Origin of the sequence: Aliarcobacter thereius LMG 24486, assembly GCF_004214815.1 — a bacterium.
Lineage (GTDB): Bacteria > Campylobacterota > Campylobacteria > Campylobacterales > Arcobacteraceae > Aliarcobacter > Aliarcobacter thereius.
The window spans coordinates 1209778-1671150 of the sequence record NZ_CP035926.1 but is presented as its reverse complement, the minus strand read 5'-3'; the positions used below and the strand labels follow the sequence as shown (position 1 = coordinate 1671150).

Annotated in this window: 456 protein-coding genes, 20 tRNA genes, 3 rRNA genes, 1 other RNA gene and 1 pseudogene (1 of these 481 only partly in view); 334 read left to right on the top strand and 147 right to left on the bottom strand. The window is 27.0% G+C overall.

Features of this window, described 5'->3' with window-relative positions:
* The 5 genes from ATH_RS08615 to ATH_RS08595 all read right to left on the bottom strand — a co-directional run.
* Positions 1-206, bottom strand: partial view of a methyl-accepting chemotaxis protein gene (locus tag ATH_RS08615; RefSeq protein WP_066180893.1) — the 5' end (the start) only. Its footprint begins 1714 nt before the window's first position; only the first 206 of its 1920 coding nucleotides appear in the window; its start codon is at positions 204-206; its stop codon lies beyond the left edge, outside the window.
* Between the two features lie 122 nt (positions 207-328).
* A complete protein-coding gene (locus tag ATH_RS08610; protein WP_066180895.1) occupies positions 329-1024 on the bottom strand; it encodes a class I SAM-dependent DNA methyltransferase in 696 nt (231 codons plus the stop codon).
* Positions 1024-1632 (bottom strand): ATP phosphoribosyltransferase, encoded by a 609-nt coding sequence (gene hisG, locus ATH_RS08605; protein WP_066180898.1) that lies wholly within the window; start codon positions 1630-1632, stop codon positions 1024-1026. The genes ATH_RS08610 and hisG overlap by 1 nt, the downstream gene beginning before the upstream one ends.
* The gene (locus ATH_RS08600; protein WP_066185859.1) at positions 1610-2236 is read right to left on the bottom strand and encodes a type III pantothenate kinase; all 627 of its coding nucleotides are present in this window, start codon (positions 2234-2236) and stop codon (positions 1610-1612) included. The genes hisG and ATH_RS08600 overlap by 23 nt, the downstream gene beginning before the upstream one ends.
* A complete protein-coding gene (locus ATH_RS08595) occupies positions 2223-2555 on the bottom strand; it encodes a hypothetical protein (protein ID WP_066185856.1) in 333 nt (110 codons plus the stop codon). The genes ATH_RS08600 and ATH_RS08595 overlap by 14 nt, the downstream gene beginning before the upstream one ends.
* Positions 2556-2622: 67 nt before the next feature.
* Between ATH_RS08595 and ATH_RS08590 the strand changes: the two genes are divergently transcribed.
* Both ATH_RS08590 and ATH_RS08585 read left to right on the top strand, forming a co-directional pair.
* Complete coding sequence (locus ATH_RS08590; protein WP_066390082.1) at positions 2623-3396, top strand: threonine/serine exporter family protein; 774 nt, start codon at positions 2623-2625, stop codon at positions 3394-3396.
* Positions 3397-3405: 9 nt separating this feature from the next.
* Positions 3406-3873 (top strand): threonine/serine exporter family protein, encoded by a 468-nt coding sequence (locus tag ATH_RS08585; protein WP_066185847.1) that lies wholly within the window; start codon positions 3406-3408, stop codon positions 3871-3873.
* Here the strand turns inward: ATH_RS08585 and ATH_RS08580 are convergent.
* Complete coding sequence (locus tag ATH_RS08580; RefSeq protein ID WP_066185845.1) at positions 3870-5684, bottom strand: menaquinone biosynthesis decarboxylase; 1815 nt, start codon at positions 5682-5684, stop codon at positions 3870-3872. The genes ATH_RS08585 and ATH_RS08580 overlap by 4 nt on opposite strands.
* A gap of 308 nt (positions 5685-5992) precedes the next feature.
* On the opposite strand from ATH_RS08580, the gene ATH_RS08575 reads away from it, so the two are divergent.
* From ATH_RS08575 to ATH_RS08480, 20 genes are all read left to right on the top strand, one after another.
* A complete protein-coding gene (locus tag ATH_RS08575) occupies positions 5993-6355 on the top strand; it encodes an NADH-quinone oxidoreductase subunit A (protein WP_066172044.1) in 363 nt (120 codons plus the stop codon).
* On the top strand, positions 6346-6861 hold the full coding sequence (locus ATH_RS08570; protein ID WP_066172042.1) for an NADH-quinone oxidoreductase subunit B: 516 nt from the start codon (positions 6346-6348) through the stop codon (positions 6859-6861). The genes ATH_RS08575 and ATH_RS08570 overlap by 10 nt, the downstream gene beginning before the upstream one ends.
* Positions 6854-8488, top strand: coding sequence for an NADH-quinone oxidoreductase subunit D (locus ATH_RS08565; protein WP_066185843.1), 1635 nt, complete (start codon positions 6854-6856; stop codon positions 8486-8488). The genes ATH_RS08570 and ATH_RS08565 overlap by 8 nt, the downstream gene beginning before the upstream one ends.
* Positions 8488-8973 (top strand): NADH-quinone oxidoreductase subunit NuoE family protein, encoded by a 486-nt coding sequence (locus ATH_RS08560; RefSeq protein WP_066178354.1) that lies wholly within the window; start codon positions 8488-8490, stop codon positions 8971-8973. Before ATH_RS08565 ends, ATH_RS08560 begins: the two co-directional genes overlap by 1 nt.
* Positions 8963-10219, top strand: a complete 1257-nt coding sequence (gene nuoF, locus ATH_RS08555; protein WP_066181782.1) for an NADH-quinone oxidoreductase subunit NuoF — start codon at positions 8963-8965, stop codon at positions 10217-10219. The genes ATH_RS08560 and nuoF overlap by 11 nt, the downstream gene beginning before the upstream one ends.
* Positions 10220-10232: 13 nt before the next feature.
* Entirely contained in the window at positions 10233-11519 is a 1287-nt protein-coding gene (locus ATH_RS08550; RefSeq protein WP_066180935.1) for a citrate synthase, read from the top strand.
* Between the two features lie 20 nt (positions 11520-11539).
* The gene (locus ATH_RS08545; protein WP_066180938.1) at positions 11540-12976 is read left to right on the top strand and encodes a 2Fe-2S iron-sulfur cluster-binding protein; all 1437 of its coding nucleotides are present in this window, start codon (positions 11540-11542) and stop codon (positions 12974-12976) included.
* Positions 12973-14250: a complex I subunit 1/NuoH family protein gene (locus ATH_RS08540; protein ID WP_066180941.1), complete on the top strand. Its 1278-nt coding sequence runs from the start codon at positions 12973-12975 to the stop codon at positions 14248-14250. The genes ATH_RS08545 and ATH_RS08540 overlap by 4 nt, the downstream gene beginning before the upstream one ends.
* Position 14251: 1 nt before the next feature.
* On the top strand, positions 14252-14752 hold the full coding sequence (locus ATH_RS08535) for a NuoI/complex I 23 kDa subunit family protein (RefSeq protein ID WP_066180946.1): 501 nt from the start codon (positions 14252-14254) through the stop codon (positions 14750-14752).
* Positions 14749-15273: an NADH-quinone oxidoreductase subunit J family protein gene (locus tag ATH_RS08530; protein ID WP_228140836.1), complete on the top strand. Its 525-nt coding sequence runs from the start codon at positions 14749-14751 to the stop codon at positions 15271-15273. The genes ATH_RS08535 and ATH_RS08530 overlap by 4 nt, the downstream gene beginning before the upstream one ends.
* Before the next feature lie 3 nt (positions 15274-15276).
* Positions 15277-15588, top strand: coding sequence for an NADH-quinone oxidoreductase subunit NuoK (nuoK, locus tag ATH_RS08525; RefSeq protein WP_066172026.1), 312 nt, complete (start codon positions 15277-15279; stop codon positions 15586-15588).
* Positions 15589-17478: an NADH-quinone oxidoreductase subunit L gene (gene nuoL, locus ATH_RS08520; protein WP_066185840.1), complete on the top strand. Its 1890-nt coding sequence runs from the start codon at positions 15589-15591 to the stop codon at positions 17476-17478.
* Position 17479: 1 nt separating this feature from the next.
* Positions 17480-18967: a complex I subunit 4 family protein gene (locus tag ATH_RS08515; RefSeq protein ID WP_066185837.1), complete on the top strand. Its 1488-nt coding sequence runs from the start codon at positions 17480-17482 to the stop codon at positions 18965-18967.
* Positions 18964-20481, top strand: a complete 1518-nt coding sequence (locus ATH_RS08510) for an NADH-quinone oxidoreductase subunit N (protein ID WP_066180957.1) — start codon at positions 18964-18966, stop codon at positions 20479-20481. Before ATH_RS08515 ends, ATH_RS08510 begins: the two co-directional genes overlap by 4 nt.
* A gap of 179 nt (positions 20482-20660) precedes the next feature.
* Positions 20661-21461, top strand: a complete 801-nt coding sequence (locus tag ATH_RS08505; protein WP_066185834.1) for a fumarate reductase cytochrome b subunit — start codon at positions 20661-20663, stop codon at positions 21459-21461.
* Positions 21461-23446 carry a fumarate reductase flavoprotein subunit gene (locus tag ATH_RS08500; protein WP_066180962.1) on the top strand — a complete coding sequence of 662 codons (1986 nt, stop codon included), beginning with the start codon at positions 21461-21463 and terminating at the stop codon, positions 23444-23446. Before ATH_RS08505 ends, ATH_RS08500 begins: the two co-directional genes overlap by 1 nt.
* Positions 23446-24177 (top strand): fumarate reductase iron-sulfur subunit, encoded by a 732-nt coding sequence (locus ATH_RS08495; RefSeq protein WP_066180965.1) that lies wholly within the window; start codon positions 23446-23448, stop codon positions 24175-24177. Before ATH_RS08500 ends, ATH_RS08495 begins: the two co-directional genes overlap by 1 nt.
* Positions 24178-24288: 111 nt before the next feature.
* Complete coding sequence (locus ATH_RS08490) at positions 24289-26628, top strand: dynamin family protein (protein WP_066180968.1); 2340 nt, start codon at positions 24289-24291, stop codon at positions 26626-26628.
* Positions 26625-28643 carry a dynamin family protein gene (locus ATH_RS08485; RefSeq protein ID WP_066185830.1) on the top strand — a complete coding sequence of 673 codons (2019 nt, stop codon included), beginning with the start codon at positions 26625-26627 and terminating at the stop codon, positions 28641-28643. Before ATH_RS08490 ends, ATH_RS08485 begins: the two co-directional genes overlap by 4 nt.
* 1 nt (position 28644) lies before the next feature.
* On the top strand, positions 28645-29076 hold the full coding sequence (locus tag ATH_RS08480) for a hypothetical protein (protein ID WP_066180975.1): 432 nt from the start codon (positions 28645-28647) through the stop codon (positions 29074-29076).
* A 34-nt stretch (positions 29077-29110) separates the two neighbouring features.
* Here the strand turns inward: ATH_RS08480 and ATH_RS08475 are convergent, their stop codons facing one another.
* From ATH_RS08475 to ATH_RS08450, 6 genes are all read right to left on the bottom strand, one after another.
* Positions 29111-30112 carry a beta-ketoacyl-ACP synthase III gene (locus tag ATH_RS08475; RefSeq protein WP_066180980.1) on the bottom strand — a complete coding sequence of 334 codons (1002 nt, stop codon included), beginning with the start codon at positions 30110-30112 and terminating at the stop codon, positions 29111-29113.
* A gap of 9 nt (positions 30113-30121) precedes the next feature.
* Positions 30122-31147, bottom strand: coding sequence for a phosphate acyltransferase PlsX (plsX, locus tag ATH_RS08470; protein ID WP_066390083.1), 1026 nt, complete (start codon positions 31145-31147; stop codon positions 30122-30124).
* Positions 31147-31299, bottom strand: a complete 153-nt coding sequence (gene rpmF / locus ATH_RS08465) for a 50S ribosomal protein L32 (protein ID WP_066172003.1) — start codon at positions 31297-31299, stop codon at positions 31147-31149. Before rpmF ends, plsX begins: the two co-directional genes overlap by 1 nt.
* 12 nt (positions 31300-31311) lie before the next feature.
* Positions 31312-31686 (bottom strand): DUF177 domain-containing protein, encoded by a 375-nt coding sequence (locus tag ATH_RS08460; RefSeq protein ID WP_066180986.1) that lies wholly within the window; start codon positions 31684-31686, stop codon positions 31312-31314.
* A 7-nt stretch (positions 31687-31693) separates the two neighbouring features.
* Positions 31694-32107 (bottom strand): nucleoside-diphosphate kinase, encoded by a 414-nt coding sequence (gene ndk / locus ATH_RS08455; protein WP_066180991.1) that lies wholly within the window; start codon positions 32105-32107, stop codon positions 31694-31696.
* A 73-nt stretch (positions 32108-32180) separates the two neighbouring features.
* Positions 32181-32453: a DUF362 domain-containing protein gene (locus tag ATH_RS08450; RefSeq protein WP_066180994.1), complete on the bottom strand. Its 273-nt coding sequence runs from the start codon at positions 32451-32453 to the stop codon at positions 32181-32183.
* A gap of 168 nt (positions 32454-32621) precedes the next feature.
* On the opposite strand from ATH_RS08450, the gene ATH_RS08445 reads away from it, so the two are divergent.
* From ATH_RS08445 to ATH_RS08395, 11 genes are all read left to right on the top strand, one after another.
* Positions 32622-33215, top strand: a complete 594-nt coding sequence (locus ATH_RS08445; protein ID WP_066180997.1) for a peroxiredoxin — start codon at positions 32622-32624, stop codon at positions 33213-33215.
* Between the two features lie 147 nt (positions 33216-33362).
* Positions 33363-34685: a transcription termination factor Rho gene (rho, locus tag ATH_RS08440; RefSeq protein ID WP_066181000.1), complete on the top strand. Its 1323-nt coding sequence runs from the start codon at positions 33363-33365 to the stop codon at positions 34683-34685.
* A gap of 138 nt (positions 34686-34823) precedes the next feature.
* Positions 34824-36176 carry an NADP-specific glutamate dehydrogenase gene (gene gdhA, locus ATH_RS08435; protein WP_066181002.1) on the top strand — a complete coding sequence of 451 codons (1353 nt, stop codon included), beginning with the start codon at positions 34824-34826 and terminating at the stop codon, positions 36174-36176.
* A 151-nt stretch (positions 36177-36327) separates the two neighbouring features.
* Positions 36328-37110 (top strand): glutamate racemase, encoded by a 783-nt coding sequence (gene murI / locus ATH_RS08430; protein ID WP_066181005.1) that lies wholly within the window; start codon positions 36328-36330, stop codon positions 37108-37110.
* Entirely contained in the window at positions 37107-38876 is a 1770-nt protein-coding gene (locus ATH_RS08425) for a DNA polymerase III subunit gamma/tau (protein WP_066390084.1), read from the top strand. Before murI ends, ATH_RS08425 begins: the two co-directional genes overlap by 4 nt.
* A 12-nt stretch (positions 38877-38888) precedes the next feature.
* The gene (locus ATH_RS08420; protein ID WP_066181011.1) at positions 38889-39716 is read left to right on the top strand and encodes a DsbA family protein; all 828 of its coding nucleotides are present in this window, start codon (positions 38889-38891) and stop codon (positions 39714-39716) included.
* Positions 39717-39725: 9 nt separating this feature from the next.
* Positions 39726-40664, top strand: coding sequence for a hydroxymethylbilane synthase (hemC, locus tag ATH_RS08415; RefSeq protein ID WP_066181014.1), 939 nt, complete (start codon positions 39726-39728; stop codon positions 40662-40664).
* 5 nt (positions 40665-40669) lie between these two features.
* The gene (locus tag ATH_RS08410; RefSeq protein WP_066181016.1) at positions 40670-41824 is read left to right on the top strand and encodes an McrC family protein; all 1155 of its coding nucleotides are present in this window, start codon (positions 40670-40672) and stop codon (positions 41822-41824) included.
* Positions 41821-43347: an McrB family protein gene (locus ATH_RS08405; protein WP_066390085.1), complete on the top strand. Its 1527-nt coding sequence runs from the start codon at positions 41821-41823 to the stop codon at positions 43345-43347. The genes ATH_RS08410 and ATH_RS08405 overlap by 4 nt, the downstream gene beginning before the upstream one ends.
* A complete protein-coding gene (locus ATH_RS08400; RefSeq protein ID WP_066390086.1) occupies positions 43344-43700 on the top strand; it encodes a nucleotide pyrophosphohydrolase in 357 nt (118 codons plus the stop codon). Before ATH_RS08405 ends, ATH_RS08400 begins: the two co-directional genes overlap by 4 nt.
* 90 nt (positions 43701-43790) lie before the next feature.
* Positions 43791-44333, top strand: coding sequence for a hydrolase (locus tag ATH_RS08395; RefSeq protein ID WP_066390088.1), 543 nt, complete (start codon positions 43791-43793; stop codon positions 44331-44333).
* 35 nt (positions 44334-44368) lie between these two features.
* Here ATH_RS08395 and ATH_RS08390 read toward each other — a convergent pair whose 3' ends face one another.
* Complete coding sequence (locus tag ATH_RS08390) at positions 44369-46696, bottom strand: fatty acid cis/trans isomerase (RefSeq protein ID WP_066390090.1); 2328 nt, start codon at positions 46694-46696, stop codon at positions 44369-44371.
* A 95-nt stretch (positions 46697-46791) separates the two neighbouring features.
* Here ATH_RS08390 and ATH_RS08385 point away from each other — a divergent pair, with 95 nt between their 5' ends.
* Genes ATH_RS08385 through ATH_RS08375 form a run of 3 tightly spaced genes read left to right on the top strand, consistent with a single transcriptional unit; the run spans position 46792 to position 49199 of the window.
* A complete protein-coding gene (locus tag ATH_RS08385) occupies positions 46792-47673 on the top strand; it encodes an aspartate carbamoyltransferase catalytic subunit (protein ID WP_066390092.1) in 882 nt (293 codons plus the stop codon).
* Positions 47670-48629 (top strand): aminodeoxychorismate synthase component I, encoded by a 960-nt coding sequence (locus ATH_RS08380; RefSeq protein ID WP_228140837.1) that lies wholly within the window; start codon positions 47670-47672, stop codon positions 48627-48629. The genes ATH_RS08385 and ATH_RS08380 overlap by 4 nt, the downstream gene beginning before the upstream one ends.
* Positions 48630-48638: 9 nt before the next feature.
* Positions 48639-49199: an aminotransferase class IV gene (locus ATH_RS08375; protein ID WP_066390094.1), complete on the top strand. Its 561-nt coding sequence runs from the start codon at positions 48639-48641 to the stop codon at positions 49197-49199.
* A 34-nt stretch (positions 49200-49233) separates the two neighbouring features.
* Here ATH_RS08375 and ATH_RS08370 read toward each other — a convergent pair whose 3' ends face one another.
* Entirely contained in the window at positions 49234-49785 is a 552-nt protein-coding gene (locus ATH_RS08370; protein WP_066181037.1) for a PhnA domain-containing protein, read from the bottom strand.
* Between the two features lie 116 nt (positions 49786-49901).
* Between ATH_RS08370 and ATH_RS08365 the strand changes: the two genes are divergently transcribed.
* The 4 genes from ATH_RS08365 (at position 49902) to ATH_RS08350 (ending at position 54284) form a co-directional block, all read left to right on the top strand.
* A complete protein-coding gene (locus tag ATH_RS08365) occupies positions 49902-50495 on the top strand; it encodes an HPP family protein (protein ID WP_066390097.1) in 594 nt (197 codons plus the stop codon).
* A 52-nt stretch (positions 50496-50547) separates the two neighbouring features.
* Positions 50548-51735 (top strand): aspartate aminotransferase family protein, encoded by a 1188-nt coding sequence (locus tag ATH_RS08360; protein ID WP_066390099.1) that lies wholly within the window; start codon positions 50548-50550, stop codon positions 51733-51735.
* 318 nt (positions 51736-52053) lie between these two features.
* Positions 52054-53652, top strand: coding sequence for a sensor histidine kinase (locus ATH_RS08355; RefSeq protein WP_083202011.1), 1599 nt, complete (start codon positions 52054-52056; stop codon positions 53650-53652).
* Complete coding sequence (locus tag ATH_RS08350) at positions 53649-54284, top strand: response regulator transcription factor (RefSeq protein ID WP_066176919.1); 636 nt, start codon at positions 53649-53651, stop codon at positions 54282-54284. Before ATH_RS08355 ends, ATH_RS08350 begins: the two co-directional genes overlap by 4 nt.
* Before the next feature lie 6 nt (positions 54285-54290).
* Here ATH_RS08350 and trpS read toward each other — a convergent pair whose 3' ends face one another.
* A complete protein-coding gene (gene trpS, locus ATH_RS08345) occupies positions 54291-55256 on the bottom strand; it encodes a tryptophan--tRNA ligase (protein ID WP_066390101.1) in 966 nt (321 codons plus the stop codon).
* A gap of 124 nt (positions 55257-55380) precedes the next feature.
* Between trpS and ATH_RS08340 the strand changes: the two genes are divergently transcribed.
* Positions 55381-55785 (top strand): DUF350 domain-containing protein, encoded by a 405-nt coding sequence (locus ATH_RS08340; RefSeq protein WP_066390102.1) that lies wholly within the window; start codon positions 55381-55383, stop codon positions 55783-55785.
* A gap of 55 nt (positions 55786-55840) precedes the next feature.
* Here ATH_RS08340 and ATH_RS08335 read toward each other — a convergent pair whose 3' ends face one another.
* Genes ATH_RS08335 through ATH_RS08325 form a run of 3 tightly spaced genes read right to left on the bottom strand, consistent with a single transcriptional unit; the run spans position 55841 to position 60024 of the window.
* Positions 55841-57025 (bottom strand): MFS transporter, encoded by a 1185-nt coding sequence (locus tag ATH_RS08335; protein ID WP_066390104.1) that lies wholly within the window; start codon positions 57023-57025, stop codon positions 55841-55843.
* Between the two features lie 2 nt (positions 57026-57027).
* Positions 57028-58017 (bottom strand): class I SAM-dependent methyltransferase, encoded by a 990-nt coding sequence (locus tag ATH_RS08330; protein ID WP_066390105.1) that lies wholly within the window; start codon positions 58015-58017, stop codon positions 57028-57030.
* Between the two features lie 9 nt (positions 58018-58026).
* A complete protein-coding gene (locus ATH_RS08325; protein ID WP_066390106.1) occupies positions 58027-60024 on the bottom strand; it encodes a TonB-dependent receptor in 1998 nt (665 codons plus the stop codon).
* Positions 60025-60133: 109 nt separating this feature from the next.
* Here ATH_RS08325 and ATH_RS08320 point away from each other — a divergent pair, with 109 nt between their 5' ends.
* Positions 60134-61066 carry a helix-turn-helix domain-containing protein gene (locus ATH_RS08320; RefSeq protein WP_066390107.1) on the top strand — a complete coding sequence of 311 codons (933 nt, stop codon included), beginning with the start codon at positions 60134-60136 and terminating at the stop codon, positions 61064-61066.
* Here ATH_RS08320 and ATH_RS08315 read toward each other — a convergent pair.
* Both ATH_RS08315 and ATH_RS08310 read right to left on the bottom strand, forming a co-directional pair.
* Positions 61055-61591: a manganese efflux pump MntP gene (locus tag ATH_RS08315; protein WP_066390108.1), complete on the bottom strand. Its 537-nt coding sequence runs from the start codon at positions 61589-61591 to the stop codon at positions 61055-61057. The two genes, ATH_RS08320 and ATH_RS08315, sit on opposite strands and share 12 nt — an antisense overlap.
* Positions 61592-61689: 98 nt before the next feature.
* Positions 61690-63723, bottom strand: coding sequence for a TonB-dependent receptor domain-containing protein (locus ATH_RS08310; RefSeq protein ID WP_066390110.1), 2034 nt, complete (start codon positions 63721-63723; stop codon positions 61690-61692).
* 147 nt (positions 63724-63870) lie between these two features.
* Here ATH_RS08310 and serS point away from each other — a divergent pair, with 147 nt between their 5' ends.
* Entirely contained in the window at positions 63871-65112 is a 1242-nt protein-coding gene (gene serS, locus ATH_RS08305; protein WP_066185810.1) for a serine--tRNA ligase, read from the top strand.
* 322 nt (positions 65113-65434) lie between these two features.
* Here the strand turns inward: serS and ATH_RS08300 are convergent, their stop codons facing one another.
* The 9 genes from ATH_RS08300 to ATH_RS08260 all read right to left on the bottom strand — a co-directional run bounded on the left by ATH_RS08300 (position 65435) and on the right by ATH_RS08260 (position 74023).
* A complete protein-coding gene (locus ATH_RS08300; protein ID WP_066181092.1) occupies positions 65435-65815 on the bottom strand; it encodes a chaperone NapD in 381 nt (126 codons plus the stop codon).
* A gap of 3 nt (positions 65816-65818) precedes the next feature.
* Positions 65819-66769 carry a WD40 repeat domain-containing protein gene (locus ATH_RS08295; RefSeq protein WP_066185806.1) on the bottom strand — a complete coding sequence of 317 codons (951 nt, stop codon included), beginning with the start codon at positions 66767-66769 and terminating at the stop codon, positions 65819-65821.
* A gap of 7 nt (positions 66770-66776) precedes the next feature.
* Positions 66777-67256: a ferredoxin-type protein NapF gene (locus tag ATH_RS08290; protein WP_066181097.1), complete on the bottom strand. Its 480-nt coding sequence runs from the start codon at positions 67254-67256 to the stop codon at positions 66777-66779.
* On the bottom strand, positions 67257-67844 hold the full coding sequence (locus ATH_RS08285) for a nitrate reductase cytochrome c-type subunit (protein WP_066181100.1): 588 nt from the start codon (positions 67842-67844) through the stop codon (positions 67257-67259).
* A complete protein-coding gene (gene napH, locus ATH_RS08280) occupies positions 67841-68647 on the bottom strand; it encodes a quinol dehydrogenase ferredoxin subunit NapH (protein WP_066181102.1) in 807 nt (268 codons plus the stop codon). Before napH ends, ATH_RS08285 begins: the two co-directional genes overlap by 4 nt.
* Entirely contained in the window at positions 68640-69446 is an 807-nt protein-coding gene (gene napG / locus ATH_RS08275) for a ferredoxin-type protein NapG (protein WP_066181105.1), read from the bottom strand. The genes napH and napG overlap by 8 nt, the downstream gene beginning before the upstream one ends.
* A 10-nt stretch (positions 69447-69456) precedes the next feature.
* The gene (napA, locus tag ATH_RS08270; protein ID WP_066185803.1) at positions 69457-72267 is read right to left on the bottom strand and encodes a nitrate reductase catalytic subunit NapA; all 2811 of its coding nucleotides are present in this window, start codon (positions 72265-72267) and stop codon (positions 69457-69459) included.
* 119 nt (positions 72268-72386) lie between these two features.
* The gene (locus ATH_RS08265) at positions 72387-73361 is read right to left on the bottom strand and encodes a type IV pili methyl-accepting chemotaxis transducer N-terminal domain-containing protein (RefSeq protein ID WP_066390111.1); all 975 of its coding nucleotides are present in this window, start codon (positions 73359-73361) and stop codon (positions 72387-72389) included.
* Complete coding sequence (locus ATH_RS08260) at positions 73358-74023, bottom strand: Crp/Fnr family transcriptional regulator (RefSeq protein ID WP_066185797.1); 666 nt, start codon at positions 74021-74023, stop codon at positions 73358-73360. The genes ATH_RS08265 and ATH_RS08260 overlap by 4 nt, the downstream gene beginning before the upstream one ends.
* Before the next feature lie 85 nt (positions 74024-74108).
* On the opposite strand from ATH_RS08260, the gene ATH_RS08255 reads away from it, so the two are divergent.
* The 6 genes from ATH_RS08255 to ATH_RS08230 all read left to right on the top strand — a co-directional run bounded on the left by ATH_RS08255 (position 74109) and on the right by ATH_RS08230 (position 78392).
* Positions 74109-75038: a glycosyl transferase gene (locus tag ATH_RS08255; protein WP_066181115.1), complete on the top strand. Its 930-nt coding sequence runs from the start codon at positions 74109-74111 to the stop codon at positions 75036-75038.
* Between the two features lie 9 nt (positions 75039-75047).
* A complete protein-coding gene (moaA, locus tag ATH_RS08250; RefSeq protein WP_066390112.1) occupies positions 75048-76019 on the top strand; it encodes a GTP 3',8-cyclase MoaA in 972 nt (323 codons plus the stop codon).
* A 98-nt stretch (positions 76020-76117) separates the two neighbouring features.
* Entirely contained in the window at positions 76118-76390 is a 273-nt protein-coding gene (gene rpsO, locus ATH_RS08245; protein WP_066181121.1) for a 30S ribosomal protein S15, read from the top strand.
* A 118-nt stretch (positions 76391-76508) separates the two neighbouring features.
* Complete coding sequence (locus tag ATH_RS08240) at positions 76509-76910, top strand: RrF2 family transcriptional regulator (RefSeq protein WP_066181124.1); 402 nt, start codon at positions 76509-76511, stop codon at positions 76908-76910.
* Positions 76907-77941, top strand: coding sequence for a DHH family phosphoesterase (locus tag ATH_RS08235; RefSeq protein ID WP_066390115.1), 1035 nt, complete (start codon positions 76907-76909; stop codon positions 77939-77941). The genes ATH_RS08240 and ATH_RS08235 overlap by 4 nt, the downstream gene beginning before the upstream one ends.
* A gap of 10 nt (positions 77942-77951) precedes the next feature.
* Positions 77952-78392: a CoA-binding protein gene (locus ATH_RS08230; protein WP_066181130.1), complete on the top strand. Its 441-nt coding sequence runs from the start codon at positions 77952-77954 to the stop codon at positions 78390-78392.
* On the opposite strand, the gene ATH_RS08225 is transcribed toward ATH_RS08230, so the two are convergent.
* Both ATH_RS08225 and hsrA read right to left on the bottom strand, forming a co-directional pair.
* Entirely contained in the window at positions 78389-79669 is a 1281-nt protein-coding gene (locus ATH_RS08225) for a sensor histidine kinase (RefSeq protein ID WP_066181134.1), read from the bottom strand. The two genes, ATH_RS08230 and ATH_RS08225, sit on opposite strands and share 4 nt — an antisense overlap.
* 9 nt (positions 79670-79678) lie before the next feature.
* Entirely contained in the window at positions 79679-80362 is a 684-nt protein-coding gene (hsrA, locus tag ATH_RS08220) for a homeostatic response regulator transcription factor HsrA (protein WP_066171170.1), read from the bottom strand.
* Positions 80363-80548: 186 nt separating this feature from the next.
* On the opposite strand from hsrA, the gene ATH_RS08215 reads away from it, so the two are divergent.
* The 3 genes from ATH_RS08215 (at position 80549) to ATH_RS08205 (ending at position 84061) form a co-directional block, all read left to right on the top strand.
* Complete coding sequence (locus ATH_RS08215) at positions 80549-81346, top strand: peptidylprolyl isomerase (protein WP_066181137.1); 798 nt, start codon at positions 80549-80551, stop codon at positions 81344-81346.
* Positions 81347-81358: 12 nt separating this feature from the next.
* Positions 81359-82426 (top strand): class II fructose-bisphosphate aldolase, encoded by a 1068-nt coding sequence (fbaA, locus tag ATH_RS08210; RefSeq protein WP_066390116.1) that lies wholly within the window; start codon positions 81359-81361, stop codon positions 82424-82426.
* Positions 82427-82564: 138 nt separating this feature from the next.
* Positions 82565-84061: an aldehyde dehydrogenase family protein gene (locus ATH_RS08205; protein ID WP_066390118.1), complete on the top strand. Its 1497-nt coding sequence runs from the start codon at positions 82565-82567 to the stop codon at positions 84059-84061.
* Positions 84062-84082: 21 nt separating this feature from the next.
* On the opposite strand, the gene ATH_RS08200 is transcribed toward ATH_RS08205, so the two are convergent.
* The 4 genes from ATH_RS08200 to ATH_RS08185 all read right to left on the bottom strand — a co-directional run bounded on the left by ATH_RS08200 (position 84083) and on the right by ATH_RS08185 (position 86916).
* The gene (locus tag ATH_RS08200; protein ID WP_119184249.1) at positions 84083-85132 is read right to left on the bottom strand and encodes an AI-2E family transporter; all 1050 of its coding nucleotides are present in this window, start codon (positions 85130-85132) and stop codon (positions 84083-84085) included.
* A 16-nt stretch (positions 85133-85148) separates the two neighbouring features.
* Positions 85149-85955, bottom strand: a complete 807-nt coding sequence (locus tag ATH_RS08195; protein WP_066390120.1) for an ion transporter — start codon at positions 85953-85955, stop codon at positions 85149-85151.
* A gap of 98 nt (positions 85956-86053) precedes the next feature.
* Complete coding sequence (locus tag ATH_RS08190; protein WP_066390122.1) at positions 86054-86443, bottom strand: ExbD/TolR family protein; 390 nt, start codon at positions 86441-86443, stop codon at positions 86054-86056.
* A 2-nt stretch (positions 86444-86445) separates the two neighbouring features.
* Positions 86446-86916, bottom strand: a complete 471-nt coding sequence (locus tag ATH_RS08185) for a MotA/TolQ/ExbB proton channel family protein (protein ID WP_066185784.1) — start codon at positions 86914-86916, stop codon at positions 86446-86448.
* A 57-nt stretch (positions 86917-86973) separates the two neighbouring features.
* On the opposite strand from ATH_RS08185, the gene ATH_RS08180 reads away from it, so the two are divergent.
* The 10 genes from ATH_RS08180 (at position 86974) to ATH_RS08135 (ending at position 98128) form a co-directional block, all read left to right on the top strand.
* Entirely contained in the window at positions 86974-87843 is an 870-nt protein-coding gene (locus tag ATH_RS08180) for a 1-aminocyclopropane-1-carboxylate deaminase (RefSeq protein WP_066390124.1), read from the top strand.
* Between the two features lie 33 nt (positions 87844-87876).
* Entirely contained in the window at positions 87877-88398 is a 522-nt protein-coding gene (locus ATH_RS08175) for a shikimate kinase (RefSeq protein ID WP_119184152.1), read from the top strand.
* On the top strand, positions 88385-89680 hold the full coding sequence (gene hisD / locus ATH_RS08170) for a histidinol dehydrogenase (RefSeq protein WP_066390125.1): 1296 nt from the start codon (positions 88385-88387) through the stop codon (positions 89678-89680). The genes ATH_RS08175 and hisD overlap by 14 nt, the downstream gene beginning before the upstream one ends.
* Positions 89680-89982, top strand: coding sequence for a DUF2018 family protein (locus ATH_RS08165; RefSeq protein WP_066390126.1), 303 nt, complete (start codon positions 89680-89682; stop codon positions 89980-89982). The genes hisD and ATH_RS08165 overlap by 1 nt, the downstream gene beginning before the upstream one ends.
* Positions 89983-90882, top strand: coding sequence for a polyprenyl synthetase family protein (locus ATH_RS08160; protein ID WP_066390127.1), 900 nt, complete (start codon positions 89983-89985; stop codon positions 90880-90882).
* Complete coding sequence (gene hemA / locus ATH_RS08155; protein ID WP_066390128.1) at positions 90883-92172, top strand: glutamyl-tRNA reductase; 1290 nt, start codon at positions 90883-90885, stop codon at positions 92170-92172.
* Between the two features lie 21 nt (positions 92173-92193).
* The gene (locus ATH_RS08150) at positions 92194-93891 is read left to right on the top strand and encodes a proline--tRNA ligase (protein WP_066181172.1); all 1698 of its coding nucleotides are present in this window, start codon (positions 92194-92196) and stop codon (positions 93889-93891) included.
* A gap of 9 nt (positions 93892-93900) precedes the next feature.
* The gene (locus ATH_RS08145; RefSeq protein WP_083190895.1) at positions 93901-94764 is read left to right on the top strand and encodes a mechanosensitive ion channel family protein; all 864 of its coding nucleotides are present in this window, start codon (positions 93901-93903) and stop codon (positions 94762-94764) included.
* Positions 94739-95962 carry a tRNA nucleotidyltransferase/poly(A) polymerase family protein gene (locus ATH_RS08140; protein ID WP_066181177.1) on the top strand — a complete coding sequence of 408 codons (1224 nt, stop codon included), beginning with the start codon at positions 94739-94741 and terminating at the stop codon, positions 95960-95962. Before ATH_RS08145 ends, ATH_RS08140 begins: the two co-directional genes overlap by 26 nt.
* A gap of 123 nt (positions 95963-96085) precedes the next feature.
* The gene (locus ATH_RS08135; RefSeq protein ID WP_066181178.1) at positions 96086-98128 is read left to right on the top strand and encodes a TonB-dependent receptor domain-containing protein; all 2043 of its coding nucleotides are present in this window, start codon (positions 96086-96088) and stop codon (positions 98126-98128) included.
* 40 nt (positions 98129-98168) lie between these two features.
* Here ATH_RS08135 and ATH_RS08130 read toward each other — a convergent pair whose 3' ends face one another.
* Positions 98169-99383, bottom strand: a complete 1215-nt coding sequence (locus tag ATH_RS08130) for an apolipoprotein N-acyltransferase (protein WP_235664934.1) — start codon at positions 99381-99383, stop codon at positions 98169-98171.
* A gap of 79 nt (positions 99384-99462) precedes the next feature.
* Here ATH_RS08130 and yajC point away from each other — a divergent pair, with 79 nt between their 5' ends.
* From yajC to ATH_RS08110, 4 genes are read left to right on the top strand one after another with little or no spacing between them, the layout of a single operon-like run.
* Entirely contained in the window at positions 99463-99729 is a 267-nt protein-coding gene (yajC, locus tag ATH_RS08125) for a preprotein translocase subunit YajC (RefSeq protein WP_066171210.1), read from the top strand.
* Positions 99730-99781: 52 nt separating this feature from the next.
* A complete protein-coding gene (gene secD, locus ATH_RS08120) occupies positions 99782-101347 on the top strand; it encodes a protein translocase subunit SecD (RefSeq protein WP_066181179.1) in 1566 nt (521 codons plus the stop codon).
* Entirely contained in the window at positions 101347-102315 is a 969-nt protein-coding gene (secF, locus tag ATH_RS08115; protein WP_066181181.1) for a protein translocase subunit SecF, read from the top strand. Before secD ends, secF begins: the two co-directional genes overlap by 1 nt.
* A gap of 2 nt (positions 102316-102317) precedes the next feature.
* Positions 102318-102542: a hypothetical protein gene (locus ATH_RS08110; protein ID WP_066181184.1), complete on the top strand. Its 225-nt coding sequence runs from the start codon at positions 102318-102320 to the stop codon at positions 102540-102542.
* A gap of 63 nt (positions 102543-102605) precedes the next feature.
* Here the strand turns inward: ATH_RS08110 and motB are convergent, their stop codons facing one another.
* Positions 102606-103346, bottom strand: coding sequence for a flagellar motor protein MotB (gene motB / locus ATH_RS08105; protein WP_066181186.1), 741 nt, complete (start codon positions 103344-103346; stop codon positions 102606-102608).
* A gap of 12 nt (positions 103347-103358) precedes the next feature.
* On the bottom strand, positions 103359-104111 hold the full coding sequence (gene motA / locus ATH_RS08100; RefSeq protein WP_066181191.1) for a flagellar motor stator protein MotA: 753 nt from the start codon (positions 104109-104111) through the stop codon (positions 103359-103361).
* A 141-nt stretch (positions 104112-104252) separates the two neighbouring features.
* Between motA and ATH_RS08095 the strand changes: the two genes are divergently transcribed.
* From ATH_RS08095 to ATH_RS08070, 6 genes are all read left to right on the top strand, one after another.
* Positions 104253-104597, top strand: coding sequence for a DUF6394 family protein (locus ATH_RS08095; protein WP_066171227.1), 345 nt, complete (start codon positions 104253-104255; stop codon positions 104595-104597).
* Positions 104597-107068: a leucine--tRNA ligase gene (leuS, locus tag ATH_RS08090; RefSeq protein ID WP_066181193.1), complete on the top strand. Its 2472-nt coding sequence runs from the start codon at positions 104597-104599 to the stop codon at positions 107066-107068. Before ATH_RS08095 ends, leuS begins: the two co-directional genes overlap by 1 nt.
* Before the next feature lie 2 nt (positions 107069-107070).
* A complete protein-coding gene (locus tag ATH_RS08085) occupies positions 107071-107580 on the top strand; it encodes a hypothetical protein (protein ID WP_066181196.1) in 510 nt (169 codons plus the stop codon).
* A 3-nt stretch (positions 107581-107583) separates the two neighbouring features.
* The gene (locus ATH_RS08080; RefSeq protein ID WP_066181199.1) at positions 107584-108747 is read left to right on the top strand and encodes a bifunctional folylpolyglutamate synthase/dihydrofolate synthase; all 1164 of its coding nucleotides are present in this window, start codon (positions 107584-107586) and stop codon (positions 108745-108747) included.
* Positions 108731-110857, top strand: a complete 2127-nt coding sequence (locus tag ATH_RS08075) for a DEAD/DEAH box helicase (protein WP_066181801.1) — start codon at positions 108731-108733, stop codon at positions 110855-110857. Before ATH_RS08080 ends, ATH_RS08075 begins: the two co-directional genes overlap by 17 nt.
* Before the next feature lie 83 nt (positions 110858-110940).
* Positions 110941-111456, top strand: coding sequence for a rhodanese-like domain-containing protein (locus ATH_RS08070; RefSeq protein ID WP_066181202.1), 516 nt, complete (start codon positions 110941-110943; stop codon positions 111454-111456).
* A gap of 28 nt (positions 111457-111484) precedes the next feature.
* On the opposite strand, the gene ATH_RS09930 is transcribed toward ATH_RS08070, so the two are convergent.
* From ATH_RS09930 to ATH_RS08055, 3 genes are all read right to left on the bottom strand, one after another.
* Positions 111485-111703 (bottom strand): hypothetical protein, encoded by a 219-nt coding sequence (locus ATH_RS09930; RefSeq protein ID WP_167542994.1) that lies wholly within the window; start codon positions 111701-111703, stop codon positions 111485-111487.
* A gap of 344 nt (positions 111704-112047) precedes the next feature.
* On the bottom strand, positions 112048-113754 hold the full coding sequence (locus ATH_RS08060; protein ID WP_066181208.1) for a GNAT family N-acyltransferase: 1707 nt from the start codon (positions 113752-113754) through the stop codon (positions 112048-112050).
* Between the two features lie 126 nt (positions 113755-113880).
* Entirely contained in the window at positions 113881-114300 is a 420-nt protein-coding gene (locus ATH_RS08055) for a hypothetical protein (protein ID WP_066185748.1), read from the bottom strand.
* A gap of 107 nt (positions 114301-114407) precedes the next feature.
* Here ATH_RS08055 and ATH_RS08050 point away from each other — a divergent pair, with 107 nt between their 5' ends.
* From ATH_RS08050 to ATH_RS08040, 3 genes are read left to right on the top strand one after another with little or no spacing between them, the layout of a single operon-like run.
* Complete coding sequence (locus ATH_RS08050; protein WP_066185745.1) at positions 114408-114713, top strand: hypothetical protein; 306 nt, start codon at positions 114408-114410, stop codon at positions 114711-114713.
* A complete protein-coding gene (gene mfd / locus ATH_RS08045; protein ID WP_066185742.1) occupies positions 114713-117700 on the top strand; it encodes a transcription-repair coupling factor in 2988 nt (995 codons plus the stop codon). The genes ATH_RS08050 and mfd overlap by 1 nt, the downstream gene beginning before the upstream one ends.
* A gap of 1 nt (position 117701) precedes the next feature.
* Positions 117702-118220 (top strand): GNAT family N-acetyltransferase, encoded by a 519-nt coding sequence (locus ATH_RS08040; RefSeq protein ID WP_066185739.1) that lies wholly within the window; start codon positions 117702-117704, stop codon positions 118218-118220.
* A 6-nt stretch (positions 118221-118226) separates the two neighbouring features.
* Here the strand turns inward: ATH_RS08040 and ATH_RS08035 are convergent, their stop codons facing one another.
* Positions 118227-119174 carry an endonuclease/exonuclease/phosphatase family protein gene (locus ATH_RS08035; RefSeq protein ID WP_066185735.1) on the bottom strand — a complete coding sequence of 316 codons (948 nt, stop codon included), beginning with the start codon at positions 119172-119174 and terminating at the stop codon, positions 118227-118229.
* A 105-nt stretch (positions 119175-119279) separates the two neighbouring features.
* Here ATH_RS08035 and ATH_RS08030 point away from each other — a divergent pair, with 105 nt between their 5' ends.
* The 14 genes from ATH_RS08030 to ATH_RS07965 are packed head-to-tail and all read left to right on the top strand — an operon-like array spanning position 119280 to position 133435.
* Positions 119280-119756 carry a Spy/CpxP family protein refolding chaperone gene (locus ATH_RS08030; RefSeq protein ID WP_066181226.1) on the top strand — a complete coding sequence of 159 codons (477 nt, stop codon included), beginning with the start codon at positions 119280-119282 and terminating at the stop codon, positions 119754-119756.
* 15 nt (positions 119757-119771) lie between these two features.
* On the top strand, positions 119772-120461 hold the full coding sequence (locus tag ATH_RS08025) for a response regulator transcription factor (RefSeq protein WP_066185732.1): 690 nt from the start codon (positions 119772-119774) through the stop codon (positions 120459-120461).
* Positions 120458-121672: an ArsS family sensor histidine kinase gene (locus ATH_RS08020; RefSeq protein WP_066185729.1), complete on the top strand. Its 1215-nt coding sequence runs from the start codon at positions 120458-120460 to the stop codon at positions 121670-121672. Before ATH_RS08025 ends, ATH_RS08020 begins: the two co-directional genes overlap by 4 nt.
* 1 nt (position 121673) lies before the next feature.
* Entirely contained in the window at positions 121674-122825 is a 1152-nt protein-coding gene (locus ATH_RS08015) for a BaiN/RdsA family NAD(P)/FAD-dependent oxidoreductase (protein ID WP_083196665.1), read from the top strand.
* A 46-nt stretch (positions 122826-122871) separates the two neighbouring features.
* Positions 122872-124275, top strand: a complete 1404-nt coding sequence (locus ATH_RS10060; RefSeq protein ID WP_066185724.1) for a methyl-accepting chemotaxis protein — start codon at positions 122872-122874, stop codon at positions 124273-124275.
* Between the two features lie 4 nt (positions 124276-124279).
* Positions 124280-124657, top strand: coding sequence for a response regulator (locus tag ATH_RS08005; protein WP_066185721.1), 378 nt, complete (start codon positions 124280-124282; stop codon positions 124655-124657).
* Positions 124658-124660: 3 nt separating this feature from the next.
* Complete coding sequence (locus ATH_RS08000; RefSeq protein ID WP_066185718.1) at positions 124661-126682, top strand: PAS domain S-box protein; 2022 nt, start codon at positions 124661-124663, stop codon at positions 126680-126682.
* A gap of 4 nt (positions 126683-126686) precedes the next feature.
* Positions 126687-129077 (top strand): PAS domain-containing sensor histidine kinase, encoded by a 2391-nt coding sequence (locus tag ATH_RS07995; RefSeq protein WP_066390129.1) that lies wholly within the window; start codon positions 126687-126689, stop codon positions 129075-129077.
* Positions 129074-129898: a TIGR00282 family metallophosphoesterase gene (locus ATH_RS07990; RefSeq protein ID WP_066185712.1), complete on the top strand. Its 825-nt coding sequence runs from the start codon at positions 129074-129076 to the stop codon at positions 129896-129898. Before ATH_RS07995 ends, ATH_RS07990 begins: the two co-directional genes overlap by 4 nt.
* A gap of 54 nt (positions 129899-129952) precedes the next feature.
* Positions 129953-130744 carry a P-loop NTPase family protein gene (locus ATH_RS07985; RefSeq protein WP_066171297.1) on the top strand — a complete coding sequence of 264 codons (792 nt, stop codon included), beginning with the start codon at positions 129953-129955 and terminating at the stop codon, positions 130742-130744.
* Complete coding sequence (locus tag ATH_RS07980; RefSeq protein ID WP_066171299.1) at positions 130741-130989, top strand: tetrahydromethanopterin S-methyltransferase subunit B; 249 nt, start codon at positions 130741-130743, stop codon at positions 130987-130989. The genes ATH_RS07985 and ATH_RS07980 overlap by 4 nt, the downstream gene beginning before the upstream one ends.
* Before the next feature lie 25 nt (positions 130990-131014).
* Complete coding sequence (gene ubiE / locus ATH_RS07975) at positions 131015-131725, top strand: bifunctional demethylmenaquinone methyltransferase/2-methoxy-6-polyprenyl-1,4-benzoquinol methylase UbiE (RefSeq protein WP_066185710.1); 711 nt, start codon at positions 131015-131017, stop codon at positions 131723-131725.
* Entirely contained in the window at positions 131726-132916 is a 1191-nt protein-coding gene (gene xseA, locus ATH_RS07970; RefSeq protein WP_066185704.1) for an exodeoxyribonuclease VII large subunit, read from the top strand.
* A 42-nt stretch (positions 132917-132958) separates the two neighbouring features.
* A complete protein-coding gene (locus ATH_RS07965; protein WP_066181261.1) occupies positions 132959-133435 on the top strand; it encodes a chemotaxis protein CheW in 477 nt (158 codons plus the stop codon).
* A gap of 12 nt (positions 133436-133447) precedes the next feature.
* On the opposite strand, the gene ATH_RS07960 is transcribed toward ATH_RS07965, so the two are convergent.
* On the bottom strand, positions 133448-133981 hold the full coding sequence (locus ATH_RS07960; RefSeq protein WP_066185699.1) for a peptidylprolyl isomerase: 534 nt from the start codon (positions 133979-133981) through the stop codon (positions 133448-133450).
* Positions 133982-134116: 135 nt separating this feature from the next.
* Between ATH_RS07960 and panD the strand changes: the two genes are divergently transcribed.
* The 11 genes from panD (at position 134117) to ATH_RS07905 (ending at position 149808) form a co-directional block, all read left to right on the top strand.
* Entirely contained in the window at positions 134117-134500 is a 384-nt protein-coding gene (gene panD / locus ATH_RS07955) for an aspartate 1-decarboxylase (RefSeq protein WP_066185697.1), read from the top strand.
* Positions 134493-134813, top strand: coding sequence for a YbaB/EbfC family nucleoid-associated protein (locus ATH_RS07950; protein WP_066181272.1), 321 nt, complete (start codon positions 134493-134495; stop codon positions 134811-134813). Before panD ends, ATH_RS07950 begins: the two co-directional genes overlap by 8 nt.
* A gap of 1 nt (position 134814) precedes the next feature.
* The gene (locus ATH_RS07945; protein WP_066186036.1) at positions 134815-135687 is read left to right on the top strand and encodes a polyprenyl synthetase family protein; all 873 of its coding nucleotides are present in this window, start codon (positions 134815-134817) and stop codon (positions 135685-135687) included.
* Between the two features lie 120 nt (positions 135688-135807).
* The gene (gene groES / locus ATH_RS07940) at positions 135808-136065 is read left to right on the top strand and encodes a co-chaperone GroES (RefSeq protein WP_066181275.1); all 258 of its coding nucleotides are present in this window, start codon (positions 135808-135810) and stop codon (positions 136063-136065) included.
* 96 nt (positions 136066-136161) lie between these two features.
* Entirely contained in the window at positions 136162-137793 is a 1632-nt protein-coding gene (groL, locus tag ATH_RS07935) for a chaperonin GroEL (RefSeq protein WP_066181277.1), read from the top strand.
* A 122-nt stretch (positions 137794-137915) separates the two neighbouring features.
* Complete coding sequence (hsdR, locus tag ATH_RS07930; RefSeq protein ID WP_066390131.1) at positions 137916-140300, top strand: EcoAI/FtnUII family type I restriction enzme subunit R; 2385 nt, start codon at positions 137916-137918, stop codon at positions 140298-140300.
* A 25-nt stretch (positions 140301-140325) separates the two neighbouring features.
* The gene (locus ATH_RS07925; protein ID WP_066181282.1) at positions 140326-141138 is read left to right on the top strand and encodes a KilA-N domain-containing protein; all 813 of its coding nucleotides are present in this window, start codon (positions 140326-140328) and stop codon (positions 141136-141138) included.
* Positions 141139-145830 carry an AVAST type 4 anti-phage nuclease Avs4 gene (gene avs4, locus ATH_RS07920; RefSeq protein WP_083202012.1) on the top strand — a complete coding sequence of 1564 codons (4692 nt, stop codon included), beginning with the start codon at positions 141139-141141 and terminating at the stop codon, positions 145828-145830. It begins immediately after the preceding gene.
* Positions 145827-146894, top strand: coding sequence for a Fic family protein (locus tag ATH_RS07915; RefSeq protein ID WP_066185695.1), 1068 nt, complete (start codon positions 145827-145829; stop codon positions 146892-146894). The genes avs4 and ATH_RS07915 overlap by 4 nt, the downstream gene beginning before the upstream one ends.
* A gap of 249 nt (positions 146895-147143) precedes the next feature.
* Positions 147144-148631, top strand: coding sequence for a class I SAM-dependent DNA methyltransferase (locus ATH_RS07910; protein ID WP_066390134.1), 1488 nt, complete (start codon positions 147144-147146; stop codon positions 148629-148631).
* Positions 148624-149808, top strand: coding sequence for a restriction endonuclease subunit S (locus ATH_RS07905; protein ID WP_066390136.1), 1185 nt, complete (start codon positions 148624-148626; stop codon positions 149806-149808). Before ATH_RS07910 ends, ATH_RS07905 begins: the two co-directional genes overlap by 8 nt.
* Here ATH_RS07905 and cobA read toward each other — a convergent pair.
* Positions 149803-150534 carry a uroporphyrinogen-III C-methyltransferase gene (gene cobA / locus ATH_RS07900; RefSeq protein WP_066246269.1) on the bottom strand — a complete coding sequence of 244 codons (732 nt, stop codon included), beginning with the start codon at positions 150532-150534 and terminating at the stop codon, positions 149803-149805. The genes ATH_RS07905 and cobA overlap by 6 nt on opposite strands.
* A 128-nt stretch (positions 150535-150662) precedes the next feature.
* Between cobA and amrA the strand changes: the two genes are divergently transcribed.
* From amrA to ATH_RS07790, 22 genes are all read left to right on the top strand, one after another.
* Positions 150663-151205 (top strand): AmmeMemoRadiSam system protein A, encoded by a 543-nt coding sequence (gene amrA / locus ATH_RS07895; RefSeq protein ID WP_066181292.1) that lies wholly within the window; start codon positions 150663-150665, stop codon positions 151203-151205.
* Positions 151202-151984, top strand: coding sequence for an AmmeMemoRadiSam system protein B (amrB, locus tag ATH_RS07890; RefSeq protein WP_066185678.1), 783 nt, complete (start codon positions 151202-151204; stop codon positions 151982-151984). The genes amrA and amrB overlap by 4 nt, the downstream gene beginning before the upstream one ends.
* A 134-nt stretch (positions 151985-152118) precedes the next feature.
* Positions 152119-154692 carry a methyl-accepting chemotaxis protein gene (locus ATH_RS07885; RefSeq protein ID WP_066185675.1) on the top strand — a complete coding sequence of 858 codons (2574 nt, stop codon included), beginning with the start codon at positions 152119-152121 and terminating at the stop codon, positions 154690-154692.
* A 93-nt stretch (positions 154693-154785) separates the two neighbouring features.
* Entirely contained in the window at positions 154786-155520 is a 735-nt protein-coding gene (locus tag ATH_RS07880) for a metal ABC transporter ATP-binding protein (protein ID WP_066181299.1), read from the top strand.
* Positions 155521-155529: 9 nt separating this feature from the next.
* The gene (locus ATH_RS07875; RefSeq protein WP_066181302.1) at positions 155530-156324 is read left to right on the top strand and encodes a metal ABC transporter permease; all 795 of its coding nucleotides are present in this window, start codon (positions 155530-155532) and stop codon (positions 156322-156324) included.
* 18 nt (positions 156325-156342) lie between these two features.
* Complete coding sequence (locus ATH_RS07870; protein ID WP_066185670.1) at positions 156343-157176, top strand: CvfB family protein; 834 nt, start codon at positions 156343-156345, stop codon at positions 157174-157176.
* A 76-nt stretch (positions 157177-157252) separates the two neighbouring features.
* On the top strand, positions 157253-157792 hold the full coding sequence (gene prx-suh / locus ATH_RS07865) for a thiol peroxidase Prx-SUH (RefSeq protein ID WP_066181307.1): 540 nt from the start codon (positions 157253-157255) through the stop codon (positions 157790-157792).
* Positions 157793-157909: 117 nt separating this feature from the next.
* A complete protein-coding gene (locus ATH_RS07860) occupies positions 157910-159133 on the top strand; it encodes an NnrS family protein (protein ID WP_066181311.1) in 1224 nt (407 codons plus the stop codon).
* A 265-nt stretch (positions 159134-159398) separates the two neighbouring features.
* Positions 159399-161450, top strand: coding sequence for an ATP-dependent helicase (locus tag ATH_RS07855; protein ID WP_066185667.1), 2052 nt, complete (start codon positions 159399-159401; stop codon positions 161448-161450).
* Positions 161451-161455: 5 nt separating this feature from the next.
* Positions 161456-162634, top strand: a complete 1179-nt coding sequence (locus ATH_RS07850; RefSeq protein ID WP_066181317.1) for a cation:proton antiporter — start codon at positions 161456-161458, stop codon at positions 162632-162634.
* Between the two features lie 201 nt (positions 162635-162835).
* Positions 162836-164170 carry a sulfite dehydrogenase gene (gene soxC / locus ATH_RS07845; RefSeq protein ID WP_066185661.1) on the top strand — a complete coding sequence of 445 codons (1335 nt, stop codon included), beginning with the start codon at positions 162836-162838 and terminating at the stop codon, positions 164168-164170.
* A complete protein-coding gene (locus ATH_RS07840; RefSeq protein WP_066185658.1) occupies positions 164139-165335 on the top strand; it encodes a c-type cytochrome in 1197 nt (398 codons plus the stop codon). The genes soxC and ATH_RS07840 overlap by 32 nt, the downstream gene beginning before the upstream one ends.
* 13 nt (positions 165336-165348) lie before the next feature.
* The gene (gene soxX / locus ATH_RS07835) at positions 165349-165708 is read left to right on the top strand and encodes a sulfur oxidation c-type cytochrome SoxX (RefSeq protein ID WP_083190898.1); all 360 of its coding nucleotides are present in this window, start codon (positions 165349-165351) and stop codon (positions 165706-165708) included.
* 15 nt (positions 165709-165723) lie between these two features.
* The gene (gene soxY, locus ATH_RS07830; RefSeq protein ID WP_066181329.1) at positions 165724-166173 is read left to right on the top strand and encodes a thiosulfate oxidation carrier protein SoxY; all 450 of its coding nucleotides are present in this window, start codon (positions 165724-165726) and stop codon (positions 166171-166173) included.
* Positions 166174-166234: 61 nt separating this feature from the next.
* A complete protein-coding gene (soxZ, locus tag ATH_RS07825) occupies positions 166235-166543 on the top strand; it encodes a thiosulfate oxidation carrier complex protein SoxZ (protein WP_066181331.1) in 309 nt (102 codons plus the stop codon).
* A 33-nt stretch (positions 166544-166576) separates the two neighbouring features.
* On the top strand, positions 166577-167491 hold the full coding sequence (gene soxA / locus ATH_RS07820) for a sulfur oxidation c-type cytochrome SoxA (RefSeq protein ID WP_066181334.1): 915 nt from the start codon (positions 166577-166579) through the stop codon (positions 167489-167491).
* A 9-nt stretch (positions 167492-167500) separates the two neighbouring features.
* Positions 167501-167965: a hypothetical protein gene (locus ATH_RS07815; protein WP_066185655.1), complete on the top strand. Its 465-nt coding sequence runs from the start codon at positions 167501-167503 to the stop codon at positions 167963-167965.
* Between the two features lie 71 nt (positions 167966-168036).
* Positions 168037-169803, top strand: a complete 1767-nt coding sequence (soxB, locus tag ATH_RS07810) for a thiosulfohydrolase SoxB (protein WP_066181339.1) — start codon at positions 168037-168039, stop codon at positions 169801-169803.
* A 40-nt stretch (positions 169804-169843) separates the two neighbouring features.
* Positions 169844-170635, top strand: a complete 792-nt coding sequence (locus tag ATH_RS07805) for a thioredoxin family protein (protein WP_066181341.1) — start codon at positions 169844-169846, stop codon at positions 170633-170635.
* A complete protein-coding gene (locus ATH_RS07800; RefSeq protein WP_066181344.1) occupies positions 170622-171065 on the top strand; it encodes an MOSC domain-containing protein in 444 nt (147 codons plus the stop codon). The genes ATH_RS07805 and ATH_RS07800 overlap by 14 nt, the downstream gene beginning before the upstream one ends.
* Positions 171066-171515 (top strand): DsrE family protein, encoded by a 450-nt coding sequence (locus ATH_RS07795; RefSeq protein WP_066181347.1) that lies wholly within the window; start codon positions 171066-171068, stop codon positions 171513-171515.
* Positions 171516-171526: 11 nt separating this feature from the next.
* Positions 171527-172294, top strand: a complete 768-nt coding sequence (locus ATH_RS07790) for an alpha/beta hydrolase family protein (protein WP_066181349.1) — start codon at positions 171527-171529, stop codon at positions 172292-172294.
* 15 nt (positions 172295-172309) lie between these two features.
* Here ATH_RS07790 and ATH_RS07785 read toward each other — a convergent pair whose 3' ends face one another.
* Genes ATH_RS07785 through gpmI form a run of 3 tightly spaced genes read right to left on the bottom strand, consistent with a single transcriptional unit; the run spans position 172310 to position 176507 of the window.
* Positions 172310-174340 (bottom strand): penicillin-binding protein 1A, encoded by a 2031-nt coding sequence (locus ATH_RS07785; RefSeq protein ID WP_066181352.1) that lies wholly within the window; start codon positions 174338-174340, stop codon positions 172310-172312.
* Between the two features lie 2 nt (positions 174341-174342).
* Positions 174343-175032 (bottom strand): ATP-binding cassette domain-containing protein, encoded by a 690-nt coding sequence (locus ATH_RS07780; protein ID WP_066181355.1) that lies wholly within the window; start codon positions 175030-175032, stop codon positions 174343-174345.
* Positions 175032-176507, bottom strand: a complete 1476-nt coding sequence (gene gpmI / locus ATH_RS07775) for a 2,3-bisphosphoglycerate-independent phosphoglycerate mutase (protein ID WP_066181359.1) — start codon at positions 176505-176507, stop codon at positions 175032-175034. Before gpmI ends, ATH_RS07780 begins: the two co-directional genes overlap by 1 nt.
* Positions 176508-176576: 69 nt before the next feature.
* Here gpmI and mraY point away from each other — a divergent pair, with 69 nt between their 5' ends.
* The 20 genes from mraY to ATH_RS07675 all read left to right on the top strand — a co-directional run bounded on the left by mraY (position 176577) and on the right by ATH_RS07675 (position 193971).
* Complete coding sequence (gene mraY / locus ATH_RS07770) at positions 176577-177638, top strand: phospho-N-acetylmuramoyl-pentapeptide-transferase (RefSeq protein WP_066181366.1); 1062 nt, start codon at positions 176577-176579, stop codon at positions 177636-177638.
* A 3-nt stretch (positions 177639-177641) separates the two neighbouring features.
* A complete protein-coding gene (gene murD / locus ATH_RS07765; protein WP_066185653.1) occupies positions 177642-178802 on the top strand; it encodes a UDP-N-acetylmuramoyl-L-alanine--D-glutamate ligase in 1161 nt (386 codons plus the stop codon).
* 41 nt (positions 178803-178843) lie between these two features.
* Positions 178844-178919: transfer RNA gene (locus tag ATH_RS07760), tRNA-Phe, on the top strand.
* Between the two features lie 13 nt (positions 178920-178932).
* Positions 178933-179009 (top strand) — tRNA-Thr (locus tag ATH_RS07755).
* 62 nt (positions 179010-179071) lie between these two features.
* Positions 179072-179156 (top strand) — tRNA-Tyr (locus ATH_RS07750).
* Positions 179157-179167: 11 nt separating this feature from the next.
* Positions 179168-179244, top strand: a tRNA-Gly gene (locus ATH_RS07745).
* A 209-nt stretch (positions 179245-179453) separates the two neighbouring features.
* Entirely contained in the window at positions 179454-180662 is a 1209-nt protein-coding gene (gene tuf, locus ATH_RS07740) for an elongation factor Tu (protein WP_066171420.1), read from the top strand.
* Positions 180663-180680: 18 nt separating this feature from the next.
* Positions 180681-180839, top strand: coding sequence for a 50S ribosomal protein L33 (gene rpmG / locus ATH_RS07735; protein ID WP_066159193.1), 159 nt, complete (start codon positions 180681-180683; stop codon positions 180837-180839).
* Positions 180840-180876: 37 nt separating this feature from the next.
* A tRNA-Trp gene (locus ATH_RS07730) sits at positions 180877-180952 on the top strand.
* A 75-nt stretch (positions 180953-181027) separates the two neighbouring features.
* Complete coding sequence (gene secE / locus ATH_RS07725; protein WP_119184125.1) at positions 181028-181210, top strand: preprotein translocase subunit SecE; 183 nt, start codon at positions 181028-181030, stop codon at positions 181208-181210.
* A gap of 9 nt (positions 181211-181219) precedes the next feature.
* Positions 181220-181747, top strand: coding sequence for a transcription termination/antitermination protein NusG (gene nusG / locus ATH_RS07720; RefSeq protein WP_066171426.1), 528 nt, complete (start codon positions 181220-181222; stop codon positions 181745-181747).
* Between the two features lie 98 nt (positions 181748-181845).
* Positions 181846-182271 (top strand): 50S ribosomal protein L11, encoded by a 426-nt coding sequence (gene rplK / locus ATH_RS07715; RefSeq protein ID WP_066171429.1) that lies wholly within the window; start codon positions 181846-181848, stop codon positions 182269-182271.
* Positions 182272-182343: 72 nt separating this feature from the next.
* On the top strand, positions 182344-183042 hold the full coding sequence (gene rplA, locus ATH_RS07710) for a 50S ribosomal protein L1 (RefSeq protein ID WP_066181370.1): 699 nt from the start codon (positions 182344-182346) through the stop codon (positions 183040-183042).
* 159 nt (positions 183043-183201) lie between these two features.
* A complete protein-coding gene (gene rplJ / locus ATH_RS07705; protein ID WP_066181373.1) occupies positions 183202-183690 on the top strand; it encodes a 50S ribosomal protein L10 in 489 nt (162 codons plus the stop codon).
* A gap of 42 nt (positions 183691-183732) precedes the next feature.
* A complete protein-coding gene (gene rplL / locus ATH_RS07700; RefSeq protein WP_066181375.1) occupies positions 183733-184104 on the top strand; it encodes a 50S ribosomal protein L7/L12 in 372 nt (123 codons plus the stop codon).
* 161 nt (positions 184105-184265) lie between these two features.
* The gene (rpoB, locus tag ATH_RS07695) at positions 184266-188414 is read left to right on the top strand and encodes a DNA-directed RNA polymerase subunit beta (protein ID WP_066181378.1); all 4149 of its coding nucleotides are present in this window, start codon (positions 184266-184268) and stop codon (positions 188412-188414) included.
* On the top strand, positions 188404-192930 hold the full coding sequence (rpoC, locus tag ATH_RS07690) for a DNA-directed RNA polymerase subunit beta' (RefSeq protein WP_066181380.1): 4527 nt from the start codon (positions 188404-188406) through the stop codon (positions 192928-192930). Before rpoB ends, rpoC begins: the two co-directional genes overlap by 11 nt.
* A 30-nt stretch (positions 192931-192960) precedes the next feature.
* Positions 192961-193341: a hypothetical protein gene (locus tag ATH_RS07685; RefSeq protein ID WP_066181383.1), complete on the top strand. Its 381-nt coding sequence runs from the start codon at positions 192961-192963 to the stop codon at positions 193339-193341.
* 19 nt (positions 193342-193360) lie between these two features.
* Positions 193361-193648 (top strand): YciI family protein, encoded by a 288-nt coding sequence (locus ATH_RS07680; protein WP_066181385.1) that lies wholly within the window; start codon positions 193361-193363, stop codon positions 193646-193648.
* 113 nt (positions 193649-193761) lie between these two features.
* A complete protein-coding gene (locus tag ATH_RS07675) occupies positions 193762-193971 on the top strand; it encodes a hypothetical protein (protein WP_066181389.1) in 210 nt (69 codons plus the stop codon).
* A 2-nt stretch (positions 193972-193973) separates the two neighbouring features.
* On the opposite strand, the gene ATH_RS07670 is transcribed toward ATH_RS07675, so the two are convergent.
* Positions 193974-195164, bottom strand: a complete 1191-nt coding sequence (locus ATH_RS07670; RefSeq protein ID WP_066181391.1) for a peptidoglycan DD-metalloendopeptidase family protein — start codon at positions 195162-195164, stop codon at positions 193974-193976.
* 76 nt (positions 195165-195240) lie between these two features.
* Here ATH_RS07670 and ATH_RS07665 point away from each other — a divergent pair, with 76 nt between their 5' ends.
* The 5 genes from ATH_RS07665 (at position 195241) to bioA (ending at position 203340) form a co-directional block, all read left to right on the top strand.
* A complete protein-coding gene (locus ATH_RS07665) occupies positions 195241-196200 on the top strand; it encodes a L,D-transpeptidase Cds6 family protein (RefSeq protein ID WP_066181393.1) in 960 nt (319 codons plus the stop codon).
* A gap of 62 nt (positions 196201-196262) precedes the next feature.
* Positions 196263-198476 carry a phosphoribosylformylglycinamidine synthase subunit PurL gene (purL, locus tag ATH_RS07660; protein WP_066390138.1) on the top strand — a complete coding sequence of 738 codons (2214 nt, stop codon included), beginning with the start codon at positions 196263-196265 and terminating at the stop codon, positions 198474-198476.
* A gap of 81 nt (positions 198477-198557) precedes the next feature.
* Positions 198558-200090 carry a bifunctional phosphoribosylaminoimidazolecarboxamide formyltransferase/IMP cyclohydrolase gene (gene purH, locus ATH_RS07655; protein ID WP_066185647.1) on the top strand — a complete coding sequence of 511 codons (1533 nt, stop codon included), beginning with the start codon at positions 198558-198560 and terminating at the stop codon, positions 200088-200090.
* A gap of 47 nt (positions 200091-200137) precedes the next feature.
* Positions 200138-202069, top strand: coding sequence for an ABC transporter substrate-binding protein (locus tag ATH_RS07650; protein WP_228140838.1), 1932 nt, complete (start codon positions 200138-200140; stop codon positions 202067-202069).
* On the top strand, positions 202066-203340 hold the full coding sequence (bioA, locus tag ATH_RS07645) for an adenosylmethionine--8-amino-7-oxononanoate transaminase (RefSeq protein ID WP_066181407.1): 1275 nt from the start codon (positions 202066-202068) through the stop codon (positions 203338-203340). The genes ATH_RS07650 and bioA overlap by 4 nt, the downstream gene beginning before the upstream one ends.
* A gap of 21 nt (positions 203341-203361) precedes the next feature.
* Here the strand turns inward: bioA and ATH_RS07640 are convergent, their stop codons facing one another.
* A complete protein-coding gene (locus ATH_RS07640) occupies positions 203362-203706 on the bottom strand; it encodes a DsrE family protein (protein WP_066181408.1) in 345 nt (114 codons plus the stop codon).
* Between the two features lie 127 nt (positions 203707-203833).
* Here ATH_RS07640 and ATH_RS07635 point away from each other — a divergent pair, with 127 nt between their 5' ends.
* From ATH_RS07635 to msrA, 5 genes are read left to right on the top strand one after another with little or no spacing between them, the layout of a single operon-like run.
* Positions 203834-204448, top strand: coding sequence for a fumarylacetoacetate hydrolase family protein (locus ATH_RS07635; protein WP_066181410.1), 615 nt, complete (start codon positions 203834-203836; stop codon positions 204446-204448).
* A gap of 9 nt (positions 204449-204457) precedes the next feature.
* Positions 204458-204817 carry a methionine-R-sulfoxide reductase gene (locus tag ATH_RS07630; RefSeq protein ID WP_066181413.1) on the top strand — a complete coding sequence of 120 codons (360 nt, stop codon included), beginning with the start codon at positions 204458-204460 and terminating at the stop codon, positions 204815-204817.
* Between the two features lie 13 nt (positions 204818-204830).
* Positions 204831-205058, top strand: a complete 228-nt coding sequence (locus tag ATH_RS07625; protein WP_066181416.1) for a DUF2798 domain-containing protein — start codon at positions 204831-204833, stop codon at positions 205056-205058.
* A 12-nt stretch (positions 205059-205070) separates the two neighbouring features.
* On the top strand, positions 205071-205679 hold the full coding sequence (locus ATH_RS07620) for a tetratricopeptide repeat protein (protein ID WP_066181419.1): 609 nt from the start codon (positions 205071-205073) through the stop codon (positions 205677-205679).
* Positions 205680-205691: 12 nt separating this feature from the next.
* Positions 205692-206180 (top strand): peptide-methionine (S)-S-oxide reductase MsrA, encoded by a 489-nt coding sequence (msrA, locus tag ATH_RS07615; RefSeq protein WP_066390140.1) that lies wholly within the window; start codon positions 205692-205694, stop codon positions 206178-206180.
* On the opposite strand, the gene ATH_RS07610 is transcribed toward msrA, so the two are convergent.
* Positions 206173-206514 carry a hypothetical protein gene (locus ATH_RS07610; protein ID WP_066185616.1) on the bottom strand — a complete coding sequence of 114 codons (342 nt, stop codon included), beginning with the start codon at positions 206512-206514 and terminating at the stop codon, positions 206173-206175. The genes msrA and ATH_RS07610 overlap by 8 nt on opposite strands.
* 73 nt (positions 206515-206587) lie before the next feature.
* On the opposite strand from ATH_RS07610, the gene ATH_RS07605 reads away from it, so the two are divergent.
* Both ATH_RS07605 and ppk2 (ATH_RS07600) read left to right on the top strand, forming a co-directional pair.
* Positions 206588-206887 (top strand): thiamine-binding protein, encoded by a 300-nt coding sequence (locus ATH_RS07605; RefSeq protein WP_066181426.1) that lies wholly within the window; start codon positions 206588-206590, stop codon positions 206885-206887.
* Between the two features lie 93 nt (positions 206888-206980).
* Complete coding sequence (gene ppk2 / locus ATH_RS07600) at positions 206981-207886, top strand: polyphosphate kinase 2 (protein WP_066185614.1); 906 nt, start codon at positions 206981-206983, stop codon at positions 207884-207886.
* A 14-nt stretch (positions 207887-207900) separates the two neighbouring features.
* Here ppk2 (ATH_RS07600) and aroC read toward each other — a convergent pair whose 3' ends face one another.
* Genes aroC through ATH_RS07585 form a run of 3 tightly spaced genes read right to left on the bottom strand, consistent with a single transcriptional unit; the run spans position 207901 to position 210745 of the window.
* Positions 207901-208974 carry a chorismate synthase gene (aroC, locus tag ATH_RS07595; RefSeq protein WP_066185610.1) on the bottom strand — a complete coding sequence of 358 codons (1074 nt, stop codon included), beginning with the start codon at positions 208972-208974 and terminating at the stop codon, positions 207901-207903.
* Complete coding sequence (gene rnc, locus ATH_RS07590) at positions 208971-209651, bottom strand: ribonuclease III (RefSeq protein WP_066181433.1); 681 nt, start codon at positions 209649-209651, stop codon at positions 208971-208973. Before rnc ends, aroC begins: the two co-directional genes overlap by 4 nt.
* A 47-nt stretch (positions 209652-209698) precedes the next feature.
* Complete coding sequence (locus tag ATH_RS07585) at positions 209699-210745, bottom strand: tetratricopeptide repeat protein (protein ID WP_066181436.1); 1047 nt, start codon at positions 210743-210745, stop codon at positions 209699-209701.
* A gap of 78 nt (positions 210746-210823) precedes the next feature.
* Here ATH_RS07585 and dnaG point away from each other — a divergent pair, with 78 nt between their 5' ends.
* The 6 genes from dnaG to fmt all read left to right on the top strand — a co-directional run bounded on the left by dnaG (position 210824) and on the right by fmt (position 216034).
* On the top strand, positions 210824-212458 hold the full coding sequence (gene dnaG / locus ATH_RS07580; RefSeq protein WP_066181438.1) for a DNA primase: 1635 nt from the start codon (positions 210824-210826) through the stop codon (positions 212456-212458).
* A 104-nt stretch (positions 212459-212562) separates the two neighbouring features.
* Positions 212563-212880 carry a 50S ribosomal protein L21 gene (gene rplU, locus ATH_RS07575; protein WP_066181440.1) on the top strand — a complete coding sequence of 106 codons (318 nt, stop codon included), beginning with the start codon at positions 212563-212565 and terminating at the stop codon, positions 212878-212880.
* Positions 212881-212908: 28 nt separating this feature from the next.
* Positions 212909-213166, top strand: coding sequence for a 50S ribosomal protein L27 (gene rpmA / locus ATH_RS07570; RefSeq protein ID WP_066159888.1), 258 nt, complete (start codon positions 212909-212911; stop codon positions 213164-213166).
* A 72-nt stretch (positions 213167-213238) separates the two neighbouring features.
* The gene (gene obgE / locus ATH_RS07565) at positions 213239-214333 is read left to right on the top strand and encodes a GTPase ObgE (protein ID WP_066181442.1); all 1095 of its coding nucleotides are present in this window, start codon (positions 213239-213241) and stop codon (positions 214331-214333) included.
* Positions 214326-215090, top strand: coding sequence for a glutamate 5-kinase (gene proB / locus ATH_RS07560; RefSeq protein WP_066181446.1), 765 nt, complete (start codon positions 214326-214328; stop codon positions 215088-215090). Before obgE ends, proB begins: the two co-directional genes overlap by 8 nt.
* 20 nt (positions 215091-215110) lie before the next feature.
* A complete protein-coding gene (gene fmt, locus ATH_RS07555) occupies positions 215111-216034 on the top strand; it encodes a methionyl-tRNA formyltransferase (protein ID WP_257122327.1) in 924 nt (307 codons plus the stop codon).
* A 48-nt stretch (positions 216035-216082) separates the two neighbouring features.
* Here the strand turns inward: fmt and ATH_RS07550 are convergent, their stop codons facing one another.
* Entirely contained in the window at positions 216083-216976 is an 894-nt protein-coding gene (locus ATH_RS07550) for an AEC family transporter (RefSeq protein WP_066181450.1), read from the bottom strand.
* Positions 216977-217045: 69 nt separating this feature from the next.
* Here ATH_RS07550 and ATH_RS07545 point away from each other — a divergent pair, with 69 nt between their 5' ends.
* From ATH_RS07545 to ATH_RS07445, 21 genes are all read left to right on the top strand, one after another.
* Positions 217046-217681, top strand: coding sequence for a biotin--[acetyl-CoA-carboxylase] ligase (locus tag ATH_RS07545; protein ID WP_066181453.1), 636 nt, complete (start codon positions 217046-217048; stop codon positions 217679-217681).
* On the top strand, positions 217678-218454 hold the full coding sequence (locus ATH_RS07540; RefSeq protein ID WP_066181457.1) for a ParA family protein: 777 nt from the start codon (positions 217678-217680) through the stop codon (positions 218452-218454). The genes ATH_RS07545 and ATH_RS07540 overlap by 4 nt, the downstream gene beginning before the upstream one ends.
* Positions 218455-218477: 23 nt before the next feature.
* Positions 218478-219338 carry a ParB/RepB/Spo0J family partition protein gene (locus ATH_RS07535; RefSeq protein ID WP_066181459.1) on the top strand — a complete coding sequence of 287 codons (861 nt, stop codon included), beginning with the start codon at positions 218478-218480 and terminating at the stop codon, positions 219336-219338.
* A 106-nt stretch (positions 219339-219444) separates the two neighbouring features.
* A complete protein-coding gene (locus tag ATH_RS07530; RefSeq protein WP_066181461.1) occupies positions 219445-219867 on the top strand; it encodes a F0F1 ATP synthase subunit B family protein in 423 nt (140 codons plus the stop codon).
* A 9-nt stretch (positions 219868-219876) separates the two neighbouring features.
* Positions 219877-220395: a F0F1 ATP synthase subunit B family protein gene (locus ATH_RS07525; RefSeq protein WP_066181464.1), complete on the top strand. Its 519-nt coding sequence runs from the start codon at positions 219877-219879 to the stop codon at positions 220393-220395.
* Positions 220395-220925, top strand: a complete 531-nt coding sequence (locus ATH_RS07520; protein WP_066181467.1) for a F0F1 ATP synthase subunit delta — start codon at positions 220395-220397, stop codon at positions 220923-220925. Before ATH_RS07525 ends, ATH_RS07520 begins: the two co-directional genes overlap by 1 nt.
* Positions 220926-220947: 22 nt before the next feature.
* Positions 220948-222465, top strand: coding sequence for a F0F1 ATP synthase subunit alpha (atpA, locus tag ATH_RS07515; protein ID WP_066181473.1), 1518 nt, complete (start codon positions 220948-220950; stop codon positions 222463-222465).
* A gap of 10 nt (positions 222466-222475) precedes the next feature.
* Positions 222476-223360: an ATP synthase F1 subunit gamma gene (atpG, locus tag ATH_RS07510; RefSeq protein WP_066181476.1), complete on the top strand. Its 885-nt coding sequence runs from the start codon at positions 222476-222478 to the stop codon at positions 223358-223360.
* A gap of 21 nt (positions 223361-223381) precedes the next feature.
* Positions 223382-224776, top strand: a complete 1395-nt coding sequence (gene atpD / locus ATH_RS07505; protein ID WP_066181480.1) for a F0F1 ATP synthase subunit beta — start codon at positions 223382-223384, stop codon at positions 224774-224776.
* A gap of 16 nt (positions 224777-224792) precedes the next feature.
* Positions 224793-225173, top strand: a complete 381-nt coding sequence (atpC, locus tag ATH_RS07500; RefSeq protein ID WP_066171547.1) for an ATP synthase F1 subunit epsilon — start codon at positions 224793-224795, stop codon at positions 225171-225173.
* A gap of 73 nt (positions 225174-225246) precedes the next feature.
* Positions 225247-225741 (top strand): MotA/TolQ/ExbB proton channel family protein, encoded by a 495-nt coding sequence (locus tag ATH_RS07495; RefSeq protein WP_228140839.1) that lies wholly within the window; start codon positions 225247-225249, stop codon positions 225739-225741.
* Between the two features lie 4 nt (positions 225742-225745).
* Positions 225746-226135: a biopolymer transporter ExbD gene (locus ATH_RS07490; RefSeq protein WP_066181486.1), complete on the top strand. Its 390-nt coding sequence runs from the start codon at positions 225746-225748 to the stop codon at positions 226133-226135.
* 1 nt (position 226136) lies between these two features.
* Complete coding sequence (locus ATH_RS07485; RefSeq protein ID WP_066181815.1) at positions 226137-226886, top strand: TonB C-terminal domain-containing protein; 750 nt, start codon at positions 226137-226139, stop codon at positions 226884-226886.
* Positions 226879-228144, top strand: coding sequence for a Tol-Pal system protein TolB (tolB, locus tag ATH_RS07480; protein WP_066181489.1), 1266 nt, complete (start codon positions 226879-226881; stop codon positions 228142-228144). Before ATH_RS07485 ends, tolB begins: the two co-directional genes overlap by 8 nt.
* Positions 228145-228208: 64 nt before the next feature.
* On the top strand, positions 228209-228742 hold the full coding sequence (locus ATH_RS07475; protein ID WP_066181491.1) for an OmpA family protein: 534 nt from the start codon (positions 228209-228211) through the stop codon (positions 228740-228742).
* A gap of 7 nt (positions 228743-228749) precedes the next feature.
* Complete coding sequence (locus tag ATH_RS07470) at positions 228750-229604, top strand: tetratricopeptide repeat protein (protein ID WP_066181494.1); 855 nt, start codon at positions 228750-228752, stop codon at positions 229602-229604.
* 12 nt (positions 229605-229616) lie between these two features.
* A complete protein-coding gene (locus tag ATH_RS07465) occupies positions 229617-230234 on the top strand; it encodes an FKBP-type peptidyl-prolyl cis-trans isomerase (protein ID WP_066181496.1) in 618 nt (205 codons plus the stop codon).
* Positions 230235-230359: 125 nt separating this feature from the next.
* Complete coding sequence (fabD, locus tag ATH_RS07460) at positions 230360-231289, top strand: ACP S-malonyltransferase (RefSeq protein ID WP_066390146.1); 930 nt, start codon at positions 230360-230362, stop codon at positions 231287-231289.
* A complete protein-coding gene (locus ATH_RS07455) occupies positions 231282-231980 on the top strand; it encodes a 5'-methylthioadenosine/adenosylhomocysteine nucleosidase (protein ID WP_066181502.1) in 699 nt (232 codons plus the stop codon). Before fabD ends, ATH_RS07455 begins: the two co-directional genes overlap by 8 nt.
* A 59-nt stretch (positions 231981-232039) precedes the next feature.
* Positions 232040-233446 carry an aspartate ammonia-lyase gene (gene aspA, locus ATH_RS07450; RefSeq protein WP_066181504.1) on the top strand — a complete coding sequence of 469 codons (1407 nt, stop codon included), beginning with the start codon at positions 232040-232042 and terminating at the stop codon, positions 233444-233446.
* Positions 233397-233933, top strand: coding sequence for an asparaginase domain-containing protein (locus ATH_RS07445; RefSeq protein WP_228140840.1), 537 nt, complete (start codon positions 233397-233399; stop codon positions 233931-233933). The genes aspA and ATH_RS07445 overlap by 50 nt, the downstream gene beginning before the upstream one ends.
* Before the next feature lie 2 nt (positions 233934-233935).
* Here the strand turns inward: ATH_RS07445 and ATH_RS07440 are convergent, their stop codons facing one another.
* On the bottom strand, positions 233936-234193 hold the full coding sequence (locus tag ATH_RS07440; RefSeq protein ID WP_066181509.1) for a helix-turn-helix transcriptional regulator: 258 nt from the start codon (positions 234191-234193) through the stop codon (positions 233936-233938).
* A gap of 99 nt (positions 234194-234292) precedes the next feature.
* Here ATH_RS07440 and ATH_RS09925 point away from each other — a divergent pair, with 99 nt between their 5' ends.
* Positions 234293-234466 (top strand): hypothetical protein, encoded by a 174-nt coding sequence (locus tag ATH_RS09925; RefSeq protein WP_165595945.1) that lies wholly within the window; start codon positions 234293-234295, stop codon positions 234464-234466.
* Positions 234467-234567: 101 nt separating this feature from the next.
* Positions 234568-236718 (top strand): methyl-accepting chemotaxis protein, encoded by a 2151-nt coding sequence (locus tag ATH_RS07435; protein WP_066390148.1) that lies wholly within the window; start codon positions 234568-234570, stop codon positions 236716-236718.
* 11 nt (positions 236719-236729) lie between these two features.
* Here ATH_RS07435 and ATH_RS07430 read toward each other — a convergent pair whose 3' ends face one another.
* Entirely contained in the window at positions 236730-237152 is a 423-nt protein-coding gene (locus ATH_RS07430; RefSeq protein WP_066390150.1) for a YchJ family protein, read from the bottom strand.
* A gap of 135 nt (positions 237153-237287) precedes the next feature.
* On the opposite strand from ATH_RS07430, the gene ATH_RS07425 reads away from it, so the two are divergent.
* From ATH_RS07425 to ATH_RS07405, 6 genes are all read left to right on the top strand, one after another.
* Positions 237288-238208, top strand: a complete 921-nt coding sequence (locus ATH_RS07425; protein WP_066390153.1) for a manganese-dependent inorganic pyrophosphatase — start codon at positions 237288-237290, stop codon at positions 238206-238208.
* A 54-nt stretch (positions 238209-238262) separates the two neighbouring features.
* Positions 238263-239468, top strand: coding sequence for a mechanosensitive ion channel family protein (locus tag ATH_RS07420; RefSeq protein WP_066181524.1), 1206 nt, complete (start codon positions 238263-238265; stop codon positions 239466-239468).
* Between the two features lie 73 nt (positions 239469-239541).
* Positions 239542-240111, top strand: coding sequence for a superoxide dismutase (locus ATH_RS07415; RefSeq protein WP_066181527.1), 570 nt, complete (start codon positions 239542-239544; stop codon positions 240109-240111).
* 40 nt (positions 240112-240151) lie between these two features.
* Positions 240152-240415 carry a hypothetical protein gene (locus ATH_RS09920; protein ID WP_167542995.1) on the top strand — a complete coding sequence of 88 codons (264 nt, stop codon included), beginning with the start codon at positions 240152-240154 and terminating at the stop codon, positions 240413-240415.
* 204 nt (positions 240416-240619) lie between these two features.
* Positions 240620-240931 carry a helix-turn-helix transcriptional regulator gene (locus ATH_RS09915; RefSeq protein ID WP_167542996.1) on the top strand — a complete coding sequence of 104 codons (312 nt, stop codon included), beginning with the start codon at positions 240620-240622 and terminating at the stop codon, positions 240929-240931.
* A gap of 182 nt (positions 240932-241113) precedes the next feature.
* The gene (locus ATH_RS07405) at positions 241114-242421 is read left to right on the top strand and encodes a 2-isopropylmalate synthase (RefSeq protein WP_066185593.1); all 1308 of its coding nucleotides are present in this window, start codon (positions 241114-241116) and stop codon (positions 242419-242421) included.
* A gap of 23 nt (positions 242422-242444) precedes the next feature.
* Here ATH_RS07405 and ATH_RS07400 read toward each other — a convergent pair whose 3' ends face one another.
* Complete coding sequence (locus tag ATH_RS07400; RefSeq protein WP_066185590.1) at positions 242445-243506, bottom strand: agmatinase family protein; 1062 nt, start codon at positions 243504-243506, stop codon at positions 242445-242447.
* A 122-nt stretch (positions 243507-243628) separates the two neighbouring features.
* On the opposite strand from ATH_RS07400, the gene ATH_RS07395 reads away from it, so the two are divergent.
* The 3 genes from ATH_RS07395 to ATH_RS07385 all read left to right on the top strand — a co-directional run bounded on the left by ATH_RS07395 (position 243629) and on the right by ATH_RS07385 (position 247553).
* Positions 243629-244102: an RNA polymerase sigma factor gene (locus ATH_RS07395; RefSeq protein WP_066181538.1), complete on the top strand. Its 474-nt coding sequence runs from the start codon at positions 243629-243631 to the stop codon at positions 244100-244102.
* A complete protein-coding gene (locus ATH_RS07390) occupies positions 244103-245086 on the top strand; it encodes a FecR family protein (RefSeq protein ID WP_066390155.1) in 984 nt (327 codons plus the stop codon).
* Between the two features lie 100 nt (positions 245087-245186).
* Positions 245187-247553 carry a TonB-dependent receptor gene (locus ATH_RS07385; RefSeq protein WP_066390157.1) on the top strand — a complete coding sequence of 789 codons (2367 nt, stop codon included), beginning with the start codon at positions 245187-245189 and terminating at the stop codon, positions 247551-247553.
* 50 nt (positions 247554-247603) lie between these two features.
* Here ATH_RS07385 and ATH_RS07380 read toward each other — a convergent pair whose 3' ends face one another.
* Positions 247604-248263, bottom strand: a complete 660-nt coding sequence (locus ATH_RS07380) for a class I SAM-dependent methyltransferase (protein ID WP_066185554.1) — start codon at positions 248261-248263, stop codon at positions 247604-247606.
* Between the two features lie 219 nt (positions 248264-248482).
* On the opposite strand from ATH_RS07380, the gene ATH_RS07375 reads away from it, so the two are divergent.
* Genes ATH_RS07375 through ATH_RS07365 form a run of 3 tightly spaced genes read left to right on the top strand, consistent with a single transcriptional unit; the run spans position 248483 to position 250245 of the window.
* The gene (locus ATH_RS07375; RefSeq protein ID WP_066185545.1) at positions 248483-249556 is read left to right on the top strand and encodes a DNA alkylation repair protein; all 1074 of its coding nucleotides are present in this window, start codon (positions 248483-248485) and stop codon (positions 249554-249556) included.
* Positions 249553-250020, top strand: a complete 468-nt coding sequence (ybaK, locus tag ATH_RS07370; protein ID WP_066390159.1) for a Cys-tRNA(Pro) deacylase — start codon at positions 249553-249555, stop codon at positions 250018-250020. Before ATH_RS07375 ends, ybaK begins: the two co-directional genes overlap by 4 nt.
* An 18-nt stretch (positions 250021-250038) precedes the next feature.
* Positions 250039-250245 (top strand): hypothetical protein, encoded by a 207-nt coding sequence (locus ATH_RS07365; RefSeq protein WP_066181556.1) that lies wholly within the window; start codon positions 250039-250041, stop codon positions 250243-250245.
* 12 nt (positions 250246-250257) lie between these two features.
* On the opposite strand, the gene ATH_RS07360 is transcribed toward ATH_RS07365, so the two are convergent.
* A complete protein-coding gene (locus ATH_RS07360) occupies positions 250258-251157 on the bottom strand; it encodes an EamA family transporter (protein WP_066390161.1) in 900 nt (299 codons plus the stop codon).
* 99 nt (positions 251158-251256) lie between these two features.
* Between ATH_RS07360 and ATH_RS07355 the strand changes: the two genes are divergently transcribed.
* Positions 251257-251730 carry a hypothetical protein gene (locus ATH_RS07355; protein ID WP_083202013.1) on the top strand — a complete coding sequence of 158 codons (474 nt, stop codon included), beginning with the start codon at positions 251257-251259 and terminating at the stop codon, positions 251728-251730.
* 24 nt (positions 251731-251754) lie between these two features.
* Here the strand turns inward: ATH_RS07355 and ATH_RS07350 are convergent, their stop codons facing one another.
* Together ATH_RS07350 and ciaB are read right to left on the bottom strand one after the other, a co-directional pair.
* Positions 251755-252192 carry a globin domain-containing protein gene (locus ATH_RS07350; RefSeq protein WP_066390164.1) on the bottom strand — a complete coding sequence of 146 codons (438 nt, stop codon included), beginning with the start codon at positions 252190-252192 and terminating at the stop codon, positions 251755-251757.
* Between the two features lie 3 nt (positions 252193-252195).
* On the bottom strand, positions 252196-254082 hold the full coding sequence (gene ciaB / locus ATH_RS07345; RefSeq protein WP_066390165.1) for an invasion protein CiaB: 1887 nt from the start codon (positions 254080-254082) through the stop codon (positions 252196-252198).
* A gap of 352 nt (positions 254083-254434) precedes the next feature.
* Here ciaB and htpG point away from each other — a divergent pair, with 352 nt between their 5' ends.
* The 4 genes from htpG to ATH_RS07325 all read left to right on the top strand — a co-directional run bounded on the left by htpG (position 254435) and on the right by ATH_RS07325 (position 260030).
* Entirely contained in the window at positions 254435-256342 is a 1908-nt protein-coding gene (gene htpG, locus ATH_RS07340) for a molecular chaperone HtpG (RefSeq protein ID WP_066390166.1), read from the top strand.
* A 93-nt stretch (positions 256343-256435) separates the two neighbouring features.
* On the top strand, positions 256436-256999 hold the full coding sequence (locus ATH_RS07335) for a DedA family protein (protein WP_066181580.1): 564 nt from the start codon (positions 256436-256438) through the stop codon (positions 256997-256999).
* A complete protein-coding gene (gene dbpA, locus ATH_RS07330) occupies positions 256989-258353 on the top strand; it encodes an ATP-dependent RNA helicase DbpA (protein ID WP_066181587.1) in 1365 nt (454 codons plus the stop codon). The genes ATH_RS07335 and dbpA overlap by 11 nt, the downstream gene beginning before the upstream one ends.
* A 57-nt stretch (positions 258354-258410) precedes the next feature.
* On the top strand, positions 258411-260030 hold the full coding sequence (locus ATH_RS07325) for a sensor domain-containing diguanylate cyclase (RefSeq protein WP_066185529.1): 1620 nt from the start codon (positions 258411-258413) through the stop codon (positions 260028-260030).
* 18 nt (positions 260031-260048) lie between these two features.
* Here the strand turns inward: ATH_RS07325 and pdxH are convergent, their stop codons facing one another.
* Positions 260049-260699 (bottom strand): pyridoxamine 5'-phosphate oxidase, encoded by a 651-nt coding sequence (gene pdxH, locus ATH_RS07320; protein WP_165595946.1) that lies wholly within the window; start codon positions 260697-260699, stop codon positions 260049-260051.
* Positions 260700-260761: 62 nt separating this feature from the next.
* Between pdxH and ATH_RS07315 the strand changes: the two genes are divergently transcribed.
* Positions 260762-262462, top strand: coding sequence for an EAL domain-containing protein (locus ATH_RS07315; protein ID WP_119184151.1), 1701 nt, complete (start codon positions 260762-260764; stop codon positions 262460-262462).
* Between the two features lie 31 nt (positions 262463-262493).
* Here the strand turns inward: ATH_RS07315 and ATH_RS07310 are convergent, their stop codons facing one another.
* From ATH_RS07310 to selA, 10 genes are all read right to left on the bottom strand, one after another.
* Entirely contained in the window at positions 262494-263003 is a 510-nt protein-coding gene (locus tag ATH_RS07310; protein WP_066181593.1) for an NADPH-dependent FMN reductase, read from the bottom strand.
* Positions 263004-263090: 87 nt separating this feature from the next.
* Positions 263091-263166: transfer RNA gene (locus tag ATH_RS07305), tRNA-Phe, on the bottom strand.
* A 14-nt stretch (positions 263167-263180) separates the two neighbouring features.
* Positions 263181-263265 (bottom strand) — tRNA-Tyr (locus ATH_RS07300).
* Between the two features lie 17 nt (positions 263266-263282).
* Positions 263283-263357, bottom strand: a tRNA-Gln gene (locus ATH_RS07295).
* An 83-nt stretch (positions 263358-263440) separates the two neighbouring features.
* Positions 263441-264181, bottom strand: coding sequence for a hypothetical protein (locus ATH_RS07290; RefSeq protein WP_066181596.1), 741 nt, complete (start codon positions 264179-264181; stop codon positions 263441-263443).
* Complete coding sequence (locus tag ATH_RS07285; RefSeq protein ID WP_066181599.1) at positions 264181-266316, bottom strand: hypothetical protein; 2136 nt, start codon at positions 266314-266316, stop codon at positions 264181-264183. The genes ATH_RS07290 and ATH_RS07285 overlap by 1 nt, the downstream gene beginning before the upstream one ends.
* Positions 266313-267263, bottom strand: a complete 951-nt coding sequence (locus ATH_RS07280; RefSeq protein WP_066185526.1) for a hypothetical protein — start codon at positions 267261-267263, stop codon at positions 266313-266315. Before ATH_RS07280 ends, ATH_RS07285 begins: the two co-directional genes overlap by 4 nt.
* Positions 267264-267266: 3 nt before the next feature.
* Entirely contained in the window at positions 267267-268748 is a 1482-nt protein-coding gene (locus ATH_RS07275; RefSeq protein ID WP_066390167.1) for a UvrD-helicase domain-containing protein, read from the bottom strand.
* Positions 268749-270578, bottom strand: a complete 1830-nt coding sequence (gene selB, locus ATH_RS07270; protein WP_066181605.1) for a selenocysteine-specific translation elongation factor — start codon at positions 270576-270578, stop codon at positions 268749-268751. It abuts the gene before it with no gap.
* Positions 270571-271920, bottom strand: a complete 1350-nt coding sequence (selA, locus tag ATH_RS07265) for an L-seryl-tRNA(Sec) selenium transferase (protein WP_066181608.1) — start codon at positions 271918-271920, stop codon at positions 270571-270573. The genes selB and selA overlap by 8 nt, the downstream gene beginning before the upstream one ends.
* Positions 271921-272008: 88 nt before the next feature.
* Between selA and ATH_RS09835 the strand changes: the two genes are divergently transcribed.
* The 3 genes from ATH_RS09835 to ATH_RS07255 all read left to right on the top strand — a co-directional run bounded on the left by ATH_RS09835 (position 272009) and on the right by ATH_RS07255 (position 274517).
* Positions 272009-272107, top strand: a tRNA-Sec gene (locus tag ATH_RS09835).
* A gap of 193 nt (positions 272108-272300) precedes the next feature.
* A complete protein-coding gene (locus ATH_RS07260; protein ID WP_066185425.1) occupies positions 272301-273539 on the top strand; it encodes a tyrosine-type recombinase/integrase in 1239 nt (412 codons plus the stop codon).
* 408 nt (positions 273540-273947) lie between these two features.
* Positions 273948-274517 carry a hypothetical protein gene (locus ATH_RS07255; protein WP_066184613.1) on the top strand — a complete coding sequence of 190 codons (570 nt, stop codon included), beginning with the start codon at positions 273948-273950 and terminating at the stop codon, positions 274515-274517.
* A gap of 345 nt (positions 274518-274862) precedes the next feature.
* Here the strand turns inward: ATH_RS07255 and ATH_RS07250 are convergent, their stop codons facing one another.
* Both ATH_RS07250 and ATH_RS07245 read right to left on the bottom strand, forming a co-directional pair.
* Positions 274863-275510, bottom strand: a complete 648-nt coding sequence (locus tag ATH_RS07250) for a hypothetical protein (RefSeq protein WP_066187572.1) — start codon at positions 275508-275510, stop codon at positions 274863-274865.
* Entirely contained in the window at positions 275510-275833 is a 324-nt protein-coding gene (locus ATH_RS07245; protein WP_130234647.1) for a hypothetical protein, read from the bottom strand. The genes ATH_RS07250 and ATH_RS07245 overlap by 1 nt, the downstream gene beginning before the upstream one ends.
* A gap of 257 nt (positions 275834-276090) precedes the next feature.
* Here ATH_RS07245 and ATH_RS07240 point away from each other — a divergent pair, with 257 nt between their 5' ends.
* The 5 genes from ATH_RS07240 (at position 276091) to ATH_RS07220 (ending at position 278839) form a co-directional block, all read left to right on the top strand.
* On the top strand, positions 276091-276333 hold the full coding sequence (locus tag ATH_RS07240; RefSeq protein ID WP_066187567.1) for a helix-turn-helix transcriptional regulator: 243 nt from the start codon (positions 276091-276093) through the stop codon (positions 276331-276333).
* A 17-nt stretch (positions 276334-276350) separates the two neighbouring features.
* Positions 276351-277337 (top strand): replication initiation protein, encoded by a 987-nt coding sequence (locus tag ATH_RS07235; RefSeq protein ID WP_066187565.1) that lies wholly within the window; start codon positions 276351-276353, stop codon positions 277335-277337.
* 264 nt (positions 277338-277601) lie between these two features.
* Positions 277602-277790 (top strand): hypothetical protein, encoded by a 189-nt coding sequence (locus ATH_RS07230; protein WP_066187560.1) that lies wholly within the window; start codon positions 277602-277604, stop codon positions 277788-277790.
* 95 nt (positions 277791-277885) lie between these two features.
* The gene (locus tag ATH_RS07225; protein ID WP_066187557.1) at positions 277886-278077 is read left to right on the top strand and encodes a helix-turn-helix transcriptional regulator; all 192 of its coding nucleotides are present in this window, start codon (positions 277886-277888) and stop codon (positions 278075-278077) included.
* Between the two features lie 249 nt (positions 278078-278326).
* Entirely contained in the window at positions 278327-278839 is a 513-nt protein-coding gene (locus ATH_RS07220; protein WP_066390169.1) for a tetratricopeptide repeat protein, read from the top strand.
* A 20-nt stretch (positions 278840-278859) separates the two neighbouring features.
* Here the strand turns inward: ATH_RS07220 and ATH_RS07215 are convergent, their stop codons facing one another.
* From ATH_RS07215 to ATH_RS07195, 5 genes are all read right to left on the bottom strand, one after another.
* Entirely contained in the window at positions 278860-279264 is a 405-nt protein-coding gene (locus ATH_RS07215; protein WP_066390171.1) for a hypothetical protein, read from the bottom strand.
* Positions 279265-279356: 92 nt separating this feature from the next.
* On the bottom strand, positions 279357-279848 hold the full coding sequence (locus tag ATH_RS07210; RefSeq protein WP_066390173.1) for a hypothetical protein: 492 nt from the start codon (positions 279846-279848) through the stop codon (positions 279357-279359).
* Positions 279849-279859: 11 nt separating this feature from the next.
* Positions 279860-280165: a hypothetical protein gene (locus ATH_RS07205; RefSeq protein WP_066181619.1), complete on the bottom strand. Its 306-nt coding sequence runs from the start codon at positions 280163-280165 to the stop codon at positions 279860-279862.
* The gene (locus ATH_RS07200) at positions 280162-281739 is read right to left on the bottom strand and encodes a PepSY-associated TM helix domain-containing protein (RefSeq protein ID WP_066181624.1); all 1578 of its coding nucleotides are present in this window, start codon (positions 281737-281739) and stop codon (positions 280162-280164) included. The genes ATH_RS07205 and ATH_RS07200 overlap by 4 nt, the downstream gene beginning before the upstream one ends.
* A gap of 104 nt (positions 281740-281843) precedes the next feature.
* Complete coding sequence (locus ATH_RS07195) at positions 281844-281993, bottom strand: TonB-dependent receptor (protein WP_119184215.1); 150 nt, start codon at positions 281991-281993, stop codon at positions 281844-281846.
* A 133-nt stretch (positions 281994-282126) separates the two neighbouring features.
* Here ATH_RS07195 and ATH_RS07190 point away from each other — a divergent pair, with 133 nt between their 5' ends.
* Complete coding sequence (locus ATH_RS07190; RefSeq protein WP_066181627.1) at positions 282127-282519, top strand: ATP-binding protein; 393 nt, start codon at positions 282127-282129, stop codon at positions 282517-282519.
* A 4-nt stretch (positions 282520-282523) separates the two neighbouring features.
* Here ATH_RS07190 and ATH_RS07185 read toward each other — a convergent pair whose 3' ends face one another.
* Together ATH_RS07185 and ATH_RS07180 are read right to left on the bottom strand one after the other, a co-directional pair.
* Entirely contained in the window at positions 282524-282952 is a 429-nt protein-coding gene (locus ATH_RS07185) for a DUF411 domain-containing protein (protein WP_066181630.1), read from the bottom strand.
* A 47-nt stretch (positions 282953-282999) separates the two neighbouring features.
* Positions 283000-283770: an NUDIX hydrolase gene (locus tag ATH_RS07180; RefSeq protein ID WP_066181633.1), complete on the bottom strand. Its 771-nt coding sequence runs from the start codon at positions 283768-283770 to the stop codon at positions 283000-283002.
* A 122-nt stretch (positions 283771-283892) separates the two neighbouring features.
* Here ATH_RS07180 and ATH_RS07175 point away from each other — a divergent pair, with 122 nt between their 5' ends.
* The 18 genes from ATH_RS07175 (at position 283893) to ATH_RS07090 (ending at position 302166) form a co-directional block, all read left to right on the top strand.
* Positions 283893-285359 (top strand): type II secretion system protein GspD, encoded by a 1467-nt coding sequence (locus tag ATH_RS07175; protein WP_167542997.1) that lies wholly within the window; start codon positions 283893-283895, stop codon positions 285357-285359.
* Between the two features lie 30 nt (positions 285360-285389).
* Positions 285390-286283, top strand: coding sequence for a radical SAM/SPASM domain-containing protein (locus tag ATH_RS07170; RefSeq protein WP_066390175.1), 894 nt, complete (start codon positions 285390-285392; stop codon positions 286281-286283).
* Positions 286276-287046 (top strand): EI24 domain-containing protein, encoded by a 771-nt coding sequence (locus ATH_RS07165; RefSeq protein WP_066390176.1) that lies wholly within the window; start codon positions 286276-286278, stop codon positions 287044-287046. Before ATH_RS07170 ends, ATH_RS07165 begins: the two co-directional genes overlap by 8 nt.
* Positions 287043-287798 carry an inositol monophosphatase family protein gene (locus ATH_RS07160; protein ID WP_066390177.1) on the top strand — a complete coding sequence of 252 codons (756 nt, stop codon included), beginning with the start codon at positions 287043-287045 and terminating at the stop codon, positions 287796-287798. The genes ATH_RS07165 and ATH_RS07160 overlap by 4 nt, the downstream gene beginning before the upstream one ends.
* A gap of 25 nt (positions 287799-287823) precedes the next feature.
* On the top strand, positions 287824-288078 hold the full coding sequence (locus ATH_RS07155) for a YfhL family 4Fe-4S dicluster ferredoxin (protein WP_066171695.1): 255 nt from the start codon (positions 287824-287826) through the stop codon (positions 288076-288078).
* Positions 288078-289547, top strand: coding sequence for a Ppx/GppA phosphatase family protein (locus ATH_RS07150; protein ID WP_066390178.1), 1470 nt, complete (start codon positions 288078-288080; stop codon positions 289545-289547). Before ATH_RS07155 ends, ATH_RS07150 begins: the two co-directional genes overlap by 1 nt.
* Complete coding sequence (waaC, locus tag ATH_RS07145) at positions 289544-290551, top strand: lipopolysaccharide heptosyltransferase I (protein ID WP_066390180.1); 1008 nt, start codon at positions 289544-289546, stop codon at positions 290549-290551. The genes ATH_RS07150 and waaC overlap by 4 nt, the downstream gene beginning before the upstream one ends.
* On the top strand, positions 290536-291441 hold the full coding sequence (locus ATH_RS07140) for an LpxL/LpxP family acyltransferase (RefSeq protein WP_066390181.1): 906 nt from the start codon (positions 290536-290538) through the stop codon (positions 291439-291441). The genes waaC and ATH_RS07140 overlap by 16 nt, the downstream gene beginning before the upstream one ends.
* On the top strand, positions 291431-291781 hold the full coding sequence (locus ATH_RS07135; RefSeq protein WP_066386631.1) for a diacylglycerol kinase: 351 nt from the start codon (positions 291431-291433) through the stop codon (positions 291779-291781). Before ATH_RS07140 ends, ATH_RS07135 begins: the two co-directional genes overlap by 11 nt.
* 1 nt (position 291782) lies before the next feature.
* On the top strand, positions 291783-293636 hold the full coding sequence (locus tag ATH_RS07130) for a DUF3413 domain-containing protein (protein WP_083199956.1): 1854 nt from the start codon (positions 291783-291785) through the stop codon (positions 293634-293636).
* A gap of 227 nt (positions 293637-293863) precedes the next feature.
* Complete coding sequence (locus tag ATH_RS07125) at positions 293864-294892, top strand: O-antigen ligase family protein (protein ID WP_165595947.1); 1029 nt, start codon at positions 293864-293866, stop codon at positions 294890-294892.
* Entirely contained in the window at positions 294889-295674 is a 786-nt protein-coding gene (locus tag ATH_RS07120) for a glycosyltransferase family 2 protein (protein ID WP_066386647.1), read from the top strand. The genes ATH_RS07125 and ATH_RS07120 overlap by 4 nt, the downstream gene beginning before the upstream one ends.
* A gap of 9 nt (positions 295675-295683) precedes the next feature.
* Positions 295684-296433: a protein kinase family protein gene (locus tag ATH_RS07115; protein WP_066386650.1), complete on the top strand. Its 750-nt coding sequence runs from the start codon at positions 295684-295686 to the stop codon at positions 296431-296433.
* Entirely contained in the window at positions 296423-297148 is a 726-nt protein-coding gene (locus ATH_RS07110) for a polysaccharide deacetylase family protein (protein WP_225421742.1), read from the top strand. Before ATH_RS07115 ends, ATH_RS07110 begins: the two co-directional genes overlap by 11 nt.
* Positions 297145-297888: a glycosyltransferase family 2 protein gene (locus ATH_RS07105; RefSeq protein ID WP_066386652.1), complete on the top strand. Its 744-nt coding sequence runs from the start codon at positions 297145-297147 to the stop codon at positions 297886-297888. Before ATH_RS07110 ends, ATH_RS07105 begins: the two co-directional genes overlap by 4 nt.
* Positions 297885-299561 (top strand): phosphoethanolamine transferase, encoded by a 1677-nt coding sequence (locus tag ATH_RS07100; protein WP_066386654.1) that lies wholly within the window; start codon positions 297885-297887, stop codon positions 299559-299561. Before ATH_RS07105 ends, ATH_RS07100 begins: the two co-directional genes overlap by 4 nt.
* A gap of 24 nt (positions 299562-299585) precedes the next feature.
* Positions 299586-301235: a YrbL family protein gene (locus tag ATH_RS07095; protein ID WP_083202014.1), complete on the top strand. Its 1650-nt coding sequence runs from the start codon at positions 299586-299588 to the stop codon at positions 301233-301235.
* Complete coding sequence (locus ATH_RS07090; protein ID WP_066176588.1) at positions 301228-302166, top strand: glycosyltransferase family 9 protein; 939 nt, start codon at positions 301228-301230, stop codon at positions 302164-302166. Before ATH_RS07095 ends, ATH_RS07090 begins: the two co-directional genes overlap by 8 nt.
* Before the next feature lie 5 nt (positions 302167-302171).
* Here the strand turns inward: ATH_RS07090 and ATH_RS07085 are convergent, their stop codons facing one another.
* The 5 genes from ATH_RS07085 to gmhB all read right to left on the bottom strand — a co-directional run bounded on the left by ATH_RS07085 (position 302172) and on the right by gmhB (position 307687).
* A complete protein-coding gene (locus ATH_RS07085) occupies positions 302172-304070 on the bottom strand; it encodes an LTA synthase family protein (protein ID WP_066176589.1) in 1899 nt (632 codons plus the stop codon).
* 112 nt (positions 304071-304182) lie between these two features.
* Entirely contained in the window at positions 304183-304749 is a 567-nt protein-coding gene (gmhA, locus tag ATH_RS07080; RefSeq protein WP_066171769.1) for a D-sedoheptulose 7-phosphate isomerase, read from the bottom strand.
* A complete protein-coding gene (gene rfaE1 / locus ATH_RS07075; protein WP_066176591.1) occupies positions 304730-306166 on the bottom strand; it encodes a D-glycero-beta-D-manno-heptose-7-phosphate kinase in 1437 nt (478 codons plus the stop codon). The genes gmhA and rfaE1 overlap by 20 nt, the downstream gene beginning before the upstream one ends.
* Positions 306163-307170 (bottom strand): ADP-glyceromanno-heptose 6-epimerase, encoded by a 1008-nt coding sequence (gene rfaD / locus ATH_RS07070; RefSeq protein ID WP_066171774.1) that lies wholly within the window; start codon positions 307168-307170, stop codon positions 306163-306165. The genes rfaE1 and rfaD overlap by 4 nt, the downstream gene beginning before the upstream one ends.
* Positions 307160-307687 carry a D-glycero-beta-D-manno-heptose 1,7-bisphosphate 7-phosphatase gene (gene gmhB, locus ATH_RS07065; RefSeq protein ID WP_066390184.1) on the bottom strand — a complete coding sequence of 176 codons (528 nt, stop codon included), beginning with the start codon at positions 307685-307687 and terminating at the stop codon, positions 307160-307162. Before gmhB ends, rfaD begins: the two co-directional genes overlap by 11 nt.
* A gap of 83 nt (positions 307688-307770) precedes the next feature.
* On the opposite strand from gmhB, the gene ATH_RS07060 reads away from it, so the two are divergent.
* The 17 genes from ATH_RS07060 (at position 307771) to ATH_RS06980 (ending at position 323023) form a co-directional block, all read left to right on the top strand.
* Entirely contained in the window at positions 307771-308643 is an 873-nt protein-coding gene (locus ATH_RS07060; protein ID WP_167542998.1) for a glycosyltransferase, read from the top strand.
* Between the two features lie 65 nt (positions 308644-308708).
* Positions 308709-308897 carry a 50S ribosomal protein L28 gene (gene rpmB / locus ATH_RS07055; protein ID WP_066171776.1) on the top strand — a complete coding sequence of 63 codons (189 nt, stop codon included), beginning with the start codon at positions 308709-308711 and terminating at the stop codon, positions 308895-308897.
* A gap of 20 nt (positions 308898-308917) precedes the next feature.
* Positions 308918-310045 carry a potassium channel family protein gene (locus ATH_RS07050; RefSeq protein WP_066390185.1) on the top strand — a complete coding sequence of 376 codons (1128 nt, stop codon included), beginning with the start codon at positions 308918-308920 and terminating at the stop codon, positions 310043-310045.
* Positions 310046-310047: 2 nt separating this feature from the next.
* The gene (gene argJ / locus ATH_RS07045) at positions 310048-311229 is read left to right on the top strand and encodes a bifunctional glutamate N-acetyltransferase/amino-acid acetyltransferase ArgJ (RefSeq protein WP_066187453.1); all 1182 of its coding nucleotides are present in this window, start codon (positions 310048-310050) and stop codon (positions 311227-311229) included.
* Between the two features lie 54 nt (positions 311230-311283).
* On the top strand, positions 311284-311499 hold the full coding sequence (locus ATH_RS07040; RefSeq protein ID WP_066181702.1) for a YdcH family protein: 216 nt from the start codon (positions 311284-311286) through the stop codon (positions 311497-311499).
* 131 nt (positions 311500-311630) lie between these two features.
* Complete coding sequence (gene gyrA / locus ATH_RS07035; RefSeq protein WP_066181707.1) at positions 311631-314195, top strand: DNA gyrase subunit A; 2565 nt, start codon at positions 311631-311633, stop codon at positions 314193-314195.
* Positions 314195-315232 (top strand): aspartate-semialdehyde dehydrogenase, encoded by a 1038-nt coding sequence (locus ATH_RS07030; protein WP_066181710.1) that lies wholly within the window; start codon positions 314195-314197, stop codon positions 315230-315232. The genes gyrA and ATH_RS07030 overlap by 1 nt, the downstream gene beginning before the upstream one ends.
* Entirely contained in the window at positions 315233-315745 is a 513-nt protein-coding gene (locus tag ATH_RS07025) for a YqhA family protein (protein ID WP_171017429.1), read from the top strand.
* A gap of 10 nt (positions 315746-315755) precedes the next feature.
* A complete protein-coding gene (gene hemE / locus ATH_RS07020) occupies positions 315756-316793 on the top strand; it encodes a uroporphyrinogen decarboxylase (protein ID WP_066181713.1) in 1038 nt (345 codons plus the stop codon).
* Positions 316794-316907: 114 nt separating this feature from the next.
* Positions 316908-316982 (top strand) — tRNA-Asn (locus tag ATH_RS07015).
* A gap of 19 nt (positions 316983-317001) precedes the next feature.
* Positions 317002-317076 (top strand) — tRNA-Asn (locus ATH_RS07010).
* A gap of 230 nt (positions 317077-317306) precedes the next feature.
* Positions 317307-318824 (top strand): 16S ribosomal RNA (locus ATH_RS07005).
* Positions 318825-318922: 98 nt separating this feature from the next.
* Positions 318923-318999: transfer RNA gene (locus tag ATH_RS07000), tRNA-Ile, on the top strand.
* 14 nt (positions 319000-319013) lie between these two features.
* A tRNA-Ala gene (locus ATH_RS06995) sits at positions 319014-319089 on the top strand.
* A gap of 270 nt (positions 319090-319359) precedes the next feature.
* Positions 319360-322273: ribosomal RNA gene (locus ATH_RS06990) — 23S ribosomal RNA — on the top strand.
* Between the two features lie 146 nt (positions 322274-322419).
* Positions 322420-322536, top strand: a 5S ribosomal RNA gene (rrf, locus tag ATH_RS06985).
* Together the 16S, 23S and 5S rRNA genes with 4 tRNA genes alongside form the textbook arrangement of a ribosomal RNA operon.
* A 217-nt stretch (positions 322537-322753) precedes the next feature.
* Positions 322754-323023, top strand: a complete 270-nt coding sequence (locus tag ATH_RS06980; RefSeq protein WP_066390186.1) for a ComEA family DNA-binding protein — start codon at positions 322754-322756, stop codon at positions 323021-323023.
* A gap of 60 nt (positions 323024-323083) precedes the next feature.
* Here the strand turns inward: ATH_RS06980 and ATH_RS06975 are convergent, their stop codons facing one another.
* Positions 323084-323395, bottom strand: a complete 312-nt coding sequence (locus tag ATH_RS06975; protein ID WP_066174630.1) for a F0F1 ATP synthase subunit C — start codon at positions 323393-323395, stop codon at positions 323084-323086.
* Positions 323396-323561: 166 nt separating this feature from the next.
* Between ATH_RS06975 and ATH_RS06970 the strand changes: the two genes are divergently transcribed.
* From ATH_RS06970 to ATH_RS06945, 6 genes are all read left to right on the top strand, one after another.
* Entirely contained in the window at positions 323562-325100 is a 1539-nt protein-coding gene (locus tag ATH_RS06970; protein ID WP_066185002.1) for a hypothetical protein, read from the top strand.
* Between the two features lie 87 nt (positions 325101-325187).
* Positions 325188-326513 carry an imelysin family protein gene (locus ATH_RS06965; protein ID WP_066185001.1) on the top strand — a complete coding sequence of 442 codons (1326 nt, stop codon included), beginning with the start codon at positions 325188-325190 and terminating at the stop codon, positions 326511-326513.
* A gap of 3 nt (positions 326514-326516) precedes the next feature.
* Positions 326517-327878, top strand: a complete 1362-nt coding sequence (locus tag ATH_RS06960) for a di-heme oxidoredictase family protein (RefSeq protein WP_066185000.1) — start codon at positions 326517-326519, stop codon at positions 327876-327878.
* Entirely contained in the window at positions 327878-328816 is a 939-nt protein-coding gene (locus ATH_RS06955) for an imelysin family protein (protein ID WP_228140841.1), read from the top strand. The genes ATH_RS06960 and ATH_RS06955 overlap by 1 nt, the downstream gene beginning before the upstream one ends.
* A 3-nt stretch (positions 328817-328819) precedes the next feature.
* Positions 328820-329773, top strand: coding sequence for a sterol desaturase family protein (locus tag ATH_RS06950; RefSeq protein ID WP_066184998.1), 954 nt, complete (start codon positions 328820-328822; stop codon positions 329771-329773).
* Complete coding sequence (locus ATH_RS06945) at positions 329721-330839, top strand: cytochrome-c peroxidase (protein WP_066184997.1); 1119 nt, start codon at positions 329721-329723, stop codon at positions 330837-330839. Before ATH_RS06950 ends, ATH_RS06945 begins: the two co-directional genes overlap by 53 nt.
* A 39-nt stretch (positions 330840-330878) precedes the next feature.
* Here ATH_RS06945 and ssrA read toward each other — a convergent pair.
* Positions 330879-331279, bottom strand: a transfer-messenger RNA (tmRNA) gene (gene ssrA, locus ATH_RS06940).
* A gap of 112 nt (positions 331280-331391) precedes the next feature.
* Here ssrA and ATH_RS06935 point away from each other — a divergent pair.
* The 7 genes from ATH_RS06935 (at position 331392) to def (ending at position 338363) form a co-directional block, all read left to right on the top strand.
* The gene (locus ATH_RS06935) at positions 331392-332594 is read left to right on the top strand and encodes a saccharopine dehydrogenase family protein (RefSeq protein WP_066184996.1); all 1203 of its coding nucleotides are present in this window, start codon (positions 331392-331394) and stop codon (positions 332592-332594) included.
* Complete coding sequence (gene nspC / locus ATH_RS06930) at positions 332594-333742, top strand: carboxynorspermidine decarboxylase (RefSeq protein ID WP_066184995.1); 1149 nt, start codon at positions 332594-332596, stop codon at positions 333740-333742. The genes ATH_RS06935 and nspC overlap by 1 nt, the downstream gene beginning before the upstream one ends.
* 25 nt (positions 333743-333767) lie before the next feature.
* The gene (gene ppk2 / locus ATH_RS06925; RefSeq protein WP_066184994.1) at positions 333768-334706 is read left to right on the top strand and encodes a polyphosphate kinase 2; all 939 of its coding nucleotides are present in this window, start codon (positions 333768-333770) and stop codon (positions 334704-334706) included.
* Positions 334703-335839, top strand: coding sequence for a polyphosphate kinase 2 (ppk2, locus tag ATH_RS06920; protein WP_066184993.1), 1137 nt, complete (start codon positions 334703-334705; stop codon positions 335837-335839). Before ppk2 (ATH_RS06925) ends, ppk2 (ATH_RS06920) begins: the two co-directional genes overlap by 4 nt.
* A gap of 99 nt (positions 335840-335938) precedes the next feature.
* Positions 335939-337237 (top strand): trigger factor, encoded by a 1299-nt coding sequence (gene tig / locus ATH_RS06915; protein WP_066184992.1) that lies wholly within the window; start codon positions 335939-335941, stop codon positions 337235-337237.
* A 14-nt stretch (positions 337238-337251) separates the two neighbouring features.
* Entirely contained in the window at positions 337252-337836 is a 585-nt protein-coding gene (gene clpP, locus ATH_RS06910; protein ID WP_066184991.1) for an ATP-dependent Clp endopeptidase proteolytic subunit ClpP, read from the top strand.
* An 8-nt stretch (positions 337837-337844) separates the two neighbouring features.
* Positions 337845-338363: a peptide deformylase gene (gene def / locus ATH_RS06905; RefSeq protein ID WP_066184990.1), complete on the top strand. Its 519-nt coding sequence runs from the start codon at positions 337845-337847 to the stop codon at positions 338361-338363.
* 10 nt (positions 338364-338373) lie between these two features.
* On the opposite strand, the gene ATH_RS06900 is transcribed toward def, so the two are convergent.
* Entirely contained in the window at positions 338374-338748 is a 375-nt protein-coding gene (locus ATH_RS06900; protein WP_066184989.1) for a hypothetical protein, read from the bottom strand.
* A gap of 178 nt (positions 338749-338926) precedes the next feature.
* Between ATH_RS06900 and ATH_RS06895 the strand changes: the two genes are divergently transcribed.
* The 10 genes from ATH_RS06895 to ATH_RS06850 all read left to right on the top strand — a co-directional run bounded on the left by ATH_RS06895 (position 338927) and on the right by ATH_RS06850 (position 350044).
* A complete protein-coding gene (locus tag ATH_RS06895) occupies positions 338927-340438 on the top strand; it encodes a YifB family Mg chelatase-like AAA ATPase (protein WP_066184988.1) in 1512 nt (503 codons plus the stop codon).
* A gap of 52 nt (positions 340439-340490) precedes the next feature.
* Positions 340491-341375 carry a GTPase Era gene (gene era, locus ATH_RS06890; RefSeq protein ID WP_066184987.1) on the top strand — a complete coding sequence of 295 codons (885 nt, stop codon included), beginning with the start codon at positions 340491-340493 and terminating at the stop codon, positions 341373-341375.
* A gap of 72 nt (positions 341376-341447) precedes the next feature.
* A complete protein-coding gene (locus ATH_RS06885; protein ID WP_066174590.1) occupies positions 341448-342329 on the top strand; it encodes a hypothetical protein in 882 nt (293 codons plus the stop codon).
* Positions 342310-342993 (top strand): hypothetical protein, encoded by a 684-nt coding sequence (locus tag ATH_RS06880; protein WP_066174587.1) that lies wholly within the window; start codon positions 342310-342312, stop codon positions 342991-342993. The genes ATH_RS06885 and ATH_RS06880 overlap by 20 nt, the downstream gene beginning before the upstream one ends.
* Positions 342974-344344, top strand: coding sequence for a GspE/PulE family protein (locus ATH_RS06875; RefSeq protein ID WP_066184986.1), 1371 nt, complete (start codon positions 342974-342976; stop codon positions 344342-344344). The genes ATH_RS06880 and ATH_RS06875 overlap by 20 nt, the downstream gene beginning before the upstream one ends.
* Entirely contained in the window at positions 344331-345518 is a 1188-nt protein-coding gene (locus ATH_RS06870) for a type II secretion system F family protein (protein ID WP_066184985.1), read from the top strand. The genes ATH_RS06875 and ATH_RS06870 overlap by 14 nt, the downstream gene beginning before the upstream one ends.
* A gap of 11 nt (positions 345519-345529) precedes the next feature.
* Entirely contained in the window at positions 345530-346480 is a 951-nt protein-coding gene (gene corA / locus ATH_RS06865; RefSeq protein ID WP_066184984.1) for a magnesium/cobalt transporter CorA, read from the top strand.
* 32 nt (positions 346481-346512) lie between these two features.
* Entirely contained in the window at positions 346513-347085 is a 573-nt protein-coding gene (gene folE / locus ATH_RS06860) for a GTP cyclohydrolase I FolE (protein ID WP_066184983.1), read from the top strand.
* 168 nt (positions 347086-347253) lie between these two features.
* A complete protein-coding gene (locus tag ATH_RS06855) occupies positions 347254-347997 on the top strand; it encodes a Fic family protein (RefSeq protein WP_066390188.1) in 744 nt (247 codons plus the stop codon).
* A 682-nt stretch (positions 347998-348679) separates the two neighbouring features.
* A complete protein-coding gene (locus tag ATH_RS06850) occupies positions 348680-350044 on the top strand; it encodes an IS4 family transposase (RefSeq protein ID WP_130234646.1) in 1365 nt (454 codons plus the stop codon).
* 81 nt (positions 350045-350125) lie between these two features.
* On the opposite strand, the gene ATH_RS06845 is transcribed toward ATH_RS06850, so the two are convergent.
* Positions 350126-350914: an aminoglycoside adenylyltransferase family protein gene (locus ATH_RS06845; protein ID WP_066353985.1), complete on the bottom strand. Its 789-nt coding sequence runs from the start codon at positions 350912-350914 to the stop codon at positions 350126-350128.
* A gap of 420 nt (positions 350915-351334) precedes the next feature.
* Here ATH_RS06845 and ATH_RS06840 point away from each other — a divergent pair, with 420 nt between their 5' ends.
* Together ATH_RS06840 and ATH_RS06835 are read left to right on the top strand one after the other, a co-directional pair.
* Positions 351335-352699: an IS4 family transposase gene (locus ATH_RS06840; protein ID WP_130234645.1), complete on the top strand. Its 1365-nt coding sequence runs from the start codon at positions 351335-351337 to the stop codon at positions 352697-352699.
* Positions 352700-352939: 240 nt separating this feature from the next.
* Positions 352940-353815 (top strand): hypothetical protein, encoded by an 876-nt coding sequence (locus ATH_RS06835; protein WP_066390189.1) that lies wholly within the window; start codon positions 352940-352942, stop codon positions 353813-353815.
* Between the two features lie 12 nt (positions 353816-353827).
* Here ATH_RS06835 and ATH_RS06830 read toward each other — a convergent pair whose 3' ends face one another.
* On the bottom strand, positions 353828-354055 hold the full coding sequence (locus ATH_RS06830; protein WP_066184761.1) for an FAD-binding protein: 228 nt from the start codon (positions 354053-354055) through the stop codon (positions 353828-353830).
* A gap of 141 nt (positions 354056-354196) precedes the next feature.
* On the opposite strand from ATH_RS06830, the gene ATH_RS06825 reads away from it, so the two are divergent.
* The 17 genes from ATH_RS06825 to ATH_RS10025 all read left to right on the top strand — a co-directional run bounded on the left by ATH_RS06825 (position 354197) and on the right by ATH_RS10025 (position 372216).
* Positions 354197-354427, top strand: coding sequence for a hypothetical protein (locus ATH_RS06825; protein WP_066184760.1), 231 nt, complete (start codon positions 354197-354199; stop codon positions 354425-354427).
* A 139-nt stretch (positions 354428-354566) separates the two neighbouring features.
* Complete coding sequence (locus tag ATH_RS06820) at positions 354567-355406, top strand: DUF932 domain-containing protein (RefSeq protein WP_066184759.1); 840 nt, start codon at positions 354567-354569, stop codon at positions 355404-355406.
* A gap of 10 nt (positions 355407-355416) precedes the next feature.
* A complete protein-coding gene (locus ATH_RS06815; RefSeq protein WP_066184758.1) occupies positions 355417-356055 on the top strand; it encodes a siphovirus Gp157 family protein in 639 nt (212 codons plus the stop codon).
* 42 nt (positions 356056-356097) lie between these two features.
* Positions 356098-356832 carry a Rad52/Rad22 family DNA repair protein gene (locus ATH_RS06810; RefSeq protein WP_066390190.1) on the top strand — a complete coding sequence of 245 codons (735 nt, stop codon included), beginning with the start codon at positions 356098-356100 and terminating at the stop codon, positions 356830-356832.
* Positions 356832-357137: a DUF2958 domain-containing protein gene (locus tag ATH_RS06805; RefSeq protein WP_066184756.1), complete on the top strand. Its 306-nt coding sequence runs from the start codon at positions 356832-356834 to the stop codon at positions 357135-357137. Before ATH_RS06810 ends, ATH_RS06805 begins: the two co-directional genes overlap by 1 nt.
* Positions 357138-357268: 131 nt before the next feature.
* Entirely contained in the window at positions 357269-357796 is a 528-nt protein-coding gene (gene mog / locus ATH_RS06800) for a molybdopterin adenylyltransferase (protein ID WP_066184774.1), read from the top strand.
* Between the two features lie 130 nt (positions 357797-357926).
* The gene (locus ATH_RS06795) at positions 357927-360383 is read left to right on the top strand and encodes a methyl-accepting chemotaxis protein (protein WP_066184755.1); all 2457 of its coding nucleotides are present in this window, start codon (positions 357927-357929) and stop codon (positions 360381-360383) included.
* A gap of 183 nt (positions 360384-360566) precedes the next feature.
* Positions 360567-360728 (top strand): hypothetical protein, encoded by a 162-nt coding sequence (locus ATH_RS09910; RefSeq protein ID WP_165595949.1) that lies wholly within the window; start codon positions 360567-360569, stop codon positions 360726-360728.
* Positions 360729-360737: 9 nt separating this feature from the next.
* On the top strand, positions 360738-360950 hold the full coding sequence (locus ATH_RS06790) for a MerR family transcriptional regulator (RefSeq protein ID WP_066174546.1): 213 nt from the start codon (positions 360738-360740) through the stop codon (positions 360948-360950).
* 347 nt (positions 360951-361297) lie between these two features.
* The gene (locus tag ATH_RS06785; RefSeq protein ID WP_066174543.1) at positions 361298-361885 is read left to right on the top strand and encodes a YagK/YfjJ domain-containing protein; all 588 of its coding nucleotides are present in this window, start codon (positions 361298-361300) and stop codon (positions 361883-361885) included.
* A gap of 96 nt (positions 361886-361981) precedes the next feature.
* On the top strand, positions 361982-362218 hold the full coding sequence (locus tag ATH_RS06780; protein ID WP_066184754.1) for a hypothetical protein: 237 nt from the start codon (positions 361982-361984) through the stop codon (positions 362216-362218).
* Complete coding sequence (locus ATH_RS06775) at positions 362211-365321, top strand: P-loop NTPase fold protein (protein WP_066184753.1); 3111 nt, start codon at positions 362211-362213, stop codon at positions 365319-365321. Before ATH_RS06780 ends, ATH_RS06775 begins: the two co-directional genes overlap by 8 nt.
* Before the next feature lie 31 nt (positions 365322-365352).
* The gene (locus tag ATH_RS06770) at positions 365353-367161 is read left to right on the top strand and encodes a site-specific DNA-methyltransferase (RefSeq protein WP_066184752.1); all 1809 of its coding nucleotides are present in this window, start codon (positions 365353-365355) and stop codon (positions 367159-367161) included.
* A gap of 2 nt (positions 367162-367163) precedes the next feature.
* On the top strand, positions 367164-368198 hold the full coding sequence (locus ATH_RS06765; protein ID WP_066184751.1) for a virulence RhuM family protein: 1035 nt from the start codon (positions 367164-367166) through the stop codon (positions 368196-368198).
* A complete protein-coding gene (locus ATH_RS06760; protein ID WP_066184750.1) occupies positions 368198-371122 on the top strand; it encodes a restriction endonuclease in 2925 nt (974 codons plus the stop codon). The genes ATH_RS06765 and ATH_RS06760 overlap by 1 nt, the downstream gene beginning before the upstream one ends.
* 23 nt (positions 371123-371145) lie before the next feature.
* The gene (locus ATH_RS06755; RefSeq protein WP_066174514.1) at positions 371146-372084 is read left to right on the top strand and encodes a restriction endonuclease; all 939 of its coding nucleotides are present in this window, start codon (positions 371146-371148) and stop codon (positions 372082-372084) included.
* Between the two features lie 9 nt (positions 372085-372093).
* On the top strand, positions 372094-372216 hold the full coding sequence (locus ATH_RS10025) for a hypothetical protein (protein ID WP_265733137.1): 123 nt from the start codon (positions 372094-372096) through the stop codon (positions 372214-372216).
* Between the two features lie 98 nt (positions 372217-372314).
* Here ATH_RS10025 and ATH_RS06750 read toward each other — a convergent pair whose 3' ends face one another.
* Positions 372315-372566, bottom strand: coding sequence for a helix-turn-helix domain-containing protein (locus ATH_RS06750; RefSeq protein WP_066184749.1), 252 nt, complete (start codon positions 372564-372566; stop codon positions 372315-372317).
* Positions 372567-372670: 104 nt separating this feature from the next.
* Here ATH_RS06750 and ATH_RS06745 point away from each other — a divergent pair, with 104 nt between their 5' ends.
* Genes ATH_RS06745 through ATH_RS06735 form a run of 3 tightly spaced genes read left to right on the top strand, consistent with a single transcriptional unit; the run spans position 372671 to position 374427 of the window.
* On the top strand, positions 372671-373534 hold the full coding sequence (locus ATH_RS06745; protein WP_066184748.1) for a hypothetical protein: 864 nt from the start codon (positions 372671-372673) through the stop codon (positions 373532-373534).
* A gap of 8 nt (positions 373535-373542) precedes the next feature.
* The gene (locus ATH_RS06740) at positions 373543-373956 is read left to right on the top strand and encodes a hypothetical protein (protein WP_066174203.1); all 414 of its coding nucleotides are present in this window, start codon (positions 373543-373545) and stop codon (positions 373954-373956) included.
* A 12-nt stretch (positions 373957-373968) separates the two neighbouring features.
* Complete coding sequence (locus ATH_RS06735; RefSeq protein WP_066179756.1) at positions 373969-374427, top strand: hypothetical protein; 459 nt, start codon at positions 373969-373971, stop codon at positions 374425-374427.
* A gap of 63 nt (positions 374428-374490) precedes the next feature.
* On the opposite strand, the gene ATH_RS06730 is transcribed toward ATH_RS06735, so the two are convergent.
* The 8 genes from ATH_RS06730 to ATH_RS06695 form a co-directional block, all read right to left on the bottom strand.
* Complete coding sequence (locus ATH_RS06730; RefSeq protein WP_066179766.1) at positions 374491-375633, bottom strand: Fic family protein; 1143 nt, start codon at positions 375631-375633, stop codon at positions 374491-374493.
* A gap of 83 nt (positions 375634-375716) precedes the next feature.
* Positions 375717-377015, bottom strand: coding sequence for a tyrosine-type recombinase/integrase (locus ATH_RS06725; RefSeq protein ID WP_066184747.1), 1299 nt, complete (start codon positions 377013-377015; stop codon positions 375717-375719).
* Between the two features lie 285 nt (positions 377016-377300).
* Positions 377301-377375, bottom strand: a tRNA-Gln gene (locus ATH_RS06720).
* A gap of 16 nt (positions 377376-377391) precedes the next feature.
* Positions 377392-377468, bottom strand: a tRNA-Thr gene (locus ATH_RS06715).
* A gap of 12 nt (positions 377469-377480) precedes the next feature.
* Positions 377481-377557: transfer RNA gene (locus ATH_RS06710), tRNA-Met, on the bottom strand.
* A gap of 7 nt (positions 377558-377564) precedes the next feature.
* A tRNA-Met gene (locus ATH_RS06705) sits at positions 377565-377641 on the bottom strand.
* A 26-nt stretch (positions 377642-377667) separates the two neighbouring features.
* Positions 377668-377744, bottom strand: a tRNA-Gly gene (locus ATH_RS06700).
* Positions 377745-377821: 77 nt separating this feature from the next.
* Positions 377822-380173: an ATP-binding protein gene (locus tag ATH_RS06695; protein ID WP_066184714.1), complete on the bottom strand. Its 2352-nt coding sequence runs from the start codon at positions 380171-380173 to the stop codon at positions 377822-377824.
* A 97-nt stretch (positions 380174-380270) separates the two neighbouring features.
* Between ATH_RS06695 and ATH_RS06690 the strand changes: the two genes are divergently transcribed.
* Both ATH_RS06690 and ATH_RS06685 read left to right on the top strand, forming a co-directional pair.
* Complete coding sequence (locus tag ATH_RS06690) at positions 380271-380645, top strand: hypothetical protein (RefSeq protein WP_066184713.1); 375 nt, start codon at positions 380271-380273, stop codon at positions 380643-380645.
* Between the two features lie 94 nt (positions 380646-380739).
* Positions 380740-381465: a ferredoxin-thioredoxin reductase catalytic domain-containing protein gene (locus ATH_RS06685; protein WP_066184712.1), complete on the top strand. Its 726-nt coding sequence runs from the start codon at positions 380740-380742 to the stop codon at positions 381463-381465.
* 17 nt (positions 381466-381482) lie between these two features.
* Here ATH_RS06685 and ATH_RS06680 read toward each other — a convergent pair whose 3' ends face one another.
* From ATH_RS06680 to panB, 3 genes are read right to left on the bottom strand one after another with little or no spacing between them, the layout of a single operon-like run.
* On the bottom strand, positions 381483-382511 hold the full coding sequence (locus tag ATH_RS06680) for an AI-2E family transporter (RefSeq protein WP_083190969.1): 1029 nt from the start codon (positions 382509-382511) through the stop codon (positions 381483-381485).
* Positions 382508-383548: a Holliday junction branch migration DNA helicase RuvB gene (gene ruvB, locus ATH_RS06675; protein WP_066184710.1), complete on the bottom strand. Its 1041-nt coding sequence runs from the start codon at positions 383546-383548 to the stop codon at positions 382508-382510. Before ruvB ends, ATH_RS06680 begins: the two co-directional genes overlap by 4 nt.
* Before the next feature lie 3 nt (positions 383549-383551).
* On the bottom strand, positions 383552-384361 hold the full coding sequence (gene panB, locus ATH_RS06670) for a 3-methyl-2-oxobutanoate hydroxymethyltransferase (RefSeq protein WP_066390191.1): 810 nt from the start codon (positions 384359-384361) through the stop codon (positions 383552-383554).
* A 97-nt stretch (positions 384362-384458) separates the two neighbouring features.
* Between panB and trpA the strand changes: the two genes are divergently transcribed.
* Together trpA and ATH_RS06660 are read left to right on the top strand one after the other, a co-directional pair.
* Positions 384459-385199 carry a tryptophan synthase subunit alpha gene (trpA, locus tag ATH_RS06665; RefSeq protein WP_066184708.1) on the top strand — a complete coding sequence of 247 codons (741 nt, stop codon included), beginning with the start codon at positions 384459-384461 and terminating at the stop codon, positions 385197-385199.
* A 1-nt stretch (position 385200) separates the two neighbouring features.
* Positions 385201-385935: an arginyltransferase gene (locus tag ATH_RS06660; protein WP_083190968.1), complete on the top strand. Its 735-nt coding sequence runs from the start codon at positions 385201-385203 to the stop codon at positions 385933-385935.
* A 16-nt stretch (positions 385936-385951) separates the two neighbouring features.
* Here ATH_RS06660 and feoB read toward each other — a convergent pair whose 3' ends face one another.
* Together feoB and ATH_RS06650 are read right to left on the bottom strand one after the other, a co-directional pair.
* Positions 385952-387856, bottom strand: coding sequence for a ferrous iron transport protein B (feoB, locus tag ATH_RS06655; protein ID WP_066390192.1), 1905 nt, complete (start codon positions 387854-387856; stop codon positions 385952-385954).
* A 33-nt stretch (positions 387857-387889) separates the two neighbouring features.
* The gene (locus tag ATH_RS06650) at positions 387890-388078 is read right to left on the bottom strand and encodes a FeoA family protein (protein ID WP_228140842.1); all 189 of its coding nucleotides are present in this window, start codon (positions 388076-388078) and stop codon (positions 387890-387892) included.
* A 138-nt stretch (positions 388079-388216) separates the two neighbouring features.
* On the opposite strand from ATH_RS06650, the gene ATH_RS06645 reads away from it, so the two are divergent.
* Complete coding sequence (locus ATH_RS06645; protein ID WP_066184705.1) at positions 388217-388663, top strand: Fur family transcriptional regulator; 447 nt, start codon at positions 388217-388219, stop codon at positions 388661-388663.
* A gap of 24 nt (positions 388664-388687) precedes the next feature.
* On the opposite strand, the gene ATH_RS06640 is transcribed toward ATH_RS06645, so the two are convergent.
* The 6 genes from ATH_RS06640 to ATH_RS06615 form a co-directional block, all read right to left on the bottom strand.
* Positions 388688-389185 (bottom strand): flavodoxin, encoded by a 498-nt coding sequence (locus ATH_RS06640; protein ID WP_066184704.1) that lies wholly within the window; start codon positions 389183-389185, stop codon positions 388688-388690.
* Between the two features lie 29 nt (positions 389186-389214).
* A complete protein-coding gene (locus ATH_RS06635) occupies positions 389215-389535 on the bottom strand; it encodes a DUF2325 domain-containing protein (protein ID WP_066184703.1) in 321 nt (106 codons plus the stop codon).
* Positions 389536-389673: 138 nt separating this feature from the next.
* Entirely contained in the window at positions 389674-390171 is a 498-nt protein-coding gene (locus tag ATH_RS06630) for a transglycosylase SLT domain-containing protein (protein ID WP_066184702.1), read from the bottom strand.
* A gap of 90 nt (positions 390172-390261) precedes the next feature.
* Entirely contained in the window at positions 390262-390783 is a 522-nt protein-coding gene (locus ATH_RS06625) for a methylated-DNA--[protein]-cysteine S-methyltransferase (RefSeq protein ID WP_066184701.1), read from the bottom strand.
* Complete coding sequence (locus ATH_RS06620) at positions 390767-392650, bottom strand: glycoside hydrolase family 17 protein (protein WP_066184700.1); 1884 nt, start codon at positions 392648-392650, stop codon at positions 390767-390769. The genes ATH_RS06625 and ATH_RS06620 overlap by 17 nt, the downstream gene beginning before the upstream one ends.
* A 1-nt stretch (position 392651) precedes the next feature.
* The gene (locus tag ATH_RS06615) at positions 392652-393887 is read right to left on the bottom strand and encodes a glutamate-5-semialdehyde dehydrogenase (protein ID WP_066184772.1); all 1236 of its coding nucleotides are present in this window, start codon (positions 393885-393887) and stop codon (positions 392652-392654) included.
* Positions 393888-394006: 119 nt separating this feature from the next.
* On the opposite strand from ATH_RS06615, the gene ATH_RS06610 reads away from it, so the two are divergent.
* Positions 394007-394636, top strand: a complete 630-nt coding sequence (locus ATH_RS06610) for a hypothetical protein (RefSeq protein WP_066184699.1) — start codon at positions 394007-394009, stop codon at positions 394634-394636.
* A 13-nt stretch (positions 394637-394649) separates the two neighbouring features.
* Here ATH_RS06610 and ATH_RS06605 read toward each other — a convergent pair whose 3' ends face one another.
* The 12 genes and pseudogenes from ATH_RS06605 to ATH_RS06550 form a co-directional block, all read right to left on the bottom strand.
* Positions 394650-395045: a PAS domain-containing protein gene (locus ATH_RS06605; RefSeq protein WP_066184698.1), complete on the bottom strand. Its 396-nt coding sequence runs from the start codon at positions 395043-395045 to the stop codon at positions 394650-394652.
* Between the two features lie 15 nt (positions 395046-395060).
* Positions 395061-395666 (bottom strand): annotated as a pseudogene (locus ATH_RS10085) (methyl-accepting chemotaxis protein); the annotation flags it as partial.
* A gap of 865 nt (positions 395667-396531) precedes the next feature.
* Positions 396532-397212, bottom strand: coding sequence for a YggS family pyridoxal phosphate-dependent enzyme (locus ATH_RS06595; protein WP_066184696.1), 681 nt, complete (start codon positions 397210-397212; stop codon positions 396532-396534).
* Between the two features lie 9 nt (positions 397213-397221).
* Entirely contained in the window at positions 397222-398280 is a 1059-nt protein-coding gene (rseP, locus tag ATH_RS06590; RefSeq protein ID WP_066184695.1) for an RIP metalloprotease RseP, read from the bottom strand.
* Between the two features lie 8 nt (positions 398281-398288).
* Complete coding sequence (gene pgsA, locus ATH_RS06585) at positions 398289-398831, bottom strand: CDP-diacylglycerol--glycerol-3-phosphate 3-phosphatidyltransferase (protein ID WP_066184694.1); 543 nt, start codon at positions 398829-398831, stop codon at positions 398289-398291.
* Positions 398831-399610, bottom strand: a complete 780-nt coding sequence (locus ATH_RS06580) for an enoyl-ACP reductase (RefSeq protein WP_066184693.1) — start codon at positions 399608-399610, stop codon at positions 398831-398833. Before ATH_RS06580 ends, pgsA begins: the two co-directional genes overlap by 1 nt.
* A complete protein-coding gene (dapA, locus tag ATH_RS06575) occupies positions 399610-400497 on the bottom strand; it encodes a 4-hydroxy-tetrahydrodipicolinate synthase (protein ID WP_066184692.1) in 888 nt (295 codons plus the stop codon). The genes ATH_RS06580 and dapA overlap by 1 nt, the downstream gene beginning before the upstream one ends.
* 9 nt (positions 400498-400506) lie before the next feature.
* Positions 400507-401769: a M16 family metallopeptidase gene (locus ATH_RS06570; protein WP_228140843.1), complete on the bottom strand. Its 1263-nt coding sequence runs from the start codon at positions 401767-401769 to the stop codon at positions 400507-400509.
* A 47-nt stretch (positions 401770-401816) separates the two neighbouring features.
* Complete coding sequence (locus tag ATH_RS06565; protein ID WP_066184690.1) at positions 401817-402878, bottom strand: quinone-dependent dihydroorotate dehydrogenase; 1062 nt, start codon at positions 402876-402878, stop codon at positions 401817-401819.
* Positions 402879-402922: 44 nt separating this feature from the next.
* Entirely contained in the window at positions 402923-404632 is a 1710-nt protein-coding gene (locus ATH_RS06560; protein WP_066184689.1) for an ABC transporter ATP-binding protein, read from the bottom strand.
* Positions 404633-404688: 56 nt separating this feature from the next.
* Positions 404689-405996 carry a murein biosynthesis integral membrane protein MurJ gene (gene murJ, locus ATH_RS06555; protein ID WP_066184688.1) on the bottom strand — a complete coding sequence of 436 codons (1308 nt, stop codon included), beginning with the start codon at positions 405994-405996 and terminating at the stop codon, positions 404689-404691.
* Entirely contained in the window at positions 405993-407576 is a 1584-nt protein-coding gene (locus ATH_RS06550) for an endonuclease/exonuclease/phosphatase family protein (RefSeq protein ID WP_066390193.1), read from the bottom strand. Before ATH_RS06550 ends, murJ begins: the two co-directional genes overlap by 4 nt.
* Positions 407577-407754: 178 nt before the next feature.
* Between ATH_RS06550 and ATH_RS06545 the strand changes: the two genes are divergently transcribed.
* Positions 407755-408156, top strand: coding sequence for a Fur family transcriptional regulator (locus tag ATH_RS06545; RefSeq protein ID WP_066184685.1), 402 nt, complete (start codon positions 407755-407757; stop codon positions 408154-408156).
* Between the two features lie 10 nt (positions 408157-408166).
* Here the strand turns inward: ATH_RS06545 and ybeY are convergent, their stop codons facing one another.
* The 3 genes from ybeY to ATH_RS06530 are packed head-to-tail and all read right to left on the bottom strand — an operon-like array spanning position 408167 to position 409885.
* Positions 408167-408586 (bottom strand): rRNA maturation RNase YbeY, encoded by a 420-nt coding sequence (ybeY, locus tag ATH_RS06540; protein WP_066184683.1) that lies wholly within the window; start codon positions 408584-408586, stop codon positions 408167-408169.
* Positions 408587-408637: 51 nt separating this feature from the next.
* Positions 408638-409018, bottom strand: a complete 381-nt coding sequence (locus ATH_RS06535) for a heat shock protein transcriptional repressor HspR (protein WP_066184681.1) — start codon at positions 409016-409018, stop codon at positions 408638-408640.
* Positions 409019-409030: 12 nt separating this feature from the next.
* Positions 409031-409885: a DnaJ C-terminal domain-containing protein gene (locus ATH_RS06530; protein ID WP_066187333.1), complete on the bottom strand. Its 855-nt coding sequence runs from the start codon at positions 409883-409885 to the stop codon at positions 409031-409033.
* A gap of 121 nt (positions 409886-410006) precedes the next feature.
* Here ATH_RS06530 and ATH_RS06525 point away from each other — a divergent pair, with 121 nt between their 5' ends.
* From ATH_RS06525 to ATH_RS06500, 6 genes are all read left to right on the top strand, one after another.
* Positions 410007-411185 (top strand): FAD-dependent oxidoreductase, encoded by a 1179-nt coding sequence (locus ATH_RS06525; RefSeq protein WP_066184677.1) that lies wholly within the window; start codon positions 410007-410009, stop codon positions 411183-411185.
* The gene (locus ATH_RS06520; RefSeq protein ID WP_066390195.1) at positions 411182-411739 is read left to right on the top strand and encodes a hypothetical protein; all 558 of its coding nucleotides are present in this window, start codon (positions 411182-411184) and stop codon (positions 411737-411739) included. The genes ATH_RS06525 and ATH_RS06520 overlap by 4 nt, the downstream gene beginning before the upstream one ends.
* 67 nt (positions 411740-411806) lie before the next feature.
* Positions 411807-412787, top strand: a complete 981-nt coding sequence (locus tag ATH_RS06515; RefSeq protein ID WP_066390197.1) for a c-type cytochrome — start codon at positions 411807-411809, stop codon at positions 412785-412787.
* Positions 412788-412802: 15 nt separating this feature from the next.
* The gene (locus tag ATH_RS06510; protein ID WP_083196692.1) at positions 412803-413738 is read left to right on the top strand and encodes a cache domain-containing protein; all 936 of its coding nucleotides are present in this window, start codon (positions 412803-412805) and stop codon (positions 413736-413738) included.
* On the top strand, positions 413735-414394 hold the full coding sequence (locus tag ATH_RS06505) for a response regulator transcription factor (RefSeq protein ID WP_083190964.1): 660 nt from the start codon (positions 413735-413737) through the stop codon (positions 414392-414394). The genes ATH_RS06510 and ATH_RS06505 overlap by 4 nt, the downstream gene beginning before the upstream one ends.
* A complete protein-coding gene (locus ATH_RS06500) occupies positions 414384-415526 on the top strand; it encodes a sensor histidine kinase (RefSeq protein WP_066184671.1) in 1143 nt (380 codons plus the stop codon). Before ATH_RS06505 ends, ATH_RS06500 begins: the two co-directional genes overlap by 11 nt.
* Here the strand turns inward: ATH_RS06500 and sugE are convergent.
* Positions 415516-415833: a quaternary ammonium compound efflux SMR transporter SugE gene (gene sugE / locus ATH_RS06495; RefSeq protein WP_066187337.1), complete on the bottom strand. Its 318-nt coding sequence runs from the start codon at positions 415831-415833 to the stop codon at positions 415516-415518. The genes ATH_RS06500 and sugE overlap by 11 nt on opposite strands.
* 299 nt (positions 415834-416132) lie before the next feature.
* On the opposite strand from sugE, the gene ATH_RS06490 reads away from it, so the two are divergent.
* From ATH_RS06490 to ATH_RS09900, 7 genes are all read left to right on the top strand, one after another.
* On the top strand, positions 416133-417383 hold the full coding sequence (locus ATH_RS06490) for a tyrosine-type recombinase/integrase (RefSeq protein WP_066390199.1): 1251 nt from the start codon (positions 416133-416135) through the stop codon (positions 417381-417383).
* A 508-nt stretch (positions 417384-417891) separates the two neighbouring features.
* Entirely contained in the window at positions 417892-418083 is a 192-nt protein-coding gene (locus ATH_RS06485; protein WP_066390201.1) for a helix-turn-helix transcriptional regulator, read from the top strand.
* Between the two features lies 1 nt (position 418084).
* Positions 418085-418327 carry a hypothetical protein gene (locus tag ATH_RS06480; protein ID WP_066390209.1) on the top strand — a complete coding sequence of 81 codons (243 nt, stop codon included), beginning with the start codon at positions 418085-418087 and terminating at the stop codon, positions 418325-418327.
* Positions 418327-418602 (top strand): hypothetical protein, encoded by a 276-nt coding sequence (locus ATH_RS06475; protein ID WP_066390210.1) that lies wholly within the window; start codon positions 418327-418329, stop codon positions 418600-418602. The genes ATH_RS06480 and ATH_RS06475 overlap by 1 nt, the downstream gene beginning before the upstream one ends.
* 214 nt (positions 418603-418816) lie before the next feature.
* Positions 418817-419521: a hypothetical protein gene (locus ATH_RS06470; protein WP_066390211.1), complete on the top strand. Its 705-nt coding sequence runs from the start codon at positions 418817-418819 to the stop codon at positions 419519-419521.
* A 3-nt stretch (positions 419522-419524) separates the two neighbouring features.
* Positions 419525-419671, top strand: coding sequence for a hypothetical protein (locus ATH_RS09905; protein WP_165595950.1), 147 nt, complete (start codon positions 419525-419527; stop codon positions 419669-419671).
* Between the two features lie 10 nt (positions 419672-419681).
* Positions 419682-419831 (top strand): hypothetical protein, encoded by a 150-nt coding sequence (locus tag ATH_RS09900; RefSeq protein WP_165595951.1) that lies wholly within the window; start codon positions 419682-419684, stop codon positions 419829-419831.
* 301 nt (positions 419832-420132) lie between these two features.
* Here ATH_RS09900 and ATH_RS06465 read toward each other — a convergent pair whose 3' ends face one another.
* Entirely contained in the window at positions 420133-420474 is a 342-nt protein-coding gene (locus ATH_RS06465; protein ID WP_066390215.1) for a hypothetical protein, read from the bottom strand.
* Between the two features lie 213 nt (positions 420475-420687).
* Between ATH_RS06465 and ATH_RS06460 the strand changes: the two genes are divergently transcribed.
* The 6 genes from ATH_RS06460 to ATH_RS06435 all read left to right on the top strand — a co-directional run bounded on the left by ATH_RS06460 (position 420688) and on the right by ATH_RS06435 (position 425022).
* Positions 420688-420999 (top strand): hypothetical protein, encoded by a 312-nt coding sequence (locus ATH_RS06460; RefSeq protein WP_066390216.1) that lies wholly within the window; start codon positions 420688-420690, stop codon positions 420997-420999.
* Positions 420989-421408, top strand: a complete 420-nt coding sequence (locus ATH_RS06455; RefSeq protein ID WP_066390220.1) for a hypothetical protein — start codon at positions 420989-420991, stop codon at positions 421406-421408. The genes ATH_RS06460 and ATH_RS06455 overlap by 11 nt, the downstream gene beginning before the upstream one ends.
* Positions 421398-421700, top strand: coding sequence for a hypothetical protein (locus tag ATH_RS06450; protein ID WP_066390221.1), 303 nt, complete (start codon positions 421398-421400; stop codon positions 421698-421700). Before ATH_RS06455 ends, ATH_RS06450 begins: the two co-directional genes overlap by 11 nt.
* A 759-nt stretch (positions 421701-422459) precedes the next feature.
* The gene (locus ATH_RS06445) at positions 422460-423344 is read left to right on the top strand and encodes a DMT family transporter (RefSeq protein ID WP_066390222.1); all 885 of its coding nucleotides are present in this window, start codon (positions 422460-422462) and stop codon (positions 423342-423344) included.
* A gap of 141 nt (positions 423345-423485) precedes the next feature.
* Positions 423486-424211 carry a helix-turn-helix transcriptional regulator gene (locus ATH_RS06440; RefSeq protein ID WP_167542999.1) on the top strand — a complete coding sequence of 242 codons (726 nt, stop codon included), beginning with the start codon at positions 423486-423488 and terminating at the stop codon, positions 424209-424211.
* Positions 424212-424272: 61 nt separating this feature from the next.
* Complete coding sequence (locus ATH_RS06435; RefSeq protein WP_066390226.1) at positions 424273-425022, top strand: class I SAM-dependent methyltransferase; 750 nt, start codon at positions 424273-424275, stop codon at positions 425020-425022.
* 15 nt (positions 425023-425037) lie between these two features.
* Here ATH_RS06435 and ATH_RS06430 read toward each other — a convergent pair whose 3' ends face one another.
* Entirely contained in the window at positions 425038-425904 is an 867-nt protein-coding gene (locus ATH_RS06430) for a LysR substrate-binding domain-containing protein (protein ID WP_066390227.1), read from the bottom strand.
* Between the two features lie 99 nt (positions 425905-426003).
* On the opposite strand from ATH_RS06430, the gene ATH_RS06425 reads away from it, so the two are divergent.
* Positions 426004-427029 carry a YeiH family protein gene (locus tag ATH_RS06425; protein WP_066187653.1) on the top strand — a complete coding sequence of 342 codons (1026 nt, stop codon included), beginning with the start codon at positions 426004-426006 and terminating at the stop codon, positions 427027-427029.
* Between the two features lie 24 nt (positions 427030-427053).
* Here ATH_RS06425 and ATH_RS06420 read toward each other — a convergent pair whose 3' ends face one another.
* The 5 genes from ATH_RS06420 to ATH_RS06400 all read right to left on the bottom strand — a co-directional run bounded on the left by ATH_RS06420 (position 427054) and on the right by ATH_RS06400 (position 432114).
* On the bottom strand, positions 427054-427884 hold the full coding sequence (locus tag ATH_RS06420; RefSeq protein WP_066390231.1) for a phosphate/phosphite/phosphonate ABC transporter substrate-binding protein: 831 nt from the start codon (positions 427882-427884) through the stop codon (positions 427054-427056).
* 9 nt (positions 427885-427893) lie between these two features.
* Positions 427894-429021: an acyl-CoA dehydrogenase family protein gene (locus ATH_RS06415; protein WP_066246946.1), complete on the bottom strand. Its 1128-nt coding sequence runs from the start codon at positions 429019-429021 to the stop codon at positions 427894-427896.
* 12 nt (positions 429022-429033) lie between these two features.
* Entirely contained in the window at positions 429034-430284 is a 1251-nt protein-coding gene (locus ATH_RS06410) for a ferritin-like domain-containing protein (RefSeq protein ID WP_066390232.1), read from the bottom strand.
* A gap of 124 nt (positions 430285-430408) precedes the next feature.
* Positions 430409-431149, bottom strand: a complete 741-nt coding sequence (locus ATH_RS06405) for a DsbC family protein (protein ID WP_066390234.1) — start codon at positions 431147-431149, stop codon at positions 430409-430411.
* Positions 431150-431214: 65 nt separating this feature from the next.
* On the bottom strand, positions 431215-432114 hold the full coding sequence (locus ATH_RS06400) for an AEC family transporter (protein WP_066187647.1): 900 nt from the start codon (positions 432112-432114) through the stop codon (positions 431215-431217).
* Between the two features lie 169 nt (positions 432115-432283).
* Here ATH_RS06400 and ATH_RS06395 point away from each other — a divergent pair, with 169 nt between their 5' ends.
* The 3 genes from ATH_RS06395 to ATH_RS06385 all read left to right on the top strand — a co-directional run bounded on the left by ATH_RS06395 (position 432284) and on the right by ATH_RS06385 (position 436147).
* Positions 432284-432913 carry an NAD(P)H-dependent oxidoreductase gene (locus tag ATH_RS06395; RefSeq protein WP_066187643.1) on the top strand — a complete coding sequence of 210 codons (630 nt, stop codon included), beginning with the start codon at positions 432284-432286 and terminating at the stop codon, positions 432911-432913.
* Between the two features lie 47 nt (positions 432914-432960).
* The gene (locus ATH_RS06390; protein WP_228140844.1) at positions 432961-434454 is read left to right on the top strand and encodes a hypothetical protein; all 1494 of its coding nucleotides are present in this window, start codon (positions 432961-432963) and stop codon (positions 434452-434454) included.
* 97 nt (positions 434455-434551) lie between these two features.
* Complete coding sequence (locus ATH_RS06385) at positions 434552-436147, top strand: ABC-F family ATP-binding cassette domain-containing protein (RefSeq protein WP_066187640.1); 1596 nt, start codon at positions 434552-434554, stop codon at positions 436145-436147.
* Positions 436148-436187: 40 nt separating this feature from the next.
* Here ATH_RS06385 and ATH_RS06380 read toward each other — a convergent pair whose 3' ends face one another.
* The 4 genes from ATH_RS06380 to ATH_RS06365 form a co-directional block, all read right to left on the bottom strand.
* Positions 436188-436664: an acyl-CoA thioesterase gene (locus tag ATH_RS06380; RefSeq protein WP_066187637.1), complete on the bottom strand. Its 477-nt coding sequence runs from the start codon at positions 436662-436664 to the stop codon at positions 436188-436190.
* A 124-nt stretch (positions 436665-436788) separates the two neighbouring features.
* The gene (locus tag ATH_RS06375) at positions 436789-437967 is read right to left on the bottom strand and encodes a glutathionylspermidine synthase family protein (RefSeq protein ID WP_066184643.1); all 1179 of its coding nucleotides are present in this window, start codon (positions 437965-437967) and stop codon (positions 436789-436791) included.
* A gap of 5 nt (positions 437968-437972) precedes the next feature.
* Positions 437973-438611 (bottom strand): UPF0323 family lipoprotein, encoded by a 639-nt coding sequence (locus tag ATH_RS06370; protein WP_066184642.1) that lies wholly within the window; start codon positions 438609-438611, stop codon positions 437973-437975.
* Between the two features lie 2 nt (positions 438612-438613).
* Positions 438614-439810, bottom strand: coding sequence for a DEAD/DEAH box helicase (locus ATH_RS06365; RefSeq protein ID WP_083196696.1), 1197 nt, complete (start codon positions 439808-439810; stop codon positions 438614-438616).
* A 234-nt stretch (positions 439811-440044) separates the two neighbouring features.
* On the opposite strand from ATH_RS06365, the gene ATH_RS06360 reads away from it, so the two are divergent.
* The 6 genes from ATH_RS06360 to ftsZ all read left to right on the top strand — a co-directional run bounded on the left by ATH_RS06360 (position 440045) and on the right by ftsZ (position 447123).
* Positions 440045-440401, top strand: a complete 357-nt coding sequence (locus tag ATH_RS06360; RefSeq protein ID WP_066184637.1) for an ArsC/Spx/MgsR family protein — start codon at positions 440045-440047, stop codon at positions 440399-440401.
* Entirely contained in the window at positions 440391-440756 is a 366-nt protein-coding gene (locus tag ATH_RS06355) for a hypothetical protein (RefSeq protein ID WP_066184635.1), read from the top strand. The genes ATH_RS06360 and ATH_RS06355 overlap by 11 nt, the downstream gene beginning before the upstream one ends.
* Positions 440746-443079: an AAA family ATPase gene (locus ATH_RS06350; RefSeq protein WP_228260053.1), complete on the top strand. Its 2334-nt coding sequence runs from the start codon at positions 440746-440748 to the stop codon at positions 443077-443079. The genes ATH_RS06355 and ATH_RS06350 overlap by 11 nt, the downstream gene beginning before the upstream one ends.
* 62 nt (positions 443080-443141) lie before the next feature.
* Complete coding sequence (locus ATH_RS06345) at positions 443142-444605, top strand: peptidylprolyl isomerase (protein ID WP_066184633.1); 1464 nt, start codon at positions 443142-443144, stop codon at positions 444603-444605.
* Positions 444606-444607: 2 nt separating this feature from the next.
* Positions 444608-445966, top strand: a complete 1359-nt coding sequence (gene ftsA / locus ATH_RS06340) for a cell division protein FtsA (RefSeq protein WP_066184632.1) — start codon at positions 444608-444610, stop codon at positions 445964-445966.
* Entirely contained in the window at positions 445966-447123 is a 1158-nt protein-coding gene (ftsZ, locus tag ATH_RS06335; RefSeq protein ID WP_066184630.1) for a cell division protein FtsZ, read from the top strand. Before ftsA ends, ftsZ begins: the two co-directional genes overlap by 1 nt.
* 26 nt (positions 447124-447149) lie before the next feature.
* Here ftsZ and ATH_RS06330 read toward each other — a convergent pair whose 3' ends face one another.
* Both ATH_RS06330 and ATH_RS06325 read right to left on the bottom strand, forming a co-directional pair.
* Positions 447150-448241 carry a YeeE/YedE family protein gene (locus ATH_RS06330; protein WP_066184628.1) on the bottom strand — a complete coding sequence of 364 codons (1092 nt, stop codon included), beginning with the start codon at positions 448239-448241 and terminating at the stop codon, positions 447150-447152.
* Positions 448241-448495, bottom strand: a complete 255-nt coding sequence (locus ATH_RS06325) for a hypothetical protein (RefSeq protein WP_066184626.1) — start codon at positions 448493-448495, stop codon at positions 448241-448243. The genes ATH_RS06330 and ATH_RS06325 overlap by 1 nt, the downstream gene beginning before the upstream one ends.
* 173 nt (positions 448496-448668) lie before the next feature.
* Here ATH_RS06325 and metX point away from each other — a divergent pair, with 173 nt between their 5' ends.
* The 8 genes from metX to ATH_RS06290 all read left to right on the top strand — a co-directional run bounded on the left by metX (position 448669) and on the right by ATH_RS06290 (position 457929).
* Positions 448669-449772, top strand: a complete 1104-nt coding sequence (gene metX / locus ATH_RS06320; RefSeq protein WP_066184624.1) for a homoserine O-acetyltransferase MetX — start codon at positions 448669-448671, stop codon at positions 449770-449772.
* A gap of 1 nt (position 449773) precedes the next feature.
* A complete protein-coding gene (xseB, locus tag ATH_RS06315; RefSeq protein WP_066184621.1) occupies positions 449774-449974 on the top strand; it encodes an exodeoxyribonuclease VII small subunit in 201 nt (66 codons plus the stop codon).
* Positions 449975-450084: 110 nt separating this feature from the next.
* Positions 450085-453327 carry a carbamoyl-phosphate synthase large subunit gene (gene carB, locus ATH_RS06310; protein WP_066184620.1) on the top strand — a complete coding sequence of 1081 codons (3243 nt, stop codon included), beginning with the start codon at positions 450085-450087 and terminating at the stop codon, positions 453325-453327.
* Between the two features lie 2 nt (positions 453328-453329).
* Complete coding sequence (locus tag ATH_RS06305) at positions 453330-453773, top strand: Sua5 YciO YrdC YwlC family protein (protein WP_066184618.1); 444 nt, start codon at positions 453330-453332, stop codon at positions 453771-453773.
* A gap of 63 nt (positions 453774-453836) precedes the next feature.
* Positions 453837-453912: transfer RNA gene (locus ATH_RS09830), tRNA-Glu, on the top strand.
* A 259-nt stretch (positions 453913-454171) separates the two neighbouring features.
* Entirely contained in the window at positions 454172-455464 is a 1293-nt protein-coding gene (locus ATH_RS06300) for a DNA polymerase Y family protein (RefSeq protein WP_066184615.1), read from the top strand.
* A gap of 483 nt (positions 455465-455947) precedes the next feature.
* A complete protein-coding gene (locus ATH_RS06295; protein ID WP_066184613.1) occupies positions 455948-456517 on the top strand; it encodes a hypothetical protein in 570 nt (189 codons plus the stop codon).
* Between the two features lie 404 nt (positions 456518-456921).
* Positions 456922-457929 (top strand): hypothetical protein, encoded by a 1008-nt coding sequence (locus tag ATH_RS06290; protein WP_066184611.1) that lies wholly within the window; start codon positions 456922-456924, stop codon positions 457927-457929.
* A gap of 71 nt (positions 457930-458000) precedes the next feature.
* On the opposite strand, the gene ATH_RS06285 is transcribed toward ATH_RS06290, so the two are convergent.
* The 7 genes from ATH_RS06285 to ATH_RS06260 all read right to left on the bottom strand — a co-directional run bounded on the left by ATH_RS06285 (position 458001) and on the right by ATH_RS06260 (position 461372).
* Positions 458001-458192 (bottom strand): YwbE family protein, encoded by a 192-nt coding sequence (locus ATH_RS06285; RefSeq protein WP_066184609.1) that lies wholly within the window; start codon positions 458190-458192, stop codon positions 458001-458003.
* A 515-nt stretch (positions 458193-458707) separates the two neighbouring features.
* On the bottom strand, positions 458708-458953 hold the full coding sequence (locus ATH_RS06280; RefSeq protein WP_066184607.1) for a hypothetical protein: 246 nt from the start codon (positions 458951-458953) through the stop codon (positions 458708-458710).
* A 140-nt stretch (positions 458954-459093) separates the two neighbouring features.
* Positions 459094-459170: transfer RNA gene (locus tag ATH_RS06275), tRNA-Arg, on the bottom strand.
* Between the two features lie 72 nt (positions 459171-459242).
* Positions 459243-460163 (bottom strand): hypothetical protein, encoded by a 921-nt coding sequence (locus ATH_RS06270; RefSeq protein ID WP_066184606.1) that lies wholly within the window; start codon positions 460161-460163, stop codon positions 459243-459245.
* A 100-nt stretch (positions 460164-460263) separates the two neighbouring features.
* Entirely contained in the window at positions 460264-460905 is a 642-nt protein-coding gene (locus ATH_RS06265) for a hypothetical protein (RefSeq protein ID WP_066184604.1), read from the bottom strand.
* 10 nt (positions 460906-460915) lie between these two features.
* Positions 460916-461077: a hypothetical protein gene (locus ATH_RS09895; protein WP_165595952.1), complete on the bottom strand. Its 162-nt coding sequence runs from the start codon at positions 461075-461077 to the stop codon at positions 460916-460918.
* 1 nt (position 461078) lies between these two features.
* On the bottom strand, positions 461079-461372 hold the full coding sequence (locus ATH_RS06260; protein WP_066184603.1) for a hypothetical protein: 294 nt from the start codon (positions 461370-461372) through the stop codon (positions 461079-461081).
* Position 461373 lies beyond the last annotated feature (1 nt).

Sequence of the window (461373 nt, the reverse complement as noted above, 5' to 3'; positions counted from 1 at the left end):
GTATCAATTAAAGTTCTAGCAACTTCAAATTGCTGTTTTACTAAAGCTTCTTTCTCTTTTGTTATGATACTTTCAAACTTTGATAGAGTTTCATTTAAAGTAATCTCTGTCTTCTCAAAATTTATACCTGAAAGAATAAAAATACCTATAATAAATGGCACAATAGTTATAAATAACAATTTTACTCTTATTGAATTCATGTTCATAATCTCTCCCTTAACATAAAATGTACATAAGTTTATATTATATACAAATATTTTGCTAAGTAAAAGTAATAATTTTTATTTATACTAATTATAAATAAATTGTATCAAAAGTACACAAGAACTTATTTTTTCTTGCATACAAAAAGATATTTGTCAGCTTTTTTATTATTATGTAGGAAAATATCATCAGTTCTTAAAATCTCAAAACCAGAATCTGATAAATTTTTTTTAAGAAACTCTTTTTTATGATACTCTTGAGTGATAATATCTTTTTCTTTTGAAAATAGATTATCTTTATTTTTAGAAAAGAGAGTTAATTCTGTTGTTAGAAAGTTATTCTCAAAATAAGCATCAATTGCTATAAATTTATCATCAAAATCAAGATTTATAGAACCTTGAGCAATATCTTCAAATCCATATAGAGTATTTATATCAAATAAAAAATGAGCATCTTTATTTAAAGAATTTGAAATATTCTCAAAAAAATCTTTTAAATTCTTTTTATTCAAATAATTTATAACATCAAAAATTGCAACAGCACAATCAAACTTCTCGTTTAAATCTTTTACATCAATATTTTTTGCATTTAGATTTTTGTCCAAACAAATATTTATCTGTTCTGAGCTTAAGTCAATTCCTAAATATTTTTTCTTGTTTATTTGTAAGTTCTGTAAAAAATGACCTTGACCACAACCAATATCTAAAATATTATCAAGGTCATTTTCCATAATATGTCGCATAAAAACTTTATGTAAAGAGTAAATCTCTTCTTCAAATCCTAAAAAAGGTTCTATCTTTGCGTATAAATCAAGTCCCATTACAAGTATTTCTCAATATTATCTTTTAAATTAAATATTAAATCTTTTTTTGCATAAAATGAGTTTTTATTTGCTATTAAATGTGCAGAACTCTCCATAATTGTTGGACCAACTTCAAGACCGTTTTGTTTCATTGTTTCACCTGTTTCTACAATATCAACAATACAATCACAAAGACCAACAAGTGGTGCAAGTTCAATAGAACCATAAAGTTTTATGATTTCAACTGCCATAGCTTTTTCTTCAAAGAATTTTTTTGCTATTTTTTCATGTTTTGTAGCAATTGTTATTTTACTTTTATCAAAATTCAATTTTTCACCAGCTCTTAAACCAAAAGCAACTTTACAACGACCTAATTTTAAATCAAGTAATTTGATTAAGTCATACTCTTTCTCTTCTAAAACATCAAGTCCAACAACTCCTAAGTCAGCAGCTCCATGCATAACATAAGTTGGTACATCTTGATTTCTTACATTTAAAAATTTAAAACCACTTTTTTCTAAAATTAGTTTTCTATCTTCAAAAATAAATTTTTCTCCAAAGGCTTTTTCAAATCTATCAAGTGTTTCATCTGCGATTCTTCCTTTAGGTAGTGCAATTGTTAGCATCTATTATCCTTTTCATATTTTCAAATATTAAATCTTTTTTATATTGGCTATTTTCAAAAAACTGGCTTATAAACTCTCCATCTCCACCTGTAAAAATTATATTTTTATCATTGCAAATCTCTTTAATTGGTAAGATTATTGACTTTAAAGTGGCATAAGATATAGCATCTTTTGATTGAAGCGGTATTTTATCCAAATTTATATTTTTTTCAAATTCAAAATCTAGTTTGCAAGATATATCTTTATAGGCTTTTTTAATACTATTTAATCCTAAAAGAATAAATCCACCAATATGATTTGAATTTTCAATAATATCAACAGTTATTGCACTTCCTGCATCAACTATTATTGCATTTTTATGAAATAAAGAAGCTACAACTCTATCAATTCCCATACCTTTATAGTTTGTTTTAAATTCTATAAACTCTTTTAAGTTTTTTGCATTTTGGTTAATATTTAAGAATTCTTGCTCTTTTTCTTCATTTACACTTATATAAAAGATATTACCACTAAATCTTGGGAGTTTTTCATCTTTATAGTATTTTTTTATAATATTATTTTCTAAAGCTTTTGTACTTGTATTTCCAATATCAATTAAAATCAAGTTTTACACCCCAATAATTATCTTTTAAATACTCTTTTGCTTTTGAGCACATCTCACCTTTATAAAGAAGCTCTTTTATCTTGAAATTGTGTTCTACATAGCCTGATAAACTATTTTCTAAACTCATTAATTCATCTGCATTTTTTCTTAAAAATCTGCTTTTTTGTTCCAAAATAAAAATTGCATAAAATTTTAAATCTAATGAAGTAGCTACATACATTTTTATCTTTTTTCTACTATTTATCTCTTTTGGAAAAATCTCTTTTATCTCTTTAAATAAAATATTTTTCTTTAAATAGTAAGCTGTTAATTCTTTCATCTATATCCTTAAAACATTTATTATAACAAACTTTAGTATAATTTCATAAAATTAAAAAGAAAGAAAAATGAATAGTTTATCTCACAAAGAACAATCAATTATCACAAGAGGAATTATAAAAGCAGCTGTTTTAATGAGTGAATATGGTGCTGAAAGTATTTTAATAGAGCAAACAGCACAAAGATTAGGAAAAGTTCTGGGAGCTTCAAGTGTTGAAATATCTTTAATTCCTTCTGCTATTGTTTTAACAACTTTATATCATGGACAATCTGTTACAACAACAAGAAGAGTTCATCATAAACCAATAAATATGAGAATAGTTTGTGCTATACAAAATATTGTTTTAAAAATGGAGAAAAAAGAGAGCGAAGTAAACTATGATATAGATTATTTATATACTATTTTAAAGCAACTTGAAGCAAACTACTATAATAGATGGTTGGTTGTTTTTATGGTTGGATTATCTTGTATGAGTTTTGCATTTTTGCAAGGTGGAGATCCTATGGCACTTTTAACAACTTTTTTTGCTGCAAGTATTGCTATGTTTGTAAGACAAGAGTTATCAAAAAAACGATTTGTAATGATAATAGTCTTTGGAATCACAGCTTTTGTAGCCACTCTAATAGCAGGGCTTTCAAAAATTTATGGCTTTAGTTCAACCCCAAATATTGCAATGGCAGCTAGTGTTTTACTTCTTGCTCCCGGATTTGCTTTTGTAAACTCATTTTTGGACTCGTTTAAAGGCTATATGATGATGGGTTGGGGACGATGGATGGATGGAATGATTTTAACTCTTGCAACATCTGTTGGAATTATTATTGCTATTGCACTTTTAAGTTAAAGGATAAAGATGGAGCTAATTTTAAAAATAGTTATAGAAGGAGTTTTTGCAGCTTGTGCCTCTTTAGGTTTTGCAATGGTTTTTAATGTTCCAAAACATACTTTAAAATATTGTGCTTTTGGTGGAGCAATTGTTTATGATTTAAGAACTATATTTTTAAGCTTAGATTTTGGGATAGAGATTTCAACCTTTGTAGCTTCTTCAATAATAGGACTTATCGCACTTTATTGGTCAAGAAAATATAAAATTCCAAGACCTGTTTATACCGTTGCTTCTATAATTCCAGTTTTACCTGGAACATATGCTTTTAATGCAATGGTAAATGTAATAGATATGAATAGATATGGTGTGAGTGTAGAATTAATAGAGCTTTTTATTCATAATGGTTTAAAAGCAATTGCTATTTTATTTGCTATCACTTTTGGACTGGTTTTACCATCTTTATACTTTTTGAGATTAAATAGACCAGTTATTTAATATAACTGGTACTTTCTTATAAATTCATCATCAACATCAATAAGATTTCTTTCTCTTAAAGAGTCAATTACACTTTTTGTACAATCAACATCTGCTGGCCATCTTCTTTGGAAATTATCAAAGCTATTTTTATTTGTTCCATCAAGACAAAGAGTATTTCCATCAATATATAAATCTCTATTTGAGTCAATATTATTTGTAACTCTCCAGATTAACATATAAGTATTTTCTAAATCATTTGCTTTTTCATCAACAATCACTAAAATCTTAATATGAGAATATAATGGTTTTAACTCTTTGAAAATATGTTTTTGACTTCTTGTTTTTTCTACGCTAATAACACAAATTGGATTTTTCGTATCAGTGTAATATTGTTTTAGGTTTTTTATATCACTTGTTATATTTTGCATTTGAGATAAAAGTTCATTATCACTTAAAAGTGTAATTCCACTCTCTTTTATCTCTTCTCCCGTACAATCAAGTCCAAGCTTACCTCCAATTGCAAATTTTGGAGCAGTATGATCAAGATGATCTATAACTCCTCTTGAAACTAAAATATCTTCAATGTTTATTCTATTTAAAATATATTTTGTAATTTCATCATGAGAAGTTAGTTTTGGAGCATCAGAGTTTACAAAAATAGCATGTTTTACAAAACTCATTTGTCCAACTCCCCAAAATGCATGCATCATTTGAGTTGCATGTCCTGGATAAAAAGCATCTATCTTTGCCAAAATTAGATTATGATAAACACCATTTTCAGGCATATAATAATCTATTAAATCAGGAGCAGTTGTTCTTAAAAGAGGTAAAAAAATTCTCTCTGTTGCATATCCCATATATTTATCTTCTAAAGGAGGCTTTCCTACAACAGTTGCTAAGAATACAGGATCTTTTTTACTTGTAATTGCAGTAACTTCCATAAAAGGAAACTCTTCATCTAAAGTATAATATCCTGTATGATCTCCAAAAGGACCTTCTATTCTTAGTTTTGAAGGATCAACAAAACCTTCAATTACATAATCATTATCTTGTGGAATCCAAATATCATTTGTGATAGATTTTACAAGTTGTGCAGGTTTATTCTTCACAAATCCATAAAGCATTAGTTCAAATACACCTATTGGTAATGGAGCTTGTCCACACCAAATATACATTGGATCTCCACCAATTCCAATAGAAATAGGCATTTTTTTACCAGCTTTTTTATATTCATGAAAAAAGTGATTACTATCTTTATGAATTTGCCAGTGCATTCCTAAAGTATTATCATCATAAACTTGAAGTCTATACATTCCAACATTTTTTAGTTCACCGTTTAAACTTTGTGTATATACTTGTCCCATTGTAATAAATGGTCCACCATCAAGCTCCCAAGTTGTAATAACAGGAAGATCAGATAGTTTTGCTTCTTTACCAAGTTTAACAATCTCTTGACAAGCACCTTTGCCTTTTAATTTTTTAGGTATAGTATTTTTTAGAGAGAAAAGTTTTGAAAATGTAGATATTTTTTCACTAAAAGTTACAGGTGGTTTTAATTTTAATAAAGATTCAATTTCGTCTGCTATTTTATCTCCATCACCTATAAATAGTTTTACGGCTTTTTCATTACAAAATACATTCATTAAAACAGGAGCATCATACTTTATACCACTTTTTTTATCTATTGGATTTGTAAATAGTATTGCTTTTGAATCAGGTTTTTTAACTTCAACATATGATATATGTGGAATTTCAAGATTTATATCAAGCTCTTCATCAATAATTTTTAGAAGATTATTTTTTTTTAATAGTTCTATTGCTTTTCGCATTTTTACCTCAAATTTAATGTAATTTTTTACTTTATCATTATATAGTTTAATCCTCTTTTAATATAACTAATAAATATTAGTGTTTCTTTTTGTAGCAAAGAAAAATAGTATTACATATCTTCACACTAATTTGTAGAAGTCCATAGATATGGAATTTATGAATGAAAGTAATTGTAAAAATATATAAAAAATATACCAAATTACACACTATTATTTATTTTTTTATAAAACTTATCTAAAAATTTGTTTAGTTTTAAAAATTTGTGTACAATCAAAACTAATTTAAATTTTTAAAACTAGGAAAGAAGATGTCAGCTGAAATAGTCTTAGCTTCTGTGATTTTTGTTGCGATAGGGTTTATCCTAGCGGGGGTTTTTCTACTTACGAAGTTTATTGGACCTCAAAATAAAAATTCAGCTATTAAAAATAATGTTTATGAAAGTGGGATTACAAACCCAGTTGGAACTGCAAATATAAGGTTTTCTATAAAATTCTATCTAGTTGCTATATCATTTTTACTTTTTGATGTTGAGGTAATATTTATGTTTCCTTGGGCAGTGAATGTTGTAGAATTAGGTTATGCAGGATTAATAAAAATGTTTATTTTTATGGGATTACTTTTTATTGGTTTAATTTATATCTATAAGAAAAAGGCTTTATCATGGGATTAGGAGTTGAATCAAGTTTAGGTGATAGTATCCTAACTACAAAATTAGATACGGCAATTAATTGGGGAAGGTCATATTCATTATGGCCTATGGCATTTGGAACAGCCTGTTGTGGAATTGAATTTATGGCAGTTGCAGCTGGAAAATATGATGTTTCAAGATTTGGTGCTGAGGTTATTAGATTCTCTCCTAGACAATCAGATTTGCTAATTGTTGCTGGAACAATATCTTATAAACAAGCTCCAATTTTAAAAAAAATATATGAGCAAATGTGTGAACCTAAATGGGTTATTGCTATGGGTGCATGTGCTTCAAGTGGTGGTTTTTATGATAACTATGCAACAGTTCAAGGAATAGATGAAATTATTCCTGTTGATGAATATATTGCTGGTTGTCCACCAAGACCTGAAGCGGTACTTGATGCTATTATGAGAATTCAAGATAAAGTAAAAGATGAGTCTATTATAAAAGATAGAGTAAAAGATTATAAAGGATTCTTAGATGCTTAAGTGTGATATGTTAATTGAAGCAAAAGATATAAGAACAACAATTCTAGATCTTAAAAATAAAGAAGATTATACAATTCTTTTAGATGTTACAGCCGTTGATTATCTTAAATTTCCTGATCTAACTGACAGTAGATTTGCTATTATTTATATTTTAAGAAGTAGTGATTTCAAAAAAGAGATTACAGTAAAAGCTTTTGTAGATGATAATAGCTTAGAAGTAGACTCTTTACATGATGTTTTTGCATCTGCAAATTGGGGAGAAAGAGAGACTTTTGATCAATATGGAATAAAATTTAAAAATCATCCAAATTTAAAAAGAGTTTTAAATCATCAAGAGTTTGTTGGTCATCCTTTAAGAAAAGATTATAATATTTTAAAAGGACAAATCTCTACTCAAACTGATGATTTGATGGACGAGATGCTTCCTTTATTGAAATCTAAAGGCTATAAAGAAGAAGAGATTGAAGATTTAATGCTTTTAAATGTTGGACCTTCTCATCCAGCAACTCATGGAACTATTAGAAACTTCATGGCTATGGAAGGTGAAACTATTAGTGCCTGTGTTACTGAAATTGGTTATTTGCATAGAGGTTTTGAAAAAGCCTGTGAACACCATACTTATTCACAAGTTATTCCATATACTGATAGATTAAATTATTGTAGTGCTATTTTAAATAATATTGGTTGGTCAAAAGCAATTGAAGAGATGTTAAATATAGAGATAACTTCAAGAACAAAAGCTATTAGAGTAATTCTTGGAGAATTAAGTAGGATAATTGATCACCTTGTATGTAATGCTGCAAATATGGTTGATATGGGTGGACTTACAAATCTTTGGTACTTATTTACTCCAAGAGATGATGCTTATGAATTATTATCAAAATTAACAGGAGCTAGACTTACAAACTCTTATACAAGAATTGGTGGATTAGAGTTTGATTTGTATGATGGATTTGATAAAGATTTAGAGTATGTTTTGAAATCTGTTGAAAAAGGTGTTTCAGATGCTCTTTCTTTGATTGCACACAATAAACTTTTTTTAGATAGAACACAAGATGTTGGAATTATAAAAGCTGATTTTGCAATAGCAAATGGTATTACAGGACCAAACTTAAGAGCAAGTGGTGTTGCACAAGATCTAAGAAAAGATAAACCATATTATGGTTATGACAATTATGAATTTGATGTAGTTGTAGGAAGTCATGGAGATGTTTATGACAGAATGATGTGTAGATTTGAAGAGATGCATCAATCAATCAGAATTATTAGACAAGCTATGAAAAACCTTCCAGATGGAGCTATTAATATTTATGCACCAAATGCAATGTTACCACTTAAGAAAGATGTTTATGGGAATATTGAAGGTTTAATGAATCAATTCAAATTAACATTTGAGGGAATTCTTGTTCCAAAAGGTGAGTATTATAGTTATTCAGAAGCAGCTAATGGTGAATTAGGATTCTTTATTGTAAGTGATGGAAGTGGAAGACCATACAAAGTAAAATGTAGACCACCATGTTTTTACTCTTTAGCTTCTTACTCAAAAATTGTAGAAAATACAATGCTCGCTGATGCTGTTATTACAATGGCTAGTATGAATTTTATTGCTGGGGAGTTTGATAGATAATGAGTAGTTTTAAATATACACCAGAAAATGAAGCAAAGTTTCAAGAGTATGCTTCAAGATATCCTAAAATTGACTCTTGTATGTTACCTGCTTTATGGCTTGTTCAAGAACAAGAAGGTTGGGTAAGTCCAGAAGCTATGGTTTATGTAGCACAAAAGGTAGAAAAAAGCCCTATGCAAGTTTATGAGGTAGCTACTTTTTATACTATGTTTAATCTTCAACCAAAAGGTAAATATCATATTGAACTATGTAAAACAGTTTCATGTATGCTTATGGGAGCAAGAGAGCTTAAAGCATTTATAAAAGATACTTTAGGGTTAGAACCAGGGCAAACGAGTAAAGATGGAATGTTTACTTTTAGTGAAGTAGAGTGCCAAGGTGCATGTGGAGATGCTCCTATGATAGCTTTAAATAATGTTTATCATGGAAAATTAAATAAAGATAAGCTTGAAAAAATTATTTGGGAGTGTAAAAATGGTAACTAGAATAGTAAGTAAAAATTTTGAAATTCCAAATTCTCATAAATTAGAAGTTGCTCTTGCAAATGGAAGATACTCATCAATAGATAAACTTTTTACTATGAAACCTGAAGAAGTTACTGCTGAAGTTACTGCATCGGGACTTAGAGGAAAAGGTGGTGGAGGAGCAGCTTGTGGACCAAAATGGGAACTTATGCCAGCTGTTGATGAAAGAGCAAGATTTTTAATAGTAAATGGTGATGAAAGTGAACCAGGAACTTTTAAAGATAGGCAAATATTTCAATATGATCCACATCTTTTAATAGAAGGAATTATCTGTTCTTGTTGGGCTATACAAGCAAATCATGCTTATATTTATATAAGAGGTGAATATAAATTCTTTATAGATAGATTAAATGAAGCAATACAAGAAGCATATAAAGCAAAAATAATTGGTGATAAAATCATGGATAAATATGATTTTAAAGTTGATATCACTGTTCATAGAGGAGGAGGTGCATATATTTGTGGAGAGAAGTCTGCACTTATTGAATCACTTGAAGGTAAAAGAGGACATCCAAGATTAAAACCACATGGAAAAGAGTGTGAGTGGTTTTATGGAGATCCAGCAACTGTAAATAATGTTGAAACAATATCTTCAGTTCCAAATATAGTAGAAAATGGAGCAGAAGGTTATACAAAATATGGTACAGAAAAATCACCAGGAACTATGCTTTTTGCAATCTCAGGACCAGTTAAAAATCCAGGTGTTTATGAGATGGAATATGGAAATAAAATGATTGATTTTTTAAATGTTCTTGGTGGAGGAATGCTTGATGGTAAAAAACTAAAAGCAATAATTCCAGGTGGAACATCATGTCCTATTTTAACAGCTGATGAAGTACAAAAAGCTGTTTTGGACTATGAATCAATGTGGGATATAGGTTCAACTTTAGGTACAGGAGGTATGATTGTAATTGATGAAGACGCTTGTATGGTTGATGTTGCCAAAAACATCATTGAATTTTACCACCACGAATCTTGTGGACAATGTACACCTTGTAGAGAAGGGTGTGGATGGATTGATAAGATAATTAAAGATATCTTAGAAGGTTGTGGAACTTCAAATGATCTACAAACAATACTTGATGTATGCGAAACAATGAATGGAAAAACGGTTTGTGTTTTTGCACCTGCGGTTAAAGATATTATTGCAAGTATAGTTCAAAAATTTAGAAGCGAATTTGACGCTTATATAAAAAATAATAAATAAAAGGAGTATTAATATGGCAAAAAATACAATGACTTTAACAGATAATAGAAATGGTAAAAGCTACGAATATAATATAATTGATGGTACAAGAGGACCAAGTGTTGTTGATATTTCAACATTTTATAAAGATTCAGGAATGTTTACATTTGATCCTGGATATACTTCAACAGCTGCTTGTGAATCGAAAATTACATTTATTGATGGAGAAAACTCTGAATTAAGATATAGAGGTATAGATATAGCTGATTTAGCTGGAAAACACTCTTTTTTAGATGTTTCATACCTACTTATGAATGGAAGATTACCAACAGAAACTGAATCAAAAAATTTAGATTTAGAGATTAGACATAGATCATTTGTTGATGAAGGTATTATTAGATTATTCGATGCTTTACCAGATAGAGCACATCCAATGGCAACAATGGCAGCTTCAACAATGGCATTATCAGCATTTTATAAAGACCATTTACATTTAGAAGATGAAGATGAATATAAAACAATGCAAAATAGAATTATGGCAAAAATGCCAACAATTGCAGCAATGGCTTACAGAAACTCAATTGGTACACCACTAATTTATCCAGATGTAAATAGATATTTCACAGAAAACTTCCTATATATGTTAAGAGCATATCCAGGTGGAAAAATGAAATATATAGGAAATGGTAAAAATCAAGAGATTACACAAATTGAAGTTGATGCTCTTGATGCAATTTTAACACTACATGCTGATCATGAACAAAATGCTTCTACTACAACTGTAAGAAATGTTGGTTCAACAGAAGCTCACCCATATGTAGCAATTGCATCTGGAATTTCTGCACTTTGGGGAGCAGCTCATGGTGGGGCAAATGAAAAAGTTATGGATCAATTAAGAATGATAGGTGATGTTAAAAATGTTCCAAGCTTTATAGCAAAAGCAAAAGATAAAAATGATCCTTTTAGATTAATGGGATTCGGACACAGAGTTTATAAAAATAGAGATCCTAGAGCTGAAACACTAAGAGATTTACAAGCTCAATTAAGAGATAAGTTAAATCTTGATTCAAAATTAATTGATATTGCAACAGAAGTTGAAAGAGTAGCATTAAGTGATAGCTATTTCCAAGATAGAGGACTTTATCCAAATATTGATTTCTATTCAGGAGTTATTTTAACAGCTCTTAAAATTCCAGTAGAGATGTTTACACCTATTTTTGTTATTGGAAGAACTCCAGGTTGGATTGCTCAATGGGCTGAATTAAGAAGAGATCCAAAACATAAAATAGCAAGACCAAGACAATTATATACTGGTAAATAATAATAAGGGGATATGAATTTATGGCTGAACAAGTTAGTATAACAATTAATGGTATTCAATTTCAAGCTACAAAAGGTAGCTTGTTAATTGATAAATTATTGGATGAAAAAATCCATATCCCTCACTTTTGTTATCATCAGGCGTTGGGAAAAGATGGAAATTGTAGGATGTGTATGGTTGAAATTGAAGGTCAAAAAAGACCTCAAATTGCCTGTGATACACCAATTAAAGATGGTATGATAATAAAAACAAAAGGTGCAAAAATAGAGAAAGTTCGAAAAGATATTTTAGAACTAGAACTTATTAATCACCCAATAGATTGTCCTACATGTGATCAAGCTGGAGAGTGTAAATTACAAGATTATTATATGGAATCAGGTTTTTATGCTTCAAGAGTGAATCCTAGCTATAAAAACTTAGCAAATAAAAGAGTTGATTTAGGCTCAAATGTAATGCTAGATCAGGAAAGATGTGTATTATGCTTAAGATGTGTAAGATTTTGTAAAGATATTACGAAAACTGGTGAATTAGGCGTAATTAGTAGAACAGATCATTCAGTTATTGGAACATTTCCTGGAAAACCACTTGATAATCCATATGCAATGAATGTTGTTGATTTATGTCCTGTTGGAGCATTGACGAGTAAAGATTTTAGATTTAAACAAAGAGTTTGGTTTTTACAAAGTTTTGAAGCTATTTGTAATGGTTGTTCAAAAGCATGTAATATAAATGTTGATCATAGAAAAGAGAAATATAAAGATGATATTATTTATAGATTTAGACCAAGAACAAATAAATCTGTAAATGGTTGGTTTATGTGTGATGAAGGAAGAATTTCTTATAGCAAAGAACAAGAAAACAGATTAGAAGTTGCATTAATTAATAAAAGTGAAACAACTATATCAAATGCTATTATTAATATCTTTAAAGAACTTTCAACAAAACAAAACATTCTTATGCTTTTAGATCCAAATCTTTCTTATGAAGAGATGGCAAATACAAAAGCTTTAAGTGAGAAATTAAATATAAAATTAAGTGGATATTCTCCAAATACTATTGATGAAACTTTTGCTGATGATTGGTTGAAAAAAGCTGATAGAAGTGCAAATAGAGCATCATTTAAAGAGTTGTCTATAAATGAAGATGAAGTGTTTTTCAAAGAATCTTTAGAAAAAGCAGATCTTGTAATTATTGTAAATAATAGCTATTTTGAAAACAATTTGGAATTACTTGAAAGTAAAAAAACAATATCACTTCTAACACACAACTGTATGTTAGTTGCTAGTTCAAATATTGTTGTTCCTTTAGCATCATTTTATGAGAAAAGTGGAACTTATATAAATTGTGATGGAATAAGACAGAAAGTTGTTTCTAAAATGGATAAAAATAGTCCAATGCCAACAATTACAACAATAATTGAAGATATTAAAACTATGATTGAAAAAGGAAACATATGAGTGATGCAATTATAATTATTGTAAATATTCTATTAGCTGTTGTTCTTGCAGTTGGACTTACTCCTTTATGGGTTTGGTGGGAGAGAAGAATTGCAGGATTTATACAAGATAGAAGTGGACCAAATAGATGTCATATTGGTGTATTTAGATTAGGTGGATTGATTCAAGCTGTTGCTGATATGTTAAAACTTATATTTAAAGAGGATTTTACTCCTTCACATATAAGACACAAATTCTTTTTCGTAGTTGCACCTGCAATTGTTTTTCTTGCATCATTTTTAACTTTTGCTGTTATTCCATATGCAGATGTACTAGTTTATGATGGAAAAGCACATACAATGCAAGCTATTCCAACAGAACTTGGAGTTATGTGGTTTTTAGCATTTGCAGGACTTAGCGTTTATGGAATTATTCTTGGTGGTTATTCATCTGGAAATAAATATGGACTTTTAGGTTCAATTAGGGCTTCTGCACAAGTTATATCTTATGAAGCTGCTATGGGATTATCTTTAATATCTTTAATTATCTCTTATGGAACAATTCATCTTACAGATATCGTAAATGCACAAACAGGTACATATTTAGGTGTTATTCCAATGTGGGGAATATTTATTCAACCAATAGCTGCTATTATATTTATAGTTTGTTCTTTTGCAGAAACAAATAGAGCACCATTTGATTTAGCTGAAGGTGAAAGTGAGATTGTTGCAGGATATCATACAGAATATAGTGCAATGAAATTTGGACTTTTCCAAGTTGGTGAATATGCAGCGATGAGTGCTTCTAGTGCATTGATTGTAACACTTTTATTTGGTGGATATCAAATTCCTTGGATGGATACAGCAGCTATAAAAGCAAATATAGATTATGTAATTCTTGCAATTATTATTTTACTTCCAATTCAAATTTTTATTTTTACAAGATGGATGAAAAGAAATAATAAAAGAGTTGGTGAAGATATAAGTAGAGAAAAAGAGACAAAAATATTAACATTTGTTTTCTGGACATTATGTTTAGCTGTAATGGCTTTACTAATATCATTTTTAGTAAATGGTTTAGGGACAAATGGAGTAAATATAGCAACAGCGGTTATTCAAGTTGGAACTTTTATGGTTAAGTTCTTTATGATGGCTTTTGTTTATATGTGGGTTAGATGGACAGTTCTAAGAATTAGATATGACCAACTTCAAATGCTAGGATGGAAAGTACTTATTCCACTAGCTTTACTAAACATTGTAATCACAGCAACATTTGTTGTTTTAGTAGGAAATTAAGATGTCAATAAAAGTAGTACCAAGATATGGAAAAACATTTAAAGAGAAATTGTATCTTCCTGCAATAGCAGGAGGAATGAAAACTACATTTAAACACTTTGTAAAAAATTTAAGAAATGTAGATAGTGTAAATACTATGCAGTATCCAGAAGTTCAACCAACAGATATAACAGATAGATATAGAGGTGTGCATAGATTAACAACTCATGAAGATGGAAGTGAAAAGTGTGTTGCATGTTTTATGTGTGCAACTGCTTGTCCTGCTGAATGTATCTTTATTGAAGCTGAAGAGAGATTTGATGGTGTTGATGAAAAAAGACCTAAAGAGTTTAAAATAGATCTTTTAGAATGTGTTTTCTGTGGATATTGTGTAGAGGCTTGTCCATGTGATGCAATTAGAATGGATACAGGAATCTTTTCATTTACAGCTTCAAAAAGAGAAGATTTTGTATTAGATAAAAAAGCTCTTATGAATAATAAGAGATCAAAGGATTTTGAATGATAGCAGATATTATTTTTATTGCCTTATCATTTTTCGCAATAACAGGGGCACTTGCTATGCTTCTATACAGAAGTCCTATGTTTAGTGCATTAGGACTTTTAATTACAATGCTTAGTGTTGCAGGAATGTTTGCTTTATTAAATGCAACTTTACTATTTATGGTTCAAATTATAGTTTATGCTGGTGCTATTATGGCCTTAATACTATTTATTTTGATGTTTTTAAATATTAAGGAAGAAGATTTACCACAAGAACCAAAAAAATATATTTTTATAGGATTTGGTGCAATCATTATGATACCACTAAATATTTTGGTATTAAAAGCAGTTTCAAATCTTCCAAGTAAAGATTTAAGTCCAGTTGAGAGTGATTTTGGAACTATTAAAATAGTAGGAATTAAACTTTATGAAGAGTGGATTGTAGCGTTTGAATTAATTTCAGTATTACTTTTAATTGCACTTATTGGTTCAGTGGTTCTTGCAAAAAGAAGAGAAACAAAAATTACAAATGAGGAGGATTAATAGATGATAACATTAACTTCTTATGCCTTTGTTGCAATGATTTTATTCTCTATTGGAGCAATAGGAGTAATTGCAAGAAGAAATATTTTTGTAATATATATGTCAATTGAACTTATGTTAAATGGTGTTAATTTATTTTTAGTTACATTTGCTAGATACCATTTTAATCTTGATCCTCAAGTTATATCAATTATGGTTATTTCAATTGCGGCAGCTGAAGCAGCTGTGTTTCTATCAATAGTAATTTTGTTATTTAGATCTAAAAAATCTTTAGATACAGATATATTTACATCTCTATCACAAGGAGAAAAATAGATGAGTACAAATTTATTAGTTTGGATAATATTAGCGCCACTTTTTGGTGCTTTATTAAATACAGCTTTATATTTTTATAATATTAAAAAGCAAAAAGTATCTGAAATCTATTTTGCTCTTATAGGAACAATAACTCCTTTTATAGCATTTGTTTTTACACTTTTAGTTTTTTTACAAATCAATAGTGAAGATGTAGTTTTAAAACAATCTTTATTTACTTGGTTAAATGTTGCAAATTTAAATATAGAGATGGCATTTTTAGGTGATAAATTATCGATTTTTATGTCAATGTTTGTTACTTTTGTTGGATGGTTAATTCATATTTATGCAGTTGGATATATGAGAGGTGATGCAGGTTTTGGTAAATTCTTTGCATATTTTAACCTTTTCTTAGCTTCAATGTTAATTCTTGTTTTAGCAGATAACCCAGTTATTATGTTTATTGGATGGGAAGGTGTTGGAGTTTGTTCATATCTTTTAATTAAATTCTATTATGGACAAAAAGAGAATGTTGTTGCTGCAAATAAAGCTTTTATAGTAAATAGAGTTGGAGATTTTGGATTCTTACTTGGAGTTGCAACACTATTTTTCGCTTTAGGTCAAGTTGATCTTTCTTTTTCATCTATTGAAGCAAATTTAGGAAATACTACAAATGGATGGTTGATTTTAGCAGGAATCTTACTTTTTGTAGGGGCAATGGGAAAATCAGCTCAGATTCCACTTTATACTTGGCTTCCAGATGCAATGGCAGGACCAACACCAATTTCAGCATTAATTCATGCAGCAACTATGGTTACAGCAGGGGTTTATATGGTTTCAAGATTTCACTTTTTATATGTGGGAATTGAAGAAATCGGATTATTTATAGCTTATATAGGAGCGTTTTCAGCACTTCTTGCAGCTATTATAGCAACAAGACAGACAGATATTAAAAAGATACTTGCTTATTCAACAATGAGTCAATTAGGATATATGTTTATAGCTGTTGGTTTAGGTTTTTATGCAAGTGGACTTTTCCATGTATTTACACATGCTTTTTTTAAAGCAATGTTGTTTATGGGAGCAGGTGGGGTTATAATTGCACTTCATCATGAACAAAATATTTTTAATATTGCAAAGCATAGAGCAAATCTTCCAATAATTTCTGCAACATTTTTAATAGGAGTTATAGCGATATCAGGGATTCCACCATTTTCTGGATTCTTTTCAAAAGATGTAATTTTAGCAGCTGCATTTCAAGAAGAACATTATTTAATCTATGGTATAGCTATGTTCACTGCATTTTTAACAGCATTTTATATGTTTAGATTATATTTTATTGTGTTTGTAACACCAAATAAAAGTGATAAAAAAGAGTATGTATATACAAGTAAGACTATTACTTTTCCATTGGTGGTTTTAGCTATTGGAGCTATTGGAGCAGGTTTTTTAAACTTTCCAGCAGTTTTTGGTGGTAATCATTTAGTTGATACTTGGTTAGGGCAATTAAATTCAAAAACAATAACTTTAACACATAGTACAGAGTATATTTTAATGATACTTTCAGTTGTAGTTGCTGCTATTGGTATTTTTATTGCATATAAAAAATATGCTAAATATGATTTAGAAAAACCAGAGTTAGAAACAGGTTTTATAGGAAGAAAACTTTATATTGATGAACTATATGATTTAGTTTTTGTAAAAACATCAAAAGCATTATCTGTGTTTATAGATAAAGTATTAGATACAAAAATCATAGATGCATTTATTATGAAATGTTCAGTTGGATTTGTGGCTATTGGAAGAAAAGTAGCTTTAATACAAAATGCAAATGTAAGATATTATGCAGCATTTATGCTTCTTGGTATGACATTTGTTTTTGTATATTTATATTTAGAATTAGGGTTGTAAAATGAGTGCAGATATTCTTTCATTTATTATATTTTTACCAGCTGTTGTAGCAATTGGACTACTAATTACAACAAGAGATGTAAATACTATTAGAAATATTGCATTTCTTACAACAACTGTTATTTTAGCACTTGTTTTAAAAATTTACATAGATTTTGAACCAAGTGCAGGTATGCAATATGTTACAAATGTTGCTTGGATAGAAACTTATGGAATAAATTACTATATTGGTTTAGATGGTTTTTCATTGACAATTCTTATGATGATTGCAATTTTAATACCAACAGCTTATTTACTTTTATGGGAAGGGAAAACAAAAGGTTATTGGATAAATATGCTTCTTGTTCAAAGTGGTGTTACAGGAGCTTTACTATCTTTAGATGTAATATTATTTTATTTCTTTTGGGAAGTTATGCTTTTACCAGTATTCCTAATGATAGGACAATATGGTTTTGGAGATAAAATATTTACAACTTTAAAAGTTACAGTTTATACAATGGCTGGTTCACTTTTAATGCTTGTTGCAATAATCTTTTTAGCAGTGGCTTATCATAATGAGTTTGGTGTTTGGTCTTTTGCTTATGATAATTTAATGATGGTTAAAGAGCTAGATAATAGTACAAGGGTTTGGTTGTTTTTAGCATTTCTTGCTGCATTTGCAATTAAAATTCCATTATTCCCACTTCATACATGGATTATGTCAACATATAAAAATGCACCAACAGGAGCAGTATTTTTACTATCATCAATAATGGCAAAACTTGGAGTTTATGCAGTAATTAGATTTTTAATTCCATTATTTCCTGATGTTTATGTTGAGTATTCAACATATTTTGTAATGCTTGGATTATTTGGATTAGTTTATTTTGGTATTGCTGCACTTATGCAAGATGATATTAAAAGAATGTTTGCTTATTCGTCAGCTTCACACTTGAGTTTCATTGCTGCTGGTATTTTCTCTTTAAATTCTTATGGAATAAACGGAGCCTTGTACTTAATAATAGCTCATGCTATAGCAACTGGAGCACTATTCTTACTTGTTGGAGTTTTACAAGAACAAACAGGATTTAAAACAATTAAAGATTTAGGTGGAATAGCTAAAAAAGCACCTATCTTTACATTTGTATTTGCTGTTATGCTTTTTGCAAATGTTGGACTACCTGGAACAAATGGTTTTGTATCTGAATTATTAATAATTTTTGGAGTATTTAATTTTAATATTTATTTAGGAATTATAGCTGCATTATCAGTTATTATTGGAGCTTCATATATGTTATGGATGTTTCAAAGAGCTATTTTACAAGATAGACCAGAAGGTTCTGTTGAATTAAAAATGAGAGATTTAAAAATTAAAGAGATTATTGGACTTATTCCATGGGTAGTTTTAGTTTTTGTTATGGGATTTTATCCAGAAGTTTTTATAGATAAATTTGAACCAACAGTTACACACTATTTAGAAGATATTTTACAAATTGGAGCAACAAAATGAGTCAATTTATTTATACAATTCCTACTCTTTTAGTTTTATTTGGGGCTATTACCCTTTTATTTATGAGCATGAGTGAAAGAATCTCTATTAAGAGTCATATTTTTGTTTCTTCACTTTTTTTAGTTTTAGCTTTAGCTTTTGCACTGTTTAATGTAAATACACTTTATTCAGTTCAACCTTATGAAGGTTTTTTAAATAATGTTTTAACATTTGATACTTTTTCTAACTTTTTTAATATTTTATTAATATTAGGAACACTACTTACAATATTAATTGGTGAACACTATATTGAATATAGAAAATATTTTAAAGGTGAATTTTTTAGTATTATTCTTTTTGCACTATTTGGAATGATGGTTTTATCTCAAGCAAATGAGATAATAACTGCATTTATAGCTTTAGAGATAGCATCATTTAGTGTTTATATTCTTGTTGGATTTAATAGAGATGATTCAAAAAGAGTTGAAGCAGTATTTAAATATTTAGTTTTAGGTGCATTTATTGGAGCTTTTTTCTTATTAGGAATGGTTTTAGTTTATGGTACAACAGCAAGTACAAATTTGGCTGATATTTATCAATATATTATTGGTGCAGATCAATCAAATATAGCACTTTTATATATAGGATTGACTTTAATACTTTTCACATTCTTATTTAAAATTGCAGCATTTCCTTTCCAATCATGGGTATTAGATATTTATAGAGGTGCACCTATGATTGTTACAGCTTATATGGCTTCAACATTCAAAATTGCAATATTCTCTTTTTTCTTAAGATTAATATTAGAATATATTTCACCTTTGATTGATTTCTGGGATACTATTTTACAAGTAGTTATAGTTCTTACTTTACTATTTGGAACTTGGTTAGCAATAACACAAGAGATTGTAAAAAGAATGCTAGCAGCTTCTTCAATAGTTCATACAGGGTATTTACTTCTAGCATTTATCGCTTTAAGTTATGCAGATGGTGAAATATTAAATATTGGTGCAGCATACTCAATTATGTTTTATTTAATAGCATATTTATTATCTGCACTTGGAACATTTGGATTAGCTTCACATATAATTTCAGAAACAAATGTAAAGGTTACATATGATGATTTTAGAGGTTTAGCAAAACAAAGACCATTTTTAGCAGCAATGATGACAATTTTCTTACTATCTTTAGCTGGAATTCCAGGAACTATTGGTTTTATTGGGAAAGTTTATGTATTTACAGAAGCTATAAAAGCTGGATATATAGCACTTGCAGTTGTTGCAATTATTGCAACAATTATATCTATGTATTACTACTTAAGATTAATAGGTATGATGTATTTTTATGAGCCAAAACAAGAGTGTATTTCACAAGAATTTAATGATAGTAGAGTATCTACATATGCAATTTTATTTGTAGCAATATTAACTTTAGTTGGTGGAATTGGTTCAGCAGTTGTATTCTTTATTCCAGCATTAAATATTGATACACTAATAAATTTTGCACAAATAGCTGTACAATCTTTATTTTTATAATGAGTAATATAGTTACAAAATAAAACCATTTTTTAGCAATTTAGTCCACTAATTGGACTAAATGCTACTTTTTTACAAAAATCTTCATAAAAACCCGAAATCTTCGTTTACTAAATAAATTTTAAACCTATAATTTGATATCATAATACGAAATCTAAATCTCAAAGAAAGGATAGCAAATGAGTGACCTAATAGAGGGTTATTTAGGGAAAACGGTAGAAGGAAGAAAGAGCAGACTTCCAGCAAAACTTGATTTTATTCAAAGTGTTACTGGAGGATTTTTAGCTTTATTTATGTGGGCACATATGATGCTTGTTGCATCTATTTTAGTGTCAGAAGAGTTTATGTATCAAGTTACAAAACTTCTTGAGGGAAGTTTTATATTTGAAGGTGGAAATCCACTTTTAGTATCGATAGTTGCAATTGTAATTTTTGTAATTTTTATTGTTCATGCTGCTTTAGGTATGAGAAAATTACCAGGTAACTTTAAACAGTACCAAGTAATAAAAGCTCATGCAAAAAGTATGAAACACGATGATACAAAACTTTGGTTTATACAAGCATATACAGGTTTTGCTATGTTCTTCTTAGCATCAATTCACTTATATGTTATTATGACGCATCCAGATCAAATCGGACCTTATGAAAGTAGTGCAAGAGTGTGGGAAGAGTATATGTGGCCACTATATATTTTACTTTTATTAGCAGTTGAATTTCACGGAACAATTGGTCTTTATAGACTATGTGTAAAATGGGGTTGGTTTGATGGTGAAAATCCAAAAGCTACTAGAAAAGCACTAAAAAAATTAAAATGGGCTTTAACTGTATTTTTCCTAGTACTAGGTTTCGCTTCACTTGCGGCTTATATGAAAATAGGGTATGAAAATCATAAAAATGGTGTTGATAGAGGTTCATATAAACCAACTGCACAAATTATGAATTATGAATTAAAAACTAAAAGTGTTGGAGGAATAGCATAATGAAAATCATTTACTGTGATGCATTAGTTGTTGGTGGTGGATTAGCAGGACTTAGAGCTGCTGTTGCTACACAAAAAAAAGGTTTAAGTACAATAGTTTTATCATTGGTTCCAGTAAAAAGATCACATAGTGCTGCTGCTCAAGGTGGTATGCAAGCAAGTTTAGGTAATTCTAAAATGTCTGATGGAGACAATGAAGATTTACACTTTGAAGATACTGTAAAAGGTTCTGACTGGGGATGTGACCAAGAAGTAGCTAGAATGTTCGTTCATACTGCTCCAAAAGCTATTAGAGAACTTGCAGCTTGGGGTGTGCCTTGGTCAAGAGTTGAAAAAGGTACTAGAGAAGCAGTTATTAATGCTAAAAAAACAACTATAACTGAAGATGATGATAGACATGGATTAATCACTTCAAGAGATTTTGGTGGTACTAAAAAGTGGAGAACATGTTATACAGCAGATGCAACAGGACATACAATGTTATTTGGTGTTGCAAATGAAGCTTTAAAACATGATGTTGATATTAGAGATAGAAAAGAAGCAATTAGTTTAATTCACGAAGCTGGAAGATGTTATGGAGCAGTTGTTAGAGATTTAATAACTGGTGAAATTGAAGCTTATGTTGCAAAAGGTACATGTATTGCTACTGGTGGATATGGAAGAATATTTAAACAAACTACAAATGCTGTTATTTGTGAAGGTATTGGAGCCGCTATTGCACTTGAAACTGGAATTGCTACATTAGGAAATATGGAAGCAGTACAATTTCACCCAACACCAATTGTACCATCAGGTATTTTACTAACTGAAGGTTGTAGAGGAGATGGTGGTATTTTAAGAGATGTAGATGGACATAGATTTATGCCAGATTATGAGCCAGAGAAAAAAGAACTTGCTTCAAGAGACGTTGTTTCAAGAAGAATGATTGAACATATTAGAAATGGAAAAGGGGTACCTTCACCATATGGTCACCACGTTTGGTTAGATATTTCTATTTTAGGAAGAGAACATATTGAAAAGAACTTAAGAGATGTTCAAGAAATTTGTCAAATTTTTAATGGTATTGATCCAGCTGATGAAGGTCCAAAAGGATGGGCACCAGTTCTTCCAATGCAACACTACTCAATGGGTGGAATCAGAACAAAAGCAACTGGTGAGTCTCAAAACTTAGCAGGGTTATTTGCTTGTGGTGAAGCTGCTTGTTGGGATATGCACGGATTTAATAGATTAGGTGGAAACTCAGTATCTGAAACAGTTGTTGCTGGTATGATTATTGGTAACTATTTTGCTGATTATTGTTTAGAAAATGATGTAACAATTCCAACTTCTGTTGTTCAAAAATTTGTTGATGAGCAAGAAGCTTACATGGATGAGTTATTATCTTACAATGGAAATGAAGATATCTTCAAAATCAAAAATAGAATGAAACAACTAATGGATGATAAAGTTGGTATTTTTAGAAGTGGTGAGCCATTAAAAGAAGCAGTTGAAGAGTTAAAAGAGCTACTACAAAAAACTAAACAAATCAATATTAAATCAAAAGAAAAAAGTGGAAATCCAGAGCTTGAGGAAGCATATAGAGTTCCAAAAATGTTAAAAGTAGCACTTTGTGTTGCTAAAGGTGCAAGAGATAGAACAGAATCAAGAGGTGCTCATTATAGAGAAGATTATCTTTTAAGAGATGATAAAAACTGGTTAAATAGAACTCTTACTTCTTGGCCATCAAAAGATGCAATTGAACCAACTATTACATATGAAGCATTAGATATTATGAAAATGGAAATGCCTCCAGCATTTAGAGGATATGGTGCTAAAGGTATGATTATTGAGCATGATAACTCAGCTATAAGACAATCACAAGTTGATGAAATTAGAGAAAAAATGGAAACAGAAGGTAAAGATAGACATGAAATCCAACATGCTTTAATGCCATTTGATTTACCAATGAACTATAAAGAGAAAAATGAAAGAGCGGGAGATAAATAATGAGTACGCAAAACGGTAGAGAAATTACAATTTCAGTTCTAAAATATAATCCAAGAAGTAAGGTTTCAAAGCCTCACTTTGTTGATTATAAATTAGAAGAAACACCAGGTATGACTCTTTTTATTGCATTAACACAAATAAGAGAGTTTTATGATCCAGATTTATCATTTGACTTTGTTTGTAGAGCTGGAATTTGTGGAAGTTGTGGAATGATGGTAAATGGAAAACCAGCATTAGCTTGTAGAACACTTATAGCAAACTATCCAAAAGGAAAACTACAATTAATGCCAATGCCAGCTTTTGAACTAATCAAAGATTTATCGGTAAATACTGGTAAATGGATGGATAGTATGAGTAAAAGAGTTGAGTCTTGGGTTCATACAAATGAAGAGATTAACATTGCAAAAATGGAAGAGAGAGTTGAACCAAAAGTTGCAAATGATACATTTGAATTGGACAGATGTATTGAGTGTGGTATTTGTGTTGCTTCTTGTGGAACAATGTTAATGAGACCAAATTTTGTTGGTCCAGTTGGATTAAATAGAGTTGCAAGATTTGAAATAGATCCACATGATAACAGAACTGCTGAAGATTTCTATGAATTAATTGGAGATGATGATGGAGTATTTGGTTGTATGTCATTAATGGCGTGTGAAGACCATTGTCCAAAGCATTTACCTTTACAAGAAAAAATTGCATACTTAAGAAGAAAATTAGTAGCACTAAGATAATAATTTATGAGAGTTTTTCTCTCATAAATATATAAGAAAGTAAAAAAAGTTAAATATCATCTTTGGATATTTAACTTTTTTTATTTAAACCCCACAAAACTTGGAGAAAAAATGAGTTTAATTAGTGATTATTTTTTACTTTATCATGGATTAGTTTTTGAAGAAGAGCAAGAGTTAAATTATATAGATGATAAGCTAGGGAAAGATAGCTTTACTGTATTTGCATTAATACTTTGTGCACATAGAAAAAATTATACAAAATTTATAAATCTTGATTCTTTTAAAGGTCTTTGTAGGCAATTGGATATAAAAAGTCCTACAAATATAAATGAATTAAATCAAGTTCAATACTCAATTATTGATATAATCTCAAAAAATAGTACAAAAGAGAGCTTAGATAATCTTCATAATACTTTTTTATATTTAAAAGATGAGAACATAATAAGTAATGAAAACTACTCAAAGCTTACATCTTTATTTGATTATAAAGAGATAAAAACCACTAAAAAAGTTGATATAGAAGATAGTTCTAAGAAAATAGCATTTAAAGATATAAAAGATATATTAGAAAGAATCTTAGAAGATTTAAGAACTCAAATAAAAAATGAAGAGTTAAAGAATGATTTAGAAAATATTGAAACTTATTTAAATAGCAAAAAATTTTCTATTGGAATTACAGGTGTTATGAGTGCAGGTAAATCAACAATGCTAAATGCACTTATGGGAAAAGAGATTCTAGGAAGTGCAGTTGTTCCTGAAACAGCAAATTTAACAATAGTAAAACATAGTAAAACTCCAAGTGCAAAAGTATATTTCTGGAATAAACAAGAGTGGAATAAAATAGAAAATAGTGCAAATAGTTTAGAATCTATGAAAGAGTTTGTGGAAGAGACAAAAAGAGTTTTTGGGAGTGAAATAAATAACTATATTAAAGATGAATCAAAATTTGCTGATGTTGATATAAATAATCTTAAATCATATACATCAGCTGAACATAGTGGAAAAAAATGTAATCTTGTAAAATATGTTGAACTTGGTAGTGATTTGAAATTTTTGCAAGATGGAATAGAAATAGTTGATACACCAGGTCTTGATGATCCAGTTATTCAAAGAGAAGAGATTACAAAAGAGTATATAAGCAAGTGTGATATTATGCTTCATTTGATGAATGTTTCTCAAAGTGCAACTTTAAAAGATGTTGAATTTATAATTGATGCAGTTTTATATCAAAATATAACAAAACTTTTAGTTGTAATTACAAGAGCAGATACTGTTAGTAAAAAAAATCTTGAAGAAGTTATAAACTATACAAAAACATCAATACAAAGACAACTAAAAGCACAAAATAAAGATTCTCAAATAGATCATATTTTGAGTAGTATAAAATTTGTTGCAATATCTGGACATATGGCATTACTTCATAGAACAAATAGAGCAGATGAAGCAATAAACGCAGGATATACTCTTGAAGATACAGGAATAACACAAATAGAAGATTATCTATATGATTCTTTATTTGGAGAAAACTCACAAAAAGGTGATCTTCTTATACAGTCAGCAAGAGTTCAAATATTAAAATTATTAGAAAAACAAATTAATATTTTAAATTATGAAATAAAACTACTTGGTAAATCAAAAGATGAACTAGAAAAAGATTTAAATATTTTAAGAGATAAAAAGGCAAAACAAGAGAGATCACTATTTAGAATAAAAGAGGATATTAGTTTTTATAAGAATGATGCAAAAAACTATATTGATTCATTGGATACTTTTTTACAAAGTGAGCTGATTGATCTTCAAAATATAATAAAACAAAGAGTTTTAAATGATGTTAAATATAGTTTAGTAAAAGATAAAAAAAGATCAGATGAACAAAGAGTAAGAGTTATTATTCAAACTGCTATAAAAGATGGAATAATAGATATTATTAGAGATTATAGATATAAATTTATAAAAAAATCTCAAACTATTGGAGAACAATGTGAACAAAAATATCATGATTTTGGCTTTAGCATAGGACATAAAAATGATAATTTTGATGCAAGAGGTTTTTTTCAAGAGGATTTTAAAAGTGGTTTTTTAACAACAAGTTATGATGTTTTAATAAACTTAATTTTAAAAGAGACAAATAGTGCAAAAGAGTCAAAATTAAATGAACTTGAAAGAGAACTTCAAAATATTATAAAATTACAATTTTCTCCAATTGTAGAAGATTTGCAAGTAAAAGCAAAAACACTTAGTAAAAAACTAGTTGAAGAGTTCTTTAAAGTTTTAAATGCACCAGTTATTGCATATGAACAAAAAGTAAAAAGTGATGAAGAGATGCTTGAAAAAGAGCTTTATAATTTTAAAGAGAATGATGAAAATAGAGCTGAAAAATCAATTGAAATTCACAATAAGATTAAGAAATTGCAGGATACTTTAACATATATAAAAGGATTAAATCAATGAGTATAAATCTAAATATTTTAAAGAATTTCATAGAAGAGTATAAAGCACAAGATTTAGTTGAAGAGATAATATATGAAGATGGATTAGTTGGAGATATTAAAAAAACAATTGATAAACTTTTAGATGAGAAGTTTTTTCCATCAACAGAATTAAAAAATATATTAAATAAACAATTAAGAAGAGCTAGATATCCTATGGAAGTTGCTATTACAGGACAATTTAGTGCAGGTAAATCTACATTCCTAAATGCAATATTATCTAGAAATATTTTACCAACAGGAATAACTCCTGTTACTTCAAAAGTAAATTTTATAAATTATGGTGATGAATATAAATTAAAAATCACATATCATTCAGGAGCAACTGAATATGCTCCGATTGAAAGTATTGCAGATTTTACTGACCAAAGACAAGATGATATGAAAAATATCAAATATCTTACACTATATGCACCAATGCCAATTTTAAAAGAGATATCATTTGTAGATACTCCTGGACTTAACTCACAATCACAAAGTGATACCGATGTTACAAGAAGAGTTTTAAAAGATGTTGGTGGAATTATTTGGCTTACACTTATTGATAATGCTGGAAAATTGTCTGAAGCACAAGTTTTAGAAGAGTATATGGAGCATTTTAAAAATAAATCTCTTTGTGTTTTAAATCAAAAAGATAAATTAAGCCCTGAACAAGTTATAACAACTACAAAATATGTAGAAGATAAATTTAATAAATATTTTGCAAAAGTTGTACCTATTTCTGCAATAAAAGCTTTAGAAGGAAGAGCAAAAGAGAAAGAAGTTTTAATCGAAGATGAAAACAGAGATTTCATAAATCTTTTAAAAAATGAATTAAAATCTCTTGAAGATGAAAATAGATTTGAAAATCTTTTGAATGAACATAAAAAAACAATAGAGAAAATAAAAAATAAAGATACAGTAAAAAATACAGAACTTCTTGAAGAGTCAAATATACAAGAAGTTATTGATTTTATTGAAAATGTTATAAGACCACAAGCTTCAGAAGCTAAAGAGTTTGCAATTAAAAAAGATTTAAGATCTTTTTGTGATATTTTGATAAAAGAGTATGAAACAATTTTAAAAGTATATGATGCTTTGGTTGTAGTTTTAAATGAGCTAGAAGATAAAGTTTTAAAAGCATTTGATGAAATACTATCAAAGTATTCAAAAGAGCTTTTTACTATCTATAATTCTCTTATTTCAATTATGGAAAAGATTGCAAATGAAACATTTAAAAATATAAAAACTAAAAAAGCTGTAAGATTTGAAGAGAGCAAATCTATTTTAGGACAAAAAATTGAAAGAGTAGAATATGAAACTCTTTGGATAGATAGTGATTCTGTATATAAAGCACTTTTTTATGATGATCAAACAGTAGATAAGATGTTTAAAAAATCAATTAGACTTTTAAAAAATATTGAACTAGATACAGATGAAGCATTTAGAGATGTTTATAGATTAATTAGGAATGATGTTGTTAAGTGGCAAGAACCGTATGAATTAATGAAAAAAAACAGAGAAATAGCTTCTGATGTTGAGTTCTCAAATACAAGACACTTTGCAGCAAAAGTATATGAGAATGTTTTAAGAGAGTTTCATAAGGCTATTTTAGAAAATATTTCAGCACTTAGAAAGAAGTTTGCATATTTTAATGGAGCTTTATCTTATTCATACATTCAAGTAACTCAAGCAACAATTGCACACTTTGAACAACAAATAGTAGAATCAGAAGAGTTATATAAAAAAGAGCCTACAAGATTTTCAATTAATCATCCAAGAGAAGATGAAATAGTTGCAAAATTAAAAGCAAATTTTGCTTTTGAAAAGATTGAAGATTTTTTAACTTCAAAAAGAAATTATCTTTTCAAAATTATAAAATATTCAAAAGAACAATATTTGAATATAAATGAAGATAGAGTAAAATTTATACTAGATAAAAAAGAGCAATATTTAAATAAAATTGAAGATTTAGATATTGTAAAAAGTGAGGTTTAAAATGTTAAAAGAGATTTTAAATAGTGATAATTTTAGTGAAATAAGTACTAATAATATTCAAAATATTATTAGTTTACTTCTTGAAAAAAAGATATATTTTGGAATAGTAGCTAATCTTCAAGATATAAAATTTAATCCAGATTTACCAAAAGGTATAAAAGAAAATTTAAGTAATTTTTCTTTATTTTCATTAGCTGGATATACTTTTGAATCATCTTTTATAAAAGATGATAGATTGTTTTTTGAGGCAGGATTTGGTGAAAATAATTTTGGAAGTTTAGTAAGTATTCCATTTTATTCAATATTACAAGTTATAGTAGAAGAGAATATTGTTGCTATAAATCTTGTCGCAACACATAAAAAAGATATTAAAAAGAAAAAAGATTCATTTGAATTATTTAAAAATAATCCAAAAAATAAGAAGTTCTTGTAGGAGAAGATAAAGCTACTTTTGTAGCTTTATAAAATTATTTCTCTTTAGGAGCAAATTTAAATAATGCAGAACCCCAAGTAAGTCCACCACCAAAAGCATCAAAAAGTATTGTATCACCTTTTTTAAGTTTTCCTTGTTCATAAGCATAGTTCATAGCCATAGGAATTGAAGCAGCTGAAGTATTTCCATATTTATCAACAGTTACAACTGTTTGCTCTTCATTTAAATTTAAAGACTCTCCAACAGCTTTTATTATTCTATAATTTGCTTGATGTGGAATAAAATGAGTGATATCTTGATTTGAAAGATTATGTTTTTTTAGCATATTTATAACATCAGCTGTTAATGTTTTAACAGCAAGTTTAAAAGTTTCATTACCTTTCATAGAGATACAAGACATTTTTGCATCTAAAACTTCTTGTGAACATGGATGTTTACTTCCGCCACCAGCTGTTTTAATTAGGTCTTCATAGTTTCCATCACTTGAACATGAAACATCAATTATTGCTTCATTTTTATCATCTGTTGCACTAATAATCGCAGCTCCTGCTCCATCACCAAAAATAAAGCAAGTTGTTCTATCTTCATAATTTAAAATAGAACTATATTTTTCTGCTCCAACAAGAAGAATATTCTTTTTTAAACCAGATTCTATAAAAGCTTTTGCAATATTTAAAATATATACAAAACCAGTACATGCAGCACTAACATCAAATGCCATTACATCTTTTATACCAATTTTTGATGATATTAAACAAGCAGTTGAGGGCATACATAAATAATCAGGTGTAACAGTAGCACAAATAACTAAATCAATTTCATCTTTATTGATACCAGCTCTTTGAATTGCTTGTAATGCAGCTTTAGCACCTAAATCTGAAGAAGCTTCATTGTCTTCAGCTAATCTTCTTTCTTTTATTCCAGTTCTTTTTGTAATCCATTCATCACTTGTATCAATGATTTTTTCAAAATCAGCATTAGTCATAATTTTTGGTGGAATATAAGCTCCAATAGATCTAAAAGCTGCATATTTCATAATTTTTCCTTAATTAGTAGTACTTTCTGTACTACATTCTTCTTTAACAGAGTATTTTATTAATCTTTGTTCAATTATATCTTCTAAGTTTGAACTAGCAGATAAAAGTGCTTGAAATATTGCATTTTTTATAGCTTTAGGATTTGATTTCCCATGAGATATAATAACAGGAGCTTTTACTCCTAAAAGAGGAGCACCTCCATACTCTGCATAATCTACTCTTACTTTTAGATTTTTGAATACTTTTTGCATTAAAACAGCACCAGCAATCGAAATAAGAGATCTTTTTAAATTCTTTTTAATGATTTTTCCTATTGTATCTGCAACACCTTCTGCAGTTTTTAATAGAATATTTCCTACAAAACCATCACAAACAACAACATCAACTGTGCCTTTAAAAATATCATTACCCTCAACATTCCCAGCAAAGTTTGGAACTCTTTTTAGCATTTTATATGCTTCTTTAGTTACTTCATTTCCTTTACTCTCTTCTTCTCCATTGCTTAAAAGACCAACAATTGGTTCATCAAGTCTTAAAACAGTTTGAGCGTATGCTTGTCCCATAACAGCAAACTCAAATAAGTTTCTAGCATCACTATCTACATTTGCTCCAACATCCAATACTAAAGTATTTTGATTTTCACTTGTTGGCATAAGAGTAGCGATTGCAGGTCTTGAAACACCTTTTATTCTTCCAATTCTTAGAGTTGCTAAAGACATTGAAGCACCAGAATGACCAGCAGATACAACAGCATCAGCTTTTCCTTCTCTTACTAAATCAATAGCTTTATAAATTGTTGACTCTTTTCTTTTTAATGCATCAGTGGCATGATCATTCATACTAATTACATCTTTAGTATCAATGATTTCTATTCTTGAGCTAAAAGCAGGGGGAATTAGTTTTGATAAAATATCTTTATCACCAACAGCAAGTGCTGTAAAGTTGTTATTGTTTCTAATGGCTAAGATTAAACCTTCCATTATTGGTTCGGGACCAAAGTCCCCACCCATTGCATCTATTGCTATTTTAATCATTAGTTTTTATATTCACCAGTGTTTGGATTTATCATATGAGGCATTTTAAATGACCCATCACTATCTTTTACTGGTCTTTTTAATGTAATTTTATAGTGCGTTCTTCTTTTTGCTGCTCTTGAGTGTGACACTCTTCTTTTTGGTACTGCCATATTAATCTCCTTTTAAAATTCTTGTTCAAATATAGTAGAACTATTTTCACAACTATTGCATAAATAGTAATCACTTTTTATGCTGTTGATTTCGCTCTCTATTATAGAATCAAAGTCAATTACTTCATCAACTTCAATTACTAAAAAATCATCCTCAATACCTTTAAAAATTCCATTACTTATAAGAAGATTTAACTCTTCGTTAAGATTTATTTTAAGCTCATTTGGGCATCTAGAACAATCAACTGTGATTTCACCTTTTAGTTTTGCTTCTATTTTTACTAAAGTAGATGAAATTCTACAAAAAGTACCTTCAATTTTGACTGAATCAAAAGAAGTATTTAACTCTTTTTTATCTTGAGGTACTTTTTTAAACTCTATTTTCATTTAGAAATTAGCAAATTTCTCTTGAAGAGAAGAAGAATGCAATTTCAATTGCAGCATTTTCTAAAGAGTCACTTCCGTGAACTGCATTTGCATCAATTGATTCTGCAAAATCTGCTCTGATTGTTCCAGCAGCAGCTTCTTTAGGGTTTGTTGCACCCATTAAATCTCTATTTTTTGCCATAGCATTTGTTCCTTCTAAAACAGATACTACAACTGGTCCAGAAATCATAAATTCAACTAAATCTTTGAAAAAAGGTCTACTTGCATGAACTGCATAAAATGCTTCTGCATCAGCTTTTGAAAGTTGCATTTTTCTTGTAGCTGCAATTTTTAATCCAGCTGATTCAAATCTATCTAAGATTTTTCCAACTACATTTTTTGCAACTGCGTCTGGTTTGATTATTGATAGTGTTCTTTCCATCTTTAAATTCCTCTTTGTTTTTTTAGTCGCGGATTATATCTAAAAAAGTTATAAAAAAGCAAGTTATCTCATATTAATCAATAACTGCATCACCAACTTCACCTCTATCTTCTTTTTCTATTTTACTAGAACCAACTTCATCCCAAACTATACAGCCTTCTGTTGGACAGGCATCAGCACATGCTGGTGCATCATTATGACCAACACACTCTACACATTTATCTTTATATACATAGTATACATCTTCACCAGTTGGATTATCATCATTATCAACTATTGCACCAACAGGACATTCATCTAAACATGCATCACAACTAATACATGTATCAGTAATTAAAACTGCCATAATATTCTCCATAAATTTTTTTGAACAATAACAAACAATATATAAAAAGAATATAAAATCTAACTAAAGATAATTTTTATTAATTGCAAATCTTTTTCATATTTAAGCTAAATATAAAAAAAAGATGTTAAACTTCCACCCATAAAAATTATTTAAAAAGGATAAAAAATGTTAGTTACAAAAAAAGCTCCAGATTTTACAGCAAAAGCTGTTTTAGCAGATGGTACAATTGAAGATTTTAATTTATATAAAAATATTGGTACAAATGGTGCAGTACTATTTTTCTACCCAATGGATTTTACTTTTGTTTGTCCATCAGAAATTATTGCTTTCTCACATAGAATTAAAGAGTTTGAAGAGAGAGGAATTCAAGTAATTGGTTGTTCAGTTGACTCTGAGTTTTCTCACTTTGCATGGAGAGAAACACCAGTTGAAAATGGTGGAATTGGAAGAATTAAATATCCATTAGTTGCAGATATTAGTAAAAAAATATCAAAATCATTTGATGTATTATTTAACAAATCAGTTGCTTTAAGAGGTTCATTTTTAATTGATAAAGATGGAACAGTAAGACATGCTGTAATCAATGATTTACCATTAGGAAGAAATGTTGATGAAATGATTAGAATGGTTGATACAATGCTATTTACAAATGAGCATGGAGAAGTTTGTCCAGCTGGTTGGCAAAAAGGTGATGAAGGAATGAAAGCAGATACTGCTGGAGTTGCTGAATATCTATCTAAAAATAGCGAAAAACTATAACAACAATTTAGAAAAGAGGTATTTTTACCTCTTTCTTGACAATTTAAAAAATATTAAATAAAATTACACTTCACTTTAAATATAAAGCTACAAATACTCAAAAAATACTACATTATTAAATATGTAAACTAAAAGGTAAAAATCCATATGGAAGAATCTAAAGAAGAACAAAAAGTAAGAAACAGTAAAAAAGCGAGAACACATGTTCCAGTAGATGGTTATAAAATCGAACAATTAAGAGAGTTACCATTAGAAACTCTATTAGATATTGCAAATGATTTAGATGTTGAAAACCCACAAGAATTAAAAAGACAAGATTTAATGTTTATGATTCTTGCATCACAAATTGATGCTGGTGGATTTATTTTATTTACAGGAATTTTAGAGATAAAAGATGGTGGTTTTGGGTTTTTAAGAGCAATAGATGGAAATTTCTCTGATACATCAAACGACTCTTATGTAAGTGCCACACAAATTAGAAAATTTGCATTAAGAACAGGAGATATTGTAACAGGACAAGTAAGACCACCAAACAAAGATAGTGAAAAATATAATGCACTTCTTAAAATAGAAGCGATAAATTATCTACCTGTAAAAGATTCAAAAAACAGACCACTTTTTGATAACTTAACTCCTTTATATACTACTACAAAATTTAAATTTGAATTTGATTCACAAAAACTAACAGGAAGAGCTCTTGATCTTTTTGCACCAATGGGAAAAGGACAGAGAAGTTTAATTGTTGCTCCACCAAAAACTGGTAAAACAGAACTTTTAAAAGAATTAGCTCATGCAATTTCTAGAAATCATCCAGAAGTTACTTTAATGGTTTTATTAATTGATGAAAGACCCGAAGAGGTGACAGATATGCAAAGAAGTGTAAAAGGAGAAGTATATAGTTCAACTTTTGACTTACCTGCACAAAATCATGTTAGAGTTGCTGAAATTGTAATTGAAAAAGCAAAAAGACTTGTAGAGATGAAAAAAGATGTTGTAATTTTATTAGATTCTATTACAAGATTAGCAAGAGCATATAATACAGTTACTCCAAGTAGTGGAAAAGTTCTTTCAGGTGGAGTTGATGCAAATGCTCTACACAAACCAAAAAGATTTTTTGGAGCTGCAAGGAATATAGAAGAAGGTGGAAGTTTAACTATTATTTCAACAGCATTAATTGATACTGGTTCAAAAATGGATGAAGTAATTTTTGAAGAGTTCAAAGGAACTGGAAACTCTGAAGTTGTATTAAGTAGAAATGCAGCAAATAAAAGAGTTTATCCTGCTATTGATATTGTAAAATCTGGTACAAGAAAAGAAGAATTGCTTCTTAGTGCTGATACTTTACAAAAAACATGGATATTAAGAAATGCTATGAGTGAAATGGATGAAGTAGATGTTCTTAAATTCTTATACCCAAAAATGCAAAAAACAAAAAATAATGATGAGTTTTTTGCTTCAATGAACGAATAAAAAATCTTATAAACAACTTAAAAATGTAGATAAAAGTAAAATATTTTCAGAAATGTGAATATTTTACTTCTAATTTAAATAAAAAAGAATAATTTTCTGATATAATGTATCTCCGAAATTTTAACCAAAGGAAGGAAGATGGCAAACCTAAAAAACATTTTAGAGTACTTAAAAAGAACGAGTCCAGCTCAGAATGAGTTTCATCAAGCTGTTGAAGAGGTGATACACTCACTAGAACCACTATTTGAAAAATATCCAAAATATAAAGAGTACAAAGTTTTAGAAAGGTTGCTTGAACCTGAAAGACAAGTTATGTTTAGAGTAACTTGGATAGATGATAAAGGTGAAATACAAGTAAATAAAGGTTATAGAGTACAATTTAGTTCAACTCTAGGACCATATAAAGGTGGATTGAGATTCCACCCAAGTGTAAATACAGGAATTATTAAGTTTTTAGGTTTTGAACAAATATTTAAGAATGCATTAACTGGATTACAAATTGGTGGTGGAAAAGGTGGAAGCGATTTTGATCCAAAAGGTAAGAGTGAAAATGAAATTATGAGATTTTGTCAAGCTTTTATGACTGAACTATTTAGACATATTGGTGCTACAACAGATGTTCCAGCAGGAGATATTGGTGTTGGTGCTAGAGAAGTTGGATATATGTTTGGTATGTATAAAAAACTTGCAAATAAATATGATGGAACATTTACAGGAAAATCTTTAAAATGGGGTGGATCATTAGCAAGAACTGAAGCAACTGGATATGGTTGTGTATATTTTGCAAAAAATATGTTAGATGCTAGAGGAGAAACACTAAAAGGTAAAAGATGTGTAGTTTCTGGTTCTGGAAATGTATCTATATATACAATTGAAAAACTATATCATGTTGGAGCATTACCAATTGCATGTAGTGATTCAAGAGGAATGATTCTTGATGAAGAGGGAATAGATTTAGATCTATTAAAAGAGATTAAAGAGAATCAAAGAGCAAGATTAAGTGAATATACAAAATATAGAAAATCAGCTGTTTATACTCCTGTTGAAAATTATCCAAAAGATAGAAATGCTATTTGGTCTGTTCCTTGTTTTGCAGCCTTCCCAAGTGCAACTCAAAATGAGTTAAATATTGAAGATGCGAAAGAACTTATCAAAAATGGATGTTTTTGTATAAGTGAAGGTGCAAATATGCCATCTACAACAGAAGCAGTTGAGTTTTTTGTAGATCAAAAAATAGCATATGGACCAGGTAAAGCTGCAAATGCTGGAGGAGTTGCTACATCTCAATTAGAAATGGCACAAAATGCAGCTATGATTAACTGGACTTTTGAAGAAGTTGATACAAAATTAGAACAAATTATGTATGGAATATTTCAAAGAGTTAGTAAAACAGCAGAAGAATTTGGAGAACCTACAAACTTTGTATTAGGTGCAAATATCGCAGGATTCAGAAGAGTTGCTGATGCTATGCTTGAACAAGGTGTAGTGTGATAAACTTTATCTAAGGGATTTGTCCTTTAGATATTTTTAATAAATAATTTAAATAAATCTTCATAAATACTTCTAAATAATTAAATCATAAATTAGCATCTTGTTATTGTTTTTCTGATATAATTTTGCCAAAAAATTTATAAGGCAAAGCTTGAGAGTTGGACTTTTTGATTCTGGAATAGGTGGATTAACTATATTAAACACTATTGTTAAAAATATGAAGAATATAGAGTTTTTTTATATTGCTGATACTCTTTTTGCTCCATATGGAGAAAAAGATACTAAAGAGATATTAAAAAGATGTGATGATATAACAAACTATCTAATCAATGAACATAAAATAGATATTTTAGTAGTAGCTTGTAACACAGCAACATCTATTTCAATAAATTATTTAAGAGATAAATATAAATCTTTACCAATTATTGGTGTTGAACCAGCTTTAAAACCAGCAATTGAATATTCAAAAACAAAAAATATTGCAATTTTAGCAACACCATCAACTATAAATGGAAGTAAATATAAAGAACTTGTAGAAAAATTATCAAATAATCAAAAATTAAATCTATATCATATAGCTTGTAGTGGATTAGCAAAAAAAATTGAAGAAGCTGATATTGAAGAGAATAGTTTAAATCTTTTTTTAAAAAACTACCTAGAAGAGTTAAAAGATAAAAATATTGATAGTGTAGTTTTAGGTTGTACTCATTATCCAATTATAAAAAATAGTATAAAAAGTTTCTTTGAAAATGGTACAAAATTATATGATTCAGCAGATGCAATTGCAAAGAGATTAAAAGAGATAACAAAAGACAAAATTCAAAGTGAAAAAGAGCAGAGAGTTACGATTTTATACAGTAGTAAGATAAATTTTGATATGGTAAATATAATTTTAAAAGATTGTAAATATGATCTAAGAGAGTGTAAAATATGAGTGAAAATAGTATAGAAAATAGAGTTCTTGCTCTAAAATATAGACCAAAAAGATTTGAAGATTTAGTAGGACAAACTACTATTTCACAAACACTATCTTTGGCATTGGATTTAAATAGGCTCTCACATGCATATTTGTTTTCAGGACTTCGAGGAAGTGGAAAAACAAGTACAGCTAGGATAATGGCAAAATCATTACTCTGTAAAGAAAAACCAATAAGTAAACCTTGTGAGGTTTGTGAACATTGTGTTAGTGCAAATGCTGGAAGACATCTTGATATTATTGAAATGGATGCTGCTAGTAATAGAGGAATTGATGATATTAAAGAGTTAATAGAGCATACAAAATATAAACCAAGTAGTGCAAGATTTAAAGTTTTTATAATTGATGAGGTTCATATGCTTACAACTCAAGCATTTAATGCCTTATTAAAAACTTTAGAAGAGCCACCAGGTTTTGTGAAATTTATACTTGCAACAACAGATGCTTTAAAGCTTCCTGCAACTATTTTAAGTAGAACACAGCATTTTAGATTTAATAAAATTGTAGAAAATGATGTTGTAAAACATATAAGTTCTATTTTAAATAAAGAGCAAATAGAGTACGAATTACAAGCTTTACAAATTATTGCAAAAAGTGGACAAGGAAGTTTAAGAGATACATTAACTTTACTTGACCAAGCTATAATATTTTCAAAATCAAAAATAGATCTTGTAAGTGTTGTTGATATGTTAGGATTGATTGATCCACTTATTATGGACAATATTTTTAAAGTAGTTCTAGAAAATAGTGATTTTAATCCTTTAATTGAAACATTACAAAACTATGAAGCAAATCAGATTTTAAATGAGATGTCAAACTATTTAAAAAATGCAATGCTTGAAAAAGATAGTAGATTTAATACTATTTTATATGAAAGATTTTTTAGAATTCTTGGAGAATCAAAATATCTTTTAACTCTAAATAGTGATGATACTTTTGTAATTATATTAACTTTTATGAAGCTAATTGAAGCAACAAATTTAAAAACAATAGATGAAATTTTAAATCAAGTAAATAATATAAAAGTAAGTGAACAAGAGATAATAATACAAAAAGAAGAGCCAAAAATAGCTAGTGTAAGTATAGAAACTCCTATTATTGAGAATAAAGAAGAAATAAAAATAGTTGAAAAAGAGCATATAGAAGAGAAAATAGAAAATATAAATAAAGAGCAAAATATACAAACAGAAACAACAGATTTTGATGATGTAGTTTATGAAACAGTAGAAGATGAAACAGATATTTATGAAGACAAATACCATACTTTAATAGAAAAACTATATGATAGAAGTCATGAACTTGGAGATTGTTTTGAAAGAAACTTTATTTATAATGCATATTCAAATGATACTTTATACATTATCTCATATGCAAAAGATCAAGAAAGAGATTTCTTATACAAACATTTTGGACTTATAAAGACTTTTATAGGAGATGTTTTTGGATTAAATACAAAAATAGATTTTAAAAAGGAAGAAGCCACCATAAGTGGTGAAGAGAGTAAAAAGAATTTAAATGAAGAGATAGAAGAAAAAGAGAATAAAGTTTTAAATGAAGAAGAGTTTTCAAATCCTTCATCTTGTGTTGCAAGCTCTTTAGAAACAAAAGATGAAACATTAAGTCAAAAAGAGATTCAGGTAAAAGAGTTATTAACTGAACCGATGATTGAACAAGCAAAAGAACTTTTTGATATAAAAAAGATAGTTGTAAAGCCAAAAATTTAAAAAAGGATTGAAATGAGAATTATAATAAAGTTAGCACTTGTTTTTGCTATTTCTAAAAGTTTTTTGTTTGCAAATGAACAATTAGTAATAGAATTTGAGAAAAATAGACTTGAAAGAAATCCCGAACTTATTGTAAATAGTATTAAGACTTTTTATATTAAAAAACTTGATATTAAAGGAAATTGGAGTGCATATATTTTAGATGTAAATGTAGATTTAAAAGATAAAAATATGAGTGTAAAAGATATATTATTTTCAAATGGAGAAGTTGTTACTTCAGAGCTTTATGATATAAATAGTAGAAAATCTTTACAAGAACAAGCAAGTCCAGATTTAAATGACTCTTATTATGATGAAAATAAATTAATAGCAGGAACTCATGGCGCTAAAAACTCTTTAGTTGTTTTTTCAGATCCACTTTGCCCATTTTGTCAAAGATATATTCCTGAACTTATCTCTTATGTAAATAAAAACAGTGAGAATATAGCTTTATATTATTACTCTTTTCCTTTGGTTCAAATTCATAGAGCATCATTGGATTTATCAAAACTTATTGAAATAGCAAAAGAAAATAATAAGAATATTGTAGAAAAGGCATATAAAGTAAATTGGAATAGATATTTTGATCCAAATAGTACAGATAGTAAAGTTATTCTTGATAGTTTCAATAAAGAGCTAAAAACTAATATAAAAGTAGAAGAGTTAAAAGCAGAAAAATATCATAAAATTATAGAAAAAGAGGTGAAAATGGCAGAAAACTTGCTTGTAAATGGAACACCTACAATTTATATAAATGGTAAAAAAGATAGCACTAAAGAAGCTTATAAAAAATTAAAATAAGGAGAAAGTATGCAAAAACTAGTAATTGCTACAAGAAGAAGCCAACTTGCACTTTGGCAAAGTGAATATATAAAAGCTGAGCTTCAAAAATATTATCCAGATATGATAATTGAGTTACAAGAGTTTGTAACAAAAGGGGATAAAATACTTGATGTTCCTTTAGCAAAAATTGGTGGAAAAGGACTTTTTACAAAAGAACTTGAACTCGCTATGCTAGAAGGAACAGCACATTTAGCTGTACACTCACTAAAAGATGTACCAACACAGTTTGAAGATGGATTAGTTTTAGCTGCTGTTTCAAAAAGATTTAATCCTCAAGATGCACTTTTAAGTAATAAATATAAAAGTTTGGAAGAGCTTCCTAAAGGTGCAATTATAGGAACTACGAGTTTAAGAAGAAGAATGGCTTTAAAAATATTAAGACCAGATATTGAACTTAAAGATTTAAGAGGAAATATAAATACAAGAATTGCAAAATTAAATGCAGGTGAATATGATGCAATTATTTTAGCTGCAACAGGAATTGAAAAACTAAAACTACAAGATGAAGTAAAATATTTTTCTGTAATTCCAAGTGATATTATGATTCCATCAATGGGACAAGCAACTTTAGGAATTGAAACAACAGATGATCCAAAGATTATTGAAATTGTAAAAGTTTTAAATGATAAAAATGCAGAGATAGAGTCAAAAATAGAGAGAGGCTTTGTAGATAAACTTCAAGGAGGATGTCAAGTTCCTATTGGAGTAAAGGCTACAATTTTAGATGAAAAATCTGTAAAAATAGATGCAATAGTTGGACTTCCTGATGGAAGTGAATATATAAAAGATAGTAAAATTGTAGATATAAACTCTTTTGAGAGTGCTGGAAGAGATTTTGCAGATGAGTTTATAAAAAAAGGTGCAGTTGAGCTTCTAAAAAGAGCTGAAATGATGGCTTTTAAATAAATGATATGAAAAAGAATATTATCTATGAATATGAAGAAGTTCCAGAAAGCTTAAAAAGTCATATTCTAGCTAATATCTCTCTTAGAAAATTTTTCACTTTTGATTGGAAAGATTTAAAAGCAAAGCAATATTGTGGAATTTTAAATTTTGACAATCAAAATTTTTATATCTTGCCTAAAATTGCAAATCGTAATGATGAAAAAGATGCAGAACAAAATCTAAATATATTTATCTATATGTTGATGTATGCTTATGATGTAAAACTATCAAATGAACAAATAGCAAGTTGTCAAAACCAAGAAAATCATACAATCTTAGAAGTTTTTGTACAAATGTTTGCTTTAAATATTTTAAATGAATTAAAAAAAGGTTTATATAAAGAGTATTTAACTAAACAAGATAATCTTCCAGTCTTAAAAGGAAAATATCTAATAAATGAAAATCTAAAATATAATTTCACTAAAAACAAAATTTATTGTGAATATGATGAATTTAGTGAAAATAACAGTTTAAATCAATTCTTTTTATATGTTGTAAAATATCTTCAAAAGTTTGTAAAAGATAAAAAACTTCTAAAACAGTGTGAATTAATCTTTGATGAGGTTGAATATAAACAAGTAGATATAAATAAACTTGAAACTACTAATTTTGATAGATTAAATCAAAGATTTAAAACAAGTTTTGAAATAGCAATTTTACTTTTGAAACAATCTATTCCTTTATTTAGTCAAGATAAAAAATCATTTGCTTTTTTATTTGATATGAATATATTGTTTGAAAAGTTTATAGCTAGAATTGTAAAAAGCTTAGATGATGATGCAAAAATACAAAATCAAGATAAATTTGGAGATTTAATACTAAAACCAGATATTATTTTGGATAATCAAAGAATAGATACAAAATATAAAAAATTAAATAGTTTAGATGACTTAAAACAAAGTGATAAACTTCAAGCTTTTGCTTATGGAATAAATTATGAATTTAAAAATGTAATGCTTTTATATCCAAAACATTTAGATAATATAAAATATGATTTAGTTTTAGGGAAAGATGATAAAAAAGTTGAGTTAAAAATAAGATGTATTGATTTAAACTATGATAAAGATGGTTTTGATGAGTATATTTGTGAAATTAAGAAAAGAGTTGAGGAGCTATTATGAGTATAAAAGAAGATTTTAAAGATTGGTTAAGAACAAAAGTAGATACATTAGTTCCTTTAAGTTCATATCCAAATGCTTTATCAAGATTAATACCTGATAAATTAACTAGTATAAATGAAAATATATATGGTGATTTATTTGATTGTTCAAATATAGAATATCTTGATAAATTATATAAAAGATTATCTAATGGTGGGGATTTACATAAATTTAATGCAGAAACTCAAAATAGAGTATCAAGTGCTGCAGTTGGAAAATATATAGAATATTTAAAATTATTAATTGGTAATACAAAGATTGAAAAATATAATTATATAAAAATAAAAAATATAATGCTTTATGGTGCTCCTGGTGTTGGTAAAACTCATAATTATAAGAGATTAATCACTATGATTGAAGATGGTAATAATGAAAAAACTATCTTTGATACTATTTCTAAGAATGAAATTACAAATGATTTTGATGATTCAATTTTTGAAACGATAAAAAACGAAAAAAGAATAGAGTTTGTAACATTTCATCAAAGTTATTCTTATGAAGATTTTATTGAAGGATTTAGACCTAGTGAAGAAGATGAAAAAATTGTTAGGCAAGATGGAATATTTAAAATAATTTCAGATAAAGCAAAAAAGAATTTAGAGAATAGTCAAATCCCTAAACAAGAATATAAAATTGATATAGAAGAACTTATCCAAAAATTTACAAATTATGTTCAAGATTTCTTAGATAATGAAAAAGAATTTTTTATTGATAAAAAAGTTACTATTAAAGGTATCAATAATAATAATGCTTTTTTACTTGGAGGTTCAATAACATCTGCACAACGACTTACACCAGATATAATAAAAAGGGATTATATAGAATTTAAAAACGGAAATATAAAATCTTATGAGGATGTAAAACCAACTTATGAATCTCAAAGAAACTTTCATGGAAATGCAAGATACTATTTTATGATTTATAATAAAATTTCAGAATTTGAAAAAACATTAAATATTAATTCAATACAAAAACAAAATGAAGAACAAAAAAACTTTTACATAGTAATTGATGAAATAAATAGAGGAAATATTTCTAAAATTTTTGGAGAGCTTATAACACTTATTGAAGAAGATAAGAGAGATGCTTATGAAGTTACACTTCCATATTCAAAAGAGAAGTTTAAAATACCTTCAAATCTTTTTATTATAGCTACTATGAATTCAACTGATAAATCTATTGCAACTATTGATATAGCTTTAAGAAGAAGATTTACATTTTTAAAAATGAAACCAAAAGAAGAGTTAGTTAAAAATGAAAAAGCAAAAGATTTAATGAAAGAATTAAATAATCATATAAAAGAAACAATAGGCAAAGATTATAAATTAGGGCATAGTTACTTTATGAAAATAGAAAATGATGAAGATTTAGAGTTTGTAAAAGAGTATAAAATTAAGCCTTTACTTGAAGAGTATTTTTATGGGGATGAAGAAAATTATAAAAAAGCAATATCAATCTTAAATATAAAAGAAGATAACCAATGAACATAGAAAAAATAAAACAAAGAATACAAAAATTTAGTGATGATAGAAATTGGGAAGAATTCCACAACCCAAAAAATCTAGTTATGGCATTAAATGGAGAAGTAGGTGAGTTAAATGAGATTTTTCAGTGGTTAAATTTTGAAGAGTCTATAAACTTGCCTGAAGATGTAAAAGAGCATACAAAAGAGGAAATTGCAGATATTGCTATCTATCTTATAAGAATTTGTATGAAGCTAGAAATAAATCTTGAAGATGCAATATTAAATAAGATGACAAAAAATGAAGCAAAATACCCAAGTGAAACATCACAAGGTGGAAGCAAAAAATATAGTAAAAGTAGAGAAAATAGATAAAAGTTTATAGGATAAATTATATAAACTTTACAGATTATTTCGTATAATGATTTGGAAACAAAAATTTCAAATCAAAACTAAGGAGATAAGATGAGAATAAGATTAGAAGATTCACTATTTTGTTTGGTTGATGTACAAGAAAAACTTTTCCCACATATTGGAAATAAGGAAGAACTGGAGAGAACTCTTCCTATTTTGGTAAAAGGTATGAAAGTTTTAGGTGTTCCAATAATTGTAAATGAGCAGTATAAAAAAGGAATAGGTGAGACAATTCCTCTTTTAAAAGAGCTTGTAAGCGAATATTCAAGCTATGAGAAAACAACATTTTCAGCTTGTCAAACACCAGATATTTTAAATGCTATAAAAACTAGTGGAAAGAAAAATATCATTGTTGCAGGGATAGAAACGCATGTTTGTGTGCTTCAAACTTGTATTGATATGATTGAAAATGGTTTTAATGTTATTTTAGTTACAAATTGTAGTGGAAGTAGAAAAAAACTTGACCATAAAATGGCTATAAAAAGATTGATTCAAGCAGGAGCAATTCCTACAACATATGAATCAATTTTATTTGAATTAACTTTAGATTCAAAAAATCCAAACTTTAAAGCAATTTCAGCACTTATAAAATAGATAAAAAAGAGAGTAAATTTCTACTCTCTTTATAATTAATCTTCTTCAATAATAGCTTTTTCGTGATATCTATTTAAATCAAATAGTCCAAACTCTAAAGGATTTGATTTTCTAAACTCTTCTGTGAACCAGTCATAAATTTCCCAAAATTTTGGATTTGCTCTATTTATAGCAAATTTTGAAATATTTTTTACACAAGTATCACTATTGTTAAATCTCTTAATAGCATTTAAAAAATCTTGAAACTCATTTTGTTTTACAATTAAAAATATATTTGGATAAGAGCTAATAAACCCTTCAATAAAATCTATATCATCTTTGCTTGGATCTAGTCTATCTTCTTCTTTAAACATTAAAGCAACATTGTCGTGCCATCTATTTATAACCATAGAGTAAATAAGATTTTCTCCGTTGTTTAGCTCTATTTTTATTAAAGCAGTATTTGCTTCTCTGTCTGTAAAATATTTTGTAATACTTTGTTTATTTGGTAAAGATAAAGATCTAAAACCTTCTTCTATCTCTTTTTTATTTTTATATGAATTTCTTATATCAACAGAGATATCTTTATTGTAAATATAGTTTATTTTATCTTCTTTAGTATTTGTATATTTTAGTATTTTTGAAATGAGTTCTTCTTTGTAGTTGCTTGAACTATATTTTATTGCTGTTTCATTATTTGATGGAGAATATATAGTTATATATTGAGCTAACCATCCAATATACCAAGAGTTAAAGTAGTTTTGTCTGCTGTTTTTTGGTAAAAATTCTAAGAAATTACTTTCTCCTTCAACTCTTAATCTATCCATATGAGTTCTTACTAATAATTGATGAGCTGTATTACCAAATACATCAAAACCAGCGACTAAAGAGTAATAAATTCTTTCTAAAAGTGGAAAGTCAATTACCCACATAGTTTTTGGACTACTTCCTAACGCACCTTTATGTAAAGATGCAGTATCAAAATGTTTATAAACAGTTAAAATAGAGTCATTATTAGGACTTTTTCTAAGATATTCAAGTTTCATTCCATTTGGATAGTATTTATTATAAATTTCCTCTTTATTCTTATTATATGCTCTAATCTCTTTTTCATGATTTAGGTTTTTAAAAGTTTTATATAAAGTTGGATCTTCTCCTAATTGATTAGGTATTTCTAAATTATGTAAATTTTCTCTTAAAAAGAAATTATCTCTAATACTTAAATCATATTTTGGATCCATAAAAGCTACCCAAAAGTGATCTTGAATAACATTTAAAGCAATTTGACCTTTACAAACAGGACCTTTTATAAAATTATTTATAATAAAATATACATCTTCTAAAAGAAATTTATATCTACTATCTGCTGGAATTTGTTTAAATATTTCAAGTGCATTTGGTGCTTTTGTTTTGTCATAACTTGGCATATATGGTTTTTCATCCCATATTCTATTTATAAAAAGTTCATTGTAAAGTTTGAGTTTTTTATCATCAATTTTAAAAGGCATATGAGTTTTATGCACAATCGTTTGTTCAAATTTCTGAATTCTATAATAAAACTTTTCATCTATTTTATCATAAGGAAAAACAGTTGGAATAATTTCAGGCTCAAAAGGTGCAGCAGTTTTTGAACGAATTATTTCAAAAAAATGACCACTTTTTTCATCGAAATATATATGAGCTAAAAATAGATGTTCATAAATATATCTTGCTGTTACTTGATGCTTTATTGATGGATTATTTAAAAAATCTTCAAATTTTTTAATCTGCTCTTTTTCAAAATTATTTATAACATTTTTCTTTGTATCATTTGTAAGACCATTATCAAGCCAATTCATTAGGATATTGTATTCATTTTTTGATAATGCAGGAAAACCATAAGGCATAGCTTTGTGAGGATTATCATCAAAATAATCTTCTAATTCTTCTTGGTTTTTTACACAAGAAATTTCATCTGTTTCAGGTGAGTAATTTCCTATTAATTCTGGATTTAACTCTTTTTGGAAAAGATATTGCATCATTATTGATTCATTATTATCTAAGTTTTTATCAATAACCGAACTAAACTCTTTTTTTCTCCAATCTTCTGTTGTTTTTGCATCAATAAAAAGTCTAGTAGGATCAGCAGCTCTAAGTCTTGTATCATAAACTAAAGCTTTACTAGCTCCTCTATCAAGTCCTTCAAAACTCTCAAGCTTTAATTGGCAAGGTGAATTGTAGCAAGAGTGACAAGATACACATCTTTTATCTAGAATTGGTTTTACATCTTTGCTATAAGAGAGATTTCTATCGATTTTATCATATTCAACAGGAGTTAATGGTTTGGAAGAACAACCAAAGAATAAGAAAGAAAATATAACTATTAGTAAAATTTGCAAACGCATTTTAAATCCCTTTATTTAAATCATATTTTATATTATACTCAATTTCATTTAAAGAGCTTTTTGCTAATATTCCAAACTAAAATGAAAGGAAAACAATGCAACACTTAATAAGAACTTCTGATTTTACAAAAGAAGAGATATTACATGTTTTTGATGAAGCAAGAGAGTTTAAAAGAACTAAAAATAGTAAAGTTCTTGAAGGTAAAATAATTATAACACTTTTTTTTGAGAACTCTACTAGAACAAGAAGTTCTTTTGAAATTGCAGCAAAAAGATTAGGAGCAGAAGTTGTGAATCTTGATGTTGGAACATCTTCACAGAAAAAAGGTGAAACGATGTATGACACAGTTTCAAATATAAATGCAATGCAACCAGATGCAATTATTATAAGACATAGTGAATGTGGACTTCCAGAGAGTTTAATTGGATATGTTGATTGCCCAATTATAAACGCAGGTGATGGAAGACATTCTCATCCTACTCAAGCATTTTTAGACCTATTTACAATTTATGAATATTTTGAAGGACAAACAGATGGTAAAAAAATAGCTATTGTTGGAGATGTTAGAAATTCAAGAGTTGCTGGAAGTAATAGAAGGCTTTTACCAAGGTTTGGAATAGATGTAAATTTAGTTGCTCCTGATTGCTTTAAATATGAAGGAGATGAGTACAAACAGTTTGATACAATATCTGAAATTATAGATGATATGGATATTGTGATGAGTTTAAGAAGCCAATTAGAAAGACACAATATTACATATTTTGAATCACTTCAAGAGTATGCAAGAGATTTTTGTATAACAACTGATTTAATGGAAAGAAAAGAGTTTTTACTTCTTCATCCAGGACCTGTAAATAGAAATATAGATATAAATGATGATGTTTTAAAACATCCTAGATGTCAAGTTTTAGAACAAGTTACAAATGGAGTTGCAATAAGAGCTGCAATATTAAAAAAACTAATACTAAACTATTGAAGGCTTTTGTAGATAAACTAAACTTATATGGCTCTAATAAAGAGCCATTTTATTTCCTAATATCTTATGATTTAAATGAATTTTATATAGAAAAATTAAAAGAAAACAATCAAAATATCAAATTTGAAATAGATGCTAATAGTTTACAAAACAGTTGTATAAAAAAGTACTATTTAAATAAATATCCAATATCTTTTTATGAGTATAAAGATAAATTAAACACTGTTCTAAATGAGATAAAAGATGGAAACTCTTACTTACTAAACCTAACAAGCAAAACAAAAATTGATACAAATTTTAGTTTAGATGAAATTTATGAAAATGCAAACTCTTTATTAAAGCTTAGAGTTAAAACAGAGAAAAATGATTTTGTATGTTTTTCACCTGAAAAATTTGTTGATATTATTGATAATAAAATCTATACATATCCTATGAAAGGAACTATTGATTCAAGCATAGAAAATGCAAAAAATAAATTAATGAACGATGCAAAAGAACTAGCAGAACATACGATGGTTGTTGATTTATTGAGAAATGATTTAGGACAAATTGCAAAAGATATAAAAGTAGAAGAGTTTAGATATATTAGTAAAATAAAAACAAAAGAAAATGAACTTTTTCAAACAAGTTCAAGAATAAGTGGAAAGCTTGAAAGTAATTGCTATGAGAATCTTGGAAATATATTTGAAAAACTTCTTCCAGCTGGAAGCATAACAGGAACTCCAAAAAAATCAACTATTGATATTTTAAAAAGAGTAGAAAACTATGATAGAGGTTTTTATACAGGAGTTTTTGGATATTTTGATGGAAAAATATTGCAAAGCTTTGTACTTATAAGATATATAGAAAAAATAGAAGGCGAACTGTTTTATAAAAGTGGTGGTGGAATTACAGCAGATAGTGATGTAAATCTTGAATACGAAGAGTTAATAAATAAGGTTTATTTACCTTTTTAAAGGAAAAAGATGTATTTTGAAACAATCAAATGTGAAGATTTTGAAGTTTTTAATTTGAATTATCACAATAAAAGAGTTGCGAAAACTATTGGAAAAAATCTAAATCTTCAAGAATATATAAATCCAATTTCAGATGAACTTTTAAGATGTAAAGTTATCTACGATGAAAATGAGATTATAAGTGTGGATTATTTTCCTTATAAAAAAAGAGAAATTAAAAGTTTTAAATTAATTTATGAAAATGATATAAACTATTCAAAAAAATATCTTAATAGAGAAAAAATAGATGAACTTTTCCTTAAAAAAGAATCTTGTGATGAAATTATTATTGTAAAAAATGGAGTTGTAAGAGATACCAGCATTGCAAATATAGCTATATTTTATGATGGATATTGGATTGTTTCAAAAAACTCACTACTTGAAGGTACAACGAAAACTAGACTTCTTGAAGAAAAAAATTTAGTAGAAAAAGATATTAGTGTTGAAATGTTAAAAAAAGCAGAAAAAATAGCTTTGTTAAATTCAATGATTGGTTTTGATATTATAAATGAATTTGAAATAAGTGATTAAAAAAGAGAAAAATCTCTTTTTTATAATTTAAGGATTAAGCTTTTTTTACAAATTGAGTAAGAATAACAATTTTAACACCATTAACTCTACCTTCAATTTGTCCCTCTTCTTGACCTAAAGTTATATTTCTTACAGTTGTTCCTCTTTTTGCTGTAAATCCAGCACCTTTAACCTCTAGATCTTTAATAATACTTACACTATCACCAGCATTTAAAACAACACCATTGCAATCTTTTTGTACAATAGAGTCAATAGTATTTAATCCACTATTCGCCCATTTTAAAGTTTCATCATCAAGATAAATCATATCAAGTAATTCTTGATTATTTAGTTTTTTTAACATTCTATAAGATACGACTTGAACAGCAGGAACTTCACTCCACATAGATTCGCTTAAACAAAACCAATGGTTTGGATCTACTTCGCACTCTTCTTCTAGATGAGATTTACAAGTTTTACATGTTAAAATAGATTCATCAATAGTTTGATTACTAGGTGCAACTTCATAAACATCTAAATCCTCTGTATTTTTACAAAGTTCACAACTATTATTTGCTCTTTTTAATAAATCTTCTAAAATTCCCACAACATTCCTTTTTAATATAATTTTATTGATTATACCATTGTAACTTGATATATATCATAAATTTTCTTTTACAAATTTACTAAGATAAAGCTTTACAAATTTGGAGTTTATATAAAATGAATTTTTTTTTAAAACAGTTTAAAAAAGTTAATCAAGAAAAATTAGATAAAGAGAATTTAATTTGGTCTTGGATTGGCTCATTCTTAGGACTTATTGCAATATCTTTTTTTCATAGAGATTTTTTAGAAGATGGTGATTTAACTCTAGTTTTAGCATCATTTGGAGCAAGTGCTGTTTTAATTTATGGATCTGTAAATTCTCCTTTGGCACAACCAAAGAATTTAATTTTTGGGCATATAATTAGTGCAATTATTGGAGTAAGTTCATATAAATTATTTGGAGACAATTTACTTCTAGCTTCAGCTCTTGCTGTGTCTAGTTCTATTTTAGCAATGCAATTAACACTTACTTTGCATCCTCCAGGAGGAGCAACGGCATTAATTGCAGTTATAGGAACACCACAAATCCATGAACTAGGATATTTATTTGTAATAGTTCCTGTTTTTAGTGGAGCAATTATTCTTTTTTTAATAGCATTTATAGTAAATAATATTCCTAAAAATAGAGCATATCCAGAGAGCTATAAGAACTATTTAAAGAGACATTATAGAAGATATAAAAGAAAAAAACTTAAATCAAAAAAGAGTTAGAATTAATAGCAATACTGATATACTTTTATAAAATTTTTTAGAGTAGGAAAAAATGAAAGATATAGAAAAATTAGATAAAGAGTATGTTCTTCATACTTATGCAAGAAATTATGTAAATTTTGTAAAAGGTGAAAATGCAACACTTTATGATAATGAAAATAAAGACTATATAGATTTTACATCTGGAATCGGAGTTACAAGTGTTGGGCACGGAAATAAACAAGTAGCAAAAAGAATCTTTGAACAAGTATCAAATTTAACACACACTTCAAATATTTATGCAATAGAACCACAAGCACTTTTAGCAAAAAAAATCAAAGAATTAAGTACTTATGATGTTAGAACTTTTTTTGCAAATAGTGGAGCTGAAGCAAATGAAGGAGCTATAAAAATAGCTAGAACATATGGACAAACAGCATTTGAAAATAAAAGATATAAGATTATAACTTTAGAAAATTCTTTTCATGGAAGAACTATTACAACTGTAAAAGCAACTGGTCAAAGCTCATTTCATCAGAGTAAATTTGCTCCATATCCTGAAGGATTTTCATTTAATGCAATAGATGATGTATATAAAGCAATAGATGATGAAACAGTAGCAGTTATGATTGAATTAGTTCAAGGTGAGGGTGGAATATTACCTTTTCCTAAAGAAAAGATTCAAGAATTAGCTAAGTTCTTGAAAGATAATAAAATATTATTAATAATTGATGAGGTTCAAACAGGAGTTTATAGAACAGGTGAATTCCTAGCTTCAAATGTATATGAAATTGAGCCTGATATTATAACTTTAGCAAAAGGTTTAGGTGGAGGAGTTCCTATTGGAGCTGTTATGACAAATCTAAAAGATATTTGGGGTGCTGGTGACCATGGAAGTACTTTTGGTGGTAACTATTTAGTTACAAGTGCTGGATTAGAAGTTTTAGATATTTTAGAAAAAGAGAAAAATAGTGGAAAACTTGATAAAACTATTGAGTATTTTGTTGAAAAAATGAATGATTTATATGAAAATAATCAAAATATATTTATAGCAAATGTTGGTTTAGGATTAATGAGAGGATTAAGAGTAAAAGATGCTGATACTTTAACAAATCTAATAAAAACAGCATTTGAATGTGGAGTTATGGTTTTAAAATCTGGAAACAATACTTTAAGATTTTTACCTGCTCTTACTATTTCAAAAGATGAGATAGATGAAGGGTTTAAAAGACTTCAAAAAGCTATAAATAAAATAGCATAAAAAAAGAGGCATAAAGCCTCTTTAAATAAATTAGATGAATATAGAATAAGGTATGCCTCAATTAAACTAACTATTAGAGCTTTATAACTATAAAGTTATATTCTTTAAATTTTCGATCTCAAAGATAAATAATCTGGCTCCCCATAACCCAAAATTAACAAAAATTTAAAACAAAATAACAAGTTTTTAAAACTATTTCCTTGTTCTTAATCTCTTGGCGAAAGAATTATAACTAAGGATTATGTCAATTAAATGTCAAAATTATTTTTGAAGTAAAAAGAGTGTAAAATAAAGACTTTTAAAGGAGAAAATATTGCTATGAGGTTGCCTAAATCATCAACGATGCTATTTTTTAATATTTTAATATTTTTAAATATAATAATCGCCGGATATATAATAATTTATGAAAATCTGAAACTTAATAATGAAAAGAATCAAGAGATACTTTTTTTTCAAATTAAAGAAAAGAGTTCTAGTTTACTTACAAAAATTTTACAAAAATATCATAATAAAAAAGATTTTATAAAAAATAAACATTTAGAAGCAATTAGTTTATATAAAAATGCTAATGATATTGATGATATAAAAACTATCTTAGATTCAAACAATAAAGATAATTTTGAGATTTATATTTTAAATGAAGATTTTGAAATAGTTGATAGTTCAAATTTTAGTGATATTGGATTTAGTTTGAATTTATTAAAAAAACAGTTTTTAAAATATTTAGAAGATAGTGCTGTTGGAGTAACTATTCCAGAGTTTTCTCATGAACATTTAAAGTTTATAAGTTATTCTATTTCAAAATTAGATGAAAATAGATATTTTAAAATGAGTTATAATTATAGAGGACTTTCAGAAGATTTAAAAGAGATTCAGGATTTAATAAAAAGTGAAAAAACTATCAAAACATCTATTGCATATATAAAATCAGGAGATTATATAGGTAATTTTGCTTTTAAATCTATTCCTTCTTATAAACAAACTATAAAAGAGCTAGAAGGAAGATTAAAAAAGAGTGATGAAATTTCTACTCTTTTAGGAGATAAAACATTTATAACATTTCATAAAGAAGAAGATGGAATACAATATCATGTTTATAACTCTGTTCAAACAAGTTCAATTTATAATGATGCTAAAATTTTATATTGTATAGTTTTTGATGATAATAACTTTTTTAGAAATGTTTTATATCTAAAAGCTGTATCTTTTCTTGCATTTATAATTGGTGCAAGTGCCATATATTTGACATATAATCTAAGAAATACAGAATTGCTATTAAACTATAAAGATAAATTTATAGCTCACTCTATTCATGAAATAAATACTCCTTTATCTATTATTACAATTAATACTCAATTAAGAGAGAAACTTTATGGAAGTGATAAATACTCTTTAAAAATAAATGGTGCTTTAAGAACTTTAGAAAACTCTTATGAAGATATGACTTTTTTACATACAAAAGATAAGATAGAGTATGAGTTAATAGATAATAATCTTTTAAAAGCACTAGAAAGTAGAGTTAGATATTTTGATACTATTGCTCAAAGTCAAAATAGAAGTATTGAAATTATTGCAGATAATACACTTTTTCTTAAGATGAGTAAAATAGAGTTAAATAGATTAATTGATAATAATATTTCAAATGCAATAAAATATTCTCTTATGGGAAGTACAATAAAAATATATTTAAAAGGAAATGTTTTAGAGTTTCATTCAGTAGGGCAAAAAATAGAAAATCCTAAAAATATATTTATAAAATATAAAAGAGAAGATAAAACAACAGGTGGTCATGGTTTAGGACTTGCTATTGTGAGTGATATTTGTAAGAAATATGATTTTAGAATTGAAGTTGAAAGTAGAGAAGTTAATATATTTAGATATATTTTGGGTGAGGATAGTGAAAAGGAAGAAAAATGAGAATATTTTTATTAGAAGATGATTTTTCTTTAAATGAATCTATTAAAGATATGCTTGAGAGTGAAGGATTTAATGTAGATAGCTTTTATGATGGAGATATGGCTTATCAAAGTATAAGTAGTGATTATACTTTATATATTTTAGATATATTTGTTCCAAATTTAAATGGAATAGAACTTATGGATAAGATTAAAAAAGAGAATAAATTAGCAACGGTGTTTATAATGAGTGCAAATATTGATATAAATATGATTGAAGAAGCTTATAAAAAAGGTTGTGATGATTATCTTAAAAAACCTTTTAATATACAAGAACTTTTATTTAAATTAAAAAAATATCAGGATAAACAAGATAACTTTATGTTAAGTGAAGGTGTATATTTTAATATTATTCAAAATAAACTTATATGCAATGATGATGAACTAGAACTTACAAAAAGAGAAAAACTTTTTATAAATCTTTTAATATCAAATCAGGGTAAAAATGTAAGTTATGATTTGATTGAAGAGTATGTTTATGATGGTGAATTTAAGAGTATTGATGCGATAAGAAGTTTGGTAAAAAGGGTTAGAAAAAAGTTACCAAATAATATAATAATTACAAATTTAGATGAAGGATATTATATTAAATAGAGCTAATTAAATTAGCCCTACACAATCTTTTATAATCTCCATTTTTGCTACTGCAATTTTTCTAGCTTTACTAGCTCCAAACTCTAAAATATCACGAACCTCTTTTTTATTATTTAAGAAATACTCTCTTTTTTCTTCATAAGGTGCGAAATACTCATTTATTTTTTCAAGTAAAGTCATCTTAAAATGACCATATCCCTCACCAGCAGTCTCATATCTTTGTCTTAAATTTCCTAATTCATTTTCATTCATAAATAGTTTTGAAATAGAGTAAATATTACAATTTTCCCACTCTTTTACTTCATTTAGCTCTTTTGAATCAGTAACTATTCCCATAACTTGTTTTTTTCTATCTTTTAAAGATGTAAACATATCAATTGTATTGTTGTAAGATTTTGACATTTTTGCTCCATCTGTTCCTGGAACTGTTGCTACTATTTCATCAACTCTTGCTTCTGGTAGAATAAAAATCTCTTTAGAGTAAGCATGATTAAAAGAGTTTGCAATATCTCTTGTCATTTCAACATGCTGAATTTGATCTTTTCCAACTGGAATAATATTTGAATCGAAAAGCAAAATATCTGCTGCCATTAAAACTGGATAAGAAAATAATCCATGATTTGCTTGAATACCTTTTGAAACTTTATCTTTATATGAGTGAGCTCTTTCTAATAATCCCATAGAAGTATGATTTGATAGTATCCAATATAGTTCAAGAACTTCTTTTACATCGTGTTGAATCCAAAATGTTGATTTCTCTGGATCCATTCCTAAAGCTAAAAAATTTATAGCTGCTTCATAAGAGTTTTTCTCTAACAGCTCTTTACTTCTTACTGATGTTAAAGCATGATATGAAGCTAAAAATGCAAAAAGTTCACCTTCGTTTTGTGACTCTATCATTTTTTTTATCATACCAAAGTAGTTTCCTATATGTATTGTTCCTGATGGTTGAATACCTGAAAAAATTCTCAAATCAAAATCCTTATTTTTTGTTTGGATTATATCAAAAGTAGCTAAAACTTAAATGCTTGATATATAATTTTTATAAGCTTTGAAATCTTATTTTGCTAGAATTCAAAGAAAAAAAGGTAAGTAAATGGAAATTAGTCTATTTTTAAGTTTTCTAGGATTTTTCTTTACAGCTATATTATTTGTAGTTGTATTTTTATATTTGTATACAATTGTAACTCCTTATGATGATTATCAACTGATATTCAAAGAGAATAATATTGCAGCAGCTTTAGGTTTTGGAGGAGCTATTATTGGTGTTTCTATACCACTTTTCTCTGCTTTAGAAAACTCTGTTTCGTATTTTGATTTTGCTATTTGGGGAGCAGTTGCTATTTTGATTCAACTTGTTTTTGCATTTGTTGTAACAAGAGTTGGTGGAAAATACTCTTTTAATGATAAAATTTCACAAGGTGTTATTTCTGTTGGTATTTTGATGGCATTTTTATCTATTTCTATTGGATTATTAAATGCTGGATCTATGAGTTATTAATCTTGGATTTAAATCCAAGATTTTTAAAAAAGTAAAATTTTAAATCCAATTAATATTAATATTTTTCTGAATATTTTAGATATATAATAAAAGTTATTGAAAGAATACAAAAGAGTTCAAATATAAACATTGTTTTAAAGCCAAGATTTGAAACAATTATCCCTGCAATTACAGCAGAAATTATTCTAGTAAATGAAAAAATACTTGATTGAATTGAATAATCTATTGCTCGTGACTCTTTCCTTGAATAGTCCATAATCATAGAAAAAATTATAGCTGATGATAAAGCAATAGCTAAAGCTATAAAAGTAACACTTATGATTAGATAATAAAATGATAGATTAAAATGTTCAATAAAAATTAAAAGGCTTGTACTAAAAAGATTAAAAAACATAAAAATAATAAGTAGATTTTTTTTTGAAAACTTCTTTCCAATATAGTTACTTAAAGATCCTCCTAAAATAGCTATGAAACTTCCATAAATTCCAACCCAAATAGCTACATCATCTGGTTTTATACCTTTGTGAATCAAATATGGTTTCATAAATACCCAAAGAGAACTTATTGAAACAAAATAAAAACTTAAAATAAAAATCCAAATACCAATGTCTTTTTGTTTGAAAAAAGTGATTATAGTTTTTGAAGAGATTTTCTCTACACATATTACTTCATCACTTTCTTCTATAAGATACAAAGCAATTAGTGAAAAAAGAACCAAAAGAGCCATTAGAATAAAAGTTAAATTCCAGCCAAGATGATTAAAAGTAAGTAAAAAGATTCCGCCTCCTAATAACGATGCCATACTATAAGCACTTATTTTATAACTTCCTGCACTGATTCTTTCTTTTACTTTAAAAGTTTTTATAGCCAAAGCATTTAGTGGAATATCCATAAAAGTAGATATAAATGAAGTTAGTAAAATAGCTATAAAAATATAATAAATATTTTCTTCTAAAGATAAAAAACTAATTATAGATAAAAGTAAAATATATAATATGCCTATATAAAATGTCCATTTTTTATAATGTTTTTTTTCAAATACTATTTTATCTATTGGGGGAGACATTAAAAACTTAAATATCATTGGTAAACCTGCTAATTGAAAAATCCCAATTAATGAAGCATCAAAACCTTTTATTTGTAAAATCATAGGAAGACCCATCACAAAGAAAATAATAGGAGTTAAAATTGCTGTAAATAAAATTGAAAATAAGATATTCTTTTTTGTTAATTGATTCATATTTATTTCCTACAAATATGGATTTGACTTGGAGTCATAGGTGTTTTATATGTTGTGTATGAATTTATTGATTTAAATCCAACTTCTTCAAATATATCAGATAATTCCATAGGTTTTAAGATATTTTTACCTTGCATATTTAAAGATAGAAAATAGAAAAAACTATCTTCATCAAGGCTATTTTTTGTATCAATTTCTACATGGCAACTTACTATTATTCCATTTGGATTTAAAGCATCATAAATTTTTTTTATTACTTCTTTCTTATCTTTTAGGAAATAAAATATATTGCTACACCAAATCAAATCATATTTTTCTCCAATATTATCACTTTGTATATCTCCACTTAAAACTTTTACACGATTTTCTAAACCATACTCTTTTATATGCTCTTTTGCAACATTTGTAACTTCTTCATAATCAAATAAAGTTGTTTTTAGTGTAGGGTGATTTTTTGTAATTTCTAAACCAATAATCCCTGATGCACAACCTAAATCCAACATAGTTTTAAAAGAGTTGAAATCTTTTAGATTTTTTATAATATTAAGTGCTATTGGAGAGATAAGATTTTTTTGTTCTTGTTTTAAAAACTTTTTTGAAGCATCTGCCCAAAGTTTTGCTATTTTTATTTCTTCTAGCTCTTTTTTTTCTTCAAACATTGATTTCATCATTTTTTTACCATTTTCAGCTAGCTGTTTTCTATGTAAAAAAACATCACCACAATATGAAGAAGCTCCATAAATAAAAGATTCTTTAGCAAATTTTGTATTGAGATATTTGTCTTGATTTATGTCCAAAAGTTCCATAAAAACTAAACTATCTAATAATATTTTTGTTTTATGTTCATTTATATTTATTTTTGAAGAGATTATAAAAATTGTATTTATATTCTCTTCTATTAATTTAAAGATTTTTAACTCCAAAGCTAGTTCTAAAATCTCGGTTTTTTGTTGAGCTAACAGTAGTGATAAATAGTTGTTTATATTTTGCATTTAAAATCCTTAAAATCTATAAGCTAATTTGATACCAAACTCTTGTTCTGGTCTTAAAATAGTTGTTGTTCCACTAAAATATGCACCTATTGCATCATAGTTTTTATCAAATAAATTATTTACATAAAAATATATATCAAAATTATTTGCTTCATAACCAATTTTTGTATCAACTAAGTTATAAGCTTTTTGATAGTTTGTATTTGCCTTATCAAAATAAGTTTTTCCATATCCATTAAAATCAATTCTTGCATATAAACCATTGTTTGCTCTATATTGAGCTCCTAAATTAAAATTATATTTTGGAGCAAGAGGATTGTAATTTCCACTATAATCTCCTGCTATATCACTAAATTTATCAAAAGTTGTTTTATTTAAGCCTCCACTTACAAATAAACTTAATTTATTTGTTACTAAACCTTCAATTTCTAACTCTAGCCCTTTTGAAGTTGCAGTTGCTGCATTTACCATATAAGTAGTACCAAGCATGGGAGTTTCTTCTACTTGCATATTTCTTATGTCCATATAATAGACATTTGTGTTAAATTTTAAACGATTATCAAAAAACATTGCTTTATATCCAAGTTCATAAGAGATCAAATTTTCCTCATCGTATGCTTGTACTTCTGATGTAGCAAAAGGGTTAAATCCTCCACTTCTATACGCTTTTGCTATTGTAAAATAGCTCATTTGATTCTCATTTATATTGTATTGAGCTCCAATTTTTGGAGAAATACTGCTATAACTATTTTCTAAATCAATAGTTGTGTTTTTTACTTGCATCTCTTTTTTTTCTTTGTCATATCTAATTCCTGCACTTAAAACCCAGAAATTATTTAAAGGATGAATGATATTTGTAAAAATTCCTATACTTTTAGAACTCATATCTTGAGGATTTGCAAATCCTGTTGGATTAAAAGGTGCAAATATTCTTACATATAAGTCATCATCTTTTTTATCAAAATAAATTCCTGAAGTTAGTTCTGTTTTATTCAATATTGTTTCATATCTAAACTCTTGAGAGATTGTATTTAATTCATTGTTTTTATAAATATGTCTTAAAGTCAAAGGGGTAAAATCTGCATCTACTATTGCTTTATCTTTGTACTCTTTTTTTGTAGTTATAGATTTGATTTTAGAGTTTTCATCTATATTATAGTTTACATTTAAAGCAAAAGTTGTATCTTTTGGAGTAGAACTTCCTTTTAAATTTGAACTAACTTCTTTTTTGTTATTTGTTGAATTAACCCAGTTGTGGCTACCATTGTCTTCTTTATGTATTGATGATATTAAAGAGATATCAAGATTATCTGTTGGAGTTGTTCTAAGGACTAATTTTCCATAATCACTTTTTTTCTCATTTATATAATCATTTGTAAGAGTGTTTTTTATAAATCCATCTATTTCTTTATGATTATAAGCTATACCTACATAAAACTTATTTTTTATTATTGGACCACTTACATTTAATCCAAAATCTCTTCTTCCATTATTTCCTATTTTTGAAAAGAGTTTAGTCCTTAATTCATTATTAGGTTGTTTTGTGATGATATTTATAACTCCTGCTTCACTATTCTTACCATATAAAGTTCCTTGTGGTCCTCTTAAAATTTCAATTCTTTCAATATCACTAATTGCATCATCAAAACCAAAGGTACTTGTAGTAGGAATTCCGTCAACATAGAGCCCAACAGGAGTTGAATAAGATAGAACATTTCCACTTATTCCTCTAATTGAAGGAACTATTAAGCCTTCTTGCCCTGTGTTATAAAGCATTAAGTTTGGGGTATATTTTGCAATATCTTCTAAACTATCAATAGATTTATCTTCTATTGAAATATCATCAAAAGCAGATATTGATATAGGAACTTTTTGGATATTTTCCTCTTTTTTTTGTGCAGTTACTTTAATACTATCTAAAGTTGTAATTTCATCTTTTGCTAATAAATTATTTGATAATAAAATATAAGCTAAAAAAGAAAACTTTAGTGAATGAAATTTAAGCATAATGTTTCCTTTAATTTAAAATTAATTTTCTTTAGTATACACTCTAGAATATTGATAATCAATACTAAAATGATTATCTAAGGTTTTTTTTCTATTCTAAAGGATTAAAATGACAAAAAGATATTTAAAGGATTTGATTAGTTTAAATATAAAGAATAAAAATAATATTATAAAAAATAGTTTCCCAAATAATTTTGGAACGGATTATATGGAAAAAATAAATATTCAAGATGGGATTCTTTTCTCAAAAATAGAATATAATTTATTAGAACCTGTATATTTAGAAGCACAAAAACAAAATGAACGAAAATTTGTAATTACTATATCACTCAAAGGAAATTCTGACTATATAAATAATTATGATAAAAGAATAATACCTTTTAAAGAAGGTTTTACCACAATAACATTATTTGAAAATACAGAAGGATTTAGAAAATTTAAAGATAAAGAAATAAATCAAGTTAGATTAATATTAAGTGAAGATTTTTTATTAAGAAATTTCCAAAAGAGTATAGTTGAAAAATATTTTTATAATAAACAAAGATTACAACTATTAGATTTTAATTTGACTTCAATTGAATCTCAATTTTTATTAAATGATATATTAAATTGTAAATTAATTGGAGAATTAGCTAATATTTATAAACAAGGTAAAGTTCTTGAATTATTATCTTTAGAAATCTTAAAACTTGAAAGAAATAAAGATATTATATTTCTTGATGATTATGATAAAAATGCAATTTTGAAAGCTAAAGAGATTTTATTAGATAACTTACAAAATCCTCCATCTATAATCTCTTTATCAAAAATGGTACACTTAAGTGAAGTAAAGCTGAAAAAAGGGTTTAAGCAACTTTATAAAACTTCTCCATATAAATTATTATTAGCTTATAAAATGAACATAGCAAAAAATCTCCTTCAAAGTGGAGAATATAATATTAATGAGATAGCTTTAAAAGTTGGCTATAAATTTGCAAATAATTTTACAAATGCTTTTTTTAAAGAGTTTAAAATTAGACCCAAAGATATTTTAAAAAAGTAAAATTTTAAATCCGATTAATATTAGAATAACTCCGCCTAAAATTTCAGCTTTTTTTTCATATTTCACACCACCACGGCTTCCAATATAAACACCAAGATAAGAGATAATAAAAGTTGTGAAACCAATTATAAATAGTGATAAATAAATATTAATATTAAATAGATGTAAACTATATCCAGCTGCCATAGCATCTAAGCTTGTAGCTATTGCTAAAGTAAACAATACTCTATTTGTCAGATTAAAATCTTTCTCTTCTTCATTTTTAAAAGCTTCATAAATCATTTTTAAACCAATTAAAAGAAGTAAAATAAATGCAATGATTTTGTCATAGTTTAGAATATAATCTTTTAAACCAATATTTCCTAAATAACCAATAAAAGGCATTAAAGCTTGAAAAAATCCAAAGAAGATAGCTACTTTTAAAGCAATTGTTTTCAAATTTGATCTATTTTTTATACCTATTCCAATAGCTACTGCAAAAGCATCCATGCTTAGTGCAAATGCTAAGATTAAAACTTCTAACATACAATTCCTCTTTTTTTAAATAAGAGTGAAATTATAACTAAAATAGCAAAAATGAAACTAAGCATCTAAATTATTTAAATGCTTAGTTAATTTATTTTTTAGAATTCATATTTAAGAGCAAATTTATAATCTCTCCCCATTTCGTATCTATAAATATCAGCTTGATTTTTTGTAGATATTGTTGTAGCTTTTGCGTATTGTTTATTTGTTAAGTTATTAACAGCAAAGAAAAAAGTCCAATCTTTTAATATATATTTTAAGTTTATATCATGAGTTACATAACCAGCTCTATTTATCTCATTGTTATTACTATCTAAAATATCTGTTTTTGCAACTGCATTTAAAATATAATTTATAGTAAAATCTTCTGATAAATCAACTGCACCATTAAAAATAAACTTTTTACTATCATAGCCTCCAACTCTTCTTATATTTTGGTCTTCATTATAAATTGTTCCATTTGTATCCATATTTTTTGCATTTGTATCAATTTGTGTATAAGCAAATGATGTTGAAAAAATATCGTAGTTGTATATAAGTTTTAGTTCAAAACCTTTTGATTTAAACTCATCATCTCTATTATAAATATCTTCTAAAGTTCTTCCTCCTTCACCACTTCCACCACCAATAGCACCTGATACTATTAAATCTTTTAATTTCGTTTGAAAAATATTTGCATTAAAAGATAGATAATCATCACTTAAAAAAGTATCAGTTTTATTATATTTATAACCAATTTCATATCTATTCGATTTTTCGGCTTTTAAATCTTTTGAGTAAGTTGAATCGATTTTTGTATTTAGTTCCCATGTAAAAGGAATGATTCCACTCATTCTACTAGCTTTTCCATAGTTTGCATAAATTAAAGAGTTCTCTGTGGCTTCATAATCAATACCAATATTTGGAGAAAAAGTATAATCACTTTGTTTTCCAAGTCCAGTTTTAAAAGTATAGTAGTCATATCTTAATCCATAATCAAGCCCTAAAGAGTCAATTGTAGTTCTATTTTGAATAAATAAAGCTTTGTTTTCTGAATTCAAATCAGAGTATTTTGTAACAGCTTTATCTAAATTATGTGCTTCAAAACTACCATTTCCATGCTCTTTTTGATAATCAGCTCCAATGGATACTCTATTTGTTGTTGAAGATATATCAAAATCAAAGTGATTTTGAACATTTAATCCAATATTTCTATTTTCGTATTCTCTAGTTCCATCTAATTTCTTGTTTAAATTATTTTTTGGTTCTTTTCTTTCCAAGCTTATATCTGTAAGATTTAAATTTGTATTTAAATTTATTAAATTGTTTGGATTATATGTATGATTTAAAGTGTAATTTGTAGTAGTTGATACTATTTTCTCAAGTTCTTCAGGCTTTGGTCTATACTCAGTTCCTCTCCATCTTGTATCACCACTATTTTCATTTTGGTTTATTGATAATCTTAGATCATGATTATTTGAATTTAGTAAACTTATTTTAAATAGATAATCTCTATCTTTATATTCACTTCCTATCTCTTTATTTTTATTGGCATCTTTATAATCATCACTATTTAATCCACTAATACTAAAATAAGCTCCTAAGTTGTTTTCAAAAACTGAATAAGCAGTTGTGCTTCCATATTTTTGATTTGCATTTGTGTTGTATCCTGTTTTTAAAATAACTCCAGAATTTTTATTATGTTTAATAAAATCTTGTGCATCTTTTGTACTTATCTCTATACTTCCACCAAGAGCTTGACCTTTTGAAGCATCATTAGATGTTTTTATATTTACAACTTTTAGTAAATCTGGATTAATTCCAAGTTCATTACTTCTATGTTGAAACATATTTTTACCCTGTTTTGCACCGTCTAGTGAAATATCAAAATTTGAACTTTCTAAACCTCTTAAATAAACTCTTTGTACATTTATAGCTCCACCACCAATCTCAATAGATGAGTGATTATCAAAAATCTCTTTAAATGAGTTTGCTTGATTTTGTTCAACTTTTTCCAAATTAATATCAATTGGATTTGTGCTTATACTTTTTTCTTCTATTTTTACTTCTTCTAAGATAGTTGTTTCTGAAAATAGAAGATGAGGTAGTAACAAAGAGTAGATAAATATCTTGGCTTTAGTATTTGTTTTCATAATGTTCCTTTTATAATAAAAAATTATGCAACTAAGTTGCAAAAGAGAAATATTATATAAATGCAACTTAGTTGCATCTTAACTATTTCAGTTTTATTGCTAAACTTTTTTGATATAATCGGCAAAAAATTAGATAAAGAGACAATTATGATAGATATAAAACTACTACAAAATGATTTTGAAAAGATTAGCCAAGCTTTACAAAAAAAAGGTGTAAGTAATGAACTTTTAAATAGTTTAAAAGATTTAGCCCTAAAAACAAAGCAAAAAAGACAAGAGATGGAAGATATAACAGCTTCTCAAAATCTTCTATCAAAAGAGTTTGGAAGATACAAAAAAGAGAATCTCGATATTGGGGAACTTCAATCAAAGATTAATGCTTTAAAAACTCAAAAACAAGAGATGGAAGATGAAGTTAGAGATTTAGAAAATGAATTAAACTCTATTATTTTAGGTGTGCCAAATACTCCTGATGATAGTGTTCCAGTTGGAGCAGATGAAAATGAAAATATTGTTTTAGAAGTTATTGGAGAAAAACCAAAATTCTCTTTTCCTGCTAAAGAGCATTGGGATATATCTTGTGATTGGTTAGATTTTGAAAGAGGTGTTAAATTAGCAAAATCACGATTTACAGCTCTTAAAGGTGAGGGTGCAAGACTTGAAAGAGCATTGATAAACTATATGCTTGATTTTAATAGACAAAGAGGATTCAATGAGTGGTATGTTCCTTTTATGGCAAACTCAAATACTCTTTTAGGAACAGGGCAACTTCCAAAATTTGAAGATGATTTATTTAAAATAGAAGGGGAAGATTTATATTTAATTCCAACATCAGAAGTTAGTCTTACAAATCTTTATAATGATGAAATATTGGATAAAAAGGAATTACCTTTACTTCTTACATCTTATACTCCTTGTTTTAGAAAAGAAGCAGGAAGTGCAGGAAGAGATACAAGAGGTTTTATAAGACAACATCAATTTGATAAGGTTGAAATGGTTGCAATAAGTTCACAAGAAAACTCTGAAGAGATATTCAATAAGATGGTACAAACAGCTAGTGATTTATTAAGTTCACTTGGACTTTGTCATCAAAAAGTACAACTATGTACAGGAGATTTAGGATTTAGTGCAGCAACAACTATTGATTTAGAAGTGTGGTTACCAGGACAAAATAAATTTAGAGAAATATCTTCAATATCAAATACAAGAGATTTTCAAGCAAGAAGAGCAAAAATAAGATACAAAGAAGATAAAAAAAATATATTTGTACATACTTTAAATGGTTCAAGTTTGGCTGTTGGAAGAACACTGGTTGCTATTATGGAAAACTATCAACAAGAAGATGGAACAATAATAATACCAGAAGTTTTAAAACCATATTTAAAATAAGATAAAAAATGTATAGTTTTAAGAGGTCGAAAAATCCTCTTAAAATTTAAAATCTACTTTAATTTCTTTTGGGAGAAAAAAAGGGGATGAGAAGGCCCCTTTTTTTTGATATTTAGGTTTAATAATTTTTAATATTTCTTCATAACCTAAAATTAATAGAACGACCTTTTTAAGAGACTTTACCTAAAATTGCTACATTTTAACTAAGGAGAGATAAGTATGGTAAAATCTCTTGATCAGGTGAATGATACAACTAATAAACTTAAAGTTTGCTATTTAAATGCTATGTTTAAAAAGAATTCTAAAATTCTTTTTAATTAAATTAAGCTTTATCAAATTCATTTGAAAAGTCTATTAAATCTTTCTTTTTAAGATCTCCTCTATAAACAATATCTTCAGCTTTTATATCTTTATCATTTAAAACTTTAGGAACAGCATCAGAATTTTCTAAAACTTCAAGATGACTTGATAGCTCTTCTTCACTATAAGACATCTGCATATCAGCACTACTTACGAAAGGAATTGCTTCTATTACTTTTAGTTTTTTAAGCTCTTCTTCTACATTCTTTCCTTCAATAGTAACAATTATTCGACCTTTTTCATCATGCATATGATAATCACAAACACCAGACTCTTTTAAATCATTAATAACACTATCTAGATTTTTTGCTAAGGTTTGTACCACAATACTTGAAATATTCATAAATTACTCCTTTAAATTAAATATATTTACTTTTTTATCATCACTTGCAACTACTATTTCATAGTTATTCAAAAATAGAATTGAAGTAATTAAAGAGTTGTTTCCTTTTAAAATATGCTCCTCGTTTTGAGATAAAACATCAAATACTAAAATATCATTATTTTCATTATAAGAGATTGCAGCTTTTGAAGCATCATTATTTAAAGCACCAGAGTAAACTAAAAAATCAATACTCTTATGATATGAATTTGAAGAGTCTTCAAAATATATAGCTGCTCTTCTATCTTGACCAGATGCTAAGATAGTACTGTTTTTATAATCAACTTTAAAAACTCTATCAACATTTTCTTTATTAAATTCTTTAATAATTTCTAAAGTATTTGTAGCTATTTTGCTAATAGTTCCACTTTCATCTGCTACAAAAACATATCTTAAATCATCACTTAAAACAAAGTGAGAAAAAGAAGAATAAGAGATATGAAGCTCTTTTAATATTTTTTTCTCTTTTAAATCATAGATAAATATTTGATTTGATAGTAAAGAATATATAATTTTATTTTCATCTAAAAACTTTGCATAAGCAATAAAAAGTCTCTCTTCTGAATTGATGATATTTTCTAAAATCCCATTTTCCTCTATGAAAATATCTCTTCCTCCACTTTCTCCTTGAGATAAAATCAATCTTTTATCATTTATTGCATCAACACTAAAAACTTTAGAATCAATAACTTTATTTGTAAAATCTTTTATTTTTGGTATTTTAATAGTATTTATTATCTCATTTTTATTTAAATCAAAGATATCAATACTGCTACTACTTGTAGCTAAATAGAGATTGTTTTTGTATTTCTTTATATCGTTTATACCACCACTTGCAAAAAAAGAGAATGATGGATTTATCTCTTTTGCTTGTAGAGATAAAATTAAAAACGATAAAAATATAAAAAATTTCATATTACACCTACTTTATTTTTATTGCATTGCTTGGACAAACTTTTAAACAAAATCCACATGAAGTGCAACTGTTATTAATTGAAGGTCTAAAAACTCCTAAAAAATCGATTGCATTGTCCAAACAAGGATCTTTACAAGAAAAACACATAGTGTTTTGCCAAGATAAGCAAGAAAGGATATCTATTTCAAACTTAGCATTTATTTTGTTCTTATATTCCATACTTAAAACATTATTTGTACAAGCATTTGCACATAAATCACAATAAGTACAACCACTTTTTGAGAAATCTATAAATACTGTTTCATCATCATCTAAGAAAATTATATTTTCTTCACAAGCTGTAATACAATCTTTTGTAGAACAATTTATACAGTTTGTGAAAAAAACATTTTCATCTATAAAATATGGAGGTCTAATTTTTTTTATTTTTTTACTCTCTTTTCTAAAACTATTAGAAAGAGAGCTAAAAAGCTCTCTTCTTTCCATCTATTTTACACCTTCACCAAGAACATCAATTAAATTTGATTTATCATTTAAATCAATGCTTCTAAACTCTGTTGTAAAGTTATTTTTAGGAACATTTTGATTTTCTGATTGTGGTGCATGACAAGCAGAACAGTTAAATCTAGCATTTGATAAATGATCTAAAGGTTTTACAATAGTTTTTAATTCACTACTATCAACATTTTTTCCATCTCTTATTAAGTTTCCTTTATTATCTATTTTAACACCTTCTCTAAAATCTGTGAAGTGAGATTTTGGAAGTGGAGTTGCTCCCATTGACTCAGCAATCATAGGATCATGACACATTGTACATTGATTATTATCAATAGTAATTGGAAGCATTCCTTCTGTGTCATGTGGAATCATAGGAGGAGCATTTTCAAAAGCTCTTTTTATTTTTGTACTAGTTCCTGCTACATCAGTACTATAATTTGTAGGATCAGCAACTATGGAACTTTCATCTAGCAAATCCCCTGTTCTTAATCCAAAATTATCCTCTTTTTTCTCTTCTGAACATGCTATGAAAAATATAGCAATAAGTGAGATTAAGGCAATTTTAAAAAGTTTCATTTTTTATCCTTTATATAGTTTCTTATTGAAAAATTAAGTGCTTCATCATCGCACACTTCAATACATCTTCCACAATTTGTACACTCATCTAAAACAGCTTCAGAACTTTTATTTATCATATGAAGTACTTGCATTTCAGGACAAACTACTTTACACTTCATACAGTTTGTACAATTCTTGTGATTGTGATGCACTCTTATAAGGCTAAATCTTCCAATTAGTGAGTAAAATCCACCAAGAGGACAAAGATGCCCACACCAACCATTTTTTAAAACAAATAAGTCAAACAAAAATATTACTAATATTGTTGCAAAACCAAAACCTAATCCAAATATTAATCCTCTGTGAATCATTGAAACAGGAGAGATTAATTCAAAAGCAGCAACACCCATAAAATAAGAGATAATGAAACTTATTAAAATAAGCCAATATCTAAGATTCCTAGTTGCTGGTTGTCTTTTTTGGACTTCATCAAATTTCAAAACTCTTCTTAAATAGTTTGCAAAATCTGTAATAATATTTACAGGACAAACCCAAGAACAAAAAGCACGACCACCAATAATAAAATAAAATATTGCAATTATAAATGCTCCTAAAGCTATATCAAAAGAGATAATCGCTCCTGCAAAAAGCATTTGTAAAACAGCAAAAGGATCACTTAAATTAATAGTTTCAAGTAGTAAAGAACTACTTAAATTTCCCATTAATATATTTATTCCATATATATTTGCCAAGATATATAAGCACATTATAGAGATTTGACTAACTCTTCTAGCTATTAAAAATCTATATTTTTTAATCATTTAATAAATCCTCCATACCACTGTTTAAAGAATCAATTGCACTCTTTTTATTTATATTAGTTACTCCTTTTGTTGCATTTGCATCTTTTAATCTTTGTTCATCTGCTTTATCCCAACCTTTAATATAGTGGTTACCAACTTTTCCTAAAGCTACATCTTTTGGTAGTACAAAAATAGCTGGTTTTTCAGTAATACAAGCTTTTTCACAAAGACCACATCCTGTACAAATATCACTATCTACAACAGGTTTCAAAAATGCATGTTTTCCTGTTCTTTCATTTTTTTCATACACTATATTTATAGCTTCTCCTAAAAGTGGACAAGCTCTATAACAAGCATCACATTGTATTCCCCAAAATGCTACACAAGATTTTTCATCTACAACTGCAACACCCATTTCCATTTGTCTTATTTCAAACTCATTATCTTTATTTTTTACAAGTTTCTCATCAAGAGCATTTGTTGGGCAAATAGGAACACAAGGAATATCAACACACATATAGCAAGGAATATCTCTAGGAATAAAATAGGGAGTTCCTAAAGGTAAATTATCTCCTGGTTTTGCTAGTTTTAATGTATCAAAAGGACACGCCTCAACACAAAGTCCACATTTTATACAAGTTGCTAAAAAGTCATCTTCTTTTAAAGCAGCTGGTGGTCTTAAAATAAGTGAAGTAGCTTTTACTTCACTTAAATATGCACTCCATGTTAAACCACCAAGAACAACTAGACCAATAGTTCTAGCACTTTTTAAAAGAAACTTTCTTCTATTCTCTTGATAGTTTTTTACTATATTCATCTTTTTTACCTTAAGCCTTATAAACTTTTACAGCACATTTTTTGAAATCTGTTTGACCTGATTGAGGACAAGTTGCATCTAAACAAACTTTGTTTATAAATACTTTTTCATCAAACCAAGGAACATATACAAGACCTCGACTAGGTCTATTTCTTCCTCTTGTTTCAACTCTTGCTTTTACTTTTCCTCTTCTACTTTCTACCCAAGCTAATTCACCTTGTTTAACACCATATTTATTTGCATCTTCAGGGTGCATATAGCAAAGTGCTTCTGGAACGGCTCTATAAAGTTCAGGAACTCTCATTGTCATTGTTCCACTATGCCAGTGTTCTAAAACTCTTCCAGTACTAAGCCAAACTGGGTATTCATTATCTGGCATTTCAGGTGGATCCATATATGGTCTTGCAAATATTTTTGCTTTATTTTTCAAAGATTTTTTAGTTTTATCTTTAACTCCTAAAAGATCTCCTTGTGCTAACTCTTTTGCTAATGTTCCGTAGAATGCAAAATCACTATTTGGATTTGCTTTTTTTGCATAAGGGTCATATTTTGTATTAAATCTCCAAGAAGTTTCTTTTCCATCAACAACTGGCCATTTAAGTCCTCTTACTCTATGATAAGTATCAAAATCTGCTAAATCGTGAGCATGTCCTCTTCCAAAATCTGCATACTCTTCAAAAAGATATTTCTGAATGAAGAATCCATATCCTTTCCAAGGTTTTCCATCACTTCCTAAAACATTTCTACTATCTCCAAACGCTTCAGTGTTATCAAATCCAGCTTGAATTGGGTCTTTTTGATCTATTTTATAAGATTTTGCTCTTTTATTTGCAAATAAAATTTCATACATTGTTGTATCTTCATTATATCCCATAGCTTTTGCTTCTTCAATAATGCTTGGAAGTTTTACTTTATTATCTGTACTTAGTAAGCTTTGTTCTCCCCATAATTCTTTTACTGTAAATCTTTTTGATAATTCAACCCATTGCCAAGTATCACTCATTGAATCACCTATTGGAAGAACTTGTTGTCTCCATAATTGAGTTCTTCTTTCAGCATTTCCATATCCACCCCATTTTTCATAAATCATAGCAGATGGTAAAACAAGATCTGATACTTTCGCAGAAATTCCAGGATAAGGGTCGCTTGTAACAATGAAATTATCCATTTGTCTAGCTGCTTTTAGCCAGTGATTTGCATTTGCTGTATTTTGCCAAGGATTATTAACATTTACCCAAGCAAATTTCATATTTCCATCTTCTAAATCTCTCATAATTTTCATAAAAGCTTGAGTTCCTTTTGGATTAATAGTTCCAAGAGGCACATTCCATGCTTTTTCTGTAATTTCTCTATGTTTTGGATTCTCATTCATCATATCAGCTGGAAGTCTATGTGTAAATGTTCCAACTTCTCTTGCAGTTCCACAAGCACTTGGTTGTCCTGTAAGTGAAAATGCTCCACTTCCTGGTTTTGCTTGTTTATTTAATAAAAAGTGAACATTATAAGCTAAAGTATTTACCCAAGTTCCTCTTGTATGTTGATTCATACCCATTGTCCAGAAACTTACAACTTTTCTACTTTTTTCTATATACCAATCTGCAAGTTGTTTAAGTTTTTTCTTAAATACTTCAATATCCTCATCAGGGTCACCTTTAGCAATTTTTGCTACATAATCTAAATTATATGGCTCAAGGAATTTTTTATACTCTTCAAAAGATATTTCCCAGTGAGCAAGACCTGCATTTTTGTGAGTCATTGTGTCACCAGCTTTGTAGCCATAAGGTGCAAGTGCAGGAGCTTCAGTTTCAGAAACTATTGTTTGCATCTCTTTTTTTACAATTTCCATCTCTTTATCAGAATATTTTCCATCTTTGATTGATTTTTCATCATCTCTTCTCATTCCATAACCAATATTAACTGGACTTGCTGCAAAAACAATATGCTCTTTTACAAAATCCCAATCAATAGCTTCTGGATTGTTATATACTATTTCATGTGCAATATAGTTCCATAAAGCTAAATCTGTATTTGGAGTAAATATTATTTCCATATCAGCAATATCAGATGTTCTATGTCTATAAGTTGATATATTAATAACTTTTACATTGTCTGGATTACTAAGTTTTCTATCAGTTACTCTTGACCATAGTATTGGATGCATCTCTGCCATATTTGAACCCCAACAAACAATTGTATCTGTAAGTTCAATATCATCATAACAACCACTTGGTTCATCAATACCAAAAGTTTGATAAAAACCAACAACCGCACTAGCCATACAGTGTCTTGCATTTGGATCAATAGCATTTGATCTAAATCCAGCTTTCATCATTTTAACAGCAGCATAACCTTCCATAATTGTGTATTGACCACTTGCAAATACTCCAATTCCTTCAGGACCTTTCTCTTTTAAGGCTGCTTTGATATGTTTTTCCATTTCATCAAAAGCTCTTTCCCAAGAAATAGGTGCAAAGTCTCCGTTTTTGTCAAATTCCCCTTTTTTATTCATTCTTAAAAGAGGAGTTTTTAATCTATCAGCTCCATACATGATTTTTGCATTAAAATAACCTTTAATACAATTTAATCCTCTATTTACAGGTGCTGCTGGGTCACCTTTTACAGCAACAATTTTTCCCTCTTTTGTTGCAAGCATAATTCCACAACCTGTTCCACAGAATCTACAGGCTGCTTTATCCCAACGCCAATTACCTTCAGCTACATTTGCTTGTGCTTCAAGATCTTTTGGTATAGACATACCAATAGCTGCTGCTGCACTTGCTGCTGCTGAACTTTTTAGAAAATCTCTTCGTGAAAGTGACATTCGTACTCCTTATGAAATAAATTTTAAACAAGAGCATCATATCTCATAGGCTAAAAAGAAAGTTTGACAATGGTCAAGATTTTTATATATAAAGAATAGTTTAAGCTTATAAACTTAAACTATTTATTTTCTTCAAGAGTTGAAGCTATTTTTTCAAGCTCTTTTTTAAGCTCTTCTACTCTTTTTGTTGAAAAAATTAGCTGTTCATGGGTTTCAATAGCTATATCTTCACTTCTATTTAAATGATTTGATAATTCATTTTTATCTCTTAAAGCATTAAGAATTTCATCAAATTCGTTTGTTAGTTCTTCTAATTTATATGAAGCATTTTGAGATTGTATTAGTGCATTGTTTGAATCTTTTATTGCAAGATTTATTTTATTAATAAAGCTATTAAACATATTAGAAGCTTCAATTAACTCTTTCTCCGCATCAATTTCTAGTGGTTTAAGTGGTTCAGCTAAATTTTGTTCCATTACTCTTTTTGATTCTTCTAAGAAGTTAATAGCATTTTTTTCCATAGTTTTTAACTCTAAAAAACTATAAAGTATTAAAAATAAGATTAATATTGCAAAAAGATACTGTGTATTTTGTAAAAGACTAACTTTTTGTTCACTATTTATTGTATATAGGCTTACTAATTCATCTACTTTATTTAAAAGGGTAGGATTTGATTCATAAATATTATCTACTATTATTTTTAATTCATCATTATTTAAAGTGTGAATATTATTTATAAAAAGTTCTATATTTTTATTAAAGTTTTTCCAGAGATATTCTACTTTTAAAACTTGAGAATCTATTTTTGTATTTGATAAGTCTTTTCTATTTTTTAGATTATTAAGATTATAGATAAACTCTTCTTTACTATTTAGCAACTCATCTAAAGGTGCATTTCTATTTGAGTAAAGATAGAATATATTTTTAGATATATTTTGTGTAAGCATTCTTTGCTTTCCAGCTATATTTATCAGTGTTGCATCTTTTTGGCTTTTATTATTTAAATAGATAGTTGTTGCAACTACACTTGCCATCAATAGTGTAAAAAATACTCCAATTATTTTTATTTTTGTGCTAATAGTTCTTTTTTTCATATAGAAACTCCTTTAAAAATAGCCTCAAGTAAGAAAGAGTCTTTTATTATAACTTCTTGACTCTCTATTTCAATTATATTATCTCTTGTAAGTTTTTTTAAAACCCTTGATAGAGTTTCAGGTTGAATGTGAAGCATAAAACTAACTTCTTGCCTTTTTATACTATTAAATAGTTTTAAATCAGAAAAAAGCATATACGCAACTTTTGCTGTTGCATCAAAAACCAATTCTCTATCCAATAGAGATTGAAGTTTATGATTTTTTCTTAAAAGTGAGTTCATAAGCTCTTTTATTAAAATATCAGTATCCAAAAAATGTTCTTTGAATTTCTGAAAATCTACTGCTAAAATAGTAGAATTTTCTATAAAAGCACTATTTGAGTAAGAGATTATTTCACTATTTTCAATTGAACTTAATTCGCTAATTAAAGAGTTTGGATTAATATGATATAAAAAAATTTCATTGTCAAATTTGTCATATTTATATATTTTTATTAAGCCTTTAACTAAAAAAAGTAGATGTTTTTCTTTATCTGATTGATAAAAAAGAATTGAATCTTTTTGATAATTCTTCATAAAAGAGAAACTAGAAAGTAACTCAATTTGATCATTATTTAAACTCTTAAAAAAATCTAGATTTTCAATACAATTCTTTAAAGTCATAAATTTCCCTAAAATGATTTATTTAAGCTAGTATATATTAAGCTTGTAAAAAAAGTAATTAATAATAGTAAATAAAGGAAAATTAATGAAAAATAATAAGATTTTTAAAACCTTTATAAAAGCTGTCGGAACTGGAATAAAAGGTAACAGAGATTTAGATTTTGAAGAAATTTATGAAGCAACTCTTCAAATATTAAAAAAAGATGCAACAGATGCTCAAATTGGGGCTTTTTTGATTGCTTGGAGAGTCAAACTTGAAACTACTGAAGAGTTTAAAGCTTGTATAAAAGCTCTAAATTCTTTAATGAAAGTTAATAAAATAGATGATTCTATCTTGCTTGGATATAACAGTGATGGAAGGGAAAGAACACCATATTTATTCCCTTTATATGAAGATATTTTAAAAAATTTTTATGAAAAAAACAGTGATATAAAAAGATTAAATTTTGTAATTAGTGGAGATTTGTTACAGCCAACAAAAAATGGTTTTGGAACGAAAGATATATTTAAAAGCTTTGATGAAAATCAATATCTAAAATATATAGATAGAGTAGAATATTTAAAAGAGTTAAGTGAACTTACATCTTTAAGACAAGAACTTGGATTAAGAACAGCATTTAATACAGTTGAAAAACTTCTAAATCCAAGTTTAAGTGAATATGGAGTTTGTGGAGTTTTCCATAAACCATATGTTGAAAAATATATTGATATGTTTGAAGATAATTTTAAAAAAGTTACAGTTATAAGAGGAAATGAAGGAGATATAGAAGTTTTTAAAGATTCTAAATTTTGGCAAAAAGAACAAGGAAAAATAGTAGAAAAAGAGTTTTTCTTAAAAGATTTTGGAATAAATATAGATAAAACTTTTGAAAGTATAAGTTTAGAAGAGAATATTAATATATTGAAAAACCCAGATAAGGATATCTTAAATCTGGCAAAATTTAATGTAGCTTTATATTTACTATTCTCATCAAGAGTAAAAACTTTAGATGAAGCTTGGCAAAGAATGAATTAAAGGAATAAGATGTTAATAGATGGATTTGGAAGAAAACACGATTATTTAAGAGTATCAGTTACAGAAAGATGTAATTTTAGATGTCAATATTGTATGCCTCAGAAACCTTTCTCATGGGTTCCAAAAGAGAATTTATTATCATATGAAGATATGTTTAAATTTATAAAAGTTGGAATTGATGAAGGTATTAAAAAAGTTAGAATTACAGGTGGTGAACCACTTATAAGAGATAATTTAGACTATTTTATAAAGCTAATAAGTGATTATAAAAATGATATAGATTTAGCTCTTACAACAAATGCTTATTTACTTCCACAAATGGCACAAAAATTAAAAGATGCTGGTTTAAAACGAATAAATATCTCTTTGGATACTTTAAATAAAGATAGAGCAGAAAAAATCGCACAAAAAGATGTTTTAGGAACAGTTTTAAAAGGTATAGAAAAAGCAAAAGAAGTTGGTTTAAAAATAAAAATAAACTGTGTACCATTAAAAGGAATAAATGATATTGATATTATTGATGTTTTAGAATTTGGTAAAAAAAACTTTTTTCCTGTTAGATACATTGAATTTATGGAAAACTCTTTCGCAAAAACAACAGCAAAAGGTTTAAACTCAAATGAAATTTTAGAAATAATCTCTAAAAAATATAAAAATATAGAGAAAGTTCCTAGAGATACAAGCTCTCCAGCACAATATTATAAGCTTGAAGATGGATATGAATTTGGAATTATTGAACCTCATAAAGATGATTTTTGTTCATCATGTAATAGAATTAGACTTACAGCAGAAGGATTTTTAATACCATGTTTATATTTTGAAGATGCTATGAGTATAAAAGATGCTATAAGAGCAAATGATGTTGAAAAAGCAGCAGAAATTTTAAAAAAAGTTTTACAAAATAAACCAGAGAAAAATAGATGGTCAAATAAATCAGATAATGAAGTTTCTCAAAGAGCTTTTTATGAAACAGGTGGATAATTGATTATTTTAAAGTAAATATAAAGCAAACTTTATATAAAATTCGCATCTATTTTCATTTGAAAGTAAGATTAAAATATACCTATTAGGAGGTCAATATGGCTTTAGATCAGGATTTAAAAGCAAGTATTATCGCAAAATATAAAAGAAAAGATGGAGATACAGGATCTGCTGAAGTTCAAATCGCATTATTAAGTGAACAAATTAAAGTTTTAACAGAACATTTAAAAGTATTTAAAAAAGATCACTCATCAAGACTTGGTCTATTAAAAATGGTTGGAAAAAGAAAAAAACTTCTTTCTTATTTAAGAGGAAAAGATTATACTGCATTTACTAAACTTGTTGAAGATTTAGGAATTAGAGCAAAATAATTTTTTTTAGAATTATACTTAAAGGAGAGAAACTCAGTTTCTCTCCTTTTTTTTTGCTGTTTCTCTACTTTTAATAATATCTTTTGTACAATATAGAAAAATTTATAATGGATAAAATATGTTATTAACAAAAAAAAGCGAATATGCACTATTATCACTTATCTCTATTTCTAAACATGAAGAGCCAATAAATGTAGATCAATTATCAAAAGAGCTTGAAATCTCTAAGTCTTTTTTAGCAAAGATTATGCAGAATTTAGCAAAAGAGGGTTTAGTAGTATCTCATAGAGGAGTAAATGGTGGATTTACTTTAAATAAGCCTATTGATGAACTTACAATATTAGAGATAGTTGTAGCAGCTGAAGAGAGAACACCTATGGTTTTTGAATGTTCAGACTCTATAAGCTCTTGTCCAAATAATAAAGCAAAGCTTTGTAATATTTGGCCTTTTCTAAATAATCTTCAATTTAAAGTAAATGACTTTTTATCTCAACTAACTTTGAAAGATATAATATCATGAGATTATTTCATATTTCACACACAGATTTAGATGGTTATGCTTGTCAATTTTTGACAAATAAAGTTTTTTCTAAAAGCACTTTTTATAATGCAAATTATGGTTTAGAGGTAAAACAAGCATTAAAACAGGCATTAATTGACATAGAAAAATATAAAGATGAAAAACTATTATTTATAATAAGTGATTTAAATTTAACTCCACAAGAAAGTGCTGAACTTGATAAAAATATAGATGAATTAAAAGAGTTTGGATGCGATATTACTTTGCAATTATTAGATCATCACATAAGTGGTAAAAAAAGTTCAGAAAAATATGATTGGTATTTTTTAGATGATAAAAGATGTGCTACAAAAATAGTTTTTGATTATTTAAAAGATAATTTTGATTCAAAAATTGATGAATATAAAGAATTAGTAGATACTATAAATGCAGTTGATATTTGGTTAGAAAATGAGGTAGAAAACTTTGAGTTTGGAAAAGTTTTAATGTCATCTATAATTAAAGCAAGAGAGATAAATAGTATTTTATTCGCATCTTTAGATAGAGAATATAAGTTTTATATCTTGGATAAAGCGAAAGATTATTTGAACTTTGAAGATAGACATATAATTTTAGATAATGATATGCACAAAATCAAGAAAGATTTTTTAAAAGAGAATAAAGATGATACTTTAGATAACTTAAGTGCAAAATATTTAGTAAAATCTTTGGATACTATAAAAGATGAATTAACAATAGTTTATAATGGACAAAAAGGGCTTATGACTTATTGTTTAGGCTCTATTTCTATTCCTGCAAATAGTTTTTTAAGAGCAAATAGTGATTATGATTTTTTTATTGATATAAATAAAAAAGGAAATGCATCTTTTAGAGCAGATGGAAAACTTGATGTTTCACAATTAGCTATGAAGTTAGCAAATGGTGGTGGACATATAAATGCAAGTGGATGTAAATTTGAAGATTTTGTAGATTCAATCTATATTCAAGATATAAAAAAATATATTCAAAATAAATTAGATAATTTAAAATAAAGGAGATAATATGGAGTGTGAATTTCCAACAGTAAATTCAAATAAAGAAGAGATAAAAGCTATATTTGAAGAGACAAAAACTATTGCTATTGTAGGTCTTTCTCCAAATAGTGAAAAAGCATCTTTTAAAGTTGCTCAATATTTACAAAATAATGGTTTTAAAATTGTTCCAATTTATCCAAAAGAAGATGAAATATTAGGAGAAAAAGTTTATAGAACTTTGTCTGAAATTCCTTTTTCTATTGATATGATTGATATTTTTAGGAAACCAGATGCTATTTTAAAAGTAGTAGAAGAAGTTTTAAAAATAAAAGATGAGAAAAACATAAAGAGTGTTTGGTTTCAACTTGGACTTGCAAATAATGAAGCAGCACAAAAAGCCATAGAATCTGGATTAAAAGTTGTACAAAATAAGTGTACAAAGATAGAACATAATCTTATTTACTCTTAAAAAATTTCATCTTCTTTGTTATTGTGAAGTTCAAGCTTTGCAATAGCACCTGATTTTCCATCATCTCTATTTTTTAAAGATATCTTTGCATTTAATGCATCACTTGCAATTTGTGCTAAATATAAACCTAAACCAACTCCATTTTCTTTTCCAATTTTCTTAAATGGTGCGAAAACATCAACTGATTCATCAACTCCTAAACCTTCATCTAAAACATATATATTTATGTGGTTATCAATTTTTTTCAAACCAATTTCTATTGATTTCTCATTTGGAGTAAATTTTATTGCATTTTGTACAAAATTTTGAAGAATTTGCATAAAAAGTGTCTCTTGAATAGAGATATTAAGAGTTGAAACATTTGTAACAAATCTCATATTTATATCTTTTTGTGAGGCTAACATTTTATAATCTTCAACTTTTTTATTAATGTATGAAACCAACTCTATATTTTTTGCTTGTTCAAATTGTGCACCTTCTGTTCTTCCAATATCTAAAATAGAGCTAATCATTATATTCATACTATTTATTTCATTAATTGTAAGATTAATAGTATCAATATAAGCGTCTTTTTCTCTTGGTTTTCTAAGCATTAATTCATTTTTTAATTTCATAACAGCAAGTGGAGTTTTAAGTTCATGAGCAATTCCAATATATAGTTCTTTTTTGAATCTTAGATAAGTTCCTATTCTATTTGTTAGCGAGTTTATAGAGTTTGCAAGAGTTAAAAACTCTGTTGGAAGATTCTTTGTATCAATTTGAGAAAGAGAATTTTCATCCATATTTGATAGTTTTTTATTTATTTCAACAATAGGTTTTAATAGGTTTTTTGAAACAAATAAAGAGTAAATAAGCATCAAAATAAATATAGGAATAGCTAAAGATAGATAGTTTTTTAGAATAATCGTATATAATAAATCTTTCTCTAAAGTTATATCTTTTCTTATTTCTAAAAGTAAATTTTGGTTTAAAGGATAATCTATTTTTACAAAATCTTTTTCATCTTTATGTATTCTTGAATATGAGTAAACATTTAAAGATAAAATATTATTAACAAGTCTAATACTATAAAAAGGGTTTGTATTCTCCTCTATAATATTTGTAATCTTATATTTTTCTTCAATATTCTTTGCTTGAACTAATAAACTTTCAGAAATATTATTATAAAAAGAACTTCTAGAATATTCAAAAAAAAGAAATGACAAAGTAAGAATGAAAAGAGAAGTTGCAATAATCAGTTTTAAATAAAACTGTTTATAAATACTTCTACTTTTCATATTATAAAATTATTTTTCCTCAGAAACTTGGTTTGGATAACAGAATCTATATCCTCTTCTTCTAATAGTTTCAATAGTTGAAATATTTAGAGGTTTATCCATTTTTTGTCTAATTTGATTAATAGCAACTTCAATAACATTTGGAGTTACAAGTTCAGGCTCTTCCCAAATAGCATCTAATAATTGTTCTTTTGAAACAATTTGATCTCTGTGACGAGCAAGATGAGTTAAAACTTCAAAAGGTTTTCCTTTTAGTTCAATCTCTTCACCAGCATATTCAATCTTTTCTTCATCTGGATTTATAACTAAATCGTCAATCTCTATAATATTTGTTCCACCAAATCTTAATCTTGCTTCAATTCTTGCAAGTAAAATATCAAAATCAAATGGTTTTTTAATAAAATCATCTGCTCCAGATTTAAGAGCTTCAATTTCACTCTCTTTATCATCTCTTGCAGAGATAATTACAACAGCAGTTCTAGAACTTCTATTTTTTACAATTTTACAAAGTTCAATACCATCACCGTCTGGAAGCATCCAATCTGTAAGAACTAAATCGTAATTTCTAATATCAATGAAGTATTCAGCATCTTTATAGTTTTCTGCAGTGTCAACTTGATATCCAAAATCAATCAATCCTTCCTGTAAAGTTCTATTTAAAGTTATTTCATCTTCTATAATTAAAATTCTCATTTTTATCCTTAAGTTTAAATTAATCTTAAAATTTGTTCGCAGTATACCATAAAAAAAAGTTTTTTTAAACATTCTTTAAATTAAAAGCTAAAAATCTAATTAAAATGAATTTTATTGTAGAATATTGCCTTAATTTTAAATTAACAAGAAAAAGTTAAAATATCTGAAAATTATAAAAGGAAAAATATGAAAAAAATTGTCTTAGCAACAGCTTTATTTGGCTCTATTTTATTTGCAGAAGAATATTATGCTACTGTTAATGGGAATAAAATTACTAAACAAGATATTAGTATTTTAATTCAAGATCCAAGAGTAAATTATGACCAACTTCCAGAAGATATGAAAAAACAAATTCTTGATGGAGCAATAAATAGAAAGTTATTAGCAAAAAATGCTTTATCAAGTGGAGTTGAAAAAGATTCAAGTTATAAAGAAGCTCTTGATAGAATTAAAGAAGATTTAGCTCTTCAAGTTTGGCAAAAACAAAAAATTGAGAGTATTGCATTTAATGATAAAGAGAAAAAAGAGTTTTATGATAAAAATAGAGATAAATTTAATATCCCTGAAACTTTTGAAGCAAGTCATATATTAGTTGAAGATGAAAGTGAAGCAAAAAAGATTATTAAAGAGCTTGATAAGGCTATAAATAAAGAGAATAAATTTGCAGAATTAGCTGGTTCAAAATCAAAAGATGGTTCAGCTAAAAATGGTGGTTATTTAGGAAAGTTTGCTTCAAATGAAATGGTACCTGAGTTTTCAGAAGCTGTTAAAGGTTTATCAAAAGGTGCTTATACTAAAGCTCCTGTAAAAACACAGTTTGGATATCATATTATTTTACTAAAAGATAAATCATCTGCTAGATCATTAGGCTATGATGAAGTAAAAGACAATATTGAAAATATTATGAAAAGTGAAAAAATAAATAAAGATATTGAAACATTAGTTTCAGAACTTAGAAAAAAAGCAAAAATAGTAATTAAATAAGGAGAGTTTTATATGGGTGTATTAGATGTTGTAAATGCTGGAGTTTTATCAGGAAGTGAAGCTAAAAAACTTTTTGCATATGCAAAAGAGCAAGGTTTTGCAATACCAGCAGTTAATGTTGTAGGAACAGATTCTGTAAATGCTGTTTTAGAAGTTGCTGCAAAAGTTAAATCACCAATTATTGTTCAGTTTTCAAATGGTGGAGCTGGATTTTATGCAGGAAAAGGTTTAAAAACTTCTGATGCCGCTGTTCTTGGAGCTATTAGTGGAGCAAATCATGTTCATATTATGGCTAAAGCTTATAATATACCTGTAATTTTACATACAGATCATGCAGCTAAAAAACTTCTTCCTTGGATTGATGGTTTATTAGATGCAGGAAAAGAACACTTTAATAAAACAGGAAAACCACTTTTTACATCACATATGCTTGATTTAAGTGAAGAGAGTCTTGAAGAGAATATCTCTATTTGTGTTGAGTATTTCAAAAAGATGAAAGATCTTGATATGATGATTGAGATTGAACTTGGGATTACTGGTGGAGAAGAAGATGGAGTTGATAATACAAATGTAGATAACTCTTTATTATACACTCAACCAAGTGAAGTGGCTTTTGCTTATGAAGAGTTAAGTAAAGTTGGTGAAAACTTTACAATAGCTGCAAGTTTTGGAAATGTTCATGGAGTTTATAAGCCAGGGAATGTTGTACTTAGTCCAAAAATATTATTAAATTCTCAAAAATATATTGAAGAAAATTTTAAAACTTCTTCAAAACCAGTTGATTTTGTATTCCATGGAGGAAGTGGTTCAGAACTACAAGATATAAGAGATGCTATATCTTATGGAGTTATTAAAATGAATATTGATACAGATACTCAATGGTCATTTTGGGATGGAGTAAGAGCTTACGAAGCAAAATATCATGGATATTTACAAGGGCAAATTGGAAATCCAGAAGGTGAAGATAAGCCAAATAAAAATTATTATGACCCAAGAAAATGGCTAAGAGCGGGACAAGAGAGTATGATTTCAAGACTTGAAACTGCATATTCTGATCTTTTAGCATTAAATAAAAACTAAAATTATAAAACATATTTTTGTATCTATTTGTAACAAATAGATACAAAATCTTATCGAAATCAAATCATTATATAAATCATACTATAAAGCTACTCTCTTTTGTTAAAGTTTAATATCTTATATTACAAGGAGTTGATTATGATTTACAATAGACCAAAGTTTAAAGAGAAATATGAAAATTTCATTGGTGGAGAGTGGGTAGCACCACTTAGTAATGAGTATTTTGAGAGTATTTCTCCAGTTGATGGAAAAATTCTTACAAAAATTCCAAGATCAAATGAAAAAGATGTTGATTTAGCAGTTGCTGCTGCTAAAAAAGGTTTTGAAGAGTTTAAACATACAAGTGTAACTCAAAGAAGCGCATTATTAAACAAAATTGCTGATATTGTTGAAGCAAATTTAGAAGAATTAGCACTTGCTGAAACAATGGATAATGGAAAAGCGATTAGAGAGACTTTAAATGCTGATTTACCACTATTTATTGACCATTTCAGATATTTTGCATCAGTAATAAGAGCAGAATCAGGAACTATTTCTGATTTAGATGAGAATACAATATCTCAAGAAATTCATGAACCTTATGGTGTTGTTGCACAAATTATTCCATGGAATTTCCCACTTCTAATGGCAGCTTGGAAACTTGCACCTGCAATTGCAGCTGGAAATTGTGTTATACTAAAACCAGCTAGTTCAACACCTGTATCAATACTTTTATTTCTTGATTTAATAAAAGATGTTTTACCAAAAGGTGTTATAAATGTAATAAATGGTGCTGGTGGAAAGATAGGAAAGCATTTAGTAACTCATAAAGATGTCAAAAAAGTTGCATTTACGGGAGAGACTAAAACAGGTCAAGAAATTATGAGATATGCAACAGAAAATATAATTCCATCAACTCTTGAACTTGGAGGGAAATCTCCAAATATCTTCTTTGAATCAATTATGCAAGAAGATGATGAGTTTTTTGATAAAGCAATAGAAGGTTTAGTTCTGTTTGCATTTAATAGTGGAGAAGTTTGTACTTGTCCATCAAGAGCATTGATTCAAGAATCAATTTATGAAGCATTTATGAAAAGAGTTATAGAAAGAGTAAAAGCTATAAAAGTTGGGAATCCACTTGATACAGAAAATACAATGGGAGCACAAAATTCACTTGCTCAAAAAGAAAAAATATCAAAATATTTGGATATTGCAAAAGATGAGGGTGCTGAGTGTTTAGTTGGTGGAAATATCTTTAATTCTAAAATAAATCCAGATGGTTTTTATATTGAACCAACTATATTTAAAGGTCATAATAAAATGAGAATTTTCCAAGAAGAGATTTTTGGACCTGTTTTATCTGTGACTACATTTAAAGATGAAAAAGAAGCAATAGAGATTGCAAATGATACAGAGTATGGATTGGGTTCTGGACTTTGGTCAAGAGATGCACATCAAATTCACAGAGTTTCAAGAGCTATTGAAGCTGGAAGAGTTTGGGTAAATTGTTATCATATGTATCCAGCTCATGCATCATTTGGAGGATATAAAAAATCTGGAATAGGAAGAGAAACTCATATGGTTATGTTAAATTCTTATAGACAGACAAAAAATATATTAACTTCATTTAGTCCTAAAGCTTTAGGATTCTTTTAGAATAAAGCCCTGTTTAGGGCTTTATTTACTAAATTTATTTACTCTTTTTGATGATAGATTAGACATCAAAATTCCAAGCCATCTTGTGCTTTTATTTGAATCAAAAGCAATTTTTAGTGACATTGTAAGAGGTACTGCTAAAAACATTCCTACAATATTTAAAATATATCCCCAGAAAATAAGTGAGAAGAAGATTATTAAAGGAGAAAGTCCAAGCTCCTTTCCCATAAATTTTGGTTCTAGAATGTTACTTATAGATATATTTATTAGTACATAAAAAGAAATTATCCAAATAACTGTAAGAATATCTAAACTCATAAGAGCTAGTATTATTGCAGGAATAGATGCAATAATTGAACCAACAACTGGTACAAAATTAAATAACATAGCTAAAACACCCCATAAAATAGGATAATCTACATTAAAAAAGATTAACATAATAGATATGATTAAACCAGTTAAGAAACTTGTAAAAGTTTTTACAACAAAATATTTTTGGATATTTTCTGAAAAAAGATCAAAACTGTTTATTCTATTTGAATCATTTCTAAAAATTAATTTCAATTTTGTTTGAAAAGATTTTGACTCTGCAAGAATAAATGCAACTCCAATAATAATAAGTAAGAATTTAGATAAAAATGCACTAATACTTCCTATTAGATTCTTTGTAAGACCAAAAAATGAGCTAATATTTAGAGTTTCCATAATCACAGCTCTATCAATATTTATTTCAAATCCATAGTTGTGAAGTAGGTTTATTAAATTAAATATTAAGAGTTTAAGATTTTCTTCATACATAGGGATATTTTTCAAAAAATCTTTAAGTGAAATATTTACTACATATGAGAGTACAAAACCAATAGTTAAAACAATTAAAATTAAAATAATATATGAGATAAATTTTGGGATTCTCTTTTTTTGAAGAAAATTTAAAACAGATGAAAATATTATTGATATAAAAATAGCTAAAAATAGTATTACTACTATTTCACTAGCCATCTTTATTCCAGCCATAATTATTATAAAACTAGCTAAATAAAAAAAGTAGCCTTTTAGATTTGCTGTTTGCAAATATACTCCTTTTGAATTATTTCTTATCTATAAATTCTTTTAAAATTAATTTAATTTCATTCATATCTTTTCTTAACTCTACTATCTCTTTGTTTAAATTATTATCATGGTCTTGAATTTCACCAATAATATTCTTCTCTTCTTCTTTATTTAAAATTGCCATAGCATCAACAATGATTGCAACAACTAGGTTTATCATTACAAAAGTAACAATGAAGATAAAAGGAACAAAAAAAAGCCAAGAGTAAGGATAAATTTCCATAACAGGTCTTACAATTCCCATAGACCAAGATTCTAAAGTCATGATTTGAAATAGAGTATAAAATGATTCTCCTAAAGTTCCAAACCATTCAGGAAATTTTTCTGCAAAAAGCTGTGTAGCCATAATTGCAAAAATATAGAAAAATAGTGTCATAAGACCAATAACAGATAGCATACCAGGAATTACACTAATTAATGCTGTAACTATTTTTCTCATTTGTGGAACAGCTGTTATAAGCCTAAATAATCTTAAAACTCTTAAGACCCTTAAAATCTCAAAACCTTGACTTGCAGGAATTAAAGATATTGTAACAACAAAAAAGTCAAATAAACTCCAAGAATCTTTGAAAAAAGATACTCTATAAACATAAATTCTTAATATAATCTCTATTGTAAAAACTGAAATAACTATTTTATTAAATATAGAACTATAAGTTCCAAAACTTTCAATGAAACTTTTTGAAGTTTCTAATCCCATTGTAATACCATTTAAAACTATTAAATATATAATTAATTTTGTAAAAAAACTACTCTCTACAAAACTCTTTATTCTTTGATACATCAATATCCTTTTATAAAATTTTTGTGGAATATAATCAGAAAAATATTTATAATAAGATTAAAAATTAGAGAAAATAGCTTAATAATTTAAATATTAAGCTATTTTGAGATATCGTTTGTAACGAGTGCTAGATTATTTAAATTGTATTTTTGTAATAAATCAAGTAGTTTTACAACTCTTTCATATGGCACCTTGCTATCAATTCTTACAACAATTGCATCATTTTTATTTTCTATTTCTTTTAGATTATCCTCTAAAGAATCAAATGAAACTTCTATTCCTTTTATCGCAAGTTTATCAAGATTTAGTTCTATAAAAATCTGTTCAGTTTTTACTTGAACTCCTTTTGCTTCGGCTTTTGGTAAGTCGAGCATCAAAGCTAGTTCCTCTTTTTTGAAAACACTTGTAACTAAAAAGAAAATTAAAAGAATAAAAACGACATCAATTATAGGAGTTAAATCAAGACCTAATTGCTCTCTTCTTTTCATATTTATGCTCCCAAAATCTCTTTTTTAGCTTTTAGTTCAGCTTCATCAACAAAAGATATAAAGTGATTATATGCAATTTGATGAGGTATTGATACAATTATTCCAGCTATTGTAGTAATCAAAGCAACAGCAATTCCACCTGAAAATATTGTTGGATCTCCTAAACCTTTTACACTAATTACATCAAAAGAGGCATAAATTCCAACAACTGTTCCTAAAAGTCCTAAAAGTGGAGAAATAACAGCAATATTTTTTATTACAACTAAACCTCTTTCAAGTTTTTTAATCTCAAACTCTATTTGTGCTTCTATATTTTTTGTTCTATCAACACTATTTGCAATATTTTGTAGAATATTATTAATCTTAGGAAAAGTTAGAAATTTATAGATAATTATTGAAAAACCAATAAAATTTAAAACTATTAAAATATAAACAATTGTTCCACCTTTGTGAATAAACTCTAAAATATCCATAAACTAACCTTTTAATTTTTTATATTATAATGAAAGTTTAATTAATAAGGTTAGTTTATGGATTTTCAAAGTTCAAAAGTAGATGAAATTATTTTTAATTCACAAAAATATTTTGTAAAAAGAGATGATTTATTAGATAAAGATTTTAGTGGAAATAAAGCAAGAAAATTTCACTATTTTTTAAATAAAGATTTAAAAGCTTATAAGAAGATAGTTTCTCATGGTTCAAATCAATCAAATGCAATGTACTCTTTGAGTGTTTTATGTAAAATAAAGTCTTTGAATTTTGATTATTATGTTTCACATATTCCTAAATATTTAGAAGAAAATCCAAGTGGAAATTATAAAAAAGCCCTTGAAAATAGAATGAATATAATAGTTGGCAATCTTCCAACAAATTTTAGTGAAGATGAGTTGTTTGTAAGTGAAGGTGGAGCAGTACAAGAAGCTAGATATGGAATAGAAATATTAGCAAATGAGATAAAAACTTGGGCAAAAAAGATAAATATTGATTCCAAAAAATTAAAAGTATTTTTACCAAGTGGAACAGGAACAACAGCCCTATATTTACAACATTATCTGCCTTTTGAAGTGCTTACTTGTTCTTGTGTTGGAGATGATGAATATTTAGAAAAACAATTTTTAGAGCTTGAAAAAAATAATCATCCAAGAATTTTAGGAAAAGATAAGAAATATCATTTTGGAAAACTATATAAAGAGTTTTATGAAAAACATATTGAACTTTTAAACAAAACAAATATTGAGTTTGATTTGCTTTATGATAGTTTAGGATGGATTGTTTTTGAAAACTATGTAAAAAATTTAAAAAATAAAGAAAATTATATTTTCTTATATATTCATCAAGGTGGAACTTTAGGAAATGAAACAATGATAGAAAGATACAAAAGAAAATTTACTAATATTTAGATATAATCCAAAATTATTGAAAAAAGAATGAAAATGAATAAAAACAATATTATTTTAATCGGTTTTATGGGTGTTGGAAAAGGTACAGTTGCTAGAGCTTTACTTAAAAACTCTTCAATGTTTTCTATTGATACAGATGATTTAATTGAAAGTATGGAAAATAGAAAAATTAAAAATATTTTTGCTAGTGATGGCGAAGCTTATTTTAGAAATTTAGAGAAAAAAACTGCTCTTTGGCTTGAAAATAGTGTAGAAAATACAATTATTTCAACAGGTGGTGGATTTTATAAGCAGGAAAATCTTCGAAATATTGGTTTGGTAATCTATTTAAAATCATCTTTTGATGGAATTTTAGAAAGAATAAAAAAAGCACCAAATGCCAAAAATAAACTTAAAAAAAGACCACTTTTGCAAAACAAAAAAGAGGCTTTAAAACTCTTTAATATAAGAGAAAAAGAGTATGAAAAAGTTTCAAATATTATAATTGATGTTGAAAGAAAAGATTTAAAAGATATTGTAAAAGAGATATTAGGAAAATTAAATGAAAATAATTAATACAAAAGATAAAAACTTTAAAGAAGAGTTTGGAAATATTTTAGCAAGAGCTAAAAGTGATATAAAAGATGTTTCAAAAATTGTTACAAATATGATAGATGAAATTATTGCTGATGGTGATGAAGCTTTAAAAAGACATATAGAAAAATTTGATAAGTGGGCATTTAAAGATGCAAATGAACTTTTAATCTCTACAAATGATATGGAAAAAGCATATAAAAATATTGATGATGAATTAAGAAAATCTCTTCATACAGCTTATGATAGAATAAAAGCTTACCACGAAAAACAAGTTCCAAAATCTTGGATTGATTTTGAAGATAATGGAACTATTCTTGGACAAAAAGTGACTCCTGTTGATAGAGCAGGGCTTTATATCCCAGGTGGAAAAGCTGCATATCCTAGTTCGCTTCTTATGAATGCAATACCAGCTTTAGTCGCAAATGTTAAAGAGATAGTTGTATGTACACCAGCTCCAAACGATGAAGTAAATGAGTTACTTTTAGCAGCTTGTCACTTATGTGGAGTTTCAAAAGTTTATAAAGTTGGAGGAGCTAGTGCAGTTGCTGCTATGGCTTATGGAACAAAAACTATTCCAAAAGTAGATGTAATAACAGGACCTGGAAATATTTTTGTTGCAACAGCAAAAAAACTTGTATTTGGAGAAGTAAATATTGATATGATAGCAGGACCAAGTGAAATTGGGATCTTAGCTGATAAAAATGCAAAAGCAAACTATATTGCAATTGATTTACTTTCTCAAGCAGAGCATGATGAAATGGCTAGTTCTATTTTAATTACAACATGTGAAGAACTTGCAAAGAAAACAGATATTGAAGTTGAAACTTATTTATCAAAACTTGAAAGAGAAACAATAGCTAGAAAATCAATAGATGAAAGAGGAGCTATAATTATTGCAAAAGATATGGATGAAGCAATAGAACTTATGAATGATATTGCTCCTGAACATCTTGAAGTAATGACAGAAAATCCTTTTGAACTTTTACCATATATAAAACACGCTGGTGCAATATTTTTAGGTGAAAATACACCTGAACCAATTGGAGATTATATTGCTGGACCAAATCATACTTTACCAACAGGTGGAACTGCTAAATTTTATAGTCCATTAAATGTTGAAAACTTTTTGAAAAAAAGCTCAATAATTAGTTTTTCTAAAAAAGCTATTCAAACTTTAGGAGAACCTTGTGCACTTTTAGCTGATACAGAAGGATTAACAGCTCATGCAAAAAGTGTACGAGTACGATTGGAAAACAGATAATGTCAAAGTTTAAAGATTGGTTCACAGAAGATGAAGATGATATTTTCTTTGGAAGTCCAAAATCAAAATTTTTTGATATTGTTGAACAAACTCACAGAGATTTAGTTGAAGATGAACTTGATAAAGTTATTGAAAAACTAGCAGTTTTAGAACTTATAATAAGTGAAAATAAAGATGAAGATTTTGATATTAACTCTTATATAAATGAGTTTAAAGAGAAAAATATCAATGAAGTTAAATCTATGAAAAAAGGACTTTATATGGAGATATCTGGAGAAATTATTAGTAGGTTGGATAGTTAAGTGGAAGTTTTAGAACAAGTTAAAAAAAAGATTTATGAATTTATAGAAGTATGTAACTATCCAAAAGCCTTAGAACTTTTGGAAAAATTATCTACTGGAAAAATGTTAAGAAGCAAATTGATTTTAAAAATTGCTGGTATTAGTGAAGATAGTATAAAACTTTGTGCTGTTGTTGAAATGATTCATGCAGCTTCTTTATTACATGATGATGTGATTGATGAAGCAGATACAAGAAGAGGTAAGCCATCAATTAATGCACTTTATAGTGATAAAACTTCAATAATGTTTGGTGATATTTTATATTCAAGAGCATTTACAGAACTTTCTCAAATGGATAAAAGAGTTGCTTATCATATCTCAAATACTGTAACAGAACTAAGTATTGGAGAGATGATGGATGTTGATTTAACTCTTACATTTAATACTTCATACGATAAATATTTAACAATGATTTATAAAAAAACAGCATCTTTAATTGAAGCTAGTGCTAGAAGTGCAGCAATATTAGCTGGACTTAATAGTGATAAATATGCTTTATATGGAAAAAACCTTGGACTTGCTTTTCAAATGATAGATGATATTTTGGATATAACTTCTGATTCAAAAACTCTTGGAAAACCAGCTATGCTAGATTTTGTAGAAGGAAAAGTAACTATTCCATACTTGTATTTATATGAAAGAGTTGAAGAAAAAGATTATTTAAAATCACTGTATAAAAAAGAGTTAAACAAAGAAGAATTAAACTGGATAAAAACAAAGTTTAAAGAGACAAATGCTTTAAATGATTCTATAAATGAAGCTAGAAAGATAGGTTTAGAAGCAATAAATTCTATCAAAGATGAAAAAAACAGTAAAGATTTAGTTGATATTATGAAAGATATGATAGAAAGAGAGTTTTAAATGAGTTATCTAGTAATCAGTTTTTCTCATAAAAATATTGATATAAAACAAAGAGAAAAACTAGCTTTTAATGGAGAAGATGAAAAAAGTAGATTTATAAAAAAACTTTTAGATTTTGAAAGTACAAAAGAGTTAGTTTTATTATCAACATGTAATAGAGTTGAGATTATTGGGAAAAGCTCAAATATAAAACAAAGTAGTAAGAATATTCTAGAAAACTTATCTTCTTATTCAAATTTATCATATGATTTTTTATATGATAGAGCTGATATTTATGATGGAGATATTGCAGTTCATCATCTTTTTTCAGTTGCTTCAGCCTTGGATTCATTGGTAATTGGTGAAACTCAAATAGTTGGGCAACTAAAAGATGCATTTAGATTCTCTCAAAGTTTAGGTTTTTGTGATCAAAGTATTAGTAGAGTTATGCACTATGCATTTAAATGTGCTGCACAAGTAAGAAATGCTACAAGTTTAGGAACAGGTTCAGTATCTGTTGCTTCAACAGCAGTTGCAAAAGCAAAAGAACTTATAGGAGATAAAAAAGGTGTAAGAGCACTTGTAATTGGTGCTGGAACAATGAGTGAATTGGCTGTTAAACATTTATTAACAGCTGGTTTTGATGTTACAATTATAAGTAGAAATATAAAAAAAGCACAAAATCTAGCAAATAGTTTTACAGAAAATATAGAAGTAAAACCATATGATAAATTAGAAGAGTTACTTGAAATAATGCCTATAATGATAACAGCAACAAGTGCTCCATATCCAATAATTACACAAGAAAATACTCCAAGCTCAAGTATAAATAGATATTGGTTTGATATAGCAGTTCCAAGAGATATTGATGAAGATATATCTATGTTTGATTTAGAGATTTATAGTGTTGATGATTTACAAGAGATTGTAAATAAAAATATGACTCAAAGATCAGCACAAGCGAAAGAAGCTTATACAATTGTTGGAAGAAATACTTTAGAGTTTTTTGATTGGTTAAAAAGTTTAGATATTGAACCTTTAATAAAAGATTTGTATATAAAAGGTGATCAAATAATAGATAAAAAATTAGAAAATGCTATTAAAAAAGGATATGTGCCAAAAGAGTATGAAGAAAACATAAAAAAGCTTTGCCAAACAATTATAACTGAGTATTTACATAATCCAGCAAAGCAGCTTAAAACTATTTCAAGAACAAAGCACTGTGATTTGGTTGTAAGTTCAGTTCAGAATATGTTTTCTCAAAATGTACAAGAGATAGATTATAATTGTGAACATATAAATAAAAATTAAAAATATTAGGAAAAATATATTATGAAATTTAGTAGACTTTTTATTCCAACAACAAAAGAAACACCAAATGATGCTACTTTAGCATCACATCAATATTTGCTTCGAGGTGGATTTGTATCACAAACTGGTGCTGGAATTTACGATTTTATGCCTTTAGGAAAAATTGTATTAGATAAAATTAGAAATATAGTAAAAGAAGAGATGGATAATGCAGGAGCAAATGAGGTTCAGTTTGGTTTTGTAACACCACTTTCTTTATGGGAAGAATCAGGTCGTGCAACTACTATGGGAAATGAGCTTCTAAGATTTAAAGATAGAAAAAATGCTTCGTATGTACTAAGTCCTACAAATGAAGAATCAGTTGTAAATATGGTAAAAAATAGAGTAAATTCTTATAAAGATTTACCTTTAAATCTTTACCAAATAAATACAAAATTTAGAGATGAAGCAAGACCACGATTTGGGCTTATGAGAGGAAGAGAATTTCTGATGAAAGATGCTTATTCGTTTCACTCAAATGAAGATGATTTAGTTCGAGAGTTTAATCTTATGGAAGAGACTTATAAAAGAATATATACAAGATTAGGTTTGGATTTTAGAGTTGTTGAAGCTGATAGTGGAGCTATTGGTGGAAGTGGATCAAAAGAGTTTCATGTTTTAGCAGATTCAGGAGAAGATACTATTGTTGTTTGTGATTCTTGTTCATATGCAGCAAATATTGAAGCAGCAACTAGAAGAGTAAAAGAATACAATTTTGAAAATGCTAGTTTAGAAAAAATAGAGACAGTAAACTGTAAAACAATAGAAGAAGTAGCAAGTTTCTTAAAAGTATCAAAAGAACAAACTGTAAAAGCAGTAATAAAAAAAGCTATTTTTGAAGATAAAACTAAAATTGTAGTTTTCTTTATAAGAGGAAGTGATGAGCTTGAAGAGACGAAAGCTACAAATAGTGTAAATGCTTTAGAACTACTTGATGCTTCTGAAGATGAGATAAATGAAGCTGGAATTGTTGCTGGATATTGTGGCTTTGTAAATTTAGATGCAACTTTTGTGATAGATAATGAACTAAAAGATAATTTTGGGCTTGTTTGTGGAGCAAATGAAGAAAATTATCACTTTACAAATGCAGATTTAAGAACTCTAAAAGATGCAAGATATTTTGATTTAATTGCTGTTCAAGAAGGAGATAATTGCTCTTGTTGTGGTGGAAAACTTTCTTATACAAAAGGAATTGAAGCTGGGCATATTTTTCAATTAGGTACAAAATATTCAAGTGCTATGAATGCAAATTTTTTAGATGAAAATGGAAAAGCAAAACCATTTGTTATGGGTTGTTATGGAGTTGGAGTTTCAAGATTAGTTGCTGCTGTTATTGAACAAAACCATGATGATAAAGGTTGTATTTGGACAAAAGCAACAGCTCCATTTATGGTAGATATTATTGTTTCTAATTCAAAAAAAGAAGAAGAATCAAAGATAGCAGAAGAACTTTATAATAAATTAAAAGAATCGGGAGTTTCAACTATTTTAGATGATAGAATAAATGCTAGATTTGGCTTTAAAATGGGTGATTTTGAACTTTTAGGTTTTCCATATGCAATTGTTATTGGGAAAAAACTAGAAGATGGATTAGTTGAAATTGTTTCTAGAAAAACTTTAGAAAAAATAGAGATAAAAGTAGAAGATGTACTTGAAAAAATATTAGAACTTATTAAATAGGAGATTATTATGGATATGCCAAATATAGAGACAAGTATTAATAGTATTAAGAAAGATTTTCAATCTTTTATTCCTCAAAACTTAATTGATAATCTTCTTGATTACTCTTGGTCGATTTTTCTTGCAATTATAATTTTTCTTATAGGAAAATGGATTGTAAATAGAGTTGTAAAAGTATTTGGAAAAATCATAAGAAAGATTGATGGGATAGATGAAATACTTGTTAAATTTTTGGAAAATTTAGTTTATTATTCTCTAATTACAGCTGTTGTTATTGCAGCTTTAAATAAACTAGGAATTACTACAACATCATTTCTAGCAATACTTGGAGCAGCTGGATTAGCTATTGGTTTGGCACTTAAAGACTCTTTAGGAAATTTTGCCTCAGGTGTTATGATAATAATATTTAAACCATTTAAAGTGGGTGATCTTGTAAGTGCTGGTGGAGTAACTGGGAGTGTAAGCGAAGTAGGGATTTTTAGTACAGTTTTTATAACAGGAGACAATCAAAGAATAATTGTACCAAATAGTTCAATTACAAGTGGTTCTATTACAAATGTAAATGCATTTGATACAAGAAGAGTTGATTTAGTTGTTAGCATATCTTATGATGATGATATTAAAAAAACAAAAGAGTTATTAACAAACTTACTTTCATCAAATGAAAAAGTATTACTTGAAAAAGGGCTTACAGTTTCAGTTTCTGAACTTGCTGATTCTTCTATAAATTTTGTTGTAAGAGCTTGGGTTAATACTCCTGATTATTGGGAAGTAAGATTTAATTTAATAGAAAATATCAAACTAATGTTTGATAAAGAAGGAATTACAATTCCATATCCAACTCAATATGTTTACCAAAATAACCAAAATTGAAATACCTAAAGAACTAGAAAACATTTTTGATGATTTAAAAAAAATAAAAGCTGAGCCAATAATTGTTGGAGGCTCAGTTAGAGATAGTTTTTTAAATAAAAAGATAAAAGATTATGATATAGAAGTTTTTAATATAAGTTCTATTGAAAATTTAATAAAACTTCTTTCAAAATACCAAGAACCTAAATTTGTAGGAAAATCTTTTGGTGTTTTAAAACTAAAATTTGATGATTTGGAATTTGATTTTTCTCTTCCAAGAACTGAAAGTAAAATAGGTCAAAAACATAGAGATTTTGATGTTGTTTTAGATTCAAAATTAACTTATGAAGAAGCTAGTAAAAGAAGAGATTTTACTATAAACTCTATTGGATATGATTATTTTAAAAATCAATTTCTTGATCCACATAATGGAATAGATGACTTAAAAAATAGAAAAATAAAACATATAGATGATAAAACATTTGTAGAAGATAGTTTAAGAGTTTTTAGAGCAGTACAATTTGCTTCAAGGTTTAATTTTAAAATAGATAATAATACAAAAGAGCTTTGTAAAAATATTGTAAAAAACAAAGAACTTGAATATTTATCAAGTGAAAGAGTTTTTGAAGAATTAAAAAAACTATTTTTAAAATCAAAAAAACCAAGTATTGGATTAAAACTTTTAGATGACTTAGAGATATTTGATATCTCTTTTAAAAAATCTTATAAAGCTATTGATAAGCTTATAAGAATTTTAGAAAATAAAGATATAAAAGATGAAAAAAGAGTATTAGCAATTGTTTTTGCACTATTATTAAAAAAACAAAATAAAGAGAAAAAAGATAATTTCATATCTAAAGTAATCAATGATAAAAGCTTAATAAAACATATAAATCTCTTAATAGAAAATGAACTTAGAAATGATATTAAATATTTGAAAAGATTATCTTTAAAAGTAAATATTGAAGAGTTAATCTTCATATATTTTGCAAAAAATAAAAACAAAAAAAGATTAAAAAATATACTTAAAAAATTAAAGAAAAATAATATTTTAAATAAACCTATGGAAATATTAGTTTTGGGAAAAGATTTGATTGATGCTGGATTTTCTGCTGGATTAGAGTTTAAAGAGCTTTTAGAGAAGGCTTTAAATCTTCAAATAAATAATAAGCTCTCAAAATCGGAAATAATAGAAAAGCTAAAAAGTTATGATAATTAGTATCAATTTAAAGATAAATTAAGCAAGTAATCTATAATATTAAGCCATTACAATAGTGATAACAATTATTAGAATACAATTTTCGTATTCTAATTTTTTTATTGCTAAAATTTAGGAGAAAAAATGAAGATTAAAATGGCTTTTAGTGTAGCAAGTATATTACTTGCACAAAATTTGATTTTAGCAAATGAAGCTACAAAACTTGATTCTGTACAAGTTGTAACAACAGCTTCAGGTTTTGAGCAAAATGTAGCTGATGCTCCAGCTTCAATTTCTGTTATTACTGGTGAAGAACTACAAAAAAAATCTTATACAGATGTTATAGATGCTGTTAAAAATATTCCTGGTATTTCTGTGTCAGGTGGTGGAAATAATCAAGAGATTACTATTCGTGGAATGGGAGCAAACTATACTAAGTATTTGATAAATGGTAAACCTATTAGCGTAGGAAGAGCTGTAAACGGAAATGGAACAGATGGTGGGAAAATTGGTGCATATTTACCACCTATCGATATGATAGAAAGAATAGAGGTAATTAGAGGACCTATGAGTTCACTTTATGGAAGTGATGCTATGGGAGGAGTTATAAATATTATTACAAAAAAAGCTTCTGTTGATGAGTGGAAAGGAAGTATTAGTCCAGAGTATACAAAATCTGCTAATGATATTTCAAATGATAACTATGGTGTGAGTATGTATCTAACTGGACCTTTAATTAAAGATAAATTATCATTATCATTAGATGGAAATTTTCAAGGAACTGATGAAAGTGATTATATAGGTGGAGAAGGTCATAAATCAGGTTCTAGTGAATCAGAAAAGAAAGTTAGAAAAGTTGGAAGTGAATTAAATTGGAATATTGATGAAAATAATGAATTAGCTTTAAGATATGATTTTTCAAGACAAGAATATACTACAACACCTGGGAAAAGTATATCTTTGTTGGATACAAAAGGTAATCCAGCTAAAAGATCAACAAATCAGAATGAGAAATATTCATATACATTAGGTCATCAAGCTAAATATGATAGCTTTTTATTAGATACATATTATAAAGATGAAACAACAGAAAAGATTTATGAAGGAAATACAGAAGACCAAAAAAGAGAAGAGTTAAAAACATTCAATACTCAAGGTTCATTCTTTATAGATAATCATACTATAACAGCTGGTGGACAATATCAATATGAAAAAGTTATTGATAACACAAATGGACTTTTATCAGCAACAGGTGTAGATCAAGTTGATAGATGGCTTATGGCATTATATTTAGAAGATGAGTGGGGAATTAGTGATGATTTCGCATTAACAATAGGTGCAAGATATAATAAAGATGAATATTTTGGTAGTGAAATTACTCCAAGAATATATGGAATATATCATTTAACAGATAATCTTACTTTAAAAGGTGGGGTAAGTACAGGTTATAAACAGCCAACTGTTACACAAATTTCTGAAGGATTTGGTAGTGTTACAGGGAAAGGTAGTGGAGTTATTATTGGAAATCCTGACTTAAAACCTGAGAAAACTACAAGCTATGAGTTAGGAGTAAATTACTCTAATGATGATATAGGATTATTTAGTAGTTTAATGATTTTCCAAACGGATTTTAAAGATAAAATTGTTGAATCAAGAAAATGTGATAGTCCAGGAACAAATAATAATTCAGCAGTAAGTGATTGGAAGTGTAGTGCTAATGGAAAACCAATGAGATTTGTAAGTCAAATGGAAAATGTTGATGATGCTGAAATGAAAGGAATAGAGTTTAGTTTAGATTATGATATTTTAGAAAACTTTACAGCAAGTACAAGTTATACTTATACAAAATCAGAACAAAAAAGTGGAGATTTTAAAGGGGAGCCTTTAAATAAAATGCCAAAGAATATGGTAAATATTGCTTTTGATTGGGATATTTCTAGTAAATGGAGTGCATGGACACAATATAACTATAGAGGTAAAACAAGTGACTATTTAAGTAGAACTTCTATGAGTAAAGGGACACCTGGATATGGAACAGCTGACTTAGGATTCGTTTATAAAGCTAAAAAAGATTTAAGCTTAAAAGCAGGAGTATATAATTTCACAAATAAAGAGATTACAAATGATGATTATGATGTTGTAATAGATGGAATAAGATATACTGTTGGTATGAACTTAAGATTCTAAAACAAACTCACTCAACAAGGATTAAATTCCTTGTTGAAAACTATTTTTTATAAACTCTATTTTTACTTCCATTTACAATATGATAGATATTTATATCGTACTTACTTGAATAATATTTTAAAAGAAGATGCTGTAAAGTTGGCTCAATAGATGGAGTAAACCAAGCATTATTTGAAATCATAATCATATTTTCTACACCATTTAAATCTTCATAAATTTTATCATTTGTCCCTTCATAGCAAATAGCATTTCTAAACTTTGTATCTTTTACTAAAAAATCTGTTGCTTGTGAAGCTTTACTTAAATCATTTGCACCACCATAAATAAGATTATTTAGAAAATCTTGCATAAATTTTGGAAGTGGAATCTCTTCTCCAAACGGAACAAGCACAACTTTCTTTGCTATTTGAACATTTTCTTTACTAAAAAAATATGAAGCATTGTAGTAAGACTTATTCTCTTTATAAATTGAACCAGCAATAATATCAATATCATTTGATAATATTTTCAACTCTTCAAACAAAGATTTATAATCACTTAAAACAAAGGTAAATATTGTTTCAGGAAGAACAATTACATCATATTTTTCATCTATTGCTTTGTAAATCTCATCTAAAACCAAACTATTTATTTTTTTGAAATTCTCTTTTTGCCATCTTAAGTCTTGATTTATATAAAATTGACTCATATATATTTTTGGAAAATCTTTTTCATCTAAAATAGTGTTTTGATTTTCATTTTTTAGAAAATTTTGTGAAAATGAAAGAGCCAAAATAAAAGGGAAAATAGCAATAACTCTAAAGTTTTTTAATCTATTTTCAAAAAGAATTAAAAATCCTATAATAATAAGAATAAAAGATGGTTTTGAACTATTTAAATATGAGTTTATAAATATTAAATCAAGTTTTAACCAATCAAATCCAAAAGGAGCATAAAATAAAAAAAGAGAGATTAAAATAGCTTTAAGATATATATTTTTAAATAATCCTAAAAGTAAAAAAGATAATCCATAAAAAATACCCAATCCCAAAATAATAAATGGTGCTAAATAGTTTAAATCATAGTACTGTAAACTATTTATAAACCACCAAAACCAAAATACTCCTACAAAAAAACCAGTGAAAAATAGATCACTTTTTGAATATTTTAAAAGAAGAAAAATTGAAGCCAAAGCAAAAAATGTATCAAGCAATTTAAAACTAATATTAAAATAATCAAGATAGATAAAAGAGCTTAAAAGTATTGATAAAACCAAGCCGTTTATTATACTTCTTTTGTTAAAATGTTGGGTTTTTAGAAAAAACATAGATAACTTCTTAGAAAAAGGAAATGACATGCAAGGTGATTTATTAACATCATTACTACCTTTGGTTGCTTTATTTGCGATATTTTATTTTTTAATTATAAGACCGCAACAAAAACAAGCAAAAGCTCATAAAGAAATGATTGCAGGACTTAAAAAAGGTGATAGCATTGTAACTAATGGTGGCTTAATGGTTGAGGTTGTAAAAGTTGAAGAGACTTATTTTTTAGTAAAAAATAGTGATAACTCAGAGATGAAACTAGCAAAAGAGTTCGTAGCTAGACAAATTACAGCATAAAAATAGATTTAAGATATGTTATTCATATCTTAAATGCCTTAAAGGATAAATATTGAAATTTTTTAATTTTAAACTAACAATTTTTCTAATAGCTTTTATATTTGGAATTGTTTTTTCTTTTCCATCTTTATTTGATAAAGATTATGGAAAAAAAGTAAATCTTGGACTTGATCTTCAAGGTGGACTTCATATGCTTCTTGGAGTTAAAACAGAAGAAGCAGTTACATCTAAAATAAAATCAATAGCAACTGCTATTAAATATTTCACAGATGATGAAGAACTTCTAATAGATGGACTTACTATTATTGAAAATAGTATTATTTTCTCTGTTTTGGATATTGATGAAATCCCAAAAATGGATAAAATGCTAACAGAGATAAAAGGTCTGGATATAGTAAAAGATAATTTAGAGTATAAAATAGAGTTAAATGCTGAAGAGATAATTAAAACAAAAGATTATTCTGTTGCACAAGCTGTTGAAACTATTAGAAATAGACTTGACCAATTTGGGCTTAGCGAACCAAGTGTTTTAAGACAAGGTGAGGATTATATTGTTGTAGAACTTCCAGGAATTAAAACAGCTCAAGAAGAAAAAGATGCGAGAGATTTAATATCAAAACCAGCAAATCTTGAACTTATGGCAGTTGATGAAGAGAGAAATGGAAGAGTTAATCAAATGACTAGCAAAGAAGCATCTTTGTATGGGGATATTATTTTAGAAGATACAAATGATCCAAATAGAAGATTTTTAGTAAAAGAGATTCCAATTTTAGATGGAAGTCAAATTGTTGATGCACAAGTTGCTTTTAATCAAACAAATCAGCCAATCATTAACTTTACACTAAATTCAGCAGGAGCTAGAATTTTTGCAGATTTTACAGCAAAAAACACTGGAAAAAGACTTGCTATTGTTCTTGATGGAAAAGTTTATTCTGCACCAAATATAAATGAGAGAATTGGTGGTGGAAGTGGACAAATTAGTGGTGGTTTTACAGTTCAAGAAGCTGGAAATGTAGCAATTGCACTTAGAAGTGGAGCCCTTTTAGCAAGTATTGATATGCTTGAAAAAAGAAGTGTTGGACCATCTTTGGGAGCTGAAAGTATAAAAGCTTCTATGGTAGCTTTAGTTTCTGGAACAGCTTTAATATTTCTATTTATGATGTTTTATTATAGAAGAGCTGGTGTTATAGCAAATATTGCACTTATTGCAAATATATTTATTATTTTAGCAGTTATGGCAATTTTTGGAGCAACTTTAACACTTCCTGGAATGGCAGGAATTATTCTTACAATGGGAATGGCAATTGACTCAAACGTAATTATTAATGAAAGAATCAGAGAAGCTTTAAGAAGTGGAGCAGGAGTTCATAAGGCTATTGAAGATGGTTATTCTAATGCTTTAAGAGCAATCCTAGATTCAAATATAACTTCACTTTTGGTTGCAGTTGTGTTATATGCTTATGGAAGTGGACCTATAAAAGGTTTTGCAGTTACAATTTCTATTGGTATTTTAACTTCAATGCTAACAGCAATTGTAGGGACACATGGTATTTATAAAGCTATTTTACCAAAAATAGCAAAAGATAAAAATAATAAAAAATGGTTTGGAGTAGCATAATGGAAATTTTTAGCAATAATAAAACATATGATTTTATGGGTAAAAAGATACCATTTTTAGGACTATCTGGTATATTAATTATAGCTTCTCTTGTTCTTTTATTTACTAAAGGATTAAACTACGGAATAGATTTTGTAGGTGGAACAGTTGTTCAAGTAAAATATGACAAAGAAGCACCAGTTGAACAAATTAGAGAAGTTTTACAAAATACAACTTATGCAAATTCAACTGTTACGGAGTTTGGAAGTAAAGAAGAGATAACTATAAGATTTACTGGAAGTACAAGTGATATTACAAATGATATTAGTGATGAGATGCATAAAATATTAGATCCAACAGGAAATTTCGAGATAAGAAAAATTGATATGGTAGGAGCAAAAGTTGGAGGAGAGTTAAGAGTAAAAGGTATTACGGCTCTTGCTCTTGCACTTCTTGCAATGCTTATTTATATTACATATAGATTTGAATGGAAATTTGCTGTTGCTTCAATTATTGGTCTTGTTCACGATGTTATTATATCTTTAGGATTTATAAGTCTATTTAATATAGATGTAAACCTTGATATGATTGCAGCAATTTTAACTTTGATTGGATATACGATAAATGATACTATTATTGTAAATGATAGAATTAGAGAGACTCTTCATACTTCAAAACAGACTGATTTAGATGCTCTTATAAATGAATCTGTAAGTAGAACTTTATCAAGAACAGTATTAACATCTTCAACAACTTGGTTTGTTGTTGTAACAATGTTGTTATTTGGTGGAGAGATTATTTATGCATTTACATTTACTCTATTTGTAGGAATAATAATAGGAACATACTCTTCTATTTTTGTTGTTTCACCATTTATTAAATTCTTAGGATTTAATATAAATGATTATAGATCAAAAGAACAACAAAAAGAGATAGCAAAAAAAGAGAAAGAAAAACTAAGAGCTATGTATGAACAAGGAAGAGTTTAATAGTGAAAAGACTATTAACTCTTTTTATAACTCTTCTTATTTTAGTAGCAATTAGTGCATACTTATTGATTAATAATAAAAGCTTAAAAGAGCTAAAAGAAGAGTTTATAAAGAATGAAGAAACAATAGAAAATAAAGAAGAAACAATAACTCCAGAAGCTCCGAAGCTTCCACAAAACTCAAATATACAAGAAAAAAGAGATGCTTTAAAAAAGATGTTTAACTAGGAATAAATTAATAGATTAAATAGAGGGTTTAGAAGAGATAAACTCTTCTAAAATAATTATAAGTTATTTCATATTCTTAAAAATAGTTTCTAAATCCATATCTTCTTCACTAATAGGATTTCCAGTTGTTCTTAATTCAAAAACTACGACTCTTTTGTCTTGAAGAGTTGATTCTTTATTACTTCCATAACCACTAGAGAATAGTTTTTTTGGATTTACTTTGTATTTTACAAGTTCTCTAATAACATTATTAGCTCTTGCAGTTGATAAATCTAAAGCATCTTTAAATCTTGAACCTCTAATCTCTGCCTCTTCAGCAAAACCTTGTACATTTACTTCTGTATCTTCAGGCATTGTTTGAATTAAAGTTGCAAGATTTTCTAAAAAATCTTTTGCAAATATAGAACTAGCTTCAGCTTTACCTGCATCAAATACTAGGTGAGCAGGAACACTCATAACTGAGCCATCAGGAAGTTCAATTAAATTTGCACCTTTATTTTTATTTTGTTCTGCTTCTTGATTATTTTCTAAAGTATGAACAATAACTTTTCTTCCTTCTACATTATCAGGACTAGCTTCATCAGTCATTGCTTTTTCTGTTTTAGTCTCTTCTTCTATTATATTAGCAGTAGGAAAATTATATATTTTTATAAACTCTTCTTTTAAAGCTTTTTGTTTTTCAACATTTATTGATGCTAAAGCATAAAGGGCAATAAATAGTGCAAGAAGAAGACTTAAAAAATCTGCATAAGGAACAGCCCACTTTTCACCAGCAGGACACTCACATTTTTTCTTTTTAGCCATATTTTCTAACTCTTATAAAGGCATTGGAGTTACCATTTTTGATAACTTAAGTTTTAACTCACCAGGAGCATCCCCTCTAGCTATTGCTTTACATGCTGCTAAAATAAGTAGTTGTTCTTTTACAACTAAACCACCTTTAGCTTTCATTTTTGCTCCCCAAGGTCCAAGGAAAATATATGAACCAGCAATTCCCATAACTGTTGCTGTAAATGCACCAGCAATACCAGCTGCCATTGCTGGTGGATTATCTAATTGTTGAAGAGCAAGAATAAGACCAAAAACAGCTCCAACAAGACCAATAGTAGGAGCTGTTTCTCCTGCATGTAACCAAAAATGTGAAGCTCCATGATAATACTCTTCAGTTGCCTCAACTACTGGTTCAAGCTGTTCTTCAAGCTGTTCTTCTCTTGAACCATCAACAACCATACTTAAAGCCTCTTTTAGAAATGCATGATCAATATTTTGAATATCTTTTTCTAAAGCTAGAACACCTTGCTTTTTTACTGTAATTGCATACTCAACAAGCTCATCAATTCTTGCTTCATAGTTCACAGGAGATTTCTTAAAAATCATTTTGAACTCTTTAAAAGCTGCTTTTACATATGAGCTTTCAGTTGCAGTAACAGCTGCTAATATTGCTGTTGGAATAACAATAATAAACGAAGCTATATGAAGAACTCCAGCTGGGTTTCCACCTTCTAAAATAACTCCAACAGATATAGATATTAAAGCACCTATTAAACCTATTACTACAGATAAATCCATTTATTTTCCTAAAAAAAAATTGATTTAATCATATCTAAAAAAAATTAAAAATAAGCTGTACTAGAAAATAGCTATCAAATTAGTTTTTTATGGATAATTTGATAGTATGTTAGGTTTAAAACTAAAATCAAAAGGATTAAAATGGACTGGGGTAAAGTTACCTATATTTTCTTATCTTTGATGTCACTTACTACAACAGCTGGATTTATATATGATCCAAATGCAGTGGCACTTTTTGTTGCATCAGGAGTGAACTTAATTTCAACTATTATAAAAATAGGGGTAAAAAATCTTTTAGCAGCTGAACTCTTGGCTAGTTCATTAGTTGCAGATTTACACTTGATTCCTGCATTTTTAGTATATGTATTTAGTGGAAATGTTAAGCTAGCAATTGCTCTTGCAATTGGAGCTGTTATAGCAAATATTGTATCAGTTGCACTATCTTTAATTGAGAGTGCAAAAAGTAATGAAAAGGATGATTATTAATGCAATACGCAAGTAAGATTGTTGAGAAAAAATGGCAAAATTTTTGGCAAGAGAATGGATCTTTTGAAGTAAAAGAAGATTATAAATTACCAAAAAAATATATTTTAAGTATGTTCCCATATCCAAGTGGAAGAATACATATGGGGCATGTAAGAAATTATTGTATTGGAGATGCTTTTGCAAGACACTTTAGAAAAAATGGATTTAATGTTCTTCATCCAATAGGATGGGATAGTTTTGGAATGCCAGCTGAAAATGCTGCTATACAAAATAAACTTCATCCAAAAAAATGGACTTATGAAAATATTGCTTATATGAAAGAAGAACTTAGAAGTTTAGGATTATCATTTTGTGAGAAGCAAGAGTTTGCAACAAGTGATGAACTATACACAAAGTTTGAACAAGAAATTTTTATTAAAATGTATGAAGCTGGAATTGTTTACCAAAAAAGTGCAAGTTTGAATTGGTGTAATGATTGTGCAACAGTTTTAGCAAATGAGCAAGTTGAAGATGGTTGTTGCTGGAGATGTAGCAATGAAGTTGTTCAAAAAGAGATGCCAGGATATTATATTGCTATTACAAAATATGCACAAAAACTTCTTGATGATTTAAAAACATTAGAAAACTCTTGGCCATCACAAGTTTTAACTATGCAAGAAAATTGGATAGGAAGAAGTGAAGGGCTAGAATTTAAATTTGAAGTTACAAAAGAGACAAGAGCAAAGCTAGATAAAATGTTTTCAAGTTTTGAAGTATTTACAACAAGACCTGATACAATTTATGGAGTAACTTATGTTGCTATTGCACCTGAACACGATATTGTAAAATATATAGTAGATAATGGACTTTTACCAAAAAATAAATTAAATGCTATAAAAAATATTCAAAAAGTTGCTGAAAAAGATAGAGCTAGTTTGGAAAAAGAGGGAGTTGATTTAGAAATAGAGGTTATTCATCCATTAACAGGGCAAAAACTTCCAGTTTGGACAGCTAATTTTGTATTAAAATCTTATGGTGGAGGTGCTGTTATGAGTGTACCTGCACATGATCAAAGAGATTTTGAATTTGCTCAAAATTATGATTTACCTATTAAACAAGTTATTGTAAAGAATAAAGATGAAGCTCTTTCAAGTAGATTAAAAGAGGCTTTCACAGAAGATGGTATTTTAGTTGATTGTGAAGGATTTAGTGGATTAACAACAGCTCAAGCTAAAGAAGCAATAATTTATCACTTTGAACAAAATTCAATAGGAACAAAAAAAGTAAACTTTAAATTAAGAGATTGGGGAGTTTCAAGACAGAGATATTGGGGTGCTCCTATTCCTTTTGTGCATTGTGATTCTTGTGGACTTGTACCTGAAAAAATAGAAAATCTTCCAATTGCACTTCCAGATGATGTTGAAATCACAGGAGAAGGTAATCCTCTTGAAAAACATCCAACATGGAAAAAATGTGCTTGTCCAAAATGTGGGAAAGATGCAAGAAGAGAAACTGATACTTTAGATACTTTTGTTCAATCATCTTGGTATTTTTTAAGATATGCAACAAATTTCAAAAAATGGAATAATGAAGCTATAAATCTTGAAGATAGCAATTATTGGATGGATGTTGACCAATATATTGGTGGAATTGAACATGCCATTTTACACCTTTTATATGCAAGATTTTTTACAAAAGTACTTAAAGATTTAGGATATACAAATTCTAGTGAGCCATTTAAAAACCTTTTAACTCAAGGAATGGTTTTAAAAGATGGTGCAAAAATGAGTAAATCTAAAGGAAATGTTGTAGATCCTGATTTAATTATTCAAAAATATGGAGCAGATACAGCAAGATTATTTATTCTTTTTGCAGCACCACCAACAAAAGAGCTTGAGTGGAATGATAGTGCAGTTGAAGGAGCTTATAAATTTATAAAAAGATTTTATGAAAGAGCTTCAAATATTACTCCAAATGGATTAAAATCATTTAAAAATATTGATCAAAAAGTATTAAACAAAGAAGAAAAAGAAGCTAGAAAAAAAGTATATGAAGCTTTAGTTAAATCAAATGAAGTTTTAACAAAAACTTATGCTTTTAATACTTTAATAGCATCTTGTATGGAAGCTTTAAACTCATTACAAGTACAAAAAAATGAAGCTATTTGGGCAGAAGCTTATTATATATTAACAAATATTTTAGAGCCAATCATTCCACATACATCTTGGGAATTAGCAAATGAATTTTTTGATTTAGAGAATTTTGAAAAAACTATAGAGATTAAGAATGAAGTATTTGAACAAGATAGTATAGTTTTAGCTGTTACAATAAATGGTAAAAAAAGATCTGAAATTGAAGTTTCAAAAGATGCTTCAAATGAAGAGATTTTAAAATTAGCTAAAAAATCATCAGAAAAATGGCTAGAAAATGCAACAATAATTAAAGAAATTGTTGTGCCAAATAAACTTGTAAATATAGTAATTAAAGGTTAAATATGTTTAAAAAAACTACACTTTTTTTACTTATTGCTATATTTTTCTCTTCTTGTGGATATAAACCAAGTGCTTATTATGCCAAAGAGCAATTGGATAAAAATGTTTATGTAAGAGTTGAAATAAGAGCTAATGATCCAAGAAACTCTGTTCTTGTAAAAGATGCTATTACAAAAATTTTGATTCAAAAGATAGATTCAAAATTAGTTGATAATGAGTTTGAAGCAGAAGTAATAATGGATTTGAGTATAAAAAGTGTTAGTTTTAATGTTTTGCAATATGATAAAGATGGTCATAATAAACTATATAAAGCAAAAGTAAATCTTGGAGTTAAATATTTTACAAAAAGTACAGGAAAAACTATAAGATTTGATATTTCAGGAGAGAATGACTTTGCTATTGGTCAAGGTGTAACATTGAATGATACACATAGATTTGAAGCAGTTTCAAAAGCAAGTGATATGGCTGTAAGTGAACTTTTATCAAGAGTAGCTGTTGCTTCATTTGAGTAAAATATGAATTTAAAAGAGATAAGTTTAAAAGAGTTTTTAGAACATAAAACTATGTACTATGATAAAATAGATTATAGCTATATAGAAAAAGCTTCAAAAGAGCTTCTAATTCATATAAAAACTCCTTTTACAATTCATATTGTTGGAACAAATGGTAAAGGGAGTACAGGAAGATTTTTAGCCTATTATTTATATAAAAAAGGTTTTAAAACTCTTCATTATAGCTCTCCACATATAAAAAAATTCAATGAAAGAATTTGGTTAAATGGATCTGATATAAATGATGAAGAGCTAAATAATGCACACAAATTTCTACAAAATATTTACTCTTTAGAACTTCTAGAAAAGCTTACTTATTTTGAATATACAACACTTTTGGCATATTACATTAGTAAAGATTGTGATTATTTGGTTCTTGAAGCAGGATTAGGTGGAGAGTTTGATGCTACAAACTCTGTAAAAAATGATTTAAGTTTAATTACAACAATAGGAGTTGACCACACTGCATTTTTGGGTAATACCATAGAAGAGATTGCAAAAACAAAAATTCGTTCGGTTGATACAAAGATGATAATCGGTTATCAAGAGTTTAATGAAGTTTTTGAAGTTGCAAAAATAGTAAAAAAAGAGTTAAAAGAAGAATTTAATAAAGATATAGAGATTTTGAAAGTTGAAGATTTTAATATAGATTATGAATTTTCTTTTGCTACATATTTAAAAAGAAATCTATCTTTAGTTTTAAGAGCATTAGAAGAGCTAAAAGTTGATATTGATTTTGAAATTTTTAATAAAACTCCACTTTTTGGAAGATGTCAAAAAATTGTGTCAAATATTACTATTGATGTTGGACATAATCCACTTGCAGCAAAAGTTATATTAAATGAGTTTAAAGATAAAAAGTTGACTTTGATTTATAATTCATATGCAGATAAAGATTTTAAAGAGGTTTTAACTATTTTAAAACCTATTATTGATGAACTTTTTATTTTGGATTTAAAAGATAAAAGAGTTGTAAAAAAAGATATTTTACAAAAGTGTATAAAAGAACTTAAAATAAAAGAGATAGAAAAAATATCTTTGGAAAAAACAAAAGAGTATTTAGTATTTGGCTCTTTTCTAGTTGTTGAAAAATTTCTGGATATAGTTGATTATGAAGCAAAATATTAAGATTGAACAAGAGTTAAAAGAGCTATATTTAGAAAAAGAAAGAGTTGAAGCAAGAATAGAAGAACTTGAAAAGAGTTTAAAAGATAATCAAAATATAGTAGAAAGAAAATTATCAAAAAATGAGAGAATAGAACTATTTAGAGAGCTTTTTGTAGCAAGAGAAAATATCTATTTAAAAAGATGGAAAAGCAAAGACAATAAACGAGCTGGATTTAGTCCAGTAAGTACAACTTTTATGGGAGAAGATTATCTTCCACTTACAAATAAAGAACTAGAAGAACACTTAAGAGGGAATATTTTTTTAGCTTCTTATTTAATAAATAAAAATCAAGAGTGTTCTTATGTTGTTCTTGAACTTAATAGCGAAGAAATATTCAAATTGCAAAGAGCTTTAAAAGAGTTAAATATTGAGGCACAATATAGTTTAAGTTCATATAATTCAATTTTTGCTTGGATTTTTTTTGAAGAGAAAATTAATTCAAAAATATCTTATAGCTTTTTATACTTTTTACAAAAAAAAGCAAATATTAGTGCAAAAATATATCCAAATAGTGAGTTCTCTTCAAATGAAAGATTAGGTTCTTATATAGAACTTCCTTTACAACTTTTATATAGAAATAAAAATCGTACAGTTTTTTTTGATATTGATACGAAAAAAACATACGAAGATCAATGGAAATATCTAATAAATATAAAAAAAGTACCAAAACAAGTTGTTTATAGTTTTGCAGAAGTTATAAGTACAAGAAATGTTGAGAAAAGTTTAAAAAGTATAGAATTTCCTATAAATGAATTCCAAATTGAGCTTGAAAGTGGAATTAAATTTAATATAACAAACTTTTCAAAAAGTTTTATATCAAAATTAAAATCTTTTGCAACATTTTTAAATCCACAAATAAAACTTTTAACAAATCTTAGAAAACCACTTTATAATACTCCAAAATATTTAAAAGGATATGAAGAGAGTGCAAATTTCATAACTTTGCCAAGAGGATTAAAAGAGAATTTAATAGAGTATTTCAATGAAAATGCTTTGGATTTTAAAATAGATGATAAAAGAGTATTTAATAAAATAGAAGTAAAAGAGCTTTTATACACTTTAAGACCGGAGCAAGATGATGCTATAAGAGAGATTTTAAAATATGATTCATCAATTTGTGTAGCACCACCAGGATTTGGTAAAACATTAATTGGTGCAAAAATATTTGAGCAAAGAGCTGTAAAAACTCTTATAATAGTAAATAAAAATATGCTTTTAGAACAATGGATTAGTAGATTTGTAGATTATTTTGGATATTCAAAAAAAGATATTGGATATTTAGGAAAAGGACAAAACAAATTAAATACAAATTTAGATGTGGCTACTATGCAAAGTTTAAATAATAATAGCGAACTTATAGAAAACTATACACAAGTTATAGTTGATGAATGTCATCATATTCCAGCACTTACTTTTGAACAGATTATTAAAAATTTTAAAGGAAGATATATTTTAGGACTTAGTGCAACTCCAAATAGAAAAGATGAATTAGACCCAATTTTATATCAGCAATTAGGGCAAATATCTTATGAGTATAAAAAGCCAAGAACTCATACGAATAGATTAAAAATTGTAAGAACAAATTTCACATCAAATCTTGATAATTATGCTTCAATAGTAAATGAACTAATTTTAGATGAAGATAGAAATAAAGAGATAATTAGTGCAATAAAAGAGAATAAGGATAGGAAGATACTTCTTTTAAGTGATAGAATTGAACATATAAATATTTTGGAGAAGTTTTTAGAAGAAGAACAACTAGAGTTTGTTTCAGTACATGGAAGTCAAAATAAAAAAGAGCAAGTAGAAAATATGCAAAAAGTTAAATCAAGCTCTTTAATTCTTGCAACAAGCTCTTTTTTTGGAGAAGGAATAGATTTTCCTCATTTAAATACAATATTATTTGCAACTCCAATTTCGTATTATGGAAGATTGATTCAATATTTAGGAAGAATTGGAAGAGGAAATCAAGAATGCCTTGCAATAGACTTTTTAGATAGTAAGAATGCTATGTTAAACTCAAGCTATAAAAAAAGAGTAGAAGGTTATAAGCAGATGCATTATAAGTAATACAAATGTGTTTAAGATAATAATTTATTATAAGTTAATAGAGTTTTTTATATACTAGAATCTATTTAAATAAGGAGTATATTATGGAAATATTAAAGATATTTACTTTTTTATCTTTACTAAGTTGTTCACTTTTTAGTGCAGAATTTATCTCTTATGATGAATTTAGTAAAAAACTTAAAGATGAAGCAAAAAAAAGTGGAATGATGGCAACAACACAAGAGGTAAAAGATGCTTTAAAAGCAAAAGATTGGGCTGTTGTTGATGTTAGAACTATGGAAGAATGGGCTGGAGCAGCTATAAAAGGAAGTTATAGAGTTGGAAGAGAAACTCCTGAAAAAGCTTTAGAAAATATAGTTTTGGATGATGATGACAATTTTGTAAAAGATAAGCTAGTTGTGGTTTGTAATACAGCTTCAAGAGCTGCAATTGAGGCACAAGCATTTAAGCAAATGGGATTTACAACTGTCAAAATATATGAGATAAATAAATGGATAGATGAGTGTAATCCAGTGGTTACTAAGTACACATCAGGTGATTATAAAGGTGGTACAAAAACAAAGTTTGGTAATTATTACGCTGAACATTGTAAAAAATAGTTAAACTCTTTCCAATTTTGGAAAGAGCTTAGCTTAGTTCTAAAATATATAAATTTCTTGGATAGTTTGATCTTATAATCTCTTTTATAAATTTCATATTTAAATTTTGTAAAGATTTATTACTAGCAATATTTTTTGGATGAGCAGTTGCAATAATATATTTAATATTTTTTTCTTTTGCTAAAGCTAATAATCTTTTATTTAAATTTAGCATACACTTTTGACCTCTTGCACTTCTTAAAGTCATTGAAGCTCCAATTTCAGCACAATACTTTGGAACTATATTTAATTTATTTAATTCATCTTTAAAATCATATACATCAAAAAAAAGTCCTGAAATAGATAGTAATTTTTCATCTTTAAAAAAACCATAAAATATAGTATCTTCAAAATTCTCTTTTTGATTTAATATTTCAGAAATCTCTTCATCACTAAAAAAGCCTATGAAAAAATCAGGATTTTCTAACTCTTTTTTTGTAATATTATTTATATTCTTAAAATCATTTATATGATTTTTATTTAATTTAATTAACTCTATTTTGATACCTTTTTATTTTAATTTTTTGGAAATTGTATCAAAAAAGGCTTAAGCTATGAAATATATCTTAGTTTTATATGCTCTTTTATTTTTTCTATTTCTACTAAAATAAAACCATCTACACAATCATTAAACTCTTTATCCACATTAAAATCTAAAAACTTCACTCCTTCATCATTTGTAAGTTCTGCATATTGTTTATATAGAGTTGGAATTGTAACTCCAATATTTCCTAATGCTGATTTTAAAGTTCTAAAATCTTGTTGTTTGCTTTCAAAGTTAAAAAATTCTGCTAAATCATTTGGACTATTTTTGTAGTTGTATCTATTTTTTGAAACTACAAGCTCTTTTTCTTCTTTAAAATAGAAAGAGTAATAATATACAAGTAAATCTTTTGCAACAGATGGAAAAGTTCCAGAAATAGAAACTGGACCAAAAAGATATTTTATATTTGGATTTGCTCTTAAATATGCTCCAATTCCAAACCAAAGATAATCTAAAGCTCTTGTTCCCCAATATTTTGGTTGTACAAATGATCTTCCAAGTTCAGCTGAATTTTGAAGATAAAATAAAAACTCATCATTAAATTCAAAAAGAGAGTTTGAGTAAAAACCTTTTACACCAAACTCTTTAAAAACTTTTTCAGAATTTGCAATTCTATATGAACCAACTATCTCAAGTTCACTTCTATCATATAAAATTATGTGTTGGTAGTAAATATCATACTTATCTGTATCTCTTTTTTTATTTACACCTTCACCAACTTTTCTAAAAGATAACTCTCTTAAGCGTCCAAGTTCTTTTAAAACAATAGAATCTTCAACATAATCATACAAATATATTATTTTTCCATCATTTGTTTCACCTAAAACTTGTGATTTTCTTAATTCATTTAAAAGGTCAATCCTACTTACTGGATGAGCTATTGCTGATTGAGTTTGAAAATATGATTTTTTCCCTTTTTTTAGAGCATAAAGATGTTTTTTATATAGATTTACAATAAAATTCTTATCCAAAGCTCTTGGTATAATATTCTCATTTGGAATAATTTGTCCAATTTTAATATTTATATGTTTTGATTTTTTGTTAAACATCTCATTTGATAATAAAAGAGTTGAGAAAGTTTTGTTTAGTAAAGAGATAGTATAAAAAGTTTTTGAATTCTTTGCATCTATAAATATAGGCAAAATAGCAGAGCCAGAATTCTTAGCAAAATTTAGAAAACCTTTGCTCCAATTCTTATCTTTTATTCCAATATGTGTTGCACGACTTACTTCTCCAGCTGGAAAAACTATAAGAGCTTCATCATTTAAAAGTGAATCATAAATCTTTTTTATACTATTCTTACTCTGTCTTTTTTGGAAATTATCTATTGGAATAATAAGTGAATTTAGTGCTTCAAAACCTGCTAAAAAATCATTTGCTACAATCTTTATGTCTTTTCTTACACTTCCTACAAGTTTTAATAAACATAAAGCATCAAGTCCACCAAGAGGATGATTTGATATTATTACTACTTTTCCATTAGATGGAATATTTTGTAAATCATTGCTTGAAACTGTATAGTCAAAATCAAAATAATCTAATACAGCATCAACAAAATCAAAACCTTTTAAATGAGAGTTTTGAGATAAAAACTTATTTATAGAATCTTCGTGAACTAGCTTTTTTGCTACTTTAAAAATAGATTTTTTTATGAAGTTTTCTTTTGTTTTTATTTTTGGAAATTTGTTTTCAATCTCTTTCTGGATATTTATCATTTCTAACTCCTGTGTATTAGAAATGATAGGAAATTATAGTTTCAAATTAGTTACAAAGTAAATAATCAATACAAAAAAAGTACTAGTAAATTGCTTTGATTATAATATTTAATGATTAAACTAATTTTAAGAATAAAACTCCACAGATTTAGCTCTATTTATCTGTCTTGAAGGAGTTAGATCTTCATTTTTTGTAGATTCAATATCATCAGCATATATTTTTCTTCTTATTTTTTGCTGTTCATTGTGAAGCTCTTTTTGCTCTTTTAATTTTAACTCTTGTTGTAAACTTAAAATTCTATCTTCAAGTTTTCTATTCTCTTTAAAAAGTAAATCTTTTTGTAGTTCAAGTTCATTCATCTCTTTTTTTATCTCTCTAGCTCTTAGCTTGTAAGCATCTTTTTCTCTATCTAAAAGTGAATTCATCTCTTTTATATTTTTGTTTTCTTGTTCCAGAAGAATATTTTTCTTAACTAAAATTAGGTTTTCACTTTTTAATCTTTTTGAATCTTGCATCGCAAGACGACTTAGAAGTTCATAATTCATAAAAAATCCTTTAAATCTCTTAAGCTTTTGATTATACATAAAATTATAGTAATTTTTCCTAAATTAAACTTATGATAAAATCTATGAATTTTTTTTGAAGGTTTTTGATGGTTACAATAGATGTTTTGGTTTTGTTAGATGTTGTTGGAATAGTTGATAAAGATAGATTTGAAAGACATGTAAGAAAAGAGGGTTTTATAAAAGTTGATGGAGAAGAGTTTGTTTATACAGGACACTCAACGACTACAACTTTTTCTACAAAAGCTTATATTTTGGAAGTTTTTAAAAAAGGCTTACAAAAAGCTGGTTTTTCTAGTGCATCTTTGGTTTTTTTGTTGAATGAAACACCATATCCAACATATATTTATGATAAACATACAAATGATTTTGAGATAAGTGAAGTTGAAAAATAGTGAAAAATATATATGAATTTTTAAAAAGTTTAAAAGATGAAAAAAGTTTAAAAAAGTGCCAACTTTTAATAGTAAATGATGATTCACAAGCAATAAAAGCTTCACATATCGTCTCTTTTTTAGGTTTCAAGCCTTTTGTTTTATCAGATTTTAGAGCAAATTTCAAAGATGATTTACACTCTTTTAGTGATGAAATACAAGATATTACGAAGGCTTTACAAGAGTTTTATTCCTATAAAAAAGAGGATAAAATTCTTATCTCTCCTTTACGAACAATTTCATTTCCTATGCCAAAAAAAGAGTGTTTTGATAGTTTTACAATTAATTTTGCAGATAAATTAGATTTAAATAGTTTTAAGCAAAAGCTTTATAATTGGGGTTATTATTTTGTAGATATTGTTACAAGTGCAGGAGAGGTTTCTTTAAGAGGAGATATATTTGATATAGCGATGCTTGGAAGTGATTTTGGATATAGAGTTAGCTTATTTGATGATGAGGTTGAAAGTATTAGAATCTTTGATATTGAAGACCAAAAATCACAAAAAGAGGAGCTTGAAAGTATCACAATCACACCAGCTTTTTTATCTTTAAGTGAAGATGGTTTTGAAGATATAAATGAGAAAATAGAACTTAGTTCAAGTGATGCCTTTGTAAAGGATATTCACTCATTAGGATTTTGGTATTTAGATAATCTAGCAGATTATTTACCACAAAATATGAACAGCTTTATCACTCAAGAAGCTCTAAATGAGCTAGATGAAGCATATATTTTTGAAGAGAAAAGATTAAATAAAGATAAGTTTTTAGCAACTCCACAAATTTATTCAAGTAAAGAGTATAAAGAGATAAGTCCATCAAATATAAAAGAGTTTATAACTTTTCATAAAGATAAAAAAATTACTTTGATTAGTTCAAGTGAAGCTAGAATAAAATCTCTTGACTTAGCACTTGATGATAAATCTATAAAGTATCATTTTAGTGATGAGATTATAAATATTTTAGGAAAAAATGAACTTATAATTTCTTTAAATAAAGAAGTTAAAAGAAGAAGAAAAAAAAGAGTAAAACTAGTAGTTGATGAGCTTGTTTTAAATGATTTTGTAGTTCATGAAAAGCATGGAATAGGTATTTATAAAGGTATTGAACCAGTTTCAATTATGGGAGCGAAAAGAGATTTTGTAATTATAAATTATCAAGGAGAAGATAGACTTTTAATTCCTGTTGAAAATATTGATACTATTGATAGATATGTAGCCGATGGTGAAAGTTATGCAATAGTTGATAAACTTGGTCGAGGAAGCTTTACAAAACTTAAAGAGAAAGTAAAAGATAGACTTTTTGAAATAGCAAATGATATTATAAAACTAGCAGCTGCTAGAGAACTTATAAATGGGATTAAAATTTTTATAGATGATTTTTTAATCAAAAGATTTCAAAATAGTGCAGGTTTTACATATACAAAAGACCAAACAAGAAGTATAAATGAGATTTTTTCTGATATTAGTAGTGGAAAAGTTATGGATAGACTTTTAAGTGGTGATGTTGGTTTTGGTAAAACAGAAGTTGCTATGAATGCACTTTTAGCTGTTATTTCAAGTGGTTACCAAGCTGTTTTTGTATGCCCTACAACTTTACTTGCTTCTCAGCACTACAACTCAATAAGCAAAAGATTTAAAGAGTTTGGAATAGATGTTTATAAACTTGATGGAAAAACTACAACAAAAGAGAAAAATAGTATTAAAAAAGGGCTTGAAGATGGAAGTGTAAAATTTGTTATTGGAACTCACTCTTTACTTGATATAAAAACTTCAAATCTTGCCTTAGTAATTGTAGATGAAGAGCATAAGTTTGGTGTAAAACAAAAAGAGAAACTAAAAGGACTTAGAGAAGATGTTCATATATTTTCAATGAGTGCAACTCCAATTCCAAGAACTCTAAATCTAGCCTTATCAAAACTAAAAGGAATGAGTAGTTTACTTACACCTCCAAGTGAAAGATTGGGTGTACGAACTTTTGTAAAAGAGTACAATGATGGACTTATAAAAGAGATAATATTAAGAGAAAAAAGAAGAGGTGGACAGCTTTTTTATGTACATAACAATATAGCTTCTATTGAAGCAAAGAAAAAAGATCTGCTTGAACTTATGCCAAATATAAAAGTAGAGATAATTCACTCTCAAATAAAAGCAAATGAGACTGAAAAGATTGTTGAATCTTTTGAAAACAAAGAGTTTGATATTTTACTTGCAACTTCTATTGTAGAAAGTGGAATACATCTTCCAAATGCAAATTCAATAATAATTGAGAGTGCAGATAGATTTGGAATTGCTGATTTACATCAATTAAGAGGAAGAGTTGGACGAAGTAACAAAGAGGGATATTGTTATTATGTTGTTGAAGATAAAAGTAAAATTACTCCTGAAGCTATAAAAAGGTTGGTTGCTTTAGAGTCAAATTCATATTTAGGAAGTGGAACAGCACTTGCACATCAAGATTTAGAAATAAGAGGTGGTGGGAATATTATAGGTGCTGAACAAAGTGGACATATAAAACAGATTGGTTATGGTTTGTATCTTAAAATGCTTGAAGATACTTTGGCAATATTAAGTGGAGAAGAGAAAAACAAAGAGAAAAATATTGATATTAAACTTGCTATTAGTGCTTTTATTAGTGAAGATTATATAAGTGAAGATAGAGTAAGACTTGAGCTATATAGAAGATTAAGCCGTTCAACTAGTAAAGAAACACTTTATGAAATAGAAGAAGAGATGGAAGATAGATTTGGAAAACTTGATATTCCTACAAAACAGTTTATGGATTTAATTTTGATTAAAATCTTAGCTTTGGAAAAAGGAATAAATCAAATAAGCTCTTATGAAACAAATATAACATTTGTAAAAGATGATGGAATAAAAAATAGTATAAAAGCAAGAAGTCGTGATGATGACGATATTATAAATAGTACATTAGAATATTTAAGGAGATAAAATGGATTTAGAGTTTTGTGAAGCAAAAAAAGAGAATATAAAAGATATGGAAAATATAATAAATACTGCTTATAGAAAAATATCTTCTAATGGCTGGACAGGAGAATCACACCTTTTAAGTGGAATTAGAGTAAATGAATATATGCTTGAAGAGATATTAAAAGATGAAAATATTAGAACTTTTCTTGCAAAAAAAGATGATAAAGTTCTTGCTACAATACAAGTGAAAAAAGAGAGTAGTGCTCTTATTATTGGGCTTTTTGCTGTTTGTACAGAAGTGCAATCAAGTGGAATAGGAAAAAAGCTTTTAGATTTTGCTGAAAATAGAGCTAAAGAGATTTTTAAAGATTGTACAAAGTTTGTTATGGAAGTTATTTCAAGTAGAAGTGAACTAATTGCTTATTATAATAGAAGAGGATATAAAAATACAGATGTTTATTTGGAATTCCCAAAATCTGAACTTTGGACACCTACAACAAATGAAGAGTTAAAATTACTTGTTTTAGAAAAAGAGATTTAATCTCTTTTAAATTAATGATATTTCGCAAAGCACTTGTGCATGGTCACTTGTAATTAAAGTTCCATTTTTGTTTTTTTGCAAGTGTTCATCAAAAACTTTAAAAGATTTTATTTTATCTTTTAAAAATTTATTTACAAAAATAAAATCAAGTGTGTTCCCATATCCTATAAAATAGCTTGTAGGAGTTCGTACATATTCTTTAAATTCAGGATGTGGATTATAAACTTTTTTTGGAGCAAAATTATAGCTATCAAACAAAACAAAATCATCTTTTTTTGAATCTTTTTTATAAAATCTTTGATTGCACAAAGCTTCAATAGTGATAGAAAACTCTCTATCATTTAAATCACAAAGCAAAACAGTAGGATTCTTCTTCTGTTTTATATCAAAGTGAAGTGCTTTTGCTTCGTTTATTCTTTGTTTTAAAGAGATTGAGTAATTGTTTTTATAAGCAATTTCTAGTTTCTCTTTTTTCTCTTCAAAACTTGTTTTAGCAGTAAATTTATACTCAAACTCATTTAACCTATTTGATTTTAGATGAGCTACATAAACAGTTAATTCTAGATCTTTTTTTATAGAAATTGTCGCTTTTATTGGTTCTCTTGCAAAAAAGAAATCATCTTTTTTCTCTATTTTTTCTATTTTTAATATAGGAAATTTTGAAGCCAAAGCTAGAGTTGTACTTTTATAAGTGTTAGTTTTTTCATCTAGCTTTGGTAATTCAGAAACTACAAAATATTCAAATCCACATTCAAAGCATAGGTTTTTTAACTCATTTTGAGAGAAAACTTCTTGAAAACCAATAATATCTGGATTCATTTTATTTATCTGTTCTTTTATAAAGTGAAGTTTTTTTAACCATTCATCAGTTTTAAACTTCTCTTTTTTTGTATAAAAAGAGAAAGAAGGTTCACAAAATTGGAAAAGATTAAATGTACTTAGTTTTAAATTCATATGAAATATTAGAGAAAAAGCTATTAATATAGTGTTAAGGCAAAGTTCAAAAATTGTTAAAATGGCTATGTCATAATTTCACATATCAAAAATAAAGGATAAAAGATGAAAAACATTTTTACAAAAAAAACAGTTCTTGCTTTGGCTTTAGTTTCAACACTTTCAACAGCACTTTATGCACAAAATGGAGATATGAGAAATAACAACTCTCAAAACTGTTATATGCAAAATAGCGATAGAGGTATGATGAATCATAAAAGATCTCATAGTAAAAATGAGATGAATGGAATGAATATCTTTAATCAATTAAGCTTAACAAATGATCAAAAAATAAAAATTAGAGAAATAGTAAGAGATAGTAGATCAAAAATGGTACATCCATATGATGCTTTTACAAAAAATAGTTTTGATAAAGATAAATTTATTAAAATGAAGAAAGAGCAAAGAGAACAAAAAATAGAGATACAAGCAGATATTATGGAAAAAGCATATAAAGTTCTAGATGCAAAACAAAAAGAGCAGCTAAGAGTTCTTCTTGATATAAGAAAAGAGAAACAGAATCAAAGATTTTCTAATAAGTAAGTAAAAGGAGTTAAATTGATAAAAATAGCGATGATAGAAGATGATTTAGAATTAGCAGAAGTATTATCAATATATTTGAAACAATTTAATATAGAAGTTACAAATTTTGCAGAGCCTTTTTTGGCTCTTGCAAGTTTAAAATTCCAAAAATATGATTTGATAATTCTTGATCTATCTTTGCCACAAATGGATGGATTAGATGTTTGTAGAGAGCTTGTAAAAGAGCATGATACTCCTATTATAATATCAAGCGCAAGAAGTGATATTACAGATAAAGTTACTGCTTTAAAACTAGGAGCAGATGATTATTTACCAAAACCTTATGATCCAAGAGAGCTTGAAGTAAGAATAGGAACAATTCTACGAAGATTTAATAAATCACTTCATCAAGAGAATAAAGATGAAAACCAATTAGCCAAAATTTTTATTTATGATGAAGAGAGAAAAGAGATTACAAAAGATGGAGTTGCACTTAAATTAACAGCAGCAGAGTTTGAAATCTTATCTTTGTTTATAAAAAAAGAGGGTTTTATTGTAAGTAGAGATGATATCTTTGAAAACTCAAATATTTTAAATAGTGATTATGAAAGTTCTGGTTCTTTGGCTGTAATTATAAATAGAATTAGAAATAAAATTGAAGATAATTCCAAAGATCCAAAATATCTTCAAACAGTTAGAGGAATGGGATATAAGTTTGTACAATGAATAAAGATTCAATAATATTTTCAACAAGTTTAAACTATCTTATTACAATAGTTTTATTGATATTTTCATTTTTATTTTTGCATACAAGCGATAAAGCAAATAGACAAGAACATGCAATAGATAAATATAAAACTATTGTAAAGTTTGTTCATAAACAAAAAGGAAAGCTCAATTTAGAATTTAAAAAGCTTTTAAATGAGATGAACTATGAACTTTTATCAAATGAAGAGAGTTCAAGAATATTTGAAAAAGATAGAAAACCAATTTTTATAAGAGGAAAAGGTAGAGATAGCTTTAGAGTTTATGAAATAGAAGGAAATAACTATTTGATATTTGGAAGAGTACATGATGGATTTATAATAAAGGACAATGAATCATCAGTAGAAGAGATAAATTTGTATTTGTCATCAGTTTTTATATTGCTATTTTTTGTAATTACTTTTTTATATATAAGAACTCTTAGAAAATTATCTCCACTTAAAAAACTAAAACAAAACTTTACAAAATTAGCAGAAGAGAATTATGATATAGAACTTGAAGAGAGTTCAAAAAAAGATGAGATATCTTTACTTATAAATGAGTTTAAAAATACAGCAAAAAAACTAAAAGATATAAAAGAGTCAAGAAATATTTTTATACGAAACATTATGCATGAATTAAAAACTCCAATAACAAAAGGAAAAATAGTTCAAGAACTTCCAAAAAGTGATAAAAATGATGAGATTTTAAAGATGGTTTTTAATAAACTTGAAGCACTTATAAATGAGTTTGCAAATATTGAAGAGCTTATATCAACAAAAAAAGAGATAAATAAAAAAAGTTACTATCTTGCAGATTTGATAGATGAAGCAAAAGATATTTTGATGATAGAAGATGATTTGGTAAAATGTGAATTTGAGAATATAAAATTAAATGTAAATTTTAAACTTTTTTCAATAGCTCTTAAAAATCTAATAGATAATGCAGTAAAATACTCAAAAAATAGTGAAGTGATTATAAAAACTAAAAATGAAGATATTTTAATAATAAATGAAGCTGAAGCTTTAAAAGATGATTTTGAAAACTATCTAGAGCCATTTTCAAAAAAATCTTCAAATGAATCTTTTGGTTTAGGTTTATATATTGTATATAATATTTTAAAAGCAAACTCATATGATATAAGTTATTTTCATGATGATGGTAAAAATATAATTACATTAAAAAGGATATAAAATTTTAGATTTTGCAATAATTGGTGCAGGAGCAAGTGGCTTAATGTTTGCTTCTACTTTAGATAAAAATAGATTTAAAAATATTGCACTTTTTGATGCAAATAGTAAAATTGGACAGAAAATAAAAATTTCTGGTGGAGCGAAATGTAATATTACAAATGAATTTGCAAAATATGATAGATATTTAGGTGATAAAGAGTTTGCAAAAGAGATTTTAAATCAATTCTCTAAAAATGATTTATTAAAGTTTTTAAAGAGAAATAATATAGAACCAAAACTTAGAGAAAAACTTGTAAAAGGTGCTTACTTTTGTGAAAGTTCACAAGATATTATTGATATGTTTGGAAATATATTAAGAGATACAAAAATATATCTAAATACAAAGGTTTTAGATATTGTTTATTGTGAAGAGTATTTTAAAATAATTACTCAAAACAATGAATATAAAGCAAAAAAAGTTGTGATTTCAAGTGGTGGATTGTCATTTGCTACATTAAATGCAAGTGATATTGCATTTAAAATTGCAGAAAAGTTTGGACATAATATTGTTCAAACAGCACCAGCTTTAGTTGGATTTACTGTTCAAAAAGAGCAGTTTTGGTTTAAAAATTTAAGTGGAATATCTTTAGATGTAAATATAAAATTAGAAGAAAAAAATATTGAAGGAAGTTTGCTATTCGCTCATAAAGGTTGTAGTGGACCAGCTATTTTAAATAGCTCTTTATATTGGAAAAAAGGAAAGTTTTTTATAGATTTTTTACCAAAACATAATTTAGAAAAACTTTTAAAAACAAATAAAAATATCTCAACAGCTATTCCTTTGCCAAAAAGATTTTTGCAAGAGTTTTTAAATAGTATTGAACTTGAAGACAAAGCTTGTTCAAAGCTAAGTGAAGATGAAAAATGTAGATTAAAAATATTAAAAAACTATGAGATGAGTCCTGCAGGTAATTTTGGTTTTACTAAAGCAGAAGTTACAAAAGGTGGCATATGTACAGATGAGATAAATCATCAAACTTTTGAGAGTAAAAAACAGAAAGATTTGTTTTTTATTGGGGAGTGTTTAGATTTAACAGGAGAGCTTGGTGGATTTAACTTCCAAATAGTTTTTGCCCAAGCTTATTTATGTGCAATAGGACAAAATAACTCTTAAGTGAATTTTTGCTACTCTATCATCTTAAAATTCACAGGAGGCACTTATGTTTTTTGGAAATAAAGAAAAAGATGAGAAGATTAGGGGACTAGAGACAGAATTAAGAGCTTTAAAAACACAACTTCTTAAAAAAGATGAAGATTTTGCTTATCAAATAAAAGAGCAAGAGAGACATTTTTTAGATACTTTAAATAAAAAAGATAAAGAGATAGAACTATTTAAACAAATTGCATCTTTCTCACATGAAGAAGGGAAAGTTGTATTTGATGAAAAAGATAAAACATTTTTTGCAAATGCAGTTACAAAATCAAATTTAGATAATTTTTCACCAATTATTGAAGCTATAAAAGAAGGAAGAGATAGATTAATACTTGCAGAGTGTGAAGCTGAAATGTTTATTAAAAAGCATAATAATTTTACAATTGTAGCACTAAGAAAAACATCTATTCACGACAATAAAGAGGGTGGACTTTTAGCAAGACATAGCAAAAATATGACAAAATCATTAAGTGATACACAAAAAACATATTTAGAACTTTTAGATGAACTTCAAGGAATGCAAAAAGAGTCAAGAGAGACAGCAGTTGGTTCTACAAATGGATTAGATCTTACAAAAGATATTGTTTTGGATACTGAAAATTTATATAAAGAGATAGCAAAAGAGAACAATGTAGTGGATTCTTTGGTATCAAAAAGTAAAGATATTGCACAGGTTATTAATCTTATTCAAGAAATTGCATTCCAAACAAATATCTTAAGTTTAAATGCAGCAGTTGAAGCAGCAACAGCTGGAGAAGCTGGAAAAGGATTTGCAGTTGTTGCACAAGAAGTAAGAAATCTTGCAAGTAGAAGTGCAGATGCTGCAAAACAGATTAAGGAAGTTGTAAATTCTATTCAAGAAGAGACACTAAGAATAAAAGATAGCTCAGATATTGTATCTCAAGTAGTAGATGAAACAAAAACAAGAATTGACACTTTAAATGGACTTATGCATACATTCCAAAAAAATTCAAATAGAGCTGTTTATGAAGTTGAAAGTATCTCAAATAAAATATTTATAAACCTTGCAAAACTGGATCACGTAATATATAAAAATAATTTATATCAACTAATTTTTGGAAATGAGAATGGTTTTAAAGCAGTTGATCATACTCAATGTAGATTGGGACAATGGTATAACACAGGGCTTGGGAAACAAGAGTTTTCATTTACAGCTTCTTATAGAGGGCTAGATAATCCACACGCAGTTGTGCATAAAGAAGCAAATATCTTAGCAAAAGAGTGTTCAGGTGGAAAAATATCTTGTTCTAAAGAGTTAATAGAAGATAAAATAAAGCTTGTAGAAGATGCAAGTGAAAATGTATTTATATATTTAGATAGAATTTTAGAAGAGAAAAATGATGCTGTTATGAAAGAAGCAGCTGTTAAGTTATTTGCTAAAGGGAGTTAATAAAATGAATAAAAAATATCAAATTGCAGTTGTTGATGATGAGACAGAAATTTTAGATCTTTTAAATAGATTTTTAAGTAGAAATCCAATATTTTCAATATCATCTTTTTCAAATCCTGTTACAGCTTTAGAACATATTACAGAAGGAAAATATGATTTAGTAATGCTTGATATTATGATGCCACAAATGAATGGTATTGATGTTTTAGAAAAAATAAAAGATAAAAATGATAAGCAAAAAGTTATTATGATGACTGCTTATTCTACACTTGATAAAGTGTTAAAAGCACATAAAGTTGGGGCTACAAATTATGTAATGAAACCTTTTAGTTCTTTGGATTCATTAGAAAAAAAGATTTTAGAAGTTTTAGCTGAAAGATAATATATGAATAAGATTAAGTATCTAATACTTTTTTTTCTAGCTCTTATTACATTTATTTTTTTCTTCACATATTTAAAAAATAGTGATTTTGAGAAAGTAAATAATAAAACAAAAGAGAAAGCTTTAAAAGAGTATAAAACAATAGAAAAAGAGTTCGCAGATACTGCTGAGTTTATTTATTTTACTGAGCTTGTAAAAAGTGAAGAGTTACTTAATCTTTTAGTTTCAGAGAAAAATCCTATAAGATTAAAAAACAGATTATATGATGAATTTGAATCAAATTACTCTTATTATAGTAGTTTAGGTGTTTTTGATATAAGTTTTTATACAAAAGATGGAGCTTTGATTTTAAACTTCCAAGATATTAACTTTAAAGATAGTTTTACAAACTCACTTCTTGATAGTGTAACAAGTAGTAAAAAAGAGCAATATGCATATAAAATAATCTCAAATGAGGGATATCTGGTATTTTCAAAACCTATATTTGATAAAGATTTAAACTTTATAGCGATTATAAATATAGAGTTTGATTTAGATACTTTATTAGAAAAACTTGAAACAAATATGCAAGGATTTGAATTTTTAAAACTATTTAGTTCTAAATTAAATAGAAACAATCTTGATAGTTTTATAAAAAATGAATCAGATTTAGAAAAAATAGAGAAAATAATTAATAACAAATTAGATACTACATATGTTTTAAATGAAGATGGTGTTAAAAAAACTCTTACTTTTATGAAAATAACAGATATGAAATTTTATGATGATACATTTTATATTGTATTTTTTAATAAGAATGATATAAAAATTGAGAAAATTGATAGTTTTTATAGCTATATATTTGTAATATTTACAATTTTCCTCGTTGTTTTGATTTTTATAACTATCTATTTACTTCAATTAAAAACAAAAAACAGTGTATTGAAAAATGATTTAAAAGATATATTAAATCAAATTGATAAATATATTTCAAAAGTTGATTTTGATTTAGATGGAAAAATTACTTATGTTTCAAAGTCATTTTGTAAAATATCGGGATATTCAGAAGATGAAATTTTAGGAAAAGATATTGAAGTATTAAAGCATAATGATGTTTCTGAAAACTTTTATAAAAGTCTGAAAAAAGAGCTAAAAAATGTCAAAAATTGGCAAGGTGAGATAAAAAATAGAGATAAATTTGGTAACACTTATTGGGTAAAAATAAATATTTTTCCAAAATATAATTCAAACAATAGTCTCATTGGATATAGCTCTATAAGAAGTGATATTACAGATAAAAAACAACTTGAAAAGATAAATAAATTATTAAAAGATGATTTATCAAATAGATTGAGTGAGTTAAGACTTCTTGATAGAGATTTAAAAGATGAATCAAAACTATCTTTAGTATCAAAAATACTGGACTCTATTTCTCATCAATGGAAACAACCAATTTCAAAAATATCTTATGAGATGAAGAGAGTAAGAAATATTGAAGATATGGATCAAAAAACATTTGAAAAACTTCAAGATAATGTTTCAGAAGAGTTACAAAATTTATCATTTATTTTAAATGATGTAAAAAAACTATTTAAATCGTCAAAACATAATATCTCAAATCTCTCTTTGGTTTTTGATAATATAAAAACTACTTTAGAATCAAAGTTAAAAAATAGTAAAAACTGTAAACTAGTTTTAGAAACTGAAGATGAAACAGAGATTAAAATTGCTTTTTTTGAACTAAAATCAATATTAAAAAATATAATTTTATTTATTTTAGAGCAAGTAGAAATGTATTCAGATAAAAAATGTACTATAACAATAGAACTAATAGAGAATAATGAAGAGCAGATTATAAAAATTCATGAAAATATAGAAAGTGCTGAGAAAAAAGAGTTTTTAGATGAGATTATAAGTAAGTTAGATAATACATATTTAGACTCAAAATTATATTTAGCAAAACTATTGATTGAAAAAAATGGTGCAATCTTCTTATGTAAAAATTCTATAAATGAGACAAGCTATTATATAAAAGTTAAAAAGTAAGTAGATGAGACCTTTATTTTATACAAAGATTTTTTTAACATTTATACTTTTTTTTACACTTTTATTATCTTATACCTTCTACTCATTTAATGGAAAAAATAGTTTTTATAAAACTGATATTGATGAAAAAAGATTAGAAACTACAATAGAAGAGCAAGAGTTTGTTTTTTTAAATTTTATAAGAAACTATGAAGAGAAACTAAATATCTTAGAAATATTATTTAAGAATTATCTTTCAGATGAAGTTTTAAAAACATTTATAGAGAAAACAATTCTTCATGAGAAAGAGATTTTAGAGTTTAAATCTTTGGCTTTCGATTCAAAAGATAGATTTGTTTTTGATAATATAAATAAAGAGTTTAAAAGATTAAAAACAAACTATATGCAAGAGTATTATAAAGATTTAAGAACTATTAAAAAGTATGAAAAATACTCTTTTTTAGATACAAAAGATAAGAGTATTATAAATATAGCAATAAGAGGAGAAAATGAGTTTTTTATACTAAAAATAGATATGAACTCTTTTTTAGAAAAAAGGTCAAAAGTATATTTTGCAAATAGTAAAATATTAACTCAATCAGAGTATGAAAGTAATAATTATAAAGATTTTAATACAAAAAAGATATATATAAATAAGAGTGAATACTTTGTAATTTTAGTAAAAAATCAAAATAGTATTCTAAAGGATTTTTATCTAGAAAACTTTTTGAGAATAAGTTTGATTAGTATATTTTTATCACTTTTATTTTCAAGTATTGCAACACTTATTATTGCAAAAGAGAATAAAAAAATAGAAAACAAAAATAAAGAACTAGATATAGCAAACCAAAAAAATAATATAAGAATAGACAAAAGTTCTGAGATTATGGATAGGTATATTTTATACTTAAGAGTTGATAATCAAGGAAGAATAAATGATGTAAGTAGTGCTTTTTCAGATTTTTTAGGTTTTTCAAAGAGTGAACTTCTAGGACAGAAATATGATTTTATAGTAAAAAGTAATTTAAGAAGAGTTGTAAAAACAATAATATTGAAGAGCTCAAAAAACAAACAAATAAAATTAAAAAGAATACAAGGTATTAAAAAAGATGGAGATATTTTCTTTTTAGATATTTTTGTTGAAATCACAAATATAGAAAATGAAAGGTATTTTAATGTTATTTGTCAAGATAATACAAATAAATTAAAAATTGAAGAACTTTATAATAATTTAAATAATCAAGTTGAACTATATAATAGTATTTTTGAAAATGTTCAAAGTGGTATAGCTATTTTAGATGATGAGTATAATATAGTAAAAGTAAATAGACAATTTGAACTGTTTTTAGGATATAAAGAGAATGAACTTTATAAATCACAAATTCTTAATCTAATAGAAAAAGACTCTAAAAGTGAATTGGCAAAGTTATTTATTGAATTAAAAGATTTAATAAATATATCAAAAATAGAGAAAATATTTATCAGAAAAGATGGTTTACAAACTCATTTAGAACTTAGTTTAAAACTTTTAAGAGATAAAAATCAGATAATTTTTATTGTAAATTCACTTGAAGATAAAAGAGAATTACAAGAGTTGAATTTGACTTTAGAAGCAAGAATTGAAGAAGAGTTAGAAAAAAGTAAAGCAAAAGATCAAATACATTTAGAAGAGCAGATAAAAAGTGCAAGACTTAGCTATATAGGAACAATGGCAGCTGGAATTACACACGAAATAAATACTCCACTTACTTATGTAAAAGGTAACCTAGAACTTATGCAGTATGATATAAATGATTTAGAAGAGAGTGAAATCAAACAAAGAATGCTTCTTGATAGTAAAAAGATGAAAGATGGAATAAATAGAATTGCAAATATTGTTGAAAGTATGAGAGAAGTTACTCACTCAAAAACAGCAAATAAAGAGAAAATAAATGTTTGCCAAACAATTGTAACTTCTCTAACAATGGCACATAATAGAGCAAAACATATAGGAAAAATCTATTTAAATAATAGATTATTGAATTTTGATGAAGATTTGATAATTAAAGATCCACTATATATTTTTGGACAAAAACAAAAGCTTGAACAGGTTTGGATTATTATTATAAATAATGCTCTTGATGAGTTAGAAAAAATAGCTGAATATGAGAATAGATGGTTAAAAATAGAAGTAACTAGTACAGAAGATATGATAAATATTAAGTTTAAAGATAATGCAGGTGGAATTCCAAAAGAGGCTATGAAAAAACTATTTGAACCATTTAATAGTCAAAAAGAAAAAGGTGGAATGGGAATAGGACTATCTATTGCAAAGAATATTATTGAAGAAAATGGTGGAAAAATAGATGGATATAATGATAGTTTAGGAGCTGTTTTTGAAATAAATTTAGAAAAGTACAAAAAGGAAGATAATTGAGAATAGGATTTATAGGAGATATTGTAGGTCGTCCTGGAAGAAAAATAATTAAAGAGAGTTTAAAAAATATTAAAGAAGAGTATAAAATAGATTTTATAATTGCAAATGCTGAAAATGCAAGTCACGGTTTTGGACTTACAGTTGATAGTTATAAAGAGTTAATAAATAGTGGAATAGATTTAATAACAGGTGGAAATCATAGTTTTGATAAGAAAAAAGATCTTAATGTACTTTTAGAAAATGGAAATGTTTTAAGACCACATAATTATCCAAAAGGTGTTATTGGAACAGGACTTAAAATTTGTGATGTAAAGATAGATGAAAATATTGAAAAACTTGCTGTTTTAAATCTTATGGGACAATTTTCAATGCCAATTATTGATAATCCATTTAATCTTGCAAGTGAAGTTATACAAGCTTTAGAAGAGCAAAATATAAAAAATATTTTTATAGATTTTCATGGAGAAGCAACAAGTGAAAAAAGAGTTATGCTTATGATGTTTAAAGATAGAGTAAGTGCTATTTGTGGAACTCACACTCATGTAGGAACAGATGATTTACAAATATTTGAAAATACTGCATATCTAACAGATATTGGACTTACAGGTTGTTTTGACAATGTAATAGGAATGGATAAAGAAGCACCAATAAAAAGAGCTACAACAGGAATAAATAGTCATTTTGAAGTTCCAAACTCTTGTAAAAGTATTTTACAGCTTATGGTTGTAGATATAGAAGATGGAAAGGCAAAGAGTAGTTTTAAGCTTAAAAAATTTTGTAATAGCAGTGAAATTTACAAGAGTGAAGCAATAGTTATTTAATGATGATTTGGATAAAATCAAAGAATCTAAGTTTTTAAAAAAGGGCAAAGAAAAATGATAATAATTCCTCAAACAAAGGGTGGTGTTGGTAAGTCAACAGTAGCCATGCAAGTTATTGCACCATATTTATACAAAAAACATGGGAAAAAGATAACTTACATAGAAATTGATGATGAAAACAATGACTCAAAGTCTTTTACAAGAACAGAAATAGTAGAAAAAAGAATGCTAGGAACAAACCGTATAAATGAGCTTGATGAACTTATTTTAATGGATGATAATCATGAAGTTATTGTTGATGTTGGGGGAAATAAAACATCGGCTTTGGTTTTAGATGAGATTAAAAAAGTTGGAAGCTTTGGAAATGTTAAATGGATTATTCCTTTGGGAGATGGTGAACTTGATGGAAAAAATGCTATTGCAACAATGAAAAAGATTAGAAAAATTGAGAAAAATCCTGAAGAAAATATGATTTTTGCACTTACAAGAGCAATCTCTATGGAAGAAGATTATTATTCAGAACAATTTATAAACTTTTTTGGACATAAATATCTTGATTCAAATTCTGCAATTTGTGATTTTGTAAAAGATCCAAAATATTTCCCTGTACAAAATGATAAAATTATTACAATGAGTAGATATTTAGGAAGTACAGTTTGGGAAATGGCATACAATAATACAGATTTTGCAAAAAAAGCTATTGAAGCAAAAGAACTTGGAGATTTAGAATCTGCAAGAAAATATCTATTTTTTAGAAGAATTCAAACAGAAGCAAAAGATTATGTATTAAATACTTTAAATAAAATATTTTTTAACTTAGATCAATGGATAGAGATTAAAAAATGAGTGAAATGAGTTTCAAACAGGCTAAAGAGCTTGTTGAAAGAATGGAATTTAGTGAAATTTCAATAAAAAAGTCTATTGACCATTTAGAAAAAGCTTCAAATGATTTTGAAATAAGTTTAAAAGTTCAAGAAGAGATTTTAAATAGAATTCCATATATGGATAAAAAACTTACTATTATGAAAGTTGCAGTTGCAATTAATATTGGAGTTATTATAGGTATTTTTATAGGAAAATATCTTTTATAAATATAAAAAAGATAAGGATGAATTTTTGGAAAAACAAGAAAAAATAGTATCAATGTTTAATAACATTGCTCCAACTTATGATAAAGCAAATAGAGTAATGTCAATGGGAATAGATAAAAGTTGGAGAGATAAAGCTTGTAATAAAACTTTTGAATTATATAATAGAAAATCTATTGAGAAAGTAGTTGATGTTGCTTGTGGAACTGGAGATATGATTCTTTTTTGGAAACAAAATGCAAAGAAAAGAGATATTATTTTAGAAAATATTGTAGGAATAGATCCAAGTGTTGGAATGATGGAAGTTGGAAAAACAAAACTTCCAGAAGTTGAATTTATAGAAGCATATGCTACAAAAATGCCACTTGAAAATGATAGTTCAGATATTTTATCAATCTCATATGGAATTAGAAATGTAGTACAAAGACAAGAAGCTTTTTATGAGTTTGCAAGAGTTTTAAAAAAAGGTGGATTAGTTGTAATTAGTGAATTTACTAAAAACAATAAAAAATCTTTTCTGGATAAATTAACAGCATTTTATATGGATAATATTTTACCAATAATTGGTGGATTGATTTCAAAAAATAAAGAGGCTTATAGATATTTACCAGATTCTATTGATGAGTTTTTAACTACTGAGAATTTATGTAAAGAGTTGGAAATAGCTGGTTTTGAGATAGTTTATACAAAAGCTTTTTCTATGAAGATCTCAACACTGATAATTGCAAAAAAAATCTAAATGCAAACTCTTAGTGTTACAGCATTAAATACACAAATCAAATCTCTTCTTGAGACAACTTTTATGCAAATTCAAGTTGTAGGAGAGATTTCAAATTTAGTTGTTCATAGTTCTGGGCATATATATTTTTCAATAAAAGATGAAAACTCAACAATCTCTTGTGTTATGTTTAAAGGAAATGCAAGATATTTAAAATTCCAGCTTGAAAATGGACAAAAAGTTCAAGTAAGTGCAAATATAACAGTTTTTGTACCAAGAGGAAACTATCAATTACTTTGTACAAAAATAGAGCCAGATGGTGTGGGAAGTTTAGCTTTAGCATTTGAACAACTTAAAATAAAACTTCAAGCAAAAGGTTATTTTGAACAAAGTATTAAAAAATCTCTTCCTAAATTCCCAAAAAAAATAGCTATTGTTACAAGTCCAACAGGAGCTGCTATTGAAGATATGAAAAAAGTAGCAGCCAATAGATGGAATTTATGTGAATTAATTCTTATTCCAACTTTGGTTCAAGGAAATGGAAGTGAAGAAGATATTTCAAGAAGTATAAAATTTGCAGATAGTTTAAATGTTGATATTATAGTTGTAGGAAGAGGTGGTGGAAGTATTGAGGATTTGTGGGCATTTAATAGTGAAATAGTTGCAGATGCTATTTTTGAAGCAAAAACTCCAATAATATCAGCCGTTGGACATGAAATAGATTTTTTAATAAGTGATTTTGTAGCAGATATAAGAGCTGCAACTCCATCAAATGCTATTGAAATTGCACTTCCTAATAAAAATGACCAGCTTTTAGCAATAGATTTATATATGCAAGATTTAGAAAGAAGTATTAAAAATATTTTTCAGAAAAAAGAGGATGAATTAATAAATATCAAAAAGATATTTTCACTAAACTCAATTGATTCAAAAATTAATTTTATTCAAAATCAAATAGAGTTAATAAAAGATAACTTTAATAGAGTAATATTACAAAAATATCAGATATTTCAAAATATTTTGGATAGTCTCAAACAAAACTATGAATTAAATAATCCTAGTAAAAAAGATCAAACATCTTTTGTCCAAATTTCAAAAAATAATATTTTAATAGATTTAGAAAAGCTAGAGATTGATGATACAATAGAACTACAAACAGCCAAAGTAAAAGCTATTGCAAAAATTATTAGTTTAAGTAAACAACAAGTATAATATTACAATTTTGAAAAATATTTATAAACAAGGATAAATAAAATGGAAAAAAGCTCAAGAAAAAATCAAAGTGTAAATATCACAGAATTTATGACATTCGAACTGGGAAAGATGAGATATGCTATTGAGTTACCAAAAATTAAAGAGATATTAACATATCCAGATAATATTACTATTTTACCAAATACTTCTGAATGGGTAAAAGGTTTGATAAATTCAAGAGGAGAAGTTGTTCCTATTTTAGATATTAGAATAAAGTTTAACACAGGACCAGCTATTTATGATGAAAATACATCTATTATCACAGTTATAACTGAAGATAAAAGAATGATAGGAATAGTTGTAGATTTAGTTGATGATGTTCAAAAAATAGATACAAATACACTTGCACCAGTTGCAGAAATGGGTTCAGCTATACCTGCAAAATATTTAAAAGGTTATGTAAGATTAAATGATAATCAAATGTTAGTTTTGATGGATATTGAAAGAGTAGTTCATAAAGATGAATTAGAAGATTAAAAATAGAAGAATTTACTCTTCTATTTTAATATTATTTATAACTACATCAGAAAGAGGTTTATCTGCACCATATCTTCCAGCAGTTTTCACAGCTTCAATTTTTTTCACAGTTTCAAAACCATCAATAACATAACCAAAAATAGAGTGATTTCCATTTAACCAGTATGTAGGAACAGTTGTTACAAAAAATTGACTACCATTTGTATTTTTTCCTCTATTTGCCATAGCTAAAATATAAGGTTTATCAAAAATGGCATTTGGAGAAAATTCATCTTCAAAATTTTCACCCCAAATTGATTCTCCTCCAGCACCTGTTCCTGTTGGGTCTCCACCTTGAATCATAAATCCTTTTATAACTCTATGAAAAATAGTTCCATTGTAGTAATCTTTTTTTGAAAGAGCTATAAAGTTCTCAACTGCTTTTGGAGCTAAAGATGGTTTTAATTCAACTTTAAATTCACCTAAATTTGTATTAAAAATTGCAATTGGATCTTTTGCAATAGCAAAAGAGAAAAGAGCAATTAGTAGAAAAATAATCTTTTTCACTTATATCCTTTAATAAGATTTTTTAGATTTTTAGTATATTATAATAGCTTTAAAAAGTAGATAAAATAGTGTTTTAAAGATAAAGTGCTAAAATTCAACTAAAATAAATTAATAAAAAAGATAAGGAAATTTATTATGACATTTGAGATGTTATATAGCAAAATTCACAGAGCAACAGTTAGTGATGCAAATTTAAATTATGTTGGTTCTATTACTATTGATGAAGAACTTATGAATGCTTCAAATCTAAGAGTTGGGCAAAAAGTTGATATTGTAAATATTAATAATGGAGAGAGATTCCAAACTTATGTAATAAAAGGTAAATTTGGACAAAAAGATATGTGTTTAAATGGTGCAGCTGCAAGAAAAGTATCAGTTGGAGATAAAATAATTGTTATTGCTTATGCTACATATAGTGAAGAAGAGTTAAAAAGCTATAAACCAACAGTTGTTTTAGTTGATGATAAAAACAATATTGAGTTAATTACAAATGAATTAGTAGGAAGCAAAAATGTTTGATGGAATTGATTTAAAAAATTTAAATCTTGGTGATATGATAAATAAATTTCAAGATATGGCAAAAGAGCAAGAGAGTAAAAATTCTGCTGATATTTTCACTGCAAAAGCTGGTGGAGGAATGGTAGAGATTTCTATAAATGGAAACTCTGAAGTTGTTGATTTGAAAATAGATGATTCACTTCTAGAAGATAAAGATTCACTACAAATACTTTTAATCTCTTGTATGAATGATATTATAAAACAAAGTGAAGAGAATAAAAAAAGAATGGCTATGAATCTTATGGGAAATTTAGGTAACTTTGGACAAAAATAATATGGAAAAATTACAAGAAAAATTTGAAGAGTATTTAATAAATAATCTTCCAAAAAGTAACTCTTTTCATCCATATTTTGAAGAATCTTTGGGATATATGTTAAAAGCTGGTGGAAAAAGATTTAGACCAATGCTTCTTTTGGCAATTGTAAACTCAAAAAAGCCACTTTTACTACAAAATAGTATGAGTGTTGCTTTAGCTGTTGAATTTTTACATACATACTCTCTTATACATGATGATTTACCTTCTATGGATAATTCAGATTTAAGAAGAGGTTTTGAAACTTTACATAAAAGATATGATGAGGTTACAGCAATTTTGGTTGGTGATGCTTTAAATACTCAAAGTTTTAATCTAATAGCAAATGCTTCACTTCATAATGATATAAAAGTTGATTTGATTAAACTTTTATCAAGTGATGGTGGAATTGATGGAATGATAATTGGTCAAGCAATAGATTGTTTTTTTGAGAAACAAAAAATAAGCTTGGAAAGATTGGAATTTTTACATACTCATAAAACAGCAAAACTAATTGCAACAAGTTTAAAAATGGGTGCAACAATAGTTGAACTTGATGAAAAAACAAAAGAAGAACTTTATGATTTTGGGCTTGATATAGGGCTACTTTTTCAAATCCAAGATGATATTATTGATGAGTTGGCTTCTAGCGAAGAAGTTGGAAAAACAACACAAAATGATACTTTCAAAAACTCTTTTGTAAATCTTTTAGGACTTGAAGAGAGTATTAAAAGTGCAGATAAACTTGCACAAAAATGTATAGAAAAACTTGCTAGTTTTGATGAAGATTTAAAAATATCTCTAGAAAATCTACTTTTAAACTATATAAATAGACATAAAAAATATAACTCTTAGTTAAAATGACTAAAGGTTCTTGACAAAAAAGAAAAAATTTAATAAAATTTGGCACTTAAAACTAGTAAGTGCTAAGTTTTAAGCTGATATAAAATTTAAATTATATAAAAAGGAAAGAAAATGAATTTTAAACCACTAGGTGAAAGAGTTCTTGTTGAGAGAACTGAAATTGAGAATAAAACTGCAAGTGGAATTATAATTCCAGATAATGCAAAAGAGAAACCAGCAAGTGCAAAAGTTCTTGCAATTGGAAATAAAGTTGAAGATATAAAAGTTGGAGATACTATTATATTTGAACAATATAGAGGAACAGAGATAAAAATTGATGGTAATGATTACCTTGTATTAAATGTTGAAAATATTTTAGGAGTTATGTAATTAGATAGATTGCTTTAGCAATTTATACATTTATGTAAAACTATCTTAAAATAGAATTTAAATAAAAACAGAGATTAATAAAAAAGGAAAGATGATATGGCAAAAGAGATTATATTTAGTGATAGTGCAAGAAATAGACTTTTTGCAGGTGTTGAAAAGTTGGCAGATGCAGTTAAAGTAACAATGGGACCAAGAGGAAGAAATGTTTTACTTCAAAAATCTTTTGGTGCTCCAACAATCACAAAAGATGGAGTAAGTGTAGCAAGAGAGATTGAACTTGCTGATACTTTAGAAAATATGGGTGCTCAACTTGTAAAAGAAGTTGCAAGTAAAACAGCAGATGAAGCTGGAGATGGTACAACAACAGCAACAGTTTTAGCTCACTCAATATTTAAAGAAGGTCTTAGAAATGTAACAGCAGGTGCAAATCCAATATCTTTAAAAAGAGGAATGGATAAAGCTTGTGAGGCTATTTTAGTTGAATTAAAAAAATCTTCAAGAGTTGTTGAAAACAAAACTGAGATAGAGCAAGTTGCAACAATTTCTGCAAACTCAGATAGTGCTATTGGAAAAATGATTGCTGAAGCTATGGAAAAAGTTGGAAAAGATGGTGTTATTACTGTTGAAGAAGCAAAAGGTATTTCAGATGAACTTGATGTTGTAGAAGGAATGCAGTTTGATAGAGGATATTTAAGTCCATATTTTGTGACAAATCCAGAAAAAATGACAACAGAATTTGATAATCCATTTATTCTACTTTATGATAAAAAAATCTCTTCATTAAAAGAGCTTTTACCAATTCTTGAAGGTGTAAATAAAGCTGGTCGTCCACTTCTTATTATTGCTGAAGATGTAGATGGAGAAGCTCTTGCAACATTAGTTGTAAATAGATTAAGAGGTGCATTACAAATTGCTGCTGTTAAAGCTCCTGGATTTGGAGATAGAAGAAAAGCTATGCTTGAAGATATCGCTGTATTAACAGGTGGAACAGTTATTTCTGAAGAGATGGGAATGAAACTTGAAACTACTGATTTAAGTGCACTAGGTGTTGCTTCAAAAATTGTTATTGATAAAGACAATACAACAATTGTTGATGGAAATGGAAGTAAAGATGCAGTTTTAGGAAGAGTAAATCAAATAAAAGCTGAAATTTCAAATACTACAAGTGATTATGATAGAGAAAAACTTCAAGAAAGACTTGCAAAACTTAGTGGTGGAGTTGCTGTTATTAAAGTTGGAGCTGCAACAGAAACTGAAATGAAAGAGAAAAAAGATAGAGTTGATGATGCATTAAGTGCAACAAGAGCTGCAGTGGAAGAAGGAATTGTAATTGGTGGTGGAGCTGCTTTAATTAGATCAGCTGCAAAAGTTAAATTAAATTTAAAAGATGATGAACTAATTGGAGCAAATATAGTTTTAAGAGCTATTAAAGCACCATTAAAACAAATTGCTACAAATGCTGGATATGATGCTGGTGTTGTTGCAAATGAAGTTGAAAAATCTTCAAATGAAAACTTAGGATTTGATGCATCAAGTGGAGAATATGTTGATATGTTTGAAGCTGGAATTGTGGATCCTGCTAAAGTAGAAAGAGTTGCTATGCAAAATGCTGTTTCAGTAGCTTCTTTACTACTTACAACAGAAGCAACTGTTACAGAGATAAAAGAGGATAAAGCACCTGCTATGCCAGATATGAGTGGAATGGGCGGAATGCCAGGAATGATGTAAAATCATTTAAAACTTTTTAAAAGAGAGTGAGTTTTCACTCTCTTTTTTTTTGCTTATTTTTTAAAAAAACTATTTAACTTATGATTTGATATAATCTAGCATTTTTTAAACATAGGGAAAATATGGCTTATAGTGAATCTGATACTCGTGCAAATTTAATAGATCCAAAACTTGAAACTTCAAATTGGAAATCTTCAAATATAGTTAGAGAATACTATTTTACAGATGGTAGAAAATTAATAGGTGGAAAAAGAGGGAAAAGATATTTTGTAGATTATCTTTTGGTTTATAAAAATACAAATCTAGCAATTATTGAAGCAAAAGCTCAAAACAAAGATCCCCTTGACGGACTTCAACAAAGCATAAACTATGCACAAAAACTAAAAATTGATTTTGTTTACTCTACAAATGGAGATAAAATTTATGAACACTCACTTCTTTCTGGAAAAGGAGAGTTTATAGAAGATTATCCAACTCCAGAAGAGCTTTTTTATAGAAAATTTGGAAAATTAAAAGAGCAAGAAGAGAGAGTAATTACTCAAAATTTTTATTTTGAAGGGAATAAAAAACCAAGATTTTATCAACAAATCGCAGTTCAAAAAGCAGTTGAAACAATAGCAAATGATAAAAATAGAGTTCTTTTAACTCTTGCAACTGGAACAGGAAAAACATATATAGCTTTTCAAATCGTATATAGATTGTTTCAAGCAAAATGGAATAAAGATAAAACAAATAGAAGACCAAAAATCTTGATTCTTGCAGATAGAAATGTTTTAAAATCTCAAGCTATGAATGAGTTTAATCCTATGGAAAAGGATTTGGTGGATATAAATGGAAAAGATATAAAAAGAAGAGGTGGAAAAGTTCCTACAAATGGAAATGTATTTTTTGCTATTTATCAATCTATTGCTGAGAATAAAAATAGAATTATTGAAAATAGTGAAGAAGAGAATGAAGATGATGTAATAGCTTACTATAAACAGTATCCATCAAACTTTTTTGACCTAGTTATCATAGATGAGTGTCATAGAGGTAGTGCAAATGATACTAGCTCTTGGAGGGATATTTTAAATCATTTCTCACATGCTACTCATTTGGGACTTACAGCAACTCCAAAAAGAGATGACAACGGCGATACTTACAAATACTTTGGAGAGCCAGTTTATGAATACTCTTTAAAAGATGGAATAAATGATGGATTTTTAACTCCATATAAAGTAAAGAGAATTCAAACAAATATAGATGAGTATCACTTCAACCCTGATGACATAATCACAGGTGAGTTGGATAAAAATATAGTAACTCTTCAAGAGTTTGAAAAAAGTGTGATTATTCCAAAAAGAACAAGGCTAATAGCTAAAACAATTTTAGAAAATATAAATCCTTTTGATAAAACAATTATTTTTTGTGTAAATCAAAAACATGCAATGGATATGAAAGTAGCAATAGATAGATATAAAACTATAAAAGATAGCAACTATTGTGTAAGAGTTACAAGTGATGAGGGCGAGATTGGAAGAGAATTTTTGGAGAAGTTTCAAAATAATGATTTGGATATTCCAACTATTCTTACAAGTTCAAAAATGCTAACAACTGGAGTTGATGCAAAAAATGTACGAAATGTTGTTTTAACTGCACCAATTGCTTCTATGACTGAGTTTAAACAGATAATAGGAAGAGGAACAAGAACTTATGAAGGAAAAGATTTCTTCACTATTATAGATTTTGTAGGAGCTACAAATCTCTTTTATGATAAAGCTTGGGATGATGACCCTTTAAGTGTTGATATAAAAACAACAAAGATAGAAGATGTAGAAGATGAGATTAATGAAGAGAATAAAATAGATGAAACAAAAAAAGAGCAAAATAAAAAAGAAGACTTTTTGAGTGATGATGAATTTGAAGCAAAAACAAAAGAGGAAAAAGTAAAAAAAGAGCAAGTAATCATAGATATAAAAGGTAAAAAACTAAAAGTAATAAACATAGAGACAACTTATGTAGGAGTAGATGGAAAGCCTTTAAGAAGTTCTGAATATCTTGAGCTTTTAATAGGTGTTTTAGGAAGATTTTACAATGATGAGCAAACTCTAAGAGATATTTGGAGTAATCCAAAAAATAGAAAAGAGCTTTTAGAGAAACTAAAAGATATGAATATAGATGAGTCTCAGCTTGAAGATTTAAAAGATATTTTTGAAGCAAAAAATAGTGATATTTATGATGTTTTGGCTCATTTATCTTTTAATCATAATATAAAAACAAGAGATGAAAGAGCAATAGCTGCTTTAAACTCAAAATTTATAGAGAAATATCAAAATGAAAAAGCAAAAGATTTTATAGAGTTTATTTTAGATAAATATAGAAAATATGGCTTCAAAGAGCTAGAAGAAAATAAACTCTCAACACTAATAGAGCAAAGTGGATTTGATAGAAGAGAACTTATGGCTTCATTTGGTGATTTTAAAATAAGAGATGAGTATTTTGAGCTTCAAAAAGAGATTTATAGATGAGTAGAAGTATGAGAGGAAAAAACTAATGGCAAAGATAATAGTTCAAGAAAAAGAAATTACTATTTTAACAGTAGAAAATGAAGATTATATCTCTCTTAAAGATATGCTCAAAGCAAAAGATGGAGATTTTTTTATTTCAGATTGGCTTAGAAATAGGAATACTATCGAATATCTTGGAATTTGGGAGAAGATTCATAACCCAAATTTTAATTATGGCGAATTCGCCATAATTAAATCTCAAGCAGGACTTAATAGTTATAAATTAAGTGTAAAAGAGTGGAGAGAAAAAACAAATGCTATAGGACTTGTTGCTAAAACTGGTCGATATGGTGGAACTTATGCTCATAAAGATATTGCTTTTGAATTTGGGATGTGGATAAGTGCAGAGTTTAAAATCTATCTTATCAAAGAGTTTCAAAGACTTAAAGATGAAGAGTTCAAACACCTTGGTTGGGATATAAGAAGAAATCTTACAAAATTAAACTACAAAATACACACTGATGCCATCAAAGAAAATCTTATCCCAAAAGAACTAACTCCTCAACAAATAAATTTTGTTTATGCAAATGAAGCAGATATTTTAAATGTAGCTTTGTTTGGTCAAACAGCCAAAGAGTGGAGAGAGCAAAATAAAGATAAGAAAGGTAATATAAGAGATGAAGCAGATGTAAATCAGCTTGTGTGTCTTGCAAATATGGAATCTTTAAATGCACATTTGATAAATGAAGGATTTTCAAAAAGCCAAAGAATAGAAAAACTTAATAAAATTGCTATTAGTCAAATGAGGATTTTGAGTGCTGGGGATGTTAAAGAGTTGGAAACAAAGGGAACATTATAAATGATTATTAAGCCGAACTGGGAACAATTTAAATCTAAATTTAATGATAGTCCAACATACTATTTTGAATATTTTTGTTATTTGCTTTTTTGTATTGAGTATAGTAAGCCTCAAGGTATATTTCGTTATAAAAATCAATCAGGTATTGAATGGAATCCTATTGAAGTAAATGGTAAAACAATAGTTGCTCAATGCAAATTCTATGATACATCGCTTAGTAGCCATAAAAAAGATATTCTTGAAATGCTTGACAATATCAAAAAAAATTATACAACACCATGTGAATTGAAATTTTACACAAATCAAGATTGGAGTCAAGGTAAAAATAATAATGATTCACAAGTAAAAATTGATATAGAAGTAAAAGCAAAAGAATATAATATAACAATTGACTGGCGTACTAATGAGACTTATTTTTTATCACCTGATGTAGCTTCAAATCAAGAGCTAATGAAACACTTTTATACTGATGCAAGTATTTATGATTTAGTTAATGAAAAGCAAACCCATACAGAAACGGTGTTAAATAATATTCACACACAAATTAATTTCAATTCAAAAATTATTGAAATTGATAAAACAAAAGAAATCAACGAGCTAAAAAATCAACTAATATCTAATCAAGCATTAATTTTAAGTGGAACTGGTGGAACTGGAAAGACAGCTATTATAAAAAAACTTTATGAAGATATTAAAAATGATATGCCTTTTTATCTTTTTAAAGCGAGTGAGTTTGAAACTAATCAAATTGATAATTTATTTGCTCAATACAGTTTTAAAAAATTCATTGATATACACGAACAAGACCAAGAAAAAATTATTATAGTCGACTCAGCTGAAAAAATATTAGATTTAAACAATAATGAACCGTTTAAAGAGTTTTTCCAAACATTAATTGAACATAAATGGAAAGTAATTTTTACTACTCGACATACTTATTTGAATGATTTATATTATCATTTTTCTCAACTTGAAATTATTCCATTTACTGTAAATATTGAAAACTTAAATACTGAAGAACTAAATATACTATCCATTAACTATAAATTTAATTTACCTCAAGATAAAAAATTATTGGATTTGATAAAAAATCCATTCTATTTAAATGAGTATTTAGCAAATTATTCAAATGATGAAATCAAATATCAAGAATTTAAGAATAAATTGTGGAATCAAAATATAAGTACGCCAGATATGGAAAAATGCTTTTTTGAACTTGCTTTTAAAATAGCTAATGAAGGGCAATTTTATGTGGATATTGATTGTGCTAACGATAGCTTAAAGCAATTGCAAAAAAAAGGAATTTTAGGTTATGAAAAAAGTTTAGGTTATTTTATAACTCATGATATTTATGAAGAATGGGCATTAGAAAAAATCGTAAATAAAGAATTCAAGAATAAAGTTGATATAAAAAGTTTTTTTGAAAAAATTGGAAGCTCTTTACCTATACGAAGAGCTTTTAGAAGTTGGGTATCCGAAAAACTACTTCTTAATGATGAAAATATTAAAACTTTCATTGAAGAAATCATAGATAGTGTGGATATAGAAATATTTTGGAAAGATGAAATATTTATATCAATATTATTATCTGAATATTCAGATACTTTTTTTAAGAACTTTAAAAGAGAGATTTTAGACAATGATTATGAACTATTGAGCCGAATATCTTTTTTATTGAGACTAGCTTGTAAAGAAGTTGATAATAGCTTTTGGGAAAGTCTTGGATTGAAAAATCAACAAATAAAAGAAGCGAAATATATTTTTACTAAGCCAAAAGGTAATGGTTGGAAAAGTTTTATTGCTTTTATCTATGATAATATACAAAGCATAGGACTTTTTAAAATAAATATTATATTACCTGTTTTGTATGATTGGAACAATGCAATCAAAGATGGGGAAACTACACAAAAAGCTTCTTTGATAGTTTTAAAATATTATGATTTAATAAATCAACAAGAACATAAATACAGTTATAAAGAATCTATCAAAACTATTTGTAAAGTTATTTCCAGTGGTTCATCTGAAATCAAAGATGAGTTATCTACTATATTTGATGAGATAGTTGAGCAAAAGTTAAAAAATCATAGTGACAATTATTATGAACTCTCAAAAATGGTTTTATCAAATTGGGATGGTCTTTTAATATCTAAAAATCTACCTGAAAAAGTATTAAAATTAGCAGATTTATTTTGGACAAAGACATCTAGAAAAGTTAAAAAAGATGGAATATTTTCTTCTTACGATAGAGTAGAAGTAGAAGATGCTTTCAATCTTTCAACTAAATATGAAAATAAATATTTTCCTTCAAGTGCATTACAAACTCCTATATATTTTCTTTTGAAAAATCATTTTAGTATTACTATTGATTTTATTCTAGATTTTATCAATAAATCGGTTGAATATTATGCTAAATCTGGATGGGAATATAAAGAAGAAATTCAAAAAGTTGATGTTTGTATAGATGAAAACATTACAATACAACAATATCACAGTCAAGCATTATGGAATATATACAGAGGAAATAGCTCTCCTGTTATGCCAAATTTGTTACAGTCGATACATATGGCACTTGAAAAATATCTTTTAGAAATTGCAGATGCCCCAGATATAAATAGTGAACTTTTTGAATTGATTTTGCTAAATATTCTTGCAAAGTCAAAATCATCATCTATTACTGCTGTTATAACAAGTGCTGTACTAGCAAAACCACATATAACTTTTAGTTTGGCAACAGTACTTTTTAAAACTAAAGAGTTTATTCAAGCTGATTTTCATAGAAAAATCCAAGACCAAAGTATTAAAAGTCTGTATGGTATTGGATATGGACTAAATTGGCAAACTAAAATTTATCAAGATGAAAGATTAAAAACTTGTGAAGACAAACACAGGCATTTACATTTAGAAAATTTATTTTTACATTACCAGATGTTTAAAACAAGTGAAGTAGGTGAAGAAGAAATTAAAAATATTCAAAATATTTTATGGGGTATTTTAGATAACTACTATAAACAACTACCTGATGAAGAGGGCCAATATGAAGAAGATAGAATTTGGGGAATGGCTTTAGCAAGAATGGATAAAAGAAAAATGGATATAGAAACAGAAAAAGTTGATGGAGGAGTTCAAATCACATTTAATCCAAAGTTATCCCCTGAGCTTAAAAAGTATAGTCAAGAAGCACAGGAAAACTCTCATAATAAAGTTAAATATACATCACTATATCTATGGTCTGTAAATAAAATAGAAAACAATCAAGATTATAAAAAATATACTAATTATGAGGAAAATCCTCTTTTAGCATTGGAACAAATTAAAGAAGTCATAGCTATTCCACATGATAAAAGAGATTTTATTTTTCAAGATGAAATTTTTCCACATGTAAGTATTATATTATTGAGAGATTATGTTGAATTGCTTTCAAGTGAAGATAAAGAACTTTGTAGAGATATAATTTTAGAATTTACTGGTTTACCACTAGCAGAAAACTATCACTATCAAGTTTCAGATGGAGTTGATAAGGCTATCCAATATTTACCTATATTGCTAAGTGATTTTCCAGACCTAAAAAATGATATAAAAATACTTTTATTGTTAAATCTTTTTCATAATTATCAGATAGGGATGGGTGGAAAACATTTTTGTGATTTTGCGATAGAGGCTATTAATACATATTTTATTAGTGAATGTAACTCTTTTATAGTGGCATATTTACTTTTAAAACCTATCTACGATGAGTTGGTTAAATCAAATTATTATGGACAAAAACGAGTGAGTAAACAAGACTTGCTTGAAAACTTTTTTCAATCAAATGAAGAGATAGTAGAAAAGTTTATTTCCGATGAATTAAAAATATCTGCAAATGAAATTGAAAAAACAGAATTAGATGTTTTTTTTGTTGCTTTTAAAATGATAGTTACTTTTAAATCTACTATAAAAAAAGAGTTTACTCAAAAGATTATAGAAATATCATGCAAAAATATTTTTAATAAAGCAGATGATAAAGTGGATTATGAGATAAAACAACAGTTTATTGACAACTATACACTTTTAATACTAAAAGCAGATAAATGTGATATTCAGTTTTACCTGCAACCATTGATTGATTCATTTAAGCCAACGGAAGATATAACAAGTTTACTAACTCAGTTGATTTATTCTCAAGATAACATAAATAACTACGATAATTTTTGGCATATATGGGAACTCCTTGAGAATAACATAATAGATATTTCCAAAGATGGAGAAAAATACCATAATGTTGATAAAATAGTAAAAGTTTATTTATTGGCTTGGGGACGATATGGTTCACTTTGGAAAGATACTGCTAAAGAATGGCACTCATTAAAAGACAAAGAAATAAGGTTTTTTAAAAAGCTCACTAAAAAAATTGTGCATTGTCCTTCTGTGGTTTATTCCATCTCAAAATTATTAACTGGAATTGGTTCAGCATATTTAAATGAAGGAATTAGTTGGCTTGCAGATTTGATTAGAAATAATAGTAATTTAGCAAATGATAAACTTGAACAAGATACAGTATTTCATTTAGAAAATTTAATTAGAAAGTATATTTTTCTTCAAAGTGCAAAAATAAAAAAAGATAGAAAAACAAAAGATGATGTTTTGATTATTTTGAACTTTTTAGTTGAAAGAGGCTCTGCAGTAGCATATATGTTAAGAGAGAAAGTTTTATGAAAAATATAAATATTAGATTTCTGCCATTATCTCATCAAATCGAAACAACAAAAGTTCTAAAAAAAGCAATATCAGCAAATAGAACTTTGGCAAACTTAAATGGTGTGGCTCGTATTATCCCAAATAGTGCTATTTTAATAAACTCTTTGGTATTACAAGAAGCAAAAGATAGTAGTGCTATTGAAAATATCATCACAACTCACGATGAGCTATATAGAGCAAATCTTGATATTGAAAGTGTAACAAATGAAGCCAAAGAAGTTCAGAACTACAAAGAAGCACTTCTAAGAGGTTTTTCACTTATAAAAGATACAAAACTACTTTTAAAAAAACATATTGTTGAAATTCAAGCTGTTTTAGAACAAAATGATGCAGGAATTAGAAAACAAGCAGGAACAAATTTAAAAAATAGTTTGACAGGAGAAGTGATTTACACTCCACCACAAGATTATGAAGCTATACAAGAACTTCTTACAAACCTTGAAAATTATATTAATGAGCCAAACGATATTGACCCACTTGTAAATATGGCAATCATTCATCATCAATTTGAATCAATCCACCCTTTTTATGATGGAAATGGAAGAACGGGAAGAATTATAAATATTTTGTATTTGATACTAAAAGATTTATTAGATATTCCCGTGCTTTATCTAAGTCGTTATATCATCACTCACAAAGCTGATTATTATAGGCTTTTGCAAGAAGTTAGAACACAAGATAAATGGGAAGAGTGGATTTTATATATGCTAGATGCAGTTGAGCAAACTTCACTTGAAACAATAGAGCTTATAAATAATATTAGTAATTTGATGATAAAAACTCAAGATAAAATATCACAAGAATTGCCAAAAATTTATAGTAAAGATTTAGTAGAGATACTTTTTATGCACCCATATACAAAAATAGAGTTTTTGATAGATAAATTAAATCTTCATAGAGATACGGCATCTAAATACTTGAAAGAACTTGAAAATATAGGAATTTTAAAACCTATAAAAATTGGGAGAAGTAAGTATTTTATAAATTTAGAGCTTTTTGATATGTTGAAAAAAGGGATTTAATTCAATATATTTGGATAATATACCGAAAAAATCAATAAATTTCGGTATATTAAATTTATATGTCGAAATAGTTAAATATTTTCGACATAACTTATGAGTAAAAAGATGCAAAATTTACCTATAGTTACAAAGATATGAGTAAAAAATCACAAAATTTTTACATATAGTAGATGATATGTAAAAAAAAGAGCAAAAACTTTACATATAAATATAAAAATATAAATATAAATAATAAAAAGGAAAAGAGATTTGGAAAGCAAAATAAACAGAATAACAGACATCCTAAGAAGAGATGATGGAATAAGTGGTGCTATGCACTACACAGAGCAAATCTCTTGGATTTTGTTTTTAAAATTTTTATCAGATTTAGAAGATAGCAAATACATAGATGCACAGCTAGATGGAGAGAATTATACATATATTTTAGAAGAGAAGTATAGATGGAATATTTGGGCAGCTCCAAAAAAAGATGGAAAAATAGATCTATTAAATGCACAAAGTGGAGATGATTTACTTGAGTTTGTAAATAAAGAGTTATTTCCATATTTAAAAAGTTTCAAATCTATAAGCGAAAATCCAAAATCTATTAAATATAAAATAGGTGCAATATTTGAGTTTTTGGATAATAGGATCGCAAATGGTCATACTCTTAGAGAAATCCTTGATATTATTGATAATATGGATTTTCACAGCCAATCAGACCTTTTTCAACTATCAATTATTTATGAAAAACTTCTAAAAGATATGGGAAGTGATGGTGGAAATAGTGGGGAATTTTATACTCCAAGACCTCTTATAAAAGTAATCACAGATGTTGTAAACCCTACAATTGGGCAAACTATTTATGACCCAGCAGTTGGGAGTTGTGGATTTTTGATTGAAGCTTATAATCATATAAGATACATAGATGTAGAAGCTAACAAGCAAAGAGAGTTATCAACAGACCAACTAAAATTTTTAAATGAAGATACATTTTTTGGAAATGAGAAAACTCCACTATCTTATGTAATGGGTGTTATGAATATGATTTTACATGGAATAGAATCTCCAAATATAAGTAAATCAAACACTCTTACAAAAAATATTAGAGGACTTGAAGAGAAAGATAGGTTTGATTGTATTTTGGCAAATCCTCCTTTTGGTGGAAAAGAGAAAGAGCAAATACAAAGTAACTTCCCAATAAAATCAAATGCAACAGAGTTGCTCTTTTTGCAACATATGATGAATCACTTAAAACTTGGTGGTAGATGTGGAGTTGTAATTCCAGAAGGTGTTTTGTTTCAAACAAACAATGCCTTTGCAAGTGTGAAAAAAGAGTTGCTAGAGAAGTTTAATATACACACTATTTTATCTCTTCCTAGTGGAGTTTTTTTGCCTTATAGTGCAGTTAAAACAAATGTTGTTTTCTTTGATAGAGCTGGAAGTACAGCAGATATTTACTACTATGAGGTAAATCCACCATATAAGCTTACAAAAAATAAGCCAATTGTTTTAGAGCATTTTTCTGAGTTTTTAGAGTCTTGGAAAGATAGAAAAATCACAGAAAATTCTTGGATAGTAAATGTAAATGATATAAAAGATTTTGACTTAAGTGCCAAAAATCCAAATAAAAATGAGAAAATAGAGCACAAAAGCCCAATAGAACTTGTGGAAAATATAAAACTAAACAACGCTTTGATAAATGATTTGTTAGATGAGGTTGAAGAAATTTTGATTGGGAAAGATATAAATGAGTGAATTATATACTTTACCTGATGGGTGGGAGTGGAAAAAATTAGGAGAATTGGCTAAATTTCAAAGTGGTGGTACTCCTTCAAGAAATAATAAAACCTATTGGGAAAATGGAGATATTCCATGGGTTAAAATTTCAGATATTACAGATAATATGTATGTATATAAAACTAAAGAATTTATCAATAAAAGTGGATTAAATAATTCATCAGCTAAATTATTTTCAAAAGGAACAATTCTTTATACAATATTTGCAACAATAGGAAAAATAGGAATATTAGATATTGAAGCTACAACAAATCAAGCAATTAGTGGTATTCAACCAAATCAAAATGTAGATTTATTTTATATGTACTATGGTTTAAAGTTTATTACAAATGAAATTCAAAAAATATCTGTTGGAGTTGCACAAAATAATATAAATCTTACAAAATTGAAAGAGCAATGGTTTCCTCTTCCACAACTTGAAGAACAAAAAAGAATTGTGGCAAAGTTGGATATTTTATTTGCCAAAATAGATAAAGCTATAACTTTGCATCAAAAAAATATTGATGAAGCAGATATTTTTATGGCAAGTGTTTTAAATGATATTTTTGCTGAGTTTGAAGAGAAGTATGAAAAAAAACAATTAAATGAAATTGCAATTTTTGGTGGAAAAAATATTTCAACTTTAGAATATCCAAATTTAATTTATTTTTCTTTAGAAGATATTGAAACTCAAACAGGGAAAATACTAAATTATAAAACAGTTAATGAATCAGGAGTAAAAGGAACAGCAGTAAGCTTTGATGATAATGTAGTTTTATATTCAAAATTAAGACCCTATTTAAACAAAGTTATTGTTCCAAATTTAGAAGGTTGTGCAACAACCGAATTAGTTGTATTAAAACCAAAAGACAAATTAGATAAATATTTTTTAGCTTCATATTTAAGAAGTTCAAATATTGTAAATTTTTTAAATAATGATTCTATGGGTGCAAAAATGCCAAGAACTAATATGAAAACATTTAGAAATTTAGATATTCCTCTTCCACCCCTAAAAACCCAAAAAAAAGTAGTTTTATATCTAGATGAAATTTCAAATAAAATGGAAAAAATAAAACAAATCCAAAAAGAGAAAATGCAAAGCCTAAAAGAGCTAAAAGCCTCTATTTTAGACAAAGCATTTAAAGGTGAGTTATAAAAACCAATTCAAATCTTCTCTAAGATTTACAACTTCTCCTACAACAATTATTGCAGGAGTTGGTAAATCTTTTGCTTTTTCATATATATTTTCCAAAGTAGATATCACAACTTTTTGCTCTTTTGTAGTTCCTTTTGATATTACAGCACAAGGTGTATTTTTGTTTTTACCTGCATTTATTAAATTCTCACAAATTAATGATAAATTATGTAATCCCATCAAAAAAACTATTGTTTCATCTTCTAAAAAGCTTTTCCAGTTTATTTGTGAACAAGGTTTTTCAGCTGATTCATGTCCAGTTACTACTTTAAAAGAGCAAGAAATTCCTCTTTGAGTTACAGGAATTCCAGCATATGCTGGAACACTAATACTTGAAGTAATACCTGGAATTATCTCAAAAGCTATATCTTTTTTTCTTAAATAAAGTGCTTCTTCTCCACCTCTTCCAAAAACAAAAGGATCTCCACCTTTTAATCTTACAACATTTTTATATTTTAAAGATGCTTGATAGATAATTTCATTTATCTCATCTTGTGGAATTAAGTGTTTCCCAAACTCTTTTCCAACAAACTTCAAAATAGCATCTTTTTTTGCCATTTTTAAAATCTCTTTATTTACTAAATTATCATAAATTATTATATCAGCCTCTTTTATAACTCTTGAAGCTTTAAGTGTAAGAAGTTCAATATCTCCTGGACCTGCACCTGTTAGGTAAACTTTACTCATATCTCATTTTGCCTTTTTAATTTTTCATAAAAATTTATTATAACACTTATTAGTTTATGAAATATTAAAATGATAAATCAAAATAAACTATAATTTAGATAAGATTTAAATAAAATTTTGGAGAAAATATGGATAAACAGCTAATTTTAGAATTATCAAAAAAAGCTATATTGCAAAAGTTTGATAAAAATATAGAGATAGATAAAATTATTTTAAAGCAAAAATATCCATTTTTGAGTGAAAAAAGAGCAAGTTTTGTAACAATAAATAAGTATGGAAAATTAAGAGGATGTATTGGAAGTTTGATTGCTACAAAAAGTTTATTAGATGATTTAATTTCAAACTCATATATGGCAGCTTTTGAAGATCCTAGATTTTTTGAACTAAGCATTGAAGAGTTTAAAGAGTGTGAAATTGAAATATCGATTCTTTCTCATCCACAAGAGCTTAATTATAAAGATTTTAATGATTTAAAAGATAAGTTAATCCCAAATATTCATGGAGTTATTTTAGAATTTGATGGAAGAAGAAGTACTTTTTTACCACAAGTTTGGCAAATGCTTCCAAAGTTTGAAGATTTTTTTGCACAATTATGCTTTAAAGGAAGTTTTGAAATAGATGAAAAATTTAAGCCAAAAGTTTATACATATGAAGTTGAGCTTATAAAATGAGTACAAGAAAAAGTGTAGTAAGTGGAAGTTTCTATCCAGATAAAAAAGATGACTTACTTTTATATTTTGAAAAATTTAATCAAATAAAAGATGATGAAAAAATAGATGAAAAGATAAAAGCAATTTTAGTTCCACATGCTGGATATATTTATAGTGGATTTACAGCAAATAAAGCTTTCAAACTTGCTAGTAAAAACTTTTATAAAAGAGTTGTAGTTGTTGGACCTTCGCATAGAGCTTTATTTGATGGAGCAAGTGTTAGTTTATATGATAACTATGAAACTACTTTTGGGAATTTAAATATAGATTTAGAGTATTGTAAAGAGCTTTTAGAAAAATTTGATTTCTTAAAATTTGATGAGGAGTCAGTTTTTGAACACTCAACAGAAGTTCAAGCTCCTTTTGTGAAATACTATTTTGGAAATATTGAGTTTGTAGAGATTATTTATAGCAATATATCTTCAAATAATTTAGAACTAGTTTTTGATTATATATTAAAAGATTCTTCAAATTTACTTGTAATTAGTAGTGATTTGAGTCATTTTTATTCTCAAAGTGATGCTATGAAATTAGATATAAATTGCTTAAATGCAATACAAAACAAAGATATAAAACTTCTTCAAAAATGTGAAGCTTGTGGAGAATTTGGAATAGAAGCTATTCTTTTAAACTCTATAAAAAATAATCTTCAAACAAAACTTTTACACTATTGTACAAGTGCTGATATTAGTGGAGATAAAAGTAGAGTTGTAGGATATTGTTCAGCTATATTTTTTTAAAATAACTTATAAATAAGCTAGAAATTACACTATGATTACATAGTGATTTCATATTGGTTACAAGCTAAAATTTATAAAGAGGCTTTAAAAAACTTAAGATATATTTCTTAGAAATTAGAATTTTAGGAAAATATATGAAAAATTTAAAATTAAGAAATAAGATATTTTTAATTTTAGTTCTTCCAATGATGGCTATTTTTATGTTTACATCTATTTTAGTTGTTGAAAAACTTGAAAAAGTAAATGATATGAATAAAACATCAAGTTATATAAATTTTACAGTTGAAGTACAAAAATTCTTAACAAACTTACAAAAAGAGCGAGAAATAGCTATTTCATATATTGATAATTATGGTTCAAATAAAGAGCTTTTTGAAAATCAAATAACAAATAGTAATAATGCTCAAAAAGATTTAGAGCTATTTATAGCTAATTTTGGATTAATAAAAAATGATAATAATCTATTAGAAAAAATAGAGATTTTGAGAAGTAATTTAGAGCAATTAAATACAAAAAGAGAAGATAGCTTAAAATTAAGCATAGATAGTAAAAATCTAGAGCTTTTTTATGATGAAACAATAATAAATCTTATCTCTTTTTTTGATGAATTACTAATATATTCAAATAGTAAAGAGCTTTTAAAATCTTCTCAAACATATATTTCAATCATAAGTCTAGTTGAAAAACTTTATCAAGAGAAGAATTTGGTAAAAGTAATATTTAAACAACAACATATTTCAAATGAAGATTATAATAAATTTATAGCTTTACTAACTTTCCAAGATGCTGAAAATCTGGAGTTCACAAGAAATTTAACAAAAAACCAAGAAGAGTATTATGCTAGAAAAACAAATAATGCTTCTTTTGAAAATATTAATAAATTAAGAGAAGTTATTTTCCTAAAAGCAAAGAAAAATGAGCTTGTAAATAGTATGAGAGAGTATTTTGGTTATGGAGGATTAATTCACTCTTATAAAGATTTTATATTAACAAATGATGAAAATATTTTAAATCAAATACAAAGAAACCATACAAGAATTTTAAGATTTATTAAAGAGTATAAAAAGCTTGAATATTTAAAAGAGGAAGAAGAACTATTAAATGATATTCAATCTGCAATAGACATTTATATGGAAAAAGTTTTTTCTAACTCTTTTTTGGAAGATACAAAAGAGCTTGATAAGAAAACTTTAAGAGCTTTTGAACTTTTATCAAAGAATATTTATGGAGCTGATCTTAGAAAATGGACAGATAATTCAAATGAAAAAATATTGGTTTTTGAAGAGATAAAAGATAAGATATTAAAAGATACTCTTATATATATAAATAATAATGTAAAAGAGCTTGATACTCAAATTGTAGTTTTTCTTGTTTCAATTATTGCATTGATTCTAATTATATTTTTAGTAATAATGATTATGACAAATAATGTAACAAAATCTATTAAGAAATTTGAAAATAATCTTCATCAATTTTTCTCATTTTCTATGAAAGAGAAAGATGAAATAAAGCTAAATAAACTCGAAGGTAAAGATGAGTTTGCTTTGATGACAAAGAATATGAATGAACAAGTTTTAAAAATAGAGAAGATTAGTAATAATGATAAGCAAGTAATTGTTGAAATTACAAAAATTATGGAGAATGTAAATAAAGGTTTCTTTGAGCATTCAATAGATATAAAATCATCTACAAAAGAGCTTCAATCTTTGGTAAATATTATTAATAAAATGCTTGAAAGTACAAGAACAAAGCTTGATAGTGTGAATCATTTATTAAATAATTATAGTGAAGGAAATTATAAATTTAAACTTGAAGATGAAGATATTGCAAATATGCAAGGAGATTTTGGAGTTTTATATAAATCAACATCATTTTTAGGAGAAACTACATCTTCTTTAATAGCTATGATAAATAGTGCAGGAAATAATCTTGAAGAAAGTACTAAAATTTTAGCAAATTCATCAAATGAACTTGCAATATCTTCATCAAATCAAGCTTCATCTTTACAACAAACTTCAAGTTCATTGGAGCAAATTACTCAAAATTTAATTAAGAACAATGCAAATATGAATCAGATGAAAGAGATTTCAGATGAGTTAAATAGTGCTTCAAAAGTAGGGAATAGCTCAGCACAACAAACTTTTATATCAATGGATGAAATAAGTAAAAAAGTAAATGCAATAAATGAAGCAATTACAGTTATAGATCAAATAGCATTTCAAACAAATATCTTAAGTTTAAATGCAGCAGTAGAAGCAGCAACAGCAGGAGAAGCTGGAAAAGGATTTGCAGTTGTTGCTCAAGAAGTAAGAAATCTTGCAACAAAAAGTGCAGATGCTGCAAAAGAGATAAAAGACTTAGTAGAAAGTGCAAATATAGAAGCTGGAGATGGTAAAAATATTGCAGATGAGATGATAAAAGGTTATGAAAACTTAGATTTAAAAATCTCAGAAACAAAAGATATTATAGATAATATTGCAAAATTTAGTAAAGAACAAGAAATAGCAATTTCTCAGATAAATACAACTGTTTCAAATCTTGATTTAACAACACAAGTAAATGCAAAAACAGCTTTAAAAATTGATTCTTTATCAAATGAAGTATCAAATTTATCTGATGAACTATTACAAATCACATCAAAATCAAAGATAGATAAAATATATAATAAAGTTGCAAAGAAGATGAAAAAGAGTAATAAACAAGAATAAGATGAGGATTTTAATTTATTAAATATAAAAAATCTGAAAAGATTAATTCATATTTTGATAATATTGCAACACAGTTGCAAATAAAGGTTTTATGTGAATTTAATAAATATAGAAAATTTATTTTTCAAATATCAAAAAACAGATGTTTTGGAAAATATAAATTTAAAGATAAGAGATGATGATTTTTTAGCAATTATTGGTCCAAATGGTGGAGGGAAATCCACTCTTTTAAAACTTATTTTAGGACTTCTAACAAATTATTCAGGAAGAATAGAAAAAAATATAAAAACAGATGAGATAGGATATGTTCCACAAAATACAAATTTAAATATGGATTTTCCTATTACAGCTTTAGAGATTGTATTAATGGGACATAATTCATCTAAAAAAAGATTATTTGGATACTCAAAAGAGTCAATATCTTGTGCAAAAAAATCATTAGAACAAGTTGGAATGTTAAATCATATAAACTCAAAAATAGGAGATTTAAGTGGTGGACAAAGACAAAGAGTTTTTATAGCAAGAGCACTTTGTTCAAAACCAAAAATTATGCTTTTGGATGAACCAACAGCAAGTATTGATGTAAAAGGGCAACAAGAGATATATGAACTTTTAAAAGATTTAAATAAAACAATATGTATAGTTGTTGTAAGTCATGATTTGTCGATTCTCTTAAATTATGCAAAAGATGTTGCACATATAAATAAAAGTTTGGTTTATCATAGTTTAGAAGAGCTTCAAAAAAATGTTACTTTAAATGATGATCATCTATGTGAAGTTGAGCTTTTATCAGCTCTTGGAAAAACACAAATGTGTTGTAATCATTAAGGTAAAAAGATGTTAGAGATATTACAATATGATTTTATACAAAATGCAATAATTGCAGGAGTTTTAATCTCAATTGCTGCTGGTGTTATTGGAAGTTTGGTTGTTGTAAATAAAATTACTTTTTTAACAGGAGGAATAGCACATAGTGCTTATGGAGGAATAGGAATAGCTATATTTTTAGGAATACCTGTTTTGTTTGGAGCAACAGTTTTTGCTATATTAACAGCAATCTTAATTGCAATAATAACTTTAAAAAATAGAAGTAGAGTTGATGCAATTATTGGAATGATGTGGGCAAGTGGAATGGCAATAGGAATAGTGTTTATTGATTTAACTCCTGGATATAATGTTGATTTGATGAGTTATCTATTTGGAAGTATTATTGCAGTTTCATTAAGTGATTTATACTATATGATAGCACTTGATATTTTTATTATTGCTATTATTGCAATATTTTATAAAGAGATTTTAGCAGTTTCATATGATAGTGAGTTTGCATATTTAAGAGGAATAAATGTTAAGTTTTTCTATACATTAATACTTATATTATCAGCTCTTTGTGTAGTTGCAGCAATAAAAGCAGTAGGATTAATATTAGTTATTGCACTTCTTACAATTCCTACATATCTTGCCGAAGCTTTTTCTAATAAATTATCAACTATGATGATTCTTAGCTCAGTTTTAGCTACAATATTTACTTTAAGTGGATTAGCAATATCATATTTATATGATATAAGTTCAGGTGCAAGTATTGTTATGATAAGTGTTGTTGCTTTAGCAATTGTAAAAATTTTGAAAAAATAAAAAAAGACGGAAAAACTAATGAAAAAATTAAATGAAAAAATAGTTCAAGGTATTGTAAATACTCTAAAAGTAAATAGAGTAAGTGAACCTGGAATTTATCTAATAAGTGCAGATGAAACAGAAGTTTTACTTCCAAATGCTTATGTAAAAAAAGAGATGAATATAGACAGTTTAATAGATGTTTTTATTTATACAGATAGTGAAGATAGACTTGTTGCAACAACATTAAAACCATATATATATCTAAATGAGTTTGCTAGTTTAAAAATAGTTGATAGTGCAAAGTTTGGATATTTTGTTGATATTGGATTAGCAAAAGATTTACTTGTTCCAAAAAATAGACAAAAAGGAAGCTTTTTTGTAGGAGCTTATAAAGTATTACAAATGCAATTTGATGATAGAACAAATAGATTAATTGCAAGTGAGAAATATATTTTAAATAGTGAAGTAAAAGGTTTAAAGCAAGGTGATGAGGTAGAAATAATTTTATATTCAAAAACTCCACTTGGATATAAAGTAATTGTAGATAATCTTTATGAAGGTATGATTTTTCACTCTGAAATTTTTGAAAATATTAAAATAGGTGATAAAAAAAGAGCTTATATAAAAAATTTAAGAGAAGATGGAAAATTGGATATTAGCTTACAAAAAATAGGGCAAAAAGTTGATGAAGATAAAGTTTTAGATATTTTAAAAGAAAATGGTGGAGTTATAAACTTTACATATAAAAGTGATGCAAATGATATAAAAGATGTTTTTGCTATGAGTAAAAAGGCTTTTAAAGCTACTTTAACAAAGCTTTTAGAAGAGAAAAAAATCAAACTTGAAGAAGATAAAATTAGCTTGATATAAATTAAGATAAAGTTTATCCTAAATGAATATAATTTTGTTTGAATATTTTATTTAAATACAATATAAAGGATATAAAATGGCAACAGTAAAATTTAAAGGTGAATTAGAAGTAAATTTAAGTGGAACAGAAGTAAAAGTTGGAGATTTAGCTCCTGTTGTAAGTGCAGTTGGAGCTGATTTAAGTGATGTTACTATTGGTGGACAACAAGGAAAAGCTCAAATTATTATTGCAGTTCCTTCTTTAGATACAGGAGTTTGTGCAGCAGAAGCTAGAAGATTTAATGAAGAAGCATCTAAAATTTCAAATGCAGAGTTGATTATTGTTTCTATGGATTTACCATTTGCAATGAAAAGATTTTGTACAACTGAAGGAATAGAAAATTTAAAAGTTGCATCAGATTTTAGAGCAAAAGCATTTTCAAAATCTTATGGAGTATTACAAGCAAATGGTCCATTAGCAGGATTAAGTGCAAGAGCAATATTTATAATAAATGCTTCTGGAAAAATTACATACAAACAAATTGTTCCAGAAATAACAAGTGAACCAAACTATGCTGAAGTTTTAGAAGCTGCAAAAGAAGCTACAACAACTTCTTGTTGTGGTTCTTGTCACTAAAAAATCTAAAAGTAAGAAATTTATTTTTCTTACTTTTAACTCTTAATTAAAATCAACTCAAAATCTTTTTAAACTAGCTATTATTCTAAACAAATTTCAATAATTGGAGAATTTATTATGATTTCATGGTACAAAAAATTTTGTTCTCAACCACATCAGCCATTTTTTACAAATGGAATAGTTTTTTTTATTCTATTTATGGCTTTATTTGGACTTGCTTTTGGCTCATATATAAATATTGATTCAAGTTTATATACATATCATGCATATGCACTTATTTTTATAGTATTTATACAGTTTTTCTTAGGATTTTTATTTGTAGTTTTCCCAAAATTTTTAATGCAAGCAGAGATAGAATCTAAGGAATATATGAAACAATTTTATCTATATTTTATAGCTAGTTTAGGATTTTTTCTATCAATAATATTCTATTCAAAACTTATAATATATTTTCAAATACTAATGCTTTTTGCCCAAATTTTAAGTTTTGTGCTTTTATATAAAATTCATAAAAAAAGTACAATGCCAGATAAAAATGATACAAAATGGATACTTATCTCATTTTTTACTGGATTAATATCTCATTTTATATATATTTTCTCAAATATAGTTACAAATTATTCATATGAGTTATTAAAAATTTCAATAAATAGTGGATTTTATCTATTTTTATTTATGATAGTTTTTACTATTTCACAAAGAATGATTCCTTTTTTTACAAGAGTTATGGTTCCTGATTATCAAATAAACAAAAGTCACTATTTATTAAATATTTTTTTTATATTACTTCTTATAAAAGTTATCATTTTAAGTTTTGAAGATGCAAAATTAAATCTATTTATAGATATTCCAATTTTTTTATTTCTACTAATAGAACTATATAAATGGAAGCTTCCTACATTTAAAACACCAGCAATAGTTTGGATATTGCATTTAGGAATATATTGGATTGTTATAGCATTTTTCATATCAATTATAGAGTCAATTTTTGCATATATTTACCCAAATATATATTTTGAAAAGATTGTAATACATACTTTAGCTCTAGGATATTTTGTAACGGTTTTAATAGGATTTGGAACAAGAGTTATTTTAGGACATTCTGGAAGAAAAATTGAGACAAAACTTTTTGCAAAATTAATTTTTATATTTTTACAAATTTTCGTTTTGCTTAGAATTTTTTCTTCAATTAGTATGGATTTTGGATTAAGCTATACGGTTTTCATTGAATTAAGTACTATAATATTTATAGTTTTATTACTTGTATGGAGTTTAAAATATATAGTAATTTTAATTGAACCAGAAAAGAAAATTGAGAAAAAAAGTAAATGGAGTATATAGTTTAAGTATAGATTAATCTTCTATTAACTTTTATATATTATACTTTCACCGTAAGTAAGTTAAAAACAGACTTATTTATAGTATTTTAAGATAAGTTTCTTAAATAGATAATTTTTTTATGTTTCCTTGTGTAGAAAAGACCGCTTCCCCTAGGCGGTCTTTTTTTTTGCTTTTTTTTCAAAACTATTTCAATCTAGCTTAAATCTTTTATGCTAATATTCCACAATGACAAAACTTAATAAACAAAATCAATTCTAAGCTACATATGCCATTATCAACACTTAACATAGAACAAAAAGAAGCAGCAATTTGCGAATATGGAAATAATCTTGTAATTGCAAGTGCAGGAACAGGAAAAACATCTACAATAGTTGGAAGAATTTCGCATTTGATAAATAATGGTGTAAAACCAAGTGAAATTTTACTTTTAACTTTTACAAATAAAGCAGCTTTAGAGATGGTAAATAGAGTTGCAAAAATATTTTCAGAAGATATAGCAAAAGAGATAAAAGCTGGAACTTTTCACTCAATATCATTTAAACTACTTAAAGAATTAGAGATAAATATAACTTTAAAACAACCAAATGAACTTAAAACTCTATTTAAATCAATTTATGAAAAAAGAGTTTTTACTCAAAGAGAGGATGGTACAAATCCTTATGATGGTGGATATTTATATGATTTATATTCACTTTATTTAAATGCAAACAATAATGAAGACTTTATTACATGGATAAAAGATAAGAATCCAGCACATGAACTATATACTTTGATATATGAAGATGTAATTGATGAATTTAACAGTTTAAAAAAAGAGTTTGGATATGTAAATTTTGATGATTTATTAACTACAATGCTTGAAGTATTAAAAGATAATTACTTTGAATTTAAAGAAATTCTAGTAGATGAATATCAAGATACAAATCCATTACAAGGACGATTACTTGACTCTTTTAAATCAAAATCTCTATTTTGTGTGGGAGATTATGATCAAAGTATTTATGCTTTTAATGGTTCAGATATTAAAATTATCTCTAGTTTTAGTGAAAAATATGAGAATGCAAAAGTTTTTACTTTAAAAAAGAATTATAGATCTACAAAACCAATCTTAGATTTAGCAACAAAAGTGATTGAACACAATGATAGAATTTATCCAAAGAAGCTTGATGTTGTAAGACAAGAGAATATTTATCAACCAAAACTTCTCGTTTTTGAAGAACTCTTTTTACAATATGAGTATATCTCAAGTCTTATATCAAAAACTTCAACTCCATACAGTGATATTGCAATAATATATAGAAATAATTCAAGTGCAGATGGTATTGAAGCAAACTTAAGAGAACTTGGAATTCCTGCAAAAAGAAAAGGTGGGATGAGTTTTTTTGATTCAGTTGAAGTAAAATATATTTTAGATGTTTTGACTTTACAAGTAAATTCAAGTGATATGATGGCATTTATTCATATTTTAGAGTATGGAAAAGGTATTGGGAAAGCAGTTGCAAAAGATATCTTTGATGCTTTAATGAAACTTGGAGAAAAAGATGCTGTAAAAGGTTTACTTGAACCATTAAAAAGTATTAATAATCCTTTTGAAACAAAAAAGAGTTCTTATCAATTAGGTTTATTTGATGATTTTATAGAGCTTGGAAGTATTGCAAAATTTAAAGATTGTAGTTTTGATGAAGCATTTTTTGCAAATCCTATTTTAAAACATCCAAAATTATCAGTTGATGGTGCAAAATATATTTATGATTTCTATCTTTTATTAAAACAGTTAAAAAGAGTAAAAAATCCTACAAATATGATAGTAAATATTGGGACTTCATTGGTTTACTCAAAATTAAAAGAGCATTTAAGTATAAAAAGAGCAACACAAAAAGATGGAACTGTAAATGAAATTTTGAAGTTTAAATCTGTTGCAAAATTAAATCAAAAAGTTGAGATTTTAAGAAACCTATCAAGAAACTATAATGAACTATATAGATTCCTAAATGCTATGATTTTGGGTGGAAGTGAGTTAAGTGAAGGTGATGGAGTAAATTTATTATCAATTCATGCAAGTAAAGGTTTGGAATTTAAAGAAGTATATATAATTGATTTAATGGATGGAAGATTTCCAAATAGAAAGCTAATGAGCAAAGGTGGAAGTATAGAAGAGGAAAGAAGGCTATTTTATGTTGCTGTAACAAGAGCAAAAGATATTTTATATTTATCTTATGCAAAATATGACAGAATAAAGAAAATGAGTTTTGTGCCAAGTTTATTTTTAAAAGAAGCAGGACTCGTAGAGAAAAAAACAGATAGTGAGGATATCTAGAATATATGGAAAAGATTATATTAGTTATTACAATTTGTACAATAATAATGACATCTCCTCTTATTTCAAAAATATTAAAAACACCAATAGTTGTTGTTGAAATAAGTTTAGGTTTACTATGTGGATATTTTGGGCTTATTTATGATGATGAAACACTACAGCTTGTGGCAAAATTTGGTTTTGTATATTTGATGTTTCTAGCTGGATTAGAGATAAATTTAAAACTTGTAAAAGTTATAAAAGCTACTATGACTTTAAATGTAATATTTTATTTTATATCTTTATATGCAATTTCAGGTTTTGTATGTTGGTTTTTTGATTTAGGATTAACATATTTTGTGGCTTTTCCTATTTTTTCTTTAGGTATTTTAATGATGCTTATAAAAGAGTATGGTAAAGATGAACCTTGGTTAAACTTGGCTCTTTCTATTGGAGTGGTTGGAGAGTTTGTTAGTATTTTAGCTCTTGCACTTTTTAGTGGATATACTGAGTATGGATTTACAAAAGATTTTTTTATATCAATAGTACTAATAATCAGTGTTGTTGTTGTGTCAATTATTTTACTTAGATTTTCATATATGCTATTTTGGTGGTTTCCTGAAGTTAAAAAATATTTAATACCAGATGAAAAAGATGATAAACTAGATCAAGATATAAGATTTTCAATATCTTTGCTTTTAATTTTAGTATCAATTATGTTGATTTTAAGAATAGATGTTGTTTTAGGAGCTTTTGCAGGTGGATTATTCTTTAAAATGTTTTTTAATAAAAAAGAGATTTTATTACATAAAATAGAGTCTTTTGGTTTTGGGTTTTTTGCACCAATATTTTTTATATATACAGGTTCAACAGTAAAACTTGATATGATTACTCTTGATATTTTAAAACATGCATTATTTATAATGATTGCTATGGTTATAATTAGATTTATAAGTTCTTATTTGGTTTTTTATAACTACTTAAAAGCAAAATATACTGCACTTTTCGCATTGAGTGATTCAATGCCTCTTACATTTTTAGTGGCAATTGCCATGATTTCATATAATTTTAAATTAATTACTCAAGAACAATATTTTGCCTTTATCATAGCAAGTATGTTAAATGCTCTAATTATAATGATTGTATTGAGAAAATTATATAAATTGTTTAAACTAGATACTCCTGAAAGTGAAAAAAACACTTAAACTATTTTATAAATTATAAAGTAAGATGTATATTCTATAGATAACACATCTTACTAATGCTACACAAATGCTATTTTATGGTAACTATAAGAATTATTTCTATAACTAAAGTTAATAATTTAAGTTTAATTTTAACTTATGAAATATATAATCAGTACTTGAAACTATTTAAAAAATAGTCAAAATTTTAAGGAGGTCAACTTGAAAAATAGTGAAGTTTTAAGCACTGAAAATAACTCTTCTTTAGTAGAAATTACAAGTAGAAGAGATTTTTTTAAAAAAACTGCTATTAACTTAGCTGGGGCAATTAGTGCAGCTTCAATTTTATCACCTGTTTCTCTAAGTGCAGATGATGAAGCTATTATCAAAGAAGCACCTTGGGGGCAGAAGTTAGGTGATACGGTGGATAAAAACTTATATGGTATTCCATCGCCATATGAACACAATAACATAAGAAGAACGCATGATTTATTATCATCAGGAGATGCATATGCATCAATTTCAATGTGTCCAATTCATGAAAGTGAAGGAATAATTACTCCAAATGGTCTTTTCTTTACAAGAAACCATGGAGGAACTGCACATATTGATCCTAATGAATTTAGATTAATGATTCATGGAAAAGTAAAAAGAGAAGTTGTTTTAACTTTGGAAGATTTAAAAAGATACCCAAGTGAAACAAGAACATATTTTATAGAGTGTCCAGCAAATGGGAGTCCAGAATGGAGAGGTCCTCAATTTAATAGTTTACAATTTATGAAAGGTATGATGAGTTCAGCACAATGGACAGGAGTTATGCTTAAGACAATTTTAGAAGATATTGGATTGGAAAAAGATGCTGTTTGGATGTTGGCTGTTGGAAGTGATAATGCTTCAAATCCAAGAACAATTCCAGTAGAAAAAGCTTTAGATGATGTAATGGTAGTTTGGGGACAAAATGGTGAAGCATTAAGACCAGAGCAAGGATATCCTGTAAGACTTGTAGTTCCAGGATGGGAAGGTAATTTAAATACTAAATGGTTAAAAAGATTAGAATTTAGTGATAAACCTTGGCATGCAAAAGAAGAGACTTCAAAATATACTATACTTCAAAAAGATGGAAAAGCTGTAAGGTTCTTTTGGGTTAATGAAGTAAATTCTGTAATTACAAAACCATGTCCTGAAAAACCTTGGACTCATCTAAAAAAAGGTGATACAGTAGAGATTGAAGGATTAGCTTGGAGTGGACATGGAACTATAAAAGGAGTTGATATCTCTTTTGATGGTGGAAATAATTGGGTAGAAGCTAAGCTAAAAGGATTAGTTCTTCCAAAATCTTGGACTAGATTTAGTTATATTTATAAATGGGATGGAAATCCACTTTTATTATCAAGTAGAGCTTATGATGATTTTGGAAATGTGCAACCAACTATTGATCAAGAAACAAGTGCAATTGGAGTTGAATCTGTTTATCATAGAAATGCTATTGTAACTTGGGAAATTACTTCAAAAGGAGAGTGTAATAATGTTCAAATTAGAAAACACAAACATGCTTAAGAATACTCTTCTTGCTGTTGGAATAAGTTTCTTTTTAATAGCTTGTAATGATGCTTCAAACTCTAAAAATGGAACAAGTGTTGATGGAGCTGTTAAATATCCTACACAAGATGGTAAATATTCTCAATATCATGTAAATATGGATAGTTTTGATGGTTCTACTATTGGAAGAGCACCTACAAAAACTGAATTAGCTGCATGGGATACTGATGTTATGTATGACGGAACAGGTTTACCTGAATTCGATATGCATGAAGGGAAAGTAGTTTTAGATGAAGATGGAAATCCTAAAAAAGCACAAGGTAGTGTAGAAGAAGGTTCAGAATTATATGATGCACAATGTGTAATGTGTCATGGAGATTTTGGAAGTGGTGGTAAAGGTTATCCTAAACTTGCAGGTGGAAGTCTTGCTTCTTTAAAGAATCAAAGATTAAATCCAGCAGATGAAAATCCAAGTCCAGATAGCCCAGATAGAACAATTGGTTCATATTGGCCATATGCAAGTACATTATATTGGTATATTCAGGAATCTATGCCTTTTAACTCGCCAAAAACTTTGACAAATAGTGAAACATATGCTCTTACAGCATATATGTTATCTATTAATGATATTGAAATTGATGGTGAATCTTTAGATGATGATTTTATTTTAGATAAAGAACAATTTTTAAAGATAGTTATGCCAAATGTTGATGGATTCTATCCTGAAACGAATACACCTGAAAATCCAAAATTAGGAGTTGAAAATATGACAAAATATCTTTCAAATCCAAAAAATTATGGAACAGGTACTAGATGTATGAGTAACTGTTTAGAAGATAATATTAATAATTTAAAACTTGAAATAAAAGATGATTTAACTTTGAGTGCAAATGAAAAATTATCTACAAAAAGAGATTTAAAAGCAAAAGTGGAAACACAAAGTTCAATTGGTGAAACACTTTATAATGATTATGGTTGTGCAGCTTGTCATTCAAATAAAGCAATAGGAGCACCTGTTGTTGGAGATAAAGCTATTTGGGAAAATATCAATAAACAAGGTTTTGATAAAGTTTTATATAATGCAATAAACGGTATAAATGCTATGCCACCAAAAGGTGGAACGGATTTAAGTGATGATGAACTTAAGGAAATTGTTTCTTATATGATTAATTCAAGTAAGTAAGTAAGGAAGAGATATGTTAAAAGTAATTAAAAGAGGCTTATTGGTAGCTACATTTGCTTTACTGTTTGTAACAGTATCAAATGCTTCTGATGAGGAGTTAATTAAAAAAGGTGAAGTTCTTTACAATACAAATACTAAAGGTAATTGTATTGCTTGTCATGATGCAAATGGAAAAGAGTTAGATGGACCAGGAACACTTGGACCAAAACTTCAATTCCTTGAATTTTGGCCAGATGAAGCACTTTATAATAAAATCTTTGATCCAGCAAATCCAGGTGATCCAATTACAGCAATGCCTGCTTTTGGAAAGAATGGTTGGTTAAGTGATGATGAGATTAAAGCAATTGTTGCTTATTTAAAAACAATAAAATAATAAAAAGGATAAACAATGTTAAATAGAAGAAAATTTTTAGGTCTAGGACTAGGTGCTATTGCAGTAGCTTCGACTTCAAACTTAGGTGCAGAAGATTTTAGAAAATCTAAACCAAAAGCTTGGACAGCAACAAAAGTTGATGAAGCAATTAAGGAAGTATTTGGAAAAACAGCAGCTGTTGAGTCTAATATAACTTTATCAGCTCCAGATATTGCAGAAAATGGTGCAGTTATTCCAATCTCTTTTAAAACAGATTTAAAAGCTACAAAAATTGCAGTATTCCAAGATGCTAACCCTGAAGCAACAGTTGCAGTTTATACAATAACTCCAAATATGGTTTTAGATTATGCATTTAGAATTAAAATGCAACAAACAGGAGATGTAATTATTATTGCTGAAGCAAATGGACAACTATATAAAGCTGTTAAAAATGTAAAAGTAACAATTGGTGGATGTGGTGGTTGATATAAACCATAAAAATTAATTAAATATAAAACAATAATAAAAAATATAAAAAGGATAAAAAATGTCAGGAACAACAAGAATTAAAGCAAAAGTAGATAAAAAAGGAATTTGTGAAGTTAAAGCATTGGCAAAACACGATATGTTGAGTTATCAAGAAGCTGAAAGAGCTAAAAAAGAAGCTAACTTTATTACATATTTAGTTGCAAAAGTAAATGGAACAATAGTATATGAATTATCTTCAAGTCAATTTTTCTCAAAAGACCCATTCTTTAAATTCTCTTTTACAGGAGCAAAAAAAGGTGATCAAATTGAACTTACATGGACAGATTTAAAAGGGAATAGTGATACAACTATCGAAGCTATCAAATAATTAATTATTTGATAGTAATAAAGGAGATGAATAATGTTTAAATATATAACAAAAGCTTCACTATTATTTTTATCTACAACAGTTTTTTTAAGTGCTTCAAATTTTAATGAAGGTGCTGAAAAAGATAGATTAGAGATGATTAAATTTTTTGAAGCAAAATTTGAAGATCCTGCAAAGAATAAGGATAGATTTTTTCCATATTTTACAGAAGAAGAATTAGAAAGTAAATATGATAAAAATCTTAAACATATGGATTTCAATAAAGGAAGTTATGCTTACTCAAAAGATGCAAGATCTCAATATGAAGCATTGAAAGAGATGCCACCTTATGAAGAAGCAATCGAAAAAGGTGAAGAGCTATATACAGAAAAATTTGCAAATGGAGAATCTTTAGAGAGTTGTTTTCCAGATTTAACAAATGCTGGAACTTATCCATATTATGATGAGAAAACAAATAAAATGGTATCTTTAACAAGTGCTATTAATGATTGTAGAAGAGCAAATGGTGAAAAACCTTGGGGTACAAAAAAAGGTCTTATGGCTGAATTCCAAGCTTACTATGTAAATGAGAGTAAAGAAGCTGAAAAGAACTTTGATATTAAAATAAATAGTAAAGCTGAGCAAGAAGCATATGAAAGAGGAAAAGAGTATTACTATTCTCAAAGAGGATATCTAAAACTTGCTTGTGCGACTTGTCACGTTCAAGGTTCAGGGCAAAGAGTTAGAAATGAAGTTTTATCTCCTTTACCAGGACAAATTACTCATTTTCCTGTGCATAGATTAAAATGGGAAGAAATTGGTACAGTTGAAAGAAGAATTTCTGGATGTATTGTTGATCAAGGACAAGTTCCACCAGCTGATGAGAGTCAAGAGATGATTGAATTACTTTATTTCTTAGCTTATATGTCAAATGAGATGCCAGTTGATGGTCCAGATGTAAGAAAGTAAGGATAAATTATGAAAAAGATTTTATTTATTATAATAATTATTGCTATATCAGTAGCAGTATATTTTACTCTTACAGCAAAAGATGTAAAATCAACTACAAAAGTAGCACAAGAAGTAGAAGAAGATTACTCTACACTTGATGTAAAAAAAGAGTGTAATGTTGAAGTAAATGGTTTACAAAAAGTTATTGAAACAGCAGAAAAATATAACAAAATTGCAATTGAACATAAAGTTGAATTTATGAGATTTGGTATGAAAAATAGCCAGTATATTGAACTTTCTAAAAATGCTATTGCTAAAAATGAGAAAGAAGTAGCATTAGTAGATAATAAAGGAAAAGCAACTGGAGATATTGTAAGTACAGAATTCGCAACTTGGAGAGCTTGTAGTTTTGCAATATCTGCATTAACACAAGAGATTCAATCAAAAAAGACTTGGAGATTAGCAAGTCCAAGTGATGAGTATAAATATTAAAATATTTATACGCAATTTTTAAAGTCAAGATTTTATCTTGACTTTTTTTATATATAAAATAAGGAAAAAATATGAGTAAGCTAAGTAGAAGAGAGTTTGTATATATGATGGCAGCTTTAGGAGCTACACCTATATTTGCAAATTCTCATACAAGAATGGTTGAAACAACAAAAAAACTAGAAGATTATTATAAATTAAAGCCATTTGGAAATGCAAGATTTATACATATGACAGATTCTCATGCACAGTTATTACCAGTTTATTTTAGAGAACCTAGCGTTAATTTAGGACTATTTGGTAATTTAGGTAAACCTCCTCATATTGTTGGTGATAAGTTTCTAGATTATTATGGAATTAAAGGTAATAAAAGACTTGAATATGCATTTTCTTGTGTAAACTTTGAAGAACATGCAAAAGTTATGGGAAAAACAGGTGGATTTGCACAAATAAAAACAGTTGTTGATTTTTTAAGAGATAGTTATGGAAAAGATAAAACACTATTTTTAGATGGTGGAGACACTTGGCAAGGAAGTGCTACTTCTTTATGGACAAGAGGGAAAGATATGGTTGGAGCACTTAATCTTTTAGGTGTTGATATCTGTGTTGGTCACTGGGAATTTACATATAAAGCTGAAGAAGTTCTTGAAAATGTAAAAGCTTTAGATGCAGAATTCTTAGCTCAAAATATTTTTGTTAGAGAAGATGCTTTAATGGAAGGAGCAGATGCATTTGATGAGGATAGTGGACATGCATTTAAACCATATACAATTAAAAAAATGGGTAATGCAAGAGTTGCAATAATCGGACAAGCATTTCCATATACAACTATTGCAAATCCTCAAAGATTTATCCCTGATTGGACTTTTGGAATTAAAGAAGATTCAATGCAAGAGATAGTTGATTTAATCAAAGAAGAAGAGAAACCAGATGCTATTATTGTACTTTCTCACAATGGATTTGATACAGATAAAAAAATGGCAGAAGTTGTAACAGGAATTGATTTTATAATGGGTGGACATACTCATGATGGTGTTCCTGAAGCTGTTCCAGTTAAAAACTCTGATGGAGTTACATATGTATGTAATGCAGGTTCAAATGGTAAATTCTTAAATGTATTAGATTTAGATATTCAAAATGGAAAAATAAAAGATTTTAAATTTACACTTCTTCCAATATTCTCAGATTTAATTGCTGAAGATAAATCTATGAAAAAATATATTGAAGATGTAAGATTACCTTATTTAAAAGAGCTTACAAGACCTATTGCAACAACAGAAGATACACTTTATAGAAGAGGAAACTTCAATGGTTCTTGGGATCAAATTATTTGTGATGCATTAGTTGATATTAAAGGTGCAGAAATATCTTTAAGTCCAGGATTTAGATGGGGAACATCAGTTATGCCAAACTCAACAATCACATTTGATGATTTAATGACTCAAACTGCTATGACATATCCTGAAACTTATCTAAGAGATATAAAAGGAAGTGAATTAAAAGATATTTTAGAAGATGTTGCTGATAACTTATTTAATGAAGATCCATTTTTACAACAAGGTGGAGATATGGTAAGAACAGGTGGAATATCTTATAAAATTGATCCAAAAGCAAAAATTGGAGATAGAATTACAAATATTACTTTAACAAAAAATGGTAAAAAGATTGAAGCAAATAAATCATATAAAGTTGCTGGTTGGTCAACTGTTGGAGCACAATCTGATGGTGAACCTGTTTGGGAAACTGTTGAAGCTTACTTAAGAAATATTAAACATATTCATAAAGTAAAAATTGATACTCCTGATATAGTTGGAGTTGTAGGTAATCCTGGAATTATCTAAATAAAAGAGACTTTAGTCTCTTTTTTAATATAGGAAGAATATGAGAATTATATACTTTTTTTTATTTTTTATAAGTTTTTTAAATGCTTCATTTGAAGAAGGAAAAGAGATTTTTGAAAATAAATGTAGCTCTTGTCATAAAGATTACATACCATTTAATTTAATCAAAGAGAATTTCTATGAAAAGAGTAATAAACTTTTAAATTTAAAAGCACCAACAGCAAATATGATAGTTTGGGCAATGCTTGAAAGTTCAAAAAAAATTGGGGACGAAAATGAAGAGGATTTTAGAGAGATAGAGATAGCTAGTTTTCTAAAATCTTACTTAGAAAATCCAGATAGATTTAATACTATTTGTGATGATACAGCATTGGATTTTTATGATAATAAAAAATCTATGAAGGGTGAATTAAAAGAAGATGAGTTTGAGAAATTGGCAATATATTTTATAGAGTATAAAGATAATATTAAAGAAGAAAGTGTTTTAAAAGCTAGTAAATATTCAAAAGAAGATGAAGAAAATATAATAAAAGAAGCAAAAAATAGTAATAAAAAGATAATAGTTTATGCAAGTTCTAGTACTTGTTATTTTTGTAAAAAGATGGATAGAGAAGTTTTTTCAAAAGAAACAATTAAAAATATTTTAAAAGAGAGCTATATCTTTTTGGAGATTGATATGGATATAAATTCTTTACCTTTTTCTCTACAAAAAGAGTATAAAAAAATAACACCAAGTTTCTTTTTTTTAAATAATAATGAAGAGTTTATTACTCAGTATCCAGGAGCTTGGGTAGAAGAAGATTTTTTAAAGATTTTAAATGAACATAGATAAAGTAATAGAGATTTTTAGTGAAACAAGAAAAGAGAGTTCACTTCCAAGACCAATTGTTAGAAAATTAAATTTAATAGAAAACCATGGAATAGAATTTGATAAATTTGCTTTAAAAAATTTAGAACAAACTGTTCTTTTAGTAGGAATAAATTCATATAATTTAGCATTAGAAAATGATATAAAAATAGAGTTTGGGACTTTGGGCGAAAATATTTTAGTAAGTTTTGATCCACATAAATATGATATAGGTACGAAATTTAAGATTGGAGATGATGCAATGATAGAATTAACACAAATTTGTACAGTTTGTAATCATCTTTCTATATTTGATAAAAAACTTCCAATTTTATTGAAAGAAAAAAGGGGAGTTTATTGTAAAATAATAAAATCAGGTTTGATTTTAAAAAATATGACTATAAAAAGGATATAAATGTATAAAAAACTTCTATTGATTGTTTCAATATTTTTACTTGTTACTACATCTTTTGCTAAAAGTAGTTTTAGCGATCCTCAGCCTAGCTTTGAAAATCCAAGAAAAGTTGTTTACTCTTTAAATGTTTCAGACTTAGAAACAGTAAATGCAACTTTAGGAACAATGTATAATATTTTAAAAGAGTATCCAGCTGAGAGTTTAAAAATTGCAGTTGTAGTCTATGGAAAAGGTATGAGAGCTTTAAGAAAAGATTATGATGAAGATACTTCAAATAGAATAAAATCTCTTATGGAGTATGATGTTGAATTTATTGCTTGTAGAAATACTATGCAAACTATGAACTGGAAAGAAGATGATTTTCTTGATGATATTTCATATACTCAAGCAGGAATAGTTGAATCAGTTGAGAAACAAGTTGATGGTTATATAGGAATTACAGCTTACTAAAAAGGAAAAAAATGTTTAAAATATTTATAATATTAAGTTCAGTTTTATTTACAACACTATTTGCAAATCCAAAAAAGATTTGCAATGAGAAGGGAGATAGTTATATTTTCGTTAAAGGCGAATGTATAAATTATAAAACTTTTTTAGGAGATAGTGAAGGTCTGAATATCATAGTTCATGGAACTTGGGATGAAGGAACAGATATATTAGCAAGATATACACCATTTGCAGAAGATATAGCATTAAGAAGTGATGTTACAACAATTATAGTTGCTCTTCCTGGATATTCAGATAGTTCTAGCAATAAATTAAAAGCAATAGGTTCTAAAGAGTATAAAAATCTTGCAGCAACAAAAGAGTATGTAGAATTCTTTGCATCACTAGTAGATGAATTAAAAAAAGAGTTTGAGAGTTCATATACTACAATTATTGCTCACAGTGCAGGTTGTATGCTAAGTGCTACATCTTTAGGATTTAAAAAAGAATTGATTGATAATCTTTTATGTGCTGGAGGAGTTTATGATATTCATAAGAAAACAGATAAAAAAGATTTAATTTCTGCTATTGATGTTATAAATAAAATATCAAAAGATACAAAAATTGTAATAGTCTATGGTACAAAAGATACAGTTTCTACTCCAAAAATGAATAAAGATTTCTATGAAATAGCAAAGAAAAAAGGATTAAATGTAAAATTAGTTGAGGCAAAAGATGCTTCACATATGGAACTTGAAATGACAAATGCTTCAATGGAAGCTATTGAAGATTTCTTTGAATAAATAAAGTTAGAGTTTTTAAAACTCTAACTCATTTTGATTTGAATTATCCAAAATTACTTGTGTATCTGCATCAGGAAGAGGTGATGCTTTTGTATAAAATTCTGTTCTACCTTTAAAATTAGTAGTAAATACTCCCTCTGGTTTAGTGAAATTTCTTTCAATTTGAGGATTCAATTCTAAGTAGTTTTTATAAAAGTATGCAAAAGCTGGTGATGCTAAAGTACTTCCTGTTTCTGTTCTTCTCATAGGTGTATTATTATCATTTCCAAACCAAACTAGTGTTTGAATAGTTGGAGAATATCCACAGAACCAAGCATCCATATTATCATTTGTTGTTCCAGTTTTACCAGCTAATTCAATACCTGAAACTCTAGATCTTCTACCTGTTCCTGATTTTACAGCTTCTTGAAGAATAGAACTTATTAAATAAGCTTGTTCTTTTGGATTTTGTTCTATATATATTGGTTCATAATCTGTTGATTGATTATTTCTATCTACAACTTTTTCTACAATATAAGGTTTAACTTGTGTTCCTAGATTTGAAAATATTGAGAAAGCACTTGAAAATTCGAGTAAATTAACAGTCATAGAACCAAGAGTTATAGATAGATCATTTACAATATCTTTAAATCCATATCGAATTAAATCTTTAGTAACTTTTCCAACTCCAACATCTGTTACAAGATTCAAAGTTGATAGATTTCTTGATGAAACCAAAGAGTCTCTTAAAGAAACTACTCCTCTAAAGTTTTCTCCATAATTTCTAGGTGACCATCTTTTTTCTATTCCATCAACCTTATAAGTATATGTTCTACTAATATCAAAAAGTAAAGTTGCTGGATTATAACCTTCATTTAAAGCAGTTTGATAAAAGAAAGGTTTAATAGCACTTCCTACTTGTCTTTTTGATTGGAAAGCTCTATGGAATACAGATTTATTATAATCAACACCACCTACAATAGCTAATATTTTTCCAGTATTATTTTCCATTGAAAGTAAAGAACCATTTAGCTCTTTTTGTAAAACTTCATCTTCAATATAGTGAATGTTTTCACCTTCAGGAGGATTTTTTATCCAATCTTTTTCTTCAAGTTCTTTTATATAAGCTTGATTTCTTGAAATAGCTAAATTATAAGAGTTTTTAAGTGCTGTTTGAGCAATATTTTGTGCATCTAAATCAATAGTTAAATATATTTTATATCCACCATATAAAATATCTGGGAAATCTTTTGATAATTCGTACACTGCATAATCAATAGCCCAAGGAGCAATATTTTGAGTAAGAGTTTGATTAAAGATTTGTGGTGTTTCACTTAAAGCTTCACTATATTGTTCTTCATTTATCCAGCCTAAAGTATGCATTCTTGAAATTACTTGGTTTGCTCTTGTAAGTGATACTTGAAGATTTTTTGTAGGATCATAAAAACTAGGAGCTCTAGGAAGACCAACTAAAATGGCAATCTCTTTTAATGATAACTCATATAAATTTTTATTAAAATAACCTTTTGCCGCAGTTTTTACTCCATAATAACCATGTCCAAAATAAACTTGGTTTAAATATCTTTCCAGAATCTCTTCTTTAGTTAATAGTGTTTCTAATCTTATTGATAAAAGAGCTTCTTTTACTTTTCTAATAATTTTCTTTTCTCTTGTTAAAACTAATATTTTTACAAGTTGTTGAGTAAGTGTACTTGCACCTTCGCTATATCCACCAGATTTTATATTTTTAATCATAGCACGACTTATAGCATCTGGATTTATTCCAAAGTGTTCAAAAAATTGAGTATCTTCTATCGCAACAAGACCTTCAATAACACGAGCAGGAATATCATCATAGATTACATATTCTCTATTTTCATCTTTGAATGTATTTGCAAGAAGTTTCCCATTTTTATCATAAAATTGTGAACTTAATTTTGGATTATAATTTACAATTTTATCAATATTATGTTTTATATCTTGATATAAATCATAAAGGTAAACTAATATTACAATTCCAAAAATTATTGATAATGCAAAAACTATTTTTGTAAATTTTTTTAACATAACTACTTCCTAAATTCTTTATCTTTAAAACTTGAACTTATTAAAAGTTTTGTATAAGTTCTTTGTGGATTATTTAAAACTTCTTTTGTATAACCAGATTCAATTATTTTACCATCTTTTAAAATAATAATTTCTTCACAAATATCTATAATACTAGCAATATCATGAGTTACAAATAAAATTTTAATATCTAACTCCTTTTGTAACTCTTTTACTATGTTTATGATATTTGTTTTATTATCAAAATCAAGTGCAGTTGTTGGTTCATCAAGAAGTAAAAGTTTAATATCTTTGCTAATTGCAATAGCAATAATTACTCTTTGAACCTGACCACCACTAATTTGTGAAGGATATTTATTTAGGATATCTAAAGGTAGATTTAAAAGTTTAAAAACTTCCTCTTTTTTACTATCCTCACAAAATATTTGGTCTTTAATTTTTGTCATTGAAGATAGAGATAAAAATGGATTTTGTGGAATAAAACCAATAGTATTGGAGTCTAAAGGAAATTTATAGTCAATACTCTTTTCTAATTCCAAACTTTCAGGTACAAGATCTAAAAGTGCTTTTAAAGTCAAAGATTTACCACTTCCACTTTCTCCTATAATTGCAACTGAATTATTTATTGAAAATGATATATCAAGAAGAGGAATACTCTCTTTAGTAATTTTTATTTTTTTAATATCTATCATTATATTAGTGCTTCATCCATCTCTTTTGGAATAGGAAGATCCATCAGTTTTAATATTGTTGGTGCAATATTATTTAAGCTTCCCTCTTTTACATTTTTTACATTTTTTGCAAGTACAAAGCAATAAACATCTCCAACTGTATGATTTGTTAGAATATTTCCATCTTTATCTTTCATCATTTCACAGTTTCCATGATCAGAAGTTAAAACTACATTATAGTTAGAGTTTTTTGCTTCTTCAATAATTAGACCAAGTTCATAATCAACAGCTTCAACAGCTTTTATTGCTGCTTCATAAACTCCTGTATGTCCAACCATATCACCATTTGCAAAATTAACAACAATGAAATCTGTATTGTTTTTCATAGCCTTTCTTACAGCAACTCCAACTTTAGGAGCTGACATTTCAGGTTGTAAATCATAAGTTGTAACATTTGGTGATGGTATTAAAACTCTTGTTTCATTTAAAAATGGTTCTTCAACTCCACCATTAAAGAAAAATGTTACGTGAGCATATTTTTCTGTTTCAGCTGTGTGAACTTGAGATAAACCAGCCTTTGAAATAACTTCAGCTAAAGTATTTTTAGGATTGTCTTTTGGAAATACAACAGGTATTTTTACATTTTTATCATATTCAGTCATACTTGCAATATTTAAATTTAATTTCTTAATATCAAATTCTTTAAAATCATCTTTTGCAAAACAACTTGAAAGTTCCCTTGCTCTATCACTTCTAAAATTACAAAAAATCAATCCATCATTATCTTTAATTCCATTGTATGAATCAAAAGAACTTGGAACAATAAACTCATCAAAAATCTTATTTTTATAAGAGTTATCTATTAAAGTAAAAATATCTAAAGCTGTTTTTGCTTCTGCATTTGCAATTACATTATAAGCTTTTTCAACTCTGTCCCATCTATTGTCTCTATCCATTGCATAATATCTTCCAGAAATAGTTGCAATTTGTATATTTTTATTACAAATATCAACTAAGTTCTTTATATATTTTTTTGAGCTATCAGGTGCTACATCTCGTCCATCTGTTATTAAATGTAGCCAAACTTTTTTACCAAAGTTTTCTGATATTTTTGCCAGTGCAATAATATGATCAATATGAGAGTGAACTCCACCATCACTTACAAGCCCAATTAGATGAATATTGTTTGAGTTTAAAATAGTTTTTTTGATTACTTCATTTTCTTTTAAAGTATCATTTTTTATTGCAAGATGAATTTTTACTAAATCTTGATATAAAACTCTACCACTTCCAATAGTCATATGACCAACTTCACTATTTCCCATTTGATTAGCAGGAAGACCAACATGCTCACCATAAGTGTGGATTAAACTATAAGGAACATTTTTGAATAGATAATCATAAGTTGGTTTCTTTGCATTACAAAATGCATTAAAATCACAAGAACTATTATGACCAATTCCATCTGTTATTATTAGGAGTGTTTTTTTATTCATAATTTATTTAAACCTTTTAAAAACTTTAATATAATATAATCCTAAAATTTTATCTAAAAAAGGTTTAAATTGTTTTACTGGTTCTATAGACACTTAGATATCAACATCTTTCAGTATATTTCTGTTCGTGCAGGAATTAGTTTTTTTGTAGCATTTATATTAACAATGTATCTAATGCCAAAATTTATAAAATGGGCTAAAAGTAAGAATGCATCGCAACCAATTTATGAATTAGCTCCTGAAAACCATAAGCAAAAAGCAGGAACTCCAACTATGGGTGGAGTAGTTTTTATATTTTCTGCCATTATAGCTACACTTTTAACAGCAAAATTAAATAATTTTTATGTATATGGTGGATTATTAACATTGGCACTTTTTTCACTTATTGGAATACAAGATGATTATAAAAAGATAACTAAAGCAAAAAATTCAGAAGGTTTAAGTGCAAGAATGAAATTATTATTTCAGTTTTTAAGTGCATTAATAGTTGTTGCTTTAATTTATTATTTAGGACATACAAGTAGTTTATATGTTCCTTTTTATAAATATCCTATTTTTGAAATGGGAATTTTTTCAATAGTTTTTTGGATGTTTATAATTGTAGGTTCTTCAAATGCTGTGAATTTAACAGATGGGCTTGATGGTTTAGCAACAGTTCCTTCAATTTTAGCATTTTCAACTCTATCTGTATTGGTATATATTGTTGGACATACAGTATTTGCAAACTATTTATTGCTTCCTAGTATTAGTATAGCTGGAGAGTTAGCTATTTTAGGAGCTGCTATTGTTGGTTCATTAATAGCATTTTTATGGTTTAATGCCTACCCAGCTGAAGTTTTTATGGGAGATAGTGGTTCTTTACCTTTAGGAGCATTAATGGGATTTTTAGCAATTGTTTCAAAATCTGAGATATTATTACTTCTTATTGGATTTATATTTGTTTTAGAAACAGTATCAGTTATGCTTCAAGTAGGTTCATATAAATTAAGACAAAAAAGAGTTTTTCTTATGGCTCCTATTCATCATCATTTTGAGCAAAAAGGATGGAAAGAAAATAAAATAATTGTAAGGTTTTGGATAATAGCATTTATGTCAAATTTAATAGCACTTCTAAGTTTAAAGTTAAGATAAAAGATGAAAAAAATAAGAATTTTAGGAAAAGGTAAAACAGCACTCGCATTAAAAGAAGTATATAAAGATGCAGAGATTTTCGATGACAGTGAAATAGATTTATTTGATAAAGAATCAGATACTTTAACCGTTGTAAGTCCAGGAATTCCACCAAATAATATATTAGTGAAATCTTCAATTAATTTAATTAGTGATTATGATCTATTTTATGAAGAGATGCCTTTTTCTATATGGATTAGTGGAACAAATGGAAAAACAACAACAACTCAAATGTGTCAGGTAGTATTGGAAGATTTAAATTCATCTTATGGAGGAAATATAGGAATTCCTCTTAGCAAACTTGATAAAAGTAAAAATATATGGATTTTAGAAACTTCATCTTTTACTCTACATTATACAAAAGAAGCCAAACCAAATATTTATATACTGCTTCCAATTTCACATGATCATATAACTTGGCATGGTTCGTATGAAGCTTATAAAGAAGCAAAACTAAAGCCTTTGGAATTTATGCAAGAGAATGATATTGCTATTATTCCTAATGAATTTAAAGATATAGAAACATCTGCACATCTTATTTCTTATTCAAATAGTGATGATTTATGTGAACACTTTAAAATAGATAAAGAGAAGATAAATTTCAAAGAACCTTTTTTGTTAGATGCTATTTTGGCTTTGTGTACAAAAAAAATATTAACTGATAAAATAGATTATGAAAAGATAAATAGTTTTAGAATAGATAAACATAAAGTTGAAGAGTTTTATGATAGAAAGAATAGACTTTGGATTGATGATAGTAAAGCAACAAATTATGATGCAACATTAAATGCACTTATTCCATATTATGATAAAAAAATACATTTAATTTTAGGTGGAGATGACAAAGGAGTAGATTTAAATATTTTATTTGAAACTATCTCAAAATTAAATTTAATAGTATATGCTATTGGTTCAAATTATTATAGAATAATCACTTATTGTAAAAGTTATAATATTGAAGTATTAGAGTGTAGAACTTTAGATATTGCTGTTAGTAGAATAGATGAAAATTTACAAAAAGATGATATTGCTATTTTATCACCAGCAGCAGCATCTTTAGATCAATATAGCTCATATCTACAAAGAGGAGAAGAATTTAAAAAGTTTGTATTTAATTTAAGTTAAGATTAATAAACAAACTTGTATAATTTCACTCCATTTTCAGTGGTTCGATAGCTCAGTCGGTAGAGCAAAGGATTGAAAATCCTTGTGTCGACAGTTCGATTCTGTCTCGAACCACCATTTATTTTTGGATGCTGGTGTAGCTCAGTTGGCTAGAGCAGCTGATTTGTAATCAGCAGGTCGGGGGTTCAACTCCCTTCACCAGCTCCATTATTTTAGTCGTGCGTAAGTTTTAAAAAACAGCGCTTGACCAGAGCAATAATTTTTAATATGGTGAGGTTGGAGAGTGGTCAAATCCTGCGGACTGTAAATCCGCCGCCTACGGCTTCGAAGGTTCAAATCCTTCTCTCACCACCACGGTAAATGTTGCGGGAGTAGCTCAGTTGGCTAGAGCTTCTGCCTTCCAAGCAGACTGTCGCGAGTTCGAGTCTCGTCTCCCGCTCCATTTTTTATTGATTACTGGGAGCTGAGTTATATTTGCACATATATTTATAACTCTTAATATATTTAATCCCATTAATTTAGTTTTTAGTATTTAGTATATATAATACTCAGCACATTTTGTGCAAATCCCCTCTGAATAGAGAAGCCATAAGGCTTATCTACTCAGAGGGCAATAAAGCAAATAAAATAATTTAGAAGGGGAATATTCCTATGGCAAAAGAAAAGTTTTCAAGAAACAAACCGCACGTAAATATCGGTACAATCGGTCACGTTGACCACGGTAAAACAACTACAACTGCTGCAATTTCAGCGGTTTTAGCTCTACAATATGGTGGAGAGATGAAAGATTATGATCAAATCGATAATGCTCCAGAAGAAAGAGAAAGAGGAATTACTATTGCTACTTCTCATATTGAGTATGAAACAGATAAAAGACACTATGCACACGTAGATTGTCCAGGTCACGCGGATTATGTTAAAAACATGATTACTGGTGCTGCTCAAATGGATGGTGCTATTTTAGTTATCGCTTCAACAGATGGACCAATGGCTCAAACAAGAGAGCACATTCTTCTTTCTAAACAAGTTGGAGTACCTTATATAGTTGTATTCTTAAATAAAGAAGATCAATTGGACCCTTCAGATAAAGATGAGATGTTAGAATTAGTTGAAATGGAAATTAGAGAGTTACTTTCAACTTATGATTTCCCAGGAGATGATACACCAATCGTTGCTGGTTCTGCGTTCCAAGCTTTAGAAGAAGCTAAAAAAGGTTCAGTTGGACCATGGGGAGAAAAAATTGTTGCTTTAATGGCTGCAGTTGATGAGTATATCCCAACTCCAGAAAGAGATACAGATAAACCATTCTTAATGCCTGTTGAAGATGTTTTCTCAATTTCAGGAAGAGGAACAGTTGTTACTGGAAGAATTGAACTAGGAACAATTAAAGTTGGTGAAGAGATCGAAATCGTTGGATTTGGAGATACAAGAAAAACAACAGTTACTGGTGTTGAAATGTTCAGAAAAGAGATGGATCAAGGTCAAGCTGGAGATAACTGCGGTATTCTTCTAAGAGGTATCAAAAAAGAAGATGTTGAAAGAGGTCAAGTTCTTTGTAAGCCAGGAACAATTAAACCACATACATCATTTAAATGTGAAGTTTATATTCTTTCAAAAGAAGAAGGTGGAAGACATACTCCATTCTTTAGTGGATATAGACCACAATTCTATGTTAGAACAACAGACGTTACAGGTTCTTGTACACTAGCAGAAGGTACAGAAATGGTTATGCCAGGTGATAATGTTGAAATGACAGTAGAATTAGTTGCTCCAATTGCTCTAGAAAAAGGAACAAAGTTCGCTATTAGAGAAGGTGGAAGAACTGTTGGTGCTGGAGTTGTTTCAGAAATCATCAAATAAGGATTCTTTATGGCAGCAATAAGAATTAAAATAGGATTAAAATGCCAAGAAAGTGGAGATATTAACTACACTACTTGGAAAAATCCAAAAACTCATACTGAAAAGTTTGAAGTAAAAAAATATTGTCCAAGATTAAAAAAACACACTATTCATAAAGAAGTGAAATTAAAATCTTAGTCATTAAAGCTTGAGAGAAATCTCAAGCTTTTTAAATAGGTCAGTAGCTCCAATGGTAGAGCATCGGATTCCAAATCCGAGTGCTGGGGGTTCGAGTCCCTCCTGGCCTGCCACGAATTTAATTTTTTAAAAAGAGTTTTGGCTTTTTTTGAAGAGTTAAAATTAAATTTAAAAAGATGGAGACAGTTTTGAGTAAAGCTAGTAATTATTTTAACAGTGTAAAAGCTGAACTATCTAAAGTGATATTTCCTATAAAAGAGCAAATTAGAACAGCTTATATTTCGGTATTTATAGTTGTTACTGTTATAGCTATATTTTTAGCTTTAATTGATGGTGCTATGTCTCTTGGACTATCAATGATACTAGGATAAGGAAGATAAATGGCACATAAATGGTACGCAATACAGACTTATTCTGGAAGTGAGTTAGCTGTAAAGAGAGCAATATTAAAATTAGCAGATGAAATGGAAGATGATAGAATAGCTGAAGTTCTAGTTCCAACAGAAGATTTAATAGAAGTAAAAAAAGGTAAGAAAGTAATTATAGAAAGGCCGCTTTACCCAGCTTATGCATTTGCAAAAATTGATTTAGATACAGCACTTTGGCATAGAATCCAATCAATGCCAAAAGTTGGAAGATTTATTGGTGAATCAAAAAAACCAACAGCTTTAAGTGAAAAAGACATTAATCTTATTTTAGAAAAAGCTAAAAATAAAGCAGCAGCAAAACCAAAAATATCTTTTGATGAAGGTGAAATGGTAAGAATAAACGAAGGACCATTCGCAAACTTTAATGGTATTGTTGAAGACTTTGATCTGGTTTCAGGAATTTTGAAACTGAATGTTTCTATTTTTGGAAGAAATACTCCTGTTGAGATATCTTACACTCAAGTAGAGAGAATAGTATAAAAAATTAATTTAGGCATTAGGCAAAGAAACTAGCTTCTTTTTAGTTTTTTTGCCTAATGTCTAATCATTAATTATTTAAATTTTTTAAAGGAATAGCAATGGCTAAGAAAATTCAAGGTTATTTAAAACTACAAATACCTGCAGGAGCTGCAAATCCATCACCTCCAGTTGGTCCAGCTTTAGGACAAAGAGGTGTTAATATTATGGAGTTTTGTAAAGCATTTAACGAAAAAACTAAAGATAAAGCAGGTTATAGATTGCCAGTTGTTATCACAATTTTTACAGATAAAAGTTTTACATTTGAAGTTAAACAACCACCAATGACTGAATTGATTAAAAAAATTTCAGGAATTAAAAAAGGTAGTGATAATCCACTTAAAAATAAAGTTGGAAAATTATCAAAAGCACAAATCATGGAGATCGTTGATTTAAAAATCAAAGATTTAAATACTGATGATAAAGAACAAGCTGCAAAAATTGTTGCTGGTTCAGCTAGATCAATCGGAGTTGATGTAGAACTATAATTCTACAAGAGTCTAACCACAAGACCTTAAAAAAGTGGAAGCAAATTAAAATAAAAATTGCGGAGTAAAAATATGGCAAAAATTTCAAAAAGATATAAAGCATTAAGTTCTAAAGTTGAAGATAGAAAATACTCTTTAGAAGAAGCTTGTAATTTAATAAAAGATTTAAAATCTGCTAAGTTTGATGAGAGTGTAGAAGTTGCACTTAATTTAAATGTTGATCCAAGACATGCAGATCAAATGATTAGAGGAGCAGTTGTTCTTCCAAATGGTACAGGTAAAACTGTAAGAGTTGCTGTTTTTGCAAAAGGTGTAAAAATGGATGAAGCTAAAGCAGCTGGTGCTGATATTGTTGGAAATGATGATTTAGCTGAAGCTATCCAAGCTGGAAATATTAATTTTGATGTTCTAGTAGCAACTCCTGATTGTATGGGTATTGTTGGTAAAGTGGGTAGAATACTTGGGCCAAAAGGTTTAATGCCAAATCCAAAAACTGGAACTGTAACAATGGATGTAACAAAAGCTGTTAATGATGCAAAAGGTGGTCAAGTTACATATAGAGTTGATAAAAAAGGTAATATGCAAGCAGCTGTTGGGAAAGTATCTTTTTCAGCAGAAGCTATTAAAGAAAATGTAGAAGCTTTTATTTCAGCTATTAATAAAGCAAAACCATCGACTGCAAAAGGTAGATATATTGCTAATGCAGCTATTAGTTTAACTATGAGCCCATCAGTTGTTTTAGACAACATGGAACTTTTAGAAATTAGATAAGGTCAAATCCTTATCTAATTTAACATTCAATAGTGTTGATAAAATCAATATTTTTGAGTGTTCAAAGCACTGAAATAAAACTGAAGACAGCTGGTAAAAGAACTCCTCGTTCTTTTGTAAGTCCCGCCTAGGATGATGTTTTGAAAGGAGGAATATATAATGACAAGACAAGAAAAATCAGAAATTATTGATTCTCTATCTGCTGAGTTTAAAAACTCTTTAGCTGTTGTTGTTTGTGACTATAAAGGGCTTACTCATAAAGAGTTAGAAACTTTAAGAAAAAATGCAAGAGATAATAATACTAAAGTTCAAGTTATTAAAAATACTTTGGTAGCTAAGGCTGTTAAAGCAGCAGAATTAGGAGATATTGATTTATCTGGAACAAATATTTATCTTTGGTCTGAAGATCAAATTTCAGCTTGTAAAGTAGCTGATAAATTTGTTACTTCAATGAAAGATAAGTTCTCAATTAAATCAGGAATTATTGAAGGTACGATTGTTGATGCTGCAAAAGTTAATGCATTTGCTAAATTACCATCAAAAGAAGAACTTCTTGGAATGCTTGCATCTGTATGGATGGGACCAGTTAGAAACTTTACTATCGGTCTTGATGCTCTTAGAAGAAAAAAAGAAGAAGAGGCTGCTTAATTATTTAAGTTATTAAAATTAAAAATATAAAAAGGATAGAAAATGGCAATTTCTAAAGAAGACGTTTTAGAATTTATCTCTGGATTATCAGTATTAGAATTATCAGAGTTAGTAAAAGAATTTGAAGAAAAATTTGGTGTATCTGCACAACCTGTTGCAGTTGCTGGTGGAGCAGTTGCTGCTGTTGAAGCTGCTGAAGAAAAAACTGAATTTGATGTAATTATCTTAGATTCAGGAGATAAAAAAATTAATGTAATTAAAGAAATCAGAGCAATTACAGGTCTTGGATTAAAAGAAGCTAAAGATGCAGCTGAGCAAACTCCTTCAACAATTAAAGAAGGAATTTCTAAAGCTGATGCTGATACAATCAAAGCTCAACTTGAAGCAGCTGGTGCTAAAGTAGAAGTTAAGTAAGTTTTTAAACTTAAGGATATATAGGGAACCTTCCCTATATAAGCTTAGCATCTTTGAAGGCTAAGGTTAAAATTTATAAGAATTTTAACCTTATCCTTTATGGATGCTTTTGTGCTTTATAATATAAAGCAAACAAACCAAATTTTATGATAAGGTGTCAAATGTTAAACTCTTTAAAATCTGGTAATAGACTCAGAGTAGATTTTGCGAAAAACCCACAAAAAATCGAAATTCCTAACTTATTACAATTACAACAAAATTCGTATGACTCTTTTTTAATGGTAGATAAAAAAGATAGATCACAAGCTGGTATAGAAAAAGTTTTCAAAACTATATTTCCTATTCATGATGCACAAAGTAGGCTAACTTTAGACTATTTGGGAAGTGAAGTTGGAAAACCTAGATATGATGTAAGAGAGACAATGATTAGAGGACTTACATATTCAATTCCTCTTAAAATCAATGTTAGATTAACTCTTTGGGATTTAGATGAAAAGACTGGTGAAAGAATCGGTGTAAAAGATATAAAAGAACAATCTTTATTTGTAAGAGAAATTCCTTTAATGACTGATAGAACATCATTTATTGTAAATGGTGTTGAAAGAGTTGTTGTAAATCAATTACATAGATCGCCAGGTGTTATTTTCAAAGAAGATGAATCAAATACAGCAGAAAGTAAACTTCTTTATACTGGACAAATTATTCCTGATAGAGGTTCATGGTTATATTTCGAATATGATGCAAAAGATATCTTATATGTAAGAATTAATAAAAGAAGAAAAGTTCCAATTACTATTCTATTTAGAGCTTTAGGATATTCAAAAGAGGATATTGTAAAACTATTTTATCCTGTAATTAATATTAAAATTAAAAATAATAAATTTTTAACAGAATTTAACCCAGATGATTTTATGGGAAGAATTGATTACGACATTAAAGATGATAAAGGTAATTTAATTATTGGTGCAGGTAAAAGATTAACGGCAAGAAAAGCAAAAGCTTTAATTGAAGGTGGTTTAAAATTAATTGAATATCCACTTGAACTATTAATGGATAGACATACTGCAAGTACAATTTATGACCCAGAATCAGGAGAAGTATTATTTGATGCTTTAACTGGACTTGATGAATTAAAATTAAAAAAACTTTTAGATCTTAAATTTGATTCATTTGAAATTGCAAATGATCTTTCAAGTAGTGCTGATGCATCTATTATTAATGCATTTAAAGCAGATGCAGAATCTTTAAAGCTATTAAAACAAATTGAGCAAATTGATGATGAAAATGATTTAGCTGCAATTAGAATTTATAAAGTTATGAGACCAGGTGAACCTGTAACAAAAGAAGCTGCAAAAGAGTTCATAAGAAAACTTTTCTTTGATCCTGAAAGATATGATTTAACAAAAGTTGGAAGAATGAAAATGAACCATAAGCTAGGGGTTAATGTTCCTGAATATGTAACAACTCTAACTTATGAAGATATTATAAAAACTGTTCAATACCTAATAAAAGTTAAAGCTGGTAATGGACATATTGATGATAGGGATCACTTAGGAAATAGAAGAATTAGAGCTATTGGTGAACTTTTAGCAAATGAGTTACACGCTGGGCTTATTAAAATGCAAAAAACAATTAGAGATAAAATGACAACTCTGAGTGGTACACTAGAAGATATAATGCCTCATGATTTAATCAATTCAAAAATGATTACTTCTACAATAACAGAGTTCTTCACAAGTGGTCAACTTTCTCAGTTTATGGATCAAACAAATCCATTATCAGAAGTTACTCACAAAAGAAGATTATCTGCTCTTGGAGAAGGTGGTTTAGTAAAAGAGAGAGCTGGATTTGAAGTAAGAGATGTTCACCCAACTCACTATGGAAGAATTTGTCCAGTTGAAACACCTGAGGGACAAAATATTGGTCTTATTAATACTTTATCAACTTTCTCTAAAGTTAATGATTTGGGATTTATTGAAGCTCCTTATAAAAAAGTTGTTGATGGAGTTGCAACAAATGAAATTACATATTTCACAGCAACTCAAGAAGAAGGGCTTGTAATAGCTCCAGGAAGTACAAAACTTGATGAAAATGGGAAAATTTTAGAACCATTAGTTGAAGTTAGATTAAATGGTGAAATCCTTTTAATGGAGAGAAGTAAAGTTGATTTAATTGATATCTCTTCTCAAATGGTTATGGGAGTTGCTGCAAGTTTAATTCCATTTTTAGAGCATAATGATGCAAATAGAGCACTTATGGGTTCAAACATGATGAGACAAGCAGTTCCTTTAATTAACCCAACTGCTCCAATTGTTGGAACTGGTTTAGAAAAAACAGTTGCAAGAGATGCATGGGAAGCTATCAAAGCAAGTAGAACAGGTATTGTAGAAAAAGCTGATTCTAAAAATATTTATATTAGCGGTGAAGATGAAAATGGTGCATTTATTGATCACTATGAAGTAAATAAAAACGTTAAAACAAATAATAATACATCTTTTGGGCAAAGAGTTGCTATTAAAGAAGGTGATACTATTGAAGCAGGGCAAGTAATTGCTGATGGACCTTCAATGGATAAAGGAGAATTAGCTGTTGGAATTAATGCTATGGTTGCATTTATGCCATGGAATGGGTATAACTATGAGGATGCTATTGTTTTAAGTGAAAGACTTATTAAAAAAGATGCATTTACTTCAGTTCATATTTATGAAAAAGATATTGAGTGTAGAGAGCTTAAACATGGTAATGAAGAGATAACAAGAGATTTACCAGGTGTTAAAGAAGAAAATATAACTCATCTTGATGGTTCTGGAATTGTAAAAGTTGGAACATATGTAACTCCTGGAATGATTCTTGTTGGAAAAGTTACACCAAAAGGTGAAATTAAACCAACTCCTGAAGAGAGACTTTTAAGAGCAATTTTTGGAGATAAAGCAGGACATGTTATAAATAAATCTTTATATTGTCCAACATCAATGGAAGGAACAGTTGTTGATGTTAAAGTGTTTACTAAAAAAGGTTATGAAAAGTGTGAGAGAGCAAAAACAGAAATAGATTTAGAAAAAAATGAACTAAATCAAAAACATCTTGATAAACTTTTAATGCTTGATAGAGAAGAAGCTTTAAAAATAAATAATCTTTTATCAAAAGCAAAACTTGAAAAAGAGCTTGAACTTGATGGTACAACATACAAAAAAGGTGAATCACTTAGTTTAGAAACTCTTACAAATGTAAATAGATTTGCTATGAAAAAAGTAGTTTCTTCATATGGAAAAGATATTGAAAAAACTTATAATGATATAAAAGAGCATTTTATTAGACAAAAAGCTCAATTAAGAAAAGATCATGAAGAAAAACTTGATATTTTAGAGCATGATGATATTTTAGCAAGTGGAGTAATTAAACAAGTTAAAGTATATATTGCAACTAAGAGAAAAATCAAAGTTGGTGATAAAATGGCTGGGCGACATGGAAATAAAGGTATTGTTTCAAATATCGTTCCAAGAGTTGATATGCCATATTTAGAAGATGGAACAACTGTTGATATTATTTTAAATCCACTTGGGGTTCCTTCGAGAATGAACATTGGACAAATTATGGAAGTTCACTTAGGATTAGTTGGACGAAGATTAGGAAAACAAATTCAGCATATATATGAAGCTAAAAAAGGTGAATATATATCTGATTTAAGAACAAAAATGATTGAAGTTGCTGGAGTTGCAAAACTTATGAATGCAAAATCATTTGTTGAGAAATTAAGTGATGATGAGTTATTAAACTATGCTAGAGATTGGTCAAAAGGTGTTAAGTTTGCAACACAAATTTTTGATGGTGTTGAAGCTTATGACTTTGAAAAACTATTTGAAATGGCAAAAATTGATAGTGATGGAAAATCTGTTTTATTTGATGGTAAAACAGGTGAGCAAATGAAAGAAAGAGTAAATGTTGGTTATATGTATATGCTAAAACTACATCACTTAGTTGATGAAAAAGTTCACGCAAGAAGTACAGGGCCATACTCTTTAGTAACTCAACAACCAGTTGGTGGAAAAGCTTTATTTGGTGGGCAAAGATTTGGAGAGATGGAGGTTTGGGCATTAGAAGCTTATGGTGCAACAAATGTACTAAAAGAGATGCTTACAACAAAATCTGATGATGTTGAAGGAAGAACAAGAGCATATAGAGCCATAGCAAATGGTGAGAATGTTCCAGCTTCAGGAGTTCCAGAAACATTCTTTGTTTTAACAAAAGAGTTAAAAGCCTTAGCTTTAGATGTAGAGATTTTTGAAGAGGTAGAAAACGATGAGCAATAATGAAAAAATATTAGCACCAATTGAAATTAAAGAGCTTGAAAGACCTCAAGATTTTTCAGCATTTCAATTAAAGTTAGCAAGTCCAGAGAAAATTTTAAGCTGGTCTTGTGGAGAAGTTAAAAAACCTGAAACAATTAATTATAGAACATTGAAACCAGAAAGAGATGGATTGTTTTGTGCTAAAATTTTTGGACCTGTAAAAGATTATGAGTGTCTTTGTGGTAAGTACAAAAAGATGAGATATAAAGGAATTGTTTGTGAAAAATGTGGAGTTGAAGTAACTTCAAGTAAAGTAAGAAGACATAGAATGGGGCATATTGAACTAGTTTCTCCTGTTGCTCATATTTGGATGGTTTCTTCACTTCCTTCAAGAATAGGAACACTTTTAGGTGTTAAATTAAAAGATTTAGAAAGAGTTCTTTATTATGAAGCATATATTGTAAATGAGGCTGGAGAGGCTTTTTATGATGGTGAAAGAACTAAAAAAATTGAAAAATATGATATTTTAAATGAAGAACAATATAGAACAGTAGCAGATCTATTTGAACACACTGGTTTTGAAGCAAAAATGGGTGGAGAAATTATAAGAGATTTACTTGCAGGACTTGATTTATTTGAACTTTTAACACTATTAAAAGATGATATGAATTCAACAAAATCAGAAGCAAAAAGAAAAACTATAATTAAAAGATTAAAAGTTGTAGAAAACTTTATAAATAGTGGAAATAAAGCTGAGTGGATGATGCTTACTCAACTTCCAGTTCTTCCACCTGATTTAAGACCACTTGTTTCACTTGATGGTGGAAAGTTTGCTGTTTCAGACGTAAATGATCTTTATAGAAGAGTTATAAATAGAAATAATAGATTAAAAAGATTAACTGAACTGGATGCTCCTGAAATTATTATTAGAAATGAAAAAAGAATGCTTCAAGAAGCTGTTGATGCTCTTTTTGATAATGGTAAAACAGCAAATGCTGTTAAAGGTGCAAATAAAAGACCTCTTAAATCTTTAAGTGAGATTATTAAAGGTAAACAAGGAAGATTTAGACAAAACTTACTTGGAAAAAGGGTTGACTTCTCTGGAAGATCTGTTATTGTTGTTGGACCTGAATTAAATATGGATCAATGTGGTATTCCTAAAAAGATGGCACTAGAGTTATTTAAACCACATTTAATGGCAAAACTTGAAGAAAAAGGTTATGCAACGACTTTAAAAGCTGCAAAGAGATTGATTGAAGCTGAGACAAATGAAGTTTGGGAATGTTTAAGTGAAATTGTTGATGAATATCCAATTTTATTAAATAGAGCACCAACTCTTCATAAATTATCAATTCAGGCATTCCACCCTGTTTTAATTGATGGAAAAGCTATTAGACTTCATCCACTTGTTTGTGCTGCATTTAATGCTGACTTCGATGGTGACCAAATGGCTGTTCACGTTCCATTATCACAAGAAGCTGTTGCTGAAGCAAAAATATTAATGATGAGTTCAATGAACATATTATTACCAGCTTCAGGTAGAGCGATTGCTGTTCCTTCACAAGATATGATTTTAGGTATATATTATCTATCTTTAGAAAAAGAATCAGTTAAGGGTTCTCATAAATTATTTACAGATGTTAATGAAGTTAAAATAGCATTAGATATGAATTTAATTGATCTTCATGCAAAAATTAGAACAAAATTAGATAATAAAGTTGTAAAGACAACTGTTGGAAGATTATTAATTCATGAAATTTTACCACCATTTGTACCTATGAACTTATGGAATAAAGTTCTAAAGAAAAAAGATATAGGTGCTTTAGTTGATTATATTTATAAAGAAGCTGGATATGAAGTAACACCAAGATTTTTAGATAACTTAAAAAATCTTGGGTTTAAATATGCAACTTCTGCTGGAATTTCTATTTCAATTGATGATATTAGAGTTCCTGATAGTAAAACAGATCATATTACAAAATCTAAAAAAGATGTAATTGAAGTTCAAAAACAGTTCTCTCAAGGATTACTAACAGAGCAAGAAAGATACAATAAAACTATTGATATCTGGACAGAAGCTAATAATAAATTAGGTTCTGAAATGATGGAACTTGTTAAAAGTGATAAAGATGGATTCAACTCAATATATATGATGGCGGATTCAGGAGCAAGAGGTAGTGCAACACAAATTAGACAGCTTTCAGGGATGAGAGGTCTTATGGCAAAACCTGATGGAACTATTATTGAAACACCAATTATCTCTAACTTTAAAGAGGGACTAAATGTACTTGAATACTTTATTTCTACTCACGGAGCTAGAAAAGGTCTTGCAGATACAGCTTTAAAAACAGCAAATGCTGGATATTTAACAAGAAAACTGATTGACGTTTCTCAAAATGTTAGAATTACTGATGAAGATTGTGGAACTCACGAAGGAATTGAGATTACAGATATTACATCTGGAAATGAGTTAATTGAAACTTTAGAAGAGAGAATTACAGGTAGAGTTATTGCTGAAGATATAATTGACCCAATTTCAAATGAGATCTTATTTGCTGAAGGTAGTTTAATAACTGAAGAGTATGCAAAAATTGTAAAAGAATCTGAAGTTAAATCTGTAATTATCAGAACACCATTAACTTGTAAAAGTGAAAATGGATTATGTTCAAAATGTTATGGATTAAACCTTGGTGAACAAAGAAAAGCAAAACCAGGAGAAGCTGTTGGAGTTGTTGCTGCACAATCTATTGGTGAGCCTGGAACTCAGCTGACACTTAGAACTTTCCACGTTGGAGGAACAGCAAGTGCTACTCAAACAGAAAGAGAATTAAAAGCAGATAAAGAAGGGTTTATTAGATATTATAATATCAAAAAATATGATACAAAAGATGGAAAAGCTATTGTAGCAAATAGAAGAAATGCTGGGGTATTATTAGTTGAACCAAAAATTAATGCTCCATTTAAAGGAAAAGTTTCGGTTGAAACTATTCATGATGAAGTTATTTTAACTATTACAAATGATAAAGATAAAAAACAATATTTCTTAAGAAAAAGTGATGTTGCAAAAGTAAATGAGCTTGCTGGAATTTCTGGGAAAATTGAAGGAAAACTATATTTACCACATACTGATGGTGCAGTAGTAGAAAATAATGATTCTATTGTTGAAATAATTAAAGATGGATGGAATGTTCCAAATAGAATTCCATTTGCAGCTGAGTTAAAAGTTGAAGATGGAGCTCCTGTAACATCTAAAGTTCTTTCAGCATCAAAAGGTATTGTTAAATATTATAAATTAACAGGGGATCATTTAGAGAGAAAAGAAGATATAAAATCTGGTGATAAGGTTGTAGAAAAAGGTCTTTTTGCTGTTGTTGCAGATAAAGAAGATAGAGAAGCAGCAAGATATTATATTTCAAGAGGTTCTTCTATTATATTAAATGATAATAGTGAAGTTGAAAAAGGAGCTTTAATATCTGCTCCAACTGTTGCTGAACAAACTGTTATTGCAGAGTGGGATCCATATGCAAATCCAATTATTGCTGAAGAAGCTGGAACAGTAACTTTTGAAGATATTATTCCAGGAGTAACAGTTTCTGAACAATTTGATGAGTTAACAGGAACTTCAAAACTAGTTGTAAATGAATATATTCCAAGTGGATATAAACCAACAGTTTTATTAGCAACAGCAAATGATGAAATTATAAGATATTCATTAGATTCTAAAGCTTCTTTAAATATTCAAGAGGGAAGTAAAGTTGAAGTTGCAGATATTATTGCAAAAACACCAAAAGCAACTCAAAAATCTAAGGATATTACAGGAGGTCTTCCTAGAGTTTCTGAATTATTTGAAGCAAGACGTCCAAAAAATATTGCAGTTTTAGCATCATTTGATGGAACTGTAACATTTGGAAAACCACTTAGAAATAAACAAAGATTAGTTATAACAGATGAAACAGGTGGACAAAGTGAATATTTAGTTGAAAAAGGGAAACAGATTTTAGTACATGAAGGTGAGTTTGTTCATGCTGGTGAAGCATTAACAGATGGACAAGTTTCTCCTCATGATGTACTAAGAATTATGGGTGAGAAAGCTCTTCACTATTTTATTGTTTCTGAAGTTCAACAAGTTTATAGATCTCAAGGGGTTAATATTGCTGATAAACATATTGAGGTAATTACATCTCAAATGTTAAGACAAGTATCAATTCTTGATGGAGGAGATACAAAATTCATTATGGGTGATATGATTTCTAAAAAGAGATTTAAAATTGAAAATGAAAAAATAGTAAGAATGGGTGGAAGACCAGCTATTGCTGAACCAGTTCTTTTAGGAATTACAAGAGCTGCTGTTACAAGTGATAGTATCATTTCAGCTGCATCTTTCCAAGAAACTACAAAAGTATTAACAGAAGCAGCAATTAGTGCAAAAATGGATATGCTTGAAGACTTAAAAGAGAATGTTGTAATAGGAAGAACAATTCCTGTTGGAACAGGTCTTTATAAAGATAAAAAAATTAAATTCTCTGAAGCGGAGTAATATATAGGGTTTTACCCTATATATTTATAAATGACAATTTTCTACCTATTTATATTTTTTATTGCTATTGAACTTTTTGAAACAAACTGGCAAAAATCTGACACACTATATGGAATATTAAAGAATAATTTTACTATATATAAAAGAAATATTTTTTTATATTTTATACTTCATAGCTCATTTATTTATACTATATATTTAGCTGTTACTTTAAATAATTTTGGGTTTTTTTTAAGTTCTATAATTGTGCTAAAGTTTGTTGATATTGCTTTTAAATTATCAATTATGAATAAAATCTCAAAAGGTGAAGAACTAAATTCAATAATACCAATTGATGTTAAAATAGGAGCAACTTTAAAATATTTAAATGTATTTTTATATCCTAGTTTGTTCTTATTGTCAACTTACTAAATTTAAAAAAAGGAATAAAATGCAATATTTGGTTATCGCATATGATTATGAAGATGCTCTTGATAGAAGAATGGCTTGTAGAGATGAACATGTAAAAAATACAAAGAAATTAATGAATGAAAAAAAGATTATAAATGCAGGTGCATTAATAGAAAATGATAAAATGGTAGGTTCATCACTTTTTGTAGATTTTAGTAGTGATGATGAACTTGAAAAATGGCTTGAAAATGAAGTTTATGTTATAAATAAAGTTTGGGATTATGATAATATACAAATAGTTCCTATAAAACTATTAGCAAATAGCTAAAAATACACACTTACAAAAATAAAAATGAGTAATTAAGTTTAATAATATCTATTTTTAGAGAGAATACATAGTTATAAGAAAGAAATATAACTTAACTAAAAGGATATTATGGGATGAGAGAAAATATAATAATTTATACAGTAATCGCTAGTATATTTATATTATTAACTTTTATCTCAACATATGTATATTTAGAAGATCGTAAATATAGAAAAGAGCTTGAGAACTCAAAAGAAGAGACAAAAGTAGTAAATAAAACTCAAAAAAAAGAGTTTATAGAGAGCTTCTTTAAAAAGAGTAATAATAACTTAGAAGATAAATAAAGCTAGAATAGATTTATTATAGTTCTATCATAAATTCTATCTAATTTCTCAGGATTTATTTGTTCATTTAGATCAATTTTTTCTTTAAATAATTCAATGGTTTTTTTACTATTTGCCATGAAAATATCTTTCTCTTTTTTACTTAAAACTTCAACTTTTGGTTTTTTTAATGTTTTCATAGGATCAACTGCTACACCATTTTTATATAAACCTAAATGTAAATGAGGACCAGTACTAACACCAGTTGAACCAACATGTGCTATTAAAGTTCCTTTTTTTACAGTTCTTCCAGAAACTGCATTTGAAGCATAACGGCTAAGATGAGCATAAAGAGTTTTGTATCCATTTGCATGATTAATTATAACTGTTTTACCATAACCACCTCTATTTCCAACAAAGCTTATTCTACCATCAGAAGCTGCATAAACATTTCTTCCTGTTGGAGCTGCAAAATCAGTTCCAAGGTGAGCTCTATATCTTTTTAAGACAGGATGATATCTTTTATTATGAAAAGGACTAGATATTCTAGTATAAGTTAAAGGAATTTGAAAAGGGTAAGTTTTTGTATATGAAATTCCTTTATCATCATAGTATTTTTCATCTTTTTCATTTTTAAATCTATAATTTGGTTTTTTATTTATTTCAACCATTACAGATTTTATGTTAGGTAAACCTAAAAGTTTACCCAAATATACTTTTTGAGTATATTCAACAACAACATAATCACCTTTTTTCATTTTTTTAAAATCAACTGGACTATGCTTAAATAATAGTCCTATAAGTGCAGGTATTGCAATGTCGCCAGTTGCTTTTTGAAGATCGCTTGAAAGAGATTCATTTATAGGAACTGCTATTAATTCTGTTTTTTCTGTATAGTTTATAGGAAGAGTTTGAAATTTATACTCATCATCGTCTTTATAAATATGTAGTTGAATTTCATTTGATACAGGGATTAAAACTTGTTGAAAATTACCTTCACTATCTGAATATAAGTAGAATCTACTTCCAGATTGAATCTCACTACAAAGTTCTTTATCCTCTTTATCTAAATTATAAAAAAGCCTTAGAGGAATATCATTTTTTTCTAGAAATGATAAGAAACTATCTCCTTTTGGCCATAATAACTCTTCTACTTGAGATGAAAAAAGTGTATTAAAAGATAATAAAAACAATAATATAATTTTTTTAAACATAAACAGCTCTTCTTTTATCAAAAAATTAGGACAAACATTATACAATCACCTAACTTAAAACTATACGGAGCTACCCTTGAAAAAAATACTATTTTTTACTTTTTTTGCAATAACTCTTTTTGCAAAAGATTATTTCACTATTTATAAAACAGAGGGAATAAGTGGTGTTGAAAATGAATTAAAAACTGAATTAAGAGAAAAAGATTCTTGGATGAAATATCTTGAAAAACTAGATACAAGATTTGGATATTATGAAAATAAAAACTTTATTATTGTTGCAACAAAACATAGTAAAGATATGGCACTTTATAAAAAAGAAGGAACAAATTTTATAAAGCTATCAAATGATAATATGATTATTGGAGAAAAAGCTGGTGACAAAGTATTTGAAGGAGATCTTAAAACTCCTGAAGGTGCTTATGATTTAACACAAAAAAGAACAGGTTTAGATCAGTTTTATGGACCTTTTGCTCTTGTAACTTCATATCCAAACTCTTTTGATAGAAGTTTAAATAAAAAAGGACATGGAATATGGATACATGGTATGCCTTTAAATGGAAATAGAGAGCTTTTTACACAAGGATGTTTAGCAATAAATAATGATAAGTTACAAACTTTAGAATCAAGTATTGATTTTAGAAAATCTGTTTTATTAACAAGTCATGATGATTTGATTGAGGCTAAAAAAGAGGATTTAGCTATTATACTAAGTTCAATTTTTAAATGGAAAGATGCTTGGAAAGATTCAGATCTTGAAACATATTTATCTTTTTATTCAAAAGATTTTAAAAGAATAGATAAAACTGATTTTGAATTTTTCTCTGCACAAAAAAGAAATATATTTGCTAAAAAAGAGGATAAAATTATTAAATTATTTAACTTTGATATAAGTCCATATCCAAACTCTTTAGGTAAAAATTTATATAGAGTTGTTATGGATGAAGAGTATTATAGTCCAGCAGTTAAATATATTGGTAAAAAAGAACTATATCTAGAAGTGATAAATGGTAAAATAAAGATTTTAAACGAGGATTAAAAACTATTTTAATTCTTTTTTAGATATAATCGCCTTAAAATTTCCAAAATTTAAGGCGAAAAATGCAAAAAAAAGAGATGAGTATAGAAGAGATAGCTTTGGCACACTCTTTAACTAAAGATGAATTTGAACATATTAAAAAAATTCTTGGAAGAGAGCCTAATTATTTAGAAATAGGAATCTTCTCTGCAATGTGGAGCGAACACTGCTCATATAAATCAAGTAAAAAATATTTAAATGGTTTCCCTACAAAAGCACCATGGGTTATTCAAGGTCCAGGAGAAAATGCTGGAGTAATTGATATTGGTGATGGATATGCAGCTGTATTTAAAATGGAATCACACAATCACCCAAGTTTTATAGAACCTTATCAAGGAGCAGCAACAGGTGTTGGTGGAATTTTAAGAGATGTATTTACAATGGGAGCTAGACCAGTTGCTAGTTTAAACTCAATTAGATTTGCTTCAATAGAAGGAAATAGTGAAACTTCAAAAAAACATAGATATCTTTTAAAAGGTGTTGTTGCTGGGATTGGTGGATATGGAAACTGTATGGGAGTTCCAACTATTGGTGGAGAAACAAGTTTTGAAGAGTGTTATGCTGGAAACAATCTTGTAAATGCATTTACTCTTGGACTTGCAAAGGCTGATGAGATTTTCTATGCAAAAGCTGAAGGAATAGGAAATCCTGTTATTTATGTAGGAAGTAAAACAGGACGAGATGGATTAGGTGGTGCAGTTATGTCAAGTGCAGCATTTGATGAAGATAGTGAAAGCAAAAGACCAACAGTTCAAGTTGGAGATCCATTTACAGAAAAATTACTTTTAGAAGCTTGTTTAGAGTTATTTAAAACTGATTTAATTGTTGGAATTCAAGATATGGGAGCAGCAGGTCTTACTTCAAGTTCATTTGAAATGGCTGGAAGAAGTGGTTCTGGTATGATTATGCATCTTGATAAGGTTCCTGCACGTGAAGAGGGAATGACTCCTTACGATTTTATGCTTAGCGAATCACAAGAAAGAATGCTTATTTGTGCTAAAAAAGGTTGTGAACAAGCTGTTATTGATATTTTTGAAAAATGGGAATTAGATGTTGCTGTTATTGGTGAAGTTACAGATACAGGAAATATGGAATTATTTTGGCACGGTGAAAAAGTAGCTGATATGCCAGTTCAACCTGTATCTGAAGAAGCTCCAATGCTTGATAGACCAATATCTGAACCAAAATATTTAGAGACTATTAAAAATATATCTATGGATAAAGAGATATCAAATCAAATTGCATTTGATAAAATTTTTAGTGATATGGAAGTTGTAGATAAATCTTGGATTTATACTCAATTTGATTCAATGGTGCAAACAAATACAATTAAAGGTCCTGGAAGTTTAGATGCATCTTCAATTAGAGTAAAAGAGACAGGAAGAGCTTTAGCTATGAGTGCTGATTGTAATACAAGATTTTGTTATATTAATCCACAATTAGGTGCAGCTGCAGCTGTTATGGAGAGTGGAAGAAATGTTGCTATGAGTGGAGCTGTTCCAAAAGCTATTACAGATTGTTTAAATTTTGGAAATCCAACAAATCCTGAAGTTATGTGGCAATTTAAAGAGTCTTGTGAAGGTATTAAGAATGCTTGTAAATCTTTAAATACACCAGTTGTTAGTGGAAATGTATCTTTATATAATGAAACAAATGGTGTAAGTATTTTCCCAACACCATCAATTGCTATGGTTGGAGTAAATGAATGTTCACAAAATGTTTTAACTTCAAAATTTAAAGCTAGTGGAAATATATTATATCTTTTAGGAGATACAAAATCTGAATTTGGTGGAAGTTTATATCTTAAAAAACTATTTGGAAAAGTAGCTGGTACTCATCCAGAAGTAAATTTTGAGAAAGAATTAGCACTTTGGAATACTGTTATTGAAGCAAATAAAGCTAAGCTTTTAAAATCTGCAAAAGATGTAAATGTTGGTGGAATTGCAGTAGCTTTAGCAAAAATGGCAGTAGTTGGAGAAATTGGAGTTGAAGCAAATATATCACTAAATGAATCAAAAGATATCTTTGCTGAGTCTTTAAGTAGAGCAATAGTTGAAGTTGAACTAAAAAATTGTGAAACTTTTGAAAAACTTGCTTCTTCAAATAATATTACTTGCATAGCAATAGGTAAAACAGGAGGAGATAAGATAATCATCAATGATATCTATAAAGAGCTAGATAAAGTAAGTGATATCTATTTTAATAAATTCAGAGAAGTTATAGAACAAGATAACTAAGAAATCTTTTAAAAGTCAGACCATAAGGTTTGACTTTTTTTATTTTATATTTAAAAATCAAGAAAAAAAAGGAATTGAGTTTTGAGAGCATTAATTAGTGTAAGCGATAAAAGTGGTGTTGTAAATTTTGCAAAGGAACTTGTAAATTTAGGATATGAAATTATTTCAACAGGTGGAACATATAAAGTTTTAAAAGATGAAGGAATAAAAGTAATTGAAGCAAATGAAGTTACAAAATTTCCTGAGTGTTTTGAAGGAAGAGTAAAAACTCTAAATCCGTTTATTCACGGTGGAATTTTACATAGAAGAGATAAACAATCACATTTAGATCAGGCGAAAGAGCTTGGAATTACAGGTATTGACCTTGTTTGTGTAAATTTATATCCATTTAAAGCAACAATAGAAAAAACTAATGATTTCGAAGAGATTATTGAAAATATAGATATTGGCGGACCAGCAATGGTAAGAAGTGCTGCTAAAAACTTTGATTCAGTTATTATTGTAACAGATGTTATTGATTATGATTTAGTTTTAAATAATCTTAAAAACAATACAAATACGCTTGAGTTTAGAAGAGATCTAATGATTAAAGCTTATGAGCATACAGCTTCTTATGATTCTATGATTGCAAATTATATGAATAAAAGATTTAATAATGGTTTTGGAGATAAACAATTTATTGTTGGTTCAAAAGTATTTGATACAAGATATGGTGAAAATCCACATCAAAAAGGTGCTTTATATGAGTTTGATAAGCAATTTTCTAATAAATTCAAAATAGTAAAAGGTGAACCTAGTTTTAATAATATGGGAGATATAAGTGGAGCTGCAAGAATTGCTGCATCTTTTGGGAAAGATAAGGCAGTTTGTATAGTAAAACATGGAAATCCATGTGGATTTGCTATAAAAGAAACACTATTTGATTCTTATGTTGAAGCTTTAAGATGCGATCCAGTTTCTGCTTTTGGTGGAGTAGTTGCTGTAAATGGAACTGTTGATAAAAAATTAGCACAAAAGATGAATGAAATTTTCTTAGAAGTTGTATTTGCTGCAAACTTTACAGCTGAAGCTATTGAAGTATTTGAAAGTAAAAAAAGAATTAAACTATTTGCACAAGATACAGAATATTTAGAATTAGCTAATGATGATATTGATTTTAAAAGAGTTGATGGTGGATTTGTTTATCAAGAATCAGATAAAGTTTTAGAAGATGAAGTTAGAAACTCTAAACTTATGTCAAAAAGAGTTGCAAGTGAGCAAGAGATAAAAGATATGGAAATTGCTTATAAAATTGCATCTTTGACTAAATCAAACTGCGTAGTTTATGTTAAAAATTCTGCTATGCTTGCTGTTGGAATGGGAATGACAAGTAGAGTTGATGCTAGTAAAGCTGCTTTAAGAAAAGCTAGTGATATGGGAATTGATGTTACGGGAGCAGTTTTGGCAAGTGAAGCATTTTTTCCATTTAGAGATAGTATTGATGAAGCACAAAAAGCTGGTGTTAAATGTGTTATTGAACCAGGTGGAAGTATTAGAGATGATGAAATTATTGAAGCTGCAAATGAATATGAAATGGCACTTTATTTCTCAGGAATTAGACACTTCTTACATTAAAATTCATATCCTTTTAGGATATGAATAATTTTATAAAGGAACATATATTGAATTTTTCTATAAAGCATAAGATTTATATATATATTTTTCTTTTACTTTTACATACAAATATATATTCAAAAGAGTTAAAAAAAGTAACATTACAATTATCTTGGTTTGATCAATTTCAGTTTGCTGGATATTATATGGCAAAAGAGATGGGATATTATGAGGATATAGGTTTAGATGTAGAGATAATTCCTTTTGAATTTGGATTAAATATACCAAAAATGGTAAATGAAAATATTGTTGATTTTTCAATAGGAAGAGAAAATTTAATTCTAGAAAAAACTAGATATAAAAATATAACTGCACTTTATTCAATTTTTCAAGCAAGTCCACTTATTTTATTAACAACAGAAAAATCTGGAATAGATTCTATTTTTAAATTTAAAAACAAAACTATAATGGCAACAAAAGATGATGAAAATGAGATATCATTAAAAGCTATGATGGTTTCAAATAATGTAAATCTAAAATCTATGAAATTTATAGAACATACACATAATATATATGATTTAATAAATAATAAAGTAGATATTATCTCAGCATATACTTCAAAATCACCATATATACTTCAAAAAAATAGTATTAAATATAATGTCTTTTATCCAAAAGATTATGGTTTTGATATGTATAGTGATTTCTTAATAACAAATATTAATTTTGTAAAACATAATTATAAAAGTGTTAATAATTTTAAACAAGCATCACTAAAAGGTTGGGAATATGCTTATAATAATATAGAAAAAAGTGTTGATTTAATTTTAAAAAAATATAATAGACAAAACTTAACAAAAGATGAGCTTATATTTGAAGCAAATGAGTTGAAATATCTATCCTATTTAAATGGAAGTAAATTAGGAGAGATAAAGCAAGATAAAGTTCAAAGAATTTTTGATTTATATAATCTTTTAGGTTTAGTTCCAAAGGATTCAAATATTGATGGTTTTATTTTTACAAAAGAAGAGAATAAATTTAATAGATGGATAATTACAAATATTATAGAAAAAATAGATTTAGCATTTATTTGGAATATGATAATTGTTATTTTTGTTTTATCAATATTAGTTGTATATAGACAATACCTTATAACAAAAGTAAATAAAAAGCTCAAGAATCTAGTAAAAATAAAGACAAATAGATTAAAAATAATGAATCAAAAATTAGCAAATAGAATCAAAAAAGAGCTAGAGATAAATTTAGAAAAAGATAGAATTTTAGCACAACAACAAAAAATGATATCAATGGGACAAATGATAGAGAATATAGCTCATCAATGGAGACAGCCTTTATCAATAATCAGTACAAGAGCAAGTATGATAAAGCTTAAAAATGATCTTAAAATGCTTGAAAAAGATGAATTAAATGAAGCTCTTGAACAAATACTTAATACAGCAACATATCTTTCACAAACAATAGATGATTTTAGAGACTTTTTTAGACCAAGAAAGGAGAAAGATATATTCTGTTTAAGTAAATCTATTTATAAAAGTATTGAGCTTTCTAAATTAAGCTTTGAAAATAGTGATATAAAACTTATATTTGAAGAGAAAGATATAGATATATTTGGATATGAAACAGAACTTATTCAAGTATTTATAAATGCAATTAATAATTCAAAAGATGCTTTGACACAAAAGAATATTGAAGATAAATTAATAATTATAAATTTAATAGAAAAGAACTCAAAAGTGTATATTGAGTTTATAGATAGTGCTTTAGGAATAGAAGATGATATATTGCATAAAGTATTTGAACCATATTTTACTACAAAACATCAGTACAGTGGTACAGGAATAGGGCTATATATGTCAAGTGAAATTGTAACTAAACATATGAAAGGTGAAATTTTTATGAAAAATATTGATTTTGAATATAAAAATAAAAAATATAAAGGAGCTAAACTAACAATAGTTTTAGATGTGATTAAAAAATGAAAAATATTTTAGAAATTGATAAAAAACATATATGGCATCCATATAACTCTTTGCCAACAAAAACACCAATCTTGGCTGTGAAAAAGACAAAGAATTGCAAAATATATTTAGAAGATGGAAGAGTTTTAATAGATTCAATGAGCTCTTGGTGGAGTGCAATTTTAGGATATAACAATAAAGATATATATAAATCTATAAAAAAACAAGCAAAAATTATGCCTCATGTTATGTTTGGAGGATTAACTCATAAACCAGCAGTAAAACTTGCAAAGAGTTTAGTAAAAATGACAGGATATCCATCTCTATTTTTGTGTGATAGTGGTTCAGTATCAGTTGAAGTTGCACTAAAAACAGCTATTTTATATCAAAAGTCAAAAGGAAAAGAGAAAACAAAATTTATTGCTTTAAAAAACTCGTATCATGGAGATACTTTAGGAGCAATGAGTGTTTGTGATCCAGAAAATTCTATGCATTCACTTTATGGAGATTATTTAAGTCAAAATATCTTTGTAGAAACTCCAAATTTAGGTTTTGAAGCAGATTATTCTTTTGCTATAAAAGATTTAGAAAATAAGCTAGAAAAATATCATGAACAAGTAGCTGCTTTTATTGTAGAGCCTGTTGTTCAAGGTGCTGGTGGAATGAGAATATATAATCCAAAATATTTAAATGAAGCAAAAAAACTTTGTGAGAAATATGGTGTTTTATTGATTTTTGATGAAGTTGCAACAGGATTTGGACATACTGGGAAATTGTTTGCATTTATGCATACAGATATTAGACCAGATATTTTAACTATTGGAAAAGCATTAACAGGTGGAACTTTGACAATGGCTGCAATGCTTACAAAAAAAGAGATAAGTGATACAATTTCAAATAGTTCAATTGGAGTTCTAATGCATGGACCAACATTTATGGCAAATCCACTTGCATGTAGTGTTGCAAATGCTGCTATAAAAGCTTTTACTAAGATAAATTGGGAAAAAAGAGTTAAAAAAATAGAGAAAATATTTAAAGAAGAGTTAGAAGTTTTAAAAGATAATAATTTTGTAAAAGATGTGCGAGTTATTGGAAGTATCGGAGTTGTTGAATTAAAAGATAATATTTATGCAGCTAAACTTCAAGATTTTTGTGTACAAAATGGTATTTGGATTCGTCCTTTTGGAAAACTTTTTTACTCTATTGTATCTTATACAATCAAAGAAAAAGAGCTTAAAAAAATATGTAAAACTATGGTAAAAGCTATATATAGTTTAGAAAAGAAGAGCTAAAAATATCTCTTCTTTATAAAATCAAATAGTTAAAACAGAAAAACTAGGGTCTTTTAAAGCATTTGTTAAAAGCTCTCCTGTATGAGTAATTTCAATTCCAAGTTTTTCTAACTCTTCTTTAGCACCATAATCATCAACACAAACTATACAAGCACTCATTTTTACACCAGTTGATAAAATATGTATTATTTTCTCTTTTATAAAATTATGATTTTTTACAAGTAAAATAGAAGGACCCCATAACATTAAGTGAGCAGTTTTCCAATAATTTCTATCTAAAACAACACTTGAATATAAAAGAGGAAAGTTGTTTGCAACTTCAATATCTCCATTTGTCCAAACCAATAGCAAATTCTCTTTTTGCATATTATCTCCTTAAAAAATTAAATAAATATTTTAAAAGCAATATCATACTATTTTTAGAACTATTTTATCTTTAAAATATCTAGTTTCAATATGTTACAATACACTTTTTAAGGAATAGAGGTTTATAGTGAATAAGATAATATTTAATAAAATAGAAGTTACTCCTTCAAAGCTTGTTTGTATAGGAAGAAATTATATAGAACATATAAAAGAATTAAACAATGAATTACCATCTTCTATGGTTTTTTTTATGAAAGCAAACTCTTCCATTACAGATAAATTATCTATACCAAATATAGATAGTTCTTGTCATTATGAAGCAGAAATATCATTTTTAATAGAAAAAGATAAAATAGTTGGACTTGCTTTTGGTTTAGATTTAACTTTAAGAGATATTCAAACAGAGTTAAAAAATAAAGGACTTCCTTGGGAAAGAGCAAAATCTTTTGATGCATCTGCTGTTTTTTCAGATTTTATAGAGTTTAAAGATGATATTTCAAAATTAGGAATTGAATTATATATAAATAATGAATTAAAGCAAAAAGCAGATTATTCAATGATGATACACAAGCCAAAAGATATTATAAAAGAGTTTAAAACATTTTCAAGTTTTGAAGATGGAGATATTTTAATGAGTGGAACTCCAAAAGGTGTTGGAAAACTTATAAAAGGTGATGTTTTTTTAGGAAAAATTCTATATGAAAATGAAGTTATATTAAAACAAGAGTTTGTTGTAAGTTAAGAAAAAGATATGAAATATAATGAATTAAATGAAAAAGAGAGATATGTAATAGAAGAAAAAGGAACTGAAAGAGCCTTTACAGGAATATATAATGATTTTTATGAAGATGGTTTATATATTTGTAAAAAGTGTGAAGCAGAACTTTATAAAAGTGAAGATAAGTTTAAATCAGCTTGTGGATGGCCAAGTTTTGATGATGAGATAAAAGGAGCTATTAAAAGAGTTCCTGATATTGATGGTAGAAGAGTTGAGATTGTTTGTTCAAATTGTAATGGACATTTAGGACATATTTTTGAAAATGAAGGATTTACTTCAAAAAATATAAGACATTGTGTAAACTCAATATCACTAAAATTTATAAAAAATTAATTTAGGATTTTAAATGATAGATAAAAAATATGATAAATATGTATTTGCACTTATTATGGGAACAGTTATGAGCTGTATTATGAGTTTTATAATTACTTTTATAAACTTAGGATTTGTGGATAATTTCTTTTTTAGATGGATGGAAGCTTTTTATAAAGCAGCTTTTTGTGCTATTCCTATAATTGCTTTTGTTGCCCCTAGAGTTAGAAAAATTGTAAATATTATTGTAAAACAAAGTTAAAAAAGGTAAAAGATGAAAAAAGTATTTGTATTTTTATTTGGAATGTTTGTATTGTTGTTTTCAGATGATGTTTATAATGGAGCAGAAGCTTATGTAAAAGCAGATTATGAATTAGCATCAGAGCTATTTAATAAAGCTTGTAATGATGGTAAAAGTTTAGGATGTTATAACCTTGGAGTTATGTATGAAAATGGTGAAGGAGTAGAGCAAAATTATTTAAAAGCTGTGGAACTTCATAAACAAGCTTGTTATAGTAATAATTTTTCAGGATGTCATAATTTAGGAGTTATTTATGAAAATGGAACAGGAGTGGAGCAAGATTATAAAGAAGCTTTAAACTATTATAAAAAAGCTTGTGATGGAGAAAACATTTTAGGATGTCATAATTTAGGAACTATGTATGCAACAGGACAAGGAGTTGAACAAGATTTTTCTAAAGCAAGAGAACTCTTTATAAAAGCTTGTGAAGATGGAGTTGCTTTATCTTGTTATAATCTTGGATTTATGTATGAAAATGCTGATGGAGTAAAACAAGATTTAGTAAAAGCAAAAGAGTTTTTTAAAAAAGCTTGTGACTATGGGATTGAAGACTCTTGTTATAGTTTTAAAGATATAAAATAAAAAGGTAGAGATTTGAGTATTAAAAAAGCTTATTTTTGTGCTGGTTGTTTTTGGGGAGTTGAGTACTTTTTCCAAAAAGAGCAAGGAGTTTTAAGTGTGGTTTCTGGATATATGGGTGGACATATACCAAATCCTAGTTATGAGATAGTTTGTAGTGGATTTAGTGGACATCTTGAAGCAGTTGAGCTTGTTTTTGATGAAAGTATAATATCATATGAAAAAATTGCAAAACTATTTTTTGAAATTCATGATTTTACTCAAACAAATGGGCAAGGACCAGATATAGGAAGTCAATATTTAAGTGCAATTTTTTATACAGATGAAAATCAAAGAAATATAGCACAAAATTTGATTTTAGAATTGGATAAAAAAGGGTACAAAGTAGCAACTACTTTGCACTTTGAAACAACTTTTTATAAAGCTGAGGATTATCATCAAAATTACTATAAAAGATATAATAAAATACCATATTGCCACAGTAAAAAAGAGATTTTTACTTAGAAGCTCCTAAAATATAATAAACAGGTCTTTTATCTAATCTTTCTAAATCTACATTGTATTTTTTTGCCCACTTCCAAACTATATCGTGAAAGGCATCTATAATCTCTTTTGAGTCATTCTCTTCACATTTTATCTTAAAATAATCATTTGAATTTGATAGTGCAACATAGGCATTCAACTTTTTTAAGTGGTCATTTAAAGTTAATATATGTTTTGCAAATTTTTCATAGTTTTTTGTATTGTCTATTGTTTTTTGAGCTTGATTTAAAGATGCTTCATTTTTTGAATAAGCAAGCTGAGATAATATTACTTCAGCAGATATTTCTATTTGCATAAAAATCCTTTTTATTGAAATTTTAATATACTAGCAAAAGAAATTTAAAAATTTGATTTAAAAGGATAAATAAATGTCAGTTATAATGAGTTTAGCAATGTTTCCTACAAACAAAATTGGAAGTAAAAGTAAAGATGTAAGTGAAATCTTAAAAGTGATAAGAGATAGTGGATTAAACTATGAACTTACTTCAATGAACACAATAGTTGAAGCAAAAACACTTAAAGAACTTTTAGATTTAATAGATTTATGTTATTTAAAACTAGATGAAATAGGATGTGATAGAGTATATATAAGTGTAAATTTTGATATTAGAAAAGAGGGTCTTAATAGAATGAAAAGTAAAATTGAATCTGTGCAAAGTTTGATTTAATTGTAACTTTTCTGTAATTTAAAATATAATTAATTTAAATAGGATAGAGTTTTTAGTATAATTTTGTTTTTAATTCAATATTTAGGGGGAAAAATGTCATTTGATAAATTTTATGAAAAAAGTAATAGAGCAAATGTAAATTTAAGTTTAGATGAGTTTACAGAAAAAATACAAGATGCAAATGGAAGTTTTATTAGTGAATTGCATTCAAAATATATGTATAGAACTAAAGATGAAATATTAAAACCATATCAAGTTGAGCTTATTAAACTTCAAGAGCATTTAGAGAAAAATCAAGAAAAAATGATAATTCTTATGGAAGGAAGAGATGCTTCTGGAAAAGGTGGAGCTATTAGAAGAATCACTAGATATATGAATGAAAAGCATTATAGAGTTGTAGCTTTAGGGAAACCATCAGATGTTCAAAAAACACAGTGGTATTATCAAAGATATGTTGAGCAGTTTCCAAAAGGTGGAGAAATCGTAATTTTTGATAGATCTTGGTATAACAGAGCTATGGTTGAACCTGTATTTGGTTTTTGTTCACAAAAAGAGTATGAAATTTTTATGAAAAGTGTGCCTAGATTTGAAGAGGAATTAATTGATCATGGAATACATTTTCTAAAAATCTATCTATCTGTTTCAAAAGATGAACAAGCAAGAAGATTTGAAGAGAGAGAAGAAAATCCATTAAAACAGTGGAAATTAAGTGAAATTGATATGCAGATGCAAAGTAGATGGGAAGAGTTTACTCAAAAAAAATATGATATGTTGAAGCAGACAAATACAGATAAATCTCCATGGACAATTATAAGAAGTGATACTAAATTTCTAGCAAGACTTAACTCTATAAAAGTTATTTTAAACTCTGTTGATTATGAAGGAAGAGATCCAAGACTTGATTATGAAATTGATAAAGATATAGTAATTACAGCTAAAAAAGAGTTAGAAATTATGGATTATAAAAAGAAAGCAGGAATTACACAAGGTTTAATATAAACCTTGTGTAAAAGTTAATTATAAACTTTTTTAATATTTTCTATTTTAGAAGATAAATTTAATAAAAGCATATCAGCAAGAACCAAAGCCATCATAGATTCAGCAACAACACTTCCTCTTACAGCAACACAAGGATCATGCCTTCCTTTTAATTTACAAATAACTTCATTATTGTTTGTATCTATCGTATCTTGTTCTATAAAAATAGATGGTGTAGCTTTAAAGTAAACTTTTACATTTATATCATCACCATTTGAAATCCCACCTAAAATCCCACCACTATGATTTGTTTTAAATCCAGATTCTCTTATTTGGTCATTATTATCAAATCCTAAAACTCTTGAAGCTAAAATGCCATCACCAATTTCAACAGCTTTAACAGCATTTATACTCATCATAGCAGATGCAATTTGGCTATCAAGTTTATGATAAATTGGTTCACCAAGTCCTATGGGGCAATTTTTTACATTTATTAAAGCAACTCCACCAACACTATTATGTGAATTTTTTGCATCTAAAATAGCATTTTTTTGAGCTTCTTCAAACTTTTTATCAAGAGCATAAATAGGACTTTTTTTTACATAATCAAAATCAAAAGATTCACTTTTGATACCATTTATCTCACAAATTCCACTTTTTATATCAATATTTAACTCTTTTAATAGAAGTTTCGCAATAGCACCTGCTGCAACTCTTGCTGCTGTTTCTCGTGCACTACTTCTTCCACCACCTCTGTAATCTCTGATTCCATATTTATTAAAATATGTGAAATCAGCATGACCTGGACGAAAAAGATCTTTAATATTTGAATAATCACTTGATTTTTGATTTTCATTAAAAATAATCATAGAGATACTTGTACCAGTTGTAACTCCTTCAAAAACTCCACTTAAAATTTCAACAACATCACCTTCATTTCTCTTTGTTGCAAACTCATTTTGTCCAGGTTTTCTTCTATTCATTTCAGCCTGAATAAAGTCTAAATCAATTTTTATACCAGCTGGAACACCATCAACAATACAACCTAAAGCTTTTCCGTGTGATTCTCCAAATGTTGTAAATTTAAATCTATGTCCAAAACTATTCAATTTTCTTCCTCATTTAATTTATCAATAGCTATTTTAGCAACAGCTTGTTGAGCTAGTTTTTTACTTTTACCCTGAGCTCTTCCATAGTTTTTACCTTCTATGCAAATAGATACTTCAAACTCTTTTTTATGATCAGGACCATATGAACCTTCAATAATATATTCAGGAATAGAACCAAATTTTGCTTGTGTTATCTCTTGTAAAGCAGTTTTATAATCACTAAAAAGTACATCAAGATTTATTTTGTCATAAGAGTTTTCCAATAAATTAAGAATTATAGGTTTTAAAGTTTCAAGACTACTTTCAAGATAAATTGCACCCATTATTGCTTCAAAGGCATCAGAAAGAATAGATGATTTAGTTCTTCCTTTATTTCTCTCTTCAGCAACAGAAATAAATATATAATCACCTAAGTTTATCTCATTTGCAAGTCTTGTAAAACCAGTTTCATTAACCAAACTAGCCCTTATTTTACTAAGTTCACCTTCATTTGATTTTGGAAATTTTTTGTATAGATATTCTCCAACAATTAAGTTTAAAACAGCATCTCCTAAAAACTCTAGTCTTTCATTGTTGTATGGTTTTTTATAACTTTTATGTGTAAGTGCTTCGATTATCAGGTTTTTGTCTTTAAACTGATAAGCCAAACACTTTTCAAGCTTTGAATAATCGCTCAAAATAGCCCCTTTAAAATTTTTTATAAGTATATCACAAAAATATTTATCTATTGTAATGATTGGTTTAAATTTGCAAAGCTCTTTACTAATTGATGTTTAACATTTAAACTCAAAATTGAGTGACAATTTGGACATCTTGATTCAAAAAATGGATGAGACTCTTTACATGAACTACATATAAATTTAAAACTTAGATTCCCTTGCTCTTTTTTATGATTCTTTATTAAAATTAAAACATCTAAATCAAAGTCAGAACTACTATTTGCACTATTTAAATAAGCTTTTGCACTATAAAGTTCTTGTAAAAAACTTATATTTTCTATTTTATTAAAATCAATATCCTCTTTTTGTAAAAACCATAAAATATCTATGAACTCTTTATAGTCAAACTCTTTTATATGCTTATAAAAAAACTCTTTATTATAAGTTATTATAAAACTTACAAAAATTCTTTGTAGAATTCTATTTTCTAAAAAAAGATTATATAAAATTTTTGTTCTTTTTTCATTTGTTAAAACAGGATCATTTAAAGTAATCATTGCATCAAAATATATTTTCTCTAGGCTCAAATCTATATTTAACTCTTCAAGAGAATTACATATTTCTCTTGCTTTTGTATAATTCTTCATCTTTTCGTTTACTAAAATTAAATTTTTTAAAGCATTTTTATTTCTTGGTGAAAATTTTAATATTTTTAGAAATATATCATTTGATCTTTGTAAGAATCCACCTTTTAGATAAGTTGTTCCAAGAATTTCAAGTAACTCTTCCTCTTTTACTTTATCTTTAACTACTTCTAATAGCGCTAAATATACTGATATTGCTTTATTTAAATCACCTTTATGTAAAAAAGTATTTGCTAGAAGTAAAATGGAATCAAAAGGAAGATTATATGTTTTATATAGATTTACATAATCATTCTCTTTTAGTTTTCCTAGTTCAAATCTTTTTGAAAGTTTTCTATACTCTTTTCTTGAATTTCTCTCTTTAAATAAACCATATGAATAAGTAATAAATGAAATTAAAAATATAAGAAAAAAGAAAAATATTATGCTGACAATTGGATCTCTAAACTCTAAAACTAAATTATCCACTTTGTTCCTTTTTGAATTTATAAGGAATATCCTAACATAAAAGTACATATAAAAAAATAAAAGAGTATAATCTTATTTATGATAAAAAAAGAGTCAATAGAAAATTTAAAAAATAACTTAGATATTGTAGATGTTGTTTCCCAATACATAGAACTTAAAAAAAATGGTGCAAACTATAAAGCTTGTTGTCCATTTCATAATGAAGCAACACCATCATTTGTAGTAAGTCCAGCAAAACAGATTTATCATTGTTTTGGTTGTGGAGTAGGTGGAGATAGTATAAAATTTGTTATGGAGTATGAAAAATATTCATATCCTGAAGCTATTGAAAAACTAGCAAATATCACAAATTTTACACTTTCTTATGAAACACAGACAAATAAAAGAACAGATACAAAAGTTTTAGAAGCTACAAAAGAGTTATATAGAAAACAGCTTTTAGATAATTCATCAATAATAGATTATTTAAAAGATAGAGGAGTTTATGAAAGTTCTATTGAGATGTTTGAAATAGGATATGCAGGAAACTCTATAAGTACAATTGAATTTTTAAAACAAAATCATTATAAATTAAATGATGCAATAGAATTGGGAGTTATAAGCCAAGGAGACAATGGACTTTATGCAAGATTTATAGATAGAGTTATTTTTCCAATATATTCTATAAATTCAAAACTTGTTGGTTTTGGTGGAAGAACACTTACTAATCATGGTGCAAAATATGTAAACTCTCCACAAACTCCAATATTTAATAAATCAAAACTTTTATATGGTTACTCTTTGGCAAAAGAGAAAATATATAAAGTAAAAGAACTTATAGTTTGTGAAGGTTATTTAGATGTTATTATGCTTCATCAAGCTGGGTTTTCAAATGCAGTTGCAACACTTGGTACAGCACTTACAAAAGAACATTTACCACTTTTAAGAAGAGGTGAACCTAAAATTACTTTAGCTTATGATGGAGATAAAGCAGGATTAGCAGCTGCTTTTAAAGCATCTTTAATGCTAAGTCAATCTGGATTTGCAGGAGGAGTTACAGTTTTTGAAGATGGATTGGATCCAGCTGATATGGTAAAAGATAAAAGAGTTCAAGAACTATCAAAAAAACTATCAGATACTAAACCTTTTATAGATTTTTGTATAGATTATATTGTTTTAAATTATGATTTAAATGACCCTTTAGAGAAGAAAAAAGCTCTTGAGGAAGCAAATGAATATTTAAATACTCTTGATAAACTATTGCAAGAAGAGTATAAAAGATATATTGCACAAAAGTTAAATATAAAAGAGAGTTTAATAAGAACTCAAAATATTAGAGTAAAAAGAGATGAAAAGAGTTTTATAAAATATGATATTGCAGAACTTTGTATTTTAAAAACTATACTTGAAGAACCAAAAAGATTAGATATTGTTTTAGATTTAGTTACTCCTTCAATGTTTGAACATCATCAAGAGGAGTTTGAAACAATTTTAAATGATCCAAAAAACAGCTCTTTAAATAAAATTATATTAAATGAAAAACTGGAAGTTTATGATGATGAAAGATTATCAAAAGAGCTTTTACCTCTTTTACATAGATTTTATTCAAATAAATTAATAAGTTTACAAAATAACAATATTTTGGATTTTAAAGAGAAAGTTAGCCTAATAAAAAAGACAAAAGATAATTTATATGAATTAAAGCAAGGAAAACTTATAAAATTCAATCTATAATTAAAGAAACTTTAATAAAGACTTGGATAATATTTCCGTTCTAAAATAAAAAAAGTAGTATAAATTAACCTAAATTATGCTTGTAAAAAATAAGAGGAAAAAAGATGTACGCAATTATCAAATGTGGTGGGAAACAGTATAAAGTATCTGAAGGTGATGTTTTAGATATCGATTATACAGGAAAGACTGCAAAAGAGACTTTAGAAATTACTGATGTTATAGCTATCAACAATGGAGAGCTAAAAACAGGTGAAGCAGTATCTAAAGCAAAAGTTGAAGCAGTTGTAGTTTTAGATGGAACAGGTGTAAATAGAGCTAGAAAAGTAGTTATTTACAAAAAATTAAGAAGAAAAGATTCTAAATTAAAAAGAGGTTTCAGAAAAAGCTTCACAAAAATTAGAATTACAAAAATTGCTGCGTAAGCATTAAAAAAGATTAAGGAGAAACAAAATGGCTCACAAAAAAGGTCAAGGAAGTACTCAGAATAATAGAGACTCAGCTGGTAGAAGACTTGGGGTTAAAAAATATGGTGGTGAAGTTGTAAGTGCTGGAAACATCATTATTAGACAAAGAGGAACAAAAGTTCACTTAGGAAATAATGTTGGAATGGGAAAAGATCATACAATCTACTCTTTAATTGACGGTGTTGTTAAATTTGAAATTAAAGATAAGAAAAGAAAAAAAGTATCTGTTTACGCAGCTTCGTAAGTAGATAATTAGCTTTTCTATAAAAGGGTGTATGCTTTGTCATACACCCTTTTTTTATTTATAAGGAAAAAAATGTTTATAGATAGTGCAAAATTTAGTGTAAGTTCGGGAAAAGGTGGGCAAGGATGTGCATCTTTTAGAAGAGAAAAATTCATTGTTCAAGGTGGACCAGATGGTGGAGATGGTGGAAAAGGTGGAGATGTATATTTTTTAGTAGATAATAATACAGATACACTATCTTTTTATAAAGGTAAAAGAGTTTTTAAAGCTGATAAAGGTCAACCAGGAATGGGAAGACAAAAAACAGGTAAAAGTGCTGAATCTTTGGTGTTAATCGTACCTCCAGGAACACAAGTAATTGATGATGATACACAAGAAGTACTATATGATTTAGTAGAAGTTGGAGAGAAAGTTCTTCTTCTTGAAGGTGGGAAAGGTGGATTGGGAAATGTACACTTTAAAAACTCAAGAAATCAAGCACCTACATATTTTCAACCAGGTCTTCCAGGAATTACAAGAAATATAAGATTAGAACTTAAATTAATTGCAGATGTTGGACTTGTTGGTTATCCAAATGTTGGTAAATCAACTTTAATTTCTGTAACATCAAATGCAAGTCCTGAAATTGCAAATTATGAATTTACAACACTTACTCCAAAGCTTGGAGTTGTAAATGTTGGTGATTATAGTTCATTTGTTATGGCTGATATTCCAGGAATAATTGATGATGCAAGTGAAGGAAAAGGTTTAGGACTAGAGTTTTTAAAACATATTGAAAGAACAAAAACACTTCTATTTGTAATAGATGTTTCAAATTATAGAACAATGATTGACCAATACAGTGTTTTAAAGAGTGAATTACAAAAATTTTCAGAAGATTTAAGTAGAAGAGATTTTGCAATAGTTTTAAGTAAAATTGATGGATATTATGGTGAAAACTTAGAAGAAGATATAAAACAATTTTTAAAAGCTATAAATCTTGAAAACTCATCTAAAAATGAGTTTAAATTTGATGAAACTTTGCCATATTATGTTCAAGATTTAGTTTATAATAAATTTGATCATACAAAACCATATTTTGTATTACCAATTTCATCTTTAACAAAAATAAATATTAAGTCATTGACTTATGCTTTATATGATATGCAAGGGAAAGAAGATGCATAATAGAGTAGTTATTAAAGTTGGAACTGCTGTTTTAACTCAAGATTTCGCTTTAGCAACAAATAGAATGAAAAATCTAGTAGAACTTATAGCAAAGTTAAAAAAAGAGAAGGATATGCAAGTTATCTTGGTAAGTTCAGGAGCTGTTGGATGTGGATATACGACTATAAAATTAGATAAGTCGATTATGTCGAATAAACAAACTTTAGCAGCAATAGGGCAACCAAAACTTATGAGAAGCTATCAAGAAATGTTTGAAGAATATGATATAACTATTGCTCAAATGCTTTTTACAGCTGATGATTTTGATTCAAGAAAAAGATCACAAAATGCAAAGAATGTTATGGAAACTCTTCTTTCAAATGGAATTTTACCAATTATAAATGAGAATGATGTAATCTCAACTGATGAATTAATAGGAGATAATGATCAATTAGCTGCTTATGTTACACACTATTTTGAAGCAGATATTTTAGCAATTTTTACTGATATTGATGGATATTATAATAAAAATCCAAGAGAAAATGAAGATGCTAAAATGTTTAAAATAGTAAATAGTATAAGCGAAGAAGAATTAGATAAAAAACCAAGTGCAAACTCAAAATTTGCAACAGGTGGAATAGTTACAAAACTGAAAGCAGCAGATTTTTTAATGCAAAATAATATACCAATGTATTTAAGTAGTGGTTTTGATTTAACAAATGCTTATGATTTTTTATTTTATGGAAAACATAATAGTGGAACACTATTTAAAAAATAGTAATTAAGTAAGGAGAGAATTTGAAAAGAATAGTTTTTATGGGAACTCCATCTTATGCAAGTAAAATTTTAGAAGAGTTATTAAAAAATAATGATAAATATGAAGTTGTAGGAATATTTACACAAGAAGATAAACCAGTAGGAAGAAAACAGATTTTAACTCCACCACATATAAAGCAATATTGCCTTGATAATAAGTTAGATATTCCTATTTTACAGCCAAAAAAATTAAAAGATAATCTAGTAGCATATATTTCAATAAAAGAGCTTGAACCCGATTTTATCATAGTTGCAGCTTATGGACAGATATTACCAAAAGAGATTTTAGCTATTGCTCCTTGTATCAATCTACATGCTTCAATTCTTCCAAAATATAGAGGAGCTAGTCCTATTCAAGAAGGAATTTTGAATGATGATAAATATCTTGGAGTTACTTCTATGTTTATGGAAGAAGGATTAGATTGTGGAGATATTTTAGGTTTTTCATATTTAAAGAATCAAAAAGATTTATATGTGAGTGAGGCTTTTGAAAAGTTGTCAATAATAGCTGCAAATCTTACAATAATAACTTTAGATAATTATGATAAATTGAGTCCAATAAAACAAAACAGTAGCAAAACAAGTTACTGTAAAAAAATCAAAAAAGATAATGGAGAAGTAAATTTTTCTTGTGCTAAAGATCTATTTCTAAAATATAAAGCATATAGTTTCTGGCCACAGATATTTTTATCTTCAGGATTAAAATTAAAAGAGATTGAATTAATAGAAGAGAATTCACAAAACATTGAAGGTGAAATTTTAGATATAAATAGTGATAATATTATTGTAGGATGTAAAAAAGGTAGTATAAAAATAAAAACTCTTCAAGCTCCTTCAAAAAATACAATATCTAGTGTTGATTATATAAAAGGTCAAAGATTAAAAATTAAAGATATTTTAAAATAGAAAAATATTAATAAATATAAAAAAGCTCAGTTTGTAACTGAGCTTTTTTTATGCCAAGAAGTTTGTAAATAAAGTAATTGTAAATAAACTTACAATTACACCTAAAACCAATGAATTTATAGCTATCTTTTCATCTAATCCACCTTTTATAGCCAAAACAGCAGCCATAGTCATAGGTGGCATAGCAACTTCAATTATAGTTACTTTTATCCAAGTTTCATCAATATTATAAAAATGATTAAATATAAAAAGTACAACAATAGGTACGAAAATCATTTTTAGAATAACAGCAATAGTTACAATATGGAATTTTGAGAAAATATTTTTAAGTTCAAGTTTCATACCAATTGCAATCATTGCTATTGGAACTAAAGTTGAAGCTAAGTTTTCACTTGTAAAAAGTATAAACTTAGGTATTTCAAAATTTTTTGCAAGAATAGTGATAAAAAACATAATAACTGGTGGGAAAAGAAAAATAGATTTGAATATAGAATTAATACTATTTTTTCTTCCACTTCCCCAAGTAATTATCATCATTCCAACAGAAACTAAGATTAAAAATGAACCAAAAATATCATAAATCAAACCATATACAATAAAGTCTTGACCATAAAATGCATCAATATATGAAAAACCTATAAAAGATGTGTTACCAAAAGTAGCCATAATCATAAATGTAGCAAGTGATATTCTGTTTAGTTTTAGTAACTTACCTATTAAATAAGATAAAAATAAATTAGCAAAAATTATTGCATTAAACATTAAAATTAACCACAATATATTCAAATTTAAATCAAGTGGATAAATTTTCGAAAAAACAATCGCTGGAAGCGAAAAATAGATAATAAAATCTACAAGCTGTTTTGAATTGTCTTGAAAGAATACTTTAAATAAGTAACCAATCAAAAGAAAAACAGCTATCGGTAAAACGGGGTCTAGCATACTTATTCTCCTTAAAAGATTTGATTATAATTAATAAACTCTTTTAAATAAATTATATATAATTACAAAATGAAAATATTAAGATTAAAAACAGTTGATTCAACACAAAAGTATTTAAAAGAGTATGTAGAAAAAAATGGCTTTGAAGAAGCAACTTGTATCCTTGCTAATATGCAAACAGATGGAGTTGGAAGCAGAGGAAATTCTTGGAGTGCTGTTGAAGGAAATCTTCTTTTTTCTTTTGTTGTAAAAAGAGAAGATTTGCCAGAAGATTTACCACTTCAAAGTGCAACAATTTATTTTACAACTATTTTAAAAGATATATTGTCTAAAAAATCATCAAAACTATTTATAAAGTGGCCAAATGATTTTTACTTAGAAAATAAGAAAATAGGTGGGGCAATTACATCAACAACAAAAGATTTTCTGTTTTGTGGAATAGGTTTAAATCTTGTAAAAACAAGTGAAGAGTTTGGGGTTTTGGATATAGAAGTTAATATAGAAGATTTACTAAAAGAGTATTTCGAAATAGTAGAGAAAAAAATCTCATGGAAGCAAATTTTTAGTATTTTTCAGATAGAATTTAGACATTCAAAAGAATTCCAAGTAAATATTGATGGGAAGAAACATTCACTTGCGAGTGCTATTTTAAATAGCGATGGTTCTATACAAATTGAAGATAAAAAGGTGTTTAGTTTAAGATGACAGAAATTATTTCAATAGCAAATCAAAAAGGTGGAGTAGGAAAAACTACTACTGCTGTAAATTTAAGTGCAGCTCTTGCACTTGATGGTAAGAAAGTGCTTTTAATTGATGCAGATCCACAAGCAAATGCAACAACTTCTTTAGGTTTTCATAGAGATACATATGAGTATAATATTTATCATGTTATGCTAGGAACAAAAGAACTATCAGAAATTATTTTAGATTCTGAAATAGAAAATCTAAAAGTTGCTCCTTCAAATATTGGCTTAGTTGGAATTGAAAAAGAATTCTACAAAAATACAAATGAGAGAGAACTTGTTTTAAAAAGAAAAATTGATACGGTAAAAGATGATTATGATTATGTAATTATTGATTCTCCACCTGCTTTAGGACCAATTACAATAAATACTTTAGGTGCATCAACTTCTGTTTTGATACCAATTCAATGTGAGTTTTTTGCATTAGAAGGTTTAGCACAGCTTTTAAATACAATAAAATTAGTAAGACAAACTATTAATAAAAATTTAGAGATAAAAGGTTTTTTACCAACAATGTACTCTTCTCAGAATAATCTTTCAAAGCAAGTTTTTGCAGATCTTGCACAACATTTTGAGAATAAACTTTTTAAGGTTGATGATGATTCATATATTGTTATTCCAAGAAATATCAAATTAGCAGAAAGTCCAAGTTTTGGTAAACCTATTATGCTTTATGATATCTCAAGCATTGGCACAAAAGCTTATGAAAATTTAGCAAAAGCAATAATTGGTTAATTGTTATGAAAATAGGAAGTAAAATGGCATTAGGAAGAGGATTAGGAGAACTTTTAGGAGAAGTTGAAACTGCTTATGGGAATTCAAATTCAAATAAAAATGTATCAAATAATGATATAAATAAAATAAAAATCTCTTTAATAAAAGTTAATCCAAATCAGCCAAGAAAAATATTTGATGAAGATAAACTTAAAGAATTAAGTGATTCTATAAAAGAGCATGGGCTTTTACAAGCTATTGTTGTTACAAAAAATGATGATGAAACTTATACTCTTATTGCTGGAGAAAGAAGGTTAAGAGCACATAAAATGGCATCTATTGATGAAATAAATGCTGTTATAATGAATAGTGATGAACTAAAGTTAAGAGAATTAGCTTTAATAGAAAATATTCAAAGAGAAGATTTAAATATAATAGAACTAGCATTTTGCTATGCACAGCTTTTAAATGAACATAATATAACTCATGAAGAGTTATCAAAAAAAGTTTCAAAAAGTAGAACTTCTATTACAAATACATTAAGACTATTACAATTAAGTTCGTATGTTCAACAATATTTATCATCTTCAAAAATTAGTGCAGGTCATGCAAAAGTTATGATTGGTCTAGATAATGAAATGCAAAAAACTATTTGTGATAAAATTATTGAAGAAGATTTATCTGTAAGACAATGTGAAAAACTAATCAAAGATTTTAAAGAGAGTAAAAACAAAGTAAAAAGTAATATTGTTACAAAAAGTTACAATACTCAAACTCTTGAGAGTTTTTTAAATATATTAAAAGAAGATAAAATCAAAGCTAAGATAGATAAAAACTCAATTAAAATAACATTTAATTCTCAAGAGGATATAGATAGAATTATTAGTTACTTAAATATACAATAAATAAAAAAAACTATAAATTTATCCCTTTTTAATATTTCCTTATATATTTATTTGCTAAAATATAAACGTTTTAGTTAAACTAAACTGTAAAAATATGGAGGAATGAATGTTAGACATAAGTCCTATACTAATGCTTAGCTCAGCTATTATCTTTCTTATAGTTCTTGTTATACTAAATAGTCGTCTATTCAAACCACTATTAAATCATATGGATATGAGAAGTTCTCAAATTAAAGATGATTTAGAAGAAGCAAAATCAAACAGCAGTGATGTTGATGAGCTTTTAGTGGAAGCTAATGAGATTATCTCAAAAGCTAAAAGAGAAGCAGCAGCTATTAGAGAACAAGCTTACAAAGAAGCAAAAGATAGTGCAGATGTTAAACTTGCAAGTGAAAGATTAAATTTAGATACGAAAGTGGCTGAATTTAAAAATAGCTTACAGGACGAAGCAAAAGCATTAAAATCCTCTTTATTGTCATCAATGCCACAATTTAATGATAGCTTGAAAAACAAGCTAAATTCTATTTAGGAAGTGATGATGTATAAAGCGATTTTAATTGTAGCCCTAGCTATGTTACCAGTTGCAATATTTGCAAATGATGGTGCGGAAACGAACTATGATATAGTTCAAAGAACCGTTAACTTTATAATTTTTGCTTCAATTATTTGGTATTTACTTGCTAATAGAATTAAAGCATTTTTTGTTGCTAGAACTTTAGGTATTCAAGCTGAATTAGATAAAGTTCAAGATACAAAAAAAGCTTCAGAAGAGAAAAAACTAGAAGCAGTTAAAAAATCAGAAGATGCAAAAAGAATTTCAGCTGAAATTATTGAAAGTGCAAAAGCTGATATTGATGCTATTAAACAAAAAGTTTTAGTGGCTGTTGAAGCAGAGATTGCAAATTTAAATAAAAATTTTGACGAGATGATGAAAGTTGAACTTTCAAAAGTGAAAAAAGATGTTGTAGCTTCAATTCTTGATGAACTATTAAATTCTGATACTATTAATTTATCACAAGATGAATTAGTTGATATTGTTCTTAAAAAGGTAGCATAATGAAGGATTTAGTAGCAAAAAGATATGTAAAAGCTTTACTTGAAGCAAGAGATCTTAAAGAAATTAGTAGTTTTAGTAAAAAACTAAATAGTGTTGCAAAAGCGTTTTCTAATGATAAATTTAAATCAATTTTAGCTTCTTCAGAGATAAATGAAGTTGCAAAAGTTGAGTTTGTTTTATCTATAATTGAAAACCCTGAAAAATCTTTGGAAAATTTTATTAAACTTCTTGGTGAAAAAAGAAGATTAGAAATTATTCCATTTGTTGCAACAGAGTTAGAAAATCAAATTGCAAAATTAAATAATAATTTTATTGGTGTTATTTATACAAATAAAGAACTTCCAACAAAAAGTATTACTTCTATTGAAGAACAATTTAGTAAAAAATTTGATGTAAAACTTTCATTATCACAAAATGTTTGTGACTATGATGGAATTAAAGTTGATATTGATGGGCTTGGTGTTGAAATATCTTTTTCTAAAGATAGATTAAAAACTCAGTTAATCAATCATATTTTAAAAGCAGTTTAGAACTTAATAAAGGAGAAATTGAATGGGTGCAAAGATTCAAGCAGACGAAATCAGTTCGATCATTAAAGAAAGAATTGATAACTTTGAATTAAATGTAGATGTAAATGAAACTGGTAAGATTATCTCTTATGCAGATGGAATTGCTCAAGTTTACGGTCTTAAAAATGTTATGGCTGGTGAAATGGTTGAGTTCGAGAATGGCGAAAAAGGTATGGCTTCGAACTTAGAAGAATCTTCAGTTGGTATTGTTGTTCTTGGAAGTGGAAATGGACTTAGAGAAGGTACTTCTTGTAAAAGACTTGGAGAACTACTTGAAGTTCCAGTTGGAGAAGCATTAGTTGGAAGAGTTGTAAATGCTCTTGGTGAACCAATTGATGGTAAAGGTGCTATTGCTACAACAGAAAGAAGATATGTTGAGGAAAAAGCTCCTGGAATTATGGCTAGAAAATCTGTTCACGAACCATTACAAACTGGTATTAAAGCTATTGATGCATTAGTTCCAATTGGAAGAGGACAAAGAGAGCTTATTATTGGAGATAGACAAACAGGTAAAACAACAGTTGCTATTGATACAATTTTAAACCAAAAAGGTGAAAATGTAATTTGTATTTATGTTGCAATTGGTCAAAAATCATCTTCAGTTGCTTCAGTTGTAAGAACACTTGAAGAAGCAGGAGCTATGGATTATACAATTGTTGTTAATGCAAGTGCTGCTGATTCATCAACATTACAATTTTTAGCACCATATGCGGGTGTTACAATGGGTGAATTCTTTAGAGATAATGGAAAACACGCATTAATTATTTATGATGATTTATCAAAACATGCTGTTGCATATAGAGAAATGTCATTAATTTTAAGAAGACCTCCAGGAAGAGAAGCTTACCCAGGAGATGTATTCTACTTACATTCAAGACTACTTGAAAGAGCTGCAAAAATGAGTGATGAACAAGGTGCTGGTTCTATGACTGCACTACCAATCATTGAGACTCAAGCAGGAGATGTTGCTGCATATATTCCAACAAACGTAATTTCTATTACTGATGGACAAATATTCTTAGAAACAAACTTATTTAACTCAGGAATTAGACCTGCAATTAATGTTGGTTTATCAGTTTCAAGAGTTGGTGGAGCTGCACAAATTAAAGCTACAAAACAAGTTGCTGGTACACTAAAACTTTCTTTAGCACAATATAGAGAGCTAGAAGCATTCGCACAGTTTGCATCTGATCTTGATGAAGCTACAAGAAAAGAGTTAGAACTTGGACAAAGAATGGTTGAAGTTTTAAAACAAGGTGTAAATAAACCACTTGTTATTGAAAAACAAATTGTAATCATTTATGCTGGAACAAAAGGTTATTTAAATGACATTGCAGTTAAAGATGTTGTAAGATTTGAAAACGAGTTACATCCATTCATCGAGCAAAAATATTCAGATATTTTAAGTGCTATTAAATCAAGTCAAAAACTTGACGAAGGTACAGAAACAAAATTAAAAGCTGCATTAGAAGAGTTTAAAACTGTATTTAATGCAAATTAAGGATTAGTCTATGGCTAACTTAAAAGAGATAAAAATAAAAATTGGAAGTGTAAAGAATACAGAGAAAACTACAAAAGCTATGAAGCTTGTATCTTCTGCAAAACTTACTAGAACAAGACAATTGTCTGAACAATCTAGAAGTTATGCAGTAAAGATTAATGAAGTTTTATCTGATATTGCAGCACGAGTTAGCAAAGTTCAAGAGGATGGTAATTTAGGACGAGCATTTGTTCAAAATGAAAATCCAAAAACAGTTGATATAGTTTTTGTAACAGCTGATAAAGGACTTTGTGGTGGTTTTAATATGAATACTATTAAAACTGTTAATAAATTAATAAGCGAATATGAAGCTAAAGGCTCAAAAGTAAGATTAAGAGCTGCTGGAAGAAAAGGGATTGATTTCTTTACATTTCAAGGGCAAACTTTAGAACAAAAAGCAATAGAGTTATCTTCAGCTCCATCATATGAAAAAGCTTCAGAGTTTATTAAAGAGTCTGTTGAAGACTTTAAAAATGAACTTACTGATAAAGTTATAATTGTTTATAATGGGTTTTTAAATATGCTTACTCAAGAGATGAGAGTAAGAGAACTTTTACCTATTAGTTTAGAAAAAGTTGAGATTACTGAAGCTACATCTATGCTTAATATTGAGCCAGATGATGATGACGAAGTTTTAAGAGAATTAACTGATAAATATATTGATTTTAATATGTATTATGCATTAATTGACTCTTTAGCTGCTGAACATAGTGCTAGAATGCAAGCTATGGAAGCTGCTACAAAGAATGCAAAAGAGAAAGTTAATAGTTTAACGGTTGAGTATAACAAAGCAAGACAAGCTGCAATTACAACAGAGCTGATAGAGATTATCAGTGGTGTTGAAGCATTAAAATAATTTAAGAAGGAGACGCCCTAAATGAAAGGTAAAATTATTCAGGTAATGGGTCCTGTTGTTGACGTAGAGTTCGACGGGTACTTACCAGAAATTAATGAAGCTATTGATGTTACTTTAGCTGATAAAAATAAAGATAGACTTGTATTAGAAGTTGCTGCTCATATTGGTGATAGTAGAGTTAGAGCTATTGCAATGGATATGACAGAAGGTCTAATTAGAGGACAAGAGTGTGTTGCAACAGGTGGTCCTATTAAAGTTCCAGTTGGTGAAGCAGTTCTAGGAAGAATTTTTAACGTTATTGGAGATCCAGTTGACGAAGGTGCAGCAATTCCAGCTGAAACTGAAAGATGGTCTATTCATAGAGCAGCTCCAAGTTTTGAAGAGCAATCAACAAAAACAGAAATGTTTGAAACAGGAATCAAAGTAGTTGACCTTCTTGCACCATATTCAAAAGGTGGAAAAGTTGGATTATTTGGTGGAGCTGGAGTTGGAAAAACGGTTATTATTATGGAATTAATTCATAATGTTGCGTTTAAACACTCTGGATATTCTGTATTTGCAGGAGTTGGAGAAAGAACAAGAGAAGGAAATGACCTTTACCATGAGATGAAAGATTCAAATGTTCTTGATAAAGTTGCTCTGTGCTACGGACAAATGAGTGAGCCACCAGGTGCAAGAAATAGAATTGCTCTAACAGGACTTACAATGGCTGAGTACTTTAGAGATGAAAAAGGACTAGATGTTCTTATGTTTATTGATAATATCTTTAGATTTGCACAATCAGGTTCTGAGATGTCAGCTCTTTTAGGAAGAATTCCATCAGCAGTTGGATACCAACCAACACTTGCAAGTGAGATGGGAAAATTACAAGAGAGAATTACATCTACATCTAAAGGTTCTATTACTTCTGTTCAAGCTGTTTATGTACCAGCAGATGACTTAACTGACCCAGCTCCTGCTTCAGTTTTTGCTCACCTTGATGCAACAACAGTTTTAAATAGAAAAATTGCAGAAAAAGGTATTTATCCAGCAGTTGATCCACTAGATTCTACTTCAAGAATTTTAAGTGCTGATATTATTGGACAAGAACATTACTCTACAGCTAGAGGTGTTCAATCTGTTCTTCAAAAATATAAAGATTTACAAGATATAATTGCAATTCTTGGTATGGATGAGTTATCAGAATCAGATAAACTTGTAGTTGCAAGAGCTAGAAAAATTGAAAGATTCCTATCTCAACCATTCTTCGTTGCTGAAGTATTTACAGGAAGTCCTGGAAAATATGTTGAATTAAAAGATACAATTGAAGGATTCCAAGGAATTTTAGATGGTAAATATGACCACGTTCCTGAAATGGCATTCTATATGGTTGGTGGAATTGATGAAGTTTTAGCAAAAGCTGAGAAAATGAAATAAACCATAAGGGTCTAAAATGGATACAATGAAATTATCAATAGTTACTCCATCTGGAAGTTTGTTTTCTGGTGAAATTAAAAGTGTAACTCTCCCTGGGAAAGAGGGAGAGTTTGGAGTTCTTCCTGGTCACTCTTCACTAGTATCTACTTTAAGTGTTGGTGTAATTATTATAGAAAAAGTTGATTCTACTGAAGCTGTTGCTATTAATTGGGGACATGTGAAAGTAGATGAAAATAGTGTTGATGTTTTAGTTGATGGAGCTATTGCATTAACAAGTGGAAAAGATTCTGAAATTGCTAAAAATATTGAAGCAGCTAAAGAACTAGTAAACTCTGTAAAAGATACTACTATTTCTATTGCATCAGTTGAAGCAAGAATTAACTCTTTTGCACTATAAATAAAACATGATTTCTACATTACTAAATTATTTGACAAATAGTAGCGCTATTACTTTAATAGTATTAGCGCTATTGTCAATCTACTTAATTATTGTTTTTTGGATATTTCTTTATAGATTTAATACACTAAAAAGAGTTATTGAAAATGAGAAAAGAGTTTTAGATGGATTAACATCTGGACAAAATAGATTTACTTCTTTATCTCTTCTAAATCAGTGTTCTGGTGGGAATAATATTAAAGAAATTTTACATGCTTGTGAGATAAATACAATAAAAGATGCAAGTGTTGGCTTATCTTGGCTAGCTATTATATCTTCAACTTCACCATTTATAGGATTGTTTGGAACAGTTGTTGGAATATTAGAATCTTTTGCAAAATTTGCAAATGAGTCAAAAGTTGCATTCTCTGTAATTGCTCCTGCTATTAGTGAAGCTCTTGTTGCAACAGCAGCTGGTATTTTTGTAGCTATTTTTGCTTATACATTTCATCAAATAATCTCAAGAAAAGTTTATGAGTTAAATGTTTACTTAAAAGCACAAAGCGAAATTTTAATAGCAAAAGGTTAATTTTTTGTTTGATTACAACCAAAAACCAGATTTAAATATTACTCCATTAGTTGATATTATGTTGGTTCTTCTAGCTATATTAATGGTAACAGCACCTGTAATAGAGTTTGAAGAACCTATAAATCTTCCAAAAGGAAGTGCTACAAAACAAGTACAAACTATTGCAAATATATCTATTACAATATCTAAAGATAGAAAAGTAAGTATAAATAAAAAAAGTTTTGATATAAAAACATTTGCTGATGATTTTATATTATACTCAAAAGATAAAGATCAAAAAAGTTCGGTAACAATAAGAGCTGATAAAAATCTTAAATATAATGATGTGATATTTGTTTTAAAATCTGTAAAAGAGGCAGGATTTACAAAAGTTTCACTTTTAACAGATGGATAATATGAAAAATAGTAATAATTTTTATTTATCTGGAATAATTGCCTTTTTTACATATTTTATACTTCTATTTTTATTCTCTTTTTATGTTATCTCTCCACAAGCAAAACTTTATAGCTTTAAAGATGATTCATTTGAGATAGAACTTCAAGTATTTGAAGATAAATCAAAAGAAAAAGAAAGTATTAAACCAAAAGAAGAAAAAATTGTAAAGATTGAGAAAAAAGTTGAAGAACAGATAAAAGAAGAGATTAAAGAAGCTTCAAATTCAAATAAAAAAGTTGATGTAAAATCTCTTTTTGCTAACTTCAAAGAGAGTAGTCAAGAGCTAAGCGAAGAAGATATAAAAAATATTAATAAATCGATAGATCCAAAAAGATTTAAAAGTAAATTTGAAAAAGAACAAAGAGAAAGTATATCTTTTGATAGAGTTTTTGAAAATAATAAAACAACAACTAGCTTAAGTAATAGTGAGAATAATAATTCAGATGATGAATATTTAAAAGAAGTAAATTCACTGTTATCAAAATGGGTACCAATTAGTGGAAACAAAGAGTTAAAATCTTTAGTGGTAGTTTCTATTGATTCTTTAGGAAAATTCTCATACACTGTTTCAAGAAAAAGTGGTAATGAACTTTTTGATATAGCATTAGATGATTTTTTAAAAAAACAGCTTACTATAAAATATCCAATACCAAAGAAAAATATTATAAGAATAGAAGTTGAATTCAAACAAAAGGATAAAAATGATTAGATTTTTTTTAATTTTATTAATAAGTATTAATATTGTTTTTGCATTTGATGCAAAACTAGAAATTGTAAAACAAGGTGCAAACAAACCAAAAATAGTTGTTTCTATGGATATACAAAGTAATGAAAGACTAATTTTAAGTAAAATAAGAAAAACGATAGTTGATGATTTAAATATTAGTGGTAATTTTGAAGTTTCAGATTTTATTAGTGAAAGTTCATACTCAAGTTCACCAAATTATTTAACTTTAACAAATTCAAAAATTGATTTATATCTTAATATTACTGCAAATAAAGAACAAAATGGTTCTTATACATTAATGACAAAACTATTTGATATAAATAAAAAACTTATGATTCTTGAAAAAAATTATACAACTCCAACAGAAGATAGATATATTTTCTTAGCTCATAAAACAGCTATAAATATAAACAATCATATAAAAGCACCAAGTATAGATTGGATGGAAAGGTATGTTTTATTTTCAACATATGATGGAGCAAATAGAGCAAATATCATGATAGGAGATTATACTTTAGCATATACAAAGAAGATTGTAGGTGGAGGATTAAATATATTTCCTAAGTGGGCAAATAAGAAACAAGATTCAATCTTTTATACAACATATAATTATAAAAAACCAACTTTGATGAAACTAAATATATATAGTGGTAAAAAAGAGATTATTATGGATTCAGATGGAATGGTAGTATGTTCAGATGTAAACCAAAATGAAGATAAAATTTTAGTTACAGCTGCTCCTGAAGGTCAAGCAGATATATTTCTATTTGATTTAAAAACTAAAACAAAAAAACAAGTTACATATCATGGTGAAATTGATGTGGGTGGACAATTTGTAGATAATGATACAAAAATAGCTTTTATTTCTGATAGATTAGGAAGACCAAATGTTTTTGTACAAGAGATTGGAAAAAGTGCAGTTGAAAGATTTGTATTTCATAGCAGTAATAACTCATCAGTTACAACATTCAAAGATAAGATAGTTTTCAGTAGTAGAGATAGCGATAATTCATTCTCAAAAAGCTTTAATTTATATCTTGCATCAACTAAATCTAATGATTTAAAAAGATTAACTTCTTATGGTGTTAATCAGTTTGCTAAATTCTCAAGTGATGGTGAAAGTCTTCTTTTTTTAAAAACAGTAAACAATTCAAGCGATTTAGGAATAATAAGATTGAATCTTGATAAAACATATTTATTTCCATTAAAAGGGAAAAAGATACAATCTATTGATTGGTAAAATAAAGATAGATTAAGTTTTTTTCTTGTAGTATGGTGGCTAAATTTATTTTTAAGGAAAGACAATGAAAAAACTAGGTCTATATTCGTTATTAGTAGCAGGATTATTATTTACAGCAGGTTGTGCAAACAAAGAAGTAGATGCAGATAATACAGTAAGTTCTGAAGATAGTAATGCTTCTTCAAAATCAGTAAACAATCAAGCAGCAGAAGGTGCTTTATTGGAAAAAGCTGATGGTGGAAACTATTATAATATTAACGGTGAAAGAACATTTATCGAGCATGTATATTTTGATTATGATAAATTTACTTTATCAAATGCAAACAAAGATAAAGCAGTTTCAAATGCTTCTAAACTTGCAAAAGTTAAATCAGAAACAATCGTAGTATACGGGAATGCTGATGAAAGAGGAAGTGATGAATATAACTATGCTTTAGGTTTAAAAAGAGCAAATGCTGTTAAAAATATTTTAGTAAGTAATGGTGTTAAAGCAAATATTACTATTAAATCATTAGGTGAAAGCAATCCAGTTTGTACAGAAGCAACAGAATCTTGTTATTCAAAAAACAGAAGAGTTGAGCAAGAATTAGCAAAATAATTCAAATATGAAGAAATTATTATTACTACTTGTAATAGCTTCAATAGCCGTAACCAAAGAGGTTTCGGTCTATGAAGCGACAAAAGAAAGCACTTATGGTCTTACAAATACAGAAAAACATATATTAAAAAATCAATCAAATATTAGTGAATTATCTTCAAAAGTAGAAGAATTAAATACCCTTGTAGAAACTCTTTCTAATAGAATGGAAGGATTAAATTCTGTTTATGAAGGTGATTCTCAAAAATTAAATAATACAACTATCTTGGTGAATGAAAATAAAAAAGAGATAGAAGTTTTAAATGAACATATAAAAAAGATAACAGAGCTTATAAATAAAATAAACTCTGAATATGTATCTTCTAATGAATTTAAGAACAATATGCAACAATTTGTTACAAGAGAAGAATTTGAAGCATTAAAAAAAGCTTTGGGTTTAAATACTGCTGTTAGTCCAAAAAATGCACAGAAAAATGATCTAAAAGAACCAAAAACTGCTGAAGAAAAAGCAAATTTAATGGCTGAAGCTAAGAAAGATTTTAGTGAAAAAATGTATACTTTCGCTATCCCTAAATTTGAAAAATTAGTTGAGGTAAATTATAAACCAGCTGAGAGTAATTTTCATTTAGGTGAGATGTGGTTTAAGAGAAAGAAATATGAAGATGCAATTTCATATTATAAGAAATCTGCAATATTGTATGATAAGGCAAGTTATATGCCAACGCTTCTATTAAATTGTGGAATTTCATTTGAGAGATTGAAAGATAATGAAAATGCAAAGAGTTTTTATAAAACTTTGATTGAACATTATCCAAAAAGTAATGAAGCAAAAGAAGCAAAAACAAATTTAAATAAATTATAAAAGGAATATTTTATGTCAAATAAAGTAATAGGAATAGAGTATACTCTAAAAGATGCAAAAACTGGTGAACAATTAGATACAAATGTGGGACAAGCTCCTTTAGAATTTGTTTCAGGAAAAGGTCAAATAATTCAAGGATTAGAAGATAAACTTGTAAAAATGTCAGCAAATGAAGAAGCGGATGTTTTAGTTGAGCCAAAAGATGGATATGGTGAGTATAATGCAGAAGCTGTACAAACTTTACCAAAAGAGCAGTTTGCTGGAATTGAATTAAATGAAGGAATGAGTCTTTATGGGCAAGGTGAACATGGAGAAACAATTCAAGTTGTAGTTAAATCATTTACAGATTCAGAAGTAACAATTGATTATAATCATCCAATGGCTGGTAGAACTTTAATGTTTAGTGTTGCTATATTAAGTTTAAGAGATGCAACAGAAGAAGAAGTACAAACTGGTGTTGTAGGTGGAATGGCTGCAATGGCAGGTGGATGTTGTGGTGGTGGATCTCAATCACAAGGTGGATGTGGAACAGGTGGTGGACACGGTGGTTGTGGATGCTCAAGTGAAGAAGAAGATCATGGACATAGCCACGGTGGTGGATGTGGTTCAGGTGGATGTGGTTGTAACTAATTCAATAATTCAAAAATATAAACTTTTGCTCAGATACTTAAGTGTATTTGGGCAAAATTATTTTTTAGGGTTTTAAGAAACTTTAAAAAGTGATTTTAAAATCTATTTTATAAAAAAGGTTAAAAATGAAAAAAGTAGCTTTTATATTCCCAGGGCAAGGAAGCCAAAGCCTTGGAATGGGAAGAGATTTTTTTGATAATAGTGATATTGCAAAAGAGATGATAGAAAAGGCAAGTGAAAGATTAAATATTGATTTTTCTAAATTACTTTTTGAAGAGAATGATAATTTAGGAAAAACAGAGTTTACGCAACCAGCTATATTATTAGTAAGCTGTATTGCACTTGCAGTTTTTAAAGAGAAATGTAATATAAAACCAGAATTTGTAATGGGACATTCTTTAGGTGAATTTTCAGCACTTGTAGCAGCAGGAGCAATAGATTATTTAGATGCTATTGAACTTGTAAATAAAAGAGGAATTTTTATGAGTGAAGCTTGTGAAGGTGGAAATGCTGGAATGATGGCTCTTGTTGGAATTGATGATGAAAAAGTTGAAACAATTTGTACAGAACAAAGAGCTTTAGGAAAACAAGTTTGGCCAGCAAACTATAATCTTGATGGACAATTAGTTCTTGCAGGAATAAAATCTGATTTAGAAAGCCTTGTAGATACTTTTAAAAGTGCTGGTGCAAAAAGAGCCTTGGTACTTGATATGAGTGTTGCATCTCACTGTGAGTTATTAGAAAGTGCTGTTGAGAATTTAAAACCATACTTAATGGAATATTTAAAAGATGAGTTTTTAAATGTTATTTCAAATGTTAGTGCAAATATATATTCAACAAAAGATGAAGCAATAGAACTTTTATCTTCACAACTTGTAAGTCCTGTAAAATATAAGCAATCTGTTAAGGCTTTTGCTGAAAAAGTTGATTGTTTTATAGAATTTGGACAAGGTACAGTTTTAAAAGGTTTAAATAGAAAAATTACTGATGTAGCAACTTTAAATGTGTCAGATATGAAAACATTAAATGAAACAATCAAGGCTTTAAATGACTAAATTGGCTATTATGGGAGCTATGCAAGAAGAGATAGATCCACTTTTAGAGTTTTTTAAAGAATATAAAGTAGTTGAATATGCTGATAATAAGTATTATGAAACAAGATATAAAGGACTTGATATTGTAATAGCTCATTCAAAAATAGGAAAAGTTTTTTCTTCTTTAACTGCAAGTACAATGATTCAAAAATTTTCTTGTGATACTTTACTTTTTTCAGGAGTTGCTGGAGCTGTAAATCCTAATTTAAACATAGGTGATATGGTTATAGCAACACAACTTTGCCAACATGATTTAGATATTACTGCTTTTGGACATCCAAATGGATATGTTCCAGGGGGAAAGGTTCTTGTAGATAGTTCAAAAGAACTTTTAGAACTTGCAAAAAAAGTTGCACAAAATAATAATTTAAAAGTAATAGAAGGAATTATTGCAACTGGTGATCAATTTGTACATTCAAATGAGAGAAAAGAATTTATAGAAAAGACTTTTAAAGCTGATGCTTTAGAGATGGAAGGTGGAAGTGTTGCGGTTGTTTGTGATGCTTTAAATGTACCATTTTTTATTTTAAGAGCAATAAGCGATAGTGCAAATGGTGAAGCAAACTTTGATTTTGATGAATTTTTACATAGTAGTGCAAAGATTTCTAGTGACTATTTAGTAAAAATTATTGATGAACTTATAAAAAAATAGCTTAATACTCTTTTGTGTAGGAATGTTCTATAATTCCATAAATTTTTTAAAGGATTTATATGGATACTCTACACAGAATTGAAAGAGATTTCTTAGGTCAAAAAGAGATCGAAAATGATAAATATTATGGAATTCAGACTTTAAGAGCTAAAGAGAATTTTAATATAACTACAATTGGTATAAACTTATTCCCAAACTTTATAATATCTTTAGCAAAAGTAAAAAAAGCTTGTGCTTTAACAAATTTTGAATTAGGTGATTTAACGCAAACTCAAAAAAATGCTATTGTTGGTGCTTGTGATAAAATTATTGCTGGAGAGTTTCATGAACAATTTATAGTAGATCCAATTCAAGGTGGAGCAGGAACTTCTACAAATATGAATGCAAATGAAGTAATAGCAAATATTGCTTTAGAAATTTTAGGTGAGAAAAAAGGTTCTTATGAAATTATTCACCCAAATAACCATGTAAATATGAGTCAATCAACAAATGATGCTTATCCAACTGCTATTAAAATTACATTATATGAGCTAATTTTCAAACTTCAAGATAGTTTACAAATTTTAAGAGATTCATTTTATGATAAAGCAAAAGAGTTTAAAGATATTTTAAAAATGGGAAGAACACAACTTCAAGATGCTGTTCCTATGACTTTAGGACAAGAATTTAAAACTTATGCAACAATGATTGATGATGATATAAATAGACTTGCAAAAGCTCAAGATACTTTAAAAGAGGTAAACTTAGGAGCAACTGCTATTGGAACAGGAATTAACACAAAACCAGAGTATCAAGAGCTTGTAATAAAACATCTTCAAGATGTTACAAAAACAGATTATTTTATGGCTAGAGATATGATTGAAGCTACACAAGATACAAGTACTTTTGTACAAATATCTGGTAGATTTAAATCTATTGCTATAAAAGTATCAAAGATTTGTAATGATTTAAGACTTCTTAGTTCAGGACCAAGAGCTGGATTAAATGAGATTAATCTTCCTCCAATGCAACCAGGAAGTTCTATAATGCCTGGAAAAGTAAATCCAGTAATGCCAGAAGTTGTAAATCAAGTTGCTTTTGATGTAATTGGAGCAGATGTTACAATTTCAATGGCAAGTGAGCATGGACAATTACAATTAAATGTATTTGAACCAATTATTGCATATAAACTATTTATCTCTATAAATATGATGAGAAGAGCGTTTGAAAGTTTAGCTGAAAAATGTATTAAAGGAATTACAGCAAATCCTGAAGTTTGTATGAATAATGTTTTAAATTCTGCAACTTTAGTAACTTCTTTAAATCCAATTTTAGGATATGAAAGAAGTTCAGCTGTTGCAAAAGAGGCTTTAAAAACTGGAAAAAGAGTTTATGATATTTTATTAGAGCAAAAACTTTTCACAGAAAAAGAGCTAGATGAACTATTACAACCAAAAAACATGGTTCATAACTATGACAAAATTTAAAATAACAGTTATAAATACAGGAGGTACTTTTAATAAAAGGTACAATCCTATAACTGGAGAACTTGAAGTACCAAAAGATGCTTTGGCACTTCAAGAAATTATAAATTATTCATATAATACAGAGTTTGAAGTTATAAGTATAATTTCAAAAGATAGTTTAGAAATGAATGAAAATGATAGAGAACTTATCACAAAAACTATACAAAATTGTAAAAATCAAAATATTATTATTGTTCATGGTACAGATACTATGAACTTAACTGCAAAATATTTAGATGAAAAAATAAAAAATAAAAATATAGTTTTAACAGGAGCTATGCTTCCTATTTCTATAAATAAAGTAGAAGCTACTCTAAATTTCTCACAAGCAGTTGGATTTTTAAATTCAAATATTAAAAATGATATTTATATTTCAATGCATGGAAGTGTAAAAAACTACAAAAATCTTATAAAAAATAAAGAAGAGGGTAAATTCTTAAACATATAGAATTATACTTTAAACAACTCTTCTATTTTTATATCTAAAGTTTTTGAAATCTTATAAATATGTTCCAAATTAAATTTTTTGTTATATCTATTATTTTCACAATTAGAGTAAAATGCTATTGATTTTATTCCTATATCAAGAGCTACCTTCTCTTGAGATAAGCCTTTTTTTAATCTACACTTTTTTATATTATTTGAAATTATTTTATAAAATTTATTTATCTCTTCTTTTGAACTGTTACTAAAATCTACATCTTGCAAAAATTATCCTATGGGTTAAATAAAAAGTAAACTTTAATAAGATAGAATATTTAAGTCTTTATCCTAGGGGATAAAATAAATCAAAAAAAGTATACATTTATGAAAAAAGATAAAGCATATAAAAATCTACTAAAGCTTATTTTTAAGCTTGAAAATATATCAATAAAAAATAAACAAAAAGTAGACAATAGAGCTGATGAAAGATTTTTTAAAGATATAATATTTGATCTGCATAATATTAGAATAAAGATTGAAAGAAATATCAATAGATAAAGATTATAAAACTTTAATAGTTTTATTAAATTAGTTTAATAAGATAAGGGTATTTTTATATAATTATTTTATAATAAATCAATAAAATCTAGGGGAAGAGAATGAATTTAAAGGCTAAGATATTTGTACCAGTAGTAATAGTAATTGCTATTTCATATATTATATTAGGATATTTTAATTTATCTAATAATTATGAAATAAATTATAAAAATATAAAAGAAAAAGAGATAGGGATTGTTTCAAGAGAAGCTCATATTATTGATGAGTTTTTAAAATTTAGGAAAGATCTTATAAATTCTATGTCTAATAAGATTGTAGTATTTGATAAAAATGATGAATTAGAGAAAATAAGAACAATTTCAAATTTATCGAAAGAAACAGGTGGATTTTCATCTGTCTATATTGGTTATGAAGATGATGGACTAATGACTAGATGGAGTGGGAAAGATAGTTCTCCAAAAATTGATAACTATGATTCAAGAACAAGACCTTGGTATAAAGATGCAAAAAGTTCATTAAAATCAGGATTTACAAAACCATATATTGATAGTGCTACAAAAGAATTAGCTATTTCTATATATTCACCAATTATAAATATAGATAAAAATTTAATTGGAGTTGTAAGTTCAGATTTACTTTTAGAAGATATTGTAAATAATGTTTTAAATATAGATTTAGGTTCAGAAGGTTTTGCTTATTTAGTTGATGAGGAAGGAAACTATTTAGTTCATAAGAATGAAGAATTAATAGGAAAAGAGAGTCCTATTTTTAAAGAGTTAAGAAATACTAAACAAAATTTTGCAGAGATAAAAATAAACGAAGAAGATATTTTAGTTTCAATGGCTACAATTTCTACAAGTTCTTGGACATTGATTCTTCAAATAGATAAGAAAAAGGCATTTGCTCCAATATATGAAGATTTAATTAAATTCTTTTTAATATCAATTTTATTTTTAATTTTAACAGTTATAGGATTTATTTATATTTTAAATAGTGCCTTAACTCCACTTCCAAAACTTCAAGCAGGAGTTATAAATTTCTTTGAATACTTAAAAGGAAATAGTAAAGAGATTGAAGATATAAGAATAGATACAAAAGATGAATTTTATACGATGGCAAGTAGGATAAATGAAGGTATTTCATCAGTGAAACAAACTTTAGAAAGCGATAGAGAGTTTTTAAATGATGTTCAAGAAGTTATGTCTAAAATAGAGCTTGGTTATTTTAATCAAAATATAAAAGTAAACCCTACAACAAAAACATTAATACACTTAAAAGATACAATAAACTCAGGATTAAAGAATTTGAAGTTGAATTTTGAAGAGATAAATCAAACTTTAGATGGTTATATATCAATGAATTATATAAAAGAACTAGATATTTGTAGTGTAGATAAAAATAGTACAGTAGAACAACTTATTTGTAAGATTGGGATTTTAAGAAAAACAATTATTGAGATGTTAAAAGAGAATAAATCTAATGGAAATATCTTAAATAGTAGTGCTAGTAATTTATTAAAAAATGTAGATATTTTAAATATTTCTTCAAATAAAGCTGCTGTTTCACTTGAAGAGACTGCTGCTGCATTAGAAGAAATTATGAGCACAGTTAATTCAAATGCAGATAATGTAGTTTTAATGTCTAAAAATGCTCAAGTTTTAAGAGATTCTGTAAAAAAAGGTGAATTATTAGCTAGTGAAACAAATCACTCTATGGATGAGATTAATACACAAGTTAGCTCTATAAATGAAGCTATTGAAGTAATTGATCAAATAGCATTTCAAACAAATATCTTAAGTTTAAATGCAGCTGTTGAAGCAGCAACAGCAGGAGAAGCTGGAAAAGGATTTGCAGTTGTAGCCCAAGAAGTAAGAAACCTTGCAAATAGAAGTGCAGAGGCTGCAAAAGAGATTAAAAATATTGTTGAGATTGCAACTTCTAAATCACATCAAGGAAAAGATATAGCAAATAGTATGATAGAAGATTATAAAGAATTAAATGACAATATTACAAAAACTTTAGATATCTTGGAAAATATTGCAAACTCATCAAAAGAACAACAATTAGGAATTGAACAAATTACAAATGCAATAAATAGCCTAGATATTCAAACACAGCAAAATGCTTCAATAGCTTCAAAAACAAATGAAATTGCAATAAGTGTAAATGATATATCACAAGTAATAATAGAAAATGTAAATACAAAAGAGTTTGAAAAGAAGGATGAAATAGATAAAACTAATATAGATTAATATTTTAAATATTAATCTATATTAAAAAACTCTCCATCTACGTAAAGCCAAATATTATTCTCTTTTAAAAATCTACTTTTTTCTATGAATGAGAGATCTTTTTTGTTTTGATATAAGTTTGCTTTAAATGTAACAAAGCTTTCAAAGTCATCATCGATAAAATCTAAAATTTCTAATTCTTTAAAATTTGTATTTTTACAAAATTGTTCAATGTCTTTATTCCAAGCTAAAGTATCTAAAGAAAAATCACAGTTTTTTTTATGAGTAGTTTTCATAATATAATCACTTCTTAAAAAGGCAAAAGCACTAAATCTTGATTTCATAAGTTCTAAAGCATTTGAAGGGAATTTTATATTGTCATGAAAAATCTTACAACATTTTTTATATTTTTTTAAACTTCCACAAGGGCAAAGAGAGTTTACATTAGATTTCAAAATATTCCTTTATATTAAAATAATTAAATTATTCTTTCTAAAATTATTAAAGTTTTAATTTTAAAAGAAATTTACCTCTTTTTAGATAAAATCTATACTTAAAAATAAAAAATAAGATAAAAAAGGATAAAAGCTATGGCTTTATATACATGTGGACATATTATTCCAGATTCAGATTCTGTTTGTTCAGCTATTTCATTAGCATATTTATTAAATAAAATTGGAAGAGAAGCAATTCCTGCTAGACAAGGTGAATTAAATCCTGAGACAAAATTCATTTTAGATAAGTTTGGTTTTGAAGCACCTTTGCTTAAAACTTCATTTGCAGGAGATGAACTATTTATAACTGATTATTCAGATTTGGCACAGGCTCCACAAGATATGGATAAAACAACAGTTGTAGGAATTGTTGATCATCATAAACTTGGGGATATTACAACATCAGCTCCACTTGAGTGTTGGATAAGACCTGTTGGGTGTACAAATACTATTGTAAAAGAGATGTATGATTATCATAAAGTTGAAATTCCTGCAAATATTGCAGCTATTATGATGTGTGCAATTTTATCAGATACCGTTATTTTCAAATCTCCAACATGTACACCACTTGATATTCAAGTTGTAAAAGAGCTTGCAAAAATTGCAAATATTGAAGATTATGGTGCTTTAGGTATGGAAATGTTTAAAGTGAAATCAGAAGTAGAAGGAACACCTATAAGGGAGCTTGTATTAAGAGATTACAAAAACTTTGATATGCATGGTAAAAAAGTTGGAGTAGGTCAACTTGAAGTTGTAGATGGTTCTGTATTTGATAAAATTAAAGATGAACTTATGTCAGATATAAAAAAAGTAAAAGATGAGCAAAAACTTCATACAGTTGCACTTTTATTGACTGATATTATGAAAGAGGGAAGTGAAGTTTTAGTAGTTTCAGATGATACTGCTATTTTTGAAAAAGCATTCTCTTGTAAACTAGAAAATGGAAAAATTTGGCTTGACGGATGTTTAAGTAGAAAAAAACAGATTATTCCTTTTTTAGAACCTGCATTTGCATAAGGTATAGAGTAAAATCTCTGTACCCTTTTAATAAACAAAAATAAGAGGTACAAAATGAAAAAACTTTTAATAAATTTCTTAAATGATGTTGGAATAGAACCAACATTTCTAACACTAAGTATATCTATACTACTGATTATGGCTCTTACAGCGATAGTTATTTATGTAGTTTTACATAAAATTATTTTAAAAAGCATAAATAAAATAAATGAAACGAAAGCAAATATAATAACATCTACGCTTTTAGAATATAGTCTTTTTCAAAGATTGTCATTACTTTTTCAAGGTATGGTTATTCATTGGCAGACTAAAATTTGGGTAGAAAGTGGAAATATTTATGAAATATTGACAACTTTATCTTCTGTGTGGATATCAATATTTGGACTTTTAGCTTTATATTCAATCATAGATAAAGTTTTTCAAGTACTACATACAGCGACAGAAGTTCCATTTTTCGCAATGAGAACAATAATCCAAAGTATAAAATTAATCTTTGGAATTATATGTTTAATTTATGTTATATCTATTTTAGCAGATAAATCGCCAGTCGCTATTTTAAGTGGACTTGGAGCTATGTCAGCTGTTTTAATGTTGGTTTTTAAAGATACAATATTAGGATTTACAGCTGGGCTTCAATTAAGTACAAATAAAATGGTACAAATAGGAGATTGGATTGAAATGCCAAAATATGGTGCAGATGGAGATGTTTTTGATATAGGAATAAATGTTGTAAAGGTTAGAAACTTTGATAAAACAATTACAACTATTCCAACATATGCACTTGTTTCAGACTCTTTTAAAAACTGGAGAGGAATGAGAGAATCAGGTGGAAGAAGAATTAAAAGAGCAGTAAAACTAGATATAAATAGTATAAAGTTTTTAAAAGATGAAGATATAAAAAAATTAGAAAAGGCAAATCTTTTAGCTCCGTACTTAAAGTACAAAATTGATGAAATAAGAGATTACAATGAAAAAAATAATTTTGATTTAAGTGTTAGTGTAAATGGAAGAAGACTTACAAATATAGGAACTTTAAGAGCATATCTTGAAACATATTTAAAAAATCATCCAAAAATAAATAAATCTATGACAATAATGGTAAGACAACTATCACCTACTGAGTATGGTTTACCACTTGAAATATATTGTTTTACAGCTACAACAGTTTGGATTGATTATGAAAATATTCAATCAGATATTTTCGATCATATCTATTCAGTTTTAGGTGAGTTTGGTATAAAACCATATCAATATGGATAAAAATAATTTTAACTATAAACAAAGATAAAATATTGTATCCTTTAAAGTTTAAATTTATTAAAAAGGAATTATTATGAAACACGAATTAATGAAATTACCATACGCAAGTTTAGCACCATTAATGTCTGATGAAACTTTAGAGTATCATCATGGAAAACACCACAATACATATGTTACAAACTTAAATAATCTTATTGCAGGAACAAAATTTGAGAATATGAGTCTTGAAGAGATTGTTAAAAACTCTGATGGAGGATTATTTAATAATGCTGCTCAAGTATTTAATCATGATTTTTTCTTCAATGGTTTAACACCAACTCAAGGTGCAATTCCAGCAAATGTTGAAGCTGCTTTAACAAAAACTTTTGGAAGTGTTGAGAAATTCAAAGAAGAGTTTACAGCTAAGGCTATTGGACAATTTGGTTCAGGTTGGGCTTGGTTAGTTAAAGATGCAAGTGGAGATTTAAAAATTGTTACTACATCAAATGCAGGATGTCCTATAACTGATGGTTTAACACCAGTTTTAACATGTGATGTGTGGGAACACGCATACTACATTGATACAAGAAATGCAAGACCAAAATTCTTAGAGAACTTCTGGAAACTTGTAAACTGGGATGTAGTTGCTAGTAAATTAGCATAATCCTAAAGGAAAAAGTATGGAACTCTCCATACTTTTTTAAATGAAATCAGGAATATTTAAAAATTCAAAACTAAATTTTTTAGAATTAAGATATGTAAAAGATATCGAAAATTGTGTAAAGATGCATTTACACGAAGAACTTACAATAACTGCAATAAAAAAAGGCTCACTAAATCTTATTTTCAATGATACTTCTTGTGAACTAAAACCAAACGAAATAGCTATTATAAATAGTCAAATTCCACATTGTGCAACACTAAATAAAGAATCAAAAGATGGATATGTTTTGTATTTAGAAAAATAGTATTTAAAAAAGATAGATTTTAACTTTTTTTCATCTTATGAACTAATAAATCAGAAAAACATTTATAAAAATTTTATTAAATTATGTGATTGTTTACTTGATAAAAAAGTTTCTTTAATAGAAAAAGAAGAAAGTTTTTATATATTTTGTTTATCATTCTTTTCATTTGAACAAAAGATAAAAAACTTCCAAGAAGAGTCAAGATTGGCTTTAAATATTAAAAAACATTTAGATGAAAACTATCTTGAAGAGTTTATATTAAATGATTTAGCAAAAGAGTTTAAACTAAGTGTAGTTCATTTAATACGAGTATTTAAAAAAGAGTTTGGACTTCCAATTCACTCATATATTTTAAATAAAAAAGTACATCTAGCAAAAGATTTAATATCTTTAAATAAACCTATTATTGAAGTTGCTCAAAATAGTGGATTTTTCGATCAAAGTCATTTAAATAGAAGTTTTAAAAGAATTTTCCAGATTACACCAAAAGAGTATCAAAATAATATTTTTAAATAATGTTAATTTTGTACAAGATTTAATTTTTTTAAAAAGTTATAATTAAGAAAATTAAAAATAGGAGTTTGTTATGAGTGTAAATATTACAAAAACTTTTATCTCTTTTTCTATTCTCTTTCTCTTCTAAATCTTCAATCAATCAAAATAATTTACAAAATAAAAATATAACAAAAGGAAAACTTATGAGTTTTACAAAATATAAGAAATACCCTAAAATTGAAAACTTTCAAAGAGAATGGGCAGATAAAAGTATAGAAAAAGCACCAATTTATTGTAGTGTAGATTTAAGAGATGGAAATCAAGCTTTGATAAATCCTTTAACTGTTGAGCAAAAATTAGAATATTTTGCTTATTTAGTGAGAATAGGTTTTAAACAAATAGAGGTTAGTTTTCCAAGTGCTAGTGATACAGATTTTAATTTTACAAGAAAATTAATAGAAGAAAATTTAATTCCTTCAGATGTAGCTATTCAAGTTTTAGTTCCAGCAAAAAAAGAGCTTATAAAAAAGAGTGTTGAAGCTATGAAAGGTGTAAAAAATGGTATTTTTCACTTATATAATCCAACAAATGAGTTTCAAAGAAGAGTCGTTTTTCAAAAAAGTGATGAAGAAATAATCCAAATGGCAGTTGATTCTATGAAGTATTTACTTGAACTTACAAAAGATTTTGAAGGAAATGTTATTTATCAATATTCACCAGAGAGTTTTTCTCAAACGAATTTGGATTTTGCTATAAAAATATGTAATGAAGTTATAAATGTTGTAAAACCAACAAAACAAAAAAAGATGATAATAAATTTACCAAATACTTTAGAAGCTTGTACTCCAAATGTATATGCAGATAGAATAGAGTATATGTGTAAGCATTTAAAATATAGAGAAGCTTTAATTGTAAGTGTTCATCCACATAATGATAGAGGAACATCTGTTGCAAGTGCAGAGTTAGCTGTTCTTGCAGGAGCAAATAAGGTTGAAGGAACTTTATTTGGAAATGGTGAACGAGCAGGAAACTTAGATATTATAAATTTTGCTTTTAATATTTATTCAGAAGGAATTGATCCTAAATTAGACTTATCAATAATTGATGAAGTAAAAGCTATGTATGAAGAGAAAACAAACTTTAAAGTAGATCAAAGGCATCCTTATGTTGGAGATATGATATTTACAGCTTTTAGTGGTGGACATCAAGATGCTATTAAAAAAGGGATAGATTTTTATAGACAAAGTGAAAGTAAAATTTGGAATGTACCGTATTTATTAATAGATCCAAAAGATATCAAAAGAGGGTATGAAAATATTATTAGAATAAACTCACAATCTGGAAAAGGTGGAATTAGTTTTATAATAAGTGAATTTTTTGGGATCAATATGAACAAAGATGAAACTATAAAGTTTGCTAATGTGATTAAGAATAGATCAGATAGATTAAAAAGAGAGTTAGAAAAAGATGAAATAATAGAACTATATAAGAAGTTTCAAAATAAAAGTTGAGTTAATTCTCAACTTTTAAATCTCTATTTAAACTCTATTTTCCCTTGACTTGCAAGTAATGCTCCACAAAGTTGATATAAAACTCTAGCTCCAACATTTGCATCCCATCCATCAATACTATCTCCAACTTCACAAAGGTCAAATCCAATTATACTTTTCCCAGATTTTACAATCATAAATATAAGATGTTCAAGTTCTGCATATCTTAATCCTCCAGGAACAGGAGTTCCTGTATTAGGGCAATTTAATGGTTCTAATCCATCAATATCAATTGATAGATAAACATTTTGTGGAAGTTGGTTTATAAATGGTGTAAAAATTTCTTCAAGAGATTTCCCACTTGCTAATTGACTTTGCATAACACTATCATATAAACAAGCGCCTCTTTCTTTTAATTCAAGCATTCTATTTGCTTCTTCACTGCTATAATCTCTAATTCCTACTTGAACAAGTTTTGATACTTTGTTGCATTCATTTAAAACATTATAAAAAATAGATGCATGAGAATAAGTAAAACCTTCATAAGCTTCTCTTAAATCGTGATGAGCATCTACATGAAGTATTCCAAACTCCTCTTTTGAACTATCATTTAAAGCTTTTATAAGCCCAAGAGGACAAGAATGATCACCTCCTACGAGAGCTACAAATTTATTATTTTTTAAAAGATTTAAAGATTTTTCATAAACTTTATTATTTAATATTTTTGATGCTTTATTTACAAATTTTAAAGATTTATTATCTATTTTTCCATCTTCTAGAGCTTCAATTACTTTTATAGCTTTTTTTCTTGCTTTATTACTAAGTTTATAAATCTTTTTATCTGTTTCAAGCATTGCAATTCCAGCTTGATAAGCTTTTATATAGTGATAATTTTCTACATCTAATTGATGACTTGAAGTTCTTATATTATCAGGTGCATTTGCTGTTCCATCTGCAAAGGAAACAGTAGCTTCCCAAGGAACTGGTAATAAAACTAAACTTGCCTCTTCTGGATTTAATCTTCCACCCAAAAATCCATCATCTTTTTTTGGTGGAAGACCTTTTTCTAATACTTCTATCTCTTCTTTTAAATTTCTATAAGTCATAATTTTCCTAAATATATATTTAGTGCAATTATAAGTAAGATATACTTAAAGATTTTTTGTTAATATTTCAAATTAATATGAATAACTATTATCAATAATATAAAAAATGGGAGAGTTTAAAATTGTTGAAATATTATAATGAATTACTCTATTTTTCTTTTAGATTAGTTGGAGATCAAGAAAAAGCAAAAGATATAATACAAGAGTCTTACAGTAGATTTATAGAGATAAAAAATAGAAAAGAGATAAAAAATGAGAGAGCATATTTATATAAAATAGCAAAAAACATAGTAGTTCAAGAAGCTATGGAAAATAAAAAACTATCAAGAACAATATATGAAGAAAATATTTGTTTTTCGCCAGAATGTGAACAACCAGAAGAGATTTTAATTCAAGAAGATCAGGAAAATATCTTTTTACAAAGTATAGAAAAATTAGCACCTAGACAAAAAGAAGCTTATATTTTATTTACAATTGAAGGATATAGTAGAAAAGAGATAGCTGAAATGATGGATATTACATCAAATGCAGTTGAAAAACTTATAAAAAGAGCAACTCTTAAGATTGAAGAAGAATTAGAAAAGAGGGGATTTTAAATGAATAGAAAGATTAAAATCAAAGAAGAAGCAATTTTCTGGATAATGTGTGAGAAAGATGGTTTTAGTAAAGATGAAAAAGAGAGATTTAGTTTATGGCTTTTAGAAGATGAAGAGCATCAAAAAGCTTTTAATAGAATGAAATTAATTCATAGTTTATCAAATAATATTTCAAATGAGAATAGAAATAAATTACTAGAAAATACACATAAAACAATAAGTAAAAGAAAGTTATTTAAAAAATCTAGAATATCTTTTACTATTGCTGCAAGTCTCATATTTGCCTGTTTTTTTAGTATAAAAGTATATGAGAATAGTTTTAAAATACATTTTTCAAAAGAGTTTAAAACAGAACTAAACTCTTTCTTAGAAACAGAGTTACCAGATGGTTCAAAAATACATTTAGATGCAAAAACAGATATTGAAGTTGAGTTTTATGAAAATAAAAGATTTGTAAACTTGAATGAAGGAAGAGCAATTTTCAATGTAATAAAAGATGATAAAAGACCATTTATAATAAGAAACAAAGATATAAATATAGAAGTTGTTGGTACAAAATTTGAAGTAGTACATAAAGAAAACTCTACTACAGTAAGAGTAGAAGAAGGAAAAGTAAAAACATATTACTCTAAATATTTTATTGATAAACAAAATAAAAAACTACTAGAAAAGGAGGATAGTATAACTTATCTTGCAAAGAATGGAGAAATAATAGAGCAGAAGAAAATAGATATAAATAAGATTGCTCTTTGGAGAAAAAATATAGTAAGTTTAGATAATAGTAATATAAAAGATGCAATAGAAGAGTTTTTAAAATATAATGATTTTAGTATTGATTATTCAATATATGATGAAGAGAAATATTTTCTTACAGGAGAATTCTCAACAATGCAATTTAATATTTTCCTAAATAAACTTAAAAAAATATATCCATTAAATATTGAAATAAAAGATAAAAGTATAAAAATTTCAGAAAAGTATTAAATTTTATGAAATTTATGTCCGATTAATAAATATAATTACTCTTATATATTATAAAAACAATTATCATAATTGATTTTAAAATTATAGGAGAAGAAAATTTATGAAAAGATATATAATAAGTTCAGTTACTGCACTATTCATTTCTACAAATACTTTTGCTGATGATATTTCATATTCACTTGAAAAACAATCTTTAAAAAATGCAATTGAAGCTATATCAAAAAAAGCAAATAAACAATATTTGGTAGATAGTAGTTTATTAAATGGTAAGAGTTCAAATGAAATAAAAAATATCAAAGGTACAAATAATGCTTTGATAGAAGTGCTTAAAGATAGTGGTTTAATATTTTCTATAGAAGATAATGTAATTATTATAAAAAGTAGGAAAACTATTGAAAATGGGACTTTGTTGGATGAAATTTCTGTAAATGAGGGGTACAGTAATGGAACTGCTGAAAGTGGGTATGTAGTAAAAGAACTCAAACAAGTTGGACCTTGGGGAGAAAAATCACTTCAAGATACGCCTTACTCAATGACAGTAATTCCTCAAGAACTTATAGAAAATACAGTATCAGGAAATATTGACCAACTATTTAAAATGACACCAACTATTCAAGAATCAGCACCAACTACAATTTGGGGTTACCCAAATGCAGTAATTAGAGGATTTGGCACAAGTACAAGTGCAGTTGATGGTATGAAAATGTCTTCATATACTTATGGTATAAGTACAGAAGAAATTGAAAGATTAGAAGTTATGAATGGCTTATCTGGTTTTATGTATGGAGCAGGAAATGTTGGAGGAATAACAAACTATGTACTTAAAAGACCAACTTATCAAAGACTTACAAACTTAACTCTAGGAAATTATGGTGGAGAACAATACTATGCTCACCTTGATTTAGGAAATAAAATAGATGAACAAGGTAAGTTCGCATATAGATTAAATGCTGTTTATCAAGATGGTGAAACTTCAAAAGATGACCAAAATGTAGAAAAAAAACTTATAAGTGGAGCATTAGATTGGAATGTAACAGATGATTTTCAACTTCAATTAGAAGCTGCACATAAATTTTGGAGAGTAGATAGACCTGATAATAGATTTTATACACAAGGTATAACTGGTTGGCCTAAAGCTTTTGACAATGAAAAAACTTTTTCTCCTGATTGGACTTATAATCAAACTAAAACTGATAGAGTTGGACTAAATGCAACTTGGGATATAAATGATATTTTTACACTAAGAACAGCATATATGTATAAAAAGGATGATAGAGAAAGTATAATAATATATCCTATATATACTCCAAATGGTTGGACAATGTATAATCCAGTTAAAGCAGCCCCTTATGATACTATTTCTCAAAGTGCTTATGCTTATTTAGATAGTAAGTTTGATACTGGTTCTATTTCACATAAATTAACTATTGGTATTTCAGGAGAAACATATAAAGAACGAAAACATATAAATAGTAATATAACTAATAGTTCTTATGTTATACCTAGTGGAATACCAAGTGGATTAACATCTGAACAACTTATGGATTTGGCTTCACCTAGTTTTTCATCAGATTATAGTTCTAAATATAAAGCAAATGAAACAACAAGTAAAAATATTATTATTGGAGATGATATTACTTTTAATGAACAATGGAGTGCTTTAGTTGGATTTAACTATTCAACAGTAGAAAATGAAGTTTTTAATACTTCAGGTACACAAACATCAAAATATGATGAATCAGAATTAACTCCAACCTTATCTTTAATTTATAAACCTTTTGAAGATTTAACTACTTATGCAAGTTATATTGAAGGTTTGGAAAGAGGTAGTGTAGTTCCAAATGACCCAAATGTATATAATAATGCTGGAGAGATATTAGACCCTTATGTAAGCAAACAATATGAAGTTGGAGCAAAATATTCTGTTTCGCAAAATCTACTTTTGAGTTCAGCTTTATTTAGAATTGAAAAAGCTAACTCTTATGAAGAAACAACATCAAATGGTAAAAAAACAATTAACCAAGATGGATTACAAATTCATCAAGGATTAGAGCTAACAGTTACTGGAAAGATTACTGATAATCTTACAGTTATGACGGGTGGAACATTGATGGATTTAGAAATAGATAAAGCTACAAATCCTTCTTTAAAAGGTAAAAAACCAACTGGAGCAGCTTCTAAAATGGCAAAATTTTATGCAGAGTATAATCTTCCATTTTTAAGTGGTTTAACATTAACTGGTGGAGCATATTATACGGGTGGTAAATATCAAGATAATTTAAATAAAAATAAGATTGATGATTATACTATTTATGATGTGGGTTTAAGATATAAAACAAAATTAGATAAATACTCTACAACATTCAATTTTAATGTTACAAATCTTACTGGAGAAGATTATTGGGCTACTACTTGGCAATTAGGTAATCCTAGAAATATTGCATTTTCTATGAAAATGGATTTTTAAGAAATATAAAGAGAGCTTTGCTCTCTTTATCACAAAATTATATATAATTATTATCTTTTAAACTCAAAAATCTTACCTTTATATGGTTCATCTAAAAAATCTGTATTTTCAGGCTTAAAAGCATTTAAAGAAAAACCATAGTTTTCCATCTCTTGATTGAATTTTGATTGATGTCCTCTATTTGGATTTACCAAAATTACTGTACATTTTTGATTTGAGTGAGCATTTATAAAAGAAGATAAAAGTTCAACATGATCTCTTTCATAAAGTAAATCACTACCGATTATTAAATCAAATTTTCCAAGCTTTTCAGAATATGTTTTATTCCAATCTACTCTTACGAAAGGTATTTCTTCATCATTATTTAGTTCTGTATTGATATCTAAAAAATTTTCAGCTTCAGGATGATAATCAGTTGCAGTAATATCAGCATCTAATTTATTTAAAATAAGGCTAGAAAGTCCAATTCCACAACCAACTTCTAATATTCTCTTATTTTTAAAGTCATAATCTTGAATGAAATTTGCCAAAACTTCTCCAGATGGCCAAACCACACCAAACAGAGGCCAAACTGCACTTGAAATTCCTAAGTTTTTTGCTATGTTATTTTTATCACTAAATTGTTGAGTGTCTTTTAGAGTTCTTAAGTGTATATCTTCATCGTCAAATTCGATAGTTTGGTATTTATACCTAATATTTTTTTCTACCATAAATCCTCCTTTAATATAAGCTCTTGAATTTTATAAACCAATTTAAAAAGTTTAAGATGGAGTTTATATATCATAAGTCATTGGTATGATTGATCATTCTATCTTAAAGAGATTATAAAAGCAAACTTATGCTTTAATTTGTAATAAAGAAGAAAAATGTTTATTACTTTTAATTATAATAAAATGATAAATTCTATAAAATAAAATAAAAAGATAAAAATGGCAGAACAATTAAAAAAAATATATTCACAAGAATTTATAGAAAAATTATCAAATAGTTTATATAAAAACTATAAAGATTTTAAAAAAGATGAATTCAAAAAAGCTATTTTTATAAATACTTGGGAAAGTTTTGAGCTAAAACAAAGGATGCGACATATCTCAAAAACTTTGGGAGTTTTTTTAGTATTTTCATATAAAGAGCAAATAGAGATTTTGAAAAAAGTGAAAGAAGAGTTTTCTTCTCTTGAAGCTATTATTTTTCAAGATTTTGTTGAGGTTTTTGGGCTTGATGATTTTGAATGTTCTATGAAAGCTTTGGAAGCTTTTACAATAGATTCAAGTAGTGAATTTGCAATAAGACAATTTATTTTAAAGTATGAAGAAAAAACTATGCATCAAATGAAGCTTTGGTCAAAATCACAAAATGAGCATATAAGAAGACTTGCAAGTGAAGGTTGCAGACCAAGGCTTCCCTGGGCTATTGCTTTACCAAAGTTTAAACAAAATCCAGAAAAAGTATTTGATATAATAGAACTTTTGAAAAATGATTCTTCAAAATATGTTCAAAAAAGTGTAGCAAATAATTTAAATGATATTTCAAAAGATAATCCAAACCTTGTTTTAGAATTTGTAAAGAATAATTTGGGAATTTCAAAAGAGCTTGATTGGATTTGTAAGCATGGAAGTAGAACTTTACTTAAAGCTGGAAATCAAGAAATATTAAAACTTTTTTCTTTTAAAGAAGCAAAACATATAGATATTTCAAATTTTAGTTGTGATGATTTTGTAAAGATTGAAGAAAATTTAAATTTCTCATTTGAATTAATATCAAAAGAGAAACTCGGTAATATAAGAGTTGAGTATCAAATAGATTATTTAAAACAAAATAATAAATATAGTAAAAAAGTTTTTATGATAAGTCAAAATGATTTTAATATGAATCAAAGAAAGTTTATAAAAAAACAGAGTTTTAGGAATTTAACAACAAGAAAACACTATTTAGGCAAACATTTTATAAGAGTTTTACTAAATGGAAAAGAGTTAGTAAAAAAGGAATTTCATCTAATATGACACCAGCTATTAATATATTAAAGAAGAATAAATGTGATTTTAAAATTCACAAATATGATCATGATCCTGCTTGTACAAATTTTGGGAATGAAGCAGTTGAGAAGTTAGGATTAGATGCAAATCAAGTTTACAAAACTTTACTTGTGGAACTTAGTCCAAAAGAGTTGGTTGTTTGTGTGCTTCCAGTTTCAAATACACTTAGTCTAAAAGATGTTGCAAACTCTTTTGATGTAAAAAAAGCTCAAATGGCACAAAAAGATGAAGCACAAAAAGTAACTGGATATTTACTAGGTGGAATTTCTCCACTTGGACAAAAAAAACTTTTGCGAACTATTTTAGATGAAAGTGTAAGAAAATTTGAGAATATTTTTATAAGTGGTGGAAAAAGAGGATTGGATATTGAAGTAAAAGTAAAAGATTTAGAAACTATATTAAAGGCAAAAGTAGCTAAAGTAACTGCGTAAAATTAAAAAGGAGCAAAAATGGCAAAAAATAAAGGTGAACCAAGTTTAGATAAAATTGATGACTACAATGGAAATGAATCAAAACAGAAAAGAAATACTGTAAGATTAATTATAATTTTATTGCTTGTTGTTGGAGCTGTATTAACATATTTTAAACAACCAATTTATGAAGAAGCAAAAATTATAGAAGAGAAAACACAAATTCCAGTAAAAAACAATAACTAAAATAAAAGAGTTTTAAACTCTTTTATTTAATCTTAATAATCTTTCTAAATAAGATTTTATAACTATCAAAATAACAGATAAAAGAATAGTAAAAATAGCTAAAACAATCTTTAGTGTTAAACTTTCTCCAAATATAAAAACACCTATAAAAACAGCTGTTAAAGGCTCCAAAGCTCCTAATATTGAAGCACTTGTTGAACCTATTAACTCTATTGCTTTTACTAAAAATATCAAAGAAAATATTGTAGGAATTAAAGCTAAGAATATAGAATAAAACCACATATTAAAATTTATTAAAGGCATAATATTAGAGCTCTCTTTTGAAAAAGAGTAGATAAATATTGTAAGTGTACAAAAAAGCATAGAGTATAAAGTTGTTTTAAAAGAAGATATTTTTAAATATCTATTTATTACAACTATATAAATTGCATAACATAATGAAGAGATAAGAACTAAAGATAATCCAAAGAAGCTTATATTTGCACTATTACTATCAAAGAGTAAAGATACACCAGCAAATGATAAAATAATTGATAAAACAACAACTATTGAACTTTTTTCTTTGAAAAATATTGCCATTAGAATTGCTACAAATATTGGATAAACAAATAATATTGTACTAGCAAGACCAGCATCCATATATAAAAATGAACTAAAAAGGCAAATTGCTGATATTCCAAAAAGAATACCAAGAAAGGATAAAATAGATAGTTGTTGAACTGTTACATAAAACGATTTTTTAAAAAGTTTCATAAAAAGGGCTAAAAGTATCACAGCAAATAAAAATCTATAAAATACAACAGATGTTACATTTAATCCCTCTTGAAATAGTATTAATGCTCCTAATGGATTTGTACCATAAAATATGGCTGAAACTACGGCTAATACAATACCTTTTGTCTGCAAATTCATAAATGACCTTCAATTTTTTTTGGATTGTATCTCAAAGTTCCTTTTTAGGCACTTTAAGAGAATCTTTTATATACTTTAAGAAAATTTTAGGAGAATATATTGAATAAAAAAATATTAAGTTCAATTTTTATCTTTTTTTCATTAACTTATGCAAATGCTTTAGATACAACAATGTTTTTGGGATTTACAGGAGCAAAAGTTGATGGAGAAAATTACTCTCAAATAACTATTGGACAAACAACAAAAGAGAAACTTGATAATGATGTGATTTTGGGTTTCGCAAATAGTATAAATTATGGAACATTAAATTCAAATAGTATTACAACTTATGATTTGGATTTAAAATTAGGATATCAAATAAATGATGAGTTAAGAGCTTATATTTTGGGAACAACAGCTTTACAAACTTATGATAATAGTACTTATTATGGTTTTGGATATGGAGCAAGTGTTGAATACAAAGTAAATAGAAATTTTGCTTTGGAAGTTTTATACAAAGAGATTGATATGAAAAAAAGTGATATAAAATATACTTACAATACTTCAGGTTTAGCTATAAAACTATCATTTTAAGAGCTTGACTTTAGCTCTTAAATTTTAATTCTCACTAGGTGTATTTATCATCCAGATTGAGAAAATATCTAAATAGTTCCAAAAAGATATCATAAGTTCTTCTTCAATTTCAATTTTTTCTAATATTGGAATATAAGATTTCAGCCAAACTTCTCTTGCTTCAGGAGTTATTTTAAATGGTTGATGCCTTACAAACATCATAGGCGCTCCTCTACTTTCATTAAAATATTTTGGACCACCACAAATTTGTATAAAAAAATCTGCTGAGTGTTTTTTTGCCATTTCTAGAGCAGGTCCTTTAGGTGGAAATAACTCTTTTATTTCGCTTTCTACTAAAATATCATAATGAGCAGAGATTAAATTTCTCATACCTTCTTCTCCAACTACTTCTAAAAATCTCTTATTTGGAGTTTTTACAGCAGGTCTTTCTCCAAAAACTCCTTTTGTAATATTAAATTGCATTAATTATCCTTTTAAATAGTTATCTTTTTTATCTTCTTTATCTAACTCTTGTCCAATTTCTTGATATCTTTTGAAGTAATATTTTACAAATGAATTTATATTTTCATCATTTGGCATAAAATATTTTCCATCTTTTTTTGCATAGATATTTAAGAAAATTGTAGCATCAAGTTTATCTAAATAGTGTTGTGCTAAAGCTGTATAATTTCTTATATACCAAGATTTTAAAGATTCAAATTTTAAATCACTTAAATCTATACTTAGTTTTTTATTTTCATTATCCCAAATTAAAATCTTGCTTTCAAAAAGTCCAGATAAATGGATTAGACCTTCACAATAATATGGCTGAACTTCATCAACTTCCATCCAAGCTATTAAACCAACACTTCTTTTTACAAGGTCAATTAATACTTGTTCTTGTAGATATTTTTCATCATTGTTATCATCTAAGAAATATGATATTAAACCACCTGTTGTTGCTTTAAACTCTTCAATGTTTTTAAAATTTCCACTTTTATTCATAACACTTTCAGTCTCTTCATCGCACCATAAAATATGACCATATTCATGCCCAATTGTACTAATATCATAAACACTATGCCAAGATGAAGTTTCATTAAATAAAAACTCTCTATCTTTTTTTAAAAACTCTTGTCCAAAAATCTCTTGGCTAAGTTTTAAAAATGGTTTAGCTCTGCTACTTTGTAAAATTTCATCAGAAAAAGCAAATATCTTTTTACCCTCTTCTTTTGAAACTACTTCATCATTTGGTACAACTTGAGCTGAAAATAAGCCATTTAACTCTGCACCAAAAAATAGTGCAGGTCTTCCAATGTATAGTTGAACTTTATCAAGTGATTTGAAGCTAAAATCAAAGATTCTTTTGTAGTTTTCATTTTGTTCAAAACTGCTAAATATTTTTGTAAATGATGATTTTATCTTATTTACTCTGTGGTCATTTTGTGCAAATTGTGGATTTGTAACTCTTATATCCCATTCAAGTGCAACTGCTTTTCTGAAATGATCTTCATAATATTCTAAAGGATGTCCTATTTGAATAGGAGTTTTTATTTTCATCCAAGCTCTATCAACATCTGCCCATTGAGAAACCAACTCATCTGTTCTTCTTTCAGCAAATGCTTTTATAAGTGCTTGAAGATATAAAATATAGTCCCATTTTTGATTATAAATATCATCTTCAAGCTCTATTAGTTTGTCTGCAAACTCTTCTAAAGCATCAATAACAGCAGTTGTCTCTTTTTTGAAAGCTTTTATATAAGCTTCTGATTTATATCCATCTTCTGTTTTTACTAAAGCTGAATATGATCTATCAGCATTTATTCCACCATGTCCTTTATCAAAAAGATTTTCATCTTCAAGATATTTCATAATTTTTGCTTCATCTCCATCAAATTTATGATTTAGTTCTTTATTTACACCATTTATAATCTGTTTTGTCCAAGAACTTTGCCAAGATGACATAGCAAGACCAACATTATAAACTCCAATGAAAATTTCTTTATAAAAAGGAGTTAAAAGATTGTTTTGAATTATAAAATCGATTAAATCTTTATGCTTTTTGTGCCAAAAATCTTTTACAAATAAAAATGCTTTTTCTTGAAGTTCTATTATCTCTTTTTCATTTTTGCCAATTTTCTTTAAAACTTGAACTAAACTATCATCTCTTAAATTTACCAATCTTGTAAGAAGTGCAAATCTTAATTCATCTGTCATATTTAGCTCTAAATTATTTGCAAACTCATTTATAAGTGATAACTTGTCAAACTCTTTGTTTTCTAAATATTTTAATAGTTCGTTTATTTTTGCTTTTTGATTATCTAAATAGTCATAAACTTTTTGTAAATCATTTAAAAATTGTTTTTTTGTCATATATTATTCCTTATTTTTAAAAGTTTATATTCTATCAAAAATTAGGATTAAAGAAGTTTATTTGGATTTTTGATCAAACTCTTTTCCTAAGTATCCTGCAATATCTCTTTTTGTCATTTTAATTCAAATTTAAGAGAAACAACATTCTGAATATTATTAATAGGAATTTAAATCAAAATAATGGAGGTTGTTATAATGGTGATGATACTACAATAATAGATGAGAAATTGAGTTAGCACTCAATGTATAAAAGTGCTAAATTTTATATAAACTTTAGCCAAGTTTAATAAAGGTTTGATAAAATTCTCTTTTAAAAATTTACAAATAGTATTAAAAAAGGAGATGAAAAAAGATGGCAAAACATCAATTTCAAACAGAAGTAGGACAATTATTAAATCTAATGACACACTCTTTATACTCAAATAAAGAGATATTTATAAGAGAGCTTGTATCAAATGGAAGTGATGCAATAGACAAATTAAACTATCTAAGACTTACAGATGAGAAGTTAAAAGATAGTTTTGCTTCTTGGAAAGGTGAAATAAATATCACTTTTGATGAAAAAGATAAATCACTTACTATTATTGATAATGGTGTTGGAATGAATGATGAAGATATGATAGCTTCAATCGGAACTATTGCAAAGTCAGGTACAAAATCATTTATTGAAGCATTAACAGGTGATGCAAAAAAAGATTCAAACTTAATTGGTCAATTTGGAGTAGGATTTTATTCAGTATTTATGGTGGCATCAAAAGTAGATGTAATTTCAAAAAAAGCTGGAGAAGATATTGCTTATAAATGGTCTTCAGATGGAACAGGAGAGTTTGATTTAGCTCCTTGTACAAAAGAGAGTACAGGTACAGTTATTTATATAAAACTTAAAGATGAAGAAGCAGAAGAGTTTACTAGTAAATATAGAATTAAAAATATAGTTGAAAAATATTCAAATCATATTGCATATCCAATTTTCTTAAATTATGATGAAGAAGTAAGCGAAGAGTTAAGCGAAGAAGATAAAAAAGCAGGAAAAGAAGCCCTTAAAAAGACTGAGAGAAAAAAAGAGCAAATAAACGCTGCAACAGCTCTTTGGACACAAAGTAAATCAAAACTAAAAGATGAGGATTATAATAGTTTTTATAAAACAATCTCTCAAGACTCAAATGATCCAATGCTTACAATCCATACAAAAACAGAAGGTGTAAACGAATATACAACTCTATTTTATATACCACAAAATGCTCCAATGGATATGTATAGAGCAGATTATCAAAGTGGAATTAAACTATATGTAAAAAGAGTATTTATAACAGATGATGATAAAGAACTACTTCCAACTTATTTAAGATTTGTTAGAGGAATAATAGATAGTGAAGATTTACCTTTAAATGTAAGTAGAGAAATCTTACAAGAGAATAGAATTCTAGCAAATATCAAACAATCTAGTGTAAAAAAGATTTTAAGTGAGATTAAAAAACTTTCAAAAGATGAAGAGAAATACGAGAAGTTTATAAGTCAATATATAAGAGCATTAAAAGAGGGTGTTTATCAAGATTATACAAATAAAGAGTCTATTTTAGAACTTTTAAGATATAAATCAACAAATGATGAAGCAAAAATGACTTCACTTGAAGATTATAAACAAAGAGCCAATAGTGAGCAAAAAGCTATATATTATATAATTGGAGAGAATGAAAAAGTATTAAGAAACTCTCCTTTACTTGAAAGCTACAAGAAAAATAGTATAGAAGTTTTAATCTTAGATGATAAAGAGATTGATGAGATTATAACACCAGCTATTGGAGCATTTAAAGAGTGGGAATTTAAAGATATAACAACTTGTGAAGCTCCAAAAGTTGAGATAAATGAAGATGAAAAAAAAGAGCAAGATGAGAAATATCAAGATTTATTAGGAAGAATCAAAGATAAGCTAAAAGATGAGGTAAAAGAGGTAAAGATTACAAATAGGCTAAATGATTATGCTTCTTGTATAACAAAAGATAGCCAAGATGCACAAATGGCAGCTATGGCTCATATGTTTAGACAAATGGGACAAGATGTTCCTGAGGTTAAACCAATTTTAGAGATAAATCCAAATCATGAGATTGTACAAAAACTAAATCTTACAAAAGATGAAGAGTTGATTGAAGATATCTCTTGGATTTTACTTGATTTAGCAAAAATAAGTGATGGAAATGATGTAAGTGATAGAGTTGCATTTACTCAAAGACTTACAAAAATTACTTCAAAAGCTATTTAATAAAAGCCCTTTTAATAAGGGCTTTTTTACTCAAAACTACTTTACAATAATATTTAGATAAAATATCGACTTATAACAAAAATTAGGAATTTTATGGAACAGTTTATCCAAGATTGGGGCTATGTAGCTCTATTTTTATACTCTTTTGGTGGTGGATTTTTAGCACTTGCAATAGCAGGAGCATTCTCTTATGCAGGAGATTTAAATATATTTATTACAATTATTGTTGCTGCTATTTCAAATATTATTGGTAGTCAGTTTCTATTTTTTATGGCAAGAAACAATAAAAATTATGCAGAAGATATGATGAATAAACATAAAAGAAAAGTTGCTTTAGTTCAACTTCTGTTTAGAAAATATGGTTCATTTATCATAATAATTCAAAAATATATCTATGGAATCAAAACTTTAGTTCCTTTAGTTATGGGAATTTCAGATTATAGTAGTGTAAAATTTACTATTTTAAATAGTATTGCATCAATTTTATGGGCAATTATTATTGGATATATAAGCTATATAGCAGGAGAGTTATTATTAAGTTATGCAGATGATTTTAAATATATAGGATTAATAACAGTAGTTATAGTTTTAACAATACTAATTTTTAGTTTTAGACCAAAGAAAAAAAGAAGAAGAGCAAATAAAAGTGAAGTTTAAAGAGTTAAATTTAGAAAAAGAGTTAATAGATAATCTTAACTCTTTGGGATTAGAAAATCTTACACAAATACAAGAAAAAAGTTTAGAGCATAGTTTAAAAGGAAAAGATTTAATAGCAAGAGCAAAAACAGGAAGTGGAAAAACTTTGAGTTTTTGTCTTCCTTTGATACAAAATTTAAATAAAAATAGATTTAGAGTTCAATCTTTGATTTTGGCACCAACAAGAGAATTAGCAAATCAAATAGCAAGTAATTTAAGAGAGTACATAAGATTTATTCCAAATATAAAAGTTCTTACTTTATGTGGAGGAGTTCCTTTTAAGCCACAAGTTGCATCTTTAAATCATGAAGCACATATTATTGTAGGAACAACAGGAAGAGTTTTAAAGCATATAAAAGAGGGAAACTTAAAACTAGAAGAAGTAAATACTTTTATTCTTGATGAAGCTGATAAAATGCTTGATATGGGTTTTTATGATGATATTATGGATATAAATAATCGTCTAGCAAACAATAGACAAACTTTACTTTTCTCAGCAACATATGAAGAAAATATAAAAAATCTTTCAAATACTATTACAAAAAATGCATTCTTTGTTGAAGTTGAAAATGAAGAGAAAAATAAAATCTCACAAGTTTTTTATGAAGTAAATAGATTTGAAAAAAATAGACAAATAGAAAAAATTATAAAGCAATATAAGGCAAAAAGTACAATAATCTTTTGTAATCAAAAGCAAACTTGCGAAGAATTAGCAGATGAACTATATAAAAATGGATTAGATGTTTTAACTATGCATAGTGATTTAGAACAAAAAGATAGAGATGAAACTTTAACTCTTTTTTCAAATCAAAGTTATCCAATTTTAATTGCAAGTGATGTTGCAAGTAGGGGAATTGATATTGCTGATGTTGATTTAGTTATTAATTATGATATTGCTTTAAATGAAAAAATACATACACATAGAATAGGAAGAACTGCACGTGCTGGAAATGGTGGAGTTGCAATAACATTTTATGAAGAGAATGAGTATGAAAGAGTAGATTTAGTTAAAAATATTTTTGATGATATTAAATTTAGTTATATTAAAGATATAGAACAAAATAATGATTATAAAATAGATTCTAGTTATAGAACAATTTTTATAAATGGTGGTAAAAAAGATAAACTTAGAAAAGCTGATATCTTAGGAAGCTTAACAGCTGGAATAAATTTAAATAAAGAAGATGTAGGCAGAATTGATATATTTAATTTTTGCTCGTATGTAGCAATAAATAAAGATAAATTGAATATAGTTTTAGAAAAATTACCAAATAATAGAATTAAAGGTAAATATTATAAGATATATGAAAAATAGTAAAAATTTAATTTTTTTATGATAAAATACTAAATTAAATTATTTTTAGGGGAAAAGATGTTTATAAATAGAGTATTCTTAAAATATTTTTTGATACTGTCTATTCCATTTATAATGATTTTCACGCTATTTTTATATGATTTTAGTAAGAGTGAAATATTTTTAAATAAAGAGATAATAATAGTTTTAATAACTATAAGTTCTATAATATTTACTCTTTTAGTATTTATTTTAGAAAGAGTAGTAAGAAAAGAACAAAAACTCTATTTTGAAGCTAGAAAACATCAAAATATATATAAAACACTAAATATAATAAATAAAACATTGCTAAAATTTAAAAGTAAAGAGGAAGCTTTTTTAGAAGTTTCTGATATCTTAATAAAAAATAGTGATATATCTTTTAGCTTTATATATGATATTGAAACAAAAGATATAATATCTAAACAGAGTCCACAAAAAGATTTTATAACAAGAAGATCATCTCATATTGATTTTGAGAAAGAGAGCTTAATTCTTAAAGTTATAAAAAGTGGAAAAAGTATAATTGTAAACAATTTAAAAGAGGAAAAAAACTCTTTATTTTCAGGACATACAGAGGAATTTAATCTAAATTCATTACTTTCAATTCCAATTAAAATGTTTGATAAAAATGTTGGTTTCTTAATAATTTATTCAAAACATAAGGATTTTTTTGATGAAGATATTAAAGATATTTTTGAGAAATTAGCTTTTGATATTACAACACTTTTAGAAACATTAGATTTAAAAGCACAGAAAAAAGCTCAAGAAGATGAATTAAGACTTACTTCATACACATTTGAAGCATCTTCTGTACCTATGATAATTACAGATAGAAGAAATAATATAGTAAAAGTAAATAAAGCATTTTCAAAAATTATGGGATATTCAAAAGAAGAGCTTTTGGGACAAAATCCAAGAATATTTAAATCTGCACATCAAACTATGGATAAAGCAAGAGATTTATGGTCAAATCTTTTAGATAAAGGTCATCATAGTTTAGAAGTTTATAATAAAAAAGCAGATGGAAGTTTAATAGCTTTAAAAAGTGCAATTACAATTTTAAAAGATGATGATGGAAAAATAACAAACTATTTTGGTCAATATATGGATATTAGTGAACAAAAAGATAAAGAGAAAGTACTTCAATATCAAGCAACTCATGATAATTTAACAGGACTTCCAAATAGACTTCTTTTAACAGATAGAATAGAACATGCAATTACAAGAACAGTAAGACATAAGATATATGGTGGACTTATATTTATTGATTTAGACAATTTCAAAGAGGTAAATGATACTTTAGGACATGATTTAGGAGATATTCTTCTTGTAACTGTTGCTAAAAAAATAAAATCTAGTGTAAGAGAAGAGGATACAGTTGCTAGAATTGGTGGGGATGAATTTATTGTACTTCTTGATAATATTGGGAATAATAGTAATGATGCAAGAAGAAATATTGATTTTATTGCAAGAAAAATCAAAGATTCATTAAATAGTATAACTCATATCGAAGGACACAAAAATGTATCAACTCCAAGTATTGGAATTACACTATTTAATGATGCAAGTATAACAGTTCAAGATATTATAAAACAAGCAGATACTGCAATGTATAGTGCTAAAAAGCAAGGAAAAAATGCAATAGAATTTTTCTAAACTTGCTTTATATTTTATTTACGGAGCTAATCTTTTTATACTCCAAACATCTTTTTCATCTTTTTCATATAAAAATCTATCGTGAAGTCTATCTTCTCCACCTTGCCAAAACTCTATTCTAATAGGTTTTATAATATATCCACCCCAAAAAGATGGGAACGGAATCTCTTTATTTAGAAATTTTCTTTTCATTTCATCAAATTTCTGTTCAAGAAGGGCTCTTGAACTTATAACTTCACTTTGTCTTGAAACCCAAGCTCCAAGTTGGCTACCTTTTGGACGAGATAAAAAATATTTTAAAGATTCTGTTTTTGATATTTTTTCAACTTTACCTTCGATTTTTACTTGTCTTTCTAATGCTAACCAAGTAAATAAAGCTGCAGCTTGATTATTTTCTGAAATTTGTTTTGACTTTTTACTATCATAATTTGTAAAAAACACAAATCCTTTTTCATCAAATATTTTTAATAATACAGTTCTTATACTAGGCATCATATCTTTTCCGCAGGTTGCTAAACTAAAAGCATTTGGTTCTAAAAGTTTTTCTTCTATTGCATTATTAAACCAAACTTCAAACTGTTTAAAAGGATTTGAATTTAAATCTTTTATATCAAAATCTTTTGTAGTATATTTACCTCTTATATTTTTTAAATCCAAGTTCTGCTCCATAATTTTAATCTTTACTAAAATTATAGTATAATAATCTTTCAAGTTTTTAAAAAGGTTTTTATTTGATAAATTCAACTATTACTTTAGCCATTATTATAATTATTCTTATTCTATTTTTTATTATTAAAATCAAAGAAAAATCAAAGTTATTAAACAAAATTTATGAATTAAATAAAAAAAATCATATATTAAATCAATACAACCAAGCTACTAAAACATCTAATATTATTTCAAATGGTGATTTAAAAGGAAATATAACTTATGTAAATGATAGATTCTGCGAAGTTTCTCAATATACAAAAGAAGAGATATTGGGCAAACCGCATAGTGTATTAAGAGGTGAAGAAAATAGTGAAATTTTTAAAGAGATGTGGGATACTTTAAAAAGTGGGAAAGTGTGGAGAGGAAATCTTAGGAATGCAAAAAAAGATGGAAGTTTTTATTATATAAATAGCACTATTTCTCCTATTTTTGATGAAAATGGAAAAATATTTGAATATGTTGCAATAAGGCATGAAATTACAGATATAGTTGAAAAAAGTGATAAATTAAATAAAATTTTAAAAGAGGATTATCTAACTAAAGTTGGAAGTCGACACAAATTAATTGAAGATATATCAAAAAGTAATAATCCTTCTTTAAGTTTAATAGATATAAATAATTTTTCTGAAATTAATGACTATTTTGGCTATGAAATAGGAGATACTTTTTTAAAATTAGTTGCAAAAGAGATAGAAAAGCTTATAAAAGAGTTTAATAATTATAAATTATATAGAGTAAATTCTGATGTATTTGCAATATTATCTAATAATGAAGATAAAGATACTTTTATATTTAATATTGGAAAAATAATAAAAAGTATGTCCAAAAGATATTTTAATGCAAATAAAAAACAGTTATATATTGGCTTCAATTACTATTTTTCTTTTGAAGAAAAATCTAAGCTTTTAGAAACAGCAAATATTATGAAAAAACACTCTAAAAAGAATAAAAAAGAGTTTATATATGATAAAGCTTTAGATATAGAAAAAGAGTATAGAAACAATATTTATTGGACACAAAAAATAAAGAAAGCTCTTGAAGATGATAATATAATACCTTATTATCATGCACTTTATAATTTGAAAGATGAAAAAATAGATAGATATGAAGCTCTTGTTAGGCTAAAAGATGGTGATGAAATAATCTCTCCAGCATATTTTCTAGAAATTTCAAAAAGATCAGGACAATATAAAGATATAACAAAGATAATGATAGAAAAAAGTTTTAAAGAGTTTAAAAATAGAGATATTAATTTGGCAATAAATTTAACTTTTGAAGATATTAATGATGAAGATATACAAGATTATCTATTTAATAAAATTGATGAATATAATATAGGTTCAAGATTAGTTGTAGAAATAGTTGAAAGTGAAGAGATAAAAGATTTTGAACTATTAGAAGAATTTATTAATAGATTAAAAACTAAATCTTGTAAAGTTGCAATAGATGATTTTGGTAGTGGATATTCAAATTTTGAATATCTTTTAAAAATGAAAGCAGATTATATTAAAATTGATGGTTCTTTAATAAAAGATATTATGATTAGTAAAGGACATCAAAACATTGTTAGCATGATAATTGGATTTGCAAAAGAACAGAATTTTAAAATAGTTGCAGAATTTGTTTCAAATCAAGAAATATTCGATAAAGTAAAAGAGTTAGGTGTAGATTATATTCAAGGATATTTTATACATATTCCTAGCGAAAAGATTGATAATTAACCATACTAAATAGTAGTATGGTTAAAAATTATTATGCATTTGCTAACTTAACAAGAGTATCAATCATAGCTTCTGCACTGCTTCTGTTTAGAGATTTTTCATAATTTGTAATTATTTCTCTAGCAAGAATATTTGCACCTAAATGTTGAAACATTATTCTCATAGCTTGAAGACCTTTTTGACCTCCACCACCACTATGAGTTGCTAAAGCTACAATTTTATTATCAAAAGCATCTCTCCAATTTGTAGTAGATCTTGAAGTCCAAGCCATTGCATTGTTTAGTACAGGAGGCATAACTCCATTATACTCAGGAGCAATTATAATAAATGCTTTTAAATCCATAATTTTTGTTGCTAAATCAAGAACAGATTCAGGAATTCCATTTTTCTCTTCTTCATTTGTACTATATAAAGGTAAATTATAATCAACTAAGTTTATAATTTCACATTCTAAATTTTTTTCTATTATGATTTTGTTAAATTCTTGAGCAAGTTTTAAATTGTTGTTTGAACTACCAACCAATATTCCTATTTTTGCCATATAAATAATCCTTTTAATAATTGTAAATAAAAAGTGATTATAACAAAAGAACTATAATAAAAGGTTAATTTAATGATAGATTTTAAGTGGTGGTTCGAGACAGAATCGAACTGTCGACACAAGGATTTTCAATCCTTTGCTCTACCGACTGAGCTATCGAACCAAACTTAATAAAAGTGGTGGTGAGAGAAGGATTTGAACCTTCGAAGCCGTAGGCAGCGGATTTACAGTCCGCAGGATTTGACCACTCTCCAACCTCACCATAAAAAAACTTAAATTTGGATGGGGTAGAAGGATTCGAACCTTCGGGTGACGGTACCAAAAACCGTTGCCTTACCGCTTGGCGATACCCCAGCAATTTAAGTGGACGAAATTATATACTTTATAATATTAAAATTAGATAAAAAGACTTGGCTTTTTTAGCTAGTTTTTATAAATTACTCATAAAATGCTGGAAGTGGAGGAAAAGTATCAAAAGCTCTTTTAATAGCAAACTCTATTTGGCTTTTATTTTTAACATTTTGGAAAGGATGAGAAAATTGTAGATATTTTATTGATTCATCTACTGATCTCTCTTTTTTATAAGTAAAAGCAACTTTTTTACCCATTTTTATACAATTATCATAGATATTTTTTGCATAATCATAAATATTTGGAAACTCTTTTGCATTTAGTTTATCTCCCCAACAAAAGAAGATAAATTTTCCATAAAATGGAGTTTCTCTTGGATCTAAGTACATAATATCTCTTTCAAATTCTGTATTTTGATTTGAATAATATTTTTCTAAATCTTCATTAAACTTACTTAATAAAATAGATGAATCTATATGAGGTTCTATTAAATTAAAAAGGTTTTTTATCTCTACAATCTTTCCTGCACAACTCTCTTTAAATGCTTGTTTAAAGCTTGTAATATATGTTTCACTTTTAAGCTCAATTAGTTCATCAAAATTATTAAAGTTTTGATCTAGTAAGAATTTATTTGAATCAAATCCAATAGGAGTTACAACAGGATTATATAAAAAAACTGTACCTATGATATTTTTCTTTCTACTATCTTTTGTTTTTATAAGCTCTTTTAACTCTTTAACTGTTATTTCGTTTTCTCCAAAATACATATAGCTTTGAGTTAAAAAAACTTCTTCATATTTAGTCTGAATTTCTCCAAAATATTGCATTAGTTATCCCTTTTATAATGTACATAAGTTCCGAAATCTCCACATTCATAGAGAAGTTGTTGGTAAAACTTAGTATCTTTAAAATCATTTCTTATTCTATCAAAATATACGGCACCACTATCTTCTAAAAATGCATTGTAAAACTTATCATTTCCATATAGATAAATATTATTACTATTCCAGTACCAACCAAGATTTTGAGGATATTCATCATAGTTTAAATCAAATAATGCAAGTTTTGCTTTTGAAATATGATATGTAATTTTTGCTTTAAATTCATTATCTACACTATTTTCATATGCTTTTTCATAATGTTTTACAGCAAGTTCAAGTTTATCTTTTTGTAGTTTTTTTGTATGAATATAATAAGTACTTCTATAAAAAGTTGTTAATCTATCTGAGTTCCCAAAATAACTAAGATTATACATAGCATTTGCAAAAAGATAGTTGTCCATAGAACTATTTTCATCTTTTTCTAATACTTTTTTAACTTCTAAAATATTGTTTAGAAAATCTTTTATTTTGATAGTTTTTTTAGCTTTATTTCTATTGTTTCCTTTTATAAAAACATTGAAAGGATTAAACTCCAACTCTTGGTTCAGAAATTCATAATTTGTATTAAGAGCTTCATTAAATTCTAAATTATTTATTAATATTTTTACTTTTGCCATTTCAAATGCTTCTTGATAATAACTATTCTCTTTCTCAAATCTTTTTTTGAAAGATTCTTGAATATACTCTTTTAGCTTAGAATTTTGCTTTGTAACTAAAAACTCTTCAAACTTTCTAAAGTTTTCTAAATCATCTAAATTTTCAAAATTTAAATACAAAGTATTATTTAGTAAAAGTTCTTCAAAAGGCATAGAGTTGTTTTTATATAAAGATGCTAAAGTTTGAACTGTATATCTAAAAACAGCATTTGAGTGATGATTTTCATTTAAAAATGGTTTTAGTTTTTCAAAAATCTCATTTTCAGTATCTTCATTTATTAAATTTAAAGAATTAAGATAAATAATAAATGATAGAGTTTCTACTTCATGAGAATTTGGGTACTCTTTTTGTAGCTGTTTTGAAACTTCTTCTGCTAGATTTAATTGATTTGAAAAAATATAAAAATATGCTAAAGAGATATCAACTAAATAGTTGTCATCTCTTTTTAAATTCTTTAAAATTTCAATATAGTTTGTGTAAAAACTTGTCTCTTGTTTTCTTTGAAAAATTGAATCAAGATTGAAATATATTTGAGACTCTAAAAGATTTTTATATAGTAAAAAATCTAGCCATTTAGAGTTTTTATCAAGATTATAGATATTTTGAATCTCTATATTTCTATTACTTGAACTATTTAATGCTCTCAAAGCATAGAACTTTGTTCTTTCTTCATCATTTTTTGATAGTTTTAAAAGTTCATTGAATTCTTCTTCACTTGTTATATGATGAAAATTATATAGTGCTAAATGTTGATTAATTGAATTATCAAGAAGTTTAGAAAATTCAAAAACTCCTTTTACCTTTTCACCACTTTTTACTAAAGCACCTGCATAAATCCCTTGAATCCAATCTTTCACAATAGTTTTTTCACTATTCTCTAAAAGATGTTTATATTTTTCATAAATAATTAAAGGCTCTTTTTTTTCAAAGTGAGCTAATCTTAAAGCAAGATAGAAATATCTTAGTTTTAAATAGTTTGAGTTTACTTTTTCTAAATTATCTAAAGCTTTTTCTACAAATGTTCCACACTCTATTTTTTCATCTTTTTTATAATAGTAGTAATAATCACGATATACACACTCTTCTTGCATTGCAACAAAATTGATATAATCTAAAACTTCTTTATTTTTTACTCTATCAAGATTTTTTCTTTTATATAAAAATTCTTCAATTTCTTCAACTTTAAATTCACCTTTGAACTCTTTTTGCCACTCTTTTAAATTCTCTTTTTTATTTTCTAAATCATAATTATAGATGATTGTGTTATATATTCCAGGACTTTTTAAATCTTCAGAATAAGATAGAAATACATTATCTCTTTTATCTAAAAAAAGATAGTAAACAGAATTTGGATCCCAATAATCAGCACAAGAGAAAAGAGATATTTGAAATGAAACTAAGAAAAAAACTATTTTTTTAATCAATTTGAACCTTTATTATTTATTAATTTTTGCAGATTATATCTATTTTTATATTTAAAAGTATAAAAAATTACTTCATTAAAATGGTTTTTTGATAAATTTATAAAGTCATTAAAAGCTATTTTTAACTCTTCTTCTTTTGAGTCTTCAAATCTTAAGATATCATTTTCATAAATATAAATTCCTTTAAAATAGTGACTTTTTAAGACTTTATATCTGCTATTTCCTAGATTTTTGAAATTCTTAGTAAAATCATTTTTACTGACATTTTCAAACAGATTTACAGCTTTTTTATCTCTAAATTGAACGGCTTGAGAATAAAGTGGAAGTGCTAATTTTAATTTTAAAGGATAAGTATCAAAATTATAGTGATATTTTTTTGCATTTTCATTATCTAAAATATAATTTCTTGTATCAAAATCTCCTAAATTTGACATATTATAATACATCAAAACTCCATAATCAACAGGTGGAACACCAGTTTTAGAATGAAACTTTATTTGATGAAGTCTTATTGTTGCACTTAAAATCTTATTTGATTCTTTTTTTAACTCTTTTAAGAATATAAAAAAGTTATTTTTTGTGCTTATACTCCAATCTGAATCTATTTGAATCTCGCTATAAGAAAAGTTAAATCTTTTCAAACTTTCTAGAATTGCTTTTACTAACTCTTTTGAATCGATATTTTGAAGAGTTTTATTTGTAATAAATATTACAGGTATAAAATCTTTTGGAGGGTTTTTTATGAAATTTGTTTCTATTATTTCAAGTTTATTTGAATACTTTATATCCAAAATTTTAATATACATTTTCTCATCTAAAACTTCTTCTTTATAGCTATTTTCCCATGAATAATATGAAAGTTCAAAATTATTCTCTTTTTTATAAAAAGAAAATAGTAGTACAAAACAAGCCAAAACTATAAATAAAAATATTAATATTTTTTTCAAAACTTACTCCAAAGATGCCAAAACAATAGAGCTTTTAACTCTTGTTGCTGCAACATAAAATATATTTAATTCTTCTTTTATTTTAAGAAAACTAAGATTTGATTTTGGATTTGTTATATCTTTTATTGTAATAAAATCATCAGTCATAATAACTTGTTCATACTCCATTCCTTTTGCTTTGTGAGTTGTTGTAAATATAACATCTGCTTCTTCTTTAGCACTTACTACAAGCTCTTTTGCTTTTTTATTTATCTCAAAAATATTATCACCATAAGTATTTATAAATTTAATTATATTTAGATATTCCTGATTTTTTGTCTCTTTTGCAAATGTTTCAAGCTCATAAATTGTAGAAAAAGGCTTTAGGTCTTCGACTGTGACTTTCTCATTTTTTCTATTTTTTAAATAAAATATTGAATAAACAGTTTGATTCATAAATGAATAAGAGCTATATCCACCTTCAAAATAGATCTTTTTTTTCTCTTGAATATATTTTATAAGATGACTTATTAGTGCAAAAGATGTTCTTGAAATTATACAAAATTGTTTTGAAAAATCAATATATGAAAGACCAATATTTGTTTCACAATCAATTCCACTTATTTTAAGATTAGGACTTTGATTTAAACTATATGCTTTGTTTAAATATCTTTGTAAAAAAGAAGCATATGAATCTGAAAATCTAAAACTAATTGTAAGATTATAAGAGGGTAAATCAATTTTTGCTAAAGCATTTGTTGCATATCTAAAGCTATAAATTTGTTGAAAATTATCACCAACATAGATTTTATTTGTTTTAAACTCTTCAACAATTGCAATCATTACATCGCTTATATCTTGTGCTTCATCAATTAAAATAAGATCAAAATCTAAAGACTTATTAAAAGCACTACTTAGATAATACATTTTTAGATAAAAATCATGAGTAGCATCAATTTGTCTAGTTTTCATAGCTTTTAAAACAACTTTTAAATGCTCCAAAAGTTTTTCTTCATTTTTATTTAAAAGTTCTAAAGTTTTTGCTATAAAATCACTTTGCTTTATAAAGTTTTCAAGAAGTTTTAAATTAAGCTCTTTTAATCTACTATTGCAATAAAAATTTACTAAATCTCTTAGAAGTGCTAGATATTCATTTGAAGCATAATATGAGTTGTTGTTTGTGTCAAACTCATAATATGAAATTAATCTATCAAGAACATTTGTTTTTAACTCATTTGTTAGATTATAATTTAAAGCTCTAGTTCTTTTATAAATAAAAGAGTGAATTGTGCTAGTTGTAAGATTTGGAACTTGAAACTCTTTTAATTTATCCAAAATAGATATTTGTAAAGATTTATTATATGCAAGATATAAAATCCTAAGCTCTGGATTTTTTTGTGCATACAAAAGAAGAGTTGTAGTTTTTCCACTTCCTGCAACTGCATTTATTTTAAAGGATTTTAAAGAACTATTTACAATAGTTTCCTGCTCTTTGGTTAATTGCATCTAGGCAAAAACTCTTCTGTTTTCTAATTTTTTTATATCACTAAAATTATCTAAATAATCCAAATAAGCTACAAGATATTTTCTACTTAAATCATATCTTTGTTTTAGATTTGAAATCTCTATATAGCCATCTTCTTTGATGATTTCTCTCATAGATTTTATTATAGAATTTAAGCTTTCAAAATGTATAAAAAGATTGTGTTGAAGTCTTATTACTTGTTTTTTTGCTGTTAAAGATTTTAAAATATCATCTCCTAGCTTTCTATCAATATCTAATTCATCATAGATATTATAAGGAGCAGTTGGATTTAAATTTTCATCTTTTAATCTTTTTAAGAAAATATCTTCTAAATCTTTTTTAATATCCTCTTTTATATTTGCACTTTTATATAGATTTCCATCTTTTACTAAAAAATTTTCATCTATTAGAATCTCAATTGCATTTTGAATAAAAGAAATACTAGCCCAAGGAATTCTAAGTGCTATTGAAGAGCTAGAAAGCAGGGCATATTGGTTTTTATTATAAATATTCTTTATAAAATTTTCTATCTCTTTTTTTGTAGAGTTTGGATAGATTACTAACTCTTTTTCATCTATAAAAACATCATCTAAATTTCTTGCAAAACTAAGTGCTTCTTCATGGCTTAAAGCAAATCTTTGAGTAGAAGAAATTACTCCTAAACCTTTTTTATGTGCTTCTAAAAGAGTTTTGAAAGCATCTTTAAAACTATTTTTGTAAAGTTTTGCAAGTAATTTTGATTTTTGATTTTTATTCATTGGATCAATAATTGGATTTAAAACAACTCCACCAGCTATTGTTTCATTTTGTTTTCTTAAAATTAGTTTTTCACCAAACAATGAATATATATTTTCATCTGCTTTAATTGTTGCAAAACCGTTTTCAAGGCTTGATTCAGAATCAAAAAGTAAAACTTTTACTTCTAGTTTTTTTGCCCCAATAAATAAAGTATAAATTTGATTATGAGTTAGTTCTTTGTTTTTTAAAGTTTTAAAACTGATATCAATTGAGTTAAAACCTCTTAAAAATCCTTTCTTTGTGATAATATCACCTCTATTTAGAAGCTCTTTATCTATATTTGCAAGATTTAAAGCAGCTCTATTTGAAATATCTGCAAATAAAGAGTTTTCATTATGTACTTGAATGTTTTTTATTTTTGTCTCTTTTTGAATATGGGGTAAAAATACTTTCTCTTCAAGCTCAATTCTTTTTCCAAGAACAGTTCCTGTTACAACTGTTCCAATACCTTTTACACTAAAAACTCTATCTATATAAAATCTGAAGAAATTTTCTTCCTCTTTTTGATTGTTATTTATTGTAAAAAGTGCAGATTTTAAATCATTTATAGATTTTTCATCAAAAATAGATACTTTTTTTACAAATTTTATATCAAAATCATATTTGCTTAAAAACTCTAAAATATTCTTTTCTTGCTCTTGTAAAAACTCATCTTCTACTAAATCTTTTTTTGTAAGTACAACTATTATATTTTTTATTCCAAGAAGATTTAAAATCTCTATATGCTCAATAGTTTGAGGCATAATTCCTTCTTTTGAACTAATTACAAGCATTACATAATCAAAACCAAAAGCACCAGCAATCATATTTTTTATAAGTTTTTCGTGACCAGGAACATCTATAAAAGCAATATTCCTTTGTCCAAAACTTAAGTTTGAAAAAGATAGATCAATAGTTATTCCTCTTTGTTTCTCTTCATTTGTGCTATCGCCTTCAAAGCTATTAAGAGCTTTTATTAAAGCTGTTTTTCCATGATCAATATGACCTGCTGTTCCAATTATTATATTAGCCATTTTTAAAAATCTCTTTTAGTTTTTTTTCTAATTTTTCTAAATCTTCTTCTTTTATTGTCCTAAAATCTAAAATTGCTTTGTCATTTTCGATTCTACAAATAATTAAGTTTTCTCTTAAAAGTTCTTCTATTTGATTTGCTTTAAAATCTTTATAATTTAGACTTAAAACAATAGTTGGAATTGTTTTATTTGGAGTTGTTCCACCACCAACTACGGTTTTTGACTCATAAACTTTAGTTTCTAAACTATGTTCTAAAGATTTTTGAAGATTTAAAGCTCTAGATTTAAGTACTTCTAAATTTGTATTTAATATTTTCAAAGTGGGGATTTTATCTAAATCATTTTTTATATATAAATTTATTGTATCTTCTAAAATAGAAAGAGTGATTTTATCAACTCTTAGCATTCTTAAAAGTTGATTTTGTTTAAGTTTACTAATTAGCTCTTTTTTTCCTACAATTATTCCAGCTTGAACACTTCCTAAAAGTTTATCACCTGAAAAGCTAAGCAAAGATGGATTTGATTTCATAAGCTCTTTTATGCTTGGTTCATCTTTACTTAAATTATAAGGAAGTTCGTTTATATGACCACTTCCCATATCATAATAATCAATAATATTTTGATCTTTTGCTAGACTTGAAATATCTTCAAAGCTAACTTCACTTGAAAAACCAACTATTTCATAGTTTGATTTATGTACTTTTAAAAGCATTGCACTATTTTCATTTATTGCATTTTTGTAATCTTTTAAATGAGTTTTATTTGTTGTTCCAATCTCTTTTAAAATAGCACCACTTTGGCTCATAACTTCAGGAACTCTAAAACTTCCACCAATTTCAACAAGCTCACCACGACTTACAATAACTTCTTTATTTTTACAAAAAGTATTTAAAATAAGAAATACAGCACTTGCATTGTTGTTTACAACTAAAGCATCTTCACAGCCTAAAAGCTCTTTTAAACTTTTAGTAATATGTTCATATCTCTCACCTCTTTGACCTTTTTCTAAGTTGTATTCAAGATTGTTGTATGAACTTGCGATATTTATTGCTTTTTCTAAACTACTTTTATCTAATAAACTTCTTCCTAAGTTTGTATGAACTATTACTCCAGTTGCATTTATAAGAGTTTTTAGTGAAGATGATGAGATGTTTTCATACTCTTTTAAAACACTATTTATAAGTAGGTTTTCATCTATTTTTTTTATTTTATTTTCTAAAATATCAGTTCTTAATTTTGCAATTTGCTCTTTTGATATTTTTGAAATTAAAGATTTTGCTAAACCTTCAAAAGCTTTGTTTGTGATAAACTTATCAACCTTTGGAATGGATTTTAGTAACATTTTTTACCTTTTAAAAATTATATATAAGCAAGATAAACACGATTTAATGCTTATTTAAAGAGAAGTATTATACTATTTTAACCTTTATGGAAGGTATGTGTATCTGGTGAGCACCACAGGCTTCAACCCTGACTGTTGGTTTTTGTGTAAACGCCAAGAGAGGTTCGATTCCTCTACCTTCTCGCCATAGATACTCCAAATTGATACAAAATAGTCTAAAAACTCCCTAAAAATCAACACTTATAAACAATCTTTAATCTAAGTAAATCTATAATAAACTACTTAAATATAAATATTTTTGGGTGTTTTTATGGGTGTTAGTAGAAAATACCACCCAATAAATTTAAAACACCACCCAAAAGATATAAAAGGGTGATAATATGGCTACTATAAATACTTTGAAAGATATTCAAATAAGACAAATTAAATCAAAAGATAAGGATTTCTTTTTAAATGATGGTGGAGGTCTTAGAATTAGAATAAAATCAAATGGTAATAAAATATGGGAATTTAGATATACATTTAATCAAAAAAGAAGAGTAACTACATTTAAAAGCTATCCAATTGTAAGCTTGGAAAATGCAAGGTATAAAAGAGATGAGTTTTTAAACCTATTAGCTAAAGGCATTGACCCAATAGAGCAAAATAGAGAAAAAAATCAAGAGTTATTATTGGACAATAAAGGAATGTTTTTAAATGTTGTTACAGAGTGGTTAGAATTAGAAAGTCAAAAAGTAAAATCAAATACTCATCAAAATAAAGTGAGAATTTTTGAAAAAGATATAAATCCATTTTTAAAAGATAAACACTTAAGAGAAATAACAAAAGAAGATATTGTAAGAATTATTAAAACAAAAGAGATACAAGCTCCAAATGTTGCTTCAAGAATATTTGCATTTTTAAGAGCATTATTTAACTATGCAATATTTAAAGAATATTTAACAAAAAATCTTTTTAGTAATTCAAAAGATGAGAGTAGATTTTATTTACAAAAACAAGAAGTCAAACATTTTTCTAAAATTACAGATGAAAAGATATTAAAGGAATTAGTAGAAGATATTTATAATTATAGAGGTATGCATTCTATTAGAAATGCTTTAAAATTCGTTTTACATATACCTTTAAGAGCTGAAAATCTTTGTAATTTAAAATGGAAGTATATAAATTTTGAAGAAAAATCTTTAACAATTCCAAGAGAACTTATGAAAGTAAAAAATAAAAACTTAGAAGATTTTAAAATACCTTTGAGTGATGAAGTAATAAATATATTAAATGACCAAAGAATATTTACAAGTCATCAAGAATGGGTTTTCTTAGGTTCTGATAATAGAAATCCTTTAAATAATGAAAGTCCTAATATGGCTTTAAAAAGAATGGGCTACAACGATGAGAGAAAAGGAAAAAAACAAAGGTTGCACGGCTTTAGAGGAACATTTAGAAGTTTAATTGATACTTTAGATATTGATAATAAGTTTAGTTTTGAAGTAAAAGAGAGAGCTTTAGACCATCAAGAAAATAATCAAGTAGTAAGAGCATATAACAATAAAGCTGATTATTTTGAAAGGCTTAAACCTTTAATGGATTTTTGGAGTGATTATATTTTAAGCCTAAAGGATTAAATCTGTTTTTTTTGTATTACTTTTTTTTAAAAAAGTAATATAAGGCGTAGCCGAGTGGAAAAAATAACAACAAAAATTTAATATATTAAGGATTTATAAATTTTAACTAAATATTAGTTTGTTGAAAATCTTTGATTTTCCCCTAAACAGATAAAAAAGAGAAACAAGCACAAAAAAAGCTAGTTACCATATAAAATGAATTAATTACCTACAAAACCATAATAGTTACCTTGCAAAATCAAATAGTTACCTATAAAAATGAGATAGTTACCTCAAAAAAGCTGTTTTTTCTCCAAATTTGTTGATTTGTAGAAAAAATTGAATAATTAAGAGAGGCAGGATACGGGGTATTGGTTCTTATTGTACGGTTTTAATTTCTTTAATGATATAATTCAAAAAAGGAATTAAATGAAAAGTATAAGAATTGAAGTAAGATTAAATAGTGAAGTAGAGAAAGAAGAGCTTTTTAAGATAGCAAAAAAAGAAGGATATAAAACTTTTTCAGAATTTTTTAGAGCTAAAATGAAAAAAGATTTTTCAGAAATATATAGAAGCCAATTAAATACATTTGATTTAAACTCCGAAAATAAAAGTATGAATAAATATATAAAGTTTAATGTTACAGAAGAAGATAAAGCTTTGTTTACTAAAAAAGCTTTTGATAATGGATATAAAAATATTTCTACATTTGCAAGAGAAATGTTAAAGTCTAGTTTATCAGAAGATTATGTAAATGAAATAGAGCAGCTTGAAAAATTAAGAATAGATACTATGAGAACAAGACAAGCTATTGCAAACTTATCATCAAATATAAATCAAATACTAAAAGCTTATAATAGTGGAGAGCATCCTAGCAGATGGATAGAAAGAGATTTAGCAAATAGAGAAAATCTACTTCCAGAAGTTAAATATCTTGTAGCACAAAATAAAATGATTACAGAAGAATTAGACAAGATGATTAAGAAAAGAAAAGTTTAAAAGATGATTTAATGAGTAGTGGTAACAGGATAGGGTGATAAGTCCTATCCTTTTTATTTAATATGCTTTAGTAATAAGTACTATACATATTAAAACTATTACCACTATAAGAAAATTCACAATAATCCTTTTAAAGTCGCTCCCACCCTTTAAATTGCTACACTACCCGCAAAAAAAAAGGTAAAGCTAAAAAGCTCTACCTTTACACGACTTTGTGGATTATCAGCCCACTTAAAAAATTATTTTGTGCATTTTCTTAACGGTGAAATTATACAAGAATTAAAAATAGTTGTCAATATTTTAAAACTATACCCCGTATCTTTTTTTAATAGGGGTATAAAATTTTTATACTACCTTTTCATTATCTGGAGTTTTAGATTTTTCAATTTTTATTAATTCTTCTAAATAATTCATTTCTTTAGTAATATTAAGTAAATCCGTTAAATGATTAATATGATGATAATCCTTTGAACTAAAAACTACCATTGGATATGCTTCTTTTTTAGAATAAATTAAAAACCATACTCCTATAATTTCATTATTTTTATTAATTTCATCTTCTTTTTTGAAGTCTGCTATATCTTTTAAATAAATTTCAATATATTTCTTATATTTGAAAATTATTGAATACTCACTAAAAATAAGTTTATTTTCTACTATTTTTAGATTTTTTTTTACTAATAGAGCATATATAAAAACTAATAATGAACAAAAAAAAGAGATAAAAGTTAAATAAGTAATAGTATAAAAAAAAGATATTAAAGAAATAAAAATAGTTAGCATAAAAAAAATGATGATTTTTTTACTAGGTTTAAAATTAATTTTTATTGGTATTGGTTTTTCAAATTTATTTATAATCTCTTTTTGTTTTACTTTTTGAAATTCTAGTAGATTATTTAGTTCTTGGAGTTTATTAATTGTAAAATTACAATTTTCATAATAATCTCTTACCGCTACCCTTGAATTATTACCTTGATTAATTGTTGTTTGCACTACTTATCTCTTAAAAAATTCATAAACTGGAATTGGAATTCTTCTTCACTTCCAAATTTTTCAATAGCTTTTTTAATTAATCCAATAGTAATATCATCAAACATATCTTCTTGTTTTTTATCATTAGAATTTTTTATATAATCTCTTCCAGCTGCTCTTGAATTATTACCTTGATTAATGATTGTTGAGTTTAAATCTCCAAAAATCTCATTATAAATACCAAGTTCACGGCATTTCTTCTTTAATGCAGTTATTGATTCTCTTTGTTTAATGCTTGAAATTGTAGAAACTGGAATCCCTGTTTCATTACTTAGACTTTGCAAACTGGTTACATTATAAAAATTAAGTAACTTATCATAAAAATTAGAAAAATTATTCATTTAAAACCTTTTTTAAGTAATTATACATATATTTAAGTAATATTTAATATATTAATACTTATAATTACTCAAATATACTTATTTTTATGTATTATTCTTTTAAATTGCACTGTTAAAGCAAAATAGTAACAATTAGTATATCAGATATTACATAAACTTACATTTATTTACATAAATAATCAAAAAAAGGAGAAATAAAAATGAATATTACAGAAATAAAAGAAAGTATTTTAGAAGAGCTTATTACTATGAATTCAGAAAATAAAAACTGGTTAAATACTAAAGAGCTATCAAAGTATTTAAAAGTTTCTATAACTCAGCTTGAGATATGGAGAAGAGAAAGTTTTGGACCATCTTATTTAAGACTTGGTAAAAGAAGAATTTTGTACCCAAAAAGTGCTATTGCTGATTTTATAGTTTCAAGTCAAGTTAAGACTTTATAGCTATTTAAGATTTTAAAATGGAATTAGTACGAATAAGTAAAAAAGAGAGTAAAGATTTGATATACAAATCGAATAATCTAATCAATAGTAAATATAATATTACTTTAACTCAAGCTAGATTTATAGCCTTTGTTAGTAGCCTTATAAATGCTTATGATAAAGACTTTTTTACTTATAGTGTAAGAATTCCAGTAATTTTAGATTTTTTAGAAATAGAAAGAAAAAATATAAACTGGTTAAGTGAGAGTTTAAAACAACTTCTTACAACTATGGTTTGCTTACAAAATAGTGAGAAAGTAGAAGAGTACACGACATTTTTAAGTCATTTTAAACTTGATAAGGCAAATGATATTTTAGAGTTTAGTTTTCATAGTTCTTTAAAATCACACTATTTACAGCTTAAAAACAATTTTACAAAACTCAAGCTAGAGCAATATTCTAAATTTGAAAGTGTTTATACACTTAGGTTTTATGAGTGGTTAGAGTACAACTCAAGCCTTTATGAAACTTACAAAAACCCAAAATATAGCAATATTGAGATAAGTGTAGATGAGTTAGTAAATAAGTTTACAAGTAGTTATAACAACAAAAAAAGAGTTTTTGAAGTGCCTAGTAGTTACAAGCTATATAAAAACTTTAAGGGAAAAGTTTTAGAAGTGGCTAAAAACGAATTAAAAACCAAGTTTGATATATTCTTTGAATATGAAGAGATTAAAGCAAATAGAGCTGTTAAAAGCTTGAGAATCACTATATTTAAAAATAGTGATAGGATAAGAAGTAATTTTAAAGAAAATTATAAAAAAAATCTTCAAATTTCAAGTAAACACAAACAAATAGCTCAAGAACAAATAAAAAGAAGTATTGCAAGAGCCGAAAATATAAAAGACCCTTTGAAATATGAACAAAAACTTTATCAAAAATTTTTACAAGGGACTTTAAATTTTGATAGTGATTTGCAGGAAATAAACAAAGAGCTAGATACAAAAATATTTAACTCTATTTAGATACTAAAAAAGTAGCCACAAGTTCTAAAAAAGTAGCCGATAGAGTAAAAAAGCTTCTAAAAAAGTAGCCGTAGGTTCTAAAAAAGTAGCCGATAGAGTAAAAAAGCTTCTAAAAAAGTAGCCGTAGGTTCTAAAAAAGTAGCCGATAAAACTCTCTAGTTACCATAAAATGGCACTTTTGACTCTGCTAAATAATTAAATACTAATATGTAAAATAAGAAAATACATAGTAGTACCAAAAAAATAAATTAAAGGAGAATAGAAATGAATGAAAAAAAAGATTTAGAAAAAGTAACAAAAGAGCTGGAAGTATTAAAAAAAGATTATGACAAGATGTTCTTAGAAGTTTTAAATACAAATTTAAAATTAAAATCTATGGGATATTTATTAAAAGAATTTGCAATAAATACACCAATGTTTGATTTTAGAGAAAAAGATATTATTGAAGTTTAAAGCAATGTGCAAGAATTTATAGAGAGCATAGGTTTAATGATGATTGATAATTCAAACACTTTACAAAAAATTATAGATTATGAGGGGTGCAGATAATGAAAGAACTTGAGAAACAAACACCAAAATATATGAGAGCAAAAGACTTGGCAAAGCATTTAGGAATAGGTTTATCTACGGTGTGGCTTTTTGCCAAACAAGGAAGAATAACACCTAAAAAGATAACTCCAAAAATAACTGTATTTAATATCGAAGAAGCAGAAAAAAGTCTTTTAGTAGATAGAAAGTAAAGTTCTAAATACTTTACTTTTTTGATATACTTCTTTTTAAATAATCATTTATAAACTACAAATAAAACTTATTTTTGGGTATTAAAATGGGTGGTTGTAGTATTTTCATTTTAAATAAGCATCTACAAATGAAGGTTTTATGCTAGATGTTAGAATTCTCTACCTTTTATTTAATTTTCTTTTATGAGTTAAATTGTAGAATTCCAGCCTTTTATTTTTTTAAATAAATTATGTAATTAAAGGAATAATATGAAAAAACTATTAATAAGTTTAAGTTTGTTTGTAAATTTAGTATTTGGGACAAGCTTTGATGATGCATTTGATGCTTTTGCAAAAGCTGATTATGATAAAGCATTTAAACTATTTGAAGAGTTAGAAAAAAGTGGAGATATAAATGCTCAATTTTATTTAGGACTTTTTTACTATGATGGAAAAGGTGTAGCAAAAAACTATGAAAAAGCTATAGAACTATATGAAAAAGCAGCAAATCGTGGAGATGCTGATTCTCAATATAATTTAGGGCTTATATATGTTGAGGGAATTGCTACTAAACAAGATTATGAAAAAGCTAAGTATTGGTGGGAAAAAGCAGCAGCACAAAAATACAATAGTGCAGAGTTTAATTTAGGAATTATGTATGAAAATGCTGAAGGTGTAAAAGAGGATAAAACTCTAGCTAAACAATGGTATAAAAAAGCTTGTAATAATGGACTTGAAGATGCTTGTAGTGCTTATGAAGATTTAGATAAACAAGGTTTTTAGTAAAATATATTCAAAGAGTTTTAAAACTCTTTGAGCTCTTCTTTAAAGTTTGCAAAAGCAGCTTCAACACTTGGAATAGTTTTATACAAAGTTTTTGTTTGTTTGATATTTTTTGTTTTTAAATCACATATTAGAATTCTAAAACTAGAACCAATAAATGGCTCAACAACACAAATAATTTTATCTTCAATTTGTCTTGTAGTATAAACTGTACCTTGAATAGATTTAAAAAAATATTTTGGATAAGAAAGAGGAGTTATCTCTACAATATCAATAGAATCTTGTTTATCCAATGTTTTGAGTGTTTTCATAGCATCTTCATAAGTTTTAAACTGAACACACCAATCATCAAAGTTTTTATTAAAATGAATTAAATCTTCATCAAGAAAACCACCAGCTAAAAATTGTAAAGCAAAAATAGACACAAAATACCTTTAAAATATAGTTTAAAGGGCGGATTTTAACACAAGTTATATTTATAAATAGAAAGAAGAAATACTATTTTCTTCTTTTAAAACTATTTTCTTATATTTTCTATAATTTTATTCGTATTTTTATTGCTAAGAAATATTGTAAATAAAAAGAGTAAGAGTGCTAAAATAAAAAATATTATTGTAAGAGTATCCCACTCATGTTCATCGTGTTTTTCTTTTGATAGTTTTGCTAAAACTTCATCAGCTTTTATCATATGTTCTTTTTTGAAACCTTCTAGTGGAGCAATACCTTTTTCCACTAAAACTTCAAACTCTGCATCAAGAACAACTTGATATGGCTCTTTTGGAATATCAATAGTCAATTTACTCTCTTTAGGAAGTCTTTGTTTAAATAAAACATCACCACTTATTAAAGACTCAATTCTTATTAAAGCTCCTGCTAAACCTTGATTATGCTCTTCATTTCCAATTATTGTAATTGTGTTATTTTTATTATCTACTATTTCTAATATTAACTCATCATGAGCAAATAAGTTTCCTACTAAAGCAAAAAGTATAAATATTTTTTTTAACATATTATTTCTCCTTAAATGTTATAAAGTATTATTAAAATTATTGAAAATATTAAGCTTGGAATAGTGCATCTTAATAGTGCTATATATTTTGATTTTGATAAAGATATCCAAAGTGCAACACTTGCCCAAGCAAAAGTATTTAATAATAATGGAACAACAATAGATTCTCCAGCACTTCCAGGAATAATAAATACTAAAAGAGTCATTCCTAAATATGCAAGAAGAAGTCCACCAAATATAGAACAAATAGTTCTAAATAATCCTATTTTTTTACCACTTTTTTCTACTATTTTTAGATTATTTATATACTGTTTCATTCTTTACCTTTTAATAAAAATTTATCAATATCATATTTTCTTGTTGGTAGTTTTTTTGCAAGTATTAATAAAATTAAACCAAAAATAAATAGTGCAATATCAACTGACAAAATCGTATAAAGTTTTGAAGAATACAATTCAATAGGAGTAAACCCACTATTTATAAAGTGAATTATAGGGCTAAGAATAAATAAAACTCCACCAATATATAAAAACTCTTTTGCTGTTTTATAAGAGTTTAATCTATAAAAACTCCAAGTTAAAGTTGCTATCCAAAAAGTTGCAAATAGACCTTTTTGAATTAAAACTCTATCTTCTAAATGAAATGGTAATAACCATTGTAAAACAAACAATAATCCAGTAGCAGGAATTACCCCAATCATAACTGCTAATGATAATTTCCCATATCCTTGATAAATATTATTTTCATTTGAGAATTTTCTTGATTTTTTCTCTAAATATAATAAGTTTCCAAAACCTATTGCAAATATAGCAAAAGTCATTAGAGTAAGAATAAAAAACCTAGTAAATGTATCAACACCAAATAAAAAGTGTAAGAAATATATACTATCGTAAAAAATTCCACTCCAATGCTTATCCAAAACTTTTTGTTGATGAATTAAACTACCATCAGCACCACTTAAAGTAAGATATGGTTTGTTTGAAATACCATTTAAAAAAGGCATATATGGATTGTATCCTTCAAATTTTGCTATTGCACTACTATCATTCCAATTTGTTATTCTAACTCTTTGAAAATCAATTTGAGGTGCTATATCTTTTGCAATTTTAAGAAGTTCGTTTATAGGAAGCATTTGCACAAGATTGTTTTTTAATTCTAATCTTTCTTGTTGAGGAAATAAAACAGGACCTGTTAAGTCCCAAATTTCATGAGTATCTCCTTTTGAAGCAATATAAGTCATTGGTGCTGAACCTTTATAACCTATATTTAAAAGAGCTCCTGTTAGAGTAATTATTATAAAAGGTGCAAATACCCAAATAAATATCTTTCTATGCCATTTTGAGAATTTACTAGCTTTGGTTCGGGCATTGTTTTTATAATTTATTTTAAATACTAAATATACTCCACCAATCACCAAAAACATAACTCCAACAGCCATAAAACCAAAAGTTAAAAGACCAAAATCTTTAAAAGGTCTTCCATAGTGCATAGTATTTAAAAACCAAGCAAGTTCTGATAAATCACCTTCATTTTCTACTTCTTCTAAAGTATTTGGATTAAATATTTTTGTTTTTACAAATTGTGTGCTTATTTTTAATGCAGGATCATTCATATATCCTGGAAATGTAATAGTAATTGGATTTACTTTTGGATATTCTTTATCTGCTAAAACTGGGTCTATCATCGCTCCATAGTTAATTGTTGTTATATCTGCCATTTTAAAATGTCGTGAAGGCTTTTCCCAAACTTGAATATAAGGAAGCAAAATAGCAAAAATTCCAAAAAATACTGCTATATACATAAGTAAAGAAAAACTTATCCCAGTTACAACGTGAACTCGTTGTAACATTTGTTTAAAAAGTTTTTCTTCTTCTTCTTTTTTTAATATCATAATTTATTTAACTCCTTTATAATAAAAAATAATTTTAATAATCTATATCAGTCTATAAGATAAAAAGATTTAATAAAAACGGACATAATTCTAAATTTTCTCAGTTAAAATTGATATTTCATATTGAAATTTATATTACTAGGCTCTCCATAAACCATAGAGTTTGCTCCAATTCCATCATAATATTTTTTATCAAATAAATTATTTACATTTAATTGAAAATCTAAATTTCTACTTGCTTTATATCCAGCCATTAAATCAGTAGTTACAAAAGCATCTTGAGTAATTTTAGTTGTACCATTTCCTAATTTTACAGATTTTTATAAACCAAATAAACAAAAATCCATTTTTTTAATAAGTGAAGCAATAAATAAAGCAATTTATATAATGAAAGCAATATTAGAAGATAAAAAGATAGATATAGAGTTTGAAATCATAAAAGATAAAGAGATAAACTCTTATAAAAATGACTATTCACAAGTAGTTTTAAATCTTATAACAAATTCAAAAGATGCTTTAATACTTAACAAAATAGAAGAACCAAAAATAAAAATAGTTTTAGATTTAGAAGAAGAAAAATCAATATTAAAAGTTTTTGATAATGCTGGAGGAATAGATAAGAAATATTCTGAACTGATTTTTGATCCCTATTTCACTACAAAAGATAAAGGTAGTGGAATAGGGCTTTATATGTCAAAAATGATAATTGAAACTCACTTTAAAGGAGAAATAAAAGCTCAAAATATAGAAGATGGAGTTGTTTTCTTACTTAAAGTTTAATCTTTTAATGAGATTCATAAACTCCAGTTGTCCCATCTTTATTTATATATAAAATATCATAAGGCTCTTTTATATTATCTTGTTCCATTCCAGGACTTCCAATTGGCATTCCAGGAACTGTAATTCCTATAATATCTGGCTTTTCTTCAAGCATTCTTTTGATTGCACTATAATTTACATGACCTTCAACTACATATCCATCTACAAAAGCTGTATGACAAGAAGCTTGTCCAGCTTGTAAACCAGCTTTTTGTTTTATTGTATTTACATCATTTGTGTTTATTGCTTTTATATTAAAGCCTTCTTTTTTCATAATATCTATCCACTCTGTACAGCAACCACAATAAGGAGATTTAAAAACAGTCATTGTTTTATTTTCCATGGCAAAAATGAAATTTGATAATAGTAGTAGAGAAAAAATAGTTTTTTTCATATTTTAGATCCTTTTTTGCCTAAAATATTACTTTCTTTGTGTGTAGTTTATGTGTAGTTCAAAAAATATAGTTCAAATTCGTTTTTAATATGCAATAAAATAGGAGTTTGTGCTTTATATAAACCAGCTTCATTTAGTGCAGATTTTACGATAGTTTTTGTGTAAAGATGAATATCATCTTTTTTAAACATTTCATCAATATTCAACCAAATAGCCTCTTTTATTTCAGCTTTATCTTTTATTTCTATTTTACTACTTTTTGCTTTTGCCAAACAAAGTATATAAAAATTTGATTTCCCAAATTGATGAGGATAAAAATGACCCAAAGAGATAACTTTTTCAAGTTCAGCTACAATTCCAGTCTCTTCATATACTTCTCTGCTTAAAGCACTTGAAATCATTTCAGCATCATCAACATGCCCACCTGGAAGTTTAAAAAATTGATCTCTTAATTGCTCTTTTATTAAAAGAATCTCATTTTTACTATTTATAACAACAGCACCAACTCCTAAAGTATGATTTGCCAAGTTTGGTACAATTGCTCCCTCTTTTAAAACTTTTACAAGCATTAAATACTCTTTAAAGCAGGTATGAAAAGTGAATCCAAGATTTGTAAGAATTGGAATAAGATGAGAGTTTTTTATATCTACATATATCCAGATTAAATTTTTATTATTTTTTGTATCTTCTATTAAAAGTTTTATGTTTTTTTCAAAATCATCTACTAAAGATGAATAACTATCTTTATCAATAGTTACTCCATTGTAAGGATCAATAGTTGTTTTAAAATTTGCAATATACTCAATACTTGATTTCATTTTTTACCTTAAATATTTTATAGTTCAATTATAACAAAATAAAATTTAACTTAATTTTCATTTGCAAAAAACTCTTTTTTAGCTATCATATAAAGCTTTTCTTTTTAATTTAGGGGGAAATTTTGAAGAATTTAGTACTACTTTTTATTTATGTAAATATTTTTATAAAATCTCATCTTTTTGCAGAAGAGATAAATATAAACTTTTCAAAGCTAAAGTTAAATGAGTTAATCAAAATAAGTTCACAAATATTAAATAAAGATATATTAATGAGTGAAAATTTCGATATTGAAATAAATTATATCTCTTCAAATAGTATAAAAAAATCTGAACTATTTAATATTTTAAATGCAATATTAGAAGAACAAGGGTACTTTTTGGAAGATTTTAACTCTTTTTATAAGATTTCTAAAAAAAGTAATTCTACAAATTTTACAAAAGAGATATTAATATATGAATTAAAAAATAGTGAAGTGCAAACAGTATTTAAAATCCTTGAAGAGCTTATTTCAAAACAAGATAATCAAAAAGCAATTATTACAAAAAATGATGAAACAAACTCAATAATAATATTTGCAAACTCTTTAGAACTTAAAAGCTATGAAAAATTAATAAATAGTTTGGATAAAGAGAAATTGCAAGTCTATATTGAAGCAAAAATTATAGAAGTAAATAATGAACTTGTAAATAATGTAGGAGTCTCTTATGGACTTACAGCAGCTTCAAGTTCAAGTGGAGGAATTGTAGCTTTGAGCACAAAATTAAATGGTGGTTCAAGTGCGATTGACAGTGCAATTTCAGCTTTAGGAATTGATATAAAAAATCAAAACCTAAAAAGTGGAATATCTTTGGCTGCAAGTTTAAATCTTTTAAATCAAAAAGGAGCTTTGGATATTGTATCTGAGCCTTCAATTTTAGCAATAAACAATAAAGAGAGCTTTATTTATGTAGGAGAGAAAATCTCAATGCAGACTTCAAATAGCATAACAGATGGAGGAACAAGTAAATCAAACTATGAAAGAGAAGATGTAGGGCTTACACTAAAGGTAAAACCAAGAATTTCAGAAGAAAATAGAGTGATTTTAGAGATAAATGCTTTACTAGAAGGACTGAAAATAAATTCAGTAGGAGTTGGAGAAAATCCTGATACTTTAAAAAAAGAGATAAGTACAAGTGTTATTTTAAACAATGGAGAGAGTGTAATAATTGGTGGTTTAATAGAAAATAAAAATGAGAATCTAGAAGATAAAGTACCTTTCTTAGGAGATATTCCATTTATTGGTGCACTTTTTAGAAATCAATATACAAAAAACAAGAAAAGCAATTTAGTTGTAATTGTAACTCCATATATTGTTCCAAAAGATGAAGGAGTTAGTTTTATTAGAGAAAAACTATCAAAGCTAAAAGATATAGAAGATAAGTTTTTAGCTCAAAGTTTAGAAAACTTAGAAAAAGAACAAGAAAATATAAAATATAAAAAAGAGAAATTTGTAAAAAATGATGAAATAATAGAATCAAATAGAGGAAAAACAGAAGAAAGATACCAAAAATTCCTAAAATCATTAGAACCTCAAAGTGATAGTTTCTGAATATTTGTTATAATTAGCCAAAAAAAAGGAATGAAGATAAACAAGTTTAGAAAAGTTCATATAGAACTTACAAATATTTGCAATCTTAAATGTACTTTTTGTCCTCCAAAATTGCACCCAAACAAAGTTATGGATTTAGAGCTTTTTGATAGATTGAATTTTGAGCTAAAAGAGTTTACAAATGAACTTGCTTATCATATTGTTGGAGATCCCTTAGTTCTAGGAAATCTAAATGAGTATTTAGATATTAGTAAAAAACATAATCTAAAAGTAAATATCACAACAACAGCAAATAATATTTCAAATAGACATTATGAAACGCTATTGAATAGCACAATAAAGCAGATTAATTTTTCACTAAATTCATATAATGCAAATTCACATAAAAAGAGTTTTCAAGAATATTTAGAACCAATTTTAAACTTTGTAAAATATGCACAAGAGAAAAATCACGAATATTTTATAAATTTTAGGATTTGGAATTTAGATGAAGAAAAAAGTGCAAAAGAGTTTAATAAAAAGGTTTTTGATAGTTTAAATATATTTTTTGAACTAGATTTAAATATAGATGAGATATATGAAAATAGACCAAAAAACATAAGAGTAGCTAGAAAAATATTTATAAACTTTGATGAATATTTTGTTTGGCCAAGTTTGAAAAATGAAGTAGTGAGTAAAAGTGGTTTTTGTCATGGTTTAAGTTCTCATTTTGGAATATTGTCAAATGCTTCAGTTGTTCCTTGTTGTTTAGATTTAGATGCAAGTATAAATTTGGGAAATATTGAAAATAATAGTATAAAAGAGATTTTAAATTCAAATAGAGCAAAAGATATGATAAATGGATTTAAAAAAAATATTTTAGTAGAAGAACTTTGCCAGAAATGTGAATATAGAACTAGATTTGAAAAGGATAGAAATGAATGAAATAGAACTTATAAGTAAAAGTGTAAAAGATTTTTTCTCTTCATCAATGCTTAAAATAGCACTTGTACCACTTATTTTGACTATGGTACTTTTATATATTATGTTTTTTACTTTTGCAGGTTTTGGAATAGAAGGCTTAAAGCTTATTGCAGAAAATGCACAAAGTAATGGAGAGATAATAATTGATGAAAATTTACCATTTTATACAGTTTGGTTTACATATTTTCTTGTTTTTATATTTAAATACTCAATCACAGCGTGGATAGCTGGGTTTTTATTTTATACAGTAGGAACAATATTTATTTTTCATATCTCTATAATATTTACACTACTAATAATTGGTTTTTTGACTCCTTTAATTGTTGGAAATCTTCATAAAAAATATTATTCACATTTGGAACTAAAAGCTTTTGGAAATATTCTTAATGCTACAACAACTACCTTAAAAGCAATATTTGTTATGTTGTTTTTGTATATTTTATTTATTCCTTTATATTTTATTCCTCTTATAAATTTACTAGCTTTTTATCTTCCTTTATATTATTTCTTTCATAAATTATTAAATTTTGATGTAGCTTCAACAATATTAAGTAAAGATGAATATGAAAAAATTTATACAAAAAATTCAAGCTATTTTAGACTTAGAACTTTGGGACTCTATTTTATATCAACTATTCCATTTATAACACTTTTTGTGGCAGTTTTTTATGTGATATATTTAAGTCATTTATATTTTATAAAATTAGAAGAGCTTAGAAAATGAGTTACAATTTAGAAAAATTAACAAATAGTATAAAAGAAGCAAATATTGAAGTTTTTGAGTATTTCACAAACAAACTAAGTAAAGATGATTTTTTATTTAGTTCTCAAATTGGTTTTGGTGGAGATAACTCGTTAAATGCTGATATTGTTTTTGAAAATATATTTATAAAACATTTAGAAAAGTATGGAAATATATTAAGTGAAGAGTGTGGATTTATAGATAAACAAAAAGATATAACTTTTGTTATAGACCCACTTGATGGAAGTAATAACTTCTATTCAGATTTACCATATTTTGGAACATCTATTGCAATAAGATATAAAGATGAGGTAATAGCTGGATTTGTAGCAAATTTAGCAAATAAAACTATGGTTTATAGAGTTGCAAATGATGAGATTAGATATTTTTCTTTGGATAAAAAAGAGAAGTTTATAAGAGTTTCAAATGATAAATCAAAAGTTGGAGTTTTTGAAAGAGGTTACAAATATCCAGAAATTTGTAAATTTTTAAATGATAAGAGATTTAAATTTAGAATCCTTGGAGCAACAGCTCTATCTTTAGCAAATGCAAAAGATTATGATTTTGTTTTATTTATTGGAGATTTAAGAGAGTTTGATTTGGAAGCTGGACTTTTTATAAGTAGTGATTTATATATTTATAAAGATGAAAAATTGGTTTTCGTGACAAAAAAAGAGAATTTTTATTATGATTTTAAAGAAAGTATTAAACAATTCTTGGATATAACTCCATAAAATTTTAAAATAACTAGGAAGAAATATGGCACTAATAATTATGGATGAATGTATTGCATGTGATGCTTGTAGAGAGGAGTGTCCAAATACAGCGATTGAAGAGGGAGATCCAATTTATATTATAGATCCAGACCGATGTACTGAGTGTGTGGGACATTATGAAGAACCACAATGTGTTGAAGTTTGTCCTGTTGACTGTATTATTTTAGATCCAGATAATGAAGAGACTATGGAAGAGTTGAAGTTCAAATATGAACAACTAATGGAAGAAGAGATTTAATGTCGAAAATTACAACAATCATAGACATTGGGTCAAACTCAATGCGAATGGTTGTTTTGGAAAAATCTAGCCGTTTTGCATTTAGTCTTATAAATGAGACTAAATCAAGAGTTAAAATTTCTGAAGGTTGCTATGAAAATGGTGGAAATCTTCAAGAAATTCCTATGCAAAGAGCTTATGAAGCTCTAAAATCATTTTTAAATATATCAAAAGCTTTAAATTCAAGAAAAATATTATGTGTTGCAACTTCAGCATTAAGAGATGCTCCAAACTCTAAAGTTTTTTTATCAAGAGTAAAAAAAGATTTAGGATTAAATATAAAAGTAATTGATGGAGAAAAAGAGGCTTATTATGGTGGAGTTGCTACTTCAAATTTGCTTCATGATGACGAGTTTGTAACAGTTGATATTGGTGGTGGAAGTACTGAATTTTGTTTTGTACAAAACAAAAAAATAGTAAAAACTATCTCACTTGATGTTGGAACTGTAAGATTAAGAGAGTTGTATTTTAATAAAAATGATGTAAAAGGTGCAGAAAAATATATACTTGAAAGCTTAAAGAAAGTTTTAAATAGTGGAATTGAAATTCCACAAAAAGTTGTAGGAATTGGTGGAAGTATTAGATTTTTATCAAAATTAATAATGCAAAGAAATGAATATCCGCTTGATATGATACATGCTTTTACATACAATGCAAAGAATGAGAAAAAACTTTTTTCTGATATTTTAAATACAAATTCAAATGAAGAACTAGAAGCACTTGGAGTAAAAAAAGATAGATTTGATACTATAAAAGAGGGTACTTTTATATTTAAAACAATAATTGATGCTTTAAATGTTTCACAAGTTGTTACTTCAGGAGTTGGAGTTAGAGAAGGTGTTTATTTAACTGATCTTCTAAGAAATCAAAATCATAGATTTCCAAATAATTTTAATATAAGTGTAAAAAGTCTTCTTGATAGATTTGAATTAAATCAAAAACAAAGTACATATTTGGGAAAAAACGCAAGAGCTATTTTTGAAGTTTTAAAACCTCTTCACAAGCTTGATGATAGCTTTATGCCTCTTTTAGTTGTTGCTTCAAAACTTCATTCAATAGGTACAAAACTAAACTTTTATAAATCAAATGATAATGCTTTTGATTTTATTTTAAATGGATTAAACTATGATTTTCAACACACTTCAAGAGTGACTGTTGCATATATTTTAAAGTTTTCTAAAAAGTCTTTACCAAAAGAGATAGATATTTTAAAATATAAAGAGCTTCTACCAAGTTTAGAAAAATTACAATGGTTGTCTTTTATGCAAGCATTAAATTTAGGTATAAATATAGATTTCTCTTCACCAAAAGTTAAATATGAATTAGTTGAAAGAAAGCTAAAATTGGATTTAGAAAATAGTTCATTTATGGTAAATTCACATATAGAAAAATTAGAACTTCCAAATGGAATAGAAATAGAGATTTTATGAAAAGAATCGCTATTGTAAAGCTCTCAGCTATGGGAGATATAATTCATGCAATGAGTGCTTTGCAATTTATAAAAAAACACAATCCAAATCTACAAATTGATTGGTTTGTAGAAAAAGCTTTTTCAAAAGTTTTACAATACAATCCAGATATAAATAATATTTATGAAGTGAATTTAAAAGCTATAAAAAAAGATAAAAAAGAGATTTTTAATCAAATAAAACTTATAAAAGAGTATAGTAAAAATAACTATGATTTAGTAATTGATGCTCAAGGTCTTATAAAATCAGCACTTGTGAGTTTTTTTCTTACTAAAAATAGAGCAGGGTTTTGTAAAAACTCTACAAGAGAAGGATTAGCTTCTATTTTTTATAAAAATAAAATAAGTATAGAATATGAGAAAAATGTTATAGATAGAAACTGTTTTTTGCTTTCAAAAGCTTTGGATTTTTCTATAAGAAAAGAGGATATATTAAATAAAAAGCCTTTTTTATTTTTTGAAAATGAAGACGAAATAATATATGAGTATTTAAGTAATAATAAAAAAAATGTTTTACTTGTTGTTGGAGCTAGTTGGGATAGTAAAATGTACTCTAAAGAGAAATTTGTTAAAATAGTATCTTGTTTTGATGAAAATTTCATAATTGCATGGGGAAATGAGAAAGAAAAAGAGATTGCAGAGTTTATATCTAAAAACTCAAATGCAAAAGTTCTTCCAAAAATAGATTTAAATAGTTTAAAAGCACTTATTTCAAAAGTTGATTTAGTAGTAGGAAATGACACAGGACCAACTCATATGGCTTGGGCTTTAAATACTCCTAGTATTACAATCTTTGGAAATACTCCAGCATATAGAAATACATATACAACAAAAATAAACAAAACTATAAAATCAGAAAAAGAGGTAAATCCTCTAAAACTTGATAAAAATGATTTCTCTATTCAAAATATAGATGAAAAAAAGATAGTAAAAATGGCAAAGGAACTTTTATGTATAGAAAAATAGAAGATTATTTAATACTTTTTTTATATAATTTTTATCTATTACTTTTTAAAATTACTCCAAAATTTATAATGAAATATTTTTTAATATTTTTAGCATTTTTAGCCACAAAAATAAACAAAAAGCACTATAAAATAGCAAAAGCAAACCTTGATTTAGTATATAAAGATAGTTTAGATGAAGATAGAAAAAAAGAGATTATAAAAAATTCATATAAATCTTTGGCTTTTAATATGTATGAACATATAGAAAATCAAAGAGAAAATAAGGATATTTTATTTTCAAAAGCAAATATATTAAATAAAGATATCATAGAAAAAGCTTTTAAAGAGAATAGAAAAATAATATATATAACTGCACATTATGGTGGCTGGGAGATTACTTTACCATATATTGCTATGATGTTTGGAGAGATTGCAGTTGTAAATAGAAGAATGAATAATCCTCTTATGCAAAAGAAATATGAAGAAGCAAGAAGTAAAAATAAAATTACAATGCTAGATAAAAAAACAGCTGCAAAAGGTATGCTTATGGCTTTTAAAGAGAATAAAAGTATAGCCGTTGTAATTGATCAACATATTGGAACTGGGATAGAGATTGAATTTTTAGGACAAAGATGTTTAGCAACAGATTCAACAGCAAGAATGGCACTAAAATTTGATGCAATAATTATTCCAATATTCACAGTAAATAATGGTTTTAGAGATTGGACAATAGAGGTTCAAGAAGCAATTGATGTTAAAGAATTAGAGTTTAAAACTGAAGATAAAATCAAAGAACTTACACAAATTCAAAATGATATTGTTGCTAAGCAAATATTAAAAAAACCAGATTATTGGTTTTGGCAACACAAAAGATTTAAAGCATTCAACAAGGAAATATATGCACAATAAACCAAAATATAATTTTTTTAAAAATTGGAAATATGCGATAGATGGCTTAGTAACAGCTATAAAAACGGAAAGCTCTTTTAAGCTTGAACTATTTTGTGCAATATTTATTATTGCTGGTATTTTGTATATTGATACAAGTTTAACAAATAAGCTTATACTTCTTATAAGTGGTATTTTGGTTTTGATTGTTGAACTTATTAATTCTGCAATAGAAAATGTTGTTGATCTGTGTACAAAAGAGATTCACCCTTTAGCAAAAAATGCAAAAGATATTGGCTCAACTGCTGTTATGGTAACAATTACTTTGCATGTTGTTTGTTGGGTTTTTATAATAATTTAAAATGTTGGATAATAAAATGGATATAAAAAATAAAAATAAAGTTTTTCTTATATTTATTATTGTAAACATAATGTTGTCAATAATAATAATAAGTACAAATTTAGCTTTTTTACCAGATAATTCTTTTATAATTTCAGATATATTGTTTATGATAACTTCTACTTTCTCTCATGTTTCTATTTTAGTTTTGCTTTTTAGTCCTATAATATACATATCTTTAAGTTTTAAAAATATATTAAAATATATCGTTATAGGTTTTTCTTCTGCTTTATTAATATTACTTTTATATATAGATACAGTTGTTTTTTCTATATATAGGTTTCATATAAATTATACATTACTTGAATTAGTTTTATCAGGAGGTATAGTTGAATTTTCTGAGAATACAATATTTAAAGTTATTATTTCATTTATTTTAATACTATCTATAGAGATATTATTACTTATCTACATAGAAAGAAAAATAAATCTAGTAAAAAGGTATAAAATATCAAAATACTTTATAGTTATTCTAATATTATCATTTTTAGTATCTAGTGTAATGCATATATATGCATCTGCATATTCATATTCTCCTATAACTTCTTTTAGAAAATATTTACCTTTGTACTATCCTATAACTTCAAATTCTCTTATGAGAAAGCTTGGATTATTTGATGCAAATGAATATGAAAGAATAAAAGAATTAAAAAGAAGTTTTAATAATGATGTTAAATATCCAATCAGAACTCTTGATAAAAATGATAATATAGATTCTCCAAATATAGTTTTTATAGTTATTGATTCTTGGAGATATGATACATTTAATCAGAAAATAACTCCAAATTTATTTGAATATTCAAAGAATGGAATTGTTCTGAATAAACATATGTCTTCAGGAAACAGTACTAGAGCAGGATTATTTGGATTGTTTTATGGAATAACAAGCACATATTGGATGAGTATGTTAAATAATAATATAGCACCAATATTCATTGAAAGACTTCAAGAATTAGATTATCAAATAGGAATTTTTGCATCTGCAAAACTTCATAAGCCAGAGTTTGATAAAACTATTTTTAGAACTATTCCAAATCTGAGAATGGAATCAAATGGAAGTAAACCTTGGGAAAAAGATATTTCAATTACAAATGAATGGTTAGAATGGTATAAAAATAGAGATAAAAGTAAATCTAATTTTTCATTTCTATTTTATGATTCACCACATGGAACATCTTTTCCTGATGAATATCCAGATGTTATAGAACCTTACTCTGAAAATATAGATTATTTAAATCTTTCAAAAGATACTAATTCAGAAATATATTTTAATAGATATAAAACTAGTGTACATTATACAGATAGCTTAATAAAAAAAGTAATTAATAATTTAGAAGAAGATAATGCACTTGAAAATACTATAATAATAATAACTGGAGACCATGGAGAAGAGTTTAATGATAATAATGATGGTTATTGGGGACATAATAGTAACTTCACAAGTTATCAAGTACATGTACCATTTATAATTATAGATAACATTAATAAAAGCAGTCTATTATCTATAAATAAATCATTTTTAACAACACATAATGATATTGTACCAACACTTTTAAAAAACCATTTAGGAATACTAAATGATATAAAAGATTATTCTAGTGGAGTTGACCTTTATAAATATGATAAAAATAGAAATTGGATTTTATCTTCTAGTTATAGTAAATATGCAATAATAACAGGAGAAGAAATTTTTGAGATATCTGATATTGGTCAATATAGAATATATAATAATAGAAATAATGATATAAAGAATAAAGAAATATATAAAGAAATATATAAAGAAGCGTTAAAAGAAATTAGTAGATTTAACAAGTAAAAGATAAAAGGATTTCAATGAGATTAAATAAAAACATGGTATTAGATTTTAATAAAATAGTTTATTATTCATTAATAGTGTTTGCACTAGTATTACCATTGTCAAAGGCTGCAATAAGTTTTTTTATTTTTTGGTTTGTAATACTTATTATTTTTAAAAGAGACTATAGAAATTCTTTATATATAATAAAAAGCAATAAGATTTTTATATATATAAGTATATTTTTATTGTATATATTTATCAGTTGTTTATTTATTGATATAAATGAGAATACTTTAAGTCTTTTAGGTAAATATTGTTATTGGCTTTTAGTTCCTATACTTGTAGTTTTAATTGAAAAACAATGGATACATAAGATAATTGGTTCTTTTTTAGTAGGTATGTTTATTAGTGAAATAATCTCATATGGTATCTTTTTTGAGTTTTGGAGTTTAAAAGGATCTTCTCCTACAGCTCCTGCACCTTTTATGAATACTATTAGATATAGTGTTTTCTTAGCTTTTACTTCACTTATTCTTTTGTATAAAATCTTATTTGAAGATGATTCAATTAGAACAAAATTTTTTTTATTTCTATTTTTTCTAATTACAATGATAAATTTAATGATATCAACTGGAAGAACAGGTCAACTAGCTTTCTTTTTTACTTTATTTATTATATTTATTATGAGGTATAAAATTTCAATTAAGTCTTTTTTTCTTAGTACATTTTTCTTTATATTTATAGCTTTTAGTTCTTATTTTGGTATAGACCAATTTAAAATAAGAGTTGATCATGCAATTTCAGATGTAAACAAAGCTATTGATAAAAATGATTTTTATAGTTCATGGGGACTTCGAGCAAGTTTCTGGATTATAACTTATGATGCAATTAAAAATAAACCTTTATTTGGATACGGAGTGGGTAATCATACCTTAGCTACAAATGAGTTATTAAATGCAAATGAATATGGATATTTCTCAAAAGATGTTAGAGAATTTTTGGATGGCTCACATTTCCATAATCAATATTTAATGATATTAGTTGCAAATGGTTTTATTGGGTTATTAATATTTCTCTTAATGTGTTATAAAATATATAAATTAGAAATTGAAGATAAAACAATAAAGCACTATAGTGTAATTGGAATTACAGTGTTTATGATTGCATTTATTGCAGAACCTCATTTGGATTTCAAATTTACTTTGATGCTGTTTTTATTTATTATAAGCTTTTCAATAGCAGGGGCAAAAAAAAAAATAAAAGAGCTTAAATGAAAATATCTTTAATAATAACAACATATAATTGGAAAGAAGCTTTAAATGTAGTTTTAAAAAGTATCACAAAACAAACTATTTTGCCTGATGAAGTAATTATTGCAGATGATGGATCAAGAAATGATACAAAGGAATTAATAGAACAATGGGAGAAAATATTTCCAATACCTTTAACTCATAGTTGGCAAGAAGATAAGGGCTTTAGAGCAGCTGAGAGTAGGAATAAAGCCATTTCAAAAGCAACTGGAGATTATATTATAATGATAGATGGAGATATGATTCTATCAAAAAAGTTTGTTGAAGATTATAAGAGAAATGCGAAAAAAGGTTATTTTATTCAAGGTGGAAGAGTTGTTACTGATATTCATTGTAGTGAAAAACTAATTAATGATGATTATCTTCCAAGTTTATTTTCTAAAGGATTGAAAAATAGAAAAAATTGTATTTCAAATAAAATTTTGTCAAAAATATTTTCATATGAAAGAAATAGTGATAAGGGAACTAGAACTTGTAATTTTGGGTGTTGGAAAAGTGATATTATAGATGTAAATGGATTTAATAATGATTTTGTAGGATGGGGAAGAGAAGATAGTGAATTTGTAATAAGAATGCTAAATGCAGGTAAAAAAAGATTATATTTAAAGTTTGCAGCTGTTGCATTTCATTTATACCATAATGAAAATTCAAGAAAATCTCTCAAAGAAAATGATATATTACTATTAAATACAATTGATAAAAAATTAACATATTGTAAAAATGGTATAAATAAATTTTATGAATAAGGAAAAATTATGGAAAATTTTAAATTTAATATAAATAATAAATTTAAAAATTTTGAAAACTATATAGAGAATATAAAAAAGTATTTTGTAAAAAGTCAGAATATAATTCATAAAGCAAGAAATGAAATAAAAGTTATAAACTATGAAAATAAAGATTTTGTAGTAAAGTCTTTTAAAATTCCAAATTTTATAAATAAAATAGTTTATACATTTTTTCGTTCAACTAAAGCAAAAAAATCTTACGAATATTCTTTAAAAATTGGAGAATTTACACCAATACCAATCGGATATATTGAGTTTTATGAAAAATCATTACTAAATGAAAGCTATTTTATTAGTGAAAAATTTGATTATGATTTTACGATTAGAGAGCCAATTAGAGATAAAGAATTTTTTAATAAAAACAATATATTTAAAGCATTTGCAAAATTTACTTTTGATTTACATAATAATCATATTTACCACCTTGACTATAGTCCTGGGAATATTTTAATAAAAAAAGATAATAATGATTATATATTTAAAGTTGTAGATATAAATAGAATGAAATTCTTAAATATGAATATAAATTTAAGAATGAAAAATTTTTCAAAACTTTGGATAAATGATGAAGATTTAAAAGTAATAATAAAAGAATATGCAAAACTTTGGGAAAAAGATGAAAATGAATTAGTTTCAAAAGCTTTAAAATTTTCACAAAAACATAAAGCAAAAATAAATTTAAAGAAAAGATTAAGAGGACAAGAAGTTGTTGATTAGTATTATGTATCATCATGTAAATAGTGATTACTGCTCAAATGATTTAAGTATCTTCGAAGAACATTTAAAATATATAAAAGAAAATTTTAAAACTATTTTTCCAGGTGAAAAAATAGAGCAAAAAAGTGTTTGTTTAACTTTTGATGATGCTTATGCAGATTTTTATTTTCTTATTTATCCACTATTGAAAAAATATAATCTTAAAGCACTTTTAGCAATACCAACAAAATATATTTTAAAAGACACAGATGAAGCTGAATTAGATAGACTTAGTTTTAAACATGATGACTTGTTTGATAATTATGAAAAAGCAACATTTTGTACATATAAGGAGTTAAAGGAGATGAGAGATAGTGGATTAATTGTCTTTGCTTCACATTCACATTCTCATGTAAATTTACTTGAAAAAGATGTTGATTTAAATATTGAACTTCAAGGCTCAAAAACAATTTTAGAAAAAGAGTTAAATATAAAAATAGATAGTTTTGTATTTCCTTTTGGAAAATACAATCAAAATATTTTAAAAGAGTCTAAAAAATATTATCAATACAATTTTAGAATAGGAAATGCAATACATAAAGATTTTAATGGAATTAATGGAGCAATTTATAGAATAGATGGAGATAATTTAAAAACTCATGATGAAATTTTTAGATTTTTTAATATTTTAAAATATAAACTTAAGGGTTTAGTTAAAAGATTGGATAAACAATGAATATAAGTGTAGTAATAATTGCGAAAAATAGTGAAAAAACAATAGAAAAAACATTAAAAAGTTTAGTTGATTTTAATGATGTTGTTGTTTATGATAATGGCTCAACTGATAATACCATAAAACACTCAAAAGAATTTGAAAATGTAAATTTAGTAGAAGGTGAGTTCAAGGGATTTGGCTGGACAAAGAATAAAGCTATTAGTTACGCAAAAAATGATTGGATTTTAATCTTGGATAGCGATGAAGTTGTAGATTCTAAATTGTTAAATACTTTACAAAATAAAAAATTAGAAGATGATACTGTATATCTTCTAAATTTCAATGCATATTATAAAGAAAAACAAGTAAAATACTGTGGATGGAGTGGTCAAAAGATAAAAAGAATGTTTAATAAAAAAGTGACTAAAATAAATGATAATATGGTTCATGAAGATATAATTATTGAAGGACTAAAGCTAGAAGTTTTAGAAGGGAATGTAGAACATTATAGTTACTCTTCAATTTCTGATTTTTTACAAAAAACAGATAAATATTCTTCTATTTTTGCAAATGATTATAAAAATAAGAAAAAATCTACTCCTTTAAAAGCTTTTTTTAGAGCAACATATTTTTTTATAAAAAACTATATATTTAGGAGAGGTTTCTTGGATGGATACATAGGATTACTGGTATGTGTATCTGGTGCAAATGGTGTATTTTATAAATATTTAAAATTATATGAGGAGAATCATGATCTATGATATATGACAAACTTAAGAAAATAAAATACAATATAATTCTTGCTATAATAATATCCATATTATTTATATCTATTGAACAATTTTATAGAATTTATAATGATATATTAATCCCAACAATTAGTTTAAGAGGATTTGCTGAGCAATTCTTTTTCCACTTATTAGTTATATCTATTGTAAATTTAAGAGTGATTATAAGTTCTTATTTTTTAATGTCACTTTTTACATGGTTCCAATTTGTTCACTTTTCTTATTATGGTACTTGGATTTTTCCTACAGAGTACTTATTGTTTTTTGTTGAATTCAAAGAAACATATCTTACTTTTTCTTCTGTAATACATCTTTCATTTTTTCCTTTACTTCTTGTTATAGTTCTATTTTTATTAAGTTTCTTTTTTATAAAAAGATTTAATTCAAGAAGAATAAAGATACAATATTTAGGATATATTATCTTGATATTTTTGATCTTTTTACCAATTAGAATATATATAAATGATGATTATGGAAAATGGAGCAATCCAAATTATGAGTATAGTCCAGTAGCAAATACAATTACTACATTATCAAATCTTTTTGGTAATGTAATACCAAAAAAAATTTCAGGAAAAAGTGGATTAGAACAAGAGATAGTTGATACACCAGATATTATTGAGAAAAACCCAAATATAAATTTGATTGTTATTATGGGAGAATCATCACATAGAGATTTTATGTCTTTATATGGTTATGATTTAAAAACAACACCTTTTTTAGACAATAAAAAAGAAGATAGAAATTTTATATATAAAAAAGCAATATCTTCTGGTGTTATGACAAGTGTTTCAATTCCAAGTTTTTTTAATATGTTAGAAAAACCAGATAGTACACCTCAGATATTTTCACATAATACTTGTTTATTTAAAATGGCAAAAAACAATGGATTTAATACATATTTCTATAGTTCACAAGCTAGAGAACAATTAAAAGAGATAAAAAACTTTTTATGTACAAAAAATATAGATATTTTAGAAGATGGTACGTCATATACAAATGATGTTAGTAAATCAGCATTAGATGAAACATTATTAGAGAGAATAAATGCTGTCGACTTTACAAAAAATAATTTTTTAGTTTTGAATTTTAGAGCTTCACATACTCCATATTTAAATTTTATTCCTACTGACTTCAGACCTTTTAATAAAGAAAACTCTATAGGGAAAGATGAATATATTATAGACTATATAAATAGTATAGCATATACAGATAGTGTGATAGAAAAATTAATTCAGAAAATAGAAAAGAAATCAGAAAAACCAACGTATATAATTTTTACTTCAGATCATGCAACAAGTTTAGAAGATAAAAACAGGAGTGGACATGGAATACTGGAAAATAGTTCAGTATATAAAGTTCCATTTTTTTTATATTCTTTAAATACGAAAAAAAATTATTCAAGCCATTTTGAAGAATTTGAATACATTTCTCATTATCAAATTTCTCATTTAATTGCAAATATTTTAGGATATAAATCTTCTTATAATAAATTTAATAAAAAAGAAGACTATTTTGTGACTGGTAATGATTTAACAGGTATAGGTGGATATATACAACTTTATTTTGATGAAAATAATAATATAGAACAAAAAAATATGATGAAAGAAAAGAAAAAAAAGAAATTTACTTTTAGAGATAAATAGTATATAGAAAATTAGAGGTGAATTATGAAAGATATGATTTTTTTAGAAAAAGATATATTTTATGGAGAAGGTGGTTTAAGAAGAGTATATGACCATCCAAGTGATGATTCTAAGATTATTAAAATTTCATGTGGGAATAATAGCCAAAATGAATTAGAATATAGTTATTTTAAATATTTAAAAAATAAAAATATATCTTATGAGCATATAACTAAATTTTATGGAAAAGTTAATACAAACTTAGGTGAAGGTTTAGTTTTTGAGAAAATATTTAATTATGATGGAACGAAATCTCTTACTGTAAAAGAGGCTCTTCAAAAAAAAATTATATCAAAAGAACATTTTGAGGAATTAGGAAAAGAACTTAGAATATATTTGTTTGAGAATAATATATTGTTTGTGGATGTTAGTTTATATAATGTACTACTTCAAGAGTATGAAAAAAATAGATATAAAATGGTTGTCATTGATGGTTTAGGTGGAAGATATAAAATAGATTGTAAATTTCATATTAGATTAGCTTTTAAATTTTTAGCTAAAAGAAAAACTAAACAACAATGGGAAAAAGCTAAAAAGATGTTTTTTAATGAAGCAGATATTCACTACGATAATCTTCTTGCTTGGGATAAATACTCTGATCAGCCTGAAGTTATAAAGAATAGAGAGTTTAAAAAAAGAGTTAGAAAATACCATTTAAATGATAATATTAAAATGCTTTTTACTTCTTTATTTATTTTGCCAATTTCAGTGCTTTTTATGAAGTTTTTTAAAGGAAAAATTCAAACAAGTTATAAAGATTTAATAGGTCTTGGAGTAAATTTAGATAAAGATGATGGACAAAATATACAGCAAGACTTAATAGAAGAGTTAGGGGTTAAAAATCTTATTATAAGAGTACCTCTATTTGATATAAAGAATTTAAAATCTTATGTTAATTTTGCAAATAGTTTTAATATAAATTCAAAAAAGAATATTCTAATAAATATTATTCAAGATAAAGAAAATATTGAAAATATAGATATATTAAAAAATAATTTAGAAGAAATATTCACAAACTTTGAAGGTATTTCAGATGAGTTTCAAATAGGAACAACAATAAATAGACTAAAATGGAGTTTTTTTAGTATAAAAGAGGATTATATTCCTTTTTTTATGGAAGCACAGAAAATAAGAGATGAAAAATTTCCAAATATAAAACTTCTTGGACCATCAGTTATAGATTTTGAGTACTATTATAATGCAAGAGCTATGTTCAATATGAAAAAAATAAAATATGATATAACTTCAGCACTTCTTTATGTAGATAGAAGAGGAGCTCCACAAAATAAACAATATGGAATATTTGATCTGAAAAATAAGATTGATATGCTTTTTTCTTTGGTTAAATTAAGTCCAAAAACTTTAAGTGATGATATTTATATAACTGAAACAAACTGGCCAATAAAAAATACAGCACCTTATGCACCTACAAGTGAAAAAGAGTGTGTGACAAATGAAGAGTATACAAAATATATGATTGATTATTTTAATATTTCAAGAAATTCTAAAAAAATAAAAAGAGTTTACTGGCATCAACTAATCGCACCTGGTTATGGTTTGGTTGATAATAGGGATGGAAAAATAGAAAAATATCCACAATTTTATGCTTTGAAGGAACTTTTAGGAAATGATTAAAAAAATATTTATAGAGATTCCAACTTGGCTTGGAGATGCAATTATGGCGACTCCAGCTATAGAAAATATTATAAAATCTTATCCAGAAGCAAAAATAACTCTTCTTGGATCATATGTATCTACACAAGCCTATAAAGATTATCCAAATATAGAAAAAGTAATAGTAGATAATACAAAAAAAGATGGAAATAGATATTTAAATCTCATAAAATTAGCAAAAAGTTTAGGTGATTTTGATATTGCAATATCTTTTAGAAGAAGTTTTACTTCAAAGTTTTTACTATTTTTTATAAATGCAAAAAAGAAATTAGGATACAAAAGGCTTACAAAAAAAGAGATTCATCTTGCAATTAGATATAATGATTTTATAAATAAGTTTTTGAATCTTAATAATAAAGTAGGGGATTTAAAACTATATTTTGAAGCATTTAAGTATGATAAAGCAACACTTGGTATAAATCCAGGAGCAACTTATGGAAGTGCAAAAAGATGGTATCCTGAAGAGTTTTCAAAAGTTGCTATAAACCTTGCCTCAAAGTACGATATTGTGATTTTTGGTGGACCATCTGAAGTTGATATAGCAAAAGATATAGAAAATGAACTCATAAAAAATGGAGTTACAAACTATCAAAATCTTGCTGGAAAAACTTCTATAAAAGAGCTTATAGAAAAAATTGCTGGACTTGAACTATTTATTACAAATGATAGTGGACCAATGCATATAGCAGCTGCATATAAAGTAAAAACTATTGCAATTTTTGGACCTACTAAATTTACAGAGACAAACCAGTGGAACAATCCAAATGGATTAATAGTTACAAAAAATCTTGAATGTGCTCCTTGTATGAAAAGAGCTTGTCCTTTAAAACATCATAACTGTATGAAACTTATTACTGCTAATGATGTTTTAAAAGAGATTAAGAAGTTTTAGAACTTCTATTTGTATGATTTGTTGTTATACATATCATCAAGTACATATATAAGAGCTAATCCCTCTTGCTCTAATAAAAAATCCTCTTCAGTTTCTATTAGATTTTTATCTTCATAAATATATGTTCTTATAGGTAAATTTGGTACTAAAATGGCTACTTTATTACCTTTTCTATATGCAAAAGTTTCATCAAAAAGCATAAGATTTATCTCTTGTTTATTATCTTTAAATATTGAATTCCCTAAAATTGGATAAGATAAATCAAGTCCTAAAAGGTCAAGAGCTGTTGCCAAAATATCAGATTGAGAACTTAATTTAGTAAATACTTGAGATTTTACACCTTCTGCAATAATTGCAGCTGGAATTTGAAACATATCAATAGGAACAATTTCATCTCCATAAACTCTTACATTATGATCAGCAACTACTACAAAAATAGTATTTTTATAATACTCTTCCTCTTTTGCCAATTCAAAAAATCTTCCAATAGCAAAATCAGCATATTTAATAGCATTCTCAACACTATTTCTTGGAATATTTTTTTCAAATTCTATTTTTCCATCAGGAAGTTCAAATGGCATATGATTTGAAGATGTAAATACAACACTTACAAACTTTTCATTTTTTATAAAATGTTCTTTAAAAGTATCATTTGCTTTTATCATTAAATCTTCATCACTAACTCCCCAAGTACTTTTAAAAATTGAGTCTTTATAATCTTTTTCTTCAATAACAGTATCAAAACCATTTCCTAAATACCAAGATCTCATATTATCAAACCTAGCTTCACCACCATAAATAAAACTAGATTTATAATCAAAAGGTTTTAAAAGAGATGCAACTGTGAAAAAGTCATTTTGTGATTTATTTCTTTTTAATATACCATTTCCTGCTATTGGTAAAGTTCCGCTAGAAAGAGCTGCTAAACCTCTTATGCTTCTTGTACCATTTGAGTAAAGATTTGTAAATGATATATGATTATTTGCTAATTTATCAAGATTAGGAGTAAGATTTGTTCCACCAATAAAACCTGTAAATTGTGCACCTAAACTCTCTTCTATGATAATTACTAAGTTTTTTGGCTTGGCTTCTTTGTTTATTGTTTTAACTTCTCTATAAAATGGTCTTAGTTCATCTTCAAACTTTATACCTAAAGCATTTGAGGCTAGTGCATATGCAGTTTTTAAATCAATTTTTCCATATTTTGAAATATTGCTTTCTGATTTTTTGTTTGAATAATATGCATAACCTAAAGAGTGTAAAGAGTTTTTTGTAATTTCATTTAGAACTCTATTTTTACTATATAGAGCATCAGAAATATTTGCACCTCTATGTGCAAAAGATGAACGAATTCCAATAAATAATATTAATAAAAGAGGTAAAAGTAGAAGTAATCTTGTTTTATAATTACTTTCAAATACTTTTGAGAAGTTTATAAAATTTGATTTTAAATAAATACTAATGCAAACAAATATTAAAATTGTTGCAAATAAAATATCAAGTTTATAATCTTTAAATAGTAAACTACTAACTTCTTTTGGGTATTCTAAATACTCTATAAATAGATAATTTGGTCTTAAATCATATTCATCAAAAAATGGGAAAGTTGCACACTCTATAAATATTGCTAAAACTAAAAATGTTAAAATAAAATATGATACAAGCTTTGAAGAAAAGCCAGATATATTTTTAGGAGAAATAGCTAAAATAATAGTTGGAATTACAAGTATTATTGATATCGCAATTGTATCCATTCTTAAGCCATAAATAAAAGTAAGAAGAGTTTGTTCAAATGCAATTTCACTAAATCTATCAAAGTAGATTAGATATAAAGCAACTCTTCCTAAAAGAAAAAGAGCAACAAAAAGTAAGTAAGTTTTTAGAAGTTCAAAAATAAATTTCATAAATTTCCCTGAATATAGATAAAAAAAGCGAGCTAAATGATATAAAATCAAATAACCCTTATAGAATAGGTAGAGTAATAATAGCTCTACACTATTACAAAACGATTACAATTTAGCTTAACTCATTGTCAATAATTTGACAAATTGTATGTGCAAAAAGTATATGCATCTCTTGGATTCTTGGTGTATCATTTGAAGGTACAACTAAATTTATATCACAAAGCTCATTCATAGCTCCACCATCTCTTCCTGTTAATCCCAAAGTTTTACAACCCATTTTTTTTGCTACTTCTAAAGCATTTAAAACATTTTTTGAGTTTCCAGAAGTTGAAATACCTATAAGTAAATCACCTTTATTTGCTAAAGCTTCAACTTGTCTATCAAAAACTCTATCATAACCATAATCATTTCCAATAGCAGTTATTGCACTTGTATCAGTTGTAAGAGCAATTCCAGGTAGACCTTTTCTTTCAGTTTTATATCTTCCTGTTAATTCAGCAGCAATATGTTGTGCATCAGCTGCACTTCCACCATTTCCACAAAGAAGAATTTTATTACCATTTCTTAGTGTTTCAACTGCAAGTTTCGATGCTTCTAAAAGAGGTTCTTGCATAGTTTCTATTACTTTTGCTATTGTTTCTTGGTGAGCTAAAAACTCTTTAATTATTGCATTTTGCATTTTCTTCTATCCTTTTTATAGTATTTGTTGTGCTTTTTCCATCTACAAATTGAACAAGTTTTAACTCATCTGCTATATCTTGCCCAACAACATCTTTACCTTCATAATCTCCACCTTTTACCAAAATATGAGGACGAATTAATTTAATTAATTCATAAGGTGTCTCTTCTTCAAATATTACCACATAATCAACACTTTCAAGTGAAGCTAAAATATATGCTCTATCTTCTTGATTATTTATTGGTCGTGAATCTCCTTTTAGTTTTTTTACACTACTATCTGCATTTAATCCTAAAATTAAAATATCGCCATAACTTTTTGCTTCTTGAAGATATTTTACATGCCCAACATGAAGAATATCAAAGCAACCATTTGTAAAAACAACTTTTTTACCTTGACTATGAAACTTAAGTGCAAGTTTTTCTATCTCTTCAAAAGTTTTTATATGGCTTGATGAACTTGATTTATTTAAACTTGATTCATATTCATAGATTTCATCTAAAGATGCAGTTGCACTACCAATTTTTCCTACAACAACTCCTGCTGCTAAATTTGCAAAATATAGAGCTTTTTTAATATCAAGTCCGCAAGAAAGAGCAAAAGTAATAGATGCAATAACCGTATCTCCAGCTCCTGTTACATCAAAAACTTCTCTTGCAACAGTTGGACTTGTAAAAAGTTTTTCATCGAATATTGCAATTCCTTGTTCGCTTAAAGTTATAAGTGAAACATCTAAATCACACTTTTCTTTTAAATTTTTTAAAGCTTCAATCAAAGAGTTTTCATCTTTGATATCAATATTTGTAGCTTCAATTGCCTCTTTTTTATTTGGAGTTAAAGTATAAGCACCTTTATATTTAGAAAAATCTTTTCCTTTTGGATCTGCTAAAACTTTAATCTTATTTTCATTTGCAATTTTGATTATATTTTGAGTTAAAGAAGATGTTAAAACACCTTTTTTATAATCAGATAAAATAATTGCATTGTAAGATTTAATATTTTTTGATATTGCTTCTAAAATTTTTTTAGAACTTTCATCACTTATATTTTCAACACTTTCGCTATCGTATCTTAAAACTTGTTGATTTGATGCCATAAGTCGGCTTTTTTTAGAAGTTTTTCTATTTTCTTCTATTACTAGATTATTAGAATTTACACCAATTTTTTCTAAAAGAATTTTTAGTTCATTTGCAACACTATCATCACCAATTACACTAATTACTTCAACTTTGCTTCCTAAAGCAACAAGATTATTTATAACATTTCCAGCTCCACCTAAAGTTGCACTCTCTTTTTTTACATTTACAACTTGAACAGGTGCTTCAGGTGAAATTCTATCGCAAGATCCCCATAAATAGTGATCTATCATCAAATCACCAACTACAAGTATATTTGGCTTTTTACTTATATCTATCATTTTATCTCTTCTGTAAATAATCTTTTAATTTCAGGTATATAATCTTTTATTCCATCTTCAAGAGAAAATCTTGGTTCATAATTTAAGAATTTTTTTGTAGTTTCTATATTCGCTTCAGTAAAAAATTGGTAAGAACCAATAAATGGATTTGGAATATAGTTTTTACCATTATCTATTTCTAAATTTTTTTGTAGAATATTTACAATATCTTCAAAACTTCTAGCTTTTCCAGTTCCAACATTATAAACACCAGATTTTTTTGGTTTTGTTGCTTTTATATTTGCTTGAATAATATCTTCTATATAGATAAAATCTCTTAATATTTTATCACTTCCTTCAAAAAGTTTTGGAGTTTCTCCTTTTAAAATTTGATGTCCAAATTGAACTACCATTGAAGCAGTTTTATTTTTGAAGAACTCTTTTGAACCATAAACATTAAAATATTTAAGCCCTACAATAGAGATTGGTAAATCTTGTTTTAAATACTCATATGTAATATTATCCATCATAACTTTTGAAAATCCATAAACATTGTTTGGTTTTTCAAATCCAACTTCAAATCTATCACTATCTCCATAAGTAGCGGCACTTGAAGCATAAATCATATTTGCTTTATGTTTAATTGCAATTTTTAATAGATCTTCATAAGCATTTACATTTGTTTTTATCATAATATCTTGTTCAAGTGCAGTTGTATCAGATATAGCTGCTTGATGAAAAATATAATCAAATCTATAATCATTTTCTAAAGATTTTAGAAGTTTTTTATCATTTATATCACCACTTATCACAACTCCATTAAAGCCAATTAAATTTTTAAAGTGTCCAAAGCTTTTTAAATTTCCATTAGAAAAAGTTTCACCACTTCTAAAACAATCCAAAACTACAATTTTTGCTTCTGGATAATTTTTTTGAAAATAAAATGCCAAGTTTGAACCTATAAAACCAGCTCCACCAGTTATTAAAATTGTTTTTTTATTAAAATTTATATTGTTATATTTCATATTTTTCCTTTATATATTTTAAGCTATCAAATAAACTTTTTGCTACAAAAAAGTCTTTATTCTTTTCATCTTTTTCATTTATTAAAACTCTGTTTGGAATATTAGCATTTTTTGCACACTCTATATCACTTAATTTATCACCAATTAACCAAGAGTTATTTAAATCAATGTCAAAATCACTTAAAGCTTCTAAAACCATTCCATTTTTTGGTTTTCTACATGAACAATCAAGATCAGGATTATGAGGGCAAAAATATACTTTTAAAATATCTATATTCTCTTTTTTAAATTCATTTAACATATGATTAGTTAAATCTTTAAAATCATCAATTGTATAATATCCTCTACCAATTCCTGATTGATTTGTTACAATAACTATCTCAAAACCAAGTTTTAAAAACTCTTTACAAGCTTCAAAAACACCTTTGCAAAATTTAAAGTTCTCAATTTTTGAAACATATCCAAAGTCTTCATTTATAACTCCATCTCTATCAAGAAAGATTAATCTTTTTTTCATATAAAACCTTTTCATAATAAGAGTAAATAATAACATAAAGCACTTTTAACTATAATTACATTTTAAAAAAATAGGATAAAAGATTGAAAAACATAGTTATACATTATAAAACAATAAATAGTTTAATAGAAAAAATAAAAGAAAATGCTTGGATTAAAATATACAAAAAACCTCTTTTGTCAAAAATATTTGGAAACAAAAATGACAATATTGATATATATTTTCATAGTGGAAGTATAGATGATGAAGCTATTGCTTATGCAAAAAAATCAAAACATATTATTACAAACTCATTTTCAAATTTACATGAGATTAGTAAAAAAGCAGAGATTGAAGAAAATAAAATAGATGTAATCTATCCTAGTGCAAATATTATTTATTCAAAAGAAAAAATAGTAAAAGAGAAATATAAAAAAGAGTTTGAATTAAGTGATAATACAAAACTTATTTTATTTTCTGCAAATAATTTTAAAACAAGTGGAATAAAAGAGTTTTTAGATATTGTTTCAAATATCTCTTATATAGATTATAAAGTTTTAATTTTAGGTTCAAAACAGCAGTTGAAAAATTTAGAATTTTCTTTACCAAAATATGAAAGATTACAAAATAAGATAATTTTATTAGATAATAAAAACTCAAATATTGATGAGATATTTTCAGCAAGTGATATATTCTTACTTCCAAGTCATAGTAAAAATATAGCTTCAAGTGTAATAAAAGCTATGTACTGTAAATGTGTGGTTTTTTCTACTATTAACAATGATATAAAAGAGTTAATAGATGTTTTTTCTACTATGGATAGACCAAATGATCCAAGTACACCATTTAAAATAGATGCTGTTTTACACGATGTAAATGAGTTAAATAATATAAAAAAACAAAATAGAAAAATAGCAAAAGAGCTTGAATTAAATAGAAATATTCTTAAATTTGAAGAGATTATAGAGAAAATTTAAATCTAACTTAAGAATTTTGAGATACAATACGCAAATATTTTTCACTATAAAAAAGGAATAAGAAAATGGCAAGAAGATGTGCAATTTCAGGAAAAGGGCCAATGGTTGGATACAACGTTAGCCACGCAAAAAACAGAACAAAAAGAAGATTTTTACCAAATATTAGAACTATTAGAGTTATGACAGAAGATGGTTCAACTATGAAATTAAAAATTTCTGCAAAAGAGCTAAGAACTCTTAAAAAACACTCATAATTGTTTAGAAAAGTGCTTTTATGAGCATTTTTACAAAAATTAAGAAAGGTTTAGGCTGGGAACTTACTAGCTCTAAACCGCAATATGATTTAAATCCCTTACTTTACTCAAAATTAAAACCAATTAGATTACCACTTATTCTAATTCAATCTCTTATGATTATTGGAGTTTTAGGATATGTATATTTTGAAGATTATTCAATAATGCATGCAATATTTCAAACATCATATACACTTACTAATACAGGATTTGGTGCTTTAAATGAGTCAAATTTCAAAAATGAGACAATACTTTTTACTGTATTTTTAATGATTGCAGGATTTACAAGTTTGATTTTTGCAGTTGGAGTGGTAATCGATGTTTTTACAAATGGAAATTTAAGAGCTTTACTAAAGGAGAGAAAAATGCTTTATAAAATAGCGAGATTGAGAAAACATTTTGTACTTTTTTATCACAATGAATATACAGCACAAGTTGCAAAACAGTTTAGAGAAAATCATATTCCTTTTGTTGTAGTTGATCCAAGTGATGATATAGAAAATATTGCAAAAGAGCATGGATATCCATATTTTGTAAAAGATGAACCATATAAAGAGACATCATTCTTAAAATCACATCTAAGTTCAGCAAAAGGAGCAATCTCTTTATCAAAAAATATTTCTGATAATATTACTTTAATTGCTTCAGTAAGACTATATGAAAAAGAGTTAGAACGAGCTCCATTTTTAATTATTTCAAATGCTGAAACACAAAATGAGAAAATAAGATTAAAAAAATTAGGAGCAGATAAAGTTGTTGCAACTCCATCATTGATGGCAAAAAGAGTTAGTGCAATGGCTATTAGTCCAGATATGGAAAATATTTTAGATGAGTTCTTATATAAAAAAGATAGCCCAATTACAATGGAAGATTTCTTTATAAGAGATGATGCATGGATTGTAGGAAAAGAGTTAAAAGATCTTAATCTAAGAGAAAAATTGAAAATATCAGTTATAGGAATCACTGAAGAAAATGGAGTTTTTATACATTTACCAAAAGGTGATAAAGTTATAAATAAAAATTCAAAACTTCTTATTGTTGGCTCTCAAAAAGGAATTGTGAGAGCAAAAAGAGTATTAAATTTAATAAATGAACCAAGGGAGATATAAAAATGTTTACAATTTTACCAATAAAAGCTTATATAGATCAAATTGATGGTTTCTTTTGTGATGGAATTCATGCAGGACTTAAACCAAATGGAAATAATGATTTGGGATTTATATATACGAAAGAGCCTTGTACAGTTGCAGCTATATTTACAAATAATAAATTTCAAGCAGCACCACTTAAGCATTTTTTACAATATGAAGAAGGTTTTAAAACAAATTTTGTATTAATAAATTCAAAAAATGCAAATGCATTAACAGGAAAAAAAGGTATTGAAGATATTAAAAATCTATTTTCAAAATTAGATTTTGATTTATATAATCCAATTATGAGTAGTACAGGAGTTATAGGAAATAGACTTCCAATAGAAAAACTTGTAAATGGTGCTAAAAAATTTGATTTAAGTGCAAAAAGTGGAGAGAATTTATCAAAAGCTATTATGACAACAGATGCATATCCTAAAGCTTGTATGTATGAAGTAAAGCTTGAAGATGGAAAATCATTTAAAATAGGAGCAGTCGCAAAAGGTGCTGGAATGATTAATCCAAATTTAGCAACTATGCTTTGTTTTATTTGTACAGATGCAAATGCTCCTTATGAAGATATAAAAAATGCATTAGAACTCAATAAACATACAACTTTTAATGCAATTAGTGTTGATGGAGACACTTCAACGAATGATACAGTTTTAGTTTTGGCAAATGGAAAATCAGATGCTTATGATAAAGATGCTTTTACTGAAGCTCTAAGATTGGTTATGAATGATATGGCAATGCTTATGGTAGCTGATGGAGAAGGAGCTAAAAAAGTTGCTGCATTTGAAGTTATAAATGCAAAAGATGATAAAGAAGCTGAAATTGCTGCAAAAGCTCTATCTAATTCTTTATTAGTAAAAACAGCTCTTTTTGGAGAAGATCCAAATTTTGGAAGAATTGCTTCAACAATTGGAGCATCACAAGTTATTTGTGATGATGAAAAATTAGTAATATCATATAACGATGTTGTTGTATTTAATAAAGGTGAGATATGTTTTGATGCAGAAGTTGAGAAACAAGCAGGAGATGTTCTTAAAAATGATAAATATAAAATAATTTGTGATTTAGGAGTTGGTAGTGGAAAATTTACAGCTTATGGTTGTGATTTAGGTTATAAATATGTAGAAATTAATGCAGATTATAGAAGTTAATTTTAAGAAAATATTATATATAATCCAAAATTAAATTTCAAACAAGGATAATAAATGCTTCACGAACATAGAGAAACAATCGCAGAATTAAGACAAAATGATACTCGTTTTGCAAAAGTATTTGATAAACATAATGATTTAGATCATGAGATAATTAATTTAGAAAAATCACATGCAGATGAATTCTTGATTGATACAAAAAAGAAAGAGAAATTAAAATTAAAAGATGAAATCTATTCTATGATTGTTAAATACAACTCAGAAAAATAATTCAACACAAACTTACTTAATAAAAAGGAGGGATAGTTTTATCCCTCCTTTTTTTATCTCCTTAAATAAAGCAGAACTAAGCATCATTTAGATATAATCAAGTCAATTTTTTATTATAAAGGCCTTAGTTTATGGAAAACCTTTTTGAAAATCAGGATATTATAGATGTAAATATTGAAGATAGTGTAAAAACTTCTTATTTAGATTACTCGATGAGTGTTATTATTGGACGAGCATTACCAGATGCTAAAGATGGATTAAAACCAGTTCATAGAAGAATACTTTATGCAATGCATGATTTAAATCTTACTAGTAAAACTGCATATAAAAAATCAGCAAGAATTGTAGGTGATGTTATAGGAAAGTACCATCCACATGGAGACAGTTCTGTTTATGATGCTCTTGTAAGAATGGCACAAAATTTCTCAATGAGAGCACCATTGGTAGATGGACAAGGGAACTTTGGTTCAGTTGATGGTGATAATGCAGCTGCTATGAGATATACAGAAGCTAGAATGACAAGAATTGCTGAAGAGGTATTAAGAGATCTAGATAAAGATACAGTAAATTTTGTACCAAATTATGATGATACTATGAAAGAACCAGCAGTTCTTCCTACAAGAGTTCCCACACTTTTATTGAATGGAAGTGAAGGAATAGCAGTTGGTATGGCTACAAAAATTCCACCACATAATTTAGCTGAACTTCTAGATGCAATTTTACATTTAATAGATAATCCAAGTGCAGATGCAAATGAATTAATGGATTTTGTACAAGGACCAGATTTCCCAACAGGTGGAACAATCTTTGGAAGAAGAGGAATTATTGATGCTTATAATACAGGACGTGGAAGAGTAAAAATAAGAGCAAAACATCATATTGAAACTAGAGCAAAGAAAGAGATAATTGTAATTGATGAATTGCCATATCAAGTAAATAAAGCAAGATTAATAGAACAAATAGCTGAACTTGCAAAAGACAAGCAAATAGAAGGAATTTCAGAAGTAAGAGATGAATCTGATAGAGAAGGAATTAGACTTGTAATTGAGCTTAAAAAAGATGCAATGGCTGAAATTGTTTTAAATAATCTATACAAATCAACTCCTATGGAGACAACATTTGGAATTATTTTACTTGCAGTTTATAATAAAGAACCAAAAGTATTTAATCTTCCTGAAATTTTAAATATTTTCTTATCACATAGAAAAACTGTAATTATTAGAAGAACAATATTTGATTTGGAAAAAGCAAAGGCAAGAGCACATATCTTAGAAGGTTTAAAAATCGCTGTTGATAATATTGATGAAGTTGTAAAAATTATAAGATCAAGCTCAAATGATGCAGATGCAAGAGAGAAATTAGAAGCTAGATTTGATTTAAGCCAAATTCAATCACAAGCTATTTTAGATATGAGATTAGGAAGACTAACAGGACTTCAAAGAGATAAATTAGAAGCAGAATATCAAGAGTTATTGGTATTAATAGCAGAACTAGAGTCGATTTTAAGAAGTGAAGAAAAATTAAATGAAATTATTAAAGAAGAATTAAATGAGATAAAAGAGAAGTTCTCAAATCCAAGAAGAACAGAAATTGAAGATTCATATGATGAAATTGATATAGAAGATTTAATTCCAAATGAGCCAATGGTAGTAACAATTACACATAATGGATATGTAAAAAGAGTTCCTATAAAATCTTATGAAAGACAAAAAAGAGGTGGTAAAGGTAAAGTTGCTGTTACTACTCATGATGATGATTTTATTGAAAGATTTTTTGTAAGTAATACTCATGATACTTTAATGTTTGTTACGAATATGGGACAGCTTTATTGGTTAAAAGTTTATAGAATTCCTGAAGGAAGCAGAACTGCAAAAGGAAAAGCAGTTGTAAACTTAATTAACTTAAGAGCTGATGAAAAAATAATGGCAATTATTCCAACAAGTGATTTTGATGAAGCGAAATCTTTAGCATTCTTTACTAAAAATGGAGTTGTAAAAAGAACTAGTTTAGCAGAATTTAGTAATATTAGAAGTAATGGTGTAAGAGCTATTGTTTTAGATGATGAAGATGAAATAGTAACTGCAAAAATTGCAAATGCTGATACAAAATATTTAATGGTATTTACAAGCCTTGGACAATGTATTAGATTTGAAGTTGATAAAACAAGAGAACAAGGAAGAAGCACAAGAGGAGTAAGAGCTATTAAGTTTAAAATAGATAGCGATTTTGTTGTTGATGCTGAAATTATTGATAATGAAGAACAAGAGATATTAACAGTTTCTGAAAAAGGAATAGGAAAAAGAACAACAGTTGAAGAATATAGGCTTACAAATAGAGCTGGTTCAGGTGTTATTGCTATGAAACTATCTCCTAAAACAGGAAATATTATAGGTGAAGTTTTAGTTGATGATACACAAGATTTAATGCTTTTAACATCTATTGGAAAAATGATTAGAGTTGATATGCAAACAATTAGAAAAGCAGGAAGAAATACAAGTGGAGTAATAATTGTAAATGTTGATAAAGATGACAAAGTTGTATCAATTGCAAAATGTCCAAAAGAAGATGAAGAGATAGAATTAGATGAAAATGGAAATGTGATTAGATACAACGAAGATGGAGAGATAATAGAAAATATTAATGAAACTCAATCAGATATTTTTGAAAATGAATTAGAAAATAAAGAGGATGAATAATGAGAAAATTTAATGTCGCAGTTGTTGGTGCTACAGGAGCTGTAGGAGAAGAACTTTTTAGAGTTATGGAAGTTTTTAATTTTCCAATAAATAAACTTGTACCATTAGCAAGTGCTAGAAGTGCTGGAAGTAAAATAGAATATAAAAATAAAGAAGTTACTGTATTAGAATTAACATCAACAGTTTTTGAAGAACAAGAAGTAGAAATAGCATTTTTTTGTGCAGGTGGAAGTATTTCTGAAGAGTATGCAAAATTTGCAGTAGAAGCAGGAGCAGTTGTTATTGATAATACAAGTCATTTTAGAATGAATCCAAAAGTTCCATTGGTTGTTCCTGAAGTAAATCCAGAAGATATTAGACTTTGGAGAGAGAGTGGAATTATTGCAAATCCAAATTGCTCTACAATTCAAATGGTTCAGAGTTTAAAACCACTAGATGAACTTTATGGGATAAAAAGAGTAGATGTTTCTACTTATCAAGCAGTTTCAGGTGCAGGAAAAGCTGGAATGGAAGAGTTGGTTCAACAAATGCAAGATTTTTTTGCTTTTAAACTTGATGAAAGTGAAATAAAAGCATTTGCACATCAAATCGCACTTAATGTAATTCCTCAAATAGATGTTGCTATGGATAATGGATTTACAAAAGAAGAGATGAAAATGGTTAATGAAACTCAAAAAATTATGCACAAAAATTTTGAACTTTCAGCAACATGTGTAAGAGTTCCAGTTCTAAGATCTCATAGTGAATCACTGACAGTTACATTTAATGATGAAGTTACTGTTGATGTTGATGAAGTTAGAAATGCTTTAGCAAATTTTGAAAATATTAAGCTTATTGATGATTTAGAAAATAAAAAATACCCAATGCCTATAATTTCTACTGATACGGATTACACTTATGTAGGAAGAATTAGAAAAGATATATATGCATCAAATATTGTTCATTTCTTCAATGTTGCAGATCAAGTAAGAGTGGGAGCTGCTACAAATGCAGTTAGAATTGGATTAAAATGGATAGAGCTAGAAAGCGAAATTTAAATGATAAGTAAATTTCTAGAAAATAGTTTATGGAAAAGTAGATTTATAGTTATATTAGCTGTAATCTTTAGTTTTATGGGTTCAGTAATACTTTTTCTTGTTGCAAGTATAGATGTTATAAATGTAGCAAAAATGGTTATAACAAGTCTAGTAAGTGGAATTCACCCCGAACATTTTCATGAAGATATAGTTTCAGGAGTTATTGAAGCTATTGATTTATATCTTATTGCAATTGTACTTTTGATTTTTTCTTTTGGAGTTTATGAGTTATTCATATCAAAAATAGATGCTGCTTGTTCTCCAGATGATTGTAATTCAGTTCTAAATATAAGTTCACTTGATCAATTAAAAGATAAAATTGCAAAAGTAATAATAATGGTTTTAGTAGTAAATTATTTCCAAAGAGTTCTACATACTAGCTATGAAACTCCATTGGAATTACTCTATTTTGCTTTAGCAATTGTTGCTTTAGCTATAGGACTTTACTTTACAGGTAAAGTTGGAAAAAAATAAAAGGAATAATATGTCAAAAATTTTTGTAGATGCTTGTTTTAGGAAACCAACTCCCTATACACCTGTTTGGATGATGAGACAAGCAGGAAGATATTTAAAAGAGTATATGGAAGTTAGAAGAAAAGCTGGTAATTTTTTGAATCTTTGTCATAATCCAGAGATGGCAGCAGAAGTAACTATTCAACCACTTGATATTGTAGGAGTTGATGCAGCAATTTTGTTTAGTGATATTTTAGTTATTCCAAATGAAATGGGTATGCATTTAGAATTTGTTCAAGGAGAAGGACCAATATTTAGAGATCCAATTAAAAATGAGTCAGATTTAGATAAATTAATTGGTGGTGAAGAAGCTGCTAATAAATTAACTTATGTTTATGAAACAATTAAACTTCTTAAAACTCAATTACCAGAAGATAAAGCCTTAATTGGATTTACAGGAGCTCCATGGACATTGGCAACATATATGATAGAAGGACAAGGTACAAAAACATATAATTTATGTAAAAAAATAATGTACTCAAATCCAGAATTATTACATAAAATTTTAAGAAAACTTACAGATATTATTAAGTTATATTTAGAAAAACAAATTCTCGCAGGTGCTGATGTTGTTCAGATTTTTGATTCATGGGCTGCAGCTATCGAACCAGGAAGATATGATGAGTTTTCATGGAAATATATGGTTGAAATCTCAGAGTATATAAAAACAAAATATCCACATATCCCAGTAATTATGTTTCCAAAAGGAATACCTTCATTTATAGAAAGAGGTATGGTATATGGAAATTTTGATGTATTTGGTGTAGATTGGGGAACTCCAATGGCATTAGCAAAAGAAAAGCTAGGAGATAAATATGTTTTACAAGGTAATATGGAACCTTGTAGGCTATATTCAAAAGAAGAGACAACAAAATGTGTTGAAGCAATACAAAATGTTATGCAAGGAGAGGGGCATATTTTTAATCTAGGGCATGGTATTTTACCAGATGTGCCAGTAGAAAATGCAATTCACTTTATAAATGAATGTAAAAGAGTTAGTAAAAAGTAGGTAGAACTTCGATAAATTCTGAATTTTATACGAAATTAAGAATTTATCTTAAAAACTCTTGACAATTGTTTTTTTATTTACTATAATTCCACCCCATTAACGAAGAAGAATGTTTCCGGCATAGCTCAGCGGTAGAGTAGATGACTGTTAATCATTTGGTCCCTGGTTCGATCCCAGGTGCCGGAGCCACTTTTTTGATAATATTTAATCCGGCATAGCTCAGCGGTAGAGTAGATGACTGTTAATCATTTGGTCCCTGGTTCGATCCCAGGTGCCGGAGCCATTTTGTATTTTTTAGTAAAAAAATAAGTTCTTTAAAATCTGATAGGTTTTTTTTAGAGAGTAATCTTTATAAACCGAATATATAATTGTTAAAAAAATAAAAATTTGTACAAGTTAGTATTTATAGAGATATAAATATGATAGAAACTTGTCTATAAACTTTTGAGTGATAATTTTGTAATTAAGTAATTAAAAACAAAAAAGTCAGATTCAGACATCAATAAATAAAAATTTATGGAGAGTTTGATCCTGGCTCAGAGTGAACGCTGGCGGCGTGCTTAACACATGCAAGTCGAACGAGAACGGGCTATAGCTTGCTATAGTTGTCAGCTAAGTGGCGCACGGGTGAGTAATGTATAGGTAATATGCCTTTTACTAAGGGATAACAGTTGGAAACGACTGCTAATACCTTATATTCCTAATATGCAGAAGTATATTAGGGAAAGATTTATCGGTAAGAGATTGGCCTGTATTGTATCAGTTAGTTGGTGGGGTAATGGCCTACCAAGACTATGACGCATAACTGGTTTGAGAGGATGATCAGTCACACTGGAACTGAGACACGGTCCAGACTCCTACGGGAGGCAGCAGTGGGGAATATTGCACAATGGACGGAAGTCTGATGCAGCAACGCCGCGTGGAGGATGACACATTTCGGTGCGTAAACTCCTTTTATATAAGAAGATAATGACGGTATTATATGAATAAGCACCGGCTAACTCCGTGCCAGCAGCCGCGGTAATACGGGGGGTGCAAGCGTTACTCGGAATCACTGGGCGTAAAGAGCATGTAGGCGGATTGATAAGTTTGAAGTGAAATCCTATAGCTTAACTATAGAACTGCTTTGAAAACTGTTAATCTAGAATGTGGGAGAGGTAGATGGAATTTCTGGTGTAGGGGTAAAATCCGTAGAGATCAGAAGGAATACCGATTGCGAAGGCGATCTACTGGAACACTATTGACGCTGAGATGCGAAAGCGTGGGGAGCAAACAGGATTAGATACCCTGGTAGTCCACGCCCTAAACGATGTACACTAGTTGTTGTGAGACTTGATCTTGCAGTAATGCAGTTAACACATTAAGTGTACCGCCTGGGGAGTACGGTCGCAAGATTAAAACTCAAAGGAATAGACGGGGACCCGCACAAGCGGTGGAGCATGTGGTTTAATTCGACGATACGCGAAGAACCTTACCTGGACTTGACATAGTAAGAACTTTCAAGAGATTGATTGGTGTCTGCTTGCAGAAACTTATATACAGGTGCTGCACGGCTGTCGTCAGCTCGTGTCGTGAGATGTTGGGTTAAGTCCCGCAACGAGCGCAACCCTCGTGTTTAGTTGCTAACAGTTTGGCTGAGAACTCTAAACAGACTGCCTACGCAAGTAGGAGGAAGGTGAGGACGACGTCAAGTCATCATGGCCCTTACGTCCAGGGCTACACACGTGCTACAATGGGATATACAGTGAGCTGCGATACAGTGATGTGGAGCAAATCTTATAAAATATCTCCCAGTTCGGATTGTAGTCTGCAACTCGACTACATGAAGTTGGAATCGCTAGTAATCGTAGATCAGCTATGCTACGGTGAATACGTTCCCGGGTCTTGTACTCACCGCCCGTCACACCATGGGAGTCGAACTCATTCGAAGCGGGGATGCTAAAGTAGCTACCTTCCACAGTGGATTTGGCGACTGGGGTGAAGTCGTAACAAGGTAACCGTAGGAGAACCTGCGGTTGGATCACCTCCTTTCAAAGAAAAACTATTAATATTTGCTTATTAATAGATAAACAATTAACAATATATGTTCGGTTTATAAAGGTTATTTAGAGAAACACATGTAGGTGAAGGGGCCTATAGCTCAGCTGGCTAGAGCGCTCGACTGATAATCGTGAGGTCTCAGGTTCAAGTCCTGATAGGCCCACCATTAAATAATCTTTTGGGGAATTAGCTCAGCTGGGAGAGCGCCTGCTTTGCACGCAGGAGGTCAGCGGTTCGATCCCGCTATTCTCCACCATATATGTGAAAAAGAGATTAGATATAAGTTTTTAAGAGAGATTAAGAATTTATATCTGGTTTCATAACTAGAGTGATATTTAAAAATATAATGTTAAAGTCTTTAAAATTTTTTCGTAAATTTAAATAGAGATATTTGAGTTTAAAAATAAATTTCATATCAATAATGATATAACACAACTAGATTATTAGATGTATGTTTAATAAGATAGTAGCCAAAGAATATTATCAAATTATAAATATATATTAAGTATATATATTTATAGGCAAAAAATAAGCTATTAAGGGCTAATGGTGGATGCCTTGACTGTAAGAGGCGATGAAAGACGTATTAGGCTGCGATAAGCCTCGGGGAGCTGCCAAAGAGCTTTGATCCGGGGATTTCTGAATGGGGCAACCCAATATATAGAGATATATATTACCCTGCGGGGAGCGAACCTGGTGAAGTGAAACATCTCAGTAGCCAGAGGAAGAGAAATCAATTGAGATTCCCATAGTAGCGGCGAGCGAACTGGGATTAGGACAAACCCTATACTTGTATAGGGGGTTGTAGGACTATAATGTGTAATTAAAGAGAATAGAAGAATTAGTTGGAAAGCTAAAGCATAGAAGGTGATACTCCTGTAATTAAAATTCTCAATAATACTAATAGTATCCTGAGTAGGTCGGAACACGTGATATTTTGACTGAAGCTGGGGGGACCACCCTCCAATCCTAAATACTACTTACAGATCGATAGTGAACAAGTACCGTGAGGGAAAGGTGAAAAGTACTGCAGCGAGCAGAGTGAAATAGAACCTGAAACCATTAGCTTACAATCATTCAGAGCCCTATGATTTATCAGGGTGATGGACTGCCTTTTGCATAATGAGCCTGCGAGTTGTGGTGTCTGGCAAGGTTAAGCCGAGTGCGAAGCCGTAGCGAAAGCGAGTCTTAATAGGGCGACATAGTCAGATGCTGCAGACCCGAAACGAAGTGATCTATCCATGAGCAGGTTGAAGCTGGTGTAAGAGCCAGTGGAGGACCGAACCCGCTGACGTTGAAAAGTCTTGGGATGACTTGTGGATAGGGGTGAAAGGCCAATCAAACTTCGTGATAGCTGGTTCTCTCCGAAATATATTTAGGTATAGCCTTGTGTAGTAGCATATAGGGGTAGAGCACTGAATGGGCTAGGGCTGCTTACCGCGGTACCAAACCCTATCAAACTATGAATACTATATGTGTAATCACAGGAGTCAGGCGGTGGGTGATAAAATCCATTGTCGAGAGGGGAACAACCCAGACTAACAGCTAAGGTCCCTAAGTTACATCTAAGTGGAAAACGATGTGGAGTTACTGTGACAACCAGGAGGTTGGCTTAGAAGCAGCCATCCTTTAAAGAAAGCGTAACAGCTCACTGGTCTAGTGATTCTGCGCGGAAAATATAACGGGGCTAAGATGTACACCGAAGCTTTAGATTCAATTTTTAATTGAGTGGTAGGAGAGCGTTCTATTCAGCGTTGAAGGTATACCGGTAAGGAGTGCTGGAGCGGATAGAAGTGAGCATGCAGGCATGAGTAGCGATAATTAAGGTGAGAATCCTTAACGCCGAAAACCCAAGGTTTCCTACGCGATGCTCGTCATCGTAGGGTTAGTCGGGTCCTAAGTCGAGTCTGAAAAGAGTAGACGATGGCAAATTGGTTAATATTCCAATACCAACATATAAGCGCGATGTGGGGACGCATAGAGTTAATCGAGCACACTGATGGAATAGTGGGTCGAAGGAAGTAGGTTGTTAAGTAGGAAAATCCGCTTAACATTAGACCGAGATCTTACAGGCTCTTGACACTCTTCGGAGGAGATGGAGAATCGATGATACTGTCGTGCCAAGAAAAGCCACTAAGTATATTATATGTTGCCCGTACCGTAAACCGACACAGGTGGGTGGGATGAGTATTCTAAGGCGCGTGGAAGAACCCTCTTTAAGGAACTCTGCAAAATAGCACCGTATCTTCGGTATAAGGTGTGCCTACTATGGTATAGAAACTTGCTTTCGAAAGCCAAAGAGGTTGCAACAAAGAGTCCCTCCCGACTGTTTACCAAAAACACAGCACTTTGCTAACACGTAAGTGGATGTATAAGGTGTGACGCCTGCCCGGTGCTCGAAGGTTAATTGATGATGTCAGCGTAAGCGAAGCATTTGATCGAAGCCCGAGTAAACGGCGGCCGTAACTATAACGGTCCTAAGGTAGCGAAATTCCTTGTCAGTTAAATACTGACCTGCATGAATGGCGTAACGAGATGGGAGCTGTCTCAAAGAGGGATCCAGTGAAATTGTAGTGGAGGTGAAAATTCCTCCTACCCGCGGAAAGACGGAAAGACCCCGTGCACCTTTACTACAGCTTGACACTGTAGCTTGGATATTCATGTGCAGGATAGGTGGGAGGCTATGATGACTAGACGCAAGTAGAGTCGGAGCCATCCTTGAGATACCACCCTTGAATATTCGAGTTACTAACTGCGATGAGTTATCCTCATTCAGGACAATGTCTGGTGGGTAGTTTGACTGGGGCGGTCGCCTCCTAAATAGTAACGGAGGCTTACAAAGGTTAGTTCAAAGCGGATGGAAATCGCTTGTTGAGTATAATGGCATAAACTAGCTTGACTGTGAGACCTACAAGTCGAACAGAGACGAAAGTCGGTCATAGTGATCCGGTGGTTCTGTGTGGAAGGGCCATCGCTCAAAGGATAAAAGGTACGCCGGGGATAACAGGCTGATCTCCCCCAAGAGCTCACATCGACGGGGAGGTTTGGCACCTCGATGTCGGCTCATCGCATCCTGGGGCTGTAGTCGGTCCCAAGGGTATGGCTGTTCGCCATTTAAAGCGGTACGCGAGCTGGGTTCAGAACGTCGTGAGACAGTTCGGTCCCTATCTTCCGTGGGCGTAGGAAAGTTGAAGAGATTTGTCCCTAGTACGAGAGGACCGGGATGAACCAACCACTGGTGTACCAATTGTTCTGCCAAGAGCATCGTTGGGTAGCCACGTTGGGATGTGATAAGAGCTGAAAGCATCTAAGCTCGAAGCCAACTCTAAGATGAACTTTCCCTGAAGTTCCCAGCAAGACTAGCTGGTTGATAGGCTGGATGTGTAATGGGTGTAAGCCCTTTAGCTGACCAGTACTAATAGAACGTTTGGCTTTTTTTATGAATTCTTTGGTTTTACTATCTTATTAAGTGTATACTTAGTAGTTTGTTTTAGACAATATTATATGAAGAAGACTTTAGCATTAGATTTAACTCAATCTGATTTGAGTATTAAGAGTTTGATATAAGCTTTTACTACTCAAATTTGTTGGTGGTTAAAGAGAAGTGGAAATACCCAGACCCCATTCCGAACCTGGTAGTCAAGCACTTCATCGCCGATAATACTGCAGGGTCCCCCTGTGGAAACGTAGGTCACTGCCAACTCTTGAGTATTTATTTTATATTTTACAAAAGCTTAGCTTTCTTTATATGTCTTTTTATAAAGCAAGCTAAGCTTTTTTTATACCCATACCCCAACAACTTCCCCTAATCTCTTAATAATTAAAAAATTAAGATTTGTAGTAAATCATAATAAATATTAAATCTATTATTTAACGATTATTTATGTTATAATTTTTTACATTCATACAAAGGAGAAATTATGAGAAAAATTGTTGTACTTATTATGTTGTTTGGTGCTTTGTTTTTAGGAGCTATTGATCTACAAACTGCTTCTAAATCAGAACTAATGTCTATTAAAGGTATTGGTGATAAAAAAGCTGATTCTATTATTGAATATAGAAAATCTAATACTATCTCTAAACCTGATGATCTTAGAAATATTAAAGGCTTCGGTGACTCTATTATTAACAATATTAAAAATTATATGGAAAATAATAATAAAAACCTAGACTCTATAAAAATAAAATAAAAAAAGCTAAGAAGTTAAAACTTCCTAGCTTTTAATTTTTATTATCTCTATAAATAGCTATTATAGGAATGGATTTGCATATAATGCAATCATTGCAATAACTAGAGCATAAATAACTTGTGCTTCAATCATAGCTAATGCAATAAACATTGTAGTCATAAGTTTACCACCTAGACCTGGGTTTCTTGCAGTTCCTGCAATTGTTGCAGCAGCAGTATTACCCATACCAATTGCTCCACCAAGAGCAGCTAAACCTAATCCAATACCAGCAGCAACTACAGAGTATGCTTTTAAAGTTTCATTAGCAACTGCTTCATCAGCAGCAAATGCGATACCAGCGATAGCTAGCATTAAAAGAACGATTTTTTTCATTCTAAAATCCTTATATAAATTTTTTAAAAGTCTGTTCGGCTTGCGTATCCCTACAAAGAACTTTTAACTCGATATTATACTCAAAATAATATAAAATATATCTAAATATGTAAATTTATTTTAAATTTGATATAATTAATCTCATTTTTAAGATTAAGAGGAAAAATTGAAAAAATTATTTATTGTGTTGTTTGTATTTATCTTTATATCTATTGGTGCTTTATATGTTGTTTTGTTTACAAAGAGTGGAAATTATTATTTAGCAAATTATATTGAACGAACTATAAACAACAAACAAAATGATTTTATCTTAGAAATTGATGAATTAATTATTAATCATAATTTATTAGTTTTTCAAGCTAGTTTAAATGAAAAATCAAAGATAGAAATCAAAGCAATTTTTTCTATTTTTGATCAAATTGCAGATGTGGAATATAAAGCAGATATTGAAAACCTTTCAATTTTTAATAATTTAGCTCAAATGGATTTAAATGGTGATTTAAAAGTTTTTGGTGAAGTAAAACATCAAGATAAAATTACAACAATTTCTGGGAAATCAAATATAGCAAAAAGTAAAACAGAATATGAGATTATATTAGAAGATTTTTTATTAAATAAAGTAAAAGTAAATATTTTAAATGCAAAAATTGATGATATTTTAGCAATAGTTAAACAACCAATATATACAAGTGGGAATATAAATTTATCTTCTGATTTAACTTACAATAGTAGTAAATTTTTTGATGGTTTAGTAAAAATTGATATAAAAAATGCAAAATTAAATAATAAAGTTATTGAACAAGAATTCAAGCAAATAATTAAACAAGATATAAATTATAGTTTACATATGGAAAATATATTAAAAGATTCATTAATAAATAGCAAAATATCTTTCTTATCAAATTTAGCAAATATTTACACAAAAAAAATGATTTTTGATACAAAAAGTTTTTTACTGAAAAGTGATTATAAATTAAGTGTAAGCGATTTATCAAAATTAGATGATTTTACAATAATTCCTCTTAGTGGTAATATTGTATTAGATGGAAATATATTTAAAGATAATAGTAGTTTAAAAGTAGATGGTTTTTCAGATTTAATTGGTGGAAAATTTAAATTAAATTTACTAAATAATGATTTAAATATAAATATAGATGGAGCAAATAGTAGAAAACTTTTAAATATGATAAACAAAAATGAATTTTTTGATTCTAAAATAGATTTAGATTTAAAATATAATTTAATAAGTTCATATGGAAATCTTAATGCAAAAATTGAAGATGGGCATTTTGTAAAGACAAAATTAACTCAAAAAATATATGATTTATCTAAAATTGATATAACTAAAGAGATTTATAAAGAGGGAATTCTTAAAAGTGAAATTAAAGATGATAAATTATTAAGTGATTTTCATATAAAAGCTGATAAAAGTATTATTGATTCTAAAAATGGGATAATGGATTTTAGAAAAAATGAAATTGATACAAAGTTAAATGTAAATTTTAATAAGATTAATTTTGCAATTTTATTAAGTGGAAATATTGATAATCCAGATTATAAGTTTGATATTAAAGATATTTTAAAAGATACTATAAAGAAAAATATTAATAATGAAAAAATTGATAAGAAGATCAATAGAATATTAGAAAAAAATGGTGTTGATGAAAATAAGGATGTACAAAATATAATTAAGTATCTTTTTTAAGCTATCTTGATAATTATTATCAATCCTAAGTTAAAGTAAAGTAAGATTTTGTTTTAATACCTAGAATAAAATATAAAGGTAAATAAAATGAAATTTGGAAAAAAACTTTCACTTTTATTGATAATTATGTTATCAATAACTTTTAGTAGTTGTGCAAATAAATCAACTAAAAGTAAGCAAGAAAAGATTGTAGAAAACTATGCAAAGATTGCTCAAGAAAACTACAAAGATGCTTTAGAAGATGCTAAAAAACTTCAAATTGCTATAAATAATTTTGTAGAGAATCCTACACAAGAATCTTATGATAATGCTAAATTAGCTTGGCTTGAATCAAGAGAATCATATGGAACAACAGAAGCATTTAGACTTTCAAATGGACCAATTGATAGTGAAGAAGAGTGGATCGAAGAAGCTTATGGAGCTTTAGAAGGACAAATAAATGCTTGGCCTTTAGATGAAAATATGATTGATTATATAATTGATGCAGATGGTAAAAGAACATCAGGAAATATAATCGATACTGTTGGAAAATTTAATCCAGGTGGAGAGGATTCAGAAGAAGTAGATGTTACTGAAATTACTAAAGAAGCTTTAACAGCCTTAAATGAAAATGGTGGAGAAGCAAATGTAAGTACAGGTTATCATGCAATCGAGTTTTTACTTTGGGGACAAGATCAAGATTATGAAAACTTCTTAGAAGATAAAATATCAAAAGGTGCTATGAATGCTGGACAAAGACCACTAAGTGATTTTACAAGTGATAAAGATTCTAAAAGAAGATTACAATATCTAAAAGTTGTTACAGAAAAACTTGTAGAAGATTTAGAGACGGTTTATAGTGCTTGGGAAGAAAAAATAGATGGAAATAGAGGACTTTATAAAGCTGTATTATTAAATGAATCAAAAGAAACAGAAAAAAATATTGATACTCAAACTGCATTAAAACAGATAATCTCAGGTATGGGTATCTTTATAAAATCTGAACTTGCAAATGAAAGAATTGCGGTTGCTGTTTTAACTCCAAGTGAAGAGGATGAACACTCTTGTTTCTCTGATAATACTCATAGAGATTTAGTAAAAAACTATGAAGGTTTTAAAAATATATTAACTTCTACTTATAAAGGTAAAAAATATGGAGATTCTTTATTTGATACACTAGAAGAAGAAGATAAACAAAGAATTATAAAACTTATGAGTTCTATTGAAGAAAAAATTGAGCAAGTTGATAGAGTTGCTAAAACGGAAGCACATTTTGATCATCAAATTAGACCAGAACATTATATGTCAAAAGTTTTAGTAAAATTAAAAAATGAGTTAAGAAAACTTGGAAATGAAATGGTAACTGTTGCAAAAGCAAATAATATATCTTTAACAGATGAAGATGTAACAGATCCTGAAGAGACAAAACTATAATATATGATTAAAAAGATTATATTTTTTAAAGCCCTTACAATAATATTTTGTACAGGGCTTTTTTCTTTTGATAATATAGAAAATAGATATATATCTTCTTCAAAAGATTCTAAATTATTATTAAAACAAAGAGATAAATTAGAGGATGAAGAGATAGATAAATTTATATTAGGACGAAGTTTTTTTAATATTCCTTGGGTAAAAGCACCAAGTAGTACAAGAGCAAGAGATGGTTTAGGACCACTTTTTAATGCAAATTCATGTATTTCTTGTCATCCAAATAATAGTAGAGCTATGATTATTAGTGATGAAGGAAAAGCTTTAAGAGGATTATTAGCAAGACTTTCAATAAATAGTGATGAAGATAAATATAAAGAAATAATTTACAAAAAAGGTTTTATTCCAGATTTAGTTTATGGAGAACAACTTGCTATAAATGGAGTTTATGGTGTACCTTTTGAAGGAAATATAAAAATAGATTTTGAAGATATTGAAATTGTTTTTCCTGATAAAACAAAAACTGTTTTAAGAAAACCAAAGTATAGTTTAGAAAATCTAAATTATGGAAATTTATCAAAAAATACGCTTGTTTCATATAGAGTTGCTCAATCTCTAAATGGAATGGCATTAATAGATTTAATTGAAGATGAAGAGATATTAAAAAATCAAGATTTAGAAGATAAAAACAAAGATGGAATAAGAGGAAAAGCAAATTTTGTATATTCTCCTATTTCAAAAAAGTATGAATTAGGGAGATATACTCATAAAGCTAGTGTTGCAAAACTAAAAGAACAAGTTGCTTTTGCAGCTTCAAATGATATAGGACTTACATCTAGCATTGAATCTGATAAAAAGTGCACAGAGTTTCAAAAAGAGTGTTTAGAAGCTCCAAAAGGATTAGATGAAATAGATTTACCTGATTTTAGATTAGATGCTATTACTTTTTATTTAAAGAATATAAAAACATATAGTTTAAATAAAAATAGTGAGATTTATAAAAATGGCTATAAGATATTTGATATATTATCTTGTAATAAGTGTCATATAAGTAGTTTTAAAACAAAATTAGGTTTTGAAGTTAAACCATTTTCAGATTTTTTACTTCATGATATGGGGGAAGATTTAGCAGATGGAAGAGTAGAGTTTCTTGCAAATAAAAATGAGTGGAGAACAGCTCCACTTTGGGGAACAGCATTAAATATTAAAATTAATAAAAGAGCAAATTTCTTACACGATGGAAGAGCAAGAAATGTTGAAGAAGCTATTTTATGGCATGGAGGAGAGGCAAAAAATAGTAAAGAAGCTTATATGAATTTAGATAAAAAAGATAGAGAAAAATTAATTAAATTTTTAGAGGAGTTATAATGAAAAAACTAATAATAGTTGCTTTATTTGCAATAAATTTATTTGCAAATAGTAGTGTATTTCAAAGTATTTTAGGAAATGTATCTATAAATGATACAAATAATGCAATAAATAGTGCAAAAGCTTTGCAAAAAGGTATAAGTAAAGAAAACTTTAAAAAGTTTTTAAAAGATTGGAAAAGTGTTGAAACACTTTATTTAGCTGGAGAGTTGGATTATGATTATATTGATACTCCAAGATTTATTGATGTTTTTAATAACTTAAAAGAGGATCTAAATTCACAAATGCAAAGAGTTATAGATTCTTCTAAAAATGTTCAAACATCTTTATATAAAAACTCATTTAAAACGATAAATGCTTTGGAATATGTAATTAGTAAAAAAGAGTTAAATAGTAGAGATAAAGAGATAATAAAAGTTATTTTGGACTCTATAATTTCACATTTAGAAGATATAAAAGAGGTTTATGAAGCTTATTTAACAAATCCTACAAAAGATGAAAAAGAAGAGATAGCAATTTTAGTAAATAGTTTAGTTGCTTCTTCATATAGATTAAAAGAGTGGAGAATAGGAAACCCAGCTGGATTATCTACTAAGTATAAGAATGATCAAAAAAATAATAGAGCTGAATATTTTCTAAGTCAAAACTCTTTTGAGGCGATAATCTCAATTTTAGAAACTCAATTAAAAGTTGTTGATAAACAAGAATATAAAAATCTTTATAGTTTTTCATATGAAAAAAGTGCAAAAGAAGAGATTGATAAAGTATCAAATACTATAAAACAGACTTTAGAAGAGATAAATAAATTAAATAAAGATGATTTTTCGAATGCTTCAAGAATATTTGAATTAGCATCATATATTCATGATTTATACTATATAACTATTATTGAAAAACTTGCTTTAAAACCTGAAATATTAGATGCTGATGGAGATTAGGATTTGGAATATATAGCATTTGATTTTTTAATTAATCCAAATAAAAGAGTCTATTGGCTCTATTCGATTAGTTCAATATTTCTAGCAATAATTTATTTTGCTTATACAAAAAAAAGTACAAAAGTAATTTTTTCTTCAAAATTATGGCTACATCCTAGTGCAAAATTGGATTATATATACTTTTTTATTGCAAATATTGTAAATCTTCTGCTTTTAATTCCTCTTATTTTAAGTGCAAAAAGTGTTGCCCTTTTTATAAACAAGGCTCTTTATAGTTATTTTGGATATTTTGAAACTACTATTTTCACATATTTTCAAATAACTATTTTATATACAGCAAGTATATTTATTTTTAGTGATTTTACAAGATATTGGCTTCATAGATTTCTGCATACAATTCCTTTTTTGTGGGAGTTTCATAAAGTTCATCATAGTGCAAAAGTTTTAACACCAATAACTTTTTATAGAGTTCATCCTGTTGAAAATTTTCTTTTTGGGCTTAGATATGCTTTTAGTATGGGATTAGTTACAGGAATTTTTATATATTTATTTGGTGCAAAAATAAATATACAGATGATATTAGGAGTAAATATTTTTGTATTTATAACTTCAATATTTGGATCAAATTTAAGACATTCCCATGTTCCTTTTTCTTATTTTTCTTTTATAGAGAAATGGTTTTTGTCTCCAAAACAGCACCAAATACATCATGATAAAAAGCACTTTAATAAAAATTTTGGTGGATATATAGCTATTTGGGATAGAGTATTTGGAACATTAACTTTGTCAAAAGATGTAAAAGTATTAAAATTTGGACTTAGAAAAAATCAAATGAATGAGTATCTTAGTATAAAAGATTTATATTTCAGACCATTTAAAAATTTATTAAAAAAAGGAAGGTATTTTGAAAAATTTAAAACTATTTTTACTAAGTACAATAGTTCTTACAACTCTTAATGCAAATAATATTTCGCAAGAAGATATAGGAAGAGCACTTTTTTTTGATCAAAATCTATCAAAAAATAGAACTCAAAGTTGTGCAACATGTCATAATCCACAGTTTGGATTTATTGATGATAGAGATAATGGAATCTCTAAAATGGCATCTTTGGGAGATGATTTAAAATCTTTAGGAGATAGACAAGCTCCAACAGCTACTTATGCAAAATTTTCTCCAGAATTTCATTTTGACTCTAAAAAAGGATTTTATGTAGGAGGTCAATTCTGGGATGGAAGAGCATCTACTTTGGAAGAACAAGCAGGAGGACCACCACTAAATCCAGTAGAAATGGGAATGAAAGATGAAAAAAAAGTTATAGCTAGAATAAAAGAGAATAGTTTTTATGTAGATAATTTTAAAAGAATTTTTGGAGATGATATTTTTACTAATGATAAAAAAGCTTATGATGCAATGACAAAACTTATTGCTAGTTTTGAAAGGACAGATGAGTTTTCTCCTTTTGATTCAAAATATGATAGATATTTAAAAGGAGAGTATGATTTAACTCCTTTAGAAGATTTAGGAATGTCAATATTCTTTTCAAACAATAATAATTCATGTGCAACATGTCATGTTTTAAAAGGTGAAGATAGAGAAGGAGAAACTTTTTCAAATTATGAGTTTCATAATATAGGGGTTCCTATAAATCATAAATTAAGAGCAAAAAATGGTGAAAAAGAGAAAGATTTAGGTCTTTTGGCAAATCCAAATATAAATGATGAAAAACAAATTGGAAAATACAAAACACCAACTCTTAGAAATGTTGCAATTACAGGACCATATATGCATAATGGAGTATTCCAAGATTTAAGAACAGTTGTTTTGTTTTATGATAAATATAACAATAAAAATAATACTATAAATCCTGAAACAAATCTTCCTTGGGATGAAGCTGAACATAAGGATACAATAGCATTAAAAGAGTTGAAGGCAAATGCTCAAAATGATAGAAAAATTGATGCACTTGTTGCTTTTATGAAATTATTAACAGATAAAAAGTATGAACATTTGATAAAAGATTGAAATAAAAGTTTTTATTGGAGGATTTAGTTTTTAAATTTTTGGTGGAGATGTGCGGGATTGAACCGCAGTCTTAAAATAGTTCATAGTAGCGTCTACATGTTTAGCAAAGTTGAAAAATTTCGCTTCATATCAACTCAACTTCCAAAAGCAAATAAAAAGCTAAGATTTAAGAATTTCTTTTTTTGACCAAATCATCTTCAAAAAAATAAGCTATCTGTTGTGAACCTGCGTTTATCTATATAGATAGCATCTATAGTGCAAGTCTCCGAAGACTCAAGCCTTTTGGGCGAGTCAATAAGTTGTTAAAACTTACGCAGCTTTAGCGTAAGCTGGAGCGTAATTTGTATTGTTTGCGTCTAAAAAAAATGAACCGCGTAACGGCATGTTCAGGCCGACATGCAACTAAAACTCACTACTCTAATCGATACCAAGTCATCCCCATGAATTGAGATTGGAATTTTATCTAAAAAATTTAATAAAGTAAAGAAAAAGAGAATTAAATAAAAATTAAGATATAATATAGTCAATATTATATTTTTTTGGAGAATTAAAATGAGCAAAAAAGGGATTTTGATAATTGGGGCTGGTGGAGTTAGTCAAGTTGCGACTGTTAAATGTGCTATGAATATTGATACTTTTGAAAAAATAACATTGGCTTCTAGGACTATTAGCAAATGTGATGCAATAGCAGATTATATTTTAAAAAATCAAGGTGTAAAGATAGATACTGCACAAGTTGATGCAGATAGTGTTGATGAACTTGTAAAACTTATAGAAAAAGTTAATCCAAAACTAGTTTTAAATGTTGCATTACCTTATCAAGATCTTACAATAATGGATGCTTGTACAAAATGTAAAGTAGATTATGTAGATACTGCAAACTATGAGCATCCAGATGAAGCAAAATTTGAATACAAAGAGCAGTGGGCAAGAGATAAACCATTTAAAGATGCTGGGATTATGGCACTTTTAGGTTCTGGTTTTGACCCAGGAGTTACAGGAGTATTTTGCGCATATGCACAACAAAAACTTTTTGATGAGATCCATTATATAGATATTATGGATTGTAATGCTGGTGATCATGGGTATCCTTTCGCAACAAACTTTAATCCAGAGATTAACTTAAGAGAAGTTTCTGCAAATGGAAGATATTGGGAAGATGGAAAATGGATAGAGACAAAACCTTTGGAAATAAGAGTTGATCATCATTATCCAGAAATAGGAGTAAAGCCATCTTATTTGCTATATCATGAAGAACTTGAATCATTGTCAAAAAATATTAAAGGATTAAAGAGAATTAGATTTTTTATGACATTTGGTGATTCTTATATTCAACATATGAATTGCCTTCAAAATGTTGGAATGCTTGGGATTGAACCAGTAGAACACAAAGGTCAACAAATTATTCCAATTGAATTTTTGAAAACTCTACTTCCAGATCCAGCTAGTCTTGGACCAAGAACAGTTGGAAAAACAAATATTGGTTGTATTATTGAAGGTATTAAAGATGGTAAGCCAAGAAAAGTTTATATTTATAATATTTGTGATCATCAAGAGTGCTATAAAGAAACAGGTGCTCAAGCTGTAAGTTATACAACTGGAGTTCCAGCTATGATTGGTTCAAAAATGTTGTATAAAGAGATATGGAAAGATAAAGGTGTATTTAATATAGAAGAGTTTGATGCACAAGCATTTATGGATGAACTTATGACTCAAGGATTACCTTGGAAAATATTAGAATTAGATGCTAAATAATGAAAAAAAATTATAAAATAGTTAAAAGTTTTGAGGAGTTACCAAGTCCAGCTTTTGTTTGTGAAGAGGAACTTTTAGAAAGAAACTTAAAGCTTTTAAAATATGTTCAAGATGAAACGGGAGTTAATATTCTTTTAGCATTAAAAGGTTTTGCTATGCATTCAACTTTTGAACTTTGTAAGAAATATTTAAAAGGTTGTTGTGCTTCAGGACTTCATGAAGCAATATTAGCAAAAAAAGAGTTTGGGCTAGAAGTTCATACATATAGCCCAGGTTTTAAAGATGAAGAGATAGATGAAATTATCTCTTTATCAAATCATCTTGTATTTAATTCAATAAATCAGATTAATAGATTTAAAGATAAAGCTTTTGGAAAAGTATCAATGGGATTAAGAATAAATCCTGAATATTCAAGTGTGGAAGTTGATTTATATAATCCTTGTGCACCATATTCAAGAATGGGGACAACAAAAGCAAATTTTGATGAAAGTGTCCTTGAAGTTTTAGAAGGATTACATTTTCATGCTCTTTGTGAACAAAATGTAGATGCTTTAAAAGGAGCATTAGATAAATTTGAAGAGAATTTTTCACAATATCTTCCAAAATTAAAATGGGTAAACTTTGGAGGAGGACATCATATTACAAGAGCTGATTATGATGTTGAAGGATTAATTAAATTATTAAAAGAGTTTAAAAAGAGATATCCACATTTAGAAGTATATATGGAACCAGGAGAAGCTATAGGATGGCAAACAGGTTATTTAGTTGCAACTGTTTTAGATGTTTTTAAAAATGGGATGAATTTAGCAATACTTGATACAAGTGCTGAAGCACATATGCCAGATACTTTGGCTATGCCTTATCGTGCAATGATTAGAAATAGTGGTCTTGCAAATGAAAAAAAATATACTTATAGATTAGGTGGAAATACTTGTTTATCTGGAGATATAATTGGTGATTACTCTTTTGATAAACCATTAGAAGTTGGAGATAAAATTATTTTAGAAGATATGATACATTATACAATGGTTAAAACAACTACTTTTAATGGAATAAAACTGCCTTCAATAGTTTTAAAAACTAAAGAAAATTTTTATAAAATCATAAAAAACTTTGGATATAATGATTATTCGTCAAGATTATCTTAAGAAATAAAAAATATAGGGAGCAAAGATGGGGCATGATAGAAGTCTAATAAAACATACTTTTGAAGAGGATATTGTAATAGATACTGAAGAAGATATTGAACATGGTAAGAATAAAAATAGAATAAGAAAAGATCTTAAAGAAAAAGTTGAAGATGGTGAGACTAAAGTTCAAGTTTGGGTTAAAAAAGATACATTAGACTATCAAAAAAAACTTACTAAATTGCAAATTGAATTATTAAAACTTCAGAGTTTTGTAAAAGAAAAAGGACTTAAAGTACTAATTATTTTTGAAGGAAGAGATGCTGCTGGAAAAGGTGGAACTATAAAAAGAGTTACAGAACACCTAAATCCAAGGGGAGCTAGAGTTGTTGCTCTTGAAAAGCCAAATGATCAGGAGAGAACTCAATGGTATTTCCAAAGATATGCAAATCATCTTCCAAGTGCAGGAGAGATAGTTTTATTTGACAGATCTTGGTATAACAGAGCAGGTGTTGAACCAGTTATGGGGTTTTGTACAAAAGAAGAGCATTTGCAATTTTTAAAAGATGTACCACTTTTTGAAAAAATGCTTGTAGAATCTGGAATAACTTTGTTTAAATTTTATTTTTCAGTTTCAAAGAAAGAGCAAGAAAAGAGATTTAAAAAAAGAGAAAAAGATCCTTTAAAACAGTATAAGCTATCTCCAATAGATAAAGAAGCACAAAATGTTTGGGATAAATATACAGTAGCAAAATACTCTATGCTTATGGCTTCTCATTCACCAGTTTCTCCATGGACTATTGTAAAAAGTGATAATAAAAAAAGGGCTAGAATAAATTGTATAAGACATATTTTAAATACTATTAATTATGATGAAAAAACAAAAGAAGATATTTTCAAAATAGATAGAGATATTATTATAAATGGAGCAGTTGAAATTGAAAATATGGAACAAAGTCATGAAGTATCGAGGGTAGATAGATGACTTTGAGCGACTTTGATATAACAAATCATAGTGGACTATATGTTTCAAAAGAGCCACATCCAACTTTTGGAAAAAAATATATAGCAAGATTTCAATATGATAAAAAAAGATATGTCAAAGTTTTAGGATATGAAAAAAGAGATAATATTACTTTAAAAGATGCAAAAGTATTAATAGAAAGTTTTAGAGCTACTATTATGAAAAAAATTGATACTATAAACTTAAAACAAGAAGAGAAAAAACCTATAATAAAGAATATAAATAGTAGTTCTAGTGAAGAATTAAAAAAATTAAAAGAAGAAAATAGTTTTTTAAAATCTATTTTAAAAGATTATAAAAAATTAAATCATGATATTTTAGTTGATGGTATTCAAAAAATATATGATCTTCAAGATTTAAAACCTTATCAAATAGAGTTAATAAAACTTCAAGATTGGCTTGAAAAAGTAAATAAAAGAATGATTATTATATTTGAAGGAAGAGATGCTTCAGGAAAAGGTGGGGCAATAAGAAGAATTACTAGATATATGAATAATAAGCATTATAGAATAGTAGCTCTTGGAAAACCAACAGAAACACAAAAAAATCAATGGTTTATGCAAAGATATGTAGAACATTTCCCAACAGGTGGAGAGATAGTTTTATTTGATAGATCTTGGTATAACAGAGCAATGGTTGAGCCAGTTTTTGGTTTTTGTACAGCTGAAGAACATGAAATATTTATGGAAGATATTGTAAATTTTGAACAAGATTTAGTAAGACAAGGAATGATATTAATCAAATTATATTTTTCTGTTTCTAAAGAGGAACAAAAAAGAAGATTTGATAGAAGAGTAAACGATCCTTTAAGACAGTGGAAGTTTTCTGAAGTTGATATGCAAGCTCAAGATCTATGGGATGAATTTTCAGAAAAGAAATATGAGATGCTAAAAAGAACTAGCTCAAGAAGTGCTCCTTGGCATATTGTAAGAAGTGATGATAAACATCTATCAAGACTAGAAGCTTTAAAAATTATTTTAAATTCTGTTGATTATGATGGAAGAAATTTTGCTTTGAATTTCGAGGCAAATGAAAATGTAAATATCTCTGTACAAAAAGAACTACTGCAAATGAGAAAGTCAAAAGATTATTAATCTTCTTTCTCAATTACTCATAAAATAAAAACTTTTAATAAAACACTTATTGTTTTTTAGATAAACTATTCTCTAAATTTGAAATTCGGAGTAAACTTAATGGAATTTAAGACAAACAGATTAGATGAAGCAAATATCGAAATAACTGCAACATTAAAAAAAGAACAGATAGAAAAAAATCTTGATAAAGTAGCAAAAGAAGCTGCAAAAACAATGAATATTCAAGGTTTTAGAAAAGGAAAAGTTCCTGTAAATGTTGTAAAACAAAGATATGCAGATAAGTTACAAGAAGATGCACAAGGTGAAGCTATTAGAGAAGTTTTAAATGGTGGATTAAAAGAGTTAGATGTTAAAAGTAGTGATTTAGTTGGAGAGCCAAGTATTACTAAATTTGATAAAAAAGATAATGGTGATATTGAAATTGAGATTTCAGTTGCAACAACTCCAAAAATTGAGCTTGGAGATTATAAAAAACTAGTTCCTGCTGTAAAAGCTATTGAAGTTGCAGCAAAAAAGATAGATGAGAGAATTGAAGAAATTGCTAGTCAATCAGCACCTTTAACAAAAATTTCAAGAAAAAGAGCTGTAAAATCTGGAGATTATGCAGTAATTGATTTTGAAGGATTTGTTGATAATATTGCTTTTGAAGGTGGAAAAGCAGAGAAATATCCTTTACAAGTTGGTTCAAATTCATTTATTCCTGGATTTGAGGAACAAGTTATTGGAATGAAATATGATGAAGAAAAAGATGTAGTTGTATCATTTCCAGCTGAATACCAAGCTAAAGATTTAGCAGGAAAAGAAGCAGTATTTAAAGTAAAACTTCATGAAATTCAAGAAAGAGTTGCTGGAGAATTAACAGATGAATTTGCTAAACAAATGCTTCCAAATGAAAAAGATGCAACAATTGATATGTTAAGAGATAAAATTAAAGAGCAATTAAGTGCAACTGAAAAAGCTACATATTATAGAGAAGATTTAAAACCTAAGTTTATTGAGAAATTAATTAAAGAGATTAAATTTGCTTTACCAAAAACAATAGTTGAGCAAGAGATTAATTATGCACTAAATAATAAAATTAGAGCTATGAGTGAAGCTGAAATAAATGAGTTAAAAGAAGATGCAAGTAAAGTTGAAAAAATAAGAGAAGAGCTTAAAGAAGAAGCTAGTAACTCTGTAAAAGCAACATTTATTATTGATGCATTAGCAAAAGCTGAAAAAATTGAAGTAAGTGATCAAGAAGTTTCTCAGGTTTTATATTTTGAAGCACTTCAAATGGGTCAAAATCCACAAGAAGTTATTAAACAATATCAAGAAGCAGGATATTTACCAGCTATTAAAATGTCAATTATAGAAGAGAAAGTTTTATCTAAACTTTTTGATGAGAAAGCAAAATAATTTTAGGATAGATGATGAGTTATATACCATATGTAGTTGAAAAAACAGGTCGAGGAGAGAGAAGTTACGATATTTATTCAAGACTTCTTAAAGATAGAATTATCATGTTAAGTGGTGAGATAAATGATGCTGTTGCTTCAACAGTAGTAGCTCAACTTTTATTCTTAGAAGCAGAAGATCCTGAAAAAGATATATATTTATATATAAACTCTCCAGGAGGAGTTGTGACTTCAGGAATGTCGATTTTTGATACAATGAACTATATTAAACCTGATGTTTGTACAATTTGTATTGGACAAGCTGCCTCTATGGGAGCATTTTTATTAAGTAGTGGAACAAAAGGGAAAAGATACTCTTTACCAAATTCAAGAATCATGATTCACCAACCTTTAGGTGGAGCTAGAGGACAAGCTACTGATATTCAAATTCAAGCTAAAGAGATTCAAAGATTAAAAGATACATTAAATGCTATTCTTGCTTCTCAAACAGGTCAAAAGATTGAAACTATTGAAAAAGATACAGATAGAGATAATTTTATGAGTGCGGAAGAAGCTTGTTCTTATGGATTGATTGATAAGGTTATTGAAAAACATAATTAAGACTAAATATGATTAGAGAAATAATTACTTATCCAAATAAATTACTTAGAACAAAATCAGAAGATGTTATGAAGTTTGACAATGAACTTCATACTCTTTTAGATGATATGTACGATACTATGATAGCTTCATCAGGTGTTGGTTTAGCTGCTATTCAAGTTGCAGTTCCACTTAATGTTTTAATCATTAATCTTGTAAATGAAGATGATATACAAGACAAAGCAGATTTAATAGAGGTTATAAATCCAGTTATAACACATAAAGATGGTGTACAAATCAATCAAGAAGGTTGTTTAAGTATTCCAGGTTATTATGAAAATATAAAAAGAGCAAAACATATTGTTGTTGAGTTTTATAATAGATATGGTGAAAAACAGATTAAAGAGTATGAAGATTTTTTAGCTGTTGCTTGGCAACACGAAATGGAACACTTGAGTGGACATGTATTTATAGAAAACCTATCTTTTATAAAAAGACAGAAATTTGAAAAAGAGTGGAAATCAAAACAAAAAGCCAAAAGAAGTTAATCTTTTAGCTTTAAAACTTACTAATAATATTTATAATTAAAACTATCAAAAATATATTTACAAAACTCCAAAGAGATAAAAAAAAGAATTTTTCAAAGTTATTTGAAAAAACATTAGAAAATCTAAGTGGAAATGATTTATAAGAGATATAAATTGATAAAATAACTCCAATAATAAAGCTATATATTGATATTTGTGCAAAAATTATTGTAAAAATAGAGATAAATGGTGCAAAAACATTTAATGCAAATAGTTTTGCATAAGCTTTTCTTCTTTTTTCTCCATTAAAATATCCTTTGGTATATCCACATTTTGGGCAAATTGTTCCCATTCTATTTAGTATTAAGTGTTCACATTGAGGACAAGCTTCTAAGCTATTTTTCATATAAAATTCCAATCTTTATAAAATATTAATAAACAAATAAAAATTTGCTTCTCTTATAATATCTTTATTTACTTGTTACTTCTTTTAATAAAATCCAAAATGTATAAATAAAAAATAACTATTTTTTGCAAATAACTTTTAAATAGAGTAGAATAAGAAAAAGCACAAAGAACAAAAAATGAAAATTATAAAATCAGCAGCACTTGATACAATAGAAGCTACAGTTATTGATGTAGAAGCTAGTTTTACAAAAGGAATGCCTAGCTTTACGATTGTTGGTATGGTTAGTACAAGTATTAATGAATCAAAAGATAGAGTAAAATCAGCTTTATTATTGAATGATTTTAAATTTCCACCATTAAAAATAACAATAAATCTATCTCCTAGTGAATTAAATAAAAAAGGTACACATTTTGATTTATCAATTGCTTTACAGATTGTATTTTTTAATGAAAATAAAATTGATTTTGATGATATTTTCTTTTTTGGAGAATTAGCATTGGATGGAACTATAAAAGATACAAGCCATATTTTCCCAATTGTATTATCTTTGGCAAAAAAAGGATTGTTAAAAAAAGTTTTAGTTTGTAAAGAGAGTGCAGAAAAATTAGCAAATATACCAAATATAAAAATATATGTAGCAGACAATTTAAATAAAGCAATAGAGTTTATAAAAAGCAATACAAAAGAACAATTTATATTTAATACTAAAATATTTGAATATAAAGTTTTTGAACTAGAAAATAAAAAATATTTTTATGATGAAGTATATAAAGATGATTTTTCTGATGTTTTAGGACAAGATATGGCTAAATATGCAGCTTTGATATGTGCAGCAGGAAATCACAATCTTTTAATGGAAGGAAGTCCTGGTTGTGGAAAATCAATGATTGCAAAAAGATTACAATATATCTTAACGCCTATGGATCAAGAAGAGATACTTGAAAAAGCAAAGCTACAAGCACTTGATTTTAAAGAAGTTGACTTTTCTCCAATAAGAGCTTTTCGAAATCCTCATCATAGTTCAACAAAATCTTCTATCTTTGGAGGTGGAAGTTCAAATGCAAAAATGGGAGAAGTAGCTTTAGCAAACAATGGGATACTATTTTTTGATGAACTTCCACATTTCCCAAGTAGTGTTTTAGAAGCATTAAGAGAACCTTTAGAAGATAATAAAATATTAATATCAAGAGTAAATAGTAAAATAGTTTATGAAACAAAATTTACTTTTGTAGCAGCATTAAATCCTTGTCCTTGTGGAAATAAACTTTCAAGTGTAAAAGAGTGTAGATGTAATGATTTTGAGATACAAAGATATAAAAATAGATTGAGTGAACCATTTTTAGATAGGATTGATTTATATGTAACTATGAATGATAGCTTTAAAGACAACAAAAATATTGTAAGTTCTAAAGAGTTGCATCAAACTGTAATTAAAGTATTTAAAATACAAAAACAAAGAGGACAAAAAGATTTAAATGGTAAATTAAGTGATGAAGATATCAAAAAATATTGTTTGCTAGATAATGAAAGTAAAGATATTCTTGAAAAAGCAAGAATTAACTACTCTTTATCATTTAGAAGTATAAATAAAGTTTTAAAAGTAGCAAGAACAATAGCTGATATAAATGATAATGAATTAATTACAAAAAGTGATTTATTAAGGAGTTTAAATTTTAGAAGAAGATAAAAAGAAAATTTGAGTATAATTTAAGATTAATTAAAAAATAAAAGGTAAATATATGACAAAATGCGGATATGTTTCAGTAATTGGAAGACCAAATGCTGGAAAAAGTTCTCTTTTAAATTGGCTTGTAGGTGAAAAAATAGCTATGGTTTCACACAAAGCAAATGCTACAAGAAAGAGATCAAATATTATAGTTATGCATGAAGATGATCAAATAATATTTGTAGATACTCCAGGACTTCACGAAACTGAAAAACTTCTAAATCAATTTATGCTAGAAGAAGCACTAAAAGCTATGGGAGATTGTGATTTAATACTCTTTTTAGCTCCTGTAACTGATAGTTTGAAATATTATGAAAATTTCCTTGAAAAGAATAAAAAAGGTGTAAAACATATCTTACTTCTTACAAAAATAGATTTTATAAATAATAATGAATTAATTGTGAAATTAAAAGAGTATGAAAAATATAGTGATAATTATGAAGCTTTAATTCCAATTTCTATTAAAAAAGCTACAAAAAAGAGTGATATTTTAGATGTAGTTGTAAAATATCTTCCAGAACATCCTTATTTATATGATCCTGAAATAATGACAGATGAACATTTAAGAGATATATATAAAGAGTTTATAAGAGAAGCTATTTTTGAAAATATTAGTGATGAAATTCCATATGAAACAGATGTAGTTGTAAATAAAATAGAAGAAAAAGAGAATGTTGATGTTATAAATGCAAAGATTGTTGTTCAAAAAGATAGTCAAAAAGGTATGATAATTGGACAAAATGCAACAGCAATTAAAAGAATTGGAAAAGCAGCAAGATTAAAAATAGAGAAATTAAGTGGTAAAAAGTGCTTTTTAGAACTATATGTAAGTGTAAAGAAAAACTGGACTAAAAATAAAGATGCATTGAAATCTATGGGCTATGAGATAAATAGTTAAAATAATATTTAATTTCTTTAAAGGTATTTTTACTATTTAAGCTTAAAAGAGTTTTTATAAAGGGGAATAAAAATGTCTTTTTTCGCATTAATAAATGATATCCTAATCATTGAACTAGAAGTCAAAGATAAAATAAATGATAAATTCTTAAAAGAGTTTATCTCTACAAATTTAAATCTAAATAATGTTACTTTAGAAAAAAATCAAAAAATATATATAAATTATCTTGAAATTACAAAAGAGTATCAAATTTTTATACTAGATAAAAAATTTAAACATTTTGAATATGAAGCTATTCTAAAAGAGTTTAAAGAGTTTGACTTTTTAGATTACTCTTTATTTATATATGATGATTTTTTTGTGATTTTTAAGAATAAAGAGCTCTTCTATTTTAATAAATTAAATAAAAATGTAAATAAGAGTGATCTTTTATCATTTTTGAAAAAGAAATTTAATATAGAATTCTCTTCTATAAAAGAGCTAAGTAAAGATGAACTTGAGATTTTAAAAAATAGCTATGAAAGTAAATATAAAAATCATAAAAAAGATAAAAATAGTTTAAAAAATATCAATTTATCAAAAGATTATAGCTTTATTCTATATATTGTATATGTTTTTTTAGTAGTTGTTTTTATAACAATCTATTTTAAAAATGAGATAGATATGAAAAATAGTACAAAAAACTTAGATTCAAAAATTATATCAAAAGAGTTAGAGTTTAGAAGTTTTACAAATGAATTAAATAAAATAATTGAAAATATTGAGAATAATGATTTAAATATTGTTATTTTAGATTTTAAATATGATCAGATGAAGATGATTTTAGAATCAAAGAGTAAAGAAAACTTCAATAAATTTTTAAATAATTTTAATAAAATAGAACAAAGTTCTATCGATTTTATAAGCGATAGAGAAACTTTTAGGCTTACAATAGATGTTGAACTCTTTAAATAATAACTATATAAATAGTAAAAGAAAAACAAAAATAGAGTTGTTTTTACTTCCACTTTTGATAACTATTTTTCTAATAATAGCTTATGAAAATTTTATTAAAGAAGCAAAGGAAGATGAGACTATTGAACTTTATAAATTAATAAATAAAAAAAATAGTGAAGAGTTAATAAAAATATCAAAACAGTTAGAACAAATAGCTTTAAAAGATGAGGTGTTTATTCAAAAGATTGAGAATTTTAAAGATGAAATTAGAGTTATTGCAAAAAGTTCAAGCTATAAATTAATAAGTTTTTTAGAAGACATTGAACGATTTAATGATTTCTCAAAAATAAATATTTTTACTTTAAGCAATAAAGGAAATGAATACTTTATTGATTTTAATATTGATTTATCAAAATATTATATAAAAAACCATAAAGATAGGATTGTTTTAAAAGAAGAAAAAATAGAAAAAACTAATAAAAATAAAGAATCTATTGAGAAAACTCCAACGCTTTTTGCGATAGTTGGAGATTTTGTTTTTATTGATGATATGTGGATTAAAAATAGAGATAATTTTTATAATTTTAGAGTAAATATTATAGATAAAAATATTGTATGGCTTGAAGATAAAGATAATAAAATCGAACTAAAGGTACATAAAAATGAATATCTTAAAGATTAAAATAGATTACTCTTTGTTTAGTAAATATGGTTTAGAAGTCTTCTTAAAACATAAAATAGTGCCTATTATTGAAGATAGTGTTACTATAAAACTTGCAGTTTATGAAGGTTTTAATCAAGAAGAAGTAAAAGATAGTTTTATAAAACATATAAAATTTGTAGAGTTTTGTAAAAATGAGATTGAATTTATTTTGGCAAATATTGAAACAAGAGTTGAACTTTTTAATTTTGCAAGCAGTTCAAATCTTATAAATAATGATAGTAAAAGTACAGCAAGATTTTTAGATAAATTAATTGTTTTTAGTGTTTCACAAAGAACTAGTGATATTCATATTGAAAAGTTTGAGGAACTTACGTTGTTTAAATTTAGAGTTGATGGAAGATTACAAATATTTTTTAGTATTTGCAATAGTTTTTTTAAAGTTATTTCATCATATATAAAGCTTATTTGTAATCTTGATATGACACAGTCAAGAATTCCACTAGATGGTCGATTTTCAAGAGATATTGGATTGAAGAAATATGATTTTAGATTCTCTTCAATGCCAACAATAGAAGCTGAATCAATAGTTTTAAGAGTTTTAGATAATAAAAATATTGATAAATCATTAAATGATTTAGGATTTAGTTTGAGTGTTTTATCAAAATTAAGAGATATTTTAAAATTAAATTCAGGATTAATCCTAATTAGTGGACCAACTGGGAGTGGAAAAACTACAACTTTATACTCAATTTTACAAGAGTTAAAAAGTGAAAATAAAAAAATAATTACAGTTGAAGATCCTGTTGAATATAAAATATCTTCCATAAATCAAATATCTATAAACAATAAAATAGGTTTGAGTTTTGAACTTGTTTTAAAAAATATTTTAAGACAAGATCCAGATATTATATTTATTGGAGAAATTAGAGATAAATTCTCTTTAGATATTGCTTTACAGGCTTCTTTAACGGGTCATTTAGTTTTAGCAACAGTTCATAGTAATAGTGCTTTAGAAACTATTACAAGGCTTATAGATTTAAAAGCAGACTCATATTTAATCTCAACATCACTAAAAGCTTCTCTTGCACAAAGACTTGTTTTATCTTATTGCAAATATTGCCAAGGAGAAGCTTGTATAAAGTGTAATTTCACAAAATATTATGAACGAGTTTGTATATCAGAGATTTTGCTTATAGATGAAAAAATATCTTCTTTAATCTATAAAAAATCTAGCAAAAAGAAGTTTATGAATTATCTAAAAAAGATAGAATTTAAAACTATGTATGATGATGGTTTAGAAAAGGTTGATAATAGTCAAACATCATTTGAAGAGCTTGAAAGAGTGGTTAATAAGAATGAAGAGATATAAAATATTTTATCAAGAAGATAAAGAGATAAAAAACAGAATTGTAGATGAAAAAGGGATAGATTTTTATAAAGAGAGATTTGATATTTTATCAATAAATGAGATTAAATCTAATTTTATGGATAAATTTAAAATCAAACGGCAAGTATCGAAAAAAGATTTGTATCTACTTTTTTATGAATTAAATATAATGCTTGAATCAAATATAAATATAAGTGATGCAATTTTGATTATTAAAAAATCAAAAAAGAGTAGGGCTATTAGAGAGTTTTTGGATAGAATAAACTATGCTTTTTCAAATTCAAGCTCAATAAATTTAGCATTAAAAGATTATAAAATAGATAGTTATATAAAAGATTTCTTAGAAAATTCACAAATAAATTCAAATCTAAGTAGTAATATAAAAGCTATATATCTTCTTTTAAAAGAGCAAGAAGAGATAAGAAAATCTTTTAAGAAAGTTTTATACTATCCTTTTTTCCTATTTTTTACATTTATAACATCGCTTTTTATAATCTTTTATTTTGTTATTCCAAGTTTTAAGTCAATTTTTCATAATCAGATGGAAACTTTACCTACAAGTACAAAAATATTACTAAACTTTGAGAACTTTTTCTTAGATTATTTTTTCATAATTTCACTTTTAATTTTTTTAGTTTTATTCTTATTTATATCTATTTATAAAATTAATAGTAGATTTCAATTATTTATAGATTTTATAAGTTTTAAATATCTATTTGTATTTAGTAAAATATTAAAAAATTTAGAATTTTATAAACTTTTTTTGCTTATAGATATTATGCAAAAATCAAAATATGAGTTTCACAAATCATTTCTTGATAGTAAGCTTTTATTAAAAAATAAATATTTATTAGATAGAATTGAATTAATTGATAAGTTACTTACAAATGGAAAAAGTATTAGTTTTGCTTTTGATAAGTCAGAGGTTTTTGATGATATTATCTTAAATCTTTTAAATACTGGTGAAGTTTCAAATAATTTAGAAGTTATTGTTTCTGAAATAAAAGAGATATATAAAAGTAGATTTGATAATAGTATAAAATTTATGATCTCTTTTATATCACCATTTTTTTTGATAATAATATCAAGTATGATTCTATTTTTAGTACTTGCTATTTTTACACCTATTTGGCAGATGGGAAGCTTGATTAAATAGAAAGGGATTTAATGATTAGTTGTTATGTTAGAAAAGAGAATAGATTAACTGTTGTTGAAGGGATAGATTTTTTAGAAAATCCTGAAAATAGAAAAAATGTAATCTGGATAGATATGTTTTTACCCACAATTGAAGAAGTAAAAAGTATAGAAAAATATTTTAATATAGAGTTTCCAACAAAACAAGAGAGTGAAGAGATAGAGTTAAGTTCAAGATATTGGGAAGAGAAAGATAGAATAGAGATAAATAGTTATTTTTTAATTAATGATCATAAAGAACCAGTAAATGAAACTGTTTCATTTATTTTGCAAGATAACTTACTAATCAGTGTAAGATACAAGAAACTTGCAAGTTTTAATGCATCTATTAAAAAGCTTTTAGCAAGTCCTAGAGAGTATAGAAATGGATACTCTATTTTTTCTCAAATTATAGATATAAGAATTGATGCAGATGCTGATATTGTTGAAGAGATTAGTAAAGATATAGGAAATGTAAGAAAAAAAGCTTTTGCTGAGGAAGTTGATAATGAAGATATCTTAGAACAAATGTCAGCATTTGAAAACTTAAATATGAAAATAAGAGAGAATTTAACAGATAAGCAAAGAATCTTAAACTCTTTATTAAAATCTCAACTTTTTCATGAAGACAAAGAAGACTTAAGAATTATGTTAAAAGATATTAGATCTTTAATTGAACATACAAATTTTAATTTTGAAAGATTAGATTATCTACAAAATATATTTGTTGGACTTTTGAATGCAGAACAAAATAAGGTTATTAAAATTTTTACAATTGTAAACGTGATTTTTCTACCACCAACACTTGTTGCAAGTATTTATGGAATGAACTTTGAAATAATGCCTGAACTATCTTGGGAATATGGATATGTGTTCTCATTTGCTGTTATGATTTTGGCATCAATAGCACCAATTATTGTATTTAAGAAAAAAGGCTGGATATAGTTTTTACAAAAATTCAAAAGGATATTATGATTATGAAAAATGAAAAAGAATTTGAAGACTCTATAAAAAATATTTTAAATTATATAGATGAAGATATTAATAGAGAGGGCTTAATTGATACTCCAAAAAGAGTAAGAAAAGCATATGAGTTTATGTTTGGGGGATATAAAGAGTGCCCTAAAGAGATTATACAAAAAGCACTTTTTACTTCATCAAATGATGAGATGGTTGTTGTAAAAGATATTGAATTTTATTCATTTTGTGAGCATCATATGTTGCCAATTATTGGAAAAGTACATGTTGCTTATATTCCAAATGGAAAAGTTGTAGGACTTTCTAAAATTCCTAGAGTTGTTGATGTTTTTGCAAGAAGATTACAAATACAAGAACAAATGACAGAGCAGATTTGTGATGCTTTAAATGAATATCTTAAGCCAAAAGGTGTTGCAGTTATTATTGATGCAAGACATATGTGTATGGAGATGAGAGGTGTTCAAAAAATATGTTCTACCACTGTTACTTCATCTTTAAGAGGGCTTTTTAAAAGTGATAAAAAAACAAAAGATGAGTTTCTATCAATAGTTTCTTCTTCTTTTAATAAGTAAGTACCTAAAAATAGGCTTTATTGAGCATTTAGCCATAAAACAATATCCACACTTTTTGAATTTTTTTGATAAAAAGTGTGGATATTTATCTGTAAATATAATTTAGGAATGTCTTGCTTTTAAATTATATTAATATACAATCTAATACAAAAAATAAAAGAGTAAATATTGCAAAAAGAAGATTTCAGAAAATTAGATGAATTAAAGTCAAAATTAGATTCCTTTAGACCACTAAGCTCATCTATTGTAAAAAATCTACATGAAGATTTGCTTATTAGATGGACTTATCATTCAAATGCTATTGAAGGAAATACATTAACTCTAAAAGAGACGAAAGTGGCTCTTGAAGGTATTACTATTGGTGGTAAAACTTTAAGAGAACATTTCGAAGCAATAAATCATAAAGATGCAATACTTTTTATAGAAGAGTTGGCACAAAAAGAAAATATACTATCTGAGTATTCTATTAAGCAAATTCATTCTTTAATTCTAAAAAATATTGATGATGAAAATAAAGGTAAGTATCGAACAACTAATGTCATCATAAGTGGAGCAGAACATAAGCCACCTCGTAATTTTGAAGTACAAAGTCAAATGCAAGAGTTTATAAAAGAGTATGAAGAAAAAAGAAGTAAATTACATCCTATAGAACTTGCTAGTTTTGTACATATTGAATTTGTAAAGATTCATCCATTTATAGATGGAAATGGAAGAGCTTCAAGACTATTGATGAATTTAGAACTTATTAAAGCTGGTTTTCCACCTGTTGTTATTGAACTTGAAGATAGACTAGACTATTATAAAGCTTTAGATATTGCACACACTACAAAAAATTATAAACCTTTTTTAGAACTTATGAAAAAAGTTGTTGAAAAAAGTTTTGAACCTTATTTTTATGTTTTGGATTTTTAATAAATCTTATTTTCATATATAATAATAAATTATATAAACTACATATATATTTTTAATTAATTAAATCTTGATGTCATAGGATGCCTTTCTATAGTTTCTTTTTTAACTCTTTTTATATATTGACTAAGTGCTTGTGGAGTAAGATTGTTTAATGTAGGATTTTTTATTTTTATTGATTTTAAAATAGATACTTGAGTCTCATTATTATTTAGTTTTAGAAAAATTAATTTTTTATATTTATCAAAAACTGATTTATTACTTCTTCCTATTCTTGTAGGAGTCTTTTTTTTGCTTTGAATAAATAAAGTTTTTTTCGTTTTAGATAGTCTTTTTTTTATATTGTCTTTTTCGAAATTAATTATGAATTCAATGTCTTCAAAATCTAATGAAATAATTTGTTTATCATTTACAAATATAGTTATGTTTTTATTATATAGCCTCAGTAATGTATTTAGTATTTGATATATACTATCTCCAAGTAAACTTAAATTATTAACTTAACTTTCGCACGTTAAATTGATTAAAATTGTAGCTAAATATCCCTAAATAATTACTTCTATATGTAATAATCTCATTCTTGTTGACATCAACTTGATTTGCTTGGTTTTTCTGTTTTAAATTCTTTACAAATCCCTTAAATAGGAACTTTTAGATATAATATCTATTATATTAAAGGGTAAGAATGCAGATAGAATCTAAGATAATCGGTATCATAAACGACAAACTAAAGAATCCAATTTATGAAACATTGCGACTATTAAATATGAAAACGATTTTAACAAAGAGCAATTTTTCTAAAAAAGAGGGAGTTGCTGTTCATATGGTTGTATTACACTTTGTATATATGCTAGTTATGAATAAAAAAATATCAACTTTTATGGATCAGAGTAATGATAGCTTTAAAAAAGATGTCTATTACAGACTACTTGCTAATGCTCACTACAACTGGAGAAAACTATTATCACTTAGTTCTTTAAAGATTTTATCACTGCTTCATAAAGTACAAGATGCAAAGCTAGTAAGAGTTCTTATACTTTATGATACTGTTGAAGATAAAGTTGGTAAAAATATAGAGGGAAGTTGTGACAACCTTTGGAGCAATAAAGCAAAGAGAAAAATCAGAGGTGTAAATGTTGTATCACTAAACTATAGTGATGGTTATTCAAATTTTATGTTGGACTTTGCAATTGCTATGAATAATTATGCAAGGGTAAAGATAGAAGAGTTTACAAATATTATTGATCATCGAACCAATGCACATAAGCGAAGATTGGAAAGCTTAAAAGGGAAATCACAAATTGCTATAGAGATGATTAAAAGAGCAGTAGCTAGTGGTATATATGCAGATTATCTGCTTGTGGATAGTTGGTATTCTAAACCTGTGTTTATAGAAACAATGAATGAGCTAGGATTGCAAGTTATTTCAAGAATGGTAAACAATGATAGAATCTGGAACTTCACAGGGGAGAAAAAAACTCTTGATGGTATCTATAACAAGTTTAAAAAGCTTAAAACTATTAAGATGGGTCAATATGGCAAAAAGATAAAGTTTGAATACTTCGGGGTCATAGTTGAACATAAAAAAGCAGGAAAATTAAAAATTGTTTTTATAAAAACCAAAGAGAATCTCATCCCTATTGTATCTACAAACTTAGACTTGAGTGATGAAGAAATTATCGATATTTACAAACGACGATGGGATATAGAACAAGGGTATAAAGAACTTCGTGAACACTTTGGGTTTGGTAAAGAAGAAAATCGAATTTATGAAGCACTTATTGCTCGCATAACACTCTCATTTTTTACATACAATGTTGTTAGCTATATAAATCGTATCAGTAATGAACCAAAAACTATTGGTGGATTGTTTAAAGATCTAGAATGTGAACTTCACACCTTGGCAATTGCTATGCAAGCATTTTTAGCTATTTTAGATGAGATTGCAAAAATTGAAGAAGTTGTCAATAGAAATGAGGATTTTACAGCAATAATCGATCTATTAAGAGATGTGACTGGAAAACTACTTGGTTTTAGGTGCGAAAGTTAAGAAGGTAATTTTATAATATGTTTGCTAATAAGATATTAATGATGAATATTTTTTAATAAGTAGATAATGATTTGTTAATACTTAATAACTATTAAATATCCTCTTGGCTAATTTAACAAATTCTTCAACTTCTGCAAGTTTATTTGACCAGTCAACAATTTCTAAGCCAAGATATTCATTATGTGCTAATTGTAAGATTTCTGCATTCGTGCCTGATAATTGGGGCAATAACCATTGTGCAGCTTGGCTTTTACCAATAATTTGACCACTTTCTCGGCTGAATAATATACGTGCTAATGTCAAAATGATATTTCGTTCATCGCCAATTAAATCTTTTGGTTCTTGCCATATCTGTAAGGTTTCTTCAAATGTTCTGAATAAATCTTCTATCGGAATAATTGGCAATAGGTTTTGTGCTGATTCTCCTATTAAGGCAACGCCTTTATTTCTAACTTTTGATAATAAAATCACAAGATCAATATCATATTCACTCTTCCCATATTGCCCTGCGATCATTTCATCACGTAACCATTCTCCAAATTGTAATTCACGTTTAGGAGGAAAATTCCATGGAATTATTTCTGAATAAATAACTATCGTTACCTCAAGTGCCCTATATATTTTAGAACTCAAGGGATAAGCAGATATTTCTAATAATCCTTTCATTAGAAATGCACGATCATTAAACGACAAGGGTTGTTTAATTACTACCAAAAAGTCTATATCACTGTAAGGTTGTAATCCATCTTCTACTGCTGAACCATATAAATATACAGCTAATAAATTATCTAACAAACATTGAGAAATAAATGTCTGCACTTTTTGTACTTGTTGCTGCTCAATTTCATTTAAATTAAGTATTGAATACATAAATGATCAACTCTTAATATTACAAAAATATTTTGATAAACTTGTAAGTTGTAATTTTGAATTAGATTTTTTAATATATAGTATTAAAGCATTATATAATATAACATTAGAACGAATGTCTGAATATCCTATATTAATAGTTGCTAAATGATCAATAATTTCTTTATCCTTTATAATAAATCAGTAACGATATTATTTTTATTCTTAGTCTTGACTTATTTTACTTAACTTTCGCACGTTAAGTTGATTAAAATTGTAGCTAAATCTCCCTAAAATATTACTGCTATAGGTAATAATATTATCCTTGTTGACATAAAAATAATTTAGTTGTTTTTCTATGATATTTTTCTATTTTGAACTCTCAATAAATCCCTTAAATAGGTATTTTAGCTATAATATCTATTATATTAAAGGGTAAGAATGCAGATAGAATCTAAGATAATCGGTATCATAAACGACAAACTAAAGAATCCAATTTATGAAACATTGCGACTATTAAATATGAAAACGATTTTAACAAAGAGCAATTTTTCTAAAAAAGAGGGAGTTGCTGTTCATATGGTTGTATTACACTTTGTATATATGCTAGTTATGAATAAAAAAATATCAACTTTTATGGATCAGAGTAATGATAGCTTTAAAAAAGATGTCTATTACAGACTACTTGCTAATGCTCACTACAACTGGAGAAAACTATTATCACTTAGTTCTTTAAAGATTTTATCACTGCTTCATAAAGTACAAGATGCAAAGCTAGTAAGAGTTCTTATACTTGATGATACTGTTGAAGATAAAGTTGGTAAAAATATAGAGGGAAGTTGTGATAACCTTTGGAGCAATAAAGCAAAGAGGAAAATCAGAGGTGTAAATGTTGTATCACTAAACTATAGTGATGGTTATTCAAATTTTATGTTGGACTTTGCAATTGCTATGAATAATTATGCAAGGGTAAAGATAGAAGAGTTTACAAATATTATTGATCATCGAACCAATGCACATAAGCGAAGATTGGAAAGCTTAAAAGGGAAATCACAAATTGCTATAGAGATGATTAAAAGAGCAGTAGCTAGTGGTATATATGCAGATTATCTGCTTGTGGATAGTTGGTATTCTAAACCTGTGTTTATAGAAACAATGAATGAGCTAGGATTGCAAGTTATTTCAAGAATGGTAAACAATGATAGAATCTGGAACTTCACAGGGGAGAAAAAAACTCTTGATGGTATCTATAACAAGTTTAAAAAGCTTAAAACTATTAAGATGGGTCAATATGGCAAAAAGATAAAGTTTGAATACTTCGGGGTCATAGTTGAACATAAAAAAGCAGGAAAATTAAAAATTGTTTTTATAAAAACCAAAGAGAATCTCATCCCTATTGTATCTACAAACTTAGACTTGAGTGATGAAGAAATTATCGATATTTACAAACGACGATGGGATATAGAACAAGGGTATAAAGAACTTCGTGAACACTTTGGGTTTGGTAAAGAAGAAAATCGAATTTATGAAGCACTTATTGCTCGCATAACACTCTCATTTTTTACATACAATGTTGTTAGCTATATAAATCGTATCAGTAATGAACCAAAAACTATTGGTGGATTGTTTAAAGATCTAGAATGTGAACTTCACACCTTGGCAATTGCTATGCAAGCATTTTTAGCTATTTTAGATGAGATTGCAAAAATTGAAGAAGTTGTCAATAGAAATGAGGATTTTACAGCAATAATCGATCTATTAAGAGATGTGACTGGAAAACTACTTGGTTTTAGGTGCGAAAGTTAAGTTATTAATATGAATAGTTGAAACATTTTCTAAATTATTTGACCATATCTTTTTATTTAATTTAGTAGTTAAATAAAACTCCATAATATTCCTTACTTTTTTAATCTAAAATAAAATTATATACTAAATTAAATTAAATTAGTTTATTTGATATTAAAATATTTTACTAGGCAATAAAACTAGTTTAAACTGGTTTTTAAAAAAATATTATATTATTTGATGTTTTATTAAAGGAAAGCTATGGAAGAAAATGGGCTAATAAGATGGTTTGATAATTTAAAACAAGGTGTAGGAAATAAAGTAATTGTTTTTTTATATTCTAACCAAATATTGAAGATTTATAAAGATAAAATTAAATTACAAGTATTTAATTGTAATCATGAATTACAAATATGTGATAATTTAATTTTGAATCATGAGAGGGATACTTTCAATACAGTTAATCATATAAATATAACATTTTATAGAGAAATATTTAAAAGAGGTATTATAATAATAAAAAATAAAAATTCTATAGATGAATTTATAAAACAACTAGAATCTTCTAATAATGAAATCCATAATAAAAATATAGATTCGTATTTATTAAAAAGAGAAGATTTTTATGAATTATTGAAACTAAACAAGAGTGATTTAAAAAACTTTTTAGATAAAAGACATGAATATTTGAAATGTTTTTATCAAAATATACCTATGTGGGATGAGAATTATATAGATCAAAGTGGAAAGCTTTTAGAAAAAAATAAAATCTTAACGGCAAACTTTGCTGCTTATTTATATAAATTTTCTTTTCTTGAATTTAATCTAAGCGATACAAGAATAGGCATAAATGTTAGAAAATTATTAGGAATTAAAAGTAAAACCATTAATAATCTAATAGATAATATACATTATCCTGATATTAAAAAAACTTTTAAAGGATATGATATGAGATATGGAATTGGATTTGATATTAAAAAAGAAATAGCAGATAAATTATTATCACTTGATATTGAAGGATTAGAACTCGATAAAGTTTGTGACATTACTGGTTTACCTAAAACTATTTTTAAAAACAATATTAAAAATAAAAATTTGAAACTATTATCACAAATGCAAAAAAATATTAGTAACTAAAGGAGAACTAGATTACTCTAGTTCTCCTTTAGTCTCATCAGCCATAATGGTATTTTCTATTAAAAATCTAATAAGCTCAGTTCTACTTATATGGATTTTCTTACCAATCTTTACAACTTCTATTTCATTATTATAAATCAATTTCTTAGCCATATCAACTTTTAATATTTTCATCTCCTCTATCTCTTTTAAATTAAAGATAACTCCTTGAGGTATTAAAGCATCGTATTTCTCAAACATTTTAAACTCCTATGAATATTTTTTCATATAAGGAGTTCTCAAATATTTTTTTTCTTTTTTTGTAATTCCAGTTTTTTTCAATCACATATCATAAAAGTAGACAAGGCAATAGCTTTGTAAAATAAACATTTAGGAGATTAAATGGGAAGATTAAAAATTAAGAGTAATAGGGCTTTGGTTTCTACATTAGAGATTGGTTTAAATAAAAAACTAATTGATACATATAGAATAAAACTATTTTCAAAAATAAAAGCTTCTTTCGAAACAGAAAAAGAGTTTTTATTAAAAGAAGATATTGAGATAAAAGAGTGGCTAAAAAATATCTTTCAACCAATTAACAATATCTACTTTGAAAATAATATAAGAGCTTAATATGTTATCACCAACTGCCATATTAAGTATTGTAATTGCTGTTGCTACAGCAGTTAAAGAGGTCTTGGATGATAATACTCAAGAATAGTTGCTACTAAAATATGTAGCTAAGAAATAAAATAAAAATTCGGAGAATAAAATGACAACACAAATAGTAAAAATAGATCAAGTTAAACCATTAAGTAATGATGAGCTTTTTAATGTAGCTCCATCAATCTTTAGTGAAAGTCCAATAGAAGGTGTTAGCGATAAATATGCCTTTGTTCCAACATACAAGGTATTAGATACTTTTAGAGAAGCAGGATACTATCCAATAATGGCAAGTGAGAGTAAAGTAAGAGATGAAGAGAATCAAGGTTATCAAAAACATATTATTCAGTTTAGAAGCTTGGAAAACTTACTTAGACCAAATGCAAAAGATGAATATGAAGATATTGTTTTAACAAACTCTCATAATAGAACTTCTAGCTTTATTGTTGATTTAGCAATCTTTAGAATTGTTTGTTCAAATATGCTTGTAGTTCCATCTAAAAGCTTTGTTCATCACTCAATAGTTCATGTAGGCTTTAATAAAAATAAAGTAAAAAATGCAATAAATGAAGTAACTTCTTATATGCCAAAGATAAAAGAGTTAGTTGCTACTTTTAAATCTATTCATCTAACAAAAGCAGAAGAACAGATGTTGGCAAATGCAGCAATAGATATAAGATTTGATACAAATACACACTATATCAAAGCTGATGAGCTTTTAAAAGTAAATTATGAAGAAGATTATGTACCAACACTTTGGAGTGCATATAATCGTATTCAAGAAGCAATGATTAGAGGTGGGGTTAAGATGAAGAATTTGCTTACAAATAAAACATTTACCTCAAAAGCCATAAATGGTATTGATGCAACTATTAAGTTTAATAAAGAGCTATTTGAAGCTGTTGAACAAGTTGCACTTTTAAAAACAGATTATAAAGCTGTAGCTTAAGAGGTATGATATGAAATTTGTAAACTATAAACTTCAAACTCAAATGGAAAATCTAAACGAAGATTCTACAAACCAATATTTCAAAGAGTATTTAAAATCTATCTTAGAAGATTCAAATACTCCATACTTCCAAAAAGCTGATTATATAGGATTATCTTTGCAAGATATAGCTTCAAAGATTGAACATATTGGAACAAATGTAAGAGAATTACAAAACTATAAAAAGAAACTACAAACTGCACTAACTCTAGCTAAAGAGTTAGTTGCAGATGTTTTAATCCAAAATGGTGTTGATAGAGTTGATGGAAACTATATATCTTCACTAACACTTCAAGCTGAATCAATATCTACAAAATCAGATGTAGTAATACTAGATGAGAATAAAGTAATGGGATTAGGGTATGTAAAATTCACTCCTGATATTGAAGCAATTAAAATTGCAATAAATACAGCAAAAGGTAAAAAAGAGCTTGAAGGTCTTGTATCAGTTATTACTGAAACTACAACTATAAAACCAAAAGTAAAGGTAAATAGTAAAAAGCAAAAAGATGCAACTAATAAACCTGTAACTTTAGAAATAGTTGTTAATGAGAGTAACAATGAAGAGTACAGCGAAGATTACAACGATAATTTAGAAAATGTTGCTTAATAAAGCCAATAGTAAAAATCTTTATAAAAAGGAGATAAAACAATGTTTGATAAAAAACAGTTAGATATTTTAAATCAAGAACTTGATAGCAGTAGAATTAAAACAAGAGATAAGGGAAATATATCCCTATCTTATATCGAAGGTCATGATGTAATTGAAACAGCAAATAAAGTATTTGGATTTGGTAACTGGTCTTATTCTATCTCAAAACTAGAACATGTTAGTCAAGAGCAAAATCAAAACCAAAATCATGTTATTTGCTATAAAGCAATAGTTCAAGTATTAGTTCATAGTGAAAATCACACTCTTGATGTAAGTAGAGAAGATGTAGGCTTTGGAACAGGAGTTGCAAAAACTCTTGCTGATGCACATGAAGGAGCTGCAAAAGAAGCAGTAACAGATGCACTTAAAAGGGCTATGAGAAGCTTTGGTAATCAGTTTGGAAACTCTCTTTATGATAAAACAAAAAATCATCAAGCTAATAATGAATCAATACCATCATCTTCATCAAGACCACAACAAACAAACCATAGACAACAATCTTCACCAACACCAACAGTTACAACAAATCACAATAGAAACATTAAACAAAGCTTTGATCCATACGAGTATGAATCACTATTTAGAATAGGGCTTGATGTAATTTCTCAAAACGGCCTTTTAATTGTAACAGGTAATGATATATTTGCTAAGAAAGATAGCATAAAAGCATGTGGCTTTAGATGGGACGGTAAAACAAAAAGCTGGTACAAACAAATTGAACAAGGAGCTGCATAATGAGTAGCTTACTTACAAATGAGCAATTACAATCAATTCCAGAGCTATATGCTTCTACAATACTAAAAGACCCAATATGTAGATTTAAAATATTTCTACCAAATTCAAACTGGACTTGGTACATAATAGAGATTGATAAATCAGACTATAACACTTGTTATGGTTTAGTAGATGGCTTTGAGCAAGAGCTAGGATATTTTAGTCTAAGTGAACTTGAAAGCATAAGTGATAGTTATGGATTAAAAGCTGAACTTGATAGCAGTTTTAAAGCTACAAAATTGTCTAAAATAAAGGCTTCAACATGAAAGAATTTACATTTATCACAACTGTAAAAATTGCTAAAAATGTAGCAGAACTATATCCGAACTATAAAATAAATTGTTTCACTCCAAAATCACTAGCAAAAAGATTTGCTAGTGGCAATAGCGAATTTATTATGATTGCAAAAATTGGAATAATTACAACAAGTGATAGAGCTAGTGCTGGAATTTATGAGGATTTATCAGGAAAGGCTATTATTGATACTTTAAATAGTTATTTAAAATCTCCTTGGCAAGAGGTTTATAGATGTATCAGTGATGATAGAATGACTATTGAAGAGACTTTAATAGATTTAATAGATAATCAAAAGTGCTGTTTAGTTGTAACAACAGGAGGAACAGGACCAGCCTTAAGAGATGTAACTCCAGAAGCAACTGAAGCTGTGTGTGATAGAATGATGCCAGGATTTGGAGAGCTTATGAAAAGTGTAAGTTTACAATATGTTCCAACGGCAATTTTATCAAGACAAACAGCAGGTCTTAGAGGAAGCTCTTTAATAGTAAACCTTCCAGGAAAACCAAAATCAATAAAAGAGTGTTTAGATGCAGTTTTTCCAGCAATTCCATACTGTATTGATTTGATGGAAGGTCCATATTTAGAGACAAATGAAGAGATTATAAAAGCTTTTAGACCCAAAAAATAACTAATATAGAAAGATAGGAATATAATCTATTTTCATAAAAAAATTAAGAGCTTTAAGATATAATCAACCTCATGTAAAATTTATAATTCTTTCAGTAAAATAATTTTCAACAAACACAAAAGGGTTTTTTATGAAAAATTTATCAATACGAGTCAAGTTGCTAAGCATTGTAATAATTACTATTATATTAGTCTCTACTATAATAGCTACAAAGTCTATTTATGAGGTTAATAACCTTACAAATCAAACTATTGAAGAGTATAGGCAAAATGCTTTTAATACAAGTATAGAGGAACTCAAAAACTATACAGCATTTGCACAAAATATAGCAAAGAGTGCTTATGAAGAAGCAAAAATTGAAAATATCAAAGCAAGAAAAGGTGCGTACTTAAAGTCACAAACTGATTTTTTATTTGCAATGATATCTAAAATTTATGATGAACAAAAAAATAAAATACCAGAAGCAGAACTAAAAAAGATTCTTTTAGAAGCTATTGGTTCTGTTAGATATGGAGAGGAAAATGACTATTTCTTTGTCTATGATAAAAATTCTACAATACTAAAATTACCTTTAACACCAGAGAGAGAAGGGACTAAAAACAATGGAAAACATATTTTAGAATTTATAAAAACTGCTTTTGAAAAAGGTGAAGGTTTCGTTCCTTACGAACAGGTAATTCCAGGAAAAGAACCTAGATCAAAATTATCTAATATAAGATTATTTGAGCCTTATGGTTGGGTTGTTGGAACAGGAGTTTATATTGATAATGAAGAAAAAGAGTTAAAAGCAAAAGCTTTAAATGAAATTTCAAAAATTAGATTTGGACAAGATGGATATTTCTTTGTGTATGATTATGATGGTACAAACATAATGCATCCAATAAATCCATCATTAGTTGGAAAAAATTTGATTGAAAATAAAAGCCAAAAAGGTATTTATTATATAAAAGATTTGATAGAAGCTGCAAAAAAAGGTGGAGGAACAGTAATTTTTGATTTCCCAAAAAGTAAAGATGATCCAACGTTATATGACAAAATAGGGTATGCTGATGGTCTTCAAGAGTGGAAATGGATGATTGGAACTGGAGTTTACGTTGATAATATTGAAAAAAACATTGAAATTATGCATCAAAACTCAAAAGAGAAAATTGCTTCAATTATTTTAGGAATAGTTATTATTGCTATAGTTGTTTCAGTTATTTTAATTTTCCTTATCTCATTTTTTATCACAAAAGAGATAATCTCTCCTTTAGAAAGATTTGAAAATGGACTTTTATCATTTTTTAAATATCTAAATAAAGAGAGTTCAGATGTTTCTAAAATAGAGATAAAATCTGAAGATGAAATAGGAATAATGACAAAAGTAGTAAATGAAAATATTGAAAGAACGAACAATCTATTAAAACAAGATGAAGCATTAATTAAAAATGTAAAAGAGGTTGTTTCACAAATAAATAAAGGAAATCTAAAAGAGAGAATTATTGCAAAGACAGATAATGATAGCCTAGAAGAGTTAAAAAATCTTTTAAATGATATGCTAGAAATAATATCTAAAAAAGTAAATAATGATTTAGTTTCAATTGATGAAGTTTTATCTAAATATAAAGATATGAATTTTACAGCAAGAATAGAGAATTTAACAGGTGATGTAGCAAAAGAGATAAATATTTTAGCAGATACTATAAATCATCTTTTATTAGAAAATAAAATAAATGGGCTTACTTTGGAAGATAGTTCAAAAATTTTATTAGAAAATGTAAATAAATTAAATATTAGCTCTAATGAGGCAGCTGCTTCATTAGAAGAGACTGCAGCTGCTTTAGAGCAAATTACTTCAAATATTAGAAACAATACTGAAAGTATTGCTAAAATGGCAAAATTATCAGATGGTGTTATTCGTTCTTCAAAAGATGGAGAAAATTTAGCAAATCAGACAACAAATGCTATGGATGAGATAAACAATAAAGTAAATATGGTAAATGAAGCTATAGCAGTAATTGATCAAATTGCATTTCAAACAAATATTCTAAGTCTAAATGCTGCTGTTGAAGCTGCAACTGCAGGAGAAGCAGGAAAAGGATTTGCTGTTGTTGCTCAAGAAGTGCGAAACCTTGCAAGTAGAAGTGCAGAAGCTGCAAAAGATATAAAACATATTGTTGAAGAAGCTACAATAAAAGCAAATGAAGGAAAACAAATAGCTTCAAGTATGATATATGGGTATAAAGATTTAAGTGAAAATATTACACAAACTATGAATTTGATATCTGATATTGAAAATGCTTCTAAAGAACAATTAATGGGAATAGAGCAGATAAATGATGCAGTAAGTGAACTTGATCGTCAAACTCAACAAAATGCAATGGTATCATCTCAAACTCACGATATAGCATTAGTTACAGATGAAATAGCAAAAGAGATTGTAAAAGAGGCAAACTCAAAAGAGTTTATAGGTAAAGATAGTGCAAAAGCTAGAGATTTTCATAAATCTAATACAACTGTAGATACAACTTCAAATAAAAAACCAACTATAAAAAATATTGAGAAAAAAGAGTCAATAAAAGATAGTGAAGAGTGGGAAAATTTTTAAACTCTTAAAAAATAAAAGTTGAGATTAATTCTCAACTTTTAAAGATTATATACTATTTGCGATTTTTTTAACTACTTCAAAAACGTTTTCAATAGATTTTTTATATACAAACTCTTTTTTTGAGTGAGGAAAAGAACAGTTTAAAAGAGTTTGGATTCGAATATAAAACAAAGGAGATTAAAAATGTTGGCATGGGATTACTACATAATCAAAGAGAGTAAAAACAAATTCAAAGACTGGACACAAGCTGGGCTTGAGCATTTAAGAAAACATTATAAAAATCTACAAGATGAAAAAGAGAGGAAAAGAGTTAAAAAAATTTTAGATGATTTAAATAAAAAGTAAGGAGATAAAATGAGTTCAGATTATAATTTATCACTTCCTAATAAAATACTTTTTAATTTAAAAGAGATTGAAGATTTAGGAGTTATAAAAGTAGATATGGCAAAGAAGCTAGTTTATAATGGATATTTAGAAGTAGTTAAAATTGGTAAAAAGATTCATATATCAAGAGAGGAGTTAATTAGATATTTAGAAGAAAATACCTATTCAAAAGATATAGCCTAGACCTTTTGGTCTAGGCTACATATCAGATATTTTTTTTATTAAGATTCCTAACTCTGTATATTTACAAATAAATTAAAACTATTGTAATAGCTAAAATCTTTATTTATGTATACAAAGATAGACGATACTTTACCTTACAAATAATATAGGATATTAATATTATAAATAAATATATTATTATATAACTAGTAATTAGTTATATATGCTATGAGTAGTATGTAGTATAGACTATATGTTCTAAAGTGTTATAGATAGAAATAGAGTAATAGAGTAATTAAATAGCTTAGAGAAAGAATAGTTTTATATATACAAACCTTTATATGAGAAATAAATATAAAGGATATAAGATGAAAGAAGTAAACTATAATAAAAGACAAGATAGTGCAAAGAAGTATCTTGATTCATTATTTGATAATTATTCTAAGTTGAGTGTTGTTAGAGTTGATTTAGCATATAAGAAACCATATAGTAATAGTCTTGAACTTGATGATGCAATAAAAGATATAAATAGACTTAAAAATAATAGAAGAGGTAAACCAAGTGTATTTGAAAACAATGTTGGATATATAATAAAAAGTGAACATACAGAAGATAAAGGTATGCATACTCATGCAATTTTCTTTTATGATGGTAATAAGGTAAGTAAAGATACTTTTAAATCAAAACAAATAGGGGAGTATTGGAATAGTACAATTACAAATGGTAAAGGAACTTATCATAACTGCAATATGAATAACTATGAGAAAAATGGGATAGGTATGATAGATTATAAAGATAAGGAGAAAATAGGTGTTTTAAAGGATGAAGTAATATCTTACTTGTGTAAAGATGAACAAGATATATCATCTCTTAAAGGTAGTAAAAATTATAAATCATTTATAAGAGGTATAATCCCAAAGAAAAAAAGTAGTGCAGGAAGACCAAGAAGTTTTTAATCTAAAATATAATAATCTAATTTATTTTAGGACATATTTATATTAATTTAGTAAAATATATAAAAATATATCTATAGGGGAGATATACACTTAAATATGTCAACAGAATCAAGTATAAAATGTCCAAATTGTGGTGAGATAATAGATGTTAATGAGATACTTTATCATCAATTAGAAAATGAGTTTAAACAAAGAAATCTAAATGAAATAAAATCGATACTAACAGAGCAAGAGTATAAAGAGATCATAGAACAAAATACGATTTTGACTCTTACTGATGAAGATGATAGTGAAAAACTTTTGGGTGTGAAGGTGGATGTTGGGTATGAATGAACAAGAGCAAAATAAAATGAATTTTATAGTAGATGAAGAAATAGGTTTAACAGAAGAAAATGATATTCTCGAAACAAAACGGTATGCTGAATCTTTAAAAGACACACTATTAAATGCACCAACACCATTCAATATTGGATTATATGGAGAATGGGGAAGTGGTAAGTCGTCAATTATTAAAACTGCTCAAACTCAATTAGAAGTAAACAAAGATCAAAAAGTTAAGTTTGTCATTTATGATGCTTGGAAATATGCAAACGATTCTTTTAGAAGAATGTTTTTAAAAACTTTGCATGAACAATTGAAATTTGATGGTACAAACTTTTTTGATTCTTTTTACCAAAATACTACACAAGATAAAACTATAGAACAAAAATTCAACTGGGAATATCTTGTTCTGATTTTAGTTTTTGGTTTACTTTTAGTTGGTTTATCTTATGCATTTCTTGATAATGATACAAAAAGTACAACAATTACAATTCAAGCTATTTTTACAATTGTGGTTGCATTAGTTGCTTTTTTCAAAAATGCTTTTACTGATTATAAAATTACTTTATCCAAACCTGCGATGTTTGCTCCAGAACAATTTGAAGAAGCATTTGATGAGATAACTCAATGGCTGTTTGATAAAAAACAACTAGCACATCCAAGAAAATGGATTTCAGAAAAAAGTATTAAAGAAAATGTTTGTGATAAACTAGTCATAGTAGTTGACAATATCGATAGATGTGATAAAAAAACAGCTTATGAACTCTTAACAAATATAAAAAATTTTATTGGCACAGAAAAAGGAATAATATTTTTAGTTCCCGTAGATGATGAAGCTTTAAAAAGACATATGCAAGAGTATAATAAAGAAAATAGCAAAGAAGCAGATGAATTTTTAAGAAAATTTTTTAATACAACAATCAAAATAAAGCATTTTCAACCTAGAGATTTATTTGAATTTGCAAATAAATTAAATTCAAACAATACATTGGGGTTCACTCCTGATACTATCAATATTGTGGCAAAAGAGTATGCCTCTAATCCAAGAAGAATTATTCAGTTATTTAATAACTTGACATCTGAATTAAAAACAATTGAAGCTAAATATGGAAAAGAATTTATAGAAGAACATCAAAGTTTGATAGCGAAATTATTAATAGTTCGGGAAGAATGGGCAGATGTATTTAAAGAAATTACTAAATACCCTCATTTGTTTTATCAATTTAAAGAAATAAAAATTTATCAAGATGAGAAAGAAGTGAATCTTGATAATTTTAAAATATTTATGGAAAGAACAAAAGCAGTTACTTCAGGTTTAAAAACTATTGAAAACATTATCTTAAATATAACTAATGAAAGTACACTAGCAAGTGAAATTGTAAATTTGATTGAGTCTAATAAATTTGATGATTTAAAACTTGAATTTGAAGGGAACTCAATATTATTTGACAAAGTTGTAGCTTATGCTATTGAAGAGATAAGAAAAGGACTAGATAGAAAAACATATTCAACTGATGCGATCAATGGTATTAAATTACTATCAAAATTAAATGAATATAAAGCTTTACAGAAAGCTCCATTGCGTGAATTGTTTGGAATTTTTGAGAAAAATGCAAAAAATGGCGATGAAACTTTAAAAGTAATTGAGCATCTTCAAAAAGATGATTTAGATTATTTTTTCAAATTTGTAGAACAAAATAGAGCATGTGGATTAAAATATTTACAAGAAAAACTAGTAAATAAATTTAAAACGATATGGAAAGAACATCCGAAAGATAGCATTGTAAGTTTATATGAAGATGGTGTTGACAAGTTTATTAACAATAGTAAAGATGAAAGAACAATACAAGATTTACAAAGTATATTTGTTACTTATTATGATTATTTTTTAGATTCTCCATTATATAAAACTAAATGGATAAATGAAGATAAATTATCTCTGATCGCTTCACATGAATTAGTGAAACATATAATTAATAAAATTACAACACCAAATATTGATATAAAAAGTGATGCTTATTTAGAGATAGAATATTTAACGCAGCATAAAATTATTGATATTAAAAAAATAGAATTTCTTCTTGAAAAAATAAAACCCAATTTTTCACAACAAATTACAGTTCAAGCTGATATGAATGGCGAAAAGCAACGACAACTAGATGATTTAATGATTAATATACAAATAATGACTAATTTATTAAGAAATATGGAAAAAGTAAAATACAAAAGTGAAGTTTTCACTAGCTATATTCAAGAATTTTTAAAACCTGTTCAAATAATGCAATCTAACAACCGACAACAAGTAAATTTAAATGTATTAAATGATATTTCTACAAATACAGAGTATCAAGAGAAATTATTGAACTTCTATCTTGAGATATACAAAATAACTTACAATAATACAAATGTTACTAGTAACATTCAATCATTACTAAATCAATATTCTCAATTAAAAGATATTTTTTATCATAAATTAGTTGAGTTCAGAGATGCAGAAGGGTTATCTCTAATGTCTTTGCTTGATTATTTACTTTCTCTAAAAGATGAAAATGAAATTTTGTTCAATTTATATGAAAAGCTTTTTAACAGAAGTGATATAAGTCCCGAAAATATTGAAAAAATTAACACCAAATTGGATGGATATATTGTTCAGCTTATTTCAAGTCAAAATGAAGAGATAAAAGATTTTCTTGATAAGCTTATGATACAAAATACAACTAAAGAGATATTAACCGATATTATTATCTCTAAAAATGCTGATGACATCATTAAGCTACCACAAAATATTAAAAGAGTAGCATATACTGACCTTTGTAGTACAGATAAAATTTTTGAACTTGAAAATAACATTGAAGCTATTCAAGATATAGTGCAAACAAGCCATGAATATAATAGCTGTATTATCAATATTATTACAAGAAAACTTGCGAAAACCTCAGAAGTCAGTGATGCTTTGTCAATCATTGAAAAAATGCAAAATATGAGTGATGAAATTAAAAAAGAAATTTTGAGTGGATTAAGAAAAAATAAAAAACATGAAACTTTATCTAGTGAAATTGAAGAGATGATTAAAAAGCTTTCGCCTAAAAAAGTTTCTTTAAAAACAAAACAATAAAAGTTAGTAACAATACATAGGATAAATAGAAATGAAAAAAAACGTGATAGAAGAACAAAGTATAAATGATGTTAATTATGAATTATTAAAAAAGCAGTTTCCACATGCTGTAAGCATAGATGAGAATGGTAAGTATGTAATAGACCCTCAAAAACTACAGATGAGTTTAGATCCTTCAAAAGCTGAGATAAAAGAAGATGGTTATGGGCTTAATTGGGTTGGGAAAAAAGAGGCTTATCATAATGCATTTACAAAAAACTACAAAGTATTGAAGCCTTTGAAAAATGAAAGTAAGAATTGGGATAAGACAGAAAATATTCTTATAAAAGGTGATAATCTTGATGCTCTAAAAATACTTCGACAAAACTACTTTGAATCTATAAAGATGATATATATCGACCCACCTTATAACACTAAAAATGATGGTTTTGTTTATAATGACAATTTCACAACTTCAACTGAACAAACACTTGAAGAGCTTGGGTATGATAAAGAGTACATAGACTATATAGAAAATATTCAAGGTGCTAAAACACATAGTGGTTGGCTTAGTTTTATGTACCCTAGACTCCTTTTAGCAAAAGATTTGCTCAAAGATGATGGAGTGATATTTATCTCTATTGATGATAATGAAGCGGCACAGTTAAAACTTTTATGTGATGAAATTTTTTGCGAAGAGAACTTTTTATCTCAATTTTTATGGAAGAAGAAAGGAACAACTTCTAATGTAGAAGGTGCAGAAGTTAGTTCACAAGTTGATTATCAATTATGTTATAAAAAAAGTCAAAATGCTAAAATAAAACAACGAAAGACAGAAAAAGAAACTCGTCAATATCCATATAGTGATGAAATTGGAAGTTATCGTACAACCGTGATTGAAAAAAAAGATTCTGGTGGATATAAAAGAGACACTATGAAGTTTGAAATTTTAGGACATAAACCTAGAAATGGTAAAAGATGGCAAATTGGTATAGAGACTGCAAAAGAGTTAGAAGCAAAAAATAGATTTATTTATGATGGTGAAAAAATTATTTTAAAGATATACGATTTTGAAGATAAGGATACTTATTCAGCACAACCAAATTTACTTGATTTTTGTGGTTCTTCTGATTCTGCTTCAAAATTAGTAAATCAAGAAATTTTTGGGAATACAGAATTATTTGATACGCCAAAACCTCTTGAATTATTAAATTATTTTATAAATATAACGACTGATGAAAACGATATAATCCTAGACTTCTTCTCAGGTAGCGGAACAACTGCACACGCAATTATGGATTTAAATGCACAAGACAATTGTAATCGTAAGTTTATTTGTATTCAGTGGGCTGAAAAAACACCTGAAAAAAGTGAAGCAAAAAAAGCTGGGTATGAAACAATATTTGATATTACAAAAGCAAGAATAGATAAAGCAGGAGAGCAGTTAGTAAAAGGTGATATAGGTTTTAGAACTTTTGAAATAGTGGAAGACCAAAAACAGAAAATTTACCAAAAATCACTGGAAGATGTTAGTCAAGATGATTTATTAGCTATGATGGAGAAACCTGATATTTCATCAAATGAAGAGATACTTTATAATCTATTTGTAGCAGAAGCTTTACCTCTTAGTACAAAACATCAAGAGCTTATAAAAGATAAACTTTATTTAGCGTCAAATGTAGCTTTTATTCTTGGTGATATAACTTCTGATGAATTGGTTGAAGCTTTAAAAGATAAAAAAGAGTGTGAATATATCACTGTATATTCTCCAAATATTAGTAATGATAAGTTTACCTTAGAGATTGAAAGTAATATATCAAAACTTGATATCAAGAGTGATAAGCTAAGATTTAGAGGATAGATATGGAAGAAAATCTAAATATTATTATCTATTCAAGTGAAGATGGAAAAACAAAACTTGATGTAAAACTTGAAAATGAGACTTTGTGGTTAAACCAAAAGCAACTCTGCTTACTTTTTGGAAAATCTAAATCAACTATAAGTAAACATATTAAAACTATTTTTGAAGATGAAGAACTAGATGAAAAAGTGGTTGTTCGGAATTACCGAACAACCACTCAGCATGGTGCGATAGAGGGAAAAACTCAATCAACTGATGTGAAATACTATAATCTGGATATGATAATTGCTCTTGGATTTAAAGTACGAAGTAGAACAGGTGTACAATTTAGAAAATGGGCAAATAATATACTAAAAGAGTATGTTATAAAAGGTTTTGTAATGGATGATGAAAGGCTTAAAAATCCTCCTGTAGCAAACTCTTTGGTTCCTGATTATTTTGAAGAGATGATAGAGCGAATTAGAGATATAAGGGCTAGTGAGAGAAGAGTATACTTGCGAGTGAAAGAGATATTTGCACTTGCTAGTGATTATGATCCTTCATGGAGTGAAACAACACGATTTTTTCAGCATATTCAAAATAAACTTCATTTTGCTATAACGAAATTAACAGCAGCAGAAATTATCTCTCAAAGAGCAAATGCTAGTTTACCAAATATGGGTATTACAACTCTTTCTACAGATAGTATAAAAAGCACAGATGTAACAGTGGCTAAAAATTATCTAAGCGAAAAAGAGATTGAAGAACTTAATCGTATAGTTGTAATGTGGTTGGATTATGCAGAAGATCAAGCTAAAAGAAAACAACAAGTGTTTTTAAATGATTGGGAAAATAAATTAGATGCATTTTTAAAGTTTAATGAAAGAGATGTTTTACAAAATTTTGGACAAGTTTCAAAAAAAGAAGCAGATAAAAAAGCTAAAGATGAATATAAAATATTTTCTGCACAAAGAAGAGCTCAAAAAGAAGAACAAGGATTTATAGAAAATATAAAAGCCTTAGAGAATATTGCAAAAATGGTAAAAGAGAAAAAATAATGCTAAAAATAAAATTTGACAGACTTGATTATCAAGAACTTGCAGTAAATAGTATCAGTGATGTATTCAAAAATATAGCATTTAAACCAAATGATAATAAGAAAAGTAATCCATCCTTTGATTTACAAGCTTCAAAAAGTACATTAGTAAATAATATTACAAAGGTTAGAGAATTAAATAAAGTAAATATTGGTGATACTTCTATTAAAGATGAGCTTGTTATAGATACTTTAATGGAAACAGGTACTGGAAAAACTTTTACATTTTTAGAATCAATATATAGGCTGAATAGAGATTATGGACTTTGTAAGTTCATAATCTTAGTGCCTTCAAATCCAATTCGACAAGGTACTATTAAAAATATAAATATTACAAAAGAGTTTTTTACAAAAGAGTACGGTAAACAAATATCAGTTTATAACTATAGTGAAAAAACTGTTTTAAATTATATAAATGCAAGTAGTCAAAATATCTCTGTTTTGGTATCGACTTATCAATCATTTAACAAAGCAACAAATAGTATTAATAAAAACAAAATAGAACAAACTCTTATTGGTCGTTCTCGAAGTTATATGCAAGCAATAGGACATTTAAGACCTGTAATAATTATAGATGAACCACATAGATTTGAGGGAAAACAAACAGCAAAATATCTAAAAGAGTTTAATGCTCTTTTTACATTAAGATTTGGTGCTACTTTTAAAGGTGATGAATATAAAAATCTTATATATACTCTTGATAGTGTAGATGCATTTAGTCGTGGACTTGTAAAGGCTATAACAGTTGATACTGTTGGAAATGAAAATGTAGATAATCATACTATAGGTCTTAAAGAAGTAAAAGGGACTAATCAAAAAGATTATGTAGCGAAAATAGAATATAAAGATATTAATTTTAAACCAAAACCTACTGAATTAAAGCATGGTGAGAACTTAGGAGAAAAAGTAGGGATAGAGTATTTAAATAGTTATATAGTTGAGAAAATTACTAAAAATGAAGTGATATTTACAAATGGTATTTCAATACTTTTGGGAGAGAGTGAGAGCTATGGTGTGCTTCTTGATGAAATGCAAAAAGTTATTGTTGATACTGCTATAAAAAATCATTTTGAAAGAGAAGAAGAATTATTTAAACTGAATATAAAATCACTTTGTCTGTTTTTTATAGATAGAGTTGATAAGTATTTGACAGATGAAGGAATTAATGGAAAGTTAGCACTGCTTTTTGAAACTTTATATTTAAAAAATTTAGAACAAATTTTAAAAAAAGATAATTTAGATGAAGATTATAAAAAATATCTTTTGAAAACAAAAGATTCTGTAAAAGAAGTACACAGTGGATATTTTGCAAAGTCTAAAAAAGAGGGAGATGAAGCAGAAGCCATTGAGCTAATTTTAAATAAAAAAGAAGAATTATTAAGTTTTGATAGTGATCTTAGATTTATATTTTCTCAATGGGCTTTACAAGAAGGATGGGATAATCCAAATGTAATGACACTTTGTAAATTAGCTCCTAGTAATTCTGAAATATCTAAATTGCAACAAATAGGTCGTGGATTGAGATTAGCAGTCAATCAAGAAGGAAAAAGAATAACTAGAGATGATAGCCATTTTGAGTTTGTCAATGAGCTTTTTGTAGTTGTTCCATCAACGGAAAGTGATTTTGTAAGCTCAATACAAAAAGAGATAAGCCAAAATAGTGTAAGACAAGTTTCAAAACTTTTTAACGAAGATGTCATGACACAAAATCATATCGCTTCCACTCCTAGGGCTGCTGTGAAACTACTTGATGAACTTGAAGAGAAGGGGTTTATCACTATTGATGAAGATGATATGAGCGAAATTTCTATTTCAAAAGAGGAGTATAGCTTAAGATCAAAAGAGCTAGAGTTATTAGAGGTAAAGGGATGTGATAGTAAAAAGTTAAAAGAGTATTTTGACAGTTTCTTTAAAACATCCAATAGAATCAAAGCCAAAGATAGAAGTGGTAAAAAAGATAAAGGTAAAATTAAAATTCATCAAGAAAACTTTAAAAAGTTTAAAGCTCTTTGGGATAATCTCAACTATGATGCCGTTGTAAAATATGATATTGATAGTGATACTTTAATCAAATCAGCGATAGTGAAAATAGATGCAAACTTTGAGATAAACGGACAAGATATTATTATAAAAAGAGATAAAAATGTTGAAGATAAAGCAAAGCACGATAACCAAAACGATACCGTAACGGTTGAAACTCACTCTATTTTTACACTCTATGAGTTTATTAAAGCATTGGCAAACAATACCAAACTTAGTATGCAAACTATTGCTAAAGTGCTAGGTGGGATACAAAAAGAGAAGTTTGAGTTAATCCCTCAAAATGAGAATGTAGCACTTAAAAAAATAGAAGAACAACTAATAAGTGCCATATACGAAACCATCATCAATAAAATATCGTATGATTTAAAAGAGATAAGAGCAAATAATTTAGGAGAGTTTATACTAGAAGGAAGTCTAGGTGGTGAAACTTACAAAATAAAATCAAAAAATGTAAGAGAAAGGTCAATCTATGATGAAGATTTTATGGAAGTAGATAGTAAAATTGAAAAGACTACTATAGATGAATCTACCCATAAGCAAATCATTGTATTTGGGAAACTTCCTAAAGTGAATATTCCTACGGCTCATGGAAGACATTATAACCCAGATTTTGGGTATGTGATAGAAACAGATGATAAAAAAGAGTTGTATTTTGTAGTCGAAACCAAAGGGTATGATACCTTTAGTGAGATAAGCGACAAAGAAAAGCTACAGATAAAAAGTGCCGAAGCATTTTTCAAAAAATTGCGTGAAATGGGTGTAAATGTAGAGTATCAAACTAAGTTAAATAGTCCTGGTTTGTCTCAAATTATAAGTGATATATTAAAGAATAATGATTTATAACAAAAACACTAAGGATATATTTTATGCCAATACCTACACATGATGAACTAAGATTACCAGCTCTTAAACTTTTGAAAGAAAAAGGTTTATTGAAATTAAAAGAGTTTGAAATTCCACTTTCAAAAAATTTTAATCTTACAGAAGAAGAATTAAATCAAATGTATGAATCTGGAAATGCTAAGATGTTCTATGACCGAATATCTTGGGCATTAAGCTATTTAAATATGAGTGGTTTAGTTAGTAAACCTAAAAGGGCATATTATGAGATTACAGAAGATGGTAATAAAATTTTGAATAATCCTGATAAAATAAATGAATATATAGCTGAACAAATTAGAATAAGGAATCAAGACAAAAATAATTTACCAAATCAAAATTTACAAACTGAAAATTTAAATATTTCTATTAGTGATATGACACCCTCAGAAACTATAGAATTATCTTTTGAAAAGATAAAAAATAAAATTTATAATGACATATTAGATACTATAATTAGTAAAACACCTAGAGAATTTGAAAAACTTGTAGTAACACTTTTACAAAAGATGGGTTATGGTGGTGAGATACAAAATTCTGGTGAAGTTACACAATATACAAACGATAATGGAATAGATGGAATTATAAAAGAAGATGTTTTAGGCTTTGGAAGAATATATATTCAAGCAAAAAGATATCAAAGAGATAATAAAATTGGAAGAGAAGATTTAAACAAATTTGTAGGAGCGTTAGCTGTTGCACAATCGAATAAAGGTGTATTTATTACTACGTCAAGTTTCAATAAAAATGCTATTGAATATGTAAATAAATTAAATAATAGTACAACATTAGTTCTTATTGATGGAGAACAGTTAGCAAAATATATTTATGATTATTCTTTAGGTATGCAAACAGAACAAATAATAGAGATTAAAAAATTAGATAGTGATTTTTGGGATGTTATGGAAGATGATAATTCTATATAATAATATAAGATGATTATTTTAAATAATTCTTTTAGAGTTTTAATATTAAATATAGCAAAACTAAAAGAACAAAATAGATTAATAAGAGTTGGAAGTCTTAAATCTGGTCGTTGGGAAATAAATCATCTGTAAATTTAAATTTATTTTTAAAGTTACTTGAAAATTAATATACAATATCCAATTTTAGTAAGAATATTCAATAATTAATTATATAGAAGATTTTAATAATTTCATTTTCTAAAAAACTCACAAACATCAACTTCTAATACATAAGCTATTTTTAGCAAGTGTTCTATATTAAATCTATTATTTTTATGGTTTATCTCTGCACAAGATATTATACTTACAGATTTATGACCAATTCTATGGGATAAATCAAGTTGGCTTAATCCTTTTTCCTTTCTTATTCTTTTTACATTTTCTCCAATAATCTTATGATAGTTGTTTATATAAGTATCATCTATTTCATCAATATGTTTCAATTTTAATCTCCTAAGACTTGTAGTAGCAAGTTTTAAGTTTATTAAGATAGAATTTTTCTTACAACTTGTCATAACAAGAGAAAATAAAAATAGAGAGGATTAACATGAAAAAATTACTTTTAGTATTAGTTTTTATAGCATTTTCAAGTGCAAATGAATTACCAATGCCAAAATTTGAGAGTCTTGCAGAAGAAGCTGCATATGTAAAAAAACAAAAAGAAGAACAAGAAAGGAAAAAACAATTAAATATGTTAACAGAAGAGCAATATTACTTGGCAATTGATGAATACTTCTCATTGGTAATAAGATTTTTTGATAAATATGCATTAAAAAAATCTGATTCATTAAAGACAATAGATGAAAAATATAAAAATAGAGAGAAACTATATGAAGAATTACAAGAAGATGGTAAAATAATTAAAGATATGCGAGAAAAACTTATTCTTGATTCAAAATATTATTCTTATACAACAACTAGTATATATAAGAAAAAAGAAAAAGAATTTAGTTCAAAATATATTAGTAAAGAATATATTGATTATTTGTCAGAATTTGGTTCTTTTTCATTTGAAAATAATATAATATATTCTTTACCAAGATATGAACTATATATTAAAGCTTGTTATTCTAGTTATGAATCTAGACAATCAGAATTAATCAAACAAAAAGAAAAAATTGAAAAGCAAAAGAGAGAAGAAGAAAAAGAAAAAAAAGATAGAGCAAAAGTTAAAAAGTCTTGTGATAAATGGTTAGCAAATGCTAAAAAAGAAGTAAATAAATTAGGAATAGGGGATAATGTTGTAAAAATGAAAGATGGAAAGGCTACAGTTGTTTTTACAATTAAATCTGTAGAAAAAAATAAGTTTTTACTGTATAATTCGTTTTATGGACAATTTTATGATGATAAATCAAATTATATTCCAAGATATGCAATAGATTCAGCTCCAAGTGCATATTGTTATAACTAGGATTAGATATGATTAATAGATTAATAACATCATTGATTCTTACATCAATTATTATTTCTATACCAATATATATGATATTGTCTGTACCAAAATATCCTATTATTAATAGCTCTATATCGAAAGAACAAATATCAAATAATATAAATAAAATTATAAAAGAGAATTCTAAAAAATTCTCTTTTGAAAATATGGATAATAAAAAGCAATTAATTAAATATGAAGAAAGTCTTTATTTATTAGCTAAAAATTTAGATAATTGTAAAACAAAAGAATGTTTAATAGAAGAGTATAATAACTTCATGGATGATTGGGTAGCAGATAGCTTAAAAGTAGAAATAAGATATTATGCTATGTCAATTGAATATGGGGTTGTAGGAAACTTATTGAGTCAAAGTTTTCCTTGGCTATACCAATATTTATAATAAAGGATTAATATGAAGAAAGTTATTGTAATTATTATAGTTATTATTGTTATTTTATTTTCTATTCGAAGTGTATATAAAAAAATGACAGTTTTTGATGGGACTGAAGAGTCATTTAATTTCATAATATTAATGTTACCAATAGATAAGCAGATAGAATTTATAAATGATTTTGAGTTACTTGCTAATTTTGTAGATGGAGAACACAAATTAATTGGATTAAAAAGAGAAGATATTTCAAAAGAAGCTTTTAGGGTAAAAGTATGGGTAGTAGAGCAGAACATTATATTTCTTAAAAGTTATATAGAAGAATTAAAAGAATCTAATATAAAAAGTACATATCTTAATATTAATAATATAGGAAGAATAAATAGACCAATAAAAGGTTTTGTATATCAAAAGAGATACACTATAGAAGATTTACAGCAAATATTAAATGAACAAGTAAAGACATTAGATACATATAAATAAGCTTAATGTTTAGAAGTATTCAGGAGTATTGGGAGTGTTCAAAAACTTGAACACTCCCCATCCCTATAAATTAATCTCATACCTAACATTTCTACCAGCAGTACCAAATATTTGTTTTATACATCCAAATTCTACAAGAGCAGTTATGTCCCTAACAGCAGTAGCTTTACTGATTTTTGTTAAAGATATATATTTTTTTGTATTTAATCCACCTTCAAAATTATCATTTCCAACATCTAGTATTTTATTTAAAACTTTTATTTGTCTTTCATTTAGAGCTTTATTTCTATGTTTATCCCAAAATTTTGTTTTTTGTATAAGATATTCAATGTCTTTTAGGGCTTCTTTCATAGCATTGTTTAATATGTTTAAATGCCAAATAAGCCAAGGAGTAAGATCAAACTCTTTATTTAGAAATAAGTTAGTAGTTTTATCTAAAATATTATAATAAGCTTTTCTATCTTTATTAATTGCAGTTGAAATAGAGTATAACTTAAATTGTGTATTTGAACTATTTTTAGATAAAACATAATCCGTAATAGCTCTAGCAATTCTTCCATTTCCATCATCATAAGGATGTATAATTACAAACCAAATATGAACTATCGCTGCTTTTATATAGATATTTTCAGAACTTTCATTACAATATTTTAAAAAGTTTTTAATATCTTCTTTAATATTTTCTACAGGAATTGCTTTATAATGAACTTTCTCATGTCCAATTGCTCCTGAGATTACTTCCATATCACTATGACTTCTAAATTTTGCAATATCAATTTTATTTAGTTTGCTATATTGTGTATGTTCAAAAAGACAGTTATGCCAACCATGTAGCCTATCTATAATTAAATCACTTTTATTTAAATTTGAATCTATTAAGATTTCAACTAAATTATCAGTTGCAACTGTTGAATACTTATCATTTCTTGCATCAAAATCTTTATCTAGTTTTTTTCTAAAAGAAGAATGAACACTTTCTCTTTTTAGAATCTCACCCTCTATTAAAGAAGTATTAATAGCTTCGTTAGTTAATGTTTCAATTTCCATTTTAACGATATCATCACTACTAAATAGTTTTGAAATACCATCAAGTATTCCTCTATTGTATTCAATTTTAGTAAGTAAATCAGTTAATTGTGATTTGTTATATTTAAAATTTGGATAATCTTTATGTTGCCATATCCATTTTATAATGTTCTCTTTCATATTTTACCTTTGAGCCTAATAATTATTATAATAGTATCATAAAATGAGCCGATTATAAAAATTAATCGTATCATATTAATAGATTATTGAATTTTGATAGGTTCTAATATATTCATAGCTTTTTTAATCTGTTCATCTGTTGCATTTGGATAAAGTTTTTTTATAGTTAAATAATGGTCATCTTCGACTTCTACATCAATTATTTCTTCATTTAGCAAAAGATTTGTTGCACTAGTAAACTTATCAAGTGCTTTTTGAGCATGGTCTTTATTTTTATCTACATATCTTTTCTCAGTAGTTGCGATATTTGAGTGTGCAAGTAGGGCAGATACATCATATATATTTGCTCCATTGTCAAGTGCTGTTTGTGCTACTAAACTTCTTAAATCATGTAAGTTTAAATCAAATATATTAAGTTCAGCCATACATCTTTTGAAATTTACCCAAACCCATTCTCTTTTTATAGAAAACACATACCCAGATTTTTTTACTTCACCTCTTGATTTGATTGCTTCTACTAAAGAAGGAATTAATTTAAATTCTATATCTTTTCTTGTTTTTACACTCTCTTTAGGTATTAAATATGTATTGTTCTCCCAATTTATATTCTCATATTTTAAAGCCAAAATTTCTGATATTCTTCTTCCTGTTAATGAAAAATGAAAAATTGCTCTAATTTCTGGATGCTCATAAGTTAATAGTTTATTTATTATAGCTTTTGTCTCTTCTGCTGATTTCTTATATTTTCTTTCATTATCAACTTTTGGTTCGATTAGTTTTTTCCAATTTAAAATTACATCGTAATATTCTAATAAAGGTTTTATAGTAGGCTTTATCCTAGAAATAGTTGCAGGGGATTTATTTTTACTTAAAGCATGATTTATAATATTTTGTATATCTTTAATTGTAATATCTTTAATTTGCATTTTATGCAAAGGCTTTAAATATGTATCAAAAGTATTTTTATATGTTTCGTAAGTAGAAGTTTTTATTTTATCTGTAGCTAATTGTGTATCATAGTAAGATAACCAACAATCAAAGAAATTACCTTGAGTTTGTTTTATATCTGAAATGATTATTTTTTCAACTCTTAAAGTACCTTTTTCTTTAAGAGTATTTATCATTTCATTTTTCTTACCTTGAAGAGATTGGACAGCTTTAACAATTGAAGTACCTGCTGGAATAGAGAATGTCTTTTTACCTCTTTTTCTTCTATTCTTATAAACAGCTTCAACTTCAATTTGTATTTTATAAGCTCTTCCAGATGGAGATCTGCTATTTCCATCTTTATCAAATTTAATTTCATCTTCATTTGCTAATAGATACATTCCAGAAGCTGTACCATTTGATAGTTTTATTTTAAAAGCTTTATAAACACCCATTTTTAGACCTTTAGAGTACAATCCACACTTTTTGTACTTTTTTATAAAAAAAGTGTGGATTTATATCGTTAATTAAAATTAATTATATCTATTTATGAAAATAAAGTAAATAGTAATGCCGTATAATAGGGCTTTTAAAGTAGTTATAGTTAATTGTAGTTTTATTGATAACAAAAGATGAGTTTTTATCAATAGTTTCTTCTTCTTTTAATAAATAAGTATAAATTAGAGGAGTTCAAACTTCGCTAATTAATATATAAAGTTATTTAATAAGATTTAAAAAATTGGATGGGGTAGAAGGATTCGAACCTTCGAGTGACGGTACCAAAAACCGTTGCCTTACCGCTTGGCGATACCCCAAAAGGTTATAAATAAGTGGAGCTGGTGAAGGGAGTTGAACCCCCGACCTGCTGATTACAAATCAGCTGCTCTAGCCAACTGAGCTACACCAGCACCTAAAAAAAGTGGTGTCAAGAGAGGGACTCGAACCCTCGACCTCCGGCTTATGAGACCAGCGCTCTAACCAGCTGAGCTACCTTGACATAAAATTGGTTGCGGAAATAGGATTTGAACCTATGACCTTCGGGTTATGAGCCCGACGAGCTACCTAGCTGCTCTATTCCGCGATAATAAAGAACTTCACTTGAAAAAGTGGAGCGGGAGACGAGACTCGAACTCGCGACAGTCTGCTTGGAAGGCAGAAGCTCTAGCCAACTGAGCTACTCCCGCATTTTTGATAAATACTTATCAAAAAGGAGTGGAATTATAAGCAATTGAAGGTTAAATGTAGCTTAAGTAGGTTTTTATTATTGTTCAATCCATAAAATATTAATATTTGTATTAAAAATATCAGATCTTTTTGGTTTTATAATATATTCTTCAATTGGGAATTTATCTAAATTATTATTTTCATTTATCAATTCTATTTTCTCTTTCAATATGTTCTGTAAATATATTTGTTGATCTTTTAAAATATTAATCTCATTTTGTACATTATTTAAATCATTTTTATCTTTTAAAATTTTTGTTGAGTTTCTTGATCCACTATTTATTTTACTTGAACTGAGTTTTTTATTTCCAAAAAAAGCTCCTAAAACTGAACTTGCAATAGAAATAATAGTATTTGTAGAACTTGAAATAAGTTCTTGTTTCTCTTTTTGTAGTTTTAAATCAAGTTTTGATAGATTTTTTTCTAATAATGAGTTCTCTTTTTCAAATTTTATTTTTAAATCTTCTATTTTAGAATCAATATTTTCATTTAATCTGTCTTGAACTCTTAATTTGAAATCTTCTAAGCTCTCATTTTGTTTTGAAAATAATTTTAAGGAATCATTTTTATATAGAGTTAAATTTATATTTCTATATAAAAAATCAGTAAAACTTCTCTCTATATTTTTTAAGTCTTTTTGATTTAAGATAAAGCTTGGAACTTCATAAAAAAAGCTATTTGATTTCTCTTTTGTTTCAAAAATATTTATATTTATCTCTTCTAGTTCTTCAAAGTTTATTTCTGTATCTTTTTCATTTAAATATATTTTATAACTTAACTCTTTTTGTAAATCTATATTTCTTGAACTATTTATAAAATGAATTTTTGAAGATAAAAGTAAATAAGCTTGCATATAATAAGCATTATTTTGAGATTTATATTCAAAAAATTCTTTTAAATCATTTGTAAAAATTGGTTTTGATTTTCCTTTTGTTATATCAATCAAATTAATTTCATCTGTAAAAGATTCTTTTTTTTGATTTAAATCACTTTTTTTATCTTTCATTAAAAATGAAATAGCATTCTTAGACAGAGGTCCTTTTAAATAAGATAAAGCCCATCTTGTTTCAAATATTTTTAGTGATTTTTCATTTATATTTTTTAAAATAAAATTTCGTTTTGCTAAATTCTGAATTGCTTTTTCTAAAGAAGATTTATCAAATAATTCATCACTTGCAGTACTCATTCCATCTAAAACCTTACTTATATCTTGTTTAGTTTGTAGTTTTCCAATAAACCAAGTTCCTATATTACTTAAACCTTTATAATCAATATCAACTGGATTTTGTGTTGATAAAATAATTCCAACTCCAAAACCTCTTGCTTGTTTTAGAAGAGTAAGCATTGGTTGTTTTGAGGGTGGATTCGCTTGAGGAGGAAAGTATCCAAAAATTTCATCCATATAAAGTAGAGCTTTTAAAGAGCTTGTTCCTTCTTGTCTTCTCATCCAAGTTAATATTTGATTTAATAAAATTGTTACGAAAAACATTCTCTCTTTGTCATTTAAGTGTGCAATTGAAAATATATTTACTTTTGATTTATTATTCTCTTTTAACAAGAGTTTTGAAATATCTAGAGATTCTCCTTCTATCCAAGAGCTAAATGAAGGACTAGCAATTATTTTATTTAGATTAAGGGCAAATTTCAATCTATCATTTTTTGAAAAGAATGTTTCTAAATCAAATACTCCAATTTTTGAAAATGGTGGAGCAACGATTAAATTTATTAGTTCTTCAAGAGTTAAATCTTTTTGATCTTTAAAGTAATTTTGAAATATTGAACTAAGTAAAATAGACTCTTTTGATGTTTCATCACTACTATTTTCAACTAAAGATAAAATAGAATGAACAGTAGAATTTATAATTGATATAAATAGTTCATTATCTTCTAATATCTCTTTTGATGGAGCTTTAAATGAAGATAAAATTGATATTTGAACTCCTGCATTACTTCCAGGAGTAAAGATTGTGAAATCAGAAGAATCTTTTAATTTCTGAATTCTATTCAATTCTTGGAAATCTTTTGTTATACCTTTTTTATAAGTTTCAGATAAAATTTTTGCATACTCTTCTTTGGAAAGATTATTATTTGAAAACTCATTTTCATCTAACCATGGCTCAAAATCTTTTGCATCTAAATTTGGAAAATTTAAAAGTAAATTTGTCATATCACCTTTGGGATCTATAATAATTGATGGAATTTCATCTATGGAAGCTTCTTCTAAAAGAGTGATTCCCAGTCCTGTTTTACCACTTCCTGTCATTCCTAATATTATTGCATGAGTCAATAAATCTTTATTTTGATAAACAAGTGGTATAAATTCATCATTTACTTTCTCTTTACCAATAAAAAATAGTTTAAAATTTTCATAATCAAAAGTGCTATTCATAATATTTCCTAGTAAAAATAATTAATTATTATAACAAAATATATGTATATTTATAAAAATATAGTATAATAAGACAAAATTAAGAAAAGGAGCATTTATGGAACTAGGATTAAGAGCAAATATCGATCAGTTTAAAGATAACAATACGGTGCAAATGCAACAGATAAAAGAGAGTAACTTATCAGCAAAAGCAGATGAGAAAAAAGAATTACAAGAGATTCAGAAACAAGAAAACAAGCAAGTTGATGAAAAAAATAAGCTAAATGAAGTAAAAAATGAACAAACAAAAGAGAGTACTTTTGAAGTAGTTATTTCAAATACAAACTTTGGATTCAATTTAAATTCAAGAGACTTTTTTGTAAAAGTTGCAAGAGGAAATGTTGAGAATCAATATCCAACTGAAGAAATGATGAAAACAAAAGCAAGGCTATTGGCTTTTAATAAAGAATCAATTCAATCAATAGAAAATTAAAACTTAAATGATTTGGCTTAAGCTTTGTTTTAAGCCAAATCTTCTTTTAAATCAAATATAATCATAACTTATCTTAATATTATATAGGTTAATTATGATTAGAAAAATTGATACAAATTCAGAAGAGTTCAAAGAAGAACTAGAACTTACAAAAAAATTTACAAATAGTGTTTTAGAGAAATATAATTTAGTATTTAATCCAGATGAAGATTTAAATAGATCAATTCAGATGGGACTTACTAGAAACAAACTTATTTATGGTAAAACATATTGTCCCTGTTTTATGCTTGTTGAAAATGAAGAAGAAAATAGACTTTGTCCCTGTAAACCAGCTTTAGAAAATGAGATTCCAAAAAATGGTATGTGCCATTGTGGTATTTTTTGTACAAAAGCAAAAAGTGAAGAGATCTCCTATTTAAAAAAAGAGGAAGAAGAAAATATTGATATAGATACTCTTTCAAAGCAAGAATGTGAAAATATACTTTTACAAGATGAAGTTAATTCAAATGAATTAGAAGCACTTTTAAAAGCAAGAAAACAAAAAATCATAGAGTTTTTGTTGGTTGATACAAGAGAATGGATGGAGTGGTTTGAAGCCAGAATAGAAGGAACAGATTATTTAGTTCCTACAACTAGTTTTTATAATGCTTTAGAACAAATCACAGATAAAAAAGATGAAACTATAATTTTATATTGTTATAGTGGAAGTAGAAGTGCTTATTGTCAAAGAATAATGCTAAAAATGGGATTTTCTAAAGTATTAAACTTTGATCATGGAATTATGTCTTATCTTGGAGATAATGTAATAAGTGGAGAGTAAAACTCTTTCACTTATAATTAAATACTAGAGTATTTTTTTAATAGATGCATAATAGAAATAAATAAACTAAGCATAGCTGGACCTATTATCATACCCCAAAAACCAAATGAACCAAGCCCTGCAACAATTGCAAAAAATATTAAAAGAGAGTTTATTTTAGTCTCTGCTTGAATAAGCCTATTATTTATATAACTTATAATCATAGGTTTTATAAAAGTATCTGCTACTATTGATATTATAACTATTGTATAAACTGCAATTAAAATTGCATTAAATAGTGTTCCTATACTAGCTTCATAAATTGATATTGGAAGCCACATTAAAATACCACCAACAACAGGAATTAAAGAAGCAAAACCATAAAGAACACCAAGTAATAATCCATTATAACCCATAAAAGACAAGAATATCCCAAATAAAAAACCTTGAAAAATTGCATTTATTAAAATAGAGTAGAAAACTACACTCATAACACTTGAAGATTCTTTAAATAGAATATTTGCATCATTACTATCTATTGGAGCAATATCTTTTAAAAATTGTGCAATTTGCTTTGAAAATAGGGTAAAAAAGAAATAAAATATTAAAATAAAAATCATATCCACCATAAATTTAGCAGAGTTTTTACCTAAATATGCAGAAAAAGATACTAATTGCTGAACACTTTTTCCTATATCAATCTCTTTTACAATTTGTTGTAAAAAATCATCAAGAAATTTTAATTCACTTATATATTGTAAAGATGACTCTTTTATAATTGTCAAATTTTTTATTAAAAGGTTTTGATCAATTTGATTAAAAAAACCAGCAAATGAAAAAATACAATACAAAATAGGTAAAAAAAACAGTGAAGTCATAGCTAAAGTAAAGATTGAAGAACTTAGAGCTTGATTATTTATTTTGTTATTTAGTTTTATAAAAAGAGAATTTGTAGCAATTGTAAGTAAAGTAGCCACAAAGATAGCTTTTAGAAAAGGATTAAAAAGTTCTATTAAAAAATAAAAAAGAATTAAGGCAAGAAGGATTAAAAAGTATATAGGTTTCAAAATAGATTTCCTTGATTATAATTATCATCTTTATCACTATTTAGAACAGGTGGTGTTAATCTAAACATTTCATAAGTTTTTACACTAGCAACTCTTCCTCTAGCAGTTCTTTCTATAAAACCATTTGCTAATAAATATGGCTCAATTGCATCTTCAATTGTTCCTTCATCTTCACTAAGTGCTGCAGCTATAGTAGAAAGACCCATTGGTTTTCCACGATTTGAAATTAATAGTTCAAGAAGATTTATATCCATCTCATCAAAGCCATTTTCATTTATTCCTAGTTCATCAAGAGCATATTTACAGGTTTTAAGAGATATTTTTGTTTCACCAGCAACTTGAGAAAAATCTCTAACTCTCCTTAAAAGTCTTAAAGCAACTCTTGGAGTTCCACGACTTCTTTTTGACATCTCTAATGCAGAATTATCTTCACAAGAAACACCAAGTTTAATTGAAGCTTTTTGAATGATTTTTGCTAACTCTTCATCTGTATAAAATTGCATTCTAAAATGCATACCAAATCTTTCTCTAAGTGGATTTGAAAGCATTCCAGCTCTTGTTGTTGCTCCAATTAAAGTAAATCTTGGAAGATCTATTTTTACAGTTTGTGCAGCTGGACCTGAACCAATTATAATATCAAGTCTATAATCTTCCATTGCTGGATATAAAATCTCTTCAACAGCTGAAGATAATCTATGAATCTCATCAATAAAAAGTATATCTCCCTCTTCCAGATTAGTTAAAATTGCTGCTAAATCACCACTTTTTTCAATCATAGGACCAGCTGTTACTTTTATATTTGAGTTCATTTCATTTGAAATAAGATAAGAAAGTGTTGTTTTCCCAAGTCCTGGAGGTCCATAAAAAAGTATATGATCTAAAGCTTCAGCTCTTTTTTTTGAAGCATCAATAAAAACTCTAAGATTTTTTTTTATTTTTTCTTGACCAATATAATCATCCCAAGATGATGGTCTAAGGCTTTGTTCATTTGAATCTTCTTCGAAAGATATTTGTTCAACTTCAACTAATCTTTGCATATATTAATACTCTTCTTCTTTTGATGGAAAACTTTTGTTTTGAACATCTTCTCTATATCTTTCTGAAGCATTTTTTATTAAAGATGCACCATCTAAATAGTGTCTTACAAATTTTGGTTTAAACTCTTCAAAAAATCCAAACATATCAGACCAAACTAAAACTTGACCATCTGTATCTGCTCCTGCTCCAATACCAATAGTAGGAATATTTATAGATTCTGATATTTTTTTTGCAACATCACTCATAACTCCTTCAACTACAATAGCAAAAGCACCAGCTTCTTCAACAGCAATTGCATCTTTAATTAATTGTTCTTCATCTTCTTTTGTTTTTCCTCTAACTTTGTAACCACCTTCGCTTCTTACATATTGTGGCATTAAACCAATATGACCCATAACTGCAATTGAGTTTGAAGTTAGATATTTTATAATATCAGCTTTATCTTCACCACCTTCAATTTTAACAGCACTAGCTTCAGTTTCTTTATATACTTTTACACAATTTTTTAAAGCATCATTTTTGTTTGAGTAAGTTCCAAAAGGCATATCTGTAATCACAAATGCACCTTTTGCACCTGTACAAACTGCGTTTGTGTGGTAAATCATTTGTTTTAAATTTGCACTTAAAGTGTCATTTTTACCAGCAAAACTCATATTTAGACTATCTCCCACCAATATCATATCGGCACTATTTTTTAATAAGTTTGCAAAAAGAGCATCATATGCTGTTATAACTGTTAATTTATATTTATTTTTTGCTTCTTTTATTTTTGTAATATTTATTTTTTTAAAATCATGTTTAATTATACTCATAGTAAAAATCCTAAAATAAAGTGATGTTAATTATATCAAAAAATAGATTTTAATTAGGTTTTCGATAGAATCAAGTAATTTATTTTTAGGAAAAAAGTTGAAAAAATTAGTTGCATATATTACTACTTCATATCCAAACAAAGAGTTTACAGTTGATTTAGCATTAAGTCTAAAAGAAAGTGGTGTCGATAGTTTAGAGTTAGGAGTTCCATTTAGTGATCCTGTTGCAGATGGACCTGTTATTGAAAAAGCAAATTTATTAGCTCTTAAAAATGGTTTTAAACTTGAAAATCTTTTCTATGTAACACAAAAAATATCAAAAGAGATAGATACTTTATATATGGGATATATGAATCCTTTTTATCATTATGGATTTGATGAATTCTTAGAAAAATCAAGTTCTTTAGGTGTTAGTGGAACAATTATTCCAGATATGCCTTTTGAAATGGCACAAAAATATAATAAATCTTTTGAAAAATATAATATCTCAAATATTACATTCGTAGCTCCAACAACTCCAAAAGATAGAGTAAAAATGCTTGTAGAAAATTCAGAAAAGTTTATTTATATGGTTGCTTATGCTGGAATTACTGGAAGTGGAAGAGATGAAGATTTAAGTAAAACAATTTCTGATATTAGAGAATATACAAAAACACCTTTATATATTGGTTTTGGAGTAGATGAAAAAACTTGTAAAGCAAAGTCAAAAGATCTTGATGGGGTTATTGTAGGAAGTGCTTTTGTAAAACATCTTTTAGATGATAGCTTAAGTAGTAGTGAAAAAATAAAAAAAATCTCAAATATTGCAAAAGAGATAAAAAGAAAGATAAACGAATAGTATGCAAATACTAAATCAAGATATGGAATTTTTTGAGCAGAATCGTTCTTGCTCATATTTTGATAATGAGAGATCTGATATGAGATATCAGTTTTTAAATAGCTGTAGTATAGAAAATTATAGAGATAAATTAATAAGAGGTTGGAGAAGATTTGGAAAAGTTCATTTTGTACCTGAGTGTAAATCTTGTACAAAATGTGTATCTATGAGAATAGATGTTAAAAACTATAAATTTTCTAAATCAGAAAAAAGAGTATTAAATAAAAATAAAAATACAAAGATAGCTATTAGAACACCTGAAGTTACACTTGAACATTTAGAACTTTATGATAAATACCACTCTTTTATGAATAAAAAGAAAAACTGGCCATATCATAAAATTGCTATTGATGAATATATAAAATCTTATGTTGAGGGAAATAGCTTATATGCAAAAGAATTTTTGTATATAAAAGAGGATAAATTAATTGGAGTTGCTTTTGTAGATGTTTTACCAGATGCAATATCTTCTATTTATTGTTTTTATGATCATGATTATGAAGATTTATCTATTGGAAAATTTTCTATTCTTTTTCAAATTCAAGTTGCAAAAGAGTTAGATATCCCATATATTTACCTTGGATACTGGATTAAAGATCATTTTTCTATGGGATATAAGGAGTCTTACTCTCCTTTTGAGATTTTAGAAAATAGACCAAGCTTACTTGAAAAACCAATTTGGAAAGAGTATAAATAAGATTAGAAAACTAATCTTATATTATAAGTTTTGTAATATTGTAAACAATATATGAAATAATCCAAGCTGTTGATGTTGTAAATATAAATAAATAAGCTAGATATTTTATTCCACCAGCTTCTTTGGCAAATACAACTGATGCTGCTAAACAAGGCATATAAATAATAACAAAAACAATAAAAGCTATTGCAGACTCTTTTGGTATATTATTTTTAATATTTTCTAATAAAGTATTTGAAGTTTCATCATTTTCCTCACCTAAACCATATAAAATAGCTAAAGTTGATACAACAATCTCTTTTGCAGCAAGTCCTGTTTCAAGTGCAACAGCCATTCTCCAATCAAAACCTAAAGGCTCAAAAAATGGTTCACTAAATTTTCCAAGTTTTCCTAAATAAGAGTTCTCAAGATTATATAAAGCTAAAGAATTCTCCAATTTACTTTTTTCTTCATCTAAACTTAGAAGCTCAATTTTTGCTTGAATTTCTTCTTCATATTCAAGATTTTTTGGGTAGTTACTCATAAACCATATTAAAATTGAAGCTGCTAAAATAAATGTACCAGCTTTTTTAAGATACATAAATGCTTTGTTTTTTACAGAATGATATATTAGTTTTGTTGATGGAGCTCTATATTTTGGCATTTCCATAACAAAAGGTTCATCTTCTCCTTTAAAAACAATAATTCTTAGTATTTTTGCAGCAAATAAACCTAATACTGCACCTGAAATATAAATTAAAAATAGTATATTCCCAGCACTATTTGAATCAAAAAAAGCACCTACAAAAAGAACATAAATAGGTAATCTAGCTCCACAAGACATAAAACCTATTATAAATAGAGTTAAAAGTCTATCTCTATCATTTTTTAAAGTTCTTGCTGCCATATATGCAGGAACAGAGCAACCAAAACCACTAACTAAGGGAATAAAAGATTTTCCATGTAGTCCAAATCTATGTAAAATACCATCAAGTAAAAAAGATACTCTACTCATATAACCTGTATTCTCGAGTAAAGATATTCCTAAAAAAAGTATTATAATATTTGGTAAAAATAAAATTACAGCACCAACTCCAGCTATAATTCCATCACCAATTAAACTAGCTAATGTACCATCTCCTAAAAAAGATTTAGTTTGTATAATCAAATCACTTGTTAAATCCTCAATAAACTCCATAGGAATCTCACCCATAGTGAATGTTAATTGAAATAAACACCACATTAAAAAAAGAAAAATAGGAAGACCAATATATTTATTCATCAATATAGAATCTATTTTTTCTGTATTTGTTTTTTCTTTATTATTTTTAAATTTTGATGAGGTTTTTATAGCATTATTTACAAAGGAGAATTTATGATTTAAGATATCTTTATTTGATAAAGATTTATTTGAAAAAGAACTATTTTCTATTGTTAAATCTTGTTCATAAGTAGAAATTATCTCATCTAAAAGAGTAATTAAGCCCTCTTTTTTTAAAGCACTTGTTTTTATACAGGGAGTTTTTAAAAAAGTAGATAGTTTTTTCTCATCTATTTCTATACCTTCACTTTTTGCTTCATCACTCATATTTAAAGCTATAATAAGCTTTTTATTTAAAGATAGAATTTCACTTGTTAAAAGTAAATTTCTTTGTAAATTTGTACTATCAACAACATTTAAAATAAGATCATAATTCTCTTTTTTTAAAAAATCACTAACTACTTTTTCTTCTAAAGAATAACTATTTAAAGAGTATGTTCCTGGTAAATCAATGATTTGAATATTGAAATTTTTGTACTTAAAATCTATAAGTTTTTTTTCAACTGTAACTCCTGAAAAATTTCCAACTCTTAATTTTGAATTAGAAATTGAGTTTATAAGCATAGACTTTCCAACATTTGGTTGTCCAATTAGAGCAATTTTAATATTTTTTTCTAACATATTTCAACCTTTATTTTTGAAGCTTCAGATGATCTAAGAGCAATTTTTGATTGATTGATTGATTTTTATTTCTAGTGTTTTTTTAGCTATTGATTTTGCTGTTACAACGAGCTTTTCATCTTTAATTACTCCAAATGAGTAAAGTCTATTTCTTAAAATATCATCGCAATTTATTTCAACTATTTTTGCCTCTTTATTAATTTCTAAATCATTTATACACATAATGAACCTTTTTATAATAATGATTATTATAACAATAGTAGGAAAAAATAATCTTAAATTTTTGTAAATAAAATAAAAAATTTGAATTTTTCTTAAACTTTAGCTATACTAAAGAGTTTAATTATATAGAGGTATTTTATGAAAGAAATATTAAAACAAGACGAAATTATTGAAGATTTAAAGAAAATTGTCAAACAAAAAGGACTTAAATATACTGAACAGCGAGAGATAGTTCTAAGTATTCTTTTAAGTGCTGATGATCATTTAACTGCTGAAGAGATTTATAATAAAATTAAAACAGAGTATCCTAATACAAACGTTGGTATAGCAACAGTTTATAGAGCTTTGAGCTTTCTAGAGGAAGTAGAATTAATTGCATCTATAAATTTTGGAACAGATGGTAAAAAGTATGAAAGTAATGCAAAATCGCATCATGATCACTTAATTTGTACAGACTGTGGACTTATCGTTGAATTTGTTGATGATGAAATAGAAAAGAGACAAGAGAAAATAGCAAAAGCTAATAAATTTAAAATAACAGACCATTCAATGCAATTGTATGGTCTTTGTGAAGCTTGTCAATAAAAAAGTAGTATTATTTATACTACTTTATAATATTTCAGATTTAATGAGTTCTATCCACTGATTAACTCTATCTTCTGTTAACTCACTTTGATTGTCTTCATCTATCACTAATCCAACAAAATCATTTTCAACTTGAGCTCTTGAGTAATCATGATAATATCCTTTAATAGAGGTAAATCCTATTATATTTGCATTCGATTCTTTTAATTGTTCATAAATTATACCTATTGCATCAGCAAATTCATCTCCATAGCTCTCTTGATCCCCTAAGCCAAAAATAGCAATAGTTTTTTGGGAAAAATCTAATTTACTAAAATCTTTCCAAACATCTTCCCAGTCATCATTTAATTCACCATTTCCCCAAGTTGAAGCTCCTAAAATGAGTTTATCATACTCATTCATCTTTTCTACTTTAGTTTTAGCTAGGTTAAATGTATCTATTTTCCCTAGTTTATTTGAAATATTTTTTGCAATATCTTCACAGTTCCCGCTATTACTTCCATAAAATATAGCTGTTGCCATTTATTTGTCCTTTATTTTTTATTTATATATTAATTAGAATTTACATAACATTGTGAGCAATCTTTTATACCCATAATCTTTACATACTCGTCATAAACACAAGATGTTGATCTCTTTGCACAAATAAAAGGAATATTTCTTTTTTTTGCTTCACTTTTATACTTAAGCATAGTATTATGATTTAAAAAAGATGTAAGCATTACTATACAGTCTGTATCTAAAGGAACTTTCTTTTTTGGTGCAGAAGATTTCTTTCTTGCATCCCAATGATTAATATTTTTTGCTCCAAGTCCCATTAACATAGAACTAATTTGTGATATTTGGTCTCCACCAATTATAAGAATACTCATATATAAATCCTTGTATTGATAATTAATATCAAATATTATTGAAATGTAACTTAGAATTATATTAAATTATGATAATTGATATCAAAAAGATTATTGGATTGAGAGAAAATGAATTTAGTTTAAACTAAATTCATTTGTTTAGACATTTATTTTTTTAAGTTCTCTTATTATTGAAGCGATTTCTCTTGAGTAAGTTCTTGCTTTTTTAGAATTATATCTATAACCCGCATTATAACTTCCCCAAACTTTATGCCAATCATTTTTATGTACTTTTTTCCAAAAGTTTAGCTCTTCAATTGCATTTTGAGTTGCAAATTCAAAATCAAAAACTAATTTAGAAGCAAAAACATTTCTATTCCAAGAAGTATTTCTTATATTTTGTCTATTTAAAACTGTTGTAATATTTGCTTGATAAACACCAAAGTCTTTTGATGAAATATTTATCATATATGCACCAAGTTTTGATTCTTTAATTGCAATGGCCATAAGTGAGTAGCTAAGACCACTCTCTTTACCTTTTTTCTTTATCTCTTTTAACATCTCAAGTTGTTCTTGACTTAAGTTTTGTAGGTCTATTGCATGGGCGAAAAAATTAAATGTCAATAAAAAAATTGTAAATAAAAATTTTATTTTCAATATATTCTCCTAATTTATAATTAAAATTTAATAGATATTTTATTTAAAATATCTTTAAAAGTAGTTAATAAAGTTATTAAGTAATTTTTCTTAATATTTTTGATTAATACTTTCTACTCTTAGAAGTTCTTTTTTTATATCTATTCCACCTGTATAACCTCCTATTTCACCATTGTGAGATATCACTCTGTGACAAGGAATTATGATGCTTATTCTATTTCTTCCATTTGCATTTGCAACAGCTCTAAAAGCTTTTTCATTTCCTAACATACTGGCTTCTTCTTTATAACTTATGGTTTTTCCATAAGGAATAGTAGTCAAAATATTCCAAACTTTTTTCTGAAATTCAGTTCCAAATGTTTTATAACTTATTGTAAAAGAGACTCTTTTATTATTAAAATATTCGATTAGTTCTTCTTTTAATTTAATAAATTCTTCATCATTCTTTTCTACATATTCAGAATTTAACTCTTTTTTAAAAAATTCTAAGCTTTTATTAAAATCTTTACTAAAAGGAGATAGATATATTAAATCACTATCATAAGAAATTACTTGAAAAGTAATCTTATGAATAGTAAAAGACGAAAAAAATATTTTACTTTCTGAGTTCATTATATTTTGAACTAAATCTATAAATTATTATTAAAAATGCAATGGATGCTAAAAAGATATTTGTTAATGTTAAAGAGATTAAAGTAACAAAAAGTGCAATTATTAATATAAATTTATATGAAAATAAATAGTAAAGTAGGGCAAGAGTTAAAGAAAATACTCCTAAATAGTTAAAATATAGCATATACCAAATATATCCTACACTATTACATAATAAATTCTTTGAATTATTTTGACAATAGAAGCCAAGAGATTCATTATAAAGTATAAAATATTTAAATAACAATGCAATAAACATAAAAGAGAATAGATATAATAATGGTTTTATTAAGTCTTTTAATTTTACTTTTGAAGCAAAAAATAGAAAAACAACAAGGCTTAAATTTATTAAAAAGATAGATTGACTAAATATATTTTTTATACCTTCATTGTAAAAAATAAAAATAGTATTAAACAATAAAAACAATGAAACTATTTTATCAAATGAAGCAAGTTTTAATCTATCTAATTTATTTGAGTAGTTATAGATAAATGATATTAATAAAATATATAAAACAAAAATCTCAAAGTTTTCATATCTTCCATTAAATGCTAGTTTTGAACTAATTATAAATAGAATAGATAAAAATAGGTAAAAAGTTATTTTAGGTAATGTCTTATAATTATTATCTAAAGATTTATTATAAATAATAAAAATATAAGAGTATAAAGCCAAAGCAATAAGTATTAATGCCCATAAAAATTCATAAAAATTTCTTACTGTATGAAAATATTGATCAATTTGAAAAACTATTAAAATAGAGCAGATAAGATTAAAAATTGTTATTTTTATATAGTTTTTTAAAGAAGATTCTTTTGATACAAATTTATACATAATATAAAAGAATAGAATTAAATTTAAAAAAGTTAAACTTAGGTAATTTGGGAAATCACTTACATAAGAATTAAATACATTTTTATCTTTTCTATCTTCATCAAAAACTCCCCAATAACCTCCAACAGCACCTTCATTTGATCTTTTCCAAGCTTGGTCAATGGCTTCAATAATATTATAATCCCAAGAATAAGAGTTTGCTAATTGAATAAAACCTCTGATATATTCAGCTTGATTTACTCTTGATGCAAAGGCTTCTTTTCTTACTCGTCCATTACTTGGCCAACCTGTTTCACCAATTAAGATATTACTACTATTTAACTCATCTTCAACATGTAATCTTACATCTTTAACATGTTCTATGGCATCTTTAATATTTTTTGGTTCATCTTCCCAATATGGCAAAATATGAATTGTAATAAAATCAACATAATCTTTTAGTTCTTTATTTTTCAACCAAAATTCCCAAACATCAGCATATGTTACTTTGTATTCTGGGAATATATTCTTTACCTCTTTTAAATAAGAGATTAATTGTTCTTTTGATGCATCTCTTCTTAAAAGAACTTCATTTCCTACAATTATAGATTTAATAGTATTTGGATAAAGATTTTTTAGTTCTTTTAAAGTATTAATTTCTGCTTTTGCCTGTTTCTCTTCTTTTCCTATCCAAATACCTGCATGAATTTTCATATTTAAATCATTTGCAACTTTAAATACTAATTCTTGACCAACAGTTGAATATGTTCTTATGCAAGAGGTATATTTTTGTAATAATATTAAATCATTCTTTATATTTTTCTCTTTTAAAATCATACCTTTATCAAATAAGAAAGGAGATTCATTCTTGTTATAAGGAGCATAAGATAAACAAGAGACTTCTTCTATTTTAGTAATGTTTTCATCTATACTAAAATATTTTTCTAAACTTTGCCAAAAAAATATTATTAGAACTAGAGAAAATATAGTTAATGTACTTTTAAAATAATTCATATTATTTTCTTATATGACCATCTCCATATATTTTGTACTTAAATGTTGTTAAATCTTCAATTCCCATTGGACCTCTTGAATGAAGTTTATTTGTAGATATCCCAACTTCAGCACCTAAACCAAACTCTCCACCATCTGTAAATCTTGTACTAGCATTTGCATATACACAAGCAGCATCAATTTTATCTAAGAAATAGTTTATATTTGAATAGTTTTCACTAATAATTGCTTCTGAATGACCTGAGCCATGTTTTTGAATATGCGTTATTGCTTCATCAATATTTTCAACTAATTTTATATTCAAAATATTTTCTAGATACTCTTTATCAAAATCTTCTTCTTGTACAAGGTTTGCATCAATATATTTTAAAGATTCATTACAAGCAAATACTTTTGTTTCATTATCTTTTAGAATCCCAAAAATTGGTTTTAAAAAAGTATCTGCTAACTCTTTATGAATTAAAAGTGTTTCTAAAGCATTACAAGCACTAGGTCTTTGGCATTTTGCATTTATAATTATTTCAAATGCTTTTTTTGTATTTGCTTCTTTATCAATATATGTATGACAAACTCCTTTATCATGTTTTACAACAGGAATTGTAGAATTTTTAGTTATAAATTTAATAAGAGCTTCTCCACCTCTTGGTACAATTAAATCTACATATTTATCTTCAACAATTAGCTTAGCAACACCTTCACGGCTACTATCAGGAAGTAAAGATATAGCCTCTTTTGGTAAAGAGTTTGTTTTTAAAACTTCTTGAAGAATATTTGCTATTGCTTTATTTGAGTTCTCTGCTTCTTTCCCACCTTTTAAAACACAAACATTTCCACTTTTAAAACAAAGTGCTGCTGTATCACTTGTTACATTTGGTCTACTTTCATAAATTATCCCAATAACTCCAATAGGAATTGATACTTTTTGAATATTTAAACCATCTTTTGTAAGCCAACCATCAAGAACTCTTCCAACAGGATCCTTTTGACTTGCAATTTGTCTAATTGCATCTGCCATATCGATTACTCTTTTTTCATTTAATAAAAGCCTATCAATCATAGCTGAACTTAAATCTAAGTTTTTTGCTACTTCTAAATCTTTTTTATTTTCATCTATTAAAAGATTTGTATTTTCTACTAAAGCATCAGCCATTTGTAAAAGAATATGATCTTTTATTGAACTTTTAAGAGTTGAAATAATAGTACTACTTTGTTTTGCTTTTTTTAAGAAATCTTGCACTTTTTTTCCTTTTAGATTTTGAATAATATACATAAAAAATACTTTAATAGTGCTTTTAAAAAGATTAAGTTTAAATTAATTTTAAGAATTGTAGAATATTAAAAATATAAGGAGATTATATGCAAGTAAATCATAATACAAATACAGCTTTAAATACTTTTAAGGATAATTCTAATTTAAAAGTAGATTCAAATAAAAGTGAAGCAACAAATAATAAAGCAAGTGAATCTGTTGAAAAGATAATTAATAACTCAGCTTCAAAAGTAGCAATTTCAATGAATGCACAATTTATTTTATTTGAAATGAATGCAAAATCTATGATGCAAAATTCAGCTATTGCTCAAAATAGTTTTGACTTAAATAATATAACAAAAGATCAGCAAAGTGTTTTAGATTTTCTTGAAGGAACTGGTAAAATAAATGATATGAGTTTATCAGACATTGGTTATATTGGAAAACCAATTTTATCTTTAACTCCAGATGAAGCGACAAAATTAGTAAGTGAAGATGGTTTTTTTGGAATAACTCAAACTTCTGATAGAGTTTCTGGATTTGTTTTTAGTTTTGCAGGAGATGATTTAGAAAAACTTCAAAAAGGAAGAGATGGAATAGTTCAAGGCTTTGAAGAAGCAAATAAACTTTTTGGTGGAAATCTTCCTGAAATTTCATATAAAACTCAAGAAAGAACTTTAGCATTAATTGATGCTAAAATAGAGGCTATTAAAAATAGTAAACAGGATAATGAATAAAAAGTAAAAGAGATTAAATCTCTTTTGCTCTTAAATCCTTATATATTTTAGTATAAGTAGCTATTTCTTCATCACTAGCTTTTCTTCTACAAGATAGGAAACCTTTTGTTCCATCACTTGTAATTGTTGGAAATATTGTTGCAAAAACCCAATAAAAGTCTCCACTTTTTGTTGCATTCTTTACATAACCTGTCCAAATTTCACCTTTTTTTACAGTTTCCCATAAGCTTTTAAAAGCAGCTTTTGGCATATCTTTGTGTCTTACAATATTATGTGGGCTTCCAATTAGTTCATCAATTGTAAAACCAGAAATTTCACAAAAATCATCATTTGCAAAAAGAATTTGACCTTTTTCATTAGTTTCACTTACTAAAAAAGCATAATTATCTAATTTAATCTCTTTTGACATTACTTATCCTTTTGCTTAATCTATTTTCTTTGTTCTTGCATCGTCAACTAAAACTTGAGCCATTTTTAGTGTTTGAGAAGCAATATTTGAAACATTACTAGCTTCAACTGAATTTTCCTGAGTTACTCTATCTAAAATAGAAACAGCATCATTTATCTGTTCTATTCCTTGAAGTTGTTCTCTTGATGCTTGGCTAACATCTTGAATAATAGTAATAGTTTCTCCAATTAGTGTATTTAGGTTGTTGTAACCATTTCTCATCTCATCAGAAATTTTTTTACCTTCATTTGTTTTTGATGTTGCATTCTCAACTAAGCTTTTAATCTCTCTAGCAGCTTCGGCACTTCTATTTGCAAGATTTCTTACTTCTTGTGCTACAACTGCAAATCCTTTTCCAGCTTCTCCTGCTGTTGCAGCTTCAACTGCTGCATTTAAACTTAAGATATTTGTTTGAAATGCTATTTGGTCAATTACTTCAATAGCTTCATTTATTGCTTCAACTTTAGAATTGATTTCATCCATAGAAAGAGCAGTTTTATTAGCTAAACCTTCTCCTAAAACAACTGATTCTTTTACATCTTTACTCAAGTGTGCCATTTTTTCAGCATTTTGTGTATTGTTTTTTGTAATAGAAGTTATCTCTTCAAGTGCAGCAGCAGTTTCTTCTAATGATGCAGCTTGAGAATTTGCTTTTGCAGCTAAGTTCTCAACACTTCTATTCATAGTATGAGAATTTTCTTGAAGCAAGTTACCATTTTCAATATTTGATCTTGCATTCTCTTTAAGTTCAGAACCTAATTTATTGATTCTCTCCATTGTTAGTCTCATTTTACCTTTTAAAACAGGATTTATTTTCATCTGTTTTCTATAATCTTGTTCAGCATAAAGACCAACTATTTCAACCAAGTCTTCCATGCTTTGATTTGATTTTACAAGCATATTATTAACAATATTTTTTAGTGTATGAACCATGAAATTTGAAGTGCTTGAATGAATTTGTGAAGTATAAATACCTTGAGAAACTTTATCAAGAGCAATTACTAATTCCCCTAAAACATGCATATCATCATTTCTCATTTTACTATATTTATCAAAATAGACATTTAACTCTTTTAGAATATCTCCAATATCATCATTTTTTATATATTCAGCCCTTCTTATATGGTTTGTTTTAAAGAATAAAAAATCCATTAAATCTTCTATATACTCTTTTATTCTATTTATACCACCAACAACTCTTTTCATTGAGATATAGTTAGTATAAGCAACAATTAATGCAAAAATAATGTTCACAATGATTATTGCTGATATCTTGTTATCACTTAAAATTGCAATTGCACTAATTGATGCAAAACCAACCTGAGCTAGAATAAAATTCAAAAGAAAACGTTTTTTTGAATGTAAATTAACTAACATAATTTTTCCTTATAATACTTTTATAAATTTTAATAAGCGGTGATTCTAGCATAAATAATTTAAAAAAAGATTAATTTTTAAATAAATTAGAGCCCACTCTAATAAGATTTGAACCACAAGCTATTGCTAGTTCAAAATCTTGACTCATTCCCATAGAGCAATATTGTGCGCCAAATTCCTTTAATGAATCAAATATATCTTTTGTAATATCAAAGCTTTTTTTGATTTCATTTTCATCTTTACTATTTGCACCAATTGTCATAATACCTTTTAATATTATATTTGGACAATTTGATAATATATTCTTATAAATGCTAATTGCATTTTTAGGATCTACACCACTTTTACTATCTTCATAACTTGAATTTATTTGAAGTAAACAAGATAGTTTTTTATTTTTTACTTCAAGCTTTTTATTTAATTCTAAAGCTAGTTCAAAAGAGTCCAAAGAGTGAATTAAAGTTGGATTTAAATCAATAAGATTATTTATCTTATTTTTTTGTAAAGTTCCTATAAAATGCCACTCTATTGGTAATTCATCTAAAGATTCACTTTTTTCTTTTAAATCTTGAACTCTATTTTCTCCAAAAGCTCTTTGTCCACTTTCATATAATGTTTTTATATCATCACTTGAAGAGTATTTTGAAACACCAATTATTTTTACAATATGATGTTCAGAAACTCTTAATCTAGCTGCTTCTACTTTTGTTATTAAATCATTAAGATTTTTTATTGCTATAATTTTATCCATAAAAATCCTTTAATTATTTATAAAAATTCTATTTATATCATTATAAATACCCAAAATCATAAGGCTTCCTAAAATAACCCAACCAAAAATTGTTAAGAATATAAAAACTTGATCACTAGGTTTTCTTCTTGTGATCATTTCATATAAATTAAACATAATATGCCCACCATCAAGAGCAGGAATTGGAAGTAAGTTTAATACTCCAAGATTCACAGAAATTAGTGCTGTAATTGCAAGTAAAGCTATAAAAGAGCTTTCACTAGCATCACTTATTACTTTTCCAATTGTAATAACTCCACCTATTTCACTAGAAGGAATAACTCCAGCAATTAGTTTTTGAACACCTTGGAAAATCATTGTTGAAGCAAAAATAGTTTTCTCATATGCAAAAGATATTGATTCAAAGAAGCTTAACTGTAATATTTTTGTTTCACCTTTTGGAGAAATTCCTATCATTCTTTTTTTAATATCTTCATTAAACATATTTTTACTATCTGAAATATGAGGAGCTATTGTTTTTAATATAATTTGATTATCTCTTTTTATAAAAAACTGCAATGTTCCTTGAGTTGAAGTGATTATTTTTCCAATATCATCCCAAGATTCTATACTTTTGTCATTTATTCTAATAATTTCATCATTTGCTTTTATTCCAGCATGAAATGCAGGTGAATTTTCTTGAATATTTCCTACTTTTGCACTAAATACAGTAGCACCTAGATTTGCCATGAAAAGATATAATAAAAATGCTAACAAAAAATTTGCAAAAGGTCCAGCAAATAAAATTATAATTCTTTGCCAAGGTTTTTTTGTATTATAAGAGTCATTTCCTATCTCATTTGAAATTGGTTTTGTATCATCTTGACCTTTCATTTTAACATATCCACCAAGAGGAATTAATGCTATTTGCCAAGTTGTTCCAGCCCAATATTTAGCATATATTTGTTTACCAAATCCAATAGAAAAAGTCTCAACTTTTACACCAAAATATCTTGCTGCAAGAAAATGACCCAACTCATGAAAGAAAACTAGAAAAGATAAAACAAGTAAAAAAGTAATAGTACCCAAAAAAATCCTTAAGCTTTAAAATAATCCCTAGTATATTCAAATCCTGAATAAATAGTTAAAACAACTGCAAGCCATAAAATAGCTGTTGCATATGGCCAATTCATTATTAAAAATCCAATAGCAAACATTTGAACTACTGTTTTAATTTTTCCAGCCATAGTTGAAGCTACATTCTTATTTTCAGCAACAGCAACAACTCTAAGACCTGTTATAAAAAATTCTCTTGAAAGTATTAAAAAAACAGCCCAAGCACTTGCTCTATCAAGTACCATCAAACCTAAGAAACCAGAAAGTACAAGCATTTTATCAGCTAAAGGATCAAGAATTCCACCAAGTTTTGACATTTGATTCCAAGCTCTTGCTATAAAACCATCAAAAAAATCTGTTACAGAAGCTATGATAAAAATAAGTCCAGCAAAATAGTCAAACCAAGATGGATGCCAGTTTTCAAAAAGAGGATTGGCTCTATCTATTAGAAACCAAAGCAACAAAGGTGCTAAGGCAATTCTAAATAGAGCTAAAGAGTTTGGTAAATTTAAACTTTTTTTCATTATCTAAAAGTTGTTCCACCATCAACAATTAATGTATGCCCTGTAACCCAAGAAGCATCTTGAGTACATAGGAAATAACATGATTGTGCTAAATCTTCTGGTTGTCCCATTCTATTTAATGGAGATAACTCAGTAGTTTTTTGTTTTACTTCCTCATAGTTTGTAAATGCTTTAAGTGCATCTGTATCAATTGGACCACCTGAAACTGCATTTACTCTAATATTGAATTCACCTAGTTCTGTTGCTGCGTATCTAACCATTGCTTCAACAGCAGCTTTATTTGTACCATGACCTGAGTAGTTTTCAATATAAACTAAATTTCCTGTTGAAGATAGAGATACTATTGCACCACCACCAACTTTTTGCATTCTTTTTGCAGCTTGTTGTGCTCCACAAACGAAAGCATTTACAGTTGCAGTATAAATATTATTTAAACCTCTTGGTTTTAATTTCATAAATTTACCATAACCACCAACAACAGCTCTTCCATAAATCATAGCATTTGATATAAAGAAGTCAACTCTATCAAAATCTTTATCAATCTCTTCAAAAAGTTCAGAATATTTTTCTGGTTCTAAGATATTAAATGGATATGCTTTACATTTTACACCAAATTTTTTTTCAACATCACTACAAATATCATTTGCTACATCAGCATTTGAATTATAAGTAAAAGCTACATTTACACCATTTTGTGCAAATTTATATACACACTCTTTTCCTATACCTTTTGTTCCTCCAGAAATAACTAAAGTTTTTCCCTTCATAAAGCTATTCATTATTTTTTTACCTCATACTTTTTTAATAAATTTTCTAATTTTGTTATTGTCTCTTTACTTGGACTTGTAAGTGGAAGTCTAAATTCAAGAGTATCTAAAAGACCTGCTAAATACATAGCTGCTTTTATTGGAATTGGATTGCTTTCGCAAAATAGTGCTTGATTTAATTCAAATAGATTATTATGAATTTTTAGAGCAGTTTTGTAATCGCCTTCAAAAATACTATTTACAATTTTTGATTTTAAATCTGGAACTAAGTTTGATGTAACAGAAACTATACCTTTAGCTCCACTTGCAAGCATAGGGAAATCAACTGAATCATCTCCTGAAAATACCATAAAATCTTCTCTTTGAGAGATAATAGAAGTTGCTCTATCTAAAGAACCTGTTGCCTCTTTTATTGCAAATATATTTTTAACATCATCATAAAGTTTAATTGCTGTTTGTGGTAACAAATCAACTCCAGTTCTTCCTGGAACATTATAAAGCATAAAAGGAATTTCAATACTTTGAGCAATTGTTTTATAGTGAATATATAAACCTTCTTGAGTTGGTTTATTATAATAAGGTGCTATAGATAAAATTGCATCAGCTCCTACGCTTTGTGCAAATTTAGCAATATCACAAGCTTCACTTGTTGCATTTGAACCAGCTCCAGCTAGAACTTTTACATTTGTATTTTTACAAGTTGCAACAGCAACTTCAATACACTCTTTATGCTCTTGATGAGATAAAGTAGCACTTTCACCAGTTGTTCCAACAGGAGAAACAGCATCTACACCATTTGCTATTTGTCTTTTTATTAATGATTCATACTTTTCTAAATCTACTTTTCCATTTTTAAATGGGGTTATTAGTGCTGTAATAGAACCTTGAATATTTTCCATTTTTTACCTTTATTCCTCTTGTTTTAAAATAAGAGTTGTTGAATTTTTACTGTTTAGATATTTTTTTGCAACATTTACAATATCTTCTGTTGTTAGCTTCTCTAACTCTTTTTCATAATCTAAAAGAGGTGTTAAATTTCCTCTTACTAAATAATTTCCAAATAAAGAAGCTACATCACTTGAACTTTCAAGTGAATAAATAAAATCAGCTTTTGTATTAATTTTGATTTTGTCTAAATCTTTATTTGATACTTTCCCTGCTTGAATTTTTGCAATTATACCTAAAATCTCTTTTTCTATTTTTAAAGCATCAATATTTTCATTTGCAACAGCCATAAAAATAAAAACACCAGAATCTTTTAGTTCTAAATTATAGGCATAAATACTATTTACTAATTGTTTTTTATCTACTAGTTCTTTTTGTAAAACTGAAGATTTACCACTACTTAAAAGTTGAGATAAAGCACTTAATGCAAGTTGATCTTTGTGCTCAAAATTAGGAATATGATAACTTTTTGCTAACATTTGAACAGCAGAGTTTTTATAAATATTAGCTCTTCTTTCTCCATCTTGTTCCATTTCAACTGTATGTATTGTTTTTGGAACACTTTTTGTATTTTTTATATTTTCAAAATGTTTTTTACTTAATGAAAAAACTTCTTCTTTTTTTATATCACCTGAAACAACAATAATTGCATTTTCTGGTTGATAATAAGTAGAGTGAAAATCTTTTATATCTTCAATTGACCAGTTTTTTATATCATCCATAAAACCAATTGGAGTCCAGTGATATGGATGGTATAAAAATGCTGTATTAAATAGTCTAAACTGTAAATATCCCATTGGATTATTATCAGTTCTCCATCTTCTTTCTTCTGCTACAACATCACGTTCAGGTTGAAACTCTTCATCTTTTAAATTGAGATTTTGCATAAGTTCTGCAAATAGTTCTAAAGATTTATCACTATTTCTTGAACTAGTTTTTATATAGTAGTGAGTATAGTCAAAGCTTGTACTAGCATTGTTTACTCCACCGAAACCTTTTACAATCTCATCAAATTCACCAGCTTTTAGGTTCTTTGTAGATTTAAAATTAAGATGTTCAAGCATATGTGCTATTCCACTTTTTCCCATAATTTCATCTCTACTTCCAACTTTATAAAAAATATTTACAGAGACTACATTTGAGTTATTATTCATAGGAATTGCTACAACTTCTAAACCATTTTTTAGTGTTTTTGTATAGTAGTTTGGTAAACTATTTGCACTCATTATTTCTCCAAAAAATATAAATAGGATAGATACTTTTAAAATGTATCTCATTTTCTAAAATTAGCACCAATTGCTTCAGTTATATTAGAATAGCCATCTTTTTTTAACAATTCAATTAATTCCAAATTTATATTCTTTGCTAAGCTTGGACCTTCAAAAATCAAGCTAGAGTATAATTGAACCAAAGATGCACCACTTTTTATTCTTTCATAAGCATCTTCTGCACTTGAAATACCACCAACACTTATTAGAGTAGTTTTCCCATAAAGCTTAGAAGCAATTTGATCAAAGAATAGTGAAGATTTTTCTTTTAAACACTCTCCACTTAATCCACCAAAGCTTTGAGGGTTTTTTACTAATGAGTAGTCAATTGTTGTATTGTTTGCAATAATTCCACTTGCACCTTCTTTAATAGCAACTTCACAAAGATTTATAGCAACTTTTACATCCATATCAGGAGCAATTTTTAAAAAAATTGGTTTTTTAGTGAGATTTTTTGCCATAGAAAAAAGTTCACTTATGAAATTTTCATTTTGTAAATCTCTTAGATTTGGAGTATTTGGACTAGATATATTTATAATTAAATAGTCAGCATAAGCTTCTAGTTTTTTGATTAAGTTTTTATAATCACTTATAGCAAACTCTTCAGGTGTGTTTTTATTTTTTCCTATATTTACACCTATTGGAATATAAAAAGGATATACTTTTTTTAAGTTTTTTAAAACTTTATGAGAACCTAGATTATTGAAACCCATAGCATTTTGTAAAGATTTTTCATCAGGATGTCTAAAAAGTCTTGGCTTTGGATTACCATTTTGTGGTACTAAAGTAACTGTTCCAATCTCTGTAAAACCAAAACCTAAAGATTTCATAGCTTTTATCATAGAGGCATTTTTATCAAATCCAGCAGCAAGACCAATAGGATTTCTAAAAGTTCTTCCAAATAGTTCTTGTTCTAATACTTTATCTTCTATAAAATTCTTTTTTTCATAATAGTTTCTAGCTAATTTACATTTACCTAAAAATTTTAATCCAAATTCGGCAAAGTTATGAGCTGTTTCAGGCTCAAATTTAAATAGTATTTTTTTTAAAGTTTCATAGCTTAACAAAATCTTTCCTTTTTAAAAAATTTATGGATAGTATCCAAAAAAAATCAAATATTTGCTGAATTGTGAAGTCTTTTAAACTCTTCACAGCTTTCTAAAAGCTCATCATATTTACCAATACTTATAATTTCCCCATTTTTAAACACTGCAATTTTTGTTGCGTTTTTTATAGTACTTAATCTATGTGCAATTACAAAAGTAATCTTATCAGAGCTAACTTCTTCTATAACCTTACTTACAATCTCTTCACTTGCATTATCCAAAGCAGAAGTCGCTTCATCTAAAATCAATATCTTTGGATCTTTATATAGAGCTCTTGCAATAGCAATTCTTTGTCTTTGACCACCACTTAAGTTTGTTCCAGCTTCATCTAAAGTTGTATGAATACCTTTTTTCATACTCATTACAAAATCATAAGCATGAGCTTTTTTTAGAGATTCTACAACTTTAACTTCATCTAACTCTTGTCCATAGGATACATTTGAAGCAATAGAGTCATTAAAAATATAAACTCTTTGTGTAACAATACTTATATTTTCTCTTAAAGTTTTTAAATTAAACTCTTTTATATCTAAATTATTTATAGATATTTTACCACTGCTAGTATCATAAAATCTAGGAATTAGATTAATAAAAGATGATTTTCCACCACCACTATCTCCAACTAAAGCAACTATTTCACCCTTATTTGCTTCTAGGTTTATTTTTTTAAGTGCTTCAAAATCATCATAGAAAAGTGATACATTTGAGAAATTTATATTTTTTATATCTTTTAAAATCTCTTGTTTCCCACCAATTATTTTTGCTTTGATTTTAAACATATCCATAATTCTCTCATTTGCAGCGATTGCATCTTGCATACTGTTATATAGTTTAGAGATTCTTTTTATAGGAGTATAAAGCATAAAAAGTGCTGCTATAAATGAGCTAAATTCACCTGTTGTAAGCTCTGCATTTATTACTTTCATTCCTCCAACCAATACAACAGTAGCAAAAGCTAAACTTCCCAAAATTTCCATCACAGGGGAAGTTAGTTCATTTGTTTTTACTGCTTTCATATTGTATTTGAAGAAAATCATATTAAGCATTGTAAATTTTTTCTTTTCTAAATCTTCACTACTATTTGCTTTGATTATTTCAATATTATTAAAAGATTCATTTAAACTAGCAGTTATATCAGAGTTACTCTCTTGAGATTTAAAAGATAGTTTTTTCATCTTTTTTGCTAAAAGTGCAAGAGGATAAAATGCAAGTGGAAGAACAACTAAGCCGTAAAAAGCTAGTTCAGGTGATCTATAAATTACAAGAGCAACCAAAGCAAATATTGTTAAGGCTTCTCTTATTAATTCTGCTAAAGAGTTTGAAACAGCTCTTTGAATCCTATTTATATCATTTATTATTCTACTTACAAGTTCTCCACTATGTATTTTTTGGAAAAATATATAATCTAGTTTTAAAATATGTCCAAATAAACCATCTCTTACAATTCTTGTAATATCTTGACCAATAAAAGATACAAAATATGCTTGTAAATATCCACCAAAACCTTTTGCAACATAAAGAAGAATAATTATTACAGGCATAATATAGAGCATTTCTATATCTTTATTTATAAAAATATCATCCAATAAAGGTTGAATTGCATAAGCTGTTCCAGCAGTTGCAGCTGCTACAAGTATAATTCCAATAATTCCAAAGATTATTTCTAAAATATAGTTTTTATAAAATGGTGCATACTGCTTAAAAAAGTTTTTCATATTTTTCCTGTTTATTTTTAAAAAAATTCATAGATTTTAACTAAAACTTACTAAAACTATTGTTTTTTAAACATTTTCACTAGATTATTAAAACCAAAAGCTCTAAGAGTAAGAAAAAATAGAACAAATCCACTAAGTGTACTTGCAAATGCTAATCCAGCAGCTTCATATGGTTTTATTAAAATTAAAGAGAAGATTATATTTGCTACTAAACTTTGTGCAGATATTTTTGCACTTAAAATTTGTTGCTCTTTTGCATATAGCCAAAGTGAGAAAATTTTAGCTAAACCAAAAGGAACAAGTCCAATTAAATACATTGTTAAAATTATTGCTGTATTTTCTGTATCATTTTGTGTGAAAGCACCTCTTTGAAATAATAACTCCACAATGAATTTATCTAAAAATATTCCTACAAGCATAGAAAAAGCAAGAACAAAAAGTAAAATAATTGATGATTTTTTCATAAGCTTTAAAGCTTGATTCTCATTTTTATTTTTTATTGCACGAGCAATCATAGGAAATAGTGCTATTGAAGTTGCTATTGCAAAAAGTGCAAGTGGAAGTTGAAAAATTCTATTTGCATAATATAAGTAAGATATAGAGCCACTAATTAAAAATGAAGCTAACCAAGTATCAATAAAAGCCGAAATATGCATTGTTGAAGAGCCTAAAGTTGCTGCAAAGAAATTCTTGTAGAACTTTGTTTTCTCCTTTTTTTTATGCCTTCTAAAAGTAAAAATTTTCCCTAAATTTGCTCTTTTTATAGCAATAATATGAACTAAAACTTGTAAAAAACCACCAACAATAACTCCAAAAGATAGATAAAAAGTGATTGTATATGATTCTAGACCTTGTGCAATAATTAAACTTGCTATCATTGAAAGATTTAAAAGTGCTGTTGAATAAGCTGTTGTCGCAAAATGGTTTTTATATTGAAGTAAAGCTCCCATAAATGTAACAATAAATATAAGTGGCAAATAATAGAAGTTTATTGCAAATAGAGGTGCAGCTAAATCTATTGTCTCTTTTGTAAAACCAATAGCAAATGCTTTTGCAAAAAGATGAGAAAATAGAGTTACAATCAAAGACAAAACTAGTAAAAATGCTAAGATTTGAGTAAATACAATAGATGAAAATCTTATTTTAAATTTTGATTTAGCATAAGAAGGAATAAAAGCTTGAGTAAAAGCACCATCAGCAAAAATACTTCTAAATAGATTTGGAAATTTAAAAGCTATAAAAAATATATCAGAATAAACATTTGCACCAAGGATTGATGCAGTCATTAAATCTCTTATAAAGCCTGTTATTCTTGAAAATAAAATTCCACTACTATTTGTAAAAATTGCTTTTAATAATTTCATTTCAACTCTTTAAAATCACTTTTTTTGTGAAGTATTATCTGTATATTTCCTTTAAAAGAGCCAAGTTGAGCCTCATTTATAAATATTTTACTATTTTCTTTTGGTAAAATATTTTTATCTTTTGTAAATATTTTTATCTTTTTTGAATTATTTAAATATAAATAAGATTTTTTATATATACCTTCTAAATTGCTAATAACTTCATTTTCAAATTTGAAATCAAAAATATCATTTTTTGAAGCATCTAAAAATAGTTTTTTATAATCATTGTTTTTCTCTTTTTTCTTTATTATATTAAAATCTTTTATCTCTTTTAATCCATAAAAATCATAAATTTGATTAATTTGTAAATCATATGAAAATGCTAATTCTAAATCTTCGGCATCTTTAAAAATATATATTGCTCTATCGTTTTTCTGTTTTATTATTGCTTTGTTTTCGTGCTTATATAAAACTACAATATTATTTAAAACTATTGGAAAATTTAGTTTTTCTTTTTCATATAATTTGCTTATATCTTTTATATTATGATTTAAATCATCTTGTTTTATTACTTGATTTTGATCTTTATTTATTTTAAAAAATGCATAAATAGGAAGATGGTCAGAGTAACCAGAACCTTTATGAATAGATACTTTATTGTTTGACATTTCCCATCTTATAACTTGATTATTTGAAAATAAATATGTTGGTTTAAAAACATTAAATGATTTTAAAATATAGTTTAGACCATTATTATTAAATAAAGATGGACTTAAAATCATATTATCAGGAGTATTGTTTTGATTTCTAAATTTTGTTGAGAATCTATCTTTTGTATCTAGTTCTAACCAAAGATTATAATGAATTCTTTTATTTTTAATCAATTTATTATCTAAAATATCAAAGTATGTAATATATTTATCATCAATTATTGTATTTAAAATATGATTTATACCAGTTAATCCAGCACTTTGATTTAACTTTTTATCTCTTTTAAAAGTTTCAAACTCATTATAATTTGAGTTTAAATCTCCTAAAACTATGTAATCATAGTTATTTGGAAGCTCTTTTAATCTATTTTGTAAAGCTTGGGCATATTTTATTCTATAATTTTCACTTGCTCTTTTTGATGGCCAATGATTATTAAATATTTTAAACTCTATATTTTCATAAGAAAAGGTACTTTCTAAAATTGGTCTATAAATAGCTTTTTGGAATTTTACATTTATAATAGAAGATTTTTTTATAGGAATTTTTGATAAAAATCCAATACCAACTGCACTTTTTGGATATTTTGCAAAACTATAATAAGAGTATTTTGGAAGCTTTTGTTTTAAAAGTTTCATCAATCCTTCATTTTCTATCTCTTGTAAAGCAATAATATCTGCATCAATATCATTTATAACTTGTAAAATATTTTTAAGTTTTATATTAAAATTTCTTTGATTCCACAAAGATTTGTTATTTGGAATAAATTCTTTGTATTCAGTACCATCATTACTTAAATCAAAAAAGTTTTCAACATTATATGATGCAATTTTTAGTTCATTTGCATAAGAAAATAGTGATAAAAATAGAATTATAAGAAATTTATACAATTTAAGTCCAAAAAAAATTTACAAATAGTATCTAAAATTTGTTTTTAACAAAGTAAAGTAGTTTTTTAATTATCTTTTTTCTTATTAGAAAAGAATTTTTATTTTTTGATAATATCAAAGAAAAAATAAATAAACTTTGCGATACAATCCAATAAGATAAATAAATTAAGGATGAATTATGATTGATACAACAACATTATTGAAAAATTATGATTTAAAAGTTACTCCACAAAGAATAGCTATTATTGAAGAATTATATAAAAATGGACATATGAATATTGATGATTTATATAGAAAACTTCTTGATAGATTTCCATCAGTTTCTTTAGCAACTATTTATAAAAATATAAATTCAATGGTAGAAAAACTTTTTTTAAGTGAAGTAAAGATACCAAATTCTAAAACTGTTTATGAATTATCAAAAAATGAGCATGCACATTTAGTTTGTTCAGTTTGCAAAGATATTATGGATATTGAGATTGATTCAAGTGATATTGCAAAACAAATTGGAAATATGAGTAGTTTTAAAGTAGAACAAACAGATATAGTTTTGAGCGGGATTTGCCCAAAATGTTCTTAAATATATCTATTTAAGAGTTTCTTACTATCAAAGAAGAAGGAAGATTAAACAGACTTATAAGCTCTTCTTCTTTTTCTCTATGTTCTCCATTATCAACTTCATGATCAAAACCTAAAAGATGTAAAAACCCATGAATAAATAGAAGACTAAATTCTTCAAATTCACTATGTCCAAACTCTTTTGCTTTATTTCTTACAAAATCAATAGATATAATAATCGAACCTAAAGGCATATTTGGAAAATTAAACTCCATAGGAAAACTTAAAACATCTGTTGCTTCATCTTTATTTCTAAACTCTAGATTTATATCTTTTATTGTTTTATTATCTACAATTAAAAGTTCAATATTTTTATTGCTTAGAGTTGATGCAATCTTTTCTAAATTTTCTAAATCTATTTTAAAATTTGTTTGATTATCTAAATCTATCATTTTGTTCCTAATTGTAATTAATAAAGAAGTATATTAAAAAGTAGTTTTAAATTACTTTTTAACAATTACAACTTCTAGACTTGATTTTTGAATTACTAAAGCTTTATTATCTGGAACAACAGAATTACTACTCTTACTTTGAAGTTTGATTTTCAAACTATCTATTTCATTTTCAAGCTCTTTGATTTTTTGATTTAGTTGCAAAACAATATCAACTCCAGCTAAATTTACACCTAAATCCCTAGTTAATGTTAAAACATATTTAATATGATTAATATCTTTTTGAGAATAAAGTCTTATTTTACCATTTGATCTACTAGGTTTTATAAGTCCTTCTCTTTCATATTGTCTTAATGTTTGAGGATGAATATTTAAAATCTCAGCAACTGCTGAGATTAGATAAACGGGTTCTATATAGCTATTGCTTTGCATAATAAATCTCCTTTAATTAGGTAAATGCTTCTCCAACTCTTCTACAAAATTGCTATCAAGCTCTTCAAGTTTTGGTAAAACAATATTTGCTTTTAAATATAAATCACCTTTTACACCAGTTTTTCTATTTAGAACTCCAAGCTCTTTTACTCTAAATTTTTGATTTTGTTTTGTATCTTGAGGAACTTTTAAAGTGATATCTTTGTGAAGAGTTTTTATTTCAACTTTTCCACCAAATAGTGCAGTTTTTAAAGGAATATCAAAATATCTCTCTAGCATATCTTTATCTCTTGTATAAATAGGACTTTCTGCAATATTTATTTTTAAAATCAAATCACCTTTTCTTCCTTGATAAGATTTTCCTTTACCTTTTGCTCTTATTTTTTGACCATGTTCTATTCCTTCAGGAATTTTAATATCAAAAGAGTCATTGTTTAGTGAAATATGTTGTTTCCCACCTAATACAGCAATATCAAAAGGAATTACTACACTAGCTTGTGTATCTAAATCTGGTTCATCAAAACCAAATCCACCAAATCCTCTTTGTCCAAAACCTGCTCCTGCTCCAGCACCAAACATTTGTCTTAAAATTTCATCTAAATCTACACCATTTCCTTGGTTTCTTGCAAAATCACTGAAATTTTGTCCACCAAACATAGAATCACCATATTGGTCATATTGTTGTTTTTTCTCAGCATTACTTAATACTTCATAAGCTGCATTTATCTCTTTAAATTTCTCTTCAGCACTTGGATCTTTATTTACATCAGGGTGATATTTTCTAGCAAGTTTTCTATAAGCTTTTTTTATCTCTTCAGCACTTGCACTCTCATTTACTTCTAATGTTTCATATAAACTTTTTGCCATTTTATTTATTTCCTATAATATATAATAATCATAATTTCAAAGCAGGATTATATCCAAACCTTGAGTCAAAGTCAATCAAGTTTGAAATGAAATATTTATGAAAATAAGATATAATTAGTTTATGAAAAAATATGATTATATAATTATTGGTGCTGGAATTGCTGGATGCTCTTTAGCATATTTTTTAAGTAAATATTCCAAAAGTGTTTTACTAATAGATAAAAATAGTGATATTGCTTTTGGTGCAAGTGGAGCTGCTGGAGCATTTTTATCTCCACTTTTAGGGCTTGATAATAGTTTTAAAACATTAGTAGCAAAAGCTTTAGAGTTTTCTACAAATATTTATAAAAAAGAGTTTCCACATTTAATAGATTCTTGTGGAACATTAAGAATCCCAAAAGATAAAAAAGATGAAGAGAAATTTCAAAATTATATTCCTTTTATGGATTTTCCTTTTGAAACTAGAGAAAATGCTTATTTTTTTCCTATTGGAAGCAGTGTAAAACCATATGAAATTTGTAAAGAGCTAAGCAAAGATGTGGAAAAACTATTTTCATATGAAGTTAAAAAAATAGAGCAAATAGAAGATGAAAAGTGGTTGCTAAATAGTGAATTTGAAGCCTCAAAACTATTTTTAGCAACAGGAGCTGATATCTCTTTGATTAAAGATGATTATTTTAAAATAAGAGCAGTTTGGGGACAAAAAATAGATATTTTAAGTTCTAATCAAACTTTTCATAATTATCATAAAGAGTGCTCTATTTCAAACTCCAAAGAGTTCGAAAATAGATTTAAAATCTCTATTGGAGCAACTCATGATAGAGAAGAGATTGATAAAAATGATACTTCGTTTGATTTAAGATTAAAAGATATTAATCTTATTAATCACAATGAAAAAACAAAAAAGATAATAGATAAAAATAGTAAAAAACTCTTAAAATTAGCAAGTGAAATAAAAATTTTAGAAGATATTAATATTATAGATATAAAAATTGGGGCAAGAGCTTCAAGTGTTGATTACTTTCCTATGATTGCAGAACTAATTAACATAGAAAAAAGTGTAGAAAAATATCCTCATATTAAAAATGGATCATTTATAAAAGATGAAAACTTAGAAACTATTAAAAATTTATATACTTTAAATGGTGTAGGAGGAAGAGGTTTTGTCCTTTCTTTATATCTTGCAGATATTTTACTTGAATATGTTATAAATGGTAAAAAAATAGACTCTTCTTTGACAAATCATAGGCTTTTTAAAAGATGGATAAAAAGATTAAAAAATAAAGGAAAAAATAGATGAAAAACTTTTTAAAAGTTGTATTTCTAGGGATTTTAGGTTTTTCTTTGCTTGTATTTCTAACAATACCTGATAGAAAAATAGGAAATAGTATTTTAAGTTTTGAAAAATTACCAAATAATTTTGAAATAGTAAATAAAACTATTAATATAAAAAAAGATGAAATATTTAAAACTTTACCAATATATTTAGTAGTATTGAATCATGACTCTTTGGCAATTTTTAAAGATTTTAAAAATAATTTGGATAAAAATATAGTATTTATAGCAAATATTTCAAATACTCCTTGGTTAATTAAAAAAAGTGTTGTTGAAAGTGAACTTGAAAATATGTTTAGAAATTCAAACACTATTTTGATTAATGATTCAAAAGGGGATTGGATAAAATCTTTAGCTTTAAATGATAATAGTATGAATAGCTATTTTATATATAAGATAGAACTAGATAAAAAGATTAGTTTTATAAGCAAAAATAGTGTAAAAATGGGTGCTTTGCAAGATGGAATTAGTGAAGAAGAGATAAAAGAAGAGATAGAAAGATTTATAAAATTACTTTAAAAATTAATTGTTACTTTGGTGTTATATTAGAATTGTACAATTTGTCAATTAATTTAGGAGGAAAATTATGAAAAAACAGTTAGCTTTAACATTTATGGCATGTTTATTGGCTTCAAACTCTTTTGCTTTCGAACCAAAAGAGCTTGCAAAAAGAAGTAGTATGGGATATAAATATGAAGGTGAAAAATTAGAGTATAAAATTCCAGATGAAAGTACAATCCCAAATAATCAAATGGGAGATATGATTAAATATGGTAAAGAGCTTATAGTTCATACTTATAAATATATTGGACCAGAAGTAAAAGACAAAAAAATGAGATATTCAGGAAACAACTTCTCATGTCAAACTTGTCACTTAGATGCTGGAACAAAAGCTTATTCAGCACCATTTGTTGGAAGTAGTGCAGCATTCCCACAGTATAGACCAAGAGAGGATGTTATTGGAACTTTAGCAGAAAGAATCAATGGTTGTATGGAAAGAAGTATGAATGGTAAACCATTACCAATACAAAGTAAAGAGATGAAAGCTATGGAAGCTTATATGTTTTGGTTGAGCCAAGGTGTTCCTGTTGGAGCAGCTAATAAGCTAGAGGGAAGAGGACTTCATAAAATTGATAGAAAAATGATAAAAAATCAAGCTGCTGATCCTGTTAAAGGAAAAGTTGTTTATGATGCACAATGTGCTTCTTGTCACGGAATTAATGGTGAAGGTGTTAAAAATGAAGGTTTAGCAAATGGTTATGTTTTTCCACCATTATGGGGAGAAGATAGCTATAATAAAGGTGCAGGAATGTATAGAACTTTAAAAGCTGCTGATTTTATTAGAAGTAATATGCCTTTAGGAGCTACAAAAGAGAATCCAATCTTAACAGATGAAGAGTCTTATAATGTGGCTGCTTATATGAATTTAGACACTCATAAAAGACCTGAAAAGAAAAATAGAGGAAAAGATTTCCCAGATCCAAGAGTAAAAGCTCCTGATACATATATTGAAGGAAAAGACTCAATTGAAAGAAAATTCGGACCTTATGGAAATATCATTAAATAAATTGGAGGTATCTAAGTGATACCCCCAATAATAATCTCTTATAAAAAGATAATTATATCTTTTTTTGTTCTTTTAGCTATTTTGCTTTTTTTCTTAAATAAATATAATACAATTTTAAATCAAAAAGAACTTGATGTTTTTGTATCAAATCAGATGAAAATAGTTGAAGATGAGTTAGAAAATCAGAAAAACCAAGCCCTTTCTTTAGCTTTAATGTTTTCTCAAAATCAGGAAATTATAGATAATCTTGATAAAAATAGGCACAAAGAGTTAAAAAAAGAGCTTTTAAAAATATTAGATATTATAAAAACATATACAAAACACGATATTGATGTTCAAATACATACAAAAAATCTTGAAGTATTTACTAGAAGTTGGGAAGATAAAGATTTTGGAGAAGATTTATCAGGCTTTAGAGAAGGACTTGTAAAAGTTAAAAATACACAAAAACCTTTTGTATCAAGTGAATTAGGAAAAAGATTTAATATAAAAGCAATTGCTCCAATTTATAATAGAAATATGGAATTTATAGGTTCAATAGAGATAATAGTAGATTTCAAAGATTTAGTTTATAGATTAAAAAACTTAGGAATATCATCTGCTATTTTACTAGAAAATGAGTTTTTAGAGATAGCAAAACAATATAAATATAATAAGAAAATAGATAGTTTTGTAGTTGTTTATAATAGTATTGATGAATTAAATGATAAAACATTATTAACTCTTATAAATAGTGATAAGTTTTTTATAGAAAATAGTTCAAAAATATATTCTAAAATCTCTTTAGGAAGTTTTGGAAATAAAAGTGCAGGTATTTTACTTCTATCTTTTGATAAATACATAAAGAATTTTGTTTATCTTCCAAACTATAACTATCATGGAGAGATAAAAGATAGTAATCATACAAGTGATATTCAAAATAGTTTAGAAAAGAGAATCATAATAAAATGATAAAAATACTTTTACTTGAAGATGATTATTTATATAAAGAATCAATCAAAGAATTTTTAGAAGAGTTAGAGTTTGAAGTAGATGATTTTGAAGATGGAGAAAAAGCTTTAAATGCAATTTTTGATACAAAATATGATTTACTTTTACTTGATATTAGAGTACCAAAAATAGATGGTTTTTCTATTGTAAAATATGTAAGAGAAGCTTCTATTGATACTCCAATTATAATTTTAACTTCACTTACAGATATAAATGATTTAAGCCATGGATATACTTTAGGTTGCAATGATTATATAAGAAAACCTTTTGATATGATAGAACTAAAACATAGAATTGAACAACAGATTAAAAATCATTTTCAAAGTACAGAAGATTTAATAGAATTAAACCTAAATTATAAATTTTCTATAAAAAAACTTTCACTTTATAGAAATGATAATCTAATAGAACTTTCACAAAAAGAGCTTGAACTTGTCTCTTTCTTGGTTCAAAATAGAGGTTTTTTTGTATCTATTGAAAGCTTACATGATAATGTTTGGGAAAATAAAGAGATATCTTATGCAGATATAAGAATGTGCATAAAAAGAGTTAGAGAAAAAACAAGTAATGATTTTATTCTTACAAAAAGATTTTTAGGATATAAGATTGAAAAATAGTAGAAGTGAATTAAAATATATTTTAATTCAAGCACTTATAACACTTTTTATAGCTTTTATTCCAATATATTTTTATATTGATGCAAGTATTAAAAATCAGGATATAAAAGATAGATTAGATTTACAAAACTACTCAAATCAAGTTATTTTGAAAATAGATAGTTTTACAGAACAAAATGGAGAGATATTCTACTTTCCTAGATCAAATATATTTTATTCAACTATTTTTGATGAGAATAAAAATGAGATTTTCTCTACAAATAAATCTTTAGACTTTTTTGAAAATGAATATAAAGTATATAATGATATCTTTTGTTATAAAAAAGTTTTATCAAATAATATTTTAGATAAAAACTATTTAGTTGTTTGTAAAGATATTGATTATAGTGAAGTTATTTACAATGTTTTAATCCTTATTTCTATTGTTAGTTTATTTATTTTTGTACTATCTTTTCTTGTTATAAAGCAAAGTATTGAACCATATAAAAAATTAAATACTTATTTAGATGAGTTTTTAAAAGATGCTATGCACGAGCTTAAAACTCCTATTGGAGTTGCTAGAATAAATATTGATATGCTTTCCTTAAAACTCAAAAATGATAAAAATATATTAAGAGTGAAATCAGCACTGAAAAATATGACAATTATTTATGAAGATTTAGAATACTATATGCAACAAAATGCAGTAAAAGAAGAGAAAAGATATATGAATATATCTTCATTTTTAGAAAAAAGAGTTGAGTTTTTCAATGATTTAGCAACAAGTAAAAATATAGTTTTTCATAAAAATATAGAGCAAAATATAGATATATTTTTCAATGAAATAGAACTTTATAGAATAGTTGATAATAACTTATCAAATGCTATTAAATACTCAAAAAACAATTCAAATATCTATGTAAAACTAGAGAAAAAAGATAATAAACTAGAGTTAGCTTTTAAAGATGAGGGAATTGGTATAAAAGATACATCAACTGTTTTTGAAAGATATTATAGAGGTGATAATATAACAGGTGGTTTTGGAATAGGTCTTAGTATTGTAAAAAATATATGTCTAAAAAATGGTGTAAAAGTAAATCTTGAATCAAAAGAGAATCAAGGTTCTACTTTTACATATATTTTTAATTTGTAGTAAATTTAAGACCAATTATTCCTATTAAAATAAAAACAATACTTATAATTCTAAGTAAATTCATAGATTCACCAAATAAAAATATTCCAGCAATTACAGTTCCAACTGTTCCAATTCCAACCCAAATTGCATAAGCAGTTCCAATAGGAAGAGCTTTTAAAGCCATACTTAAAAGATAAAAACTAATAATCATAGTAACAATAGTAAAAATGCTTGGCATAAGTTTTGTAAAACCATCACTATATTTTAATCCAACTGCCCAAAGTATTTCAAACAATCCAGCTAGAAAAAGTATTCCCCAACTCATAATAAATCCTTTAAATTGATTTGAGGTCGTCCTCTGTAAGTAAAGAGGCTAGGTCGTCCTAACTTTTATAATTTCATACAATCTTACATAATCTACAAAGCCCCATAAAATCGATATTTCAAGAGCTATTAAGTGCAACATAATCTAATATGTATTACTATAAGTTACAATTTTGCTTATGGGTAAAGTTATGGGTAAAGGTATAAAAAAACACTAAAAATCAAGCATTTTAAATTTTATACCCATAAGTAGAACATTAAAGCCCCCATCAAATAACACTTACAAAGGTTTAAAGAACTATGAAAAAACTTAATATTTTAACAGATAAAACCATAAAGGCAAATAAACCAAAAGATAAGAAATATTATCTAAATGATGGAGATGGTTTATATCTTTTAGTAACTCCAAACAATTATAAAATATGGGTTTTTAGATTTATGCTAAATAGCAAGAGATTTGAAACTACTTTTAAAAATTATCCATCTGTAAGTTTAAGTGAAGCAAGAAAAAAAAGAGCTGAATATCGAAAATTAATAGATGATAAAATCAATCCTATCCATCATTTAAGAGAGCTTAATAAAAAGCAAGTAATAGAAGATAATAGTAATCTTCAAAATGTTTTTAATGAATGGTTAGAGAACCAAAAATCAAACAGCGGTTTAAATCAATTTGAATGGAAAAAACAAAGAATTTATAAAGATGTTATTTTGCCTTTAGGTATTGATAAAAATATAAATGATGTAACAATAGATGATATTAAAAAGGTTTTAAATGCAAAAAGCAAGGAAGCCCCATCAACTGCAAAAAAACTATTTAACTACTTACAAAATATTTTAAGCTATGCAATATCTCACAACTATTTAAAAAGCAATGTTTTATCGAATGTAGATAAATATCACATATTAGAGAATAAACCACAAAGAGCCAAAAACCACCCTCAAATCACAAATGAAGAGTATTTTAAAGAGTTGGTAAATAGTATTTATTCATATGATAAAAATCTTACAGTAAGAAATGCTTTAAAGCTGGTTTTACATATTCCTTTAAGGGCTGAAAATTTAAGTAAGTTAAGATGGGATTATATTGATTTTGAGAATAAAATTCTAACTATTCCACGGGCTGAAATGAAGGCTAAAAATAGTAACTATCCAGATTTTAAAATGCCTTTGAGTGATGAGGTTATAAAGATATTAGAAAATCAAAAAGAATACTTCCTAAAGAGTGAATGGGTATTTTCAAAGCTTACTAATATTAGGGAAAATATTGACTATCAAGTTTTAAATAATGCACTTATAAAGATGGGTTTTAATGATGAAAAAATAGGTAAAAAAATCAGACTTCACGGTTTTAGAGGTACTTTTAGAAGTTGGATAAATACCTTAGATATTGAAAATAAATTTAGCTTTGAAGTTAAAGAGTATGCACTGGATCATCACACTGGAGAAGATACAATCAAAGCATATACTAACAAATCAGATTATACAAATCATTTAAAACCTTTGATGGATTTTTGGAGTGCTTTTATAGTTGGTTTGTTAGAAAAATATTAGAACCAAACTTTAACATTTTAAAGAGTTTAGAACCAAACTTTACAAACCTAAAAAGCTAAAATGGGTGAACCTTGAATTTTGTTGGTTTGTTTAAAATGATGGGTTTTACAGTCACAAAATAACGATATTATCTATCTTCTAAGACTTCACACAAATAGTTTATCAAGTGAATTATTACTCAAAATGCTGGATTTAAATATAAAGTTTTGCTTTATATCAGTATGATTTGATTTATGTATCTAATTGATACAGATAAAATCTAAGAAACTCTACTTATTGGTAGTAAGTAGAAAATCTTAGAATTGTTTTTAAAAGTTGAAATTGTATCAATCTTTTAAATGGTAGTAGTCATTTAAACAATCTACTATACTAAAAGAAAAATAAAAATATAATGAATAAAACAAATGCTTTTATAATATTTATATTTTTGTTACTCAAAGATACATTTTAATCTTTTATTCAATCCCTTAGAGATTTTTATATCTCTTTATTTACAAAAGGTAAAAAGATGGAAAAAGAAAATTTAGAATACAAAACTGCTAAGTATATGAGAGCTAAGCAATTAGCACTGCATTTAGGAATAGGACTTAGTACTGTTTGGGCTTATGCTAAGCAAGGGAAAATCACTGCAAAAAAGATAAGTGATAGAGTAACTGTTTTTGATGTTGTAGAAGTTGAAAAAGCTTTGTTAGGGGCTTAATATGAGAATGTTTTATATTAGCCACTTACTACAAAGATATGACTCTTTAAGAACTAACTATAAAGAGAAATTGGAAGAGATAAAAGAGTTTCAAATTGAACTACTTGCAACAATAGAAAATATTGAAAATAGAGAAAATCCAAAAGATAAAAACTTTATTGAAATATTAAATTTTATTCAAACAGAACTTTATCTCTTACAACAAAAAGCACTTAAAAAGTTTATTAAAAAAGGCGGTGTTTAATGCAATTCAAATCTTATACAATGAATATCTTAATTGATTTGTTAGATGGTAAGCAATTAACGGCAACAGATAAACATTATTCTAACACTAATCAATATTTTAACAAGATTAAAAAAAGAGGTATTGAGTTGGTAGAAATGCCAGTCCAAAATAAACAAAATAGCCAAAAGCACTTAAAAAGATTTTTGGTAAAAAGTGAAGAGAATATTAAAAAAGCTAAAGATTATTTAGATTATTTAGCTTATTGCAATAGGAATAGAAATAGAAAAAATTAAGTTACTTTTTTAGTGATTTAAGGTTGTAAAATTTCCACGATATTATAAATATCAAGGTAGTCTAATAGCTAAAGGAAAATAAATACCATAAACTAAGCTCTAAGCCTTACGGGGGCGGGGCTGGTTTAAGTATAGATTTTATAGCTTAAGTTTTATAACCCTTAATGCATAGCTAAAAAGTATTACAAAAACTAACAAAAACGAGGATAAAAATTTGAGCATTTTATCAGAGCTAAAAAATTATTTAAAGCAATTTGATTTTGGTTTTGAAATAGATACCATAAGAATAGATTTTTTAAAAAGTAGCAAAAAAAGTAAACTTGACTCTTTAGGAAGATGGAGCAAAATAAGACCTAATCATCAATTATTTTTAAAGTTAAAAAGAAGATATGAACTTAAAGAGCTTACAACAGTCCATCAGTTAGAGAACCATAATATTTATTACTTCAATAGTAAAAAGAAAAACTACGATTTATCTACTTTGGTGGTTTATGGTTTACATCAACATCACAAAGCACCACCACCCGTTGAAATAGTAAACAGCATTTTATCTATTATGCAATCATCAGTAAAAAGAGGTAGAAACCTTTTAAATCTTGATGTTTGCTTCGATATGAAATCCATTCCAGATATTGCAACTTTAAAGCAATTCTATTATCTAACAGATTATAAAAAGCAAGGGAATACCTTTTATATTAACGATACAAACATTTTATCAATGGATAGAATTTGCATATACAATAAGGCTTTAAAGAATAGCTTGAATGGTACATTATGGAGAATTGAAGCCACTATCTCAATACCTAACTTTAATTGTTTAGCTTTACCTATAAGCGAGTTTATAGAGATTATTAATCTTGCTAATGGTAGCTACTTAGTGCAAAATTTAGATAAATTAAAATTACATTTCAAAGGGTAAATTATGGAAGATAAAACAAAATTAAAAGAATACAAAGCAAAAATAAAAGAGTACTTATCAAAAGATAAGAGTTTAACGGGTGCTATTGTAACGGTTGGAGTTACTTGCAAAATTACTAAGAAAAAATATAACTTAGTTATAAAAATATAAAGGCTAAAAGATGGAAGATTTAAAAATCAAATTACTACTTAAATCAACAGATGGTGCTATTGCATTTATAGAGTTTATGGAAGATGGAAAAAGCAAGATACTAAGCTATGATAATTTTATAGCAAGGTTTGGTTATGAAACTATCAAAGATTTAAAATAGTAAATATTGATGAGGTAGGGAGTTAATATCTTCTTATAACCTCATCATAATCAAACAATAACATACCTAAAAGCTACAAACTCATTTTAATCAATACATTTATCAAATATACTTTAAAATCATTTCTAAGGCATTTAAACTATGTTTTTGTATTTATATAAAATCACACCCGAACAGCTTAAGAAGTTCGATAAGATAACTTATACAATTTGTATAATAAAATAATTCACATTAAAAAATCAACACTAAAAACCTTATAAATAGAGCCTTTGAAGATAAAAGGAAACAGTCAAAAAGAGATTTATATAACAGAGTGCTGGTTATTCTCAATCTTATTTAAAAATTCAACTGCTGAATTATAAAGTACGATATTAACTGGCTTTGATGTATCAACCTTAAATAGATTTGTAATAAAGCTTTTATAGAGGTTTTTATTTTTACCAAAAATAGATATTAAAATATCTTCTTTGTTTGTATCTTGATACTCTAAAACGATATTTTGTAGCTTTAAAATAGTTTTTTCTTGATTTTCTAATATACTATAAATCTCTTTGAAACTCTTTTTATACTTTTTTTTTAAAAAATTATAATCGTTAGAATAATGCTCTTTGATTAAATTTATATAATACTTCTCATCTTGCAAAATTAACCTTTTAAATAAATATAATTATTTTATAATTATTTATTAGAAATCGTTTATAGAGCATTAAACAATAAATAAGATATTAGTATAACTTAGCTATTTTATAGTATAATACTACTAAATTACAGCATAGGAGCTAAGAAGATGGAGCTACTTATATTTTTTATTGGTTTGTTTGCAATAGATTTACTTTTAATAGCAAAAGGTTACTAAATGATTATAGAGATAAGAGATGATTTATTTTATAAACTGGTTGATTTGATGGAAAATAGAAGTAAATCCATTTATAATGAATTAAAAGAAATCAAGCCACTTGATAAAGTTGCAACAAATAACACACTGCAACAAGCAAGAGAGATAAAAACACAAAAAGTTAAGCAATTAATTAGGGAAACTATCAAAGAGCTTTTAAGCAAGGATATAAGCCCTAATAAGTACAAAGTAAATAAAGCAACTGGAATTGCATTTGTTACACTAAATAAATATTATGATGATATTTTGGAAGAGGTAAAGAATGGAAAATAAAACCCCAACACAAACAAAGTTTATATTATTAAGAAGTGATGGAATATCATTCGATAAAATAGCAAAAGAGCTAAAAGTATCTAAAGTAACTTTGATACAGTGGTCAAAACTATTTGAAGATGATATTAAAGAGCTGCAGTTTTTAGCAATGGTAGAAATTAAAAAGCAATATTCAAATACAGTTGCAAAAAGATATGAAACTCTATTACAACAACTTGATAAGATAGATAATGCAATCCTTGAAGCTGATTTGTTAGAAACTCCATTAAAAGATTTGATACAGTTGCAACAGCATACCTATTCACAAATAGAGAGTATAGAAAAAAGATTTAAAACAAAAGCTTATATTACAAATAAAAATGAGTTTGGAATGGTTGAAAATTTGGAACTAACACTAAATGAAGCTTAAACAGTTGGAACGGCTAAAGAGCATTAAGCCACTTGATACGATACAAACAAAACAAACAGCAAAACTATTAAGTGAAATCTATCTTATAAGTTACAGTTCTACAATCTTGCTACAAAATACCTTGATACATAGAAACGAAATAACAGTAAGTGAAGATATAAAAAATATCCTACTTAGTGAAGCAATAAAAATATCAAAAGCTTTAATGAGTGATAATCTTCAAGAGTTGGAATATACGAAAAAAGAAATTAATAGCTTTTATAAAAAAGTTGGAATTAAAAGAAAAATATAAAACTACTTCAAACTAAGATTTAACCAAAAAGAGATTATTTTAATTAATTGTTTGTTTAAGGTTATGATTTATTAACGATTAACAATTTTGTTAATGGATACAAATTTTTCATAATCAATTAATATTTTATAATATGATTAAAAATAAAACTTGATAATATTATAAAACTCTTATTATAGATTTATGATGACTTTGTCTATTTAGACAAACCAAACTTTAATCAAAGAGATAATTTATATTTTATTGGTTTAAGGTTAGAAAATATAAAAAATGCTGAAATAGATTAAAATATTATATTTAGTATTGAAAACTATTCTTTTCAAAACTTTAAAATCCCTACAAATGGGGCTTTGTTAAAATTGAATAGTTATTCACATATAAAAAAGGCTCTTTTTGATACCATTTCTAATATTTTGTTAGTTATTCACATATAAAAAGTGTAAAAAGTGGTTTAAGGTTAGATGATAAATTCTAAAGTGATTTATATAATTTTGCTTATGGGTAAGCTTATGGGTAAAGGTAATCTATAAAACTGCTACAATCCCATAGGGTAGGGCTTTAAGCTACTTATTTAATAGGATAGGTCGTCCTAGCTTTTGTAGATTGAAATTTTATCAAATTTGGCTTTAGTTTTTTTTAAATTAGATAAAAGATTGTCTATTTTGTAAATAAGTATATCTTTATAAAGAACAGTTTGCCTTGATTAGTTTCAAAAGAGTTTTTAGATAAAATCAAAATAAAAACGATTGAGGTAAAACTTTGCAACAAACAACAAAAGCCCATATTTATGTAATAATAGCAACAATTTTTATAGCAGGGTCATTTCTTGCATCATATAAACTCTCAAATACAATAGATGCTATATCTTTAACTCTATATAGATTTGTTTTAGCTCTTATTTTTTTATCACCACTTATAATATTTAATAAAAAAAGATTAAAAGCAGTACCAAAATTCTTACCAAAAGCAATGATTATAAGTCTTTTTTACTCTTTATATTTTATTGGAATGTTTAAAGCTTTGGAATATACAACTGTTTTAAATACTGGCTCAATATATACATTAGTTCCACTTATTACAGCTATTTTATGTATCTTTTTCTTCAAAGAAAAAATCCCTTTTAAGCAGTTAATTATATATATAATAGGAATAATTTCTACTTTGATAGTTGTTTTTAAAGCAGATTTAGAACTTTTATTAAAATTCTCTTTAAATCAAGGAGATATTATATTTTTAATAGCTTCTTTATCTATGGCACTTTATTCAATCTTTTTAAAGGTTTTGTATAAAAAAGATGATGATATTATTGTACTTGTTTATTCTACTTTAATAGCTGGAATAATCTGGATGAGTTTTACAATGTGGATTTTAGATATTCCTTATGAGTGGGAAAAAGTTCATGGTAATTTACTATTTTCAATGCTATATTTAGTAATTGCAACAACGATTTTAACACTATTTTTATATCAAAAAGCAACACTTGTTTTAGGACCAAAAAAAGTTATGGCATATATTTATCTTAGTCCATCTTTAGTTGCTTTAATAATGTTTGTTTTTGAAAAACAGACAATCTCTTTAGGAGTTTTGATAGGTATTATACTTTCAACAATTGCTACTATTATAATATTAAGACAAAAAACTTGATAGAAAATCTTTAATATGACTTATATTGTTCCAAATTATTTTATAGAAAAGAGTGATAATAGAATTTTTAATTTAGATGATATTTATTGTTTAAGTTATATTACTAAATATAGAGATAATTTTTTATCAATAAGGAATACCATGCATACAATGATTATTCCTCTTGTTGGACAAAAAATCATAACTACAAAAAAAGAAACAATAGATATAAATTCTTCAAATATTTGTTTTTTATATCAAAACAACTATTTTTTAAGTAAAAGAATAAATAATAATTCAAAATACAAATCAATTATTTTATTTTTCAATGATAAGTTTGTATTAGATTTTGTTAAAAAATATAAAATAGAAATTGATAAAAAGGCTGAAATTGAACTTTTTAATTTTAATTATGATAGTTTTGATGAAATAAAAATAAATATAAAACTTATTGGAAATTATTTAGCAAAAGAGTTTTCAAAGCCTTTATTAAAATTAAAGATTGAAGAATTGTTTCTTTTGGTTTTAGAAAAAGATGAAATTTCTTTAATATACTTTTTTAATAAAATTATGAATACAACAAGACATAGAATAAAATATATTTTAGAAGCAAATCTTGATTTAATATTTACTTTTGAAGATATTTGTAATATTACAAGAGAAACTTCAGCTAAAATTAGAAAATATTTTAAAGATGAATTAAATACTACTCCTAAATTATGGATAAATCAAAAAAGATTAGAAAAAGCATCATTTTTACTTAAAAATACAGATGATTCTATAACAAAAATAGCAACTTCTTGCGGTTATTCTAGTGTATCTTGGTTTATTTTAGAATTTAAAAGAATATACAAGTTCACACCAAAAGAATACAGATATAAAATGTAACTTTTCTTATACTTTAAATTTTTGAATGATGCTAAAATTTATAAAATTAAAAGGAGAAAATATGGAAACAAATATTTGGAATTCAGATAAATATAAAAAAGGTGCAAGTTTTGTATCAAATTTAGCAATTACTTTAGTAGATATTTTAAGCTCAAATAAAAATGAAATAGTTTTGGATTTAGGTTGTGGAGATGGAACTTTAGCTAAAGAGATTGAGAAAAGTGGAGCTAAAGTAGTTGGAATTGATTTAAGTGAAAATATGATTAAAAAAGCTAAAGAAAATGGAATTGAAGCTTATGTAATGAGTGCAATAGATTTGCATTTTAGCGATAATTATTTTGATAAAGTTTTTTCAAATGCAGTTTTACATTGGGTAAAAGATTTAGATAAAAATGCAAAAGAGATAAATAGAGTTTTGAAAAAAAATGGAAAATTTGTAGCTGAATTTGGAGGATATGGAAATATAAAATCTTTGTGTGATGCTATGCAAACTGTTTTTTTTGAAAATAAAGATTTTGGAATTTTTGAAAATCCTTGGAATTTTGTAAGTGATAAAGAATATAAAATAATATTAGAAAAAAATGGTTTTAAAGTAGAATCAATAGAGCTGATAAATAGACCAACAAAAATAAATCATATAAAAGAATGGTTAGATATTTTTGCAAATGGTATTACAAAAAACTTAACTATTTCGCAAAAAGAGATTTTTTATAATGATGTTACTAAAATATTAGAAAATAAAATTTATACAAAAGAAAATGTTTGGATAGCTGATTATGTAAGGTTAAGAGTTGAGGCTTTTAAATTATAAAATAAATAGTATTATTTAAAATCTACTTTTTATAAAATTTTTAAAAGTGGTAAAGAGTAGGTTTTTTGATTTGTCTTTATGATAAATTAGATAGAACTCTCTTTGTAGCTTTAAATTTTTTAATTTTATTTCAAACAATTTTTTCTCTTCTAACTCTTTTTTCACAACTACTTTTGAAATAGCAGTTACCGTGTCAGGATTGTTTAAAACAATAGTTTTTATCTCTTCAAAATCTTGTAGTTGCATAAAAATATCTAACTCTTTTGCAATTTCTCCAATTTTTGCTATAAAGATCTCTCTAGTTCCACTTCCAAGCTCTCTTAAAATCCATTTTTTATCAATAGTATCAATAAAACTCTCTTTTTTATACTCTTTATCACTTGTAACAACTATTAGCTCATCATTTGATAACTTCTCTTTGACTAAATTACTATTTTGTATATTTACTTCAATAAGTCCAATATCTAACTCACTTTTTAAAATTTTATCTATTATTTTGCTTGAATTTATTGTTAAAATATCGAGTTTTACATCCTTATATTTTGATAAAAAATCAAAATAAATATTAGGCATAATATAGTTTGATATTGTTTTACTTGCTGCTATTTTTATATTTCCAGCTAGTTTATTCTCTTGAAAAATTGTTCTTGCATCAACAAGTGCTAGATAGTGAGAGTAAGTTTTTTCTTTAAAATATTTCCCCTTTTCATTTAGTATTAATTTTTTACCAATTCTATCAAATAGTTGTTCATTTAGGCTATTTTCAAGTGATTTTATAGCTAATGAAATAGCTGATTGACTTATATTTAACTCACTTGCCACCTGTGTTACTTGTGGATTTTCACAAAGTTTATAAAAAAAACTTAACTCTTTTAGTGTCATATTTTTCCTTATTAAAATTATTTATTATTATATTAAAAATAATATATTTTACAAATTAAAAAAATAAGAATATAGTTTTAAAATTAAAGGAGATTTATTATGAAAACAAATAATCAAGATATAAAATTATTAATATTAGGAATATTAGTAATATTTATTTTTTCTATAATATCAATTTTAATTGCAAATCTAAATATAGTTTCAAATTTTGGAATAAGTCCATTAATTATTGGTATTCTTTTAGGAATAATTTTTGCAAATACATTAAAAGAGAGCTTTTTTGATAAATATGATAAAGCTATAAAGTTTAGTGCAAAAAAACTTCTAAGAGTTGGAATTATATTATATGGTTTTAGACTTAGTTTTCAAGATATTGCAGATGTTGGTTTTGGTGGAGTTTTTGTAGCTTTGTTTATTGTATTTTCTACTTTTATCTTAGGTTATATTATTGGGGTTAAACTATTAAAACTAGATAGAGAAATATCAATTTTATGTAGTTCAGGAGCTTCTATTTGTGGAGCAGCTGCTGTTATGGCAACATCAAGTGTTTTAAAAAATGAATCATATAAAAGTGCAATAGCTGTATCTTTTGTGGTTATTTTTGGAACACTTGCTATGTTTTTATTGCCTTTTTTATATAAAATTGGCTTAATACCTTTAAATAACAATCAAATTGGAGTCTATTTAGGAGCAGTTTTACATGAAGTTGCAAATGTTGTTGCAGCTTCAAATATGGTAAATGATGAAGCAACAAATAGTGCAATAATTGTAAAGATGATTAGAGTTATGTTTTTGGTTCCATTTTTGTTGCTTTTATCATATTTTTTAATTAAGTTTCCAAGTACAAAGAAGAGTAAACTAAAAAGTAAAATCATGATTCCTTGGTTTGCTATTATATTTATATTTGTTGTTGCATTTAACTCATTTGAATTTTTAAATAGAGATATATTAGAAACAATAAATCATATTGATATGATATTATTAACAATGGCAATGTTTGCTTTAGGATTAAATACAAATCTTAAAAAGTTTAAAGAAGTAGGTTTAAAACCTTTTTACTTAAGTTTTACACTATTTATATATTTATGTTTTATGGGATATTTTCTAGTTTGGTTTTTTGTTTAATAGTGGGATTTAATACCCACTATTTTACCAGTTGTTTTTTATTAAGTCTTGCTCTTTCATAGCTTCTGTTAAAATATCATAAGCTCTAAGCTCTTTTTGGGATGTAAGAACCCACTTATTAAGACCTTCCATTTGCATCATTTTTTTGATTATTGGATCATTTGGATCTTGTTTTAGCATCATATCTATAAAAGTTTTTTTGATATTCTTATCTAAACTATCAAGTGCTGTAAAATTACAATGACAATAACCTTCACTTGTATAAAAAGCTTCTATTTCACCATCTGGAAAAAGTCCCTCTTCAATAATTCTAATCCAAGTACTAATACCAATAGCACCAGCATCTAGTTTATCATTTTTAATATCTTCTAGTACATCAAATTCACTTCTTCCAGTATCACCATGTTTTCCTAAATCGGAGTTATATCTTATAATTTCTACATCTTTGATATCTTTACCAAGTTCATTTTCTAAATATTTCAAAGGTAAAATTGCTGCTTGTGCAGAATCTTCACTTCCAAGTCCAAACTTTTTACCTTTTAAATCATTAATAGATTTTATATTTTTTTTTGTTTTTGCAATAAATACAGATTTGAAATCAATATCAGTATCTCTCATTAAAAGTGCTTGTGCTTTATGATTACTTAGTTCATAAGTTCTTACCCAAGCAACATTTGTATTCCAAGCTAAATCTATTTTACCACTTAATAAATACTCAATTTGTGCTTCATAATTTGAAAAAAGTACATAATCAAGTCTTACACCATTTTCATTAAAATAATCTCTAATAATATCCCATATTGTTACTATTTTTGGATCATATGCAACAGATCCTACAACTATTGGTTTTTTCATTTTTTCTCCTTAAATTATCTCTTGATTTGTTAAAGCTTTTCCAAGCCAAGTTGTAAGAACATCAGTACTTGGTGCCATAACAGCAGCAGCTAAAGAGTCTCTTAGAAGTCTTTCTATATTTATTCTTTTGGCGTAAGCAGTTCCTCCACCAATTTTCATGGCAGTTGTACAAACATCAACAGCCATAGATGAAGCATGAATTCTTGCTGCTAATACATTTGCTTGTGCCATTGGGTCTGCTTCAATTACACTTTTTGCTGCACTTAATGTAAAGTATTTTGCACTTGCAGCTTTTGAATAAATATCTGAAATATGATTTTGAACAGTTGGAATACCACAAAGTGCTGAATTATCACTATATTTTCTATTCATTGAGTAATCAATTATTGAATTACTTGCATTTAATGCAACTCCACTATAAACAGCTGCTAATCCCATTATAAAAAATGGACCAACAGTATTAAATATTTGATCTAATCCACTTCCTGCTGCTCCAATTCTAAATCTTTCATCAATTTTTACATTTTCTAAAATCATTGGACAAGAAGCATTTCCTCTCATACCCAATCCATTCCAAGCATTATGTTCAAAATTAATTCCTGCTAAATCTTTTGAAACCAGCCAATTATCTAGTCCTTCACTATCAAATGAGTTTGCATCAATTAAATAATAATCTGCATATTGTGCTGATGTAACAAAACTTTTTCTTCCATTCATACTTAAAATTTGTCCATCTTTAGTAACTTTGATTTCTGGATTATAAAAATGAGTTCCTGTCCCACTTTCACTATATGCTAAAGCCAACATAATCTCACCATTTGCAATTTTTGGTAAAAACTCTTTTTTTAACTCTTCACTTCCATGAGTTGCTAAACAATTTGTAGCAACATTATGCATCATATAGCACAATGCTGTTGTTGCACAATAATTTGCAAATGCTAAAACAGTTTGCGTATGTTCATAAAAACCAAGATCCATTCCTCCGTACTCTTTTGGAACTAAAAGTCCTGTTAGTTTTTTATCTTTTATAGCTTCAAAACTTTCAAATGGGAATCTTGCTTCACTATCAACAACATCTGTAAATGGTGCAATATTTTTTTTTGCAAAATCTAACATTTCATTATATAAATTTGACATCTAATTTTCCTATTACATAAAATTTGGGGTGTGTACTTTGGAGATATCATTTGCTAAATCTTCATCCATACCTATATTTATCAATCTTTTTACTCTATTTTCATTCATCTTTTGTTTTAACTCTTCAACTAAATCAAAACCTCTTTTATAAGCATCTGGCTCATCACTTCCTCCTGCTAAAATAGCTAGGGACTCAATAAGTAAAGATGATTCTCCATTTACTTCATCCATAAACTCTTTTCTTTTAAAAGCCGTATTTTTAAGAGCATTTATTCTATTTGGGTTTTGTTCAATGGCAGATTTTACATGTTCAATCCCATAAGCAACATGACGCATTTCATCTCTTTTTGATAGTCTTATAATCTTTTTTGTAGCTTCATCTGGCATATATTTTTCTAAAAAACTTAATAAATCAACAAAAGTTCCTTCCCCCATAACATGAAGTAAAAAAGAGCTTTTTATATAATCATCTTCTTTAAATAAAGAAAAAAGAGATTTTTGTGTAACTTCACTTGAGTATTGAAAACCTCCACCATTTGCATTTGCTCGTTTTGTAAAAACTTCAATATGTCTTGCTTCATCATTCATTAAAGATGATAAAAACAGGGGAACTTCCATATAATATGGATTTATTTTACTAACAAATTTTGCTGGAATATATAAAGCAGAGAATTCATTTTCTACTAAATAAGTCATAATTTGACAAATTGCTCTTTCTAAAATAGGATTTAGATTTGGGATTTCATTCCAAGGAATATCTGTTGTTGCATTCCATTGTAAATTTTTACCCTCTTCATATAAAACAGAAATAGGATTTGACCAAACTTGCTCCTTATAAGATAATTCAAAATCATAAATTGGGCTATTTTCTTGTGTAACTATTCCTCTTGTTAAAAGACCGTTATTATCAGGAGCTTTTACAAGAATATCATCGCTTAAATCCAAATCTTTTAATTTTGGATTGGAAGTATCTATTCCTTGCATCTTTTTTCCCCATGATGCTTTTTGTAGGTAGTCATTTTTTACTATTTTTTGTATTTTGTAAGAGTATTGATTCTTTAGTTTTTCTCTACCTAAATAAAGATGTCCTTTTAATCTTGCCCAAGCACGAAGTTCTGTCTCAATAAACTCTTTGAAAGAGACAATTTCAATTATCTCATAAGTATTACAGATTAAAAATGCATTTTCTAATCTTAAAAAGAGAGCTTTTGATGGAGGTAAATTTCCTGTAAAGATTGATATACAGTGATTTTGATTATTCAAATGAATCTCCAAAATTATAGTTTAATTTTGTCCATTCATTAAATTTAAAAAAATTAATGGTGGAATCTCAACCTGAGACCTAAGGCTGAAATTCTAACCAAAATAAATAAAAATAGAATAAATCTTAATCTAATTTAATTCCATATTTATCTAAAAGTTGTATCCAAATTACATTTTGACCATTTTTATCATATAAAGAAGGAGTTCCTTGAACACCAAGTTTTATACCTAAGTCAATTTGTTCATTTAAAAGTTTATTTAATCTTTCTTCTTCTGTTTTTGAATATTTAGCATTATCAACTTTTGATAAATCACTTCCTATATCAAACTCAAAGAAAGCATCTATCTTCTCTTTTTCTGTTTTTTTACTTAAAATATATTTACTTATTTCTCTTGCTTTTGGATGAAAATCTAAAGGATAGAAAAATACTTTGATTTTTACTTTATCTTTTAATTGAGGAAAATATGACTCAAATTTTTTACAATAAGGACATTCTGGATCTGTAAATAAGATTAACTCTTCTTTCCCATTTCCATAAGTAAATACTTCTTTACCTTTTAAAGAAGATAAATCAGCAGGAGCTTTAAGAGGTTTTCCACTTGAGCTTTCAATAACTGAACCACTTATAATATATTTTTTATCTTTTGTAAGAAAAACTTCATCTTTATTCCCTTGAACACTTATACTAAGAAGATAAAATGTTCCTGTATCAAAACCTTTCTCAACTTTAATATTTGCTCTTTTGAAAAGCTCTAATTTTTCAAATTCTGAAATTTCGTTTTGTTTTAACTTTATAAAATCTGCTTGTGCAAATATTGCAAGAAACAGAGATAAAAGTAAAGCCAATTTTATTTGCTTTAACATTTTTTTCCTTTTTAAATTTTTTTGTATATTACTAAAATATAGTTAATCTTAAGTAAAATAGTTGTTTATAATATTAAAGAAACAATATAACTTGTCCCAAATGATATTAAAATACCATAACCAATAATTGCATAACTAAGTCTTGGAGCAAGACCAGCCATTGCTGCTATTGCACCTGCTGTTATCATTGGAGCCATAGAAGCTTCAAGTATAGAAACATCACTAGCTAATCCTTCCCAGCCAAATATTTTACAAATAATAATTGCAACAATTGGAGCAAAAACAAGTTTAATAATTAATGCAATAGAAAAAGGTTTTATATCATCTTTTGGAAGTTTTAGTTGCATTTGTAATCCAGCAGCAACTAAAGCAACAGGAACAGTTGTGATAGCAAAAGCTTCTAAAACTTTTGTAATAGTTGGATGAAATTCAACACCTACAAAAAATAGTGCAATAATTAAACATAAAAAAGGTGGAAAAGTTATTACTTTTATAGTAATTAATTTAAATGTAATTTTTGTTTTACTTGTATAAATAGATACTATAAAAGTACCATAAATAGCAAAGGCTAAAAAAGTTCCAAGTTGATCATATACAAGTAAATAAGGCATAAAATCTTTATCTGGCATATAAGTTTCAATTAAAGGAATTCCTAAAAATGAGCTGTTTGTTAAAACAGCAACAAGCATTAAACTTCCAGTTACTTCTTTAGTAAAATTAAATAATTTTGATAAAAAAAGTATTAAAACTGCACTTAATGTCATAACAATCCAAGCTATTAAAACAGGAATCATAAGATCAAAAGAGAAGTTTATCTTAGGAGTTTGTAAAAGTACAATTGCAGGATAAGATACATAAAGTACAAATTTATTTAAAGCAATAGAACCATCTTTGTGCATAATATTAAGACGATTTAACATATAACCCAAAAATAGAGCAAATAAAATTAATAGTATATTTTCCATATAATACCTTAAAATATAAATAATTTTGAACTCTAACATAAAAAAATAAAAAAAATAGCCTAAATAATATCTTTATAAAAAACAAAACAAAATTATTTTAGGATTAAGTTTGGCACTATATAATAAGGATTTAAAAAAATAAAAAAACTTTTATGATTAGGAGAATAATATGGAAAAAACATTTATGGAAGCTATGGATTTTAGACATGCTTGTAAGGCTTTTGATGATACAAAAAAGATTAGTGATGAAACTATTAACTATATTTTAGAAGCAGGTAGAAAATCTCCATCATCTTTTGGACAAGAACCTTGGAAATTTTTAGTTATAACTAATCAAGAGTTAAAACAGAAGTTAAGACCAGCTTGTTGGAATCAAGTTCAAATTACATCTTGTTCTCATCTTGTGATTATCTTAGCAAAGATTAAAGATGTAAAAGCAGAGAGTAGTGAAGTATTAAGAAAGTTTAATAGAAGAGGATTACCAAAAGAGGCTGTTGAAGCATATGTAGAAAAATATGCAAATCATTTAAAAGATGATTTTGTTTCAGATAAAACAACATTTGCATGGAGTGCAAGACAAACTTATATTGCTTTAGGAAATATGATGACAGCTGCTGCTGTAAAAGGTGTAGATTCTTGTCCTATTGAAGGATTTGAAAAAGATAAACTGGAAGAACTTTTGAATCTTGATAAAACAAAATATCAAGTATCAGTTGTATTACCTTTTGGATATAGAATAAATGAACAAAGTAAGCAATTAAGAGAAGAGTTTAAAGATATAGTTGAGTTCATAAACTAAGTAGGAAAATGTTAATATCTAAGGATATTTTTTAAACAAGGGTTTAAATGCTGGTTAATATAAGTGAAATTGAAAATTGGTTAAGAGAATATGGAATAAACAACTATCATATATCAGATGATTTTTATATTTCAGTACAAGGAAATGTAAATTTAAGTGAAAAACTAAAAGGTGAGAAGCTACCTGTTAAGTTTGATAGAATAGATGGTTATTTTGATATAAGTAACAATGAACTTCCAAGTCTTGAAGGTTGTCCAAAAATTGTTATGAAAGATTTTAATTGTTCATACAATAAATTAACATCTTTATTTGATTGTCCAGTTGAGGTTGGGGATTTTGATTGTTCAAATAATAATCTAAAAAATCTATCATATGGACCAAAAGAGGTTAGAGGTTTTTATGATTGTTCGCATAATGAATTAACATCAATTAAAGCAAGTCCAAGAACAGTAAGAGGACATTTTAAATGTAATAATAATAGGCTTTCTACTTTAGAAGGTGGACCAAAAAGTATAGATACTTATTTTGATTGTTCTTCTAATATTTTAGAAAATTTAATGGGCGGACCAATTACAGTTAAGCAAGACTATATATGTAATACAAATAGAATTAGTGAGCTTGATGGTGTTGCAGATGAAATAGGTGGAGATTTAGTTACTGATATAAGATTAAATATAAATCCAAAATCAGAAGAAGATCAAGTTTTTAGATATAACGGAAGAGAAGCAGTTTCACATATTTATAGACCTTTAGTTGCTTTAACAAATGAAGAAGATATTCAAGCTTGGTTGGATAAGTTTGATATAAAGGGAACTACAATTTTACCTGATAACTCTGTTGATGTTCAAGGAGATGTAAAACTATCAAATAGATTACCAAATCTTACAAAACTTCCTTTAAATTTCAACTATGTTGATGGAGATTTTGATATTAGTGAAAATGAATTAATATCACTAGAAGGAAGTCCTACAAGAGTGGGAGGAAGTTTTTTTGCACATAAAAATGAGTTAGTATCTTTAAGAGGTGGACCAAAAGAGGTAAAAGGAAGTTTTGTTATTTTACACAACAATATAACTTCACTTCAAAACTCACCAACAGTTGTAAAAGATGATTATATATGTTCACATAACCCACTAAGAACTCTTGAAGGTATAAATACAGTTTTAGGATATGTATTTACAGGAGTTTATATTCCAAGACTTAAATGTCAAAAGTATAACTACAAAGGAATTACAACTTATAAGTATCCAGGAGATGCTGTTATGAAATATCTTGATGAAGAGTATATTTCGCTTACAGATGAAGAAAAAGCATTTGAATCTACAAAGAAAAACTTAGAAAAAGTTATCAAAAAAATGTTAAATGCAAATACTTTAACAAAAGAGATGGTAACAGACCAACTTATAAAAAATCTTACAAAATATCAATTGGATCAACTTAAAACTAAAGTATTATGGATAAAAAATCCACCAAATGAAGATAACAGCGATATTATAAGTGAAGATGATATTATGAAACTAGCTTTTGAGAAAGAGTTATAAAACTTTTTCTTAAGGCAAAAAGCTTTAAATTTGGATATAATCGCCAAAAATTAATCAAATAAAATAAAAAATTATATAAAAACGGAGTTAAATTATTATGGTTCAAACAGTTAATTTAAAGAAATCATTTGGTGCTAGAGTTCTATTTGCCGATATAAATTTAAAACTAGATAGTGGTAAAAGATATGGACTAATTGGAGCAAATGGTGCTGGAAAAACAACTTTCCTTAAAATTCTTTCAGGAGAAGAAGAAGCAACAGAAGGAGAAGTACAAATTCAAAATGGTAAAAAAGTAGGAGTATTATCTCAAAACCAATTTGCTTTTGAAAAATGTACAATTTTTGATACAGTTTTAATGGGAAATAAAAAACTATATGATGCAATTAAAGAGAAAGAAGAACTTTATATGAGTCCTGAGTTTACTGATGAGGTAAATAATAGATTAGCAGAACTTGAAATAATTTGTTGTGAGGAAGATCCAACTTATGAATATGATATTAAAGTTACAAAAATTCTTGAAGATTTAGGTTTTCCAGCTTCAAGTCATCAAAATTTAATGAGTAGCTTAACAGGTGGTGATAAAGTTAAAATCCTTTTAGCACAAGTTCTTTTCCCAAAACCAGATATTCTATTTTTAGATGAGCCTACGAATAACCTTGATATAGAAACTATTTCATGGTTAGAAAATCAACTACAACATCATGATGGAACAATGGTTGTAATATCTCACGATAGACACTTTTTAAATGCTGTTTGTACAAATATTTTAGATGTTGATTTCAAAAAAATTAGAGAATTTAGTGGAACTTATGATGATTGGTATATCGCTTCAACACTTATAGCTAAACAACAACAAACAGATGTAAATAAAAAGCAGAAAGAGAAAGAAGAACTTGAGAAATTTATTGCAAGATTTAGTGCAAATGCTTCAAAAGCAAAACAAGCAACAAGTAGACAAAAACAACTTGATAAGTTAGATATTCAGGCTATTGAAGTATCTAGTAGAAGAGATCCTTCGATTATCTTTAGACAAAAAAGAGAAGTTGGAAAAGAGCTTTTAACTGTAAAAAATATTTCAAAATCATATGATGACCAAGTAGTATTAAAAGATATATCATTCTCTCTTGAAAAAGGAGATAAAATTGCACTTATTGGACCAAATGGAGTTGGTAAAACAACATTATGTGAGATTTTAATGGGTAATTTAAAAGCAGATAATGGAGAGGTTTTATGGGGAGCAACTATTCAAAACTCATATTTCCCACAAAATACAACTGATATGATAAATGGTGATATTACTTTATATGATTGGTTAAGAGATTTTGATAGAGATGCTGATATTGCAGAGATTAGAAATTGTTTAGGAAGAATGTTATTTAATGGTCAAGAACAAGAAAAGAAAGTTAATTCTTGTAGTGGTGGAGAAAAACATAGAATGATGCTTTCTAAAATTATGTTAGAGCAAGGAAATTTTTTAGTTCTTGATGAACCTACTAACCACCTTGATTTAGAAGCTATTATTGCTTTAGGTGAGGGACTACATCAATATATTGGATCTGTTATTTGTGTTACACACGATAGAGAGTTACTTGACTCATATGCAAATAGAATTATAGAGATTCAAGCTGATGGCTCAATAATTGATTTTAAAGGAACTTACGAAGAGTTCTTAGAACAAAAAGCTATTGCTTAAATTAAATATAATAAAGCTTAGTAGATAAATCTACTAGGCTTTATTGCTTTGCATGTCTTGAAGACATTCTAAACTCTTTTCTCTTTAGAGCATCGTTATATCTTCTTTTATCATCTTCTGTTACTAAATCAAGTTTTGGAACAGGAACAGGGATTCCATCTTCATTTACACTAACCATTGTAAAATAGCATACATTTGTATTTTTAATAGTATGGTCTTTAATATCTTCAGAAATGACTTTAATACCTATTTCCATAGAAGTTCTTCCAGTATAATTTACAGAAGCATGAAAAGTAACCAAAGAACCAATTTTAATTGGATTTTTAAATAATACCATATCAACAGAAAGAGTAACTGCATAGTTTCCACTATATCTAGCAGCACAAGCATAAGCAACTTGATCTAGCATTTTTAAAATCTCTCCACCATGAACATTTTTTCCAGAGAAATTTGCTTTTTCTGGAGTCATAAGCATAGACATTGTAAGAGATTTTTCTCTTTTTACTTCTTCATTCATCTAATATCCTTAAAATTATTTTTTAAAAGTACAATTGTATTCAAAATATATATATTCTCGTTAAAAAAGATCTTCAAATCTATATTAATAATAAATTATTGAATAAAAGTAACATAAATTAATCTTATTTTATAAAGTGTCCTACAAATTTTGACATATTATTTAAAATCTTTCCACCTCTTCTAAAACCTAAAGCACAAGCTTCATAAGCATAAAAAACTCCAGCTTGATACCAATTACCATTTGAATCTTTTGGAAAATCTACATACTCTTGATAAATTGCCTTATGACCATCATAATCACCATCTGTTTCTATATCAGTTGAGCCATCAGAATTTACTATTTTTATATTTGCTCCTTCTCGACCAAATGCTCTTTTTTCAACATATTTTTTACCTTCTAATGGTTCATAAGATGTCTCTAAAAGTAAAGGATGATTTGGATACAAATCCCACAATATTTTCATAAATGCTTTTGATTGGAAAATTAAAGTATAAGCAGGATTAAAGATAATTGCTTTTTTCTCTTTTATAATTTCTGTTAATATAAGTGCTAATTCATTCTCTTGTATAGCTATATCTTCCCAAGGAATAAGTTTAAACCAGAATTCAAAAAGCTCATCACCTTTAAATATACCATCATCACTAAATTCAACATTTTCAATAAATTCAAAATCTGTATTAAATCCAGCTTCAGATGCGATATGTTGTAAAAGTTTTGTTGTATTTATATCTTCACTTGAGCTTGAAATACTTGAAAAAAGTATTTTCCAGCCAAGTTTATTATAGTACTCTTCAAAATTTTCAATATCACTATTTAAAGTGATAATTCTTTTGAAATTATCAATTAGTGCATCATAAAGATTATTAAATTGACTAGTTTCATCTAAAGAATTTTGTTTTAATATAGCCCATTGAATAATAGCTGTTTCAAAAAGTGAAGTTGGAGTATCTGCATTAAACTCAATAAGTTTAATAGCTTTTCCATCTAAACCACCTGCTAAATCAAATCTTGAATATAGATGCCAGTGAACATCATTTTCCCACGACTCTTTTACAAGTTCAACTAAATTAAAAGGAATATTTAATTCATGAAAAAGATCATTATCTATTACATATTGACCAGCTTCACTAAACATCTCATAAAGTTCATTTGCTGCTTCATAATATGCTTCAGCTTCAGCTTCACTTATTACAACAAGCTCATCGCTAATATATGAACTTTCATCACTATCTGTATGCCAAATAAATCCAATTGATTCTAAATAATCATTTGAAAGAGGTTTTAATTTCTCTAATTTCATAATATTTAACCACCAAAACTTGAATTAGATGAAGATCTGTTTGATGAATTGTTTCCACCAAAAAAACCACTTTTTCTACTACTACTTGCGTTTGATTTTGTACCTGCATTTCTATTATTGAATGAATTTTGAGATTTACTATAAGTTTGAGGAGATTTATATTGAGCAGCTCTTTGATTATTAAAATTTTGATTATTAAATAGTTTATTACCAAGCCAAGAACCAATCATAGCTCCAGCTATTGAAGATAATAAAACTCCACCAAGACCCATTCCACCACTACTCATTTCAGGATTTGTAAGAGCAGATGTTCCTGCATCAATTTTTTTCTCTTCTTCTTTTACAAGTTTATCAATTTCTGCTTGAGATAAAATTCTTTCACTACCATCTGGATTTCTTAAAACAATAGTTGTTTTTGAAGCTGGAAATTCATCTGCAATTTTGTAGTTTCCATTTACATCTTGTTCTACAATTACAAAAGCACCCTGTTGTTGACTGGCATTTGAAATAGTATTACTATTTTGCCCTTGATTTTGGTTTTGACTATTTGCATCATTACAAGCTGTTAAACCAAAAATTAAGAAACTACTTATTCCACCAATTTTTGCAAAGTTTTTTAGTTGTTTAAAATTTTTATTTTTCATAATTAAGCCCTTTTTGTAATTTTTCTAAATTTATCACTTTTTTTAGTTTTTTTACTACTATTTGATTGTTCTTTTGTCTTTGATAAAGCTTTTTTATCTTTTATAGATTTTACAGTTTTTTGTTTAATTCTTGGTTTCTTTTCTAAAGTTTCAAAGCCATCAAGCTCATATCTTTTTACATTTAAAATAAGCTCTTTTTCTATCTCAGTAAAAAACTTATAATCTTTTACACTTAAAAAGCTTATTGCTGTTCCAATATTACCAGCACGACCAGTTCTACCAACTCTATGAGTAAAATCATTTATACTTTGTGGAAGTGTAAAATTTATAACACAAGGTAAATTTTCAATGTCAATTCCACGTGCAGCAATATCTGTACATACAAGAACTTGTATCTCTTTTTCTTTGAATTTTCGCAAAGCTAATGCTCTTGAACTTTGTCTTATATCACCGTGAATACAAGATGCTTTGATTCCATCAAGAATAAGATTTTCTACAATATTATTTGCTTCATCTTTTTTATTTACAAAAATTAAAGCTTGGCTTATGTTTTTTGAACCAATCAAAAAAGATAGTGCTTCAAGTTTTTTATCTTGATCAACTAAAACTGCCTCGTGATTTATACTTGTTACACTTTGTCTTTGTGTTGTTACTTCAATTACTGCTGGATTATTTAAAAACTCTTTTGCAAGTTTTTTTACAGTTGAATTAATAGTTGCACTAAACATAGAAATTTGTCTACTTTTCCCAATATTTGGTAAAATCATCTCTAAATCTTTTACAAATCCCATATCAAGCATAACATCAAGTTCATCTATTACAACATATTTAACACTTGCAAGATTTATACTAGATTCTTTTATATGTTCAAGAAGTCTTCCAGCAGTTGCCACAACAATATTTGTACCAGCACTTAATTTTTTTGATTGTAGATTTTTACTTTCACCACCAAAAACAGCAACTCTTTTTATATCTAAATATTTTGAATAATCATCTATTGAGTTTACTATCTGTTTTGCTAGTTCTCTTGTAGGAGCTACAATTAAAGCTCTTAAAATATTATTTGAAGATTTCTTTTGCTCTTCTATTAAATTTTGTAAAATAGGAAGAATAAAAGCACAGCTTTTCCCTGTACCACTTTGTGAAATTCCAATTATATCTTTTCCTTTTAAAGTTAAAGGAATAGCTTTTTCTTGAATTGCAGTTGGATTTTCATAATTTAAATCATTGAGAGCTTTTAAAATATTTTCGTCTAAATTTAAGCTTGAAAAAGTTTTTATAATTTATCCTTTTTTGAATTATTGATATATATTTTATCAAAAAAAATATACTATTTCCCTTTATTTAATAGCATTGCAAAATGTAATCTTATTTATATATAAAATATTTTTTAGATATAATCAAACAAATTTTAAAATACTTTAGAGGTAAATATGCAAAACATAGAGATTTGGCACAATCAATCTTGTTCAAAATCAAATAGTGCAAAAGATTATTTAGATAGTAATAAAATAGCTGTAAAAGTAAGAGATTATTTAGATAATCCACCAAGTAAAGAGGAGTTAAAAGAGCTATTAACAAAGTTAAATCTAAAAATAAAAGATATTATAAGAGATAGCGAAAAACTATATTATGACTTAGATATACAAAAGATACAAGATGATGAAAATCTTTTAGAAATAGTTTCAAAAAATCCAATTTTAATTCAAAGACCAATTATAATTGGAGAAACAAAAGCTTTTATAGCAAGACCACCACTAAAAATTGAAGAGATTTTGAATGAATTTTAGTACAAATGAGAAGCAAGAAAGAGTAAAATATATAAGAGTTTTAGAGAAGTTTTTTACTAAAACAATATCACTTTTAAAGCTTGAAAATTTTGATAAAGAGCTTTTTTTAAAAAGAACAGAGAAAAACTATGAAGATTTTTCTAAAACAAAGAAAGTAGAGCTATATTCAGAATATTATGCAATATTAAATGGTTTTGTCGAAAAAGTACTTTCATATTTAAAAAATTCTAGTGAAACTTTTGAAGAAGAAAGGGCAATATTATTAAAAGAGGCAAATCTTTTACAAAAAGAGAAAAATAAAACAAGATATAAAAAAGATAAACATAAAAAAGATAGATATGATGATGGAAACTGAAAAAAAGTACAATTTAAGTGGTGTACTTAAAAAGGTACTTTATCAAAATGATGAGAATAAATATGTAATTGCAGTATTAGATAATAATCAAAAAATCTGTGGAACATATTTTGATACAAATATTGAAAAACTTGTTGGAGAAGAGATACTTTTAAAAGGAAACTGGATAACTCATAGTAAATATGGAGTTCAGTTTGAATTTGATACTTTGGAAGTAAAAGAGCAAGAGCTTTTCTTTTTTCTTACAAAAATAGTAAAAGGCTTTACAAAAAAAGCAGCAAGTGAGATTTTGGATAAATATGGAGAAGAGAAGTTAATAGATATTTTAGAAAACAATCCAAATGAACTTTTAAATATTAAAGGAATTAAAGAGAAAAAATTAAAGATGATTCTATCATCTTGGCACTCTTTTAAACATTTAAGAGAACTAGGAGCTTTTTTAGCAAAATTTAAAGTAAGTTCAAGTCTTATTACAAAAATATATTCAACTTTTAGTGAGATTGAAAACTTAATTGAAAAGATAAAAGAGAATCCATATATTTTAACAAACATAAAAGGAATAGGTTTTAAAAGAGCAGATGAGATTGCAAAATCTTTAGGAATAGATCCTAAATCTGCTTTTAGATTAAGATCTTGTATAAATTATACTTTAAAAGAGTATTGCGATAATAATGGTAACTCTTCAATAGATAAATATCATTTATATAAACTTTTAGATGATAGTTTAAGATTTGATAATGAAGAGCTTTTATATGAAGAGGTTATCATACAAATGTTGGCAAAAGAAGAGCTTTTTTCTACAAAAGAGAATAGAGTTGCCTTATCAATGCTTTATTATTCTGAAAGATCTATTTTAGAGTTTTTTAATAGAAGAAAAGATGATAAAAATAGAAAAATTGTAGAAAACTTTGATGAATATTTAGAAAAAAAGCAGGAAAGTTTAGGATTTATTTTAAGTGATGAACAAAAAAAAGCTGTTAAACTTATAAATAGTGGAGAAAAAACACTATTTTTAATTGGATATGCTGGAACTGGAAAATCTACTTCAAGTAGGGCTATTTTAGAACTTCTAGGAGAAGTTGTATCTTATGATGATATTATGACAATTGCACTTTCTGGAATTGCAAGTCAAAGAATAAGTGATACAACAGGATATAACTCATGTACAATTCAAAGCCTTTTAGTAAAACATAAAGAGAAAGATTTTTTTCCTTATAAAGTGATACTTCTTGATGAAGCCTCAATGGTAAATTCTATAACTTTCTATCAAATAATAAGCAAAATTTCTGATGATACAGTTTTTATAATAGTTGGTGATGATGGACAGCTTCCAGCAATTGGAGCTGGAAATATATTAGCTGATAGTATAAAATATGAATTAGCTCCAATTTGTAAGCTTACAAAAATTTATAGACAAAATGAGAACCAAGCAATTGCTTTAATTGCAAATGAGATAAGAAAAGGTGAATTACCAAACTATAAAGAAGATTATGAAGATTTTAAATTTGTAGATGTTTCAATAAACAACTATTATGGAATAAAAAACTCTTTGAGTAATAGTGAGTTTTCAAATATGAGATTTGAAAATAGTGAACTTATATTAAATACTATTTTAAATATTGCAAGTGAGTTTATAGTAGATTATTACTCTTTTATAAAAGATAAAAGCATAGGAAAAGCATTAACTCTTTTTCAAGTAATAACTCCTATGAAAGGTGGAGTTTTAGGAGTAGAGAATATAAATATTGAACTACAAAAATTATTTAATCATACAAAAAATAGAAGTTTAAAAATAAAAGATATGGAGTATAAATTAACTGATAAAGTTATACATATTAAAAATGAAAATATGAAGGCTCAAACTATGAGTATGTATAAAAATAACTCTAGCGAATTTCTTGAAAGAAGAGTTTATAATGGACAATTAGGATTGATTATTAAGCTTGATTTTGATGATGAAAAATGCATTGTTTTATATCCAAATGATGATATGGTTGTTTTCTATGATTTTGATAATATAAATAATCTTTTAAATCTAGCATATTGTTTAACAATCCATAAAACTCAGGGTATGGAGTATGAAAATGCACTTATACCTATGAGTTTTTCACACTATATAATGCACAATACAAAACTACTTTATACAGCAATTACAAGAGCAAAAAAGATGTGCTTTGTTGTAGGAGAAGAAGAGGCTTTTAAAAGTGCTTGTAAAAAAATAGAGGTAACAATTAGAGAGAGTGTTGTTAATGATATTTTAAGTAAAAACATAGTATTAGAAGAGAAAAGTTTAGAAACAAATAGTATATCTATTCCTATTTAAATATGATAAAAGCAAGTTTTTAGTAATATGATATCTAAAAATTTTTAAGAGGATTTATATATATGATAACTTGGATGCAAAGACATAAAAGATGGTTAGTTATTACTATTTGGATAAGTACAATAGCATTTGTGGGTGCTGGATTCGTTGGTTGGGGATCATATAGTTATGGTTCAAAATCAGGAGTAGTAGCTACAATTGGAGATAGAGAGATTAAATTTGAAGAGTTAAACCAAGAGTATTCAAGTTTATATAATCAATATTCACAACTTTTTGGATCATCATTTAATCAAGAGATTGCAAAACAGTTAAGATTAGAAGATATTGCACTTTCACAACTATTACAAAAAAGACTTATAATGGCTTATGGAGAGGATTTAGGTCTTAAATCTACTGAAGAAGAAGTTGTAAAAGAAATTTTAAAATATGAAGATTTTAAAATAGATGGTAAATTTAGTAAAGAGCAATATATTAAAGTTCTTACACAAAATAGAATAACTCCAGCTCAATTTGAACTTAGTTTAAGAGATGCAGCTCTTTTCCAAAAAATCCAAGCTCTATTTACAATGAATGTTTCTGAAAATAGTTTAAAAAATATTGGTAAATTACTATTTTTAGAAGATGATATTGAATATAAAATTTTATCACTAAATGATATTAGTGTAAAAATAGATGAAGAAAAAGCAAAAGAGTTTTTTGAAAAAAACAGAATGAAATATAATAGTCAAAGAGCTTATGAACTTGATATTAAAAAACTAAATGTAAAAAATGGAACAAGTTCAGAAGATGATATTAAAAAATATTTTGATAGATTTAAAAGTGATTATAAGTTTGAAGATGGAAAGTTAAAAACTTTTGAAGAAGCAAGAGCTGAAGTTATTGAAAACTTAGATGAAAGTAATAGTAAAAAAGAGGCATTAACTTTATATATGAAACTAAAAAAAGGTGAAATAAACTTTGATTCAAGTAAAACTTTTTCAGAAAATAAATTACCTTTTTTAGCTGAAAATATTGATAATGTAACTTCTCTAAAAGATGGTGAAATAGGGAAGCCATTTTTAGATAATGGAAGTTTTTATATAGTAAAAATGATTAAAAATATTGCACCAAAACCTTTGAGTTTTGAAGAAGCAAAAACTACTATTTATAAAGATGCATTAAATGAAGAGAGATATAAACTTCTAAAAGAGAAAGCAAATAGCGACTTATCTACATTTAAAGGAAAAGTTTATAAAAATATAAATAGAGAGAGTATAAAAGCATTTAAAGATTTAAATGAAAATGAAGCTCAAGAACTTTTAAGTGCTTTATTTATAACAACAACAAAAGAGTCTTTTGTTGAACTAGAAGATAAAATTGTTCTTTATAGAGTTCTTGATTCTAAGTTTAAAGAGCTATCAAATGAAGATCTTGACTTAGTAAAACCAGAAATAGAGTCTTTAATAGAAAATGAAATTTTAGTAAATTTATTAAAAAAACTAGAACTAAAATATGAGATTAAAACTTATATGCAAAATAAGGAGTAATTTTGAATAATACAGATGTTTTATTATCTTTAAGCATAGGTTCAAGCTCCATTGTAGCAGCTATTTCAAAACCTAAGTATGATATTGATAATAGTATTGAAATCTTAGGTTTTGGTAGTGTTCAAAGTAGTGGAGTACATAAAGGTTTAATTATAAATATAGAAGAAGCTTCAAGATCAATAAAATCAGCTATTTTAAAAGCAAAAGAGAGTGCAGCTGATATTACTATTGGTTCAACTGTTGTTTCTATATCAGGGAATTATACATCAGGAATAAAAGGAGAAGGAGCTGTAACTATCCAAAATGGTTTGATTACAGAATCTCATATATCACAAGCTATGCAGATGGCTCTTTCTAACTCTACTATTAATATTGATTATGATGTAGTTCATGTAATTCCTACATCTTTTGTTGTTGATGGAGTTGAAGTTGATAATCCAATAAGAATGAATGGATCAAGGCTTGAAGTAAATGTTTATATAGTTGCAGCAAAAAGAAATGCTCTTATAAATATAAAATCAGCTTTAAGAGTTTTTGGAATAGAAGATATAAGTTTTGTACTTGACTCTTATGCAGCAGCACTATCTGTTTTAGATGAACAACAAAAGAAAATTGGAGCTGTTGTTATAAATCTTGGTTCTACAACAACAGAATTTGTCTATTATAAAGGGAACTCTATTATTTATAATGGTTTTTTACCTGTTGGATCAAACAATATTACAAATGATTTATCACTAACTCTTCAAACACCAATTCCATTTGCTGAGCAATTAAAAAAAGATCATGGTTCTTTAATTAAAAATTATTCAACACAAGAAGAGGCTGCAAAGGTATCTATTCCTAGAATAAATGATGAAGATGTTTTTTCTGATATTGCACTTGATTTTATACAAGGAATTGTTCATGCAAGAGTTGAAGAGACTTTAGTTCTTGTAAGAAATGAGTTAAAAAAATATGCAATTTTAGACAATATAGGATCAGGAATAGTTCTTACAGGTGGAATGAGTGAAACAATAGGAATAAAAGAGTTATCAAAAAAAGTTTTTGAAGGTATTCCTGTTGCTATTGCTACACCTAAAGCTCTTCCAAATGCATTTAGAGTTAGATTTGATGAATTAAATATGTCTTCTATTGTTGGACTTATGATGTTTGGTTTAGGAATTAATAGAGCTTATCAAATTGATTCAAATAAAAGATTAATTAAACCAATAAGAAAAGAAAAACCAGTGGAAAATATAAGTGATAACTTCAATCAAGAAATAGGATTACAAAAAGAGCAATTGGAAACTAATACTCTTCTTGAGCCTATTCAACAAAAGAAAAAAACAGGACTATTTACTAGACTTACGGAGTGGTTTTAATGGGAAATAATCTATTTAAAATGGATGATATAATTGTAACAGAGCAAATGCCAACTAAAGCACTTTCAAATAATCTTCCAAAAATTGCAGTAATTGGAGTTGGTGGTGGTGGTTGTAATATGGTAAATCATATGATAGAAGAGGGAACTCATCTAATTGATTTGATTGTTGCAAATACAGATTTAAAAGTTTTACATGTATCAAAAGCACCAAAAAAGATTGAACTAGGACCAAAACTTACAAATGGTTTTGGTGCAGGAATGGATCCAGAAGTTGGAAGAGATGCTGCACTTGAAAGTTATGAAGAAATAAAAGAAATTTTAAAAGGTTCAGATATTGTTTTTGTGGCTGCTGGATTAGGTGGAGGAACAGGAACAGGAGCTGCTCCAATAGTTGCAAAAGCAGCTAAAGAGAGTGGAGCTTTAACTGTTTCAGTTGTTACAAAACCTTTCTCTCATGAAGGAATTATGAGAGCAGGACTTGCAAATACAGGACTTGAAGAATTAAAAAAAGTTAGTGATTCATTAATTATTATTTCAAATGATAAATTATTAGAATCAGTTGATGAAGCAATATCTTTTAAAAATGCTTATAAAGTAGTTGATAATATATTATATCAAGCTGTTAATGGAATGAGCCAAGTTATTTTAAATCCTGGAAGTGGAAGTGATCAAAATGCTGACTTTGCTGATGTAAGAACTATTATGAAGCATAAAGGTATTGCATTAATGGGAATTGGGAAAGCAAAAGGTGAGAATTCAGCTTTTAGAGCTTTAGAAAATGCTATTAATTCACCACTTTTAGAGAAAGTTCCTTTAGATGGAGCAAAAGGAGTTTTAGTTCACCTTACAATTAGTGGAGAAATTGGTCTTTTTGAAGTTAGTGCAATTTTCTCAAATATTGGAGAAAGAGTAGATAAATATGCTCAAATTATTCATGGAATTTCTTATGATAATACTTTTGCACCAGATGAAGTAAAAATTACAATTATTGCAACAGGTTTTGAAAGTAAAAATAAAGGTGATAATGAAAATATAGAATTATATTCAGAGCAAAATGAAGTAAATAATAAAGAGCAAAAAACTGAAAATTGTGAGTCTAAATTAGATACTCCACCTAGAATGAGAGATTATATTATTCAATATACACTTTATTAAAAGAAGAGCTTAAAAAAGCTTCTCTTTTATATATCAAAATTTAAAGGTTTATTATCTTTTTCATCTTCCCATTCAAATAAGAAACACATAGGAAGTTTATCTTTTTTAAGCAGAAATTTACCAGTAAAATATCCACCAACAAAGATAGAAATTATTGCCAAAAATGAACTAAGAAGAAGAGTTGATACTCCACTTAAACCTTGCCCAACTGTACAACCAATAGCCATAATTCCACCAATTCCCATTAGTGAACCACCAATAATATTATATTTTAATTTATTAAAAGTTATTTGAGATGTACAACCAAAACTGTATTTCTTATTAAAAAATGATGAGATATATGCACCAATAATAGCTCCAAGAACTAAACAAACACCAATAGATAATTCACTAATTTCATAACTTGTAATAAACTCTAAAGTTTTTGCACTAGGATATACAAAACTTATAGCTTGTGCTTGTATCTCTCTTTCAAAGCTTTCAAGTCCAATATATGCTGAAACAAACCAAGCTAAAGCAACTAAAAGACCAATTACAAAACCATCAAGTAAAGATAAAACTCTTTTTACTTTTTTGATTAAGAACATTAACAATGTACAAAGTACAAAAAGTACAAAATAAATATTTAATATAAAGTTTTCTAAATAAGAAGATATATTTACTAAAAATTCATTAGATACAATAAAATCAACACCTTGATATAAAACACCTCTTGTACTAGCAAATGCAAAAATTGCTATAAATATAAGAGTTATTAAAGCATTTATATCACCTTGTGCAAATTTTACAATACTTCTACTACTGCAACCATCTGCTATCATCATTCCAGCACCAAATAATAATCCACCTAAAATAATTGCAAAGTAGTTTATATTGTTTTTAAAATAAGAGCTAGAACTAAGATCTAAATTAAAAAAGTAAACTAAAAACTGAGTAGATATTATTGCAACAATCATTGCCATAACAACACTTGCAGCTCTTCTTGTCGATTTTATTTGTAAATAATCTTTTATACTTCCACTAAAACAAAACTGTTTTTGTTGAGCTATAAAACCAAATACAAATGCTATTATAAAAAATAGTATAAAAACTATTTGATAAATTTCTAAATCAAACACTATAATTGCTCCTCATCTTCTTCCATATCTTCTAAATCTAGTAAAATATTTTTTGCTTCTTTTTCGCTTAATTTATTTTCTAAAATCAGTTTTCTAGCCTCTTTATAAAACTTTTCTACCTCTTTAAAATAATTTAATTCATACTCTAATTCACTATCTTTTTTTTTGTTTAGTAATTTTTCTAAAGCTTCTATTTCAGCTTTTAATTCTGGTAAAACACCTTCATCTAAAATCTTTTTTAGTTTATTAATCATATTCTAAAAATCCTTTTTATAATTTCAAACTATAATTATATATAAAATTACTTATAAATATAGGAAAAAAATAGTTTTTTTTAATCTTTATTAAATATTGTCACTAAAAGGCTTTTTTATCTTAGTTTAGATAGACTTTATGCTTATAAAATTAAAAATATTTGGAAAATAGTTTGAAAATAGAGACAAAAATAGCAAGTTTTGATGAAGCTTTATATCTTGAAAGTGGAAGATTACTTGAAAAGTTTGAAATAATATATGAAACTTATGGAACACTAAATGAAGATAAATCAAATGTAATAGTAATTTGTCATGCTCTTTCAGGAAGTCATCATGCAGCAGGAAGATATGAAAATGAAGCAAAAGCTGGATGGTGGGATAAGTTTATTGGAGATAAAAAAACTATTGATACAGAAAAATATTTTGTAATCTGTTCAAATAATATTGGAAGTTCTTATGGTTCTACAAGTCCATTAAGTATAAATCCAGCAACAAAAAAAGAGTATAGATTAAAATTCCCTGTTTTAACAATATCAGATATTGTAAATGCTCAGATGAAACTTTATAAAAAGTTAGGAATAGAAAAGGCTATTGCTGTAATTGGGGGAAGTATGGGAGGAATGCAAACTTTGTGTTATAGCATTGAACATCCAAATTTTGCAAAACATTATATAGCTATGGCATGTACAGCTTATACAAGACCTTGGGCAATTGCTTTAAATAAAATTGCAATTGAGGCTATAAGGCATGATCCTAGTTTTAAGAATGGAAATTATGAAAAAGATGATTTAAAAGCAAAAGGACTTGTAGGATTAGCTGTTGGAAGAATGGCAGGATTAATAGCATATTTAAGTCCATCATTTTTTAATAGAAGATTTGCTAGAGATTATGTTGATACAGATGGGCTTTATGAACTTTTTGGAAGATTTGAAATAGAAAAATATCTTGAACATAATTCATATAGTTTTCCAAAGTTTTTTGATCCTTTATCATATTTATACATTTGTAAAACAATAAATATTTTTGATGCTGGAAGAAATAAGGATAAACTTGAGTACTCTTTTATGAAAATTATTGGGAAACTTCATCTTATATCTTTCAAAGATGATATGTTGTTTTTTCCTGAAGAGATGAAAGAGATTGAAGATATTATGATTAAAATTGGAAAACAAGAACAAGTTACTTATCTTGAAGTAGATAGTTCAAGTGGTCATGACTCATTTTTGGTTGAAGTTCCTAAATTTGAAAAACATATACAAGATATTTTAAAGGATTAAAATGGAAGAAAATAAGTTAAATGAAGAGAGTTTTGAAACTAAAGTATTAAAAGCAAAAGATATTTTAGAAAAACTTTCTAAAAATGATATTACTTTAAGTGATAGTTTAAAGCTATATAGCGAAGGTTTAAAAGAATTAGAACTTGCTCAAAAACTTTTAGAAGATGCAAAAATAGTATTTACAACTCAAAACAAAGCCTAAAAAACAGTGCTTTTTATCTATAAGACTCATTGAATCGGATTTATCTAACAAAAACTTAAGTGTTTTTTGGATAAACTTGCCAAATTTTTAAAATCAGCGAAAGGAAAGTTATGCCAAAAAGAGAAGATATAAAAAACATTTTGTTAATTGGTTCAGGACCAATTGTAATAGGGCAGGCGTGTGAGTTTGATTACTCAGGAACACAAGCAACAAAAACTTTAAAAGAACTAGGATATAGAGTAGTTTTGGTAAATTCAAATCCAGCAACTATAATGACAGATCCAGAATTTGCTGATAAGACATATATCGAACCAATTACTGAAGAAGTTGTTTTAAATATAATTAAAAAAGAGAATATAGATGCAATTTTGCCAACAATGGGTGGACAAACTGCACTAAATGTAGCAACTTCTATGTATGAAAAAGGACTTTTAGAAGGGATTAACTTTTTAGGAGTTCATCCAGAAGCTATTAAAAAAGGTGAAGATAGACATCTTTTTAGTGAAGCTATGAGAAAAATAGGGCTAGATCTTCCAAGAAGTGAAAATGCCTATAATCTTGAGGAAGCTATCAGAGTTGCAAAAGATATTGGATTCCCAGTTATTAGTAGAGCTTCGTTTACACTTGCAGGTGCTGGAAGTGGAGTTGCTTATAATCTTGAAGAGTTCAAAATTCTTGCACAAGCTGGACTTGATGCATCACCAATTAATGAAATTGAGATATTAGAATCAGTTTTAGGTTGGAAAGAGTATGAAATGGAGATTATAAGAGATACAAATGATAATTGTATTGTTGTTTGTTCTATTGAAAACCTTGATCCAATGGGAGTTCATACAGGAGATAGTATAACTATTGCACCAGCACTTACATTAACTGATAAAGAGTATGCAAAGATGAGAGATGCTTCTTTTGCTATTTTAAGAGAAATTGGAGTAAATAGTGGTGGATCAAATGTACAGTTTTCTATGTGTCCAAACACGGGAAGAATGCTTGTAATTGAGATGAATCCAAGAGTAAGTAGAAGTTCAGCACTTGCTTCAAAAGCAACAGGATATCCAATAGCAAAAGTTTCTACACTTCTTGCAGTTGGATTTACTTTAGATGAAATTACAAATGATATGACAGGATCAAAAGCTTGTTTCGAACCAGCAGTTGATTATATTGTTACAAAAGTTCCAAGATTTACTTTTGAAAAATTCCCAAAAGCAAATTCAACTTTAACAACTTCAATGAAATCTGTTGGAGAAGTTATGGCAATAGGAAGAAACTTTAATGAATCAATTCAAAAAGCTATGTGTTCTTTAGAAACAGGAATTTGTGGATTTGATTCAGTAACAACTGATTTAGAACTCATTAAAAAAGAGATTAGAAGACCAAATGATAAAAGACTTCAATATTTAATGGATGGATTAAGACAAGGTCTAACAAATGATGATATTTTTGAATTATCAAAAATTGATCCTTGGTTCTTAGCTAAATTTAGAGAAATTTATGAATTAGAGTTATCAATTACTCCAGCAATATTAAAAGATGAAGAGCTTTTAAGAAGAGTTAAATCAAATGGATTTAGTGATAAATTTATTGCAAACTTAATAGGAAAAAATGAAGAAGATGTTTATAGTGCAAGAAAAGCTTTAAATATTGATTTCGAATACAATGAAGTTGATACTTGTGCAGGAGAGTTTAAAGCTTTAAATCAATATTTATATTCAATAATTAATGTATCAAAACTTCCAAAAATTGAAACAAAAAAATCAAGTGATAAAAAAGTTATGATTATTGGTGGTGGACCAAATAGAATAGGTCAAGGAATAGAGTTTGATTATTGTTGTGTACATGCTAGTTTTGCATTAGCAGAAATGGGTGTAAAAACAATTATGTATAACTGCAACCCTGAAACTGTAAGTACAGATTATGATACATCAGATGTTTTATATTTTGAACCAATAGATTTTGAACATGTAAGAAGTGTTGTTGAAAAAGAGCAACCAGATGGTGTTATTGTACATTTTGGAGGACAAACTCCACTTAAACTAGCACAAGCTCTTACAAAAGCTGGAGCAAAAATAATTGGAACAACAGCAGATGTTATTGATTTAGCAGAAGATAGAAAGAAATTTGCTACATTTGTTGAAAAAGTTGGACTTTTACAACCAGAAAATGGAACAGCTGTAAAACTTGATGAAGCAATAGTAATAGCAGAGAAAATTGGATATCCAGTTTTAGTTAGACCATCATTTGTTCTTGGTGGAAGAGGAATGAAGATTGTTTACTCTACAAATGAATTAAAACAATATATGGATGAAGCAGTTTCTGTATCAAATGATGCACCTGTTTTAATTGATAAATTCTTAGATAGAGCAATAGAACTTGATGTTGATTGTATTTGTGATGGTAAAGAGGCATATATTGGTGGAATTATGCAACATATTGAAGAAGCAGGAATTCACTCAGGAGATAGTGCTTGTTCATTACCTCCAATTAGTATTGAAGATAAATTAATAAAAGAGTTAGAGACAAAAACAAAAGATATGGCTTTGGCTTTAGGTGTTATAGGGCTTATGAATGTACAATATGCTATTCATAAAGGACAAATTTATTTAATTGAAGTAAATCCAAGAGCAAGTAGAACAGTTCCTTTTGTTTCAAAAGCTACTGGAATGCCTCTTGCAAAAATTGCAACTAGAGTTATGTGGAATGAGAGCTTAAGAGATGCTCTTAAAGTGTATGATAAAGGTATAGTTTATGAAGATAATGGTGTTTTAAAACCAAAATTAAAAGACCTTGTTGCTGTAAAAGAGTCGGTTTTCCCATTTAATAAATTAACAGGTGCAGATTTACTTTTAAGCCCAGAAATGAAATCAACTGGTGAAGTTATGGGTATAGCTTCAAATTTTGCAATGGCATTTGCAAAATCTCAAAATGCAGCTAAAAACTCTCTTCCTAAGTCTGGAAAGGTATTTATATCTTTATGTGATTTAGATAAATCATATGCTTCAAGTATTGCAAAAAGCTTAGTTGATAGTGGATTTACTATTGTTGCAACTGGTGGAACAGAAAAAATTATAAGTGAAGCAGGAATTGCTTGTGAAAAAGTTTTAAAAGTGAGTGAAGGAAGACCAAATATAACTGACCTTTTAACAAATGGTGATATAGCTATGGCAATAAATACAAGTGGAGAACAAAGTAGTTCTAAAGATGATGGAAAAGAGATAAGAAGAGCCGTTCTTAGAGTTGGAGTTCCATATTTTACAACAATTGCTGGTGCACAAGCAGCTAGTGATGCAATTAAAGAGTTAAAAATATCTGATGTTTCAGCTCCAAAATCTATTCAAGAGTATCTAAACTTTTAAATATGAATCCAAATTTAGTATATTTGGTACAAACAGATACAACTGTTGGTTTCTCATCAATCAATGATGAGAAACTATCAAATATAAAAAAAAGAGATATTAATCAGAAAATATTAAAAACAGTTGATAGCTTTACTACTTTGAAAGAGTTTACAAGGGTTCCAAAGAACTTTAAAAGACTTGTAAGATTAAGTATTAAAACTACTTTTATCTATCCAAACTTAAACTCTTTTAGAGTTATATCAAAAGATTCTTCTTTTCACTCTTTTATAAAAAAATTTAAAATTTTATCTTCTACTTCGGCAAATAAAACAAAAAACTCTTATGAATATGATTTTGCTATAGATAATTCAGATATTGAAGTTGTAGAGAAAAATGGTTTATTTGAAACTAGTTCTTCAAAAATTTATAGATTATATAAAAAGAGATTAAGACGAATGAGATAGAATATATAGAGATTTTAAGCAATATAAAACAGAAACTTAACTATAATCTCTATTCTTTTTTATGACCCCGTCGTCTAGCGGCCAAGGACCTCAAGATTTCCTCTTGATGACGAAAGTTCGAATCTTTCTGGGGTCGCCAACTCCAAAGTATTATTATAACGATATTTGAAGTAAGTTTAAAAAATAATATTTTAATTAAAACTATAAAGGTAGCTTTGTAGGTGTCCAGCAATGTCTATTTATTTAATTAAAATGTTTATCAACTCTTTCTAAATGAATCAATTATCTATTTAAATATTTCTCATCAGTTACATTACATTTTGCAATGAATTTAAATATATTTATTCTAATTTTATATAATAAGGTAAATAGAACCTTTTAAAATAGGAGTTGTTTATATGCTTGTGCATTTAGATTTAGATTGTTATTTTGTTAGTGCAGAAAGAACTAGATATCCTTTTTTAAAAGGTAAAAAAGTTGTTGTTGCAAAAAGTAGTGATAAAAGGATATTTTCAAATGATAAAAAGCAAGGGGTAATATTAGGTGATACTGGAGCATTTAATAGTGTATTAGAATTTAAAAATTCTTATGATACTAATAATATATTAAAAGCATGGAAAGATGAATTTATAGATGAAAATGGAGATATTCATGGAATTATAATTGCAAGAAGTTATGAATGTAAACCTTATAGCATAAAAATAGGAACACCTTTAAAAGAAGCTATTTTTATGTGTCCTAATTTAATCATTATTCCAAGTGATCATCTATTTTATCAAGAATTATCACAAAGACTAAAATCTTTTTTAGAATATAAAATTCCAATTATTGAGCAATACTCAATTGATGAGTTCTTTGGAGATTTGAATGGTTGGATTAATGATATTGATACACTAGATTTTATAAAGGACTTACAAAAAGAGATATTAGATAAATTTGATTTACCAATAACAATAGCTGCAAGTAAAAGTAAATGGATTGCAAAACTATTAACTGATAAGGTAAAACCTTTAGGAACAATTGCCATACCCCAAGAAAAAGTCTATGATTATACAAAAAACTATAATGTAAATGATTTTCCAGGAATTGGTAGAGTAATATCAAAAAAGTTAAGTGATTATAGAGTCCAAACATTAGGACAATTAAGAGAAAACAAAAATTTACTTTATGAATATGGAAAAACTGGAAGAGATTTATATAATAGAATTTGTGGAACAGATAATGAAAGAGTAATTCCTAATAATGATAGAAAAGCTATTGGAGTAAGTAGAAATTTCAAAGCTATATTAGATAGAAATGAACTTGGTAGAAGAGTAATAATACTTGCAAGATATCTTAGTTATACAATTACTAAATTAAATTTAAACCCAACAACATTTCATTTTAAAATAACATATGAATATGAAATACAAAGTTCTGAATCAATTAGTGAAAGTAGACTATTTAATGAAAAGTTCTTAATAAATTTATCATTAAAAATGTTTCAGAAATTAGATATTAAAAAAAACTATAAAATACACTACTTTTCAATCAATGCTTCTAATTTTGCTTCAAATAATAATATAAAAACATTTTCAGTGATGGATTACGAAAATGATTTAAAATTTAAAGCTTTAAATGAAAAACTATCAAAAGTTAGAGATAAATATGGTGTTGATATAATTAGATATGCTAGAGAATATCAAAAATGATATTTATTTTACACTTTATCCTTTTACTTATAACATTATATCGTACTATATAAATATAAAAATTCAACTTATCTTTTTAAATAGATTACCTGGAGAATAAAAAAAGTTGTATTAGAAGTTAAGAGCCAAAAAGCAGAGTTTAAAAAATGTAAATTTTTTAAAAAGCTTTTGGGTAAGTTCTAGCTAAATAATTGTAATGGTTTAATAATTATCATAGAACTTTCACATAAACTAAATGCAACAGTTAAAAAAAGCTAGTTACCATATAAAATGAATTAATTACCTACAAAACCATAATAGTTACCTTGCAAAATCAAATAGTTACCTATAAAAATGAGATAGTTACCTCAAAAAAGCTGTTTTTTCTCCAAATTTGTTGATTTGTAGAAAAAATTGAATAATTAAGAGAGGCAGGATACGGGGTATTGGTTCTTATTGTACGGTTTTAATTTCTTTAATGATATAATTCAAAAAAGGAATTAAATGAAAAGTATAAGAATTGAAGTAAGATTAAATAGTGAAGTAGAGAAAGAAGAGCTTTTTAAGATAGCAAAAAAAGAAGGATATAAAACTTTTTCAGAATTTTTTAGAGCTAAAATGAAAAAAGATTTTTCAGAAATATATAGAAGCCAATTAAATACATTTGATTTAAACTCCGAAAATAAAAGTATGAATAAATATATAAAGTTTAATGTTACAGAAGAAGATAAAGCTTTGTTTACTAAAAAAGCTTTTGATAATGGATATAAAAATATTTCTACATTTGCAAGAGAAATGTTAAAGTCTAGTTTATCAGAAGATTATGTAAATGAAATAGAGCAGCTTGAAAAATTAAGAATAGATACTATGAGAACAAGACAAGCTATTGCAAACTTATCATCAAATATAAATCAAATACTAAAAGCTTATAATAGTGGAGAGCATCCTAGCAGATGGATAGAAAGAGATTTAGCAAATAGAGAAAATTTACTTCCAGAAGTTAAATATCTTGTGGCACAAAATAAAATGATTACAGAAGAATTAGACAAGATGATTAAGAAAAGAAAAGTTTAAAAGATGATTTAAGGCAAGTAGTACCAGGAGAGAGTGATTAATTCTCTCCCTTTTATTAATATAATTTAGTTGCGAAAACTAAACATACCAAAATTAATACTACTATACGAAAAAGCATAACTAACTCTTTGGTTGGCACTCCCACCCCCACCCTTTAAATTGCTACACTACCCGCAAAAAAAAAGGTAAGGAAATAAATCCTTACCTTTTACAATGCCAAAAGTAGGTTAATCACTCCTATGGGGCTAAAATGCTTTTAGTGATTGAATTATATCAAACTATAAAATAGTTGTCAATATTTAGAATTTACACCACTATTTAGATTCTTTAATTGCTTTCAGCATTTGTTTATTTTTAAAATAAAAAGGAGTTTTGGCTTTAATTGGTATTGTTCTATAACTGGAATGACTCCAGAAAATTTTTTAAATTATAAAAATGAACATATATTAAATGAAACTGCTGAAATAGAATTTATTGATTTTGAAAAAAATAATATTTATAAAAAAGATTTTATTATAAATATAGATTATGAAAATAGTAAAAAAGATATTAATCAAAATCTAGATATATCTTCTTTCAATAATTCAATAAATGAAACAAGAGATTTTCAGAAATCTATAAAGGAACCAAATAATATTCAGAAATCCATAAAGGAACAAAACATTATAAATAGAGAATCTTCTTTTAAAGCTTTATTAAGAAAAGAAGAAATAAAAGAGATAAACTTTAAAACTGTATCAAATGATTTTTTTAAAGATAAAGATTTATCAGAAATAAAAAAAGAAGATTTAAATATTTACAAGCTAAAACACCTAAAAGAGTATGAAAAGAGTGTGGTGGGATATTTAGCTGTTAAATCTACAAGTAATAAACTTTTAGAAGTTCAAGCTGGATTAACAAGCTTACTAAATGAATCAAACTCAATAGAAAAAGCTATTGATGAAGTTAGTAAAAGCAAAGTTTCTATTTTTGAAAAAGTTGAACATAAAGATATATTAAAAGGTTTAAAAAAAGATTTTATAAAAAATGTTGCTAAATTATCTAAAGATACGGAAAATTTTTTAAATAATTCTATCTTAATTTATAATACAAAAGATAAAGATTTCTTTGATAAATATGTTAGAGAGGGGCTTGATAAAAATCCAATAGATTTTAATGAAGCATTTAAAAAAAGTAAACTTGATTATGAAAGTTTTAAAAAAGTTTATTTTACAAATGAACTAAATCAAGATAAATTAACTTTAAAAACAACTCTAACTAACTATAAAAATACTTTAGAAAAAAGTTTAAAAGCAGTAAATAAAGAGCTAGGGGTTATGGACAGAGCAAGAAATGCTGTTATTATAAAAGACCAGCTTAAAAAGATAGATAAAGCTATATCTAAAGGCATAGGATTATATATGCACCTTTAAACTCTTTAGCTTCATGAATTGCTTCTAAGGGTTCATTGTTTATTAACTTATTTTGTATTTCTAAATTAACTTTATAATATTTCTTGCACTCTTCCTATTTGACCATCTTGTAATCTTACTTTTATACCATGTGGATGAGATGATGAATTTGTTAGAATATCTTTTACAATTCCTTGAGTTAGTTTATTTGTTCTTTGGTCTGCTTTAAGAACTATATTAACTTTTAGTCCAGCTTTTATATTTAATCTTTTTTTTGGATCCAATTTTAATTCTCCTAATTCATCAAAGTTTTCTATATCAGCTCTTAGTAATTTCCTAAAATAATCTTGTCTTACAGAAAAACCAATCTCTTTTATCTTTTCATCTATTGCAGCTAATTGACCTTGTGAAAGATAAATATTAACTGGAGTATTTAGTTTTTTTCTTTTGCAAATCCATAAATAGTATTTACAAGATTTATAATATTATCATCAATCATTATATTGTTTTGGCTTTTTTATAGCAGGTTAATCACTCCTGCAGTGTTTTCTTATAGTAGTAATAATTTTAAGCCAAAGGTGGTATTTAAAATCAAAGTAACCCCTAAGGGCAAGACTTAATAAGTCTTGACTACTACGATGAAACATAGTATAATTACGATGATTAAAAATTGGTTCAAAACCTCACCTCTTTTCGAGAGGTAGAATTTTTGCCAGAGGTTGCAGCCTTTGGCAAAACCTCACAAAAAAATTATATCCAAATTCACTTTATTTTGTATTATCTAGTTTTAAATTAGCCTTTAAAGTTCATCAAAATTTTCTATATCAGCTCTTAAAAGCTTTCTAAAATAATCTTGTCTAACTGAAAAACCAATCTCTTTCATTTTTCCTTCAACTGCTTCAAGTTGTCCTTCTGTAAAATATAAATTTACCTGGATAGATTTCTTATTATCTTTTTTAGGTCGTCCAACTTTTGCATTATTTAAAACTTTTGTTTCAATAATAATATCATCTATATTTGAAGCTTCTATTTTTCTTTTTGCCAATTTTAAATCCTTATACTTTTAAATCCTTAATTATATTATAATACTATATTAAATAATATTAAATACTTAAATATAGTATTAAATACTTTTATATTTCATCAATTTTTATAAGGTTTTTTAGATTGAGTTAGTTTGTCTAATGGTACGCCTGGTAGGAGTCGAACCCACAACCCCTCGGGTCGAAACCGAGTATTCTATCCAGTTGAACTACAGACGCACTTAAAAATTAGGATTGAAGTCTATCCTAATTTTGCTTAAAATTTCTAGAAGAAGATATTATCTAAAACGATTAAAAAGAAGAATACAATTTCTTTTGTAATTTATGAACTTTTTGATTAATTTTACCTTTTCCTTTAAAAAAAGGATTAATCCATATTAATTCATTATTGTAATTTCTCCAATGTCCTCTAACAATAAAAGTACAATTTGTTTTTCTTATTCCTTTTTTAATTTTAAGTAAATCTATCTGTTTAATTTCTTCTATTTTATCGTTATCGTTACGAAAATTGATTATATATTGGAAAATTGAAAAACAATTTAATATAGTTTCATAAGATATAGTATCAATATTTTGTCTTAATAATATATTTCCAATTTTTTCTTTAGAGGATATATTAAGTAAAATATCTTTTAAAAAACTTTTGCTTGAAAATTTTAATGTGTTATTTATTTCGTGAAAATAAATTTCTAAAAAGCTATCATCATAGTTTATTATTTTAAACATTCCCTTTTTAAATGGTAATTTAATATCATATATTAAAAAATTAGAAAATATAACTCTTGATTTTTCTGAATTAAAATCTTCATTATAAGCTTCAATAATTATTGGGATTTCTTTATGGTTTTTATTACAATCATCAAGAGTTACATCAATTGTTTTTCTATCACCATTTATCCAATTTTTTAATGTAATTTGTAAGTCGTTACTCAGTTCATCCTTATAAAATTCATTTAAAGATACTTTTTTTATATTATCTATATTGAAATAATCAGAACTTAAATTAAACCAATTATTTTCTTCTAAGCCTTTAATAAATTTTATATATCCTAAATCTATAAATGTAATATAATAGTATTTGTCTATTTTTATCATTTCCAAGTTTTCTGCGAAATTATCAAGAATATTGGATATATCTTCTAATTTACGATTTTTGATTTGTTCTTCGTTTAATAAAATTTTTATTCCATATTTTATTTTTGATAATTGCATTCCAGTCTTCCTATTGTATATTCATTTTTATAATTTAAAAAACTTTTTTCTATATTTCCTAAAGAGTTATATATTTTTTTATTTAAAATACTTTTAATCCTTATTTAAAGTTGAAGATAAGTTCATCTAAAAACTTATCTATATTTATATATTTTATTTCTTGTTCATATTTATTCTTTAGCTCTTTTTGTTTAGAAGCTTCATCAACTAGCTTTCTCATTAAATTTGTTTTTGGAAGATATAAAAGAGGAAACCTATTAAATCCATTTACTTCAATATGTTCATTAAACTCTTTTATCTTTTCTTCTCTTATATATTTATCTGTAATAAATGCACCATTTAAAACAAATATTATTTTTGCTTTTATATTGCTCTTTAATATTAAATGAGCTGTTCTCATACTCTCACTAATACTCTCATAATCATCAAAAGATGGAATTATATAGAAATCACTTTTTAGATCAATCAATCTCTCATCAAAATATCCACCTAAATCACAAATCAAATAATCTGATTTTGTTTTTATTGATTGTTCTGCGATTTTATCTTTTAAAATCAAACAATCTTCTCTTCTCTCAAGTGTTTTGTCTTCTGGAATATTGATAGTTGAGATAACATTATATACTTCGCTATCTCTCTTTTTATCAAAATTTAAAATTGCAGAATTTAACTTTTCTGCTAAAAGTCTTGCAATAGAACTTTTACCACCACTTCTTAAATTTGCTAGTGTAATTAGTTTCATTTTTTACTCCTTAATCTATTTTTAGAACTTCAATTTTATTTATTGTTCTATTTGAGAATTTTTTATAGCATTTTGCAATTGCTTCATCAATTCCATTTGCTTCAATTGTAGTCATTGAAATAATATTTGAATATGGTAATTTAAAGCTAACCCTAAATGTAAATTGTTTCATTTTATTTCTCTTTTATGTAGATAGTTTTAGCTTTTTCAATTAAAAAATCAAAAGCTTTTTCTAATGTTTCAAAATCTAATTCATAACTAAGATTATGAAGAGTTGCTGCAACTATATATTTCTTTTTGTTTTTAATAATAGAACCACAATAAAACTCACTATCTGAAAGCATAAAGCAATTTTTAGTATCTCTTTTTATGTGATATTTATCACTTTTATCTATTTTTAGCCACACATCACTAATAGGTAGATTTTTTAAATCTTCAGCTGTTTTTATAGTATTTAAATTTTGCATT

Excerpts from the sequence above, each read along its gene's own strand:
- ATH_RS08610 (WP_066180895.1), bottom strand. The coding sequence starts at position 1,024 with ATGGGACTTGATTTATACGCAAAGATAGAACCTTTTTTAGGATTTGAA.
- hisG (WP_066180898.1), bottom strand. The coding sequence starts at position 1,632 with ATGCTAACAATTGCACTACCTAAAGGAAGAATCGCAGATGAAACACTT.
- ATH_RS08595 (WP_066185856.1), bottom strand. The coding sequence starts at position 2,555 with ATGAAAGAATTAACAGCTTACTATTTAAAGAAAAATATTTTATTTAAA.
- ATH_RS08590 (WP_066390082.1), top strand. The coding sequence starts at position 2,623 with ATGAATAGTTTATCTCACAAAGAACAATCAATTATCACAAGAGGAATT.
- ATH_RS08585 (WP_066185847.1), top strand. The coding sequence starts at position 3,406 with ATGGAGCTAATTTTAAAAATAGTTATAGAAGGAGTTTTTGCAGCTTGT.
- ATH_RS08580 (WP_066185845.1), bottom strand. The coding sequence starts at position 5,684 with ATGCGAAAAGCAATAGAACTATTAAAAAAAAATAATCTTCTAAAAATT.
- ATH_RS08575 (WP_066172044.1), top strand. The coding sequence starts at position 5,993 with ATGTCAGCTGAAATAGTCTTAGCTTCTGTGATTTTTGTTGCGATAGGG.
- ATH_RS08570 (WP_066172042.1), top strand. The coding sequence starts at position 6,346 with ATGGGATTAGGAGTTGAATCAAGTTTAGGTGATAGTATCCTAACTACA.
- ATH_RS08565 (WP_066185843.1), top strand. The coding sequence starts at position 6,854 with ATGCTTAAGTGTGATATGTTAATTGAAGCAAAAGATATAAGAACAACA.
- ATH_RS08560 (WP_066178354.1), top strand. The coding sequence starts at position 8,488 with ATGAGTAGTTTTAAATATACACCAGAAAATGAAGCAAAGTTTCAAGAG.
- nuoF (WP_066181782.1), top strand. The coding sequence starts at position 8,963 with ATGGTAACTAGAATAGTAAGTAAAAATTTTGAAATTCCAAATTCTCAT.
- ATH_RS08550 (WP_066180935.1), top strand. The coding sequence starts at position 10,233 with ATGGCAAAAAATACAATGACTTTAACAGATAATAGAAATGGTAAAAGC.
- ATH_RS08545 (WP_066180938.1), top strand. The coding sequence starts at position 11,540 with ATGGCTGAACAAGTTAGTATAACAATTAATGGTATTCAATTTCAAGCT.
- ATH_RS08540 (WP_066180941.1), top strand. The coding sequence starts at position 12,973 with ATGAGTGATGCAATTATAATTATTGTAAATATTCTATTAGCTGTTGTT.
- ATH_RS08535 (WP_066180946.1), top strand. The coding sequence starts at position 14,252 with ATGTCAATAAAAGTAGTACCAAGATATGGAAAAACATTTAAAGAGAAA.
- ATH_RS08530 (WP_228140836.1), top strand. The coding sequence starts at position 14,749 with ATGATAGCAGATATTATTTTTATTGCCTTATCATTTTTCGCAATAACA.
- nuoK (WP_066172026.1), top strand. The coding sequence starts at position 15,277 with ATGATAACATTAACTTCTTATGCCTTTGTTGCAATGATTTTATTCTCT.
- nuoL (WP_066185840.1), top strand. The coding sequence starts at position 15,589 with ATGAGTACAAATTTATTAGTTTGGATAATATTAGCGCCACTTTTTGGT.
- ATH_RS08515 (WP_066185837.1), top strand. The coding sequence starts at position 17,480 with ATGAGTGCAGATATTCTTTCATTTATTATATTTTTACCAGCTGTTGTA.
- ATH_RS08510 (WP_066180957.1), top strand. The coding sequence starts at position 18,964 with ATGAGTCAATTTATTTATACAATTCCTACTCTTTTAGTTTTATTTGGG.
- ATH_RS08505 (WP_066185834.1), top strand. The coding sequence starts at position 20,661 with ATGAGTGACCTAATAGAGGGTTATTTAGGGAAAACGGTAGAAGGAAGA.
- ATH_RS08500 (WP_066180962.1), top strand. The coding sequence starts at position 21,461 with ATGAAAATCATTTACTGTGATGCATTAGTTGTTGGTGGTGGATTAGCA.
- ATH_RS08495 (WP_066180965.1), top strand. The coding sequence starts at position 23,446 with ATGAGTACGCAAAACGGTAGAGAAATTACAATTTCAGTTCTAAAATAT.
- ATH_RS08490 (WP_066180968.1), top strand. The coding sequence starts at position 24,289 with ATGAGTTTAATTAGTGATTATTTTTTACTTTATCATGGATTAGTTTTT.
- ATH_RS08485 (WP_066185830.1), top strand. The coding sequence starts at position 26,625 with ATGAGTATAAATCTAAATATTTTAAAGAATTTCATAGAAGAGTATAAA.
- ATH_RS08480 (WP_066180975.1), top strand. The coding sequence starts at position 28,645 with ATGTTAAAAGAGATTTTAAATAGTGATAATTTTAGTGAAATAAGTACT.
- ATH_RS08475 (WP_066180980.1), bottom strand. The coding sequence starts at position 30,112 with ATGAAATATGCAGCTTTTAGATCTATTGGAGCTTATATTCCACCAAAA.
- plsX (WP_066390083.1), bottom strand. The coding sequence starts at position 31,147 with ATGATTAAAATAGCAATAGATGCAATGGGTGGGGACTTTGGTCCCGAA.
- rpmF (WP_066172003.1), bottom strand. The coding sequence starts at position 31,299 with ATGGCAGTACCAAAAAGAAGAGTGTCACACTCAAGAGCAGCAAAAAGA.
- ATH_RS08460 (WP_066180986.1), bottom strand. The coding sequence starts at position 31,686 with ATGAAAATAGAGTTTAAAAAAGTACCTCAAGATAAAAAAGAGTTAAAT.
- ndk (WP_066180991.1), bottom strand. The coding sequence starts at position 32,107 with ATGGAAAGAACACTATCAATAATCAAACCAGACGCAGTTGCAAAAAAT.
- ATH_RS08450 (WP_066180994.1), bottom strand. The coding sequence starts at position 32,453 with ATGGCAGTTTTAATTACTGATACATGTATTAGTTGTGATGCATGTTTA.
- ATH_RS08445 (WP_066180997.1), top strand. The coding sequence starts at position 32,622 with ATGTTAGTTACAAAAAAAGCTCCAGATTTTACAGCAAAAGCTGTTTTA.
- rho (WP_066181000.1), top strand. The coding sequence starts at position 33,363 with ATGGAAGAATCTAAAGAAGAACAAAAAGTAAGAAACAGTAAAAAAGCG.
- gdhA (WP_066181002.1), top strand. The coding sequence starts at position 34,824 with ATGGCAAACCTAAAAAACATTTTAGAGTACTTAAAAAGAACGAGTCCA.
- ATH_RS08425 (WP_066390084.1), top strand. The coding sequence starts at position 37,107 with ATGAGTGAAAATAGTATAGAAAATAGAGTTCTTGCTCTAAAATATAGA.
- ATH_RS08420 (WP_066181011.1), top strand. The coding sequence starts at position 38,889 with ATGAGAATTATAATAAAGTTAGCACTTGTTTTTGCTATTTCTAAAAGT.
- hemC (WP_066181014.1), top strand. The coding sequence starts at position 39,726 with ATGCAAAAACTAGTAATTGCTACAAGAAGAAGCCAACTTGCACTTTGG.
- ATH_RS08410 (WP_066181016.1), top strand. The coding sequence starts at position 40,670 with ATGAAAAAGAATATTATCTATGAATATGAAGAAGTTCCAGAAAGCTTA.
- ATH_RS08405 (WP_066390085.1), top strand. The coding sequence starts at position 41,821 with ATGAGTATAAAAGAAGATTTTAAAGATTGGTTAAGAACAAAAGTAGAT.
- ATH_RS08400 (WP_066390086.1), top strand. The coding sequence starts at position 43,344 with ATGAACATAGAAAAAATAAAACAAAGAATACAAAAATTTAGTGATGAT.
- ATH_RS08395 (WP_066390088.1), top strand. The coding sequence starts at position 43,791 with ATGAGAATAAGATTAGAAGATTCACTATTTTGTTTGGTTGATGTACAA.
- ATH_RS08390 (WP_066390090.1), bottom strand. The coding sequence starts at position 46,696 with ATGCGTTTGCAAATTTTACTAATAGTTATATTTTCTTTCTTATTCTTT.
- ATH_RS08385 (WP_066390092.1), top strand. The coding sequence starts at position 46,792 with ATGCAACACTTAATAAGAACTTCTGATTTTACAAAAGAAGAGATATTA.
- ATH_RS08375 (WP_066390094.1), top strand. The coding sequence starts at position 48,639 with ATGTATTTTGAAACAATCAAATGTGAAGATTTTGAAGTTTTTAATTTG.
- ATH_RS08365 (WP_066390097.1), top strand. The coding sequence starts at position 49,902 with ATGAATTTTTTTTTAAAACAGTTTAAAAAAGTTAATCAAGAAAAATTA.
- ATH_RS08360 (WP_066390099.1), top strand. The coding sequence starts at position 50,548 with ATGAAAGATATAGAAAAATTAGATAAAGAGTATGTTCTTCATACTTAT.
- ATH_RS08355 (WP_083202011.1), top strand. The coding sequence starts at position 52,054 with ATGAGGTTGCCTAAATCATCAACGATGCTATTTTTTAATATTTTAATA.
- ATH_RS08350 (WP_066176919.1), top strand. The coding sequence starts at position 53,649 with ATGAGAATATTTTTATTAGAAGATGATTTTTCTTTAAATGAATCTATT.
- ATH_RS08340 (WP_066390102.1), top strand. The coding sequence starts at position 55,381 with ATGGAAATTAGTCTATTTTTAAGTTTTCTAGGATTTTTCTTTACAGCT.
- ATH_RS08335 (WP_066390104.1), bottom strand. The coding sequence starts at position 57,025 with ATGAATCAATTAACAAAAAAGAATATCTTATTTTCAATTTTATTTACA.
- ATH_RS08330 (WP_066390105.1), bottom strand. The coding sequence starts at position 58,017 with ATGCAAAATATAAACAACTATTTATCACTACTGTTAGCTCAACAAAAA.
- ATH_RS08325 (WP_066390106.1), bottom strand. The coding sequence starts at position 60,024 with ATGCTTAAATTTCATTCACTAAAGTTTTCTTTTTTAGCTTATATTTTA.
- ATH_RS08320 (WP_066390107.1), top strand. The coding sequence starts at position 60,134 with ATGACAAAAAGATATTTAAAGGATTTGATTAGTTTAAATATAAAGAAT.
- ATH_RS08315 (WP_066390108.1), bottom strand. The coding sequence starts at position 61,591 with ATGTTAGAAGTTTTAATCTTAGCATTTGCACTAAGCATGGATGCTTTT.
- ATH_RS08310 (WP_066390110.1), bottom strand. The coding sequence starts at position 63,723 with ATGAAAACAAATACTAAAGCCAAGATATTTATCTACTCTTTGTTACTA.
- serS (WP_066185810.1), top strand. The coding sequence starts at position 63,871 with ATGATAGATATAAAACTACTACAAAATGATTTTGAAAAGATTAGCCAA.
- ATH_RS08300 (WP_066181092.1), bottom strand. The coding sequence starts at position 65,815 with ATGAATATTTCAAGTATTGTGGTACAAACCTTAGCAAAAAATCTAGAT.
- ATH_RS08295 (WP_066185806.1), bottom strand. The coding sequence starts at position 66,769 with ATGAAATTTTTTATATTTTTATCGTTTTTAATTTTATCTCTACAAGCA.
- ATH_RS08290 (WP_066181097.1), bottom strand. The coding sequence starts at position 67,256 with ATGGAAAGAAGAGAGCTTTTTAGCTCTCTTTCTAATAGTTTTAGAAAA.
- ATH_RS08285 (WP_066181100.1), bottom strand. The coding sequence starts at position 67,844 with ATGAAACTTTTTAAAATTGCCTTAATCTCACTTATTGCTATATTTTTC.
- napH (WP_066181102.1), bottom strand. The coding sequence starts at position 68,647 with ATGATTAAAAAATATAGATTTTTAATAGCTAGAAGAGTTAGTCAAATC.
- napG (WP_066181105.1), bottom strand. The coding sequence starts at position 69,446 with ATGAATATAGTAAAAAACTATCAAGAGAATAGAAGAAAGTTTCTTTTA.
- napA (WP_066185803.1), bottom strand. The coding sequence starts at position 72,267 with ATGTCACTTTCACGAAGAGATTTTCTAAAAAGTTCAGCAGCAGCAAGT.
- ATH_RS08265 (WP_066390111.1), bottom strand. The coding sequence starts at position 73,361 with ATGAAAAAAAGAACTATTAGCACAAAAATAAAAATAATTGGAGTATTT.
- ATH_RS08260 (WP_066185797.1), bottom strand. The coding sequence starts at position 74,023 with ATGACTTTAAAGAATTGTATTGAAAATCTAGATTTTTTTAAGAGTTTA.
- ATH_RS08255 (WP_066181115.1), top strand. The coding sequence starts at position 74,109 with ATGAAAAATAATAAGATTTTTAAAACCTTTATAAAAGCTGTCGGAACT.
- moaA (WP_066390112.1), top strand. The coding sequence starts at position 75,048 with ATGTTAATAGATGGATTTGGAAGAAAACACGATTATTTAAGAGTATCA.
- rpsO (WP_066181121.1), top strand. The coding sequence starts at position 76,118 with ATGGCTTTAGATCAGGATTTAAAAGCAAGTATTATCGCAAAATATAAA.
- ATH_RS08240 (WP_066181124.1), top strand. The coding sequence starts at position 76,509 with ATGTTATTAACAAAAAAAAGCGAATATGCACTATTATCACTTATCTCT.
- ATH_RS08235 (WP_066390115.1), top strand. The coding sequence starts at position 76,907 with ATGAGATTATTTCATATTTCACACACAGATTTAGATGGTTATGCTTGT.
- ATH_RS08230 (WP_066181130.1), top strand. The coding sequence starts at position 77,952 with ATGGAGTGTGAATTTCCAACAGTAAATTCAAATAAAGAAGAGATAAAA.
- ATH_RS08225 (WP_066181134.1), bottom strand. The coding sequence starts at position 79,669 with ATGAAAAGTAGAAGTATTTATAAACAGTTTTATTTAAAACTGATTATT.
- hsrA (WP_066171170.1), bottom strand. The coding sequence starts at position 80,362 with ATGAGAATTTTAATTATAGAAGATGAAATAACTTTAAATAGAACTTTA.
- ATH_RS08215 (WP_066181137.1), top strand. The coding sequence starts at position 80,549 with ATGAAAAAAATTGTCTTAGCAACAGCTTTATTTGGCTCTATTTTATTT.
- fbaA (WP_066390116.1), top strand. The coding sequence starts at position 81,359 with ATGGGTGTATTAGATGTTGTAAATGCTGGAGTTTTATCAGGAAGTGAA.
- ATH_RS08205 (WP_066390118.1), top strand. The coding sequence starts at position 82,565 with ATGATTTACAATAGACCAAAGTTTAAAGAGAAATATGAAAATTTCATT.
- ATH_RS08195 (WP_066390120.1), bottom strand. The coding sequence starts at position 85,955 with ATGTATCAAAGAATAAAGAGTTTTGTAGAGAGTAGTTTTTTTACAAAA.
- ATH_RS08190 (WP_066390122.1), bottom strand. The coding sequence starts at position 86,443 with ATGAAAAGAAGAGAGCAATTAGGTCTTGATTTAACTCCTATAATTGAT.
- ATH_RS08185 (WP_066185784.1), bottom strand. The coding sequence starts at position 86,916 with ATGGATATTTTAGAGTTTATTCACAAAGGTGGAACAATTGTTTATATT.
- ATH_RS08180 (WP_066390124.1), top strand. The coding sequence starts at position 86,974 with ATGGATTTTCAAAGTTCAAAAGTAGATGAAATTATTTTTAATTCACAA.
- ATH_RS08175 (WP_119184152.1), top strand. The coding sequence starts at position 87,877 with ATGAATAAAAACAATATTATTTTAATCGGTTTTATGGGTGTTGGAAAA.
- hisD (WP_066390125.1), top strand. The coding sequence starts at position 88,385 with ATGAAAATAATTAATACAAAAGATAAAAACTTTAAAGAAGAGTTTGGA.
- ATH_RS08165 (WP_066390126.1), top strand. The coding sequence starts at position 89,680 with ATGTCAAAGTTTAAAGATTGGTTCACAGAAGATGAAGATGATATTTTC.
- hemA (WP_066390128.1), top strand. The coding sequence starts at position 90,883 with ATGAGTTATCTAGTAATCAGTTTTTCTCATAAAAATATTGATATAAAA.
- ATH_RS08150 (WP_066181172.1), top strand. The coding sequence starts at position 92,194 with ATGAAATTTAGTAGACTTTTTATTCCAACAACAAAAGAAACACCAAAT.
- ATH_RS08145 (WP_083190895.1), top strand. The coding sequence starts at position 93,901 with ATGGATATGCCAAATATAGAGACAAGTATTAATAGTATTAAGAAAGAT.
- ATH_RS08140 (WP_066181177.1), top strand. The coding sequence starts at position 94,739 with ATGTTTACCAAAATAACCAAAATTGAAATACCTAAAGAACTAGAAAAC.
- ATH_RS08135 (WP_066181178.1), top strand. The coding sequence starts at position 96,086 with ATGAAGATTAAAATGGCTTTTAGTGTAGCAAGTATATTACTTGCACAA.
- yajC (WP_066171210.1), top strand. The coding sequence starts at position 99,463 with ATGCAAGGTGATTTATTAACATCATTACTACCTTTGGTTGCTTTATTT.
- secF (WP_066181181.1), top strand. The coding sequence starts at position 101,347 with ATGGAAATTTTTAGCAATAATAAAACATATGATTTTATGGGTAAAAAG.
- motB (WP_066181186.1), bottom strand. The coding sequence starts at position 103,346 with ATGGCTAAAAAGAAAAAATGTGAGTGTCCTGCTGGTGAAAAGTGGGCT.
- motA (WP_066181191.1), bottom strand. The coding sequence starts at position 104,111 with ATGGATTTATCTGTAGTAATAGGTTTAATAGGTGCTTTAATATCTATA.
- ATH_RS08095 (WP_066171227.1), top strand. The coding sequence starts at position 104,253 with ATGGACTGGGGTAAAGTTACCTATATTTTCTTATCTTTGATGTCACTT.
- leuS (WP_066181193.1), top strand. The coding sequence starts at position 104,597 with ATGCAATACGCAAGTAAGATTGTTGAGAAAAAATGGCAAAATTTTTGG.
- ATH_RS08085 (WP_066181196.1), top strand. The coding sequence starts at position 107,071 with ATGTTTAAAAAAACTACACTTTTTTTACTTATTGCTATATTTTTCTCT.
- ATH_RS08080 (WP_066181199.1), top strand. The coding sequence starts at position 107,584 with ATGAATTTAAAAGAGATAAGTTTAAAAGAGTTTTTAGAACATAAAACT.
- ATH_RS08075 (WP_066181801.1), top strand. The coding sequence starts at position 108,731 with ATGAAGCAAAATATTAAGATTGAACAAGAGTTAAAAGAGCTATATTTA.
- ATH_RS08070 (WP_066181202.1), top strand. The coding sequence starts at position 110,941 with ATGGAAATATTAAAGATATTTACTTTTTTATCTTTACTAAGTTGTTCA.
- ATH_RS09930 (WP_167542994.1), bottom strand. The coding sequence starts at position 111,703 with ATGACTTTAAGAAGTGCAAGAGGTCAAAAGTGTATGCTAAATTTAAAT.
- ATH_RS08060 (WP_066181208.1), bottom strand. The coding sequence starts at position 113,754 with ATGATAAATATCCAGAAAGAGATTGAAAACAAATTTCCAAAAATAAAA.
- ATH_RS08055 (WP_066185748.1), bottom strand. The coding sequence starts at position 114,300 with ATGAATTATGAACTTCTAAGTCGTCTTGCGATGCAAGATTCAAAAAGA.
- ATH_RS08050 (WP_066185745.1), top strand. The coding sequence starts at position 114,408 with ATGGTTACAATAGATGTTTTGGTTTTGTTAGATGTTGTTGGAATAGTT.
- ATH_RS08040 (WP_066185739.1), top strand. The coding sequence starts at position 117,702 with ATGGATTTAGAGTTTTGTGAAGCAAAAAAAGAGAATATAAAAGATATG.
- ATH_RS08035 (WP_066185735.1), bottom strand. The coding sequence starts at position 119,174 with ATGAATTTAAAACTAAGTACATTTAATCTTTTCCAATTTTGTGAACCT.
- ATH_RS08030 (WP_066181226.1), top strand. The coding sequence starts at position 119,280 with ATGAAAAACATTTTTACAAAAAAAACAGTTCTTGCTTTGGCTTTAGTT.
- ATH_RS08020 (WP_066185729.1), top strand. The coding sequence starts at position 120,458 with ATGAATAAAGATTCAATAATATTTTCAACAAGTTTAAACTATCTTATT.
- ATH_RS10060 (WP_066185724.1), top strand. The coding sequence starts at position 122,872 with ATGTTTTTTGGAAATAAAGAAAAAGATGAGAAGATTAGGGGACTAGAG.
- ATH_RS08005 (WP_066185721.1), top strand. The coding sequence starts at position 124,280 with ATGAATAAAAAATATCAAATTGCAGTTGTTGATGATGAGACAGAAATT.
- ATH_RS08000 (WP_066185718.1), top strand. The coding sequence starts at position 124,661 with ATGAATAAGATTAAGTATCTAATACTTTTTTTTCTAGCTCTTATTACA.
- ATH_RS07995 (WP_066390129.1), top strand. The coding sequence starts at position 126,687 with ATGAGACCTTTATTTTATACAAAGATTTTTTTAACATTTATACTTTTT.
- ATH_RS07985 (WP_066171297.1), top strand. The coding sequence starts at position 129,953 with ATGATAATAATTCCTCAAACAAAGGGTGGTGTTGGTAAGTCAACAGTA.
- ATH_RS07980 (WP_066171299.1), top strand. The coding sequence starts at position 130,741 with ATGAGTGAAATGAGTTTCAAACAGGCTAAAGAGCTTGTTGAAAGAATG.
- xseA (WP_066185704.1), top strand. The coding sequence starts at position 131,726 with ATGCAAACTCTTAGTGTTACAGCATTAAATACACAAATCAAATCTCTT.
- ATH_RS07965 (WP_066181261.1), top strand. The coding sequence starts at position 132,959 with ATGGAAAAAAGCTCAAGAAAAAATCAAAGTGTAAATATCACAGAATTT.
- panD (WP_066185697.1), top strand. The coding sequence starts at position 134,117 with ATGACATTTGAGATGTTATATAGCAAAATTCACAGAGCAACAGTTAGT.
- ATH_RS07950 (WP_066181272.1), top strand. The coding sequence starts at position 134,493 with ATGTTTGATGGAATTGATTTAAAAAATTTAAATCTTGGTGATATGATA.
- ATH_RS07945 (WP_066186036.1), top strand. The coding sequence starts at position 134,815 with ATGGAAAAATTACAAGAAAAATTTGAAGAGTATTTAATAAATAATCTT.
- groES (WP_066181275.1), top strand. The coding sequence starts at position 135,808 with ATGAATTTTAAACCACTAGGTGAAAGAGTTCTTGTTGAGAGAACTGAA.
- groL (WP_066181277.1), top strand. The coding sequence starts at position 136,162 with ATGGCAAAAGAGATTATATTTAGTGATAGTGCAAGAAATAGACTTTTT.
- hsdR (WP_066390131.1), top strand. The coding sequence starts at position 137,916 with ATGGCTTATAGTGAATCTGATACTCGTGCAAATTTAATAGATCCAAAA.
- ATH_RS07925 (WP_066181282.1), top strand. The coding sequence starts at position 140,326 with ATGGCAAAGATAATAGTTCAAGAAAAAGAAATTACTATTTTAACAGTA.
- avs4 (WP_083202012.1), top strand. The coding sequence starts at position 141,139 with ATGATTATTAAGCCGAACTGGGAACAATTTAAATCTAAATTTAATGAT.
- ATH_RS07915 (WP_066185695.1), top strand. The coding sequence starts at position 145,827 with ATGAAAAATATAAATATTAGATTTCTGCCATTATCTCATCAAATCGAA.
- ATH_RS07905 (WP_066390136.1), top strand. The coding sequence starts at position 148,624 with ATGAGTGAATTATATACTTTACCTGATGGGTGGGAGTGGAAAAAATTA.
- cobA (WP_066246269.1), bottom strand. The coding sequence starts at position 150,534 with ATGAGTAAAGTTTACCTAACAGGTGCAGGTCCAGGAGATATTGAACTT.
- amrA (WP_066181292.1), top strand. The coding sequence starts at position 150,663 with ATGGATAAACAGCTAATTTTAGAATTATCAAAAAAAGCTATATTGCAA.
- amrB (WP_066185678.1), top strand. The coding sequence starts at position 151,202 with ATGAGTACAAGAAAAAGTGTAGTAAGTGGAAGTTTCTATCCAGATAAA.
- ATH_RS07885 (WP_066185675.1), top strand. The coding sequence starts at position 152,119 with ATGAAAAATTTAAAATTAAGAAATAAGATATTTTTAATTTTAGTTCTT.
- ATH_RS07875 (WP_066181302.1), top strand. The coding sequence starts at position 155,530 with ATGTTAGAGATATTACAATATGATTTTATACAAAATGCAATAATTGCA.
- ATH_RS07870 (WP_066185670.1), top strand. The coding sequence starts at position 156,343 with ATGAAAAAATTAAATGAAAAAATAGTTCAAGGTATTGTAAATACTCTA.
- prx-suh (WP_066181307.1), top strand. The coding sequence starts at position 157,253 with ATGGCAACAGTAAAATTTAAAGGTGAATTAGAAGTAAATTTAAGTGGA.
- ATH_RS07860 (WP_066181311.1), top strand. The coding sequence starts at position 157,910 with ATGATTTCATGGTACAAAAAATTTTGTTCTCAACCACATCAGCCATTT.
- ATH_RS07855 (WP_066185667.1), top strand. The coding sequence starts at position 159,399 with ATGCCATTATCAACACTTAACATAGAACAAAAAGAAGCAGCAATTTGC.
- ATH_RS07850 (WP_066181317.1), top strand. The coding sequence starts at position 161,456 with ATGGAAAAGATTATATTAGTTATTACAATTTGTACAATAATAATGACA.
- ATH_RS07840 (WP_066185658.1), top strand. The coding sequence starts at position 164,139 with ATGTTCAAATTAGAAAACACAAACATGCTTAAGAATACTCTTCTTGCT.
- soxX (WP_083190898.1), top strand. The coding sequence starts at position 165,349 with ATGTTAAAAGTAATTAAAAGAGGCTTATTGGTAGCTACATTTGCTTTA.
- soxY (WP_066181329.1), top strand. The coding sequence starts at position 165,724 with ATGTTAAATAGAAGAAAATTTTTAGGTCTAGGACTAGGTGCTATTGCA.
- soxZ (WP_066181331.1), top strand. The coding sequence starts at position 166,235 with ATGTCAGGAACAACAAGAATTAAAGCAAAAGTAGATAAAAAAGGAATT.
- soxA (WP_066181334.1), top strand. The coding sequence starts at position 166,577 with ATGTTTAAATATATAACAAAAGCTTCACTATTATTTTTATCTACAACA.
- ATH_RS07815 (WP_066185655.1), top strand. The coding sequence starts at position 167,501 with ATGAAAAAGATTTTATTTATTATAATAATTATTGCTATATCAGTAGCA.
- soxB (WP_066181339.1), top strand. The coding sequence starts at position 168,037 with ATGAGTAAGCTAAGTAGAAGAGAGTTTGTATATATGATGGCAGCTTTA.
- ATH_RS07805 (WP_066181341.1), top strand. The coding sequence starts at position 169,844 with ATGAGAATTATATACTTTTTTTTATTTTTTATAAGTTTTTTAAATGCT.
- ATH_RS07800 (WP_066181344.1), top strand. The coding sequence starts at position 170,622 with ATGAACATAGATAAAGTAATAGAGATTTTTAGTGAAACAAGAAAAGAG.
- ATH_RS07795 (WP_066181347.1), top strand. The coding sequence starts at position 171,066 with ATGTATAAAAAACTTCTATTGATTGTTTCAATATTTTTACTTGTTACT.
- ATH_RS07790 (WP_066181349.1), top strand. The coding sequence starts at position 171,527 with ATGTTTAAAATATTTATAATATTAAGTTCAGTTTTATTTACAACACTA.
- ATH_RS07785 (WP_066181352.1), bottom strand. The coding sequence starts at position 174,340 with ATGTTAAAAAAATTTACAAAAATAGTTTTTGCATTATCAATAATTTTT.
- ATH_RS07780 (WP_066181355.1), bottom strand. The coding sequence starts at position 175,032 with ATGATAGATATTAAAAAAATAAAAATTACTAAAGAGAGTATTCCTCTT.
- gpmI (WP_066181359.1), bottom strand. The coding sequence starts at position 176,507 with ATGAATAAAAAAACACTCCTAATAATAACAGATGGAATTGGTCATAAT.
- murD (WP_066185653.1), top strand. The coding sequence starts at position 177,642 with ATGAAAAAAATAAGAATTTTAGGAAAAGGTAAAACAGCACTCGCATTA.
- tuf (WP_066171420.1), top strand. The coding sequence starts at position 179,454 with ATGGCAAAAGAAAAGTTTTCAAGAAACAAACCGCACGTAAATATCGGT.
- nusG (WP_066171426.1), top strand. The coding sequence starts at position 181,220 with ATGGCACATAAATGGTACGCAATACAGACTTATTCTGGAAGTGAGTTA.
- rplK (WP_066171429.1), top strand. The coding sequence starts at position 181,846 with ATGGCTAAGAAAATTCAAGGTTATTTAAAACTACAAATACCTGCAGGA.
- rplA (WP_066181370.1), top strand. The coding sequence starts at position 182,344 with ATGGCAAAAATTTCAAAAAGATATAAAGCATTAAGTTCTAAAGTTGAA.
- rplJ (WP_066181373.1), top strand. The coding sequence starts at position 183,202 with ATGACAAGACAAGAAAAATCAGAAATTATTGATTCTCTATCTGCTGAG.
- rplL (WP_066181375.1), top strand. The coding sequence starts at position 183,733 with ATGGCAATTTCTAAAGAAGACGTTTTAGAATTTATCTCTGGATTATCA.
- rpoB (WP_066181378.1), top strand. The coding sequence starts at position 184,266 with ATGTTAAACTCTTTAAAATCTGGTAATAGACTCAGAGTAGATTTTGCG.
- rpoC (WP_066181380.1), top strand. The coding sequence starts at position 188,404 with ATGAGCAATAATGAAAAAATATTAGCACCAATTGAAATTAAAGAGCTT.
- ATH_RS07685 (WP_066181383.1), top strand. The coding sequence starts at position 192,961 with ATGACAATTTTCTACCTATTTATATTTTTTATTGCTATTGAACTTTTT.
- ATH_RS07680 (WP_066181385.1), top strand. The coding sequence starts at position 193,361 with ATGCAATATTTGGTTATCGCATATGATTATGAAGATGCTCTTGATAGA.
- ATH_RS07675 (WP_066181389.1), top strand. The coding sequence starts at position 193,762 with ATGAGAGAAAATATAATAATTTATACAGTAATCGCTAGTATATTTATA.
- ATH_RS07670 (WP_066181391.1), bottom strand. The coding sequence starts at position 195,164 with ATGTTTAAAAAAATTATATTATTGTTTTTATTATCTTTTAATACACTT.
- purL (WP_066390138.1), top strand. The coding sequence starts at position 196,263 with ATGCAAAAAAAAGAGATGAGTATAGAAGAGATAGCTTTGGCACACTCT.
- bioA (WP_066181407.1), top strand. The coding sequence starts at position 202,066 with ATGAAAAATATTTTAGAAATTGATAAAAAACATATATGGCATCCATAT.
- ATH_RS07640 (WP_066181408.1), bottom strand. The coding sequence starts at position 203,706 with ATGCAAAAAGAGAATTTGCTATTGGTTTGGACAAATGGAGATATTGAA.
- ATH_RS07630 (WP_066181413.1), top strand. The coding sequence starts at position 204,458 with ATGAAATATAATGAATTAAATGAAAAAGAGAGATATGTAATAGAAGAA.
- ATH_RS07625 (WP_066181416.1), top strand. The coding sequence starts at position 204,831 with ATGATAGATAAAAAATATGATAAATATGTATTTGCACTTATTATGGGA.
- ATH_RS07620 (WP_066181419.1), top strand. The coding sequence starts at position 205,071 with ATGAAAAAAGTATTTGTATTTTTATTTGGAATGTTTGTATTGTTGTTT.
- ATH_RS07610 (WP_066185616.1), bottom strand. The coding sequence starts at position 206,514 with ATGCAAATAGAAATATCTGCTGAAGTAATATTATCTCAGCTTGCTTAT.
- ATH_RS07605 (WP_066181426.1), top strand. The coding sequence starts at position 206,588 with ATGTCAGTTATAATGAGTTTAGCAATGTTTCCTACAAACAAAATTGGA.
- ppk2 (WP_066185614.1), top strand. The coding sequence starts at position 206,981 with ATGTCATTTGATAAATTTTATGAAAAAAGTAATAGAGCAAATGTAAAT.
- dnaG (WP_066181438.1), top strand. The coding sequence starts at position 210,824 with ATGATAAAAAAAGAGTCAATAGAAAATTTAAAAAATAACTTAGATATT.
- rplU (WP_066181440.1), top strand. The coding sequence starts at position 212,563 with ATGTACGCAATTATCAAATGTGGTGGGAAACAGTATAAAGTATCTGAA.
- rpmA (WP_066159888.1), top strand. The coding sequence starts at position 212,909 with ATGGCTCACAAAAAAGGTCAAGGAAGTACTCAGAATAATAGAGACTCA.
- obgE (WP_066181442.1), top strand. The coding sequence starts at position 213,239 with ATGTTTATAGATAGTGCAAAATTTAGTGTAAGTTCGGGAAAAGGTGGG.
- proB (WP_066181446.1), top strand. The coding sequence starts at position 214,326 with ATGCATAATAGAGTAGTTATTAAAGTTGGAACTGCTGTTTTAACTCAA.
- ATH_RS07550 (WP_066181450.1), bottom strand. The coding sequence starts at position 216,976 with ATGCTAGACCCCGTTTTACCGATAGCTGTTTTTCTTTTGATTGGTTAC.
- ATH_RS07545 (WP_066181453.1), top strand. The coding sequence starts at position 217,046 with ATGAAAATATTAAGATTAAAAACAGTTGATTCAACACAAAAGTATTTA.
- ATH_RS07540 (WP_066181457.1), top strand. The coding sequence starts at position 217,678 with ATGACAGAAATTATTTCAATAGCAAATCAAAAAGGTGGAGTAGGAAAA.
- ATH_RS07535 (WP_066181459.1), top strand. The coding sequence starts at position 218,478 with ATGGCATTAGGAAGAGGATTAGGAGAACTTTTAGGAGAAGTTGAAACT.
- ATH_RS07530 (WP_066181461.1), top strand. The coding sequence starts at position 219,445 with ATGTTAGACATAAGTCCTATACTAATGCTTAGCTCAGCTATTATCTTT.
- ATH_RS07525 (WP_066181464.1), top strand. The coding sequence starts at position 219,877 with ATGTATAAAGCGATTTTAATTGTAGCCCTAGCTATGTTACCAGTTGCA.
- ATH_RS07520 (WP_066181467.1), top strand. The coding sequence starts at position 220,395 with ATGAAGGATTTAGTAGCAAAAAGATATGTAAAAGCTTTACTTGAAGCA.
- atpA (WP_066181473.1), top strand. The coding sequence starts at position 220,948 with ATGGGTGCAAAGATTCAAGCAGACGAAATCAGTTCGATCATTAAAGAA.
- atpG (WP_066181476.1), top strand. The coding sequence starts at position 222,476 with ATGGCTAACTTAAAAGAGATAAAAATAAAAATTGGAAGTGTAAAGAAT.
- atpD (WP_066181480.1), top strand. The coding sequence starts at position 223,382 with ATGAAAGGTAAAATTATTCAGGTAATGGGTCCTGTTGTTGACGTAGAG.
- atpC (WP_066171547.1), top strand. The coding sequence starts at position 224,793 with ATGGATACAATGAAATTATCAATAGTTACTCCATCTGGAAGTTTGTTT.
- ATH_RS07485 (WP_066181815.1), top strand. The coding sequence starts at position 226,137 with ATGAAAAATAGTAATAATTTTTATTTATCTGGAATAATTGCCTTTTTT.
- tolB (WP_066181489.1), top strand. The coding sequence starts at position 226,879 with ATGATTAGATTTTTTTTAATTTTATTAATAAGTATTAATATTGTTTTT.
- ATH_RS07475 (WP_066181491.1), top strand. The coding sequence starts at position 228,209 with ATGAAAAAACTAGGTCTATATTCGTTATTAGTAGCAGGATTATTATTT.
- ATH_RS07470 (WP_066181494.1), top strand. The coding sequence starts at position 228,750 with ATGAAGAAATTATTATTACTACTTGTAATAGCTTCAATAGCCGTAACC.
- ATH_RS07465 (WP_066181496.1), top strand. The coding sequence starts at position 229,617 with ATGTCAAATAAAGTAATAGGAATAGAGTATACTCTAAAAGATGCAAAA.
- fabD (WP_066390146.1), top strand. The coding sequence starts at position 230,360 with ATGAAAAAAGTAGCTTTTATATTCCCAGGGCAAGGAAGCCAAAGCCTT.
- ATH_RS07455 (WP_066181502.1), top strand. The coding sequence starts at position 231,282 with ATGACTAAATTGGCTATTATGGGAGCTATGCAAGAAGAGATAGATCCA.
- aspA (WP_066181504.1), top strand. The coding sequence starts at position 232,040 with ATGGATACTCTACACAGAATTGAAAGAGATTTCTTAGGTCAAAAAGAG.
- ATH_RS07445 (WP_228140840.1), top strand. The coding sequence starts at position 233,397 with ATGAACTATTACAACCAAAAAACATGGTTCATAACTATGACAAAATTT.
- ATH_RS09925 (WP_165595945.1), top strand. The coding sequence starts at position 234,293 with ATGAAAAAAGATAAAGCATATAAAAATCTACTAAAGCTTATTTTTAAG.
- ATH_RS07435 (WP_066390148.1), top strand. The coding sequence starts at position 234,568 with ATGAATTTAAAGGCTAAGATATTTGTACCAGTAGTAATAGTAATTGCT.
- ATH_RS07425 (WP_066390153.1), top strand. The coding sequence starts at position 237,288 with ATGGCTTTATATACATGTGGACATATTATTCCAGATTCAGATTCTGTT.
- ATH_RS07420 (WP_066181524.1), top strand. The coding sequence starts at position 238,263 with ATGAAAAAACTTTTAATAAATTTCTTAAATGATGTTGGAATAGAACCA.
- ATH_RS07415 (WP_066181527.1), top strand. The coding sequence starts at position 239,542 with ATGAAACACGAATTAATGAAATTACCATACGCAAGTTTAGCACCATTA.
- ATH_RS09920 (WP_167542995.1), top strand. The coding sequence starts at position 240,152 with ATGAAATCAGGAATATTTAAAAATTCAAAACTAAATTTTTTAGAATTA.
- ATH_RS07405 (WP_066185593.1), top strand. The coding sequence starts at position 241,114 with ATGAGTTTTACAAAATATAAGAAATACCCTAAAATTGAAAACTTTCAA.
- ATH_RS07400 (WP_066185590.1), bottom strand. The coding sequence starts at position 243,506 with ATGACTTATAGAAATTTAAAAGAAGAGATAGAAGTATTAGAAAAAGGT.
- ATH_RS07390 (WP_066390155.1), top strand. The coding sequence starts at position 244,103 with ATGAATAGAAAGATTAAAATCAAAGAAGAAGCAATTTTCTGGATAATG.
- ATH_RS07385 (WP_066390157.1), top strand. The coding sequence starts at position 245,187 with ATGAAAAGATATATAATAAGTTCAGTTACTGCACTATTCATTTCTACA.
- ATH_RS07380 (WP_066185554.1), bottom strand. The coding sequence starts at position 248,263 with ATGGTAGAAAAAAATATTAGGTATAAATACCAAACTATCGAATTTGAC.
- ATH_RS07375 (WP_066185545.1), top strand. The coding sequence starts at position 248,483 with ATGGCAGAACAATTAAAAAAAATATATTCACAAGAATTTATAGAAAAA.
- ybaK (WP_066390159.1), top strand. The coding sequence starts at position 249,553 with ATGACACCAGCTATTAATATATTAAAGAAGAATAAATGTGATTTTAAA.
- ATH_RS07365 (WP_066181556.1), top strand. The coding sequence starts at position 250,039 with ATGGCAAAAAATAAAGGTGAACCAAGTTTAGATAAAATTGATGACTAC.
- ATH_RS07360 (WP_066390161.1), bottom strand. The coding sequence starts at position 251,157 with ATGAATTTGCAGACAAAAGGTATTGTATTAGCCGTAGTTTCAGCCATA.
- ATH_RS07350 (WP_066390164.1), bottom strand. The coding sequence starts at position 252,192 with ATGCAATTTAATATTACAAAAGGAGTTTTTGGAGAAAGACCTGCTGTA.
- ciaB (WP_066390165.1), bottom strand. The coding sequence starts at position 254,082 with ATGACAAAAAAACAATTTTTAAATGATTTACAAAAAGTTTATGACTAT.
- htpG (WP_066390166.1), top strand. The coding sequence starts at position 254,435 with ATGGCAAAACATCAATTTCAAACAGAAGTAGGACAATTATTAAATCTA.
- ATH_RS07335 (WP_066181580.1), top strand. The coding sequence starts at position 256,436 with ATGGAACAGTTTATCCAAGATTGGGGCTATGTAGCTCTATTTTTATAC.
- ATH_RS07325 (WP_066185529.1), top strand. The coding sequence starts at position 258,411 with ATGTTTATAAATAGAGTATTCTTAAAATATTTTTTGATACTGTCTATT.
- pdxH (WP_165595946.1), bottom strand. The coding sequence starts at position 260,699 with ATGGAGCAGAACTTGGATTTAAAAAATATAAGAGGTAAATATACTACA.
- ATH_RS07310 (WP_066181593.1), bottom strand. The coding sequence starts at position 263,003 with ATGGCAAAAATAGGAATATTGGTTGGTAGTTCAAACAACAATTTAAAA.
- ATH_RS07290 (WP_066181596.1), bottom strand. The coding sequence starts at position 264,181 with ATGCAATATTTTGGAGAAATTCAGACTAAATATGAAGAAGTTTTTTTA.
- ATH_RS07275 (WP_066390167.1), bottom strand. The coding sequence starts at position 268,748 with ATGCAATTAACCAAAGAGCAGGAAACTATTGTAAATAGTTCTTTAAAA.
- selB (WP_066181605.1), bottom strand. The coding sequence starts at position 270,578 with ATGGCTAATATAATAATTGGAACAGCAGGTCATATTGATCATGGAAAA.
- selA (WP_066181608.1), bottom strand. The coding sequence starts at position 271,920 with ATGTTACTAAAATCCATTCCAAAGGTTGATAAGTTTATCACAAACAAA.
- ATH_RS07260 (WP_066185425.1), top strand. The coding sequence starts at position 272,301 with ATGGCTACTATAAATACTTTGAAAGATATTCAAATAAGACAAATTAAA.
- ATH_RS07255 (WP_066184613.1), top strand. The coding sequence starts at position 273,948 with ATGAAAAGTATAAGAATTGAAGTAAGATTAAATAGTGAAGTAGAGAAA.
- ATH_RS07240 (WP_066187567.1), top strand. The coding sequence starts at position 276,091 with ATGAATATTACAGAAATAAAAGAAAGTATTTTAGAAGAGCTTATTACT.
- ATH_RS07235 (WP_066187565.1), top strand. The coding sequence starts at position 276,351 with ATGGAATTAGTACGAATAAGTAAAAAAGAGAGTAAAGATTTGATATAC.
- ATH_RS07230 (WP_066187560.1), top strand. The coding sequence starts at position 277,602 with ATGAATGAAAAAAAAGATTTAGAAAAAGTAACAAAAGAGCTGGAAGTA.
- ATH_RS07225 (WP_066187557.1), top strand. The coding sequence starts at position 277,886 with ATGAAAGAACTTGAGAAACAAACACCAAAATATATGAGAGCAAAAGAC.
- ATH_RS07220 (WP_066390169.1), top strand. The coding sequence starts at position 278,327 with ATGAAAAAACTATTAATAAGTTTAAGTTTGTTTGTAAATTTAGTATTT.
- ATH_RS07210 (WP_066390173.1), bottom strand. The coding sequence starts at position 279,848 with ATGTTAAAAAAAATATTTATACTTTTTGCTTTAGTAGGAAACTTATTT.
- ATH_RS07205 (WP_066181619.1), bottom strand. The coding sequence starts at position 280,165 with ATGAAACAGTATATAAATAATCTAAAAATAGTAGAAAAAAGTGGTAAA.
- ATH_RS07200 (WP_066181624.1), bottom strand. The coding sequence starts at position 281,739 with ATGATATTAAAAAAAGAAGAAGAAGAAAAACTTTTTAAACAAATGTTA.
- ATH_RS07195 (WP_119184215.1), bottom strand. The coding sequence starts at position 281,993 with ATGGCTGGATATAAAGCAAGTAGAAATTTAGATTTTCAATTAAATGTA.
- ATH_RS07190 (WP_066181627.1), top strand. The coding sequence starts at position 282,127 with ATGAAAGCAATATTAGAAGATAAAAAGATAGATATAGAGTTTGAAATC.
- ATH_RS07185 (WP_066181630.1), bottom strand. The coding sequence starts at position 282,952 with ATGAAAAAAACTATTTTTTCTCTACTACTATTATCAAATTTCATTTTT.
- ATH_RS07180 (WP_066181633.1), bottom strand. The coding sequence starts at position 283,770 with ATGAAATCAAGTATTGAGTATATTGCAAATTTTAAAACAACTATTGAT.
- ATH_RS07170 (WP_066390175.1), top strand. The coding sequence starts at position 285,390 with ATGAAGATAAACAAGTTTAGAAAAGTTCATATAGAACTTACAAATATT.
- ATH_RS07165 (WP_066390176.1), top strand. The coding sequence starts at position 286,276 with ATGAATGAAATAGAACTTATAAGTAAAAGTGTAAAAGATTTTTTCTCT.
- ATH_RS07160 (WP_066390177.1), top strand. The coding sequence starts at position 287,043 with ATGAGTTACAATTTAGAAAAATTAACAAATAGTATAAAAGAAGCAAAT.
- ATH_RS07155 (WP_066171695.1), top strand. The coding sequence starts at position 287,824 with ATGGCACTAATAATTATGGATGAATGTATTGCATGTGATGCTTGTAGA.
- ATH_RS07150 (WP_066390178.1), top strand. The coding sequence starts at position 288,078 with ATGTCGAAAATTACAACAATCATAGACATTGGGTCAAACTCAATGCGA.
- waaC (WP_066390180.1), top strand. The coding sequence starts at position 289,544 with ATGAAAAGAATCGCTATTGTAAAGCTCTCAGCTATGGGAGATATAATT.
- ATH_RS07140 (WP_066390181.1), top strand. The coding sequence starts at position 290,536 with ATGTATAGAAAAATAGAAGATTATTTAATACTTTTTTTATATAATTTT.
- ATH_RS07135 (WP_066386631.1), top strand. The coding sequence starts at position 291,431 with ATGCACAATAAACCAAAATATAATTTTTTTAAAAATTGGAAATATGCG.
- ATH_RS07130 (WP_083199956.1), top strand. The coding sequence starts at position 291,783 with ATGTTGGATAATAAAATGGATATAAAAAATAAAAATAAAGTTTTTCTT.
- ATH_RS07120 (WP_066386647.1), top strand. The coding sequence starts at position 294,889 with ATGAAAATATCTTTAATAATAACAACATATAATTGGAAAGAAGCTTTA.
- ATH_RS07115 (WP_066386650.1), top strand. The coding sequence starts at position 295,684 with ATGGAAAATTTTAAATTTAATATAAATAATAAATTTAAAAATTTTGAA.
- ATH_RS07105 (WP_066386652.1), top strand. The coding sequence starts at position 297,145 with ATGAATATAAGTGTAGTAATAATTGCGAAAAATAGTGAAAAAACAATA.
- ATH_RS07100 (WP_066386654.1), top strand. The coding sequence starts at position 297,885 with ATGATATATGACAAACTTAAGAAAATAAAATACAATATAATTCTTGCT.
- ATH_RS07095 (WP_083202014.1), top strand. The coding sequence starts at position 299,586 with ATGAAAGATATGATTTTTTTAGAAAAAGATATATTTTATGGAGAAGGT.
- ATH_RS07090 (WP_066176588.1), top strand. The coding sequence starts at position 301,228 with ATGATTAAAAAAATATTTATAGAGATTCCAACTTGGCTTGGAGATGCA.
- ATH_RS07085 (WP_066176589.1), bottom strand. The coding sequence starts at position 304,070 with ATGAAATTTATTTTTGAACTTCTAAAAACTTACTTACTTTTTGTTGCT.
- gmhA (WP_066171769.1), bottom strand. The coding sequence starts at position 304,749 with ATGCAAAATGCAATAATTAAAGAGTTTTTAGCTCACCAAGAAACAATA.
- rfaE1 (WP_066176591.1), bottom strand. The coding sequence starts at position 306,166 with ATGATAGATATAAGTAAAAAGCCAAATATACTTGTAGTTGGTGATTTG.
- rfaD (WP_066171774.1), bottom strand. The coding sequence starts at position 307,170 with ATGAAATATAACAATATAAATTTTAATAAAAAAACAATTTTAATAACT.
- gmhB (WP_066390184.1), bottom strand. The coding sequence starts at position 307,687 with ATGAAAAAAAGATTAATCTTTCTTGATAGAGATGGAGTTATAAATGAA.
- rpmB (WP_066171776.1), top strand. The coding sequence starts at position 308,709 with ATGGCAAGAAGATGTGCAATTTCAGGAAAAGGGCCAATGGTTGGATAC.
- ATH_RS07050 (WP_066390185.1), top strand. The coding sequence starts at position 308,918 with ATGAGCATTTTTACAAAAATTAAGAAAGGTTTAGGCTGGGAACTTACT.
- argJ (WP_066187453.1), top strand. The coding sequence starts at position 310,048 with ATGTTTACAATTTTACCAATAAAAGCTTATATAGATCAAATTGATGGT.
- ATH_RS07040 (WP_066181702.1), top strand. The coding sequence starts at position 311,284 with ATGCTTCACGAACATAGAGAAACAATCGCAGAATTAAGACAAAATGAT.
- gyrA (WP_066181707.1), top strand. The coding sequence starts at position 311,631 with ATGGAAAACCTTTTTGAAAATCAGGATATTATAGATGTAAATATTGAA.
- ATH_RS07030 (WP_066181710.1), top strand. The coding sequence starts at position 314,195 with ATGAGAAAATTTAATGTCGCAGTTGTTGGTGCTACAGGAGCTGTAGGA.
- ATH_RS07025 (WP_171017429.1), top strand. The coding sequence starts at position 315,233 with ATGATAAGTAAATTTCTAGAAAATAGTTTATGGAAAAGTAGATTTATA.
- hemE (WP_066181713.1), top strand. The coding sequence starts at position 315,756 with ATGTCAAAAATTTTTGTAGATGCTTGTTTTAGGAAACCAACTCCCTAT.
- ATH_RS06980 (WP_066390186.1), top strand. The coding sequence starts at position 322,754 with ATGAGAAAAATTGTTGTACTTATTATGTTGTTTGGTGCTTTGTTTTTA.
- ATH_RS06975 (WP_066174630.1), bottom strand. The coding sequence starts at position 323,395 with ATGAAAAAAATCGTTCTTTTAATGCTAGCTATCGCTGGTATCGCATTT.
- ATH_RS06965 (WP_066185001.1), top strand. The coding sequence starts at position 325,188 with ATGAAATTTGGAAAAAAACTTTCACTTTTATTGATAATTATGTTATCA.
- ATH_RS06960 (WP_066185000.1), top strand. The coding sequence starts at position 326,517 with ATGATTAAAAAGATTATATTTTTTAAAGCCCTTACAATAATATTTTGT.
- ATH_RS06955 (WP_228140841.1), top strand. The coding sequence starts at position 327,878 with ATGAAAAAACTAATAATAGTTGCTTTATTTGCAATAAATTTATTTGCA.
- ATH_RS06935 (WP_066184996.1), top strand. The coding sequence starts at position 331,392 with ATGAGCAAAAAAGGGATTTTGATAATTGGGGCTGGTGGAGTTAGTCAA.
- nspC (WP_066184995.1), top strand. The coding sequence starts at position 332,594 with ATGAAAAAAAATTATAAAATAGTTAAAAGTTTTGAGGAGTTACCAAGT.
- ppk2 (WP_066184994.1), top strand. The coding sequence starts at position 333,768 with ATGGGGCATGATAGAAGTCTAATAAAACATACTTTTGAAGAGGATATT.
- ppk2 (WP_066184993.1), top strand. The coding sequence starts at position 334,703 with ATGACTTTGAGCGACTTTGATATAACAAATCATAGTGGACTATATGTT.
- tig (WP_066184992.1), top strand. The coding sequence starts at position 335,939 with ATGGAATTTAAGACAAACAGATTAGATGAAGCAAATATCGAAATAACT.
- clpP (WP_066184991.1), top strand. The coding sequence starts at position 337,252 with ATGAGTTATATACCATATGTAGTTGAAAAAACAGGTCGAGGAGAGAGA.
- def (WP_066184990.1), top strand. The coding sequence starts at position 337,845 with ATGATTAGAGAAATAATTACTTATCCAAATAAATTACTTAGAACAAAA.
- ATH_RS06900 (WP_066184989.1), bottom strand. The coding sequence starts at position 338,748 with ATGAAAAATAGCTTAGAAGCTTGTCCTCAATGTGAACACTTAATACTA.
- ATH_RS06895 (WP_066184988.1), top strand. The coding sequence starts at position 338,927 with ATGAAAATTATAAAATCAGCAGCACTTGATACAATAGAAGCTACAGTT.
- era (WP_066184987.1), top strand. The coding sequence starts at position 340,491 with ATGACAAAATGCGGATATGTTTCAGTAATTGGAAGACCAAATGCTGGA.
- ATH_RS06885 (WP_066174590.1), top strand. The coding sequence starts at position 341,448 with ATGTCTTTTTTCGCATTAATAAATGATATCCTAATCATTGAACTAGAA.
- ATH_RS06880 (WP_066174587.1), top strand. The coding sequence starts at position 342,310 with ATGTTGAACTCTTTAAATAATAACTATATAAATAGTAAAAGAAAAACA.
- ATH_RS06875 (WP_066184986.1), top strand. The coding sequence starts at position 342,974 with ATGAATATCTTAAAGATTAAAATAGATTACTCTTTGTTTAGTAAATAT.
- ATH_RS06870 (WP_066184985.1), top strand. The coding sequence starts at position 344,331 with ATGAAGAGATATAAAATATTTTATCAAGAAGATAAAGAGATAAAAAAC.
- corA (WP_066184984.1), top strand. The coding sequence starts at position 345,530 with ATGATTAGTTGTTATGTTAGAAAAGAGAATAGATTAACTGTTGTTGAA.
- folE (WP_066184983.1), top strand. The coding sequence starts at position 346,513 with ATGAAAAATGAAAAAGAATTTGAAGACTCTATAAAAAATATTTTAAAT.
- ATH_RS06850 (WP_130234646.1), top strand. The coding sequence starts at position 348,680 with ATGCAGATAGAATCTAAGATAATCGGTATCATAAACGACAAACTAAAG.
- ATH_RS06845 (WP_066353985.1), bottom strand. The coding sequence starts at position 350,914 with ATGTATTCAATACTTAATTTAAATGAAATTGAGCAGCAACAAGTACAA.
- ATH_RS06840 (WP_130234645.1), top strand. The coding sequence starts at position 351,335 with ATGCAGATAGAATCTAAGATAATCGGTATCATAAACGACAAACTAAAG.
- ATH_RS06835 (WP_066390189.1), top strand. The coding sequence starts at position 352,940 with ATGGAAGAAAATGGGCTAATAAGATGGTTTGATAATTTAAAACAAGGT.
- ATH_RS06830 (WP_066184761.1), bottom strand. The coding sequence starts at position 354,055 with ATGTTTGAGAAATACGATGCTTTAATACCTCAAGGAGTTATCTTTAAT.
- ATH_RS06825 (WP_066184760.1), top strand. The coding sequence starts at position 354,197 with ATGGGAAGATTAAAAATTAAGAGTAATAGGGCTTTGGTTTCTACATTA.
- ATH_RS06820 (WP_066184759.1), top strand. The coding sequence starts at position 354,567 with ATGACAACACAAATAGTAAAAATAGATCAAGTTAAACCATTAAGTAAT.
- ATH_RS06815 (WP_066184758.1), top strand. The coding sequence starts at position 355,417 with ATGAAATTTGTAAACTATAAACTTCAAACTCAAATGGAAAATCTAAAC.
- ATH_RS06810 (WP_066390190.1), top strand. The coding sequence starts at position 356,098 with ATGTTTGATAAAAAACAGTTAGATATTTTAAATCAAGAACTTGATAGC.
- ATH_RS06805 (WP_066184756.1), top strand. The coding sequence starts at position 356,832 with ATGAGTAGCTTACTTACAAATGAGCAATTACAATCAATTCCAGAGCTA.
- mog (WP_066184774.1), top strand. The coding sequence starts at position 357,269 with ATGATTGCAAAAATTGGAATAATTACAACAAGTGATAGAGCTAGTGCT.
- ATH_RS06795 (WP_066184755.1), top strand. The coding sequence starts at position 357,927 with ATGAAAAATTTATCAATACGAGTCAAGTTGCTAAGCATTGTAATAATT.
- ATH_RS09910 (WP_165595949.1), top strand. The coding sequence starts at position 360,567 with ATGTTGGCATGGGATTACTACATAATCAAAGAGAGTAAAAACAAATTC.
- ATH_RS06790 (WP_066174546.1), top strand. The coding sequence starts at position 360,738 with ATGAGTTCAGATTATAATTTATCACTTCCTAATAAAATACTTTTTAAT.
- ATH_RS06785 (WP_066174543.1), top strand. The coding sequence starts at position 361,298 with ATGAAAGAAGTAAACTATAATAAAAGACAAGATAGTGCAAAGAAGTAT.
- ATH_RS06780 (WP_066184754.1), top strand. The coding sequence starts at position 361,982 with ATGTCAACAGAATCAAGTATAAAATGTCCAAATTGTGGTGAGATAATA.
- ATH_RS06775 (WP_066184753.1), top strand. The coding sequence starts at position 362,211 with ATGAATGAACAAGAGCAAAATAAAATGAATTTTATAGTAGATGAAGAA.
- ATH_RS06770 (WP_066184752.1), top strand. The coding sequence starts at position 365,353 with ATGAAAAAAAACGTGATAGAAGAACAAAGTATAAATGATGTTAATTAT.
- ATH_RS06765 (WP_066184751.1), top strand. The coding sequence starts at position 367,164 with ATGGAAGAAAATCTAAATATTATTATCTATTCAAGTGAAGATGGAAAA.
- ATH_RS06760 (WP_066184750.1), top strand. The coding sequence starts at position 368,198 with ATGCTAAAAATAAAATTTGACAGACTTGATTATCAAGAACTTGCAGTA.
- ATH_RS06755 (WP_066174514.1), top strand. The coding sequence starts at position 371,146 with ATGCCAATACCTACACATGATGAACTAAGATTACCAGCTCTTAAACTT.
- ATH_RS10025 (WP_265733137.1), top strand. The coding sequence starts at position 372,094 with ATGATTATTTTAAATAATTCTTTTAGAGTTTTAATATTAAATATAGCA.
- ATH_RS06745 (WP_066184748.1), top strand. The coding sequence starts at position 372,671 with ATGAAAAAATTACTTTTAGTATTAGTTTTTATAGCATTTTCAAGTGCA.
- ATH_RS06740 (WP_066174203.1), top strand. The coding sequence starts at position 373,543 with ATGATTAATAGATTAATAACATCATTGATTCTTACATCAATTATTATT.
- ATH_RS06735 (WP_066179756.1), top strand. The coding sequence starts at position 373,969 with ATGAAGAAAGTTATTGTAATTATTATAGTTATTATTGTTATTTTATTT.
- ATH_RS06730 (WP_066179766.1), bottom strand. The coding sequence starts at position 375,633 with ATGAAAGAGAACATTATAAAATGGATATGGCAACATAAAGATTATCCA.
- ATH_RS06725 (WP_066184747.1), bottom strand. The coding sequence starts at position 377,015 with ATGGGTGTTTATAAAGCTTTTAAAATAAAACTATCAAATGGTACAGCT.
- ATH_RS06695 (WP_066184714.1), bottom strand. The coding sequence starts at position 380,173 with ATGAATAGCACTTTTGATTATGAAAATTTTAAACTATTTTTTATTGGT.
- ATH_RS06690 (WP_066184713.1), top strand. The coding sequence starts at position 380,271 with ATGGAACTAGGATTAAGAGCAAATATCGATCAGTTTAAAGATAACAAT.
- ATH_RS06685 (WP_066184712.1), top strand. The coding sequence starts at position 380,740 with ATGATTAGAAAAATTGATACAAATTCAGAAGAGTTCAAAGAAGAACTA.
- ruvB (WP_066184710.1), bottom strand. The coding sequence starts at position 383,548 with ATGCAAAGATTAGTTGAAGTTGAACAAATATCTTTCGAAGAAGATTCA.
- panB (WP_066390191.1), bottom strand. The coding sequence starts at position 384,361 with ATGAGTATAATTAAACATGATTTTAAAAAAATAAATATTACAAAAATA.
- ATH_RS06660 (WP_083190968.1), top strand. The coding sequence starts at position 385,201 with ATGCAAATACTAAATCAAGATATGGAATTTTTTGAGCAGAATCGTTCT.
- feoB (WP_066390192.1), bottom strand. The coding sequence starts at position 387,856 with ATGTTAGAAAAAAATATTAAAATTGCTCTAATTGGACAACCAAATGTT.
- ATH_RS06650 (WP_228140842.1), bottom strand. The coding sequence starts at position 388,078 with ATGTGTATAAATGATTTAGAAATTAATAAAGAGGCAAAAATAGTTGAA.
- ATH_RS06645 (WP_066184705.1), top strand. The coding sequence starts at position 388,217 with ATGAAAGAAATATTAAAACAAGACGAAATTATTGAAGATTTAAAGAAA.
- ATH_RS06640 (WP_066184704.1), bottom strand. The coding sequence starts at position 389,185 with ATGGCAACAGCTATATTTTATGGAAGTAATAGCGGGAACTGTGAAGAT.
- ATH_RS06635 (WP_066184703.1), bottom strand. The coding sequence starts at position 389,535 with ATGAGTATTCTTATAATTGGTGGAGACCAAATATCACAAATTAGTTCT.
- ATH_RS06625 (WP_066184701.1), bottom strand. The coding sequence starts at position 390,783 with ATGAACTCAGAAAGTAAAATATTTTTTTCGTCTTTTACTATTCATAAG.
- ATH_RS06620 (WP_066184700.1), bottom strand. The coding sequence starts at position 392,650 with ATGAATTATTTTAAAAGTACATTAACTATATTTTCTCTAGTTCTAATA.
- ATH_RS06610 (WP_066184699.1), top strand. The coding sequence starts at position 394,007 with ATGCAAGTAAATCATAATACAAATACAGCTTTAAATACTTTTAAGGAT.
- ATH_RS06605 (WP_066184698.1), bottom strand. The coding sequence starts at position 395,045 with ATGTCAAAAGAGATTAAATTAGATAATTATGCTTTTTTAGTAAGTGAA.
- ATH_RS06595 (WP_066184696.1), bottom strand. The coding sequence starts at position 397,212 with ATGGATAAAATTATAGCAATAAAAAATCTTAATGATTTAATAACAAAA.
- pgsA (WP_066184694.1), bottom strand. The coding sequence starts at position 398,831 with ATGAAAAAAAGTTTAAATTTACCAAACTCTTTAGCTCTATTTAGAATT.
- ATH_RS06580 (WP_066184693.1), bottom strand. The coding sequence starts at position 399,610 with ATGAATAGCTTTATGAAGGGAAAAACTTTAGTTATTTCTGGAGGAACA.
- dapA (WP_066184692.1), bottom strand. The coding sequence starts at position 400,497 with ATGGAAAATATTCAAGGTTCTATTACAGCACTAATAACCCCATTTAAA.
- ATH_RS06570 (WP_228140843.1), bottom strand. The coding sequence starts at position 401,769 with ATGAGTGCAAATAGTTTACCAAACTACTATACAAAAACACTAAAAAAT.
- ATH_RS06560 (WP_066184689.1), bottom strand. The coding sequence starts at position 404,632 with ATGAAAAACTTTTTTAAGCAGTATGCACCATTTTATAAAAACTATATT.
- murJ (WP_066184688.1), bottom strand. The coding sequence starts at position 405,996 with ATGAAATTATTAAAAGCAATTTTTACAAATAGTAGTGGAATTTTATTT.
- ATH_RS06545 (WP_066184685.1), top strand. The coding sequence starts at position 407,755 with ATGATTGATACAACAACATTATTGAAAAATTATGATTTAAAAGTTACT.
- ybeY (WP_066184683.1), bottom strand. The coding sequence starts at position 408,586 with ATGATAGATTTAGATAATCAAACAAATTTTAAAATAGATTTAGAAAAT.
- ATH_RS06535 (WP_066184681.1), bottom strand. The coding sequence starts at position 409,018 with ATGCAAAGCAATAGCTATATAGAACCCGTTTATCTAATCTCAGCAGTT.
- ATH_RS06530 (WP_066187333.1), bottom strand. The coding sequence starts at position 409,885 with ATGGCAAAAAGTTTATATGAAACATTAGAAGTAAATGAGAGTGCAAGT.
- ATH_RS06525 (WP_066184677.1), top strand. The coding sequence starts at position 410,007 with ATGAAAAAATATGATTATATAATTATTGGTGCTGGAATTGCTGGATGC.
- ATH_RS06520 (WP_066390195.1), top strand. The coding sequence starts at position 411,182 with ATGAAAAACTTTTTAAAAGTTGTATTTCTAGGGATTTTAGGTTTTTCT.
- ATH_RS06515 (WP_066390197.1), top strand. The coding sequence starts at position 411,807 with ATGAAAAAACAGTTAGCTTTAACATTTATGGCATGTTTATTGGCTTCA.
- ATH_RS06505 (WP_083190964.1), top strand. The coding sequence starts at position 413,735 with ATGATAAAAATACTTTTACTTGAAGATGATTATTTATATAAAGAATCA.
- sugE (WP_066187337.1), bottom strand. The coding sequence starts at position 415,833 with ATGAGTTGGGGAATACTTTTTCTAGCTGGATTGTTTGAAATACTTTGG.
- ATH_RS06490 (WP_066390199.1), top strand. The coding sequence starts at position 416,133 with ATGAAAAAACTTAATATTTTAACAGATAAAACCATAAAGGCAAATAAA.
- ATH_RS06485 (WP_066390201.1), top strand. The coding sequence starts at position 417,892 with ATGGAAAAAGAAAATTTAGAATACAAAACTGCTAAGTATATGAGAGCT.
- ATH_RS06480 (WP_066390209.1), top strand. The coding sequence starts at position 418,085 with ATGAGAATGTTTTATATTAGCCACTTACTACAAAGATATGACTCTTTA.
- ATH_RS06475 (WP_066390210.1), top strand. The coding sequence starts at position 418,327 with ATGCAATTCAAATCTTATACAATGAATATCTTAATTGATTTGTTAGAT.
- ATH_RS09905 (WP_165595950.1), top strand. The coding sequence starts at position 419,525 with ATGGAAGATAAAACAAAATTAAAAGAATACAAAGCAAAAATAAAAGAG.
- ATH_RS09900 (WP_165595951.1), top strand. The coding sequence starts at position 419,682 with ATGGAAGATTTAAAAATCAAATTACTACTTAAATCAACAGATGGTGCT.
- ATH_RS06460 (WP_066390216.1), top strand. The coding sequence starts at position 420,688 with ATGATTATAGAGATAAGAGATGATTTATTTTATAAACTGGTTGATTTG.
- ATH_RS06455 (WP_066390220.1), top strand. The coding sequence starts at position 420,989 with ATGGAAAATAAAACCCCAACACAAACAAAGTTTATATTATTAAGAAGT.
- ATH_RS06450 (WP_066390221.1), top strand. The coding sequence starts at position 421,398 with ATGAAGCTTAAACAGTTGGAACGGCTAAAGAGCATTAAGCCACTTGAT.
- ATH_RS06440 (WP_167542999.1), top strand. The coding sequence starts at position 423,486 with ATGCATACAATGATTATTCCTCTTGTTGGACAAAAAATCATAACTACA.
- ATH_RS06435 (WP_066390226.1), top strand. The coding sequence starts at position 424,273 with ATGGAAACAAATATTTGGAATTCAGATAAATATAAAAAAGGTGCAAGT.
- ATH_RS06430 (WP_066390227.1), bottom strand. The coding sequence starts at position 425,904 with ATGACACTAAAAGAGTTAAGTTTTTTTTATAAACTTTGTGAAAATCCA.
- ATH_RS06425 (WP_066187653.1), top strand. The coding sequence starts at position 426,004 with ATGAAAACAAATAATCAAGATATAAAATTATTAATATTAGGAATATTA.
- ATH_RS06420 (WP_066390231.1), bottom strand. The coding sequence starts at position 427,884 with ATGAAAAAACCAATAGTTGTAGGATCTGTTGCATATGATCCAAAAATA.
- ATH_RS06415 (WP_066246946.1), bottom strand. The coding sequence starts at position 429,021 with ATGTCAAATTTATATAATGAAATGTTAGATTTTGCAAAAAAAAATATT.
- ATH_RS06405 (WP_066390234.1), bottom strand. The coding sequence starts at position 431,149 with ATGTTAAAGCAAATAAAATTGGCTTTACTTTTATCTCTGTTTCTTGCA.
- ATH_RS06400 (WP_066187647.1), bottom strand. The coding sequence starts at position 432,114 with ATGGAAAATATACTATTAATTTTATTTGCTCTATTTTTGGGTTATATG.
- ATH_RS06395 (WP_066187643.1), top strand. The coding sequence starts at position 432,284 with ATGGAAAAAACATTTATGGAAGCTATGGATTTTAGACATGCTTGTAAG.
- ATH_RS06390 (WP_228140844.1), top strand. The coding sequence starts at position 432,961 with ATGCTGGTTAATATAAGTGAAATTGAAAATTGGTTAAGAGAATATGGA.
- ATH_RS06385 (WP_066187640.1), top strand. The coding sequence starts at position 434,552 with ATGGTTCAAACAGTTAATTTAAAGAAATCATTTGGTGCTAGAGTTCTA.
- ATH_RS06380 (WP_066187637.1), bottom strand. The coding sequence starts at position 436,664 with ATGAATGAAGAAGTAAAAAGAGAAAAATCTCTTACAATGTCTATGCTT.
- ATH_RS06375 (WP_066184643.1), bottom strand. The coding sequence starts at position 437,967 with ATGAAATTAGAGAAATTAAAACCTCTTTCAAATGATTATTTAGAATCA.
- ATH_RS06370 (WP_066184642.1), bottom strand. The coding sequence starts at position 438,611 with ATGAAAAATAAAAATTTTAAACAACTAAAAAACTTTGCAAAAATTGGT.
- ATH_RS06360 (WP_066184637.1), top strand. The coding sequence starts at position 440,045 with ATGCAAAACATAGAGATTTGGCACAATCAATCTTGTTCAAAATCAAAT.
- ATH_RS06355 (WP_066184635.1), top strand. The coding sequence starts at position 440,391 with ATGAATTTTAGTACAAATGAGAAGCAAGAAAGAGTAAAATATATAAGA.
- ATH_RS06350 (WP_228260053.1), top strand. The coding sequence starts at position 440,746 with ATGGAAACTGAAAAAAAGTACAATTTAAGTGGTGTACTTAAAAAGGTA.
- ATH_RS06345 (WP_066184633.1), top strand. The coding sequence starts at position 443,142 with ATGATAACTTGGATGCAAAGACATAAAAGATGGTTAGTTATTACTATT.
- ftsZ (WP_066184630.1), top strand. The coding sequence starts at position 445,966 with ATGGGAAATAATCTATTTAAAATGGATGATATAATTGTAACAGAGCAA.
- ATH_RS06325 (WP_066184626.1), bottom strand. The coding sequence starts at position 448,495 with ATGATTAATAAACTAAAAAAGATTTTAGATGAAGGTGTTTTACCAGAA.
- xseB (WP_066184621.1), top strand. The coding sequence starts at position 449,774 with ATGGAAGAAAATAAGTTAAATGAAGAGAGTTTTGAAACTAAAGTATTA.
- carB (WP_066184620.1), top strand. The coding sequence starts at position 450,085 with ATGCCAAAAAGAGAAGATATAAAAAACATTTTGTTAATTGGTTCAGGA.
- ATH_RS06305 (WP_066184618.1), top strand. The coding sequence starts at position 453,330 with ATGAATCCAAATTTAGTATATTTGGTACAAACAGATACAACTGTTGGT.
- ATH_RS06300 (WP_066184615.1), top strand. The coding sequence starts at position 454,172 with ATGCTTGTGCATTTAGATTTAGATTGTTATTTTGTTAGTGCAGAAAGA.
- ATH_RS06295 (WP_066184613.1), top strand. The coding sequence starts at position 455,948 with ATGAAAAGTATAAGAATTGAAGTAAGATTAAATAGTGAAGTAGAGAAA.
- ATH_RS06290 (WP_066184611.1), top strand. The coding sequence starts at position 456,922 with ATGACTCCAGAAAATTTTTTAAATTATAAAAATGAACATATATTAAAT.
- ATH_RS06270 (WP_066184606.1), bottom strand. The coding sequence starts at position 460,163 with ATGCAATTATCAAAAATAAAATATGGAATAAAAATTTTATTAAACGAA.
- ATH_RS06265 (WP_066184604.1), bottom strand. The coding sequence starts at position 460,905 with ATGAAACTAATTACACTAGCAAATTTAAGAAGTGGTGGTAAAAGTTCT.
- ATH_RS09895 (WP_165595952.1), bottom strand. The coding sequence starts at position 461,077 with ATGAAACAATTTACATTTAGGGTTAGCTTTAAATTACCATATTCAAAT.
- ATH_RS06260 (WP_066184603.1), bottom strand. The coding sequence starts at position 461,372 with ATGCAAAATTTAAATACTATAAAAACAGCTGAAGATTTAAAAAATCTA.